A 461,373-nucleotide genomic window follows, 5' to 3' on the forward strand; every position below is an offset into this window, starting at 1 on the left:
TAATTGCGCAAGCCGGTAAAAAAGGAGCTGTTACAGTTGCAACCAATATGGCAGGACGTGGTGTAGATATAAAAATAGATGATGAAGTTAGATCTCTAGGCGGTCTTTTTATACTTGGTACTGAAAGACATGAGAGTAGAAGGATAGATAATCAGCTAAGAGGACGTGCGGGACGTCAGGGTGATCCGGGTGCTAGCCAATTTTTCTTGAGTCTAGAAGATAATCTATTGAGGATTTTCGGTGGTGATAGAATCAAAAATATTATGGAGAGACTCGGAATAGAAGAGGGTGAGCATATAGAGTCCAAAATGGTTACAAGAGCTGTCGAGAAAGCTCAGAAAAAAGTTGAGGCTCTACATTTTGAGTCTAGAAAACATATCTTAGAGTATGATGATGTGGCAAATGAACAAAGAAAAACTATATATAAATTTAGACATGAATTATTGAATCCAAAATTCGATATAGATAGCAAAATAAAAGAAAACAGGCGTGAGTATATAGATGAACTGCTAAGTGAATGCGAAATTTTCCCAGAGTCACCCAAAGAGGATTTTAATCTGGAAAAACTTGTTTTAAAACTAAAAGAGGAACTTCGAAGTGAATTTAGTGAAGATGAACTTAAAGATAAAGACTATGAAGAGTTAAAAGAGTATATTATCGAAAAATTGGAAGAAGAATATGAAAAGAAGATGAGTGTAGTAGATGAGGAACAAAGAAGAGAGATAGAGAGAATTTTATATCTACAGATACTCGATAATGGTTGGAGAGATCATCTTTATCAGATGGATATTTTAAAAACCGGTATAGGGCTTAGAGGCTACAATCAAAAAGATCCTTTAGTAGAGTATAAAAAAGAGAGTTTCAACCTATTTATGGAGCTTGTTAGAAATATTAAAAACGAAGTTATAAAAACTTTACATACAATCGAACTTAGAGATGAAAAAGAGGAAGAAGAGATAAAAAGATTGGAAGCCGAACTTAAAAGAATGGAAGAGGAGCTCAAGGCCGGTGCCGTAATGCAGCATGGAAATGAGGTAAAAAACGAATCTGCAAAACCTAATACAGGAGCTAAAAAACCTAAAAGAAACGAGCCTTGTCCGTGTGGGAGCGGTAAAAAATATAAGCACTGTTGCGGTAAAAGCGGACCTAAAAAGGGAGTTTTAGCAAGTTCGGTTAACGGCTGATTACATTAGTTTGTAGTTATTGTAACTAAGAATGAGTAGAGGAAATATTATCATACATCTACTCATTATAACTATTTTGACTCTCTTATTTAATATTCGCTATTTTGGAATCGTTTAGGAATATTATGGATAAAAAGTTTGTCTTTTATATTGTAAAAAGGTATTTAAGATTTGATAAGGAACAACCTTTTATCTTTCTTTCTGCACTTCTTGCTTTTTTGGGCATAGCCGTTGGAGTTATGGTTCTAATCATAGCTATGGCTATTATGAATGGTTTTGATAAAGAGTTTGAGAAAAAACTTTTTACTATGAATTATCCTTTGACTATCTATCCTAAATTGTTAGGTTCGGTTAATGAAAATCTTTTACAAAAACTTGAAACAAAATTTCCAAATCTGCTTTTTAGTCCCTACATAACTACTCAAGCTATAGTTAAAAAAGATGATATTATGGAGGGAAGCATACTTTTTGGAGTAGATTTCGAAAAAGAGAAGAAGATAAATGAGGTTTTAAGAGATGCTATAAAAGATAAAAAAATAGGAAGATTTGAAGTTATCGTTGGTAAAGAGATGTTTGATAGGCTCTATTTAAGTAAAGGCGAAAAGGTGATGTTTATCTTTACAAAAACAGATCCTAGTGGATTTGCTTTAACTCCTTTAATAAAAAGATTTACTTTAAAGGGGTATTTTAAATCAGGACTTATAGCATACGATAAAACTTATGTATATACTACTATTGAATCTCTAAGAAAAATATTGCGTGTTAAAAAAGGAGAGTTTAGCGGGATTCATATTTACTCAAAAGAGCCCCAAAAAGATTTAATCAAAATAAAAGAGAGTTTGCCTTCAGATGTTGGAATAGTAGGTTGGTGGCAGCAAAATAGAAACTTTTTTGCTGCACTTGCTATGGAAAAAAGGGCTCTTTTTATAGTTTTGATGCTTATAATTATGATAGCTTCTTTAAACATTGTGAGTTCTTTGTTGATGACTGTTATGAATAGAAGAAAAGAGATTGCGCTACTGTTATCTTTAGGAGCAACGAAAAAAGAGATAAAGTCGATATTTTTTTATCTTGGTTCTATTATTGGAGGAGTAGGAATTGTAAGCGGTATTGCTTTAGGGTTTTTAGGTATATATATTTTAGGTAGTTTTGATATAGTTAAACTTCCCGCCGATGTATATGGAACTAGTAAACTTCCTTTAGAACTCTCTTTTATTGATTTTTACTCTATTGTTTTAGGGGCTGTTTTTATCATTATTTTATCATCATACTACCCGGCAAAAAAAGCGACTGAAGTTAATATTATAAATGTATTGAGAAATGAATAAAGTATTTATTCAAAAAGTTTAAAAGGTGATTGTAACGTTCTTTTGATAATATTTATGGGTGCTTTTATAACCTCTTCGGGGAGTTTTGTTGAGATTCTCGGTTTATTTATATCTCCTTTAACTTTAAGTTGTGTAGATACACAATTGTCTTTGCCAAAGAGTATATATCCTGCAAGAGGGATTTTACTTAATAGTGTAGAAATTTTTTTAAATGTTTTCAAAGTTAAGATCATATCGATAGTTTTTGAATTTAAATTTAGTAATCCTTTACCTTCTATATTTAAACTTTTTCCTATAAAGTTTAAATTATTAATATAAAAGACTCCTTTTTCAAATTTAAAATCAATTTTTCCTTCTTTAATTTTATATCCTTTTTTACTATAACCTGGATCTGAAAATGTTACTAGTGATGGGATGGTATTTAAAAAAGCCATAATATTATTTAAAAGTGCCATGTCTTTTAAAATTGAATTGTATATAGTTATTTTTCCTTTTAGATAGTTCATATTTCCTACGGCAATAAGGTTATATTCTCCTCCATATATATTTTTGATATTGAGAAATTTCTTTACAAACGTATCATTTAGCTTTGTCGCTTTAATATAAAATTTTTCTGGAGTTCCCTCAATATTAATTTTAGAATCGCGATAGATATTTTCAAAATCGAAAAGGCCGTTTTTATGAGTAATGATATATTGATCACTTAGTATTAAATGTTTCATAAACTCTATTGAAGAGGATTTTGCGTGTAATTGAAAATCTGGAAGTTTATAAGATATTTTTTCTTTATTATTTTTCTCTTTTAATTTTATATCATAATCATTTAAATAGATCTTGATAATCTCATCATAAATTACTTTGATCTTTCCTTCATTGATTATAAAACTACTTTCATCTGTTTTAATTTCTCCTTCTATATTAAAATCAGTGACGGGACAATTATTAAAGTATAAAATTTCGTTAGGTTTAATAATATGCGATTTTATTTGGAAATTTTTATAATCTTTAGTGGTTACAAAAAGAGTCCCTTCTTTTATATTTAATTCTTTAAGGGGTTTTGAAAATGCTGAAATGTGTTTTAAATCTTTGATATGGAATTTGGTTAGATTTTTTTCTATAAAAATATCGGTATAAAATCTGTTTATTGAGATATAAACACTATCTTGTTTTGAAAAATCTATTATTAATGTATCTTCAAAATTATTAATATCTAAAATTTCTACATTGTTGGCCAATATTTTTATTTTAGAGTTATTAATTTTTATATTTGCTATTTTTTTATTTAGATCAATTTTTCCACTAGCAGTAGACTTTATAATATTTTTTATCTCTATATCGGAAGGTTCTATATAAATAGTGTTATTTTTTAGTCTTACTGTAGTATTTTTTATGTGAAGATCTATATCTTTTAGAGATAAAATTGAGTTTTTTGCAACAAAAGTGCCTTCTAAATCAACTTTACCATTTTTAAATGTAACTATAATTCGTAAAACTCCATTTGTAATACCTTTTTTTTGGTATATCGGTAGTTCTATGTTATATGCTTTTACAAGTTGTATTATCTCATTATCAATAGGTGATGCAGTTTTTATGACTATATCAATATATGAATTTTTGCTAGTTAGATTTTTGATAACAACAAAACTATCTTTTAGATTTTTATTAAGATAGACAGGATTCTTTAATTGAAAATATAGAGAATCATTCTTAAAAGTTAGAGTTATTTTTTCACTCTTTACAGGAGGAAGTTTTTCATTAAATTTAATCTTTGAATTATATGCATAAGCGATTCCGGAAAAATTTTTTGGAACATATAGATTTTTTGATTTTAAATCGATTTCACCATTTAAATACTCCAATCTATATTTGTTTGCTACTATTTTTTTATATATCCAATTTTTTATAGTCTTATGTAGAGTAAAGAGTTCTGTGATTTTTTTTAATGATTCGTTATTGAAATATTGCGAATCAATATTAAACTTAAGTATGTTATTTTCAAGGGAAGCTTTTATTTTTCCTTTAATATCTTGAATAAGGTAATCACCATTAAATGAGATATTTTTGTTTATCAGGTTTATAACAGAACTCCCTTTTAAAAAGAGTCCATATTTTTTATAGTAAAAATCTTGAACCTTTACAAAAAGAGTTTTATTATGTAAATGTAGTTTTGCGGCAAACTTGTATTTGTCCGTATCTATAAAATAGATCCCTTTATTGTATAAAAACGTAACATGATAGTTTAAGAAATTAAGATTTTTTATCTTGATTTTCTGAAAAAATTGTGGAATATATCTGAAACTTTTTAAAAAATTTTCTATATCATTACTTCTATTTACCTTTTTCTCTTTTTTTATATATAAAGTATCCACTTTTAAAATTAGTTTTTTATCGAGTTTTAGATACAATTTTTCTACTTTGATCGAGGGTAACTTTAAAGACTTTATAACTATTCCCTCTTGTAAAAAGAGATAAAATATACTTAAAATCAGGAGAGAGGCTATTAAAAAACTTATCAAAATTTTATTTATTATAGAAACTGTTTTAATAATCATTATGATGCTTTCTTACTATTTGTCTGTACCTATAAATTCCACAAAAGTAATATATGTTCCAAAAGGAAGTATAAAAAAGATTATAACATACCTAATAGATAAAAAGTTCGAACTAACCCCATTAGACGTATACTTTTTGAGGTTTTTGGGTTCGCCACAATCTGGATGGATAGATATAGGCATAACAAAACTTTCACGAGGCGATTTTTTATATAAACTTACCAAAGCTAAAGCACCCGTGATTGAAGTAACACTTATTCCTGGAGAGACTACAGAGATTTTTTTAAAAGAGGCTGCTGATAGATTGAAGCTTAATTTTAAGAAATTAAATAGACTTTATCTTGAGATTTCTCCTTTTCCAGATGGCGTATTAATACCTGATACATATCATATTCCAATCGGAATTGATGAAAAACATTTTATCTATTATATGGTATCTACCTCTTTAAAAAGACATAAAAAAATTTCTGAAAAATTTTTTGGTAAATATGATAAAGAGAGATGGTTTAAAAAGTATATAACTATAGCGTCAATTATACAAAAAGAGGCCGCAAACGAACAAGAGATGCCACTTATAAGCGCTGTTATATATAATAGACTTAAACTAGGAATGCCTTTACAAATGGATGGTGCATTAAACTATGGAAAATATTCTCATGTAAAAATAACGAAAAAAAGAATTAGAAACGATAATAGCCCCTTTAACACATACAAATTTAAAGGACTTCCTCCTTTTCCGGTTTGCTGTGTAAGTAAAGAAGCTATAAAAGCCGCTATTTTTCCTGCAAAAGTAAATTATTTATATTTTGTAAAAGGTAAAAATGGCAATCATATATTTACTTCCTCTTATAAAAGACATCTAACAAATATAAAAGCTGTGAAAAAATGAAACATAATTTACAACTCTTTTACAATAATAGCTCTAATTGATAAAAATTAAATCAACAAATTGTTACTATTAGAATACTTAATAATCAATCATAAAAAAGGAGAGATAATGGCGAAAATAATTTGGACAAAAATAGATGAGGCTCCTGCACTTGCGACTTATTCTTTGTTGCCGATTGCAAGAGCTTATACAAAAGATAGCGGGATTGATATAGAGTTGAGAGATATCTCTTTAGCCGGCAGAATACTGGCGCAGTTTTCTGATAGATTACCAGAAGATCAAAGAGTACCAGACGAACTGTCGTATATGGGAGAACTTGTTTTAAAACCAGAAGCCAATATTATGAAACTTCCAAACATTTCCGCGTCAGTTCCGCAATTGGTTGCGGCGATTAAAGAGTTGCAATCTCAAGGATATGACATTCCTGATTATCCGGAGGAGCCAAAGAGTGCCGAAGAGGTTGAGATTCAGCAAAGATATTTAAGATGCGTCGGTTCGGTTGTGAATCCAGTTTTAAGACAAGGAAACTCTGATAGAAGACTTTCAGAAGCAGTTAAACAATATGCTAAAAAACATCCTCATAAAATGAGAGATGTATCTCCAGATAGCAAAAGTTTCGTTGCACATATGGAAAAAAATGATTTTTATCAAAATGAGCAATCTTTTATATCTGACAAAGATCAAACTGTAAAATTGATATTCGAATCAAAAGACGGCAGCAAAACTGAAGTTTTAAAAGAAGTAGAAGTTTTAAAAGGTGAAGTTTTTAGTGCAGCTTCATTAAATAGAAAAGAGTTAAAGTGTTTTTATGAAGAGGTGATTAACGAAGCAAAAGATAAAGATATACTTTTCTCTCTTCATGTTAAAGCTACAATGATGAAAGTTTCTGATCCTGTCTATATAGGTGATGCTATTAGAGTTTATTATAAGAAGCTTTTCGATAAGTTTGGCAAAGAGCTTGAGAGCATTGGATTTAATCCAAATAACGGTCTTGTTGATCTATACAATAAACTAGAAAGACTACCAGAAGGCGTACAGCAAGATATAAAAGATTGTATTGATGAGATCTATAAAGAGCAGCCTAGAATGTATATGGTTGATAGTGATGCGGGTATCACCAACCTTCATGCGCCAAACGACGTTATCATTGATGCCTCTATACCTGCTGTTATAAAAAATGGACTAAAAGGCTGGGGTCCAAGTGGAGAGGTTGAAGATTGTGTTATAACTGTTCCAGATAGAACTTATGCTAGAATGTATAAAAAAATAGTTTCTGATATCGTTAAAAACGGACAGTTTGATCCTGCTAAAGTAGGTACTGTTCAAAACATAGGATTGATGGCTAAAAAAGCTGAAGAGTATGGAAGCCACGATAAAACATTTTTCCCTCCAGCTGACGGATATATAAAAACGATCGATGAAGATGGAAACACTTTAATGTGCCACGAAGTTGAAGAGGGGGATATTTGGAGAGCGTATAGCGCTAAAGATGACGCTATTGTTGACTGGGTAAAACTAGCGGTTAGAAGAGCAAAAGAGAGCGGATATCCTATAGTTTTCTGGTTAGATAGCAACAGAGCCCACGATGCAAATTTGATAAAAAAAGTGGTTGCAACGTTGAGAAACGAAGACTTGACTGGCGTAGAGTATCACATAATGGCTCCTGAGCAAGCTATGACGTATACTTTAAAAAGATTTAGAAATGGGAAAGGAACGATAGCTGTTACTGGTAACGTTTTAAGAGACTATTTAACAGACCTTTTCCCAATTATTGAGGTTGGAACAAGCGCTAGGACTCTATCTATCGTTCCTCTATTAAATGGTGGCGGAGTATTTGAAACTGGTGCTGGAGGAAGTGCGCCTAAGCACGTTGAACAGTTTATCAAAGAGGGACACCTAAGATGGGATAGTTTAGGTGAGTTTATGGCGCTAGTTGAGTCGCTAAAACTTGCCGTTAAACAAGGAGCAAGTGAAAAAGCCAATATTGTGGCTGATGCTTTAGATAAAGCTGTTGGTCAGTATTTAGATAAAGATATGACTCCAAAAAGAAAAGTTGGAGAGTTAGATAATAGAGGAAGCCATTTCTATCTGGCAAAATTTTGGGCGGAAGCGCTAGCAGAGCAAAATGAAGACGCTGAACTTGCTGAAAAATTTGCTAAAGTTGCAAAAGAGTTAAGCGACAATGAAGAGAAAATCTTAGCTGAAATTGCCGCAACAGAGGGTAAACCTCAAGATATTGGCGGTTATTATCATCCAAATGATGAAAAAGCTGAGAAAGCTATGAGACCGAGTGCGGTATTTAATTCAATTATCAATTCTATATAAAAAATTTAAAGCAGAAGCTTTTGCTTCTGCTAAATATGAAGGAGATGTATATGGCAAGTTCAAAAGTATCAGTTGTTGGAGCAGGTGGTAATGTTGGAAGTATTGTCGCCTTTTCGATCGCTATGCAAGGATTATGCCATGAGGTAATTCTTGTCGATAGAGATGTCAATAGAGCAAAAGGAAAAGCTCTAGATATGAATCAGGCCGCTGCGGCTCTAAGAAGCCATTCTATTGTTAGAGCGGCTGAAAGTTATGAAGATATAAAAGACTCAAGAGTCGTGGTTATAACGGCAGGTTTTCCAAGAAAACCAGGAATGAGTAGAGACGATCTTTTGTTTAAAAATGCCGATATAGTTAGTGAGATAGTAGAAGAGGTTAAAAAATACGCCCCCGATGCGGTTTTGATAATTGTTACAAATCCACTTGATACTATGACATATGTTGCTTTAAAAAAGAGCGGATTTCCTAAAAATAGAGTTATAGGAATGGCTGGCATACTTGACGGAGCGAGAATGACACATTTTATTCATGAAAAGCTCGGTTTTGGTGCGGGACAGATAAGAGCTACCGTAATTGGCGGTCATGGTGACTATATGGTTCCGTTGCCTAGATATTCTACTGTGGCAGGTATTCCTATAACTGACCTTTTAACACCGCAAGAACTTGCAGAAATAGTTGAGCTTACTAAAAACGGCGGAGCACAGATAGTTAAATTGTTAGGTACATCTGCATATTTTGCACCTGGCCGTGCGACTGCTATTATGGTAGAGGCTATTTTAAAAGACTCTAAAAAGATCTATCCTTGTTCAACGCTTCTTGAAGGTGAATATGGATATGAAGATATAACAAATGGTGTTCCTGTAATGCTTGGAAGTAACGGAGTTGAAAAGATTATCGATCTGCAGTTAACTCCAAAAGAGAAAGAGATGTTCCATAGAAGCGTGGAATCTGTTCGAGAGTTAATTGATACTTTAAAAAATAATAACTATTTTGAGGATAAAAGATGAGAGTGGTTAGATATGAAACAATTGTAAATTCTATCAAAGATATGATTGTTTACTCAACCACTCATTTAAGTGAAGATATGTTTAAAGCCTTAAAAAGGGCTTATGAAGAAGAGGAAAGCGAAGTTAGTAAAGCTGTATTGTCTCAATTATTGGAGAACGCTGAAATAGCAGCAAAAGAGACAAAACCTCTTTGCCAAGATACTGGCTTAGCTATTTTTTTCGTTAAAATTGGAGAAGAGGTAAAAATTGAGGGTGGTTCTCTTAAAGAAGCTATATATGAAGGGACTGAAAAAGGATATAAAGAGGGATTTCTTAGGGCATCTACTTGCGACTGCTTTACTAGAGAAAATCTAAAAGAGAAAATCGGATATAACCTTCCACCAGTAATCTATTTCGATATTATTCCCGGAGACAAGATAGAGATAGAGTATGCGGCAAAAGGCGGGGGTAGCGAAAATGTTAGTCGCGCGACTGTTTTAGCTCCTGCTCAAGGAAAGGAAGGGATTAAAGAGTTTGTAAAAAAAGTGATTAGTGATGCTGGACCAAATCCATGTCCTCCTTTAGTAGTAGGCGTTGGGATAGGAGGTAGTTTCGATTATGCTGCAGTTATGAGTAAACATGCTCTTTTTAGAAGTATAGGAACAAAAAATCCCGATCCCGAGCTTGCAGCATTCGAGGAAGAGATCAAGGATGAATTGAATAAACTTGGCATTGGTGCAATGGGTATGGGCGGAACACAAACTGTTCTTGCAGTTCATATAGAAACTTTCCAGCCAGGACGTATGTGTCATATTGCTTCATTACCTGTATCGGTAAATGTACAGTGTCACAGTTCAAGACATTCCCATATAACTATTTAAAGGTGTAAAATGGCTGAATATAGATTAAAAACACCATTAAAAGAAGAAGATGTAACAAAACTAAAAGCTGGAGATATCGTTTATTTATCCGGTACTATATATACTGCTCGTGATGCAGCACATAAAAAACTTGTTGAGTTGATTCAAAATAATAAATCTTTACCTTTTGATTTGAAAGGTACTGTTATCTATTATGTAGGGCCTACCCCTCCTAAGCCAGGGGAAGTTATTGGAAGTGCAGGACCTACTACGAGCTATAGAATGGATAGTTATGCTCCAACTCTTATTGCGCATGGACAAAAGGGAATGATTGGCAAAGGAAAAAGAAACGAGGCTGTAAAAGAGAGTTGTAAAAAACATAAAGCCGTATATTTTGGTGCAGTTGGAGGTGCAGGAGCTCTGCTTGCACAGAGAATAAAAGACGCAAAAGTTATTGCCTATCCAGAACTTGGTCCAGAAGCTATTAGAGAGATTGTGGTTGAAGATTTTCCTGTAGTTGTAGTTAATGACACGTACGGTAATGATCTTTACCAAGAGGGTAGAAAACAGTGGGAGAAAAATTAGCTAGTAGTTAATAATAATTGGTTGATAATTCAATATTAATCATATTGTATTTTTATCTTAATCATTAACCGTTTATTAAATAGGTCTAGCTAATTTATGAATTTAGAACCAAAGGAGTTTAAATGAATATTCATGAGTATCAAGCTAAAGAGATTTTTAGAGAGTATGGTGTTCCTGTACCTAGAGGAGGAGTTGCTTTTACGGGACCGGAAGCCAAAAGAGTCGCTGAGGAACTTGGCGGTGACTTATGGGTTGTAAAAGCTCAGATACACGCCGGAGGAAGAGGAAAAGCCGGTGGTGTAAAACTTGCAAGAAGTCTTGATGAAGTTGAAAAGATTGCAGAAGAGCTTATAGGTATGACTCTAGTAACTCATCAAACAGGACATGAAGGGAAAAAAGTCGAAAAAGTTTATATAGAAGAGGGTGCCGATATTCAAAAAGAGTACTACCTTGGAATGGTTTTAGACAGATCCACTGAGATGCCAGTTATGATGGCTTCTACAGAGGGTGGAATGGAGATAGAGGAGGTTGCTGCCAAAACTCCTGAAAAGATTATAAAAGTAGCTATCGATCCAACAATTGGTTTTCAAGGATTTCATGGTAGAAAACTGGCATTTGGATTAGGTTTGTCGAAAGAAGAGATTAGACCTTTTATAAAATTTGCAGAGGCTCTTTATAAAGTTTATATGGACAAAGATGCTAATATGATTGAGATAAATCCTCTTATTAAAACCGGTAGTGGAGATTTTTTAGCATTAGATGCTAAAATGGGTTTTGACGATAATGCGCTTTATAGACATCAAGATATTTTAGAGATGAGAGATTTAAGTGAAGAAGATCCTGTTGAAGTGGAAGCTGCAAAATATGGTCTTAGTTACGTAAATCTTGACGGAAATGTAGGATGCATGGTGAATGGCGCTGGTTTGGCTATGGCAACAATGGATATTATCAAACATGAGGGAGGTGAGCCCGCAAACTTTTTAGATGTTGGCGGTGGTGCAAATCCTGATACTGTTGCAAAGGGTTTTGAACTTATTTTACAAGATGAAAATGTTAAAAGTATATTTGTAAATATCTTTGGTGGAATTGTTAGATGTGATCGTATAGCTAACGGTATTTTACAAGCAACTCAGAAAGTAGATGTGAATGTTCCGGTTATTGTTAGATTAGATGGAACAAACGCGGAAGAAGCAGCTGAAATTTTGAAAAATGCAAACATCAAAAATATTATTCCAGCAACTGATCTTGCTGATGGCGCTAAAAAAGCGGTTGCTGCTGCAAAAGGAGAGTTGTAATGAGTATTTTAGTAAATAAAAATACAAAAGTAATAGTTCAAGGTTTTACTGGAAAAGAGGGAACTTTTCATAGTGAGCAATGTATAGATTATGGAACAAACATTGTTGGAGGTGTTACACCAGGAAAAGGAGGACAGACTCATTTAGATAGACCTGTCTTTAATACAGTTAAAGATTCTGTAGATGCTACGGGTGCAACTGTAAGTATGATATTTGTTCCTCCTGCTTTCGTTTCTGATGCTGTTATGGAGGCCGCGGACGCGGGTATAGAACTTGCGGTCATCATAACTGAAGGTGCCCCTGTTAAAGATATGATGTATGCAAAAATGTATGCTACAAAAAAAGGTATGAAAACAATTGGCCCTAATTGTCCGGGGATAATTACCGCAGAAGAGTGTAAAATCGGTATTATGCCGGGATTTATTTTCAAAAAAGGTCCTGTTGGCCTTATAAGTAAATCTGGTACCTTAACTTACGAAGCTAGTAATCAGGTTGTAAAAGAGGGACTTGGAATTACTACAGCCGTAGGTATTGGTGGCGATCCTATTATCGGACTTAGTTACAAACAGTTACTTCCTCTTTTTGAAGCTGACCCTGAAACTGAAGCTATAGTGATGATAGGTGAGATAGGCGGAACTTTAGAGATTGAAGCAGCTGAATTTATTAAAAACAACATTACAAAACCTGTTATTGCGTTTATTGCAGGTCAAACTGCGCCTAAAGGTAAAAGAATGGGACACGCCGGCGCTATAATCAGTGGTGGTCAGGGAACGGCACAAGAGAAGATGGATGCGTTGGCGGCTGCAGGCGTACATGTTGTAAAATCTCCTGCCGATATCGGAAAAACGGTATCTAAAGCGTTAGGGAAATGAGAAAAAGTTTTACCGTTTTAAATATAAAATGTGAAGGGTGCGCAAATAGTATCAAAAATGCACTCTCTCCTCATTTTGAAAATGTTGAAGTTGATTTGACAAAAGAGCCCAGAATCGTAACAGTTGACATAGAAAATAGTGAAGATGAAGAGATATTAAAAGCAATTTTAAAAAAGCTTGGATATCCTCTAATTGATGAAGATTTATCTAAAGCACAAGAGCTTGGACTTAAAACAAAAAGTTTTATCTCTTGTGCAGTAGGCAAGTTTACTTTAAAGTGAAGGAGTGAAAATGGCATTGATAAAAGCTCCGGAGAATACTCCGGTTTGGGTTGATGAAAACAGATGTAAAGCGTGTGATTTGTGTGTGGCATATTGCCCTGCTGGTGTATTGGCAATGGTGCCTGAGCCAAAAACAATTCTTGGCGCTATGGTAAAAGTTGTTTATCCTGATAGTTGTATAGGATGCAACGATTGTGAACTTGAGTGTCCTGATTTTGCGATAATGGTTGCAGATAGAAAAGAGTATAAATTCGCAAAACTCTCTGAAGAAGCAAAAGAGAGAGCAGAAGCAATTAAGAAAAATCATTTTATGGCTAGAGAAGAAGATCTAGCAGTTTTAAGTGCATAAGGAGAGGTAATGGCAAGAGAAGTAATATCTAGCGGAAATGAACTAGCAGCTAAAGCTGCGATAGATGCAGGATGTAGATTTTTTGGTGGATATCCTATTACGCCATCAAGTGAAGTTGCTCACGAGATGAGTGTTCTTCTTCCAAAAGTAGGAGGAAAATTTATACAAATGGAAGATGAAATTGCGGGTATATGTGTTGCATTAGGTGCTAGTATGAGCGGTGTAAAATCTATGACAAACACTTCTGGTCCAGGTATGAGTTTAAAAGCTGAACAAATAGGTTTAGGTTTTGTAGCTGAAGTACCTTTAGTTATAACAAACGTTATGAGAGGTGGTCCATCTACTGGTCTTCCTACAAGGGTACAACAGGGTGACGTTATGATGTCTAGATATCCTACTCACGGAGATTACAAATCAATAACTTTTTGTCCAGGAAATCTGAGTGAGTGTTATACCGAAGTAGTTAGAGCATTTAACGTTGCTGAAGAGTTAATGACCCCAGTAATTGTGTTACTAGATGAAACAATAGGGCATATGGTTGGTAAAGCTGTACTACCTGATTTAGAAGAGGTAGAAGCAAATACAGTTATGAGGGCTGAGCCGGATCCAAGTATTCCAAAAAACGAGTTTTTACCTTACGATGTTCCAAGTGACAAACCGGCTGTTCTTCCTAAATTTTTTCAAGGATATCATTATCACGTAACAGGTCTTCATCATGGACCTACTGGATTCCCAACTGAGGATGAAGTACTTTGTCAAAATCTTATCGAGAGACTCCATAGAAAAATTGACGTTAGAAGAAAAGATCTTCTTGATAGTTGGGAAGAGTATATGTTAGATGATGCGGAATATATGATATTCTGTTACGGCTCTGTATCTTTGGCTGCAAGAGAGGTTGTTGATAGATTAAGAGCAGAGGGCAAAAAGATTGGTATGTTTAGACCAAAAACACTTTGGCCAAGTCCAGAAGAAAAGATCGCCGAATTGTCACAGAGATTCCCAGCTGAGAAGATATTAATGCCAGAGTTAAATATGGGTCAATATATTAATGAGGTTGAGAGAATCATGAAACAAAGACCGCTTGCTCTCAATAAAGCAAACGGAAGACCAATCAGCCCTACTGAAATGATAGAAAAACTAAAAGAGATGGGAATATAAGGAGTTAATAATGGCTTTTAATTATGATCAATATTTAAGAACTGATAAGATGCCAACACTTTGGTGTTGGGGATGTGGAGACGGTATTATCTTAAAAGCTTTAATTAGAGCTATAGATAAGCTTGGATGGAGTATGGATGATGTTTGTGTAGTATCTGGTATTGGATGTAGTGGTAGATTTAGTTCATATATCGATTGTAATACCGTACATACTACACATGGTAGAACTGTAGCTTATGCAACAGGTATAAAACTTGCTAATCCAGATAAACATGTCATTTGTGTTGCTGGAGACGGCGACGGTCTAGCTATAGGCGGTAACCATACTATACATGGATGCAGAAGAAATATAGATATAAATTTTATATTGATAAATAACTTTATATACGGATTAACAAACTCTCAAGTTAGTCCAACTACCCCTAAAGGTATGTGGGCAGTTACGACTCAGTATGGTAATGTTGATCCAACATTTGACGCTTGTGAATTAGCAAAAGGTTCAGGTGCTACTTTTATAGCAAGAGAGACTGTAACTGATCCAAGAAAACTTGAAAAAATGTTTATAAAAGGTTTCCAGCATAAAGGTTTTAGCTTTTTTGACGTACTAAGTAACTGTCACGTTAACTTAGGAAGAAAGAATAAAATGGGTGAGGCTATCCAAAATCAAGACTGGATAGATAGTATTACTATGCCACTTAAAAAGTGGGAGAAATTGAGTGACGAAGAGAAAAAAGCTTATTTCCCAACCGGAATTCTTCATCACGATGAATCGCAAATGGAGTATTGTGAAGCATACGATTTAGTTATTGAAGCAGCTCAAAACAAGAAAAAAGTGGATGTACCAATTGAAATTAAATCTAGATAATAGCTAAAATGACTCCCCTTTTTAGGGGACTCATAGTAGTTATTCAAAGAAATAACAAAAACAAACTCAAAGGAAGTTGACTATGAGATATCAATTGAGATTTACTGGTGTTGGCGGACAAGGTGTTTTACTTGCAGGTGAAATATTGGCAACTGCAAAGATTAAACAAGGCGGATTTGGGGTAAAGGCCGCTACCTATACTTCTCAAGTTAGAGGTGGCCCTACAAAAGTTGATATTATCTTAGACGATAATGAGATTTTATATCCTTATGCTAATGAGGGTGAGATAGATTATATGCTTTCTACTGCTCAGGTTAGTTATGATCAGTTCAAAAGCGGCGTAAAGCCTGGTGGAAGAATTGTAGTTGAACCAAACTTGGCAACTCCTTCAAATGAAGATATACAAAAGTGGGAAATATATGAAATCCCTTTGATTACTATCGCTAAAGAAGAAGTAGGAAATGTTGTAACGCAGTCTGTTGTAGCTCTAGGTATTACTGTAGAGATGACAAAATGTATAGATAGAGATCTTGTTTATGAAACTATGATCTCTAAAGTTCCTGCAAAAGTTGTAGAACTTAACAAGAAAGCTTTTGAACTTGGCGAAAAATACGCAAGAGAGGCCTTAGAAAAGGGTCCTTTAAAAGTATAATGGTTTTGAAATAAGGAATTGGGAATTAGGAATTAGTGTAATTTTAACACTCCTTTTCCCAATTCAATTTTTTTTCTTCAAATATCTTTAATCTCTAAAATCTTTACTTTCAGCTAAATTTAAGATATAATTTCATTGGCATAGCAGACGGCTGCTGGATCTACTCCAGAGGAAAGTCCGAGCTGCAATGAGGCAGGGTTCCACCTAACGGGTGGCCGACGAAGCCCATTGGGATAAGTCGAGGGATAGTGCAACAGAAAGCAAACCGCCGATGGCCGCGAGGCACAGGTAAGGGTGAAAGGGTGAGGTAAGAGCTCACCGCTTCCGTAGCAATACGGAGGGCATTGTAAACCCAACCCGCAGCAAGTCAGGTCTGGTTAAAGCCTCATAATTTGAGCCTGACGCAAGAGCTCTATGGTGACATAGAGCCTTAGATAAATAGCCGTCAAATACAGAACTCGGCTTACAGCTATGCCAAACTTCAATTTTCTTTCTGTATTGATATTATCTAATTTTAAATTTAAATCCATAAATAAATAGAGAAGTTTGTTAAAGATATTTCACCATTTTTTTTATTTGGGAGTCGATTTACGTCTAATCAAGGGTTCCTTTGATAAAATTTAGAAAAAAAGATTGAGGAATATATTGGCTTTAAAAGAGATTATTTATAAAGAGAAAAGATTTAGTATTAGTTATGAGATAGTTAATCTAAAAGAGAGTAGAGATATAATTTTTCTTCATGGTTGGGGTAGTAATAAAGAAGTAATGAAGTCGGCCTTTAAAAATAGTTTAAAAAATTTTAGGCACATTTATATAGATATGCCGGGATTTGGTAAGTCGCCAAATAGCGAAGTTTTAAAAACCAAAGATTACGCTAATATAATAGAACTTTTTTTGAAAGAGTCCGGTTTTAAGAAAGATATAATTGTAGGTCACTCTTTCGGTGGAAAAGTTGCCACTCTTTTAAATCCTAAACTTTTGGTACTGCTTAGTAGTGCGGGAATCTTGGAAAAAAAACCTCTGAAAGTAAGAGCGAAAATCACTTTATTTAAACTATTAAAACCATTTGGCGGGAAAAAAATAAGAGAGTTTTTTGTTTCAAAAGATGCTAAAAAGATGAGTGAAAATATGTATGAAACTTTCAAAAACGTAGTAGATGAGGATTTCTCTTACTTTTTTGAAAAGTATGAGGGGGAGGTTTTAATCTTTTGGGGAGATGAAGACGGAGCTACATCTTTAAAAAGTGGTGAAAAAATCGCCTCTTTGATAAGAAAAAGTAGTTTTTATCCTTTAAAAGGAGACCATTACTTCTTTTTGCAAAATAGTGATTTTATATCAAAAAAGATAGAGGATAGTTATGAAAACGTATAGATTTTTAATAAGTGGAAGAGTCCAGGGCGTATGGTATAGAAAATATACTAAAGAAGTGGCGGATAATCTAGATATCGGCGGTTATGTTAGAAATCTTCCAGACGGGAGAGTAGAGGTGGTAGCCACCTTAAAAGATGAGCAGTTTGAAGAGTTTTTGAAAGCTTTGAAAAAGGGTCCGCCTCTAGCAAGAGTTGACAATATAGATATAGAAAAATTTGATGAGATTTATAACGGCGATTTTGAAATAATCCGTTAATTTTAATAAAGGATTTTTTTATGGTTGAGCTTTTGCATTTTATAGAACATATTATTTTTACTTTTTCACTCGGTTTTTATCTTATTCTCAATCTTCAATGGTACAACTATAGATTAAAAAGAGTGATTTTACATCATCATAATCCATATCTTCATATTCTTTTTTTTCTTTTCCCCCTATTTGCATATTATGCGTTAAGAGAGTATGTTTTTATTCTTTTGATACCCTATATAACTCTTTTGTATCTGTGGCAGAAAAAACTTGATAAAAATCTGGTATTAACCGCGAGAGTAAAAAGGTTTTTTGTAACACTTCTCTTTTTTACACTCTTTTTGGATATGCTCTGTTTGGCAAAATTTGAGTGTAAAGTTTTCAGCACCATTTTGCCGTTGGCATTTGCTCTGATTGTTTCAAACTTTATAGAAAAGTTTCTTTTTATGATGTATAAAAACGAGGCTAAAAAGAGGCTAGATGAGATAGACCCTACTATCGTTGCTATAACTGCAAGCTACGGAAAGACAAGTATCAAAAATTTTTTGAGGCAGATTCTTTCTAAAAAGTATAAAACTTATTCAACTCCTAGAAGCGTAAATACGATAGGTGGGATCTTAAAAGATATAAATGAGACTTTACCGAAAGATACTCAAATCTATATTGTAGAAGCCGGAGCTAGAGAGAGGGGAGATATCTACGAAATTGCCTCTTTTTTAAATCATCATTATGCCATTATAGGAAAAATTGGCCCACAACATATAGAGTACTTTAAAACGATAAAGAATATTATCGCTACGAAACTAGAACTTTTAGCTTCAAAAAGATTAAAAAAAGCTTTTGTCTATTATGAAATACCTATCAAAAATAAAGAAAATTTTATAAAGTTTGGACAAAATATAAAAAATCTAAAAGCAGATCTAAGTGGTATCTGTTTCGATTTAGAGGTAGGCGGAGAAAATTACCGCATCCAAGCACCTATTCTTGGCGTATTTAACGCGGTAAATGTTGCGGCGGCAGTATTGGCGGCAAAAGAGTTGGGTATGGAAATCGACGATATTGTAGAAGCGGTAAAAGAGTTAAAACCGGTAGAACATAGACTCCAAAAGATAGAAGCCGGAGGCAAAATCATCATAGATGATAGTTTTAACGGAAATCTTGAGGGGATGATAGGCTCATACGAACTTGTTAAGAGTTACGAAGGAAGAAAAGTTTTGGTAACTCCAGGAATCGTGGAATCGACAAAAGAGGCAAACGAAAAACTTGCAAAAAAGATTGACGAAGTTTTTGATCTAGTTTTAATTACCGGTAAAATGAATAGAGAGGTTTTAAACAATAATATAAAAAGAGCGAAAAAAATAGTAGTTGATGACAAATCAAAACTCCAAAACATTTTGGCCGAACAAACTAAGCTCGGTGATTTGATACTTTTTAGTAACGACACGCCGGCTTATTTGTAGTTTGTTGTATATTGGTTATTAGTGTGTTGGCATATTGAAAAAAGCATAGAAAAAACCAATACACCAATATACAAATGTACCGATATACTAACTTCTAATATTCAATGTTAAACTGTATAAGGAATAATTTTGGAAGATATTAAAAACTTTTTTATTGAATTTGCTGCTATTGTAGTACTAGTTTTAGTTATAGTGGCTTTGCAAAAATTTTTTGAAAACCATTTTAAAAAAAGGATGAAGTAGTGCAAAAGGTGCTTTTAAAACTCTCCTATTATATAGATAATCTAAATAGAGCATCTGCCTCTATTTCAGCTATACTACTCTTTTTTTTAGCTTTTTTAGTATTTTTTGACGCTTTTATGCGCTACCTTTTTCAAGATGGTTCCATCACTTTACAAGAGCTTGAGTGGCATCTTTTCGATCTAAGTTTTTTACTTGCTTTAGCTTATACTTTAAAACACGATAAACATGTTAGAGTAGATATATTTTTTGAAAAGTTTTCTCAAAAAACAAAAGAGTATGTTAACATTTTGGATAATCTGTTTTTGATAATACCATTTTCTATGTTGATTGCCTATTTCGGATACGATTTTGCTATGCAAAGTTTTCTACAAAAGGAAGCTTCAAGTGATCCGGGTGGACTTTGTTGTAGGTATATTATAAAATCTGCCATTATTTTAGGAACTTTTTTACTCTTTTTGCAAGCGGTCTCTGAGATTATAAAGTCTTACCAAAAGATCCAAAATCCTAAATTTTTATTTTTTTCGTTTGCAGTTTTTGTTGCTATTTTGTTTTTATTGAATCTTGACTTTTACTATCTGTTGGAACCGTCTATTTTGATGTTTTTACTATCTTTAGTACTTCTGATGAGCGGTTTTAGAGTGGCTTTTGCTTTTGGTTTTGTGGGAATTTTGTTTGCTTTTATAGATTATGATTTATCGCTTGAGATTTTTAAAATGCTTCCTATGAGAATATACGGGATTATGCAAAATTTTACTTTGATGGCTGTACCTCTTTTTATTTTGATGGGGCTTATTTTGGAAAAAAGCGATTTGGCAAAAAATCTTCTAGAAAACCTTGGAGCAGCTTTTGGAGAGATAAGAGGAGGATTAGCCGCAAGCATAGTTATTGTTGGAGCCATACTGGCCGCCGCAACTGGTATTGTTGGCGCTAGTGTTGTCATGATGAGTATCATAAGCCTTCCCATAATGCTAAAATATGGTTACGACAAATCTTTAGCAACGGGAACTATAGCGGCTAGTGGAACATTGGGGCAGATAATACCGCCATCTATCGTTTTGATTATTTTAGGTGACGTTATGAGCATAAGTGTGGGAGATCTTTTCAAAGCCGCGGTAGTTCCTGGACTTTTGTTGGTAACACTCTATCTTTTATATATCTTTTTATACTCTAACATAAAAAAAGATGCGGCACCTCCGGTGAAACTAAAGAAAAAACCTTCAAAAAAAGAGCTTATAGTTTCAATTATTCCTCCTTTTATACTTATTTTTGCGGTTTTAGGTTCCATCTTTGCTGGTATAGCTACTCCTACGGAGTCTGCTGCGATGGGTGTAGTAGGTGCATTAATCTTAACGATATTCAATAAGAGTTTTTCCTTTTCTATGCTCAAATACGTAACTATTGAAACCGTCAAACTTAGCGCTATGATTTTTGCTATTTTGATAGGTGCTACCGCATTTAGTCTGGTTTTTAACGAGCTTGGCGGAGGAGAGCTTGTGCACAACTTTTTCAGTCAAGATATCGGCGATAAATGGCTCTTTATCTTTATAGCTATGGCTGCCATATTTTTACTTGGATTTTTTGTCGATTTTGTAGAGATATCTTTTATAGTAGTTCCGCTTTTTGTGCCAATTATCCATACTTTTGGTATCGATCCTATCTGGTTTGCCATTTTGATAGCTATGAACCTTCAGGCTAGTTTTTTAACGCCGCCTTTTGGTTTTGCTCTTTTTTACCTAAAAGGAGCAGCCGGAAAACTTGTAAGTACAAAAGATATTTATAAAGGGGTTGTTCCGTTTATATTGATTCAGCTGTTGGCGCTTTTGATTTTGATACTTTTTCCTCAGCTAGTTAAACTTACACTTTAAGGAAACAAAATGTTAGATATACTGTATGCTCCATGGAGAAGCGAATATGTAACAGAAAATAAAAAGTTAAAAGGATGTGTTTTTTGTCATATTAGTCAAAATCCAGAGATGGATGATAAACATCATGTTTTATATAGAGATGAGAACTGTTTTATAGTGATGAACAAATACCCTTATACTCCCGGACACTTTATGATTATTCCTCATATTCATATTGACAACCTTGAAAATCTTGATAGCAATATTTGGCTTAGGATGAGTGAGTTAGCACAACGTGGAGTTAGGCTTTTAAAAGAGAGATTTAGAGCAGAAGGTGTAAATTTGGGTATGAATTTGGGAGTTGCCGCTGGAGCAGGAATAGCTGAGCATATTCACTTACACCTTGTTCCAAGATGGCAAAGAGATACCAACTTCATAACATCTATAGGACATACAAGAGTTTATAGCAGCGATTTTGAGAAGATATATAGGAAATTAAAATCTTACTCTGATGATTTTTTTGATAAATGATATTGACTAACTTATGTTTTATATATTTAAATGGTTTGACAAACTATATTAATTTGTATAAACTATGTTTATACAAGGAGTCGATATGGAAGCGGTAATAAAAAAATGGGGCAACAGCTTAGGTATTAGAATCCCAAAAAGGATTTTGGATATGTTGAATTTGAGTGAAAATAAAAAAGTTGAGATAAAAGTTGTTGGTGGAAATATTGTTATAAAGCCTAAAAAATCATTAGATGAACTTTTAAGTAAAATTGAAGAAAAAAATCGCCATAAAGAGATAGATTTTGGAAAACCTCAAGGCAAAGAGTTATGGTAGATTATATACCTTCAAAAGGGGATATTGTTTGGATAAATTTCAATCCTCAAAGTGGGCATGAACAGTCTGGAAAAAGACCGGCACTTGTCATATCTCCTTATAAATTCAATAAAATTACGGGATTTATAATATGTTGTCCAATTACAAGTAAGATTAAAGATTATCCTTTTGAAGTAGTGATTGAAGGTAAGATAAAAGGAGCAATACTTAGTGATCAGATCAAAAGTTTAGATTTTAGAGCAAGAGGCATAAGTTTTGTTGAAAAGGCAAAAAACGAGACTTTAATAGAAGTTATAGATAAAATAAAACTGATTTTAGAGAGTCAATAAATGAAAGGTAATCTTTATGAACTTCAAAAACTTTTAGATGAGTTTATAGAAAAAAGAGAGTGGCAAAAGTATCATACTCCAAAGAATCTCTCAATGAGTGTGGCTATAGAAGCGGCTGAATTGATGGAGCATTTCCAGTGGTGCGATAAGAAAGCTAGTGAGTTTAGCGAAGAAGAGAAAAAAGAGATTGCCCAGGAGATGGCTGATGTACTTCATTATCTATTGAGACTCTCTTCTGTACTCGGTATCGATCTTTACGAAGCTTCCAAAAAGAAGATTGCTAAAAACGAGAAAAGATTTCCTATAGAAAGTGCTAAAAACATGAAAAAAAGCGGATGTTAAAAAAGATTATGTCATTATTTACTTAAAGGAGCCACAATGATATCTAAAAACAATTTAGCCGCTTTGAAATTATCTATAGAGTTTTTTAAAGCAAACTATGCTCTGTCGTTTGCAGTAATCGGCGTTTTAATACTTCTTAGTCTATTTAGTTATCTTCCGATAATTGGAATAGTGTTTGTTTTTGCCTACTCTATACTAAATCTTTCGATACAGATATTTTTCGGACGGGTTGTAAAAAATGCACAAAATGAGGAGGATGTGGCAAATGAGGCCGCGCAAACGAAAATAAACGACTTTTTGACGCGCTATTTAGCAGAAGCGGCCGGTGCATTTTTAGGACTCTTTTTTATCGCTTTAATACTCTTTTTTCTTATATTTATATTGGCAATGGTTTTTGGAGGAGCTAGTTTTGAGAGTATAAACCATTTTGAGAGCGTAAATCAACAAGAGATTTTTTTTCAAATGGTAGGGGTATATTTTGTTCCTTCGATTGTTATATTGACTATAATAGGATTTCTTTTTTACGTTTTGCCCGCAGTTTTTGGTGAAGTTTTTATGAGTGAAAGTTTTAACGAAGCTTTTAATAAAAGCTTTTTGCTTCTAAAACTCTCTTTTTGGAAAAAAACCTTCAATAAAAGTTACTTTGTGTTGATCCTAATCTGGTCTATAGCGGTTTTTGTATTTTATACCCTATCTGTGATTATATCTATGACGCTTATTTTACTTCCAGTAGCTTTAGTAATACTCTATATTTTAGCCCTTTATAATGCCGCTATTTATGTTTTTGCTAGAGATCTATTAAGCGAGTAAAAGAGAAAAACTCTTTTACTCTTGATGAAAATGTGTTCCTATTGCGATATTGAGCTCTACTAAAAACTCGTCTATATCTTTTTTAACTCCGTTAAAGAGTTTACTTCTATCTTTTAAGTATTGAAATCTTACTCTTGAGTTAGCACTAGGCTTATAAAATACCATTGCCGAGTATTTATCTAGATTTTCCTCTAAGTCTGGTTCATTTTTTAAGATTGCTCCATATCTTAGTCCAGCGCCTATGTTTTCTTGGAACTTCAAGACAAACTCCGTATAAAAACCGGACTGATTTAAAGTTTTTGATGTTAGCTCTTTATTTCTATATAGGAATTCACTTTGCCAAGTTACACCCTGAAACAGCGCTTCATTTTTCAAAACAAGATAAACTCCGTAAATATCGGTATATTTTAGTGAATCGTTTTTTCCTCTAGCAAAGCTTATACCGCTTAAGAGTTTAAAATCTTCAAACTCCTTTTTATGTTTTAAAGAGAAATTAAAAAGAGCAAAAGATGAGGTAGAGCCGAAACTTTGTTCGTTTTCTCCTTGAAGTAGCTCGCCAACTAGTGTAAAATCCTCTACATTGTTTAAAAATCCTATACCTTTTTCGTTTAACCCTTCCGGTCCGAAAAAGTTTTCGTAAATTAGGGGGATATAAGTAAAATTGTATCTATGTTGATGAAATCTGTTGATATATCCAAAATCGCTTTTGAACTTTCCGGCCTTTATCTTCACTTTAAGAGGTTGATAGATAGTTTTGACGTATGCTTCGGCTATCTCTATCGAATCTTGAGATATATGAAATATAGCGTCCGCGTCGAAAAGATCGTCAACTACGGAGTGTATGTTAAATTCGGCGTAGTTGAAATTAAATCCTTTATTGGCATTGTAAGGGATGTCGGCCGTCGTTGTGTCTATAAAACCGGGAATAGAATAGTTTTTATATAGATCGTTGGAGATATCTCTATATAGAGCACTAGAATTTAAAATCAAGGATAAATTGGGTAGATTTTTTTTTGTTTCCTGTTTATGTTCATGCAAATCAAGTTCTTCAACCATCTTCTTTTTATGCTCATTTTCCAAAAAATCTACTCTCTTTTTTAGATTTTCTATTATGGCGTTTTGCTTTTGTAGGAGTTTTTTAAGCTCCTCTATATCTTCAGTTGCAAAAGAAAAAACGGCAATAAGAAGCAATAAAAATTTTTTCATTTTCACTCCTCTATCTACTTGTGATTTTTATAAAGAATTTTTAGTAAATTAAGAAGATAGCGGAGGGGATCTTGATCTGTTTTGCGTCGGTATATTTTGTAAACGATTAAAAGTTGGAGTTTTAAATTGGAGATTTTTACTAAAAAGGGTTATTAAAAGAATCGGTTTTTCTATATTGGCTAAAGTGTTATGTTGGACAAGGCAAACGGCACAATCGTTTGAAGTTTCCGTAATATCGTGGTTGTGAAAAATAGTAGAAAGCGCCGTTAAAAAGAGTAAAAGGGCAAGTAAGATTTTTAGTTTTTTCATAATCTCTTTCAAAAAGTTTTTGCGTAATTTTAACACAGATAAGAGATAATTTTGTGTCAAAAGTTTTCAAAAAGGAACTTTTTTACTCTTTTGATACCTATCTCCATGTTTTCTATGCTGTTTGTATAGGAAAATCTTATGAATTTTTGAGTTTTATTGTATCCAAAATCGATGCCAGGCGTAGCGGCAACTCTCTCTTTATGTAGAAGTTCTTTGGTAAAATGAAAGCTATCAACGCTATATTTTGAGATATCTACCCAGATATAAAAGGCGCCTTGAGGTTTTATAGGAATATCGAAAATCTCTTTAAGTTTATGATACAAAAAATCTCTTCTCTTTTTATAAATTTTTTTTACTCTCTCTAAATATTTATAATCAAACGCTTCGATAGCCGCATATTGACTGAGAGTCGGAGGAGAGATGAAGATATTTTGAGCTATCATTTGGGCTTCTCTTAGATATCTATCTGGAACCACAATCCACCCAAGGCGAAATCCGGGCATACAAAAAAATTTTGAAAATCCGTTTATTACAAAAACATCTTTTGAAAATTTCAGAGCAGTAACGGCAGGTTTATCGTAACTCAAACCTTGATAGAGCTCGTCGCTTATAAAAGCTATATCTTTTTTTAAACAGTATTCAATCAGATCTTTTAAAGAGTCTTCTTCGTAAATGTTTCCCGTAGGATTTGATGGATTTGATAGCTGAAGTGCTTGGATGTTTCTATTTTTTAAGTGCTCTTTGGTTATGTTGTAGTTTGTTTCTTTGCCTACATTGATAAATACCGGCTCGATATCTAAAATGTAGGCGATGTTTTTATAAGAAGGGTATCCCGGATCCGCAAAGCCGACTCTTTTTTTATAATCTAACACTAACGAGTATGCTAGCAAAAAGGCTCCACTAGTTCCTGGAGTTAGGATGATGTTTTTGGAGTCCACTTCAATATCGTGGACTTTTTTGTAAAATTGAGCTATTTTTTGACGCAATTGTTCTAAACCTTCCGATTGGGTGTAGGAAAATATATCTTGTTTTATGGCTTTTAAAAGTTCTTCTTTTACTTTAGGCGGAGGCATAAGATCTGGCTGGCCAATCTCAAAATGGATAACATCTTTATATTTCGCAGCCTCTTTAACTATATCCATTACTATAAAAGGGGTAAGTTTTTTTAATCTTTCCAAATAGTCTCCTTGTTAAGTCAAAATTTACCTATCTTTACTACAATTATAAAAACATTGAACTAAGAGGGGGCTAAAATGAGCGTTTTGATGGAGATAGCTATGTTTCCCACGGATGTGGGAGAGAGTAAGAGTAAGTATGTGGCAGAGGTTTTGAAAGTGATTAAAGATAGCGGTTTTGAGTATCAACTAACCCCAATGGCAACGATTGTGGAGGCAGAGAGCGTAAAAGAGTTAAGCGACTTGATACCAAAAATGTATGAAGCTTTGGAGAAGATGGGAGTAGGGCGCGTTTATAGCGTAGTAAAGTTCGATATAAGACCCGGTAGAAAAAACAGACTCAAACAGAAAGTGGAGTCTGTAAAAAAGAGATTAAAAGAGTAAAATTTATCTTGCGATTAAAACCTCTCCGATTAACTCTAAAAGTTTTGATTCGGCCTCTTGGAGATTTTTGCCAAAGATTATTACTCCATCTTTATGTCCGGCCATCGCAAAGAGGGGATTGGAGAGGGGAGCGGTATTTGTATATAGAGAGTTTACCGCTTTTGTCATCTCTTTTGTGCCGTATTTCACATTTTTGCCGGTAAAAAGATAACCGTTATTTAGCATATATCGCCAAATGGTATTGGAGTGTATATGGATAACGGCGTTTATCTTTTCGTCAAGATTGTATATGGTTGCGTGAGTCAGGCTTTCGCTGCTAGGTTTTGTGCCTCCTCTTGATTTAAGAAAAAATCTCTTCTCGTCAAACTCTTCGATCAAAGCGTAATGGTGTGAAGTTAGACTCTTTAAATGTCCGGTTTGCGTTCCGGTTATGATGAATGAATTTTTTTCCACTCTTTTACTGATGTTTCCGTATCCGATACCTTGATACTCTCCTATAAGTTTAAGAACAAATAGTCTCTTTCTTACATTTTCGATATCTTTGCATAACTCCTCTTTGAGGTCATCTGTAAAAGTGTGACGAAAGTCGTATTTTATAACTCCATCAATCATAACAGATCTCCAAACATTTTGACAATCTCTTCCTTTTGGGCTCTGCAAACTCCACGCTCGGTAATCAAACCAGTTATATACTTAGCAGGCGTAACGTCAAATCCGTAATTGACGCACTTTGAGGCATCAGGAACTATCTGAATCTCAGTAATTTCACCATTTTTACTTTTTCCTTTTATGAATTTTACCTCATCTTCTCCTCTTGTTTCGATAGGTATCTCTTTTAAACCATCTATGGTACTAAAATCGAAGGTGGAAGTCGGCAAGGCTACGTAAAAAGGAATGCCGTTATCTTTTGCCGCAAGGGCTTTAAGATATGTTCCTATTTTGTTTGCTACGTCGCCTTTTATGGTGACTCTATCGGCTCCAGTTATACACACATCTACTAGGCCGTGCTGCATAAGATGGCCGCCAGTATTATCGGCTATGACCGTATGGTTTATATCTTCTTGAGAGAGTTCCCACGCCGTTAAGTTGGCTCCTTGATTTCTAGGTCTCGTTTCATCAACCCAGACGTGAACCTCGACTCCTCTTCTGTGAAGCTCGTAAATGGGTGCGAGAGCTGAGCCGTCATCCACTATGGCAAGCCATCCGGCGTTACAATGGGTTAGTATATTTATAGAGTTTTTCTTTTTTTCCCTCATTATATCTTCAAAGATATCTGCTCCGATTTTGCCGATATTTTTGCATCTTTGTACGTCTTCATCGCATATTTTGATAGCTTCTTCTTTTAGCTTCTTAATCATTTGCGAACCGCTATATTTTTTTGCTACATTTAGCATTCTATCCACCGCCCACATAAGGTTTACGGCGGTAGGTCTAGCTTCTCTTATTTTCAAAGCCTCCTCTTTTACTTTCTCAAAATCTCCGTTACTGTTTTTAGCGCTAAGATATACGCCAAAAGCTGCCGTATTGCCTATAACTCCAGCTCCTCTAACAACCATCTCCTTTATAGCGAAGATACACTCTTGAGCATTTTTTACGGTAAAAATCTTTTTTTCAAAAGGCAAATACCTCTGATCTATAACTTCTAGGTTTTCTTCATCGTTTAGCCATAGAGCTCTATATCGTCCATTCATCGCATTTCCTTATTATCGTTGTCAAATCTTTTATATTTTCGATCTTTTCTCTATTTTTAACTAGAGCCACTCCGGTAGAAAGAGAGATTTTTTGAGCTTTTTTTCTCAAACTATCATCTTTAATACCTCTTATCTCTTCAACTCCAGCTATTCCAAAAACTCGTCTAGCCATTTTACATCCGGCAAATCCTGCGCTCTCTTTTAAGATATACTTCATAAACTCTTTTTGATACTCTTTTAGAGTCTTTTCATCTATAAAGCCTTGGGTTAAGAGTGCGCTCTCTTTTTGCCTGCTCCATAAGCTCAAAAACTTTTTTTCAAATTTTTGCCAGATCTCTTCTAATGTATTTAAAATCCACTCTCTATAATCTTCGTTGCCGTTTTGAACCGTATGTGATATATAAGAACTAGCCAGATTTGCTATTAATGCTCCTATATCGAATCCAAAGGGGCCAAAAAAGGCAAATTCTGGATCGATGACGTAAGTCTCCTTTTCGTTAACCATAATTGAACCTGTATGAAGATCTCCATGAAGCAAAGCGTCGCTTTTTGTCATAAATAGATATTTTAGTTTTAAAACCTCTTTTTTAAACTCCATATCTAAAAAGAGTCTATTTGCCAACTCTTTGTTCATCTCTTCCACTACGTTTGTTTCGTGCTCCATATACGGAAAAGTAAATACGAAATCTTCTGTCAATTTACAAAGTTCGCTATTTTTGTTAAATCTCTCCATCATATCTCTTTTTTCATAGCTTTGAAGATATAGTGAAGAGGTATAAAACAGAGTGTTTGCTAAAAAAGTCGATATCTGTTCGGAAAAATTTGGGTAGATTTTTCCTTGAATGAGCCCTTTTCTTAAGATTATGTGATTGTTTAAATCTTGCATAACAACTAGACTCATCTCTTCATCGTCAAGATAGACTTTTGGCGCGTAGGAGGGGGCTAAATTTTCATACTCTTTTAGAGCTCTTATCTCAAAACTCATTCTCTCTTTAGATAGGGGATAATCCTCTCCAGCACATCTAAGATATGGTACCGCCTGTTTGATTATAAGTGATTTTTGCGGATCTTTTTTCGATTTTGCTCTAAAAACGAAGTTTAGGTTTCCATCACCTATCTCTTGAACTTGAAGTTCCTCACCCTCGAAAAACTCTTTAATATTTTCGTATCCGTATAGATAGTCTTGAAGATTTTGTGGAGTTAAGATCTTATAACTCATCTACTATCCTTTTTTGTGATATATTTGCCGCAAATTTTACGGCGTTAATATAACTTTCAAGATTGATTTTATTATCTTTTTTGTAAGCGATATCATAGGCGGTTCCGTGATCTACCGAGGTTCTGACGATTGGAAGGTTTAGGCTCACGTTAATACTCTCTTCAAAGTACAAAGCTTTTAGGGGAGATAATCCTTGATCGTGATACATTGCTACTAAATATTTATAATTTTTTCTAAAATTTGGAGTAAAGACGATATCGGGGACAACTGGGCCGAAAAAGATCTCTTTTTTTAGTTTTTCATTGGCTTTTTTGATAGCTTTTTTGATTTTTTCCTCCTCATTACCAAGTACTCCATCGTCTCCGGCATGGGGATTAAGACCTAAAACAGGAATTTGAAGTGATGTGTTATGAGTTACGAGTGATGAGTAAAAATCTAAAAGAAATTTTTTTAGTTTTTTTGTTTTTATCTCTTTTGGTACCTTTTTTAGAGGGATATGTTCGGTATAAAGAGCTACAAACATCTTTTCGCAGCCAAGCATCATAATAGCATTTTTTTTGAAAAAGTCTCTAAGAGCATCTGTGTGCCCTTTATATTTAATACCGGCTTTTTCCCACGCTTTTTTGTGAATGGGTAGAGTTACCAAAGCTTCGGTTATACCTTTTTTTGTAAAAATAACAGCTTTTTTAAAACTATCAAAACTATATTTTCCACTTTTTTTGTCAATGGTGCCGGGACGAATCTTAAAATCTCCTTTTATATACTCAACTTCAAAATCGTAAGGAACATCTATATTTAAAAGTTTTGCCGCTTTATCAATCATTTCGTAATTTGTAAAATATATAGGGCTGCAAATCTCTTTTATTTTATTATGAGCGTTTAGGGCTATTTGAGGGCATATACCGTTTATATCGCCGATGCTGATTGCTATAGTCGGCTTTTTTTGCATTATTATCCTTTATTGATATAGTTTACTCTTTGATTAGAGCAATCATCTCTTTAGTCGCCGCTTCTAATCCCACCCAAACGCTTCTAGCTATGATGCTCTGCCCTATATTGAGCTCTATAATATTGTCGATTTTTGAGATAGCTTTTACGTTTTGATAGTTTAGTCCATGACCCGCGGCTACCGTAAGTCCTGCTTTATTTGCATAGACTGCCGAATTTTCTATATCGCCAAGAGCGTTTGATAGCATATCTCTAAGTTCGCTTCTTGATAATTCTAGCTCTTTTATGGAATGCGGGGAGTATCTAAGGTTACTATATAGCATAGCGTAGATATTTGAATAGTGTCCTGTGTGAATCTCAATCATATCGGCTTCGGTATCGGCACTTGCGGCGATTATCTCAAAGTCTGGATCCACAAACAAAGAGACGTCTATCTCATTATCTTTCAGTTTTTTACAAACATCGCTAATTTTTTCAAAATTTTTTATAACGTCTAGTCCGCCTTCGGTTGTTACCTCTTCTCTTTTTTCAGGTACTATAGTGGCTCTATGCGGTTTCAAAGAGCAGACGATATCTATGATTTCATTTTCTATAGAGCACTCCATATTGACCGGTAGAGGAGATAGTTCTACAATCTTTTTCGCATCAAAATCGTTGATATGTCTTCTATCCTCTCTTAAATGTATAGTTATCTGATCGGCTCCGGCTCTTTTAACTATACCTAACGCTTCAATGGGATCTGGATCGTTTATTTTTCTAGCCTCTCTTAAAACTGCGATATGATCTATATTGACTCCTAGTAGCATATTTTAGCTCCTTAAGATTTTACTATATTATATCAGTTATATTTTGAAGCTTTCTTTTTTAAAACTTTATTTTTTTATTCTTTTTTTGTAATATATTATAAATTTAAATTATATCTAATGTTAAAGTGTATAAACTATTATCAAAACTTTTTGAGAAAATGTTCGAAAAAAATGATAAATTACTCAATTAGAAAGGTGATATATGAAAAAACTTTATATTAGTTTGGCTTTTGCGGCTCTTTTGATAAGCGGATGTTCGGAAAAGAGTGAAAATAAAGAAAAACCTACCGTTCTTAATAAAAGTGAACAAAAAGCCCCTATACAAAATGAGAAAGAAAATGAGAAGGTTGATGGAGTTTATGGGATAAGTGCTGAGCTTGAGAAGGATGAGCCGGAGGTTAAGAGTGACTCTTTTCATCAACCTCAACAGCAACAAAACGGCGTAAAGAGCGGGAAAGTCTTAGAGAGTGTAGATGCAGGTGGTTATACATACGTAAAAGTTGAAGACAGCGGTTATGTATATTGGATTGCCGGTCCTAAAACCGAAGTTGTAGTAGGAGAGATGATCTCTTACGTTCCTCAGATGTGGATGGAAAATTTTCATAGCAATACATTAAATAGAGATTTTGATAAAGTTTTGTTTGTAGCCGTTATAGCCCCTTTAAAAGGAGATACTCAAGCTAATGCGTGTGAGACGTGTAATAGTTGCGGTGATACCAATCAAACATCACTACAAGAGTCCAAATCTGCTCAAAAGGCCGAGTCAGGTACGATAAATATAGAAAAACCGCAAGATGGTTATTCTATAGCCGAAATTTTTGAGAAAAAAGGGGAGTTAAAAGATAAGAACGTAAAAGTCAAAGGTAAAGTCACAAAAGTTTCAAGAGGGATAATGGGAAAAGATTGGGTGCATATAACCGATGACGGAAAAGACGACTTAGTGATCACTTCTCCTTCGGCAAACGTTGAAACTGGCGAGGTGGTAACGGTTATCGGGATTTTAAAAACCGATGTAGATTTAGGATACGGATACTTCTTTCCTGTAATAATTGAAGAGGCGAAATTTGAGAAGTAGTTTTACTTCTTGCCTCTCTTTTTGTAGAACTCTTTTCTGTACTCATTAAATCTTCCTTCAATTATAGATTCTCTTGCACCTCTTGTTAAAGTGAGATAGTAGTGAAGATTGTGTATGGATGCAAGTCTATAATAGGTAAGTTCTTTTGCTCTAAAAAGATGGTTCAAATAGGCTTTTGAGTAGTTTTTGCAGGTATAGCAGTTGCACTCTTCGTCTATAGGAGATTCGTCAAGTTTATATTTTGCAGCTTTTATATTTAATCTACCGTAGCTTGTAAAAATGGTTCCGTTTCTTGCGTTTCTAGTAGGCATTACGCAATCAAACATATCTACACCTCTATCGATACACTCTATGATATCTTCTGGAGTTCCTACTCCCATTAGATATCTTGGTTTATCTTTTGGCATAAAAGGTGTAGTAAATTCTACCGTATCGTACATAGTTTGATTTTCTTCGCCCACACTTAGTCCTCCTATGGCAAAACCGTCAAAATCGAGTGAAGTAAGTTCAGTAGCGCTTATCTTTCTAAATTCGAAGTCTACTCCACCTTGGATTATTGCAAAGATATTTTGTTCATTGCCTATCCCTTTTTCTTGCATCTTTTTATGGTACTCAATAGACTTTTTTGCCCACTTTGTAGTTCTTTCTACGGAGATTTTAAGTCTCTCTTTTGTAGCCGGAAGAGCTATAAGATCGTCAAGAATCATCATAATGTCGCTTTTTAGATTATATTGTATATCAAGTACTTTTTTGGGAGTGAAGTAGTGTTTTGTACCGTCGATATGGCTTTTAAATTCTATTCCGTTTTCGTCTGCTTTTGAGATATCGCTTAAACTAAAGGCTTGAAAACCTCCACTATCTGTCAAAAAACTATTTTTATATCCTGTGAAACCATGAAGTCCACCTAGTTTGGCTATAACTTCATCGCCTGGACGAAGATAAAGATGGTAGGTATTTGCTAATATAATGTTGGTTTGAAGTATTGTTAAAAGATCGTTTGTATCTAAAGCTTTTACACTTGCGGCCGTTCCAACAGGCATAAAAACCGGCGTTTTTATAGTAGAGTGTGAAGTTTTGATAGTACAAGCTCTTGCTTTTTGATAAGTAGCGTCAATTTTGAATTTCAAATCTATCCTTTTTAGATATAATTTGTTACTTAATTTAGTTTTTCGAGGGGAATTGTGAAAAATATTCTTATACTTGCTGATGGAATTGTAGCAAAACATTTTTTAGAAAGAGTTGTACAAAACTATGTGGCCGATAACAACTATTTGGTAGTCTATTATGATGATAAGATAGTTCCTAAAAATAGAACGGAAAATTTCAGGTTTTATAAGTTTGATCCAACAAGTTTTGTAAAACTTTTTCAACTTTTTGATGAGAAAATTTCACAAGTAATGATTATAATGGGAAACAAGATAGATACTGTAGCCTCTTATGAAAATATTAGAAGAATAGATAATAATATTAGCATTATCGTTTATGACAAATGGGATTTGGATATTGATGATCAAAATCTTATACTACTTAACGCTAACGAGATATTATCTAACAGACTTGTAGATTATCTACCAAACGTTCCTATCATCGCTCAAAATGTTGGTTTGGGACTTGGCGAAATAATGGAGGTTTTAGTTCCTTTTGGAAGTAGTTATGTATATAGACATATAGGTTCTATAGAGCAAAAAAATTGGAGAATTGCCGCCATATATAGAAACAATAGGCTAATTTTACCTGAACCAAAACTTATGATATGGCCAAATGATCTTTTACTTCTTATAGGAGAGCCAAAAGTCTTAAAACATATTTATAGATCCATAAAAAGAGAGATAGGTCAATTTCCAATACCTTACGGGACGAATAGTTATCTTTTTATTGATATGGAAGAGCAAAGAGATTATGAGATAGAAAAATCTTTAGGTGATGCTTTGTATTTACATAAGACTTTAAAAGATAAAAAGCTTATTATTAGAGTTATAAACCCTACAAATATAGAAATTTTGGATAAGATTAAAACGTTTGATAATAAAAATATTGAAGTAAAAATAGATTTTACATCAGATAATTCTCATCAAATTATATCTAGGGATATTTCCACATTTAAAGTGGGATTTATTATCGTGTATAATCGACTTTTTGAAAACAGAAACTTAAGAAAATTACTATTTGAAACTAAAATCCCAGTTTTTACAATTTCCCAAGAACCTATAGACTCTATAACAGAATCGGCACTAATTCTTAGCAAAAATAAGGATTTAGAGCATATTTCATCTACCCTTTTTGATATATCCATTCAGCTTCAGCTAAACTTTTTACTTTTTGATTTAGATCCTGAAAATATTGATAAAAACGATATTATCGAGCATTATGAAAACTTAGCTTCTATCTTTTCCAAAAAAATAAAGGTTGTCAAATCGAAAAATAATCCTATTAGAGAATTACAAAAAAGGGAAGCGTTGCTACTTTTCCTACCTTTTAATAAAAAGATTTTAAAGAGTAAGATTTTAAGATTTTTTAGTACGGATCCGGAGTGTCTCTATTTTAAATTAAATAAGTTTCATCAGATATTTATCCCTATTAATTAACAATCCAATTTTTAGGAAAATATCAATATAATAAAGATATTTAAAATCATTAGCGGAGAAGAGATGAAGATAGATATTAAACTTATAAAAAAAGAAGATAAAAGTTATCCTATTGTTATAGATAATTTACCTACAATCGAACTAAAAGGTAAAGTGGCAGTAATAACTAATCCAAAAATTTCGGGGTTACATTTAAACTACCTTTTAAAAAATATTAGTGCGAAAGAGTTGTATATCGTTACTGTTCCTGATGGAGAAGAGTATAAGAGTTTTGAGACTCTTAATTTTATCTTGGATAGACTTTTTGATCATCAGTTAGATAGAAAATCGACTTTAATAGCTTTTGGCGGAGGAGTTATAGGAGATATGACAGGATTTGCTGCCGCCATTTTTCAAAGAGGGATAGATTTTATACAGATTCCAACAACGCTGCTTTCTCAAGTAGATGCAAGTGTCGGAGGGAAAACGGGAATCAATAACAGATATGGTAAAAATCTTATAGGCGTTTTTCATCAGCCCAAAGCCGTCTATATAGATACCCATTTTTTAAAAACTTTACCAAAAAGAGAGTTTGCCGCAGGCGTAGCCGAAATAATTAAAATGGCCGTAACTTTTGATAAAGAGTTTTTTGAGTGGTTGAAAAAAAATGATCTAAATCTTGAAGAGAATTTGAAAAAGGCTATAAAAAGAAGCGTAGAGATAAAAGCCGAAGTCGTAGCTAAAGATGAAAAAGAATCAGGAATAAGAGCTGCTCTTAATTACGGGCATACATTTGCTCATGTTATAGAAAACGAAACAAATTATAAAAGATATCTTCACGGCGAAGCGGTCGCTATAGGTATTGTTATGGCCAATGCTTTAGCTGTTGAATTGGGTCTAATGAGTAAAGAAGATGCTAAGCGTATAGAGGATATTTTAAAAAAATACTCTTTACCAACCGATTATAAAATAGAAGATATAGATGACTTTTACGAGCACTTCTTTTTAGATAAAAAAAGTCAAAACAGTAAAATAAAATTTATTTTACCAAAAGGTATAGGAGATGTTGTAATAAAAGATGATATCGATAAAGATACCGTCAAAAGAGTTTTAAAGATGTTTAAGTAGGAAGGTGTTATGAAACAATGGATTTACACTCTTTTTTCGATATTTTTTGCGATATTTCTTTATGCACAAGATAGTGATTCTTTAAATGATAATAACAAGACGTCAGATGACAAAAACATTTCGACTGTAAATCTAGAACAAATCAAATCTTTAGATATAAAGTTATCTTTAATCAATAAAGAACTTCAAGACGATATTTGGACTAGGAAATACTCCAACTATATTACATACCATAAGCTTTTAACGGAACTCAACAAAATAGAAAAAAAGATTAAAAGAGCAAAAAAGTATAAAAAATATAGAAAAAATTTAGATGATCTAATAGAACAAAAAAAGATCATAGAAAGCCAACTCTCTTTACTTAAAGATTATAAAGAGTCCCCTTTTAGTGAGCTTTTAAAACCTGAAGAGATTCCAGAACCGCCATCGGTTACTAATCCTGTAGCTATTATTGAAGCTTTCTCTTATATCAAGCAGGTAAATTCAAAAAGTTCATATTATAAAAATATGTTGGAAGAGATTAAACGCGTTTTGACTCTTTTAAAAGAGAAAAAACGGTTAATGGAGGAAAAATATAAGCTTTTAAAAACTCCGGAACTTCAAAAAGAGCTGAAAGTTTTAACCTCTGAGATTGAAGATTTTGCAAGTGCCGTTAAAACTGCCGAAAAGACTATCAATGTTTATGAAAAACGTGTTGAAGAGGTAGTTTTTAAAGTTACTGAAGATATTAAAAGGCAGACAGAAAAGGCTGGAGAGATTTTTGCCATCGTTTTGGTTTTGCTTATTTTGAACTTGATGATAAAATGGGCAATTAGGAGATATATAAAAGATAGCGAAAGATTTTATATGGCTAACAAAGCCATAAATTTTACTTTTGCTACCGTAGTTATCTTTATACTTCTTTTTGCATATCTAGAAAACGTTTCATATATCGTTACGATTTTGGGTTTTGCTTCTGCTGGTATTGCAATTGCCATGAAGGATATGTTTATGAGCATTCTTGGTTGGACAGTTATAGTTTTTGGAGGCTCTATCCATGTAGGCGATAGAATAAAAGTAAAAAAAGAGGGGTTGGTTTATGTTGGAGATGTAGTTGATATCTCTTTGCTTAGAATAACTATTTTAGAGGATGTTACTCTTACCTCTTATCTTGAAAATAGAAGGTCTGGTAGAATCATTTTCGTTCCCAATAACTATATCTTTACAGACCTTATAGCAAACTATACCCATGCCGGTCTAAAAACTGTCTGGGACGGAATCGATATAAACATAACTTTTGACTCAAATCACAAAAAAGCGGCTCATATAGCCAAAGAGGTTGCTAGAAAATACGCAAAAGGATATATAGACATAACTAGAAAACAGTTAAATAGATTACGAAGTTCTTACCATTTAAAAAATACAAATGTAGATACTAGAGTTTATACTTTCATAGAAGAGTATGGGATAAGGGTTAGTGTATGGTATATGACCAATTCATATGCTACTTTGACCTTAAGAAGCACTATCTCAGCAGAGATAATTGAAGCTTATATGAGAGAGGATGATATAAAAATCGCTTATCCTACTCAAACGATTGCCTTGACAAAAGATAATAAAAGTATTATAAATAGTCCAAAAATTGAAGAAGGACAAAATAGTTGAAAAGGGTGTTTTTTAAAACTTTCGGTTGTAGAACAAATCAGTTCGATACTCAAGTTATGATATCAAAACTTAAAGATTATATCATTACCCAAAACGAAAAAGATGCAGATATTATAGTTGTGAATTCCTGTACCGTTACAAATTCGGCTGATAGTGGCGTTAGAAACTATATAAACAAGATAACAAGAGATACGGACGCAAAAGTGTATCTAACGGGGTGTGGGGCTTTTACAAAAGGCGAAGAGCTTTTTAAAAGCAAAAAAGTTTCCGGAGTTTTTGGTCATTCTGAAAAGGAGAGGGTAGCCGAACTTATAAAAAAAGAGGATTTTTTTGAACTAGGAGATCTAAAACATATAGACAAAACAGTTGTTGAACAGTTTGTCGGCAAAAGCAGAGCATTCATAAAAATACAAGAAGGGTGTGACTTTAGGTGCAGTTACTGTATAATTCCTTATGTTAGAGGAGATGCAAGAAGCCATCCTGAAGAAGTTATAGTTGAACAGGTAACAAGACTTGCCGCAAACGGTTTTGGAGAGTTTATACTTACAGGAACAAACGTTGGAAGCTACGGAAAAGATATCGGTTCATCTTTAGCAAAACTTTTAAAAAGACTCTCTTTTATAAGAGGAGTTAGAAGAATAAGAATAGGTTCAATCGAGCCTATACAGATAACTGATGAGTTTAAAGAGCTTTTAAAAGAGCCATGGATGGCAAAACATCTGCATATCGCTTTGCAATATACGGATGATAGAATGCTTGAAATTATGAATAGAAGAAATAGAGTTTCAGAAGATTTGAAACTTTTTGAAGAGATTGCTTCTTACGGTTATGCTCTAGGAACCGACTTTATAGTAGGACATCCCGGTGAGAGTGATGAGATTTTTGAAAGTGCCGTGGAAAATCTAAAAAAGTTTCCTTTAACTCATATACATCTTTTTAGTTACAGTAAGCGTGATGGAACACCTTCAGCTAAAATGATGGAGGAGGTCAGAGGTGATGTGGCAAAAAAGAGGCAAAAAATCATTAAAGAGATTGTTGATAGGAAAAATTTCGAATTTAGAAATAAAAAAAATCCATTGCAAGTTTTGATAGAGGGTAAAAAAGGCGATTATTTTACAGGGCTGGATCAATTTTTCAATAAAATCTATATAAAAAGTGACCTTGATCTTAAAGGTAATTGGATAGAAGTGAGTGAATATGAATCAAAAGAGGACGCAAACTACGCAAGTTTCTAAAAAGAGTAAAATAATAGCTGTTGTTTCGGCTCTATTGATAAGTGCAATTTTGGTTTTTGCGTATTTAAAAGATAGAGCCGATTTGATAGATTACTCTACTTATAAAACTCTTTTAAAAAACGATATGATCGATAGTGCAGAGATTGGCGAGCGATATGTCTATATAAAAAGCGGTCAAAATAGTTATAAAATACCTAAAGAGATGGTAGAACTATCAAAACTTTACGAAAATACTCCGGTTAAAATAAAAGAGAACTATTCTTATGTATATGATCTTGTTTTACTCATAATTGTCGCTATGTTTTTTGGATATCTTATATTTATTACAAAAAAAAGAGAAAAAGAACAAACTCTCATAAAACATCAGATAAATATAGCTCAGCCCGAGATAGACGACTTTTCTTCTAAAATAAAGCCTATAATTTCAGATTTAAGATTTAAAGATGTAGCTGGTATAGAAGATGTTAAAGAAGAGTTGCAAGAGATTATAGAGTTTTTAAAAAATCCAAAAAAATTTATAGATTTCGGTGTAAGAATGCCAAGAGGGGTTTTGCTTATAGGACCTCCTGGTGTCGGTAAAACTATGATAGCAAAAGCGGTAGCTGGTGAAGCAAACGTGCCTTTTTTTTATCAAAGCGGAAGCGCTTTTGTACAAATATATGTAGGTATGGGAGCAAAAAGAGTAAGAGAACTTTTTGCTAAAGCGAAGCAGATGGCGCCTTCTATAGTTTTCATAGATGAAATAGACGCTGTAGGGAAGGCTAGAGGAGGCATTAGAAACGATGAGAGAGAGGCTACGTTAAACCAGCTCTTAACTGAAATGGACGGTTTTGAAGATTCAAGCGGAGTTATAGTCATAGCAGCAACGAATAAGATAGATATGCTCGATGAAGCTCTTTTGAGACCTGGAAGATTTGATAGAAGAATTTTTGTAAGTCTTCCAAATGCCAAAGAGAGAGCGGAGATTTTGAAAGTTTATCTAAAAAAAATCCCACATTTTGTAGATATAGAAAAACTTTCTAAAATGACTGTTGGATTTAGCGGTGCGGCTTTAGCTAGTCTTGTTAACGAAGCGGCCCTTCATACATTAAGAAAAGGCAAAAAGATAGTTGAACTTAGTGATTTTGAAGAGGTCAGGGATAAGGTTTTATTTGGAAAAAGAAAGATTTTGGCTTTTAGCGAAAAGGAAAAAGATATTCAAGCAACATATCAGGCGGCAAAAGCTTTGAGCGCTTATTGGTATGAGATAGATTTTGATAAAGTTAGTATAACAGGCGGTGGATTTAAAGATGTAGATAAAGAGATAGTTTCAAAACATGAGCTTTTAGCTAAAATCAAACTCTTTTTATCAGGATATGCGGCAATGGGGCTTTTTTTCAATGAAGAGTTCTCAAATGCAGCAGAAGATCTCCATAGAGCCAAACAGTTAGCTGAAGATATGGTTACAAGATACGGTATGGGAGAGAGGTTGATGGGTGATTTGAGTGATGTTTCTACTATCTTAGATTCACAGATGAATGAGATAAAAGAGTTTTTGTCTTCTCAAAACAGACGTATAGTGAAGATTAAAGAGTTATTGTTGGAGAATGAATTTGTTACGTATGAAGATATAAAAAGAGTAGTGGATGAGATTTTATAGTGGCTTTTGCTTTAAGAACGAACAAGAGCTATTTGCAGATATCTTAAAAGAAAATGATTTTTCAGTTGCTGGTTTTAGCAAGGGGGCAATAGAGGCTTTTGAGTATGTTAAAAACTCTAAAAGTAGAGTAGATACACTTATTTTGATATCGCCTGCCTTTTTTCAAACAAAAGATGAAAAATTTAAAAAGTTACAATTAATCTCTTATAGAAGAGATCCAAAAAGCTATATAAAAAATTTTTATAAAAACGTTCTTTATCCTTTAGATTTTGATATTAAAAAATATGAAAAAGTTGGGACCGCAGACGAGTTAAAGAGGCTTTTGTATTATGTTTGGAATGAAAATAGTTTGAAAGAGGTAAAAAATAGAGGAATAAATATAGAAGTTTATCTTGGCGAAAAAGATAAAATAGTAGATTCAAATGAAGCGAATGATTTTTTTAAAAGATTTGGCACAGTATACTTCATAAAAAATGTAGGACATATATTAAAAGGATAAGGATGGATAAGGTAAAGATAGGCGTTATAACGGCAAGTGATAGAGCAAGCGCTGGAATTTACGAAGATATTAGCGGAAAAGCGATAATGGAAACGATGAAAGATTATCTCAAAAACGAATTTGAGATAGTTTACAGATGTATTCCCGATGAGCAAAAAGAGATAGAAAAGGCGCTAATTGAGTTATGTGATATAGAAAAATGTGCTTTGGTTGTAACCACTGGGGGAACGGGACCTGCAAAGAGGGATGTGACACCAGAAGCTACAGAGGCTGTTTGTGAGAAGATTTTGCCGGGTTTTGGTGAACTTATGAGACAAGTTAGTTTAAAATATGTTCCTACGGCAATACTATCAAGACAGACAGCGGGTATAAGAGGAAATTCTCTAATAATAAATCTTCCAGGTAAACCAAAATCAATTAGAGAGTGTTTGGATGCAGTTTTTCCAGCGGTACCATACTGTATAGATCTCATAGAGGGGCCTTATATAGAGACTAATGAAGAGGTTATAAAGGCTTTTAGACCTAAAAAATAGTACTTTAAGGATAAATATTGGGTATAAATAAAAAATATGAAGAGTGTATGAATGAGCTTTTAAAGAATTTGGAAAATGAGTTTATGAAGATTTTGTCAAATCCGAAACTTGATAAAAAACAAAAAAATTTATTAACCAAGCCTCTCGTTACAAAAAAACAGATATTGTTAAATACGCTAGACGCTTTAAATTTAGTAGATAAAGAGAGCGAAAAATGAAAAAGGTACATCTAAAACATATACCAATGTATATCTTGGTTGCTTTTTTGGTGGGTTCAATAATTTTTGTTTTTACCGCTCCTATATTTGTAGTTAAAAAGATTCAAGAAGATAGTAAAAAACCAAAGGAGCAACGTGAACTTATCTATAGAGGAGATAAATAATCAGCTAAGAGAGCTGTATATCTCCTCAAGTTTTTTATAAAGAGTATCAAAGTTTATTTCATCTTCTTTTTCCAAAATTTCTTGTATTATAGCGTTATCTTCTTTGTCGTTCCACACTTTTTTATATGTTCCCTCTTTATATCCATGATCTTGTCTAAACTGATTTAATACGTTTTTCCCGATGTAGAGTCTATATAGATCTTTAAACTCTAAACCGACACTGTCACAAGCTTTAAAAAACTGTTCTAAAAGAGCTTCTTGATATATCACATCGTCGGTTTTAATCAATGCCAAAGCCATAAGTTCCTCGAAAATATCTAAGAATTGGTCTATTTTGTGATTTTCTTCTTTACTCCATTTTTTAGGTATTTTAATATCACTTTTTATAGAAGATATATTTGCTATCATATTTGTTAGTTCAATGGGATTATGAAACTTTAACAGATAGCTCATCAAAAAGTGCCAGATGTCAACAAGTTCTATTTTGATATTGTCGATATCTATTTTTCCCTCTATATTTTTCCAGTGTTTCCAAGGAAAAGACTCAATCAACTCTGCACTTTCCATATAGATACATCTTTTCCAATTTATAACTTTTCCATTCTTTGTAATATCTCTTCTCCAATCATGACCATTCGTATCGTTGTTTAGTTCATTTTGTAACTGCAGCATCTCCAATATTTTTTCTTTCATCATATTTTCCTTCTAAATAATATAAAAAGTTGGAGAGATTATATCAAAATAGGATTCGACTCTAAAGAGCCGAAGAGATTAGAGATTAGGACGACCTTGAATAGTTAATTTCCATGAGTCTATAGTAAAGGTACCGCCTTCAATTTCTCGTAATTTTAAGGTCCAATTACCGTCGCTTTTTTCATCCATAAATTGTGTAGAATAAAATCTTAGATTCTCATCCACATATCTTTGGTCTTCCGGTAAGCCGTTTGGTGCATGTACCAATATACTTTCTGTACCGCTTGGAGAAACTAAAACTATCTCCAAATTAGAAGCTTTTATAAAAGGCTTTGGAGATTCAATAGTTATATTCCAATCTGTAGAGTTTGAATCTGCAACAAAATAGTATTTTCCTTGCAAGTCAATATTGAATGTTCCTGTATATGTATCGGTTACATTTTGAGCTATTGTTGCGATTTCAAAATCGTTTTCATCTTTTAAAACAATAGAGTTTATCGTTCCGTTTGCATCGTTATTACTAATTCTGATAATATTTTCACCGGGATATAGTGCTATTAAAGGAGAGGTGAAATTGCCGTCTATATTTGTATAGGTATAAATTTCATAATACTGAATTGTATCATTTAAATCAAAAGACACAAAAACATTTTCAATATATAAACTTTCGTTGATTGTAGCATTACTTTCAAAATATCCATTTGGAGCTTGTGCACCAACACCTATAGCAGTAGTAGTGTTTAAATCAGAATATCCTCCTACTGAAACAAATGTTTTAGCCATATCTACTGCTCTTTTGGCATCAACTACGCCAAAACCGTAATCGTTGTGAAAATGTAGTCCTGCAGCATTTGTTTTCCATCCAGTATTTGTAGGATCTACTTGTCTAGCTGTTCTTGCTAAAATTATTCTAACATCTCTATATGTTAGATTTGGATTTGCTTCAAGCATTAAAGCAATAGTACCAGAAACTATAGGTGCAGCAGAAGATGTTCCGTTCATTCTTTGCGTATAATCGGAGTTTTCGTTTCCTAAAATATCATAATGAGTTACTGTAGTTGCAAGAGGATCAACAGTATCGTATCCTCTACTAAAACCAGGAAGATCCGTTGTAACAATCATCTGTTCTTCTAAGTTTAAATATGGAGCTTGAGTCTCACCTCCTGGTGCACTAACTAAGATATTTGAACCTGGCGTAGAGTATGAAGATACGGTTCCATTTGCGTTAACGGCACCTACTACTATAAAATATTCACTCGTTTGAGCTTGATCAAAATTGGCATTATCGCACGACTCTACGTCTAAACCGCATATTTGTCTATTGTTACCGGCAGATTTAACGTATATTGCCCCTTTTCCACCTCTACCGTGAATCACTCCATAGTTTAATTGGTTATTAAAATTGGGATAATTGTTGTAATCTAAAGTTATTTCCGGACTTCCCCAGCTATTGTTGTAAATATCAACATATTCTAGATTTCTTGTTAATGCGTCATATAATCTAACAAGTTGAAGTTCTGCTCCGGAATATCCATCGTCACTAACTTCACCATCGAAAATTTCCAAAGCGTTTAAGCTGATCAAGTTAGCATCAGGTGCGACGCCTCTTGTGCCTATTCCGTTCCATCCCTTGGCGGCTATGAGTCCTGCAACCGCAGTTCCGTGTGAAAAACTTGAAATTACAGGTGTTGTGTTAACTGTACTAGTATGATAATTATAAGAAAGTGACGTTAAAATATTATCTTTTAAATCGGGATGAAAAATATCAACTCCTTCGTCTATTACTGCTACAGTAACGCCTTTTCCAGTAATCCCATCATTCCAAACCGAAGTTACGTTTATATCTTCTCCCGGTGTTGCTGGTGTAATGACTCCAATATTTTGTCCCCTATTTTCTAAATGCCACTGATATTGATAAAGAGGATCATCTCCGTTAACTTTAAATACTTTACTTTGATCATAAACAGGGTTTAAAATGGTTTTTGTAAAAGATTCTCTCTTTTCATACGTATTTCCATCAACTGAAGTAAAAGTAGTTATCGTATCGTAATATATAGTTACACTATCTGTATAACAATAGTTAGTAAAAGAGATGCTAAAATCGATAGTTTGTTCTGGTACGTCTTTATTTAGTGTAAAAGTAACTGGAGTTATCGGTTCACTTTCACATTGATTTGCTAAAATATTAGTGATTTCATAAGTTCTCTCATTTAAGTCAGTCAATGTAAATACTACACTACCGCTTACTCCTGTTTCTGTAAAAGTTATACTATCTTGATTTGTATCGGTAGTGATATCTGCACCGTCACTATCTCCTCCGCCTCCACACCCATTAAAAAAAGTCATAATAGTCAATATTATAATATATTTTCTATATTTTTTAAATTTGTTCATTTTCATACTTTTCCCTTAATTTACGTTTTTAAAAAAATATCTATAATGCAAAGTTCTTATAATATTATTATTTTTTAATTTAAAACAGGATAAATATTTTATCAGTTTACAACCTCTTTTTTATGTATCAATTATATTATCAAAAAATTTCTAGTTAATTTAATAATCGATAGCAACTCTATAGTTGGGATCATCTTCTTCGTAAGTGCAGTAGGGTCCAGCCTCTTTTAAAAGAGCTTTACATTCTAAACTTAGGTGTCTTAAAACCAAAGCTTTTCCTGCTTCTTTATACTTTTTTGTTAGTCTATCTATAGCCTCAACTCCACTTTGATCCATCACTCTTGCGTTTTTGAAATCTATAACTACTTTAGAAGGATCTTTTTTAGGATCAAACTGCTCTATAAAGGATGCAGCCGAGCCGAAAAATAGAGGACCCTCTAGTTCATATACTTTAGTCCCATCTTTTTCTATATCGGTTTTTGTGTAAATTTTTGCATGTTTCCAGGCAAAAACCAAAGCAGAGATGATAACACCCGCTATAACAGCGATAGCTAGATCGAAAAAAATGGTGATAATAGATACTAATACCATAACAAAAATATCCTCTTTAGGCATTCTTTTAAAATGGCCTAAAGAGCTCCAGCTAAAAGTGGCAATTGCAACTACGAACATGATTCCTGCAAGTGCAGCGATAGGGATTTTTGAGATATACTCTGAAAGAGATACTACAAATAAAATCAGCAGTATTGCTGCAATGAGTGCTGAGAGTCTTCCTTTTCCTCCGGAGGTGAAATTGATCATAGATTGGCCTATCATTGTACATCCGGGCATTGCTCCAAAAAAGCCGCATGTAATATTACCTACTCCTTGAGCTACACACTCTTGATTTCCGCTTCCTCTCTCACTGCTCATCTCATCCAAAACCGAAAGCGTTAAAAGAGATTCAATGAGTCCAACTAAGGCAATGATAACTGAGTAGGGCAGAATGGTTTTTAATGTTTCCAGATTTAGAGGTACTGAAGGAATTGAAAAAGTTGGAAAACTTCCACTAATATCGGCTAAATCCCCTATTGATTTTGTATCTAGATTAAAGATAAGAACAAGTGCTGTAACACTTATAATAGCGCCTAAAGAGGCTGGGATGGCATTTGTGACTTTAGGAAGAAGATAGATTATGATCATAGTCATAGCGATAAGTAAAAAGGTTATCCAACTCTCATCTTTGATAAGCGGAATCTGACTCATAGCAATCACTATGGCAAGGCCGTTTACAAAACCGTAAATTGCCGGTTGAGGGACCATTCGTATAAATTTGCCGAGTTTCATTAATCCTATGGCTATCTGAAATATCCCTGCTAGCACTGCTGCCCAAAACATATACTCTATTCCATGTTTCAAGACAAGATCGACCAAGACTATGGCTACGGCTCCCGTGGCACCGCTTATCATTCCGGGCTTTCCACCTATTAATGCTGTTATGAGGCCTAGGATAAAAGCTGTATAAAGACCTATTTGGGGATTTACTCCAGCTATAATGGAAAAGGCTATCGCTTCTGGTACAAGCGCTATTGCAACTACGATACCGGAGAGAAGATCATTTTTAGGATTTGTAGTAAAGTTGTATCTTTTTACAAGTGACAAGTTTTTTCCTTAAAGGTAGTGAAATTGGAGGCGCGATTATATCTAGATTTTGCTATAAAGCCCCAAAGGCTTTATAGGGAGGTTAATGTTTTAAGTTCTTCTTCAACTTTTGCTAGTTTCTCTTTTAGTTCTTGCTGTTGGGCTCTGTTTTGTTCAACAATATGAGCAGGCGCATTTTTGACGAAATTTTCGTTAGAGAGCATTTTGTCCACTTTTTCCAGGTCTTTTTCTACTTTACTTTTCTGTTTTTCCAATCTTTTGATAATAGGCGATAGATCTATACTCTTAGCAGAAATAAAAACTTCTAGATTATCGCTTACATCTGCAATTGCGTTTTCTATCTTTTGATCAACAAACTCAACATTCTCTACTTTTGCAAGTTTTTGGATATATGTTTTTGCGCTTTCAGTATCTATTTTAATTTTAGAGTCAAGTTTTATATATACTTTTTCTATCTGTTTGTTTGCAAGGTCTATAAGTGCTTTTGCACGTCTTATAGAGATTATAGCTTCTATAATAACTGAAAATCTTTTTTCTATCTCTTCATCTCTTTGTATAAATTTTGGATATCTTTGAATCATTATCGATTCGTTATTTTCAAGCTCTTTTGCACTTAAAAGCTGATAAAGATACTCGCTGATAAACGGCATGAAAGGGTGTAGAAGTTTCATAGACTCTTTATATATTGCTCCCAGTTCCGCTATAGAGTCTTTATCAGCCTTGCTAAGCTCTATTCCCCAGTCGCAAAACTCTCCCCACAAAAATCTATAAAGCGTAGTTGCCGCATCGTTGAAACGGTAATCGTTAAGATTTTCTCTGGTATCTTTTACTGCGGCATTAAAGCGGCTTAGCATATATTTACCAAGGTCGCTTTTTATTGGAGTGCTATCTAAATCTGTGAAACTATCCTGATTCATCAATAAAAATCTTGCAGCGTTGTAAAGTTTGTTTGTGAAATTTCTAGAGAGTTCTAGTTTATCTTTACTAAGTCTTATATCTCTTCCTTGAACCGCCAAGATTGCTAAAGTAAATCTAAGAGCGTCAGTGGAGTATTTTTCAACCATCTCTATAGGGTCAATAACGTTACCTTTAGATTTACTCATTTTTTGACCATGTTCATCTCTAACTAAAGCGTGCAAATATATATCTTTAAAAGGGAGTTCATGCAAGAAATGCTCTCCCATCATAATCATTCTTGCAACCCAGAAAAATAGAATATCAAAACCGGTTATCAATAGAGAGTTAGGGTAAAATTCTTGTAAATCAGTCTTTTGCCACTTTGTACCTTTTCCCCAATCTTTATTACCCCATCCTAGGGTAGAAAAAGGCCAAAGGGCAGAACTGAACCATGTGTCAAGAACGTCTGGATCTTGATAGATGTCTTTTGAAGCACATTTTGGACACTCATTTTCATGTTCATTTTTGCTAGCCCACTCATAAGAGCAATCTTTACAGTACCAAACTGGGATTCTATGCCCCCACCATAGCTGTCTGGAGATACACCAGTCTCTTAACTCTTTCATCCAAGCGTTAAAACTGTTTATCCAGTGGCTTGGATAAAATTTAGCCTCTTTTTTATTTACTTTTTCTATTGCAGATTTTGCGATATCGGCTTTTACGAACCACTGCTCGGAGATATATGGTTCTACTATATTGTTACATCTATAGCAGTGCCCCACTTGATGTTTATGCTCTTCTATCTTTTCTATATAGCCTTTTTCTTTCAATTTTTCAACTATAATGGGCCTAGCTTCGAGTCTTTCTAAGCCTTTAAACTCTCCAGCGTAATCGTTTAATATCCCTTTTTCGTCGAATATTTTGATAGATTCTAAATTGTGTCTTTTTCCAACTTCATAGTCATTCGGATCGTGTGCGGGAGTAACCTTTACGGCTCCTGTTCCGAATTCAGAATCTACATATTCGTCAGCAATTATTGGAATTTCTCTCTCTATTAGAGGAAGTCTCACTTTTTTGCCTATTAAATTTATATATCTTTTATCATTAGGATTTACCATAACCGCAGTATCACCAAAGTAAGTTTCAGGCCTTGTAGTGGCAACTACGATATATCCATCTTCGCCTACTAAAGGATATCTGATATGGTATAGTTTTCCATCCTCTTCTTTATACTCAACTTCAATATCGCTTAGTGCACCATCGTGGGTGCACCAGTTTACCATATAGTTTCCTTTTACGATAAGGCCTTCTTCATAAAGGGCAACAAAAGCTTCTCTTACAGCATTTTTCAGACCTTCGTCCATAGTAAAGCGCTCTCTGCTCCAAGCAGGGCTTACACCTAAAATCTTTAGCTGCTCTACTATAGCGTTTCCATACTCCTCTTTCCATTTCCAAACTTTTTCTAAAAATTTTTCTCTGCCTATCTGCTCTTTTGTAATACCCTCTTTTAGCAGCTCCTTTTCAACTACATTTTGCGTAGCAATCCCAGCATGGTCGGTTCCCGGCTGCCATAGAGTTTTATAACCGTCCATTCTTTTATATCTAACAATGATATCTTGTAGTGTAAAGGTTAGTGCGTGACCTATATGAAGGCGTCCGGTAACGTTTGGCGGTGGCATCATAATACAAAATCTTTTGTTCGAATCTTGTATCTTTTGGTTGCCTTCTATCTCAAAATAGCCTCTTTCTTCCCAGATTTTATAAAAACTTTTTTCTATCTTTTTTGGATTGTATCTAGTCTCTTTACTCATAAATTCAAAACCTTTATAATTTTTTAGCGCAATTATAGCAAAAGGGGGTAAAATAACGACTTAAATTTAGTATGGGTGTAGGTGTGAGTGTGGGTTGTTAGAAATTTTTTAAATCTCACACCACACCCACACTCAAACCTACACGAAAAAGGAGCAAAATGCCTTTATCAAGGCTTAATGAAGAGCAGTTCAAGGCAGCCACGGCACCATTTGGACACAATCTCATAATTGCTAGTGCTGGAACTGGCAAAACATCTACAATTGTCGGAAGAATAGGATATCTTTTAGAACAAGGTGTAGCTAGTGAAAAAATTTTGCTTCTTACATTTACAAATAAAGCTGCCGCAGAGATGATAGCAAGAGTTTCTAACTATTTTGGCAAAAGCAAAGCTTCTAAGATTGAGGCGGGGACTTTTCATGCGGTATGTTATAGATGGCTAAAGAGAATTGAGCAAAAAGTGGTTTTAAAACAACCAAAGGAGTTAAAGACTCTCTTTAAAAGTATCTATGAAAAGAGACATTTTCACAATTTTGAAGAGAAACCTTACGCAGCTTCTTATTTGTACGATATCTACTCGTTATATCAAAACTGTGTTAGTGATAAAAGTTTTGGAGAGTGGATAGCTGAAAAAAAAGAGGAACAAAAGATTTTTGTCGATATATATGACGATATAGCTGATGAGTTTGAAAAGACCAAAGAAAGTTATGGATTTGTAGGGTTTAACGATCTATTAATAAAAGCAAGAGAGAGTGCTGATAAAGTGGGAGAGTTTGTAGAGATTTTGGTAGATGAGTATCAAGATACCAACAATTTGCAATCTTCATTGCTAGATAGACTAAATTCAAAATCACTTTTTTGTGTAGGAGATTATGATCAAAGCATTTATGCTTTTAATGGAGCTAATATAAATATAATAGGCGGTTTTAAAGATAAATATCCTGATGCAAAAATTTTCAATCTCTCTAAAAATTACAGATCAAGCAAATATATCCTATCTTTGGCTAACAAGGTAATTTTAAACAATGAAAGAATCTATCCAAAAAAATTGGAAGTTGTTAGAAAAGATGAGTTTGAACCTCCAAAACTTTTGGTTTATAATGAATTTTTGGAGCAGTATAAAGATATCGCTAAAAAGATAAAAGAATCATCAACTCCTTATGAAGAAATTGCGGTCATTTTTAGAAATAATTCCAGTGCCGACGGTATAGAAGCAAGTCTAAGAGAATTAGGAATTGGTTGTAAAAGAAAAGGGAGCGTCAGTTTTTTTGATGCGAAAGAGGTAAAAGCAGTTTTGGATATTGTCACACTACTTATAAATCCAAAAGATGTTATGAGTTTTATACATGTTTTGGAGTATGCAAAAGGAGTTGGACCCGCAATTGCAAAAGAGCTTTATGATGCTGCAGTTAAACTTGGCGAAGGTGATTTTTTCAAGGGGCTTTTCGATCCCATCGATATGGACAATCCTTTTGAAAGAAGAGCCAAAAATCATCAGTTGGGTCTTTTTGATGACTTTTTTCAAATAGGAAGCAAAAGTAGATTTAAAGAACTGGGTTTTGAAGAGAGGTTTAAAAAGAGTGCTCTTTTAAAACATCCTAAACTTTCAAAAGAGGGTGCTATTTTTCTTTATCACTTCTATCAGCTTTATAAAGAGCTGAAGAGGGTTTTAAATCCTTTAAGTGCGGTTTCGAAGATTGTTGATTCTAAACTGTTTGAAGAGATAAAAGAGAGTTTGGCCATAAAGAGGGCAACCTTGAAAGATGGATGTATAGATGAAAACTTGAAAGAAGAGGCTTTGATGAAAATCTACAGAAAAACTCTTCTGTTAAAAGAGTTGGCAAAACCTTATAAGGATTTGGAGAGATTTTACAACGCTTTAGTCTTAGGAAGTAGCGAGATGAGTGAAGGAAACGGGGTTAATCTTTTGACGGTACACGCAAGTAAAGGGTTAGAATTTGATGATGTTTATATTATAGATTTGGCTGACGGGCGGTTTCCAAATAGAAAATTGATAAGTAAAGGTGGAAGTCTTGAAGAGGAGAGACGTCTTTTTTATGTTGCTGCCACAAGGGCAAAAAACAGACTATTTTTATCATACGCAAAATATGACAGAGTAAAAAGAATCGAGTTTAAACCATCTCCTTTTCTTTTTGAAGCGGGGCTGCTCTAATGAGCTTTAACCGCCTTTGCCATATCCCACATTGGTAAAAATATACCAAGAGCTAAAAGCAGTACTAGTCCCGCAATAATTGTTAACAAAATAGGCTCTAGATATGAAGACATATTGTCTAAGATATAGTTAAATTTCATTCTGTAATAGTCGGAAACTTTTCTCATCATACTATCCATTTGACCGCTTGTTTCACCTGCAGCTATCATCTGTATGATCATATTTTCAAAAAGTTCGGTTTCTTTAAAAGCCTCCGTTAAAGAAACACCTCTTTCTACGTAAACTTTTACCATATCAAGTTTCTCTTTTATATAGCTATTATCTACCATTGCAACTGCACTGTCGAGTGCTTCGGCAACAGGGATACCTGCTGAAACCAGTTCTGTGAAAACAAGAGTAAATCTACTTAGAGTAGCATAGTAGATAATATCTTTAATAAGATAAATTCTTAGAAGATATTTATCTACTTGATATTTAAAATTTTCGTTGTTTCTATAAAAATAGATAATTATAAAGATTATTGTTGTAAAACCTATCAAAATCTGTAGTCCATAAGTTGAAAATGAGTGCTCTAGCCATAAAAGGATTTTTGTGGGAACAGGAAGTTCCGCATTGAATCTTTCAAAGATGGATTTGAATTTTGGAACTACGAACATTATAAGTATAACAAAAGCTATAGCCATAGCGGAAAGCGTTATAAGCGGATATCTTATAGCTTTTTTAAATTTTAGTATATTTTCTCTAATCTCTTCCAAAATATTTGCCAAAGTAAAAAGTGCTTCCGGCATATTGCCGGTTTGTTCTCCTAACTTAACCATTGTTACAGTTAATGAGCCTAGTTGATATTTGAAATTTTCAATTGATTCAGATAAGCTTATACCTGAGTTGATGTCTTCAGCGACTTGTCTTAAAATTTCTGTTAATGTTTTATCCATGGAGGAATTAGCTATTTCATGTAAGGCGTCGTAGATTGGGATACCGGCGTTAGTCATAACGGCCAGCTGTCTTATAGCGGCTATGAGACTGTCTTGTTTGACTTTTTTTTCTCTTAAAAACGAGAAGATTTTATCTTGAATATCTTTGATTCTATCTTCCAAAGGTGGCGATGTCTCTTGGATTTTTATAATAATCCCGCCTTTTTTTAATTTTGCAAGATGCAGCGCCTCTTCTTTGTTTTCAGCTTTTAAAACAATGGACTCTTTTTTCCCTTTTGATAATAAGTCTAATTGATAATATTTCATGATAGCCTTGTCACCCTCAATACTTCTTCTATAGTTGTATGTCCCTCTAAAGCTTTATTTATCCCGTCTTGGAGCATAGTTATAAATCCATTTTCAATAGCGTATTTTGTTATCTTTTCCTTACTCTCTTCCCTTGCAATCATACTTGAGAGTTGATCATCCACAGTTAAAACTTCAGAAACCATTTCCCTACCCATATATCCAGTCATATTGCAGTGTTTACAACCTTTACCTTTAAAAAACTGATAATTTTTGGGAAGATACTCTTTTATATCTTTTTCTATATTTGGTAAAAGTACGGTTTTCTCTTTACAGTAGGGACAAATTTTTCTAACTAATCTTTGTGCCTCTATAGCAATTATAGAACCACTTACCAAATAAGGTTCAATACCCATATCTACCATTCTTGTAATTGCACTTATAGCGTCATTTGTATGAAGAGTAGATAGAACTAAGTGTCCGGTAAGAGCAGCCTGAACTGCAATTCTAAGCGTTTCTTGATCTCTTATTTCACCTATCATGACGATATCAGGGTCTTGTCTAAGAATAGACCTTAAAGCGGTAGCGAACGTAAAACCTATTTTTGGTTGAACTTGAGACTGTTGAACTAGATTCATCTGATATTCTATAGGATCTTCTACGGTTATAATCTTCTTTTCTACGCTTCTTAACATATTCAAAGCACCGTATAGTGTTGTAGTTTTACCGCTACCTGTAGGACCAGTTACAAGGATTATACCGTATGGGGTTTTTAGAGCAGATGTGAATTTTTTGTAGTTATAATCACTCATACCTGCATCTTCTAGTTTTATCATAGCTTTTGATTTATCAAGAATCCTCATTACGATTGATTCGCCGGTCATAATAGGAAGTGTAGAAATTCTAAAATCGTACTCTTTGTTCATAATAGTAGCAGAAAATCTACCGTCTTGAGGTTTTCGTTTTTCTGCAATATCAAGATTTGCCAAAAGTTTTAATCTTGAAGATAGAGGTGGATATATATCTTTATCAAAAATAAACGTTTCAGTTAAAATACCGTCAATTCTTGATCTAATGATACAGTTTTTTTCCGTTGGTTCTATATGTATATCGCTAGCTCTTGAAATAATTGCAGTCTTTAAAATGATCTCTATGAGTCTGAGAATTGCACTTGACTCTCTAGCTTCGTTTATATTTCCTGCATTTATCTCTTTTCTTATCTCGTTAATTAATCCTTTAATACTTTCGCTTAGTTCTAATTTATTTAAATATCTCTCTATCTGTTTAGCCGAAGCAATAGCAGGTTTTATAGGTTTTTTTGGAAAAAGTCTTTGGATAGACTCTTGTGCATTTATGTCGAGAGGATCTTTAAAAGCTACAACTATATTTATATCTTCTTCTTTTACTATAATTGCTACAAATTTTTTAAGTTGTGATAGAGGTACTTTTGAGGCTAGTCTAAAGTCAATATCGATAGAGTCTAAGTCCAAAAAATCTATATTTAAAAGTTTTGCTAGATATTTTAAAATTTTTTCTTTCAAATCATCGGGTAGAGTTTCGATATCGTCAATATTTAAGCTACCTTCTCTAATAAGGTCTCCAAAAAATTTTATTACGAAACTTTCACTTATAATTCCTTTAACAATCAGATTATGTAAAAGATTTTTTTCTGAAGTAGTATCATTTTTAATTTTTTGCATTACTTCAGGAGAAACCACTGACTTTTCTAAAAGTAAAGAAGTTATTTTTTCCATATTTTCCTCTACCAATATATATGTGTTTCGATTATTTTATCTTTTTTTAGCTTCAATAATAAAATTTTAACAGGTTTTTCATCTCTTTTTAAAACAATTTCATATTTTATATCTTCTTCTTCTGGGTCTTTAAAAATAAATTTATCATTCTCTTTTTTATACTTTTTTTGGGTATATAGAGTAAAAACTTTAGATAAAATATGATCAATTTCTGGGAAGATAAGTCCTGAGATATCCATCCCATCAAAAAGGGAATGAAAAAGTAATTTCTTTTGTGCCACAATTATTGCTAGATAGGCCGCATTTGCTCTTGCTTCTTTACTATTTTTTAAGGTAACGGCCGGTACGGAGAGTCTATCTATATAATCTGATTTTAAACAGGAAAATGCATACATCGAGACAAGAGCTTCATCTTTTTTAAATTTATTGAAAATCATTATTCCGTAAGAGCACACTTTTTTATACTCTTTATTTTTATAAAATTGGATCAGTTCCTCAACCGTAATACTTTTTGCAAAAGAGATTATTGAAAGTATTATGAGTACTACAATTAGTCTCATTTGAATTCTCCATTTTTGATCTCTTTTAGGATTTGTTTAATTTTATAAGAGCTATTTTTTGATAAAAATGTTTCTAAAGCTTTAATGGCTTCCTCTTTTTTACCAAGTTTAACACTGGCTTTTGCAAATAAAATCCAGCTTTGAGCATTTTGACTATCTAATTCATTTGCAATTATCGCCCAATTAAGGGCTTTTTTGTAATCTTGATCCTTATAGAAAATTCGAGATAAAAAGATAGCGATTTTTGGATCTTTTGTCCTTTCAAATTTTTTAATAAGTTCATTTACTATATTACTATTGTTTCTTTTTTCGATAACTATTTTAGGTTTTTTAGGAGTCTCGTTTTGTTTGAACTTTTTCGGTTTCTCATCAATTTTTTCTCTTTTTACTTTTTTATTCTCTTTTTTTATCTTTTTAGTTTGACGCTTTTTTTCAAGATTTTCAATTTTTGCTAAAAAGTTTGTTGAGGGTTTTAAAACGACCACTTTAGGCTCTTCTTTGATTTCTTTAATCTCTTTGTTTTTTTTAATAGTTTTGTTCTCATCTTTTTTTAAAACTATCTTTTCACTGCTTTTAACGTTAACTTTTTGAGATATCTCTTTTTTAAACTCTTTTTTTTCATCAGTTTCTAAGTTAGCGAGAGCCATTTTTTTGATATTTGAAAAATTATAAAATATTAAAGATACGATTGATGCCGCACTTGCGACAAGTAGAAAAGATGTGATTTTTTTAAGTATTTTTCTTAATCTGTATCTTTTCCACTTTCTCTCTAATTCTTCTATCTCATACATCTATATACCCTAACTTAATAGCACTCATCTCTAAAAATTTTTTCGATATTTTAGAATAGTCGATTTTACTCGGTTTATTTTTTTCATAATATTCGTAAATTTCAAAAAGATGATATAAAAATTTATTTGTTTCCCTATAATTTCCCTTTGTATAATGATATATAAATTTAATATGTTTTTTATTGAATTGATTTGCTATATTAAATAGATTTCTTCCCAAAAGCTTTTTTTTAATATATGTTTCTAATTCGTTTATGGTAGGTGGTTTTAACTCTATTGTTTCCCATATCCTTGTTTGAAAATGTCCCTTTGCGATTAAATCTTCTTGTTCGGTTTTATGTAGTGAAACAACAAACTTAATTTTTCTTGTATCGGACAATATTCGTATTTTTTCCATTTGGGAGTTGCTATAAAGTTGAGCTTCATCAAGTAAAACTAGTGTTGAGTTAAAACTTAATTCTCTATTTACTAGATCGACAAATTTGTTAAAATCTATATCTTCATCTTTTGAAAAAATCTTTCTATAAAGTGCTTTTGTAAAATTATGTTCATCTAAAATAGGACTTAAAAAAATGTGAACATTACTGTTAGTTTTTGATAACTCTAGATATAAACGATTTAGAAGAATACTTTTTCCTATTCCTGGTTCTCCATAGAGGAGAATCATTTTAAGAGGTTTTTTGACTGTCTCTTTAAGCTTTTTTAAAAAATAAACAGACTGATCAAGTCCTATAAATTTTTTAGCATCTTCAGTATCTACAAAACACTCTTTAGCTTCCGTATAAAGTGACTTTTTTTTCATACTATTTCAGTTTCGAATAGCCTAAATCTTTAAGAGAAACATTATTATTGTGAGATTTAATAATTTTTGGTTTGATTACAAATACCAATTCGACTTTTTGATCAATTTTCTTTTCGCTTTTAAACGCATGTCCCAATATAGGTAGATCTTTAAGAATAGGTACTCCATTTATTGTTAAATTTTTGGTATTAGTAATAAGTCCGCCAATAATAATAGTTGAACCATCTTTTACTTTCAAAACGGAAGAGATCTTTTTCTCTTTAGTATCAGGAGCAATCTCTCTAAATTTTTGTCCATCTTGCAGTTGAAGCTGTGTCGGATCTTTGAGCTCCGAGACGGAAGGATTTATTCTTAAAAGAATATGATCATCATCGGTGATTTCCGGTGTTATATTTAGTAAAATTCCTACGAAAATAGAAGATGGTGTATAGCTTTGTGTTCCTAGATTGCCAGTTTGTGTTATGGTAATAGTTGTCGGAACGTTATAGTTTATAGTTTCACCTACAGTTATTAAAGCCGGCTGATTATTTAGAGTTAAAATTTTTGGATTTGACAAGATTGTTACATCACCTTTTGTTTCTAAAAAATTTATAAGTCCAGCCATATTTAATGTTGCCGCAAATAGTGTCGAAGCGCTACTGGTTGTAGAAAGATTAAAAAAATCGCTTCCAATACCTACATTTTCATATTTCGCTAAGGAGTTGGTTTTAGTAAAAGTTCCTTTATCATAAGTTCCGTTGATAGCTAAATTAAATTCACTCCAGTCTATTCCTTTTGTATAGCTGTTATCAAAAGTTACGGCAAGAATAGATACATCTATTAATACTTCTTTATGTAGTCTTTCTTCTATCTTTTTTAAATAGTTTTCAACTCTTTTTATTTGAGGTAGAGTGGCTGTAACGGTAATAAGACCTGCTTCAGGATTTACTACTGGTTCAGGAGCTTTGTAAGGATCTTCTGGTCTATTTAATATATCAAATATCTCTTGTTTTGTATTTTTCCAAAAATCAAACTCATCTATAGACTCTATTTTGTTTACATCTCTAGTCTGTTTTCTACCACTATTTTGAGATTGGGCGCCTACATCAACGGAGGCATCTGTAGTAGCTTCGCCGGTTCTTTTAGTAGTAATATAGTCCACATGAAAAGTTTTTGTTATAAGATAAGATATTTTTAAAACATTATCTTTAAGATCGTATGAAAGATTGTTTTCAATAAGTATTATATTTAATACGTCTTCCAAAGTTGCATTTCTCAGATTAAGTTTATTTAATCTTTTTTTAATAATTTTTTCGGCTTCTTTATCTTTTACAATAACGCTTAAAGAACATTCATCGCTTATCTGTTCAATAAATTCTGATATTTTTGTACCTGGTGCAGTTGATATATTAAATAGTTGCATGTCGCAATCCGCTGAAGCTACTGTACCAGTAAAAGCTATAATTGAAAAGAGATAAATGAGCCTTTTTTTTAAATAGTTCATTCTTTTTGCCTCCATTTCAGTTTCCGCTAATTTTTATTTTTTTTGATTTTTTATGTAAATAAAGAGTAAAAGTCTTACTACCTTTTTTTAATTTGACACAGTTTGTACAAATTTTATAAAGTCTAAATCCTTTTATTTTACTGCCAAGTTTATACCATTTTCCATTTATCTTTGCTTTGTCATTTAAAATTGCGTATAGTTTATATCTACTCGAGATATAATTACTTCTAAAACTTTTTCTTTTTATATTTGTTCTTGATTTGGTTTTGTAATAAAAAGGATCTTTCAATTTTTTAATATTATCGTCACTTATACCTACTCTTTTAATTTTTATTTTTTCTATTATTTCATCAATTTGTTTAAGTTCACTCTGGGCGTTGGTATATGTAAAGACGATAAAAAATGGTAAAAATAGTTTTAATAATTTATTCCCCATACAGATACCTTTAATTTAGTTTCTATCTCTGCGTCGCTTTTTAAATCCATCCCGTAAATATCTACAACCAATTCACTCTGCTCTATGGAGTTTATGAATCCAACTATATTTTGAAAACCACCTTCACATCCTATCTCTATCTCTAAAACGTGTCCAAAATTATCGCTATTGTTTATATTTATAAACTCATTACTGATAAAATTAATATCAACACTATTATTTTTTGCTTTTTCTGCAATAGAGTCTAAAAATCTAGCCCATTTTTTTTCATTATACAGTAAGGTTGAAATTGTATGTATTTGATAATCTAAATATTCATTTTTATGTTTTAAGTTTATAAAATTTTCTTTTAAATTTTTAATCTCGTTTTTTAATTTTTTTATTAAAAACTCTTTATCACCATCGATTGTGATAGAAGCTATATAATTTTTATCTTCGTTTACTTTTGTCTCGATTTCTATTTTTTGATTTTTACTTTTTTGGACAATCTTTTCAGTATATGGAAACAGATATTGATATGAAATAACAAAAAAGATCAAAAATATTGAAAAATATATTATCTTTTGTTCGCTTGGTTTTTTTGATAGTAAAAAATCATCAATTTTGTCTAACACGGTTATTTTTTTCATTTTATTACTACCTTTAATGTGCTTATATATTTACTAATATTATCATCTTTTTCTATTTTATTTGTTTCAATATGATATTTATCGCTTTTTTTATTGGAAATATATTTTATAAGATTTGTTATCTTTTTCTCGTCGTTAGATATTACGTCCCATTCCATTACATTATCTTGATATCTAACGGCTTTTGTTTTAACCTGATGGATTATCAAATCTTGCGAAAGTTCAGCAACAATTTTGCCTTTCATAGGATAATTTACTTTTTTTGCGTAAATAGAGTTTAAAATACTCATTCTAATCCTAAAAATCTTTTTTTCTTTTTCTATTTTTGAAATAATTTTCTTTTTTTCTTTTTTCAAGGAGTTGATACTATTTTCCAATCTAGTTCTTTCTGGATGAATTTTTTTATACTCTTTATTGAGGAGAAAAGTATCATATTGGAGTTTATAGTTGTAAATTAAGTTGTATAAAGGATAAGAGAACGAAAGTAAAATACTAGCCGCCGTTACAGCTATCAGTTGTCCGCTTGGTCTTTGCCAGATGGGGGGAGGCCTTTTGAAAATTGTTAAATTTGGAATTTCTTCATCTTCTTCTAATATATTAAGAGTTGCAAGGTGAAGCAACTGATGTAAATCTTCTATAAAGGGTTCTTCACTTAAAAAACCGTAATCAAAAGTAAAATCAAGTGCAGTAAGTCCAAGATATGTTTGAGCGTATTCATCTATTCCAGATATGTGACCATATTCACTACTTATAAAAACTTTGTTAATTTTATCTATTTCATTCGCTCTTTTTGCATATATTAAAACATCATTTATATGCATAAAAACTTCGCTGAAAAGTTTCATTAAATATTGTTGATATTCAAAGTTTGAAGTTCTTAGTCCTTCTTGAGATAACAATCTCGTAAACTCTTCTTCATCTACTCTTTCACCTAAAAGTTCACTAAATCTTTCACTCATATCTTCAAATGAGTATTTTAGAGATTTAGAATAGAGATATTTTCCTTCTCTATAGATGGTTAAAAAAGCATCATTTTGCTGGAAGTATATAAATACATGCACCCCATCACTATCTAAAAGTTCATTCCTATAAAGATATTTAAAAAGAAGTGGGGTAGGAAATATTATGTCAATATAATTTATTTTTTTAATTACTTCTTGAAAATCTTCTGAGATATTAGAAGGATCTGCAACGAATATATGGAATTTTCTATCTTTATCTGCAGGTAAAGTGGGTATTTCTAAAAACTCGATTTTATATTCTTTAGTTTGATCTAAACCTAGTTCCTCGTAAGCTTTTATCTCTATAGCATCTTTTAAATCTTCGTTAGGAATATTTCTGCTTATACTGATTTGTGAAACGATAAAATTTTTTGTTGCTAAAAAAGATACGTAAAATTTGTTTTTAGAAAATTTCGGAGATTGGACTCTTTTTATTTTAGCATGTTTGCTTTCATAAAAAGTCCCAGAATAAGGGTTTATAGAAACAATACTGTCATATACTTTTTTTTTCATATACATTCCTAACTTTTAGAAATTTGTTAATGAAATAAGTTATTGATTAATTTTAACTCAATATTACTTAATTTTTTTTTGAATCACGGAAAATAAGGGATTTTTTTGAAATATCATGAAATATGATAACTATTTACGTCGATTTAAATATTATCGGTATTTGTTTTTAAATCTTTATCTTAAAAAAAGTATCCTAGCTCTTCAAGAGATTTTTTGTTTTTAGTCCATCCTTTTTTGACAACTACGAAAAGTTCCAAATAAATCTTTTTGCCGCTGAATTCTTCCATCTTGATTCTTGCATCTTTTCCTATTCTTTTTAGAGTTGAACCTTTTTTACCTATGATGATCCCTTTTTGAGATGGTTTTTCAACTATTATCATCGCATAAACTCTATCTAGTTTTTCACTTTCTCCAATCTTTTCTATGATAACGTCGGTTTCGTAAGGTATCTCATCGCTCAAGTTTTCAAAAATAGCTTCTCTTATAAGCTCTTTATATATATCTCTTATGTTCTCGGTTGTCAAAAGCTCTGGATCATAAAAATATGGATGTTTGGGAAGATATTTTATGATAGTATCTAATAGATCCTCTTTGCCGATATTTTTAGTTATAGATACAGGGATAAGATCTAAAAATCTATCTTGATATTTTTGAAATTGTGCTATTTTTTTAAGAATTGCAGCGTTATCTACCTGATCTATTTTTGTCAAAACAACTATGTGAGGTCTCTTTTTTTTGTTTAATGCTAAAAATTTTTCATAATGCTCTAAAGAATCGGTAACAGGAGACAAAAATAGGATAAGATCGCAATCACCTATAGCTTTTAGAGCTTCTTCTAACATAAATTTATTAAGAAGTCTCTCTTTTTCGTGAATTCCTGGCGTGTCAATGAAAATAATTTGCGCATTTTTGTGCATAACTATGGCATTTAGTCTTTTTCTTGTAGCTTGAGCTTTATGTGAAACCATAGCGATCTTTTCGCCTAAAAGCCAGTTTAAAAGAGAGCTTTTCCCAGCATTTGGCCTACCTATAAGTGCCACAAATCCCGATTTTGTCTCCATTTTTTACCTTTAATTATTTGTTGAGTAGTTTAAAATGGTTGAGTTGATAAAATAATATTTAAACCACTCAACTAATTTACAAAATATACCTTGCTACATCTTCATTTTTAATTATGTTATCCAGTTTTTCGTGGACATATTCTTCGGTTATAGTTATAGTTTCGCCTTTATGTTCGTCAGCTTCGAAACTTATATCTTCTAAAAGATTTTCTATAATAGTATGAAGGCGTCTTGCACCAATATCTTCCATCTTTTGATTGGCTTCGAAAGCTAGTTTAGCAATGGCTTTAAGTGCTTTATCTTCAAAAACCAGTTCTACACCTTCTACTTTTAAAAGTGCTTGATACTGTTTTATTAGTGAGTTTTTAGTTAGAGTTAAGATTTTATAAAGAGTCTCTTCATTCAAAGAGTCAAGTTCTACTCTCAAAGGAAATCTTCCCTGAAGTTCTGGGATGAGATCACTAGGTTTGCTTACATGAAAAGCTCCGGCAGCTATAAAAAGTATATGGTCCGTTTTTATCGTTCCCCATTTTGTACTAACACTGCATCCTTCAACTATAGGTAAAAGATCTCTTTGAACACCCTCTTTACTTGGATCTTGCCTTCCTTGAACTTTAGAAGAGACAGCTATTTTGTCTATCTCATCTATAAAGATTATACCTTCATTTTGGGCCTTTTCCAAAGCTTCTAGCTTAATCTGCTCCATGTCAAGAAGTTTTTCACTAGCCTCTGTTTTTAAAAGCTCTTTAGCCTCTTTTACTGTTACCTCTTTTTTAATATCTTCCTTTGTTAGACCTATTGTAAAGATTTTAGCTATAGATTCTTGAGCTTTAGCAATTTCAGGCGGAAGAGTACTATCGTCTAGATTGAGTGCCGTTTTTGGTATCTCAATCTCTATTTTTAGATTGTCGAGCTCTCCTTTTAAGAGTTTTTCTTTCATTTTTTCGTAACTTTTTTGATACTCCTCTTTTTTGCTTTCACTTGCCATTTTTGGAAGAGGAGGCAAAAGCTTTTCTAAGATCTTTTTAGTTACGTAATCTTCGATTAAATCTTTGTTTTTCTCTTTGTGCTTCTCCTTTACCAAAACTAAAGAAGCTGCGACTAGATCTCTTACCATAGATTCAACATCACGTCCTACAAAGCCCACTTCAGTATATTTACTAGCTTCTACTTTTACGAAAGGAAGCTCGAAAGATTTTGCAAGTCTTCTAGCAATTTCCGTTTTACCTACACCTGTTGAGCCTATCATTAAAATATTTTTAGGTATGATTTCATCTTGTATTTCACGAGGCAATTTCATTCTTCTGTATCGGTTTCTAAGAGCTATAGCTATAGTTTTTTTGGCCTCTTTTTGGCCTATTATATATTCGTCTAGATATTTTACAATCTGTTTAGGTGTTAGATTCATTAATCCTCCAAAGTCAAAATTTTTATATTTTTGTTGGTATATATACACAAATCTCCTGCAATTTTCAAGCTCTCCTCGACTAAAGTTTTAGGATCAAGATTTGCATGGGCATCAAGTGCTCTTGCAGCCGAGATTGCATAATTTCCACCACTTCCGATAGCCGCTATTTTGCAGTCTTCAGGTTCTACAACATCTCCATTACCGCTCAGGATGAAGATATGTTTAGTGTTCAAAACTATCATCATAGCTTCAAGACGTCTTAGGTATTTATCTTTTCTCCACTCTTTTGAGAAGTCAATTACGCTTTTTAAAAGATCCCCTTTTTGATTTTCCAAAATTCTTTCGAACATATCAAAAAGATTGAATGCATCTGCTGTACTCCCAGCAAAACCTGCTAAAACTTTGTCATTATACAAAGTTCTTATCTTTGTGGCGTTGTTTTTCAAGACGGTATTACCGAAAGTTACCTGTCCATCACCTCCGATAACGGCGATACCGTCTCCTTTGTATCCTAAAATTGTTGTTGCTTCAAACATCATTCGGCCTCTACTATTAGATTTAGCTTTGCGTGGATTCCATGTCCAAGTTTGATGTTTACTTCATATTCACCCGTTTGCTTTATCGGAGGATGAATATCTATATTTTTTTTATCGACTTCTATAGAGAAATCATTTTTTAATTGTTCGCTTATCTCTTTATTTGTAATGGCTCCAAAAAGGGCGCCGTTTGCCCCAACTTTATGTTTTACGACAAGTTTTATATTTTCTATTTTTTCTTTTAGTTTTTTCAGTCTCTCTATCTCGGCAGCCTCTTGTTCAGCTTTTTTCTTTTGCTGTGCTTGCCACTGTTTTATAACTGCATCAGTGGCCAATTTTGCAAAACCTCTTGCTATAAGGAAGTTTTTTCCGTATCCATCTTTAACCTCTTTGATATCTCCTGCTTTTCCTAAACCTTTTACATCTTTTACTAAAAGTACTTTCATATTTTCTCCTTTTTAAACTAAACTAAACTAAACTATTAACTATCAACTAATAACCATCAACTATTAACTATTACCCTCTCTCTATCTCTCCCGGGTAACTTACTATTCCGTACGTTAGGTTACCTACCTGTTTAAAACCAAGGTCTTTTAAAACTCTTTGGCAATATGCACTTCTGCTTCCTACGTGACAATAAAGTATTATAGGTTTATCTTTTTGATCTTGCAACTGTTCTAAAGCCTTGTAGAAAGTTGTAGTAGGAACAAGATAGTCAGTTCCTTTTATCCTTGCGGCCCTATACTCCATCCATTCTCTAACATCTACAAGATTAAAATCGATCATTCCCAATTCTCTTGCTTCTATTAATGCTTCTAGCTCATCACCGTCAAGCTGATCTTTTGATAAAAGTAGTTCGCACTCCTCTTTAGTAAGACCTCTAGAGTGAGTGTGGACTACTTCTTCTAAGATCTTCTCTTTTTTCTGTTTTTGTGCATATTCGGGGGTACAAAAAATTCCGCAATGACAAAGTCCCTCCTGCGGTATCTCTTTCTCAATAGCTGGTTTACATGGACATATTCTATCCTCTTTTTTATTTCCTGTTACAAAAAAGCAAGGACAATATCTTTTGCCGTAAATCAGTTTATTTCTGGTAAGTCCAAACTGTATGGATTTGTTTATTTCAGGGTCTGGGTTATATTCCCATCCAAACTGTTTTATAACTTTATCAGTAAACTCTATCGTTTTTTTTAGTTCTTCCTGAAATTCTGATGATTCAGGATCTATTTTTTTTATCTGCTCACTCATATAAACTCCCGATTATCCAGTAATATTTTGATAAAATAATAGCATATCCAATTTTATATAAAGGTTTTATATGAAGAGGTTGTTAAAAAAGCTATTTAGATATCTTTGGCTTGGTACTTTGTCAATTTTGCCACTTTTAATAGTCATACAGATATTTTTTTGGCTCCAAAAAGTTTTGTTAGGATACTTCTATAAAGCTTTTGCTATTTCTGAGGAAAATTATATATTTATAGGTTCCATGTTTTTTATTATATTTCTTTTTTTGATGGTTGTTGGGTACTCTATAGAAAAGTACGGAAAGTCTATATTTATAGCGTTTATAGACAATCTTATGCAAAATATACCTCTTTTAAAAACTATTTATAACTTTGTCAAAGATTTTTTAAAGATGATTTTTGCCACCAAAGAGTCTGAAGTTTTTAGAGAAGTGGTTTTAGTACCTTTTCCAAATAGACATCTAAAATCAGTAGGTTTTGTAACAAATGTACTAGATGAAGAAAATATTGTAGTTTTTGTACCTACTTGTCCTAATCCTACTTCGGGTTTTACGGTAATAGTCAAAAAAGAAGAAGCTCATTTTATAGATGTTGGAATAGATGAAGCTATGAAGATGATAATCTCAATTGGAGCCGTTGCGGAGGATGAATTTAAAGATAAGATCATTGATAGATTAAAGTAGTTTGTATAATTTGGTATATTGGTTGGTTTTAAAAAATACCAATATACCAAATTCTTAATAACTAATTTTTTCTAACATGCCCCTCGATAATGAATCTAAGAGCGTTTAGCTTTATAAAACCTTCTGCATCTTTTTGGTTATAAACGTCATCCTCTTCAAAAGTACTAAACTCCGGTGCGAAAAGAGAATTTGGTGATTTTCTACCGACCACCGTTACATTACCTTTATAAAGTTTTAATTTAACTGTTCCGTTAACGTTTTCTTGTGTTTTATCTATGGCTGCTTGTATCATCTCTCTCTCTGGTGAGAACCAAAATCCGTTATAGATAAGTTCGGCGTATGTTGGCATAAGTTTATCTTTCATGTGTGCCTCTTCTCTATCCAACGTTATAGACTCTATAGCTCTGTGAGCCTTTAGCATGATTGTACCGCCTGGAGTTTCGTAGCAGCCTCTACTCTTCATTCCAACAAATCTATTTTCTACTATATCGACTCTTCCTATACCGTGTTTGTTTCCGTATTCATTCAGTTTTGCAAGTAATTTGGCTGGAGTTAATCTCTCACCGTTTATAGCTACCGGGTCTCCTTTTTCAAACTCTATTTCGATATATTCAGGTTTGTTTGGTGCATTTTCCGGAGAATTAGTCCATCTCCACATATCTTCTTCAGGTTCACTCCAAGGATCTTCCAAAATCCCTCCTTCATATGAGATATGAAGAAGATTTGCGTCCATAGAGTAGGGGCTTTTTTTACCGTGTTTTTCTATAGGGATACCGTGTGACTCAGCAAATTTGAGAAGTTTTTCTCGTGAGTTTAGATCCCATTCTCTCCAAGGAGCTATGATTTTTATATTTGGATTTAGAGCTAGGTATGCTATCTCAAATCTTACCTGATCGTTTCCCTTTCCTGTTGCACCGTGAGCTACGGCGTCCGCCCCAACTTTTTTAGCTATCTCTATCTGCTTTTTGGCTATCAAAGGTCTAGCTATGGAGGTTCCTAAAAGATACTCACCTTCATAGATAGTGTTTGCTCTAAACATTGGAAACACATAATCTCTTACAAACTCCTCTTTTAGATCCTCTATAAAAATATTTTCAGGTTTTATACCTAGTTTCAAGGCTTTTTCTCTAGCTGGCTCTACCTCTTCTCCTTGTCCTATATCGGCTGTGAAAGTTACAACTTCGCACTTATAAGTGTCTTGAAGCCATTTTAGTATGATGGAAGTATCTAAACCACCGCTGTAAGCCAAGACGACTTTTTTTACCTCTTTTTTCGCCATACTCTTCCTTTTTGTTGTGAAAATTTTATTGAAATGATATCCAAAAAAAGTTTATGATAAAATTGAACTAAAACTTTATGAAGGAGTAGGAGTTGAAAAAAGAGCTCTCTACTAAAATCATAGCCGGAAAATATAAAGGCAAAAAGATAAAACTCCCCTCAAAAGAGGTAACTAGAAGTTCCAAAAATATCTTAAGAGAGTCTCTTTTTAACACTCTTCAATATGAAGTTATAGACAAAAACTTTGTTGAAGTTTTTGGCGGCAGCGGTAGTGTGGGTCTTGAGGCATTAAGCAGGGGTGCAAAACATGTCTATTTTATAGAATTTGATAGACAATCTTTTAAAACTCTTTCCCAAAATACTAAACTTTTAGATGAAAAATCTTGTACGGTTATTTTAGGCGATGCTTTTGAGAGGTTATTCGATGTGATAGATGAGCTTCAAAAAAAAGATGAGAGGGCATATTTTTATTTTGATCCTCCTTTTTCTATAAGAGAAGGTATGGAAGATATATATGATAAAGTTTTTGAGCTTATTAAAAAAATTCCGGAAAATGTAACTGAAATGATCATCATAGAGCATATGACAAAGATGGATATGCCTGATATTATCGGTAAATATAAATTTTTGAAAAAAAGGAAGTTTGGAAAAAGTTCTCTTAGCTATTATATGGTGGAGAGAGAATCTTGAAAAATAGAGCCGGCGTGCCTTATGTAAGTATAGCTATTTTAGTACTGATAATATTTTTATCTTTTTTTGGGGATCTTTTTTATAACAAATCTGCTTATGAACTGAATAAAGAGGCAATTTTGCTTCCTCCATCTTTAGATCATCCATTTGGTACCGATAGACTAGGTAGGGATCTTTTGGCAAGAGTGATAAAAGGGGGTAAAATATCTTTAACTATAGGTGTCGGAAGTGCTTTGATTGCCTCTTTTATTGGCTTGATAGCAGGAGTTAGTGCGGGTTATTTTAGAGGAAAAATTGATAAAAGTTTTGTAATAATTGTGGATCTTTTCTTAACTTTTCCAACATTTTTTCTTCTTTTAGCATTGGTTAGCTACATAGAAGCTTCTAGTTTGGTTTTAATAGTTGTTATTTCGATAACTGGTTGGATGACAACGGCTAGAATGATAAGAAGTGAGAGTTTTGCGATAGCTAGCAAACCTTTTATCAAAATATTGCAGATAGCAAAAACTCCTTCATATAAAATAATATTAAAATATTTTGCTCCTTTAATAGCTCCTATATTTTTTATAAGTTTTACTTTTGGCGTAGGAGGTGCAATATTAAGTGAATCTGGACTAAGTTTTTTGGGTCTGGGAATAGTTCCGCCTCAAATGAGCTGGGGTTCTATTTTAAGCGAAGGAAAAGAGGTTATAGATATAGCTTGGTGGGTAAGTTTTTTCCCGGGTCTAATGATATTTTTGATTACTTTTTCGTTGATAAATATTTCAGATTATTTACAAAGCATTACTAATAAAAAAGAGAAATTAATCTAATTATGTTAAAATTTTCATAAAGATTTCTTAAAATTGTTCAACTATCTATCAAGAAAGCTTATTGAAAGGTGGCAATATGGAAACAAATAACAATACCTTGCCTGAAGTAAAAAAAGGCAAAACGACTACTGAATTGATTTCAGAAGCTTTAAAGTGTGTTCAAAAGGTTGAAGAGGAGTTAAAAAAAGAGATAGAGGAGTACAATCAAGCCGTTACTAGATTTGAGGTTTTGAAAGATGAAGTTTTATCTAAAACCGTAAACGATTTTCACTCTATCATAGTTCAATTAGAAAATAACGATTTTGTTGTAAAAGATAAGGAGGAGTTTGAAAAAGACGAAGCCCTTCAAAAAAAAGAGTTTAAACAAGAAGATAAAAAAGAGTTGGCTATACCTAGTTTTAAAAAGTTTAGCAGAATGGTAAAATCGTTAATTATTTTTTTAGTCTCATTTGGAGCAATTGCTGGTATAGGGATTGTAAAATCGGGTATAGATATAAAAGATCCTCAAGACATACTTCAAAATATCGAAAAAGTAGTTACCACTTTGGGAAGTTTTATACAGGCTCCTTTTGGCGATGCTACTATTTTTGGATATCTTTTACTCGTAGGCGTTCCTCTTGTTTTAACCGGTCTTTACTGGTTAATAACGGGTATGATAATAGAAAAGAAAAATTATAAAAAAGCTCTTGAGATTTATAATGAAGCAAAAGAGTATGAGTCTCAAAGAGTTGCTGAAATAGAGGATATAAAAGAGAGTAGAGGAAAGTTTGAAAGCTTTTACGAAAATCTAAAAACTTTAAAGGTCTTTTTGGAAGAGATGAATTCTAAACTTAAAAGGATTCTGCATCTAGAGGGTAAAGATGTGGAAAATTTTCATGAAAAGTCGAAAAAAGATCTGCAAACATCAAAAGAGATTGAGGATGTGATATTGGAGGTTATGGTGGTGAATATCGAGGCAGATCGAGAGAATTTCGATAAAGTTTTAAAAGAGTGCGATGAGTTTGTTCAAGAGTATAAAAGAAGACTCTATGCTTAAAAGAGTAGTTATAACCGGTGGAGTTCACGGAAACGAATTGACCGGTGCTTTTTTAGTTAAAAAGTGGCAAAAAACGCCTTTAGTTACTAAAAATATAAAAATAGAGTATCTTTTAGGAAACCCTAAAGCGTTCAAAGAGTGTAGAAGGTATATCGATTATGATCTAAACCGCTCCTTTTCAAAAAAAGCACTATCAAAAGATTCGTATATTTATGAGTTTGAAAGAGCCAAAGTTTTAAAAGAGAGGTTAAAAAGTTGCGATTTTTTAATAGATATACATACTACAACGGCAAATATGGGTATGACTATAGTTTTATCCAAAGATGATCCTCTCTCAAACTTAGTCGCTAAGAAGCTATCTTTAGAGTTTGATGATGTAAAGATTCTTAGATGGTTTTCAACTAGTGAGGGAGATTTTATAAATTCTGCGGTTCCTCACAGTATAACTTTAGAAGCTGGAGCAATATGTCAAGGTGTTTTAGAACCTAGAATCTTTTTTAGATGCGAAGAGATTGTAAAAAGAGCAGTTGAAATTTTAGATAGTGAGATTAATCAAGATAAGTTTGAAATAGGTAAAAGTGTTGAAGTTTACGATATTGTTAAAATCGTGGATTTTCCAAGAGAAGAAAACGAACCCTCGGCAATGATACATCCGAATATTTTAGGAAAAGATTATTTCCAATTAAAAAATGGAGAACCTATCTTTGTAACTTTGGAGGGAGAAACTATACTTTACGATGGTGAGCCTCTTTATGCAGTTTTTATAAATGAAGCGGCATATTATGAAAAGAAAATAGCTTTTTGTCTTTGCGAAAAAAGCAAAATTTAAAAGGAGCTTAAAGCCCTTTTGATTTCAGTGTTCTTTGCAGATCATGAGGCGTATCTATACCGAAACTTTCCGTTTTTACCTCTACTAATGCCACTTTATATCCATGATAAAGAGCTCTTAGTTGCTCTAGTTTTTCAATATCTTCCAAAGGAGCCGGTTCTAAAGAACAAAATTTCTCTAAGTTTTTTCTAGAAAAGCCGTATATCCCCAAATGTCCTTTATACTTTTTAGTATCTCCTCTAGGGTAGGGTATTAGGCTTCTTGAAAAATATAGGGCTATATTGCTGCTATCAGTTACAACTTTAACTAGATTTGGATCTTTAGCTTCCTCTTTCTCAACCAATTTGTAAGCGCTGTTCATTAAGATGTTTTCATTTTGAAGATTCTTTTTTGTAAGAACAAAAACCTTTTTTACAACCTCTTTTTCTATAAAAGGTTCATCAGCTTGAACATTTATGATAATCTCATTTTTGTCTAGTCCTAGTTTTGCGGCTGCTTCATTTATTCTATCGGTACCGCTTTTATGATTTTTGCTAGTAAGTACCGCTTTAAATCCGTAATCGTTTGATATTTTTACAACTTCCTCGCTATCAGTAGCAATTACGACTTTATCTATATCTTTTACGGCTTTAGCCGTTTTTACAACCATTGGAACACCATCGATTTTAGCTAGGATCTTATTTGGAAATCTAGTAGATGCCATACGCGCAGGAATAATAATCATTTTTACCTCATAAATTTTTGCTACAATTATAACAAAAACTAGGAGTAGTTTTGATTATTTATCAACCTAGTGACGGATACTGTTATAATAGTGATACTATTTTTTTGTACGATTTTTTAAGAAATTTCAAAATCAAAGGAAATATTTTAGATATTGGTTCTGGTTCAGGTGTTTTGGGGCTTTTAGTAGCAAGAGATTTTCCAGTTAATCTAAGTGCAGTAGAAAAGCAGGATAAGATGGTTTTTTTTACAAACCTCAACGCCAAAGTTAACGGTATAGATATAGATGTAAAAGTAGGGGATTTTCAAAACATTGAGTTTGAAAAAAAATTTGATTTTTTAATCTCCAATCCACCTTTTTATCATGAAAATGTGATAAGAAGCAAAAAAGAGGAGATCGATATTAGCAGATACGTTATGTATCTTCCTCTTGAAGATATGTTGAAAAAAACAAATAAGATATTAAAACCCAAAGGCGCTCTAATCTTTTGTTATGATGCGAAGCAGCTTCAAAGGTTGATTTCACTTTTATCTAAATATAAATTCACAGTTGAAGCTATAAAATTTATACATCCAAAAAAGGATAAAGAGGCGAATCTAGTTATGATATATGCTAAAAAGAGTTCCAAATCTTTATGTAAGGTTTTTCCGCCTTTGATAGTATTCGAAGATGGAGAGTATACAAAAGAAGCTATGAAGGCTTTTGAAAAAGCGGGGGTACACAGTATAAAATGCAAGATATAATAAAAAAAGATGGATATAAGTTTTTTTTCTATCCAAAAGCCTGTGAAAGCTGCGAAGGAAGGTGTTGTAGAGGTGAAAGCGGCTATATTTGGGTTAATAAAAAAGAGATAGAAGATATCGCGAAATTTTTAGATATAAATGAAGAGGAGTTTATAAAAAATTGTCTAAAAAAGGTAAAATATAGATTTAGTATTAAAGAGATATTTGTTGGTGGCGAATACCAGTGTCTTTTTTTTGATTATGAAAAAAAAAGATGCGAGATATATCCGGTAAGACCTACCCAGTGCAGAACTTTTCCCTTTTGGAATAGATATAAAGATGAAAAAAATATAGAAGAGGTTAAAAAAGAATGCCCTGGAATAATAAGATAGTTTCGTTAATTTTAATTATCATATTCTCTTTTTTTACTGGATGTTCCTTAAAACAGCCTCAAAAAGAGAGCAAATACTGTTGCCCAAAACTTTTTGAAGATGAAGACAGATTTATAATGACCGCTTTATATTTTAAACAGCTTGGAGCATATAGAGACTCTGCAAAACTATTTAACATTTTGTATAAGAAAACTAAAAGAGTTGAATATAAAATAGAAGAGATTAAAAACTATATTATTATTAGAGATTATGAAAAAGCTAAAAGAGAGTCTTTAAAAGCATTAAAAGAGCATCCAAACAATTTAAAACTTCTAAGACTAACAGCCGTTATATTTTTTCATTTGAAAAATCTTAAAAAAGCTCAAGAATATATTCAAAAAGCAATAAAAATGGCAGACAAACCACAAGATTATGAGTTTTTAGCTTCACTCTATTTGGCTCAGAAAAAATATGAGTTGGCACTTAAATATTATCAAAGTGCATATACGATTAAACCAAACGATAAAACCGTTGATCAGATGGCGACAATAATGTTTTTATATCTTGATAAAAAAAATGAAGCTATCGCATATCTTGAAACTCATAGCAGAATGTACGGATGTTCTAAAAAAGTTTGTCAAAAACTCGTCAGTTTTTACGGAGCAATAAATGATATAGACGGTTTGCTTTCCGTATATAAAAGATTATATGAGAAATTTAAAGAGGATAGTTACGGCTTTAAGATAGCAGAGATCTATATATATAAAAAAGAGTATGACAAAGCTATAAATTTTTTAGAAGAGACTAGACTTGATGATGAATTGCTATTAGAACTTTACAAAATGACAAAAACTTATGATAAAGCCGCACAACTAGCAAATAGATTATACATAAAAACAGGAGATTTAAACTATTTGGCACAAAATGCTATATTTGAGTTTGAATCTTCTAAAATAAAAGATGAAAAACTTTTAAAAGATGTCTCTTATAAAATCGAAAAGGTTATAAAAAGTGTAAAGAATAGTCTTTATCTAAACTATCTAGGTTATCTTTATATCGATTTCGATATTGACATTGATAGAGGGATAGAGCTTGTCAAAGAGGCTTTAAAACAAAACCCGGAGTCTCCTTTTTATCAGGATTCTTTAGCGTGGGGATATTATAAAAAGGGTCGATGCAAAGAGGCATGGGAGTTGATGGAAAAAGTTGTCAAGAAGCTTGGTTTAAAGGATGAAGAGGTAAAATTGCACTACCAAAAGATTAAAGATTGTATAGAAAAAGGAGAGAGGTGATACTTGACGAGATTATAAAAAAGACTAAAGAGGATTTGAAAAAAAGAAAAAAAGAGTTTCCCCTAGATTGGCTAGGACGCAGTCTTGCTTATAACCCTTTCGTTCCAAGACCGGTCGAACCAGCTTTAAGATCAACAAAAGATAACCCTTATAGAATAATAGCGGAGGTAAAAAAGGCAAGTCCTAGCAAAGGGGTTATAAGAGAGGATTTTGATCCTATAGATATTGCAAAAGAGTATGAAAAAGGGAGTGCCGACGCACTTTCAATTTTAACCGAACCCCACTATTTCAAAGGTGATATTGAGTATATTACTCAAATAAGAAGATATGTACCGATGCCTCTTCTTAGAAAAGATTTTATTATAGATAAATATCAACTTGTGGAGGCTTTAGTTTACGGAGCCGATTTTGTACTTTTGATAGCAAAAGCTCTTTCTAGAAAGGAGCTTAAAGAGCTTTTAGAGTACACTTGGCATCTTGGGATGGAAGCTCTTGTGGAGATACATGATAAAAAAGATTTAATTAAAGCTATATTTGCAGGAGCAAATATAATAGGTATAAACCATAGAAATTTAGAGACTTTTGAAATGGATATGACTCTTAGCGAAAGATTAGTTCCTTTAATACCTAACGGAAAGATAATCGTAGCTGAGAGCGGTATAAACTCCCATGAACAGATAAAAGAGTTGCATAAGATAGGTGTTGACGCCTTTTTGATAGGTGAACATTTTATGATACAAGAGGATATTTCAAAAGAGGTTAAAAAGATAAAGGGTTTGGCGTAGTTATCTCTCGATAGCTAGCCAAGCAGTTTTTTAGCCGTTTGATTTATTCTTTTTCCATCAGCTACAGAAGCTAGTTTTTTAGTAGCAACTCCCATAATTTTCCCCATATCTTTTAACGAAGTAGCTCCAACTTCTTCTATGATTTTTTTGAGTTCTGCTTCAAGCTCTTCATCGCTAAGCTGTTTTGGAAGATATGATTTTAGTATTTGTGCCTCTTTTATCTCTTTTTCGTAAAGATCTTCCCTGCCGGCATCTTTATACTGTCTCGCAGACTCTTCTCTTTGTTTGACGCTTTTTTGAATTATTTTTATGATATCTTCGTCACTAAGCTCTTTTCTTGAATCTACTTCTACTTGTTTTATTGCACTCATTAAAAATCTTACTGTATCTCTTTTGAAAGTATCTTTTTCTTTCATGGCTATTTTAAGATCTTCTTGCAATTTTTTTTTCAATTCACTCATCTGCTCTCCTTTTTAAAATTAAGAAAAATTATAACAAATATTAGATAAAAATCTTATTTATTAATTTTCAAACAAGAATAATATGATAGAATTTTTTCAAAATTTTTTTGGGGGAAAAGAATGTTGGAGTTAGACTATTTTAAAGAACTGCTTATAGAGAGAAAAAAACAGATAGAGAAAAATATATTAGAAACAAATAGTGAACTTGAAGAGTTAAAAAGTGTAGAAATAAACGATGATGGCGATTATGCTTCGTTGTGTACCAATAACCTTATAGATAATGCTATTAATGAACAGCAAGTTAACGAGTTAAAAGAGATAGAAGAGGCTCTTAAAAAGATTGAAAATGGTACTTATGGGACTTGTGAAATGTGTGGAGAACCGATAAGGAAACTTAGACTGAAAGTTAAACCGTATGCCAAATATTGTATTGTATGTCGAGAGATAGTTGAAAAAGAACCTGTACGTTAATAATAGAGCTCTTTTATAAAACCATCTCTAAATTAAATAAATTTTAATTGAGCTTTAAAAGAGTTCTTACATAGTTTTAGAATGGCTATCTTGTCATTCTGAGCATTATAAAAATAAAATTTTATAGAAATTTAATTTGTAGAGTTCTACTCTTTATCTAAATAACGAACATAACTTTTTAAGATTATTTCATAAATTATTTGGGCTTCTTCCTCATTTTGAAATATCCACTCTACACTTCTTTTGGAAAAATGAAATATTATTGTTGAGTTTTTTCTAGTAAAACTCTCTACATTATAAAGATTTACGGGTTCAAAGCTTTTATAAGAGATTATTAAAGGCACTTTCATTACAATCCTTTATATAAGAGATTAACTTATTTTAGGATCATTTTATGAAAATATCAATAAAAGATACCGAATTTAAGATAAAAGATATTAAAAATATATATCCGAGTGCGATTGTAAGTTTTTGGGGCGAGGAAAAGACACCAATATCCCTAGATTGGTTAGAGCAAAACAGAGATAAAGTAATAGTTCACTCTTATGCTATTTTAATACTTTTTAAAAATTCCTCACAAAAAATTGAGATACATTTTAATGAATATGAAGAGATGATGGATAGTCTCAAACTACTTTTTGAAAAAATAAAATCTTTAAATTAAAAAAAATCGTATAAATTCCGATAATTAAGTAATAAAATATATAAATTTTTACTCGTAGGATTGTAAATGGATATAGCTACTTTAGTAGGTATGATAGGTGCATGGCTTTTAATAATCATATCTATAGTCATAGGCGGAAGTCCTATGGCTTTTGTGAATGCTCCCTCTTTACTTATAGTTGTAGGTGGTGGTTTAGCTGCCGCAATGGCCGGTTTTCCTATGAAGGACTTTATAAATGGCGTCAAAGCTATTGGGAAAGCTTTTAAACCAAGTTCACCAGACCCGTTGGAGACAATAGATTTTTTAGTTGAAACTATGAAAAAAGCTAGAAAAGAGGGGATTTTGTCTTTAGAAGCAGATATAGACAAATATTATGAAAAAGATAGGCTGCTTGGCGATATTATGAGAATGCTTATAGATGGACAAGACATAGAAGAGATTGAAAGTAATGTAGAAAATGCAATGGCTCAAATAGATCAAAAACTCTCTACGGAGATCAATGTTTGGGACTCACTAGGAGAACTTTTTCCGGCTCTTGGAATGATAGGTACTTTGATAGGCTTGATTCAGATGCTACAAAATCTTTCTGATCCTGCCGCTCTTGGTCCAGGTATGGCAGTTGCTATGATTACGACGCTTTACGGTGCTATATTGGCAAATGTTTTTTGTATTCCTATTGTTAAAAAACTTAAATATTATAAAGATGTCGAGTTAATGTTCAAAGAGTCTTATCTGATAACTGCAAAAGCGATTGAAAAAGGTTTGAATCCTAACTCTTTGCAGCAAAAACTAGCTGCTTTATACGGTGTTGAAGTTGGTGACTAAAAATGGCAAGAAAAAAGAAAGAGGAGTGTAAAAGTGTTCCCGGCTGGCTTGTAAGCTTTGGAGACTTGATGTCTCTCCTTTTAACTTTTTTTATTCTTCTTTATTCTATGAGTACCATATCTTTAGAAAAATTTTACCAGTCAATCAGAGGTATTACCGAAGCTTTTGGAGGCAGAACGTTAAAGAGCGAAGATAAAATAATTCAAGGGAAAAAAGTTGAATTAGATTTTCCTATGTATCCAAAAATAAAGAAGAAAAAAGCCGTACAAAAAAAACTTAATGAAGTCAAAGATATGTTACAAAAAGCCGGTTTAAATGCGGAAGTAGTTTCGCATGGAAGTTTGATCAAGTTAAGACTTTTTAGTGACAAAATATTCCCCTCAGGTAGTGCATATCCTTATAAAAATGTCATTCCATATATCATGACTCTTTGTGAAAAACTTAGAGATACCGGCTTGCCGCTTATAATAGTCGGACATACCGATAACGTTCCTATTAGAGGCGGAAGGTTTAGAAACAACCTTGAGTTATCTGCCGCAAGGGCTACAAACATATTAAGACTTTTTTTAAAATGCGGATACGAGCAAAAAGCTTTGGCGGCTGAAGGAAGAGGCGAGTTTGAACCTATAGCTCCTAATGATACGCCGGCTAACAGAGCAAAAAATAGAAGAATAGAGTTTGTAATAGACTTATCTGTTTAAGGAAATATAATGGCAAAAAGAAAAAAAGAGGAGTGTAAAAGTATACCAGGTTGGCTGGTTAGTTTTAGCGATCTTATGTCACTCCTTTTGACTTTTTTTATATTGTTATACGCCATGAGTACTGTAGATATTACAAAAGCAATGAAATTTATATCCTATTTTCAAGGTGAAGATCCAAAGTTTGTTCCGGACCAATCGGCAATAATGCCTCCCATAGTTCCCTTTTCAACAGATGTAGTTTTAAAGATAAAAAAAAGAATAAAAAAACTCCTGCCTATCTCATCGTACCAGATAGTTGCAACAAAAGAGTATGCTCTTATAAGAATGTTTGATGACGTTTTTTTTGAACCTAACTCTTATAAACTTACTACAAAAGCAAAAAAAGCTCTTAATGAGATTGCGGAAACTTTGAAAATTATTCAAAAAGATTTGAAACAAAAGAAGATAAAACTGAAAATAGCAGGACACACTTCAGAGTCTACTCCGGATAAGAAAATCAAAGGAGTGAATGACTCTTGGGATCTTTCTATTAAGAGAGCTACTACTGTTGCTGAATATCTGATATTTAAAGGTATTGATCCCTCTTTAATTGCCGTAACGGGTTACGGAGATACAAGACCTCTATATAAATGGAAGCATCCTATGCTTCAAAGAAGAAATAGTAGAGTAGAACTATACATAATGGTTGATGCCGAAAGAAAACAAAAGCAGAAGCGTTAAATATTATAACTCCTCTTTTTGGTGCTGAAGAGTTATAAACTGGTCGTTTAGTTTTTGGATAAAGGTTTTTGATCTGTCTATAAGATTATGTAAATAGTTTTTAATCTTTTTGTTTGTTGCTTTAGAAGGTGCCAAAAGATATGGTTTATACCATTTTGTTTGAAAAATAAAAGAAGATTTTAAAAAGCTGTTTTCTATTTTCTTTGCCATAAATTTTGCTATAAAACTTTTTGCTTTGAAATGTAAAAACAGAAAAGCTAAAATTAAAAACCCTATGAGGCCGTAAACAACATATGAGGATGCTCCTAAATTTTTTATATATAAAACTATCACACTAAAAAGTGCAATTGTTAAGATATCGGTAATTAAGAGTATAGTTCTAAAACTACTTAATCTCTCTTTCAAAAGAGGCAAATTTTCTAAAATCTCATTAGATTTTGTTTTTATATTTTTTACTATTCTATAGGCTCTATCAATCAGTACTTTATCTATTTTTTCCAAAATCTCTATTAAATCCTCATCTTTTTTCTTCTTTAATCTCTCTTTTTGCTCTTCATTTTCTATTTTTGCTGCACTTTCGTTGTAAATAGCGTAAAATTTTCCGCTTACTATCCCTTTTTGAGATAGTGCCCTTTGCCATGCTCCTATAATATCTTCTAGATTGTCCTCTTTTGCGCAAGTATCTATCTGGTTTAGGATATATAAAATCTTATCTGCGTCTTTGTGATTTTTTGCTACCTCAACAAGGTGGTTTAGTGTATCCCTCATAGCTCCTGGTTCTGGGTGTCTAGCATCAAAAAAGATTAATACCAAATCAGAAATGTCGATGATATGTCTAGTAATTTTTAGAGTCTCGTCTCTTTGAACATCTGCATCAAAACCCGGAGAATCTATAAGGATTTTTCCTTTTATATTTTCTGTATTTACCGTTTTTAGCTGTAAATACCTGTTAATACTCGTTTCGGTATTGTCAATCTTTTCTATCTCTTTTGAAATATTGTAAAAAGGAAATCTAGGATCCGCATCAAGAGCGACTCCCGGCAAAGTTATGACTTCACTATTTTTAGAATAACAAATCACGGTAAATTTATTATCTACGGCTTGATTTCCGGTAGTTTGGATTTTTTTACCCAGATATTCGTTTATAAAACTAGATTTGCCGGATGAAAAAGTTCCCAAAACAGATATAAGGGGCCACCAAGAGATCTCTTCAGTAAATGTTTTGTTTTCATCCAAAAAACCAAGCTTTTTAGCTATCTTGTCAAGTTCTTCATACTCATTTATAACTTCTACTAAAACAGGATTTTCTTGGGTCAGATGCTCTTTTAGTTTTTTATATCTCTCTTTTGGCTTCATTTAAAACCTTATTCTTAGTTTTTTTGAAGTATAACAAAATGAGTATCTTTTTTCAATTATTGATATAATTTCAAAAAAGTATTTAACAAACGGTATAAAGTATGAAACTAAATAAAATCGAAAAACTAAAGTTAAAGCTAAAACCTTTTGATTATTACAAACAACTAGATTGTCTAAACCCAAACAATCTAAGCGAAGCAGATAGATTTTATCTTAAAAATTTTGGTATTTACAATACAAAACTAGAGCCCCAAAAATTTATGCTTCGCTTACGTATAACGGCTGGTAGAATAGAACTTGAAGAACTAAAAAAAGTCCTTTTTTATGCAAAAAAATTTGATGCAAAAATATTACTAACAGCTAGAGCCCAGATAGAGCTGCACAATCTTGATTTTGAATCTGTTTTGCATATCCACAAAAACCTAGAAATTGAGCATATTTCATCTTGGCAGACACTTACAGACAACTTTAGAAACATTGTCACTGATCCACTTGACGGAGTAGGGGAGAATAGTTACTTTGAAGTCTATCCCTTGATTTTACAGATGCAAAAACTTTTTTTGAAAAATCCCGATTTTGTAGGGATGATTCCAAGAAAATTCAATACAGCAATAAGTGCAAACTCAAAAAATATCTCCTCTTTTTTTAGTAATGACTGTTATTTTGCTTTGGCGGAAAAAGATAAAAAAATCGGTTTTAATCTCTATCTTGGAGGTAAAAACCTCGCTATCGCTAAAAATGCGGATATTTTTGTAATAAAAGAAGAGGTTACTAAGCTCTTTGAAGCAATCATAAAAGCTTATAAAAAATATGGTCTTAGAGAAAACAGAACAAAAGCGAGGCTATACCATCTTATACAAGACATTGGCATGGATGGATTTAAAGAGAAGATAAAAGAGTATTACAATAAAGAGTTTATAAACGCAGGGGAACTTATTTGCGAAAAATATAAAAAAGTTGATGACTGGTTCAATCTAAAAAACGAAACTTTTGCATATAGATTTAAAAGCCGATATGGAGAGATAGATATCGAAACGTTTGAACAAATAGTAGATTTTGTTCAAAGTAGCGGTAGCGAAATAAGAGTAGGTATAGATCAAAATCTATATATTATAGGATTAAAAGAGCAAAAATTCCCAATCTCTTCCTTGTCTCAAAACCAAAATATAATAACTTGTGCCGGAAGCAGATACTGTATATATTCGCTTTTTGATACAAAAAAAGAGGCCGACAAACTTATACTAGAAAAGATAAATACATTAAATATTAAAATAGGATACAGCGGATGTCTTAAAGGTTGCGGTAGGCATATTTTAGCCGATATTGGTTTTGTAGGTATTAGAACAAATCTTTTTGGAGAGGTTGAAAGAGGTGTTAGACTTTATATCGGCGGAGAATATACGAAAGGGAAAAGAAGTGCTAGGATGATATACTGGGCTGTACCTTTGAGAAAATTAAACAATCTCTTAGAAATCATAATCGATGAATTTCAATACAGCGGTTATGAGGATTTTGAAGAGTTTTCAAAAAATATTTTAAACAGATATACAGAAGAGTTTTTAGCTTTTTGGTTTTTAGCAAAACTTTATACCAAAAAAGAGTTATTGTTAAATAAGAGCGAAAAAAATCTTATAAAACATTTTGAAAAAGAAGATTTTTTTAAAAATGATCTTCATCAAACAATCAAAATCTTAGAAAAAATAGTTTTTTCAAACATAGATTATTTTTTAGAGACTTCGTAAAAAGCTTTTAATATATTTTCTAACATCTTTTTATCTGGAACTGGGTAGTTTTTTTGGTATGTAACATTAAATATTGGTAAATCTTTTCCATACTGAAACTCATACTCTCTTTTTAATCTCTTTACCATATTTAAACCTTCATCATAATTTGTAAAAAGTGCAGACAAAATATAAAGATCATCTTGAAGATGAAAAAGATAGTCAGATTTTCTAAAATGATCCAAAAAATCCTTCTCATCGATACTCATTACAAGCAAAGTTATCGGAATCTCATATCTTTTTGCTCTAAAAATATCTTTTTGAAAAGGTGTTTTTATTTTTTCAAATACATCATCTATATTAATATTCAAAGACATCTCGATCTCCTTTTTAAACTCTGAATTATTATATCAAAAAAAGAAAAAGTTATAAATGTTTTCAAATTTTTTGCTCAATTTATTTGGATATGCTAAATAATCTTGATATTACTCGACTAAATTTGATACAATTTCAAAAAAACTTAAAGGAGGAGTTATGGCAAAACATACATTTAATGCCGAGGTAACAAAACTACTCCATCTAATGATCCACTCTCTTTACTCAAACAAAGAGATCTTTTTAAGAGAGCTTATATCAAACGCTGCAGATGCTCTGGATAAACTTCATCTTTTGACGCTAACTGATGAAAAGTATAAAGGTTTTGGTTTTGAGCCTAAAATCACAATAACAATAGACGTAATTGAAAAAAGGCTTATTATAAGCGATAACGGTATAGGTATGGATGAAGTAGAACTTGTTGAAAACTTAGGAACTATAGCAAAAAGCGGAACAAAAAGTTTTTTGGAAAATTTAAGCGGGGACATTAAAAAAGACGCCCAGCTAATAGGGCAGTTTGGAGTAGGATTTTATAGTGCCTTTATGGTTGCAGATAAAGTAGAAGTTGTAAGTAAAAAGGCTGGAGATGATAAAACCTGGATCTGGAGAAGCAGTGCAGAAGATGAGTTTGAGATAGATGAGGCTGTTAGAGAGTCTCAAGGAACCGATGTGATACTCTACATCAAAAAAGATAATGAAGAGTTTTTAAACGAATATAGAATCAAAGAGATCGTAAAAAAATATAGCGATCACATCCCTTACAAAATCTTTTTGAAAATTGGCGACAAAGAGGAGCAAATTAACAGAGCCAGCGCATTGTGGAAACTTTCAAAAAACGAAATTAAAGAGGAAGAGTATAAAGAGTTTTACAAAACTATATCTCATGACAATAACGATCCTCTTTATTGGATACATACAAAAGCCGAAGGTACATTAGAATATACTACACTATTTTATATCCCCTCAGTAAGGCCTATAGATCTTTTTAGAGCCGATTATGAACCAGGAGTCAAACTTTACGTAAAAAATGTGTTTATAATGGACGATAAAGAGTTGTTACCAGTTTATTTAAGATTCATTAGAGGTATTATAGATTCTGAAGATCTTCCTTTAAATGTTAGCAGAGAGATGCTACAACATAACACCATATTGGCAAAAATCAAAAAATCTTCAGTAAAAAAGATACTTACGGAGCTTAAAAAACTTAAAAATCACGATAGAGAAAAATATATAAAATTTTGGGAACTATTTGGCAAAGTATTAAAAGAGGGTCTAGTGAGCGATTTTGAAAATAGAGAGACTCTTTTGGAACTAATGCTGTTTAAAACATCAAAAAGTGACGAATATATCGATTTTGAAACATATATTAAAAATATGAAAGAAAATCAAAAGTCTATTTACTATCTCATAGGAGAAAAAGAGCTAAAAGACTCTCCGTTGCTTGATAGATTCAAAAAAGAAGAGATGGAAGTAATACTTTTCAATGATGAAATAGATAGTTTCGTTATCCCTTCAATAACAGAGTATAAAGAGAAAAAATTAAAATCTGTCTCTTCAACCGAAGTTGATGAAGATTTCGAAAACACAAAAATAGATGATGAAAAATATAAAGATTTGATAGAGGCTATAAAAAAACCTTTGAAAGAAAAAGTAAAAGATATAAGAATCACTTCTAGACTAGTAGATAATCCTGCTTGTCTTGTTTTTGATAAAGATGATCCTGAGTTTCAAACATACATAATGTTAAAACAGATGGGACACTTCGATGCCAAAGAGCCTAAAGCGGTTCTTGAGATCAATCCTGAACATGAAGTGTTTACGAAGATGGTTTTAAAAAATGACTACTCTTTAGCAAATGAAGTAGCTGAAGTGATCTATAACGAAGCGAGAGTTTTAGAGGGTATGGAGATAGAAGATGCTGCAAAATTTGCAAAAAGCCTAAATACCATCTTGTCAAAAGCCCTGGAAAAATAGAGATGAAAAATGAGTATCTTTTTGTATACGGAACACTGCAAAGGGAGTTTAACAACCCCTTTGCTAAATTTTTGAGAAAAAATACCGTTTATTTAGGTATAGGATATATTAGAGGGAAAAAATACCAAATAAGCTGGTATCCTGGAGTAAAAAAATCTTTTTTTAAAAAAGACAAAGTATACGGAGAGCTTTACAGAGTCGAAAATCCAAAAAGACTCTTTAAAGTTCTCGATAGATACGAAGATGCTACAATATACAATATCGGAAAGTATGAATATATTAGAAAAAAATGGCCTGTAATCATAAATAATAAATTATACAAAGCTTGGGTATATTTTTATAAAACTTGATTGACTGTGACTAAACTTTTATGATATAATTACAGTAAAATAAATTATAGAGGAGGGCTTCAGTGAATAAGAGTCTATATGAAACATTGGGAGTAAGCCCTGATGCGACACAAGATGAGATAAAAAAAGCATACAGAAAACTTGCTAGAAAATATCATCCTGATATCAACAAATCTCCAGACGCGGAAGAAAAATTCAAAGAGATTAACGCCGCATATGAGATTTTAAGCGACCCTGAGAAAAGAAAGCAGTATGATCAGTACGGTGATGCAATGTTCGGCGGTCAAAACTTCCACGATTTTGCACAGCAAAATTTTCAAGGCGGCGTTGATTTAGATGAGATATTAAGGTCTATTTTCGGTGGCGGTTTTGGCGGTTTTGAAAGTAGAGCAGGAGGTTTTGGTGGTTTTGGCGGTTTTGAAGATTTTGCCACACCAGATCTTGATCTGCATGCTAAAATCACCATTCCTTTTAGAACGGCGGTATTGGGCGGAACTCACTCTATCACCGTAAACGGTGAAACCTTTGATGTTAGAATACCGCCTGGCGTTAAAAATGGAGATACTTTAAGAATTAGGGGAAAGGGTAAGAGTTTCCAAGGAAAACGAGGAGATCTACTTTTAAAAGTAGAGGTGGCCCATGACCCTGAATATGAAAGAGAAGGAGACAACCTTTATAAAACTATAGATATACCTTTAAAAACTGCAATGTTTGGCGGCAAAGTAAAAGTCAATACTCTTGAAAAAGAGATCACTTTGAAAGTTCCTAAAAATACAAAGTGCGGTCAGAAATTTCGCGTCAAGGGTCTTGGTGTATTAAATAGAAAAACTAAAATGAAAGGAGATCTGTACTTAAGAGCAAATATTATTTTGCCAAAAGTAGAAGAGTTAGAACCAGAGCTTGCTAAAATAATGGAAGAGAAACTTCCCGGAGGTGAATAATGTATGGATATGACGAACCGGTTTTTTTGATAAGCGTCGTAGCTAAAGTTTTAAAAATTCATCCGCAAACTTTGAGACAGTATGAAAGAGAAGGGTTAATAACCCCTTCAAGAACCGAAGGCAAAATGAGACTCTACTCTCAAAGAGATATAGATAGAATCAAAATGATTTTGAGGCTTACTAGAGAGCTTGGAGTAAACTTAGCAGGAGTTGATATCATTTTAAGACTTAAAGATCAGATAAATGAAATGGAAAGAGAGATAGAGGAGTTAAAAGAGGAGCTTGCCGAGTGTAAAGCCCAAGGATATGTTCCTAAAAATAGAGCAGTAGTAGCTAGAAAAAACAATTATGAAATTATTATATTTGATGATGAAGAGTAGGGTAGCCTACTCTTTGAGTCTCTCTATATCGGCGCCAAGAATTTTTAATTTTTTCTCCAATGCTTCATATCCTCTATCTAGATGATAAATTCTGTGTACCTTTGTCGTTCCTTTTGCAGTAAGTCCAGCTAAAACCAAAGCGCTACTTGCTCTAAGATCCGTAGCCATAACGTCTGTGCCAAAAAGTTCAGTTGGTCCATTTACGGTAGCGGTATTTCCTTTTAGATGAATATTCGCACCAAATCTCATAAGTTCGCTTACATGCATAAACCTATTTTCAAAGAGTCTTTCTTCTATGATAGATACTCCTTCAGCTTTAAGCGCCAAAGCCATAAATTGAGCCTGCATATCAGTAGGAAAACCGGGATATTCTGAAGTTATAATCTCTACAGGTTTAATTTTTTGGGCAGATTTTATCGTTATTTCCCTTTTCTTTACATCTAAATCGTATCCCATCTGAATCAATTTTGTAATAATCGCATCCATATGGAAAGGTTCGACATCTTTAACGGTGATTTCAGAGTTGGTTATTGCTCCTGCACACAGATAGGTCCCTGCTTCTATACGGTCTGGAATAACTTTGATATCATCAAAACATAAAAGTTCTCCTTCGGTACCTTTGATTTTTATCTCATCAGTTCCAATCCCTTTTATCTCTACGCCTGCGCTTTTTAAAACTTCACAAAGTTGCACCACTTCAGGCTCTTTTGCAGCATTTACGATAGTCGTTTCGCCTTTTGCCAAGGCTGCGGCCATTACAATATTTTCCGTTCCTGTTACGGTAACTTTATCAAATATTATATGAGCGCCCTTTAATCCGTTTTTGGCTTTAGTAATGACATAGCCGTTTTTTATCTCTATAGAAGCCCCCATACTCTCCAATGCTTTTAGATGAAGGTCTATAGGTCTTTGCCCTATGGCGCATCCACCGGGTAAAGAGACTTCGCAATGACCAAATCTTACTAAAAGTGGCCCCAAAACCAATATAGAGGCTCTCATAGTTCTAACGATATCATATATGGCCGTTGTACTGTTTATTGTATTGGTATCTATGATTGCCCTATTTTTTTCAAAACTATATTTTGCACCAAGAATCTCCAAAAGATTTAAAAGAGTCCTTATATCTTTAACATCTGGTAGATTGGAAATTTCTACACTGTTTTTTGCCAAAATTGTTGAGGCTATTAGGGGAAGGGCTGCATTTTTGGCCCCGGATATTTTTACTTTTCCAGAAAGTTTTTTGCCTCCTTCAATTTTTAAAAAATCCATACAAACCCTTTTAAATATTTTGGGTAATTATAACTAAAACATTATTAAAGATATTTATGATATTATTTAATATGTACTTATTTTGGGAGTAAAAATGGACTCAAAAATTGAACGACTAAAAAGATTAACAGAAAAGATTGTCAGTTATGAAATTCTTAGAAAAAGCAATATCGAAAAACTTAAAAAACTTTATATGGAACTTGAGATCAAAGAAAAAGTAGAAGACTTTGAAAAGCTTTTTGATTTTAAAGCTATGAATCTAAGCGGTGTCTCTTTAAGCGAAAATGAGTTAGGAAAAATTAAAGAGGGAAAATATATACAGATAATAGCAATATATAAAAATGATGAAAATAAAATGAAAAATATTAATCTGAAATATTTTGGCAGAGCAGAAAAGGTAGATAAAAAATTTTTAGATAAAATAGTTGAATTTGTAATTAGATGGAGGTTAGAAAAAAGTTTCAAAAATATGGAGCATTATAAAAATCTTATAAAATTGATAGAAGAGGGAAAAGAGTGATAGAAGATAAAATAAAATGGAATAAAAAGTATCAAACACAAAAATATAATACAAATCCATCTGAAATCATAAAAAAGTTTTACTATTTAGCCAAAGAAAAAAAAGCGCTGGACCTAGCTTGCGGAATAGGGCGAAACAGTATATTTCTAGCTTCAAAAGGATTTTATGTAGATGCGGTAGATATTTCCGATGTTGCTTTGAATAAAATAAAAGGATATGAAAATATCAATACTATTGAAGCTGATCTAGATAACTTTTCAATCAAAGAAAATCTTTACGGACTTATTTTGTGTATCAACTTTTTAAATAGGAATATTTTTGAAAAAATGAAAAGAGGATTAAAAGAAGAGGGGATTTTAATATATGAAACTTTTGTATATTCACAAAAAAATGAAGAAAATATGAATAGAGACTATCTTTTAGAAAAAGATGAACTGCTTAGAGCTTTTTTGGATTTTAATATTATTTACTATGAAGAAAAGTTTGTTTTAAATGAAAAAGGAAAAAACGTTTTAAAAGCATATCTTGTTGCTAAAAAAGAAAAATGTTTCCGATAAAACGTCAATTTAAAGTTATACTCTCCCAAAAAAAATCCACATGCTTTTCAAATATAGTGGAAAGCAAGGTAGTCGGTTTGTTGTCAAGTCTCAAAAGAGTAACATGCAATCTATAATAAAACAGAGGTGCAAAAAACTCTTGAGCCATTAACATAGGATCGGAATGTTTTATTAAACCCTCTTGCATCATTACAAAAAAAGCTTCTGAGAGCTTTTTGATATTGTCTTGGTAGAAATATTTCAAAAAAAGCTCTCTAACTTCACTATTTTGCATAAGCTCAAGCAAGATAATTTTAAAAAATTTCTCGTTTTTTACATCAAAAGTAATTAGCTTTATTGATGCTGCATATTCGGATAAAAACCTTTTTCCTCTTTTCGCACTTTCACTTACCGGTTTTCTTTCGAAAAAATCCGCAAAAGGGGAGGAGAAAAGATCCTTCATAATCTCTTTAAAAATCTCTTCTTTATTTTTAAAATGGTTATAGATAGCGCTCTCTCTTATACCTACAGCTTTTGCTATCTTTCTTACAGAGGCTCCTTTATATCCGTAAAGCGAGATGAGCTCAAGTGCTGCATCTAAAATCTTTTCTTTAGTACTTTTTTCACCGTTATTTTTAGAAAAGTTCGACTCCATGGGACCTCCACTCTATTAAATTAACAAACGTTCACCAAGCTCAATTTTATAATTAACAACTGTTCATATAATATTTTTATTTAATTAACATTTGTTCACCATATCGACAAAAGTATATTAACACATGTTAACTTAATTGTTTTTTATACAAATAGTGCAAATAAAAGCACCCAGCTAAAAGTTTGAAAATTATAGTTTTCAATACAAAATTATAAAAATGAAATTAATAGTTAATTTGCTATACTCTTATTGTCAAGTTTTCAATAAAAAATTTCAAGGTGACAAATGAAGTATCCTTTAGATTTCAAGGATAATTTTGAAAAGACTCTTCTTTTTTGGATAGAGAGATTTATAAGATATAAATTAACATCCCTATCGAATCGTCTTGTAAAAGACAAAAATAGTGTTGCTGAAGTTATCAACTCTTTAGTCAAAGGAACATCTTCTATAAATGAACTATCTATTCTTGTTAAAAAAGCAAGAAATGCGGGTTTAAGCGGAATAAATACATACTACAAACCTCTTGAAAAGCTTTACAGTTATCTTACCAAACTAGGACTTGCCTCAATGAAAGAGATAGACGAAGAGATGATAATAGATTTTTTAACCTCTTCAACCGGCGGACTTAGCGATGCTTCTAAAAAAAACCATCGAATAGCTATGATAAACTTTTTTTCATATATAGATAAACAAAATCTTGAGGATGATGGAAGTTCACATGTTTTTGGCATAGAGTTAAAAAATTGGGGCGGACTTAGAGGAAAAGCGGGACAAAAACTTCCTGTATATTTGACGGAAGAAGAGATATCAAGATTTATAAAGGCTATTGAAACCTACCCTTTTAGGTGTGAAGTTGCAGCAAGAAACAGAGCTTTGATAAAAACCATATTGTACACCGGTATAAGAGTTTCAGAAGCAACTAACCTAAAAATTAAAGATATTATCCCAGATAGTGACATATATCTTTTAAAAATTACAGGAAAAGGAAATAAAACAAGAGTAGTTATGATAAAATCTAAGCATATAAAAAAAGATCTAGATGAATGGCTAAGTTTTAGAAATTGTCAAAAAGATCTTCTTTTTTGCAATAAAAAAGGTACTACCCTAACCCAGGCTTACGTAAGCCGGATGGTTGAAAAAATTTTGATAAGTGCAGGTATAAAAAAAGAGAAAAATGGAGCTCATATGTTAAGACATACCTTTGCAACACTTTTATATCTAAAAAGTAAAGATTTGGTTCTGGTTCAAGAGGCTTTGGGTCATGCGAGTCTTGATACTTCAAGAATATATACCCATTTCGATAAGAACAAGCTTTACAAAGCTGCTAGCATAATGGATGATATTAAATAATATGGAGGAAGATATGAAAGAGTGCAGGTCGTTGGAAGAAATTAGAAACGAGATTGACAAAATAGATGAAGAGATAGTAAAACTTATAGCCGAAAGAAGCAGATATGTAAAGCAGGCCGCCAAGTTTAAAGTTAGCGTTGATGAGATAAAAAGTGATGAAAGAATAGACGATGTTTTAAATCACGTAAGACATCTTGCGGCAACTTTGGGAATATCTCCAAACTTAGTGGCCGATATCTTTAAAATCTTAATAAACAAGATGGTTGAGATGGAGATAGAGGAGTTTAAACACGGCGGAGCCTATTGATAGGCTTTTTTTACCGCCAATTTTAATGCAAAAAGTGTCTCACTCCTGTAAAATATAGAGCTATTCCGTGCTCATCGGCAGCTTGTATAACTTCATCATCCCTAATGCTACCGCCAGGCTCTATTATCGCTTTAACTCCTGCTTCTGCTGCGGCATCAACCGAGTCTCTAAAAGGGAAGAAAGCTTCACTAGCCATTGCACTTCCACTAACATCAATACCTAACTCTTCTGCCTTTTTCAAAGCACATTTAGCAGCATCTACCCTACTAGTCATTCCCATACCAACTGCTACCATAGCACCATCTTTGACATAAACTACACAGTTTGATTTTGTGAGTGCTGCGATTTTCCAAGCCATCATCAAATCTTTTTTATCTTCAATAGCAGCTTTACTAACCTGTTTTGCTTCCAATACCTCTTCCTCTTTTATAATATCGGCATCTTGATAAACAAATCCTCCTTCAATATGCTTAAAATCAAACAAATCGCCGCTTATTTCGAGTTTACTTTTACCTAGATCAAAAAGTTTGATTCTTTTTTTGTTTGCAAATACCTCTTTAGCCTCTTCAGTTATGGTTGCGGCTACTAAAACTTCTACGAAGATTTTATTGATCTCTTCTGCTAGCTCTTTCGTTACTACGCCGTTTACGGTAACTACACCTCCAAAAGCGCTTACCGGGTCACACTCTAGCGCTTTTTGCCAAGAAGTTATAAGGTCATCTTTAAGCGCGGCTCCGCATGGGTTACCGTGTTTTACTATAACCACACTACCCTTTCCAAGACTTACCGCAATCTTCATACAGGCGTTTATATCGGTGAGATTGTTAAAACTTGCTTCGCCTTTTAAAACGTTTAAATTAGCGTAAAAGTCTTCAAACTCATATAGTGCTCCTCTTTGGTGAGGATTTTCTCCATATCTAGTGTTGAAAACTTTTTTTCCTACTATAAACTGTTTATCTCCAAAGCTATCATTGAACCTTTTGTTCATATAGTTTGCTATGGTCGCATCGTAGCTTGCAGTATGTTCAAAAGCTTTTATCATCAAATCCCTTCTAAATTCCAAAGAGTTTTTATCGTTTTTTAAGGCATCTATAACTTTGTTATAATCATTAGGATCCGTAACGATAATTACGCTTTCGAAATTTTTTGCAGCACTTCTAACCATAGTCGGCCCGCCAATATCTATATTTTCTATAATCTCTTCAAAATTTTCCGTTCTTTGTATAGTCTCTTTAAAAGGATATAGGTTTACGCATACAATATCTATCGGCTCTATCCCAAGTTTCTTTGCCTCTTGAAAATGATCCACTTTATCTCTTCTAAAAAGTATTCCTCCGTGAATATATGGATTTAGCGTTTTTACTCTCCCGTTAAAACACTCAGGAAAATTTGTAATTTCACTTATTTCCGTTACTTCCAAACCGGCATCTTTTAAAACTCTCCAAGTACCTCCCGTACTTATTATCTCATATCCTAGTTCGATAAGCTCTTTTGCAAATTCAACTATACCCGTTTTATCACTAACACTTAACAATGCTCTCATTAAAATCCTTTAATTGAAAAATTTTTTAATAATTATATCTAGTTTAAGTTAAAGAGGAGTAAAATGAAAAAGATAGTAAGGAATGAAAAAATTTCTATTTAGTCAAATATATGAATAAACATCATTTTTAAATAAAGGGCAAATTATGCATATTGGAATCATCGGTGCCGGCAATGTAGGAGTCGGGGTGGCAGACGCTCTTACTTATCTAGGTATAGGTAAAAAAATAACACTTTATAATAGACATATTGAGAAAGCTTTAGGAGAAATTTGGGATTTAAGTGATGCTACTCCTTTGTTAAGAGGAACAATGGAGTTTGTTGCAACCGATGATTATAATGATTTGAGTAATTGCGAAATTATTGTCATTACCGCCGGAATTAAACAAAAAAAAGGACAAAACAGACTTGAACTTCTTGGCGAAAATTATAAAATCGTTAAAAATATAATCGAAAATTTGGATAGAGTAAACCTAGAAGCAAAAATTATAATAGTAACCAATCCGGTAGATATACTTACAAAAATAGCCATAAAAATATCAAAAAGAGATAAAAACTATATTTTTGGAAGTGGAACAGTTCTTGATAGTATAAGATTTAGAGAAGCTATAGGTGAAAAGATAAAGGTAAATAGAAGAAATATATATGCTTATATAATAGGTGAACACGGTGACAGTGAATTTCCATTATGGTCGGCTTGTCGTATTGGTCCCGTAGAACTTGATAGCTTTGATATTGAAAATCTAGAAGAATTCAAAAAAGAGATATCAGATAAAGTTAGACAAAGAGCTTATGAGATCATAAAAAAGAAGGGGTTTACAAAACAAGCTATAGTAACTTCGGTAGCGCTTCTGGTTAAATCGATAATATTTAACGAAAAGGGAGTTTATACGGTTTCTGTGCCGATAAACGATATATGGATGTATTAAATGCGATGTTTGTTTATCTATTCCTTGCATTATAGGTAAAAATGGGATAGAAAAAAAACTATCGATTAAATGTACTGAAGAAGAGTATAAAAGTTTAAAAAAGAGTGCCGAGAAACTTGATAACGTTTATAAACAATTGGGTATTTAAAGGTGATTAAATATGAGAAAAAAAATAGAAAATATTAAATTTCCTTGGCAAACACCTAAGCCTTCTGAAGAAGACCCAAAATCTTTAGAACTTGTTAACAAGATTATGAATAGTCCTTCTTATAAACTTTCGATTGAAGATATAGAATTTTTAAAATCGGACGATACTAGAGGCTTGAGACTACAACTAGACTATCTAAAGCCTGAATTAGCTATGAAAAAGTATGGTATAAAGCATACTATAGTGGTTTTTGGAAGTGCGAGAATAAAAGAGTCTAAAACAGCATTAAAAGAGCTTGAGAAAATAAAAAGACTCTTAGATAAAAATCCTGATTCAAAAAGTTTGTTAAAACGGCTGAGAATTATCGAAAAAATGGTTGAAAAAAGTATCTATTATGAAGAGGCTAGAGAATTTGGAAGACTAGTTGGAAAAGCTGGGAAAGGACCTAAAGACAATACCGTTACTTTAATGACCGGAGGAGGTCCGGGAATTATGGAAGCCGCCAATAGAGGAGCTTATGACGTAGGTGCAATAAGTATAGGACTAAATATTCAACTACCACATGAGCAGTTTCCAAATCCTTACATAACTCCGGATCTATGTTTTCAATTTCACTACTTTGCTATTAGAAAACTTCACTTTTTACATAGAGCCTGTGCTTTGGTTGTTTTTCCGGGAGGCTATGGAACTTTAGATGAACTTTTTGAAACGCTTACTCTGATACAAACGGGAAAAAACAGGTCTATACCCGTAGTTCTTATAGGAAAAGAGTACTGGAGCAAACTAATAGACTTTAAAGTATTGGTTGAAGAAGGTACGATAGATCCTGAAGAACTTAAGATTTTCACTTTTAAAGAGAATGCAAAAGATGCTTGGGAGCATATTATAGGGTGGTATAAAAAAAGAGGTATTTCACTATTTGATAAAAAGGAATAGCAATGAGCGAATTTATAAAATGGTTTAAAGATTTAAGCATCGAAGATATCTCAGAAGTTGGTGGGAAAAACGCTAGTTTAGGTGAGATGTACAATAATTTAACAAAGTTAGGAGTAAATATTCCCAACGGATTTGCCGTAACCGCTTCTGCTTACAAATATTTTTTTACGAAGAACGGATTATGGAAACCTTTAAAAGAACTTTTTAAAGATTTTGAAGCGGAAAATATAGACGAATTAAAAAGAGTTGGCAAGATTGCACGAGAGCTTATTATGAAAGCTAAAATTCCGGACGACTTAAAAAAAGATATTTTACAAGGGTATAAAAGTTTAAAAAAAGAGTATGGAGAGGGAGTCAGTTTGGCGGTTAGAAGTTCTGCTACCGCTGAGGACTCCCCTACTGCCTCTTTTGCAGGACAAAACGAGTCATATCTAAATATCAAAGGCGAGGAAAATTTGCTTCAGGCATATAAGATGTGTCTAAGCTCAAACTTTACGGACAGAAGCATTAGTTATAAATATTCTCACGGATTCGATCCCTTAAAAGTATACCTTTCGGTTGTTATAATGAAAATGGTAAGAAGCGATATGGCAAGTAGCGGAGTTATGTTTTCTATCGATACCGAAAATGGATTTAAAGATGTTATATTTATAAATTCGGCTTGGGGTTTGGGTGAAAATATAGTTCAAGGCACTATTGAACCAGATAGTTTTTATGTACATAAACCGACTTTGAAGCAAGGTTATAGAGCAGTTTTAAAAAGAAAGTTGGGAAATAAAGAGAAAATGATGATATTTAGTAAAACGTTACATAAAGCTATTCTTGCTGAACAATTTACAAAAAACATAAAAACGCCAATTGAAAAAAGATTAAAATACTCTTTAAGTGATGAAGAAGTTCTAAAACTTGCGGATTGGGCTGTAAAGATTGAAGAGCATTACGGTAAAATCTATAAACAGTATATGCCTATGGATATGGAGTGGGCAAAAGACGGTATAGACGGGGAACTATATATTGTTCAGGCTAGACCTGAAACCGTACACTCTCAAGAGAAAGCGTCATACTTTGAAATATACAGACTTTTGGAAAAATCAAATATTTTACTTACTGGCAATGCGGTTGGTGAAAAGATAGGTTCCGGTAAAGTGAAAATTTTACGCTCAATGGCGGAGTCGGAAAAATTTAAAAAGGGAGACGTTTTAGTCGCACCTACTACTAGTCCCGACTGGGAACCTGTTATGAAAATAGCAAGCGCCATTATAACAGAAACTGGAGGAAGAACCTGTCATGCGGCTATAGTAAGTAGAGAACTTGGCAAACCTGCGATTGTGGGAGCAAAAAACTCTACTAAGATTTTAAAAGAGAACCAAGAGGTAACGGTTAGTTGTGCCGAAGGAGAGATTGGAAAAGTATATGACGGGATTTTAAAATTTGAAATAGAAAAAGTTGATGTTTCCAAGCTTCCAAAACCTAAAACAAAAATTATGATGAATCTAGGCAATCCGGAGTTGGCTTTTTCTTTAGCAAAACTTCCAGTTGACGGTATAGGGTTGGCTAGAATGGAGTTTATTATAAGCAACTACATAAAAGCGCATCCGATGGCCATTAAACATCCGGAACTTTTAAGCGATACCGAAAGAGCCCTGTTGGACGAACTATCTTTTCCATTTGACGGAGATATGGAAGAGTTTTTTATCAAGACTCTAAGCGAAGGGGTAGCTACTATAGCTTCTTCTGTGTATCCCAAAAAATGTATAGTTAGAATGAGCGATTTTAAAAGTAATGAATACGCAAATCTTTTAGGAGGTAGACATTTTGAACCAATAGAAGAGAATCCTATGTTAGGATTTAGAGGTGCCGCTAGATATACGCATCCAAACTATGCGGAAGGTTTTGAACTAGAGTGTAAAGCCATGAAAAGAGCAATCGAAGTAATGGGATTTGACAATATCTATCTTATGATTCCATTTTGTAGAAGAATTGAAGAGGCAAAAAGAGTAAAAGAGGCTTTGGCAAAAAATGGTTTAGGGGATGTAAGTGTATATATGATGTGTGAAATTCCAAATAATGTAATATTAGTTGATGAGTTTTTGAAAGTTTTTGACGGTATAAGTATTGGTACCAACGATTTGACTCAACTTACTTTAGGAGTCGATAGAGACAGTGAAATAGTATCATTTGATTATGATGAAAGAGATGAAGGGGTTAAAAGGATGGTAAAAATGGCGGTAGAGGGCGCCAAAAGAAATAACAAATATTCCGGACTTTGTGGTCAAGCTCCAAGCGACTATCCGGAGTTTGCCGCTTTTTTAGTTAAAATTGGAATAGAAAGTATAAGTTTAAATCCCGATAGCGTACTAAAAACTATTAAAGATATCTCAAAATTGGAGGAGTAATGAAACTAATACTTCTAAGACACGGACAAAGCCAGTGGAACGCTAAAAATCTTTTTACTGGTTGGATTGACGTAGATTTAAGTGAAAAGGGGAAAAATGAGGCAAAAAGAGCCGGCGAGCTTCTAAAAGAGGCATCTCTTTTTCCCAATATATGTTATACATCATATCTCAAAAGAGCTATTCATACCGCACAGATTGCTTTAAATTTACTTAATTGGGAACATATAGACATTATTAAAAGTTGGAAGCTAAACGAAAGACATTACGGAAACTGGCAAGGAAAAAATAAAGATGAAGTAAAAGCAGAATATGGAGAAGAGCTTTTTATGGCCGTTAGGAGAGGTTATGATACTCCACCACCTCCAATAGAGCCAACCGATGAAGATTATGAAAAAAGACTTCCGGTAGATAAAAAGTATGAAAATATAGGTTATCATCCAAAAAGCGAATCGTTAAAAGATACTAGAGAAAGAGTTGTAGAGTACTTTTTTGAAGAGATTGTTCCGTCGTTGTTGGTTTATGATAGCGTAATGATAGCCGCTCACGGAAACTCACTAAGAGCTTTGATAATGTTTTTGGAAAAAATAGAACCGCAAGAAGTATCAAAAATAGAGATTCCAACGGGAGTTCCTATTGTTTACGAACTGGATAGTGAATTGAAAATTAAAGATAAAAAGGTTTATATAGATTAAAGTGTTGGTGTTAAAGTTGTATATTGGTATATTGGGAAAAATAAAAAAACCAATAACCAAACCACCTATACATAAATATACCATTACACTTTTTTCCAATATCCAATGTCTTATGTCCAACTTCTAAAGGAAATATCATGGTTACAGTTACTTCCCATGGTGCGGCAAAAACCGTTACCGGCTCATGCCATTTAATGGAGTTTGAAAACGGTTTAAAAGTTTTAATCGATTGTGGTATGTATCAAGGAGCAGAAGAAGATAAAAACTATGAACCTTTCGGCTTTGATCCTAGAAAAATAGATTATCTGCTTTTAACTCACGGACATTTAGATCATGTTGGGCGTATTCCTCTTTTAGTAAAACAGGGTTTTAAAGGTATTATCGTAGCGACCTCGGCGACGTTTGATCTTGCAAAAATAGTTCTTTTAGATAGTGCGAAACTTATGGAAGAGGAGTATAAAACCAGATTCAAAAAAGCGCAAAGAAAAGGCAAAGAAAGAGAGGTTAAAAAACCTTTATATACGATAAAAGATGTAAAATCTGTTTTTAAACAAAAAAAAATAAAAGTAAAATATGAAAAAAAAATAGAAATATCAAAAAATGTCATAGCCGTTTTTAAAGATGCCGGACATATTATAGGTTCCGCTTTTATCGAAATCGTATATTTTAAACATAATGCTAAAAAAAGAGTCATTTTTAGCGGAGACTTAGGCAATAGATATAACAATGTCCTACCCTCGCCCGCAAAACCGAAAGCGGCGCAAACAGTATTTATAGAGTCCACTTATGGAGATAGATGTCATAGAACATATGAAGATAGTGTCGATGAGTTTAAAAATGCTGTAATCGAAACTATATCAAATAAAGGAAACGTTTTAATCCCCTCTTTTGCTATAGAACGTACTCAACAGATTTTAGCTATTTTTAAAGAGATGGAAATAAAAAGAGAACTTCCTAGTAACGCCAAAGTTTTTTTAGATAGTCCTATGGCTATAAAAGCTACTAAAATCTATAAAAGATACAAACACTTACTTTCAAACCGTTACAAAAAGTTTGGTAATCCATTTAGTTTTTCACAATTAAGACTCGTAACAAACATAGAAAATTCAAAAAAGATAAACGATTTAAAATGGGGAAACATCATCATAGCCGGAAGCGGTATGTGTAACGGAGGCAGAATCTTACACCATTTAAAACATAGACTTTGGAATGAAAAAAATAGCGTAATTTTTGTAGGATTTCAAGCAAAAGGTACGCTTGGACGCGAGATTGTTGATGGGGCAAAAACTGTAAAAATATTTGATGAAGATATTATAGTAAGGGCAAAAATATATACTATAAACGGTTTTTCAGCACATGCAGATCAAAAAGAGCTTTTAGAGTGGATAGAAAAGATCGACAACTTAAAAAATATATTTTTAATTCATGGGGAAGAGAATAAGCAAACTATTTTTAAAAAAGCTATTGAAAACTATACTGGATTGAACGCTCATATAGTAGAACCTAACGAAAAAATATTTATATAAAAGGCTATTTTTTATGAAAGAGTATGAAGTTTACGAGTTTTTGAAAAGTTACGGTATAAAGACTCCGCAATACAAAATATTCGATATCGATAAAAAACTCTTTTTCAACAAATTTCCGGCTGTTTTGAAAATATTATCAAAAAAGGTAGTACATAAAAGTGACGTGGGTGGTATAAGAGTCGGCATTGATAGTAATGAAGAGTTGCAACAAGCTAGAAATGAGATGGTTTTATCTCTTCAAAAAAACGGTATTTTTCTAGATTCGGAAGATAAATTTATTGTCCAAGAAACAGTACGGGGTGAAGAGTTTTATATAGGAGGCGTATATGATGATATATTTGAAGAGGTTTTGCTTTTTGGAAAAGGTGGAACACTTATAGAGATAGAAAAAGATGTTTGCTATATAGATACCGCATCTGAAGAAAGCGAGATCTTAAAAAGCTTTAATACTACAAAAATCTCTAAAATTTTTCCAAATTTCAGAGGCAAAGAGTATAAAATCGAATATGTTTTAGAGGTTATTAAGAAGTTTCAAAAACTGTTTTTAAAAGAAGATATAACCGAATTTGATATAAATCCATTGATATATACCGATAACGGTTTTATAGCTGTAGATGCTAGGATGAGATTTGGTAAACCTGACAAAAAAAGGAAAAAAGTTCGAAAATATGATATTTTTCAAAACAAAAAGATTGCAATTTTTGGAGCAACTGACAAAAAAGAGAAAGTTGGCTACGCAATTGCCAAAAACTCTCTAAAAAGTAGTTGCGATATATACTTTGTAAATCCAAGATTAAAATCTCTTTTTGACAAAAAAGTTTACACAAGTGTGGAAGAACTCCCAAATATTGATACTGCAATCATAGCGATACCTTCGCATTTGGTACTTGAACTTGTCATGAAACTTGCAAAAAAAAGGGTTCAAAATATTATAATTATCTCTGCGGGTTTTAAAGAGAGCGGGAATAAAGAGTTAGAAGAGAAGATAAAAAAAGTCGCCGATGATTTCGGACTAAACGTTATAGGCCCAAACTGCTTGGGTATTTACGACGCCTCCAAAAATCTAAATCTTACTTTCGCAACGGACAATATTTTAGCCGGGGATATTGCTCTTATCTCTCAATCGGGAGCCGTTTTAAGCGCACTGTTAGATAAAGCATATTCACACTCTATCGGTTTTTCTCATATACTCTCTTTAGGAAATATGGTTGACTTTGATTTTACGGATGCCGTAAGAAATCTTCAAAACAAAAATGAGTGTAAGTTTATCAATATTTATGCGGAAGGTCTTCAAGATGGCAAAGAGTTTTTAAAAGCTATAAGAGAGAGTAAAAAAACCGTTTTTATCTACAAAACCGGAAAATCAGCTGAGGCGAAAAGAGCGGCTTTCAGCCATACGGGTAATATAAGTGGCGATTATGAGATGTTAAAGAGTCTTTGCTATGCGGCAGGTGCTGTTATAAAAGATGACATCGAAGAACTTGTCTTTTCACCTAAATTTCAAAATTTTGATGAGGTACTCATCATCACTAATGCTGGAGGTCCTGGAACTATTTTAACCGATATTGTCACTCAAAGTGGAAAGAAACTTTATAACTTAAAAAAACATGAGATAGAAATGCTAAACAAAGTATTGCCAGATACCTGGTCAAAAAACAATCCGGTAGATATTATCGGCGATGCAACTTCTGATAGATATCAAAAAACATTAGAGATACTTTACAATGAAAAGCTTTTAATATTTGTAGTCGTTACCCCTCAGTATATGACAGATTCGTTAAATATAGCCAAAATTGTAGCTGGTTATAAAAACATCGTTCCCGTATTTTTCGGTGAAGAAAACTTTAAAGATGTTTTTGAGTATTTTAAAAAAGATGGAATTCTCTATTTTAACGATTTGGAAAATATCAAAAACATACTTTAACCCAGGTTTGTAAAAGAATATCTCTTTTTTCATTTATATTTGAGATTTATACGGCGAGCGCCAATACGATAAATCTATCTTAAAACCTGAATTTAATAAAAGTATTGGTAAAATTTTAAAAATTTATAAATTTTAAAAATGTAGGAGTCTTAATGAAAAAAGTAGCGATAAACGGTCTTGGAAGAATAGGAAAGATGGTTCTTTGGCACTATGTAACAAACAAGCCTGAAAACGTTGAGATAGTTATAGCAAACGGAGGAAGCGGAACTCCTGAAGATTTGGCGTATATGCTTGAGTTTGACTCAGTTCACGGTAGATTTCCGGCAGCCGTTGAGTATGATGACAACTCTTTAACAGTTGGCGGACAAAAAATCGAAATAGTTGACGAAAGAGACCCATCTAAGCTTCCTTGGAAAGAAAAAGGTATAGATATAGTTCTTGAGTGTACAGGAAAATTTACTAAAGGGGCAGATGCTGCAAAACATATAGAAGCTGGTGCTAAAAAAGTTCTTATTTCAGCTCCCGGAAAAGAAGTAGATTTAACCGTAGTAATGGGAGTAAATCATGACTGGTATAAACCAGAGGAACACCATATAATCTCAAATGCAAGTTGTACAACAAACTCTTTGGCTCCAGCTATGAAAGTTTTGGAAGAGATATTTGGCGTGGAGTATGCTTCAGTTACGACAGTTCACGCTTATACCTCCAGCCAGGTAACGATCGATAGGAAAAAACCCGGAAAACATAGACGAGGTCGTGCCGCGGCGGTAAATATCATCCCAACAACAACAGGAGCTGCAACTGCAACAACAAAAGTTATTCCTTCCTTGGAAGGTAAAATGAACGCTATGGCTTTAAGAGTCCCAGTTCCAGACGGAGCAATAACTGAAATAGTCGCAAATCTAAAAAAAGAGGTTAGCGCTCAAGAGGTAAACAAAGCCTTTGAAGAGGCAATGCAAGGAGAGCTTAAAGATATTTTAGAAATAACCTATAAAGAGGTAGTTTCTACTGACATACTTGGAAATCCACACTCTTCAATCATTGATGGATTATCTACTCAGGTAATCGGCGATAAAATGGTGAAAGTTCTTGCTTGGTATGATAACGAGTTTGGGTATGCAAAAAGACTTCTTGAGCTAGCAAGTATGGTAGCTTCAAAGATGTGATATGAATATCGCTATCATGGCTAGTGGCGGGGACTGTTCGGGTATGAATCCCGCTACTAAAAGATTTGTAGAGTACTCCATCCAAAACGGTATAACTCCATATTTTATCTATGAAGGTCTAGAAGGCCTGATAGATAGCAAGATAAAAAAAGCTACCTTTACAGATGTTTCCGGTATCATTTACCGTGGCGGAACGATTATCCGTTCCTCTCGCTCAAAAAAGTTTTATGAAAAAAAATATCGTCAAATTGCATACGAAAATCTAAAAAAACACTCTATAGAGACTGTTATAGTTTTGGGAGGTGATGGAAGTTTCAGGGCTTTTGAGATTTTTATCAATGAATTTGGAGTAAATTTTATAGGAATACCGGCAACTATTGACAATGATATCTATGGTACCGAATATTGTCTCGGAGTTGATACGGCTTTAAATATTATAAGAGGCGCAGTAGATGATATAAGAGATACCGCAAGCAGTTTCAACAGAGCTTTTGTTATAGAGACAATGGGTAGAGAGTGTGGATATCTTGCCCTTATAACTGCACTTACAAGTGGAGCTGAGATGTGTTTAATACCCGAAGCGTCTTATAATCTTGATAGTTTAAAAAAGAAGTTTTTAAAACAGATTGATGAAGGAAGAAGATATTTTATAGCAATAGTATCAGAAGGTTTGAAAATAAGTGAGGAGATAAAAGAGTGGTTTGAAAATGAAATCGGGTTTGAGAGCCGTTTGACAGTTCTTGGTCATATCCAAAGAGGCGGAAACCCTACGGTGTTTGATAGGTTTACGGCTTTTGAATTCGTTACATTTGCTATAGATTTGGCTTTAAAAGGTGAAAAAAACAAAATCGTAGTTTATAAAAACTCAAAGTTTGAAAGCATCGACTCAAAAATTGCTACTTCAAATATCTATAAAATAGACGAAAAATTGATTGGACTAGCAAAAGAGATGATGGAGTAGATTTTTCAAAAACTCTATATTATCTATCAAAAGTATTTAGTAATAATAATTTCGTTCAAGTCTGTTTTGAAACAACTCTTCCGGTAAAATAACGCAATAATACTTCAACCAAAAAAGCGAGTAAAAATGAAGCCAATATCCATATACCTACCGTCGGCAACTTTTTATAAACGTATATTAAACTAAAAACAGCTACCAAAAACGTTCCGAAGATAGAAAAGATTATTAAAATTTTTTTGGCTTTCGTCTCATCTATTTTTAAAAGATGTCCTATATGTACGAAACCTTGTACGAGTAATACTATTATGGAAGCTATCAAGGTTATTTCGGATAGATCTAAAAATAGTATCAAAGGTATCGTTAAAACGGTACTTACTATAAGTCCTTCGTATGAGTTAAATACGTTGTATTCGTATATTTTTGGAAGTTCTCCCCTTTTTGCCATTGTATAGCCTATTTCGGTAACAGAGTACAAAGTAGCATTTATAGCCGATACGGTTGAAAAAAGAGCGGTTGCGGCCATTATCTTAAATCCCAAATCTCCAAAAACAGGTTTAACCGATTCAGCTAAGGCATAATCTTTTGCTTTTACGATTTCGGGAAGAGAAAGATTACCCATTACTACAAGACTTATACCAACATAAAGTAACATAACGATCAAAATAGCTATAATCATAGCTTTTATTATATTTTTTGAGGGATTTTCAATATCTTCTACCGTATTTGTAATAAGACTAAAGCCTTGATAAGCAAAAAAAGTTATTCCTACAGCATAAAATATATCCATAACGGGAGGAAACTCTTTGGGACTTAAATATTCCGGTTTTATAAAGAAAAAACCCACTATGGTAAAAAGAGTAAGTATTGTAAGCTTAACGATAACTATAAAGTTTTCCGATTTAGCTACAAAAACTGCGCCTAGAAGATTTATCGTCATAAACGTTAAAAGTATAAAAATTGCAAAAAAGTTTGTCCAAAAAGCTCCTGCGTCTTCGATAAAAGTAGATGCATAACTACCAAAAGCTTTCGCTATAGCGGCTAACGTAACTATTTGCGTAAAATAAAAAAGTACGCTTGTGGCGCCGGAGAAAATACCTTCTCCGTAACATTGAACCAAGTATTCTACCAAACCGCCTCTAGAAGGATACCTTAGAGCCAGTTTTGCTAACGAGTATCCGTTTAATAAAGCGATCAGACCGCCTAAAAGAAAAGAGAGCCAAACTAGATTGCCGGCTATACTACCGGCTTCACCGACAACTATAAAGATACCGACACCTACCATCGAGCCGATACCTAAAAAAACGGCACTCCATAGTCCGAATGCCTTATTAGCCATTATAAATCTCTTTCAATCTCTTTAGCAAAAGTGTTAAAGTAGATATCTTTTAGTCTTTCCATATCCATTTCGATATCACAAAGTGTAAACTTTTTACCGCCAACGGTACCAAGAGGGATGGCAGAAAGCCCTATCTCATTTGCTAGCTCTTCTATAGTGTGCATATTTTTAGGTTCTATCTCTACCAATGCGCGGCTAAATGTTTCGCTAAAAATTTCTCTGCTGTCTTCAAAACAGAAATCACCCAAAAATCCTTTATCTCCAACTGCAGCCATTTTAGCAAGAGCTATAGCTATACCTCCAACTCCCACATCTTTTGCGGCTTTTAAAAGCCCTCTTTTGTTTGCTTCTATGACAAAATTCCAAAGTTTTAGCTCTTTTTCATAATCGATTTTAGGCAAAACTCCGGCAACTTTCCCAAAAAGCTCTTTTAGATACAGACTTCCTCCAAACTCTTTTTCAGTCTCGCCTATAATGTAGATAATATCGTTTTCTTCTTGAAAACAAGATGGAAGTACTTTCTCTTCAGATTCATTTACTCCTACCATTGCAATTGTTGGTGTTGGATATACACTAACTCCATTTGTCTCATTGTAAAGTGAAACATTTCCACTAACAACAGGTGTGTTTAGAGCTTTACATGCCTCTTTTATACCTTCAGTACCTTGAGCAAACTGCCACATAACTTCAGGATTTTCAGGGTTTCCATAATTTAAACAATCCGTAATCGCCAAAGGTCTAGCTCCACTCATAGCAACGTTTCTACCTGCTGCCATTACAGCAGCTGCGGCACCGCCTTTTGGATCTATATAGCAGTATCTTGGGTTACATTTACTGCTCATAGCTATGGCTTTGCCACTCTCTTTTACCCTTATAACACTTGCATCCAAAGTTCCAGGATGTTTTACGGTATTTGTCTGAACCATTGAGTCATACTGTGTATATACCCAAGATTTATCCACTACTTCTAAAGAAGATAGAAGTTTTTCAAAGGCTTTTTGATTATCTATATGCGGTATCGTATCGATACTCGTCTCTTTTATATATTCTAGATATTCAGGTTTTTTAGTAGGTCTATCAAGCTCTGGAGCCTCTTCGCTAACCGGTGCTACGGGAACTTCTGCAACTTTTTCTCCATACCAGTATAGCTCCATTACTCCAGTATCCGTTACTTCACCGATAACTTCTGCGTCAAGGTCCCATTTTTTGAAAATCTCTATAACCTTATCTTCGGTTCCTTTTTTAGCACATATAAGCATTCTCTCTTGAGATTCGCTTAGCATAAGCTCATACGGTGTCATTCCCTCTTCTCTCATAGGAACTCTATCAAGAAACATCTTCATACCGCTTCCAGCTCGTCCTGCCATCTCAAAACTGCTTGAAGTTAATCCTGCTGCACCCATATCCTGGATACCCACAACATAATCCGTTTTGAAAAGTTCCAAACAGGCTTCAAGAAGAAGTTTTTCGGTGAAAGGATCTCCCACTTGTACTGTAGGTCTTAAAGATTTTGACTCTTCGGTAAAACTGTCACTACTCATAACGGCTCCACCAAGACCGTCACGACCAGTTTTACTCCCAACATAAATAACAGGATTGCCTATACCTTCGGCTCTTCCGTAGAAAATCTCATCTTTTTTACAAATCCCTAAAGTAAAAGCATTTACCAAGATATTTCCGTTATAGCACTCTTCAAAACTCATCTCTCCGCCGATTGTGGGAACACCTACACAGTTTCCGTAACCACCGATTCCAGCAACCACTCCTCTAACCAGATATCTTTGATGAGCTCCTATTTCGTCATCTCTTTTAACTTCGCCAAATCTAAGAGCGTTTAAGTTAGCAACAGGCCTTGCTCCCATAGTAAAAACGTCTCTCAAAATCCCCCCTACTCCCGTAGCGGCTCCTTGATAAGGCTCTATAAAACTTGGGTGGTTGTGACTCTCCATCTTAAAAACTGCGGCAATTCCATCACCTATATCTATAACTCCTGCGTTTTCTCCGGGACCTTGGATAACCCAAGGCGCTTCGGTTGGAAAACCTTTTAGATACTTTTTGCTAGACTTATATGAGCAGTGTTCGCTCCACATTGCACTAAAAATCCCGATCTCTACCAGGTTTGGTTCACGTCCTAAAATCTTTTTGATATGTTCGTAATCTTGCTCTGTTAATTTATGTGCTTTTAAAATCTCCTGTAGATTTTCCATATATTTTCCTTGAGATTTAAATTTTTAAGATTTTACAAAAAAAGTGCTAAAGAAGGGATAAATCTATATTTTCTTTAATAATTAAAAATGATTTACTTGATATATTAGATATATTATATTAATTTTTAATTTATTTTATTATGATATAGTTAAGGGACTTTATTTTTATTTTATTGTCGAGGACGGAATGGGGGTTAATATTAAAGAGTTCGTAAAAGAAGAGATGGATAAAAACTATTTTCATTTTTGGATTGTAAAGAAAAATTGGAAATTTTTATACAAAGGAATGTCAAATTTATTGAAAAAAAATGTAAAAGAGGAAGAACTAAAAAAATTTGGCAAAAAATGTTACGAACTTTCCATACCTTTTGGTGAGATTTCAATATTTTTGGATATCTTTTCTAGAAAATTGAATCAGTCGGAAAAAAAAGTTCTTGAAAAAAATAAAAATATTTTTGCAAAAGGATATATCGAAACAAGACTTCCGAAAGAGATAGTGCATTTTACAAACCAAGTACATAATAATGGTATATTCGTTTCAAAAGACAAAATAGTCATTTCAAGATATCTAACTTACTGGTTAATCGAGTTTATCGAGCATATTCTCTACGATAAATCGGTACCTGAAACCACTGAAGAGAAAAGTGATTTTGGCAAATGGCTTAGTGAATATAAAGGGGTATATTTTAACGATGAAAATATAAGAACACATTTTGCAAATTTAAGTTCATCTATGCATCATACTGCTACCGATGCATTATATTTTTACCATAAAAAAGAGTATTTTTATTTTACCCTTTTATATCTGGATATGTTATCTTTTACCTTGCAACTTCAAGGACTTTTAAGCTCACTCTTTTTGGAAGAGAAACTACTTTCATTGTATATGGATCCAATCACGGAAATACCGAACAGATTTCAACTACAAAAAGATTTCAAAATTTTCAGAAATCCTACCTTGCTTTTAGTAAATATAAGAGATTTTTCAAAAATAAATACGATATACGGAAACGATTTTGGCAACAGCGTTTTAAAGATAGTTGCAAAATATATAGAGACTCTCAATATTATAAAAGTTTATAGAATATTTGCTGATGAGTTTGCTATCCTTGTTGAAAACGATAAAGTTGCAAAACAGGTTTTTGAAGAGTTGGATGAGAAAATAATCTTAAAAGAGATAAACTACACCATCTCTTTTTATGGTGCATATAAAGAGCTTTCTGAAACCGCTCTTGAAGAGTGTGAGTCAGCTTTGATAGAGGCAAAAGATAAAAAACTAATCTATGCTAATAAAACTAAGGAACTGATACAAAAAATCAAAGATGAAATAAGTCTAACAAAAAAACTAAAATCTTATTTAACCACAGATAAAATAGTTCCATATTTTCAGCCTATATACAGTTACAATGAAAAAAGAGTTATCAAGTATGAGTGTTTAATGAGGATAGAAGATGGAAATAGAGTTTTAAACCCTGGAGAATTTTTAGATACACTTAAAAAACTGCCTCTATATGAAGAGTACACTAAAAGTATGATAAAAAAAAGTTTTAGTTATTTTAAAGATAAAGAGTATCAGTTTTGTTTGAATTTCTCGGTACTCGATATAGAAAATATATATACAGTATCTTTTTTAAAAGCTATGATCAACAATTATCCAGAAACGGCTAAAAGGCTTATTATTGAACTTGTAGAAACTGAAGCAATAACCAATTATGAAATAATAACAAAGTTTATAAAAGATATTAAAAAATTTGGTGTAAAAATTTCATTAGATGATTTTGGAACAGGTTTTTCTAACTTTTCTCAACTTTCCAAGTTAGATTTGGATTATGTAAAAATAGATGGTTCTATAGTTTCAAATGTATTAAACAACGAGAAGATGAAAAACGTCTATTTTTCCATCTTGGAGTTATCGAAAAAGATGGATTTAAAAATCACGGCAGAGTTCGTATCGGATAAAGAGATTTTTGAATTTGTTAAAAATAGCGGTATAGACTTTGCTCAAGGATATTATATAGGCAAACCAAAGCCCAATATAATATCAGAGTAGCAAAAAAAGTAGTAAAGCCGCGAAGTAGCGGCCGTAATTAGACGCTATATCCCATCTCTTTTGCTACTTTTTTGATGTGCTCAAGTCTTTTTTCGATAGGAGGATGTGAAGAGAAAAGATCTAAAAAGCCTACTATACCGAAAGCTTTCATATCGCTTGAAAGCGCAACCTGCTCTTTTGGTATCTGACCAAGTTTCGCTAACGCATAGTATATACCTTCAGGCCCATCAAGTTTTACGGCCCCTTCATCTGCTTTATATTCTCTATATCTACTAAACCACATTGCAAGCATCGTTGCAAAAACAGTAAGCAATATTTCAAGGGCAAAACTTATCATCATATAATACATTGGCGAAGGATTTCCTTCTTCATCTTTTGGGGCCAGTATGTTCGCAAGAAGTCTAGAGATAAAAAAGACAAATGTGTTTAAAACTCCCTGCAATAGAGTCATTGTTACCATATCTCCATGTTTTATATGGCTTATTTCGTGTGCTAAAACACCCTCTATCTCTTTTTCATCCATCAAATCAAACAAAGATGTAGATACAGCAACAAGTGAATCGTTTTTACTCCATCCAGTAGCAAAAGCGTTTGGAGGTCCGTCAAAAATCCCTACTTCCGGCATACCTATACCGGCCTCTTTTGCTAATCTCTCAACTGTAGAAACCAACCAAGCTTCAGTTTGGTCTTGAGGCGTCTCAATAACTTGAACGCCCATACTCATTTTAGCCATCCATTTGGACATAAAAAGAGATATAAGCGCTCCACTAAACCCTACGACGAAGGACAATATTAAAAGTCCGCTTATCGTTCCTTGGTCGAGTCTTATACCAAAAAATATCTCTATTAAAAAAATAGTAAGATATATGGACGCCATTACGGCTAAGTTCATAATCAAAAAGAGAAATATACCCATTTCCCCTCCTTTAATTTTTTATAAATTGTATCAAAAAAAGAGGATTTTTTTTACAACTAAAGTATCAAAATGAGATAAAAGAGGAGTTTTGTAACATAAAAAGGGCGCCAAAGTGCGCCCTTTTTATAGTTTTACTATTTTTTTTCTGACACTTTTTGTAGCTGTTACCATATTAGTAAGAGCAGGAATAACCTCTTCCCATTTTCTTGTTTTAAGGCCACAATCTGGATTTATCCAAAGTTTACCGGCAGGGAAAACGGAGAGTCTATCCGCTATCTCTTTTTCTATCTCTTCTACACTTGGAACCCTAGGAGAATGAATGTCATAAACTCCTGCACCTACCTCTTTTTGGTAGTTGTAGTTTTTGAAAGCCTCCAGGATTCTGTTTCCGTTTCTAGCTGTTTCTATAGATATAACATCAGCATCCATCGCATCTATAGTATCCATAATGTCGTTAAAATCACTATAGCACATATGTGTATGGATTTGAGTTTCAGCACGTGCCGGAGCTGTAGAGATTTTAAAACTCTCAACTGCAACTCTTTCATATTCGCTTCTATTTTCATTTCTTAAAGGATAACCCTCTTTAAAGGCTGCCTCATCAACTTGAATTATCTTGATGCCGGCTTCTTGAAGGTCCCTAACTTCATCAGCAATAGCTAAAGCCATCTGCTTATAGACATTTTCTCTTGGAAGATCGTCTCTAACAAATGACCAGTTCAGCATAGTTACAGGACCTGTTAGCATTCCTTTCATAATCTTTTTGGTTTTACTTTGGGCATAAGTAATCCACTCTAGAGTCATAGGTTCTGGTCTGCTCACATCTCCAAAAATAATTGGCGGTTTTACACATCTGCTTCCATAGCTTTGAACCCATCCGTTTTGGCTAAAAGTTACGCCTTCAAGCATTTCTCCGAAATATTCTACCATATCGTTTCTCTCAAATTCTCCGTGAACCAAAACATCTAAGCCAACATCTTCTTGGACTTTTATACAGTAATCAATAAACTCTTTTATTTTTGATTTATACTCATTTTCGCTAATGAGCCCTTGTTTAAAATCACGTCTTACTTTTCTAACTTCTACAGTTTGAGGAAAGCTTCCTATAGTAGTAGTTGGCAGTATAGGATATTTTAAAACTTCATGCTGGATTTTTAATCTATCCTCTGCATTAGTATCTCTTTGTTTTTCACTATCTTTTAGATTTTTTAGTCTGTTTTGAACATCAACACTATGAATCTGCGTAGATGTTTTTCTAGTTGTATTGGCTTTTTTATTGGCTTCGTATATTTTTTTCTCTTCTTCGTTAAGAGGTTCGTTTTTGTAAAGTTTATCAATAACTTTTATCTCATCTAGTTTTTCCAAAGCAAAAGCGAGCCAAGATTTTATATTTTTATCCATTTTCTCTTCATATTTCAGAGTATATGGAACATGAAGTAATGAGCAACTTGAAGCCACATAAACTCTATCTTTGTCTATATTTAACGAATTTAGAAATTTAACCTTTTCGTCTATGTCACTTATCCAGATATTTCTTCCGTCAACAACTCCCGCAACTAAGATTTTGCCGCTTTTTGCGATTTTTTTCACAGCATTTATATTTTTAGGACCGTGAATAAAATCTAAACCTATACCTTTTATGTTGCACTCTGTCAATATATCTACCGCTTCAAGAGCATGCTCAAAATATGTAGATATGAAAATATCAACATTTTCAGCTACATTACCCAGTTTTTCATAAGCAAATTTTAGAGCATCTAACATTTTTTTAGTTGGATCTTTAACTAAAGCTGGTTCATCAAACTGAACGGTAACTTTATCATCAAGCTTTGAAATAATTTTCAAAATATCCATATAGGCATCCACTGCACTTTTTATCTCATCAAGCGGATCGTTCCCTTTGGTGCCTCTTGAAAAACTAAGAAACGTAACAGGACCGATTATATTGATTTTAGGTTTTATTTTAAGCTCTTTTGCCTCTGAATATTCTGCAATTATTTTGTCAAGATTTGGTTTAAACTCCTGTTTGGGTTCTATTTGTGGAACAAAATAGTGATAGTTGGTATTTAGCCACTTTGTCATAGGGAGAGCTTTATGATCTTTATCTCCTCTTGCCATCGCAAAATATCTATCAATGCCGCTTAAGTCAAGATACTCTTTAGGCTCACAACCTAGCATAACGATAGTGTCGATCATGTTGTCATAAAAACTAAAATCATTTACACTTATAAAATCTACTCCAGCCTCTTTTTGGTATTTTAAATGTCTATTTCTTAGTTCTTTTGCAACTTTTTGAAGCTCATCTATCTCTATCTGTCCGCTCCAGTATTTTTCCAAAGCAAATTTTAGCTCTCTTTTCTCACCGATTCTGGGAAAACCGTGAATATAGGTCATCTCTTCTCCTTCTATTTTATATCTTATGTTATAGCTTATTGGCCTAAAAATTTTTAATAATGAAATGAATCGATTTTTTTGTGGCTATTATATTAAAGGAGGAGAGATACCAGTTTTTGTTTTTCTGCATTTACATATAGGTGGTTTTTTAATGCGGGAGAGTTTTAGTATCTTGTGCGCTAAACAGGCGAAAAAAATGTTACAATAACAGGGTTTGTCAGTTTTTAGAGACAAAAATGAAATGGAGTTTAAAAAGAGTTCAATTATAGGCGGCGGGTCTTCACTAAAGTTTTCATCCTCTTTTTTAAATCTTAAAATTTTTGAAACATAATCTTTATATGAGCGGTTTTTAGATGATATTAATATATATGAAGTTGTGGCGGTTATAGCTTGAAGTGTAAAATATTTGCCTTTAAAACCTTTTGCTACCATTTTTTACTTTCTAAAAATCTCTCTAAAATTAGTGCTGCGGCAATAGAGTCTATCTTGCCGTCTTTTTTTTGTTTAATTTTGCCTTTTGTAAGCTCTTTTGCTTCATGTGAGGAAAAACTCTCATCAATAAAAAAAACTTCTCCTTCAAAATCCAAAAGTTTTACAAAATGCTCTACCCTTTTTCTCATCTCATCTTCACTACTTCCACCAATAGGCACACCAACGACTAAAGTCTCGATATCCCACTCTTTTAAAATCTTACTAACATCATTTGCGGCTTGATTTCTGTTTTTTCTAATAACGACATTTTGTGGTAATACTATCTTGCCATCTAAAGATATAGCAAAACCTATCCTTTTTAAACCTATATCTATAGCTGCAAGTTTTTTCAAATTCTCTCCAAATTTTTATAAAATTGTATCAAAAATTTTTTATAAAATATCATTTTTTGATTTTTCTTGATTTAAGTTTGATATTTGGCTTTTTTAATTTTTTTTTGAGATTATATCAAAATAGAAAAAAAATCTCTTTTTAAGATTTAATTTGTTAGAAATTGAGTGTTTTGAATAAATAGTAAATTTCGCTCAAGCAAGTTATCATTTTTGCTTTTGGCAACGCTTAAAAATTTTATTAAAAAGTGCGAACACAAGCGCTCCTTCGGGATTGAGCGCACTTTTTTGCTCTTATGACCAACATAAAATTTTCAAGCTAAAATGATAAAGCTTTCGCTCAATTTCTATTTATTCATAGGTTTCAAATTATAAATTTTTTTAGAGATGGGATATGTTTAAAAATAAGAAACTGATAATTTTTGATTTGGACGGAACACTAATCGACAGTGCAAAAAGTTTGGCAAAAGCTTTAAATTTTATGCTAAATTCTCTAGGAAGAACAGATTTTAGCGAAGATACAGTTAGAACATGGATAGGAAACGGAGCTCAGATATTGGTAAAAAGAGCTCTAACGGGAAAAAAAGATTTTAATGATGAGGAAATAGATGATGAGCTTTTTAAAAAAGCTTTAGATATATTTTTGGATTACTACGCTCAAAATTTAACTAAAGAGACAAGTCTCTATCCAAAAGTAAAAGAGAGCTTAGAAACGTTAAAAAATAGTGGTTATAGATTGGCGATTGCTACAAATAAACCGACAAAATTTATCAAGCCTATATTAGAGTTTTTTGAGATAAAAGAGCTTTTTGAACTCTATCTTGGAGGAGACTCGGTTTCAAAGAAAAAACCTGACCCTCAGATGCTCATTGAAGTTTGCAAAAAAGCGGGTATAAATCCAGATTTTGCTGTAATGGTTGGTGATTCGAAAAATGACTCAATTGCCGCCGAGAAGGCTGGGATTGATTTTATAGCTGTTACATACGGCTATAAAGATAATGCCAACTTTTTAGAAACAAAAGTTACAGTAGATGATTTTGAAAAAATATTGGATTATTTAAGGTAAAAGATGAGTAGAGCCAAAATTGCAATTGTAGGTGGAGGAGTAGCTGGAGTTACTGCAGCTTTAACTCTAAAAAATTTTGATTTGGATGTAACTCTTTTTGAAAAACAGAGTAGTTTAGTTGGAGGTCCTCCATTTTGTCATCTGCATGCAGGAGGAAATCTTTACAAAGAGATATCAGATGCCCAATGTATCCAACTTTTGAAAGAATCCATAGATTTTTTACGCTTTTATCCATTTGCAGTAGATTTTAGACCTACAGTTATTGCTGTTCCAGTTAGAGACAGTGGAGATCCAAAAGATTTGCTGAATAGATTAGAGACTTTAAAAAACAAGTATAAAAAGCTAATAGAAAAAGATCCTAACAATAAAGTTTTAGGTGAGCCTCAAAACTACTATAAACTTTATGAGCGGATAGATTTAGAGGCTTTAAAAAACAAAGAACCTATTAACAATCCAAAAAGTTTAGAAGAGTGGTTAATCCCTATAGCAAAATATGTAAATTTAGAGAACATAAAATATCCTCTAATCATAGTCCAAGAGTATGGTTTAAATCTATTTAGACTGGCTGCCGGAGCAACTTTGGCACTTCAAAAAGCTAAAAATGTTGATTTGAAGTTAAGTTGTGAAATAGTAAATATAACACAAGAAAAAGAACAATTTGTATTAAGTTATAAATTTGGTGAAAAAAGAGAAACTAAAAAGTTTGATTATCTCATAAACGCTGCAGGATTTAATAGTGGGATTATTGATGATATGTTAGGATTTAAAAGAGAAAGACTTATAGAGTTTAAAGCCGCCTATGTAACTAAATGGGAAGATTGTAATATCAAGTGGCCGGAAATCATTTTTCACGGTAAAAGAGGAACTCCTCAAGGAATGGCACAATTTACCCCCTATCCGGATGGCTACTTTCAACTTCACGGAATGACAAAAGAGATAACTTTGTTTGATGATGGGTTGGTTAAAAATCCAGCTTACAGTTCTCATCCAAGACTTAATCAAAAGTTTTTAGATAAAATCTACAAAGGATGGGAAAAAGATGATATAGAAATAAGAACAAAAAACGCCATAAAACATCTCTCTTCTTTTATCCCCGAATTTGCCAAAAATGCTGTAGTTGCTTCAAAACCGCTATTTGGCGCGCAGCAAATCCCCGGAAATGATCCGGACTTAAGAGCTGCTGAAATATCTTTTGAAGGCGATAGATATGCAAGATGTGAGATTGTAAAAGTATCTTCAGCCCTTAGTATGACAGATGAGATAGTAAAAAAGCTAATAGAGCTTAAATTGGTTGATAGCTCATATTATGGTAAAAGAGACTATAACTATCTAAAAGATTTGACAGAAAAAAAGATTTCTATATTAGCCAAAGAGATAGCAAAAAAAAGAGGTTATCCCGTATCTATGGCAAATAGAGTTTTATATAAGATTTAAACTCTATTTGCCTAAACAAAACTCTCCAAACATTTTATCTAGAAGCTCACTGCTCTCCATCGGTCTTGTTATAGATGCAACAGCCCTTATGGCGTCATTAATGTGATATGCAAAAATCTCAAGCTCTCCCATATCTAGAGGTTCAAATGCCGCTTCTATAGAATTAAGAGCGTTTTTAATAGCGACAATTTGTCTTTTTGAAATAAGCAAAATATCATCGCTTTTTGCATAACCATCAAGTATCTTTTTTAACCTATCTATCAAAGGTGATATATCCTTTTTTACACTCAAAAGCAGAGGTTCGAAGTCTTTTACTTTATCAATATCTTTGCTTGAGCCAAGATCTGCTTTATTTAAAACTATAATGAAATCTTTTTGTTCTTTGAAACTATCAATTAACTCTAAAATCTTCTCATCCTCATCTCCAAACTCTTTTGATGAGTCAAACATTGCTATAACTATATCGCTCTCTTTGATAGCTTTTATACTTCTTTCAATCCCTATTTTCTCTATCTCGTCTTTTGCCTCTCTGATACCTGCAGTATCTACAATCCTGACAAGATGAGTACCGATCTTAACATTTTCTTCAATCGTATCTCTAGTAGTACCTGCAATATCACTAACTATTGCTCTCTCATATGAAAGAAGTCTATTTAGTAAAGAGCTTTTCCCGGTATTTGGTTTTCCGATTATTGATATTTTAAAACCTTCCAAAAGTCCTACTCTTCTCTCACTGGATTCTAGCATATTTTTTAGTCTCTTTTTTAGCTCTTTTAGTTGATTTTTCATAGATTCTGCCATATCTATAGGAAGATCTTCTTCTGCATAATCGATATTGACTTCAGCAAAAGCTAAAATTCTAATAAGCACTTCTCTGATATTTTCAATATACTCTTTTAGTTCCCCTTTTAACTGTTTGGCAAGGATTTTTGCAGCATCTTCACTTTTTGCTTCTATGAGTTTTGCTATAGCTTCTGCCTCGGTAAGATCTATCTTTCCGTTTAAAAAGGCTCTTTTACTAAATTCTCCAGGTTCTGCTAGTCTTGCTCCATATTCTATTACTGTATCTAAAATCTTTTTTGCTACGATTATACCGCCATGGCATTGAAACTCTATAATATCCTCACCCGTAAAAGAGTGAGGTGCCTTAAAATATATAACGATTGATTTGTCTATTAGTTCTTCATTTTCATCGTAAAGAGATGTAAGAGTGGCATATCTTGGAGGAAAACTCTTTTTTTTCGAGATTTTTTTAGCTATTTCGAGCGCTTTATCACCACTAACTCTAACAATAGCGATAGAGCCAATGCCATGAGATGTGGCCACGGCTGCAATGGTACTGTTACTGTTCATTTTTCTTATTAAACTGGTTGACTATAATATATTTTTCACCCTGTCTGTTTGTTCTTATGGCAACATACTTATCACGAAATTCAGCTCTAAGCTCTTTTAAAGCTATTTGAATCAAAACACCGTCAAGAGGTTTAGTCTGACCCCTACCCTCTTTTTTGATTTTTTCAATTACAGGTTTTAGATAGTTTTTTACCATCTCTTCTTGAGTTTTTAAAAATTCAGCGATCTCAAGTCTTATTTGTAGATCATATTTTGAGTTTACCCAGTTAAATAGCATATATGAAAGAGCTTTGTATCTATACCCCTCTTTTCCTATCAAAAGTGCCGAATCGGCACCGCTAAATTCGATAAGAACGGTATTTTCATCATAGGGCTTTACTTTGATTTTTTCTATATCGAAACAGGAATATTTGAAAAGATCGTTTATATCGTTTTCTATAGTTTGTGCTATCTCTTCTATACTTACACTCTCTTTATAAAAATCTTGAAATTCGTCTTTGACTTGTGGTAATTCGAATCTTTTCTCTAATTTTTGAGTCTCTTTTGGTTCTTTCTCTTTCTCTTCCTTAACGATCGTTTGTTTAACTTCAGCTTTAGGCTTTTCTTCCGGCTTTATAATTTCTTTTTTCTCGATTTTTATAGTCTCTTCTACTTTTTGAGGTTTTGTCTCTTGAGTTTTTTCTACAACTTCATCCTCTTTTTTTTCAAGTTCCCTCTTGATGTCATTTTGCTCTTTTTTCTTACAGGTTGCTATGATTATCGCATTTTTTTTGCCAATACCTAAAAAACCTTTAGATGGATTTTGAACTATCTCGATTTCTAAATCCGTTATAGAACAATTTAACTCCTTAGAGGCAAGCTTGTACGCCTCTTCTAGGGTAGGAGCTTCAATTTTCTTGCTCATTTTGCTTCCTTTTGGACAGCTTTTTTACTCTCAAAAGCTTTATTAACAATAATTTGCTGAATAATTGAGAGAATATTATTAACGAACCAATATAGAGTAAGACCTGCCGGGAATGTGATAAAAAAGAAAGTAAATACTATAGGAAGATATTGGAATATCTTCTGCTGCATTGGATCTGTAATAGTTGTAGGAGTGATTTTTTGATGAATATACATAGTTATACCCATCAAAATAGGCAAGATAAAATATGGATCCATGACACTTAAATCTTTGATCCATAAAATCCACTCAGCACCTTTTAACTCAATGGCGTTTAGTAAAACTCTATATATTGCAAAAAACACAGGTATCTGAAGTAACAGAGGCAAACACCCACCCATAGGATTGGCACCATGTTTTTTGTAAAGCTGCATCATATGGGCATTTAGTTTTTGAGGGTCTCCTTTATATTTTTGCTGCAATTCTTTAATTTTAGGTGACAAATCTTTAAGTTTTTGCATAGAGACCATTCCCTTAAATGTTAAAGGGAAAAGTAAGATTCTGATAAGAATTGTCAAGATAACTATCGCCCAACCCCAGTTGCCTACAAAGTTGTAAATAGCAAGCAATATTTTAAACATTGGTTTTGCTATAAAGGTAAAAAATCCATACTCTATAACATCTGTAAGCTCTGGATTGATATTTTTTAATATATTGTAGTCTTTAGGACCCAAATATCCGCTAATCTCAAAACTCTTTTCACCTTCGACAAAAATTATCGGATTTTCCTCTTCATCTTTCGAGATGACTACATTAAGCCCTTTTTTAAGATCGTAAAAGAAAGTAGAGTAGTATCTATCCACAGCGGCTGCAATTTTGGCTTTTCTGAAGCTTTCTATCCCTTTTGCGTCTCCGTCATCTATCATAGTAATCGTATTGTCAGCCTCTTTTATCAAAACTCCATGGAACGTATATCCATCAACTCTTACATCGGGTCTAAATCCAGGGGATATAAAATATTTTTTTTCATTAGAGAGATTAACTTTAAGATCATAATGTCCGTCAGGATAGATCTTGATCTTTTTTACCACTTTTAGATTGGAAAGGTTTTGAGTTAGCGTTAGTTCTACAGGTTTATCGTCTATTTTAATATCTTTTTTATCGGATACATAAGGAACTTTAAAAGCTTCAAGATTTGTTTTTTCATCACTAAATCTAATTTCTAACGGTTTAGGAAGTTTTGAGTCATTGAAAAGTTTTATATGCTCCCCATTTTCTGTAACGAATCTTTTATCTTTCAAAACAACCTGTTTTATCCTACCGATATTATCTATTTTCATTGTAAAATGTTTAGAGTCAATTGTAACAAGCTCTTCCCCTAAAAGGGTGGATTGATTATCAGATTGCGGTTTGTTTTGACTCTTTTCTTCCACAGTTTCATTGTTTGTTTTTGGTGCGGCTACATTTTCTTGAATCTCTTTTTGGGTCTGTACACTCTTTGAAGGATTGGATTTAGGCATAAAGAAGTAGTCGTAGATTAAAAAAACTCCTAATGATAGCACTGTCGCTATGATAACTCTTTGATTGGTATCCATCTTTTCAAACATCTCAAACCTTTGTTTTACTAAAATTTTTAATTAAATAATATCGGTTTTTATCTTTTGGTATTAACCAATACTTAATATTTATAGCGTCTCTTTTTTTTATGCAATCTAACTTCTTGGTAATTATAGGATACTCTATACCTCCTGCAAAAAGTTGATTGCATCTTAGAATTCTTAAAACAATAAAAAATATAGCTTTAAAAACATTTTCATTTTCAATACGCCATTTGGCATATTCCGAACAAGTTGGATAGTATCTACAACTCCCCGGCGATATTACCGATAAAAATTTTTGATAAAAAACCAAAAGCTTCAAGAAAAGTTTTTTAACCATTTTTCAATAACTTAATATTTCGCAATGATTTCTCAAAGCTTTTTTTGATTTTTGCAAAATCTACTTCCAATATATCTTTTTTCGCTACAAAAATATAAAGACCAGGCTTTAAAAGATCATAAAACTCTATAAACAGAGCCTTGAGTCTTCTTTTGGCTCTGTTTCTTTTGACTGCATTTCCAATCTTTTTACTCGCTACAAATCCAACTTTTTTGGCATTGCTTTGCTTATAGAAGATCACGAAGAACGGCGAGTGCCAACTTTTTCCTCTTCTATAAACATAGTTGAACTCCCTGCTCGATTTTAGCGTCGAGAAATCTTTTATACTGCCAATCTTTTTCTTCCTTTAGCACGTCTAGCGTTAATCACTTTTCTTCCGTTTTTACTTTTCATTCTAACTCTAAATCCGTGAGTTCTTTTTCTTCTAGTGTTGTGTGGTTGATAAGTTCTTTTCATCAATTACCCCTTCTATATATTTTTTGAAGGCTAAGTTTACTAAAAATATGCTTAAATCTTATTTAGCGTTTTATTATATCTCGTCCAATAAAACGCCAATAATATCGGTCATTGTAATAATGCCGTGAAGCTCGTTATTATCTATTACCAAAACTCTTTTTATACTATGGCGTACCATCATTTTAGCTACATATTTCATTTCAACTTTTCTTGTAACACTTATCGCCGGAATAGTAGCTATATCGTATACGTTTAAAAGGTCTATATCTCCTTCTTGTGCCACAATAGCTTGTAAAACGTTTTTGAAAGTTACAAGTCCATATGCTCCATACGGCCCATTTTTGTCCACAACTACCGACTTTATTTGAAATTTTTTCATAAGCTCAAGCGCTTCTCTAACAGGAGCCAACTGATCAACAATCACCAGTTTATCTTTTGGAGTCATTATTTCTTCAACTAACATTTTTTCTCCTTGATTTTATTGAAAATTTTAAAGTATTGTTTTGATTTCACTCTCAAACTTGTGAAGTTCCTCCTTGTTAAGTCCTACTACATGATCTATCGGAAACGTAAAAATAAGTGAACTATTTTCAATGTTATCTACATCCAATTTATCTCTAAGTGCTTTTAAAACTTTTAGTGAGAGTCTTCTTGGAAGGATAAACAGAAGAACGGACATGCTCTCTTCCAAAGTTACACCAAAAAATATCTTTTTCTCTTTCAAACCTATGTTTCTTCCGTTTAAGATAGTAACTGCGCCGGCTCCAGCTTTTTTTGCTTCTTCTATACCTTTTTCTTCCATCTCCTGAGGAATGATAGCTACAAGTGCTACAAACTTCATATCTTATCCTTTTCTTTTTAATTCTGCATATATTCCATAGCTCATTACTGTTATCATTGGAAAAAGCGAGGCAAAGGCTATCAGTCCAAATCCGTCAATTAATGGATCTCTTCCTTCTAAATTTTGAGCTAGTCCCAAACCCAAAGCCGCTACAAGCGGTACAGTAACGGTAGAGGTTGTAACACCTCCACTATCATACGCTATAGGTATGATATATCTTGGTGCAAAATATGTCATAATAATTACTATAATATATCCTGCTATTATATAGTAATGTATCTCTCCTCCCGAAACTATTCTATAAGCTCCAAGAGCTATACCTATAGCAACGCCTAATGCCACAAATACTCTTAAAATTGTACTATTTATTCTTTCATCGCTAACTTCTTGCGCTTTGATAGCTATTGCTAAAAGAGCCGGTTCAGCCATAGTAGTGGAAAAACCTATCAAAAATGCAAAAAGATAAATCAAAAATATCTGTTTCATAGAGGTAAGTTGAAATGCCAAAGTTTCGCCAATAGGAAAAAGTCCGATCTCTAACCCTAATATAAAAGCATACAATCCCATAACTACCAAAATAATTCCAAAGGATATTTTACGAAGATGAGGAAGCGCTCTTTTTATAACTCCGTATTGAAAAAACAAAATTACAGCTATAATTGGCAAAATGTCTTTAACAACTGAGATAAGATCAAAAAAGATCTTTTTTATTTCGAAATGATCTTCATTTATTATCGTATCGGTAACGGCTTTTGCCAATGAAACAGTTTCATTAGCTCTATTTTGGGCAAAATATTCCGCACCTATACCGTAAAGCTGCACAAAAATCATAGGCGTTAAAGATGCAAAGGCTATCAGCCCAAATCCATCAATCACGGGATTTCTACCTTTTATACTTGAAGCAAGTCCTATACCTAGAGCCGCAACTAAAGGTACAGTTACGGTAGACGTAGTTACTCCTCCACTATCATAAGCTAGTCCTATTATCTCTTTTGGAGCAAAAAAAGTTATCAAAACAACCATAACATAACCACTAATGATATAGTAATGGATAGGATGACCTAAAATGATTCTAAATACTCCTAAAGCTATTGCAAAACCTACTGAAAACGCTACTGTTAGTCTAAGAAAAAAAGCATCTATCTTTCCACTACTTATAGCTTCGGCTTTGTCAGCTATAGCTATAAGAGCAGGTTCTGCTATAGTTGTAGAAAAACCGATTAAAAATGCAAAAAGCAGTAGCCAAAAAAGACTTCCTTTTTTTGCAAACTCTATAGCAAGGTTTTCGCCAACAGGAAAGATACCAAGTTCCAATCCTCTGATAAATAGTGCAAGACCAACAGCAACTATAAAAAGTCCTAAAATGATAGTGAGAGTATTATCAGGTATTTTCTGTATGATAACTAGCTGAAAAAAAGCCACAACTACTATGATAGGAATAAGATCTTTAAAAGAATTTTTAAGATCTTTTAAGAAAATCTTCATAAATTCCATTTTTTGCCTTGAAAACAGAATAAAATATACTGAAGATTATACTTGAATGTGAGAGAATTTTTATGATTTTAGTAAAAAGTATTTAAGAAAAATGTAGTTTGTTACGAAAGGGTAACGGACAAAAGGTTATACCTTCTGTCCGTTTACGATAACTATCACTTCGTCCCCATCTGCATCGAAAACTACATCGTCTCCATCTTTTACTTTGTCCTCAAGTATAAGTTCGGCAAGTCTATCCTCAACTAGCTCGTATAAAGCTCTTTTAAGCGGCCTTGCTCCGTAAACAGGATCAAAACCTGCTTTTGCAACGATTTTTTTCGCACTTTCTGTAAGTTCGATTTTGATATCTCTCTCTTTAAGTTTATTTTTTATACCTTCAAACATAATATCTACAATCTTAACAATCTCTTGCTCTCCTAAAGGATTAAAAATCACAATATCATCAAGTCTGTTTAGGAATTCCGGTTTGAAATATCTTTTTAATTCGTCTTTAACGGCTTTTTCTCTATCTTCAGGATCTCTAAACTCCATAATTTTATCACTAGCTATATTGCTTGTCATGATGATTATAGTATTTCTAAAATCTACCGTAACACCTTTATTGTCCGTTAGTCTTCCATCATCAAGAACCTGTAACAAGATATTAAAAACATCAGGATGGGCTTTTTCTATCTCGTCAAATAAAACTACACTGTAAGGTTTTCTTCTTACAGCTTCAGTTAGTTGCCCTCCCTCTTCATAACCAACATATCCAGGAGGTGCACCAACAAGTCTTGATACTGCATGTTTTTCCATATATTCGCTCATATCTATCCTAATAAGAGCTTTTTCGGTATCAAATAGAAATTTGGCCAATGTTTTAGCCGTCTGGGTTTTACCTACACCTGTAGGTCCTAAGAACATAAAACTGCCAATCGGTCTGTTTGGCTCGGAAAGTCCGGCTTTATTTCTTTTAATTGCTCTTGAAACCGCTTTGATAGCTTCATCTTGACCTACTACATGTTTTTTAAGTTCATCTTCTACATGCAATATCTTCTCTTTTTCGCTTTGAAGCATTTTAGTTACGGGAATACCTGTCCATTTGCTAACTATTGCAGCTATCATCTCTTCATCAACCGCATTTTTAAGAAGCGTTCCTGCTTCTTGCATTCTTTGCCACTGCTCGTTAAGCTCTTTTAGTCTGTTTTCTAACTGAGGGATTTGGCCGTATTCTATCTCGGCTGCCTTATTGTAATCACCCTCTCTTTTTGCTCGTTCGGCCTCAACTTTTTTCTTTTCTATCTCTTCTTTTGTTTTAGCAATCTCTTTGAAAACTCTTTTTTCGTTTTCAAACTGAGTTTCAAGTTCTCTTTTTTTCTCTTCAAGATTTGCTAACTCTTTTTCAATTTCTGCCAGTCTTTCTTCATTTTTTTTGGATTTCTCCATCATCAAAGCCTCTTTTTCAACCAATAATTGTTGAATCTCTCTTTTGATTTTAGAGAGTTCAAAAGGCTCTGATTCTATTTGCATTTTAAGTTCTGCCGCCGCTTCATCTATAAGATCTATAGCTTTATCAGGCAGATATCTATCTGTAATATATCTGGCACTAAGTTTTGCAGCCGCTACTAAAGCACTATCAAGTATCTGAACATTGTGATGAGCCTCTAATCTCTCTTTGATACCTCTTAATATCTGTAGAGCTTGATTGATACTCGGTTCTTCAACTTTAACCGGTTGGAATCTTCTTTGAAGGGCTGCATCTTTTTCGAAATATTTTCTATACTCTTTAAGTGTTGTGGCGCCTATAGTGTGTAGTTCTCCTCTTGCAAGAGCCGGTTTTAAAATGTTTGCGGCATCCATACTTCCTTCGCTAGCTCCGGCACCTACAATAGTGTGAATTTCATCTATGAAAAGGATGATGTCCCCGCTCTGTTTTACTTCGTCAACAACGGCTTTTAATCTGTCTTCAAACTCGCCTCTATATTTTGCTCCGGCAATAAGAGCCGTCATATCAAGAGCGATAACCCTTTTATTTTGAAGGCTTATAGGAACCTCTTTATTTACGATTCTTTGTGCTAATCCTTCTACAATAGCTGTTTTACCTACACCAGGTTCTCCCAAAAGTATAGGATTGTTTTTTGTTTTTCTAATAAGTATCTGCATAACCCTATGAATCTCTTCATCTCTACCAATAACAGGGTCAAGCTCTCCTTCGGCAGCTTTTTTAGTCAAGTCTATACCGTACTTTTCCAAAGCCTCCAAAGTTTCATCAGCTGTTTGTTTATCGATCTTTTTGCCACCTCTAATGGCCTCTAGTGTCTTTTTAAATTCAAAAAGATCTACATATTTGCCAAGAATCTCTTTAAAAACGGGATCGTCTATGTTGGCTTCTATCCAGGTATCTACAGCTAGATATTGATCTCCGTTTTTTACCATCTGGCCTTCTGCTTTTTGAAGGCTCTCAGCTAAATGTCTTGAGATCTTTATATTTTCTTTAGTTATAGATGATACTTTTGGAAGTCTATCCGCAACACTTTTTGCTTCTAGTTCAATAGGGGCTTTATCTATGCCCATTTTATTTAAAGCCTGATTTAATATGGAAGAACTGTCTGTAAGTAGTGCCCACAGCATATGTGCTACGTCAACTTCAGGATTCTTGTTGTGCAGCGCTAAACTTACTGCAGATTCTATATTTTCTGTCATCTTATGGGTAAGTTTTTCAAAAATATTACTCATACCCTACTCCTTTTTTAGTTTTTTGTTATTATACAACTTTAGTCTAGTGATGTCAAGTTTATTTAGTTAAGTAGTTGAGTAGGTTGGGTATGGTGAACGTTGCTCCTCACACACACTCATACCCACACCTCATATCACTTATACCTTCAACCTTCATCCTTACCACCTTCTCCCCTTTATTCCTTCACTCCTCATACTAATAATAGAGTTTAGCCAATTTTTATCAATTTTAAACTATAATCACCTTGGTTTTTCTACAAATTAATAGAGGTAAAATAATGATAAAAATGAGATACTTAACAGCAGGTTTTTTAACTAGCGCTATTCTTAGTTATTCCCTTTTTCAAACTCAATTGTACGCTAAAAATGCAGATGAACTAAATATTACGTCTAGATTGGATGCGATAGCTAAATTTACAAAAGTAGTAGGAACGGTTGAAAAATATTATGTAGATCCTTTAACTATTGAAGATATTATAAATAAAGCTATAGCCGGTCTTCTTAGTAATCTCGACGCTCACTCTTCATTTCTAGACAAAAGACATTTTAAAGAGTTGAAAATACAAACAGAAGGAGAGTTTGGAGGACTTGGTATTACCGTAGGTATTAGAGACGGTGCTTTGACGATAATTGCCCCAATTGAGGGAACTCCCGCAGATAAAGCCGGATTAAAAGCCGGTGATATTATCTTAAAAATAGATGATAAATCCACTATCGATATGACTCTTGATGAGGCAGTAAGCCTTATGAGAGGAAAGCCTGGAACTAAAATCTATCTTACTATAGTTAGAAAAGGTGAACCAAAACCCATAAAAGTTGAAATAGTAAGAGATATTATAAAAATAGACTCCGTTTATGCCAAGCATATTTTAAATGAGGAAATACTCTATTTAAGAGTAGTATCTTTCGATAAGAAAGTCGTAAACGAAGTTAAGAGATATATCAAAGAGAACGAAGACAAAACAAAAGGAATAATTTTAGATTTAAGAAACAATCCCGGCGGACTTTTGGATCAAGCAGTAGGTCTTGTAGATCTTTTCGTAGATAAAGGTGTAATAGTTTCGCAAAAAGGAAGAATTGACTCTGAAAACAGAGTTTATAAAGCTACGAAATCCGGCACATACAAAAATATCCCGTTAGTTGTTTTAGTTAACGGGGGAAGTGCTAGTGCCAGCGAGATTGTAAGTGGTTCTTTGCAAGATCATAAACGTGCCATAATAGTAGGTGAAAAAACATTCGGAAAAGGAAGCGTACAAGTAATTTTACCAATAGATAAAAATGAAGCTATAAAACTAACTATTGCAAGATATTATCTTCCAAGCGGAAGAACGATTCAGGCCCTAGGAGTGACTCCTGATATCACCGTTCATCCAGGAGAACTTAAAGTTCAAGAAGATGAATTTATGATAAAAGAGGCTGAACTTAAAAAACATCTAAAAAGCGAACTTGAAAAACTAGAGGGCAAGAAAAAAGATGAGAAAAAAGATAAAGAGAAAAAAGATGAAGATGGTCTAATAACCGAAAAAGATCTTAACAAAGACACTCAGCTTAAAGAGGCTGCCGATATCTTAAAAGCACTAATCATAATAAAATCTAAAAAAGGGTGAAAATGGAAAAAAAAGAGCTTTTATACGAAGGAAAAGGCAAAAAAATATTTTTAACGGAAGATGAAAACTTTTTAATTGCAGAGTTTAAAGACGACTTAACCGCTTTTGATGCCGTAAAAAAGGGTTTTGAGAAGGGAAAAGGTGCGTTAAACTGCCAAATAAGTTCCGAGCTTTTTGAGCTTTTGGAAAAAGAGGGCATTCCTACCCATTACGTAAAAAGACTCAGTGATAGCGAAATGGTTATAAAAAAAGCCGAAATGATTCCTATCGAAGTTGTTGTAAGAAATATCGCTACGGGCTCTCTAACTAAAAGATTAGGTATTCCAGATGGAACTAAATTACCTTTTTCCCTTGTCGAATTTTATTATAAAAACGACGATCTCCACGATCCTATCATAAACGACGAACACGCTTTGATACTCGAACTTGCTGAAAGTGAGAGCGAACTTGAAGAATTAAAGAGACTCGGACGTGAAATCAACGTTATACTTAAATCTTTTTTCGATCAAAGAGATCTGATTTTGGTAGATTTTAAACTTGAGTTTGGAAAAGATAGTGATGGCAAAATAATTTTAGCAGATGAGATAAGCCCAGACAGCTGTAGATTCTGGGATAAAAACACTGGTGAAAAGCTTGATAAGGATAGATTTAGACAAGATTTAGGAAATGTAAAACTTGCATACGAAGAGGTTTTAAAAAGAATATTAAATAAGTAATTTTAAATTTGTAAAGGACTAAAAAAATGAAAGCTATAGTTGATATTTATTTAAAGCCCGGAGTTTTAGATCCTCAAGGTAAAGCCGTTCATCACGCTTTAGAATCATTGGGGTTTAATGAGGTTAATGATGTAAGAGTTGGAAAACAGATTATTTTAACTCTTAATGAGAGTGATGAAAATAGAGCAAAAGAGAGAGTAAAAGAGATGTGTGAAACTCTTCTTGCAAATACAGTGATAGAAGATTATAAAATAGAGATTGAAAAATGAGAGTAGCGATAGTTAGATTTCCTGGAACAAATTGCGAATTTGATACTGAATATGCCTTTAATCATATTGGCTGCGAAACAGAGATTATCTGGCATAAACTACAAGATATTCCTAAAAAAACAGATCTTGTAGTTATTCCTGGTGGTTTTAGTTATGGAGACTACCTTAGAAGTGGAGCGATAGCAAGATTCAGTCCTATAATGAAAGCAGTAAAAGAGTTTGCAGATAGAGGTGGATATGTTCTTGGTATCTGTAACGGATTTCAGATACTGCTAGAGTCTCATCTACTTCCGGGAGCTATGAAAAGGAATGAAAATCTCCATTTTGTATCCAAATTTCAATATATCAAAGTTTTAAACAATGAAAACAGATTTTTATCAAAACTTCAAAAAGGCGATATTTTAAATATCCCTATAGCACATGCTGAAGGTAACTACTTTGTTGAAGAAGATAGATTAAAAAAGATGTATGATAAAGGACAAATTATTCTTCAATATTGCGACAAAGATGGAAATATCGACAATCCAAACGGTTCAGTTGATGCAATAGCCGGAATCTGTAACGAAAATAAAAACGTTTTTGGACTTATGCCACATCCTGAAAGAGCCTGTGAAAAAATACTCGGAAGTGAAGATGGAATAAAAATGATTAAAGGATTTATCGATTAAAGGTTTGTTAAAGTTTGTTTTTATACCGATTTTGTTGTTAAATCTTTATTGTGAAGAAATAAACCTGGGTATAAGGAGTGATTCCTTATACCTATCGTATCATGACTTACCTAAAAAAATATTCGTAAATCAGATTTTCCCAGTAACTATAAAAATAATAGTAACCGAAGAAGTATATAAAAATCTCTCATACAATTTTGAAAATACAGAAGGAATAATACCTATTAGCAGTGATATTCCCGAACGACAGGAAGGTATTTACATCTATAAAACTTTCTATTTTAAAGCTTTAACTCAAAATATTAGACTGCCTGATATTACCGTATATCTTCTAAAAGACAACTATAGTCCCCTTATAAAAGATATATTGCCAGGAAAAAGTATAAAAGCGATAAAACTTAATCCTCCTAAAGATTTTTGCAACGTGTTGGCAAATTCTTTGGAAATGAAAAATTTTCAGGCTATTCAATATGATAAGGACCAAAATCTTATAGTTATCAACATTGAAGCCAATCTATCAAATTTGGAAGATTTTCATCTAGATTTCGCTGTCAAAGAAGGAATAGAGGAGATATATCAAAACTTTCCTTTAACATCAATCACATATTTTGCTATAGTCCCTTCATATTTAAAAAATTTCAAGTTTTCCTTTTTTAATTTATCTAAAAACAAATTTGAACATATATCTAGAGAAATTGAAGTAAAAGATGAAACCGTAAGCACACAATCGGACATTAGACCAAGTGAAAGTAGCCACAAAACTATAAAAATCATTATTTTTCTATCTATCTCTACGTTTTTCTTAATAATAGCTCTTTTTAAGAAATCGTTTTTTTATCTTTTTATAGCGTTTATTTTTGGGGGATACGGCGCATATCTCTCAATACCTTTAAAAACCGTTTGTGTTAAAGAAAATAGTAAAGTTTCATTACTACCAACCAAAAATAGTACTGTGTTTTTTATAACGGATTATAACTTCAAAACAAAAAGATTGAACCATACAAATGGTTATACCAAGATAGAACTGCCTAACGGCAAAATAGGATGGGTAAAAGATGAAGATCTTTGCGAAAATTAGAGGAATTTGGGCTACCGTTGTTATTATTGTACTAGTTACATTTAACATTTTTGCATTTTTAATTTTTCCAAAAAGTTACTACAAAAAAATTAAAATCTTCTATACCCGAGCTATATTGATATTTTTAGGTATAAAAGTCGTAACAGAAGGCAAGATTGATAAAGAAGCGAAGATGATTATAATGAATCACTCAAGTTTTATAGATATTCCAGTTATTGAAGCCACTTATCCGTTTGATATGGTATGGATAGCTAAAAAAGAGCTTTTTGACACTCCGTTTTTTGGTTTATTGCTTAAACTTCCGGAAAATATAAGACTTGATAGACAAGATAAAAGAGCCATAATAAGACTTTTAAAAGAGGCAAAAGAAAAAGTTAAAAAAAAGACTATAGCAATTTTTCCAGAAGGTACTCGTTCTAGTAAAGATAGACTTCTTCCATTTAAACCGGGAGCAAAAGTTATAGCAGATAAACTTAACCTAAAAGTGCAACCTATTGTTATCGTATGTGCAAGAGAGAGATTTGACAGTAAAAAGCTAGAGTTAAATCCTGGAGTTATAAAAGTAAAATATCTTCCATCTTTTGAGGCTAAAGAGGAAGAAGAGTGGCTAAAAAATCTAAGAGAAGAGATGCAAAAGGTTTTAGACGAGGAAAAAAGAAAACTTTGTCCTAAAGCTTAATTATCTTATCACTGCACCATTTAGCCAAATCCAAATCATGCGTTATTAGTAGTATCCCTACCCTATCCAAAAGTTTTACTAAAAGTTTCATAACTTCAAGCTGTATTATATTGTCCAGTGCTGAAGTTGGCTCATCTGCCAATAAAAGATCCGGTTTCATCATAATAGATCTTAAAATTGAGCATCTTTGAAGCTGTCCACCTGAAAGCTCATGTGCTCTTTTGTATAAAAGTTCACTATCAATCTGCATCATATCTGCCAACTCTTCAATACCTTCTGTGGAGCATACATCTGAAATCTGTTCTATTATCGTATATGAAGGGTGAAATGATGTATAGGGGTCTTGAAAAACTTGTGAAATCTTTTTAACCTTAATTGAACCTTTTATAGGTTTTAAAAATCCCCCTATCAGTTCAAAAAGGGTACTTTTTCCAACTCCACTTGGACCGACTATGGAGACTACCTCCCCTCTATAAACATCAAGGGAAAAATCTCTAAAAAGAAGATTTTTTTTATCATATCCAAAAGTCAAATCTCTAATCTCTAATACTTTATCTTTCATAGTAGCAATTATTCCATTTTTTAACTTAAGGGCACCTCTAAATTAATCTAAAAATCATCTTCAATACCCATTTTTACTCTTATAAAAAGATAAACTCAAATATTAATATTTTTTTTCATTTAGTTATTATTTTTTTTCTAATAAAATCTAATAATAAATAGTTGGAGAGTTAATGCGTTTGAAAAAGAAAATTCTCGGTTTACTTATAATCAGTTTCTCATTTTTGGTTTTTCACGATTTTGTTTTCGAATACATAGATCCATGCTCTGAAAATGTTGTCTGTATAGATGAACTTGATAAAAAAGAGTTAGATACAGCTTGCCAACTTCATGCAGATATTCATCACAGCTTTTTTCTTTTGGATTTTATAAATATTTCATTTGCTGACTTGAAAAAAGAGGAAGTAAACTATAGTGAAAATCCTTATAACGATCATCTAGAAATCTCCATATTTCATCCGCCTGCGATAGTTTAACTACTTTATTCAATAAAATTTCATAAAAATACCGACACGACGTTTATTAATTAATTGACAATAAAACTATATATGAAAGGATATAAATGAGATATATAATATTTATATCTTTAATATTTTCATTCTCTATTGCTAAAGAGGTGAATTTAGTAGAGATTATAAATGAGGTAAAAAAAAGCCATCCAATGGTCAATATTATCGAAAAAGAGAGAAATCTACTCAGAACTGAAACGAAACTTTCAGTTTCAGATGATGCTTTAGAAGCAGAAATTTTGGGAGCATACGCCGAAGAAAACAGTGGTGTTAGCGGAAATGAGTTTTATTTAAACCTGTCAAAAGAGTTTTTGACACCTAAAACAAAAGATATACTCAAAAAAAGTGGTGAAATATTTACTAAAGCAAAAACACTTCAACTACAGAGCAAACTTTTAAACATTATCTACTCCATTAAAAGCAGTTTTTACGAAACATGTTTTAATAAACAGATATATAGATTAAAAAATGAAAATTTGAAAAATTTAAAAGAGTTTGCTCAAAAGATGAGAAAAGCCTATGAATTAGGAGAGATATCAAAAAAAGATATCTTAAGTATTGAAATGGAACTTCAAAGAGCCAAAAACGATCTTTTATTAACCCAAAATGAGATCAAAAACTCTTTGATGAAACTAAAAGAGCTTCTTTCTTCTACTAAAATAGAGTTTGAAGATATTGTTTGCATAGAAAATATCAAGTTCAATAATTTTAGTTTCAATATAGACTATCTTTTAAAAGAGTCACTAAACATAAAAGCTAAAAAATTGCAAATAGAGGCTTTGAAAAATTTACTTAAAAAATACGAATCTTTTACTGACAGGTACTCAATCAAAATAGAATATAGTGATGAATTTGGTACAAAAAAATATACTGCAGGTATAGGAATACCACTTTATTTCAGTTCTTCAAAAAGAGAGTTGGAAAAAAGAAAGGTCATGCAAAACATCTCTTTAAAACAGACTGAGTTAAATAGTGATATATATCAAACAAAAGCCACCATTTTAAAACTTAAAACTAGGCTCGATTCTGTGATAAAAAGCTATGAAATTACAAAAAAAATGGAAAAAGAACAAAACGAGCTTAATGATATTGTACAAAAAAGTTATTTAAATGGGGAAAGTTCCATCTTGGAACTTTTAAGTATTAAAAGGGATATGATAGATACGAAAATAAAACTTATCGAATATAAAAAAGAGTATTTCAATATACTCTTTGAAATATTTAGCACAGCAGGTATAAAGGAGATGAAATGAGAAGATTAATGATAGCAGTTTTTTTAAGTACACTAACACTATTTGCAAGTCAAACTATAACTTTAACAAAAAAACAGATTGAAAACTGGCAAATTAAGAGCAAAAAGATAGAATCAACCAAACAGATTCCTTTAGGAGAGTATCTGTCTCAGATAAAGGCTCCTCCATCAATGATCTATTCTGTATCTTTACCTTTTTCCGCTACGGTAGAAAAGTTAGAAGTTGGCGAGTATGATTTGGTTCAAAAAGGAGACATTTTAGCCAAAGTTACTTCAAAAGAGTGGATTGAAACTCAAAATGATCTAATCAAGCTAAATATTGAGCTATCAAGAGTCAAAATAGATTATGAAAGAAAATCAAAATTGTGTAAAGAGGGTATCATACCTCAAAAACAGTGTCTTTTTTCAAAAGCGGAATATGAAACAATCAAAAATGAGTTAAAAAGCAAAAAATCGCTATTGAAGCTTTACGGCGCAACAGATAAAGATATACAAGATATCTTAAAAAATGCCAAAATCAAAAAGAGCCTGGTTATAAAAGCCCCTACGCGAAGCATTGTTAGTAAGCTACATGTAAACGCCGGCTCAACAACAGAAACTTCAAACCCTTTATTAACGCTCATCTCCACCGAAAAAAAGGTTTTAGATATATATATGCCTCTGAATGCATCGAAAAATCTAAATATTGGACAAAAAGTAAGGCTTTCTCTTAATTCCTATAGTTTTAACAGCCGCGTTCTAAATAAATCAAAGATAGTAAATCCGCAAAATCAGACTCAAAGAGTAAGGTTTTTTGTTCCTTCAGATTTAGATTTACTACTTGATTACAAAACAAACGCAAAAATCCAGATACTAAAAGAGGCTTTAAAAATACCAAAAATAGCCGCTATTTACATATCTAAAAAATATTATATCTTCAAAGAAACTAACAAAGGTTTTGAACCGATAGTCATAGACATATTAGCCGAAGACAAAGAGTTTTTCTACGCAAAACCAGATAGTAGATTAGGATCAAACGACAAAATAGTAGTAGAAGGCGCAATGGTCCTTAAAGGTATGATGGAGGAGACAAATGATTGATAATATCATTAAATTTTCGCTCTCACAAAGACTTTTTATTCTTTTAATGGCTCTTATAATACTTGGCTTTGGTATAAAATCTTACAAAGAGCTTCCGATTGACGCTTTCCCCGATATTTCGCCGACTCAGGTTAAAATCATTATAAAATCCAGCGGTATGACACCTTCTGAAGTAGAATCGCGCATAACTACACCTATAGAACTTGCAATGCTTGGCATTCCCCACCAAAGTATCGTTAGGTCCATTTCAAAATACGGACTTTGCGATATCACTATTGATTTTGAAGAGGGAACCGATATTTACTGGGCTAGACAACAAGTAAGCGAAAGGCTAAATTCTATAAAAGAGGAACTTCCAAAAAATATAGAAGGTGGTCTTGCACCTATTAGTACTCCGCTAAGTGATATTTTGATGTTTACCATAGAGTCGGACAAACTCTCTTTAACAGAAAAAAGAACTATTCTCGATTGGATTATAGCCCCAAAAATCAGAAGTATTAACGGAGTTGCGGAAGTAAACTCCTTAGGCGGTTTTGTAAAAACATATCAAGTAACTCCTAATCTAAAAAAAATGCAGGCTTTTGGTATTCATATGGATATGCTAAAAACCGCCCTTCAAGAAAACAATATGAACGATGGTGCAGGAAGAGTAACGGTAGGACCTGAGAGTTTTTATGTTAGAAGTGTAGGAAAGATTAAAGATATTGAAGATATTAAAAATAGAGCGGTAAAAAAAATAGGCAACAAAATCATAAAAGTTAAAGATATAGCAGATGTTAGTATAGGACATCTAACAAGAGCCGGTTTTGTAACAAAAGACGGAGAAGGCGAAGCGGTAGAGGGGATAGTTCTTTCACTCAAAGGTGCAAATGCCGCAAAAGTTATAAAAGAGGTTAAAGATGAATTAAGAAAAATAGAAAAATCTTTACCCGAAGGAACTTCCATAAAACTTTTGTATGATAGAAGCGAACTTGTAAATATCGCTACTCATACAGTTAAAAAGGCTCTCATAGAAGCTATAGTACTGATTATAGTAATCCTTCTTGTGATGCTTGGAAACATAGCTTCTGCGGTATCTGTTGCTTTGATACTTCCTTTCGCATTGCTTATGAGTTTTATCGCGATGAAAATGTTTGGACTTAGCGCAAATCTTATGAGTTTGGGAGGACTTGCTATAGCGGTCGGAATGCTGGTTGATTCGGCAGTTGTTATGGTAGAGCATATAACGGCGGAGTTAGGAAATCCTAAGCATAAAAGATGTTCGAAAACAGACATCATTTTAAGAGCCGCAAAAGAGGTTGCCCCATCTATCGTAACGGGAGTTTTGATTATCATTATAGTCTTTATGCCTCTTTTGACGCTTGAAGGATTAGAGGGAAAACTCTTTAAACCCGTTGCTTTAAGTATCGTTTTCGCTCTTTTTAGTTCACTTGTTTTAGCCATAACTCTAATACCTGTATTTAGCTATATGATACTAAAGATAAGACCGGATAAAGAGTCTTTTGTTATGAGATTATTACTAAAAGCATATAAACCTTCCCTACTTCTTGCCATCAAAAATCAGTGGGCAGTTGTATTAACGGCCTTTATTTTAATGGGAAGTGCTGTATATATGTTTATGCATGTTGGTAAAACTTTTATGCCCACAATGGATGAAGGAAGTATCATTATAGGAATAGAAAAAAACCCATCTATAAGTCTGGATGAGAGTAAAGTTATGGATCTAAAAATCCAGCAAAAGATACTTAAAGAGGTTCCTGAAGTAATATCTATAGTTGCTAGAACAGGAAGTGACGAACTAGGTCTTGACCCAATGGGACTAAACGATACGGATACTTTTTTAGTACTCAAACCAAAAGATAAATGGAGAAAACCGGATAAAGAGTGGCTAATAAATGAGCTTAGGAAAGTTTTAGAAGAGTTTCCTGGTATTGAATACAGTTTTACTCAGCCAATAGAGATGAGAGTTTCTGAGATGCTAACCGGTGTTAGAGGAGATCTTGCTATTAAGATATATGGAAGCGATCAGGATGTTTTAAACGAACTTGGAAAGAAGATAAAAAATCTTTTGGAAAAAGTCCCGGGAAGCACAGATGTGTATAAAAAAGCAAATGAAGGTTTTGAATACCTAGAACTTGTTTTTAACTACAACGCTTTAGGACTATACGGGGTTAGCGAAGCCGAAATCGCCACATATCTAAAAACACTTATAGATGGAGTGAAGATAGGCATCATACAAGAGGGTATGAGAAGAGTTGATCTAGTTATCAAAGGAGAAGAGACTCTACAAAAATCGATCTCAAAACTTAAAAAGTTAAACTATACCTTGCCAAACGGCAAAACAGTTCCTTTGACTCAACTTGTAATGTTCAGTCAAACCGGCGGTCCCGTTCAGATTGAACATGAAAAAGGGCTTAGAAAAACAGTAGTCCAAAGCAATGTAGAAGGAAGAGATCTTGTGGGATACGTGGAAGATGTTAAAAAACTAATAGATAAAGAGATAAAACTTCCAGCTGGTTACTTTATAGAGTATGGTGGAGAGTTTGAAAACCAACAAAGAGCCGCAAAAAGACTTATGATAATTGTTCCTATTTCGATTTTTATGATTTTTATACTGCTTTTTATGTCTTTTAACTCTTTGACACAAGCTCTACTAGTTTTAGTAAACATACCTTTGGCCTTAGTTGGAGGAATTGCAGGTCTATACTTTACCGGAGAGTATCTATCCGTTCCAGCTTCAGTTGGTTTTATTGCACTTCTTGGTATAGCTATACTTAACGGAGTTGTAATGGTAAACTATTTTAATCAACTAGTATTAAACGGTATGAACGTAAAAGATGCGGTTATTACAGGAGCTATGAGGAGATTAAGACCTGTTTTAATGACGGCACTGATTGCGGCTTTAGGTCTGCTTCCTCTAATGTTTGCTACAGGTCCTAGTTCTGAGATACAAAGACCTCTAGCTATAGTTGTTATCTATGGGCTTGCAAGTTCCACCATGCTTACATTGATAGTTCTTCCTATTTTGTATCTTAGATTTATAAAAGATCTAAATCATAAGTAATATACGGGCTTAGCCCCGTATATATATTTTATCTCTTACTCTCTTTTTTTAAACTTCGTTAAAAAGCTTGGTTACACGCTTTTTCCACATTTAAAAAGTTATCATTTTCCGTTCAAAAACCAGACAAAGGATGGAAAATGAGACTAACAACAATTATTTTGACTATGTTTTTAGTTGTATCCTCTTATGCTGCAGGGTTCCAAAAGCATGTAAAATACAGAGGTTTCAATGTAGAATTTACTTCTACAAAACCGCTAACTTCTGGAGAAAACAGTTTGACCTTAAAAATCAGCAAAAAGGGTTTAAACCCCAAAGAGGTCAAAGTAAAGTTTTTTATGCCCGCAATGCCTGGAATGCCATATATGGAAAGTTTTGCAAAAGTTAAGCCTTTAAAAGATGGAGAATATCTTTTAAATGTAAAATTTCCAATGAGAGGAACCTGGCAGGTACACGTTTTTGTTACAGACAAGAACGGAAAAAAGTATAGAGTTAAAACTTCGGTGAGTTTTTAAAATGAAACTCCTTTTAATTTTTATACTTTCGGCGTCTCTTTTTGCCGAAAGTATAGAGGATATAGTTAAAACGGCTTTAAAAAACAATCCAAATCTAAAATCTATAGAAGAACTGGTACGGCTAAAAGAGACAAAAACCAAAAGAAGCAAAAATCTTCAAAATCCTGTTTTAAAAATAGGCATAAACGATTTAAGATTGGATAACCCATCAAGAAGAGATTTAGAACCTATGCAAAGTGAATATATATCTATTAAACAACAATTTCCATATTTTGGAAAAAGAGATTTGAATAAGAGATTAGCTATTAGCGAAAAAGATATAACTTTTGCAAACTATCTGGAAGCAAAAAACTATCTTGTGAAATCTATATATTTAAATATCACAGATTATATAGAAATAAATGAATCTTTGAAAATTTTCAATAAATATATAGATTTGACAAAACAGAGTATCGATCTTTATAGATCATTTTCCATAACTAACGATTCAAGTCATCTTTTTTTAATGAAATCGGAACTCTTTTTGACAAATTTGAAAACAAAAACAGTAGATTACAATTCAAAGCTAGAGGAGATTTTACAAAATATCTCATATTTAGCCTCAAAAAAAATAGTAAAGATAGATTATGATATTAACCATTTATCAAAAATCGATTTTAAAGGAGTAAAAAAGAATCCAAAACTGATAGCTTTAAGTGAAAAGATCAGATACCAAAAACATAAAATTGCAAGAGTAAAATTGGATAATTTTAGCGATTTTGCCATAGAAGCAGGATATTACCGTAGAGATAATTTTCAAGATTATATCTCTTTGGGAATCTCTTTTTCACTTCCAATTTACGGAACGGAAAATATAAGGTTGGAAGAAGAGAAGATAAAAAAAATCTCTTTAAGTATGAAAAAAAGAGATTTTGAAAACTACCTTCTAAGCAGACTAGCTTTACTCAAAATAAGATACGATTCATTAAAAAAGAAGATAGAACTGATTGAAAAAGAGAGTCTTCCCAAAATAGAACATATGTTTGAACTAACAAATGCCGGTGTAATCTCAGGCAGCACACTCTTTAAATATATAGATACACTAGAAAGAAGATTTGATCTTGAGTTGAAACTTATTAAATTCAAAGCGCAACTTATTAGGACGAAAGCCCAAATTTTATGGTTGGAAGGGAGAACTCAATGAGAATTTTTATTATGCTTATTCCCTTAATGCTCTTTTCGCAAGAGATTAATATAGAACAGTTATTTAACGTTAAAACCACAAAAGTTATAGAAAAAACGGTTAGCGAAAAGAGAAGCTATTATGGCTTTTTAAAGCTTGATGAAAAAAAAATTTACGATATTGCCCCTAGATTTGGTGGATATATAGAAAAACTTTATGCAAAAGAGATCTATCAAAAAGTAAAAAAAGGAGAAAATCTTGCAAAAGTTTATAGTCCAGAAGTCTATAGAGCAAAAGAGGAGTATGCAAGCTCTTTGATATACAAACGGGATAAAAAAATGATAGGGGCTACATTTGAGAAGCTAAAACTTTTAGATATAGATGAAAATGAGATCGAAACAATCAAAAAAACTAAAAAATCCTCTGCTTATACATTTATAAATTCTCCTATAGATGGATTTATTATAAAAAAAAGTGTATATAACAAAAGCTCTTTTAACAAAAAAGAAAAAATTTTTCAAATTGCAGATATGTCAACACTTCAATTTTTGGCAAAAATTCCACAAAAAGAGATATCTTTTGTCAAAAAAGCTCAATATTTCAATATCTACATAGATATACTAAGTAGAAATTATCCTGGGAAAAACCTTCATATATATCCTATTATTTCTAAAAATGATTCTTTTATAACCTTAAGAGTAGATATAAAAAACGACGGAGAGCTAATAGCAGGAATGTATGCAAAACTTGAAGTCGGTTTGAAAGATAAAAAATTTCTTCTAATACCAAAAAGTGCCGTTATAAGAAAAGATGGAAAATGGTATGCATTTAAAGTAGGAGAATTTGAAGGAGAATATGAGCCGGTAGAGATAGAAGTAAAACCGCTAAACAACAAATACTACAAACTAATTTCGGGATTGCAAAAAGGGGATGAGATAGCAGACAGTGCTATGTTTTTGTTAGATAGTGATGCACAAATAAACGGACTATTTTAGGATGTAAAATGATTGAAAAAATTATAGAGTACAGCATCAAAAACAGAGTTGTGATTTTTATAATATTTGCAATACTTAGTTTGATATCTATCTATTCAATCAAAAATACGCCACTAGACGCCATACCGGATCTTTCCCCTCCACAGGTAATAGTTCAGGTAAAGTGGGAAGGACAAAGTCCAAATATCATAGAAGACCAGGTAACCTATCCTCTGGTAAGCTCTTTTTTAGGTATTTCAGATATTGAAACAGTTAGAGGCTTTTCTACTTATGAAAACGCTTTGATTTATATTATTTTCAAAGATGGGGTAGATCTTTACTGGGCTAGAAGCAGAGTTTTAGAAGAGCTCTCTTCTATCGCATCATCTTTACCAAAAGGTGCCGAAGTCTCTTTGGGACCGGATGCTTCAGGTGTTGGCTGGGTTTATGAGTATGCACTTGTTAGCAAAACAAAAGATCTAGGTTTTTTAAGAACTTATCAAGACTATACTCTAAAATATGCTCTTACAGCCATAGACGGTGTAAGTGAAGTAGCAACAATCGGAGGATTTGTTCCAAATTTTCAGGTTACAGTAAAAAACGATGATCTTATTAGATACGGTTTAAGTGTAGAAGATATCATAAAAACTCTAAAAAGCAACAATAACGATACTGGCGGCAGAGTCATACTAAAAAATGGCTATGAATGGATGGTTCAAACCAGAGGATATATAAAAAGTTTACAAGATATTGAAAATTTGACCATAAAAACTCAAGAAAAAATTCCTCTGAGAATAAAAGATGTTGCATCTGTTGAAATAGTGGCATCTCCTAGAAGAGGTATGGCTGATTTAAACGGTGAAGGCGAAGTGGTTGGTGGCATAGTTATAGCAAAATATGGCGCGGATGTGTATAACACTATCAAAAATATCAAACAAAAGATAAAAGAGCTACAAACAGATGATATAAAAATAGTCCCAGTTTATGATCGCTCTAAGCTCATAGAAGACTCCATAGAAAATCTAAGAAATACACTGATAGAAGAGAGTATCATTGTTATTATTATTATTGCCCTGTTTCTTTTTCATTTTAGAAGCTCTTTTATTTTGATTATAGTTTTACCGTTAACCATAGGTTTGACATTTTTACTTATGAAACTTTTCGGTATCGGTTCTAACATTATGAGTTTAGGAGGAATTGCCATAGCGATAGGAGCTATGGTTGATGCTTCTATAGTTATGATTGAAAATGCACATAAAAAAATAGATGAAATAACACAGACAAAACTAGAGATTTCAAACAAAGAGAGGCTAAAGGCTATACAGGAATCTTCAAAAACCGTTGGAAGACCGATATTTTTCGCACTAGCACTTGTAGTTATCTCTTTTTTACCAATTTTTGCTCTAAAAGGTCAAGAAGGATTACTGTTTTCGCCTCTTGCCTTCACAAAAACATTTGCTATGAGTGCCGGAGCTTTGATAGCTATAACTTTAGTTCCTGCACTGATGGTTATTTTTATAAAAAAGGTTCCTAAAGAGTCCAAAAATCCTATCAACAGATTTTTTATCTGGTTATATCACCCATTTTTAGTTTTTGCTATGAAATTTAGATACTTGGTTTATGCCGCTGCAATAGCAGCACTCTTTTTTTCATACCCTCTTTATCAGAAACTAAAATGGGAGTTTATGCCTCCTTTAAATGAAGGGGTATTGATGTATATGCCAGTTACTCCTTACGGCATAAGTGTAGACCTTAGCAAAGAGCTTACACAAAAAACAGACAAGATTATAAAAAGTTTTCCGGAAGTTGAGACCGTGTTCGGAAAAGGAGGAAGAGCTGATACTGCAACAGATCCAGCTCCTTTATCAATGATAGAGACTATTATAACTTTAAAACCTAAGAGCCAATGGCGAGAGGATATGAGTATTAAAAAATTAATAGAAGAGCTGGATGACTCTTTGCAAATACCAGGGCTGGTAAACTCTTGGACATATCCTATAAGAGGCAGAATAGATATGCTTCTTAGTGGTATTAGAACTCCTGTTGGAATAAAACTTTATGGAGACGATACAAAAAAACTGCAAGCTTTGGCAAAAGAGATAGAAGAGAGATTGAAAAATCTAAAAATAACAGAGTCTGTTTTTGCCGATAGAAGCGATACAGGATATTTTATAAATATAGATATTGATGAAGAGCAACAATCTTTATATAACCTAAATAAAGATAGAGTTTTAAACTTTGTCAGCAGTGCCATAGGAGGCAAAAAAGTTACAACCTATATAAAAAATTTAGGGAGATATCCGATTTCCGTTAGATTCGATGAGGAAGAAAGAAGAGATTTAGAAGATATAAAAGAGCTTAAAATCAAAACCGATTATGGTTATATTCCTTTAAAAGAAGTAGCAAATATTTACTATAAGCAGAGTTCTTCTGTCTTGAAAAGTGAAAAAGCAAAACCGGTTACATATATCTATATAACACCTGTAAACGAAGTCAGTGGAAGCGAATATAAAAAAATGGCTGAAGAACTTTTAAAAGATATAAAACTTCCTGCAGGATACTTCTATGAGTGGGCAGGAGAATCGGAGTATCTTGAAAGTGCTATGGAGACAATCAAGTGGATAGTACCTACAGTTTTGGTGATAATTTTTATCTTGATATATCTTGCACTAAATGAACTAGTTCCAACTTTTATCGTTTTTACGACTCTTCCTTTTGCCTTTTTGGGTGGTCTATTTTACATTGATTTTCTAAACTTCAATATGAGCATAGCTGTTATCGTGGGTTTTTTAGCTCTACTGGGTATAGCTGCAGAAACTGCTATAGTTATGATAGTTTATCTAAAAGAGAGTGTCCAAAAGCGCATAGAGAGCGGAAAAAAGATTGATGACAAAGAGCTCTATGAAGCTATTTATGAAGGAGCGGTGAAAAGAGTCAGACCGAAACTTATGACAGTTTTTGCCATACTTGCTGGACTTTTGCCTATTATGTATAGTAGTGGAGTTGGAAGTGAAGTTATGCAACGTATCGCAGCCCCAATGATAGGAGGGGTTGTCTCTTCTGCAATTTTGTCATTGATAATAATCCCTATTTTGTATATGAGTTATATTAAAAAAGCAAACTCCGTTACGCGTTAATTCCATACTAAACGGCTATAATAAAAGAAAAGGAGCCGTTATGGATATGCACATGTTTGGTTATAACCTGGTTTTTTGGTTAGCTTTTATTGCTTTGATAGTCTATTTAATAGTTATATTAAAAATAAAAAGCAATATAAAAACCCCTAAAGATATTTTGGATGAGAGATTGGCTAAAGGAGAGATCGATAAGGATGAGTATAAGTCTTTGTTAGAGACTCTCAAAGGGAAAGAAAATGGAAAAAAATAGCCTTATAAAAAAATATCATTCATCACACATGCATCATATGAATGATTTCAAAAAGAGATTTTTACTCTCTTTGGCAGCTACTATCCCCATTTTATTACTATCTCCTATGATATGGAAAATTTTAGGCTTCAAGCTTGATATTCCTTATAGAGAAGCGATAATTTTTGTTCTATCAACATTTGTCTATTTCTATGGAGGAAAACCTTTCTTAAAAGGGAGTTTCGAAGAGATAAAAAGAGCAAATCCTGGTATGATGATCCTAATCTCCTTGGCTATCAGTGTAGCCTATTTTTACTCCACATATGCACTTTTTGATCCTAAATCAAAAGAGTTTTTTGGGGAATTAGCTACATTGATAGATGTAATGCTTATAGGACACTATATAGAAGCTATAAGTGTGATGGGAGCTGCAAATGCTTTGCAAGAACTTGTAAGATTGATCCCCCACAAAGCACACAAAATGGAAAATGGCAAAGTGGTAGATATCGAAATCGAAAATCTGAAAATAGATGATACCATTTTAATAAAACCTGGTGAAAAATTCCTTCTGACGGTATAGTCGTAGAGGGAGAAAGCAGTGTGGACGAATCTTTTTTGACAGGAGAATCAAAACCTGTCTTTAAAGAGAAAAACGATAGAGTTTTTATGGGCTCAACCAACCTTGATGAAATTTTGGAAGTAAAGATCGAAAAAAGCGGAGAAGAGAGTTATCTTTTTCAAGTTATAGAACTGGTTAAAAAAGCTCAAAAAAGTAGATCTAAAACACAAAATATTGCAAATAAAGCAGCAAAATGGCTATTTTATGGCGCTATTGCAGTATCAAGCGCTACTTTTGCTTACTGGATGCCAGTTATTGGAGTTTCAGAAGCTCTCCTAAGAAGTGTTACGGTTCTTATTATAGCTTGTCCTCATGCCTTAGGGTTGGCTGTACCTCTTGTTGTTGCCATTTCTACCACTCTAGGTGCAAAACATGGGATTTTGATAAGAGATAAAGAGGCATTTGAGAAATTAAAAGATATTGATACCATATGTTTAGATAAAACAGGAACTATAACTGAAGGAAAACTAAGCATTGCCAATATTGATGGTACTATTGATAAAAACCAGATTTTTCCTATCAGCACTCGTAGAACAAAACTCTGAACATACTATTGCAAAAGCGATAGTTGAGTATGCTAAAAAACAAGGTATAACAACAAAGAAAATTGAAAAGTTTCAAATAATACCCAGTATAGGTGCTATAGGTGAATATAAAAAAGATAAAATCTTTGTATGGGACGGCAAACTATTAAAAAGACTTGATTTGAAAATACCAGAAACTTTAAAACAATACATTAATGTAGCTTATACAAAAGTTTGGGTAGGTAAAAACAGTGATGTTTTAGGAGTGATTTTATTAAAAGATAAAATAAAAGATGAATCTAAAATAGCTATAGTTCAATTTAAAAAGGATAATATAAAAGTTTATATGCTAACTGGTGACAATAAAGATGTAGCTATAGAAGTAGCTAACGAGATAGGAATTGATAACTACTTTTCAGTTCTTATGCCAACCCAAAAAGTTGAAATTATAGAAAATCCTAAAAAAGAGGGTAGAATAGTGGCTATAGTTGGTGACGGGATAAATGATGCCCCTGCTCTTTTAAAAGCAAATGTAGGTATTGCTATAGGAGCAGGAACAGATATTGCCGCTCAAAGCGCAGATATTATCTTGACAAAAAACTCTTTATTGGATGTGGTTTATGCTTATAAACTTTCAAAATCAACATATAAAAAAATGATACAAAATCTTTGGTGGGCAAGCGGGTATAATATCGTTACGATACCTTTAGCTGCAGGCGTACTAGCTAGTTACGGAATATTAATAGAACCTGCTATTGGTGCTATGCTAATGTCTGCAAGTACTGTAATAGTAGCTATAAATGCACAGTTTTTAAAAAGGTTCAAAGCGGATGAAGATACTTCTTCTTGAAGATGATTTGATGCTCAGTGAGCTTATCAAAGAGCATCTGTCGGAAAAAGGATATGAAGTAATACACTTTTTAAATGGAGAAGAGGCTTTTGAATATCTATATGAAAAAAGAGTTGATCTTATACTACTAGATATAAAAGTTCCGGGTATTAGCGGTTTTGAATTACTTAAAAAACTCAGAGAAAACAAAGATACTACTCCAGCTATAATGATCACTTCTGCAAACAGCAGCAAAGATGTTAAAGAGGGATTTGAACTTGGATGTGACGATTACATAAAGAAACCTTTCGAGTTTGAAGAGCTAGATGCGAGAGTAGAACATATTTTAAAATTATTTAATATCAATAATGGTCTAATAGATTTTAAAATATTAAAATTTGACCATAAGAGACATCTGTTAATTTTTGAAGATAAAGAGATTTCACTAACTCCTAAGGCCTCAGAGATTTTGCATTATCTTTACAAAAACAGAGGAAAAATAGTGACCAAAGAGGAGTTGATACAAAATATTTGGAATTATGACGGGACACCAAGTGAAGCAACTATCAGAAGTTATATAAAAATGTTGAGAAAATATATACCTTTTATTAAAACTTATAGAGGGACCGGTTATGAGCTTGAGCCATTATGAAAAAAGGTCTCTTTTTCGTTTTATGAGTGTATATATTGGCTCTATTTTTCTAGTAATAGTAGGATTTGGAATCCTGTTTTACAAAATAGAAACGGAAGCTTACAAAGAGAAAGTTTTTAATAAACTTAGAATCGAGGCATTTAAAATCGCATCATCCGCTATAGACGCACATATGAGACATAAAGACTTTATTATTCCAAAAAAGTCAGATTTTATGCTTTTAGATAAAAATAAACAGTTTATCGACGGTACATTCAAAGAAGAAGTAGATATAAAAAAGGAGTTTTTTGTTAAAAATGGAAGTGCCTATTATGTAGATAAAGGGGCTAAAGGACATCTTGGCATAAACTATATTGTTGTAAAAGATAAAGATTTTGAAAAACATCTTAAATCAATTTTTAGAAAAACTATTTTTATATCTTTATTTGCTTTTATATTTTTAATGTCTGTAGGCTGGTATCTTGGAAAACTTTTTTTAAAACCCATGAAAGAAAAAATCAAAGAGCTTGATAGATTTATAAAAGATAGTACACATGAGTTGAACACTCCAGTTACATCCATACTTTTGGCAACACAAAAAATTGAGCAAAAAGGTGAAAAACCTACTTACATAAAAACTTTAAAAATGAGTTCAAAACTAATTTCTAAAATATATCAGGATATGAGTTTTATATCTTTCAATCAACACAGCAAATGTGAAAAGAAATTGGTAGATATATCTAAAAAATTGGATAATAGTTTGGATTTTTTTGCTCTTTTAATAGAACAAAAAGATTTAAAAATAAAAAAAGAGGTAAATCCGTGTCATATTGAAGCAGATCCTAATCATATAGATATTTTGATTAAAAATCTTGTAGATAATGCTATCAAATATGCAAAACCAAACAGTATTATCACGGTAACTTTAAAAAATTGTACTTTATCAGTTACAAATGAAGGAAAAACTATTAAAAGCGATAAATTATCACAAATTTTTAAAAGATACGAAAGAGATGACGAAACTACAGGAGGCTTTGGAATAGGTCTTGATATTGTCTCCACTATCTGCAAAAAATACGGCTTTAAAATAGATGTAATATCTAAAAACAATATTACAACTTTTAAGGTTGATTTTTTATCATAGAGTTTTTTGTTAATTTAAACCTCTGAAAAATCAACATAACTTCTTTAAATATCACAATTTTATATCGTTCATATTTAGAAACAAAATCAGTTATTACTAAAGGGCGAGATTACTCTCTAATCTGCCCTTCTCCGTAAATTTTGTATTTATAAGTAGTAAGGTCGTTTATACCCATTGGGCCACGTGAGTGAAGTTTGTTGGTACTTATGCCTACTTCTGCACCAAAACCGAAAACACCACCATCAGTAAATCTTGTGGATGCGTTTACATAGACACAAGCGGCGTCTATACTATTTAAAAATTTCTCTGCGGTTGTATAATTTTCAGTAACTATTGCTTCACTATGTCCTGAACCATATTTTCTTATATGCTCTATCGCTCCTTCAACGCCATCAACCACTTTTATTGAGAGTATATTTTCAAGATACTCTGTATGATAATCCTCTTCAGTAGCCTCTTCAACTTCTATAACCTCTCTCGTTATAGCACATCCTTTCAAAGTAGTTAGATGAGGTTTAAAAGCTTCATAAAGTTTTAGAAGCATCTCATCTTTTATGGCATAATCCACCAAAAGAGTTTCCATAGCGTTGCAGACACCTGGCCTTTGAACTTTAGCATTTACAGCTATCTTTACAGCTTTTTCAAAATCCGCATCTTTATCTATGTATGTATGGCAAAGTCCTTTGTCATGTTTTACAACCGCAACTGTGGCATTTTGGCTAATATATCTTATAAGAGCTTCGCCTCCTCTTGGTATGATGAGATCTACGTATTTATCCATCTTTATAAGTTTGGCCACCCCTTCTCTACTGTAATCAGGAAGCAAAGAAATTATATCTTTTGGAAGGGAATTCTTTTCCAAAACATCTCTTAAAATATTTGCAATGGCTTCGTTTGAGTGCTGAGCCTCTTTTCCACCCTTAAGAATACAGACATTCGAACTTTTAAAACATAGCGCAGCCGTATCACTTGTGACGTTTGGTCTTGATTCGTAGATGATCCCTATAACCCCTATTGGAATGGATACTTTTTCTATTCTCAGCCCATTATCAAGAACCCAACCATCTAGTACTCTACCTACTGGATCTTTTAATGCAGCTATTTCGGCAACTGAGTTTGCCATATCCAAAACTCTTTTTTTATTCAACAAAAGCCTATCTTTTAAAGCTGTACTAAGACCGTTTTCTTCAGCATATTGCATATCTATCGCATTTGCTTCTAAAATCTCTTTTTCATGTCTAACTAAAGCTTCAGCCATCTCTTTTAAAACTTTTTTCTTCTTTTCTCCTGTTATTTGCGATAAAACAGAAGCGCTTATTTTTGCTCTTTTTAAAAACTCTTCCATTACTTTTCTACCCCTTTTTTTGTCACTATTTTACAGCTTCACAGCTTTTTAAGCAATTAAAAAAATATTTTATAGGGTTTTAAGCTTTAAAGCTTAATAATATAAGAAATTTTTATATAAGGAATCCCATGAAAAAGTTGTTCGATATAGCGATAATAGGAGCTGGACCGGCAGGAATAGGAACTGCTATAGAAAGTTATATTTTTGGTATAAAAGAGATTTTGCTCATTGAAAAAGCCGACAACCACTCTGCAACTATAAGAAATTTCTACAAAGATAACAAAAGAGTGGACAAAGATTGGATGGGACAGACTGTAGAGTGTGAGGGAAGAATAGTTTTTATGGATGGAACAAAAGAGACTACGCTGGATCTTTTCGATAAACTTTTAGACAGACACAAAATTGATACTCTTTTTAATACTGAAGTAGAAAAAGTTGAAAAAAAAGAGGATTTTTTCGAAGTATTTACGACAGACAACAAAATATATAGAGCTAAAAATGTGGTTATTGCAATAGGTAAAATGGGAAAACCCAACAAACCAAGTTATAAAATACCGCCTTCAATAAAGCAGTTTGTCAACTTCAATCTAGATAAATGCTCAAAAAATGAAAAAATATTAGTAGTGGGAGGAGGAAACTCAGCGGCTGAATACGCCTATTTTTTAGCTGACAGCAACGAAGTTACTCTTAATTACAGAAGAGAAAAGTTTACAAGGTTAAACCCGGAAAACGAAAAAATCATAAATGAATATGTAAAAAATGGAAAGCTTAAATTAAAAATGGGAATAGATATCAACTCTTTAGATAGTGAGCATGGAAAACCAAAAGTTAACTTTTCGAACAATTCAAGTGAAATTTACGATAGGATCATATACGCCATTGGAGGAACGACCCCGATCGATTTTTTAAAAAAGTGTGCAATTGAGGTTGTAAACAACAAAGTAGAAGTTGACGAAAATTTTCAAACTAAAATACCTGGACTTTTTGCAGCCGGAGATATAGTTACAGCAACTGGAGGCTCCATAGCCATTGCTCTAAACCACGGCTACAAAATAGCATCTTATATTACTAAGAACCGATAGATTTAGCAATCTCGGCAAATTTTTTTTTGCCGTTGCAGTCATCTTTTGGTTCTTTTAATATCTCCCCTTTTATATTGAGATTTTCTCTGATAATATAAAGAGATTTTGCAATCTCGTTTTTAGAGCACTCTTTTGAAGAGAGAATTATATCTATAAGCCTTTTGTCAAAATTCCATTTTTCGAAAATCGCCCCTGTAACCTCAAGCGTATTAAAACCTAAAAGTTCTTCTTCTATCTTATCTATCTCTATTAATGAAAATGTATCTTCAATCAAAAAATTAATATTGTTTGATTTGACATATTTTGCAATAATTATTTTACCTATATCACTTAAAAAAGCGGCACTTTTTAATAGGGACTGACTATTTTTGTCGTTTGCTAATAAAACAAATTTACTTTTTACTAACGAGAGTTTTAAAAAATCCTCTTCATTAATACCGTAAGGCGTAAGGTCTATATGAAAACTGTTTTTAATAACGGACATTATTGCAAAATTCAAAATCTCTTCAAATCCAAAAAGGACTATTGCATGCCTCAAATCATAAATTTCATGCATAAAACCGTAATAAGGCGAATTTGCCAGTTTTAAAATATCCGCTACAAGCAAAGGGTCATTTTTTATAATCTCTTCTAACTCTTTTGCAGTTATATTTTTATTCTCGTACGCCTCTTTTATTTTTTGTACGGTTTTAGATAATGGTGGAAGTTTTTCTATCTCGTCTATTATAGATAGATCTAGCTTCAACTTAAGAGATCCTTTAAACTCATTAATGGATTTTTACCTTTGATCACTTTAAATACTTCTGTTGCAATAGGTACATAAATACTTTTTTGTAATGAAATCTTATATATAGCTTCTGCTGTATAAACACCTTCTGCAACTTCACCCAATTCATCCAAAATCTCTCTCATATTTTTTCCTTTTGCTATCCCAAGACCTACTCTATAATTTCTCGATAGAGTACTACTAGCGGTTAAAAAAAGATCTCCAGCACCGCTCAGGCCTAAAAAAGTTTCTATTTTAGCGCCGAAATAGCTTCCAAATCTCTCCATCTCCACAAGACCTCGTGCTAGAAGGGACGCTCTTGCATTGTTTCCAAGCTTTAGTCCGTCGCAAATACCGGCCGCAATTGCAATAACATTTTTATAAGCCCCGGCGATCTCGGCTCCGATAACATCATCGCTTATATATGTTTTGATAAAATCGGGAAAAGCAGAGAAAAATGTTTTAGCTAAATCTTGATTGTATGCATTTATAACAAGAGCGGTAGGTAATCCCTCTTTTACCTCTTTAGCAAAAGATGGGCCCGTTAAAAAAGAGATATTTTCACGAGGCAGATGTTTTTCATATATTTGATTTAAAAATTCACCTGTTTCTACATCTATTCCCTTTGAAGCAACCAAGATTTTTTTATCTTTCCCTATCGGATGATTTTGAAGCCAAACTCTTGTTATCTGAGCGGGAAGAGCTATAACTAGATACTCTATCTTTGTTATCTCTTCAAATGAAACAAAATTTGGCAAATCTTTTTTTCTTCTAGAAGTTATATAAACTTCATTTTTTCTTGAGAGGGCATATTGCAACGCTTCTCCCCATTTTCCGGCACCTATGACACCAATCTTCATATTTACCCTTAATGAGTATAATTTTTGGAACTATTTTTCAACTCTTTTTCAAATCTATCTATACTCTCTTTTTTGCCTATTACAACCAAAATATCTCCGGCATCAAGTTTATGGCTAACGCCTTTTGTTATGAAAGTAAATTTATTTCCAAGCTCTTTATCTACAATCCCAATAACGATAATATCAAATCTATTTTTAAATTTTGCATCTTTTATATTTATTCCATCCAAAAAAGAGTTTTGTGGAATTTCAATCTCTTTGAAAGCCAAAGACGAATCTTTAAAAAGTATATGATCAATAGCTTCCGTAACCGCCTGTTTTTCCAATATGAAAAAAATCCTATTTGCGGCTGCTTCCATAGTATCTATAACTTTATTGGCACCTGCTAGTTTTAGTTTTCTTTCTGTCTCTTTAGATTCGCAAATCGCTATAATGTCTATTTTTTTGAAAATCGCTTTAAACGTAATTGTTAGGTATATATTTTCTTCTTCATTATCAAAGGCGCAAAAAATTTTCCTAAAACCGTTATCTAGCAATATATCCGTAAGCTCATCATCGTTTTCAATATCGACGACCATTATATGCTCAAATCCGTCAATACTGGCACGTTTTAGGTTTTTTTTGTCATACTCCGCTATATATACCTCATAATTATTATATAACAACTGTTTTGCAATCTGCTCTCCATATTTCCCGTATCCGAAAAGTAATACTTTATCTTTTTTTTCTAGCATGTTTTATACTGCTTTCCGTAACTAAAGTTTTAAAGTTATTTATACTTATATTGTAACCCATAATTATCAAAATATCGTTTATTTTTAATTTAAAATCTTCAGGTGGATTAAAGAAAAACTCTCTTTTTAAGTCAGTCGAAAAATCTCCCTCTTTAACTCTTATTACTCCAAGCAAAATTAGTTTGTATTTTCCAAGATCTATCTCACCAACTCTTCTATTTTCTAAAAAGGAGCCTTTTAAAACCTCCACTTGATCACACAAAGCATTCTTTTTTGCCGTTAAAATATCGTTTATAGCCTCTATTGCTATAGGCTGTTCTATAATCTTGGCACCAAAAATCCCTGCCGTTTCGTATGGAGATATGAGATAATCGGCACCGGCCAATTTTAACTTTTTATACGAATTTTTATCTATAGTACGTGATATTAAAAAAACATCTCTGCTAAAACTCCTAACATTCAAACATATAAAGATATTGTGCATATCTTTTTCAGTTAGAGTAACAACGGCTTTTACTCTCTTAAAATCAATCTTTTTAAACGCCTCTTTTTTTGTTGCATCCGCGGTTATCGCCAAATACCCTTTAGAGAGTGCTCTTTCGGTTTTTTCTTTTTTAAGATCCAAAATAACAAAATTTTTTTTCTCCCTTTTAAGTCTGTTTGCTAGCAACTCAGCCATATGCGTGTATCCGCAGATTATGTAAAAATTATTTAGTTTGTTTATATTGTGTAAGATTCTATTCTCTTTTACTTCATCCATCTTTTCGTTAAAAGCCGAAACTATGATTGATGTGGCAAAAGAGATTAACCCGATACCGGTAAGTATGATAATAAGAGTTATTGCCCTTCCCTCTTTTGTTTCGGGAGTTATATCTCCATATCCAACTGTAGAGATTGTAACCAAAGACCAATAAAACGCATCAAAAAGTGTGGAAATATTAGGATTTTGTTGCTCTTCAAAAACATATATGCTTATGCCCGATATCAAAACAACAAAAGTAACCAAAAGCAAAAGAGTAAATAACTCTAACTTTTTCGAGGCTAAAACTTGCAAAAAATGAGTTATATTTTGAGAGTATCTAAGAAGTTTAAAAACCCTAAAAAGTACAAAAACTCTTAATATCCTTAATTCACGATAGCTTGGTAAAATAGCTAAAAGATCTATAATAGCAAGAGGAGAAGTTACGTACTCAATCTTTTTTTTGATTATCTCTTTTAAAACTTTTTTTGTATTAAACTCTTTTTCCAAAAAAATCGAGTTTTCAAACTCATCTATTATGATTTTTCTAGAATCGTTGTACACCCACATTCTCAATAGATACTCGATTAAGAATACTCCGGTGACAAAATAGACATCGTAATAATATAGCCATTTGTTTATGGGAGTTTTTACCTCTTCAATGATTATAGCAACGCTAGAGAGGATCAAAAAGATCATAAAATAATCGAAGTATTTTTTATATTTATAATCATCATTTTCAAGTAGATTTTTAAAAAAGAGTTTTATTTTTTTATATTTTTGAGAGCCTTCCAAATGGAAGGCAAAATTGACTAAAATCGTAGATAGTTTCACGAAGAGAGTCTCTCTTTGAGAAGTTTATTAACTAGCTTTGGATCTGCTTTTCCACGACTTGCTTTCATAACCTGACCTACAAAGAATCCAAAAAGTTTTTCCTTTCCGTTTTTATACTCTTGTACTTTATCTTCGTTACTAGCTAAAATCTCATCAATCATCGCAACGATAGCGCCTTCGTCACTTATCTGTTTAAGACCCAGCTTATCGATCGCATCATCTACCTCTACATCATTTTCCATCAGATAGTCTAAAACATCTTTTGCGGCTTTTCCGCTTATTGTTTTATCCTCTATTCTTTTTACCAGTTTGGCCAGTTTTTTAGCATCAACCGGAGAGTTGTCTATATCAACTCCTGCTTTGTTTAGTCTCGCCGCTAATTCAACAGTTAACCAAGTAACCGCATTTTTGGCATCAATATCTTCTTTTAGCATTTCCTCGAAAAAGTTAGCCATTTCAATAGAACCGGCTATTAAAGTGGCATCATAAGCTCTGATACCGTAATCTTTTATAAATCTCTCCTCTTTTTCGTCTGGAAGTTCGGGAATATTTTTAGTCTCGTTAAAAAACTCATCAGGAATTACCACCGGCAAGAGATCCGGATCTGGAAAATATCTGTAATCTGCACTCTCCTCTTTACCTCTCATACTTCTAGTAACACCCTTTTGAGAATCAAAAAGTCTTGTCTCTTGAACTATCTCTTGTTCATAAACTCCATCTTCCCAAGCTTCTATATGGCGTTCTACTTCATACTCTATAGCTTTTTGGATAAATCTAAAAGAGTTTAGGTTTTTGATCTCCACTCTGGTATATAGTTTATCATCGCCTTTAGGTCTGATAGATACGTTAGCATCACATCTAAAAGAGCCCTCTTGCATATTTGCATCGCTGATATTGAGGTACCTAACTATTGCATGCAATTTTTTTAGATACTGAACCGCCTCTTCACTACTTCTGATATCAGGCTCGCTGACTATTTCCAAAAGGGGAGTTCCGGCTCTGTTTAAGTCCACTTTACTTATTTCGCCCTCGTGGATATTTTTACCGGCATCCTCTTCAAGATGGGCTCTTGTTATACCAATCTTTCTTTTGCTGCCATCCTCTTTATCTATAAAAAGATATCCGTTTTCAACTATGGGTATCTCAAACTGACTTATCTGATATCCCTTCGGCAAGTCGGGATAGAAGTAGTTTTTTCTATTGAAAATAGATTTTTTGTTTATTGTTGCGTTTATGGCATAACCAAACATCATGGCTTTTTTAACTGCCTCTTCATTTATAACAGGCAGTGCCCCAGGAAGAGCAAGACATGTAGGACATGTGTTTTTGTTTTGGATTTCGGCAAAACTTGTAGGACATGAGCAAAACATTTTTGTTTTTGTATTTAACTGGACGTGTACTTCTAAACCGATAACTACTTCAAACTCCATAAAATTCCTTTTGAATTTTCTTTTGATTTTACAAAACTATTGATAAAAAGGCGATTAAAAGAGTATTGCTAGCAGATTTTTTACTTAGGAACTTAAAAACTCTCCATCATAATAGAGCCAGTTTTTCTCTTTTTTAAAACGGCTCTTTTCATGTAGAACGAAATCGTCTATATAGGCTCTAAACTCTACAAATGCCTCATTTTCCTTTTCAAAAAAATCCAAAATTTCTAGTTTTTTAAAATTTGACTTCGAAAACTCTCTAATTGATTTTTTCCACTCTATTATATTTTCTTCAAATAGAGGCGACTTTGGATGAGTGGTTTTGATAATATAATCAATTTCGCCAGCAGCATAAGCGCTATATCTGCTTTTCATCAGCTCTAGTGCATTTTTGCTCAAAGAGCCCTTATGAAACCTATAACAACACCCTTTATACTTTTTACCGCTTCCGCAGGGACATTTAGAGTTTTTAGAGAGCTTAATATCTTATCTCACAAAATATCTTATAGATGCAAAACCGAAAGCTTTTTTAAGATAGACTCTGTTTATCTGATATCTACTTACGATACCACCCAAGGCAATTAAGGGAAGTTTTGCTTTAAAAACAGCTTTTCTTAGCTCATTTAACCCTTTTGGTTTCCCTTTACCGGGCGAGTAAAAAATAGGACTAAACGTAACCATATCTGCACCTAACCTTTGAGCTTTTTTTATCTCATCTATATTATGGCAGCTTACTATTACATAAAGCTTTTTTCTTTTTGCCACTTTTATCTTATCGATCATAGATGTTGGAAGATGAACTCCATCAAAACCAAGCGAATAGGCCAGGTTTATATCGGAGTTTATAAAAGAGAGTATCTTTTCATTTTTAGCAGTCTCCAAAAAAGATTTCGCCAAACTTTTAGAAAACTTGTTTTTTTTGTCTCTTAGACAAACTATAGAGGGAGAATATCTTTTTACAGCCTTTTTTAAAACTTTTTTCGTTTTTATAGGAGAACTACCGTAATATAAAGGATCGGTAATGAGATATGAGAAAAAATTATTCATAGAGCCTTTTTTTGATAATTTCTAAAATCTCGGTCTGTCTTTTTATCTCTTTTAACTTCTCTATCTGGATATTTGCCATCTCTAAAAGAATTATCAAAATAAACCAAAAAGCGGATGAAAGTATAATAGCAACGAGTGCGGGAAGAATTCCCAAAGGATAGAAAGTTTTAAAAAGGATAAGGGCGCTCAGTATCAAAAGCGCCCAGAAAATCCCCAAAAGAAAACTTATAACGTTTTCAAGTAAAGTTTTTTTCAAACTAACCCTTATAAAGATTCCTCATGCAATAGTACTGCACCGGCTAAATAGACGTAAGTCAAAATCATAAAGATAAAAGTTTGCAAAAATGCCATAAAAAGAAGTATTGCAAAAGCCGGTAACGGAACTATCCAAGGAGCAAGCATCAATAGTACTAGCAAGAAAAGATCGTCACCTTTTATATTACCAAAAAGCCTGAAAGATAATGAGATAATTCTAGATAAATGAGAAACTATCTCGATAGGAAACATCAAAGGAGCCAACCATTTTACTGGACCGGCAAAGTGAGCAAAATAGTGAACAAAACCGTTCTTTTTGATACCTTCATAGTTATAGTAGATAAAAACTATCAAAGCCAGCGTCAAAGTAAAGTTTATGTTTCCAGTTGGAGATTCAAAACCCGGAATAATACCTATAATGTTAGAAACGAATATAAAAAGCCCTAAAGTTGCAATAAGCGGCAGATATTTTCTTGCATAAGTTTCGCCTACTACATCTCTACCCATTGAGATAACGCCATCAAGATAGGTCTCCATTACATTTTGCAATCCCTGAGGAACTATTCTCAAAGATTTTGTTGCAGCCTTTGCCAACAACAAAACTATCACTGCGGCTAGTAGCGTATGAACTACGAAGATAAAGGTATGATCATGCGAAATTACGCCAAAAAACGTAAAGAGTCTCTCTTCCATATTTTCTCCTAACAAAATATTTTGGTAAATTTTATCTTTTTTTTGATTAATGGTGTATTAATTTTTTAAAATTTAAACATAAGAAACCAAGATATTTCAAATTTAAACACTCTTCTCTTGACCTATTCTGTAAATCGCGAAATCATACTTAACAGGATCTAGCGGATCAAACTTTTTTAAATTTTCCGTAAGTTCCAGAGCAGCTTTTAAATCGCAAGTTTTTCTGTGCAAAAGTCCAATTTTTTTTGAGACGTTAAAAGTATGTGTATCAAGAGGTATGATAAGATCTTTTTTATCTACCTTTTTCCAAATCCCCATATCTATACAATCTTTTCTTACCATCCATCTTAAAAACATATTCCATCTTTTATATGGAGAGAGTGTTGATACTTTTTTCATAGGCGGAGGATTGCCGATTAAAAAAGTATAGCCCTTGGAATCGTAAGAATTTACTTTTTTTAAAAGCGTTATTACTTCTCTTAAACCGTCTATTACGCTACTTTCTTTTTTATATCCCTTATAAAAGATATCCTCTAAAGAGTCTATTTGAGAAACTCTTTTTAATGTTATAAATATATTTGCTACGTCGGACGAGTTTTGAAAACGGTAATATAAATGTTTTGTCTCTTTTTTTATCTTCTCTTCACTCTCTTGCAGCAAAGAAAAATCGAGACTATCCAAAAATCTAACAATCAAAGAGGCTTTTCCGTAAGCAAACAGCGAGCAAATTAGAGCAACTTTTTCATCTTGATATCTTCTTGCAATCAAAATAGGATCTGGGTTTTCGTAACTTACTTCAAAAAAATTGTCTCTTTTTTCTACTTCTTTATCAAGTAATTTTTTTAATTTTTCCAAACTCCTAATTCCCAAATTAAATTCCTAAAATTTAAAATGTTCTCCCAGATAATGTTTTCTAACTTCTGGATCTTTAGCTATCTCTTCGCTAGTTCCCTGTGCCAAAAGCCTACCGTCTCTAATAACATAGGCTCTGTCACATACGCTTAAAGTCTCTCTAACGTTATGATCAGTTATCAAAACTCCTATATTTATCTGAACAAGCTGTTCTATAATATTTTGGATATCTACAACGGCGATAGGATCCACACCGGCAAAAGGCTCGTCCAAAAGCAAAAATTTCGGCTCATTAACCAAAGCCCTGGCTATCTCGCACCTTCTTCTCTCTCCACCGCTTAGGCTTATGCCTTTTCTATGTCTTATAGGCTCTATGTTAAAAAGCTCCAAAAGTTCTTCAACCCTTTTTCTACGCTTTTTTTTATCAAGTTTTCCCGCCTCTGCCGCAAGCATAAGATTATCTTCTACGCTTAAGTCTTTAAAAATACTTGATTCTTGAGGAAGATACCCTATACCTATATTGGCTCGTTTGTGCAAAGGAAGGCGTGAAATCTCTTTATCATCAAAAAAGACCTTTCCTTCTGTAGCTTCAACCAAACCGCATATCATATAAAATGTGGTAGTTTTACCGGCTCCGTTTGGACCCAAAAGTCCTACAACCTCTTTAGAGTTAACTTCCAAAGTTATATCTTCGACGATAGTCGTATTTTTGATTCTTTTTTTAAGATTTTCGGCTCTTAACTTATGCATCTGATACCTTGTAAACTCTTTTGTCCTCTTTTGTCTTTATATCGATAATAATATATTTAAATCCGGCCATCTTCAGTAAATTTTCTAGATTTTCATCTGCCCACTCTATAAAATGGACTCCTTCTTTTTCAAGTTCATCAAACAGTCCTAATTCTAAAAACTTCTCAAAAGAGGTTTGATAAAGATCATAATGGTAAATATCTCCCTCATAAACTTGCTGAATGGAAAAGGTAGGTGAAGTAGCTTCCTCAACTCCTCTTTTTTTTGCAAACTCTTTAACTAAAGTTGTTTTTCCACTACCTAGATTGCCTTTTAATAGCACAATTTTGTTATTTTTTAACTTCTCATCTAAAAAATCTAAAAGAATATTCAGCTCATATTCGGCTAAAATAAAAGTTTTCTCCATAGATACTCCATAATTTCGGAATTGAGACCTCTGAAAAATTACAGATTGAACGAAGACTTTGAAATTTTAGCTTGAAAATTTTATGTTAGCTAAAAGGCTAAAAAAGTGCGCTTGTTTAGCACTTTTTAATAAAATTCTCAGCGTTAGTTTACTAAAAATTTCAACTCGCCTGAGTGAAATTTTGTAATTTTTCAGAGCATTCAATTAGAAATTAGGAATTTGGTAAAGTAGTTGAGTGGTTGAGTAGTTCTTATTTCGTTACTACTCAACTGTTTTAACTTTTTTAACTACTTAACTAATTCCAATTTCCTAATTTCTAATTCCCTTCTATCCTCTTACCACCTTACCAGCCTTACCTGCCTAACTCATTCGACACTTCTACAATCTCTTTTAACTTTTTAATTGCCTTTTTACTTTCAATAGCCTCTTTTGCCATCTCTATACCCTCTTCTAGACTGCCTACTTTCTCATCAGCTACAAGTGCTGCAGCTGTATTTAGCAAAACAATATCAAGCTTTGCACCCTTTAGTTCTCCACTTAAAATATCCTTGGTAATTTTAGCATTCTCTTTAGCGTCTCCACCTAAAATCGCTTCAAATGGTGAAAAAGGAATACCTACTTTTCTAGGATCGATTATAAACTCTTCTATATCACTCATTTCTACTTTAGCGGCATATGTTATATCACTTACGCTTATCTCATCCATACCATCCTTACTACTGACAATGATCGCCTTTTTTGTATCGATCAAACTTAAAGCCTTGGCAATTTTAGGTATAAAACTTCTATCAAAAACCCCTAAAAGATATTTTTTGGCCCCCGCCGGATTTGTTAGAGGTCCCAATATATTAAAAATCGTTCTATGGGGAAGAGTTTTTCTTATAGGCATGATAAATTTCATAGCCGGATGATGGTTGATGGCAAAAATAAAACAAAAACCGGTCTTTTCAAGCATTTTGACCTGGTTTTGTGGGGATAGATTAAGATTTATTCCCAAAGCTTCTAGCATATCCGCACTTCCGCTTTTACTAGTAATGCTTCTGTTTCCATGCTTTGCAACAAAACTTCCAAGAGATGCAAGCAAAATAGCTACAGTACTTGATACGTTGAAACTTCCGCTCTTATCGCCTCCGGTACCTACCACGTCTATTAGTTTTTCTCTTAAATCTTCGCTTACTGGAAGTTTGATAGAGTGTTCTCTCATAACACTAGCGGCAGCGGCAATCTCTTCTGGAGATTCGCCCTTTTCATATAAAGAGATTAAAAACTCTTTCGCATCCTTTTCATCCATTCTGTTTTCAAAAAGTTCGGTAAATCTCTCATAAGCCTCTTTATAATCCATCAATCATCCTTATATAGGTATTTTATGATAAAAGGAGGTATTATTGTCGTTGCTATTATAACTAAAACTAAGGCGGCGTATGTTACGTTATCTAAGATATTAGTCACTCTTCCCATTTCAGCAAAGATTAAACCCACTTCCCCTCTTGGAACCATAGAGACACCAACTATAAGCCTCTTTTTCATCTCTAATGGGATAAACATAGCTCCTATAATTTTGCCTATAATAGCCAATATAAAAATAGTTCCAAAAAGTAGCCAAATATAAGGCTCACCCCAGGCTATCTCTTTTAGGTTCATCGAAAGACCTACAGCGACAAAGAAAAAAGGAGTAAAGACATAAACTAAAGGTTTTATCTCGTTTTCAAGTTTTTGAGAAAACTTAACATCGTGAGCAAGAGCTATTCCAAAAGGTAGGAAAAATCTTCTAGATAAAGCAAGCCCGGCCGCAAAGCCGCCTATGATCTCTGGCGCTCCTACTTTGTGAGCAAGCCAAGCGAAAAAGAGAACTAACATAAAAACGGAAGTTGGAAGGAGCCCGGGAATCTTGTTTGTATCATGATACTTTTTGATGAGATATGCCATTACCTTTGCAGCAATAGGCGCAATTATGAAAAATCCGACTATAAAGAGAAAAACTTTTGAGGCATGAACTAAACTAACCTCTCCAGCACTTGAAAACTCATATAACAAAGCTAAAAGTATAACGCCTAAAATATCGTCTAAAACTGCGGCTCCTATAACTAGTTCTCCTTCTAGAGAATCGCGTTTTTTTAGATCTTGCAAAACTCTTACGGTTATACCGATACTTGTTGCGGTTATCGTTCCTCCTATAAACATTGAAACTACGATATCAAAACCGAAAAAGTAGTACGAAACGGCCGTTCCAAAAATAAAAGGCAAAACAAATCCAGAAATCGCAACAAAAACAGACATCCAGCCTGTTTTCATTAACCTTTTTAGGTCAGTTTCCAATCCTACTTCAAAAAGAAGTAAAATTATCCCTATCTCGGCTAAAAGTTTTAAAACTTCACTTAATTCAATAAATCCAAAAAAAGAGGGTCCTAAGATAAGTCCGGCAAGCAGTTCACCTAAAACCGGAGGTAAAGAGAGTTTCCTAAAAATCTCTCCAAAAAGTCTTGCACTAAAAAGTACTATTAAAATTACTAGAAAAAAATCGTGTGGCTGCATCTACACCTCTCTTACATATTCATCCATTTTGCTTTTTGGAATAGTTTTGGTTTCTGGTATCTTTAAAACTATATAACTTTTTTCTCCTTTTAGATATTTTATCGTTATTTTATCTCCTATTTTTACCTCTTTACTCGGTTTTACCAACACACCGTTTAAAAAAACCACATTGTTTGTGATCATATCTTGAGCTACGGCCCTTCTTTTAACGATATTGACCGCATTCATAAATTTATCGATTCGCACTTTTCAAACTCCAAAAGTTTTCTTTTTATCTCAATCCCGCCGTTATATCCCCCTATCGTCTCTTTGGCAACTACTCTGTGACAAGGAACGATGATCATATAAGGATTTCTTTTCATCGTCATAGCCACGGCTCTATAACTATGTGGTGATTTTACCATTTTTGCTACTTCAGAGTAGCTTAAACATTTACCAAAAGGGATATTTAAGACTGTATCGATAACTTTTTGTGTATATGACGTTTTAAAAGGTTTCAAAGGAGGTAGCCATAAAGGCTGTTTTTTTTCAAAATAGTTATTAAACCAAAGTTTTGTAATCTCCGTAATTTCGTTTGGTTTTATCTGCTCCTTTTTTTCTACTAATTCTATATTATATAAAAATCTATTACCTGCTGATATCTTAAGAGTCCCTATAAATGAATCGAAATAGTCTATATACACTTTTATAATAGTCCGAATTTTTTTATAAATTCTTCATTAGTCTCAATCAAACCTCTTTTTTGTAAATCCTCTATTACCTTTTTATCACACAACACATCATCGGGCCATTCCCTTTTGAAGCCGTCAAGCTCATTTTTGTTTGTAGCATCTACCATGATAAATGGCTCTAAAACTATATCTCTTTTTGCATCTATATTGTTTACAACTCTCCAAATCAACATATAAGGATTTTCCAAATCGTTATTTTTCTCATCAACAACTACTAAAATCTTTAGATATTTATTTAGCTCTTTTATATCTTTGAAAAACTCTTTTACGCTCCTTTTTTTATCATAAGTTATTACTACTATAGGATTTTTCGTCTCTTTTTTATACTGTTTAAGAGCTTTTACGTTTTTATCTATATTTTGCATCACCTCTAGAAGCTCTTCATCTTTCAAAAGTTCGATCCCAAGCTCTTTTATAGGCTCTTTAGTAGCATCGATACCAAGTTTTCCACCAACAAACTGAATGTCGCTTGCATGGTCTAAGTGATCTATAACGCCTTCGCTGATTAAGATATTTTCTTTACTCACTCTATCTAAAATATATGTAGCCACATTTTCATAATCGGTAAGCTTAGGAGAGTCTTCACCCATAAATATAGCGTGTTTAACAAAACTCATCTGTCCAACTCCCCAAAATGCGTGCATGAACTGCTTAGCGTGACCAGGATACATAACTTTCATATTAGCTAATATTAAGTTATGAAAAACTCCGTTTTCTGGCATATGATAATCGATGAGATCAGGTGCGGTAGTTTTTAGAAGCGGCAAGAAAATTCTTTCTGTTCCCCAACCCATATATTTATCTTCAAGAGGCGGTTTTCCTACAACGGTAGCTTGAAAAACAGGTTTTTCTTTTGAAGTTATCTTTGTAACTTCCATTACGGGAAAAGACTCTTTTAGAGTATAGTATCCGGTATGATCTCCAAAAGGCCCCTCAATCTCAAAAATGTTTGGATCCACATACCCTTCTATAACTATATCCACATCTTCCGGTATATAGATATCGTTTGTTAAAGATTTTACAAGTCTTGGATTTTCTCCTCTTATAAAGCCATACATCAAAAGCTCGAATATACCGTGAGGCAAAGGAGCCTGCCCACACCAGATATAGAGAGGATCTCCTCCTATCGCTACGGTAACAGGCATTTTTTTTCCGGCTTTTTTGTACTCATGAAAAAAGTGGGCGCCGTCTTTATGGATCTGCCAGTGCATCCCTAACTTGGTTTTTGAGTATTGCTGTAGTCTATACATTCCAAGATTTTGCATATCTCCATCAAGACTTATTGTATAAACCTGCCCCATCGTTATAAACTTACCGCCATCTTTTGGCCAAGTTTTTAAAATCGGCAATCTATCAAGATCTAAAGGAAGCTCTCTTTCTTGACAAATACCTCTACCATCCAATCTTTTAGGAAAAACGTTTTTTAGTTTAAAAAGCTTCATTATCAGTGAGATTTTATCGCCAAAGCTTCTTGGAGGTTTTAGATGGAGTAGCTCTTCTATCTCTTTTGCAATTAGATCAGGATGTCGTCCTAAAATCTTAGTTGTCAGTTCAAAATTGGCAAATATATTCATTAAAACGGGCATATCATATTTTACGCCAAGCTCTCTATCTACCGGATTTGTAAAAAGTACAGGTTTAGAAATCTCCTTTTTTACTTCAATATAGGCTATATGAGGAATCTCAAGATTTACATCTAGCTCATCTTCTATAACCCTTAAACCGCCCTCTTCTTTTAAAAACTCTATAACATTATCTATCTTCATAATTTCTCCTAATCTAACTTTTTTTAATATTGCTTATTTTCTCTCTATCAACTCATTTGCTAAAGCTTCAGCTTGTTTTAAAACTGTTTGAGTTGCAAGCTTTTGCATATCTGGAGGATATCCAAACTGTCTTAGTGTTCTTTTTATAATTACTTTTAGTTTTGCTCTTGCACTCTCTCTTATAGCCCAATCAATTGATGTATTTTCTCTTACCTTTTGAAATAAGACAGTTGCAAGCTCTTTTAATTTCTCTTTTCCCATAAGCTCTCTTGCACTTTCATTATCCGCAACAGCGCAGTAGAAGGCATACTCATATTCAGATAATCCAAGTTCATCTGGTTCTTTATCGCTTGCTTTAATCTCTTTGGCAAGTTTTATAAGCTCTTCTATGATTTCAGCTGCTGTTAGCAGTTTATTATTATACTTTCTTACAAGCTCTTCTAAAGATTCTTGCAAAGATTTGCTTTTTACTATATTCGTTTTGATTCTTCCTTTTATCTCATCATTTATAAGTTTTTTTAAAGTCTCAATAGCTAAATTTTTATGTTTCATTGCTTTAATTTCATCTAAAAATTCATCAGAGAGTATAGAGATATCTGGTTTTTTTAGCCCCGCTGCATCAAATATATCTATAACACCATTAGAGACTATTGCTTTATCGACTATCTGTTTTATCGCAGTTTCATAATTTTGTGCGCTATTTTCGCTTCTTTCAAATTTTATAAGTCTTGATTTTACAGCTTGAAAAAAAGCTACTTCTTCTTTTATCTTTAAAGCCTTTGGATGAGGGATAGCAAGGGCATAGGCTCTTGAGAGTGCAGTGACCGCATCGATATATCTTTTTTTACCCTGTTCAAGTCCAAGTATAAAATCCTCCGCTTCAAGGATGATGTTTAGTTTTTCTTGTGTGTCAGCGCTAAAATATCTTTTATAATCAAATCCGTAAAAGATATCTTTTACAACCTCAAACTTTTCAAGCATAATCTTAACTGCTTCTTCTTGGAGCTTTGCAGGCTCTCCTTTTCCACCACTTTCTGCATAGAAGTTTAAAGCCTCTTTCAAATCTGCAGCAATTCCTATATAATCAACAATAAGCCCACCCGTTTTATCTTTATAAACTCTATTTACCCTTGCAATTGCCTGCATAAGCGTATGCCCTTTCATAGGCTTATCGATATACATTGTATGAAGAGATGGCACATCAAAACCTGTAAGCCACATATCAACAACTATTACAAGTTTTAGTTCATCATTCGGGTCCTTAAATCTATCTGCTAATGTTCTTCTTTGCTCTTTTGTTAAATGAAATTTTGTTAATTCTATCTCATCTGAAGAAGAGGTTGTCATAACAACCTTTATTTTTCCTTTTTTTAGTTCATCACTATGCCAATCTGGGCGTAAAGATACAATCTCATTATAAAGATTTATGGCTATCTTTCTTGACATTGCAACTATCATAGCCTTACCATCCATCACTTCAAGCCGTTTTTCAAAATGATCTACTATATCTTTTGCTATCTCTTTTATTCTTGGTTTTGTGCCTATTAAAGCTTCCAATTTTGCCCATTTTGTTTTTGCTTTTTCTACTTCAGAGAGTCCTTTTTCATCAAGCTCTTTTTCATACTCTTTTATTAACCTTTTTCCTTCTTCTGTTAAGTTGACTTTTACAAGTCTGCTCTCATAAAAAATAGGCACAGTCGCCCCATCTTCTACTGCATTTGCTATATCGTAAATATCGATATAATTTCCAAAAACAGCGGGTGTATTTCTGTCTGTCTTTTCTACAGGTGTTCCAGTAAAAGCGATATATGTAGCATTTGGAAGTGCGTCTCTTAAATATTTTGCAAAGCCATATTTTATATCCCCTGATTTTTTATCCACTTTTGCTTGAAATCCATACTGAGTTCGGTGAGCCTCATCAACAATTACGATGATATTATCTCTTAGTGACAAAGTTTCATAAATATTTCCATCTTCTGGCCAAAATTTATGTATAGTTGTAAATACTACTCCTCCAGCATCTACTTTTAAAAGCTCTTTTAAATGTTCCCTACTGTTTGCTTGAACAGGTTCTTGTCTCAAAATCTGCGAAGCAGAGGCAAAAGTATCAAAAAGCTGATCATCAAGGTCGTTTCTATCTGTGATAACTACTATCGTTGGATTATCTATCGTTTGGATAATTTTACCTGCATAAAAAAGCATAGATATAGATTTGCCGGAACCTTGCGTATGCCACACAACTCCAGCTTTTTTATCTCCTTCTAGCTGATCTTTTACATCAGGCAGTCCATAACTTGCAGGCGGCTCTTTTACGATAAAGCTTGATCTGTTTTGACCAATCGCCCTTAGTGTTGATTTGATAGCTTTGTTTACGGCGTAGTATTGATGATAAGCTGCAATTTTTTTTGTAGTTTGTATAGTGGTTTGCCCGTTTTTGTCTTCTTTTTTTGATTTATCAAACAAGATAAAAAATCTTATATAATCGATAAGTGTTGGTTTATCTAAAAGCCCTTTTATTAGTATCTCAAGCTGACTCACTAGATGGGAAGCCTCTTTTTTGCCATCAGCAGATTTCCAAGCCATAAATCTATCATATCCAGCCGATAAACTTCCTATCTTTGCTTCAAGGCCGTCTGATATGATTAATATTTCGTTATAGGTAAAAAGAGATGGAACTGTTTGTTTATATGTTTGAAGTTGGTTGTATGCCGATTTTAGGCTCGCATTTTCATCTGTTGGATTTTTAAGTTCCATAACAATAAGAGGTAATCCGTTTATGAAAATAACGATGTCTGGTCTTTTGTTGACACTATTTTCAATAACTGTAAATTGATTGACTACCAAAAAGTCGTTATTTTGGGGATTTTTAAAATCAATAAGCCATACAATATCTCCTCTATCAACTCCATCTTTTGTGTATGTTACTTTTATACCTTGAGTTAGCATTTTATGAAAAATCTCATTGTTCGCTAACAAATTAGGCGTATGGATTTGAATTAGCTGTTTTATAGCATCATCTATTGAGCTTTGTGTCAAGTGAGGGTTTATCCTTTTTATAGCACTTTTTAATCTAACAAATAAAATCACATCTTCAAATGAGTTTCTAAGTGGATTTTCACCATCAGGGGTGATATCAGCACCAAAAAGATAATCGTAACCTTGTAATTTTAAAAGCTCTATTGCAAAGTTTTCTATATTTGCTTCAGAAACTGAATGATGAAGTCTGAATTCTGAAGGATGAAATTTTGTTGATTTCTGAAGGTTGAAGTCTGAATTATGAAAATTATTGTTTTCTTTTTTCATTTTTTAGACCTTTTTTTGTATTAACAATAATTTTTGTAATCACAGATATTATTTCATTAGTTTCTTTTATAAGATATTCCGTATCTTCAGTATGTAAAATTTTAGAAGCTCTCAATAATCTAAGCCAATATAGGCTCTCTCTGGCTTCTTTTTGTGCAATACTATATTTATGGATAAAATCAGCTTTACTTTCTCCTGATTGAGCTTCTTGAATATTTGCCCCTATACTTGTTGCAGACCTTAAATACTGCTTTCCAATAATCAAACCCGCACTCTTTCTTTGTAATTGCAATTTATTATAAAGTTCAATTGCTTTTAAAGCATATTGAAAAGTTCTATCTTTTATATCATAAATTTTCACTCTTCACCCTTCATACTTCATACTTCACCCTTCATCCTTCATACTTCATCCTTATTTTCCCGCTCATTAGTTTTGGTAGGAGTGTATCTCGTAATCGTTCTAATGTGCGGATTTGTTTGGAATTATTTAATAACTTTTTAAAAATGGGATTAACTTGAATTTGGAAATTTGCAAGGCTGTTTTTGTCTGGAACAGTAATCACAAACTCTTTTAAAATACTGGTTTTTAAGTTTGTAAAAATACTTCCATTACCTTGCATTAAAAGTTGGGGTCTAATATATAAAAACAGCAAATATAGGAATTCATTTGAAAAATATGATTTTGGAAAATACAACCATCCATCATGGATACAAGAATTCATTTGTAAAATTTTAGGAATCCCAGGAGTTGCACTATTAGACAATATAAGTGAGTCGCTTTTTAATAATACAGTTTTATTTAGTCCTTCTTCTTTAATATGTTCTTTTATGTCAAAAATAAAAGGTGAGTTTAGATTAGTAATATCTGATATTTTAAGCCATTTTAATCCGTTATTTGATAAATAATTTTGAATAGGTCTTGGTGAACTGCCTCTTTTTATTGTTACAAGTTCTCCAAGAGGTTTTTCCTCCCAATCCTCTTTTGCATCTTCAATAAACCACTTTCTAAAAAGAGTTTGCGCCATTTCTTCAAGAGTTTTATTTTGGCGGTGAAGCAGGTCTATTTTATCATCAAAACTTGACAACACCCCAGCAATGGCTTTTTGTTCGTTTAAATCTTCTGGAATAAGAACTTCAAGGCTTTCTAAATCTCTTTTAGAGATAGAACCAAAAACAGTTCCGCCTTCTGAATTTAAAATTTCTTTTTTTGTATAGTGTAATAAATAATATAGAAATAAATTTTCATCATTTTTTGATTTTAATGCTGCCAATCCTCTTCCAATACAAATAGTTTGATTTGCAATATTGATATCACCAACAGGTGCTCTTACACTAAATAATATATCTCCTTTATCAGCTATTTTTATAGGATTTGAACAATATATATCTATTTTTGGATATCTATAACCAAAAGTTCTATTACCTTGGAGAAATGGTAAGCCTTTGCCTTCTGTATTATAAAATTCAGATTTTGGAGATTGTCCCATTTTAATTTCTGCTACTTCTCCCAACTTAACCTTTTTCCATCTTTTAGGCATTTTCTCACCCATCAAAACTCCTCCGTTTCACCCTTCAAAACATAATGTGTACTTCTTCCTTTCCCTTTTCTTTCTATTAATTTTTTATGAACTAATGAACTTAATATCTCATGTGCTTTAGTTTTATGAATATCGAGAATTTCTGTAACTTTTTTTCTATTAATTGTTTTTTTCTCCAAAAGATAGATTAAAATTTCTTTTTCTTCTTTGGTTAATCGTCCGTAATCGTCCGTAATCGTCCGTAATTGATCATAATCGGTCGCAGATGTTGATATTTGGATTTTATTTTTTTGTTCAAAATTTATTTTTTTAAATGTTACTCTAAAAGAAATTCCTGGCTCACTCCACTCCATTTTTATTTCAGGATACTTTTTCAATTCATTAGCAATTAGTCTTAAACCATTTCCCCACTGCTCAATAATTCCTAGTTTTTTAAATACAACCGCTAACACTTTATTTCTTATATCAGATTGACCTGCTTCCATATTATCAAAATCAATAGTAGGCATAAGCTTATCTGGACTTGTGATTTCAATTTTGTCATCAAAAATAGCAATCTTTATATCTTTTCCTTTTAAAGAATAATCTCTATGAATTACGGCATTTCTTATAACTTCACGGATAGCAATTATTGGATATTCCCATCTATCTTTTCTATAAACTCCTTCATAAGTTGAACCTTGAGAAATATGCCTTAAAACAAATTTATATGCTTCTTCTGGTTGCAAACTTAAAGGCTCGTCAATTGTTTTTTGGTCAATAAAATTACCCGGAATTGTTCCTTTGAACCTTGCACATTCTATTTTTGTATAAGGAAAAAGGGTGTTTTTTATTTCATCATTTGAAAGTAAAATTAAAGCATTTGTAGGAAACTCTTTGTTTTGGTCTGTAATTATCAAATTTAATTTTTTTAAGATTGTTTTTGTTAGTTTTTCCCCAGTAATTTCTTCAAATTGTTGTGAGAATTTAGAAAAATCTAAATCTTTAATATCTTGTGTATAGATTGGTAAAGAATCAAAAGAAATTCCCTCTTTTTGCCTTTCTAATTCCTCTATTATCTCATTATTGGCAAGACGATTTATTGAACCAACTCTAATATATGTTCCTTTCTCTTTTCCTTTGCTTTTTATAAAGTATGGCGGGTTATTTCCTTTATAGATTTTTACTACTATTACAATTTTACCTTCAATATTCAAAGAAAAAATGTCAGGTAATATCAACGGATAACAGCTATCGTGAATAATACTACTTATAGTTTCTTCCATTTTTAGCAAATCTTCCTCTGGAATACCGATAATCTCTCTTGGATTATCTTTTATTCCTATATAGATTTCACCGCCAGCATCATTAGCAAAGGCTACAACAGTTTTACATAAATCATTTTTACTGGGTAAATATTCTTTAAATTCAAGTTTCCTATTTTCAGGATATTTCAAAATTTCTTTTAAATTCATTCTTTATCTCTCATACTTCATCCTTCAAAAGAAATAAAATTCATAATGAGTTTTACTAACTGCTCTTTTTGTTCTGGTGGGCTTGCTGCTACAAGATAGCATAGGGCCGTTAGCGTATTGCTGTTAAATTTATTAAAAAGTTCTTCTTGAGATAGATTTTCATATAAAAAAAGCAAAAACAAAAAAGCACCAATTCTTTTATTTCCGTCAACGAATGGATGATTTTTTATGATTAAATAGAGCAGATTTGCTGCCTTTTCTTCAAAGGAAGGATAGAGTTCTTCGCCTCCAAAACTTTGATAAATCGTATTCAACGCACTCTCAAAAAGTCCTCTATCTCGCTCAAGCCCAAAAATTTCTGAAGCTTCGCCTCTTTGCAAAAGATACTCTTTTAACTCTTTAATTGCTTCTTTTGCTTCTTCATAGCTTATTATTTTTCTCTCTTTTCGAGTTATGATCGCTTTGATTTTTCCAGTGTCATACTCTTCAATCCATCTCCAAACCAAAGCATATTTTTCTATAATTTCAAGCAAGCCTTTTGCTTCCTTTGCGCTTAAGGAAGGAGTATTGATATTTTCTTTAATAAACTTTATTGCACTTTCAAGCTCTTTTAATTTTTCTTGCGTAAGCTTTTTTTCATTGACGGCATAACCTTTTACAAGGTAGTTTTTTAGGACATTCGTCGCCCAGATACGAAATTGTGTCGCTTTTTTGGAATTAACACGATAGCCAACAGCTATGATTACATCAAGGTTATAGTAAGTAATTTTTCTTTTTACTTCTCTTTTACCTTCAATTTGAACTGTTTCCATTTTGGAAACAGTTGAGTTTGGCTCTAATTCTTTTGAATCAAAAATATTTTTAATATGCTTTGATATAGCTGCTTTTTGAACATCAAAAAGATATGCAATTTGATTGAGATTTAACCAAATTGTCTCTTCTTTCAATTGAACCTCAATTTTTTTATCCCTATCTTCAAAAATAACTAGTTGATTTTCCATTTTCATTTTTTACCCTTAATATCCACCTTTCCCAAACTCTCAAGTATCAACTTATTCAATCTCTCTTCTTCAACTAACTGCTCTAAAAATTCCTGTTTTAGTTTTGTAAACCTCTCTTCAAAATCAAAATCATCCTCTTCTTCAGGAAGCCCAACATATCTGCCAGGAGTTAGCATATAATCAAGCTCTCTTACTTTCTCAATGCTAACAGATTTACAAAATCCTTTAATATCCTCATAATTAACATCAACTCTAAGCCATCTATGGTAAGTATCAGCTATTTTTTTGATGTCATTTTCCGTTAAAACTCTTTGTCTTCTATTGATAAGCTCTCCTAAATCTCTTGTATCAATGAAGAGAATCTCTTTTTTTCTTGTAGTTTTGTTTTTTCTTAAAAACCATAAAGATGCCGGTATTTGAGTATTTAAGAAAAGTTTTGCAGGTAGATTAACGATGCAATCTACTATATCATCTTCGATCATATTTTTTCTAATCTCATATTCAGCGCTTTGTTTTGTAGTTAGTGCGCCTTTGGCCAAAACAAATCCTGCTTTTCCGTGAGGCGCAAGATGAAAGATAAAGTGCTGAATCCATGCGTAGTTTGCATTGCCAACAGGTGGGATTCCATATTTCCACCTAGCATCTTTTCTTAAAAGCTCGCCACTCCAATCGCTATCGTTAAATGGTGGATTTGCGATTACAAAATCTGCCTTGAGGTCTTTGTGAGCATCATTTAAAAATGAGCCTTCGGGATTCCATTTAACTTGAGTTGAGTCAATACCTCTAATTGCAAGGTTCATTTTACACAGTCGCCAAGTTGTTTGGTTGCTCTCTTGTCCATATATTGAAATATCATTAATCTTTCCTTGATGCTCTTGCACAAACTTTTCAGACTGTACAAACATTCCTCCACTTCCACAACAAGGATCAAAAACTCTTCCCTTATAAGGCTCAAGCATTTCAACTAGTAACTCAACAACGCTTCTTGGAGTATAGAACTGCCCTCCTTTTTTACCTTCTGCAAGTGCAAACTCTCCTAAAAAGTATTCAAAAACATGCCCTAAAATATCTGAGCTTTTCTCTTTTGCATCATCAAAAGCGATATTGCTAAAAAGATCAATCAACCCTCCAAGAGTTATAGGATCAATATTTCCCCTTGCATACACTTTTGGCAATACCCCTTTTAAAGATGGATTCTCTTTTTCTATTAACTCCATCGCATTATCTATGATTTTCCCAATCTCTACATCTTTAGCATTTGCTTTTAGATACTCCCATCTAGCCTTTGGTGGAACATAAAATACATTTTCTGCTATGTATTCGTCTCTATCTTCTGGATCAGCTCCTAAGTATTCACCTTCACCTTTTTTTAACTTTTCATAAAGTTCTTCAAATGCTTCTGAAATGTATCTTAAAAAAATCAATCCAAGAACCACATGTTTATACTCTGCAGCATCGATATTTTTTCTTAGTTTATCTGCTGCTTTCCATAGCCCTTGCTCAAAAGTTTCTATAGTTTGTTTTTTCTTTGCCATAATTTTCCTTTTTATAAAAACCCTTCTTCTTTCAAACTTATAAATCCATCTTTGCTAAAGATTATGTGATCTAGTAGTTCAATACCAAGTATCTTTCCGCTTTGTTGAAGTTTTTGTGTAACAGATAAGTCTTCACTGCTAGGAGTTAAATTATTTGAAGGATGATTGTGAGCTACGATAATGCTTGCGCATCTATTTTCAATCGCTGGAGCAAAAACTTCTCTTGGATGAACTAAACTTTGGTTTAAAGTGCCAATAGTTACAACTCTTTTTTGGCAAATTCTATTTGCTCCATCAAGATAAATGGACAAAAAATACTCTTGCTTTTTATCATAATACTCTTTTAACTCCTCATATACATCTTTAGCTGAAGTAATTATTTTATATTGTTTTAGAAGATACCTTTTTGATAGCTCTATCGCGCTAACTATTTGAGAAGCTTTTGCTATGCCAAGTCCGTGGATTTGAAGAAGTTTTTCTAAATCAATTGAGTCAAAATCATCTCTAAAAAGTTTTACAATTTCTCGTGAGAGTTTTATAACATCTTTTCCTTTTACCCCACTACCAAGTAAGATTGCGACTAACTCATAATCTTTTAGAGCTCCTACTCCTTTTTCTAAAAGTTTTTCCCTTGGTTTTTCAAACTTTTTAAGCTCATTGATTTTTTTCATCTTGTATCCAAAATTACATTATTTTATACCTTTGCATAAGGTTTTAATCAACTTCTATTACATTTTTTTTAAATAAATGCTCTGAAAAATTACAAAATTTTACTCAGGAGAGTTGAAATTTTTAGTAAAACTAACGCTTGTAAATTTTATTAAAAAGCGCTAAACAAGCGCGCTTTTTTAGCCTTTTGGCAAACATAAAATTTACAAGCTATAATTTCAAATCCTTCGTTCAATTTGTAATTTTTCAGAGGTCTCAAATCTTTAAAAGGATTTTTCTTAGTGATTGTTCCATCTGGCATTTGTTCTCAATCAAAACCCATTTCTGATTCCTAATTCCCAATTCCTAATTTACTAATCTCCAATGTCTAATGTCCAATTTCCAAACTATTTAAACGCCATCTCTTCGGCTCTTTTCAAAAGCTCTTTTGCTCCGGCTTCTATCATAGACTCTGCAAGTGTTTTTCCTAACTCTTTATAGTTCTCTTTCGTTCCAAAAATTTTATCTTTTAAAAGCTCTTTGCCGTTTGGTAGGCCTATAACAGCTCTTGCCACTATATCTCCATCATCCATTAGGGTAGCTTTAACGCCTATAGGCACCTGACAACCCCCTTGCAATACATCTACAAAATCTCTCTCTACGGTCGTCTCTATCTGGCTCTTTTCATCATTAAGAGTCTTTACAATCTCTAAAATTTTCTCATCCTCAACACACTCTATTCCAAGAGCCGCCTGTCCCATTGCAGGTATCATCCTCTCCTCTTCAATAGGAGTAAAGTAGTTCACCTCTTCAGTCAATCCTAATCTTTTCAGCCCTGCCGAAGCCAAAATAATAGCGTCAAACTCGCCATCTTTTAACTTCTTAATTCTAGTGTCCACATTTCCTCTTAAATCTTTTATCTTTAGATCGGGCCTTAGATGAAGAAGCTGCATTTTTCTTCTAAGGCTTGTAGTTCCCACAACAGCTTCTGCTGGAAGATCTTCAATAGATGAATATTTTTGACTCAAAAGTGCATCTCTTGGATCCTCTCTTTTTGTAATAGCGCCTAAAACAAGACCATTTGGAAGTTCTGTTGGAACATCTTTTAGACTGTGAACCGCCAAATGTGCATCACCTCTTAACATCGCATCTTCAAGCTCTTTTGTAAAAAGTCCTTTACCTCCTATCAAAGCAAGAGGCGTATCTAAGATCTTATCTCCTTTAGTTTTGAAAATCTGCAGTTCAACTCTCATTTGGGGGAATCTCTTTTCTAAAATAGATTTAATATAGTTTGACTGCCAAAGTGCAAGTTTACTTCCCCTAGTTGCTATAACTAATCTTTCCATATATTGCCCCTAATCTTTTTTTGGTATATATTTTTGATACTCTTCTTTGCTAGGATCTTTTTTTCCGTCTAAGAAGACGGTAGGAGTTCCTTTAACCAAAAGCTCACCGGCTCTTTTCATATCTAGCTTTAGATGATCTTTTACCCATTTTTGGTTAATATCTTCAATCGTTAGGTTGGTTCCAAGTTTTTTATTGAGTTCTTGTAAAACTTTTTTCTCATCCTTCTCTTCATAATTGAAATCTGTTTCGTAAATCTTTTTTAATAGATCCTTTTTCCCCTCTTTTTGTAACACTATCATAGCTTTGCAAAGCGCGGATGATCCGGGATGAAGCTGTAAAAGGGGAAGATGATAGTAGTATATAGCAAAGATATCTGGATGCTTTTTAGCCGCTTCCAAAATATCAGGAACTATATCTTTACAAAAAGGACAGTTTGGATCGCTAAAGACTAATATTTTGTGTTTTGCGTTTTTGTTTCCAAAAAGTAGATGCTCATCATCGTAAAAATAGTCTTTAACCTTTGGAGACAGATAGTGTTTTATGCTTCTATTTGTCCTAACATCTATAAAATCTGGACTTATAAAATTATCTTTTACAAATATGATATCATTTTCACTAATATCTAAAGTTTTCCCCCCTCTTTTAAGTTTTAATTTGAACTTTATAAAATAGGCTTCCCATCCCTTTGGCTTTTCTATGAGTTGTTTATCTACTATCTCCACACTCTCTACTTTTATTGCCGGATTTTTGCTAAGTCCTCTTTTTACAAACTTTTTTATCTGCATATCGGTTGCGGCAAAACTAAAAACTGCGGCAGCTACACTAACGCTCAATAATCTCAACATCAATGACATCATCATCTCCTCTATTTTTAGGTGGTCTCTTTTTTAGATTGAGTATTTTTCTGGCAAAAAGTTTGGCAAATGCGTTAAATTGAAGTAAAACTCCTAAAATATCGGTAAAAAATCCAGGAATTATAAGTAAAATCGCACCCAAAAGAGTATAGAGGCTCAAAGACTCAAACTCTTCGATACTAATCTCTCTTTTTGCCATAGCCATAATATATTCGTTAGTTTTATATTGAAAATTCATCAACATATAAAATCCAACAATAGCCGAAAATATAATCTCTACAAAAGTCCAAAAAGGACCTATGGCGCTTGCAATCTCAACCGAAACAAAAGTCTCAATAAAAAGATATAGCAAAAAATAAATCATATATTTCCTTTGCAATTGGGAATTAGGAATTTGTAAAAATTTTTCTAATTCCCAATTCTCGATTCTTAACGATTGATTTTATTAATTATAAAATCCAATATCTCTTCTTTAGGAACAACAACTTTTTCTAAAGTTTTTCTATCAACAAATTCTACTTTTCCCTCTTTTAAATCTTTTCCTACGATTATAGCGTACGGAAAACCGATAAGTTCAAAATCTTTCATCTTAAAACCAAATCTCTCGTTTCTATCATCCAATATTACTTCTATATTTTTATTTAACAGATTGTTATATAAAGTTTTGGCAAATTCAAACTGCTCTTCATCTTTTACGTTTGAAACAACGATATCCACAAGATATGGTGCTACAGAGATAGGCCAGATACATCCCCTATCATCGTGAGACTGCTCTATGATAGCCGCAACCAATCTGCTAACACCTATCCCGTATGTTCCCATTACAAACGGCTTTTGTTTTCCGTTTTCATCCAAAAACATAGCTTCAAGAGGCTCAGAATATCTAGTTCCAAGCTGAAATATATGGCCTACTTCTATACCCTTTTTTAGAGTTAGTTTACCAGAACACAAAGGACACTCATCACCCTCTTTTACTGCAGCAATATCTGTATAATCAGCTTCCATTTTTGTCAAATCGCATCCAATTATATGGTAATCTTTTTCGTTTGCACCGCAGATAAGACTCTTTTCACCTTTAAGATCCTCATCTATAACAAATTTAACTTTAAGTTCATAAGGTCCTATAAATCCAGGAACCAACCCATTTTTTTCAAGCTCTTCCTCGCTAACATCCACAAGCTCGTTTGCGCCTATGGCATTTTGCGCTTTTGTTTCTTGAAGTTCATCGCTTCCCCTTAGAAAAAAAAGGACTATCTCTTCACTCTTATCATAAATCGCCTTTTTTGCAACCGCTTTTAAAAGATAGTAAGGCTCGACGTGGAAAAAGCTACTTAGTTCATCTATAGACTTTACATCTGGCGTATGAAATTTAGCAAAACCGCTAAATTCAGGAGCCTCCGTAGGGGGTTGCGGTTTTTTCCTTTTAGCCGCTTCTATATTTGCGGCGTATTCGCAAGATTCGCATACGACTATGGTATCTTCCCCGCTATCTGCCAAAACCATAAACTCTTTACTTCCGCTTCCCCCAATAGCCCCCACATCAGCCTCTACTACTCTAAAATCAAGTCCTAGTTTTGAAAATATTTTTTTGTACGTATCTTCCATCAACTGATACTCTCTTTTCATATCCTCTTCATCTGCATGAAAGGAGTATCCGTCTTTCATCAAAAACTCTCTACCTCTTAAAAGTCCAAATCTCGGTCTTGCCTCATCCCTAAATTTTAAATGTATTTGATATAGATTTAAAGGAAGCTGTTTATAACTAGTTACTCTGTTTTTTACAAGCTCAACCATCATCTCTTCATGAGTTGGTCCTAAAACAAAACAGTTATCTCGTCTATCTTTAAATCTTAAGAGCTCTTTCCCGTATTTTCCAAATCTTCCACTTCTCTCCCACATATCACAAGGTGTTACAAAACCTAACTGAACCTCTTGACATCCAGAACTGTCCAACTCCTCTTTTATGATATTTCTTATCTTATCTAGAACTATTTTTCCTAGTGGCAAAAAGTTATATATTCCACTTGAAACTTGATTTATAAACCCCCCTCTGATAAGATATATATGACTCGGTAAAACTGCATCTTTGGGCGTCTCTTTCGTCGTAGGTATAAATGCATTACTAAACTTCACAATTTTCTCCTTTTTCTTCCACCATATTCATATAATATTCACATTTATATCTGTTTAGATGGTTATATTCATCTCCGCTTAAATCAAAGAAAAACTTGATTGATTCCACTATTACATCACCACTTGGATCATCTGCAATATTTTTCAGATTTTTGGTCGGTTTATGCAAGAATTTATTGAAAGCATTATGAAGTATTTTGGTAACTTCCTCTTCTAGCTCTTTTGGAAGATATCCTTTTTTGATGGCCCTTTTGATTTCATTAATACTTGCTTCTTTAGCCTTCTCTCTTATCCCTTTTATAATAGGCTCTATTGCTAAAGTCTGAAGCCACTTAAAAAAATCTTTTGTGTATCTACCAACTATTTTATAAGCTTCCTTAGCTTGAGCTTCTCTTAAAGCAAGACTTTTATTAACAATCTCTTTTAAATCGTCAACTACATATACTTCAATATTTTCAAAATCAAACTCCTCAATATCCCTTGGAACGGCCATATCGAACCAGTATCTTTTAAACTCTTTTATCTCAACCATCTCTTTTGTTATTACCGGCTCTTGTGAAGATGTTGCAGTAAAAAGAAGCTTATGGCGGTTTATAAGACTTTTTAGATTTTCCACAGATTCAGCACTAGCACTTTCACCAAGATCATTAGCGATCTTTTTAGCTTTTTCAAAATTTCTGCCTATCAAAATTACGTTACAACCATTTGAAATCAGGTGTTTTGCGGCCAACTGTCCCATCTCTCCCGTTCCCAAAACTAAAGCGGTATATCCCCCTAGACTCTCTAAAATATCTTTTGCTTGAGCAACCGCCGCACTAGCAATCGAGACGGGATTTTTAGAAATATCCGTACTGTTTCTAACTTCCGCCGCGCATTTAAAGGCATAGTGCATAACACGGGCCAACTTTTGGGAAGAGTAACCTTTTTCAAAAGACTCTTTAAAAGCCATCTTGAGCTGCCCTGAAATCTGAGTTTCGCCTATCACGAGGCTGTCCAATGCTGAAGCTACACTAAAGATATGGTGAATAGCACCATTATCTTCATATATATCGGCTCTTCCTTCTAGTTCGTCAAAACTGATGCCGGATATTTTCGATAACTCCTCCAAAATTGCATCTGTAGATTTGAAAGGATCTTTAACACTTGCTATAATCTCAACCCTATTACAAGTTGAAAGAATTATAAGTTCATTGATATATGGAAACTCTATAAGATCTTTATATGCCCTCTCTCTAACCTCGTCCTGACTTAAGGCCAGTCTTTCTCTGGTTTCGAGGTCCGTATTTTTGTGGGAAAAACTCACTACTAAATATTGCATCAATATTCCCTGTCAATCAAATTTTTCATAATCTCTTTAAGTTCTATATCACCTTCATCTATAGCTTTTAACGCTTCGAAACCGAGTCTTTTAGCAAACTCTTTTGACTTATCTATCGCTCCTGTTTTATCCATCATCTCTTTTATCCACATCTTCTCATCTTCACTAGCCTCTTTTTTAAACAAAAAAAGAAGCTTTTCTCTATCTTTTTGCTCCAAAGAGTTGTAAAGGTAGATATAAGGAAGAGTGGTTTTTCCTTCTCTAAAGTCATTCATTACAGGTTTTCCAAGAGTCTCGCTATCTGACACCACATCCAATATATCGTCAACTATCTGAAAAGCAAGACCTAGATTTTTGCCATAAAGCGCATAAGCTTCACTATTTTTTCCCGCCAATATAGCGGCACACTTGGCACTTGCCTCTATTAAAGATGCGGTTTTTTTATAAATCATATCAAGATAGATATCCAAATCGGTATTAAAAGCTTTTGTCAAATCCACATCCATCATCTCGCCAATGCTCAAAAGAGTAACGGCATTTGAAACGTTTTTAGCGATCTCGTCGCTAAATTTAGTGAGTTCAAAAAAAGCTTTTGAATAAAGAATATCTCCCAACATTATGGCTGTTTTGTTGCCGTATAACGCATTTATAGAAGGAGCGCCTCTCCTAGTTAATGCATCATCTATAACATCATCATGCAAAAGACTAGCGGCATGGATCATCTCGATAATCGCAGCTAAATCAACAGCTTGTTCATTTTTAGCTATTTTGAGTATTAATTTACTCCTAAGCCTTTTTCCTGAAGGAAGTTTTTTATAAAGCCCTTTAATTTTTTCATCTTTTAAATTATCTATATACTGCTCAATCTTTTTTTCAACGAGGTTTACCAAGAATACTCCTTAATTCTAATGGAATTAGGAATTGGATATTTGGAATTAGGGCTCCTTTCACCCCAATTCCCAATTCCTATTTCCTCTATCTAAAACAGCTACTCCGACTGAGTTAATATATTTCCCATAGATTCAATATAAAGCGAGTTCGTTTTATTTTCTAACTCTTTCTTATTCTCTTCGTTGGCTATAAAATATTTCACCTTCTTTTCCACATCATCGATATTGCACTCTTTTTCCAAAATCAGTTCCAGAGCCGCCATCCACTCCATCAACCTTTCAAGTTCGTTTTCCACGATATTCTTATTGGCGTGAAAAACTATATCGATAAATTTACTTTTTGGCGTTCCCATCATAAAATCATCTACATCGTTAAACATTTTCCCCTCCTAATTTTTTAATCAAAATTATTGTAATAAAATCTATGGAAAATTGAACTTCATATTATATCTTATAAAATTATTTAATATAACATTTATATATTAAATTTGTTAGTTATACTCATATTTTGTAACTAATTTTATCCTTTTATTCTATAAATAGAGCTAAAAAAGAGCGGAACTAAATATAGATTGATAATTGTAGCCCATGCTATACCAAACCCTAAAGTTATAGCCATAGGCTGTAGTATAAGGCTTTGTCCCGACGCGAAAAAAATGAGAGTCGATAATCCTAAAACCGTCGTAATTGAAGTCAATAGGATCGGTCTTAATCTCAATTTTGCTTTTTTTATTATGCATTCTATATTTTTACATTTTCTAATAAAATCTAACATAATAAGTCCATCGTTAACAACAACACCGGCAAGACCAACAATACCTATCATACTAGGCATAGTTAAATTTACGCCCATTATATAATGCCCTATCATAACCCCGAATATGGACAAAGGAATAGAGCTTAAAACGATTAAAGATTGTACAATTGACCCAAACATCCAAACTAAAGCTAAAAAAATCAAAAAAGTTGCTATAATGGCCGCTTCACCTATCTCTTTTTTTACTTTTTTGTTCTCTTTCTCCTCACCCTTTATCTCGATTTTTATACCTCTATCTTCAATTTTATTCAAAACAGGTGACATCTTTTTGTAAAATTCAGCGGAAGTAATTATCTTTTTATCTAAAGAAGCATAAATAGTTCTTATTTTATTACCGTTCTCTTTTATGATCGTATAAAAATGTCTTTTAAATACAAAATCAGCAACATCTTTTAAAAACACCTTTTTATTACTGTTTGGAAGATTTATCTCCAAATTTTTCAAAGAGTCGAATCTATCCTTATTGACTCCTTCAAATCTAATTCTTAGTAGTTCTTCGTCTTTAAACATTTTTAAAAACTCACCTTTAAGATAAAGAGGCTTTAAAACGCTATAAAGATATCCTTCGGTTATACCTAACGACTCTCCAAATTTATTTACAATTAGTTTGAGCTCCTTCTCTCCTTCAAAAGCATCATCTGTAATATTAAATACACCGTTTATTTTTTTCATCTCATTTTCGATAATATCTATAGCTTCAATAACGTTTTTATCGTTTTTATAGACTAAAGATATCTCTATATCGCTTTTTACTATTCCAGCCTGAGGAACGATTACGTTTAACTCTTCAATCTCGGCATTATCTTTAAATCTATATACGACTTTTTTAATATCATTTGCTACCTCTTTCGCACTTCTATCTCTTATCATATCCGATGGTTCATATTCCAAAGAAAAATATGGAACAATATATTTGTCAACAAAATTTTTAGGTTTAGGTTCATGCAGATTTATAAAGATATGAAAAAGATTATCACCGATTTCCGCTTCATTTTTCGCATCTAGTTTCATTCCTACAATCGACGTTACGCTTGAAACCTCTTGCTGCTTAATATTTTTTAGTATCTCTTTTTCTATATTTGCAATAATCTTTTCCGTTTCGAAAATATCGTTGTTAACATTCACCCTTCCAGAAACATATATCTGAGTAGTATCAAATTCAGGAAAAAGCTGAAATTTGGAGTTTTTTAGCATTATATAAGTAGATGATAGTATCAAAACAACCAAAGTTATTAAAGAGATATACTTTCTTTTAAGAAAAAAAGATAATATTTTTTCATACAAATCTCCCATCTTTTGCCAAAACTCACCGTTTTCTTCACTCTTTTTATCAACTTTGAGTATATCCTTTGCGTGTAGCGGTAAAAAATAAAAAGCCTCAAAAAGAGATGAAAGGAGCAAAATAGATATCATAATGGGTAATATTTTTATAAATATACCCATCTCTCCGCTCATAATCAAAAGAGGTAAAAAAGCAAAAATCGTAGTGGCAGTTGCCGTCAAAACGGCGGGAAACATCTCTAGCGTTCCGTCAATAGTAGCACTTCTTGGATCTTTTCCCATCTCTAGATGTCTATAAATATTTTCGGCAACTACTATAGCTTCATCAACCAGCATTCCAAGAGCTATTAAAGCGCCAAGCAAAGAGAGCATATTTAAACTATATCCCATTATCTCCAATGAAATGAGGCCTATCATAAAACTAACGGGTATCCCTATCCCCACAACTAAAGAGATACGCCAATTGAGTGTCAAAAATAGAGAAGTAAAAACCAAAATAAGACCAAAAAACAGGTTTGACGTAACGGTATTTAATCTATTTCTTATCCAAACGGAAGTATCCGTATATACCTGAAACGTAAACTCGGGATATCTTTTTTTAAACTCTTTAAGCTTATTTTTTATCTCTTTAACAAGCTCTATAGCGTTTCCGTTTTTTGATTTTTCTATATTTATAGAAACATTTGGTTTGCCGTTAAAATGAGAAAGCTGGGTAGGATCTGAAAGTGTAAACTTAACCGATGCGATATCTTTTAGATATATCTTTTTCCCTGAAATGTTTAAAATAGTATCTTCCCACTCTTTTTTAAGTTTCCTGCCGTTTTGAGTAGTGACGAAAAGATGGTTGCCTTTCTCTTTAATAGTTCCTATAGGAAAAATCGAAGATAAAGTTTTTAATACGTTTACAACTTGGACAAGATCAAGACCGTAAGCGTCAATAATCTTTTCGTTTAAGATTATCTCTAACTCCTCATTGGCATCACCCCTTATGGTTATATCACTTAAATCTTTTATATTTGATAGTTCCGATTTTAGTTCATCAGCTATATCTAAAAGCTTTCTCCTATCGCCTTCATAAGCGATAGCAATCAAAACAAGAGGAAAACTCTTTTTTAAAACCGTAGCTACGGGTTCATCCATATCAGAAGGTAGATCCCTTCTGATTTTAGAAATCTGATCTTTAACGTCATTCAAAACCAAAATCTCGTTTGCACCCTCTTTAATGTCCGAAACTATAGTAAATCTTCCATTTTTAACTATAGAGTTTATTTCAGATAGGTTCGTTACGTTTTTAAGACTATCTTCTAAATTTTTTACAGCCATATAGTCTAGGTTTTCGGCACTTGCACCAGGATAGCTTCCGGTTATGAGTATCTTGTTTAAATCAATAGGGGGAAAAATCTCTTTAGGAACATTTTTATATGCAAAAATCGATAACATCAAAATAAAAACTAAAAATATATGATTCAAAATAGGCTTATCAATGGCAAACTCGATAAATTTTCTAATCACCTTGTTCCTTATGGTTAAATTGATTATAAGAAGTACAAAATAACTACTAAACTACTCAACAGATATCAAAACAATGTATCTAATACTTGATTTTTAAATCTCATATATTCTAGTTTTTGTTTTAATAGTCTGTTTTCCTCTTTGAGAATTTGGTATTCGTCCAAAAGTTTGTTTATATTTTTACTAGTATAATAGATATGGTTTCTTATATAAATTTTCGGAAATGCTAGTAAAAATACAATAAACATAGTTAAAATAACCATAATCAAAAATTTAAAGTCTAGATTTTTATAACCACTTTGAACCTCTTCTAATTCCTCTAGCAACTCTTTTTTTTCAACTTGTTTTATCATAGTTCCTCTACTTTATTAATTTAGCGTAAGTTTCTCTGTTACGTAACTTTTCACTTAAAGCGACACTATTTTTAAATCTACTTAAATTTAAACACTCTCATCTTTGCGCTTCTGCTTCGAGGGTTTTTTTCAACCTCCTCTTTTTTGGCAATTATTGGTTTTTTTGTCAAAATATATCCAAGCTCGTTATTTTTCCCGCACTCGCATCTTATACTTTCACTAGGACAGATACATTTTTGTGCCCATTTCTTAAATCTGTTTTTAACTATTCTATCTTCTAAAGAGTGAAACGTTATAATAGCTATTTTCGCGCCTTTTGGTCTATGTTTTTCTAATTTATCCAGTAATCTCTCAAGCTCTTTTAACTCTTCATTAACCTCAATACGTATTGCTTGAAAAACAAGAGTGGCCGGATGTATTTTTTTAGTTTTCGTAAAATGTTTCGCTAGCAGTTGGCTAAGCTCTTTTGCACTTCTTATCTCTTTTTTGCTTCTTGTTTTGACAATAATATCAGCTATCTTTTTATAATTTTTCACCTCACCATACTCTTTGAAGATATATTCGAGTCTCTCTTTAGGATAGAAGTTGACAACTTCATAAGCGCTCAAAGTGGCACTTTTATCCATTCGCATATCTAAAACTTCACTCTCAAACGAAAAACCTCTCTCTCTTTTATCAAGCTGTAAAGATGAGACACCGATGTCAGCCAAAACACCTTTTATATTTAAACTCAAATACTCATCGATTTTGTTTGAAAATCTTCCTTTTACAATTTTAACTCTATCGGCAAACTCTATTAACCTTTTTTTTGAAAACTCTATCGCCTCTTCATCTTGATCGATTCCTATAAGTTTAATTTTGGGACTGTTTTTTAGTATAGCTTCGCTATGGCCTGCATACCCTAACGTACAATCTATAAAATATCCATCTTTTAAATCTCTAAAAACCTCTACTACTTCATTTAATAAAACCGGTATATGAGGTATATCTTTTTTTATATCCAATTTGTTTAATCCTTTTGACTATTTTAAAAGAGTTTTTATCCCTTCATAAGCTACATCCATCATCTTATCTATCTCATCAAAACTTATAACATAAGGAGGCATAAAATATATAATATGACCTAAAGGTCTAAGTAAAACTTCGTTTTTCAAACCGTATCTATAAACTTTTAGCCCAACTCTTTCCATCGGATCATAACCTTTAAGTTCTACTGCCGCAACCATACCTGTTTGCCTTATCTCTTTAACGTTTTCAAGCTCTTTAAATCTTTGAAGTTTTTTTTGTATATATTCAATTTTGATTCTATTTTTCTCAATAACTCCATCCTCTTCAAAAATATCCAACGTAGCATTTGCCGCACTGCAAGCAAGAGGATTTCCGGTATAACTATGTGAATGTAAAAAAGCTTTATATTTGTTGTAGTCACAATAAAACCGACTATATATCTCATCGGTAGTTAAAACTACGGACAAAGGAAGGTATCCTCCAGTCAATCCTTTTGAAAGACACATAAAATCTGGGGTAATTCCCGCTTGTTCACAAGCAAACATCGTTCCTGTTCTTCCAAAACCAACAGCTATCTCATCAGCTATAAAATGAATTTTGTATTTTTTGCACAAATCATAAGATAGCTTCAAAAAAAGTGGATTGAACATGTGCATATATCCAGCACACTGAATCAAAGGTTCAACTATAAACGCAGATATCTCTCCTTCATATCTTATAAAAGTCTCTTCCAGTTTTTTTGCCGCCTCCACAGCCGCTTCTTCGCTCATATCTTTAGGAACTTCGCTTTGAACGGTTTTTATAAGGATCTCTTCGTAAGTATCCTTATACAGTTCCACATCTCCTACAGAAAGCGCCCCTATTGTTTCGCCATGATAACTGTTTTTAAGCGAAACGAATAGCGGTTTTATTTCACCTCCGTTTTTATGATAATGAAAACTCATTTTAAGAGCCACTTCAATAGCACTTGATCCGTTATCGGCGTAAAAACATTTATTTAGACCCTTAGGGGTTATTTCTACTAATCTTTCACTTAACCTTACAATCGGCTCATGTGTAAAACCTGCAAATATTACGTGTTCGAGATTGTCCAGTTGAGCTTTGATCTTTTCGTTTATTCTCTCGTTTGAGTGTCCAAAAAGATTTACCCACCAGCTACTTATAGCGTCTATATATCTGTTGCCGTCATAATCGTAAAGATATACGCCTTTTCCTCTTTTTATAGGAATCAGGGGCAAAGTTTCGTGATCTTTCATTTGTGTACACGGATGCCAGATATGTCTTAAATCTCTATCCATCAACTCTTTATTTGTCATATCTGTCCTTTTTAATAATCTTTTCGTTAAACAATATACCAAATTTTAGTTATCAAACCTTGAATTTATCATAAATTAATGGCAATTTCACTAAAATTTAAACAATTTTATCGGTTGAAGGAATAAAGATGATAAGTTGGATGCAAAAACATAAAAAGTGGCTTGTTATAACTATATGGATAAGTACTATTGCTTTTGTAGGTGCCGGTTTTGTAGGATGGGGCGCTTATCAATACGGTTCAAGTGCGGGTACTGTAGCAAAAGTGGGAGATATCAAAATAGATACAAAAGAGTTTCAGCAAAGATACTCAAATATCTATGCCTATTACAACAATATGTTTCAAGGAAATTTTGATCAAAAAAAGGCGAAAGAGTTGGGATTGGATAAAGAAGCTCTTAACTCTTTAGTCACCGAGGCGCTCTTCTTAAATCTAGCAAAAGATTTAGGGCTTACCGTTTTGGAAGATGAGGTAAAAGATAAAATAATAAGTATGAAAGAGTTTCAAAATAACGGTGTCTTCGATAAAAAACTATATCTAGAAGTTCTAAAAAGAGCCGGAATAAAACCAAAAAAGTTTGAAAAGAGTATCGAAAAAGAGATACTCCTTAGTAAACTACAAGATATATTAAAACCGGTCTTGACTCCATTAGAATTTGATACTTTCGGTTCCGCACTTTTTATGGGAGATAAAATCAAATACAAAGTATTAACTTCAAAAGATATAAATTTAAATTATTCTAAAGAGGAACTCAAAAAATATTGGGAAAAAAATAAAAACCAATATTTAACGGAACCTATGTATGAAATATCTATTTTATGGGTAGAGCCAGATAATGTTGAAATTAGTGAAAAAGAACTTAAAGAGTACTATACAAAAAATAGACTAAAATTCAGTGATGATAACGGAAAAATAAAAAGCTTTGAAGAGGCGAAAAGCGAAGTTAAAGAAGCTTTGCGATTAAAAAAAGCCAAGAAAAAAGCGTTAAAAGAGTATCTGAAATTCAAAAAAGGAGAAATTTCCGCAACTGAGCAAAAAACGCTTCCTTTAGATAACTCTTTAATACCTAGTAACATTATGAAAGAGATTGCTCAAAAAAACGAAAAAAAATACTTAAAACCTAAACTAATTGGAAAAAAATATGCTATCATAAGATTGGACAGAAAAATCTCCTCCCGTCCAAAGAGTTTTGAAGAAGCAAAAAACGAAGTTTTAGGGGATTTTTTAAAAGAAAAAAGTGCAGAAGAACTAAAAAAAATGGCTCAAGAAATGTATAAAAACTTTGACGGCAAAGTTACAGGTTATATATCAAGAGACGATTTGGACAAATTACCGCCTTTAAAAGAGGTCGAAGCCGCCGAATTTTTAAATAAACTATTTACGACTCAAAAGGCAGAGGGTTATATACTTTTAGACAATAATAAAGCAGTAGTGTATAATATTTTGGACCAGAAACTTGTACGAAAAAACAAAATTGATAAAAATAGAGCCTTTATTACCGATAATAGTATAAAGGTCAAAGAGGCTACTCTAAATAGCAGATTATTGGACGTATTACAAAAAAGTTATGAGATAGAAATTTTTTACAAAGGACAGTAATTGCAAAATCAAATTCTGGCCATAGATATAGGTTCAAGTAAAATATGTGCCATAATTGCCCAAAAACTTGAAAATGATGAGATAAAAATCATTGGAACAGGAATTTCTAAATCTCAAGGCTTAAAAAAAGGCACAATTACCAATATAGATCTTGCATCAAGGTCTATAAAAACCGCTTTAAATGATGCAAAAAGAGTTGCCGGTACCAACATCAATAAAGCTATTGTTTCTATATCTGGAGCATATACAAAAAGTGTAAACAGTAACGGGATAGTTAATATTCCCAACAAAGAGATAACTATAAAAGAGATTAACAGGGTTATGCAAACAGCTCTGTATAACGCCAATATTCCTCACGAATATGAAATTTTACACGTCCTTCCATACAACTTTAAAGTAGATGATCAAGAAAACATCGAAGATCCTCTTGGTATGAACGCAAGCAGACTAGAAGTTGACGTTCATATCATAACGACTCAAAAATCCAACCTTTTCAATCTTAAAAAAGCCGTAAGATCTGCCGGAGTCGATATAAAAAACGTTGTCTTGAGCGGATATGCATCGGCAATATCCGTTTTAAACAAAGATGAAAAAGAGTTAGGTGTAGCAGTTATAGATATGGGAGCCGCAACTAGCAATGTTGTAGTTCATCTTGGCAATTCCATAAGATACAACGATTTCTTAGGCGTAGGCTCGAACCATATAACTAACGATCTCTCAATGGCTTTACATACCCCTCTTTCAGTTGCGGAAAAGATAAAACTTGAATACGGTAGTCTAAAAACCACAAAAAATGAGATTATAGAAATACCGGTAATTGGTGATGAAAACAACACTCACGAAGTATCTTTAGAGATCGTTTACAATGTAATTTTTGCAAGAGTTGAAGAGACTTTGATGATTCTAGCAAAATCGATAGAAAAAAGCTCTCTTAAAGAACAGATTGGAGCTGGAGTTGTTTTAACAGGAGGTATGTCTAAACTAGACGGTATAAGAGAACTTGCAGTTGCTATTTTCGATAATATGCCGGTACGCATAGGAAAACCGAAAACAGTTGAAGGAATGTTTGAGGATTTAAAAGATCCGATATATTCAACCGCTATAGGCCTTGTCCTTTATGGAGCGGGAGAGTTTACGCAATATGAGATAGACTCGAATAAAAATCTAAGACATAGAAGCGAAGAATTTCAAAGTGAGAAAATGTTACAACCAACTCAGGACAATATTACTGAAACCACCCAAGAACAAGAGTCATCTGAAATGGAGGAGTTAACAAAACTTCCAAATGAAGAAAAAGTTGGGTTAAAAACAAATATCTCTAAATTTTTTAGATGGATTACACAACTATTTTAAATAGCATAAGGAGAGGATATGGAGCCTTTTATCGTAGAAGAGAGCAAAAAGATAACCGGCGCTAATATAAAAGCTATAGGAGTTGGCGGCGGCGGCGGAAACATGATTGGCCATATGATTAATCAAGGTATAGAAGGTATAGAACTCTTAGTCGCAAATACTGATGCGCAAGCGCTAAATACGTCAAAAGCTCACGTAAAAATTCAACTTGGAGAGAAAACCACAAGAGGTCTAGGCGCCGGAATGATACCTGAAAAAGGAAAAGAGGCTGCACTAGAGAGTTATGATGAAATTAAAGAAAAATTAGAAGGTGCCGATATAGTTTTCGTCGCTTCAGGTATGGGTGGCGGAACTGGAACCGGTGCGGCTCCTATAATAGCTCAAGCGGCAAAAGAGGTAGGAGCTCTGACCATATCAGTAGTTACCAAACCTTTTAAATTTGAAGGCAGAAAAAGGGCTAGACTTGCAGAAGAAGGACTAGAAGAGCTAAAAAAAGAGAGCGATTCTATAGTTGTTATCCCAAATGATAAACTGTTGGCAATAGTTGAAAAAAATTTGGGTATTAAAGATAGTTTCAAGATAGTTGACGATGTTCTCTCAAGAGCTGTAAGCGGAATAAGCGGTGTTATCCTCTCTTATGGACAAAACGATATTAACCTAGATTTTGCAGACGTTAAAACTGTTATGAGTCACAGAGGTCTAGCTCTTATGGGCGTTGGTGAAGCTCAAGGAAGCAATTCGGCTTATGAAGCAATTAAAAGTGCTATTGAATCTCCACTTCTTGACAATATGTCTATTAACGGTGCTATGGGTGTTTTGGTACACTTTACTATTCATCCTAATTATCCTTTGGTAGATATAGGCGAAGCTATGGATATTGTATATGAAAGTGCGGATGAAGACGCTCATGTTATTTTTGGTACTACCACAGACGAATCTATGGAACCTGATAGAGTTAAAATTACGTTGGTAGCTACAGGCTTTGATCATCAAGAAGATGAAAAAGAGAAAGAAGAACTAAAACTAATAACTCCAAGACAAACCGAGATGACTACTAGAAGAAAAGTTAGCGGCGGTTATGAATCTAACGAAGAGCTTTTAGATATACCTACATTTTTGAGAAACCAGATGGACTAATAGTCTAAAGTCTATAGTCGGTAGTTAAAACTAGAGACTATAGACTTAACGACTAATGACCTTAACCAACAATCTTTATAGGCCCTTCACTCTCTCCATTTAAGAACTGCTTAACATATTCGTTATCTGTATTTAAAAACTTATCTTTGTCACCAAAGTCTATAATTTTACCTTGATATAAAAACGCAAAATAGTCGCCTACTTTAAAACTCTCTTTAATATCATGGCTAATAAGTACCGACGTAACGTTTAGTTCGCTTTGTAGATGCAATATCATTCTTGAGATAAGATCGCAAGTAATAGGATCTAACCCTGTTGTCGGTTCGTCAAAAAGTATTATTTCAGGTTCCATTATAATGGTTCTAGCAAGCCCTACCCTCTTTCTCATTCCACCGCTTAACTCATCTGGATAGAGAGCCATTACCTCTTTCGGTTTAAGCCCTACCATTTCTAAAGATTTTTCGACTTTTTTAATCATCTCTTTTTGCGTTAGTTTAGTATGCTCTCTTAGTGGGAAGGCTATATTTTCAAAAACATTCATACTATCAAAAAGAGCCCCGCTTTGAAAAAGAAAACCCACCTTTTTTCTAATCTTAAAAATAGTCTTTTCATCCGCATTAGCTACATCTACGCCATCAACTAAAATCTCTCCGCTATCAGGCCTTAAAAGCCCAACGATATGTTTAATGATGGTAGATTTTCCACTCCCTGAAAGTCCTAAAATAATGGTAGTTTTGTGTCTAATAATATCTAAGTCAATACCTCTTAAAACCTCTTTTTGGCCAAACTTTTTCTTTAAACCTTTAATAGATATTGCTATATCCATATTTTTCCTTATATTTATGCACTAATACTTCGTTAAAATGTTAATCTTTATAAAATAAATAGAGTCTTCTTCCCATCAAAATAGCAAGTGAAAAAGCTAAAAGCATAAAGTCGATTTCGCTTCCTTTGTGAATATTAGCAAAAATTTCACTCTTTGTCATCTCTTCTCCGGCTGCTTGATAAGCCAAAATATCGGGTGTATAATAAAGTGTAAACATAAATATAGCAAAAACCGCCGTCATTGCCGAAGCAAGTACAATTTTATCTCTCTGAAACATTTTAAAGCTGTAGCTTTCTCTTAAAATTATTATAATAGCCGTAATATTTAGAAGGTTGTTCGTTTTTAGAAATATCCCCGTCATTATAAGACCCTCTTGATAATGATTCAAAAGTTCTTTACCAAGATACTCTTCACTATGAAAAATGGTTGGTGCCACAAATGCCCCAAGAGTTAAAACGGCTCCCAAAGTTATACCGAGCAAAACAACATAAAAAACATCTATCCATCGTAAAATTTTCAAGAAATCTCCTTTAAATTATAATTATCTGTTTTTAAAACAAAACCTCTGTCCAAACCAGCCAAATCCTTATAAAATTTTGGTTTTAAACCTTTTTTTTCACAATATCTTTTTAAACTCTCTTTTTGATCATAACCCATCTCGCATATAAGAAGCTTAGCCTCTTTTAGCAACGCAATATCTATAATCCTTTTTAAAAGCTCATCTCCCCTCTCCCCGCCAAAAAGCGCTTCTTCAGGCTCAAACAATACATTTTTGTCTAGTTTAAAATCTTTTGCTATATATGGCGGATTTGAAACTATAATATCCACTTTTTCCTCTACACAATCAAGTAAAGAGCAGTTTCTAAGATCTACTCTTTCTTCAACCGAGTGGTTTTTTAAATTTATCTTCGTTACTTCTATAGCTTTTTTTGAGATATCAGTTGCAATAAATCTTGCATTTTTTAGCTTCTTTGCCAAAATGATCGATATCACTCCGCTTCCCACACCTATTTCGGCTACGGTAACTTTTTCATCTAAATTTACATTTTCCAAAACTTTATCTATCAAAAGCTCAGTTTCCGGTCTTGGGATCAACACCCCCTCTTCTATATAAAACTCTTCACTGTAAAAAGAGACTCTTTTTGTGATATATTCTACCGGATAGTTTTGCGCCCTTTTTTCTATATCTTTTAAAAAGATATTTAACAATTTCTCCTCTAAAACCTCTTCATTATGAAGATGAAGATAAACTCTATCTTGTTTCAAAATATTTGATAGTAATATCTCAGCTTCAAACAGAGGACGCTGTGCTACACCTGATAGTTTTTTAGCGGCAAGCCTCAAAGCCTCTTTTATAATCAAAATTCACCTTCAATTATCTAATATTTTTGTTCGTTATTGATATTTTCAATCTCCTCTACTGCACAGTTATCTTTTAAAGCCTCTTTATCAAGTTCAGTCTCTTCGTTAAAACCCAAAGCTTTTAGTCTTTCCAAAATAGGCGGATGAGAGTAGTAAAAAAAGATATATAGAGGATGAGAAAGAGGAAAATGGCTGTTTTCTTCTACTAACTTTAAAAGGGCGTTTCTCAAAGAGCTTCTTGAAACCATATCCGAACCGTACTTATCTGCAGCATATTCATTTTTTCTTGACACAAAACTAATAAGAGGCATAAAGAAAAAGGTAAATATAGGACTAAGCAGCAAAAACAGAGATATTATTGTATACGGTTGATTGCTTATGCCTATTTCGGTAAATAGTTCTTGAGGAAGGTTAGCAAAAATATAAAACATAGCAAACATCATAACACCCATCATAAAGATATTTTTCAATATATCTTTATTTACAAAATGGCCAAGTTCGTGACCTAAAACCGCTAAAAGTTCGTCACGAGAAAGTTTTTTTACCAAAGTATCAAAAAGCACCACTCTTTTAGTTTTTCCAAGTCCGCCAAAATATGCATTTAGTCTATTGTCTCTTTTACTTGCATCCACAACATAAACGCCACTTGAGTCAAATCCACTTCTTTTTAGAAGCTCGTTAATCTCGTTTTCAAGCTCTTTATCTTCTAAAGGAGAAAATTTATTGAACATAGGCGCTATGAGAGTTGGATAGATTGCGTTGATAAGTATAATGATTGCAAAAACAAATAAAAATCCCCAAAGCCACCAAAGCTCAAAATTGAGCATAATATAACTAATACCCGCTATTACGGCAGAACCAAATAGTAAAAACAAAAATGCGCCTTTAATATGGTCTTTAATAAACAAAGAAATAGTAGATTTGTTAAAACCGAACTCTTCATCCAAAACAAATTTTTGATAATACTCAAACGGGATACCGACAATATAGTTAATAGCTATAAATATATCTACAAAAACAACCGATTTTAAGACAATATTATCTATATGTATAGACTTATCCAGCCATTCAAGTCCGAAACCTATCCAAAATATGAACATTATATATTCAACAACTGTTTCAACAATAGCAATTTTCTCTTTTTTAGCGCTATATCTTGCGGCTTTAATAAATTTTGAAGGAAGCATCAACACGGCTTTTCCATCTTTTGCTTTCAAAACAAACCCAGCTTGCATTACTGATACATAAATCTTCACCAAAACATAGATAAAATATATAATTGATATTGCTAAAATCATAAATTTCCTTATTAAATAAAATGTAATTAGAATTTGGGAATTAGTATAACTATATCCTAAAACAAATTCCTAATGCACAATTCCTAATGCCTTATATTCATTGCTATTGTATCAAAGATAGGTTAAAATTGCATATTCTTTTAAACTATTTTTAATTTTTAAGTCGCTTTATAAATATTAATTATAAAAATTATATTAAGAGGTTATAAATGGCACTGGTTGATTTAAAAGAGATTTCTAAACAGTTTGAAGCTCAAAAGATTTTATGTAGAGTAGATTTTTATATAGACGAGGGAGAAAGAGTCGCAATCGTTGGAAAAAACGGTAGTGGAAAATCAACTTTGATGAAAATAGTAGCAGGTGTTTTAGAGCCAGATGAAGGTGAAAGAAGAGTTAGACAAAACTTAAATATACAGATGCTATCGCAAAAACCGACTTTTAAAGAGAACGTAACAGTAAAAGAAGAGATCGAAAACGAACTTAAAGAGTTAAAAGAGGCTAAAAATGAGTATGAAAAGATATCTGAGGAAATTTCACAAAATCCCGAAAACCAAACTCTTTTAAACAGATTAAACGAACTTGCCAACTTTTTAGATTTTCATAACGCCTGGAATCTTGACGATAAAATCGAAAGAGTTCTTTTAGAGTTCGATCTAAAAAAATATGAATCAAAACCGGTCAATCTTCTTAGCGGTGGAGAACAAAGAAGGGTAGCTTTAGCGGGACTTCTTTTGAAAAAACCGGATCTTTTGCTTTTGGATGAGCCTACAAACCATCTTGATGTTTATATGGTTGAATTTTTGGAAGAGATCTTAATGAAAGAAAAATTCACACTCCTTTTCATATCGCACGATAGATATTTTATAGACAATATTGCTACAAGAGTCGTAGAAGTTGATGAGTGTAAACTAAGAAGTTTCAAAGGAGGATATAACGACTATCTCAGACAAAAAGAGGAACTTTTAAAATCTTTGCAAAAACAGCATGAAAACCTTCTTAGACTTCTTAAACAAGAAGAGGAGTGGTTAAACAGAGGGGTAAGGGCTAGGATAAAAAGAAATGAAGGAAGGAAAAAAAGAGTTTTAGAACTTCGTGAGCAGGCAAAGAAAAATCCATCTCTTATTAGAAAAATTAAGCTCGAATTGGAGCGCGAAAAAAAACATTTTAATCGAGAAGAAGGTATAAATAAAAAGAAAATGCTCTTTGAAGTGGAAAATGTTACAAAATCTTTAGGCGATAAACTCTTGATAAAAGATTTCTCTACAAGAATTTTGCAAAAAGACAGAATTGCCATAGTGGGTAAAAACGGTAGCGGAAAATCTACTCTTTTAAAGATACTTCTAGGAGAATTAAATCCTGATAGCGGCGCTATCAAAAGAGGTGAATTCAAAATAGGATATTTCGATCAGCAAAGAAGAATGTTAGATGACGATAAAAATCTGATTGAAACCTTTTGCCCTAATGGGGGTGACAGAGTAGAAGTTCAGGGAAAAAATATGCACGTTTACGGATATCTAAAAAACTTTTTGTTCCCAAAAGAGTTTTTAGATAAAAAGATAGGAGTTTTGAGTGGAGGAGAAAAAAACAGGGTTGCTTTGGCTCTTCTATTTACAAAAAAGGTTGATTGTCTCATACTTGATGAACCCACTAACGATCTGGATATCCCTACTATAAATATTCTCGAAGAGTATATACAAAATTTCAGCGGTTCTGTCATTTTCGTAAGTCACGATAGATATTTTGTAGACAAACTTGCTTCTAAACTCTTCATTTTCCATGGTAACGGATATATTGAAGAATCATACCAAAGCTATAGCGAATATCTAGCAATAGAAAAAGAGCTAAAGAGTCTGGAGAATTTTGAAAAAGAGATAGAAAAGCCAAAACCCGTAAGAGAGAGAAAAAGAAAAGCTAAACTATCTTACAAGGAACAAAAACTTTTAGAAGAACTTCCTTTAAAGATTGAAGAACTTGAGGAGAAAATAGCAAAAATAAATGGGTGTTTGGCAGATCCAAATTGTTACGAAGAAAAAGGGATCAACACTCTTGCCGAAGAACTTAGCCAAATGGAAAGTGAGTATGAAAAGTTAATGGAAAAATATATCGAGTTAGAAGAAAAAAGAGAAAAACTGCTATCTTAAAACTATTTAGATAAAGTATATTAAACCCGGATTATAGAAAGAGAAAGGAGTGAAATATAAAATATTGGGACTGTAAAATAAACTGTGTAAACCACCTAAAGCCTTTAAAACCTTAGCGTGTATATTTTTGCATAATTTCACTGAAAAATATACAAAGCTGAGGATAGATTTCACTCCAGCTTCTGATTTTTGTATTACTCCATTTGTGCTGTACCTCCTGTGTGGCAAGATAAAGAAGCTTAAAAGCTGAATCGATGGTTGGAAAAGAACCCACAGACTTTGTTCTTTTTTTAATATTTGAATTTATCGATTCTATGGGATTTGTCGTATAAATCAGTTTTCTTATAGCTTGGGGATATTTAAAAAATGTAGATAGCTCATTCCAGTTAGATTGCCAAGACTGGGTAATATGGGGATATTTTTGACCCCATTTGTCATTAAAATTTGTAAGAGCAAGCTCTGCTTCTTCTTCGGTTGATGAAGTGTAGATACTCTTTAAATCTTTAGCTACCTCTTTTCTATCTTTCCAAGATACAAATTTTAGGCTATTTCTGATCTGGTGTACAATACATCTTTGAATTTCTGCCTTTGGATAAACTGCCTCTATAGCCTCTTTAAATCCATTTAGTCCGTCTATTGCAAATATCAATACATCTTCAACACCTCTGTTTTTTATCTCATTTAAAAGTGTTAACCACTGTTTAGAACTTTCATTTTCACCTATCCATATACCAAGAATATCTTTTTTCCCTTCAAGAGTTATGCCTAGCATTATATATGCAGCAATATTTTTAACTACTCTATCCACTCTTATTTTTAAAACTGTAGCATCCATAAATATTATCGGATATATTGCCTCTAGCGGACGACTATGCCACTCTTTTGCCTTATCTATTATTGCTTCTGTTATATTGGAAATTGTCTGAATAGAAAGTTCATACCCATATAAATCATCAAGATGGTGTTGAAATCTGTTCACTCATCCCTTTTGCATATAAAGACAAAATTAAATCTTCTGTCCCCTTTATGAGAGTCTGTCGCTTCTTGATAAGCTTTGGTTCGAAGGTAGCGTTTCTGTCTCTTGGTATCTTAACCTCTATATCCCCATATTTGGACTTTAAAGTTTTTTCACTGTACCCATTACGATAATTTGGATTATCTGAAACTTGATGCTTCTCATATCCTAAATGCTCAGTTAACTCTACTTCTGTAGCAGTCTGATAAACCTCTTTTAAAAGACCTTTGAATTCTTCCAAGATCTCATCAATATCTATCCCCTTTCCCTCTTTGATAGCTTTTTTTACCTCTTCTGTATTGATATACCTCATTGTGTAAATCCTTTTTATTCTTTAATTTTATCTAATCTTTTTATAAGGATTTACACAGTTATTTTTACACTCCCAAAATATTAGACGCAAAACTATATCTCTTTTTTTTCTATTATCTTCATTTCATCAAACTCAACCTTTTCTATTCTTTCAAACTCACTTGAGATTTTTTTAGTAGTTACGTGTATATCTTTTACATCTTTACTAACCGTATCGATATGTTTTGAAAGTTTCTCCCAGCGCTCTTTGTAGAGTTTGAAGTTTTTGGAGAGTTTTCTAAGCTCCTCTTGGATCTTTTTGGCTTGTTCTTGAGTTTTTACATCTCTAACTATAGCTTGAACTGTGGTTAGAAGTGCCATCAAAGTTGTTGGGCTTGCTATCCAGATACTTTTTTGTCTAGCAAATTCAATTAAGTCTTGGTGATATGCGTTTATTTCGGCAAAAATCGCTTCGGCAGGTAAAAACAGAATTGCCATTTCGGCTGTTTTTCCTTTTACTATATATTTTGATGCTATATCATTTATATGTTTTTTGAGGTTTTGTTTAAACTGGCTCTCATATCTTTTTTTATCCACTTCGTTTTCAGCCTCTATCATATTGGAGTAGTTTTCAAGAGGAAACTTCGAATCTATAGCTATAAGTCCTACAGGTTCAGGTGCTTTAATAACCGCATCGGCAACAACTTTTTCGTTCTCTTCCGCCAAAGGATACTGTATATCGTAAAGTTCACGATTTTCCCCGAAAATAGATTTTAATATAGAGTTTAGCTGAACTTCACCAAATATCCCTCTGCTCTTTTTGTCACTCAAAACATTTTGAAGACTAACAACCTCTCGTGATAGATTTTCTATATTTTTTTGGGCTTCTGCGATTTTGGCAATACCGGTTATAATGTCTTTAAATGTTTTATCGACATTTTCGAAACCTTCTTTTAGTCTCTCATCTACCTTATTGCTGATTTTGTCTAGATTTTGAGTAACTTTTGAGTTTAGCTCCTCAAAATTTATCTTTAAAGAGTTTGAAAGCTCATCTTTGAACTCTTTTTGAGAATTAAAAAAGTCCAAAAACAGCTTGGAGTTTTTCTCTATGATCTCTTGTAAGATTAAGTTTGCTTTTTCAAAATTGGTTTTAAGAGACTCTTCAATATTTTGATTTAGTTTTAGAAAATCTTCATTTAGTTTTTCACTCTGAACAGTAAGAGCTTTTGAAAACTCATAAAAATGTTTTGAAAGATTTGATTCTATCTCATTTTTAAAATCGTTTGTACTTTTTTCTATATTTTTGAATAACTCTATATTTTTAGCAATCTGCTCCTGATTATCCTTAGCATTTTGATATAGTTTTTCATCAATTTTCTCTATCTTTTGATGTAAAAACTCTCTTTGATCTTCAAAATGTTTTGAAATTTTTTCATTTAACTCATAAAAATATTTTTCTAGCTCTTGAAATTTTGAAAGTTCTTTCTTTAAAATTAGAAGGTAAATAAAAGCTCCCGCCGCAAAAATAGCGGCAGCTATCGAAAAAATGAGAGTTAGTTCCATCATGTATCCAAAAATTTCAAAATCTCTTCGTCTATTCTATCTTTTTCGATAACACTATTATGAACAATAGGCTTATTAAAAAGCTCCTCTATAACAACTGGGATCATAATGCGTAATCTTTTAGCTATCTCTATCAAAGCCTCTAAGTCTCTATATTTTTTACTATCTTTGTTTAATGCGTTCAAAACTGTAGGGGCAAATTTAGTCCATTCCGCAGTTGAATAAGCTATATTTTTTATATCCTTATATTTTTCATACAGTTTTATAGTCGTTGCCGTATGCGGATCCATCAGATAGTTCTTATTTAGTGCATACTCCCTTATATACTCTTTAATCTCCTCATCAGTTGTAAAGTCTGCTTCAAAATCGGCCTGAAGCTCTTTTAGCTCTTCATTTGTAAGCTCATAATAGTCGTTTTCATTTAGACTATCCATAAGCTCTTTTGTTCTTTTGCTTCCAAACTTATCAAAAAGAACTCTTTCTACGTTTGAAGATTTTAGTATATCCATAGCCGGAGAAGTTGTCTTTTTTAGAAATTTTCCTCTTAAATCGTATCTACCCTCTTTTATCAACTCGGTTAAAACATTATTTTCATTAGAAGCAATCAAAATCTTTTTAACCGGTAATCCCATCTTTTTAGCATAATATCCGCCAAGAGCATTTCCAAAATTACCACTTGGAACTGTCAGATATACTTCATCGCCTATCTTAATATCTCCCATTCTTACCAATTCTAAATAGCTGTGGAAATGATAAATTATTTGAAAAATAATTCGACCAAAATTTACAGAGTTTGCAGCAGATAGTTTTATACCTTTCTCTTTTAGTTTATTTTTAAAGATTTGAGAGTTTAAAAGATTTTTTAAAGCGCTCTGTGCATCATCAAAATCTCCAATTATTCCTATAACTTTTAGATTATCTGCATCTTCTGTTACCATTTGAAGTCTTTGAACATCACTCGTACCGCCATCAGGATATAAACAAGCAACTTTTATATTTGGTTTATTTTTAAATGTTTCAAGTGTTGCAGGTCCTGTATCACCACTAGTTGCAGCTAAAATAAGATAGTTTTCTCCTCTTTTTTTTGCTAAAGCTGATAGGATGTACCCAAAAGGCTGTAACGCCATATCTTTAAAAGCTCTTGTTGGTCCGTGATATAGTTCGCTTATATATAGATTTTCTTCAACTTTTTTTACAGGTACAGGATTTTTAGGATCATCGAATTTATCGTAGAGATTTAGAGCATTTTTAATAAGTTCATTTTCGATATCGATTTCAAATTTTTTTAGTAGATAGTATGCTAACTCTTTGTAGCTACTGTTTAGATGTTTTTCAAAAAAATCATCTTCACATTTTGGCAACTCTTTTGGGATATAAAGCCCACCATAGCTTGCGCTAGGATTTAGGATAGCTTCGCTGAAACTTACTTCAACGGGCTTTATTCCGTCATTACCTCTTGTTTCAATAAAGTTCATCATTAACCTTTCAAAAATTTTTGAAATTTTACCATACTTAAAAGTGTAAGTGATAAGTAATCAGTAACAAATTATGGATAGATTATTTATATTTTATTAGTCACGGTTTTTACTACTTCATCTATCCATTTTAGATAATCATAACTTCCATCTTTGATATCTAAAGCGATAATCTCTGGAACTTCATAAGAGTGAAGCTCTTTTATTTTCTTCATTAAAGATTCAAAAAGTTCATTTTTAGTTTTTATAATCATCAAAACTTCGCTATCCTCTTGAATCTTTCCTTGCCACTCATAAATAGATTCTATTTTATCAACAATATTTACACATGCGGCAAGTTTAACTTCTACCAACACTTTAGCTATCTTTTTAGCCTCTTCTTTATTTGATGCGGTTGAAAAGACCACTATATGTTGCATTTATATCCTTTATATTTGGAATTTGGAAATAGGAATTGGGAATTAGTGCTATTTTATATCAAATATATAATTTAGAAATTTTTTATTCAATTAGTATATTCAATTAGTATATTCAATTAGTATATTCAATTAGATTTTGCTATGCATATTTATATACATTTTCCTAATTCCAAATTCCCAATTCCAATTTCATTTTAGAATTTGCGTTCCTATACCAGCGGTTGTGAAAATCTCAAGCAAAATGGAATGTTCAATTCGTCCATCGATTATATGAGCTTTTTCTACCCCTCCTTCAACCGCTTCCAAACATGCGTCAACTTTCGGAATCATTCCTCCGGCAATTGTTCCGTCATTTTTTAGCTTTTCAATACTCACTTTATCCAAAGTAGAAATAAGATTTTTATCTTTATCCAAAACTCCTGGAGTATCAGTTAAAAATATAACTTTTTTTGCTTTAAGTGCAACTGCTATTTTACTAGCAGCTAGATCGGCATTTATGTTATATCCAGGATGCGACAGCTTGTTACTTGCAGCTATAGGAGCAATAACCGGAACAAACTTTTCGTTTAAAAGATTGTATACGACCGCAGGATCTATATGTTCAATAACTCCCGTATAGCCAAATTTTTCAAAATCTTTTGGACGAGCTGTGATAAAGTGAGCATCTTTTCCGCTTATACCTATCGCTTTTGCGCCGTGATTGTTTAGTAAAGAGACAATCTCTTTGTTGATATCTCCGCTAAGAACCATCTCTACTATCTCCATTATTTCTGGAGTAGTAACTCTTTGTCCATCAATAAATTTGGTAGGAATCTGTAGTCTATCCAAGATAGATGTTATTTTTTTTCCTCCTCCGTGTACTATAACCGGTTTTATACCAACAAGATACATCAAAAGTATATCTTCGGCAAATTTTTCTTTCAGTTTCTGTTCAGTTTGAGCAGACCCTCCATATTTAATAACAAATATCTGATTTCTAAACTCTTTTATGAAAGGCAACGCATCAAGCAGCGTCTGAACGGTTTGAATCTTCTTTTTCATAAAACTCCTTCACATATTTGTCTATCTTTTTAAGAATTTCTTCATCGATTTTTAGCTCAAGCTCCATTACAGATAGTTTAAAACCCATATCTTTCAGTTTCACTTCATCTTTTTGAGTGACTAAAAGAGAGGTTGCGTTTTCTTGTTTTACAATTTTTTCAATCTCTTCTTTGCCAAAAAAATGATGGTCTTCAAAATAGAACTTTTTTATCTTTTTCGGCAAAAAACTCTCTAATCTTCTAGGCCTTGCTATTGCCGTAACCAAAACCATATTGGGGGTGGGATTTAGTATTTTTACATCCCTTTTAAAATCTTTTCCCTCTTCTACTACAATATCTGAATACTTTTTGAAAAATAGCGGCTCTCTATAAGGACCGGAAGGCAAACAAAATCTGTTTTTAAAATCATTTTTTATCAAAATATCGAACTTTTTTATCTCGCATCTGTGAAAAGCGTCATCCAAAAGAACTATTTTTGCACCAAGCTCTTTTGCTTTTTCAATAGCTTTGCTTCTATTTTTGGAAACGATAACTGTAGCATTTGGCAGTTTTAAAGCAATAAGCATAGCCTCATCACCGCTTTTTTTTACATCGGTCAAAATCTCGCCGTTACGGCTTACTATCAAAAGCCCCTTTTGCTCTCTTTTATAGCCTCTAAGTATTACGAAAACATCTTCATATCTTTTGGCAAGTTCTATTATAAAGGGGGTCTTTCCACTTCCACCAACACTCAAGTTGCCAACAGAAATCACAGGCAGCCCAAAATCTTTTTCACTGCAAAAAAATCTTTTAGATATTACTACGATACAGTAAATTGCCGTTAAAGGCAGAAGAAAGAAAGATAAAACTCTTTGAAAAAAAGAGGGGTTATAAAAATACCCCTCTATCCAACCCACAATCTTTTTTTTCACTCGTTACTCGTTACTTTTCACCTGATTAAACTCTAGTCTTCGCAACCTCTTTGATCTGTTCAATAACATAATAGACATCTTCATCACTCATTTTCGCATGTATAGGAATAGACAAAATCTGCTGATAATTTCTAAGAGCGTTAGGAAAATCGTTAACTCTTAAGTTGTATTTTTGTTTGTAATAGTTTAACAGATGCAATGGAATATAATGAAGTCCTACATATACACCTCTTTTTACAAGCTCTCTTGCAAAAGAGTCCCTGTTTTTGTCGATTTTAATGATGTATAGTTGATATGTATGTTCTCTTTTTTTCACCGGCAAAGTAATATGAGGCGTACCTTCCAACTCTTTGTCGTAAATCTTTGCAATCTCTTGTCTTCTTTTAATCGCTTTATCTACTTTTTGGAGCTGAGCGTGATTGAAAGCAGCTTCAAGTTCACTCATATCATATTTTAGACCTATATCTACAACATCATAGATATACCCTAAACTTCCATCTTTGTTCCACTCTTGAGAAACTATAGCGTGATTTCTAAGAAGCTTTGCTCTATCGTTTAATTCCTCATTATCAGTTACCAGCATACCTCCGTTACTGACAGACTCTCTTAAATGTGGATTGAAACTAAAAGTTGTTATATCGGCTCCGGTTGAACCTATTCTTTGTCCGTTATAAGTAGCACCCAAAGCTTCGCTGGCATCTTCGATAATTAAAATATTATATTTTTGAGCGATTTCATAAAGTCTATCCAGATCTGTTGGCTGACCTCCCACATGGTTAATGATAGCACCTTTTAGTTTTTTGGATCTGTTGTTTGACAAGATCTCTTCTAAAGCATCTAGGTCAATATTAAAATCATCAATATCTATATCGGCGAATATTGGTTCAGCGTCAAAATGTCTAACAACTTCCGGAACATTTGGAAATGCGTTTACAGAACAGATGATTTTGTCACCTCTTTTCAGATCGATTGCGGTCATTGAAAGGTGCAACGCTCCCGTCCCGCTTGAAGTAGTTAGTGCAAATTCGCTTCCAACATATTTCGCAAAATCTTTTTCAAGTTTCTCTATCTTAGACTCTGAGCTTAATGAAAGAACCTCTTTTATCTCTTCTAACTCCTTATCTCCAATATCTGGAATGTAAAAAGGAATCTCTTTTTTCATAATTTCTCCTTTACAAATATACTTGTTCCATTATACTAAAATATACCTTAATCAATTCTTCTAAATATAGTAAAATTATTTAAACAAAAAAATTTTAACAGATAATTTTTCTCGATAACATATTGATCTCGTCACAACTAAATCCAGCACTCTTTCTCGCTTCAATATTTATAAAAGGTTTACTATGTAGTGTTCCGGGATATATCTTTTCAACTACGTCAAAATAAGCTTTTTTATAATCTTTAATCCCCTCTTTTTCACAAGCCCATCTAAACCAAAAATCTCCTTTTTTCACATGAAAAATCTCTTCATATAAAATAATATCAAGTGCATTTATTATTTTTTGGGTAAAATTATCTTTAAAAGAAGATAATTTTTTCACTATTTTCAGATTGGAGTCAAGTCCGTTTGCTTCAAGATATCTAGGAACTACTGCCATTCTCTCAATAAGTTTTAAGCTCTTTTTTCCAGCTTCGAAAAGAGCGCTGTGAACTACAAAATCTGAGTATTTAAACCCTAGTTCTTTTAATAGTTCATCTATCATTAAAAAGTGTCTACACTCATCATCAGCAACTTCTAGCCAATCATCATAGAACTTTTTGGGCATATCTAAAAATCTATAAGCCGCATCTAACGCTAGATCTATAGCGCTGTATTCGATATGAGCTATTGCGTGAAGCAAAATAGCTCTGCCCTCTTTTGTGTCAAACTTACCTCGTTTTGGTACATCTTTTGGACTTACAATAGTGCAATAATCGCTAAATGAGGGTTTTTCAAAAACAGTAGGAGTAAAACCTTTTTCAAACTCAACTTTGCCATTTTTATATTTTTCGTAAAATTTTTTAAATCTATCAATCTTTTCATAAGGATTTGATGTTAAAATAATCTCTTCTAAACTTTTATAAAAATTCATCACAAAACCTTTAAGGAAAGATATGCAACTAAAATATAAACCTATGGGCCAATATCAAACAAACTGCTATATAGTAACAATAAATGATCGAGATATTATCATAGATCCAGGAGTCGGTGCAACATCTTGGATAGAAAAAAATGTAAAAAACCCTGTAGCCATCTTAAATACACACGGACATTTCGATCATGTCTGGTCAAACGCAGAGGTAAAAAAGATATTTAACATTCCTATCTTTATTCACCATAAAGATGCGTTCTTTTTGGAAAATGATCAGTTTAGTATGGGAAAACCGAAAAGTAAAGCTGATTTTTTAGTAAACAACGAAGATATAATTGATTTAGAAGGTATAAGATTTAGGTTTTTACACTTTCCTGGACATACTCCAGGATGTTGTGTAATAGAGTTTGAAGAGGCCTGGTTTAGTGGAGATTTTATATTCCGTGGAAGCATTGGAAGAGTAGATTTTCCATATAGTAATCCTGAAGATATGAAAAAAAGCCTTTTAAGATTTAAAGAGATTAGATATGACAAACCAGTATATCCGGGCCATGGTGAACCAACTACTATAAAAAACGAACAAAAACATGTGGATTACTGGCTAAGGGCTATATAAATCAAATATTCAATAGATTTTTTCCTAACTTATATAAAAATCTATAATATAATTTTTTTACCAAGAACATAAATATAACTTATGAATATTTTTAAGTATATTATAAATAATTATAATATACTATAAACATAATTGTTTATTTTATAGATAAAAATAAGGAGTGATAGATGAAAAGATTAATAAACACAATAGTGAGCGTTACTATTATCTCTTCGGCTCCTCTTTTAGCGCAAATGCAACCTAAAGAGGCCTTTGAGTATATGAAAGAGGTTTTAAAAGGGGACTGGAAACTATCGCCAAAAGAGAAACAGATTGGCACAACAGGCGCTCATGAACATCCGGCGGTAAAAAGACTTTTGGGAACCGACAAAACAGGTGTTGCATATAAAGTTATAGCTAGAGACTCAACTTTGCAAGAAGATCTTTTGCCAAATACTATGAAACAGATGGTTACGATGTATCACTGTGATGATTTTAATGAGTGTAACGAGTTATTAGCGACACATTATTGTGCAAAAAGAAATCAACCCAGTTTCATTTTCAATACTAAAGAGAGCACAAAAGAGAGACTAGTTTTTGATTGTGATATGGAGAGAAGTGAAGTATGCGACTCAGATGAAGCGCACGTACACAAAATAATTTTGGAACTTTCAAATAATAACAATCATCTCAAATCTTCATATATAGTCTGGAAAGATGGTGAGAGAGCTTCACACCATTCTATATATCACTTCGATAGAAAATAACACATATTTAAGGGCGATATTGCCCTTAAATATAATATCCTAACGATTATCAAGTACATGTTTATCAAGAGTATAAGTTTTAAAAATTCCTTTGAAAACCTCTTTTTCCCCTACTCTGCCTACAACTTCAACTTTTGATTTTTTGCCATCATTTTCTATCACATTTGCTTCAAACAAAACCTCTTGTCCAATTTTTACAGGCGCTAAAAACTTCACATCAGCCCCCGTTAAAACCACATAAGGCTCATTGACTGCACACATCGCTGCAAAGTCGGCTGCGCTAAAGGTAAAACCCCCATGTACCAAACCCTCTTCGTCGGCCGCCATCTCAGAAATCGTTCTCAATAAAATCTTACTATATCCCTCCTTTAACTCCAAAACCTCTCCGCTAAAGCGAGAATCTATCTTTTTATGAGTTTTAAGCTCCACTAAACACCTCCCTATATACCTCTTCGTCAAATCCTACCAATACTTCGCCGTTATCAAGCTCGATTACCGGTCTTTTTATAAGTAGGTTCTCTTTACAAAGCCACTCTCTTTTTCCCTCATCATCCAGATTTAGCTCTTTTAGTTTTAGCTGTCTATATTTGGTTCCACGAGAGTTAAATAAGGTATTTATATCAACCTTTTTTAGCCATTCATCTATTTTATCACACCCTACAGATTCCTTTTTAAAGTCAATAAACTCAAACTCGACTCCTATGTCTTTTAAAAATTTTAAAGCTTTTTTTACGCTACCACAAGTTTTTATCCCGTAAACTCTCATCAAATCTCCTTTAAAAGTTTTGGTAAATCTTTGATACTATCTATCAAAAAATCAGGTTTTCCTTTTAAGAGGTCCTCCTTTTTGAATTTTCCACTCTTTACCATTACAGTCTTAAGCCAGCAAGCCTTTGCTCCCAAAATATCTCCTTCAATATCGTCACCGACCATTAAAACTTCGTTCTTTTCAACTCCCATACTTTTAATAGCCAAAGAGAAAAATTCGCAATTTGGTTTACCTAAAACTTTTGCAACCTTACCGCTTGCGTACTCTAAGCATTTTACAAAACCTCCCGCATCTAGACTCAGCATTCCATCACTATCTTTAAAATATCTGTTTATATTTGTAGTTATGAAGCTAAAATCTTTCTCCAAAAGTCTAAAAGCTTCGTTCAAAGAGTCGTATGAAAAATTTTTATATGCATCACACACTAAAACAAAATTTTGTTCAAACTCTTTAAGCTCTTCAAAATAGTTTTTAGCTTCCTCAGTAGCTATTATATAAGCGGAAGATTTTCTATTTTTCAAAAAGAGTTTTGCTGCACTTAAAGCCGTAAAAAGCTCACTTTCATCGATATCAAATCCAAATTTTTTCAATTTTTCAATAAGTGATTTAGGAGTTGCTCTACTACTATTTGACAAAAACCTGATCTTATAATCTTTTTTCAACTCCTCTATCGCCTCAAAAGCGCCATCAATGATTTTATCTCCTTCGTACAAAACTCCACCCATATCAAGCAAAAGCCCTTTAATCATACTCTATCCTTTAGATCCTCATTGCTTATTGCTCATTAAAATTCACCGACTCTATACTTTACTACTTTTGACTCTAGACTAAGAACTACCTACTTTTAATCTTACATATACCCTTTTTGGTGCAGGATAGCCTTCAACAGTCAAATTTGGATTATCTTTGTCTAAAAAATCCTCTAAACTCTCGCCTAAAATCCATTTAGTTTTTCTCTGTTCTTCAAATGTAGTAGGTTTTTTAGCCAAAACCTCAAAACTATCAAATCCCGCTTTTTCGCACCAGTTTTTCAAAGCCGCAACAGTAGGAACAAAATGCACATTGGAAATTTTTGAGTATGTTTTAGCAGGACATAACGCTATAGGTTCTTCTCCTTCAATATAAAAAGTATCCAGATAGACTTCTCCATCTCTTTTTAGACCCTGTTTTAGCCACTTAAGCATCACTATAGGATCGCTCCTGTGATATAAAACCCCCAAACAAAAAATTACGTCGAACTTTTTATGATAAAAAGGAAGATGTTCTACTCCTAAAAGCTCATAAACAATATCGCTTTTTACGTAACGATTGATAAAATCAAACTGCGTTTTAAATAGGGGAGAAGGATCAAACCCGACTATCTCTTTTGGTTTTTCTTTTAACATTCTAAACATATAATATCCGTTGTTACAGCCGATATCGGCTACGCTCTTTCCTTTTAGATGAAAATGTTTTTTTAAAAGGTTATATTTGATATTACTTTTCCATTCACTATCTATAAAGGTACCAAAAATATCAAAAGGACCTTTTCTCCAAGGTCTTAGAGCTAAAGAAACCTCACTTATATACTCTCTTTGCTGCTTTGTAACTTCACCTTCTATTTTCACAACATCTTCGAGTTCTATTTTGCTTACATTAATATCGGGAAGTATTGAAAGTAATTCTCTTAGAGGAGCTATATTTTTCCACTTAAGCCAAGATTTTCTTTCTTTTTTAATACTTTCAATATCCACAAAAATCCTTTATAATATTTTTATAAATTAAAGGAGTAAAATGATAATCCACACCGCACTATTTGCAGAAGCTAAACCTATTATAAAGTTTTTCGGTTTAAAATCGGTTGATGATAAATAGTCCTCCCTGAAAAACACTCATTTTTCTTCAATTTTCATACCAAAGCCTATGACCTGCTTCCCAAAAATTGGGCCAAGATCAGAGTTAGAGTATAATAAAACTACTGGAGTAGCAGATGAAGAAAAGATTCAGTGAAGAGAAGGTTGTAAAAATATTACAAGAGGTTCAAAAAGCGGATACCCAAAGAGAAGTTATTCGCAAATATAATATAAGTGAGCAGACATTTTACAAATGGAAATGTATGTATGGCGGGATGAGCGTAAGTGAGGTAAAAAGACTCAAAGAACTTGAAAAAGAGAATGCCAAGCTCAAAAAACTTCTATCAGAGCAACTACTGGTTAACGAAGCGCTCAAGGAAATAACAGAAAAAAAGTGGTAACGTCCACTGCAAAAAGAGAAGCTGTAAAAATGATGATGAGTCATAAGATATCCCAGCAGCGGGCATGCAAAGAGATAGGTATTAGCCGTTCCCAGTTTGTATATGAACCCAAGCAACCTAAGAAAGACAAACCTTTGAGGGATTTACTCAAAAGTATAAGTGAAATCTATCCACGCTTTGGATACGGGCGTATAGCGGTAATGCTAAGCTGGCGATTAAAAGAGACCATAAATATCAAAAGAGTATATCGGATATGGTATATGCTAAACCTCCAACTTCCAAAGAAGAGACCAAAAAGAAAAAGACTAGAAACCAATCCAATAAAAATGTGTTCACAACATACAAATCATGTATGGAGTAGTGATAGAGCTGCCAATGGACAAAAGCTTAAATCAATTACTAACTCTGTAATTGGACCCACTTTTTGGAGCAGGTCAGCGTAATAATCTTCCGTCACTAGATCAACTGTGAAACCACAAAATCCAGATAGTCTATTTGCATATGAAGAAATTCCCAAGGGATCCATATGTAAAGCAATGACAAAACTCTCTTTTTTTGGTGGACAAAGAGAGCTGATAATTTTTCCAATGAGTCCCGGTCCACCCGTTAAAGCCCAAATTAGGATAAGTTTTGTAGGTACTTTTTCTTGCAATGTTTAAACCTTGAATCAACTTTTAAATTTGAAAAGATGAGAATCAAGTTTTTCAATAATATTATTTAAATGTTCAGCTGCTGAGGCTATCTCCTCTACACTTCTGGCATTTGACATAGATACTTCGTTGAGTTGGTTGATTTTTTGTGCAATTTCAGCAACTTTTTCTTTGAGATTATCCACAGAAATTGAACTCTCTTTCGCTTTTTCTGTTGAATCTTCCATCAAACGAATCACATTACCAATATTTGTTTCTACAATATTAGCTATTTTAACGGTTTGCATTACCTCATTAGCGTTATTTTGCATATGTTTGCTTGTTTTTTCAATAGCAGAAGTTATGTTAATGATCGTTTTATTGATCTCATCTAAATTTTTTTGCGTTTTTTCTGCTAATTTTCTGACCTCTTCAGCCACCACAGTAAAACCTTTTCCATGTTCTCCTGCACGAGAAGCTTCGATGGAAGCGTTGAGTGAAAGTAGATTTGTCTGTTCGGCAATATCCCCGATAAGTTTTAAAATATCTTTAATTGCAAAAGCGCTTTCTTGTAACTTTTTCATTTGATTGGAAAGTTTTCCTTCTTTAATACTTGTATATTTGATTTTTTCTACAAGAGTGTTGATATGTTCTACGGCATCATTGAGAGCTTGATATGAATTTTCAGAGATTTCTGTCATTTCACGAACTTTACTCTCAACGAAAGCTGCATCTTTTGCCGTATTTTTTGCATTAGAATCGATAATTTTGACCAAAGAGGATTCATCTTCCACTCTTTTACCTATTTCCAAAGACGTAGCTGAGAGTTCATTAGAAATAGAAGAGGCTTCATTGCTTACATTTTTTGCTTCATTAATTGCACTTTTAACTTTTTCTATAAATTTATTGATATAAAATGCTACTTGGGCAATCTCATTTTTTCCCTCTATATCGATTCTTTTCGTAAGATCTCCCTCTCCACCGGCCAAGTTTTGTGCTGCTCTTTTAATATTGTCTAGGTTTTTACCGATCATTAAAGCTACAAATATAAGAAGAGCACTTATAATTAAACCTACTGCAACGAAAATAATCGTAAGTTTGATCTTTAATGCTTGGATCATTGCCTCTTTCTCTTTTTTCTGATCTTCCCGTAAACGTACAAGTGTATCTATGGTTTTTCTTGCGGCATTTTTCATTTGAGAAGATATGCTATTCATGGAGTTTCTTAGTTCAATCAGTTCCATCAAAGTTTTCTTATAATTTTTTAAAGCTGATGTCAATGAATCTACCATTTTCTTGTTTTTTGCACTATCCAGCGAAGTTCTTAGTTGAATAGCTAACTGGTTGATTTTTTCGATTTTTGAAAGAATTGTTTTGACATATTCGTCGTTCTTTCTACGCAGATAGTTTTTTTCAGCTATTCTGATTCGCATTAAGCTCATAATGATCTTATTGGAAAGCGCTGCTTCCTCTACTTCATCAATAATTTCTTGAGCAGAAGCTTTATGAGAGCGTATTACCCTATCTCTTTGACCATTTTGTATGATTTCAATTTTTCTGGCGCTCTCTTCGACCCTGTTTGCTAAGTCAACCAATTTTTGTTCTTTTTTAATAGCTTCATCTCGGATTTGGGCATATCTATAAAAAAGTTTTTTATATTCCAAAAGCCTTTGAATGGCTCTTTCTACAAGCTTTTGGTTCTCTTTTTGGGTAAAACTTGATTGTAGATGTTTTGCTATTTTTATATTGTGATCAATGAGTTTCAAAACTTCCTTAGCGTATTTTTCATCTTTTCTTCGTATATAGTTTTTTTCTGCCACTCTTGCTTCAAGCATCAGTTTGATGATCTTGTTGGCAAGCGAGGCTTTTTGGCTTTTATCCTGGATACTATCTATACTAGATGCAATGGTGAAATATAAAATCACAAAAACGACGATCAAGATGGCCGGAATAGCCATTAACACCTTTTTTATAGAAATATTTTGCATTTGAACTCCCTTTTTATCTGGTTTTTATCATTGCTTCAATCTCTTCCATAGGTAGAGGAGGAAAATAGTAGTATCCTTGGATTTTTATTTGATAATTTATGTATTGCTTTAAGTAATCAATAGTCTTTTGATCTTCAACACCTTCTATAACCAACGGTATCTTCAATGAATCTGACATAGAGATAATTACATCCAGAAGTTTTCTTAATTTTTGATCGGAAAAAATATTTTGTATAAAGGATTTATCGATTTTGATCGTATCTAAATTATAATCTTTGATATAAAATAGCGATGAATATCCTGTCCCAAAATCATCAAGTGCAAATCTATATCCCTCTTTTTCAATAAGTAGCATCATTTCTTGTATAATAGATATATTTTCGGCAAATATAGTCTCCGTTAGTTCAAAAATGATTTGATTTGATGAAATTTCTGGATATTTTTTTTGCATCTCATGCAAAAAATTTAAAAAATTTCTATCATAAAATTGCAGTAAAGAGAGGTTGATCGTAACAAAACCTCTATATCTATTATGAGTAATAAACTGAAAAACCTTTTCTATGATCTGATATGTAACCTCTACGATATATCCTTTGCTTTCTAAAATATGGATAAAGTAAGAGGGGGGCAAAGTTTTGTCTTCTTTTTTCCACCGAAGCAGTGTTTCATATCCTACAATATTTTCCGTTTTTAGATCGATTATCGCTTGAAAATAGGGAACAAATTCATTATTTTCTATAGCCTGACGAATGTCATGTTCAAGTAATTGTAAACATTTTAACTCTTCAAACATTGAATCATCAAAAAATCTGTAACTATTTTTTCCGTTCCTCTTTGCTTTATACATGGCAATATCGGCATAGGATAAAGCTTTCTTAGGATCTGTTTTTTCATCAGTAGGTACAAAAATACCCAAAGAAGCAGTAATATATACGATAGTATCATCAATTTTTATTGGCTCTTGTAAGAAATCAATGATTTTATTTGCGATATTTCCAACATATATAGGATTTTTTACATCTTTTATAATAACGCCAAATTCGTCCCCACCTAATCTTGCTACAAAATCTTTTTTTCTTAGTGTATTGTGAAGTCTGGTTGCAACAATTTTTAGCAGTTTATCTCCAGCAGGATGTCCAAAATTATCATTGATAAATTTAAAATTGTCTAAATCAATAAGAATTAAAGCAAATTTGACTGATTTTTGATTATATTCTTTGATAGTTTTATTTAAAAAGTCTTGAAAATATTTCCGGTTTGGTAGTTTTGTCAATATATCATATTTACTAAGATTATCAAGATTTTTTAGTGTCTGTTGTAAACGCATAATGTTTCTATTGATCTCTTCAGCAATTAAAGAAAACTCATCGTCAGTACTGATCATAATTCTCGCATCCAAATCATCGTTTGCTATCTTTTGCAGCGCTTCATTGATTTTATGAAGAGGAGATACAATGGATTGAATGAGGCTTTTTATTAAAAGTATTACTATTGCACCTAAAAAAACGAGAGCGGCTATGATTATTGTCTTTTGTTTAAAATATAAATTTTGGCTGTGTTGTTGCCGCAAATGCGCACGTTGAATCTGATAATCTAAAAGTTGATTTAAAGCAGCTCTTGTTTCACGAAACTCTTTTAGTGCTATGTGATATAAAAGATCATTTATAAGTTTTTCTCTCTTTTTTGAAGATAGATTGGTGGTTTTTACCAAAGGATAAATTTTTTTTTGAATGATTTGAACATATTGAGTTAAATTTTCTTTAAATTGCTGCAATAGTTGCCTCTCTTTTTCCGATAATCGTGTATTATCATATAGATCAATCTTTTCAGTAATCCTTTTTAACTGTTTTTTAATTATTTCTTGGTGATGTAACAATTCTTGTTCTGGCTCTGCATCAACAAGCCGCAATGTCCTATCGCGAATTCTATAAAGAGCACCTTTTAGATCGCTTAACAGTTCAAGAGAGACAATTTCTTGAGTAAAAATACTATCAATTCGCTCCTGCATCTGTTTGGCTAAATATAAAGACGCAACTCCTTCGCTTAATATGATCAAACTCATTATTCCTAAAACAGTATAGAGTTTCAGATGTATTGAATTTTTTTTAAATATAATATTTTGTAGCATATTTGTGGCAACCTTTCAAGTAAAAGTTAGAATTTAAAATAATTTTACATTTTTAAAATGAATAAAAAATGAATAAAAGGAGCCAAAAAAATGTATGTTTTATGTATTGAAGATGATGAAAATATTCAAAAAATTATTAAAGATAGTCTTACACGTGAAAAAATCGATGTAGAATTCACAGACTCAATTGAAGAAAGCATATACAAACTTGAAATAAAGAGAGTGTATGATGTAATCATACTTGATAGAGTCTTGCCTGATGGTGATGGTATCAAACTTCTTCAATACATAAATCGGAAAAAAATTGATATTCCATGTTTAATCATTAGTATTTTAGGAGACATTAATTATAAAATTGAAGGATTACAATTAGGAGCATATGATTATCTTCCAAAGCCTTTTGATACAAGAGAACTTATAATGAAACTTAAAAATATTGTCAAAATAAAATATAATTTAGCGACAAATATTATTCGTATTGATGATGTATGTTTAAATATTTTTTCAAGAAATGTTTATGTAGGAAATAAAAGAGTAAGACTAACTCCTCAAGAGTTTAAAATCTTGAAGTTACTGATGGTTAATAAAAATAGGATTATAGGAAAGTCTGAAATTGTAGAACGATTAATAGAAAATGAAGGAAAAAATATTGAGTCTAATCTTGTTGATGTTTTAATTTATAGATTAAGAAAAAAACTTGGAAAAAAAGATTTTATTCAAAATATCAAAAGAGTCGGATATGTTATCAATGATATATGAACCTATTATAACTCTCATAATAGCACTATCTTTTTTTATTTTAGTTGGTATTACAATAAGATATTTTATTGTATTAAGAGCATTAAATAGATATAAATATGCTATTGAAAATAGAAACTATTTATCTTATCAAAGCTTCCCAAGTGAACTAAAATCCATAATATTTATGTGCAACAAAAAGTTATTTAATTTGCAACTCCAAAATGATGGATTAAAACAGTTTAATCTCTATTTGGCCCATGAAATAAAAAGACCGTTAACTCGTATATTGATGAGCATAGAACATATAAGCAATCTTGAATTAGACCGTTTACATAAAGAATTACTTCAAACTATTAAAATAATTGATAGACTCCTTTATCTTTCAAACTACTATAATTTAAATACAATAAATCGTATCTGTATCAATGAAGTTATTCAAGATATTATTCACTCTTTACAATCAGATATTAAAATCACATTTTTGCAAAATGGCTTGATACATATTCATGGAGATAAAGATTTGATAAAAATAGCACTTCAAAATATTATAGGAAATGCCATAAAATATTCAACAGAGAGAAAAAAGATCTTGATTGTTTTACATTCACATAAAAAAAACTTCTTAATAATCAAGGATTGGGGAGCTGGAATTCAAAAATCTAATTATAAAAAAATTTTTCAATTTTCTTATCAAGAAAGTAGTTTCAGCCAAGGATATGGTATAGGACTAGCCCTTGCAAAATGGATACTTGATTATCATGGTTTGACTATAAAAATATATAGCAAGAAAGGTTATGGGACAAGAGTCAAGATTATGTTTTAAATCAAAATAGGCAAAGGCTAAACTACCCCATTTGTCAAGACAACTTTTTTAGGGAGCGTTAGAAATTTCGTGTCAGTTAGATAGAATAAAGAGAAAGAAAGGACTGACATGGAGGAGAAATTTGATTTTAACAAAGCAGTAAAAGAACTGCTTGCAGGTAAGAGGATAAGTGACAAAGATGAGGTTTTAGCTTCATTGGTGAAGCAGTTAGTAGAAGCTGCATTAGAAGCCGAGATTGAATCCCATATAGCCGATGAAGTTTTAAAGGGTAAAAAGAATCGTAGGAACGGTTATAACAGGAAAAAGATAAAAAGTAGTGACGGTAAATTTGAGTTAGCTACTCCAAGAGATAGAGAAGGCTCATTCGAACCACAAATAGTTAAAAAACACCTTCTGTTTGCAGTGATGTGAGTGTAATCGAAACGAAAAACCACAATTAGTGACGAAATCGAAGAGAAGATTCTATCGATGTATGCTCTTGGGATGAGCTACAACGACATAGCGAATCATATCGAAAAGATTTATCGCATATCCCTTTGATAGTGTACACTAAAGTTCGCAATTTTACTTGAAGACTCTTTTTGAGATTTTGAAATCTTCAAAAGAGTTGGATAGACTTCCCAGTGAGGAATAAAGCAAACAGGAGGAAGCCTATCCATGAGGAATAATAGCAAAAAAATAGATGAAACAAAAATATTCAAAGAGATAATGACACAGTTTGTAGTTGATGAAGATCCACTTTTATCAATGATGAAATGGATGATGGAACAGTTGATGAAGATAGAGTCCGAGATGAAAGTTGGAGCTAAAAAAGGTGAGCATAATAGTGAGAGAAAAAGCTATTTCAGCGGTTATCGTCCAAGAAGATTCGATACAAGACTAGGCACTGTATATCTGATGGTTCCAAAGATCAGAAAAGGAGGCTATATTCCATTTTTCATAACAGAGAGAAAAAGGAGCGAACAGGCTTTAATTGCAATGGTACAAGAGGCATACGTTAATGGAGTATCCACAAGAAAGATAGAGCGTTTGGCCAAAGAGTTGGGGATAGAAAATATTAGTGCTTCGCAAGTATCTCAAATCAATAAAGGGCTAGATGAACAAGTAAAAGAGTTTCGAAACAGACCGCTGCAAAAAGAGTATCCATTCGTTTGGGTTGATGCTTTGTATGAGAAAGTGAGAAACTATGAAGGAAGAGTGGTATCTACTGCTATTATGATAGCCTATGGTGTGACATTGGAAGGAAAAAGAGAAGTATTGGCGATCGAGCCTTTTGTCAATGAAAGCGTAGAGAGCTGGAAGAGTTTTTTTGATAAACTCAAACAAAGATGTCATCGGCAATGCTAAAATACACCATAACGGCAAAGTGAAAATGTACTATCTACGAAGTTAAAAAATAGAAGATTTTGTAAAATCTTCTTCTTTAGTTTTAAAGAGGGAGATTGGATGAAATGATAAGCTATGAGGAGTTTGTAATGATACACACTTTAAAAAAGCAGGGGTACAGCATAAGGGGGATATCGAGAATTACCGGTTTAGATAGAAGAACAATTTCAAAAAGACTCAAGGAAGAGAGTTTGAAACCAAGGAAAAAAGTTGTTTACAAATCGAAGCTCGATACTTTTAAATCGTATATTGAAAAAAGAGTAAAAGAGGCTTTGCCAGATAAAATCCCTTCCACTGTTATTTACAGGGAGATTTTGGATATGGGATATGAAGGAAAAGGAAGAGTTGTTCAAAGCTTTGTAAGTGATTTATATAAAAAGTTTATGCCTTTAAAAGAGGAGAGTATTGTAAGATTTGAGACTTTGCCTGGTGAGCAAGCTCAAGTTGACTGGACAGTTATAAAAGGCGGCAAAAATCCAATATATGCATTTATAATGATACTTGGATACAGCAGATATACATACGTCTGTTTTACGGACAATATGAGATATGAGACATTTGAAGATTGCCATAAAAAAGCATATTCTTACTTTGGCGGAATACCTAAAAATATACTTTATGATAACCTAAAAAGTGTTGTAATAAAAAGAAACGCATATGGAGCAGGAAAACACAAATTTAATGAAAAGTTTCTTGATTTTTCACGAGACTACGGTTTCAATCCACTTCTATGCAAACCATATAGAGCTAAAACGAAAGGGAAAGTTGAAAGATATATAGGATATTTGAAAAGAAACTTCTATATACCCTTAAAAGCAAAGCTGAAAAATTCTTCTCTTGTCATCGATTGTAAGCTTTTAAATTCACAAATATTTAGCTGGCTTGAGATTACAAGTAATAGAGTACATTCTACACTGAAGCAAAAACCGAGAGAACTGTTTGAAATAGAAAAGAAGGCTCTGCTGCCACTTGTAAAAACAGCAGAGCCGAGGAGTTCATTAATGATACATACGAAAAGTAATTCTACAAACAAAAAGGTTTTTGTGTCAATAGATAAAAACAACAACTTTTTTAGAAAAACCGAATATTCAAAAGAGGATAATAAACTTTATTTAAAAATATTGGATGATAAAGTAAAAATAGAACCACAAACCTCTTTGAAAGATTATGAGGATTTGTTACAGGAAGCTGTAAATGAGTAGCAATAAATCAATACAAAAAAAGAGCATATCATATGAAGCAGCCTCTATAGATGAAAGAATAAAAGAGTATGCCCTAATTTTCAGATTACCGGCAATACAAGAGAGCTACTCATATATCGCAGAACAGTCTATGAAAGAGAATCTCTCATATACCCGGTTTTTATTGAAACTATTTGAGTATGAGTATGAAAAAAAGATTCAAAGGTCCAAAGAAACCACTCTTAGATTGGCGGGATTTCCAAAGGTTAAAACTTTAGAGATGTTTGACTTTAAAAGCTCATCTGTAGATAAAAATATGATAAATGAACTATCTACTCTAAGGTTTATAGATAATGCCGAAAATATCCTGCTTATTGGTCCAAGCGGTGTAGGAAAAACCCATCTTGCCATAGCCTTGGGATATATAGCAACACAAAATAGAATAAAGACCAGGTTTATTACCGCTGCAGATCTGCTATTGCAGCTTGAAATAGCCCAGCAGGCAGGCAGATTGAACGACTATTTTAAAAAAGTGATAAATATCCCAAAACTCTTGATAATAGATGAATTTGGATATATAAAACTAAATGAAAATCAGGCCAACCTCTTTTTCCAGGTAATCAACAAAAGATACGAGAGCGGCTCGATCATAATCACATCCAATCTTAACTTTACCAAATTCAAGGAGGTACTTAACAATGATGAAGCATTGACTACTGCAATACTTGATAGACTTATTCATCACAGTCATATCTTAAACATTCAGGGTGAAAGCTATAGGCTTAAGCAAAAAAGAAAAGCAGGTATTTTTACAGGGTTAAACAGTTAGTTTCTCAATGTAACAGGTGGTGCATTTTTACATTGCCGAAGTGGTACATTTTTGGGTTGCTGTTGACAAAAGAGGCATAGAAAAGATTGCCCTTCTTGTCAGTGATGCACATTTAGGGATTCAAAAGGCTTTCAAAGAGAGTTTTATTGGCGCATCATGGCAACGGTGTAAAGTCCATTTTATGCGTAATATCCTGGCTCATGTTCCACCTAAAGCAAAAGAGAAATTTGCAGCCAAACTTAAAACTATTTGGCTACAAGAGAGCAAAAAAGATGCATTCATGATAGCACAGATGATTATAGAGGAGTTTCGCAAAAAATTCCCTGAAGCAATTGAAGTGTTTCAAGAAGGACTAGAAGATTCACTGCAGTTTTATCACTTCCCGCAAATTGATAAAAGGAGGATAAGTTCTACCAATATACTTGAGAGAATAAACAAAGAGATCAGAAGAAGATCAAAAGTTGTCTCAATATTTCCATCAAGAGAGTCTTATCTCAGGCTCATTGCTACATACTTGATGGAGTACACTGAAGACTGGGAGATTGAGAGAAGTTATATTCATCCACAAAAGCTTCAAGAGGTGATGGAAATCTATGAAGCGCAGCTTAAAGCTGCTTGATATGCAATGAAATATAACTTGCTGGGAAGGAAAATTGCGAACAAAACTTGACAGTATCTTTTTCTAAGTTCCTTAAAATATCTCAAAAATGCCTAAAATCCTAAGTTTTTAAACACATACTGTCATTTCACTTGAAAAAAACTGTCATTTTGTTTGCGTCTTTACAATTTTGTTTGCGTCTTTACAATCTGTGCAATAAATGTTCATAAAAAGTTGATATTTTTGACAAGATAGCTAAATTATTTTGAAGAGAAGTAGCAGCTTGTTTATTCGATTTTTCGGTGATTTCTGGGGATTTTTCTTTGGTTGCGGGAGAGGGATTTGAACCCCCGACCTTCGGGTTATGAGCCCGACGAGCTACCAGACTGCTCTATCCCGCGTTATTGAAGAAAGTGGCTGGGGTGGGAGGATTCGAACCCCCGAATGGCGGGACCAAAACCCGCTGCCTTACCGCTTGGCGACACCCCAAGATTTGAGAGGCAACCCCTCAAATTCGGCTGAAATTATAATACATTTTTTTATCTATGTCAAGTGTATGTATAAGTCCATAACATATGGCACTCATTATATTTTAAGGGTCAAGACTAGTTTAGAGGTTCCTCTATAAAGTTTTTTATAAGAATTTTAATAAATCATTATGACGATTATTAAATAAACTCGCACTCTTTTAAGTGTAAATTGAATTTGTCTTTAGAAGAGAGTCCTTTAAATTTATATAATCTCATTTTAGCATAACTTCAAAATGATTCTATGCCATTAATGTGATTCTTTTTGCAAATTCATTTTCTCCATTGACCTGCTCCAAAAAGTGGGTCCAATTACAGAGTTAGTAATTGATTTAAGCTTTTGTCCATTGGCAGCTCTATCACTACTCCATACATGATTTGTATGTTGTGAACACATTTTTATTGGATTGGTTTCTAGTCTTTTTCTTTTTGGTCTCTTCTTTGGAAGTTGGAGGTTTAGCATATACCATATCCGATATACTCTTTTGATATTTATGGTCTCTTTTAATCGCCAGCTTAGCATTACCGCTATACGCCCGTATCCAAAGCGTGGATAGATTTCACTTATACTTTTGAGTAAATCCCTCAAAGGTTTGTCTTTCTTAGGTTGCTTGGGTTCATATACAAACTGGGAACGGCTAATACCTATCTCTTTGCATGCCCGCTGCTGGGATATCTTATGACTCATCATCATTTTTACAGCTTCTCTTTTTGCAGTGGACGTTACCACTTTTTTTCTGTTATTTCCTTGAGCGCTTCGTTAACCAGTAGTTGCTCTGATAGAAGTTTTTTGAGCTTGGCATTCTCTTTTTCAAGTTCTTTGAGTCTTTTTACCTCACTTACGCTCATCCCGCCATACATACATTTCCATTTGTAAAATGTCTGCTCACTTATATTATATTTGCGAATAACTTCTCTTTGGGTATCCGCTTTTTGAACCTCTTGTAATATTTTTACAACCTTCTCTTCACTGAATCTTTTCTTCATCTGCTACTCCAGTAGTTTTATTATACTCTAACTCTGATCTTGGCCCAATTTTTGGGAAGCAGGTTAGAATAAGATGGCGAAAAATATCCCTTTTCTTTTTGTTCTCAAAAGCTATTTTTGCACATCCTAAATCATCAAAAATTTTACCAAATATAAGCTCATCTCCAATAACTCTTATATCTTTGTTTGATAGTTTTCTTTAGGAAGAACTATATTCAAGATAGTCTAAAAGCGAAGGCTCTAACTCCTTGAGTCGTTCTTTTGCCTTTTGAAATAAAATCTCAATTTCTTTCTTATCTTTACTACAACCTACACTCTCTACAACCCTATATTTACCGCCTCTTTTTGAAATAATTTGAATACTAATACTACCACTTTGATTTTTCTTCTTTCTTATAAACATAAACTCATTATATCAAATCCTGTAAAATATCAAGACACCCTGACCCCTCTCTTCTAAACCTCTCTAAACCCATTTTCATGGGACTTCTGCCCCCTCTCTTTAAAAAGTGAGAATGTCAGGAGTTAGTAAAAAGGTTATTAGTTTTTTTAACAACTTTTAAATATTTAGCTATTTTATTCTACGATTAATATGGTTTCATTTTATAACGTTTATAAATTTTGACATTTTGGATAAAGGGTTCTTGTTTCAACTGTTGTGACAATTTCGTTATATCTATGTTTTTACCAATAACATCAAATATACAAATTCGATGGGCAATACATTTTTTTAATTTAAGTTGATAGCGGCTTTCAAGCTCTTCTATATAAATTGACTTTTTTCGGTTTAAAATAACTTGGATTTGAGATGAATTAACAGAGTTGTTTTCAGGAATACTGGAAAAATTCTCATTAGTTTTTCGATCACCGACAGTCGATGGATGCTCTTGTTTAAATTTTAATAATTCTTGATAATCTTTGGCAACCACTCCAATCAATAAACAAAACATAAATATTATAGTTTTCATTTTTATTCCTTGTGACCAAATATTTCTAAAGTAATTGAGTTTAAAGTACCGCTATCCCCTTCTAACCGATCAGTTATTTCAACTTTCCAGTATCCTTCACTCTTTTCACCCATAAAAGCCAATGAACTAAAACGAAAACCTCCATTATACCCATCATAATTAATCTCATTGGGAGTAATTATAAGCGTACGTGTTCCTGATGGTGAGGTTAATGCTATCTCAAGATCTCCAGAATATGTGTGATCAGTATCTATTGTTAATCCTACCCATTCTGTCACAAAATTGTCTTTAAAATATACTGATTTTGAAATTGTGGTATTATTATCTGGAATAGAAATTTCCAAATTTGATAAAGTAATACTTGCATTTATCTCTTCCGGCAACAATTCGTAATAAGGGGATTTACATTTTTCTATCATTTTAGAAGGATTTATTAACCCAAAACCGTAATTAATGTTATGCCATAATCCTGCATCGTTTTGTATCCAATGACTATCATTTTCATCTATCTTTTTTGCAGTACTCGCAATAAGCCACTTAACATCTCTCCATGTTAAATCAGGACATGCTTCAAGAACTAACGCAATTACGCCAGAAACCATCGGAGTCGCTGCACTCGTGCCATTCATAGCAAAAGTATAATTACGTCCAGTATCTTCATCTACGGTAATTGCACCAATTTCTCCGTTTAATTCACTCTCGTAATAAGAACGTCCCATTAATAAAGTTGTAGCTATAGTTGGTGCTATATAGTAATATTCCCCGCCATACGCAGAAACTAAAATATTGCTACCAGGATTAGAATAACTTGCAAACTTATTTTCATGATTTAAAGCGGCAACTGTAATAACATAACGATTATTTGCTAGATAAGAAAGATTAGCATTGCCATAATTTTCTCTATCATTTCCAGAAGGAACCGTAAAAATTCTACCTTTTTTATCTCTTAAATCTGATGTGGCAAGCTCTAAAATCGTTTCAAAACTTTTATCGTTTAAAAAATATGCTCCCCAACTATTGTTACTTACAAGTATATCATTAGCCCAATCAGCACTGTACCATAAATATTCAAGGTCCTCTAAAGATTGGTTTTCTAACCAATTACTTCCAGCAATAGTAGCATATGGAACAACTCCCCTAACTCCTTTTCCATTTCTAGCCCTTGCCGCAATAATTCCAGCAACTGCAGTACCATGTCCAACTACTAAAGGCGAACTTTTATCTATTGTAGAAACATTTGAAGTTGGTGTAGGATCATTTGTTTTTGTAACTGAGTTAAAGGATCTATTTAAATCAACATATAGATCTTCATGATCCTTTTCAACACCAGTATCAACTACTTGAATAACTGTTTCATATCCATCATGTTTACCTACAAAATTATGATATACGTTTAAGATATCTAAATCGTTTCCGATTATAGTTGACACGCCCTTTGTATTTGATACCGATAATCCTCTACTATCAATATGCCATTGAAGATAAAATAGAGGATCACCTTCTAAACCATCAACTATACCGGTATTATCTTCATCCTGATTTAACGGATCTAAACCTTCTAAAAGTTCAACTCCATCTGGTATGAAATCATTGTCACTATCTGAAGCTGTTGCATTTGTTTCACCATAAAACTCTGTATAGTCACTTAAAAAATCGTAATCTGTATCGGAAATTGTAGGATTAAGGCCATTTTGAATCTCAATATTATCATACAATCCATCATTATCGCTATCTCTGTTTAATGGATTGGTGCCTATCAATAACTCTTCTTCCAATGTAAGATTATCCCCATCCACATCACTCAGCAAAACTTCGGTAAGATTTTCATCATTTAATATCGCTTGAGTAAAATTGTTTTCAAGCAGCTGAATGTAAAGTCTAGGATTTTTAAAAAAGTTATTTTCAGTATTGCTAGGAATATATGAGTAAATATCTCTATAATCTATAATATCATCTTCATTAACACTTAAACGAAAAATATCTTTTGCAAAAGCATTTAAAAAATTTACGATTTCGGTTGAGTTTTTTAGTTTAAGTTCTTTTACTTTATGAGCTGCCCAGGTAGTAAGAGCATTAACAATTACTTTACCCTCTTTTAAATCTGATAGTAAAACATATCCATTTATAATCCCTTTTAAATTTTTAAAAGAACTATCAATATTTAAATCATCATCAACATCTACATCATAACCGTTCGTCACTTCAATATATACTAATCCATCACTATTTACAGGAAAGTTTTCAAAATCTATCTCAAAAATACCCGCAGGTAAATCTGGCCAACTATATTCTGTTATAGATTGATTAAAAGATGAGGTAGTAGTATTAAAATCAAAATCTTCATCTATTATTTTAATAGAAACGTTAGCTTCGGCAATCGGCCCTAACAATACATAATTGGAAATTATTGATTTAGATTCTTCATTTGTTTCATTAGCTGATGATACCGGTTCATTACTATTTCCTCCTCCCCCACATCCATTAAAACTTATAGCAAACAGCACAAGGCTGTTTGCTATCAACTTTTTTAGAAAACTATTTCTCAAATAGCTTCCTTATATCGTAACCTATACTTAGAGGATTTAACGTTTTTAATCTTTCAACTTTATTAGATACAGTTGAAGATTGTGAAGTTAACGTCGAATCAACATTTAAGTTATCTATATACAATCTTCTACTTCCACTAGAATATAATGTATGATGATCAAAATCGAAGTCGTTAACGGCATTTAAAAAGTCCTCTTCTGTCATATTTTTAAATTCTGTCATCTCCATCCATAAATACTCGTATGATGGAGAGGTTTTAAAGTAATTTGCCACTGATGTCGGCAGTATTGAGCTAACATCAGGTAATGTTACAGACGTTGGAGCTATCGTAAAGTAAAAATTAATCTCTGCACTGTAGCTTTCACCGGTAGTAGTATTGTACTCATTAGCACTGTAACTTATTTTTGTCAAATTAACTTTAGCCAGATCTGCTCCACTAAACCCTACACTATCGTTACCAAAAGTAGGAGTGATATCCAAATATGGATAATCTTCCGAATTGTAAGTTTGCTTCAAAGTACCGTCACCGTAATAATTATAATGTTCATATCCGTAAGATATGTTAGTAACGCTGTCGTTAATCCATTTAGAACCACTTATTTGATAAGTTAAATCCGGACTATTAACGTATTTTCTAACAAACTGACTAGTATTGCTGTCATAATCGACGGTGTATGCATTTACATACAACGACTTATAGTATGGAATTATACTTAAATAGTCGTTATTTGTAATAATATCGACCTTAGTATCGGCGATTAAAGTAAAATCACTCGGTGTTACTGTTATATTTGCGATTTCATCTGCAGTTTTATCTTTCAAAAGATAAAATTTGCTATTTCCATCACTATCCAAATATCTGAAAAACAACGAATACAAACCATCTGATTGAGGAGTCAAATAAGATAGAGTTGTGCTTCCTGTTCCGTTTGCATCTATAGATATATAACCGTAACTACTACCGGAAATTTCGATACTTCCATAAGGAGTAAAACCGGTTACCGTGACATTGACTTTAGTAGAACAGTCATTTATATAATGGTGGTAGTCATCAAAATAGTATGGGTCTATAGAAATATTATACGTCCTAACAGGAACGTTGATGTAAAAATTACTCTCAATCTTAGTTTCATTTTCATCTGTAAATTCATTCCAGGTAACTTTACCATCTCCATTCTTATCTTCTAGATCTACTACCGCATTATATATTTCGTTACTATCTAATGAACCGTCGTTGTTAGTATCTATTTCATCGGCAGTAACTGTTGGAGAATCTGGATCATTTGCGATAACGAAATCAAATAACCAGTTTGGAATATAATTTGAAGAGTAAAGTGAACAAACATCCAAAGTTGAACATTCGGCAGGTTTTTCATTATCTGGAACAGGACTATATTCTCCACATAGATATGAACCTTGATCTATAGCCCATTGCAAGATATCACTAAAAATCATATCTTGCGTTAATGCAAAATCAGGACCTACAGAAACTGAAAAGGTTGCTCTATCGCTACCAGTAACGTTAAATTGAGCAGTTCCTGTACTATCAGTAACTTTTTCTTCTATGATATTTAAAGTAGAAGTATCATAAAGCGCCACAATCAATCCAGGTAATTGTGTATTAATAACCAAATTACCAGAGGCGTTCGGATCTATTACATAAACTGTTGCCGATGCAGTACTTGATGCACCTTCAATATCTGTAGCGATACAACTGACCGTATAAACACCGGAATTGTCGAAGGTAGTTGTAAATGCAGTACTATCACTATCGCTATAAATGGTATCATTTACACTCCAACTATATGTAACCTCATATCCTTCTGGATCTGTAGCTTCACATTCAAAAGTATATGAACTATTAACATTTACAGTAACTGAAGTTGGAACTTTTTCAAAAATTGGCGGCTGATTTTGCCTAATAACTTCTACAGAAACATTTACAGTATTACTAACGTTACCACTACTATCAGTAGCTGATACAGCATATGTCAATATACCGTCATTTGCAGGACTTATCTCATCAGAAACATAATAGTTACTACCAGGATAGGCCTGATTTAACACAATTTCAGAACCATTACTATCTTTTGCGGTAACATTTACATCATCATTTTCAGGATCATATACATACGCATACAACCTAAATGTTTCCCCTTTACTTATATCTACCATATAAGCATTTGCACCCGCCATAGAAATTTGCGGAGGTTTATTTCCAACATAAAAAGTAAATGTAGAGTTACTATCTAAATTACCGTCACTTGCTTTAACAACAAGTTCGTGTTCCCCTTTACTTAGCTGTACAACTTCATCATTAGCTACTACATTTCCATCAAGTGTATACTCCAATGAAACCATATCACCGTCAGGATCATACGCATACGCATGTAAGGTGTAGTTTCCTTCCATAATCTGACCAGTAATATAGTAGTACATATTATCAGTATCTAATAAATATGCTCCATAAACAACTGGGGCTCTGTTTTCATTAACGGTTAAATCGGCAGTTGCAGTATCTTGATTTTTACCATCATTAACTACAACATTTAACTGATATGTCCCAGCTGCAAGAGAATTAGGGGCAATATTACTTACTTCCGTATTATCTAAAAGTAGTTTGATACTCATATACATATATCCGCTAGTCGAGTAAGTATCTATAAGTTCATAATGAGTTCCCTCTTTTAATTCAAAACCGTTTAGTTTTAATGATTCTATATTTATGGTATCTCCATCTCCATCATATGAAGAGATATAAACGTTTACTGACTCTGCTATATTACTTATTTGATAAGGAGAGAAATATACGTAAGTATTTGGTGGCTGATTCACATCTTGAATAGTTACGTAAGCATATTTTCCACTATCTGCCGTTTCATTTCCACTAACTATACCGTCAACATTAAATGTAGTGGTTGTTCCTTTATAATTTACTGTATATTCCGTATTAGGTTTGACTTTAACTTTAGCTTTTCCTTCACTATCTAAATAAATAGTTTTATAAAAATAATCACTATAACTATAATTATATACGTTTACATATCCGCTTCCCGTAGAATTATCGTCATTTATAGCAGTTATAGTCACTATTGCACTATAAGGATTTTCTATAGTTAAGTTAAGTTCATAATCACAACCTTCACTATTTGATTGTTTTAGAGAAGAGTTTATATCTATAGGCGTCTCTGTCCAACCTGTTAGCACTCCAGAATAATAAAAACTATAATCATTTACACTTCCACTAGTTAAACTTATGGAACCAGTACCATTACTATCTAAATATGTATATTCATAGGCCGTCTCTTTTTGAGCCGCAACCCTTATAGAATCGACTGGATTTCCATCTTGATCAACCGCACTAATACATACAATTTCAGGTTGTTCTAAAGCAAATGCATAATCAAGATTTAAATACTCTCCCCAATTTTCAGTTACGCACATAATAACATATGGCGAGCCTGTAGTATTATCTGGATCATCTGCTGCAAAATACTCAGCTTCTCCTAAATATCTCCACATTCCACTTTGAGCATCATAGTACCACATAGGTACTTGGAAGCCGTTTGTACTATCATTATCGTCATCACCATAAGCTTCTATCATATCAACTTGATCTTGAGAAAGATATCTTGTTTTTGTTTGTAAACAAGATGTGTAATCAAGCTCAGGAGAGAGTTTTGATTGCGTTAACACTGAAGCGTTCAGTTCTATCGGATCTCCGTTCTGATCGGTTAGCGATATTAAATCAAATGCTACTGATACAAGTTGCATAGGCTCACTAGTAGCCATAGTTCCACTATCTTTTCCTATTCCCTTATATTCTCCCGGAAAATATTTGCTATCCTCTTTTTTAGTAGGGTCAAACGCCTTTATCTTTGCATTAACTAATTTAACACTATCTGGAAAAGCAGAAAGAGGTATAACCGATTCTGAAATTGTATCTCCAAAAGAAGGATCAGCTTGTGTCTTTAGATCATTTAAAGACATAATCTTAGCATAAGACTTAATCCCGGATATTGTATTTGATACACCTAGTTTTAAGAACATATTCTGTTTTGAAGTTGCATTAAAGTCAGATATATCAACAACTTGCGTATTAACAGGCACCGTCATTTCGGCATTTACGGTAACTGATTGACCGTTTTTTAATGAAATAATCTTTTTATAAGGTGCAAAATTATCTTTTTCTACGCTTAGTTGTGCCTTACTACCATTTTCTGCAACTTCTACAGCTCCAAAATCAAAGGAACCATCAGAATTAATTGCAGTTTGATAAACAGCATCTTTGCTACTTCCATATACTCCGTCATTATCTAAATCAACAATAAGAGTTGCAACCGCACTTGAATCATTAACCGTGGTAGCCGTCGGTACCAAACTAGAAGCAGCACCCACAGTAGTTGTTGAAGTTGCGCTTGCTGTTGTTCCACTAACAAATGCAGTAGATGTAGTCGTAACAGTTGTATCTGTCGGTGTAGGTGTTGATGTAGGAGTCGTACTGTCTCCACCTCCGCCTCCGCCACAGCCACTAAGTAAGAACAGCGCCACTGCAAAACTTATGGCTTTTTCTTTGAATCGCCTCATGATGTATCCTTTCATAAAAACTTTTTTGAAATCTTTGCCAATCCTCCTCTTTATAAATTTATCTTAAATTTAGTTCTTATAGTTAAATATTGTCTATAAAGATAATGTTATATCTATAATAATATACTACATTTTCTTAATTTAGTTTTAAAATAAAATTTTTTAAATAATCTATTTAAAGAGATACAAAATTAAAACAGACTATAATCCAAATTATGAAATTTATAACATGCTCTTTATATTATGAGGCTAAACCTTTTTTAGAAAAATTCTCATTATCTTTAATTCATAAAAAACCCTTTTACATTTATAAAGGTAACAATATTATTTTAGTAATAACCGGGATAGGTTCTATAAATGCGGCTACAGCTGTTACATATATGTTTACACTGTATCCTCCTACAAAAAAAGATACGCTTATTAACGTAGGAATTGCTGCCGGTAAAAAAAAATTTATGATAGGTGAGATTGTTTCGGTGAAAAAAGTTATTGATAAATGCTCAAATAAGGTATATTTTCTTAAAAACAATATTAATATCAAATTGCAACAAGTTTCATGTTTAACAGTTTATAAAGAACAGACAGAAAGTATAAAATACGATATTGCAGATATGGAATCGTCTGGAATAGTAATAGCTTCAAAAAAATTTGGGATTAATCCCATAATTTTTAAAATAATATCAGACTATTTTGAACCTCAAAAAGTGTCAAAAGAAAATATTTATTGTTTAATAAATAATAAAGTTAATATAATAGGAAATTTTTTAAATAAATTGTAGATTTATTAAAATAAAAATTAAAGTGTTTTAAAATATAAAAAAATAATTTCATAAACTTTCATTTATGAAAATTTTAATTGTTTCTAAACTATGTTTATGTTTTTTACCTCTTCTTTTCTTTTTTTCTAAACTTCATATAAGCTTTTTTGAAAAACACCTATAATTACTCTTTTATGAAGTTAGAAAATTTTTAATAATAAAGATATAAAAAATTTGCAAAAAAATTTTGATAAAATTACGGTTTTAATTTGTACTAAAGGCTATAAGATGACACTACAAAAAAGTGCTACAGTCGTTGCGAGTATCGTTGCAGGGGTTTTAGTTATAATAAAACTGATTGTTGGTATTCTTAGCGGTTCTGCAGCAGTTCTTGCAAGTGCAATTGACTCCATTTTAGATATATTTGTCTCTTTATTTAACTATTTTGCTATTCACAAATCTGAAAAAGCACCAAGTGAAAAATTCAATTATGGTCTTGGAAAGATAGAAGCTTTGGCAGCCGTAATAGAAGGAACCATTATCACTGTTTCAGGCTTTTTTATATTTTATAAAGGTGTTATAAATATCATAGAAGATAAAAAGATAGAGTATCTTGATAGCTCTATCGTAGTTATGATAATCTCTATCGTACTAACCGGCGGACTTGTTATATTTTTAAATAAAGTTTACGAAAAAACTAAAAATATGGTTGTAAAATCGGATGCTTTGCACTACAAAACCGACCTTTTTAGTAATTCTGCTGTTTTAGCCTCTTTAATTATAGTATATTTTACAGGATGGGATTTCATAGATGGAATTTTTGGTATAGCTATAGCAATATATATTATAAAAGAGGCTTATGAGCTTATAAAAGATGGGGTTTTGATGCTACTTGATGCCTCTTTGGACGAGGAGACTGTAGAAAAAATCAAAGAGATAATAACAAAACAACCAGAAGTTAACGGATATCACTTCTTAAAAACTAGAAGGTCGGGTAGTGATAACTTTGTCGACGTTCATATAGTCTTTACTCCCGATATATCTCTTTTAGCCGCTCATAGAGTCTCTGACAAAATCGAAGAAGAGATAAAAAAGATTGATCCAAAAGCCAAATGGCACTTTACGATTCATCTAGATCCGTATGATGATTTTGAAATGCATTAACATTGGGAATTGGGAATTTGGAATTTGGAATTTGGAAAATATATATAAATATGCATAGCAAAATCTAATTGAATATATTAATTGAATAAAAAATTTCTAAATTATAAATTTGATATAAAATAGCACTAATTCCCAATTCCTAATTCCTATTTCCCAATTCCTATAATATTACCTTGCATACTCTATAGCTCTATTTTCTCTTATAACGTTAACTTTTATCTCACCGGGATACTGAACGGAGCTCTCTATCTCTTTAGCTATCTCTTTAGATAAAAGCACGGCTTCGTCATCATTTATTAACTCGGCATTAACGATAACTCTAACTTCACGTCCTGCATTAATAGCGTAAGCTTTTTTAACTCCCTGTTTATTCAAAGCTATCTCTTCGATAGCCTGAACTCTTTTTAAGAAAGCCTCTAAAACTTCTCTTCTAGCTCCAGGTCTAGCAGCACTTAGAGTATCCGCCGCGCAAACTGCCGCAGCTTCTACGGTCTTGGGTTCTTCGTGGCCGTGGTGAGCATATATTGCATTTATAACTTCGTCTGGTTCTTTATATCTTTTACATATCTCAGCACCCAGATCTACGTGGCTTCCAGCATATTCATGGGTTAAAGCTTTACCGATATCGTGGAGAAGACCGGCTCTTTTTGCAAGTACTTCGTTACCTCCCATCTCAGCCGCCATAATGCCGGCAAGATAAGCAACCTCAAGTGAGTGCCCTAAAGCATTTTGACCATAACTAGCCCTAAATTTGAGCCTACCTATAAGTTTTAAGAGTTCTGGATGTACCTGTCCGATTCCAAGATCAATTACAATATTTTCACCCTCTTCTAGAAGCTGTTGATCAAACTCGGTTTTAACCTTTTCGTAAATCTCTTCTATACGTGCAGGCTGAATTCTACCATCTTCAACTAAAAGCTCTATTACCTTTGTGGCTATAGCTCTTCTATAAAGGTTAAAAGAGCTAAGAATAATAGCATTTGGCGTATCATCGATGATAATATCAACGCCTAGCAACATCTCGAGAGTCTTGATATTTCTACCCTCTTTACCGATTATTCTACCTTTTAGATCGTCACTCGGTATATTTACAACATTTATAAGCCTCTCAGCAGCAAACTCGCCAGCATATCTTGTAGTGGCTTGAGCCAAAATATAGTTTGCTCTTCTTTTTGCCTCTCTTTTTGCCTCTTCCTCATATTTTCTTACTATATGTGCGATCTCTGCACGTGACTCTTCTTCCGCTTTTTGAAGAATTAATTCTTTAGCCTCTTCCATCGTTAGGCCTGCATGTTCTTCCAAAATCTTTATGGTCTCTTGAAGTTTCTGTTTATACTCTTCTTCAAGTTTTTCAGCCTCTTCTTTTAAAGATAAAGCTTCTTCTCTCTCAGCTTTTATCTCTTGTCGCTCTAAAGTTATATGTTTTAGTTCATCTTTGAACATCTGTTTTAAAGAGTCCTCTTTCTCTCTTAACTCTTTAAAACGCTGCTCATACTCTTCTTGAAGTTTCGCCGTTCTCTCTTCGTACTCTTTCTTTACTGCTAATTCAGCCTCTTTTACTTTGACTTTTGCATTTTGTAAAATAATTTCAGCTTCGTGTTCTATAGCTTTCGCTTTAGCTTTAGCTTGCTCCTCGTAAAGTTCGAATTTACTTTTTTCTATTCTTTTTGCTATTAAATATCCTGCAGCGCCACTTATAATAGCGGCAGAACTTCCTACTAACAACTCTAACCACATCTAAGTCCCCTCTTATAATTATTTCATTCGGGGTAACATATACATCTCCTAAAAGATCGTAATCATCGCATATTTGTGATTTAGTAAAACATTTTTCTATTTCGACAAATATCACAAAGGGTCTGTATGAGAGTTTAGAAAAAAATATGTCATACATCCCTTTTCCAAATCCTATACGTCTAAAGCTCCCGTCTACCCCGATAACGGGAACTATAGCCAAATCTATACGAGAAAGTTTAAAAAAAGAGTTTGCAGGCTCTTTTATACCGAATTTTTTAACTTTTATAGGCAACCTGTATTTTACCATTTTAAAACTTTTTCCTTCCATAAACGGAAGGTAAATATTTTTAGAATCTTTGAATTTTTTCAATAAACTATTGATATCAGCTTCATGTCCCATAGGCATATAAAAAAGTATAGAGCTAGGATTTAAAAGCTCTATAAACTCATCTAAAATCTTTACTATTTTTTTATCTTTAATCTTTTTATGCGTTTTTTTTATATTTTTGACTTTTTTTATACAATATTTTCTAAAATCCTCTTTACTTGAAAAATGTGCCATTTTTAACCTTAAATTGTATATAATTACAATATTCTATCAAATAAGGATTCAAATGAGAGTAACAAAGACTATTTTTGTACTTTTTTTAACGTTTTTTTTAATTATAATGAGTGGCTGCTCAAAACATGAAAATAAAAATAAAGATATAATAGCAGACAAAAAAGAAGAGAAAAAAGAGTCTGAAGAGAAAATTTTTATTTTAAATAGCGTAAATGACGGTAATATTTCACTCGAATTAACACAAATCGGTATTGAGTCGAAAGATTTAAAAGACAGAGTTTTAATGTTAAACTTTTTCGCCACCTGGTGTCCTCCATGCAAAGCGGAAATCCCACATCTTGTCAATCTACAAAATAAATTTAAAGACAAACTTCAGATTGTTGCTGTTTTGTTAGAAGAAAACAAAGATATCAATAAACTAAAAAGCTTCATAAACGAATACAAAATCAACTATTTTGTATCGATTTCAGACAAAAATTTTGCTCTAGCTAAAAAAATATACGCTATGGTTCATGCTCCTAGAAATATGCCGATACCCTTAAGTGTTATGTTCAAAGATGGAAAATATATAATTCATTATTTAGGAGCTGTACCTGAAGAGATGATAGAGACTGATATCAAAAACGCATTAGGAGAATAGATGTTTGGATTTTTAAAAAAAGGATTACAAAAAACTCTAGATAATATCAAGCAAGTTTCGCCAAAAAAGAAAAAATACGCTACTCCAGAAGAGATAGAAGAGATTTTAATTGAAGCGGACGTAGAGTATGAGATAGTAGAAAAGATTGTAAATTCACTTCCCTCTAAAGTAAACAAAACAGTTTTAAAAAACGATCTTTTGTATCTCTTTACACCTATAGAGACAAAAGAAGCAGATGTAAAGCCTTTTGTAGAATTGATACTAGGTGTAAACGGTGCCGGTAAAACTACCACAATAGCTAAACTTGCTTACAGATATAAAAAAGATGATAAAAGCGTTATATTGGGTGCGGGTGATACATTTAGGGCTGCCGCTATAGAGCAGCTAAAGAAATGGGCCGAAAAGCTTAATGTCCCTATAGTGTACACAAAACAGGGACATGATCCTTCTGCTGTAGCATTTGACACTATCGAGTCGGCTAAGGCAAGAGGGATTGATAGAGTTTTAATCGATACGGCGGGACGTCTTCATACTCAAACCAACTTAGCTGAAGAGTTAAAAAAAATAGTAAGAGTCTGCGGTAAGGCTATGGAAGGAGCGCCTCACAGAAAACTTCTAATCCTTGATGGAACACAAGGAAACTCTGCTATAAATCAAGCAAAAGTATTTAACAAAATGGTTGGTGTAGACGGTATAATCGTTACTAAATTAGATGGAACAGCAAAAGGAGGAGCGATAATCAGTATTAGTAATGAGCTGAAACTACCTATACTTTACGTTGGCGTCGGTGAAGGGATGGAAGATCTAATCCCTTTTGATCCTAATGAATATATAGATACCATATTGGATGAAATTTTTGAAACAGAAAAATAATGAATATCGAATTTCTTTTCTACTTAGGTGTACTAGTAATAATCTTTGTTGTAATTTGGCTTATTTTCATATATTTTAAGAAATATGACGAAATATCTTTAAAAGAACATAAATGGATTTTAATCGTTTATATAGCAATTTTGATAGTTAGTATATATACATGGAGGTATGTTTTTGATTTTTTCTTTTCAGATAAATTTCTTAAAATTTTGCAAAATAGTTCATCACTAAACGGATTAAATTGAGATGGCTAAAAAAAGAAGAGTATATGAGTGCCAAGCTTGCGGTTTTAAAAGCTCAAAATGGATGGGAAAATGTACCAACTGCGGAGTTTGGGACTCTTTTTTGGAATTAAGTGATGAGCAGATAGAAATATCAAAAAAGATAGAAAATAGTTCCAAAAACCCAAAAGCTTATCCTATCACAAAAATCAAAGAGGATAAGATAGAGAGATTTTCTACATTCGATACAGAGCTAGATCTTGTACTTGGGGGTGGTATCGTTCCAGGAAGTCTAGTATTGATAGGGGGAAGTCCTGGGGTTGGAAAATCCACACTTCTTTTAAAGATGTGTGCAAACTTGGCAAAAAACGGTAAAAAAGTACTTTACGTAAGCGCGGAAGAGTCGCAGGGACAGATAAAACTAAGAGCAAACAGAATCGAAGCCAATGAAGATAACCTCTATCTGCTTTCAGAAATAAAGCTTGAAAATATTTTAGTAGAACTAAGCAACCAAAATTATGAGCTTTTGGTTATAGACTCGATTCAAACAATTTATACCGAAGAAATTACATCTGCACCAGGTACCGTTTCTCAGGTAAGAGCCGTTACATTTGAACTTATGAGAGTAGCAAAATCTACCAAAACTTCCATATTCATTATAGGACATATTACAAAAGATGGCTCCATTGCAGGACCAAGAGTTTTGGAGCATATGGTAGATACGGTTTTATATTTTGAGGGGGACAGCTCAAAAGATATAAGGATCCTAAGAGGATTTAAAAACAGATTCGGAAGCATAAGCGAAGTTGGAATTTTTGAGATGACAAAGGTGGGGTTAGTAAGTGCAAAAGATATATCCGGCAAATTTTTCAGTAAAAAAAAGCGTCAGGCCGGTTCGGCTATAACCGTAGTTATGGAAGGCAGTAGACCTTTAGTTATCGAAGTTCAAGCACTAGTTAGCGAAAGCGGTTATGCAAACCCAAAAAGAAGTGCAACAGGATTTGACTCTAACAGACTAACAATGCTTTTAGCGCTATTAGAAAAAAAGCTGGAGCTTCCTTTCAATCAATATGATGTTTTTGTAAATATCTCAGGAGGTATAAAAATAGGTGAAACTGCCGCAGATTTAGCCGTTATCGCCGCTATTTTAAGTAGTTTTAGAAACAGACCTCTAAATAGTGAGACTATCTTTTTAGGCGAAGTTGGTCTAACGGGTGATATAAGAGAAGTGCAGATGCTAGATAACCGCCTAAAAGAAGCTGCCTCTCAAGGATTTAAAAAAGCAATCGTACCTTCTAAGCCAATTGAGAATAATCTACTTAAATGTTTTGTGGTAGATGAAGTATCAAAAATAATTGAGTGGATGTAATTTCAGGAAAATTTAGTTAAAATTAGATGATAATTGGGTGATTATAGTTATATTGTCGCAAAATATAACTAATACAACTTAACCGTAAAAAACTACTCTAATTTTTAATATTTAAAAAAGAAGGATGGTTATGGACAAAAAGTGTAAAGCTCATGTTCAAATGGAAGAGAGATATGCAAGATTAGAAATAGATTATGATAATCTAGAAGAGAAAAAGGCAATCTGTAGTTACGTAAACGATCTTATTCCTATCCATAAAATATCACCACAAATTACGGTTGAACCTAAAACTATGGAAACCGGAGAATATGTAATCGAGTTCCACGACGACTATGACAAAAAAGCGGGAGATTTTTTTGAAGATCTATTAAGAAAATTAAATATTAAAAAGTGTGATTGATAGAGTTTTTACTCTTACCAATCAAGGTATAAAAATATACTAGATAAAAAGTAGTTTGCCGCAAATATGGTCATTGCCGAATAAACAACGGCTTTTGTCGTAGAGAGTCCTACTCCTCTAGCACCCCCTCTTGTAAAATATCCAATATACGTACCTATAATACTTATAAGATATCCAAAAACAAAGGCTTTTATTATACCCGTTCCTATATCGCTAAATTCTAAAAATGTTGTAATAGTATCTTTATAAGCCGTAGGATTGACTCCCAACGCTATTGTTGAGATAAGATAGGCGCTTAAATTTCCTATAAAAACAAACATAATTACCAAAATAGGCAGTGAGATTGTAGTGGCTATTATTCTAGGAATTATTAGATACTTTTTTGAATCGATAGCCAAAGTATCTATCGCATCTATCTGCTCGGTAACTCTCATTGTTCCAAGTTCCGCAGCCATCGCGCTGATTGCACGAGAAACTAGCATTAAAGCCCCAAATACCGGTCCAAGCTCTTTAGAGATAGAGACGAAAATAGTATATCCTATAAAACTTTCGGCACCAAATTTATGAAAACCGTGATAGAGTTGTATGGCTTCTACGAGTCCCGTAAACAGAGCAGTCAAGGCTATAACAAAAAAAGAGCCTACTCCTATGATTTCTATCTGTTTAAAAGTCTCTTTTATTCTGTATGGAGGTACAAAAAACAGCGGTAATAGTTTTAGTTGAAATATTATAAATTCGCCAAATTTTTCCAAACTTTTATAAAACTTTACAAAAGGAAGACCAAGATAGTAAAAAATTGATTCCATTAATTACCTTTGGAATTTGGAATTAGGAATTGGGAATTGGGAAATTTTAATAAACTAATTCCTAATTCCCAATTCCTAATTCCTATGTAAATTTTATCAAAATAATGTTAAAATTTGCCAAAAACAGGTATCTTTATGATAGGCGTAGATATTATAAAAATCGACAGAATTAAAAAAATGGTAGAAAAGTTCGGAGAAAAAGGGCTAAAAAGATTTTTAAACGATTCGGAGATCGAAAAACTCAAAAAAATAGAAACTATTGCCGGTTACTGGGCAGCAAAAGAGGCTATAGCAAAAGCATTGAAAACAGGCATAGGAAAAGAGCTCTCTTTTAAGGATATAGAAATCTACAAAGAAAAAAGCGGCGCGCCAAATTTTAAACTGCCACAAAGAATCGTCGAAAAATACAAAATAAAAGACAAATCTCTCTCAATCTCTCATGATGGAGAGTACGCCATAGCCGTAGCGGCGATAGAATCATCCGCCGGCAACGAAAGTTAACATCTCTATCTTATCTCCCTCTTTAGGAACAAACTCTCGCCACTTATCTTTTTTTACTATCTCCATATTCACGGCAATTGCCATAACTTTGTCTTCAACTTTCAACTCTTTTAAAATCTCTTGTAAAGTTTTGCTTTCCAAAAAATTTTTCTCTTCACCATTAATCGTTACTTTCATCTACACTCCCCCTCTGTTACATATTTTAAGATATTTACAATCGCCCATCTATGTTTAGCGTACGCCAATTGGCAAGGATTTACTCCCTGAGCGTTTTTGATGTTTGGATCAGCACCGTGATCTAAAAGATAGTTCACAATATCAACATCACCAGAATAAGCAGCTTGATGCAGAGGTGTGATACCATATATATTTTTTATATTTACATCGGCTTCATGCATAATAAGATATTTTACTATAGAAAGTCTTCTTTGACCTACCGCATAATGTAAGGGCGTCAAACCGTTACTATCTTGGATGTCAATATCAGCATCATTTTCAACAAGCCATCTAACTTCTTCTAAATTTCGTATTTTAACAGCAATATGCAAAGGCGAAATACCGGCTTTACTTTTAGCATCAATATTTGCCCCCTCATTTATAAGTTTTTGAGCGCTCTTTAAATCGTTTTTGAAAATAGCTTCATGCAAAGGAGTCCACCCGTTAACGCTATCGGCATAACTTATAATCAAAACAGTTAAAAACAGAGCCAATTTTTTCATCTATTTCCTCTCTCTTTTAAAAGATAGAGCGATTATAACATATATTATTATATAATAATATTTTTCCTATTTAACAAAAGATACCATCTTAAATCTTTCTCCCATCATAGCTGGATGGATTAGAGTTTTTACCTTATTAGCCTCCCTAAGATATGCGTTAAATCCTTTTTTCTCTTTAACAACTTCTAAAAGTTCAGTTATTCCAAAATCTATCAAAGCTACAAGCTGTGTTTTATAAGCTTCTTTTTCAAAACCGGCCTCTTTAAATGCATCGATAAGATGAGAAAAATTTACATCGTATGTAATATCACTTTTTTTATAAGCATTTTTTAGTTCCAACTCTTCGTCAAAAAGAGGATAAATATTATGTTTTTGATAAACACGTATAGAAAAATCGTTTCTTACTTCCAGATCTCCATAATCAAAACTTAAAAAATAACACCTTTCAAAGGCATTATATAAATCAAATGCAAACTCTTCATAACCTACGGCCACTTCCCCTTTTTCCATATAGTATTTTTCAGATATTTTTTTAACATTATCACTTATTTTAGAAAATTTTATATTGTAATTTTCTATATACCCCATATCTCCCTTGAAAACTAGCTCACAAGGAAATGCGTCAAATATCTCGTTTGCAACTACAAAAGCCTCTTTTGATTTCACCCCTTTTAAAGAGCCGTAATGTTTTAACTTTATCAAATCGCCAAAAGAGTTTTTAAAATACTCTTTTTGAACCTTTTGCAAAGACTCAAATGGCTCTATTATATTAAAGGATAGAGTTTTTAAAAGATTAGGCTTCAATGTGTATATAAACTCTATAATATCAGCAAGAAGATAGCCTTGATGCGCACCTATCTCGAAAATTTCAGCATTTTTGGATAATTTACCCTCATTTATAAGCATTATAAGATGTTTTGCTATAGCTCCTCCAAAAAATTTACTAACGCTTACTGCGGTATAAAAATCGCCCTCTTTGCCTATAGCTTTAAAATTTGCATAATATCCGTCACTATCATACAGCCATTTTTGCATAAATTCACTAAATCTTACCATCTTCCACTCTTTTATAAAGTTCCAATAAAGCCATCTGCTTTTCTATTTGATATATTTTAATGTCAAGCTTCCTTGCCTCTAGCGAATTCTTCATAGTCTCTATATCATATACCGTCTTTTCGCCAGCCTCAAATTTCTCTTTAGTATCTTCGTAAAGTTTCTCATATAAAGCGATATCCTCTTTTGTTAGTTCTATCTTTTTATCTATTAGTCTAAGTTTTCTCAAAACATTTTTGTATCTATTGATTTCTGCCCTTTTCATATCTTGAGTTAATAGTTTAGATTTTAAATAGTCAAGTTTTGTAGATTCGATATTTCTAAAAGAGTTGATATCAAACAAAGGCATAGTGATCTTAAATCCATAATCTTTGAAGCTCTCTTTCCCAGGAGGCATATAAAATGAACCCGAAATCTCCTGAGTATTATAACTAGCGGTCAAAGAAAGAGAGGGTAGATATCTTGCAATTGTCATATTTTTAAAATATCTTTTTACCCGCTCATCCTCTTTTGCCTTTTTTATAGAGATATTTTCTCTTAAAAAATCACTCCTATTTATAAGAGTAAAGTGAAGCATTTTCAGATTATTCGGATCTTTGTCACTAATATCTTTGAAATTTTTTAAAATATCTTCCAAAGTGGATTTTAGCTCTATATATTTTAATTCGTTTTGATTTTTAGCCAAAATAGCCTGGTCTAAGAAAGAGCTATCTATTATACCGCTTAGATATTGCTCTTTTTTCCTTAAAACATCAATTTTAGAGTTTTTGATCATATATTTTTGCTTTTTTAATAGCAGTTTAGTTTTATTGTAGTTGTATAAAAGATTTATGGCAGTTGCTATAAGCTCCTTTTTTTGCTCTTTGATAGATAGATGAGAAAAGATTTTATTTGCTTGTGCATATTTTATAGCAAAGTATATTCCTCCACTTTTAAATATGGGTTGATCTACAATAATTCTAAAACTTCTGTTTTCCTGATCTAGACCATATTGATCGCTTTTTGTGTAAGAATAGCTCATATTGATAGGATTTATCCAGCTATCTTTTAACTTTTTCGACTCAACATCGCTCTTTTGAAAATCGACATTAAACTCTTTTTGCTTCAACTCAGATAGAATTGAGTCGTCACTTATCAAAAATAGAGGTATTAAAAGCAAGATTTTTGAAAATTTCATTAACACTCCATCTCTTAACATTAGATATTTGACATTAGCAAAAAGTTAGTGCCAATGTCCTATATCTGATCACTAACCTTTAAAATTGCCTTTTCAAATCTTTTAATACCTTCATCTATCTCCTCTTTTGAGATAGTAAGAGGCGGTAAAAATCTAATAGTATTTCTTCCTGCTTTTAAAACCAAAACTCTCTCTTTAAAAGACTCTTCTATGATTTTGCTCAAAATTTCGCCACTTTTGGCTCTAAGTCCTCTCATAAATCCAAGTCCCACACTTTTTTGAAATATATTGGAATATTTTTTTGCCATTTCATTTATCCTATCTTCAAAATAGACCATTCTCTCATCCAAAACGCCTCTATCTTTCTCATCTTCCAAAATATCCAAAACCGTATTGGCAGCCGAACAGCTAAGGTAATTTCCTCCAAAAGTGCTTCCGTGATCTCCAGGTTTGAAAATATCTTTCAATCTTGTCATAATAGCGCCTATCGGTATACCGCCGCCAAGACCTTTAGCCAAAGTAATGATATCGGGCTCAATCTCATAAAGATTGCTAGCCAACAGCTCACCGGTTCTATAGATCCCTGTTTGAACCTCATCTACTATCAGCAAAATATCTTTTTTTTTCAAACTTTTTGCAAGTTTTTGAACTTTAGCTTTATCCAGAGGTTCCACTCCGCCCTCACCTTGTATAAGCTCTATCATAACCGCGACCGTATGGTCATCTAAAAGACTCTCTATAGAGTCAATATCATCAGCATAAACAAATCCATCGGGAAATGGACCAAAATAGGTATGCATAGCCTCCTGACCAGTAGCCTTCAAAGCGGTAATTGTTCTTCCATGAAAGGAGTGTTTTAGGGTGATTATCTTGTATCTTTTTACCTCTCCATCGACTTCGCCATATTTTCTAGCTATCTTTATGGCACCTTCGTTTGCTTCTGCCCCGCTGTTTGCAAAAAATAGCCTCATATCGTATCCACTAAGTTCAACTAACTTTTTAGCCAGTTTTGCTTGCGGTTCTATCAGATATAGATTGGAAATATGAATGATATTTTTTGCCTGATTGCAAATAGCTTCAGATACCCTTTTATTGCCGTGTCCTACACTTACAACTCCTATACCGCTTGTAAAATCTATATAGTCTTTCCCCTCTTCATCAAAAAGCGTAGCGTTTTCACCTCTTTTAAAATTTATATAGTTTCTTGCATAAGTATGAAGAACATATTCTAAATCTATCTCTTTTAAATTCATCTTTCTTATTCCTTTCTAAATCTTTTAAAATATTCATCTATTTCTTCTCTCATCTCTTTTCCAACTTCCTCAAAAATTTTAAGCAGATTTTCATAACTTCCACTACCACCTAAAAAATCCCAAAACTCTTCGGCAACTTTTAGTTCATTTTCTAAATCAAGCATACCTGCCATTGTCCAACGACTATAAAGCTTTGGATAATAAGGATTATAAGGAATCGCAATTAAACTATTAACTTTTTTATCTGGATATTTAGTTAAAATTGCAGCTATCCATTTAAGAAGTGTCCTTTTAAATTCTAAAAAACTACCCTTATTTGGTTTAGCTGTTTTTATATCAAATAGATATATTTCATTTTCTCTTTCGCAATATAAATCAACTCTTGTAAGTTTAACTTTCCTTTTTTCTCCAATAAATAATTTTTCTTTTATCCTCTCTATCTCTTCAAGTTTATTTGGTCTTTTTTTTGCAATAATTAAACTATCTATTATTTTATCAATCTCTTTTAAAGCCTCTTCAGTTATTTCAGTGTTAACATTAACCTGTCTATCTACAATTTTAAAATTATTTTTTGCAAGCTCTACCGCAACGGGTTCAAAAATAGTAGTCCCAAAATTTGTATTTAATGAATGGATAAACTGATACAAAGCCAATCTATCTTTTCCAAGAAGTGCTGTATGAAATGGCATATATGCTGGCTCTTTAGTTTTTTCGTAATCTTCGAACTTCTTCCGTATTGTATTTTTTAAAAGTTCTTTTATTTCATCCAAAACACACTCTCCGAATAAGGATTCTTATCTTTTTCCACTCTATTTAATACTGGTCTTTTAAATTCCTCAATTATTTTTAGTCCAGCTTTTTGTGCAATAATTGGATAAAGATTAAATTTATCGTTTGCGACTATAAAAATATTTGCATCTTCTTTTAAATATTTTTTAATATTTTTCAAAACTTTTGCAACTCCTTCAACATACTCCCTTCTTGCACTCTCTCCTTTCCCTTTAAATAAGGGACCAATTTCAAGTTCATCTTGTCTTTTAAATCCAAAAAGTTCATAAGCATATTCGTGTTGTTCGTGGTAATTTATAAGTCCTACATATGGCGGAGAAGTAAAAATACCGTCAATTTTTTTATGTTTTACTTTCTCAAAAAGCTCTTTATCTTTCCTTTCGAGTTCGGATAAAATATCTAACTCCCTGCTGTCTCCTACTAAACAAATCTGTCTTGTATCGCTTCTTAATGTATCAAATTCGCTTACCCTTTTAATGGTATCTTTGGTATATCTTTCCCACCAGTTATATATTGTAAAAAGAGGTTTGCAGATTTTACCGTGCTTTTTGCAATAGTAAGGCTTAGTTACAGGCTCTTTTAAAGTTGCAAGGTCAGAATGGGTTGTAGCTCTACAGCTTCTAATGGTTCTACTCAAAATAAGAGCCAAAAGTTTTTTTGTATTTTTATTTTTTACTTTTTTTATCTCTTCAAAAACAAACTCGATCTCTTTTTGTATAGGCAAAACATACCAAGTTTTTAAAAAACTACTCTTTTCTTTGTTCTCTATCTCTAAACCATATTTTTTTAGCAAATCAAAATATTTTAGTAAAAACTCCTCTATTCTTTTTTTACTATACTCTTTTTCATCTATGCGTTCTTCTCTTATCCATCTTTTAAAATCTGGCGATGGAAAAAACTTTTTATTAAAATCAGCTAAAATATCATTCAATTCTTCATCAAATCTAATATAGCTTTGTTTTTTTATAAAATTTTTTAATTTTTGAGTAATTTTTTTTGTTTCAATCTCTAAATCTAAAATATCATATTTTGCAACTTTACAATTTGAGATAAAAGCATTAAACGGTGAAATATCAACACCTATAGCATCCATTTTTAGCTCATTTGCCACAACTAAAGTTGTTCCACTTCCTGCAAATGGATCTAAAACTATATCTCCTTTTTTAAAAAAATTTCTCTTTTTAAATTCGTCTATATGATCATCCAAAAAATATTCAACAAGTTGTGGAATAAACTTTCCTTTATAAGGATGCAATCTATGAACATGCTTGGTCCTATCTTTTTCTTTAACCCAATCAAAGGATAGATGCCAATTGATATCCTCGAACTTTTGTCTGTACTTTTTCTCTTTTACTAAAGATTGTTCATAATATCTTTTTAACTCATCGGCTAAGATAAACGTTTTACCCTCTTTTTTAATTTTTTGTACTCTTCCATATTGAATTAAGTAAGAGATATTTGATGGTGTTATCTCTTTCTTAAACTCCCTACTTGCCCACTCACTTGCTTCTTGTATGCTTAAAAGCATCAGCCAACCTTCCTAATTTTAACTTTAACTTCTTGAAAAACTGCGTTATTGCCGTAATTGTCTGTTTTTGGAGGTGTAAGGAAGTTTACTTTTTCGTTTCCGCTATAAGCCAAAACCGAATCCTCTCTCAATTCTTCCCTGACTCGCACTTCAAACTCAGCTTCTCCGTAAGATGAAGTTACTAAAACTTTATCACCGTCTTTTAACAAAGTGGAAGGATGTACATATAAAAAGTTGTCTCTTTTAAATTGTGAGTTAAGGGATGTTTTGCATTTTGGAGTTATTAGATAAAATCCTTCTTCCTCGTAATTAAACTCATCATCCACTTCGTCTATAAAACAAAACAGTCCCGCATCGGTATAAAACTCTTCACTATATGGAATATCCTCAAAAGAGGGTAGCTTATAATACTCACCATCTTTTATAAGTTGCTTCTCATACTCTTTTATATACTCCTCTTCGCTTTTGAGCCCATCAAATCCAAATCTTTTAAACATCTCTTTCGTAAACTCGTATTCGCTTATTGCATTTTGGTTATCTTCTATTTTGGGCATGAGTCCTGCATATTCATGTCCATAGCTAAATCTTATATCGTTTTTTTGTAAAAAGTTTTTTGCAGGGATTACCAAATCAGCCATCTTAGCGGTTTCATCCATATAGATACCAAATACTACCGTAAAACTCTTTTCTAATCCTTCAATAACTCTTTTTGAGTTTGGCATAGTTATAACAGGATTTGAACCTTGGATAAAAGATATATCAAACTCTCCAAAATCGGCCACGGCCTTTTGTACCCTTTTAGCCTCAACTTTTAACGGATCATTTAGTTCAACGGAAGTATCACCCAAAAAACTTACTCCGCACCCCTCTTTTCCAAAAAGTCCTAGCATTGCCGCAAGAGAGTCTATCATCCTTACGACTTCCGTTCCGTGAGAGTATTTTTGCACTCCGTTACCAACCAAAATAACCGTTTTCATACTCTGCATAAGTTCAGCCAGTGTGGCAATTTCAAGTATATCCACACCTATTTTATCAACAGTAGGAACCATTCTATAGGTTTTTATGAAATCTGCGAAAAATTCATAATCTTCGGTTCTCTCTTCTATAAAGTTTTCATCTTCCGTATTTTGCATATATACAAATCTTGCTAATATACAGGCAAGTTCCAAATCTGTCCTTGGTCGTATCTGCAGATGCATCGCCGCTCTTTTGGCAATATCAGTTTTTACGGGATCTATTACAACCACAGTTTTACCGTTTAAAAACGGCAGGATATGAGAGTTGGTTGAAGTTATATTTCTTCCCCAAACAATAACAAGTTCACTTTTTTGTATCTGCGTTGTAGGCAGTATGAGATTTTTACCCCTTCCCTCTTCGATACCTAGCTGTCCGGCTGCGTCACAAAGACTTCCAGCTGTTAAAACCGCTCCGTATCTTGCAAAAAAGAGATCGGTTATAGCTTGCATTTTACCGAAATTGCCGCTTCCTCTAAAGTGTAGGACCTTTTTGGGCTCACACTTTTTAAGCCTCTCCTCCAAAATATCTAAAGCATCATTAAGCGATATCTTCTCCCCTTTATAATAGGCGCTATCAAGTTGGGGAAAGTTGTAATAGTGATTCATTTTATAACAAAGATGCCCTTTGGTTACGGGATGATCTTTATCGCCTCTTAACTTATCTTTCAAAACAATACTACAAGCATCATAACAGTCTAATGGACAAGTCGTTTTTTTCATTTTATCTCCACCTTTACGATTTTAGAAAATATTTTAGGGGCTTTCGTAACTATCTCCGCTCTGTAAGCCGAAATATGTACGGGATCGGCAACTTTATAGATTTTAGAAAATCTAAGTTTAGTCTCTTTCCCGTCTATATAGATCTTTTTGTTTTCAATATTTTCAATCTCTTCCTTATCGAGATATATTACGATTTTGGCTTTAGAGATATCGGCAATATCAGCTAGTTTAGTTCCGATAGCTGCAAAATCGCCCTCTTTAACATATATTTTATAAACATATCCGCTAACTTTTACACTCTTCTTTTCCAAAATATCCTTAAGTCTTTTGATATTGTATTTTATATCTTCTATCTGATTTTTTAGATTTTCTATCTTCTCTTTTTGATTTAGATATTGATTGTTGGTTAACAAAAAATCTGTCAATTTAGCATCTTTTTCAAATTTGGACTTGGTTTTAAGATCTTTTATACGCTCGTAATTCTCTTTTTTAACCCTGCTTAACTCTTTTAGATTTTTAAGTATTTTCATATCTGTCTGCAATATCTTTTCGAGATTTTCAAGTTTGATTTTCAAAGATTTTAAATTAGCTTCATCAATCTTTGAATCAATCTTTATAATTTCGTAATTTTCGACGTTTTCTCCCTCTTTTGAAAGATCGCTCTTAACAACTTTACCGCTAACGGCCGATTTTAGCGTATATATCTCAAATGGCTCTATTTTGGTCATATATTCGGCCCCAAATACAAAAGTTGTTATAAACAAAATCAAAAAATTTTTTTTCATTATTTTTCAACTCCCGGACTTTTAGTAAGATAATTTTACTATAATAATCAAAGAAAAGCAGAAAAATAAACTATTTTGTATAGAGCGAAAGAGTAGCGACATAAAACTAAATCTGTCTGATCATCTTCGCTTCGCTGTAGGGCTAAAGTTTAACTAAACCCTTTATAAATATTTTTAAACCACTCAAGTTCATCAAGACTCTCCCAAGGATACTCCTCATACCCAACCTGTCCTTTCGAGGCGGTCTGAACGTACGTAAAACCCCTTTTCATAGGCTCATCCAAACCAAACTTTCTAGTTATCCAAGAGGGAGTTAAAGCAAACTTATCTCTTATTAGAAGCGACAATTCTTCATCTTTTAAAGATATCTTTGATGTATGCATAGTATCAACCGTAACCGAGAGAGGTTTTGAACGCCCTATAACATAAGAGATTATTACTTTAACTTTTTTGGCTAAACCTGCCGCTACTATATGTTTTGCTAACCAACGAGCAGCGTATAATCCGCTTCTATCAACTTTTGTATAATCTTTTGAACTTTGTGCTCCGCCGCCTATCGGCGCATAAGCCCCGTAAGTATCCGCTACTATTTTTCTACCGGTAAGTCCAGAATCCGCTATAGGCCCGTGTATGATAAATTTACCCGTTCCATTTATAATAAACTCCGTCTTTTCATCGATCATATCTTTAAACGAGGATTTTTTTAAAATAAGCTCTTTTACTATTTTTTTAACCTCTTCTTGGCTTCTTTTTGAGCTGTGTGATTGGGCGACTACTAACTTATCGATTCTTTTTGGCAAATTATTATCAAAGTTATCTTTTGAGCCATAATCTAAAACAATCTCCGTTTTCAGATCCACTCCAAAAAGCTCACTATTTAACTTAGCGTTGTTATATAAGATATCCTTAATTTCTCTTGCCATCATTAATGCCATAGGCATAAAATCCTCTCTCTCATCCGTCGCAAAACCTACCATCATTCCTTGATCACCGGCTCCTATCTCCTCTTCTTTATCAACGCCGAGACTTATATTCGGAGATTGCCTACTTACATATACTTCATAATTTAACTCATCAGGATAGATTGTCTCTTCGTTTGAAAATCCTCTTTCAGGATATCCTATATATCTTAAAGCCTCTTTTGCGCATTTTATATAAAAATCTTTATCTACTTCCTTATCTACTTTTACTTCGCCGCCAATTATAACGTTTTTGCCTACAACAAAAACCTCAGTCGCTACTCTAGCATTTTTGTCAATTTTTAATAACTCGTCAACTATTTTATCCGCAATAATATCTGCGCACTTATCGGGATGGCCGGGTGAAACTGATTCTGATGTCTATAGATACATATATGTTACCTCTTCGCTTTTTTGGTATTATATCAAAAGAGATAAAATCTGAAGGAGTTTTATATGACGCAAGAACAACTAAGCGAATTTAAAGAGATTTTAGAGAAGAGAAAAGCTCAAGTTGAAAAAAATTTAAGAAATTTAAGAGCGGAAGTTGAAAGTATGATAGCCGATGATGCACTTGATGATATACAAGATTTGGTTGCTTTAGAAAATATGGATAGAGACGATCAAGCTTTGATAAAAAGATTGGAAGAGGAGTTAAAAGAGATCAATAATGCTCTTTTAAGAATAAAACAAGGGACTTATGGCAAATGTGAAGACGGCTCCGAAATCGATTTGGACTTACTATACGTAAATCCGCTATATCAATGCTAAAGAGGCAAAAATGACTAAAGATTTCAGTCAATATAAAGAGCAGTTAAAAGAGATAGTAAAATCAAAAGGATTAAAATATTCGGCTCAAAGAGAAGATATCTTAAAAGCACTATTTGATTCGAAAAAACATTTAACACCAGAAGAGATATATACAGAAGTAAAAAAAATCAATAAAAATATCGGTCTAGCAACCGTATATAGGGCACTATCCTTTTTGGAAAGCGAAGGACTTATAAACTCAATCTCTTTTGGAATAGACGGAAAAAAATATGAACTAAACAGAGGTCAACATCATGATCATATGATCTGTTTAAAATGCGGAAAGATCATAGAGTTTTTCGATGAAAGGTTAGAGTCTCTTCAAGAATATATCGCCCAAAAACACAACTTCAAACTTATAACTCACGAACTAAATATGTACGGTATCTGCTCAAATTGCCAAGAAGAGAGTTGACAAGCTCTCTTTCTAAACTTTAGGGAGTTGCCAATTTTTATAAAACGCAAAAAGTCTCAAAGCCAAACCGAACAAAAAAAGCGATACTGTAATATAGATGTTGTTTTCGTAAAATCTATCGGCTAAGAAGAGAAAAGTACCTATAATGATGGATATACTTCCGTAAAATTCCGCTTTTAAAATCATAGGGACTCTGTTAAGCAAAACATCTCTCAAAACTCCTCCTCCAACAGCAGTTATCAAAGCCAAAAGCACCACCCCAAAATAGTTCAGTTCAGTTTCAAGTCCTATTAAGGCTCCTGAAATAGAAAAAGAGGCAAGACCTATAGAATCGCTAATGATAAAAATCTTTCTTTTTTGAAAACCAAAATTTTTATGTAGTTTCAAAACAATAGCAAAAACAATAACTAAAAGAACTATCATTGAAGGCAAAAAGTTAACAAAAGAGTAAGGAAGCTTTCCCACTATCACATCTCTTATGATACCGCCGCCTAAAGCCGTCAAAAAAGAGGCTATGAAAACTCCTAAAAGATCCAGTTTTTCTTCTACCGCCACCCAAAAACCGCTTAAAGCAAAAGCGGCTATCCCTATAATCTCAGCAATCTCTAACAGTGTCATCAATATGTCTCGCCGCTTTTACGGCAGAACTGAAAGCCCACTGAAAGTTATATCCTCCAAGTTCTCCCGTTACATCTAAAACTTCACCAATAAAATATAGATTTTTAACTTTCTTGCTCATCAAACTATTTTTATCTATATCTTTTATAACTACTCCTCCTTTTGTTACCTCGGCTCTTTCAAAGCCGAAAGTTCCTGCGGGTGAAAATGTATATTTTTCCAAAAGTTTCAATCTTTTTAAATCCTCTTTCTTCAACTCTTTGATCTTTTTGTCTTTAATACCGATAGAATTCAAAAAAAGTTTGGAAAATCTTTTAGGAAAAGGCAGCAAAGTTACAATCTGTTTATATGGATATCTTAAAAACTCCTCCACTTTTTTTCCGTTTAAAAAATCGATAGTTACGACACCTTTGTCCCAGTACAACGAAGCGTTAAGTATGGCCGGGCCGCTTATTCCTTTATGAGCAAACAAAATATTGTCTTTAAAAATTTTATCTTTTATTTGTACAACAGCCTCAAAAGATATACCGCTTAGTTCTTTAAACCAAAACTGCTCACTTTGTACCGTAAAGCCAACGAGAGCCGGTCTTAAAGGAGTGATTTCGTGTCCAAATTTTTTAGCTATTTTATAACCTATTTCAGTAGCGCCTATCTTTTTATAGCTAACTCCTCCCGTAGCCACGACGACTTTTTTCGCATAAAAATTTTCTTTAGATGTTTCTATCAAAAAAGCATCATCGACTCTTTTTACATCTTTAATTTCTCTATTCAAAAAAATCTTTTTTTCCTCTATCTCTTTTAAAAAAATATCTATTAGTTCTTGTGAGCTATGTGGACAAAAAAATTGGTTCTTTTTTCTCAAAACCGGTGAGCAAGAGCGTTTTTTTAGCCATTTAATAAGCTCTTCGTTGGAAAATCCGTTTAAAACCTCTTTTATAAATTCGCAATCGCCAAGGTAGTTTTTGAAAGAGACTCTTTTATTGGTTATATTGCATCTGCCTCCACCTGAAATCTTTATCTTGGCTCCTATACTGGAGTTATGCTCAATCAAAGCGTAATCTTTACCCTTCAAAAAAGAGGCGCACATAAGTCCTGAAGCGCCAGCTCCAAGTATAACAATATCCAATACTTTTATGTTACACCTCTAACGGGTTTTTTTCAAAAATCAGATAATCTATACTTTTGTCGTGAGTAAAAGTTTTAAGTTCGCTCTTTTCGTCACTCTTCATAAAAGTTTTAAAAGCTGCTGCCATATACTTCCCGACACTGTCCGAAAGCCTTTTATATTCTTTAATATTAAAATTGAGATATGTTGTCATAAAAACTTTTTGTGCTTCTTTATCATCTATGCTCATATTTAAAGCAACTTCCACAAACTCTTTGCCGTTTTTTCCTACAAGCTTTCTTACGCTAACGATCTTACCTATAGCCCAAGTATAAATTTTCGCAGCCATTACTTATTTTTCATCCCGCTAATTGTGTGGATATATCTATAATCTATATCTATCTTTTTCTCTTTTGGTAAATAATCTGAAAGCCTGCTTAAAACATCATCTAGATCACTAAAAAGATAATTTGCCAGACTTCCAGGAATAGGGTTTATCTCATTTAGATAAATATCTCCATTTTTAACAAAAAAATCGCATCTTATTAAAGCACCGCAAAAGAGCGGATCGTAAACCTTTTTAAAGGCCTCTTTTATTCTGTTTTCTAGATCATCTTGTATTTGAGCCGGCTTTATCTGTTCGCCTCTTGAAAAATCGAGATATTTTTTCTCAAAATCCAAAAAATCCATCTTTTTAGGCTCTTCAATGATGGAAAAAATAAACTCTCCTGCTTTACATCCGGCAAGATTGTACTCTTTTATACCATCAATAAAAGGCTCAACTATAACCTCATCATCAAACTCAAAAGCCACATCCAAAGCATAGCTCAACTCATTATCCTCTCTTACCACGCTAACCCCGATAGAGCTTCCAAGTCTCAAAGGCTTGATAATAACTGGATATTCAAATCTTAAAGGCTTTATCTCATCTTTTTTTATTATCTGATAATCCAAAACATTTAACCCCAGCTCTTTTGCAAACATTTTAGTAAAATGTTTATTAAAACTAATAGCGCAAGCTTCTATTCTAGAACCTATATAAGAGATTTGATAAAAATCTAAAAGAGCCGCGACTTTACCGTCTTCTCCGTCTCTTCCGTGAATAAGGTTAATAACCGCATCGAAATTTATTTTCTTTTCGCCCAACAATCCTTTTTGATAAAAACCGCCTTTTTTCAAAATCAGTTGAGTTGAGTTTTTATACTCTTTAGAGCTGAAATATTTCGATTTCATATTTTTTTTATCTATCAGATAAAAATCTCTGTTTTCATCCAAAAAAATAAAAACGGTATCGCTTTTTAGTCTCTCTTTCAAAACTATGGCGCTTACTATACTTATTTCATGCTCGAAGCTGCTACCGCCGAACAAAATAGCGTATCTCATCAAACCCCTTTAAATTTTTTGAATTTTTTTCAACGCCTCTTTAACCAAAGATGGCGTATCGCAAGCTGTGCACTCTTGCAAAACTTTTTGAATTTGATCTTTTTTGAAGCCCAAAGATTCCAAAGCCATAATAGCTTCTTGATGAGCGGATGTCAACTGAGGAGTTGAGCCATCTAAACTAAACTCTCCAAGCTCAATCAAAATCCTTGATGCGCTTTTAGGACCGATTCCAGGAACTTTTTTCAACAAACTTACATTCTTTTCCTCAACTATCTTTACAAATATATCGGGCTTAAAGGTTGAACAAATAGCCATAGCAACTTTCGGCCCCACACCGTTTATTTTTATGAGTCTTTCAAACATCATCTTTTCGTTGATATCCAAAAAACCGTAAAGAGTTTCGCTATCTTCCCTAATTATATGAGAAATATGAAGTTTTATATCTTGCTTTTCTATCTCGCTACTACAGTTTACGGAAACGAAAACCTCGTAAATAACGCCATTTACATTTAAATGTACCGAAGTTGGTTCTTTCTTTTCTACTTTTCCTATAAGACCGACAATCAAATCCAGCTCCAATTTTTTTTCGTATTGTAGTAAAAATTCTTTAGATTAAGTTAAAAATACAAATCAAATTATTATAACTATTTGTTAGTATTAAGTACAAATTTGATATATTTTCATTAAAAAGAGCGACAAAATGCTAAAAAAGATTTTTACCAACAGTTTCGGAATACTTATATCTAGAATACTAGGTTTTATAAGAGATCTTTTGACCGCTTCAATACTTGGAGCAAACATTTATTCTGATATATTTTTCGTAGCTTTTAAATTCCCTAATCTTTTTAGGAGAATTTTTGCCGAAGGTGCGTTTATTCAAAGTTTTCTTCCCTCATATATAGCTTCAAAACATAAAAATAGATTTGCAGCTGCCGTTTTTATCAGATTTTTTACAATAATTTTCATCTTTTCCATTTTAGTTACACTTTTTTCTCCCCTTTTTACAAAATTGATAGCTTTCGGATTTGATGAAGAACTTATAAATATGGCTTCTTTATATGTGGCTATTAACTTTTACTACTTGGATTTTATCTTTATAGTTACTTTTTTAGCCGCTCTTTTACAATACAAAGAACATTTTGCGACTACCGCTTTTTCAACCGCACTGCTTAATCTATCTTTGATATCGGCGCTTATAATTTTTCAAAAAAGCGAAAAGGAAAATATCGTTTTTGCTATGAGTATAGCCGTTTTAATAGGCGGTGCTTTACAGGTTTTAATACATCTTTATATCTCTAAAAAACTAAATATACTAAAAAGATTGATACTCTCATTAAAAGGATTAAACAAAAAAAAAGAGAGTGTTAAAGAAGATCTTAAAAAATTTTACAAAAATTTCGTCCCTGCTATATTTGGCAACTCAACAGCTCAAATCTCTGCCTTTTTAGATACTTGGCTTGCCTCTTTTTTAGTAAGCGGATCGATCAGTTATCTCTATTATGCAAACAGAATCTTGCAACTTCCTTTAGCTCTTTTTGCCATAGCTACAGCAACCGCACTTTTTCCAACGGTTTCTAAAAAATTGAAAGATAAAAAAGATAAAGAAGCAAAAGAGATACTAAAGAAAAGTTTCTGGCTACTCGTTTTTTTACTCTCACTATCTACGGTAGGAGCTATAGTTCTAAGCGATGAAATAATCTGGCTTCTATTTGAAAGAGGTTCTTTTACGGGTGAAGATACTAAAAATACCGCATTCGTTTTAGCAATGTATATGATTGGTCTTCTTCCATACGGTCTAAATAAACTTTTTTCACTATGGCTTTATGCAAATCATAAGCAGATAATAGCTGCAAAAATCGCTACATACTCATTGATCTGTAATATTGTTTTGTCGGTTATTCTGATATTTTATCTGCAAGCTGCCGGTTTAGCTCTATCTACTAGTATAGCGGGTTTTGTCTTACTCTTTTTAACCATAAAGGAGTTTGGTTTTAAAGAGTTTTTATCTTTTTTAGAAAGAAAAAAAATTCTATTTTTGCTTTTTTTGATCTTTTTAGAGCTTTTTATTTTACATACTTTTAAAAATTTTTTGTTTTTAAATCAATAATAAAATAGAAAATTTTATATTTTTAAGAAATTTTTATCTTCTTAAGATAAAATTATATTACTATGTAATTAGTAAATGCAATTGTGACATTAATATTACAAATATGTCCTTAACGTCCCTTAATTGCTATATAGTTTGATTTTATATGATATACTAAAATTAATATTCAATAAGGTTTGAATGTAATGTTTAAAAAAAATATTATAAAAAAAAGTATAATTTGGATACTTTTTTGTTTAATAAATACAAACCTAATAGCCGCAAATAATGATAGCAGAATAAAAGATGAACTAAACTCTCCGCAAACTGAAACTCCACTAAAACAGGCTTTAGGAGAAAAAAAATATAAACAAGAAATAAACTCCGGTAAGTATTACTTTGTTGGAAATACAAAATGCAGACTTTGTCATAGAGAATTTTTTATAGGAAGAAAAAAGGATAAACACGATTTTGCTTTTAAAAGATTGGTAGAAACCGGACATGAAACCAATCCAAAATGCCTTGTTTGTCACACAACAGGTTTTGGCGTACCAACCGGATTTAAATCAATAGAAGAAACCCCTAGATTAGCAAATGTCCAATGTGAAGGGTGTCATGGACCAGGAAGTCTTCATATAAAAATCGCTAGAAAAACGAAAAAAGGCGGAGGTTTTTTAGCAAGTCCCGATGATCCAAAAGTTTTAAAAAAGATGTGTAACGCTTGCCATAACTCTAGATGGAACAGGTCGTACCATGAAAAAGATTTAGATAAAGTCTATAAACTATATAAAAGTCCAGATCCTAGAAAAAGAAAAAATAGAGTGACTAACGAAAATGAAAAAAAATAAAGTATTAATAAAAAATAATATTGTAGGATTACTTATACTTTTAGTTTTATCTCTTTCGGCAATCTCCTTTTATAATTATAATATTCAAAAAAATCTTTTACTACAGCAGATGCAAAGCGACTCTAAAGATATCGTAAACTCAATAATATCTGCTATTCAAAGATTTCAAGAAATCAAATCTACGATGAATCTGCAAAAACTAGTCAGCGATATGTCCTTGGGTTTAGATATTTTTGAGTTTAGATTTTTAGCACCCGACGGCACTATAAAAAACTCTATGTTTAAAGATGAAATCGGAAAAGTTTACAACTCTTCAAGTTTTAGAAAAACGATGCAAGGAGATATGAAGATAGGCAAATTCTTCTTCGAAACAAGAGATTACGTAAAAGTTATGGCAATATACTATCCAATTTCAATGAATAACGATCTAATAGGAATAATAGATTTAGCGGTTGAAGTTCCACAATACACCTTCTTTGAGAAAAAAATATCAGATTTAATCTTATCAAATAGAAAAATCGATCTACTAAACCTCCTTAAAGCGATAGAGGGTTCCATAAAAAACAGTATGACAATTTTTCACAAAACAGATATTGAAGATTTTCTAATAAATTATATAAAAAATGCAAAAAATATTCTTCAAATTACTATAGTCGATTATAAAGGAAATGTAATAGTTAGCAGTAATAAAAAAATGATCGGTAAAAAAATTAACGAAGAAAAATTAAAAGATAAAGAGCTTATAGAGTTTAACGGAAAACCCGTATATCGTATGATAGTAAAAGATTCCATCTTTGGACAACACACACATAAAAAGCTTCTGCTTCTTATAGACGCAGCTCCTTATAAAGAGAATAAGAAAAGACTTTTAAATACGGCTCTTAGCACTAGTTTAATAGCTCTTTTAATAGCGCTTTTCATAGCTAGAGCAATCTACACGGCCGCTATAAAACAGTCTCAAGAAGAAAAAGAGAGATTGGAAAAACTTGTAAAAGAGAGAACCAAAGAGATAGAGTTGTTGAGTAAAACAGACTCATTAACCGGATTGTGGAACAGAAGATATTTAGAAGAGATGTTAGAGCTAGAGTTTAGAAGAGCAAAAAGATATAAACATCCTGTTTCTATATTAATAGTAGATTTAGATCATTTTAAAAAAATCAACGATACTTACGGGCATTTAGCAGGAGATGAAGTTTTAAAAGAGAGCGCAAAAAGAATACTATCTACCATAAGAGAAACAGATTTTGTAGGAAGATACGGCGGTGAAGAGATAGTTGTGATTTTACCTGAGACAAAACTAGACAAAGCTATAAAAATAGCTGAAAAGATAAAAAAAGCTATCTCAAAAGAACCGATAAAATTTAACTCTAAAGAGATTAAAGTTACCGCAAGTATAGGAATAAGTCAGATTTGTCCTAAACATAAAGACTATTTTGAAGCGTTTTCCGAAGCAGACGAGGCTCTTTATAGGGCTAAGAAAAACGGCAGAAACAGGATAGAGATCTACTCTTCCCAGCCACCTTACACATTTTCGATATAATTTCATCTAAGTTTAGACTACCCCAAAGGTTTTTCTATGAAAATTTTTGATAGCTCTTTAAAGAAAGAGGTGGAACTAAAACCTATAAAAAATAGTGAGATAAGAATTTACGTCTGCGGACCAACTGTTTACGACGATGCACACTTGGGACACGCTAGAAGTTCTATAGTTTTTGATATTTTGAGAAGATTTTTGATTCAAAAAGGCTATAAAGTCACTTTTATGAAAAATTTTACTGATATTGACGATAAAATCATAAAAAAAATAAAGAAAAGCGGTAAGTCTTTAGAAGAGATCACTTCATACTACATAAAAAGATATCTAGAAGATATGGAGGCTTTAAATGTTTTAAGAGCCGATATAGAGCCAAAAGCAACCAAGAGTCTAGATGCAATGTTCGATATGATAGATAGACTTTTAAAAAAAGATTGTGCTTATATAACTAGGAGCAAAGATATCTACTTTGATACTTCAAAAGATAACCAATACTGCTCTTTAAGCCACAAATGCGATGAAGAGACCCTTAGCAGAATCGAACCAAATCCTCAAAAAAGAAATGTGTCCGATTTTGCCTTATGGAAAGCTTGCAAGGAAGAAAATGATATCTGTTTTGACTCTCCTTATGGAAAAGGGCGACCAGGCTGGCATATTGAGTGTTCCGCTATGATATATAAAAATCTTGCTTACAAAGATGAAGAATATCAGATAGACATACATGGAGGAGGAGCGGATCTACTCTTTCCTCACCATGAAAACGAAGCGGCTCAGACTAGATGTGCTTACGGTCAAAAACTTGCCAAATACTGGATGCATAACGGTTTTGTAACCATAAGCGGCGAAAAGATGAGCAAAAGCCTAGGAAACAGTTTTTTTGTAAAAGATGCACTAAAGGCGTATGACGGAGAGATTTTGAGGTTCTATCTGCTATCAACTCACTATAGAAGTAGCCTCAATTTCAACGAAGAGGACTTACTCAATTCAAAAAAGAGACTAGATAAAATTTACAGGCTTAAAAAAAGAGTTTACGGCGTAAAAGCTTCAAAAAAGGATGAGGATTTTAAAAAGAGATTTTTTGCCGCGCTTAGCGAAGATCTAAATATCTCTAAAGCATTAGCCGAGATAGACCAGTTTTTGGCTACATCCAACGAATACCTTGACAAAAATCCAAAGGACAAGGCATTTAAACAAAAAGTTTCCGCTACTATCGAACTTATCTCAAAAGTTTTGGGTGTTGGAGGGAAAGACGCTTACGAATATTTTCAAATAGGCGTAGACCAACAAACAAAAGATAAGATAGAAAGACTCATAAAGATAAGAAGCGAAGCCAAAAAGACAAGAGATTTCCAAAAGGCGGATTCCATAAGAGAAGAACTTAAAGAGATGGGTATAAATATAATGGATACGCCAGAGGGAACTTTATGGGAGAAAGAGTAAATTGAAGATAGTTTTAAAAAGACTCCTGCCCTATTTAAAAGATTACAAATATCAGCTTTTCATTGCCATTATAGGAATGATAGCTACGGCTATAGGCACCAGCGCTTCGGCGTATCTGGTAAAGCCCGTTTTGGATGAGATTTTTATCAACAAAGACAAAGAGATGCTTAAAATCTTGCCCTTTCTTGTAATATTGATGTATCTATTAAAGGGCGGGGGAAGATTTATACAGACCTACTACACGGAGTATATAGGCCAAGATATCATAAGAAGACTTAGAGACAAAATGCTCGATTCTTTACTTTTGATGGATATGGGATATTTTGTCAAACAAAGAAGCGGAGAACTAATAAGTAGAATAACCAACGACATAAACAGAATCAGAAACGTCGTAGCCAATATGGTTCCGGAACTCTTAAGAGAGTCTCTCACCATCATAGCTTTAACGGCCGTCGTTATCTATCAAAGCCCAAAACTTGCTTTATATTTTTTAGTTATTATGCCTTTAGCTATCTATCCTCTATCGCTTTTGGCAAAAAGGATGAAAAAGATCTCAAAAAAATCCCAAGAGAAGATTTCAGACATCACCTCTCATTTAACCGAGATTTTCAACAATATCGAAATTATCAAATCTAACGTTAGCGAAAAAAAAGAGCTTGAAAGATTTAAAGAGCATAATAGTCACTTTTTCAATATCACTATGAAAAGCGTAAAAACAAGCGAACTTGTAAGCCCTCTTATGGAAGTTTTGGGAGCCATTGTGGTTGCCTTAGTTATTATTGTCGGCGGTAACGAGGTTATAGAAGGAAAAATGAGTGTCGGCTCATTTTTCTCTTTTATGACTGCCCTTTTTATGCTCTATACCCCTATAAAAAAGGTTTCTACCATTTACAACAAACTTCAAGACGCTATTGCGGCTAGTGAGAGAATTTTTGAGATAATCGACTTAAAACCGACTATCAAAGTTAACAAAAACAAGTTTAAAGAACAGATAAAAGATATAAAATTTGAAAATGTCTCTTTGTATTACGATGATAAAAGGGCTCTTGATAATGTAAGCTTTACCGCTAAAAAGAGAGAAGTAATTGCTCTTGTGGGTGATAGCGGCGGCGGGAAGAGTTCTATCGTTAATCTTTTGGTAAGATTTTACGATCCAAGCAGAGGAAGAGTACTTTTTAACGACAAAGATATCAAAGATTTTGATGTCAAAAGTATAAGAAAAAAGATAGCTCTCGTAACACAACGAATCTATATCTTTAGAGACACTATAGCCCAAAATGTTGCTTATGGAGAAGATTTTGAGAAAGAGAGGGTTATAGAAGCTTTAAAGTTGGCAAACGCTTATGAGTTCGTCGAACAGATGGAAAAGGGTATTTATACTGAACTTGACGAATTTGGTGCGAACTTAAGCGGAGGACAAAGACAAAGAATAGCCCTAGCCCGCGCAATTTACAAAAATCCTGAAGTATTAATACTTGATGAAGCCACCAGTGCTCTTGATACCAAAAGCGAACAAAAGATTCAAGAAGCACTGAAAAATATCACAAAAAACAAAATCACATTTATAGTAGCCCATAGACTTAGCACCATTCAAAACGCAGATAAAATCTTAGTTATGTCAAAAGGTAAAAAAATATGCGAAGGAAAACATAATGAACTTATAAAAAGCTGCGAAGAGTATCAAAAACTACATAATATTTTTCAAAATTGAGTATAATTCAAAGATAACAAAAAAGAGGCAAAAATGTTTGACTATTACGATTTAAGAAAATTTATATTTATGTTTGATCCGGAAACGGCTCACGATATCGTAGAGAAGTTCTTAAAAAGCGCCGACTATTTCCCTACTCTTTTCAATCCTTTCATAGAAAAAAATTTCATAGACGACAAAAGGCTAAACCAAAAAATTTTTGGAAAAACGTTTTTAAACCCCGTAGGGCTTGGAGCGGGTTTTGATAAAAACGCAACTATGGTTAGAGCGATGCTCGCTTTTGGTTTTGGATTTACTGAGATCGGAACGGTTACACCAAAACCTCAAAGCGGCAATCCAAAACCAAGACTATTTAGATACCCCCAATATGAATCGATTCAAAACGCTATGGGTTTTAACAACGACGGAATGTATGAAGTGGCAAAAAGGGTAAGAAAACTCTACCCTTTTGCTATACCAATAGGCGTTAATATAGGAAAAAACAAAACCACTCCCCAAAGCGAAGCTTTGAAGGACTATGAAAAACTTATAAATCAGTTTAAAGAGCTTTGTGATTATATGGTGATAAATATCTCCTCTCCAAATACACCGGGTCTTAGAGACCTTCAAAACGAAAAATTCATAAAAGAGCTATTTTTAATGGCAAAAGATATAACCGATAAACCTATTTTATTAAAAATAGCACCAGATATGGAGATTCAACAAGCTATCGACCTTACATCTATGGCCGTTGAAAATGGTGCAGACGGTATAATAGCTACAAACACGACTATCGACTATACTCTTATAAAAAATGCGAAAGATTTTGGCGGAATAAGCGGAAAAGTTTTAAAGAAAAAGAGTTTTGAGATATTCAAAGCAATATCTAAAGAGCTTTTCGGTAAAACTCTACTTATAAGCGTAGGTGGGGTGGATTCTGCCAAAGAGGCCTACAAAAGACTAAAAGCGGGAGCATCTTTGGTTCAGGTTTACACAGCACTCATTTTCAAAGGACCCTCTTTGATAAAAAATATAAACGAAGGTATTTTGAGGCTTATGGAGAGTAACGGATATAAAAATATAGAAGAAGTTATCGGAGCAGATCTAAAATGAAAAAAAGATTTTTTGCAACAATTTCGTTGCTTATAACAATATTTACGGGAGGATTGATGGGCAGCAGTTTACCAAAATATTACGAAAAAACACTAAAAAACGGACTCAAAGTAGTAGCGATACCAATGAAAAACAACTCAAACGTTATAACTACCAACATCTTTTATAAAGTTGGAAGCAGAAACGAAGTTTTAGGTAAAACCGGTATCGCTCATATGCTTGAACATCTCAATTTCAAATCTACAAAAAATCTTAAAGCCGGAGAGTTTGACCAGATAGTCAAGAGTTTCGGCGGAGTAGATAACGCGTCCACTGGATTTGATTATACCCACTACTTCATAAAATCAAGCGCTCAAAATCTTGATAAATCCCTTGAACTATTTGCCGAACTTATGGAGAACTTGACGCTTAAAGATGAAGAGTTTCAACCGGAGCGCCAAGTAGTAGCCGAAGAGAGACGATGGAGAACGGACAACAATCCAGTGGGATATCTCTATTTTAGGCTATTTAATAACACTTATATCTATCATCCATACCACTGGACTCCCATAGGTTTTATGAATGATATTTTAAATTGGACTATAGAAGATATAAAAGAGTTTCACAAAATCTACTATCAGCCCAAAAACGCAATCATCGTAGTTGCGGGTGATGTGGATAAAGATGAAGTTTTTAAAAAAGCCCAAAAATATTTTGAACATATTAAAAACTGCTGCGATATACCAAAAGTACACCAAATTGAACCGAAACAAGATGGAGAAAAAAGAGTAATCGTCTATAAACCCAGTGAAGTAGAGATGATAGCCATAGCGTACCATATACCAAACTTTGCACATCAAGATCAATTTGCCCTATCGGCCATCGCATCTTTGTTAAGTGACGGGAAAAGCAGCAGACTATACAAAAAACTTGTTGATGAGAAGAAGATGATAAATCAGCTTTACGCTTACAATATGGATCTAAAAGATCCTGGTGTCTTCTTGTTTATGGCTGTTTGTAACCCTGGAATCAAAGCTGAAGAGGTAGAGAGTGAGATTTTAGAAGAGATAGAAAAAATAAAAAGAGGCGAAATAGATAAAGAGGAGCTTGAAAAGATCAAGATAAACACAAAAGCAGACTTTATCTTCTCTTTGGAAAACTCAAGTAACGTAGCTGATATCTTCGGAAGCTATTTTGCAAGAGGAGATATTGAGCCGTTATTACATTATGAGGAAAATATTGATAAACTAACGCCTAAAATTTTACAAGAGGTTGCAAAAAAACACTTTTATAAAGAAAACTCTACAACAGTGATTTTGAGAAAGGAAAAGAGATGAGAAAGCTTAAAGGTGCAATGACGGCGCTAATAACGCCATTTAAAAACGGCAAAATAGACGAAGCTAAATATGCTGAACTTATACAAAGACAGATAAACAATATGATTGATGTTGTTGTCCCTGTAGGAACTACGGGAGAAAGCGCAACATTAACTCACGATGAGCATAAAAGATGTATAGAAATAGCCGTAGAGGTATGTAAAGGTACGGATACTAAAGTTATGGCGGGAGCTGGCAGTAACTCTACTGCCGAAGCTATGGATCTTGCAAGCTTTGCTCAAAAAGCGGGAGCCGATGCAATTCTTAGCGTATCGCCATATTACAACAAGCCTACTCAAGAAGGAATCTATAAACACTATAAAGCTATAGCCGAATCTGTAGACATCCCCGTACTTTTATATAACGTTCCTGGAAGAACCTCCGTAGATATCGCTCCAGAAACGGTATTTAGGCTATTTGACGAAATAGAAAATATCTACGGAATAAAAGAGGCGACGGGCTCGATTGAGAGATGTGTAGAACTTTTGGCAAAAAGACCAGAACTTTACGTTATAAGCGGGGATGATGCTATAAACTACCCCATAATAGCAAATGGTGGAATGGGATGTATATCCGTTACGGCAAACATCTTGCCAGATAAGATCTCCACTCTTATTCATGCAGGAATAGCCGGGCAGTTCGATACCGCAAAAATGATAAACGATGAGCTTTTCAATATCAATAAAGTTTTATTTTGTGAAAGCAACCCTATACCTATAAAAGCCGCAATGTATATCGCCGGACTTTTAGAAACGTTGGAGTATAGACTGCCTCTTGTTCCCCCAAGCAGTGAAAATATGAAAAAGATCGAAGAAGTTTTGAAAAAATATGAAATAGTGAGGTAAAAATGAAAGGAAAAACTTTAGTCATAAGCGGCGGCACCAGAGGCATAGGTAAAGCTATAGTAGAAAGATTTGCAAAAGAAGGTGTAAATATAGCTTTTACTTACAACTCCAACGAAGAGTTGGCAAGCGGTATAGCAAAAGATATACAAGAAAGATACCACATCAAAGCAAAAGCCTACAAACTAAACATTTTAGAGCCTGATGAGTATAAAGCAGTTTTTAAAAAAATTGACGAAGATTTTGAGAGAGTCGATTTTTTTATCTCTAACGCCATAATTTCGGGAAGACCGGTTGTTGGCGGTTTTGCGCCCTTTATGAGATTAAAACCGAAAGGTTTAAACAATATCTATACGGCAACCGTTTTAGCTTTTGTAGTAGGAGCGCAAGAGGCGGCAAAAAGAATGCAAAAAATAGGTGGAGGCGTAATTATATCTATGAGCTCTACCGGAAATATCGTCTACACTCCAAACTACGCGGGACATGGAAGTAGTAAAGCAGCCGTAGAGACTATGGTCAAATATGCGGCAGCCGAACTTGGAGAGTACAACATCAGAGTCAATGCCGTAAGCGGCGGCCCCATAGATACCGATGCTTTGAAAGCTTTTCCAAATTATGAAGAGGTAAAAGCCGAAACTATAAAAAGAGCCTCCATTAAAAGATTGGGAAAACCTGAAGATTTAGCCGGAGCTTGCTATTTTCTCTGCAGCGATGAAGCGGGCTGGATAACTGGACAGACCATTATAGTCGATGGGGGAAGTAGTTTTAAGTAGTAATTGGGAATTGGGAATTGGTAATTTGGAATTAGAAAAATTATTTTTAATATTTTTTATACCCTAATTCCAAATTCCTAATTCCTAATTCCAAAATAATTTTATAAAGGATTCTTTTGCTAAACATTCCAAACATTTTAGCTTTTATTAGACTATTAATAGCGCCGATAATGTTTATGTTTTTAGTAAACAGAGAACTATTTCCCAATATCCATCCAACTTGGCTAGATTTTTTTGCGGCGTTTTTGTTTGTATTAGCTTCCATCACCGACTTTTTTGACGGATTTATAGCAAGAAACTTTGACCAAATAACCCAATTAGGAAAGATACTAGATCCATTGGCTGACAAAATGTTGACTCTTGCCGGCTTTTTAGGGCTTATGATGTTAGGAAGAGCCGATCCTTGGGCTATATATCTGATCTTGACAAGAGAGTTTTTCATAACTGGACTAAGAGTTGCCGCCGTTAGTGAAGGCAAAGAGGTTGCAGCCTCATTTTTGGGGAAAATAAAGACTATTATCCAAATGATAGCTATAGGATTTTTGATAATGAACTGGCCTTTTGGCACATTGATTCTTTGGATCGCAGTAGGAGTAACACTCTATTCTGGATATGAGTATATAAAAGAGTATTTGAAGTGATTGGGAATTGGGAACTGGGTATTAGGAATTGACATATAAGAAAAAAATATATTTATACTAATTCCAAATTCCAAATTACTATATTTAAGGAGTTTTTTTGGGTATTTTAGTAAGTTTATTTGTTTTATCGTTTCTAATCTTTTTCCACGAACTTGGACACTTTTTAGCGGCAAGATTTTTCGGCGTTAAAGTTGAAAGATTTAGTATAGGCTTTGGGCCTATCTTGGCAAAAAAAGATTATGCCGGTACGGAGTGGGCTATAAGCGCCATACCGCTTGGCGGATATGTTAAAATGAAGGGTCAAGACGATCTCGATCCAACAAAAAGAGATCCCGACCCGGACAGCTATAACTCTAAAAAACCTTGGCAGCGTATAGTCATACTGTTTGCCGGTCCTTTTGCAAACTTTTTTTTAGCCTTTTTGTTATATTTTGCAATAGCTATAATGGGAAGCAACACTTTAGCTCCCGTTATTGGAGAAGTTGTAAAAGACTCTCCCGCATACGAAGCTGGACTAAAACAAAAAGACAAGATTGTCGAAATAAACGGTAAAAAAGTAAAAACGTGGGAAGATCTAAGTAAAATCATATCTACTAGCAACGGCGATCTAGTTTTAAAAGTTGAAAGAGAGAAAAAAATCCTCACTTTAAAGGTAACACCTAGGTTTTTGGAAACAAAAAATATTTTTGGAGAAAAAGTTAAAAAAAAGATGATAGGAATTGCCCCAGCTGCTGAGTTTATAAACATAAGCTATACACCTTTAGAAGCATTAAAAGTAGCTTACGATAAAACCATTGCGGCAAGTAAAATGATAATAGTTGGAATAGAGAAGATGATAGAGGGAGTTGTTCCTTTAAAAGAGGTTGGAGGCGTTATCTCTATAATGGATATTACTGCGAAAGCCTCTCAGATGGGAATTATCGCTCTTTTTTCTTTAACTGCGTTAATATCGGTAAACTTGGGAGTTTTGAACCTGCTGCCGATCCCAGCTCTAGATGGTGGACACATAGTTTTTAATATTTACGAATGGATAACAAGAAAAGTTCCTAGTGAAGAGATTATATACAGACTCACTCTACTTGGCTGGGCTGTACTTATAATGTTAATGGGACTTGGAATCTATAACGATATCAACAGACTAATGGGAGCTTCAAATGGATAAACTAAAACTTAGAGAAAATTTTGACGAAATAGTTCAAAGAGTGGAGAGAGCTAGACTAAGAGTTAGCGAATATCATATCGTAAAGATTGTAGCAATAAGCAAATATGTTTCAAGCGATGAAGTTAGAGAACTCTACGACCTTGGTCAAAGAGCCTTTGGAGAAAATAGAGTACAAGAACTAAAACAAAAATGTGAAGAACTTGAAGATCTTCCTATAGAATGGCACTTTGTTGGAAGACTTCAGAAAAACAAGATAAATCATCTAATAGAACTAGACCCATTTTTGATGCACTCACTTGACTCTTTGGAACTTGCTTTAGAACTAGACAAAAGATTGGAAGCAAAAGGCAAAAAAATGGATTCTCTTTTGCAGATAAACAGCGCCAAAGAGGATACTAAAGCCGGCGTTATGCCTGAAGTTGCCGTTGAAGAGTATCTAAAAATTATCGAAAACACAAAACATATAAATCTAAAAGGTGTGATGACAATAGGCGCTCACACGAAAGATGAAAGCGAAATTAAAAAGAGTTTTGAAACCACATACAAAATATATGAGGCTCTACAGCCTCATGGAGCCAAAATCTGCTCAATGGGAATGAGCAACGACTTTGAACTAGCTATTGAATGCGGCTCAAATATGGTAAGAATAGGCAGCCTGTTTTTCAAATAAAATTGAAATAAGGGAAAACTTTTGAGTTCAAAGTTTTTTACAAATGTTGCTAGTAATAGTTTAGAAAATAGATTAAAAGATATTTTACAAAAACATAAAAATATCAAATATTTAGAATTTTTAATCGGATATTTTAGAATCAGTGGATTTAAAAAAATTGCAAATCTTTTGGATGGTATAAAAAGAGCAAGAATTTTAGTAGGAATAGATGTTGATAAATTTATCTTAGAAGCAAAAGAGCGTGGAGAAAAGATCGATGTTTTCAATCCTTTAAAAATAGCAGATAACTTTAGAGATGAGCAGTTAAAAAAGCTTGAAAATGAAGATTATTTAAAAGAGATTGATGAGAGCATTGAGATTTTAGCTAATCTCTTAGCTACAAAAAAGATTGAGATAAAAATTCATCCAAATAAAAATATCCACTCCAAAATCTACATCTTAAGAGAAAAAGAGATAACAAGGCATGATGGAACTATCGAATATATTGGCTCTGTTATTACGGGCTCTTCAAATTTGACCGAGAGTGGTCTTAGTAGAAATTTTGAGTTCAATGTAGAACTAAAAGATAGCGACGATATAGAGTTTGCTTTAAATGAGTTTGAGAGACTTTGGAGTGAAGCGGTAGAACTTACTTCAAAGGATATAAAAACAATCAAAGAAAACTCTTATTTAAAAGAAGTTACTCCATATGAACTATACATAAAATTCTTAATGGAGTATTTTGAAGATAGAGTTGATTTAGATATCAATTCTCACACTTTACCAAAAGGTTTTATTAGATTAGCTTATCAGATAGATGCTGTAAATGAAGGAGTTAGCAAGTTAAAAAAGCATAACGGTTTTTTTCTATCTGATGTAGTTGGACTTGGAAAAACAGTAACTACTGCTATAATAACAAAAAGACTGTTAATGGAGGGATTAAAAGGTGAAATTCTTATCATAACCCCACCTTCAATAAAAAAAGAGTGGGAAGAGACTTTTAATAAGTTTGATATAGGCACTTTTAAAAACTACCATATTACAACTTTGGGAAAACTACAAAGTATTGAGCCTCAAAATTTTGAGCTTATAATCATAGATGAATCACATAAATTTAGAAACTTTTCCACTTCAAGATATGCTGAGCTTGAGAGAATTACAAAAGAGTCTTCAAAATACAAAAAAAAGATTATCTTAATCTCCGCTACTCCTTTTAACAACCGCCCAGCAGACATTGCAAACCAGTTATATCTGTTTCAGGATAAAAGAGCCTCAACTATTCCAACTTTTTTTAATCTTGAAAATTTCTTCGCCCAAGTTGCAAAAGAGTATAAAGAGATCATAAAAAGCAGTCCAATTGATAAAGAAAAACTAAAACTTCTATCAAAAAAAATTAGAGAAAATATCTTAAGAGAGGTAATGGTTAGAAGAACAAGAAGCGATATACTAAACAATCCTATGTATAAAAAAGATTTACAAAAACAAGGTCTATCAATACCAGAAGTAGAACCAGTCAAAGAGATTAAATACCAAATGGATGAAAAATTAACTAAAATATTTTATAAAACTGTAGATTTAATTACCGATAAGCTCTCATATGAAAGATACAAAATACTTTATTATCTAAAGCCAAATGCCAGGAAAAAATTTGGAAAAATTAGCCAAAATATTTTCGAAAAAGGTTCAATAGAACTTGCGAAATTAATGAAAAATCTTTTGATAAAAAGATTTGAAAGCTCTTTTCATGCTTTTAAAATATCCTTAAAAAGGCAACTTTCGCATTTAGAAAAACTTATAGAGATGTTCGAAGAAAATAAAATCTATATTGGAGTTAGTAAAAATATTTTTGATATTTTAGAAGATGAAGAGAGTGAAGAAAAGCTTGAAAAGCTACTTTTTGAGGGAAAATTAAAAGAGTTTAAAAAAGAAGATTTCGCAAATGGATATTTGGAAAAATTATACAAAGATTTAGAGATTTTAAAAGAGTTAAATAGTATCTGGGAAAATGTAGAAAATGATCCAAAACTAAAGATTTTCAAACAAGAACTACAAAAACAAAAAGGAAAAAAAGTAGTAGTATTTACAGAATCAAAAGACACTGCCATTTATCTAAAAAATAATCTAAAAGATTTTAAGGTATTGGTAGTTCACGGAGAAAACAGAGAAAAACTAAAAGAGACTGTTAGAGAAAATTTTGATGCAAACTACAAAACAAAAAAGGATGATTTTAATATCATCATAACTACAGATACCTTAAGCGAGGGGGTAAACCTACACAGAAGCAACACTATCTACAATTATGACATCCCTTGGAACTCAACGCGCCTTATGCAGCGTATCGGAAGGATTAACCGTATAGGCTCAACTTTTGAAAAAATTTATATATACAATTTTATCCCATCAAGCGAAAGCGACTCTTTGATAGAGCTATCTAAAAAAGCCCTTATAAAACTTCAAACTTTTCATAGCACACTTGGCGAAGACAATCCTATCTTTTCAAAGGATGAAGAAGTAGGAAGTGTCGAGCTGTTTGAAAAAATAGATGATGATATAGATGAAGAGCTTAAATTTTTGGAAGAGTTAAGAGAGTTTAAAGAAGCTTATCCCAAAAAATTCAACTACATAAAAAATTTGCCTAAAAAAATCAGAGTTCAACGAAAGAACGACCTAAAAGAAGTTAGTTTCGTTTTTGTAAAAACAAAAGAGGCAAAAGGCTTTTTTAAAGTCAAAAACGGTGTTTTGCCTATAAATTTTATAGAAATGGCAAAAAATCTAAAAGCTAATATCAACGAAAAAGGAGTATTACCTATAAAAGAGTTTCACTATGACCAAGTAAAAAAAGCTCTAAACTTTTTTGAAAACGAACTAAAAAAAGATTTGCGCTCAATTACCCAAATCAAGATTGCAAACAGAAACGACAAAGAAGCCATCAAAATCTTAAAAAGCTATAGGAATAAACATATTATAGATACTAATAGCTATAAAATCCTCTCAAATGCAATAGAACAAGGAATTATCCAAAATCTATCAAAACAGATAAAAGAAATTTCAAAAAAAGAGAATATCCCTTTAGAGATTGAAAAACTTATAGATAAATATAATCTAACTTTAAAAGACAACAAAAAAAAGGTAGATCTTAATATTGAAATTGTATTAAGCGAAACTTTTGTGTAAAATATTGTAAAAACTTTATACAAAAGGCTTTAAAATGATTGTGACACTAAAAATAGACGATAGTATAAAAGATAAATTTTTATGGCTATTAAAACATTTTTCAAAAAAAGAGATTATAGTTTTAGAAAAATATGAAATGAGCGATGATGAGTATATCAAAAGTATTCCTGAACTTGAAGAAAGTATTATAAAAGAATCAAAAAAACCTGACAATGAGTTTGTAACACTTGATAAACTTGAGTGGTAAAAATGTACAAATTGCTTTTTTCTCCTCAAGCTCAAAAAGATGCAAAAAAATTATCAAAAAGCAATCTTAAAGAAAAAGCATTAAATATTTTAAAAATTATTGAAAAAAAACCCTATCAATACCCTCCCCCATATGAACATCTAACGGGAAAGCTAAAAGGAAAAATCTCAAGACGAATAAATAAGCAGCATAGAATAGTTTATGAAGTTTTTGAAGATAAAAAAGTTATAAAAGTCTATAGAATGTGGACACATTATGAGTAAGGTAACTAATGGATATAAAAGAGTTTTTAACTTCAAAATATGAACCTAAAAAATTTGAAAAATTCTTGATAGATACATTTTACGGTTTAACTATAGCAGGTAATGATTATGAAGATACAGAGCTAAATGAATCGGAAAAAAGAAATATCCAAAAATATAGATATTTAGGCTCTATAGAGCTTGATGATGGCAAAGAGATTGGATTTTTTGAATTTGTCTCAAAAGATACAAACATAGAAAACAAAAGAGTAGGATTTAATGCTATTTTAAAAAAGTTGGCAGGTATTTATCTTTTAGATGGAGCGATAGCCTCTTTTTACCATCCAGATAGTCATGCTTTTAGATTATCTTTGATCACATTTGAATATGAGCTAGATGGTAAAACAAATGTTAGTAGTTTAAAAAGATACACTTATGTTTTAGGTAGTGGTATTCCAATAAAAACTGCTCAAATTCAACTTAAAAATCTAAACAACTCTTCACTTGAAGCTATAAAAGAGTGTTTTAGTGTAGAGCCGGTTAGTAAAGAGTTTTTTAATGAGTATAAAAGATTATTTGAAGAGGTTAATGAGTATTTAAAGAAAAATAATTTTGCAAATTTTAAGTTTGATGAGAAAAATATAAGATCTTTTAGTAAAAATCTGCTTGGTAGGATTATATTTTTATACTTTTTGCAAAAAAAATGTTGGCTTGGAGTAAGAAGGGAATGGGGCGATGGAAGTAGAGATTTTTTAAGAGAGCTTTTTTATAAAAATCAGAATAAAAATTTTTATGAAGATTTGCTAAAACCACTCTTTTTTGAAGCACTAAATACGAAAAGAGAGGATGATTATTTTAAGCTAATTAATGCAAAACTGCCATTTTTAAATGGTGGACTCTTTGAAAAAAAAGAGTTTGATAATGAGTTTTTATATATTGATAATGAAATTTTTGAAGATATACTTGAGACCTTTTCAAGGTTTAATTTTACAATTATTGAAGATACACTTGATGATGTTGAAGTGGCAATCGATCCTGAAATGTTAGGGCGAGTATTTGAAAATCTTTTAGAAGAAAATTATCGAAAAGGAAAAGGAGCTTTTTATACTCCAAGAGAGATAGTTTATTATATGTGTAAAAGTTCAATCTTAGAGTATCTATCTAACTTTTTTGAAAAAGATAAACTAAAAGAACTTGTTTTTTATAAAAAAACAGATGATAAATATTTTTTGCAAAATGGTAAATTAATAGTAGAAAAACTAAAAAATATTAAAATCTTAGATCCTGCTATCGGAAGTGGTGCATTTCCGATGGGAATGTTATTAGAAATTGTTGAGATTATTCACAACTTAAATAAAACTTTAAATGAAGAAGAGATTGCAAAACTAAAAAGAGCTATCATTGAAAATTCTATTTATGGAGTAGATATAGATAAGAGTGCAGTTGATATTGCAAAGCTTAGATTTTGGATAAGTTTGGTTGTAGATGAGACTAAGCCTCTTCCACTTCCAAATCTTGATTTTAAGATTATGCAAGGAAATAGTCTAATTGAGACTATTGATGGATTTGATGTAGTTCCTGCTGATATCTATGAAAAAAAAGAGCAAAAACAAAAAAATCTCTTTGAATTAGAGGATTTAACTCTTTTTGATAAATCTCTTTTTGAAGATTTAAAAGAAAATATTCATAAATTTTTCAATGAAACAAATCCGAAAAATAAACAAAAACAAAAAGAAAAAATAAAAAAAGATATTAAAAAGCTTATTTTAACTTATATAGATGAAAAAGAAAAAGAACTTGGATATAGGGAAAAAGATTTAACTCTTGGAGCAAATTCAACAAATAAGAAAAAAATAATAAATCAAATAGATGAACTATATGACAAAATTGCAAAGGCAAAAAAGGTTATAAACGATTTATTAAACAATAACTTCCAAACAGATGAATTATTTTTATATAAGTTATTCTTTGGAGAGGTAATTAAAGAAGGTGGATTTGATATAGTTATAGGAAATCCGCCGTACATTAAAGAATACACTAATAAAAGTGCATTTGATAATTTATATAATTTAGAGTGTTATCAGGGTAAAATGGATATTTGGTATTTATTTGGATGTAAGGGGCTTGATTTATTAAAAGAAAATGGAGTTTTATCTTTTATTGCCACAAATAATTGGATTACTAATAGTGGGGCTAAAAAGTTTAGAGAAAAGATTTTAACAAATAGTCAAATAGTTGAATTTATAGATTTTAAAGATTACAAAGTTTTTGACACTGCTGGAATACAGACTATGATATTTATATTAAAAAAAGCAAATCCACAAAAACCATATGAAGCAAAAATTAAAAATTTAATTGATTATAGAATGGAGAAAAAAGAACTTAAAGAATTTTTAGAAAATACTAAATTTGGAGAGAGTTTTAATTCTATAATTTTACTTGATAATCCAAAAGAGCCGATTCATTTTATCAAAAAAGAGATATTTAAAATTATTGAAAAGATAAAACAGAAACAAAATTTTTATATAAAAGAAGATGAGATAGCACAAGGTATAGTCATTCCACAAGATTATTTAAATAAAAAGAATGCACAAATTTTAAATTTGAAGATTGGACAAGGTATTTTCGTTTTAACCAAAGAAGAATTAGAGAATTTGAATTTAACTAAAAAAGAATTAGAGCTAATTAAACCATATTACACTAGTGATGAAGTAAGAAAATTTTATACGAAAAAAGATAATGCTAAATATATAATCTATACAACATCAAAATTTAAAAATCAAAAAGAGATAGAGCCTTATCCAAATATAAAAAAACATCTTGATAGATTTAAAGAAGTGATAACCTCAGATAATAAACCTTATGGACTTCATAGGGCAAGAGATGAAAAGTTTTTTAAGGGAGAAAAAATAACTGTTCAAAGAAAATGTCCTAAAGAACCTATTTTTAGTTATAGTAACTTTGATACATATTTATCAGCGATGTATTATATTATAAAAACAAATAGAATAAATCTGAAATATCTTTTAGCCTTATGTAATTCAAAACTTTTTGCTTTTTGGCTAAAGTTTAAAGGAAAAATGCAAGGAGATAATTATCAAATAGATAAGGAACCATTATTAAATTTACCTATATACAAAATTGAAGATACCAAGCCTTTTGAAATTTTAGTAGATTATATAATTTTTTTAAAAAGTTTAGATAAGGATATAGATAAATATGTATCAAATAAACATATTATAAAAGAATTTGAAGAAGTCCTTGATGCAATGATATTTGAGCTCTATTTTGAAGAAGAGTTTAAAGCTAAAAATATAGAGTTTATAAAATTTGTAAAAAGAGATTTTAAGGATTTAAAAGATTCTAATACTATTTTAGAAAGTTATAATATCTTAACCGAATCAAAAAATGAAATTAGAAATAATCTACTTTTACTTGATATTGAATTTAATGATATATTGTTGATTAAAAGGAATTTGTAGTGAAAAGAATTAATAGTATTAAATTAAAAAATTTTAAGTTTTTTTATGATGAAGAGACTTTAAAATTTAATAAAAAAAATATTTTAGTTTATGGAGAAAATGGAAGTGGGAAAAGTTCGCTTTATTGGGCTTTATATACATTTTTACAAAGTAGTTTTAAAGATGATGAGGGAGTAAAAAAATATTTTGATAAAGAAAATAGTCAAAATTTAATCAATAAATTTGTAGATGATTTGCAAAAAGATGATGCTTTTATAGAACTTGAATTAATAGATACCAATTTACAAAAAACTACAACTTACAAAATTTCAAAAAATATAATTAATACAAATAAAAAAGAAGATACCCAGATAAAAAAAGCAAATTTAACAAGTGATTTTATAAACTATAGATTGCTTTCAAAAATTTATGATTTTAAAAATTCACAAGATATTGATTTGTGGAGTTTTTTTGAAGATTATATTTTAGATTTTATTGTTTTTACTGAAAGTGAATATGAAAATTTAGCCAATTTTTGGGAGTATTTAAAAAAAGGATTAGAAAAAATAAATAATAGATACCCTACAATCACATCTTCTATTTATAAAGATTTTCAATCGCAAATTACAAAATTTAATGAGAAAATGGAAAATTTATTAAATGAAATTTCAAGAAATACCAATAAGCTTTTACAAAATGCTTTTAAAGAAAATATTGAAATAAAGTTTAGTTACAAAAAAGCAACATATAATGATTTTTTACCAAATAGTAAAAAAAGGAATCATAAAACATTACCACCAAAAATAAATATAGAAGTTACTTTTTTTGATGAAAAAATAGATAAACCACATACTTTTTTAAATGAAGCAAGACTTACTGCAATTGCATTATCTATTAGATTTGCAATTTTAAAAAATAGGCTTATAAGAGATGATGTTTTAAAAATTTTAGTTTTAGATGATCTACTTATTTCACTTGACATGTCAAAAAGATTTGAAGTGATTGATATATTATTAAATGATGAAGATTTGAAAGAGTATCAAAAAATAATTTTAACTCACGATAGAGGCTTTTTTAATCTAATGCTACAAAAAATCAATCAATTTGAATGGAAAATATTTGAATTTTATAATAAAAAAGAAAATGGTATTGAAAAGCAGTGTATAAAGGAGTATAAAGATAATCTAACTAAAGCAAGAGAGTTGTTTGAAAATCAAGATTTTGACACAAGTGCAAATTATTTAAGAAAAGAAGCAGAAAGCATTTTAAAAAAATTTTTAGACCCGAATTTAAAATATATTAATAGAGAGTTTCAAAATTTAGAGGAATTAATCAGACGGGTAAAAAATGAATTGGATAATGAGTTTATAAATAAGTTTAATAGAGTTTTTAAATTTACTAAAAAAGAAAATGAAGATTTAATTTTTATATATGAAAAGGAATTATTAGAAAAAATTGATACCGATTTTGAAAATGATAATAATTTAGATCCTAATCAAAAAGGAAAATTAAGAGGACTTAAGAAAAAGTTATTTGATTTTACAAAAGAATATTATGAGATTAAAAAGGTTGAACTTGAAATTTTTAATGAGTTAAAAAAAATAAAGGATAGAGTATTAAATCCTGCAAGTCACAATAGTGAAGCTCCACTTTTTAAAAAAGAAATTGAAGAAGCAATTGAGCTAATACATAGATTAAAAGAGTTTTTAAAAGATAAAAAAACTAAAAGAGAAATTAAACCTACGCAAGTTAATTGTAGTCAAAATAGAGAGGTAGAAAATAGTTTTCCTAATTGGACAAGTAATATTGTAATAGAACCAAAAGAAATTATTAAAAATATAAGAAATACAAATAGTTAAGAAGAGTTGAATAAAATTTTAAAAGAGCAGTTTTTACCAAATATAACTTTATTTAAAATTCATGATTTAGAATATCTATTTGATGAGATTAGAAAACCTTCAAAAATTGATTATTTTAACGAAAAAAGTGAAGAGATTTTAATAGATATTATAAAAGCAAAAGAGTGGAATATTGATGAAAAAATAGAATGGTGTAATTTTATCCAATATTTATTTGAAAAAAATAAAATTAAAACAGATTTTTTAATAAGAAAATTTGCCGAAAAGGAAATAATAAATATAAATGGAAATTGGATCGATTGCAATTTTCTAAAAAAATTAAAAATTAAAGAAGATGAAATACCTTTTTAATTTTAGTAATGTCTTAAAAAAGAGGAACAAATGATTTTTACTATCAAAAATATTTTAGCTATCAAAGAAGCAAATATAAAAATCAACGGTTTAACTGTAATTGCTGGAGAAAATGACAGCGGTAAAAGCACTGTTGGAAAAACCCTTTTTGCTTTAATCAAATCTTTACAAATGAGCAAAAAAGGTTTTTTTTATAAAAACAGATATATATACATAACAGAAAAATTGATGGATTCATTAAAATATACTTTTAAAATAATTGCAAAAAACAAACAAGAGTATGATAAAACTGCAAAAAAAATAAACCAATTAAAAAAAGAGATAGAAGATATTTTAAATTCAAAAGAAAATGAAACAACAAAACAAAAAAAGTATTTTAACACAATCAAAAAATACAAAAGCCAATTTGCTCAAAATGATATTGTAGATAAAATTTTTGAGGATTTTGAATTTGCTATGACTTTAAAATTTCAAGAGCAATTTAGAAAAGAAAATCTTTTAAGAATATTAAAATATCTTTTTGCAAATGATTATATAAAACATAACTCAACTAAAGGCGAAATAATATTGGAAGATAAGATTACCGGAAGGATAAAGGGTCAGGTGATAATAATAACACTTTTTGATATAAAAGGAGGAGTCAGGGCTTAAATTTGCAAAGTCAAAAGATTTAATTTAAACTTTGCAATTTTTCTGCCAGCCACATTTTAATAATCGCCTGCCGACTTACTCCAATATGCTGTGCTTCTTTATCTAATTTTTCAATCATCCAAGCTGGAAAATCTATGTTTACTCTTTTTACTTTTTGAGATTTGTTTACCATTTTTATCTTTGATGTATCAAAATATTCTAAAATATCCTCTTTGTTTTCATCAAATTTTTTATCTATTTGAGATGCTTTCATATAATTTTACCTCCTTTTTTCTTGATCTTCTAACAGATATAATCCTAATTTTTTCTTCTCTATAAGTTATAATAGCTGTATAATATTTATTGTTAATTTTTCCAATAACTAAAAATCTATTTTCATCTAACTCTTGCTTTGATGGTAGTTCAAATGCAAATGGGTCATCCCATAATCTTTTTGCTTCTTCAAAATCTATGCCATGTTTTTCTTTGTTTTTCATACTTTTATTCAAATCATATTCAAATTTCATATAAAAATTATATCATATTTGTTAAAGGAAGGAAAAAGGGGTCAGGTGATAACAATAACACAAAAGGAGAAGTCCAGGCTTAAATTTGCAAAGTTAAAAGATTTAATTTAAATTTTGTATATTAACTATCACAACTTGGGGGCTCGGTATCGCAAGAAGTTCCCCCGCAATACTTTGCCTCCAACTCTTCAAGAGCCTTTCGCATCTCGGTAAGTATCAATTTTGCAGCTAAATCTTCATCTAGCTCAGGAATATCCCATCCATATCTTCTCATCCACTTTTCAAAAACCTCTTTAGTATCTTCATGTATTTCCTCAGAGTATCTACACTCCTCTTTATATTCAGCTTTCATTAAACTTCCTCTTTTTTATTTTCAATCATACTTTTAAGCTCATTAAATGAGATGATTTCTAGATATATTTCCCTGCCAACTATTTTTTCAAAATTCCCAAAATTTTCTCTAAAATATTTTGCATCCTCATCTTTTGCACATATCAAAATCTCCGCTCCGCTATCCATCGCATCAAGCAGTACTGCCCCACCCTTTTTAAAAGCCATTTTTGGATTTACTTCAAGCAGTGTTTGACCTGCAAGTTTTTTTGATTTTGAAAACTCTACGATATTTGCGCCAAACTTTTTTAATCTACTTTTTACATCTTCATCTGCAAAATATAAAGCAACATTAATATCTTTTAAACTCTCTAGAGTTGGAATTTCAACTTTTTTAGAAAATTTGTAGCATATATTTTCTAAAATACTAACAGTTGGTTTTTTAGCCATATTTTTTAGCTCTTCAATCTCATTAGAATAATCTTTTCCCAAAAAAACGTTATTTTCATATTCTGAGTCCCAAAGTCCGCTTACGCCTTCGCTGATTGCTTTTAAAATCTCTTCTTTATTTTTGTTTCCTTTTTTAATCATACTATATGCCGTAACCAATACAGCATCACCTATATAATCTAAAGAGTATTCAAAGGCACTAGATGCATAATGAACATCATATAGCGATTTAAAATATTGGAAATCTCTTTCATCCGCAAATGGCTCAATAAGTTTAAAAGATTCAAAAAAATCTCTATCATCGATAACCATATCATCAACAGCTCTATACTTTGATACCGGCTCCATCACTATTTCAGTACCAAACTCATTTATTATCATCTTTGTTTTTGCCAAACTATTTACAACTTTACCATTGATTTTTACATAAAAATACTCTTTTTTCGGATAATCAAAATTAAAATCTTTTTTCTTAATAAAAGAGCAGATTTTTTCTATAGTATCTTGTTCATCAACATCTAAAACAAAACTTTTGTAATATGGCAGATAATCCATTTTTGCATTGAAAAAAAATGCTTTTACATTTAGTCTCATAAAAGCTCCTTTTATTATCCAATTCTACTACTAACACATTCTATCAAAAAAGATATTTCTTTTAGCTTTTTAAACTTCTATGTGCAATCTCTTCCAATAAAACTGTTGCATAACTTCCCTTAGGCAAAAAAAATCCAAGCTCCACCCAAGCATTATCCTCTTTATATTCAAACTTTAAATCTTGCGGAAAAACCCATGCAAAACGTCTATCACCAAAAATCTTTATTCTCTCATCATCAAAATCTTTCTCAATATCCCTAGCTAAACCATTGCTCCTTTTCACCTTTACTCCCGCCAAAAGCCCCGTTGGTGAAATATCTCTGTTTTGAAATCTTTTTGATTCATCAATCACATTTTCTATCTCAAAAAACTTTCCGAAAGGATAATGGCCCGATAGATCACCGGGCAGCAACTTGAAAAACTGCTTTTGATTTTTAAGCTCATCTATAATTCCACTTGGAAGGTTCAAGAGATTTTTTAGTTCATTTTTTTTAAAAGAGTTTACAAGTTTTGAGATCTCCACTCTTTTTGAAAGCCAAAGATTGAAAAGGTAGCTTTGGTATGCATTTATAAAGAGTTTCTCTTTCTTTTTGTTTCTCTCTTTTCTTTTTTGTTCTACTATCTCTTTTCCTATAATATAGTTTTCCCCATCAACTCCAAATCTTTGATACCCAAAAAAGTTTGGCACTCCCTCTTTATCAATAATTTTTAAGACATTTTCTATCTTTTTTGCGTCAACCGGCATAACTTTTTTTAGTCTTATAAAAAACCTGTTTCCTTTTAAATGACCGATTCTTAGTTTATTTTTATGTCTTGTGATCTCTATTATCTTGATATTTTTATGAGAAAAACTTTTTAAATCTTCTTCAAATTTTTTGTTTATAGAGATATATTGATACGTAAGCGCGTTTTTATCTTTTAGACCGGCATAACCTATATCTTTTAACTTTACTCCAAGTTGCTCGCTAAAAGCTTGAAGCATCTGCCATGTAGTAAGATTTTTCTTTCTAACTTTAAGTACAAGATGCTCCCCATCACCGCTAAAAGGATATAAAGGCTCCTCTTCTACGACAAAAGTTTCAGGGGATTGTTTAAAATAAAAATCTATTGGTGAGTGGTCTAAAAAAAATAGTCTATTCATCAGTTTCCTTCAAAAACCCTTCATAATCCAAAATCTTTACTCCACAATCTATAAACTTTTTATCATTTGTTAAAAATATTTCACATTTATTCTCTTTAGCGCAAAAACATTGAAGCGTATCTTCTAAATCCCTATTATGCTTTAAAGCATATGCAATAGCACTTTTTATAACATTTTTGCCAAAAGGAACGATATGCCAATCATTTAATACAGCTTGAAAAAATTTTAATGTCTTTTCTTTATCTTTTGTAATATAATAGAATGTGCTCAACATATCTTCACTTATATAAACTTCATAATCTAAAAGTCTGTCGATTAAAGTTTTACGATATTTATGATTTAATCTCTTTTTTATTAAAATATCTAAAACTATATTGGTATCTAAAAATATTTTACTCTTCACCCACTTTCCTTTTTGCAGCTACCTCTCTTAAAGTATAAATATCTTTATCTACCAAATCTTCTTCCATCTCTATACTTCCGGCAAATTTTAAAATTCTTTTTAATCTCTCCTCTTTCTCTCTTTTCTCTTTCTCTTCTATCAACTTTTTTATCTCATCTGCATATTTGTTTGATACAAAAATCCCTTTACTCTTTTTTGTCTTTTTATCTTCAATCTCAATCAAATCATACTCATCTAAGATTTTTATATTTCTTGCAAGCTCTCTAATCCCTATCTTTTTTGTCATATTTTGTCCCTTATCTGATTTTTTACCATTGTATGACTTTTTGTTTTATTTGTCAAGTAAAATGATGTGGCTTACAAATATTTCTGTAAGGCTTAAAAGCAGCTTTTGCAAAAATTGTTATAGGTGTTCTTGTAATTTTTGATATATTTAAAATTGCTTTTAAATCTCTTTTGTCGAATGCAAACAAAAGCTCATACTCTTCACCGCTACAACCTACCCTTTTTGGAATTTTTTCAAAAAACTCAAATCCTATACGGTTTAGTTTTGAAAGTTTACCAAGATCCTCAAAAAGCCCGTCGCTTATATCCATAGCTGCTTTTATATATCGTGAAACTCTTTTCATGAACTCTTTTTTTAAAACCGGTCTTTTAAATTTGGAATATTTTGATACCTTTACACCCCTAAATAGTCGATTTAAGTCTCTTTTTACACTGCCAAGTTCACCAGTATATGCCAGATAATAACCCTCTTTTACTCTTTTTCTAAAAATTGGTTTTTTTGTTTTAGATATCAAAGTTATAGATATATCAATCTTATTTGAAGCTATGGTGTCTCCGCCAATTATTTCAGTTTTATAAAAACTAGCGCAATCTCTAAGTCCCAAAGAGAGCTCTTTCATACAGATAGGTCTTATATCTTTTGGCAAACCTATACTTAAAATAGCGTATTTCGGCTCAGCATTCATAGCAATTGCGTCTGATATATTTACAGCCATTGCTTTATAGCCTATCTCATAAAGGCTCATCCACTCTCTCTTAAAGTGTATATCTTCAAAAAAAGCATCTGCACTATATACAAACCCATCTATATATGCCGCGTCATCTCCTATATGCTTGTTATTAAATAAACTTATAAACAAGTTCTCTTTATTCACACGAAACCTCGCCATTTTTGGTAAGTATTGTAACAAAGCGGTACTTAAAAAACCTCTTTGTAAATCTTTTAATTTTATTTATCTTATAAAATGGTATAATCAAAAAAATTTCATCATAAGGAAAATTTAGATGGAAATACCTATTATAAAAAAAGACGTAATTATCGTTGGAGCGGGACTTGCCGGATGTGCAGCCGCAAGAGAACTTAAAAAGAGTGGAAAGGATGTTTTGGTACTAACTAAACTCCACCCTCTAAGAAGTCATTCCGGCGCCGCGCAAGGCGGTGTAAACGCCGCTTTGAGCGAAGAAGACGACATTGAACTACATATGTTCGATACCGTTAAAGGAAGTGACTATCTAGCCGATCAAAATGCAGTTGAACTTATGTGTAGCAAAGCTCCTGAAACTATCAGATGGATAGAAAAAATGGGAGCTGTATTTAGCAGACGTGAAGATGGTAAAATAGCTCAAAGACCTTTTGGAGGACAGAGCAAACCAAGAGCATGTTTTGCAAAAGATAGAACCGGACTTACACTTTTACAAACAATCTACGAACAAGCTTTTAAAGAGGGAGTAGAGTTCTGGGACGAGTGGTATGTGGCGGATATCTTATATAAAGATGGAAAAGCTTACGGTGTTGTTGCTTACAACTTAAGAGACTCAAAACCAGCAATATTTAACGCCAAAGCCGTAATGTTTGCTACAGGCGGTTACGCAAGAGCTTTCAAAATCAACTCAAACGCACATGCAAATACTGGTGATGGACTAAGTATCTTCGCAAGACACGGTCTTCCGCTTGAAGATATGGAGTTCGTTCAGTTTCACCCCTCAGGTCTTGCAGGGAGCGGGATTTTGATAAGTGAAGCAGCTCGTGGAGAGGGAGGTAAACTTTACAACTCCAAAGGCGAAAGATTTATGGAAAAGTACGCTCCCGAAAAAATGGAGCTAGCACCAAGAGATGTGGTTAGTAGAGCAATAGCAAATGAGATAAGAGAAGGTAGAGGCGTAGGCCCTGACAATATGGCCGTATATCTTGATCTAACCCATCTAGGCGAAGAGAAAATTATGGAAAGACTCCCGGAACTTAGAGACCTAGCTCTAACTTTCCTTGGCCAAGATATGGTAAAAGAGCCTATTATGATAACCGTTACGGCGCACTACTCTATGGGCGGTATCCCGGTAGATATCGACGGACATGTGAGAAAAAACAAAGAGGAGTTTGTTGAGGGACTATACGCAGCGGGTGAGTGTGCTTGCGTAAGTGTTCACGGCGCAAATAGGTTAGGCGCCAACTCTTTGTTGGAAGCCCTCTTTTTCGGTAGACACGTAGGAGAGTCTATAGCAAAAGATTTGGATAATATCTCATTTGAAGAGGCTCAAAAAGTTGAAGCAAACAGAATGCTTGAGGAGATGGAGTTTCTTCTAACAAACAATGGAAAAGAGAGTACGGCACAGCTTAGAAAAGAACTTCAAGATAGTATGTTTGAAAACGCAGGCGTTTTTAGAACAGAAGAGTCATTGATAAAACAGAAAGAGAAGTTAAAAGAACTTAAAGAGAGATTTAAAAATATACGAATAGAAGATAAATCAAAAACATTCAATACAGACCTTCAAGAAGCAATTGAACTAGGTCATATGTTAGATTATGCAGCTTTCATAGTTGAAGGCGCGATTGCTAGATGTGAGTCGAGAGGAGCTCACTATAGAGAAGATTTTACAAAAAGAGACGATGAAAACTTCCTCAAACATACATTAGCTTATATGGATGAAGAAGGAAATATTACTTTAGAGTATATGGATGTGGTACTCGGCAAATTTGAACCTCAAGAAAGAAAATATTAAGGATTGAGTATGGAAAAGCAAAAAGTTACTATTAACGTTTTTAGGTTCAATGCAGAAACAGACTATCTTCCTCATTATGATAAATTCGAGATAGAGGTTTCAAAAGAAGAGGTTGTTTTAGATGTTTTAAATAGAATAAAATGGGAACATGATGGAAGTTTCACATACAGAAGAAGCTGCAGACACGGGATATGCGGGAGTTGTGCCATCAAAGTAAACGGAAGAAGCACTCTTGCATGTAAAGAGAGAATGATAGATATGATAGAACTTTTTGGAACAGAACTCACTTTCGATCCTGTTTCGAAAAATAGAGCCGTTAAAGATATGGTTGTTGACAAAAGCGATTTTTGGAAAAAACATGACTCCATTATCCCTTATCTAGTTGCCGAAATCGACGAACATCCCGAAAGCGAAAATATAGTTCCTCCAAATGAAGCCGAGAAGATTGATGAGGCCGACTACTGTATTCAATGCGGATGCTGTTACTACGCTTGTCCCGTAGTAAATGAAGCAAATGAGGACTACTTAGGACCTGCCGCCTTCGTAAAAGCTTACAGATTCAATGCCGATGTAAGAGATGAAACTAAAAAAGAGAGGCTAAAAATCGTAGATAAACTAGGAAAAGGAGTTTGGGACTGCGTTAAATGTTATGAGTGTACGGAAGCCTGCCCTAAAGAGCTTGATCCTATGAGCAAAATAACAAAACTACACAATCAACTATTCCAAGAAGAAGTTGTGCAAAAAAATGTTGCCAGCCGTCATGCCGTAGGATTTAAAAAATCTATAGAAAAACATGGTATTTTGGATGAAGGAATGTTAGTTGCATACAGTGAAGGTTGTGGGGTATTTAAACATATCCCGGAAGCTTTGGCTATGTGGAAAAAAGGCAAAATTGTTATGCCTTGGGAGATGCCAAAATCCAAAAAACTTGATGAGATTAAAAAACTAATTAAAATTTCATCTACAGCTAAATTTTAAAAGGAAAAAAGATGAGTTTGAAGTATGCGCTTTATACAGGATGTACGGCAAGAGAAAGTACGCCGGAACTGCTAAAATCGACTTTGGCTGTTGCTAAAAAACTAGATATCGAACTTGTTTTGTTGGATGAAGCAAGTTGTTGTGGAGCAAGTCATCTTCAAGATTTTGACGATTTTTTATCTTTAGTTTTAAACGCAAGAAATATCTGCTATGCAGAAATGCTTGAACTTCCTATGATAACAATATGCAATACTTGTCAATTAAATACGGCACTAACTAAAAAAAGACTTGACGAAAATCCTGAACTTAAAGAGAGAGTAAACGAAAAACTTGGTGAAGTTGGTCTTGAATATAAAGGTAATGTTAGCGTCAGACACTTTTTATACGCACTTATAGAGGATTATGGGCTAGATAATCTTAGAAAAAAGGTTGTAAAACCTCTAAGTCAGTTCAACATAGCGCCATTTTACGGATGTCACAACATAAGACCAAGCGAGCTTCACCATTTTACAAACAACACTAAAGAATCAGCTTACAACCCTACAAGTCTTGATGATTTGATTGAGGCTTTGGAAGGAAATAGCGTTGATTACGAACATAAAAACAAGTGTTGCGGATTTCATGTGGATCTTCAAGCGCCAAAAACCGCAAATAGGCTAAGTGGTAACGCTTTAGTGGACGCTATAGACAACGATGCTGATATGATGGTTACTCCTTGCCCTCTTTGTCATCTAAATCTTGATGTTAAACAGCACGCGGCATCACGTGAGGTTGGAAGAGATATAAACCTGCCGGTTCTTCATCTTCCTCAACTAATAGGTCTAGCTCTTGGATGTACTCCTGAAGAAGTAGGAATCCAACATAACGTTACTGAAGTTAATATAGTTTAATCAAGAGAGCTTTTGCTCTCTTTAAACTTTTGCTTTTTAGGGAAGATAGTAAAGTTAAATTTACTGCCGACTACTTCTATCAATGTCAAAACTACCGCGCTTCCCGGCAAAATAATAATTGGAAATAAAAAAACAATTTTTACGATATCTATTATTTGACCTTTGGCCTGTGGATAATTTTCAATATCCTTTCGCTTAAATGTTTTTATCATTTTTTTGGTTTCTCTGATTTCTCTTGTTGTTGCTATAAAACTTTTTCTTATATGTTTTTTAAATTTTTTCATAACGATATTATACACAATCTTTAAACGAACGGAAATAAGAGTAATTTTATCCTATTTTAATATTTAAACAGGTAAAATTATGGTGTGACAAAAAAATTACAAGGAGGCCGAAATGCCAAAAATCAATAGATATGTAGATATAAGTGAAGTTGAAAGAGAGTCTAAAAAAGATTATATTGACAGACATTCTCCATTCGTTCATTGTGAAAGCAGTGCAAAAAAAGGTGAAAAATTTAAAGTCAAAGTAAAAGTTGGTGAAGAGTATTCTCACCCTGACGATTTTGATCACTATATCGCTTATGTTCAATTATGGGATGGTGAAAGACTTCTTGGACAAGCAACTTTTACACCTGGAACATTAGGCAACGAAAAGAGCCAAGTAGAAGTTGATTTTTATATCATCCCTACAAAAAAACTTAAACTTACAGCTATGAGCTACTGTACTAAACACGGACTATGGGAAAGTGATCCTGTAGAAGTGGAAGTAACTGAATAATCATAAAACGGGCTTTCGCCCGTTTTATGAGCTTTTAACTACTCTTTGGCTATTATTTTTTTTATGACTACGGATAAAAAACATGAAATTTTAAAAAATCTAATCTTGCTTAAATGGCTTGGTTACAGATATATTGATCCTATAAAAATAGAAAACAGCAAAAAAAACATAAATCTTCCAAATAAACTTGAAGACTTGAGACAAATCGTATTAAACTGTCATCTTTGCCAACTATCAAAAACTAGGAAAAACGTGGTATTTGGTGAAGGTAACCCTAACGCAAAAATAATGTTTATAGGAGAAGGTCCGGGAGCTACTGAAGATGAAATGGGAAAACCTTTTGTAGGTAGAGCCGGTCAGCTTTTGACTAAAATGATAGAAAATGTTTTGGATATAAAAAGAGAAGATGTTTATATAGCAAACATTGTAAAATGCCGTCCTCCAAACAATAGAGTACCGACGGAAGAGGAAGCAAAAACATGTCTTCCGTATTTAGTGAAACAGATAGAACTAATAAATCCAAAAATAGTTGTTGCATTAGGCAGCACAAGTTATAGATATCTTACTAATGATAACACTCCTATATCAAAAATAAGGGGAGAAATAGTAAAATATAAAGATAAAATACTAATCCCAACATATCATCCAAGTTTTTTGCTTAGAAATCCATCTAAGAAAAAAGAAGCTTATTTAGATATACTTAAGATAAAGAGAGTGTTATGGGAAAATTGACAAAAATTTTTACACTTTTTTTAGTTAGTTGTTCATTGTATGCAAAAAGCTTTTTGCTATCACCTTTACCGCTACCTCATACGGAAGTTTTAGACATAGAGCTTGATAGATGCGACAAAGAGTGTTTATTATCTTTTTTAAAAAGTGGCGAAGTCTTTTCTTTTTTGGCAAAAGCGTCTAAAGTTCAAGATGAAACTATAAGAGAAAATTATCAACTTTTAGCATCGCTTTTAAATATAACTCCCTCTTTCGTTTATACGCATAAACTAAAAATTGCTATGCTTTTGCCTACAAAAAAAATAGGAAAATATGCTCAATCCTCTACAAAATCGGTAATCTCTTACCTTTTGACTAAAAATGTTAAATTTCATCTAAAAAGCTTTGAAATTGAAGATGAAGAGTACTTAACCATACAATCGGCGCTTTCTAAACTTGAGAGTGAGAATTTTGATTTTGTCATAGCACCTCTAACTTTGGAAGGTGCAAAAAATCTTGCCTCAATTCCTACTTTTTTAAATATCTATGTTCCTACTGTCAATAAAAATGATATAAAAAATCTTCAAAACACCAACTTGATTTTTGGAGGGATAGATTATAAAGATCAAATAGAGGAGTTGTTAGATTTTGCAAATGAAAAAATAGTAATATTTTATGAAATAGAGAGTCCGCTTGCACATAAACTTACTACAATCATAGAAAACGAATCAAACAAATCAATTGTAAAAAAAATTAAACTAAAAGACGAGGTAGCAAATCTGAAAAGATATTTTTATAAAAACCAAGAATTAAATTCTAGCACTATCTTCTTAAATACTCCTATTGTAAAAAGTTCTTTGATTATGTCGCAGTTAACACTTTACAATCTAGAGCCTCAAAACATTCTCTCCACTCAAATAAATTATAACCCTTTGATTTTCAGCTTAACCCAATACAAAGATAGGAAAAGCCTTATACTTGCAAACTCGATAAATGGTGGTTCAAACTATCTTGAAGAGATTAACTCGCTACTTAATAACGATATTGTTTATAATTGGATAAACTATTCAGTATCGATAGGTATAGACTATTTTTATGCAAAAAAGTCAAAAGATAAAAGAGTTTTTACTGAAGAGCTTGTCGATAACCAAGTTATATATAATGTTTATTTGGAAAAAGCTCTTCTAGGAAGGTTTAAAACTCTTGAGAGAAATTTTGAAATAGATCAAGAAACTCCTTTGGAATAGGTGAAGGTTTTTCGTTACATATAAAGGCTAGTTTAACATCCATCTCAAAAACAACACCTTCATCTTTATAGATTGTTTGTCTTAGTTTTACAAAAACTTTTCTAATTTCCAAAATTTTTGTCTTAACCTCCAAAATATCAGCAAATTTCGCACTTTTTTTAAATGATGCATCTATATGTACTACTACAAAATGACACCCATCTTTTACAGGAAGCATACCGTTTTGGAAAAATAGCTCGCTCCTTGCTCTTTCGCAAAATTTTAGGTAGTTAGCATAGTAAACTACTCCGCCGAGATCCGTATCTTCGTAATAGACTCTTATCTTCACTCTTTTTTCCCCTTAAATACGATACTTTGAATAATATTATTTAATTTTGTGCCCAAAATCGTGCCTAAAAACTTGCAATTCTTAAAAAAATAATTCTTTCATTGAACAACATTTTATATGTTAAACATTATTTTAATGAATTTTGATTATAATTTCTACTAAGTACTACCAAGGTAGTCCTCTTCCCTCAATTAACGGTAATGATCCTGGGATTTGTAAATTTTTATAGTTTTTTACTAATTTCACTTATCCAACTTATCAGATTTAACTAAGTTGTCATAAAAGTCCCATAAATAGGACTTGTCCGACTTATCCTACTTATCCTCATCAATTTTTAAAAGCTTTCCAAACTTTTTAATTGAACCCTCTGAACAAATACCAATTATAAAACAATTGTAATGCCCCTCCTTTTTTGCACACCTAAGCTGCTAAACGAAACACTTCTGCCGGTGTTTTGTATTGAAGCGCCGAATGTTTTCTTTGTTGGTTATAAAAATCTATCCATTCTCCAATAATTTTGTTAGCCTCCTTGAGTGATTTGAAGTTATAATACCAAATACACTCCTCTTTGATTGTCCTGAAAAACCTCTCTATCATTCCATTTTGTCCTCAGCTGCACCTGCGGGGTTGTCGCCTTTGGCTCGGACGCTCTGGAGTATATGGTGTAATGAACTCCTGGGAAAAATTATACTCTTTGACCGTTTTGGTGAACGACTTGCTAGTGAAGACAAGACCGTTGTCACTTCGAAGGACGATCTTGCTTTCAAATCTTTTAAGTTTACCAAACCGGTATATCAGTCCTTCCTGCAGTGCTGCTTCTGCTGTCTTGGCTTTTCCGTTTTCAGAGAGCCTCCAACCAACGATCTCACGTGTACAGGTATCGATGACACAGGCTAAGGTTGCCCAACCATCTTGCAAACTCCAAACTCTTATCATATCGATAGCCCATCTTTGATTGGGATATTGTGAGCGTGATGGCATCACCTTTGCCCTCGGCCTATGACCTTTTGCTCGTTTTCTCACCTGCCAGCCTTTAATCTGCAGTATACGTTGTACTAACTTCTTGTTCATTCCAAGTAGCAGTGCCAATCATCTATAACCGTAAGTGGGAAACTCCTTGATCTTCTCTTTGACCTTTCGGACTCGCTCCTCATCCACTCTTGGTGTTCTTTGAACTGATTTGTAGTAAAAGCTCCTACGAACAATGCCAAAAAGATGGCAGAGTTTTGTGATGCTGATCAAATAACCTTCATCTCTCATTTCGCTCTGCACCTGCATCACTTCTTCTTTTCCCCTACAGAAGTCGTACTTTTTTAATGCAATATTTTCCAATGTCAGTTCATCAATAACTGCTTTCATCTCTTTTATTTTCTCTTCATAAAGTGCAGCTATATCTTTTGGACGAGACCGAAGTTGGTTCTCCATACCTTTTCTGGCTTCTTCCATCCACTCCTCGATTTCTCCAGATGTTAGGTCATATCTGCGTGAAACCTCTGTAACAGTTACTTTTCCTTGAAAAATATCCATCACTATTTTCGCTTTTTTCTTTGCTATGAATCGTTTTATCTCTTCTTCTGGATTTTTATCTAATTTCTCCATTCTTTGAGCCCTTCATTTTCTCATTCTTTATGTATTATACACTGTGCAGTTGGACTAGGGGTCAGTATAGTCAGTATAGGTATCCTGCGCTCCAAGATAACCTGGAAAGAGTGTCTCTATCTCACCTTGTGCAACTTTTTCCTCTTTTGCTTTCTCAAGAGCTTCTTTGGCACTCTTTTCTTCTAAAGCTTTAAGTCTTAGCTTCATTGTCTGGAGATTGTGTCTGAACCATACGTTTCTTACTCCTCCTACAGAGTAAAAATTCCTCTTTTTTTCAATTCGTTACTCGCTCGTATCTGTCCATGGGCGGATTGCTCTATAGCATAAGCAACTACAGCTTCTTCTATCTCTTTTGCCGCCCTATTTTTTGTCATCGGCAATGCTAAAATACACCATAACGGCAAAGTGAAAATGTACCACCTGCGAAGTTAAAAAATAGAAGATTTTGTAAAATCTTCTTCTTTAGTTTTAAAGAGGGAGATTGGATGAAATGATAAGCTATGAGGAGTTTGTAATGATACACACTTTAAAAAAGCAGGGGTACAGCATAAGGGGGATATCGAGAATTACCGGTTTAGATAGAAGAACAATTTCAAAAAGACTCAAGGAAGAGAGTTTGAAACCAAGGAAAAAAGTTGTTTACAAATCGAAGCTCGATACTTTTAAATCGTATATTGAAAAAAGAGTAAAAGAGGCTTTGCCAGATAAAATCCCTTCCACTGTTATTTACAGGGAGATTTTGGATATGGGATATGAAGGAAAAGGAAGAGTTGTTCAAAGCTTTGTAAGTGATTTATATAAAAAGTTTATGCCTTTAAAAGAGGAGAGTATTGTAAGATTTGAGACTTTGCCTGGTGAGCAAGCTCAAGTTGATTGGACAGTTATAAAAGGCGGCAAAAATCCAATATATGCATTTATAATGATACTTGGATACAGCAGATATACATACGTCTGTTTTACGGACAATATGAGATATGAGACATTTGAAGATTGCCATAAAAAAGCATATTCTTACTTTGGCGGAATACCTAAAAATATACTTTATGATAACCTAAAAAGTGTTGTAATAAAAAGAAACGCATATGGAGCAGGAAAACACAAATTTAATGAAAAGTTTCTTGATTTTTCACGAGACTACGGTTTCAATCCACTTCTATGCAAACCATATAGAGCTAAAACGAAAGGGAAAGTTGAAAGATATATAGGATATTTGAAAAGAAACTTCTATATACCCTTAAAAGCAAAGCTGAAAAATTCTTCTCTTGTCATCGATTGTAAGCTTTTAAATTCACAAATATTTAGCTGGCTTGAGATTACAAGTAATAGAGTACATTCTACACTGAAGCAAAAACCGAGAGAACTGTTTGAAATAGAAAAGAAGGCTCTGCTGCCACTTGTAAAAACAGCAGAGCCGAGGAGTTCATTAATGATACATACGAAAAGTAATTCTACAAACAAAAAGGTTTTTGTGTCAATAGATAAAAACAACAACTTTTTTAGAAAAACCGAATATTCAAAAGAGGATAATAAACTTTATTTAAAAATATTGGATGATAAAGTAAAAATAGAACCACAAACCTCTTTGAAAGATTATGAGGATTTGTTACAGGAGGCTGTAAATGAGTAGCAATAAATCAATACAAAAAAAGAGCATATCATATGAAGCAGCCTCTATAGATGAAAGAATAAAAGAGTATGCCCTAATTTTCAGATTACCGGCAATACAAGAGAGCTACTCATATATCGCAGAACAGTCTATGAAAGAGAATCTCTCATATACCCGGTTTTTATTGAAACTATTTGAGTATGAGTATGAAAAAAAGATTCAAAGGTCCAAAGAAACCACTCTTAGATTGGCGGGATTTCCAAAGGTTAAAACTTTAGAGATGTTTGACTTTAAAAGCTCATCTGTAGATAAAAATATGATAAATGAACTATCTACTCTAAGGTTTATAGATAATGCCGAAAATATCCTGCTTATTGGTCCAAGCGGTGTAGGAAAAACCCATCTTGCCATAGCCTTGGGATATATAGCAACACAAAATAGAATAAAGACCAGGTTTATTACCGCTGCAGATCTGCTATTGCAGCTTGAAATAGCCCAGCAGGCAGGCAGATTGAACGACTATTTTAAAAAAGTGATAAATATCCCAAAACTCTTGATAATAGATGAATTTGGATATATAAAACTAAATGAAAATCAGGCCAACCTCTTTTTCCAGGTAATCAACAAAAGATACGAGAGCGGCTCGATCATAATCACATCCAATCTTAACTTTACCAAATTCAAGGAGGTACTTAACAATGATGAAGCATTGACTACTGCAATACTTGATAGACTTATTCATCACAGTCATATCTTAAACATTCAGGGTGAAAGCTATAGGCTTAAGCAAAAAAGAAAAGCAGGTATTTTTACAGGGTTAAACAGTTAGTTTCTCAATGTAACAGGTGGTGCATTTTTACATTGCCGAAGTGGTACATTTTTGGGTTGCACTTGACAATGTTTGAGTATCTCATAAAACGGGTTGCACTTTTGGAACATACATTAATGACCGGAAACAAAGATATTTTAAAAAAGAAGAGCTTGAACATATTTACGAAGCGTTTGTTAAATCGATGAAAAGTTAAAATTGGCTGAGTGGATAAGTGGTTGAGTAGTTGGTTAGGAGAGTTGGTTATAAAACTACTCAACTGTTTTAACTATTTTAACCAATATCCAATATTTAATATCTTTTGCTATAATTTTAAAAAATCTAAAAAGGATTTTAAATGTTTTCTAAAAGGATAGAGTCTCTTTCAGAATCTATGACTATAGCGATAACATCGCTAGCTAGAGAGTTAAGGGCTAGCGGAAAAGACGTTCTTAGTTTCTCAGCCGGTGAACCCGATTTTGATACTCCAAAAGCTATAAAAGAGGCCGCTATAAAGGCTATGGAAGAAGGTTTCACAAAATATACGGCCGTTGAAGGTATCCCTGAACTTTTAGAAGCTATTAGTGATAAGCTTAAAAGAGATAATAACCTAACATATTCAAAAAAGCAGATCATAGTTAGTAACGGCGCAAAGCAGTCACTTTTTAACCTTTTTCAAGCTTTAATCGATAAAGGAGATGAAGTAATCATACCTTCACCGTACTGGGTAACCTACCCCGAACTTGTAAAATATTCCGAAGGAGTACCGGTTTTTGTAGATACCACAGAAGAGAGCGGTTTTAAAATCACTCCTGAACAACTTAAAAAAGCGATTACTCCTAAAACAAAAATGCTCATCTTAACCACGCCTTCAAACCCTACGGGAGCGGTTTACTTGAAAGAGGAACTAGAAGCTCTGGCCGAGGTTTTAAAAGGAACGGATATATATGTGGCAAGTGATGAGATGTACGAAAAACTAACTTACGAAGGGGAGTTTGTCTCAACGGCTTCAATTAGCGAAGATATGTATAACAGAACTATTACTATAAACGGTCTTAGCAAATCCGCGGCAATGACGGGATGGAGATTTGGTTATCTTGCAGCGCCTAATGAAGAAATAGTAAAAGCTATGAAAAAACTCCAGTCTCAAAGTACCTCAAATATCTGTTCTATTACACAAAAGGCCGCTATTCCTGGACTAGATGGAACTATAGATAAAGATATAGAGTACATGAAAGAGCAATTTAAAAAAAGAAGAGACGAAGCTTGCGATATGTTCAATAGTATAGGGGGCTTAAGCGTAATCAAACCTGCCGGTGCGTTTTATCTTTTTGTAAATCACTCCGAAATAGAAAATGACTCTTTAAAGTTCGCAAAAGAGTTTTTAGAAAAGGAAGGAGTTGCCGTAGTTCCAGGTATCGGTTTTGGTAAAGATGGATACTTCAGATTCAGCTTTGCAACTGATATTGAAACTATAAGAGAAGGTATTAACAGAATAAAAAGATTTGTTCAAAACTATTAATAATCTTTAAAGGGCTTACGCCCTTTTGGATTTTCTTAAAATTTACTCGCCTCCAACTACTCCATCATCAATATCGGGTTTTGATTGTTCGTTTATATAATCTTTTCCAAACTCACTCTTAGCTAGTTTCAACGCCTCTATTAAATCGTCGATATTTTCATAAGGAATATGAACTTTCCACTCCGGTTCGTTTGCGTTACCGTTTAGCGAGATGCCTATACTAACTACCGGCTCACTCTTTTGTCCATATGGTTCGGTAACATGCGCTACTGAAACTATACCCTCTTTTGTTCCGTATAGATTAAATATCTTTATCTCACTTCTTGTTTTAGCCATAACCGCTCCTTTTTTAACCTGGTTTTTAAAAAGTATAGCACAAAACTTTAAATTAACAAAATTTCAGTTAAGAACATTTTACAAGCACTACGATGTAGATTTCGCCTTTTGCATTTTTTGGTAATCTATCAAAATCCATTTGTCTTACTATCCTAGCCTCTTAATTGGAAGTTATAAAAGTGACCTAATCAAAAGATATAGTTGGCTTTTTAAAATATGGTTCAAAGTTGTTATCGATACCCATCTTGTCTATAACTATCTTATCATACAAAAAGTTTAAAAAGTAACTTTTTTGTACATCGTACATCTTTTTTCTTAATTAAGATTTACCGTATAAATCCCCTTTTTATAAAAGTGTCTGTTTCCTATACTAAAACGCTCATCTCTTAACGCTAACGAAATACCCTCTTTTACATCCTTATACTTATGATTTAAAACTATTGTTGAATTTGATAGTGGATAAATGATCATCTTTTTATAAAATATATTCGTATATATTAAAAATATGACGAAATTGATGATAAAAAAGATTTGTGGCCGTTGCGAAGTGATCCAACCTATAAGGTGTCTTTTATATAAATATCTTTTTCTTCACAAAAAAATTTGAATATAAAGCCAAGTATATATGAGCTTTATTTTTTAATAGAAAATAACATACTTTTACAAAATCCCAATCTTCACAAATATATGGCATCTGTGAAAAACTTCATAAAACGGTATAACAAGAGTTCTGTGCAGTAGCATTTCGAAAAAAATCTACAAATCAATAGAGGAGTTACAAAATGATTTAAACCAAAGATTACGACGATTATTTTTATGCAATAAGCGGTGAATGTTCTATAGATATTTCGTAAGATAGCTCACCATAAGAAACCATAAGCAAAATGAGAAAGTAATACCAATAGCTTTAATTCAGACAAATACTAACCCCCAAAATCTAATTAGCTACCATAGCTTCACAAAGAAAAAACGAGGTCTTAGCCGAATATCAAAAATATCAACAAAACACTTTAGAAAAAAAATTGTACGCTTTTTTACGATAAATTAACTTTATATTAAAGTTTCCAAAGCCATTTAAAAATGATGGATAGTACAGACAATTTTTTGGAATTTTTCTAGACAATCTTCACAAAATAGATACCCTTTTTTATCGGTCTCATCGATAGAGTTCGAAAAGTTCATAACACAAGGAAAATTTGAACAGTGTTCAAGCCCTAAAGTATGACCTATCTCGTGAATAGATTCTGTTAGAACTCTATTAAATAACAACGAATCGTTCTCAGGAAGATTATAAAACGAGTTTTTAAGCCTTTTCGTCGATACGATACATACGGAATAAAAAGGAGAAGCCATCCCAAAAACAAAATTTAGTCCCGGCTCAAATAGATCAACGTCGCATATCCCAAGAATAATATCTTCTTCAAAATCTTTCTCCAAAAGTAGAGTCTCCAAAAACTTTTCCGCTAAAAACTGCCTTCTTAGCGGATTATAAGCGGAGTACGGCAAAGGCAGATCGCCGATATATTGAACCTCCATATTTAAAACTTCTTTGACTTTTACAGTAAGCTTTTTAATAAACGATATATCACTAATAGAAAACGTTTTTATCAAAACTCTTCTATATCTACCCATATTTCTACCTAAAAATTTCTAAAACCAGCTTCAACGGCTAAATTGAGTTTGTCTATAGCTAAAATTCTTTTTTGGTTTTGCATATCCTCTAGAAGCTTTTCTATCTTTATAAAGTTTTGAATATAAAATTTTCCTCTAAAATTCATATTTTTTAAGATTTTAGAAATATCTTCAACATCATTTTCGTTTAAAAGGTCGGTATGAACCGTAGTTCTTACTTCAAACTCTATGTTTGAGTCGTTTAATATCTTCAACGACTCTATCGTTTTATCAAAAAAATTAGTTTTTGTTATCTTCTGATACTTCTCTTTTGTAGCTTTTAGATCAAGAGCCACATAATCCAAAAGCCCCTCATCTAAAAGTTCTTTTAATAGTTTTGGATTGCTTCCGTTGGTATCGAGTTTTATTTTATAACCCAAATCTTTAACGGCTTTACAGATCTTCTCCAAATCTTTATGCAGAGTAGGTTCGCCGCCACTTATTACTGCTCCTTCTAAGACCCTTCTTCGTTTTTTCAAAAACTTTAAAATTTCAGAAAAATCTTTCTCGTTTTTTCCAAAAACTATATCCGGATTGTGGCAATAAGGACATCTCATATTGCATCCGGCAAGCCAGATTATACAAGACGGCCTGTCCGGAAAATCAAGCAGAGTAAAAGTCGTTAATCCGTATACCTTTATACCGCTATCTTGCATTTTTCCTCTTTAAACTGTTTTCTCTCTATATGTTCGCCTTTTTTACCTATGTTAAAACTCTCAACAGGTCTATGATAACCCATAACTCTCGTATAAACCATACATTTTGTTCTTTTGTGTTTAAGTAATTCTAAAATCTCTTCTCTTCTCATTTTATCCTCCTTTTTATATTGGTTTTTATCTTTAAGCTTTTTCATTTTCGTTACTTAAATACTCTTCTATCAACTCTTCGTCACATTTTGGACAAAACTCATGCTCGCCGTTAAGATAGCCGTGTTTAGGACATACGGAAAAAAGTGGTGTTACGGTTATGTAAGGTAGTTTATAGTTTTCGATAACTGCACGCACTAATCTTCTTGCGGCTTCTGCAGAGCTTACTTTTTCACTCATATATAGGTGTAAAACCGTACCGCCTGTATATTTGCATTGCAAGTCATCTTGCAACTCCAGCGCTTCAAAAGGATCATCGGTATACCCAACCGGAATCTGCGAAGAGTTTGTATAGTAGATATTTTCTCCAAAACCGGCTTGGATAATATCTGGATATCTCTTTTTATCCTCTTTTGCAAATCTATAAGTAGTTCCTTCGGCGGGAGTGGCCTCTAGATTGTAAAGATTTCCTGTCTCTTCTTGATAAACTCTCAACTTTTCTCTCATAAAATCCAAAACTTCCATCGCAAACTCTATGCCTCTCTCATCCGTTATGTCGTATGCGTCATTAGTGAAATTTCTAATCATCTCATTCATTCCGTTAACACCGATAGTTGAAAAATGGTTGTTGAAATTTGCAAGATATCTTTTAGTATATGGATAAAGCCCTCTTTCAAACATCTCATTTACAAACCTTCTTTTTTTCTCTAACGTAGATTTTGCTATATCCATAAGTCTTTCGAGTTCTTGGTAAAAACCTTTTTTATCCCCTTTAAATCTATATCCAAGTCTTGCCATGTTGATAGTAACAACACCGATGCTTCCCGTCATCTCAGCGCTTCCAAAAAGTCCATTTCCTCTTTTTAAAAGCTCTCTTAGATCTAGTTGCAACCTGCAGCACATACTTCTTACCGCATTTGGTTTATAACTGTCTGGATTTGGTTTTTTTTCACCGGTTTTTGGGTCTATGATATATTGACTTCCAATAAAGTTTTGAAAATAACTACTTCCGATTTTAGCCGTATTTTCAAATAAAATATCGGTATTTTCCCCGTACCAATCAAAATCTTCGGTTATATTGACGGTAGGTATAGGGAAAGTAAAAGGCTGACCGGACTTATCGCCCTCAGTCATAACTTCGTAAAAAGCTCTATTGATGATATTCATCTCTTTTTGGAAATGTTTGTAGGTCAAAGATGTTAGACTATCCACTCCCCTCTCTTTAGCTTTTTTTAGAAGTTTTTCGTCATCTTTGATATCTTCGAAAAGATGGCGATCGTTTTTGGTTGGAATCTGGTCTTTAAGATCATCTGGAACAGTCCAGTCGATAGTTATATTTGTAAAAGGACTCTGCCCCCAGCGTGCTGGAACGTTGAGATTGTAAACAAAACTTCTAATCGCCTCTTTTACCTCTTCATAAGGCAAATCATCTTTAAAAACGTATGGAGCCAGATATGTATCAAAAGAACTAAATGCCTGAGCTCCGGCCCATTCGCTTTGCAAAATTCCCAAAAAATTTGCCATCTGACCAAGAGCGGATCTAAAATGGTTTGGCGGCTTACTCTCTACTCTACCTCTAACTCCATTAAAACCTTCGTTCAAAAGAGCTCTTAAACTCCATCCTGCACAATATCCGGTAAGACAGTCAAGATCGTGTATGTGAATATCTGCATTTCTATGAGCGTACCCTTCTATTTTCGAATATACTTTATCAAGCCAAAAGTTGGCAATTATCTTTCCTGCTAAATTATTTACAAGGCCTGCGTTTGAGTAACCGGTATTGGCGTTTGCGTTGATTCTCCAATCGCTTTTGTTTATATACTCTTGTACACTTTGTGTAGAGTTGATAAAAGTAGTGTCGTCACTAAGCCCGGCGATATGTTCTCTTTGCATCTTATGCAAAAATCTGTAAGTTATGAAAGATTTCATCACATCAAAATAGCCGGCACGGTAAAGCTCATACTCTATGATATCTTGTATCTCTTCAACAGCTTTTACCGTATCGAAAGATATTCTTATAAGAACACTCTCATATACTCTTTTGTCATAAGGCACTAAAACACTGTCAAAAGCCGCTTTTATGGCATCTTCTATTTTGTATGCCTTAAATTCCTCAGTAGAACCGTCTCTTTTAATGATAATTTTAGGAAGAGGCAATCTCATAAATTTCTCCTTGAAGCCTTTAGAAGGTCTTTATACTTTCAAAAATATTGTAGCTAAACAAGATGATTTTTATGTGACACTCCATCAATGATATAATTAGAAACAAAATAGCCCAAAAAAGGGAGTTAGTGAGAATTTTTATTATTTTAATAGTTCCTATTTTTATGTTTGCTTCTCAATTTGGTATCTTATTTGAAGGAAATAAGACTTTCGATAAAAAAATATTATATAAAGAACTGGGTTTTGAACAGAGTTTTTGGGATAAAGTCTTATATAGAAAATTTGAACCTAAAGTGAACGAAAAACTTCTCGATACTCTAAAAAAAGAGCTTGAATTTTTTTACAAACAAGAGGGTTTTTGGCATATAGAAATTAAACTTAAAAAAGATATGAAAAATAAAAAAGCTATATTTGTTATTTACGAAAATGCTCCAATAATAGTCAAAAAGATAGAAATAACTTCAGATTTTAAAATAAATAATCTTATAGGTCCAAAAGAAAAAGAGAGATTTAGTACAAAAAAATTCATAAAATCTAAAGAATCAATCAAAAAAGCGCTTTTAAAAAATGGCTTCTGCAGTTATTACTTTAACCCAAAAGCATATATATACACTAAAACAAATGAAGCTTTTTTGGTCTATTATGTTGAAAAAAATAGCAAATGCAAAATTAAAGATGTCAATATATTTGGACTAAAAAGTATCTCAAAAGATGTAGTCTTGTCCCATATATATATAACTCCGCAAGATTATTTTGCTCTGGAAAAGATAGAGCAAAGTTACAAAAAACTTTACTCTTTAGAGTATTTTAGAAATATTATCATAGACTACTCTAAGAAGATAGACAATCAAATTTTAGTGGACATTCATCTTAAAGAGAGAAAAAAGATCCATATCTATAAAGCCGGGCTAGGATATGAGAGTCTAAACGGTTTTCATATAAATTTTTCATACAAAAATCTTAACTTTCATCAAAAACAGTTCGAATTACAAACTAACTACTCACAAAACAAAAAAGAGATTTTTGTCAAACTTTTCACACCAACTGTAGAGATTTTTAAAAAAAAATTTGATCTTGTAAATGAAGCACTTTATAATATGGAAAAATATGATAATTTTGATGAAAAAAAAGGGAAACTTGGAGCTACATTGTTAAAGGAGTATTATGATCTATCTTATAAATTCTCTCTTTTTTGGGAAAATATAGATATTTATAATAGTTTGATTTCCGAAAATAGCGGTAGATTTGACATTATATATCCATTTTTTGGAATGATATATGATAAAAGAGACTCAAAAATATATCCAAAAAGAGGATTTTATATAAAAAATGATCTTGAGGGGAGTTTAAAACAGATCTCTAGTGCTACATATATAAAAAATAGTGCGGAGATAGGATTTTTTAAAAGCTGGAAATATATAACCTTTTTTTTACGAACTAAACTTGGTTTTATAAACACTTTTCAAGCAGATTTACCATCTTCCAAACTATTTTTCGCCGGGGGTATAAAATCAAACAGAGCTTATTCATACAACAGACTAACTGCTACTGATTCTATATACAAAAGCGGCGGAAAATCACTGTTTGAAACTACTATAGAAACCGATTTTCCCCTTTATAAAAGATTAAAAGCGGCATTTTTTTGGGATAGAACAGTTCTTAGTTCCAAAAGTTTCAGATACGACTTAAAACCAGTTAACGGTGTCGGTTTTGGTTTTAGATATCCTACTCCTATGGGAAATCTAAAACTTGATTTTGGTTTTGATACCAACGATTTTAGACAAAATGCACTACATATCAGTATAGGAGCAACTTTTTGAGACTTTTTATCTACTCTTTTGAGGCTTTTTTGCTTATATTACTCTCTTTTGTTGTTATTCAAAGTGAAAAAGACCTACTCCAATCTTTAATAAAAGATGAATTGAAAAAAAACGATATTAACGTAAAAAAAGTTATCTGGAAAAAAATCGACTCTTTTGAATTTAAAGATATAAGCTACAAAAAACGAAAAATATCCAAAAATATCTTTTTAGATATTGACTATCTATCTTTTTTAAATGGTTATATCGGTTTTGACTCAATGATTATAGATTCACTACAAATAGATAATCTTTTAAAAATCAAACAGAAAAATAGAAAAAAAAGTAATAAACTGTTTCCAATTCCCATATCCATTTACAATCTAACTATAGATGCAAAATATATAAGAAAAAAAGAGTCTATAAATATTTATACAAAAATTGAAAATATCAAAATCTTTAAAAATATTTCAGCAAGTGTTGAAAAAATGTCAATCGATTCAATATACGCAAAAATTAGAGCCAAAGGTTTTATAAAAAATCTAAAACTGACTCTTTTTGGTAGTGCTATCCCCAATAAAAAATATCTATCAAAATTTGTAAATGAGTTCGATTTAGGTAAAATAGATAAAATAGATTTTAAAACAGTTATAGATACCCAAAAGATAGATTTTGTATTAACCACATCGGCAAAAGATTTTCTGAAAAAATTTAAAACTTCAGTACTCAAGTCAACTTTAAAAGGAGTTTATCTATATAAAGAAAAAGAACTAAAATCAAATCTTCTCACAAATGTAGGTTGTAAAAACACAAAAGCTTTAATAGAAGCCAAAATATTTTATAAAAATGATTTAAAATATAGAGGAAATGCAAAGATAGTAAATCTACCTAAACTTACAAAAGAGCTAAATCCCAAACTTTTCGAACAAGTAGATATCAATTTTAGCGGAAATCTTCAAAAAACAAAGCTAAAACTCTACAATAATTACTTAGAAGCACTAGCTAATATTGAGAAAAATAAAAGTGAGATAATATTTTCTTTAAATACTAAAAAAATCTATTTTACTAACCTTATTCGAACTGATACACAGCTTAAAAAAATTTTCCTCTATCTTAATCTATATGGTACCTATAAAAAGAATTTGAACATTAATTATCATATTAAATCGAATCTTGTAGATATAATAGGTACTTACAAAAACCGTAGATTAAATGCCCAGCTACTTCTATCCTTTTCATCTTTACTTAAAAGAAAAGGATTTAAAGTAGAAAAACTGTTTCCCCTAAAAGTTACTTCAAATACGTATCTACCACTAAATGTTAAATTTTCCAACAACATTTTAAATGGCGATTTAGTATATAGCAAAAAACAGATTGATTCAAAAATATTTTTAAAAGATACTCAAATTTCAGTATATGGAAATCCTTTAGAAAAACTGTCTATAGATTTAGAAGTAGACTCTTTGAAATCTCTAAATACTGAGCTTGAAAAAATTTATCCTATAAATATCAAAAATATTGATGCAAGATTAAAAGCTAAAATACTTTTTGATATGAAAAACTATCACTACGAAGCCAATATAGTTTCTCCCCGGATAATTTACGAATATGAAAAAGACAGATTTTACACATTAACATATTTCAATACCAATCTAAGAGGAGATCTTAAAAAAATCATAATAGACTATTACGCCTTCGCATTTAAAGAATATGGTATTTACGCAACTAAAAGTTCTGAGATTGTTTTTGACAAATCAAAAATATTAATAAAAAAATTATGGATAGAAGACAAGGTAAAAATTGACGGCCTTTATGAATTGAATAAAGAAGGTAGATTTAATATAAATGCAAAAAGTTATAAGTACTCCTCAGTAGAAGGAGTTATAGACTTTGATCTCGAACTTATCGTATATATCAAAAATAAAAATATTTTCACAGAAGGTAAGGTTTTTATAAATAGTGCAACAATCACACACAACCCTAAAAAAATAAGAACAATCAAAGATAAAGATATAATTATCGTTGATATACCAGAAGTAAAAAAATCACTTTTTTTCAAAAAAAATATCGCTTTGAATATTCATATAATAAGTAAAAAAGCTTTTTTTTACAAAATAAAAGATATGAAAGCTCAGCTTTTTAGTGACTTAACTATCTGGAAAGAGTACCAAAAAGATTTGGAGTTACTTGGACAGATAGTAGTTGAAAAAGGCAAATACTATTTTGGAGAAAAAATGTTTAAGATAACAAAAAGTGAGGTAGATTTTTACGGTCCTATTACAAACCCTTTTATAAATATAAATGTAAAATATGAAAAAGAGCCATATATTATTTATATTAAAATAGTTGGTGAATTTGAAAATCCTATAATCACTTTTGATTCTGAGCCATTTTTATCTCAAAATGATATTTTGGCAATGATTATTTTCGATTCTAAACTCTCGTCATTGCTATTTAAAACTACCGGCGGAGAAAAATTTGCCGAAATGCTAAGCAATTTTTTCGTAAAAGATCTGATTAAAAACTTTGGATTGAAACTGGATAAATATTCACTTATTACATCTGGTTCTGGCATCGGCTTTGAGATAGGCAAAAAGATATCAGATAAAATTACTGTTCTTTACAAAAACGATCAAATATCCTCTATCATTATAAGATACAAAATCAACCGCTATCTACAAAGCGAAGTTTTTATAACCCCACAAAAGAGTGCATTTGATCTATATTATAAGATTGAAAAATAATCTATTCAACTATACATTGTCTGATATTATAGCCTCTTGCAAATTCTGGATTTACAAAAGTATCTCCTTTTAATCTCCACTCGCCTTTTTTCACCATTACGTGACCTATTTTATTTGTTTTATCTAGACACAATATATCTTTTCCTTCCTCAAATGCTTCTCTTACCTCTTTTATATGTTCCACTCTTAGATTATAGTGAGCAATAAGCGCCAATGTTAAAAAAAGAAACATAAAAGGGATTGCTAATTTTGCTTTTTTCGACATAAATGGCCTAGTAGTTACAAATACAGTTATACCTAAAATAAACAAAGAGATAAAAATATATATTATCTCCTCTTTGAAAAAATTAGCTATACTATCCATAAGTTTCCTCCCACTCTTTAAATTGAGGTGAAAAATATTTAATCCTCACCTTTTTAAACTCTCTAGTAGAATATAGATATTTATACTCCGCAGCCTCTATCTCTTTTGCGATTTCGTTAACCACCTCTTCCACTTCATCTTTGCTCTTGCCGTGGATCATAGAAAAAAGAGGATATGGCCAGTTCGGATATACCGGTCTTAGATAACAGTGACTAACAGCACTATATTCGGCAACTTTTTGACCGATCTCTTCGGCTCTGTTTTCTGGAATTTTCCAAACAACCATAGCGTTTGCCTTAAACCCAGCTTTTCTGTGGTATAAAATAGAAGCAAAACGTCTCATAATACCAGCATCTTGTAATTTTTTAGCTTCTCTTTTCAAAAAATCGTAATCTATATTTAAGCTATCTACCATATTTTCAAAAGGCTTTTTTACAGGCTCTATATCTTCTTGTAAAGTTTTAATCAGCTCAAAATGGATAGGCTCAAGCTCTATTTTAATCTTCTCTTTTTTCTTTATTTTCTCCTTTTTTGACTTTTCGCCTTTTACGTCCAATTGCACGGAGATTTTGAACATCTTTTTGGTTGGTAGTATTATATACTCTCTCACTCCTGTTTTTTGGGCCATTATTTTTATTGTTTTTTCAAGTCCAAGTTCACTATCTGGAGGTACCGCAAGAGTAAACCAAAGATTGAAAGGGTTGTCTCTTTCATAGTTGTGACTAACACCTGGATGCGTGTTTATGAACTCGGCAACTCTTTCTATATCATCTGCTTTAAAAGCCACCAGTGAAGAACTGTAACCCAAAGATTTGGTATCAAAAATTGCAGATGTTTGACGAATTATTTTCTCATCTTTCAATCTTTTATACAGATTCAAAACATCTTCTTCTTCGGCTCCTAATTTCTCGGCCAAATCTTTAAAAGGTCTTTCGCTAATAGGAAACTCTTTTTGAATTATATTTAAAAACTCTTTTTCCATGTGAACCTCTATCTTATGATTTAGATAAATTGTATTGATATTTTTTCTCTTTTTCCTTGATAGTCATCAAATCTCTTATATGTTAGTTTATGATATCATTACTAGACTAGTAAATTGTTTAAGGAGATTTATGAGTTATTTTCCTGCATTTGTAAATTTAACAAACAAAAAAACAGTTGTAATAGGTGGAGGTAAAATTGCTGGAGATAAGATTTGTCATCTTTTAGATTTTACAAAAGATATAACTATAATATCACCTAAAATAGATCAAAGAGTAAAAGACTTTATAGATAAAAACTCTCTTAAATATATAAATAGAGAGTATAATAGCGGTGATATTAATGGTTTTTATATAGTTATTGTAGCTGCTGACGATTTGGAACTTCAAAAAAAAGTCTATCAGGAGTGTCAAGAGAGAAAGATTCTCTGTAATAGCGTAGATAGCGTAGAGTATTGCGACTTTATATTTCCATCTTACATTAAAAGAGGCGATTTAACAATCGCTTTTTCCACTTCTGGAGCTTCTCCCTCACTGGCAAAATATTTAAGAAGAGCGATTGAAAAAATAATTCCAAAAGATATCGGAAATTTTATAAAAGAGTTAAAAAAGATGAGGCAAAAGCTTCCTAAAGGCAAAGAGAGGCAAAAACTTTTAGATAGTAAAGCAAAAGAGTATATAGAAAAATATTTTAAAAAGGATTGAAATGTTTAGTAAAAGACTTCTTTGGGGTTTTGCAATAGTTTTTCTTTTTTTGAGCGTAGTAGCACTTGTTACCAATATGCCCGAAAAAAAGAGTAAAAGAGTATATAGCGAAATTTTAGAAACTTTTCCGTATGAGATAAGAAAAGAGTTTGGAGGTCTAGATATTATAGATAAAAGAACGGGCAAAGATTTAGATGTTGCGAACTCAAAAGTCTTTGTAGCTTTTGACGAATTACTCAAAAAATGGGGAAAAACGCATATTAAACTTGAAGGAAAAACCGTCTACGTATTAGACGACAATAAAAAGATCGTTAAAAAGATAGTATTAAAAAATCAAGAAGAGTTACATTTTGTAAAAGAGTTTTTCGGCTTATAGTTTTTTTAAAAGATTAAACCTCGGCCAAAAGGCCGAGAATTTAATCTCCTTTTTTGTAAAAAAGAAGATAAAGAGATGGAAGAACAATCAAAGTCAACAGAGTCGAACTTATGATTCCACCTACCACAACAACTGCTAACGGATACTGTATCTCACTACCTACTCCTGTGGCAAACAATAGAGGTAAAATACCAAACAGAGTAGTAAATGCAGTCATCAAAACAGGTCTTAGACGAAGAAGCGTTGCATCTTTGAGTAGAGTCTCCAGTTTTACGTGTGTATATCTCTTTTTTAACTCATCTATAAAACTTACCAAAACTATCCCATTTAGGACTGCAATAGCAAAAACTGCGATAAATCCCACTATAGCCGATATTGTTAGATACTCTTTGCTTATAATAAGAGCGGCTATTCCTCCTATGAGTCCAAGAGGAACTCCAAGCATTATCAAAAGCGCTTTAGAAAAGGAGTTAAAAGCTGTATAGAGAAGTAAAAATATTATCAAAAAAGTAATAGGTATTATCAACATAAGTTTTTTAGTAGCTTCTTGCATATTTTTAAAATCTCCAGCCCATTTTATATAATAACCAGCAGGAAAATCAACACTTTTTTTTATCGCCTCATTTGCCTCTTTTACAAAAGAGGCCATATCTTTGCCATCTACTTCCATAGAAATCACCATATATCGACTCAAATTTTCCCTTTTTATAAAAGAGGGACCTTGGACTACTCTAATATCACAAACCTCTTCCAAAGAGACCATTTTGCCACTTTTTGAGCGTAGCTGAAGAGATTTTATATTTTCAATACTCTTTTTTGCATCCTTAATTTTAGGAACTATCCCAAACCTCCTGACTCCCTCAATCTTTTCGGTTACCGGCTCTTCTCCAATACCGTATCTTATCACATCCATAACTTCTGCTACATCTAGTCCATATCTCGAAAGAGCTAAATAGTTCGGTCTTATCTCTATCTGTGCTTGACCCAATTGAGACTCAACCTCAACTCTCTCAAGACCATCTATATTTTTTATTACTTTTGTAATATTTTCAGCCAATCTACCTAGAATCTTTTGATCTTCGCCAAAAATCTTTATAGCAAGTTCTGCTTTCACTCCCTCTAAAAGTTCCTCTATCCTCATAGAAATAGGCTGAGTCGGGATAAACTGAACATAATCAAATCTCTCTTGTAGATCATGGGTCATCTTTTTTGCCAATTGTTCTATATTTTCAACGCTATCTTTTAAAGTAAGTAAAACCTCCATATAATTGGCCTGGGCCGTCTCACCTTTTTCGCTCCTTCCAATCATACTCAAAACCGACTCCACACTGCCGCCATAATTTTTAAGAATATACCTCTCAATATCCTGAGCCGTATTAATACTTTGAGTCAGTGCGGTACCAGGTATAGCTATAACACGATACATAATAGACTCTTCATTTAGTTCTGGCATAAACTCTCTTCCTTGCTGCAATAAAAGCCAAATCGTTACAAAAAAAAGAACCGCTACTACAGCTACCACAGATTTTGCATACTTTAATGAGTATTCCAAAAGAGGCAAATATACATTTTTTATAACTTTCATCAAAGGACTGGTAGAATTCTTTACAGGCTTTAAAAGCAGATATGACAAAACAGGAATCAAAAAAAGAGCTACAGCCAAAGAACCAATCATAACAAAAACAATATCTATAGCCATAGGCGAGTAGAGCTTTCCGGCCAAACCTTCAAGACTCAAAAGCGGTATGAAAACGGCAACTATTACTAAAGTAGCAAAAAAGACAGGTTTTGTCACACCTGCAGTGGCTTCAGAGATTATCTGTGATTTTGAAAGCCCCTTATGTTCGTGAAGTAGTCTAAAGCAGTTCTCCACTATAACTATAGTAGCATCTACTATCATACCTATAGCTATAGATAGACCGCTCAGACTCATAAGATTTGCACTGATTCCGAACTTCTTCATAAGCAAAAAGGCTATAAGTAAAGATAGTGGAAGCGAAACTATAACAATCATGGCACTTCTAATCTCAAACAAAAACAAAAACAAAATTACCGCAACCAACAAAGCTCCGCTAAGTAGTGCAGAAGTCATAGTATTTACCGCTTTATGAGTAATCTGTGTTCTATCGTATATACTCCTTATAGACACACCTTTTGGCAGTGCGGAGTTTACCAAAGGGAGCTTCTCTTTTATATGCTTTACCACTTTTGCAGCATTGGTTCCGCTTCTTTGCAAAACCATCCCAAACATCACTTCATCTGAGTTCAAACTCACAGCCCCAAACCTGGGGGCCTTTCCTATAACAACTTCGGCAACATCACCTATGGTGACAGCTTTAGCCTCTTTTGCTTTTACAACACTGTTTTTAATATCTTCTATACTTTCATAAAGCCCGGCACCTCTTATTAGATACTGCTCCCGGTTCATCTCAAGATACTGTCCGCCAGCTGCTTGATTACTCTTTTGCAAAGCCGACACAATCTCTTCAAAAGTAGCATCTACCGCTTGAAGGCGCTTAGGGTCTATCAAAACTTCATACTGCTTAACAAAGCCTCCCCACCCTACAACCTCTTCTACTCCGTCAACAGATTTCAAAAGAGGAGCCACCGTATAATCGTGCAGTTCTCTAAGCTCACTCAGACTTAGTTTTTTACTTTTATCTTCTAACACATACCAAAATACTTGTCCTAATCCAGTAGTATTAGGCCCTATAACAGGTTTGCCCCACCCTTTTGGAATATCAACGTTTCTTAGTCTCTCAGCAACTAACTGTCTTAGAAAATAGATATCATACTTATCTTCAAAAAAGACAGAAACATAAGAAAGTCCAAAAAGCGAATTTGAAAGAATCAGTTTAACCCCAGGAAGTCCGGCCATAGCCGACTCTATAGGATATGTTATAAGTTTTTCTATATCTTGAGCAGAATTTCCCGGACTTTCAGTATAAATAACTACCTGTTTGGGAGTAATATCAGGAAAGGCATCAATAGGTATCTCTTTGTATGCTTTATATCCAAAACCAGCAATTGCTATGAAAAGAGCTATGATTAGAAGTTTATATCTAATTAGTAAGCTGAAAAATCTTTCCATAATGACTCCTTAGTGACCGTGCCCGCCAAGTTCAGATCTAAGAAGCATAGATTTGACAAAATAGACCCCCTCAGCTACATATTCACTTCCAGGTTTTACTCCTAAAACCGCTACCTCATCTTTGTAATCATCAACTACTTTAACCACTAAAGGAACATATTTAACTTCATGCTCTTCATGCTCTATATGCTCTTCATGCTCTATATGCTCTAAATGTTTTTTGTGCTCTTTATTTGTCTCATCTTTATGGGACTCAGCCTCATTGGAAGGAACAAATATCACCCACTCCCCTTTAAACATGGTAAGTGCACTTTTTTTAACAGCAACATATCTTTTAAACGGTTTCATACTCAATCTAATTGTGCCGTAAGCATTAAGTAGAAGCTTCTCCTTTTGGCTCTCTATCCAAAAAAGAACTTTTGCTCTTTGTGTCTCCTCATCCACTTTTGGTAAAAGCTGCTCAAATCTACACATAAAAGTTTTAGGTCCGATTTTTAGTTCCCCTTTTGTTTGGCTATCTATGTTGAATGCATCTTTTAAATTGACATAAGCAATAGCGTAAAACCCTCTCTCCTTTACAATCTCAGCTATTGTAGTCATAGCTTCTATATTTGAGTGAACGGGAACTAAAAGTTTACTAACCACCCCTTCTGCATGAGCTTTTATAACGAGGGTGTCGGTAGTTTTTTTTAGACTTTTAGTATCTATACCCAAAGATGAAAGCTGTGACTTTACAGTAGCCAGTTTAGCCGAAATTTCGTCTATTTTTATTGTCTCCTCAGTCAACTCTTTTTTCGAAACCAAACCTTTTTTGTAAAGTTTTTGTATAGATTCGAGATTTTTTTTTGCAGAACTTAGCTGTTTAGAAAGATAGACAAACTCCGCTGTTAGTTTTGAAAGTTCCAAAGATTTAACAAGAGCGATTTGATCTCCTCTTTTAATCTTTTGTCCAGGTTTTACAAAATACTTTTCTAGATGACCAGAAACTCTTGAGACTATATTTTGTCTCTGATTTGATAGCTGAACTACTTTGGCATTGACATCTACTCTTTTTCCAAAAAGTTTATACTCCGCCTTCTTAATCTCTATCTGTGAAGCAAAAAGCACTATGGAAGATAGTATCATAACTATTATCTTATTCATTGTAAAATCCTTGTAAATAATTTAGTTCTATAATATAGTCATTGCACTTTTTCATAACAGACAATATTTTTCTTTTAGTCTTTAAAAGTCTGTTTTTAGCATCAAGAAGATCAAGTAGAGAACCTTTTGAGATGGCATAGCCCTCTTTAAAAAGCTCAAGAAGCTCCATCTCTTTTTTTAAAAGCTTTTTTTGTTGATGATATATATTTTTTAAATTTTTCAAAGATTCTCTTAATGAATCTATCTTGATAGATTGGAAATTTTTAATGTAGTCTCCCTCAAATAGTGATTGCAAAGCTTTAATGCGAGCTATCTGTTCCTCCTCTTTTTTAAGATTAAACAAAGGTAGTTCCAAAGCCACACCAAATCTTGCTATCTTTTGTTCAGGCTCTTTTTCATACTCAGCAAAAATATCTATCTCTTTAATTAGCCGCTTGCTTATTTTTGCCTCTTTTAGATAGAACTCTCTCTTTTTGGAAGCTATCTTTACTTCAGGACTTTTTAAATTTTTTAGCTTAATAGAGCTAAAATCGTAAAGAAAAGCATCTTTCAAAGCCACTTTTTTTTTGATACCTGCAATTGACAAAAGATTTTGATATGTCATAAAAAGTTCGTTTTCGTAAGATAAAATAGCATTTTCAATCTCTGCCCTCTCCAAAGAAGCCTGTAAAAATTTTGCTTTTGTCCCAGTTCCGTTTTTATACCTCTCTTTTGCTATTAAAACAACTTTTTTTGCAATCTCCAGCTCCTCTTTAATTAAACCGAGAAGTCTTTTTTTATAAACATAATCTGTATAGGCTTTTTCTAAGATTTTTAAAAAATTTGCTTTTTGCTTTTTATAGATTGCAACTGACAAAGATATTTTTGCGTTTGAAAAAGATTTTAGCTCCTCACTAACACCAAAAAGCCTAACAGGTTGAGAGATGGTACCTCTATAGCCATTTTTGATACTATCAAGTTCTGTATCGAACCTGCTTGTCTCAAGTTCAAATGTAGGATTTTTATAGCGCAAGGCTATCTCTTTCTCTTTTTTTGAAATTTCAGTTTTAAGTTTGCGATTTTTTAAAAATAGAGACTCTTTTAGAGCCATATTTTTAAATGTTTCAAAATCTACCGCAACATTTGCCCATAAAAATATGGGTAAAAGAAGAAAAATAGACAATAGTCTCATACTATACCCCTTTTAGTAGTTTTAAATGGTTGTTTAAAAAAAGCTATTTTTTGGGAGGTTTGTATGATGGTTTCAAAAAAGGAGGTTGGTAGATTTTTTGAAAATAAGATATCTTTTTAGAGAATTTAAGCTCAAAAAAGATTGCGCTAAATGTGTTAGGAATAACACTTTGGTGGAGTATATGGTGAAAATCGCATATATCACCGCAATTATTGCTTTTTTGAGTCTCCAGTACAAACTCTTTTACTTCTGTGTGCTCACAATGATCGGCTACATTAAAAACAATCGCGTGCGATACGTTAAAAAACATTGAACAAAGCAGTAGTATGAGCAATACTCTTTTTTTCATTATTGACTACTTTTTTAAAAAATACATAGCTAATTTTACTATTGTAAAATTATCGTAAATTTAGTAAATAGATGTAATCTTTGTCAATGATACTTTTTAAAGTTTTACTTTTTTTATATCTCTATCTCTTCTACAATATTTAACCCAAATCCACTAAGCCCTACAAACTCTTTCCCTTTTTGAGAAGTTAGAAGTTTAATATTTTTAACACCTAGATTTTTCAATATCTGCGCTCCAACTCCAAACTCTTTTGTCTGATCTATAGTTTTATCAGGATTATTGATAAATATCAAAGTTCCACTGTTTTTTTTGAGATACTCTATAGAGTTTATCAAAGATTTGTATCTTTTTTGATTAAAAAGTAATTCCACATCCAACACAACATTGTGAAATTTTACGTTACATGTCTCATGGGGACTGTAAAACTGAATCGCCGTATGGGTATTATTGAGATGGTCTTTAAAGTCGATTCTTTTTGCTTTCACATCAAAAAAGTCTATTATCTTTTCATCAATCTTTTCAACTAAAGATTCGTTTCTAAGCCTATACTCGACTATGTCAGAGATATAGACAATTTTTAGATTATGTTTTTTAGCAAACTTTTCTAAATCCTCTCTTCTTGCCATCGTACCGTCTTCATTCATTATCTCGCATATAACAGCCGCTTCTCTAAGTCCGGCTAATCGACAAATATCCACTGAGCCTTCTGTGTGTCCGGTTCTAACCAAAACACCTCCCTCTTTTGCTACCAAAGGAAAAATATGTCCAGGTTTTACAAAATCTTCTGGTGTACTAAGAGGTGATGCCAAAAGTTTTATAGTTAGATCTCTTTCATAAGCAGATATTCCTGTTGTAGCTTCTTTAGCATCAACCGAAACTGTAAAAGCAGTTTCATGCTGAGAGCTGTTGTTTTTAACCATAGGCTCTAAGTCCAAATTCTTCGCTATCTTTTTTGAGATAGCAACACAAATAAGCCCCCTTGCCTCCAAAGCCATAAAATTTACTTTTTCTGGAGTGCTAAAAGTAGCAGCGTATACCAAATCCCCCTCATTTTCCCTATCTTCGTCGTCAATCATAACGACCATATTTCCTTTTTTTATCTCTTCAATAGCCTCTTTTACTCTTTGAATCGGCATTTAAACTCCCATTTTTTCTGAAATTATATCATTTAAGCACTCGGATGTCATTTATCTAACGTTTTTAATCTTTTCAACTCTTTTTAAAAACCTCTCAAGTAAAATTATTAAAAAATTGCTAATATTAAGATGTATTTTATTAGTAATAATAAATTAAAAATATTAAAAAGATACTGTCAAGTATTATTCGCAATTTTCCTTCCCAGCAAGTTATATTTCATTGCATATCAAGCAGCTTTAAGCTGCGTCTCATAGATTTTCATAACCTCTTGAAGCTTGTCTGGTTTGATATAGCTTCTTTCAATTTTCCAATCTTTAGTATACTCCATATTATCGATTTGTGAGAAATGGTAAAATTGTAGTGAATCTCCAATACCAGATTGAAGCACTTCGATAGTGTATACTCTCAATTTTTTACAATTTGGTTAATCAATTTAAAAGAAAAAATCTAAATTATTTTTATCTTTGCAAAAACTTTCCCACTACCTCTTTAGCTGATAACCATCTATTTTTTTGTTTAAGTGCTATAACTTTTCCTCTTTTGATAAGCTGTCTTACACTTTGCTCACTATATCCTAGATCTTTTAAAAGTTTCGATACCGGCTCTAGTTTATAGCCTCTTTTTTCATAGAGAGCTAGTATCATTCTATCTATGCTTTCTCGAAGTCCTTCTAAAATTATCGATTTTAAAATAGTTGATTTTGCAGATGTGAGTTTTTGAATTACTTCATCTTTTTTGGGAGCTCTGTTTTTATATAATTCAAACAAAGGTAAAAGTTCTTTATCTATCTCTTCCAAGCCTTTGTAATAGAGTTTTTTATTTTTATCATCTCCTTTAATAATGACTAACGGATATCCGTTGCTAATAAGGACGTAGTTTAAAATTATCCTGCCTGTTCTTCCATTTCCATCGCTAAATGGATGTATCTCTTCAAAAAAGGCATGTAAGATAGAGAGTTTGGTAAAATCAAATTTTTTTTGATTAAAAAAAGCAAAGTCTACAAATATTTTTATCCACTCTTCAATGAAATGTTCCGGAAGATTGAACGCTGCACCTGTTATTTTTACCGCACCTTTTCTGAACTCTCCACTGTTCCCTAAGCTTTTGTTGATTTGGCGAATTAAAGAAGTTCCGAACAAAAACTCATTTTCTTTGAGATTTTCGTATGCGAGTTCATAAATAAATTTTGCGGTTTTGAAGTAGTTGTATGCTTCTTGTGCACTTCTTGTTAAAACTTCATTTTTTGTTAAAATCTCTTTAAGCTCTTTTGAGGAAACAAAGTAACCTTCTACTAAAATGGAATTTCTTGTCTCTTCTTCTAAAAGATAGAGCCACTCTCTGTTTTCTACTTTTGGCTCTTCAAGTCCTCCCAAATTATGAAGGATCTCTTTTCTTTTTATAATAAGTTGTTCATCTATTCCCATTGTCACGCTTTATTTATGGATTTTGATTATTTTACCATAAAATCAACACTTTCAAGTGTCACTTTAAATAACAATACTTGTATCGTGACAATTTAAAAAACAAAATACCAAATATATCGTATGAAACTAGAATGCCAAACTGCTAAACTAAATTTTACTCTCCAATTGGATTGTTGCTTCATGACGTTTATTTGAAATTAAATGTGCATATCTCATAGTTGTTTCAATTTTTAAAAATCATAATGTTTAAGCTTTTCAGTTTCATATTCACTAAATTTTAATTCAGATCATAATTGGCTGGTCGTAGATTCGAGTCCTGCCGAGCCCACCTCTTATTTTCATCCAATCTACAAGTTATCTTCTAAAAATCGCCATATATATTTTACTTTGAAAAAACCTCATACAAATAACTCTTTTCAAATATGGACTCTTTTAATAACTCTTTTTCCACATGGCATTTTGAACAGTTTTTGATAGCCCTATGTTCAGGTATCTTTGAATCTATCAACTTTTTTTTACTATGACACTCAAAACAGTCTTTACCGCATTCGGTATTTGGCCCAGTATAGTCTTTATGGCACTCTATACATCTTTTTAAAACTTTATGATAACTCTTATCTATAGATTTTTTCAATACAGGATGACAAGCTATACAATCACCACTGCAAGCAAATAAAAATTGAGTAAAAAGCAAAAAAATATAAAATCTTTTCATACAGACTCTTTTTATGCAAAGATGTAAATAATTTTTTTAACTATTACCAGATCAAGTTTTGAAAAGTATAATTTATCGCTATTATACTAAAACCATTACTGTTTTGCATCTATGTAAGTAATTATTTCTATATCAAAGTGTAAGCTAATTGCAAGGAGTATATATATACAAAAAAAATCCATAGAAAAGGGACAATGCCCTTTTCAAAATCTTTCATTTTTCTTTACACTAACGCATAAATGATTAAAATAATTTAATCTCATAAATCAGTATGTTTTACTTATCTAAAATTCCATGTAACGCAAAACGCACCGTATAAAGTCTCGGTAGTATTTTCAGGCCAATAAATATTCCTTAGTGTTCCACCGATGACTGCTTGTTTAGGTCCTCCTCCCTCTCTATACATATAATCATATCCTATACCGGCACCTATCTCTAAACCAGGAAAAACGGTATAGTTAAACCATAAAGAGAGTTGGCCGTTATATCCTCCGGCATCACTAAAATCTACGGCAGTTATATTGGTATTGGTAGTCTTTTGCCATACTGGAAGACCTATAAGAGCTTTTGCCGTTATTCTAAGTCCTTTTGCGGCTGCAGGAGAACTCTCATACCAGTATCCTCCGTTTACGATAAGCGAAGCGGAGCGCTCCTCCACTACTCCTTGATTAGGATCGGAGATAAAATCAAATCGTTTATAAGTATTGAGTACATATTGTACTCCCCCTACAATACGATGAGAATTTGTCAATTTGTAATGAAGTAAAAAAGTCATATTGTTAAGTAAAATATCGGCTTTATTTGTTTGATAAATTCCGTTTATATATACGTCTTCATCCAAATCATTAGGATATAGCGTCGAAGCTAGATCGTACGAAAAATCGTAACGTTCGCTTAGTCTTACGAGTCCTCCAGTTATATAGTAGATATCAGTGCTAACAGCTTCTGAATTTACGTACGTTCCCGAAAGCGTCGTTACCTCCTCTTTATACTTTACGTTATTGAGTCCGACGGCCATATAAGAGTAGCCGTCAAAACCAGGCTCCCCAGCCCACGATATATTGAAAACAGCAGCTAAAGCCAATAGTTTTAAGATACCTTTTTTCAATTTCACTCCTTTTTAAAAACTTGCCGTCTCTAAAAGATTTTCTATAAAACCTTGAAAATCACTTACCTGTTCTAGATCGCTTTCATCGTAATTCTCGAAAAACCTAGTAAGATCATCGTCACTTACGTATTTAAACGCGGTTACCAAATCGTAACTGTCCGTAATAACGTCATAAAAATATTTACCTATATATTTTTCTTGCAACTCATATTTGTAGTAGGTTTTACTGCTAATATAATCAATAGCATAAACTCTTGCATCTCTATCGTAATCGCTATAGACTCTAATAAAATCTTTGCCATCAATTACAAAGTGTTCCCAACCGCTCCAATAAAATGAATCACAAGTATTATCTGAGTTTAATACAATGTAGTCGTTTTCATCAAACGGGACATAAGTACCGACATACATCTGTTCAAACTCACTCCAATTCGTAACATTGGAGTCTATATCTATAGCCCTATGATAATCTCCGTCAAATATTGAGAGATAAAACTCATCATCGTGTTGCTTATATAGACCGTGAGCTATTAAATATACGTTATAGTGTTTATTAAGTGACGGATTATATATGGTTGCCGAAGATACAAGCCATATTTTTTCCGGATCTTTTTTAGGATCAGTAATATAAAAAGTCCCGGTATTATCAAAAGCTCCTGTTACTTTGTCATACCATTCTGTATTATTTATCCAATCATTATTTTCTAAAGTATATTCACTAAACTCCATATAGTCCAAGTCTAGATCTATCTCAGTATAATATTTTTTATAAACCCAAACATAATCCGTACCGTTAAAATCTTCGTATGATTCTGCCCAGATCGAATAAAACTTGTTTATCCCGTTATCAACCAATGTTTTTAAAGTTGTATCGTTTGTTGCAGTTACTGTAATCTCCAACTGTTTACTTAAAACAGGATCGTTTTCTATCTCATTTGCGTATGTAGTTAGATTTTGAGACTCCTCTGTAGTTAGATTTAAATCTAGATTTTGGGTTACTTTATTTTCAACGTAGCTTAATGTATCGTTACCGTCAGTCACAGTTTCGTTTGTATCTACTATATACTTTATAAGAGCCGCCGTATCTTTAACTGTACCTATATGCTCTATTTGAGCTTGTGATAGTTTCTCTTTTAAAGTATCAGGATCGGTAAAATTGTTATCTCCGTTTAGTTTTTTGGCCACTATATATTCTGCGGTAGTAACGTTTGAGATGATTATATCTATAAGATCTCCGGCAGAGATTTTCTGTTTTGCTATATCTCTAATCTGATCTGAAGTCAAATAACTTACCAATACTACATTATCACCTTTATAATTGTCTAAGCTTGCCTCTAGTTTAACTATTTTATTATCTTCGATAAGTGAACTGTTTATATCAAGTCTAAATTTTCCGTCACTATCCGTGGTAGAAGTAGATACAAGTTGATTGTCAATATATAGTTTTACTGTAGCACCGCTTAATATCTCATCATACACGTATCCAACAAAAACTGTTTGATCCGGATCTACACTCTTATTTACATAATAGTTTGCTAGATCGTTCACATCTATGTCTTCAGCCTCCGTTATAAAACCGTTAAAACCGATACCTCCAAATATCGCAACTGTATCAGCATCACTCTTAAGAGCCGATATAGCTGTTTGTATTGAAGTTGCAGCATCGGTGGAATTGCTTTGTAAGATATAATCTTTAAACTTTTCCATAAACAGAGGAATATCGATAACTCCATTGTCGTTTGCCGCTATGAACTGAGCGTTTACTAGCTGTAAAATACTCTTTTTCGTATCATCTTTACTTAGATCTTGAAACAACTCTTCTTTTGTAATACCAAGTTTTGAAGCAAGGGTATCAAGTTCCGAACTTCTAGCAGCAGCGGCTAAAGTGGTTAAAGGAGTTACGATAAAATTATCGTTAGCGCCCGATTGCCTAGTGTCTAGTGTTAAAGGAATCCCCATAGGCACGTCAGTATCGTCGATAATTCCATTTCCGTTGATATCCATTGTTCCGCCAGAGGCAACAATAATATCAGGCTTTTGTACACAGTTTAAAAGTTTATACTCTCCATTGCCAAGTTCCTCAAATCCAGAACATCCAATAGCCGTCATTTTTGCGCCTAAAATAGCATCGTCAACTACGGAAACAGTATAATCGCTATAAGTTGACGAAGTGGTATCGGTGCTGTCTCCACCGCCTCCACCACCGCAACCAGCTAATAAAAAGACTATTGCCGCTGCAGCACAACTTTTCAATATTTTACTCGACACCATTTTTATCCTCCATTTTAGCTTTAATACTTTCCTTAAATAAGGATTATATAGTTAAAATACTTAGATTACTTTTAACTCTTAACGACTTCAAAAGGGTAAAAAAATGAAAATACCAACTAGGTAGCTAGCTAACAAGTAGAAACTAGATTAATTCTACTGGGAATCTGCCGTAAAAGCTCCCGTTAAGCTGAGTAGTTTCTATAAGATAATATCTAAACTTTCTAAACAGCTCTTTATCTGGCTCTTTGTAGTTACTCCAAAATTCATCCAAAGGCATACCCTTGCACGTCAGTCCCTCTATATCATATAAAGCATCCCCTAAAGTAATTGTAGGAATATAGTGAAAAAGAGATGATATTCCCACCGTACTGTTTATAGTAACTGTTCCGATAGCATTTTTCAAACAAGTGGGTAGATGCATCTCATGTCCAACTATTACCCTATCTTTTATATTTAGACTTAATGAGAGTTTGTCGATAAATTTTGTGTAGTTTTTTCTTCCTCTATCCATCGGGTGATGCTTGATAACCAAATAGGTATCTTTTGGGGCAAAACTCGCAAATGAGCGTAAAACCCTCTCTAAAAACTCCTCTATTGTAGAAAAACTTGAATGCTCTCTTAGTTGAAAGTCGTTATAGGTCTGCAAAGGCACAAAATAGTAACGTTTTGAGAGCTTAGTAGCTAATTTTTGGGTCAATTTTTTATCTTTTGGCATGTAAAGATATTTTCTGTATAGGCTTCTTATACCCCAAAAAGCTTCTTTTAAAACGGCTAACTCTCTATGATGCTCATAGTAAGGATATCTAAATAAAAAAGTTTTTGCCAAAATATAATAAACAGTAGCACTCAAAGCCATTTTCCAGTATTTTGGATTTGCCGGTAAAATCGGCCGTTTATGGAAAAAATCTGAAGGCAGACTTCTATAAAACTGGGGGTCTCTGCTGATTTTGCTGTAGTTGTTGACTCCATATTTTTCCATAGTTACAAAATCGGGCCTTATATATCCCTCTTCAAAGACAAAGATTTCTATATTTTCAAATTTCAAAGCTTCCTGTATAGCCACCTTTTGATAATATCTACAATCTCCAAACAAAAAAATCATATCTATATTTTTATCTTTAAAAAAATTGCGTATAAATTCTCCCCACTCCTCTTTTTTGCCTCTAAAAGGGATATAATTGTCTTTGTTTGAGAAAAACCAATCGCCTGCGTTAAAACCTATTTTATAAGTCTTTGCCCCTTTTTTTCTAAAAACCAGATCTAGTTTTTTAAAAAAATTGCCCATCGGGCCTTGTAAAAGCAAAATATTTTTATCTTTTATATCGCCTATCTTATTCACCCAACAACACCTTTATAACAAACTGTATTTTACGAGATATGAAGTTTCTACTGTTTATTAAAGCTTTAAAAATATAATTTGAATTATATCTTTTTTTTTCTTTATCTAACTCATCTAAAAGCACTTCAATCTCACAAAACTCTTTGGTTTTTGGATGAATGTATCTAGGATAAACTATATACGCCGCAGCTATTAACTCTTCTAAAGAACGATTCTTAACTCTTCTTGGATTTTTAACTTTATCTACTGTCAACCCCCATCCCGCATAAAAAGGCATACCGTAGGTATAAACTTTTTTGCCTCTTAAAAGCGCTTCAAACCCGACAAGTGATGTCATGGTGTGAACCTCATCAGCAACTTCCAAAACACTATCCACACTCGCTTCTTTAACTATAAAATCGCAATATTTTAAAGCTGTTTTATCCTCAATATCTCCTATCCTGTTACCGGCAATAACATCTGGATGTGGTTTATAGATGATATAAGCATCAGGAGCGTTTTTTCGAGCAGCTTCAAGAAGCTCCAGATTGCTCATGCTATTTGCACCGTAGATTATTGAAGCGTCATCCTCTACTTGTCCTGGAACCAAAACAATCTTTTGATCCTTTTTGTAACCTTTTAGATCTAAAGCAATATCTTTATAGATGTTATATTTGGAGATTTTTTTTGTGGTGATATAAGTTTGCAGCGCTTTGGCTCTTTGTAAAAGCTCTTTATCAAATGTATAGTTATTTAAAATCCCTTCCAAATCGCTTGGCTGTGTCGGATCAAAGTAGATGCCTTGTGAGTCGACAACGAGTGAGTAGGCACGTGTAAGGTCTGAACCTAGTGAAACAGAGCGTACAAAACCATCTTCTACTCTATATATAGCAATACCTTTCTCTCTCGCATACTTTTCTACATCATCAAATCTTTTTTTTCCCCATATAAAGATTTTAGAGTTGCTATCAAGTCCCTTTTTAGTAGCTTCTTTTAAATCGTTGCAAAAAGTTAGACTGTTACTATTTAAAGGTTTGAAAAAGGGTTTCACAAACCCTCTTTTCCATCTTGAAAAACCGAAAAAATAGAGTTTTCCATCATTTTGGCTATAAATATCTCTATATTTTTTGATTGTAAGTAAAGTATCTATGATATCGCTTTTTTTGTGTGTATAAGGGTTGTAGTATCTGGCATAAAGTATATATGCCCCGGCAAAAATCTCCTCAACACTCAATTTTCTTTTTCGCCTTTTGCATACAATCTTATCTTCAGTCAGTCCCCATCCAGCATAAAAAGGCATACCAAAACATATAACTTTTTTCCCTAGAAGCAGTGCTTCAAAGCCCATTTGAGAAGTTTGGGTATAAACCTTTTCAAACTTTTCCAAAAGCACTAACGGATTGATATCTTCACTAATTATTTTGCAATGTTTTTTTGCAAAATCTATATCAATATTTGATTTTTTTTTGCCTGCTAGGACGTCGGGATGAACTTTTAAGTAAATCTCGCTACCTTGATTTTCCTTGATAGCTTCAATAACCATTGTTTTAGTATCAAAATTTTGAGCATAACCGTACTCTAAAGAGAGATCCCCTTTTGTTTGAGCCACGATAAGTACTTTTTTGGTGTCGGTTTTTAAATACCCGGGAAGAGTTAAAGATGAGTGGTTATACTTTGAGATTTTATGTTTTTTTATAAGTTCTATAGCTTTTTTAGCTGTCTGCAATAGCTTTTTATCATTTTTAAAATCGTAGTTGTTAAGGATATTTTCAAGTCTTGAAGGAGCCGTAGTGTCGTAGTAGATACCGATATCATCTTCTACAATCGAAAAGGAAGGCCATCCTTTTACCCCTAGACCTATAGAACGGATAAAGCCGTCTTCAAAAAGTAAAAAATCTTTTTTAAACAATTTAGACAAAAAAATAGCATATTTCCCTGTTCTTTTTCTTCCCCAACCTTTAAAAAGTGTATTTTTGTTTATTAAAGCATATAAATTATAAAAATAAAAATTCATTTAACTCCTATAACTTCACAAATATACTCTATTCTTCGTTTCCACGTATGATTTTTCAAAACATATTCTGCACCTGCTCTTATCCTTTCATAATCATTTTTACTCAAACCATCTTTTTTAAGTCTTACTAAAATTTCCCTAAACTCTTCTTTCGAATTAACCACGTAACAATAATCTTTAAACATTTTATCAACAGCTAAAGAGGGATTAGTAACACAAACTCCTCCACAAGCCAAAATCTCAATAAGTCTTCTTGAAAACATAGTTTCAGAGTCTGTAATAGTATTTACATTTAAAGAAATTAAATAATCTTTATAAATTTGAGCAGTTTTTTTATACTTTACTTTTTTTTCTTCATTTATACAAGATAATTTGGGATAGCCGTAAATTTTAGGATTTCTATCTGAATTTCTATTATATACATCTACTTCAAATCCATTTTCGCATAAAGTTTCAAAAAACATATTTTGCCATTCTCTTCTTCTAGTATGAATATGTCTTGAATAACTTCCAACAAAATTAGCCTTTTTATACTTAAAATTAAAGCCAGTCAAATCGTGTATTTTAGGTTGAATTGCAAACATAAGTACATTTACAGGTATATTTACAATTCTTTTATATTTTTCAACAGCATTTATATCAACAGTAAAAATATAATCAAATAATACAGCACTATCTATAAACCTATCAAAATGAACACTATCTTCTTTATTCCAAAAAACCGTAGGAATATTTAAATCTTTTGCATATTCAACTATTTTTTTTAGTTTATTATTATTTCTACTTGGAACATCTGGATAAGAAGCTATCTTATATTTCCATCTATTTTTGTACCCATTCCAAGATGATTCAACGAAGAAGAGATCTATTTTACAAAATTTAAGGATAAATCTATAATTTAGAGAAGTAATATTATATATACTTATATTATTTTCTAATAACAAACTTATTCTTGTTAAATCATCAGAAATTAAAGCAATTTTTAACATTATCGCTTAGACCTTTAATCTTTGAATTCTTAAATAATAATTAGAATTTTTAACTTTTACTAATATCTGGTCATTAGGAGTTAATTCATTCTCAAAAATATATTCAAAACCACATTCAATAGTATATTTTCTATATTTATATTTAACATTTCTGACTTTATTTGCATAAATTATATCAATAACTTTTCCATTTTTAATTATCTCAACATATTGAGGCAGATGTTCACCATTAATAAAACATTTCACGAGTCCACTTATTTTTGTATTAGATATAGTTTCTATAAAACCATCTAAATAGTTAGTTTTAAATTCGAAGTTTTCAAATTTTATAGTTAGTAAATAATTAAAAAGTTCATAATCTTTCGACAAAAAATTTTTTAGATCTGCTTTATTATATTTAATAATATTTTTCAAATTTTTACTTTCTAATCCAAAATTTATTAGATAATCAAAAGAAATTTTGTATACATATTGAAACTTATTTATATTTTTAAAAGCATTCTTAATATTACATCTACTATCTAAACTTCTTAAAAAAGGATTTAATAAAGGATAAATATTTTTTTCTTTTATATAATTCAAATTTAAATGTTTATTTTCAATAATTTTATTAAAAAAACTATCAAAAGATATTAAATATTCAATTTGAAAAAAAAATAATTCATCAGGTTCAATATATAATAAAATAGAATTTAAAGGAATTTTGTCTTTACTCCTAATAGGTGGAAAAATAAAATTTTTAGGTATTTTATTTAAAAAATTTTTTATATTAGGAATAGCTAAAAAAGCTTTTTCATATTTACAAACTTTTAACATATTCATATTATTAAGTTTTTTTCCCATTTTATTTTTACCTCTTTTTTTGCTAAAATATAACAAAATAAAATTGAACCCTCTGAACATTCTTGTTCAAACTTCCATTCAAAAGAAATTGTTGCAGATTTTGCACTCATAAGCCTTTTCTTTCTTTAAAGTTCAAACTTTTTTATCAGTTTTTATATCTAAAAACTCTAATCTTGCGTAATTTTTCTATCTTTTTTCTTTTTTTTTATTTATTACTTCTTATTAAACTGGTTTCCGTTTTAGATTATAAGCTGCTGCAAATAAATAGATACATTGACTATTTTTATGAAGACCTATAAATTTTGTTTGAATATAATTCATTTGTCTTTTAATAAATGCAAATGGTAGTTCAACTATTGCTCTAATTTTAGTAAATTTTTTATTGTTTTTAATCTGTTTTATAATCCCTTTAGTATCTGTAGTAATATAAATTTTATATCCATAATATTTATACCTTCTTTTAGAAATACAGCTTGCCCCTTTATCTATAGATTTATTAGTGATAATATTACCTTTATCATCTCTCTTGCGTTTAGGCTCTGACGTATGAATCAGTGTAGCATCAACTATTATTATTTCATTAAGAATTAAAACTTTTTTAATCATTTTATTTTTTACTTCCTCAAAAATTGCCTCAAATATATTAGCCTTTATCAAAGCATTTCGAAATTTACAGATTGTGGTCTCATCTGGAATAATATCATCCTCTGTAATATCTAAAAACTTTACTAAATGAAATTCTGTCATGGATTAACTCTTCTGTCATTGGAACGCTAAATCCATATCAGTTTTGTAAAAAATTGTCTGCTGAAAAATATTTAAAATATTTCTTTATATAGATTTGATAATCTCGTTTTTTAAAGTTAAGCTTTGGCTTATTATTTTTTTCAAAATATTTGTATTCTACAATATTTGTAACAGAGTCATTTCTTTAAACATAAAACACAATAATATTTTTTGATGCAAGTGCTCTTATTTAGCATTGTTATTATCTATAGAAAAAGTTTGTTATACTAAACTTTAATAATTAAAGCAATAATAAGTTAAATATTTATTAATTACATCTATTGGTGGAGCTTTATGCCCTTCACCCCAATCTCCTAAAATCAAATTGACTTTACTTTGTTGCTTAATAGATTTTAAAAATGGTTTCATTTGCAATTCTACATGATGATCGGTTCTATTTTGTAAATATACTATTATATTATCTACTTTTTTTTCATAAAGAACTCTTACATCGCCATCTGTTCTTTTCATTATTTCTTTATGCAATGTAACTTGATCAAAAATATTATCTGTTGATATAGATAAACATTCTTTTGAAAACTTTTTTACAGTTTGAAATGTGAAGTCTGCAATACGTGTTTGTGGATTCATTACAAAAGCTAATGAATTAGGAAAAAACCAAGAAAAATATAAAGCAGCAAATCCACCATTTGATGGCCCAAAAAATACATTTCTTTTAGAATTTAGATATTTTAAAATTACTTTAATAGTATCTTTTAAAACTTGTTGCACTCTAGTTTCTCTATACAAACCAGCATACCATGCAAGACTAAGATCTTTGGACATAAGTAGAGATGGATCAGAAATAAAGACTCTATTAACTTTTTTATCACTTAATACTCTATTTCCCATGAAAAAAGGGAGTTTTTTTCCTTTTCGTTCAATACTAGCATGAAAGAAAAAAATTGTAATATCACTATTTTTATTTTCAATTAAAATATCATATATAAGCCCATTATAAGAAAAAGAATGGATACCAGTTTTTACAGGTGAAGATATTTTTTTTAAAATTCCTTCACCATGCCAAAATACAGTTTTATTCCATCGTCTAACATCTCTTAACCCATTATAATCATTTTTCATATAATTTCCTGTAATGTATTTTTTAAATACATATAACCCTCTTTACTTCTTCTGTATAACATTCCTCTTACTATTGAATGTATATTTGTAGGATAATAACTTAAACGCTTATATAGATTTTCATTAGTATAACTCACCAACATTTCTGGTCGTTCAATCATTCTTAAAAAATTTCTATTTTTTGGAGTAACTGACATTGCAATTGTAGGGATTCCATACATGGTTGCTACTACCATACCGTGAAATTTAATAGATGCTAATAAAGAACAAGATGAAATTTCTTCACACATTTCAGTCAAAGATTCAGAATAAAAAATTTCTTCATCAATTAACGCTAGCTCTTTAGCTAATTCATAGTCACCTTTCCCTAAAATTTTATTAGATAAAACAATATGTTTTATTTTATAACCCATTTTTTTTGCTTCATCGATTAATTTTCTTACATGTGTAAAATCTCTTTGTAAACTCCTATGATTTCTCATTACAACACCTAAATACTTTTCATTAACATTTTTCTTACTAGGACGATTATAAGAGCATACTGGATCAGGAAACCATTTAAGCTTTTTATCTCCAATATTAAAATTTTTCTTTATCCACTCATAACTTTCAATATCTCTTGCTACTATTAATTTACAATTGTCATGCAAAAAAAACTTTCTATAGTGTTCTAATACATGTTTTCTTGACCATTTTACATTTGGAACTCCTATTCCAAATATAAATACAGGTTTTTGTAAAAAATCCAACTGCCAATATAATTTAGAAATTCTAATTGGATTTATTAAATCACCTCCGCCTATTAAAAATGCATCATACTGTTTTACTAGTTCATTAACAGGTTTAGAAAAATAAGGTTCTTCTAAAAGATCATTTACAACTTCTAATTCATAGTCTTTAGATAAATATTGTTTATGAACTTCTAAAAACAACTCATCACCAAAATTCCCATATCCAAAATATCCTATTAACCCTATTTTTTTCACATTATCTCCTATTAATAAATTTTTAAAATAAGACCAAAGAGATAAGCAAGGAAAACACACTTTATCTATGTCCCTACTTTAAAGATTAAGGGATTTTATTAGTTTTAAAGCTAAACCTCAAAAAAATATGTTACTTACTTATCTGTTAAATTTTACAAAGAAGGATTGGAATGCAATACTTTTTAGGTATTGATGTATCTAAAACATAGTTTTAATTTTACATTAGTAAACTATGAAAATAAAAAAAAATTTAAAGCAAAAGTCTGGAATGGGATATCATGATTTTTAAGAGTTATTAGACATTCTTAAATCCCATCCCAAAGAAAAGCTTTACATTCTTTTAGAATCAACAACTATCTATCATTAAACCTATTGTTCTTTTAATTAGAACATAGTTTTAAGTATAGTATTGTAAATATAATACTTATCAATCCTATATCCAATCCTCTACACTCAGAAAGAGCAAGACCAACCAAAAAGATGCATTGCATATTGGATCATTTGTGTATATCACATACAAAGAACTTTGTTTGGCTACTGTAAAGGAACTCGATTCAATAAAACCTCTTATCAGAGAAAGAATCGCTCTTAGTGAATAAGTAGCCTAACTAAAACTGAAATAAAATTTTGGTCGACCAGCTCTTTTACGAACTCTCAAAGAACTACAACATATTTATAAAGAGCATTTTACTTTTGCTCTTGCAAGTTCCTTTAACAAAAAGAGTAAGGAACTTGAAAGAAAAAAAGATTAGAAAAATTCCTAATAAAGCCTCCTAAGGAAAAGCCAAAATATCAGCAAAAACTATTATAGATTTAGCTAAAAAATCATTAAGTATTAGTTTGTCTCATCTTAAAGCTATCTTGTAATCTAAAATCAGGATATTCTTTACATTAAAGATAAAATTGATACACTCTATAAAACTATTATAGAACAATTTAATAAGATAACATACAAATGGTATTGCTATCTTCCTCCTATTCCAAACATTAACGATAGAATATCAACATCTTTTAATGGCAAAATTGGCTCATTTGTTAAATATCCCTCAATCTAAAAGAACTTTATACCTTTATTAGAACTTACCTTCTATTTGCAAAGAAGCTCTTCTTTAAACTCCTTTTATAAATTTACCAAAAAATACAATAGTTTTCTTTAAAGCCTATTACCTTAAAAAAATCACTGAAAGTAATAAAACTTAAGAATGATTAACTATAGTATTCACATTACTACTAATAAGCCTTTCAGAACTGTTTTTATATTGTTGAAAAATAAAACTAAATTTGACTAAAATCTAACTTTTTGTAATATTTTTATCGAAAATATTATTTTAATTTTTCTTTTTTGTTTTTCACATGAATCGCTTATAGTTATTCTCATAATTTTTCTAAATTATTTTAAATAAATATCTAAATTTTTATTATATAATTTGCATATCTCATTTAATACTTTAATAGCTTTTTCTTTTATATTAATATCGACTATACTTTCTAATTTTTTTAAATACCATTTTTCCATAAATTGATCAAAATGTTTATTAACATATATATCTAATAGTCCAAATTTATTTAACACTGTAATTTGAGCTTTTTCTAAAATCAATTTTTTTTCAAAATATTTGTCATCTACAATATTTGTAACGGAATCATTTCTTTGAGCATAATACACAATAAAAGCTTTTGATGTAAATATCCCTATTCTTGAATTTAATAATAGTTCCCATCCAAAAAGCGTATCTTGTCCAGCAGATTTTTCTACAAATTTAATATTATTTTCAACTAAAAATTGTCTCTTTATAAGAGCAGCCTGGGTTGAAATTGTAGGAAATTTACCCTTTTCAAAATAGTTACTTTTGAAATTTTTTATAATTGAATATTCCTTATCTGTATGCTTAGCTATTTTTTTTATTTCATTATCAACTTTTATATTATATCCTGAAATAAAATCTGGAACTATTTTATTTTCTTTTTCTATTTTCTTTAGTATATTAAATAAATTATCATATCCTCCTGTAGAAATTTCATTATCAGGATCTAAAAAAGTTATCCATTCAGTCGAAGCTAACTCGATGCCTTTATTTCTAGGCCTAGACGCGCTACCACTTCCTTTATCATTGTAAAAAAATGTTTTAACATTTGAAAATTCTCTTTCTAAATTTTTACAGATTTCGATAGTTTTTGAATCTGTTGACCCATCATCTATTAATAATATTTCCATATCACTAAATAAGTTATTTCTTGTTAAAGAAGCAAAACATTTAAATTGTAAAAATTCTCCATTATTATAAACTGGTACAATTACGCTTATTTTATAATTATTGTTATATTTTTTATTCTTTTCTCTATAATTTAAATAATTAAGTTCAAAAGGATCTATAGAATATCCATTTTCTATTTCAAATTCTTCAGACAATTCTTTATTACGAAATTCATTTGGGTTATATAAATCTGTTCTAAACACTGTTTTATCAATTCCTTTTATATAGCAAGTAAAATCATGTTCAATATCCTTATAATACATATTACTATCAAAAAATGAATTCTTAGTAATATATCCGACATTTGTATATTTAAATCCATTTATCATATCATTTAAATAATTACTTTCATATTCATATTTTTTATTGAACCATGTAAAAAAATCAAATTTTTCTTTTAAATTTTCAAAATTTTTAACAAATTCCTCTTCTCTAATTAATTTTTTATTTTCATATCGTTGTTTCTCAAATGAATTAATTATATTTTTCGTTAAATTTCCCCTATATAAAACAGCCACACTTTTTCTTATATTGTAATTTATTTTATCAACTTTATTAAGAAATCCGCTTAATATATCATAGCTAGTTTTATCATTCATAACTTGTCTTAATGTTTCAATTCTTAATCTTTTTTCAAATAATTCATCCATTTTTAAAAAATAATTAAAATTAATTTTGTCAACTAATATAGTAATATTTGGAAATTTATTAAATATAGAGAGAGCATAATTAGAAACTATGTGTGTAGCCTGAGCTTGTAACTCATAAATTCTCATTGCACACATTGTGGGGCTTTGTTTAATTGAATTTAAATTTATATTAAACTTAAATAGTTTATGTATTTTTTGTAAAACTTCATGATCAAACGAAGGAATCAAACATTTTTGATATTTTTCGGGATATTTTAATGTTTCATCATTAGTTCCAAAATTCCTATCTGCTATTAACAAATACGTGTAAGATAAAATACTATCAAAAATTATTTCCATATCTTTACAACGTTCTATGTACCTTTTAGTATACGTACCAGCAAAAAAAGCACAATCAATTATAGAATTATTAAATGAAGATATCGGATTATTTATTAAAGGATTAAAACCATATTCACCATAATAAACATTTTCTTTATTTAATTTTTCTTTATATTTTTCTATCATATTGACATCAGAAGTGAAAATATAATCAAAGTGTTTGGCAATAGGTAAAAAATACTCAAAATTACTTGGATCTTCAATACTCTGAAATATTGATTTAATATTTCTTTCTTTACAAATTATTAAAATTTCTTCAAAAGCTCGTTTTGGTTTTTCTCTAAATTTAATTCCTCTCCATTCTTCATTATAAATTCCTTTCCAACAAGTTACATAAAAGAAATAATCTATATTATTCTTTTCTATAACTTCTTTATAATTATCAGGGGAGAGATAATAAACCTCTTCAAATGTATCTTTATAGAAATTATACATATAAACATCAGTAATTATAGCTATTTTATAAGGCAATTTATTATAATAGTAGCAACCGTTTGAAGAATTTATAGATTTTGCAAAGCTTTCTAAGAAAGTATGAATTAAACTATTTGAATAATCAAATCTATTATTAATATTAGCCGTCAGTTTATTTATTTGATTTTTTAATCTATATGCTTGAGAAGAAAAAACATCTCTTTCTTGCTTAACTTTTTCTAATTCTTTCTCACATTCATTATGATGTTCAATATTATTTATTAAATCATTTGAATTATAATCTTGCTTTATAACTTTTTTAAGAAAAATGTTTTCAATTTCAACTTTACCTTCGCCTTGTAATTCTATAGCTATAACAAAAAACTTTGTATTTTCATGTAAAGTTGTTTTATGAATTATATTGTGAGGTAGAAAATTAGATTGTATTTTTTTTAAATGATTATTATATTCTAGTAAAATCATTTTAATTTTTATACTTCCTTTTAAAGGTTTCGCAAAAACTCCTAATTCTAATTTTTTAAAACCATCTACTTCTATTCCATCTTTAGAAGATATTTTTTTAAAACGTTTTGGTATACTATTTAATACAAAATAGATTTTTTTATTAGTATTTATTTTGACAACTAAATTAGAGTTTTCTATCTTTAAAGATAACTCATTATATTTTAAATTTGAAGTATAAAAATTAAAGTCAGTAAAAAATTTATCTCCTCTAAAATTGATGTAATAATTAGTAAATTTAAACGGCCATTTTGATAATTTTTTAATTAATATCTTTTCCATTTAAAAACCTTGTTTTATATTTACAAAATCTAAAAATTTTCCTATTTTCATATGTTTTAATCCAATAAACTCTTTATGTTTCACTAGTACAACAATGAGATCTGAAATTTGTAAAGCCTGTTCTAAGGAACTTAACTGTACATTATTATAAGAATTAAAAATTTCAGGTAGAATATTGATATTTGGTTCAACTGCTAAAATTTCATATCCTTTATCTGCAAGCTTCTTCGTTATCTGTAGCGCAGGGCTTTCTCTTAAATCATCTATATCTGGTTTAAAAGCAAGTCCTAAACAGGCAATTTTAGGATTTTCAATATCTTGTACAGCCTTTTCAATTTTTGAAATAACATATTTTGGTTTATAGTCATTAATCTCTCTTGCAGCTTTTATAATCTTTGCTTCTTCAGGAAAATCATTAACTATAAACCAAGGATCAACAGCAATACAATGTCCACCAACACCACATCCTGGTTGTAAAATATTAACACGTGGATGACGATTTGCAAGGCTAATCAATTCCCATACATCAATACCTGCTTTATCACATATGAGCGAAAGCTCATTGGCAAATGCTATATTAACATCACGGTAGGCATTTTCTGTAAGTTTACTCATCTCTGCTGTACGAGCATTTGTTGAAACACACTCACCTTCTACGAAAATTTTATATAGTTGTGTAGCTTGTTTGGTACACTTAGGTGTCATTCCCCCAATAATGCGATCATTTTCTACCAGTTCACGTATAACTTTACCTGGCAAAACCCGTTCAGGACAGTACGCAATATTTACATCAGCTTCTTCACCTACTTGTTGTGGAAAAGTAAGATCTGGCCGTTCTTCTGCTAACCATTCAGCCATCTTTTCAGTGACTCCAACAGGTGAAGTTGATTCAAGAATGACTAAGTTTCCTTTTTCGAGTACTTTGGCAATGGATTTAGCAGCGGCCTTGATATAGTCTAAATTTGGTTCATAATCTTCTTTAAAAGGAGTTGGTACGGCAACGATAAAGGCATCAGCTTTTTCAGGTTGGGTAGTGGCTCGAAGATAACCTTGATGAACAACCTTTTTTACTAACTCTTCTAAGCCAGGTTCAACGATATGTATTTCTCCTCGATTAATTGTGTCAACAGTATTTTGATTGATGTCAACACCAATAACATTGACACCCTTTGAGGCTATCACGGCAGCTGTTGGCAAGCCAATATAGCCTAGACCTATCATATTGACCGTTTTAAATTTCATATACTTTCCTTTAAGTTTTTTTTCAAAAAATTCACAATTTTAGAGCAAGCATTGCCATCGCCATATGGATTATGTGCATATGCCATTTTTTTATAATAATTTATATCTTCTAAAAGTTTTTTAACATAGTATTTAATATTGTCTTTATCGGTCCCAACCAAGATGACGGTACCTGCCTGAACTGCTTCAGGACGTTCAGTTGTGTCTCTCATAACTAAAACGGGCTTTCCAAGAGATGGTGCTTCTTCCTGAACTCCACCACTATCAGTTAAAACTATATAGCAATGGTTGAGGAGAAATACAAACGGAAGATATTCAAGTGGTTCGATAAGATAAACATTTTCTATTCCTGACAGAATTTCTTTTACAGGCTTTTGTACATTTGGATTTAAATGAACCGGATAAACAAAGTCAATATCAGTATATTGCATAGCTAACTCTTGTAAAGCTGTACATATATTTAAAAAACCTTTTCCAAAATTTTCACGTCGATGTCCTGTAATTAGTACCATTTTACGTTCGGAAACAGGATAGCCTGATTGCCTGATTTTATTCATAAGTGTTTTTTTAAAGCTATCATTGTTTTGTATTTTATTGAGAACCCAAAAGAGTGCATCTATAACTGTATTACCTGTGACAATAATGTTTGCTTCATTTATATGTTCTTTTAAAAGATTTTCTTTATTTGATAAGGTTGGAGCAAAATGGTATTTTGATATTTGTGTTGTTAAAAGTCGATTAGCCTCTTCAGGCCATGGTGAATAGATATTGCCAGTACGTAACCCAGCTTCTATATGTCCTACATCTATTTTTTGATAAAAAGCAGCGAGGGTTGTACTAAATGTGGTTGTTGTATCGCCATGAACTAAAACAAGATCAGGTTGAAATTCTTTAAGGACATTTCGCAAACCGAGAAGAACTTTTGATGTAATATCATAAAGGTCTTGCCCTGGTTCCATAACGTTAAGATCATAATCCGGTACCACTTCAAAAAGCTCTAAAACCTGGTCAAGCATTTCACGATGCTGAGCAGTTACACAAACTTTGACATTAAAATCTTTTTTATATTTTTCAAACTCTTTAATCAGCGGAGCCATTTTGATAGCTTCTGGTCGAGTACCAAAGACAATTAATATTTTTTTCATTTTTTCTCCTAAAATATCTTATGCTTCTTCAATTATTCCACAGTAACACTTTTAGCAAGATTTCTTGGCATATCCACATCACTGTCAAGTCTTATAGCAACTTCCATTGCCAAAAGTTGGATCACCACCATCATTTCGAAAAATTCAACCATTGGGTGATTTGTTTTGTTGATTTTTACAAAATCATCTGTCATTTCTATATATTCACTTGAAATTGTAAGAACTGTTGCATCACGTGCTACTAGTTCTTCAATGTTTGATTTTGTTTTTTCAAAAAGTATATTTTTGCTAAGAAGCGCAACTACAAAAAGTTCCGAATCTGCTAATGCTATAGGACCATGTTTCATCTCACCGGCAGGATAACTCTCAGCGTGGATATAACTTATCTCTTTAAGTTTTAAGGCACCTTCAAGTGCCAACGGATAAAATAAATCACGACCAATAAAGAAAAATCCATGTCCGTGAAGATATCTTTTTGAGAGTCTTTTTATTTTTTCATGAAGATTTTTATCTACTTTAGTAACTTCAACAGCTTTATTTATATAATCGTATTCGTTTTTGTTTGAAAGATAATTATTTAGCATCCATAGTGTCATTACTTGGGTTGAAAATGCTTTAGTAGAAGCTACTCCTTTTTCTATACCGGCTCGAAGCAATATAGTTTTATCGGCCTCTCTTACAATTGAAGAGTTATCAACATTGCAAAGTGCAAGAGTCCTTAATCCTGCTTTTTTTGCCATTTTTAAAGTTTCAAGTGTATCAGCAGTTTCTCCGCTTTGTGAAATCACCAAAAACAATGTATCTTTTTTAAGTAGAGGCTCTCTATATCTTAGTTCACTTGAGACTTCCACATCTACTTTTATTTTTGCATTTCTCTCAATAAGATATTTCCCTACAAGTCCTGCATGATAACTTGTACCACATGCACTTATTATTATATTTTCAATTCCTTCAAAAAACTCTTTTTCAACTTCATCAAACTTTATTCCATTTTGCGTGTTTCTACCAAGAGTATTTTCTTTCAATACATCGTACTGCTCATATATCTCTTTTTCCATATAAAATCTAAAACCACCTTTTTGGGCTGATTCTTTGTTTGTAGGTAAATCTTTATATGATGGAGATATCGATAAATTATTATGAAAAATTTTAATTTCACTCTCGCTAACATAACCCCATTCCTCATCTTCTAGATAACGCGCTTTTGTAGCATATCCTATAAGAGGTGCATCTGACGAAGCAAAATACACACCTTTGTTAGATTTTGCAACTATTAGAGGTGATCCTTTTTTTGCAAAAAGAATTTTATCTGGATCTTTTTTGCTAATTAAAAGTATCGTAAATGCACCTTCTATCCTCTCTATAGTTTTTTTAAAAGCTTCTACTATATCACTATTGCAATTATACTCAAAAAGCTTTACTATAACCTCTGTATCTGTTTGTGAAACAAAATCTATATTTTTACTCTTAAGCTCTCTTTTTATTTCTTCATAATTTTCAATTATACCGTTATGAACCACGGCACTAAACTGTCCTGTATGAGGATGGGCATTTAGCTCTGTCGGTTTTCCGTGTGTAGCCCATCTGGTATGGGCTATGCCTATGCCAAAACCTTTTGTTTCAAAATCTTTGGTTTTTTCTTCTAGATTTTTTATCTTTCCTACAGCTTTAAAAACTTGCATCGAGTCTTTTTCTATAACAGCTAGTCCTGCGCTGTCGTAACCTCGGTACTCAAGCTCTTTTAATCCTTGAAGCAAAAAACTTTTTATATCATTACTTCCGATGTATCCCACAATTCCGCACACTATGCTTCACCGCTTGTTAAAGTTAAATCAATAAACAAATATATCCTTTGAGATTTCTGTTAATTTTAGTTTTAATAGTTATTGAAATTTTAAAATATTAACTATAAATATTAGATAAAATTAATAACGAAATTGTAATAAAAAAATGTTTCAAATCCGTTTCAAAATCAAAACGCTTTCAATACCACTGCAGCTCCAACTGCTATCTGATAGATTATCTGTGTTATATCTTTAGCAATCTGAAGATTTTTTGTATCTGGTTTTCCAAGTACAAGTATAGAGTCTCCAGGTTTTATCTTTGGTGTCTTTGATGCAAAGGAAGTAGCGTCATAGTTTATAACTTGGCCGTTTTGTCGGATGATAAGTATGTTTGATTTATCTGCTCTGAAGTTATAACCACCTACCGATTTTAAATAATCCTCAAACTTCAAATCTTTCACGTAAGTTTGGGCTCCAGGAAGTTTAACTTCGCCTTGAATCGTTACAATATTGCTCTTTTTTGGTATATAGATAGTGTCTTGATCCTCTAAAACTATCTTTTTCAAATCGCTTTTATCGTTTAGATAGACTCTGCCTTTTGGTTCTATCTTTCTTGCCCTTTCGATAAAGTTTAAAATCAGCTGGGCTTCTTGTTTTCTTATGATTGCCTCTTCAGTTGTAGCGGAACCCGTTGTTAAAACCATAGCTTCAAGATCTCTTAGTTGAGAGTCGATAAGCTGTTTTTGAAGTTTTGCCACGCTTTTTCTAAAAAGTTGTATCGCATCTTTGTTTGATAATGGACTAAACTCTATCTTGTCTATAACTTCTTGAAGAGTCATTCCTTTTGGCACCACAAGTCTATGTGCACCGGTATGTTCTCCCTCTATGTTTACTTCTATGGTATAGGCATTATGATCAGGGATAAACTGCACCTCATCGCCGCTTTGGATGGTAAAGTTTTTGTTTTCATTTAAAGAGAGTTTTTTTACAATCTTTTTATGATCTTTTGTCCATCTAGATACTATAACGTTTGTAGCCGTTTCATTTGGCAACGCAAGTTTGCTTAACTCTTTTAACGTTATAGAAGGAGCGGTCAGTTCAAATCTATAAGGACGCTTTACGTCACCGCTAACGGGTACATAGTACTTTATACTATCTACAAATATTACGTCGCCGTTTTTAAACTGGAAAAATCCAAGTTTCCCGTAAAGCAAAAACTCATACAGATCAATCTCTTTTAACTTCTGGTTATCTCTAAGTATCGTTATATATCGAAAACTTCCATCTTCAAACTTTATACCTTTTGCTTTATCCAAAAACTGTATGATTGAGTCTGAAGAGAGACCCTCATATAGTCCCGGTTTGTTTACACTTCCCGTAACAAAAACGGAAACAGGCTGGTAATTATCAAGATTTGCATAAACGTAAACATTTTTTTTATAAACTTTTTCTACGGCTTTTTTTATGATTTTACTGATATTTTCGTTTTTTGCACCCAATATATGAACAGTTCCAACTTTCGGTATAAATATATTTCCTTGAGTATCAACCGCAGCCTTTATCTCGGCATCGTACGCCCCCCAAAACTTTATGCTTATAACATCTCCGATGTTTATCCTGTAGTTAGGATTGTACTTGTACTGTCTGACATCGGAAAAACTTCCGTTAAAAAGATTTGCTCCAAAAACTTTGATCTTTTTAGAAAAAACTTCCGTTTCGTTTAAGTCAACTGCTGGCTCCTGACTCATAGCTATATCTACCGCAAAAAGAGCTTTTAGTAAAAAAACCGCAATTATAAAAATCTTTTTCATCTATTTTCCTCCAAACTAGTCAAAATGTTCTTTGATAATAGCTTCGATCAATGAAACTATCCCATACAAGAGACCCAAAATCAATGCTAAAGTAAGTATCGCTTTTGCTTTTTGCGGATAAGCGTAACCATCTGGCAGATAAGGTTTCGTAAGCACCAAAAGGGTCTTTGAGTTTTTATGAAGATCCGCTTTTATGGACTCTAGCTGCAAAAGAGACTGTTTATATAGCTCTTTGTTTAACTCTACTAGATTTTTAAGTCTTTCATACTCAAATATATATGTATTTAAAGCCTCTTTTTTCGGATTTGCCATGTTTTGTCTTATCTTTTTCAAAGTTCTTTCTATCTCGGCAATCTCATGTTTTAGCCTTATGATCTCAAAACTCTCTTCATTCATGTAGTTTCTAAGTTCATTTAGTTTTGCCCTCTTTTCTATCAGGCCCGATTCAAGTGCAGCTACCAAAGAGTGTTTCGTCTGAGCATCTTGAGTAGGGTCTAACAGCGTATGAGAATTTTGAAACTTTTCCAAAGCTTTTATGGACTCTTCTAGCTCTTTTTTGTTTGCCTCAACCTGTTTTTGGATAAAAGAGAGCTGTTTTTGAGCAACCGTTTTGTTGTAGATGTTTATCTGCTCGTTTGCATCGCGTATGAGCTGTTCTACTATAGCTTTTGCCGTTTTTGGATCGGTATGCAAAAAGCCTATACTAAGTATCCCCGACATCTCATTGTACATAAGCTGTAGTCTTTTTCTGTAAAGTTTCAAAAAATCCTCTTTTTTTGACCAGCTATAGAGTCTATCCACTGGATCCACTTTTTCACTACTGTAATGTTTTTTAAGACCAAAGAGCTTATCTAGTTTTTGAAGTTCATCAAAAGAGCTAAGATATGTCTCAACTATTTTAGAATCCTGCATAGAAGAAGTTGTACCAGATACAAAAAGAGAAAGTCCCAAATCGCTCTGTTTGCTCTCTAGGTTTTTTATAATAACACTTGAAGATGACTCATAAAGTTCCGATTTTATAAAAAGTATATAGATAGCTAAACTTATAAATAAAATAAAAAAAACTGTTTTTTTAATCGTCAAAAATCTCATTGTTTCCTACCTGTTTATTTGGTTGTACTCTTTTATAGCATCGTCAATATTGTCAAAATACTTTATCTGTCCCTCATGTACTACGATACCCGCATCGCAAAGCTCTCTAAGTATAGGCATAGCGTGGCTAACAAGAAGTACGTTGCTTTTTTCTATCTTTTCCATCAAAGCTTTTTTTGATTTTTCTTTAAAGTGCTTATCTCCTACAGACAAAGTCTCGTCTATCAAAAGATAGTCAAAATCAAAAGCAAGGCTCAAACCAAAACCAAGACGAGATCGCATACCGCTTGAATAGGTTTTTATAGGCATATCAAAATATTCTCCTAATTCGCTAAACTCTTTTACAAATTCAATCGCCTCATCTATCTCTTTTTGGCTTTTGCCAAAGATTCTGCACACAAACTTGACATTTTGCCTGCCGGTCATGCTTCCTTGAAATCCCCCTGCAAGCCCCATAGGCCAGGAAAATCTCTTATCTGAATATATCTTTCCCGAATTTGGAAAATCGATACCCCCTAGCATCCTAAGAAGAGTTGACTTTCCTGCACCGTTTCTTCCTAGTATCCCTACGTTGATACCGCCCGGTATAGTTAAAGATACGTTTTTTAGTATATATTTTTTCTCATTTTTTACTTTATAGTATTTGGTTGCTTTTTCCAAAACTATCATGACATAACTATCTTTCTCTCAGATTTTATATAGAGCCACAGCCCTAAAAAAAAGGGTATCAAAGTCCAAAACGCCATATATGTAAAATCAACATATTTTGTATCCAGTTCAGGGAAAAAACTTCCGTGTATAAACTCTATAAAATGAACTACGGGATTAAAAAGTATTATATCTCTAGCAATCGGCGGCAAACTCTCCACCGTATAAACAAGTGCAGAAAGGAAAAAAAGTGGCAAAAACATAAGTCTTATTATCTTTTTAAAATTTTCGTAAAATGTTCCAATAACCGCAAATAAAAGTCCCAAACCAAAGCCAAAAACCCCAATCCATAAAAAACCAAGTATTACCATATTTACATCTTTAACTTCCATATCAAAACCAAAATATAGTCCTATACATATAAAAATGATAGTTACCACTCCTATTATCAGCGACTCTACAATGGCTCTTGAAACCAGTGTATCAAAAGGTTTTACCTGTTTATAAACAAAAAGCCCCTTGTTGGATATAAATGCTTCTATAGTTCTAAGAGATATATTTTTAAACAGATTATAAGCTAAAAAGCTTGTAGCCAAAAAAACAGGATAGTCTATTCCAGGCATAGAAGCATGAGAAATAATGGTTTTTATAAAAGAAAAAACCACTATCATAGCCATCGGATCTATGATAGCCCAAAGATAACCAAGCTTTTGCGAACCAAATCTTGTCTGGACTTCTCTTAAAACCAAAGCTTTTACAACAGCTTTAAAAATAGTAAAAGGTTTTCTTTTCAATTGCCAATCTCTACTTTTTTGCAGAATAATATAACAAAACAGCTTACAATAGTGTAAAATTTCAATGTAGATGAATTTTTCACAAATAAAAATCTTGCGTTTTCAAATTTATTTTTCAAGACTAGAAATTGTTCAAATCTCACTATACAAAAATTTCCGCACAACCTATTACACTTCGTTATATTTTTAGATAAAAACAATAACCATCATACAATTTTGCTCTATATCAAATAAATTATGCTTAAAAGTTACCTTTGTTATAATACCTCCCAAGATTTTTGAACTTTTGGAGGTTTTATGAAAAAATTTTTTCTATTTTTTATCTTTTTTACCTCTTTTATCTTTGCAAATATTATAGACATTTATAGAGAAAAAGGCTCGGAAGCGGCTATAGATATATTGGATAAGGAACTGCAAAAGATTCAATACTGGCAAAAAGTTATAGACGACAAAGATATACGTTTTGGATATTATAGCAATATGGACTATATACTTGTTTGCAATAAAAAAAGAAAAAAACTCGATATATACAAAATAGACAATAAAGAACTTAAAAATATCAAAACTATAAAAGTGATTGTAGGCAAAAACAGCGGCGATAAAGTAAAAGAGGGTGATCTGCGTACACCGGTAGGCGTCTATAGGCTCATTAGAAAACTAACAAATCTTGACGACTACTACGGTCCTTTTGCCTTTGTAACCACGTATCCAAATCTTTACGACAAGATAAGAGGCAAAAACGGATATGGGATCTGGATACACGGAATGCCTGAAAATTGCGAAAGAGAACCAGATACTAAAGGGTGCATAGCAATGGAAAACGAAGAGCTTAAAAAACTTGAAAATATGCTAGATCTTAAAAAGACAATCCTACTCATCAACGAAGATAAACCAGACATCGCAAATAAAGAGGAGATTGTTCAGATTTTATCTATGCTATATAAATGGAGATACGCCTGGAAAAATAGTGACATAAATAGTTACCTACAATTTTACCATCCAAAATTTGTCAGATTTGACGGCAAAAATCTCAAAGAGTTTTCCGAAATGAAAAAAAGAATTTTTTCATTAAAGAAAGGACAAAAAATCGAAATAGTTTTTACAAATATCAATATCATTCCCTATCAAACGCCGGATAACGAAAAGATATATAGAGTAAACTTTCATGAAAAATACCGCTCAAAAAGTTACAGTTTTGAAGGGAACAAAGAGCTTTATGTTGTAAAAACTTCAAACAACTGGAAAATCTTGGTAGAGAGATAGTCGTGAGAATTTTGCTGCTACTTTTTATCTTCTCTTCGATTTGGGGAGCAAAACTCCATTTTAAACTTTACAAAAAAGAATCACTCAATCCAAGCAATACACTCTTAGTAATAGGCGGCGTCCACGGAGATGAACCCGGAGGCTACTTTGCCGCCTCTTTTTTAGTAAAGTATTACGTTATAAAAAAAGGGGCTCTTTGGGTAGTTCCAAATCTTAATTTTGATTCGATTGTTAAATTTAGGCGTGGTATATACGGTGATATGAACCGAAAATTTGCCACAATCAAAAAAAATGATCCAGACTTTAAAATAGTCAAAGATATAAAAGAGATAATACTCAGTAAAAATGTTGATCTTATTTTAAACCTTCACGATGGCAGAGGATATTATAGGGAAAAATGGGAAAATACCATATTTAATCCATACGCATGGGGACAAGCCTGTATCATCGATCAAAAAGAGATAGACGGTTGCAGATTTGGCAATCTAAACGAAATCGCTCAAAAAGTCAATAGCGCTCTAAATAAAAGATTAAAAAAGAGACATCACGCTTTTCACATAAAAAACACAAAAACAAAATTTAAAGATGAGCAGATGAGACTCTCTTTGACATATTTCGCCATTACTCACAATAAACCGGCTCTTGCTATAGAAACAAGCAAACATATAAAAGATTTAGCAACAAAAATCTACTATCAGCTAAACGCTATTGAAGAGTTTATGAAGATTTTAGAAATTGAGTTTGAAAGAAAATTTGAACTAAATGTAAAAACAATAAATGAGCTGCTAAATAATGACTTGGGAAATATAGTAATAAATAAAAATACTGTTTTACCATTGAAAAATATTAAAAAAAGTGTTAGATTTTTCCCTATGACGGGAAAAAACATCCATTACGAGAGCAAGGATCCGTTAGTAACGGTAATAAAAGCGGGAAAAAACTACGCTATTTATAGAGCCTATAAAAAGCTAACCACCTTATATCCCCAATATTTTAAACCTGATTGCAAAATCAAAAATGTCACTTTTGAAGTTGACGAAAATAAAAAATATATACCAATTCCCTCAATTATCAACGTTAAGAAAAGTTTTAAAGTTTTAGCTAGCAACGATATAAGGGTAAACGTTATAGGTTACAGCAAAAAAGGTTTTAAAAATGAAAACGGTATTGAGATAGAAAAAAAAGAGTGTCAAGACAGATACTCTATAGATAAACTGCATAAAAAATATAGAGTTGAGTTTTATAAAGACAAGAGCTTTTGCGGCTCTGTTATAGTCTCATTTGAATAGTATCAATCTATCTTAATCCTCTTAAACTCATAAAAAGCTGGTTTTGGTTTTCCGTTTGCCTTTTTGATACCGAAAAACTTTTCGGCTTTGCCAAAATAACCATTATGCTTAGGAAAATCAATAAAATGAAAAAGATTTACCCCCATTAAGTCAGAACTAGCTCTAAAAAGCGGCAAAAGTTTTTTAAACTCCCTCACAACCTTTTTTTGGATTATTTCACCGTTTTTCCCGTAGGAAGAAATCGCTAAATAGGCCAAAAAAGTCGGTTTTTTATAGGTTTTATGTAGATATGTGGCAAAAGCCAACGCTCTTAAAGGAGCATCTAAAATCTCTTCTGTAGAGTTTTTATTTAACGCTCTCATCTCTTGAAATGCTATAAAATCGGCTATTTTGGCACTGTATAACATGGAAGGTTTATACAACTTCCAATTTTTTTCATCCCAAATAACCGAATAGTCTCCAAAATCGCCTAAACATATACCAACCAAGGCTTCCGGGTTCTCTTTTTTTATCAAAAAAATGGAGTTTATCTGTAAAAGGTCAAACTCCCTACTATTTACTATACCGTTTTCATTAAACTCCGGATTTAGGATAACTATCTTTTTACCTTTAATCTTTTGGAGATATTGTGAAAATCTTTTCAAAGTTTGAAAGTACTCTTTTTTATGTTTTTTTACGAAGGATGGAGAAATATCATCTGCAAACCAGTAGAATATAAAAATAGGCACATAACCTTTTTGAACCAATTTGCCGTTTATCTCTTTTTCAGAGTACCACCCCTCTTTCCAGTCTCTTGTTATCCACATAGATACAGCGTTAACGTTTGGTAACTCCTTTTTTAAAAGAGTGGCAATATTTTTTCTTTTATCTATAGAGCACTGTTTGAAATAAGAGGCTCCATATCTATTTTCGCATACTTTAAAGCCGCCTACTCCTAAAACAAACTCCGAAGCAACTAAGTTTAAAGATATTAGCGTTAAATAAACAAATATTCTCATCGATTTTACTCATAAGGGATTATTAAAGTTATCACTGAATTTGGTTTTAGTTCTTTGACTCTTATATCACTGAACTTCTCTTTTTTATCTCTTTTAATCTCTTCTACTTTAATATTTAGTATTTCAGAGCTGATTTTACCAATCTTTTTAAGATTGTGCCAATAGAGTCTAAACGTAAAATTTTTTACAGAAGTATCGTTTCTATTTTCTATGTTTACAAATATATTTTTTAGATTTTTTTTATAAAAAAGATCAATATTTTTTAACTGTCTGGCCCTTATCGCCAAATCTCTACCCTTTAACGGTTTGATATCTTTTCTTGTTTGTAAATATTTAAAAAATTTTTCAACTATATTGATATTGTTTTTATAACTTAACAAATGAGTGTGGATACTTAAAGTATAAAGGACATTAAAAGAGGTTAAAAGCTCCGTCTCATAAATAATCTGATTTAAGATAGCATCTTTATCCCAATCAAGATTTATAAGATATATATAATCATCCGTACCGTGTCTAGGCAGAGTTATCAAACCCGGAATCTCCTCTTTTGGTAGTAGATAATCTTTTGAGCGCTCCATAGTATATAAATAACCCGATTCTCTTAACCAATAGATCATCTTTTCATCAATCTCTTCTCGAGGCGGTCTAAACCCGTAAACTTTCTCTCCGGTAATATCTTCTAAAACTTTTTTAGAATAAGCTATCTCTTTTTCTACTTTTTTTTCGTTTTCCCCTGATATTTTAGTATGAGAGTAGCTGTGGGAGCCAATCTCTATATGAGAAAAGGCAGCTACTTCTTTAGTTATATCCGAATACTGCTCGGCCAAGTTTGCTACGCAAAAAAGAGTAGTATCGATGCCGTACTTTTGAGCTAGAGTAGCATAACGTTTTAAATTTTCATATTTATACTCGGTATCTTCGGATATAAATATGGCCTTTTTAGTGTCTAGATATGGATACTTTGCCAATGAAACGGGCTCGTTTAAATAGTTTGTTATATTTTTCATCAATAACTCAAATTCATTTAACGGCATATCTAAAAAAGAGTATAACGGAAAACTAAAGTATATCCAACTCCCTTTACCGTACAATCCGTGCCAAACTATACCAGCTTGCTTCATAGGAACCTTTTTATTGTCGAACATAGGTGTAGATGTAACAGCCCAGTTAGTTAGTACCGCATCTGGAGTATTCTCTTTTGATTCAAAAAGGGGTATAGAGTCGTATAGTATCAAATCAAATCTTTTAGCATCTTCATTAGATAACATTATAGGCGATAAAATTTTTGGTATAAAAAATAGCCCTTTTTTGTTTTTTACGTTTTTAATATATCTCAATCCGGTTATAGCTTCAATCAATTTACTGCCTTGATAAATCTTTTTGTTTTGAAAATAGGCAAAATGGTAGTTAAAAAGTAGATTTCCCCCTCTTTTTAAAAAGTTAAGTATTGCCCCGCTACTCTCTTTTGACAAGGCAAATATATCTAAAGCTAAAATAGTACTCGTTGCCGGCAAACTATCTACATTCGACTCTCTTATAACATCATACTTGACCCCTATCTTTTCTAGACGTCTCTTAAACTTACTTAAACGATCTAAATAACTATCTTTATTATAACCCGTATCTTGCAAAAACTTAAGAGTCTCATCAGATACCAAAATATAAACATTTGAGCACTTCTGCGTCGAAAACAATATATTTGACGATATTTTCGTATCGGGAAGTAGATTATAAAAAATAGTGCCGGATATTATAATAAACAAAAATATATAAAAAAAAACAAATGGGCCATATCGGTTATACACTTTTTGCTCCCTACTCAAAATATACATATTCATCGCCTACTTGCTTAAGTGCCTCCTCGTACGTAATCCCTTTGGATAAGTTTTTTTTCTTTTTTTCTCTGGCTTTATATAGAAAATAGGCGATAACACCAAAGACCAATGTCATTATCGTTATAATTAAAATCAGTACAGACAAAAAACCGAGTAGATTCATAAATTTCCTTTTCTTTCAAGTTTTCCCCAGCTCATCTCTATACCGTACCACTCCTCAATAGTCGCCAATATCTTTGAAATATTTATAATCGTAATAAAAAAAAGCCGATAAAAAACAGCATAAAAAACTAAAGAGAGCTTTTCACCGGTTATAAGTACACAATACAATGCTCCTGCCATATCTAAAATAGTAAACATTGCCCACCAAAAAAAGATTAGCATACTTACACCGGATATCAAAGCCAAATATATCATAAAAATATTTGCCCAAATATCCATAAACGGCCAAAAAACCGCTTCAAAAAGCATATACCAAAGCACAAATGAAACTGAGGGAGATTTTTTAAAGTTCCAAAGCAGTTTCCTGTGCTTTCTAATGGATTGCAATATACCCCTTGTCCATCTGTAGCGCTGTTTTATAAGATCAAGTAGATGTTCTGGTACTTCAGTATATGCTATCGCATCTGATTCAAACTCTATCTTATAACCATTTGCAATCAGTTTAAGAGTCACATCGCAATCTTCCGCAAATGTATCGTCATCATACATGCCAACTTCTATCAGTGCGCTCTTTCGAAACATTCCTATAGGACCCGGAATAATATTGACAAGCTTCAAAAAAGCTTGTCCGTTTCTTACCATATTAAGTCCTTCTATATACTCAAGGGCTTGGAGTTTGGTAAGAAGACTATTTTGATTGCTAACATAAACCGATCCCGCAACAGCCGCAATCTCTTCATCGTTAAAATAAGCAGCCATCAACAATACGGCGTTTTTATCCAGTTTTGAATCCGCATCTACTACCATTATCAATTCTCCGCTTGCATGCTCTATCCCGAAATTTATAGCATTCGCTTTGCCTCCGTTTTTCTTCCTATAAACCTTCAAACTTCTGCTACTCTTTGTAAACTCTAACTTCTTTGCTTTAACATAAGTTCTATCTTTTGAACCGTCATCAATAACCAATATCTCCAAATTTGGATATGTCTGCTCAATTAACGATTGTAACGACTTTTCTATCACAACCTCCTCGTTAAAAGCTGGCACTATTATAGTAACTCTTTTAAGTTCACCCTTTTGTGGTTTATCTTCTTCATCTGCACTCTTTTGAATAGTCTTTAATATTGAGAAAAAAAGCAATAACATATATCTCAATATTACTAGCGTGGTAAAAAAAAGAACAATACCAACACCTATCTGAACAAAAATATTTTGTATATGATAAAAATAGTTATAATAAAAATATAGTAAACTACCAAGAGCTAAAATTAAAAAGAGGCTTAAAAAGATTACTATAAAACCCTTTATCACCACATCTTCCTTACATGCAAACCACACTCTAAACTCTGATATCCCGTTTGCGTACCAGAGGTAGAGCTATTGCTAAAATCGCACCCTATCTCCGCAAAATATTTTATAGTTGAATCACTCTTTAACCAAAATCCGGCTTTATAAAGCAAAGTCTCTTCCCAAAAACTGTAACCCAACGCCCCTTTTACTTGAAGAGTTAACTTTTTATTTATCGGATAATAGGCTTTTATACCGATTAGATTGTTGTCAATTTTATCAGGTGAGTAATAACAAGAAGTTGTTTTGTCGTTAAATTGATACCATCCGGATAGATAGTATATAGAGTCTAACTTACCAAAACTCTTATCATAAAACTCATAATCAAATTGGGGAGTTAAAACCCTATTATCATCTTCAATATCTTCATAAGCCAAAGACCACCATAATCCTCTCTTATGACTTAACTGTCTATAACCGCTTACTTCACCCTTTACTCTCATAAGCTCTTTTGAACAACAAGTTCTTCTTGAATAGACAAGATTTTTTCTATCTAGTTTAAAAGTTAAACTATTTCCCAAAAAAAGAGTATTATAGCCCAAACTCCACCCGGTTTTACTGTTTGAGCCGCTTTTATCAAAAACAACATCTCCAAAATAGTTCTCTTTTTTTAAACCTAATCCATAGTAGTTACCGCTACAACTCTCATCGTTATCAGTTAGATTATACCCCTTTAAAAAGGCGTAAATCCAAAAAGTATTGTTTATATTTTTTGAAATCTTTAAACTATGGGTTAACATATCTATATCCTGATTGTCGTGAAAATAGTCTAAACCGCCCTCTATCTCCCAATCATTACTATCTATATTTTTCTCTTTTTTTACATACATTTTGGGTACGACTTTTTTCTTAGTTAATTTTACCGGTTCCAAATGAGTGATGTTTAATACTTTTTCCTCCTGTTTAGGATTTTTTTTAACATCTTTATCCAACTCTATACTTTTACCTTTTACATTCTCTTTTTTATCACCTTTTTTTTTCCTCTTTTCAATCTCTTTTAGACGCTCTTTTATGTAAAACTCCAAACTGCTATCTTTTTTGTACGGAGTATATTTTCCCGGCTTCCAACTCTCTTTTAATATTTTGCAACGATAATCCTCACACTTAATGAGCAGAGTTTTATACCCTTCATCTTTTTTAATCTTTGAAGCGTACACTTGATAAAACTTAACTTCATATAGGTTTCCCGCTTTAGAAACCAAAAGCGGATCGTAAATAGATACGGAAACAAATCCATTTTTTCTAAAAAGAGCCTCTTTTTTCAATCTCCAAGCCGTATTTTTTGCAATTTTATCATCGTAAAAATTTATATACTCTTTTATATCCATCGACTCCCAAGCTTTTTTCCACTCCTCTAAAAATTTTTTAATAAAAGGAAGAACCGGTTTTGGAACCTCTTTTATAAGTTTCTTATAAATCTTTTCGGCTTTTTTTATATCTCCCATATTTTGTAGGTTATACGCATAATGATACTCTATCAAGGGAGTCTTTTTAATCCAAAAAAGTAGATAAAACTCTCCCGCTGCTTTTGCGTAATCTTTAGAAAACTCCAACGCGTAAGCATACTTCTCTCTTGCCTCGTAATCTTCCGGTTCAAGCGTTAAATAACTCTTATAGTAGTTAGCCGCACTCTCATAAAGATTTGCAAAGTAAACCCTATCTGCCATTGCCAAAATCTTTTTGCTCCTATTTTGAAAATATTCATCGATAGTAGCGGAACTTTTTGAAGTTACAAATCTTGGGTTGACTTTCAATATCTTCGCTTTTAATAGAGTGGCTTCTTTATAATCTGGATACTTTTTTAAAAGATCGTTTAAAGCTAACAGCGCTTCATTATTAAATCCATTCCAGTAGTATCGTAGGGCTAGTTGATAAAAAGACTCTTTTGTATTTAAATAGTTAGCGTAATACTCCCAGTAGCCAAACCCTTTATAATACTCTTTCAGCTCCAAGTAAATATCGCCGAGAGTTTTATATATTTCTATTTTTTCCGGATGCAGTTTTAGATACTTTTCATAATAGTTTGCCGCTTTTTTATACTCTTTTATCATATAATAGTAATCGGCCAATTTTAAGATAATTGTCTCATTTGTTGGATCTTTAGCCAACTCTTTCTCATACTTTTTTATAAGTGGTTTAACCTCACCTTTAATAACCAATAAAGACTCTTTAACCTCTTCATCATTAGGATTGTTTTTTAGTATAGCTTCAAAAATCTCTTTCGCTTTACCTTTTTGATCTCTCCACATATAGACATATCCTAACATCTTTTTTGCTTCATATTTTTGTTTTTCAGTTCCGTTAGCGTAAACATCAGATAGAAAATGAACGGCTCTATCATAATCTCCCTGCCAAGCAAGTATCTTGCCAAATAGAAGTTTGGCTCTATTGTCGTCACTCTCTTGAAACTTCGCTAAAAGTTTCATAGCCTCTTTATTATCGCCTCTCCAAGAGAGTATCTTTGCTAGAAACAATATCGCGTTTTTATCGGTAGGATTCTCTTTTATGTATCCTTTTATAAGAGAGATAGCTTTTTTAGGATCTTCGTTATAGAGTATATAAGCTAAAGTTTGCATGTTTTCAAATGATGGATCTTTTTTATATTTATCCCACAAATTTTGCAAATACTTTCTTTCAAGTTTATCGATTTTCTCTTGGTACTTTAAGATCAAATCGCTCTTTTTTATACGCTTTAAAGAGTAAAGTATCTTTTTTGCCTGCTCAATTTCACCAATGGCTATATAGATATCTAAAAGTTTTTCACCATACTCCAAATCTCCCGTAGCTTGAAAAAGATATTGATAGTACTTTTTTGCACACTTAAATCTCGATAAGTAGTAGCAGTCTGCCGCTTTTATCTCAAAAAAATCCAAACTTTTTTTATCTTTTACTTTTTTCAAAACTTTTAAAGAAAGGTTATACTCTCCTTCCCACATAGCAACTCTCGCTATTTTAATATAAGAGGAGTCTTTAAATAGATTCTCTTTTGAAGTATAAAGAAGATTAAATTTTTTATAAAAATTCAAAAGCTCTTTATATCTGCTTTTTCGGTATAACTCTTCAATTAAATTATCTAAATTTTTATGATTTTGTATAAACGAAGATATATATTCGGCCGCATTTATCTTTTGTAACATACTTTTTGCATATTTGTTGGTAGGCTCAACTTTTAAAATCTCTTTCAATAATTTTTTTGCCTCTTCATACTGATTTTTTTCTAAAAAATATCTTGCTAAAACCAATCTGTTTTCTACATCTTTAGGATTATTTGATACTTTTTTCATCAATGTTGAAACATCTAAATCAAGAGCATAGCCACTAGTAAAAAATATCAAAAAAACCAAAGTTAATATCTTTTTCATTTTTTACATATCTCCTCTTTATGTTCTTTCCATATTGTTGTATCGATTATATGTTCTGTTTCAAAAAAGTTCTCTTTAGTTTCGTCAGTAAAAGCTTTCATTTTGTCTATTACCGTTTTGGCTATCTCCTTTCTGAGACTTATCAAACAAAATATAACTCTTTTCTCATCATAAAACATTATATCTTTCTCTCTTATTTTTGAAAACAGAATCTCTTTGGAAATATTAGTTTTTGCCGAAATTATGCTAGCGTAGATTCTATTGTGCCAAAAACCGTCGATTATATTGCAAAAATGTTGTAAATTTTTTATAATCTCCATATTGTTTGGAAGCTGCTGTATTAAAGTAGTATAAAAATGGTTTTGTATAATTCTCTCCAATGTCAAAATGTACTCTTCAAATATAAAATTTTTAGAAAATATCTCGTAACAACCGGCATTTATCGCATTCATTTTATCACTTTGCCTAACATATTCTTTGTTTACTATGTAAATAAGTTTAGATCTTAAATTGTTATTTTTTATGATAGTGCAAACCTCAAGATCGTAACTCTCATCAGGCGGATTGTAAATGATCAGATCTGGTCCCTCAAGTATCTTCTGGATAGTCTCTGAAAGCGATGAAGCTGTATCAAAAATATAACTCTCTCGATCAAATAAGAATCTATGTAAATTTATTAGTTCCGTATCTTGCGAAATGAGCAAAATCTTTTTTAAAGGTTTTTCTGCTTGAGTTTCTTGTGTAACAAGATTTGACGTTTCATTTTCTTTTAAAGGTTTTAGTTTTAGAGTTTTATTTTCTAATTGAAAAAGATATCTTAAATGTTGTACAGGAAAAATTGAACTTTGAACTTTTATCTCAATACGATTCTCTTTTTCTATATATAGATTCATATCTGTATAATTTTCTAAAATCTCATTAATAAAGTTGTTTGGATTATTGGAAGCAGATGAAGTTATTAAAAGTTTTATATCATACAACTCTTTAATCTCTATAAGCTCCTCTATAAACTGCTCCGCATCATCTCTCTCTTGTATTTCAAAAAAAAGATCAAGTCTATGAAAAAGTAGTGTTTTACAGCTATCTTTTTCGATAACCCTTTTTATATCCTCTATCATAAATTTATATCCAAATCTTCTTTTTAGCTCTTTGAAATTCTCTTTTAAACAGAGGATATTCATCGAATTTATGATATTAGCAACTTTTTTATCTCCCAAATACGCAATCGCACTTAATCTTTTTAACATCAAGGATTTTGGAAAAGATGAAAACATAACTAAACTGTTATCATAAAAAATATTTGCTGTTATAAACAGAGAAAACGTCAATTTACCACTTTTGTTTTCACCTTCTATTGAAACAAGTTCCGATTTTTTTATTGCATTCTCAATAGTCATAACCATTCCTTAATAATTCTTCAAAGGTTTTTATTAAAAATTTATCCCCTTTTTGTTTTTGCAATCTAAGCATCAAATCTAGGGCAACTTTATCTTTTGGACAGATCTCTAAAACCCTCCACAAATATTTTTCCGAATTTTTAAGATCCTTTAACTCAAAATAGCTTTTTGCCAATACTAGATAAAGTTTTGATGAGTTTTTATACTTTGTAGATAAGAGTAGATGGTTTGCACTTTTAATTGCCTCTTTATACTTCTTCAATCGATATAGTGTTTTAACTTTCCAAAAATGATCTTCGTCTTTATCGCCAATTTCAATAGCCTTTTGAAAAAATTTTAACGCCTTTAAATACATCTTTTGTTTATAAAATATCTCTCCATATAGAGTATATGGCCTTGAGTCTACTTCGTTGATTGTTGAAATACTCTTTTTGATAAAAACTGTAGCAAGCAGCAAATCATTCTCTTCAAAGGCTTTTTTAGCTTTCAAGTAGTTTGTAAGAGACAATATTTTTGTTCTCTTTGGCATACTAAAAAGTTTTTTCTCTTCGGCTTGAACCAAAAAGTACCATATTCCGTCGTCTAAAGAGTTAAATCTAACCTCTTTTTTTGAACTAGAAATAACTCTACCAGGCAATGTAAAAAATTTATCCCTACTTGCTATAACTCTAAAACTTTTATAAGGACTTATCCAGCTAAGAGTAATAACGCCTTCTTTATTTCTATTTATTCTAAGACCTTCAACAGCTTTTGGTAATGGACTCTTTTTAAAGCCTTTTTGAGTGTAGATAACTCCTTCATTTTGTTTTACCTTTAAATCTTTTGAAGCTACCGCACCTTTATATACGCTAACGGAAGTCTCTTTCTCATCAACGATCGTCTCAAATTCGGTTCCAAGATTTTGCCAAACACTTTTTTTAGTATAAACCGTTACCGGATTTGAGGCGGTCGTTAGATAAAGATTGGCTTTATCTAAGGATATCTCTGTTCTCGTTTTTGTATTGAAAAGATTTTTGTAAGCAAAAATTTCGTATCTATCGTTTTTATAAAAACGTGCGACCAAATCATTTTCCAGATGCAAAACTATCTGTTCGCCGGATGCTTTTACATCAATCTTTTGAGGTACTAGACAGTAGTAATAGTCTAAACCAAAAAGTACCGCTACACTTGCAGCGGCCAAAATGGCAGATAGGCGTTTTATTTTTATCTGTTTTGATATATTTGGAAGATAGATGTAAAACGTTGTTCCAACATCCGGTTTGCTTTGAAGTTCAAGCCTGCCTCCAAAACTCTCGATTACCCGTTTGCTCATAGTAAGGCCAAGACCTGTTCCGGAATTTTTCTCAGATGTGCTAAAGTATTTATCAAAGATTTTGACCGCTTCCTCTTGCGTTAACCCTTTTCCGGTATCCTCTATCTTCAATAACCACCACGATTTGTATTTTACGATAGATATAGCTACTTTTCCATCTTTTTTGTTGTATTTGACCGCGTTATGAACTATATTGAAAAGAGCCTTTTTAAGCCAAAGTCTATTGGCTATAATCTTAGTTTCATTAGAATCGCTAAATATGAAAAGTTTAACTTTTTGGACTTGTAAATCCGGTTCAAGCTCATATTTAATTTCGTAAAAAAGCTTAACAATATCTATAGACTCTTGTTTTAATCTTCTGTTTTGTTTAAATCGCTGCAACTCTATAAAATCTTGAAGCATATCTATTGTTTTCTCTACAGATAATAGCGCATTTTTTAGAAGTTTCTCTTTTTCTAACCGATCTTCAATCACATTGTTTATAAGTAGGCTTAAGCTAAAACGTATAGTTCCGAGTTTATTTTTAATGTCGTGATAAAAAGCGCTGGCAAAAGATTGAGTTTTTTTCAGCACGATATTACCTTATAGATATTTATACTCATTATCGTAAAGTTACGGTTTTTTTTTATTTAATATGAATTATTTAATACAAAATTTGATAAAGATGCGGTTAAAAAACTTAACCGCCATCTTTGATTTTTACTATTTTGTAAAAAGTTGCGCTTCTACTCTTCTATTTTTAGCTCTACCGCTTTCAGTATCGTTACTTGCAATAGGTTTTTCTTCACCATAACCTACATAAGTAAGTCTATCTGCTTCCACTCCAAATTTTATCAACATATCATATACTGATTTGGCTCGTTGCAAGGATAATTTTTTATTATATCTATTTGAGCCTTTGTTATCGGTATGTCCTTGGATCTCGGCTTTGTATGTTCTATTTTCTTTCATAAACTCGGCAAACTCTTCTATTTTAGATAGATATTTGGATTTGATTTTTGCGCTATTGAAATCAAAATTTATCATAAAGTTATATACTATAGGACAACCTTGTTGATCCACATCAAAGCCTTCTGGAGTATCCAAACACTTATCTTTAAAATCTGGAACACCGTCATTATCACTATCTACACAACATCCATTCTCATCAACTTTTGCTCCTTTTGGAGTATTAGGACACTTATCTTTAAAATCCACTACACCGTCATTATCGCTATCTAAACAGCAACCATTCTCATCAACTTCAACTCCCACCGGAGTAGCAGGACATCTATCTTTATAATCGTACACTCCGTCTTTATCGCTATCCGGAGGACATCCATCAGGACCAACCTTTATTCCAAACGGAGTATTAGGACATAAATCGTCACTATCGACAACTCCGTCTTTATCGCTATCTTCCGGTTTTACAATAGGCTTAGGAGCAGATTTAGGTTCGTATCCGAATGGTATCGATAAACCGGCACTTACGATAAAGTCGTTAGTGGCATTCTCAAAATCTCTAAGAAATTTCCCTTCCAACAAAAATTGCAGATGTTGAGTTATATCTGTTTTAAAACCTATTCCGGCTTGAGCAACAATGCCGCTTTTAGCATTTTGCAACTCTCTTTCAAAATCCTGATATCCTAACCCGGTTATTAGATAAGGAGTATATTCTTTGTTAGAATCTATTTCGTAAAATGCGTTAATAAAATATCTATCTATATCGGTTTTAGCGCTTATATTTTCAAATTTGGCATTATTAGTTTTCATATATCCTAAACCCGCCATCCAATTATGTGATAACCTTTTATTTGCTCTAACGCCAAACGTTTTAAGGTGTTCCTCCAATACGCTATCCTCTCCTGTAAACTCGACGGAACCTATTGTTTGCAGTTCATAATTGTAAGTATCGGCAACCATACCGCTACATAAAATATGCAATACTCCGGCAAAAAAGAGTGTTTTTTTCATTTTTATAACCCCCATTTTTTTCAAAATATTGTACTTTATGTAGATGATATGAAAATGACAGATTTTAGAGGGTTATAATATAGCGTATCCGATCTCTCGTTTGGATACAATGACATTTGATTCTTGTAGTTTTTTTCTTAGTCTATTAACTAGAGCGGCAACGGTATTGTTTGGAACACTCTCTTCCCAAACATACTCTGCAATAGTTTGCGGGGACAAAAATCTTCCTTTATTTCGAAGCAAAAATTCTAACAGTTTTGTTTCAGTGCGGCTTAAAACAACAGGAGTGTAGGAGTTATAAAGCATTCTTGCGCTCCAATCGTAATAATATCTATCTCCAAAATGTTGGAGATTTTTTTGCAATAGTTTAAAAATACGATTTACTCTTAAAAGAAGCTCCTCCGGATTGAAAGGTTTTTTTATAAAATCTTCAGCTCCAAGTTCAAAAGAGGTTCTGATATTTTCTATTTCAGTATGTCCGGAAATTATTAAAATCTTTGACTCTTCTTTTATTTGAGGAAAAGACTTAAGCATTTTAAGAGCGTTTCCATCCGGTAAAGATATATCCAAAATTATCAAATCTATAGGCTTTATAGAATCTATTTGTTTTATAAACATATCAATAGTATCAAAATTATATACCGTATGTCCATTTGCTTCAAGCAATAGTTTTATAGCGTAACTTAACCCAGCTTCATCTTCTAGTATTACAATTTTCATAAATCAGCGACCTTACTTAAGTTATTCGAAAAGTAAATTAATCTAAAAAAGCAAAGCTAAGGAAAATATTAAATTTATATAACTTTTTCATCATTTTTTACTGTTAAGACCTTAAAAAATCACAAATTTGAACGGATAAAAGTAGTTTTTATAAATATTTTATTATACAACATTTGATTACAAAACGATTTATAGTATTTGCAACAAAATGTTTTTTTTATAGATAATTATTACATTTTGTAAATACGCATAACCCGGATTTTGCAATAAAAATTGTTTCTCTACGCTTTTGTTTGAGATTTAGAGGCCTTTTAAAATTTCTAGCTCTTTCTACTCTGGAGTAAGTCAAAAAATTTTTGATTGCCAAAAACCTGGTGTTTAGTGCTAATGTGATAAAGTCTATTGTAAAATCCAGGTTTAAAATAATTTATCTCAAAATTTTAAAATAACTACTTTTTAGAACCGCATACATAAGTAATGTTACTTATCACTTTTGCCCAGTGGGGAGTGTTTGGCGGAGAGTTTAGTCTATCTCCAGGACCTAGCAAAAACTCTGCTTCATCATTAGCTATAACTATCTCTCCCTCAATGACCCATCTAACCTCATCGTAAGGATGGGTATGTGTAGGATAAAAGGTTCCTTTCGTATCTCTCCAGACAAAAATATTAAAATACCCTTCATCTTCTAAAATCTTTTTTACTTCTTCAACATCTGTTATACCAGTTTTTTCACATCTCATCTTAAAAACTCTCTGCCACAATTTTTACAAAACCAGTTTGGCGCATCCACGCTTCTAGAAACACCACCTATTTTTATCTCTCCTAATTTCTCTTTTTCAAGAAGCTCTTCGCTCACCTCAAAACCGTAAACTATAGGGACAACAAACTTGTTGGTTCTGCACTCTTTGCACCTTGGTCTAAAAGATTTTCTTCTGTTGTTTCTTTTAGAGGGTTCTTCCCAGGGAAACACGAAATCTCCTATCTAGAATAATCATAAAGTCTGTTTTTAAGCTCTTCTACCAAAGGATCGCCGCTTTTTACTTTTTGGTAAACAATATCTTTAACTCTTGAAAAAGGTATTTTGTAAAAACTCTCTATAGTTTTTTTATCAAGTTCTATTACTGACCCGGCTAGTGATAGACCTATAAAAAAACCTTTACTTCTTGAGTAGGAGTAAATCTCTGACTGCAGTTTCGCATCAGTCGCAGCTGCAGCAGATCTCCCTACCGGTCCGGCTGCTATCGATGCATCAGCTCCCAATGTTATCTTTTTTTCCAAAAGTTCATTTATACTCTCTTTGGTTTTAAAAACAAGTATAATATCTATCGACTGAGCGCCTATCTGCCACCCTAAACTTCCTCCTTTTAACTCTATAAAAAGAGGATCACTCCATCTTCCCATACTATCTTTTATAAGCAAAACACCTTTTCCATATCTGCCTCCTATTATGAAACCGGCCTTCAATACTTTCGGAATTATAGCAATTGCTTCAGCATCAGAAAAAAGCTCTCTTGAAACCCCTTCTTCCGGAATCACCATAAATCTATCCAAAACATTTATCGACTCCATAATTTCCTCTCTTTCGGAGGAAGCAAAAAGTGAGATTGTAAAGAGTGCAAACAACATAAAAATATATCTTTTCATTTCAATACCTTTTTTATAGATTATACTTTAATTTTTGATATAATTAAAAAAAACAAAGGACTAAAAAGATAAAAAAAGAGTTTTTAAAATTTTACAACAACTTCAAAAGAGAAGAGATAGAAAAAGCTATTGAGTTTTACTCCGTATTTGGTGGTGTACAGGATTTTTTCAAACTCGATTTCGAAGATGAGATATTTTCCCAAATCGAAGAAAAAATCTTAAAAAACTTCAAAGAGATAAAAAACAAGCTAATAAAATCTAAACATCTATCTACAAACGAACTCCTATCCATTTTTGCTATAGGTGACAGAAAAATAAACAGCGCTGTTAAAAAGGCAAGTTTAAGTGACTTTGAGGCAAAAAATAAAATAGAGTCTTTGATAAAAAATAAAATAGTTAAAAAAGAGTATTCTAGGGAAAAACCTATAAAAAAAAGCCATCCAAAACAGAAACTGAAAAAAAATCTAAGAAAATACAGAATTTCACATAAGATCAGATTTGAAAAACCTTTTTTTAGATTTTGGTTCAGATATATAGAACCAAATATTAACGATTTGGAAGAGAATAATTTCGAAAAAGTTTTAAAGCTTATCCAAAGCGATTTTGAAAATTTTGTTTCACTAACTTATGAAGAACTATCAAACGAACTTATAAAAGATAGATTTACAAACATCCTCTCAACCGGCAGCTACTGGGATATAAAAATAGAACTTGATATCTTAACAGCTTTGGAAGACGGCAAAATTGTGGTTGGTGAATGCAAATGGAAAAACAGCAAAATTTGCAAAAAAACTCTTACGTCTTTGCAAAAAAAATGTAAAGTGGCAAACATTGAAGCGGACTTTTTCGCCCTTTTTTCAAAAAGCGGCTTTAGCAACGAACTTCTAAAAAACAGAGATAAAAATATCTTGCTTTTTGATCTAGAAGACCTAAAAGAGTGGGCTGGAAGAGAAGCCCCATATAGAAAAAAAGAAAAAATCCCATACTCTTTTGAGTTTTGATTTTATTGAACATGATTAGTGAGTAGAGTATGATATTTGGTTATTGGTAATTGGTATATTGGTAATTGGTGTATTGGCAAAAAAATTATTCTACCAATATACCAATACACTAATATATTATACTTAACTACGCAACATAAACCCCTTCAATCTTTGATAACTCTTTGACTAAATCGCTGTTTACATAAACGTTAGACTCAATCTCTACTTCTTGAAGTTTTGAAGTGATTATAAGCTTCAAAGGCCTTCTTCCAGGATGGTTTTGAGCTATTCTGTAAAGTTCTTCTAGAAGATGAAGTTCATGTGTTAGCTCTAATTTTATAACAAGAGGCTCTTCATATTTTTCTTCTATTTTCGTATCGACTCTCTCTCCTTTTGCCTCTTCCAAAGTCATTATCTTATCACATCTGATTCTTGTAAAATCACCATCTTTCGTAATATAAGCTTTAAAAGCTATTGGACGCTCTATATCCATATTTTCAAGCTGTTCTAATTTGTCTGAAAAGAGCATAAGTTCAATGTTACCGTGTAGGTCCATGATATTTACAATACCAAACTTGTTTCCTTTTTTGCTGATTTTGGTTTTTACCTCTTCCACTTTACCTACAAAAAGTGCATCACTGCCATCTGCAATATTTTCAAGATCACTTGAAAGCGTATAATTTATCTTTTCAAGCTCTTCTCTAAAATTATCTAAAGGATGTCCCGATACGTAAAATCCTAAAGTCTCTTTTTCAAGTTCCAAAATGGTTTTTAGTTCAAACTCTCCTAAGTCTTCAAGCTCTATCTTGATGGCAGTCATCTCTTCCATATCCCCAAAAAGAGAGTTTTCCGCCATCTTTTTCGCTCTTGCTATCTCGTGGCTAGTATCTACTATCTTTTCGATATTGTGAAGCAGTGTCTTTCTGCTATATCCAAAAACATCCATAGCTCCGGATTTTATCAAAGACTCTATAACCTTTTTGTTAACTTTTGATGGGTCAATTTTGTGTAAAAAGTCATCAAGATCATTAAAGCCGTTTTCTTCTCTCGCTTCGAGTATGGATAACACGGCACTTTCACCTACTCCTTTAATCGCACCTAGTCCAAACAAAATCACATCTTCACCATCAATCTTTGTGGCGCTAAACTCTAATGAAGACTTTTTTATGTCAGGAGGTAAGAGTTTGATTTTGAGTCTTTTGACCTCATCCACATATTTAACAATTTTATCAGTATTATCTTGTTCACTGGTCAAAAGTGCAGCCATAAACTCTTGAGGATAGTAGGCTTTGAGAAATGCAGTCTGAAAAGTTATCATCGCATAAGCCGCCGAGTGGGATTTGTTGAACCCATATCCGGCAAATTTTTCTATAAGCTCGAACAATACACGACTTTTTTCGGGAGCAAATCCTCTCTCACTGGCACGTTTGACAAAATCTTTTTTGTACTCTTCCATCAAATTTTTTTTCTTTTTACCCATAGCTCGGCGGATAATATCTGCTTCGCCAAGGCTAAATCCGCCGATAATCTGCACTATCTGCATAACCTGTTCTTGATAAACGATCATCCCGTATGTGGGTTCTAAAGTCTCTTTTAACTCATCAAAACTCACCTCTTCAAAAGGATAATATATCTTCTTTCTTCCATGTTTTCTCTCTATAAAGTCATCAAGCATCCCTGATTCCATCGGCCCAGGCCTGTAAAGAGCCAACACAGCAATAATATCTTCGAATGTTGTCGGCTTTAATCTTGCGTTTAAGCGCTGCATACCTTGAGATTCTATCTGGAACAGTCCCAGAGTATGTCCGCTTTGGATAAGATCATAAACTTTTTTGTCGTTTATGTCTATTTTGTTCCAATCCAGTTTTTTGCCATATCTCTTTTCAACAAGTTTTAAAGCGTTATCTATAACGGTTAAGGTTTTCAAACCTAAAAAGTCAAACTTTATTAGATCCACATCTTCTAAGAAGTTAAGAGAGTATTGAGTAACCAAAGTATCTTCGCCGGATGGTTTATAAAGAGGAGTTTTATGCCAAAGCTCTTCGTTGCTTATAACAACTCCCGCTGCGTGCATTCCGGCATTTCTTTTAAGTCCCTCTAACGCTAGAGCAAACTTCCAAACTCTAGCCGCAAGAGGATCATTTTCTATCAGTTCTTTTATTTTTGGCTCTTGCTCATAAGCTTTTTGCAAAGTTATTCCTAGCTTGTCAGGGATCAATTTTGCCATCTTGTCCGCATCGGCATAACTCATTCCCAAAACTCTAGCCACATCCCTAATAACCCCTTTTGCCAGCAAAGAACCGAAAGTTATAACTTGAGCAACATTAAAACGGCCATATTTTTCTACCACATAATCGATGATTTCGCCTCTACGTTCTTGGCAAAAGTCCATATCGATATCGGGCATACTTACACGCTCAGGATTCAAAAATCTCTCAAAAAGTAGATTGTATTTTAAAGGATCTATATCTGTTATCTCCAATGCGTAAGCAACTAAACTTCCAGCAGCCGAACCCCTTCCGGGCCCAACCGGAATACCTCTCTCTTTAGCCTCTCTCACAAAATCCCAAACTATTAGCATATAGCCTGGAAACTTCATAGAATTTATAATGTTTATTTCGTGATTAAGTCTCTCCCTGTACTTTTCATGCTCTTCTTTAGGTATATTTTGAAGCCTTTTTTCAAGACCTTTTTTACATTCATATTCAAACAAAACCGCATCATTTTTTAAACTATAGGTACTATCTTCTGGAAGTACCACCCCCTCTTTTTTAGCATACTCCTTGGTAAATTTAAAATTTGGCGGCGTTGGGTTTCCAAGGTCTAGCTCAAGGTTACATTTTTCAACAATCTCTTGGGTATTTTCTAAAGCTTCAGGGATATCTGCGAAAAGCTTTGCCATCTCTTGAGGGGATTTTAAATAAAACTCATGAACTGAATGTCTTAAACGATTTGGATCGTCATAAAGTTTATTCATCGCTATACACATAAAAGCTTCGTGAGGTTCCGCATCTTCTTGAACCAGATAGTGAGTATCGTTCGTAGCTACTATTTTTATGCCGGTTTCTAAAGATAGCTTTATAACCTGTTCGTCTATATATTGCTGGTCGTGGATACCGTGTCTCATAAGCTCAAGATAGAAATCGTCTCCAAAAATCTCTTTATACTCCAAAGCTATCTCTTTTGCTACTTCATACCCTTTTGCACCAAATTTTTTGTTTCTTTCGCTATTGAGATTGAGATGCCAGTTCACCTCTCCTTGAAGACATGCACTAGTACAGATAAGCCCTTGAGAGTGCTCTTTTAGAAGTTTTTTGTTTATTCTTGGATAGTAGTAAAAACCGTTTATATAGCTTTGAGAGCTAAGATACATAAGATTTTTATATCCGGCTTCGTTTTTAGCAAAAAGGCAAAGGTGAAATCTCTGTTTTGTTGATTTATCCCCTAAATCCTTCTGATTGTGCAGATATGCTTCTATCCCTATGATAGGTTTTATACCTTCTGCTTTCATAGCTTTGTAAAAGTCAATGGCGCCGAACATATTTCCATGATCAGTGATTGCAACCGAATCCATTCCAAGCTCTTTGCATCTTTTGGCAAGCGCTTTTATCTTGTTTGCTCCATCCAAAAGGGAGTATTCTGTATGAAGATGCAGGTGAGTAAATTTTGGCTTCATAAAAATCCTTTGGATTTTTTATGCAATTATACTCTAATTAATTGAGACCTCTGAAAAATTACAAATTGTATGAAGGGTTTGAAATTTTAGCTTGAAAATTTTATGTTCGCCAAAAGGCTAAAAAAGTGCGCCTGCTTAGCAATTTTTAATAAAATTTTCAAGCGTTAGTTTTACTAAAAATCTCGACTCTCCTGAGTGAAATTTTGTAATTTTTCATAGCATTCAATTATATTAATCCTAAAAGAGAAAATGCAAGAACAAGAGGTGTAATTATAAAACCGACTTTCATATATTCACCCCAACCAATTTTTACACCCTTATTTGCCAAAATATGAAGCCAAAGAAGAGTGGCAAGTGAACCAATTGGAGTCATTTTTGGCCCTAAATTGCAACCTAGAATATTTGCATAAGCTAAATTTTGAAGATTTGCTTGGTCTAAAGCTATATCCATAATCATAATTGTTGGCATATTATTCATAATTGAGCTAAGAAAAGCAGATAAAAATCCTACTCCAAAAACAGCTATTCTCTCATCTAAATTATTTAAATACAAAATGATCTTTGTCAACTCATCAGTTAAACCACCATTTTTTAAACCAAATACCACGATATACAGCCCTATGCTAAACCAAACTACCTGCCAAGGGGCCATCTTTAGTGTCAACCAAGGTTTTATAGCTTTTTGTTTAGCTGCAACTATTAAAAATATAATCGCACCCCCAAAAGCAAAAATAGAAACAGGAATATGGTAAATATCTCCTATAAAATATCCAATTAGTAAAAAAGATAAAAATATCCAACTAAATTTAAACATAAATCTATTTTTTATAGCCTCTTGAGGGTTTTTCAAAAGATTTATATTTACTTTTTTAGGAATATCTTTTCTAAAAAATAGATATAAAACTATAATTGAAGCAAATATACTTAAAAGATTTGGCAAAAACATCTCTTTTGTATACTCCCAAAAACCTATATGAAAATAATCAGCTGTTACAATGTTTGTAAGATTTGATATAACAAGAGGATTTGAAGCGCTATCTCCTATAAATCCTCCAGCCATAACAAAAGCAAAGATAGATCTGCTATCAAGTTTTAAAACTCTCATTTTAGAAAGTATAATTGGAGTTAAAATCAAAGCTGCTCCATCGTTTGCAAAAAAAGCAGCAACAATAGAGCCAAGAATTAGAGAGTAAACAAACATTTTTTTGCCACTGCCACCACTGAATTTTGCCATTTTCAAAGCAGCCCATTCAAAAAAACCTATCTCATCAAGTATCATAGATATAATTATAATTCCAATAAAAGCTAAAGTTGCATCCCAAACTATATCGATAACTGTTATCACATCTTCAAAAGATACAACTTTAAAAATCAAAGCCAAAACTGCACCAATAACAGCAGTTGTACCTATTTTAAGACCTTTTGGCTGCCATATAACAAAAATCAAAGTTAATAAAAAAATTACAACTGCTAAAACCATTATAATATCCAGTTAAAAATATATCCAATAATTATAATTCCGATACCCACTGTGCCAAAAAAGATTAAAATAAGTTTTAAAGATAAAATCCTTTTTAAAATCATAGCTTCAGGAAGACTAAGAGCAGTTATGGCCATCATAAAACTAAGAGCCGTTCCCATACTCATACCCTTATCTACTAAAACCTCTATTAAAGGCATAACACCGGCAGCATTTGAATACATTGGGATTCCTAAAATTGTTGCAACAATGACACTGTACCACTCCTTATTTCCAGCATATTTAATAATAAAATCTGTTGGTACATATCCGTGAATAAAAGCCCCAAGTGATATACCCATAACAACATATATCCATACTTTTTTTAAAATATCTTTTGTGTAAAGCCAAGAATCGATAACTCTTTCTTTAAAACCAATTTTTATTTCACATTCGGGTAAATCTTGCATAGGAGGTGGCTTTATTAAAATCTCATCTTCAAGGTTTAATCTTCCTATTATTAATCCAGCAACTATAGCAACCAGCAGTCCAAAACCTATATAAATTGCAGTAATTTTAAATCCAAAAAGTGCAAAAAGCATAGCAATTGCTATCTCATTATTCATAGGAGCAGATATTAGATAGCTAAATGTTACTCCAAGAGGAATTCTTGCTTGCAAAAATCCTAAAAACAGCGGAATTGCGCTACAGGTACAAAAAGGAGTAATTATCCCAAAAACTGCAGCCAATATATGACCAAATAATGGATGCTTTTTAGATAGATAATCTCTAACTTTTTCTATTGGAAAATAGCTTCTAATAAATGTAACTAAAAAAATTATAACTATTAAAAGTAAAAATATTTTAACTGTATCAAATAGAAAAAAATCTAGCGCATCTGCAAATTTTCCGCTAAGTTTTAATTTTTCATATATTAAATAATCAACTACCTTTTGCCACCAATCAAACATTATTTTACTTTATAAACTCTAAAATTTGAGAAGGCGTTAAAACTTTACCCACACTTACTACTTTTTTATCTATTACAAGACCAGGAGTACTCATAACTCCATATTTCATTATCTCATTTATATCTTGCACTTTTTTAATCTCTACAAATTTACCACTCTTTGCTACTGCTTCTTGGACATTTTTTTCAAGTTGAGCACATTTTGTACAACCTGTACCTAAAATTTCTATCTTCATAAAAGCTCCTCTTATAATATATTTACCCAATTTCATTATCCAAAGTGTATGAAATTGGGACAAGATTGCGTTAGCATTGCAAAGTGTTAATGTGTTCTTTACAATTCACAGCCAATAGCACCGATGAAGAATATCTGCTGTTCCTTGTCATGAGATGACCCAACAAAGCCTATTTGGATTCGAGCCAACCTGAATATACCTATGAAACGCTATTGGGAACAGTTGTTGTTCACCATTCCATAGATTCAGGAGGCTGTGTAAGGTTCGAATCAAAGATGAAGGAGTCAAGCATGTATTATGTGGGTATTGATATCGCTAAACGTAGTCATGTTGCTTGTATTATCAATGAGAGCAATCAGTTGGTTGTCAAACCTTTCTCTTTTGTAAACCACTATGAAGGTTTTCAAAAACTGCTTACAAAGCTTCAATCCCTTGAGTGTTTGAAAGAGGAAGTGCTTATCGGGATAAAAGCAACTGGAATGCTGTTTGAAAACATCTATCGTTATCTTCGCTCATTATCCTATTATGTGGTATTATTAAATCCATACCAAACAGCTAATTTCGAGAGATGGATACAATGGAAAAAGGTAAAGAGCGACAATATCGACGCAAAGATGATAGCTGCCCTTTTAAAGAGCGTATGATGCAGTCAAGGGTATGTTAATGAAAATATGCTCCAATCTTTGCGTACGCTTTATCGCTACAAAGCCTTTTTGGAAGATCAGTTAATATCCTTGAAGCGTCAAATATTAACGCTTCTTAATGTTGTCTTTCCCAAGTTTGAAACCGTTATCAAAGACCCTTTCAGTGTTACTGGAATAGCTCTGCTTGCAAAGTATCCAACAGCCAAGCATTATGAGTATGTAGTGTCGATAGAATCTTAAAAATCTTTCGGGGTATCAAAGGCAACAATATGAATAGCCATAAAGCAAAAAAACTTTTGAATAGCGCAAAAGCCAGTGTCTATAGTGGTGATGGCAAAGAGGAACGTGCCTTTACCATCAGAGCAAATATCCAAATGATTATAACGCTTCAATCCTCTATCAAAGAAGCTGAAGAAGCCATCCTTGCTCTGTTTGATGATAAACCTCTATCCAAAGAGGATGAAGAGGCTATTAGTGACATTTAGACAACCTTCGCACTATTCCTGGCATTAGTGACAAAACTATTTTAGCTTTTTTAGCCGAATATGACCCTTTGGATAGATTTTTCAGTTCCAAAGTACTTGTCGGCTATCTTGGGCTCTATCCAACTCTTGAGCAGTCTGGAGAGCATTCAAAAGGTGGCCATTTGGCCAAACGGGAGGCAAGACTGGCCAAAAAGACAATCTATCTTGCCGCTATTGCAGCCGTGCGGCACAATAATAAACTTAGACAATATATCTTAATTATCGCTCCAAAGGATGAGCCAAAAAAGAGTGTCTCATTATTGTAGCTAGAAAGCTTTTTGCTATTATCTATGCCATATATAAACACAATGTCCTTATGAACCCAAAAGGGTCTTTGTGGCAAAATCAACGACGTGACTCTTTCATCTTTTTTTTGTGTGCCATTGACAGTGAATTGTTAAAGATCGCTTCAACACATCATATATCGGCTCATAAAACATTGCCGATACCAGCATTGATGTCTTTATGATGAAACATCTGTTTCATCTTCAAAGTGTTTCACTCTCATAAAACTTATTGAAACACTTTAAGGATAAAACACAATACTACTACTTTTTTTCAAATTTCCCTACCGTTTCAGTTATTTTTATAAAACAGCTTTTCCAAAATTGGAAATAGTCTTTTTTTAATCTCATTAGCAGTTTTTACAAACTTACTAAAATCTTTGCCATCTGGGTCTTCAAATCCTACATGTATTATCTTTTTAGCCCCAGGAAAGGTTGGACAAGACTCTTTAGCATTGTCGCACACTGTAACAACTAAATCAAATGGAGCATATTTTAAAACTTCATCAACTGTTTTAGAGTGATACTCATCACTCCAAGCATCCTTTTCTACTAAAACTTTTTTTGCATTCTCATTTACTTTTCCACTTGGATTACTTCCAGCACTATAGGCTTTTATTTTTCCTTTAAAATACTCGTTTATTAGCCCTTCAGCCATAATGGATCTGCAACTATTTCCTGTACATAAAATCAACACTTTTTTCATAACTCGCACTCTTTTGATAATTTTCTTAGTTTTGGAAGCTCTACTGGCAATATCTCAATCTCTTTTAAAATCTCTTGCCTAAATCTATCTAAAGGCTTTCTGATATAGTAATAGTTCCATTTTCCAACTCTTTTTACTCTTAAAAACCCTGCATCTTTTAAAATCTTTAGATGTCTTGAGAGTCTTGATTGAGTCATCTCAAAGGAATTTTCAAGATCACAAACACATAGCGGTCCATATCTACCAATAAATTTTAAAATCAATACTCTTGTCTCATCATATAAAGCGCCCACTGTTTTTAAAAAATCTTCTAATGCTTCCATCAAGCTCCTTTTGCAAAATTATAACCAAAATATTTCAATATATCAAGATATCTTGATGTATTAAAATATAATCGATTAAGTATAAAACTGGTAAAATCTCAAAAAAACTTATAGGGCTTTCTCTATGAAAAATATTTTACTTATTGGATTTATGGGAGTTGGCAAAGGAACAATTGCAAGAGCTATGAGTGGAAAAACTAACCTTTATGCAGTTGATACTGATGATTTGATTGAGAGTCTTACGAATAAAAAAATAAAAAAGATTTTTGAAAAACAGGGAGAAAAGTATTTTAGAGATTTAGAGCAAAAAACGGCTGATTGGCTTGCATCTTCAGTTAAAAACACCATCATATCTACAGGCGGTGGATTTTATAAAGTAAAAAATATAAAAGATATAGGTACCGTAGTTTATCTAAAAGCAGATTTTGATTGGATTTATGAAAGAATCACTAAAAGTAAAAATGCCAAAAAAAAGATAAAAAAAAGACCGCTTTTTAAATCATATGAAAATGCAAAAAAACTATATGAACAAAGGGTAAAAGAGTATGAAAATATAGCCGATATCACTATAGAGGTACAAAAGAAAAATATTGAAAAAATAATTGATGAGATTATTGAAAAAGTTAAAATTGACATTAGGAATTAGGAATTAGGAATTGGGAATTTTGGGGACTGTAAAATAAACTGTGTAAACCACCTAAAGCCCTTAAAACCTTAGCGTGTATATTTTTGCATAATTTCACTGAAAAATATACAAAGCTGAGGATAGATTTCACTCCAGCTTCTGATTTTTGTATTACTCCATTTGTGCTGTACCTCCTGTGTGGCAAGATAAAGAAGCTTAAAAGCTGAATCGATGGTTGGAAAAGAACCCACAGACTTTGTTCTTTTTTTAATATTTGAATTTATCGATTCTATGGGATTTGTCGTATAAATCAGTTTTCTTATAGCTTGGGGATATTTAAAAAATGTAGATAGCTCATTCCAGTTAGATTGCCAAGACTGGGTAATATGGGGATATTTTTGACCCCATTTGTCATTAAAATTTGTAAGAGCAAGCTCTGCTTCTTCTTCGGTTGATGAAGTGTAGATACTCTTTAAATCTTTAGCTACCTCTTTTCTATCTTTCCAAGATACAAATTTTAGGCTATTTCTGATCTGGTGTACAATACATCTTTGAATTTCTGCCTTTGGATAAACTGCCTCTATAGCCTCTTTAAATCCATTTAGTCCGTCTATTGCAAATATCAATACATCTTCAACACCTCTGTTTTTTATCTCATTTAAAAGTGTTAACCACTGTTTAGAACTTTCATTTTCACCTATCCATATACCAAGAATATCTTTTTTCCCTTCAAGAGTTATGCCTAGCATTATATATGCAGCAATATTTTTAACTACTCTATCCACTCTTATTTTTAAAACTGTAGCATCCATAAATATTATCGGATATATTGCCTCTAGCGGACGACTATGCCACTCTTTTGCCTTATCTATTATTGCTTCTGTTATATTGGAAATTGTCTGAATAGAAAGTTCATACCCATATAAATCATCAAGATGGTGTTGAAATCTGTTCACTCATCCCTTTTGCATATAAAGACAAAATTAAATCTTCTGTCCCCTTTATGAGAGTCTGTCGCTTCTTGATAAGCTTTGGTTCGAAGGTAGCGTTTCTGTCTCTTGGTATCTTAACCTCTATATCCCCATATTTGGACTTTAAAGTTTTTTCACTGTATCCATTACGATAATTTGGATTATCTGAAACTTGATGCTTCTCATATCCTAAATGCTCAGTTAACTCTACTTCTGTAGCAGTCTGATAAACCTCTTTTAAAAGACCTTTGAATTCTTCCAAGATCTCATCAATATCTATCCCCTTTCCCTCTTTGATAGCTTTTTTTACCTCTTCTGTATTGATATACCTCATTGTGTAAATCCTTTTTATTCTTTAATTTTATCTAATCTTTTTATAAGGATTTACACAGTTATATTTACACTCCCGAATTTTGGTTGAGTAGTAAATCAACTCATACTCACACTTACCACTAACGACTCACGACTATCGACTAACTACTATCGACTCAGCATTCACACCCACACTCTATACTAATAACAACTACTAACTAACGACTATTGTCTCCATACTCCTCACTCCATACTCCGCACTCCCTACTAATATAATTCCTAATCCTCAATACACTAATTACCAATTTTTTCTATCTTAGCCAAAAAAAAGCCGTCAAACGCTCCTTTGGGTAAGACTCTTACACATTTTTTCAAAGAGGGATCATACTCTTTCTCATTAAAACTAGTCATCCCCTCTTTGAAATTATCAAGTTTCAAAGTTACATCTATTAGTTTCGCTTCACTCCTGTTTTTAAGTAAAAAACCCACAACTTCTTCATTTTCTTCAGGGGAAAAGGTGCATGTTGCATAAACCAAAATACCACCCGGTTTTAAACTCCCCCAAGCTGAGATTATCAACTCCTTTTGAAGTTTCGAGTTTCTGTAAACTCTTCTTAAATTCCAGTAATGTATGGGATTTTCTTTACTTAGATCAAACTTTGACTCACTTGAACAAGGAGCGTCCAGCAAAACTTTGTCAAAATAGAGTGGACAAATCTTACCTATAGCTCTTCCATCTTTTTGATAGGTCTTTATATTTTTGGCACCGCTTATTTTAAGGTTTCTTTTAAGCATAAAAAATCGATTTCTATCTTTTTCAACTGCGGATATTTTTCCACGATTTTTCAAAATAGAACTCCAAAGTAAAGACTTTCCTCCAGGCGCAGAAGCCATATCTAAAAGCCATTCATCCTCTTTTAATTCAAGCTCCAGAGCACAAAACATTGAAGAGAGATTTTGTAAGTAAATCTTCCCTTCAGTATATAATGAACTCTTTATAACTTTTTCTCTATCTTCTATCGGCAAAACATAGGCATCTTCAAACCAATCTACTCTCTTTGGCTTAAGCCCCATATTAAAAAGCTCTTTTTTAATCTCTTCATTGTCTATTTTAAGTCTGTTTATCCTGAAACTAAACTCTTTTTTTGGTTCTTTAAGAGCAATAATGATATCTGGATCTATTTTGCTTAATCTTTCAAAAAATATTTTTTCATTATCACTTGATTTCAATTAACCACCTTTAATAAAATATTTTTTATTTAATCATCAAAAAAAGTTAATAGTATATTAACAAAATATTGATAGAATAATATCAAAATCAAACAAAAAGGAAAAAAAGATGTTTAAAAAAGCTTTGATGATTGTAGCGGCAACCTCTTTGGTTTTTGGAATGTCAGGTACAGATGCTGTAAAACCGAACAATACAAAAATGATGAAGAGAGTAAAGCAGATGAAATCATCGCCTTTCCTAATAGTAGGTAAAATGCCTCATCTTACAAGACTTATAAAAATTCACTGGGATGATCCTAATCTAGCTTTAAGCAATGAACAAAAATCGAAACTTCTTAAAATAAGAAAAGAGACTATCGCTACGGTAATGAAACTAACAAAAAAAATAGGAGTTTTGGAAAACGAAATTGCAAAATCGACTATGCAAGGAGAAGAACCCAAAAACATTAAACCAAAAGTAGAAGAACTAGCAAAACTTAAAGCAAAAGCGACTATGGCGCATATAAGATGTATCTACGATACAAAAAAAGTGCTTACTAAAAAACAGCTTGATTATCTTTTGAGTATGAAAAAAAGATAAAACATTGTAATTTTTTCATAAAATATGATAATATCCCTAAAAAATTTAGAGTAGGGATAGAGTTTGAAAAAACTTTTTGTTACTGACTTGGATAAAACATTTTTAAGAAGCGATTTAACTATTTCCCCTTTTAGTAAAGAGATATGGAACAAAAAATATAAAGAGGGCTTTTTGCTCTCTGTAGCTACGGCAAGAAGTTTAAAAAAGAGCCTGGAGTTTTTAGAGGGTCTTCACCTAAAAATCCCTTTGATTTTACTTGATGGAGCTATGGTGGCTACAGCTGACAAAAAGGCTATAGCCATTAACGCTTTAGATAAAGATATTTCAAAAGAGATAGTTGAAACTTCAAGGAAATTCGAAATAGAACCTTTTATCGTAGGACTTGAAGATGAAAGTCTAAATGAGAGATTTTTGTATCCAAAAAAGTTAAATATCTATCAACAAGAGCTTATAAATGCCTACAAAAATGACAGCCGCCTACAAGCAAAAGATAAGATAGAGCCTCTTAAAAAAAATCTAAAAATAGTATATATGGGTGAAAAAGAAAATATGGAGATTTTAGAACAAGAGCTAAAAACTCTCTTCAATAAAAATATAGAGACAAAATTATCCAAAGACCCATATATAGACTGCCATTTTTTAACCATACTTCATCCAAAAGGCGACAAATCTCATGCTTTGGAAGAGGTTTTGGAGTATCTTAACATTAGTGAAAAGGATCTTGGAGTTTTCGGAGATAGCCATAACGATATAGGTATGTTCAAAAAAGCCGATCTTAGCATAGCCGTAAAAAACGCTGTAGAAGAAGTAAAAAAAGAAGCAGATATCGTACTGCCACATACAAACGATGAAGACGCCGTTGCAAAATTCTTATCCAAAATTTAGCATAATCATCCCGGTTTTTAATAGAGAAAGATTTATTTCAAGAGCAATAGAGTCTGTTTTAAATCAAAGTTTCAAAAATTATGAGATAATAGTAGTTGATGACGGTTCAACAGATAATACTCCTTATATAATTAAGCAATATCCCGTTAACATAATAACTCAAAAAAACAGAGGTGTAAGTGCGGCTAGAAATAGAGGAATAAAAGCCGCCAAAGGTGAAATAGTAGCTTTTTTGGATAGTGACGATGAGTGGAAAAAAGATAAATTAAAAATTCAAGCGGCATTTTTCGAAAAAAATCCTCAATATAAAATTCACCAGACTGATGAGATTTGGATAAGAGAGGGAAAGTTCTTAAATAAAAAGAAGATTCATCAAAAAAAAGAGGGTTTTATCTTTTACGAATCTTTACATCTTTGCCTTATATCTCCCTCCGCCGTCGCAATAAAAAAAAAGCTGTTTGAAGAGGTCGGATTTTTTAGAGAAGATTTCGAAGTTTGCGAAGATTATGAACTTTGGCTACGCATCACTAAAAAATACCCTATTGGCTATAGCCCCGAAAAACTGGTAATAAAATATGGTGGACACGAAGATCAGCTAAGTCGAAAATATTTCGGTATGGATAGATGGAGAGTAAAAGCTATGTTACCCTTTTGCGATGATCCAAAAGTTTTGGATGTAGCCTTAAAAAAGTGTGAAATTTTAGTAAAAGGAGCAAAAAAACATAACAATTTTGAAATTTTAAAGGAATTTGAGCCAATTTACAAAAAACTTGCGCAAAAACATAAAAGTTTTTGCGCAAAATATTAGCAGTATTCTGCCAAAAGTCCCTCTTTTAGCTGCTTGTATGTCTCTTCTCCATTTAGTTTTCTAACTATTTCAAGTGCAAAGCATATAGCCGTCCCGGGTCCTCTAGAAGTTACTACATTTCCATCTATTACAACTTTTTGATCTGCAATATATCCTTCAACTCCGGTTTTTTCTTCAAATCCAGGATAGTTTGTATGTTTTTTCCCTTCAAGTACTCCAGCCTCTTTCAAAGCCCAAGGAGCGGCACAGATAGCACCAACCATCTTGCCTTTTTCATTCATCTTTTTTATCATATCTTGAACAAGTTCGCTTTTTGCAAGATGTTCTGCTCCCGGAAGCCCTCCTGGCAAAACTATCATATCGAACTCTTCAGTATCTACTTCATTTAATAGAGTGTTAACTAAAACTTTAAGACCAGAGTTTGCACCTTCTACTTCATTATCAAAAAGTCCTGCAACAACGACTTCATTACCGGCTCTATTTAAAACATCGATTATTGCCATAGCCTCAATCTCTTCGAAACCATCTGCCAAAGGAACTAAAACTTTTGCCATAGAAACCTCCTATTATTATTAATTTTTTTTTTATTTTTTACAAGTATGATTTATACGACAAATTTATCCTTTTCCCCACCGCAATTTACATTAATCATTCTACAAAGATATCTATTTCCTACATTTTTAACATAATGTATTGAATAGGGATGAACTATAATCGTATCACCTTTAAAAAGGTGATATATTTTTTCTTCAACTTCTATAATAAATTCTCCTTCTATAACCATATATATCTCTGTCCCCTCTTTATGATAATGTCTATCTTGTTTAGCATTTTCATTAAAAAATGACATTTCTATATTGCTCATACGAAGTACTGAACACTTCTCTTGTAAAATTGGAGGTTCCCATATATCCCTATTTGCTTCTTTTTCTTTATCTTGATATATATCCGTAACAATTATTTTTCGTGTTCCGCGACCAATTGAAGATAAAGCAATATCATCTTTTATTTTATTTAATTCAATTTTTAAACATTTATTCACTGCTTTTTCCTAAAGGCAATAATTTATTTTACTAAATTATTTCACTTTTTCTAAATATTTTCCCTCTATTGTATCTACCTTTACAACATCTCCTGTAAGTATATGAAACGGAACCTGTATAACTGCTCCCGTCTCCAATGTAGCAGGTTTTCTTCCGCCTGTTGCAGTATCACCTTTAAAAGCTGGCGCTGTTTCGGTGATCTCTAACTCTACTACCGGTGGGATTTCAACTGAAATTGCTTTACCGTTATGAAACAGTATTTTAACATTCATCCCATCTTTCATATATTTTATATTTTCATCTCCTACTTGCTCATGAGTTAGTGCAATCTGCTCGTAGCTAGTCGTATCCATAAAGTGCATATTTTCGCCGTCATCATACAGATACTGCATCTCTTTCTCTTCCAGATCCGGTTTTTGGGCTTTATCTCCTGCATGAAAAGTCTTTTCTAAAACTCTTCCATCGATCAAAGATTTTATTTTTGTTCTTACGTAAGCTGCACCTTTTCCGGGTTTTACGTGCTGATATTCAACTATTCTATAAGGAACGCCGTTAAGTTCGATCCTAAGTCCTTTTTTTAGATCATTCATACTAAATGCCATACAATCTCCCTTTTAAATTAAGTAATCAAAAACCATTCCTCAGTTTATAAAAAGATAAAAAGCCAAACTGTGGACTGAAGACTTTTGTCTTAACACTGTTTATGCAATTTTACCAAAATTATCTAAAAAAACGAGAGAATATATAAAAAAGTAAAGACAAAAAAATACTTAAAAATATGGAAGTGGTTATAGGAAAGTAGAAAGTAAAGTTCTCTTTTTTGATATAAATATCACCTGGAAGTTTACCTATAAAAGAGATAAAAATACCTATAATGATTAAAAAAATCCCTATAAAAATTAATACTTTTCCAAACTCCATCTTCATTTAAGGTTGAAGGTTGAAGGCTGAAGGAGAAAAATATTAAAAAATTTCTCTTCTACCTTCTTCCTTCGCACTATTTTCCTTCTTTTTCAGTAAAATCCATCGCTTTTACGTTATCCATCAAAACCGGTATAAATATCAAAGATACCGCAACCGCGGCAACTGTTCCGCCTATCAAAGCAACACCTAATCCTCCAAAAATCGGGTCGCTTGCAAGAAGAGCCGAACCTAAAATAATAGCGATTGCCGTTAGCATAATAGGTTTAGCTCTCGTCGCTGTCGCAACGGCAATAGCTCTTCTTTTATCCATACCTTTGCCTTCCATCAAAGCTTTTGCAAAGTCTATAAGAAGTAAAGAGTTTCTCGAACTTATCCCCATCAATGCGATAAAACCTATTAATGAAGTTGCTGTTAAAAAGAATGTATCAACGGTAACTAAGTCGGCAACCCAGTGACCTATTATAACACCTATAATAGATAGGAAACTTCCAGCCATTACAATAGAACTTAAAATGTAGCTTTTATAGTAAATCACCATTAAAAGATATATCAAAACAAGAGCCGCTATAAAAGCAAGACCCAAATCTCTAAAAGTATCGAGAGTAACTTTCATCTCTCCGTCCCATTTTAGATCTATTACTTCACCAGTTTTTTTGTCAATAAATCTTAGATTAAAAAGATAATCGGTAGTCTCGATTACATAATCTTTTGCTAACTCATCCATAATCTTGCTTCTTGCGTCAAGTAAAGGATACACCTGAGATACAAGATCTGTTTCAGCTATAACGTTAACATATCTTTTTAGGTTTTTATGCATAATCATAGGCTCGCTATCAACTTCCACAATATCTACAACCTCGATAAGTGGAACCATCATTCCCATACGATTCATAAGTTCAAAGGAAGCAAGTTTGCTTTTTATATCTTCCAAAGATTTCTTTTCAAATCTTCTAGTCTCATCACTAAGTCTTAAGAAGAGCTCTATTTGAGAAGGATAATCCCCACTGTTTTTAACACCGACGCCCATCCCTTCAAAAGCCAGATACATAATCTTTTGTACCTGTTCTACAGCTAGCCCGCTCTTTTGAATCTTATCGATATTTGGAACTAGATTGATTTTTTTATAAATCTCTTCTTCCATTATATCAACATCTACAAGTCCTTCCGTTTTTCTAAAAATGTCGGCTATTTTTTGTGCAAATTTTCTAACACTCGTCAAATCTTCTCCATAAATTTCAGCAACTATTGAAGCTAGGGTCGGAGGACCGGCAGGCTGCTCTATAAGCTTTATTGAAGTTCCTTTTACAATATGCTCACACTCTTGTTGAATAACCGGTCTAAGTCTATGAACCATATTGTAGCTTCTCTCTTCTCTTTCATGCTTGTCTGTTAGATTTACTACAATCTCTGCTAGGTTTTCACTATTTTTAAAAGCGCTCCATTTAACAAGTCCCGCATAATCAAGAGGTGCTCCCATACCTAAAAATGTTTCAATATCCGTAACCTCACTCTCTTTTTTGAGAATATCTACGACGCACTGGCTTACCTTTTTTGTCTGCTCTATCGAGCTTCCAGTAGGTAAATCCACGTATATGCTAAATGTATTTGCGCTCTTACCCGGAAGCATTTTAGCTAAAACTATTTTAGTAGGTATCATTGCGACAGAGCCGGCCAAAGCCACAAGTGTAAACAGTATAACCAACGTTTTTAAACTCTTTTTTTCTAAAATCGAATATATAAATTTTTCATACTTTTTCACTTCTTATCTCCTTCCTCAATGCTACACTCTTCCGGAAGTCTGTTTTCTTTTTGGAAATGGTGTTTATGGTGATGGAAATGCGGTTTTTTAAGCATACGTCTTGCTAAATATGGCGTAAAGATATATGCAATCACCAAAGAGGCGATAAGTGCTACAGGAACATTGTAAGGTATAGGTTTCATAAATTCACCCATCATACCGCCAACAAATGCCATCGGAACCATAGTTAAAATAATCGCTAGCGTTGCAACGTTGGTCGGTGCTCCTATCTCATCTGTAGCTTCAACCATAATGGTGTCCATATCTTTGTATGCAGCGTCATGTTCGTGAAGATGTCTGTGTATATTTTCTATAACGATTATAGCCGCGTCCACTAAAAGACCAAGTGAGAGTAAGAAAGCAAAGAGTGTAATCCTGTTAATAGTCTGACCTGTAATATATGCTATAAACAAAGTTATTGCCAATATAGCCGGAACCGTAAAAGTAACGATAACGGCTTCTTTCCATCCAAGGAAAAAGATAAGCATAACGGCAATTATCAAAATAGTTATAAGCAAGTGTCTTACCAGTTCGTTAACAGCGTCGTTGGCTCTTTTTCCATAATCTCTTGTTAACACATAACCCACACCTTTTTCTTCCAACATCGGCTTTAGGTTTTCTAACTCTGCTAAAACATCATTTGCAACGAAAACTGCGTTTGTTCCCTTAAGTTTAGCTATGGTTAAAGTATATTGCTCAATATCTTTTTTAATATCTTTTGTCCATATTTTGGCACTTTTAAAGTTTTGAATATCGACTCCATCTTCTACTTTAGCAATATCTTTTACATATATTGGCGAACCCATATAGTTTGCAACCATTATATTTTTTACATCCTCTATACTCTCTATTGCGTTAGGAACGCCAAAGATAACGATTTTATTGTCTTTTGTTCTATTTTTGACTTCAGGTACCTGTAAAGCAACGGATTGAACCGCTTTCATAATCTGACCCATGGAGATATGGTAGCCTTTTAGTTTGTTTAGATCTACTAAAATATTAAACTGTCTTTTATGAGCACCTTTAAGTTCCGTTTTTGATACGTTTTTAATGCGGTTAAATCTATATTGAATATCCTTAACTATCTTAAAAAGTTCCGCATCGCTCAGGTTTGGATCTTTTTTATAAAAAGCAAAAGTTAATATAGGAATGTCAATATCGATATCAAATGGCTTAACCAGTGGCTGCATCGCATTTTTTGGTAATTGATCCATATTTTGCATAACTTTATCATAAAGCTTTAGGTTAGATATCTCTCTATTTTCGCCGATATAGTACTGAACATTAACAATCCCAACATTTTCCATTGCCATTCCGTAGATATACTCAACGCCAGAAATCTCTCTAATCTTTTCTTCAAGCGGTTTTACTATAACATTTTCTATCTCTTTTGGCGAAGCTCCAGGCATAGGTACGATAATAGCGCCGCCACTGATAGCAATTTGCGGGTCCTCTTCTCTAGGCATTATCTCAAGCGATAAATACCCTACTGCCAATATAAAAACGGCAAGAAGCGCGGTTAAAGGATTGTGCAAAAAAGATAACGCAAGCTTCCCGGCAATATCTTTAGGGGTATATTTACATTTTATTTCAGCCATCTTCTACCCTTATCTTATAGTTATTTCTGAATACATTCCAGGAATGATATCACTATTTCCTTGCTTATCAAAAGAGATTTTTACTTTAAATTTATGTGTCATAGGGTTTGAAGCCGGAATTATGGAAGTAATCTTTCCTTTTGCTCTAAATTTTACCGACGGGATAAAAACTTCAGCCTCTTTTCCTATTTTTACCACATTAAGATTGCTCTCGCTTATCTCCACTAAAACTTTTAGATTATCCAAAGAGGTAATCACAAGAGCGGGCATTCCCGGAATCGCAATCTGTCCCTCTTTTATGTTTTTCTGGATAACAACTGCATCGTTTGGGGCTTTTAGTTTTAGATATTCATACTGGTGATTAACCTCTTCAAGTTTAGCTTTTGCTTGGGCAAGCTGTTTTTTTGCTATCTCAACCATATCTTTTGTATTTTTAAACATCAGCTCCATATTTTCAAGCTCATATTTTGCCACCATACCTTTTTCAAAAAGTCTTTTGTGTCTTTCGTAGTTAAGTCTCACGTTGTGAAGCATATTTTCATTCATCTGTACCGCAAGCCTCGCTTGCTGAATCATCAATTCTACTTGAGATTTAGCTAGATCAATCTCTTTACTGTCTATAGTGTATAAAAGCTCACCTTTTTTGACATAATCTCCCTCATTTACATAAACTTTTTCTACAAATCCCATAAACCTACTAGCAATCATCTTTGTATCATCGCTGATTACCGTACCCGATAACTTAAGTTCACCCGCAAACAGGGACGAAATCATCATCAAAAACAGTGCAATTTTTTTCATCTACTCTCCTTTATCCAATAAACTCTCTAACATAAATACTTTTTCGTTTCTTTGGGTTTTTACTTTTAAAAGTTCAAGCAAAGACTGAATCTCTTCTGAATGTTTTATCAATACGTCGCTGATTTTTACAAGTCCCTCTTTATATTTTTCTTCATAATGCTCATATACTCTTTTAGAAAATTCAAACTCTTTTGTTTTGGCTTTAACATCAAAATCTTTGCTTTTTACTTCGGTAATAATTTGTCTTATTTTAAGAGCTAACCCTCTTTTTGCAAGATTATACTGCTCTAACATTTTCATCTTTTCTATCTTTGCTTTTTGTACCTGAGCGGTAGTTTCCCCGCCATTAAAAAGATTCCATTTAAGTTGTGCGCCTATAGTGTAGGCATCTTTATCGAAAAAGTCATTAAAAGGTACGTTATCGGCACTTCCATACTCACCAAAAGCTCCGATAGTAGGATAATATCCGCTTTTTTGAAGTTTTACGTTCATATCGGTTATCTTAAGTCCCATTTTAACCTTTTTCATATCTATCGTTTTTTCTACTAACTCTTCAGGAGAACCTTGAGGAAGTTTTGCAAGCTCTTCAGTATGGGCAATAGAATCAACCTTTTCTCCTATCAAAAACTCCAAAAATTGATAGGCAAGCTCCCTGTTTAGTTTAGCTTGATTAAGATAACTAAGGACTTCAGCTTTTTTAGCTTGAACTTCTAAAAGATCTGTATCTTTTGCATATCCTTCACTCATAAAAGCTTTAATTATGTCTTCAAGCTTATCTATATTGGCTTTTAGTTTTTCAAGATTTCTGATATAGTTTTCAACCAAAGTTATATCGTAAAAAGTCTTTTTTGTTTGATAAATCTTTTCATTTATAATCTTTTTAGTATCTAATGAGCTCATCTTCTCCATAGCTTTGGAGATCTTTTCATATTGGGCCAGTTTATAACCAGTAAAGAGAGGAACCATGTATGAGATTTTACTTTGGAAATGGTTTCTAGCGTCTGGGTTATTTAGATCATCCGGCGCCGTATCAAGAAGCATGTTTTGCATTGTGGGATTAGACATGATTGTTGTAAAAGCTCCAAAATTACCTCCGGCCATCTGCAATGCCTGTCCCACTCCTCCTAAAAAATCACTAAAACCAAAATCCCTAAAAGTGGCTTCCCGAGACTGTAGCTTAAATCCAAAAACATTACCGGCATCGTTACTTCTCAAAGCGTTAAAAGTATAATCTAAAGTTCCATAATTGTAACTTTTTGCAATTTTCGTTTTAAATTTTGCAATCTCTTCTTCAAACTTTGCTATTTTTATCTCATTATTGTTCTTTTTTAAAAGCTTTATAGCCTCGTCCAACTTCAAATTTTCTACACCGGCAAAGAGTGAAACAAATGTAAAAGCAAATAAAAGAAAATATCTCATAAAATCCTCCAAATATATATTTTCATACAAAAATGACCATATCTTAAACTTTAACAAAAATGTAGTAATAGATTATATACTATTATCCTTAATTATTGATTAATATTATATTTTTAATAAGAAATTTTTATTGGATTGAAAGACGAAACGGAAGTACCGTTTCGTTAAAGTATAGCATAAGACACGGAGATACAAGCCTCTAAATCTTCAAGTTCACGCAACGTCTCTTTAGTAACCTCATCATCAACTATAATAACCGCCAATGCTAGACCGTGATTATCTCGTCCTAGTCTAAAATCGGCTATATTGATATTATGTTTGGCTAAAATCATACCAACTTGTCCGATAACTCCAGGAACATCGGTGTTTTTAAAAAGAATCATCTTTCCTTTAGGTTCAACATCTAACGCAAAATTGTTTATCTCAACTATTCTTTGAACGGTCTCTTCAAATATTGTTCCGCCTATTTCTATTACATCTTTATCTGTTGTAAGTTTAACACTGATTTTATTTTTATATCCACTCATATTTGGATTTACTACACTCTTTATCTCTATACTTCTCTCTTTAGCGACAAATTCGGCATTAACGTAGTTTACGCTTTCACCTAGAGACTCTTTTAATGCGCCTACTACTACGAAAGTGGTTAAAGATTTTATATACTCACCGATTTCACCTTCGGCAACAACTTTAATAGATTTAAATACGCCTTTATTTACTTGAGCCGCTAAAAAACCTATCTTTTGAGCAAGTTCTAGATATGGTCTTACAAAAGGAGGTATCTCATCCTCTTTTATAGGAAGATTTAAAGCGTTTGGATAACTGCTTCCTCTAACAGCCTCCAAAGCCTGTTCGGCCGCTTGAATGGCAATCTTTTCTTGTGACTCGATAGTATTGGCTCCAAGATGAGGAGTCACGGTTACGTTATCTAGCTCTAAAAGTTTGTTGTCAACTGCAGGTTCTTTTGTAAAAACATCAATACCGGCAAACCTTATTTTACCGCTTTTAAGTCCTTCATAAAGTGCATCTTCATTGTATAGACCGCCTCTTGCACAGTTGATAAGAACCACTCCGTCTTTCATTTTTGCAATCTCTTCACGGTCTATCATATTGATAGTCTCTTTGTTTTTAGGGGTGTGTATCGTTATGATATCGCATTTTAAGATATCATCAAAATTTTTAGTATATTTTATACCAAGATCTGTCGCTTTTTCAGGCGGAATATACGGGTCATAAGCTATAACTTCCATCTCAAAAGCTTTTGCTCTTATTCCTACGCGGCTTCCAATATTTCCAAAACCTATGATTCCTAGTTTCTTACCTTTTAACTCAGTCCCCAGCCAGTTTTCTCTTTTCCAAATTCTCTCTAATTTTAGCTGATTATGCGCATAAGGAAAAGCTCTTACACAACTAAGCATATGAGCCATCGTTAGTTCTACAGCCGCAATCGTATTAGCGGTGGGAACATTCATAACTATGATCCCTCTTCTGCTGCAACCTTCTATATCCACGTTGTCAACGCCAACACCTGCTCTAACAATCGCTTTTAGATTTTTTGCAGCTTCTAAAAAAGGCTCATCTACAGGTGTAGGACTTCTTGTTATAACTACATCAGCATCTTTTATAACTTCATAAAGAGGTTCACCTTTAGGCACATCTGCAGCATTTATAACTTCTATATCTTGCTCTTTATTTAAAAGTTCAAAACCTTTTTGATGAATATGATCACAAACTACAATCTTTTTTTTACTCATCCCAGCCCTTTAGTTATTATCGAGTTTGTCTTTTATTATTTCACCTAAAGTGATCTTTTCATCATCTTTGTTAATCTCTTTTAACGCCTCTTTCTCTTTTATTTTAGAAAGTCTCCTAACTGATAGCCTTATTTTGTCCCTATTTACATCTATCATAGAGATAACTCCCTCTATATCGTCGCCTGCATTTAGATCATCTTTTTTAAGAGGTGCTAAATCCTCATTTCTTATAAGTGCATCAACACCGCGTTCTAGTTCCACAAAGACTCCGAAATCTTTGATATCTTTTAATTTTCCTTTTACAATATCACCTACTTTTTTATCTTTGGCGTAAATTTGCAAAGGTGACTCCATAACAGCTTTTCTGCTCAAAGAGATCTTTTCGTTATCTTTATCTATTTTTACGATTTTTACTTCAACTTCATCACCGACACTTAAAATATCTTTAGCTTTTGATTTTTCCCAGCTAACATCTTGATTATGAAGCAAACCTTCTACATTTCCGATTTTTACAAATGCGCCAAAATCTGTCAAAGAGGTAATAGACCCTTTAACAACATCACCCTCTTTGTAATTTTTCAAAAACTCTTCAAAAGGTTTTGGCAAAAGATTTTTCAAAGATACTCTAAGTTTCCTATTTTGAGCATCTATCTCTATAACTTCCACATCTATCTCATCACCAATATTTAAATAGTCCTTCGGATGTTTTACTTTTTTGTCCCAGCTTATCTCTGATATATGTAAAAATCCCTCTACGTCGTTTCCAAGATCGACAAAAACTCCATAAGGCTCAATATTACTTACAGTAACATTTATAGTGTCTCCAACTTCAAGCTCATCTTTTATCTCGTTCCAAGGATCGGGTTGCGTAGCTTTGATAGAAAGTGATAGTCTGTTTTTCTCTTCGTCATAATTTATAGCTTTTACATTAACTTTTTCGCCTTCGTTGTAATATTTAGCCGGATTTACTGGCCCCTTATAGCTAATCTCATTATAATGGACTAAACCTTCAACACCTGGGGCTACTTCAACAAACATTCCATAATTAGTAATTTTTTTGATAATTCCTTCAACTATCTTGTCTTCTTTCATTAACTCTTTAATTATCTCTTTTCTCTTTTTTCTCTCATCTTCGATATATTTTTTTCTAGAGATAACTATAGAGTTGCTATTTTCGTCTATTTTAACAATTTTAGCTTTTATTTTTCTTCCGGTTTCCGCTTTTTTAAGATAAGAGAGCGAATTTGGTAAGAAAAACTGGACTCCATCATTCTCTACCGTATAACCGCCTCTGTTCTTACCTGTTATTTTTCCCTCTATAACAATATCTTCAAAATTATCTTTATACTCTTTTATAAACTCTGCTGTTTTGGCTTTAGCCATAGCTTTTTTATGAGATATGATAGGTCTTTCGTTTCTAAAGCCTGAAACAATAACTTTGATAGTGTCACCAACTTTATACAGAAGATTTCCTTCTTCATCTTTTATTTCGTTGATATTTAAAATACCCTCTTGTTTCTCACCAATATCTACCAATACTCTCTCTTCATCTTGAATCTCCACTATATGTCCGTCAAGAAGTTTTGACTCACTCTTTTTAAACGACTCCTCAAGCATTGAAGCAAAATCTTCGCTTGATTCACCACTACCTATTAATTCCTCTCTATCCATTCTTCTTTCCTTAATTTTTTTAAATTTCGCTATTATACTTTAAATTCCCTTATTTTGCCAATAACCCTCTGGATTATCCAATCGGGAGTAGAAGCTCCCGCTGTGACTCCACAAAGTTTTTTACCTTCAAACCACTCTTTTTCAAGTTCACTCTCATCCTCAATAAGATAGCTGTCATGACAATTTTCTTTGCATATTTTATATAACTGTTTAGTATTAGACGAGTTTTTACCGCCTATCACTATCATTATATCCGCCTCTTTGGAGAGCTCTTTTGCAGCATCTTGATTATCAAAAGTAGCATTGCAGATAGTGTTAAAAACTCTTACCTCTTTATAGTGATGCATAAGATAATTAACAATTTGTTGATACTCTTCAAACTTTCTTGTTGTTTGAGCAACAGTTGCCACTTTCTCTTTAAGTCTTATTCCCTCTAATTCTTCTACACTAAGTACAACAACCGGGTCTTTCGCGTAACTCATAACTCCTTTGATTTCCGGATGGTTTATATCTCCAAAAATCACAATACTATATCCTTCTTCACTCATCTGCTCCACTATTTGCTGGGGCTTAGTAACAAAAGGACAAGTTGCGTCTATGATATTGTCTGTTTTTTCTTTAAGCTTTTTTAGTTTATCTTTAGGAATACCGTGTGTTCTAATAACGACAGTATCGCCCTCTTTAGCTTCGTCAATATCCTCTATAAGTCCTACATTGAACTCATCTTTGAGCCTCTCTATCTCTTTTTTATTATGGATAAGAGGACCTAAAGTATTGCTATTTTGCGTCTGTTCAGCTATTTTGATAGCTCTTTTTACCCCAAAACAAAATCCGTAACTTTTAGCTAATCTAATCTCCAACTTCAACCTCTGCTATCTCTTTTAAAATATCCACAAAATTTGGAAAAGATGTAGCTATACACTCCACATCTTCCACTCTCATACCGCAAAGAAGTCCGGCTATCAAAAAACTCATAGCGATTCTATGATCACCAAAACTATCAATGACAGCCTCTTTAAACTCTCCTCCCTCTATCTCATAGCCATCTTCAAACTCTTTTACCTCAATGCCACATTTTCTAAGATTTTCAACTACGCTTTTTATACGATCACTCTCTTTTACTCTAAGTTCCTTTGCGTTTTTTACAACACTTTTCCCTTCCGCTACAGCCATAGCAATGGATAGTGCGGGAAGTTCGTCAATAAGCCAAGAGATATTTTCGCTAACTTCCACACCTCTTAACTTACAAGATTGAACAACTATATCGCCTATAGGTTCGTAAACGCTCTCTTTTTCTATAAACTCAACCTTAGCGCCCATTCTTTTTAAAATCTTATAAGCTTCAACTCTTGTGGGATTTAAAGTGATATCTTTTAAAACCACTCTGCTTCCAGGAACTATAGCAGCGGCAACAGCAAAGAAAAATCCGCTGGAAGGATCTGCCGGAACTCTTATATTTAAAGGCTCTAATGGCCTCTTTAAAGAATGTATTATAACTTCATAACCATTTTTAGTTATTTTTGTCTTTAGTTCGGCTCCCATACCTTTTAGCATTCTCTCTGTATGATCTCTACTTAATTCAGGCTCTTTAAATAAAGAGATCCCATCTCCCTTTAAAGCAGCCAGTATAAGTGCGCTTTTGACTTGAGCCGAAGCGATTTTACTTTCATACTCAAAACTTTTGAGTTTAGAGCCTCTTATTGCTATAGGTGCCAGATTTCCATCTTCTCTACCATCTATTTTGGCACCAATCTTTTTTAAAGGTTCTGTTACTCTTTTCATAGGACGGCGCCTTAGATATTTGTCACCAGTTAAAACAAAAAAACCGTCCATTCCGGCTAAAAGACCGCAAAACAGCCTCATACCCGTCCCTGAATTTCCACAATCCAAAATATCATCTGGTTCTTTATACTCTTTTGGAGTTATGGTTATAACAGAGCCTTCTTTGTTTATATCAGCACCAAGTTTTGAAACGATATTAAGTGTGTTAAGTGTATCTTCAGCCAACAAAAAATTTTTTATATGCGAGGGTTTATCACTTAAAAGCGAAAACATTGCACATCTGTGAGATATAGACTTATCAGGGGCGATAGAATCTATTTTTAGTTCAAAAGAGTCCGCTTTTTTTACTTTTATATAACTCATCTAAGCTCCGCATTTATCTGGGTTTTTAAAATATCCAATAAACTTTGCATTATAGTACCTATCTCATCTTCACTCAATGTCTTTTCATCTGATTGAACAACAAATCTTATCGTCAAACTCTTTTTATCCCCAAGCTTCTCACTTTCATAAATATCTACAGGATAAAATCTTTTCACCTCTTTCGGCAGATTCTTTTTTAAAATCTCTTTAATTTTTAAAAATTGTATATCTTTATCTACCAAAACACTCAAATCTCTAAAAGCTACTTGATATTTTGAATACTCTTTTGCTTCTTTCAAACTGTATGGAATCTTCTCAAAATCAAGTTCGCAAATATATGTAACCGGTAATTCAAGTTCTTTTTGACACTGGATATGCAATTTGTAAACTTTTCCCAAAACAGTACCGTTTTTCAAAATATTTGCGGATTGAAAAGTGTGCATAAGACTATTTTGAACATTACACTTTTCAAGCTCAAAATCTCCTATTATTGAAGAGATTTTTTTTACAAACGTATCAAAATCAACTTCGTCCGGCTTTCCGTGGTTAGAAACACTATCTTCTTCTTTAATACCGCTGAAAATCAGTGCAAAAGATGTGGATTCATTTCTATTTTCATCAAAAATTGTTCCTATTTCAAAAAGTCTTATACCTCTTTTTCCATTTTTTACATTATTTACAACTTGCTCTAAGAGTCCAGGAATTAAAGATGTTCTTAAAGTGTTTAAATCGTTGGTTATCGGATTTATAAGATCTAATTCGTTTTTTACGATTTTTAAACCATACTTCTTCAATTTCTCTTTATCGGTAAAAATATAATTAGTTGTTTCATAAAAACCTGCCGAAACCGCTTTGGTTCTTAAATCTTTTCTCTTTTTAAAATCTCTCATCGCCTCATTTATGCGATTTTTCTCTTCAAATTTAAAAGGTTTCGGCTCTATGTTGTCTATTCCGATGAATCTTACACACTCTTCGGCAATATCTTGTTCATTTTTTATATCATGCCTAAAGGGAGCAATTTTTATCACTAGATTTTTATCTTCACTTTTTACAATACTAAATCCAAGTTTTACCAAAATATTTACTATTTTATTATGGGATACTTCCTGTCCAATAAGCTTTGAAAGATTGTCTAGATTCACATTTATTGTCTGAGTCTCTTTATCTTTTAATATTTCGTGTGTTCCTGAAAATATATCTATATCACTATACTCTTTAACAAGATAACAAAAATAGTCCATCCCCATATAGAGATCTGGGTTACTACCACGACTACTTCTGTAATATACCCAATCCGTATCTATTTTGTTTTTTTTACACGCTTCATAATATTTTTTTGCAAGTAGTTCAGGGTCTGTATAGCTAGCTTCAATTATAAAATATGGATCTTCTTTTGACGGTTTAGACTCTTTTATTTGATTTATACCAATAATAGAGACTTTTTTATCATTAAATACAGCATCCATAAAGTTTTCATCTTTCTTTATCTCAATCAATGCATCATTATCTTTTTTAAATATATTGTATCCATAACTTCTAAGGATGGTTCCTACAGAGTATGTAGTATAAAACGCAAGGTTTTCGATCTCGTTTTTTAGATCCTCTTCTATAAAGCCAAGTCTAACTCTGATTTTCAAAGGGTTTTTATAATCTTTTTTGGAAAAGACTTTATATAACAAACTTGAATCACACTCTTCATGCTTAATATGTAGAACTCTTCCTATACCTAGCTGCATCTTTTCATTATTATCAAATACTATATCCTCAATATTTTTAACAGAAATATCAAAAGCAGCACTTAGTTCTCGTGCTATACCATAAATACTTAGGCAATCGCCTCTATTTGCGGTTAGCTCTATATCGATAATCTCATCATTTAATATTTTATACTCTCTAATCTCTTTTCCAAGTTCTAGTTTACCTATACTCTCATCTAAAATCATTATTCCGTCTTCAAGTTTAGGCAGGCCTATCTCTGTTGATGAACAGATCATTCCTTCACTATCTACGCCTCTGAGTTTAGCAGGCTTTATTTTAAAATCTCCAGGTAAAATCGTACCTACCAAAGCTACAGGTACATACTGATCTTTAGCCACATTTTTTGCACCGCACACAATCTGTTTTATTCCATCGCCTACATCAACTTTGCAAACAGAAAGTTTATCAGCGTTAGGATGTTTTTCACACTCTAAAACTTTTCCCACGACTACTTTTGAAGGAATATCTATCTTTTTATATTCAGCAACTTCAAGTCCTATAGAGTTTAATTTTTTAATGATCTCTTCGGTTGTAATACCTGAAATATCTAACCACTCTTGTAACCAACTTCTTGAAATTATCATCTAAACTGCTCCAATAGTCTTAAATCTCCTTCAAAAAGACTTCTAAGATCTGGGATTTTGTGTATAAGCATAGCAAATCTCTCAACTCCCAATCCAAAAGCATATCCGCTTACCTCTTTATAGCCTACAGCTTCAAAAACATTAGGGTCCACCATACCGCATCCTAAGACCTCAAGCCATCCAGTTTGTGAACAGACTCTACACCCTTTGCCTTTGCAAAAAATACAGCTTATATCTACTTCTGCAGAAGGCTCAGTAAACGGGAAAAAACTCGGTCTGTATCTGATATCCACTTCTCCAAACATATGATGCAAAAAGTCGCTCAATATATATTTAAGATTTGCAAAGCTTACTTCCCCTTTTTTATCAACCAAAAGACCCTCTACTTGATGAAACATAGGAGTGTGAGTCAGATCAAAATCTCTTCTAAATACAGCTCCTGGACTTATCATTCGTATAGGTGGTTTGTGTTTTTGCATTGTTCTTATCTGTACTGGAGAAGTGTGTGTTCTCAAAAGTTTTTCATCTTTAAAATAAAAGGTATCTTGCATATCTCTTGCCGGATGGTATTTAGGAAGATTTAGAGCTTCGAAATTGTGGAAGTCGTCTTCTACTAGTGGTCCAGTTTCTATGGAAAAGTTCATAGAAACAAAATATTCTATGATTCTATCAAGAGTATCTTGTACTGGATGTAGTGCTCCTTTATTATTGTAAGGGGAAAATAAAGAGACATCTATCTCATCTTTTTTAAGCTCTTCATCGAGTACTTTTTTCTCCAGTTCATCTCTCTTTTTAGCTATTAATTCATTAAACTTTATCTTAACTTCATTCAACTCTTTAGCTACTTTTGGTTTCTCTTCGTTTGAAAGTGTTTTTAATTTCGCAAACTCTTTGGCTAAAATTCCTTTTTTACCAAATATAGCAATTCGTATCTTTTCCAGCTCTTCCAAATCTAAAGCTTCAGCTATTTTTTTAATCCACTCTTCCAAAAAACACCCCTAATTTTTGGTTTTGCAAATGATATTACAAATATTATTATAAAAAGATAAGATATAATATTAGCGTATTATTATTTTAGCCCGGATTTAATCAAGTTTATTTAATAAAAGGAGAGATAATGTGTATTTTTTGTAAAATCGTAAATGGCGAGATTCCTTCTAACAAAGTTTTGGAAAACGAAGAGTTTATGGCTTTTCACGATATCAGCCCAAAAGCTCCGATTCATGTTTTGATAATTCCTAAACAGCATATCGAAAACTTTCAAAGTACTCCAAGCGAAATAATGGCTAAAATGACACCCTTCATTCAGGAAGTGGCAAAAACTCTATCTCTAGACAAAACAGGATATAGGTTAATTGTAAATAACGGCGAAGATGGAGGGCAAGAAGTTATGCATCTTCATTTTCATATATTAGGAGGAACAAAACTTCTTTGGCCTTATCTAGCACCCGAAAAAGAGGCTAAAAAGTATGTATAACTCTATGAGCAGCAGCTAGGATTTCGTTTTGCTGCTCAATTTTACCTTCTGTTTATTCCTTTTCTTTTAACCATTTTTCAAAAAATTCTATCTGCTTTTCAACCTGTGAAACAGAAGTGGCACCCAAAGAGTTCCTAGAGTTCATAGAGTGCTCCAATTTTAAATACTCTAAAACATCCTCTTGTATCCTATCATCTATACTTTTAAGCTCTTCGAAACTAAGATCACTAATATCTTTTCCTCTACTCTCTGCAAGCGCTACGGCACGTCCTGTTATAAAATGAGCTTCCCTAAAAGGTATTCCACATTTTTCAACAAGATAATCGGCTAGATCAGTAGCTGTTAAATGTCCTATTTTAGCTGCTTTATACATATTTTCTTCATTTATATGCATAGTTTTTAAAACTTCATTTAAAATTACTAAACTAATTTCAGCTGTTTTAACACTATCAAAAACACCCTCTTTATCCTCTTGCATATCTTTATTGTATGCTAGCGGTAATCCTTTCATAACTGTTAAAAGTGATATTAAGTTACCATACGTTCTACCTGTTTTTCCTCTTAAAAGCTCTGGAACATCTGGATTTTTCTTTTGCGGCATTATGGAACTTCCAGTTGCGTAATCATCACTAATAGTAATAAATTTAAACTCATAACTTGACCAAATAATAAGCTCCTCTGCAAGTCTTGAAATATGCATCATAAGCGTTGCGATATTAAAAAGTATCTCTAACGCAAAATCTCTATCGCTTACCGTATCTAAGCAGTTTATAGTTGTAGATTTAAATCCAAGCTCTTTCGCAACCATTTCTCTATCTATCGGATGAGGAGTTCCAGCTAAAGCGGCACATCCCAAAGGAGAGTAGCTGTTTCTTTCATAAGAACTTTCAAACCTTTCAATATCTCTTTTAAACATAGAAGCGTAAGCTAGCATATGATATGAAAATGAGATAGGCTGTGCATGCTGAAGATGTGTCATTCCAGGAAGAATCGTATTTTTGTGTTTTTTTGATATATCTAACAAAGTATGTACGAGATTTTTTATCAAAGAAGATAATTCTTTGTCTTTTCTAAGTACATAAAGTCTAAAATCCAAAGCTACCTGATCATTTCTACTTCTTGCAGTATGAAGCTTTTTGCCAGCATATCCAATCTTTTCTGTAAGTCTCTTTTCGATAGCCATATGAATATCTTCATCAGATATATTAAACCCAAATTTTCCTTCTTCTATCTCTGTTTCTATCTCTTTCAAACCTTTTACAATATCTTTCAACTCACTATCAGTTAAAATACCTCTTTTATTGAGCATTTTTGCATGAGCAATAGAGCCTTTAATATCCTCTTTATAAAGTTCTTTATCGAACATAAGTGAAGCATTAAATTCATCTAGGAGTTTAGAAGTCTCTTTTTCAAAACGGCCTGACCACATTTTAGCCATAAATCACCTCTTTTTTTGAGGCAATTTTATCTAAAAAAATACAAAAGTTCAAAAATCAATCACTACATGCTGGAACATTACCGCTATCAGCCGCATATTTTTTAAAGAAATCTAAAAGGTGTTTTTTCTTTTTTTCAAATCTTTTACTATTTAAATACTTCATTGCATTTTTATCTTTAATATGTATTTTTTTTAACATTGATGCATTATTAGCAAAAAGTTCTATCCACTCATCAGTTGTTTTTGCCTTTGAAACTTTAGTGCCACTGCCATGACATACTTTACATATTTTCATATACTCTTTTTGGCCTTTGTAAACTGAGGCATGCGCATTAATCCCAATAGAGATAACAGCAATTATTAAAAAAGAAATTAATAGTCTCATTTCATACCTCTTCCAAATTGAACTTTGTAATTATCTTACATTAGAAAAAATTATAATTAGCTTATAAATTGATTTTTTTCATAAACAAATCCAAACTTGTTAGTAAAGGTGTTTTTGATAATACTAAATAGAAAATAAAAAGAAAATTTTGAATTAGTTGAAGATATATGCAATTTCAGATAGCTAGATTACTATTTAAATATTTTGGGAGACAAACTTGTGAGTTTTGCAGTAGTGTATCAATATTCCGCCTGGCGCCGACCTACTTTTCCACACCCGGAGGGTGCAGTATCATCAGCGATGCGGAGCTTAGCTTCTAGGTTCGAAATGGGTCTAGGCGTTTCCTCCGCTCTATAGGCACCAGGACAGAAATACTCAATCTTCCTTGGAAGACTCAGTATTTCTGTAATTTGGAATTAGGAATTGGGAATTTGGAATTGGAGAAATTTTTTTCTAATTTCTAGTTCCTAATTCCCAATTACTAATTACTAATTACTATTTTTTAAAGAAATCAATCCATTGTTTATAGTCTAAGGTTAGAAGTATCTCAGTAAGGCGGCAGTGCGTAGGGTCTCTCTATAGAGAATTTATATCTCATAGAAAAGAGAGTAATAGTAAGATTTAGTAAAAAATTTATGAAGGCTTATAAATATAAGTAAAATAAATTTTTTGCTAAAGATTGCTGTTAATCTCTTTTCCCTATGGGCTTTAAAATTTCTATTTATCTATTTCGTTATTGCTCCTCGTTTATGATTACATAAACTTCGTCGCAATTCCTTATATCTAAATGAAATTTTAAAGCTATGAGGTATAAATCCTCTATAGAGAGACCCTTTGGTTAAGCCAAACGGACTATTAGTACTGGTCAGCTAAACCCCTCGCAGGGCTTACACACCCAGCCTATCAAGGTGGTAGTCTTCCACCGTCCTTCAGGGAAGGCTCATCTTGGAGTCGGCTTCCCGCTTAGATGCTTTCAGCGGTTATCCGTTCCGTGCATAGCTACCCAGCGGTGCCCTTGGCAGGACAACTGGTACACCAGTGGCACGTCCAACCCGGTCCTCTCGTACTAGGGTCAGCTCTCCTCAGCCTTCCTACGCCCACGGAAGATAGGGACCGAACTGTCTCACGACGTTCTGAACCCAGCTCGCGTACCGCTTTAAATGGCGAACAGCCATACCCTTGGGACCTGCTCCAGCCCCAGGATGCGATGAGCCGACATCGAGGTGCCAAACCTCCCCGTCGATGTGAGCTCTTGGGGGAGATCAGCCTGTTATCCCCGGGGTACCTTTTATCCTTTGAGCGATGGCCCTTCCACTCAGAACCACCGGATCACTAAGACCGAGTTTCCTCTCTGCTCGAGTTGTCTCTCTCACAGTCAGGCTGGCTTATGCCTTTATACTCTACAGACGATTTCCAACCGTCTTGAGCCAACCTTTGTAAGCCTCCGTTACACTTTAGGAGGCGACCGCCCCAGTCAAACTACCCGCCAGACATTGTCCTCCCGGTGGATAACACCGGCAAGTTAGCCATCAGAATAAGGAAGGGTGGTATCTCAAGGACGGCTCCACCTAGGCTGGCGCCCAGGCTTCACAGCCTCCCACCTATCCTGCACATCCCTATCCCAATGGCAGTGTCAAGCTGTAGTAAAGGTCCACGGGGTCTTTCCGTCTTTCCGCGGGTAGGAGGAATTTTCACCTCCACTACAATTTCACTGGATCCCTGGTCGAGACAGCCCCCATCTCGTTACGCCATTCATGCAGGTCGGTATTTAACCGACAAGGAATTTCGCTACCTTAGGACCGTTATAGTTACGGCCGCCGTTTACCGGGGCTTCGGTTCATGGCTTCGCCCTAAAGCTAACCAATCCCCTTAACCTTCCGGCACCGGGCAGGCGTCACACCCTATACATCCTCTTACGAGTTAGCAGAGTGCTGTGTTTTTGATAAACAGTCGGATGGAGCGCTTCGCTGCGACCCGCCTCGGCTCCACTGGCAAGCAGCTTCACCTACTACGGGCACACCTTATACCGAAGATACGGTGCCAGCTTGCAGAGTTCCTTAACCAGGGTTCTTCCACGCGCCTTAGAATACTCATCTCACCCACCTGTGTCGGTTTACGGTACGGGCTACCTTACACTCAAACGGCTTAGAGGATTTTCTCGGCTCGACGGCATCACCGATTCTCTCGCCCTCCCGAAGGAGTTTGAGAGCCTGTCAGGTCTCGGGTACACGTCAGGCGGATTTTCCTACCTGACACCCTACACCCTTCGAGCCAGTATTCCATCACTGACCTCGGCTAGCCCTAAGCGTCCCCCCATCGCCTTGTGTAAAGTAGGTATCGGAATATTAACCGATTTCCCATCGCCTACCCCTCTCGGACTCGGCTTAGGACCCGACTAACCCTACGTTGACGAGCATCGCGTAGGAAACCTTGGGTTTTCGGCGAACAGGATTCTCACCTGTTTTATCGCTACTCATGCCTGCATGCTCACTTCCAGCCGCTCCACTGCTCCTCGCCGGTACAGCTTCAACGCAGACTGGAACGCTCTCCTACCGCTCACTCTCCAGAGTGAACCTACGACTTCGGTGTCTGACTTAGCCCCGTTATATTTTCCGCGCAGGGCCGCTAGACCAGTGAGCTGTTACGCTTTCTTTAAAGGATGGCTGCTTCTAAGCCAACCTCCTGGTTGTCTAAGCAGCCCCACATCGTTTTCCACTTAGTCAGAACTTCGGGACCTTAGTCGGTAGTCTGGGTTGTTCCCCTCTCGACATAGGATTTTATCACCCTACGCCTGACTCCCAGGATTACACTACAGGTATTCGGAGTTTGACAGGGTTTGGTACCGCGGTGAGCAGCCCTAGCCCTATCAGTGCTCTACCCCCTGTAGCTACGACCTGAGGCTATACCTAAATATATTTCGGAGAGAACCAGCTATCACCAAGTTTGTTTGGCCTTTCACCCCTATCCACAGCTCATCCGAAGAGTTTTCAACCTCCACCGGTTCGGTCCTCCACGGGGTCTTACTCCCGCTTCAACCTGGCCATGGATAGATCACTTGGCTTCGGGTCTGCAGCCAGTGACTAGTCGCGGGTCCCCACAAAGTCCAGAGACTTTGTGGGATGCCCACATCGCCCTATTCAGACTCGCTTTCGCTACGGCTACGCGTTCGCTTAACCTCGCCACTGACCACAACTCGCAGGCTCATTATGCAAAAGGCAGTCCGTCACCCTGAGCAAAGCTCATAGGGCTCCGAATGATTGTAGGCATACGGTTTCAGGTTCTATTTCACTCCCCTCACTGGGGTTCTTTTCACCTTTCCCTCACGGTACTGGTTCGCTATCGGTGTGACAGGAGTATTTAGGGTTGGAAGGTGGTCCTCCCAGCTTCAGTCAGGATAACACGTGTCCCGACCTACTCAGGGACATCCCTGGCCCACTTAGGTTTTCGCTTACGGGACTATCACCCTCTATGGTCTGCCTTTCCAGACAGTTCTGCTAACCTTCGTGGTGCCGTTATGGGAGCCCTACAACCCCGAGTGCAAGCACCCGGTTTGCCCTAATCCCATTTCGCTCGCCGCTACTTTGGGAATCTCGTTTGATTTCTTCTCCTCTGGGTACTGAGATGTTTCACTTCCCCAGGTTCGCCCCGGACTATGTCCGGTGACCAGCCTCTCGACTGGCCGGGTTGCCCCATTCGGAAATCCCCGGATCAACGCTTCTTGGCAGCTCCCCGAGGCTTTTCGCAGCCTAGCACGTCCTTCATCGCCTCTGTCACCCTAGGCATCCACCGTACGCCCTTTGTAGCTTAACCTACTTATTCTAAAGCGCACTGCCGCCTTACTCAGATACTTTTTCGTAATTCGTTGCTCGTAACTCGTAATTTGAATTACTTTTACGAATCATATCTTACACTATTGAGTAAGGCTGAAATTGTTTCTTTACCTTAGACTTTAAACAATGGATTGTCAAATAACTCTTTAGACTATTAAAGTCTAAACCAAATCTTCCTTTGAAGACTTGATTTAAACTTTGGAATTGGGAATTTGGAATTTGGAATTGGGCTGTTTTTGTTTCTTTTTCACTAATTCCTAATTACTAATTCCCAATTACTATAATGGTGGAGAATAGCGGGATCGAACCGCTGACCTCCTGCGTGCAAAGCAGGCGCTCTCCCAGCTGAGCTAATTCCCCTTCCTGGTTGATAGTTGATGGTTTATGGTTTATAGTTCTTATCCTCTTTACTATCAACTATCTACTATTAACTATCAACTGCAAAGCTTTGCTTTACAATGGTGGGCCTGAGAGGACTTGAACCTCTGACCTCACCCTTATCAGGGGTGCGCTCTAACCACCTGAGCTACAGGCCCTTATTTGGTGAATGGTTGATGGTGAATGGTTGATGGTTGACAGCAATGTACTATCAACTATCAACTATCAACTATTCACTATCAACTAATCTAGCTCACCCCTGATAAGGACATAAGAATTAGCTCACACTATTCCCTCTATCTACTTTTGTCATGTTAAAGAACAAATAATCTCTCAAAACTGGACAAGCTAAAAGTACTCTTCCTTTAAGCCCACAAGAGCTAGAGTGTGAGACTCTAACTCTTAACCTAAAGAAATGAATCTTTAGGATCGTACTCTCTAGAAAGGAGGTGATCCAACCGCAGGTTCTCCTACGGTTACCTTGTTACGACTTCACCCCAGTCGCTGAGCCCACCGTGGACGGTAGCCCCCAATTACAATAACTGGTTGGCCTCCCGGCTTCGGGTGAGCTCAACTCCCATGGTGTGACGGGCGGTGAGTACAAGACCCGGGAACGTATTCACCGCGGCATGGCTGATCCGCGATTACTAGCGATTCCGGCTTCATGCAGTCGAGTTGCAGACTGCAATCCGAACTGGGACGCGCTTTAGAGATTTGCTCCACCTCACGGTATCGCGTCTCTCTGTACGCGCCATTGTAGCACGTGTGTCGCCCTGGACATAAGGGCCATGATGACTTGACGTCGTCCTCACCTTCCTCCCGGTTACCCGGGCAGTCTCCTTAGAGTGCCCACCCTATCGTGCTGGCAACTAAGGACGAGGGTTGCGCTCGTTGCGGGACTTAACCCAACATCTCACGACACGAGCTGACGACAGCCGTGCAGCACCTGTCACCGAGCTCCCTCATAAGAGGGCACCCCCGTATCTCTACAGGGTTCTCGGGATGTCAAGCCCAGGTAAGGTTCTTCGCGTATCTTCGAATTAAACCACATGCTCCACCGCTTGTGCGGGTCCCCGTCTATTCCTTTGAGTTTTAGCCTTGCGGCCGTACTCCCCAGGCGGGATGCTTATTGCGTTAGCTGCATCACTGAGGTGACTAGCACCCCAACGACTAGCATCCATCGTTTAGGGCGTGGACTACCAGGGTATCTAATCCTGTTTGCTCCCCACGCTTTCGCGCCTCAGCGTCAGTATCGTCCCAGCAGGTCGCCTTCGCAATGGGTATTCCTGGTGATCTCTACGGATTTTACCCCTACACCACCAATTCCACCTGCCTCTTCCGAACTCTAGTCTAGCAGTTTCGGATGCAGTTCCACAGTTGAGCTGTGGGCTTTCACACCCGACTTACTAAACCGCCTACGCGCCCTTTACGCCCAGTGATTCCGAGTAACGCTTGCACCCTCCGTATTACCGCGGCTGCTGGCACGGAGTTAGCCGGTGCTTATTCCTGAGGTACCGTCACCATCTTCCCTCAGAAAAGGAGTTTACAACCCGAAGGCCTTCATCCTCCACGCGGCGTTGCTGCGTCAGGGTTGCCCCCATTGCGCAATATTCCCCACTGCTGCCTCCCGTAGGAGTCTGGACCGTGTCTCAGTTCCAGTGTGGCTGATCATCCTCTCAGACCAGCTACCCGTCATAGCCTTGGTAAGCCGTTACCCCACCAACTAGCTGATAGGCCGCAGCCCCATCCTATAGCGCATCACTACCAGCTACCTACTATTTACACTTGTTAGAACATAAAGAAAACTAAAGACCTAAGACAGATTTTTGCAGCCTTAGTCATCTAAGGCAAAAAAATCTAACGCAAAAGATTTAGTTTTATTTGTGTTCCCTTTGGGCATAAAGCTAATTACTCATCTATTTCGTCGCAATTTCTCGATAATCTTTTGATTTATCTTTAAAATTGCTCCTCGTATCTAAACAATTAGCTTTATGCTAACAAATGCAAATAGTAGGTAGCTGGTAGTGAAACTTTCCACAACTCTACTTATGTAGAGAAGGAGTATAGGGTATTAGCAGGCCTTTCGGCCTGTTATCCCCCGCTATAGGGCAGGTTAGCTACGTATTACTCACCCGTGCGCCACTTAGCTGACACCCAAACCCGAAGGTTTGAGCCGTTCTCGTTCGACTTGCATGTGTTAGGCACGCCGCCAGCGTTCACTCTGAGCCAGGATCAAACTCTCCATAAATAATTTATAGAAAAGTCTTATCCATAAAACTTAATTACTCAAAGGCTTAAAAGAATTTCCTTTTAGCTTATCCAGTTTTCAAAGATCATTATCATTGTCTATAAAAAAGAACTCTCTAACACTTATAAACTCTATAAGTGTTATTTGAACTCTTTTTTTCTAAAACTCTAAGCTTCCCCAATCAAGGGTCGAAATTATATTAAAATTTTAAAATCTTGTCAAGAGCAACTAAATAAAGCTAATAGTCTATAGACAATAGACTATAGTAAATAACCTATAGTCGGTAGTCGCTAAACCGCAATCAAATATATTAAGCTACAAACCTTATTTAAAAATCTATAATCTAAAATCAGACGATATACAATAGACTTTAAACTTCAAACTTTAGACTTTAGACTTTAGACTTTAAGCTTGAAACTTTAAGCTCTTAACTTGAAACCCAACAATCTCAAACTATTTAAAGAACTCGCCGCCAAAAGCGGATGGAAGTATAAAAAATAATCGCTTAAAACTAGATTAAATTAGATGTGCGTAGCCTGTCTCAGGTTCTATTGCAATAGTAAATTTATCGTTACAATTTGTATCAAAGCAAAAGTTGATTTTCACAGTTTCTCTTAACGGCTTCTTTTCAGCATCAAAGGGATTTACAGTTCCATTATCGACTCCGGCTAAACCTTCGTTAAAATATGGTCTTCCTAGATAATCGAAAAGTATTCTAACTCTATCTCCTAAATTTGCATTGATTACAGAAGAGCGATAGTTTCTAGGTTCAACTACTATCTTTTTAATACCAAAAGTAAGGGTAAGATTTAACCATGTATTTACTTTTTCTCTTGGAGGATACTGATTTGAACTTAATTCACTCCAGTTGCCAACTAGATATTTACCAGTACCTGGGTCTATTGCAATTTCATCAAAGTCTGTTTCAACACCTTTATCAAAACAGCTTGTTGAGCCATCATCAGGAGAGTCGCTAAAAATTTCATAAAACAGATTGTCTCCCGTATTGGTAAAATATATCTGCCAACGCTGTTTATAATAATATTTGCTTCTTTGCGTCTCTTTAACTGATGTATTAATAGGATAAGGTTGGAAAATATCATTCATTAATGCTAAATGTTGTGTATATCTTATGTGTGAGAGTATTTGATCAGCAGCTTCTTGCTTTCTATCATCATCTATACGGGGAATAGCTACAGCAGTTATAATACCAACTACCGCTATGACAATGATTGCTTCATAGAGGGTAAATGCCTTTCGCATTTTATACCTTTGTGGATAATCGGCTTTATGCCGATTATACCACAAGATTATTTAATTTCTTCTGCCTTTTGTACATCATACAATATATCATCAAATGGATGTCTATACATAGGCATACCTAGTCTCTTTTCATCAAGAATATGCCCAATAAATCCAATTGTTCTTCCTAAAATAAAAAATGCGTTCAACGTTCCACTTTCAATAAATTCATTAATCTCTTCTTCAGTGTAACCCAAAGCTCTCCACATATCTACCATTAAGATACCTATAGTCCCGTCAACGTTTAAGATAAGATTATCTTTTTTAGACGTTGTTAGTTTTTCAACTTCTAAAGCGTACTCTAATAGTGGAGTTGATGGGAAGTGATCTTTTGCAAATTTTTTCAGTCCCTCTACCCTTTTATCCGGATTTCTAACAGATTTTATTCTATGACCAATTCCAGGGATAGGAACTCCTTGTTTTTTCATATAGTTAACAAACTCTTTTGGGCTCATATTGTTATCATGAGCATATTTAAAGTAGTAAGCAGCTCCATCTATAGCACCGCCAAATCTAGGTCCGATTGTTAAAAGACCAGTTACCAAAGATTCAACAACACTCTTTCCTGCACGTGCAGTAACTTTTGCATTGTGTGCTCCTGAAACTGCAGGTCCGTGATCTGCAACCGTTTTTATAACAGTCTCGATGAAGTCAACAGCCCATCTAGGATAAACTTTTTTAAACCAAAGAAGACTTACTACATCACCGATTGTTTTTCCTGTATCTGGGGTTGCAACAGAGCTAATAGGATATCCTGCATATGTTGCCTCTTCACCTCTGTCATCACTAATAGTACAAATAAAGTTTTTAGGTTTTCTAATCTTTCCAGCTTTTAAAGCTTTTGCAAAATCTTCAGGAACATTTGGAACTTCAGGCTCTTCGATATCTTTAATAATTCCTTTACCTTTCAACTCCTCATATACGCCTTTAATAACATGCGGCAGATCGTTGAAACTGTCAGGAACATGTATCCCAGCCTCTCTCATTGCTCTGTTTTTAGCAATAGCAGTCTCTTCGTCTGCATTTGCACTAGCACCTGCGTGTCCAAATTGAACGCCACTTGAAAAATGTTGAGCAATAGTTCCTATACACCAAGCGATAATAGGCTTTTTAATCTTTCCACTTTTTACTGCTTCAATAACTTTATACTCTTCACGTCCACCTACTTCACCAAGCAAAAGCATATATTTGACATTTGGATCTTGTTCCATTCTTAAAAGATGATCGATAAATACAGAACCAACAAATCTATCACCACCTATGGCAACACCATCAGCTATACCATCTGCATTTAGCGCAATGATGTTTGAGAGCTCATTAAAAAGACCGCCACTTCTTGTAACAAGTCCGCAGCTACCAGGTCTGTGAAGTTTTGATTTTACAATATTGTCAATTGTACCACCAATGTTTGCAACCTTGAATGCCCCAGGAGTTATAGCACCCACAGTAGCAGGTCCAATGATAAGCACACCCTTGTCTCTTGCTGTTTTATTCATAATTCTTGCAAGTCTTTCAGGAATACCTTCTGCAGTAATCATAATAGTTTTAAACTGATCATAGCCTAATGCATCCATAGTTACATCGTATGCAGTTCTAAAAGATGCAAAGTTCAAAAGTACATCTGCATTAGGATGAGCTGCAGCAGCTTCAGCTGTACTTCTATATATAGGTATCATTACCTCTTCAGTTCCAAAAAAGAATTTATCAAATTTGTTAGAACTTGTCGGAGCAACAATTGCCGCAACAGACGGTTTTTCTCTTTTTATAATATAGTCATAATCCAACATTCTTTGGATTGCGTTTCTATTGTTATTCCAAAATATCGCTTGAGTATCTCTAGTAAATAGTCCCATAAATTCTCTCCTTATGCTTTTGCTTTATCTGCTTCAAGAGCCATTCTAACAATATCAGTAATATGAGTTTCCGGCCCATAAACTTCTATTGGCAAGCTTAGTCTATCTGCTGCCTCTTTAATATCTTTAAGACCTTTTTCATAATTTGGACCACCACGTCTTACGTAAATTCTAACACCAACATTTTTCATTTTATCCGCATATTTTTCAAAAGCTTGAATTATACCTGTAAATGTTTTGGCCACATCAGTAAAGTTTGCTATAGCTCCACCTATGATAAGTATTTTGTCTCTGCCTTGTTGATCTTTTTCTCTTGTCATCAAATCAAGAACTGTTTCGGTATAAAATCTAGTTTCATCAGTAGTAGGACCACCGGAATATTCACCGTAGTTGGCCAAATCTTCAACACCACCTGCAAGGTCAGCTATGGTATCAGCATATACAACAGAAGCACCACCACCTGCAACCAAAGTCCAGATTCTACCTTTAGGATTCAAAACGGTAAGCTTAAGTGAAGCACCGCTCTTTGCATCAGCTTCTGCAATAGCCTCTTCTTCAGGAGTTTTTTCTTCCATACCAAAAGGTGTAGGAAACTCTACATCTCCCCAGATATCTTTCATCATAAATCCAGCTGTATCATCAAGTCTTGCCACAAGGTCAAGAAGATAAACATTGTCGCCAACAATCACAACAGGGTTGATTTCAAGATATGCAAAGTTTAACTCTTTAAAAAATTTATAAAAACCTACTGCAAAATTTGCATAAACATCTTTTTTGTCTGAAGGGATATCAGAAGGAATATTCTCTTTTATTATTTTTTCAATCTCTTCATCTGAAGCATCTATAGGTATTTTGACCTCAACAACTTTATCCCAGTTTTCTTCAACTTCGACACCGCCATGAGCACTCATATAAAGAACATCATAGTTTTCATCTAAAGTTGTTGCGGCAATATAATACTCCTCATCTTCAGAGTGTGGAGTAAAAGGCTCTACTATAAAGTGTGTCAGAATACCTTTTTGTCCACTTAATAGAGTAGTTTCGGTACTTCTTTTTTCATCTATCCATTTTGCGGCATCTTCTAAAGTAACGTCCCCAGGTTTGTTAACTTTAAAAAGAACTAAATTGTTTTTTCCTCTTTTCCCGAAGAGCATATCAGGTTTCGCAACTAATGCCTTATCTTTTAGCCATTTATACTCAGGCTCTTGGGCAATTTTAAGAAGTTCTTCGCCACTTCTTACCAATACTGATTCGAAAGGATATTTTAAAGGGGCAAAATAATTATCCCAGTTTTTAGCAAAAAGTTTTTTGCCATCATATTCACGTATCGCTCTTTGAGCCATTCCATCTCCTTTAATAGTGTATAGTGCGCAAGCTCGTAGTGCATAGTGTATAGTTTTAAAACTACACACTACACACTACGAACCACTCACTTATTTTGTGCAATTGTAACATTCTTAAAAATATAAAGATATAAAAATAACAAATGAAAAAAAGAAACTTTACTTATTGTTTATTTTTGAAACATAATAGTTTCTCAAGATTATATTTTTGTGTCGAATCGAAACTTTTTTACTAAAAGGATAAATTTTTCTTTCACTTAAAAGATAATCTTCGCATCTATTGATACCGTAAAATTTAAGCTGATTTTGTAGTTTAGTATCGTAGGTTTTTACACAATCAATTCCCATTGTTTTAAGTTTATTGGCAAGCTCTTTTGATATATGAAAATTATAAGCAAAATGTTTTTTAGGATTCTCTAAGAGAGTATAAAGATGCTTATTAAATATTAACACAAGATCGTTTAATACTAAACTACCAACTACGACAAAAAATAATATTTTATGTTTTTTTCTAAATTGAGGCACCCTTACTCTATAACTTGATAGAAATTCTCTTACCATAAAGATTACGCCGATCAAAACAAACGGTGCAAAATCTTCAAAACTTATTTTTTGCCTAAAGGAAAGAAGAAGCGAAAAAATAAAAGCTATAAAAGAGATAAACCAGATAATATCCCTTTTTCCTTTTATTAAAATCCTATATATTGCGTAAAAGAAGTAAATAAATACAAATGGAGAAAAGATAGCTGAATAGATAGCGAAAGTATCTAAAAAGTAGTTTTTTGGTTTTCCGCTAACGTCAAAACCAAAAATATACATAGAAAATGCAAAAAAGACCAATGACAAGATTAATGTTAAATTATCTTTTTTATATATGGAATAAAAAAAGAGGGCCAAAAAGAATATCGCAAATGAGTTATCTATAAATAGCATTATAGGAAAAAGTACATAAGCTTTTTTATCAAACTTTATATAAAAATATAAAAACAGAAGTGTAAAAAAGATAACTAAAGGAGCTTCATTCACAACTAAAGATGAGCTTATAAAACCAGGGAGTATCGAAAATATAGTTGCGGCTAAAAAAGCGTCTAGCTCTTTTTTTAAAACTTTAGTAGATATATCAAAAAAAAGCAATATATTTGCTATATTTGTAGTAATAAAAAATAGTCTTAAAGAGAGATCATTTTGTCCTAATAATGAGCAGATAAAATTTGTAATATAGTGTAAAAGATAGCCCTCTTCATAAAAGATAAGAGCCTCTTTTGGAGAAATTGATAAAGTTGATGAAAGATACGCTAAAACAAAAAAGTAAAACAGAAGATAAGTATATAAAATATATTTATATCTCATAATTTTAGAAAATTGTCTATTATCTTATGACCATATTGACTCATTATCGATTCAGGATGAAATTGAACTCCGTAAATAGGTCTATCTTTTATCTGCAAAGCCATAATCTCTTTATCATCTTTGCTATATGCCGTAACTTCTATTTCTGCAGGAAGTTCATCCTGTTTTACTACCAAAGAGTGATATCTTGTAGCTATAAAATCATTTGGAATATCATTAAATATAGGAGTATCCTTTACAACTTCAATCATAGAAGTTTTTCCGTGCATCATATTTTTAGCTCTTATAATCTCTGCACCAAAAGCTTCAGCGATAGCCTGATGGCCTAAACAGATCCCAAAAATAGGTTTTTTATCTTTAAAATATTTTATAACATCCAAACTTATTCCAGCCTCTTTTGGTGTAGCAGGCCCAGGAGAGATGATAATCTTTTCAGGATTTAATCTCTCTATCTCCTTAATTTTCATTTCATCATTTCTAATAACCTTCAAATCGGCACCTAACTCTAGGCAATATTGAACTATATTATAAGTGAAACTGTCATAGTTGTCTATCATCAAAATCATCTTAAACCTTTAAATCAGTAGTCCAAAAAAAATCTATCCAATCTTGAGCGTATTTTACAAAAAAATCTGGTTTAAAATCTGCACCCTTTTTATAAAAAATAGCAGCCGTTTTTATATCTGTTCTTGGATATCTATCTTTAATTATCTTTACAACCTCTCTCATTGTTTCGCCACTGTCTATTATATCATCTACTATCAAAATTTTTTTTCTTCTACGTAAATCAGGAAGATTAAAAATCATCACACCTTCTAGTTTTTTAGTATCTTCATAACCAATAGAGTTTATTGTATATACATCTCTTATACCAAAATACTCTCCTAGCATATGGGCTATACTCATACCCCCTCTTGCAATCGCAATAATCGTATCAAAATCGAAATCTATACTTTTTGCCAATTTTTTCAGATCTTCTCTAAACTCCTCATATGGATAATAGACTTTTTTCATTACCAGACTTTCAGTTCATTATAAAGACTATCTCTCTCAACAGGTATAAAACCGCTATCTTTTATAAGATACACAAACTCCTCCAAAGGCATACCGTATCTGCTAGAAGCCCCGGCTGCGCTTTGAATAGCCTCTCTTTCTATCGTTCCGTCTAAATCGTCCGCCCCAAACTCTTGAGCTATTAAGGCTAGATTTATAGTTGAAGTAGCCCAATACGCTTTTATATGTGGAATATTGTCTAAAATCAATCTAGAGATAGCTATAGTTTTTAGATACTCCTGTCCCGTTACAAAATCTTTCACATTTAGATAGTTGTTTTCTCTTTGATATATTAGTGGAATAAAACAGTTAAAGCCTCCGGTCTTATCCTGCAAATTTCTTAGTCTTAACATATGTTCAACACGATGTTCTCTTTTTTCCACATGCCCAAAGAGCATAGTGGCATTGCTTTTTCTTCCTCTTTGGTGCCAAAGTCTGTGTATTTCAAGCCATTCATCAGAGCTAACTTTTCCTTTGCAGATATAACTCCTTACCTCTTCATCGAATATTTCCGCACCGCCACCAGGCATACTGTCAACACCGTTTTCAATCATCATATCTATCATCTCTTCATATGTGTAACCATACTCTTTAGCCAAAAAGTTTATTTCTGCCGCGGTAAGCGCTTTTACGTGTATATGTGGAAAGTTCGCTTTTATCTTTTTAAATATCCCCATATACCACTCAAGACCGGCTTTGTCATTATGAGCAGAGACTATATGAACCTCTTTAACTCCTCTTTTGCTAGCCTCTTCTACTATAGAAAGAATCTCTTCGTGACTCATGGTATAGGGATTTGGGTTTTTTCTGTTTGCGCTAAAAGCACAAAATTTGCAGATATCTTTGCAAATATTTGTAGGATTTATATGACGATTGATATTGAAAAAGCTCTTTTTACCGTAAAGTTTTTCTCTTTTTTTAAAAGCATATTTTCCAAGAGTAAAAATATCTAGTTCATAAAGTTTAATGCTATCTTCAAATTCTAGTCTTTCACCGCTCTCTAGCTTTTCTATAATATCCATTCTTTTCCTTTGTAACTGCTAGCCTGATAGCTCGTATGCATTAGCGCAATTATACAAAAAAAGAGTATAATTTTGAAAAACTTCAAAAAGGTCTAAATAGAATGGATCTAAAACTAAAAATTGAAGAGCTGTTAAATCAAAACGCCTCGGAGCTTGAGATATCAAAAACGCTAAGAGAGTATATAAAAAACTATTTTAAAACTTTGGATAAACTTTTCGAAAAGAGCCAAGGCAAGGACTTTCTAGTAAAACACACAAAATATATCGACTCCATTATACTCTCTATCTATAAAGTGGCGGTTAGAAAAATGTTTGGACTCTACACGCCTATGAGCAACTCTGTTCCTATTGCATTGATAGCTCTTGGTAGTTACGGTAGAGAGCAGATGGCACCCTACTCAGATATTGATCTGATGATAGTTTATGAAAATGTAGAAGGCTATAATGTAAAAGCTCTCATTGAAAAGATTTTATACATAATTTGGGATACAAAACTAAAACTTGGACATAGAGTTCACAAGCTAAACGAGCTTTTAGAGGTTTCAAGAGAAGATGAAACTATAAAAACCGCTTTAATAGAGTCTAGATTTATATGCGGTTCAAAATATCTTTGGTTTAAAGTAGAAAATGAATTAAATAGGATAAGATACGATAACCAAAAAGAGTTTATTTTTAAAAAGTTAAAAGAGGCTCAAAAAAGAAGAGAAAAGTACCCTATCTCCATGGAACCTAACATAAAAGAGGGTGTTGGCTCTTTAAGAGATGCGAATCTTCTTTTTTGGATAGCCAATATACTATATGGTATTAAAACATTAAAGGATTTAACTGGAAAGCTTTTTAGCGATGAAGAGTACAAAGATTTCAGAATAGCGCTTGAGTGGCTTTTTCGTATAAGAGCCGCTCTTCATCTTTGTGCAAAGAAAAAAAAAGATAGACTGCTTTTGCAATATATTCCTGACGTTGCGAAAAAATTGTCCATTAAAAGCAAAAACGAAAAAAAAGCTCAACAGATTCTGGTCTCAAGAACTTTGCAGGCTCTTCATACAATTGACTCTTTTTCGCAGATGTTTTCCAAAAAGATGATAAGAAAATTTCTTTATGACCCCAAAAACATATCTCTACTCAGAAAAAAAAGAGTTAATAAATATCTTTATATATGCAATAACAAAATATACTCCTCATTTTATACCAAAGAGAGAGCTTTAAAAGATTTTTTAGCAGTATTGGAGTTTTGCAATTTTAAAGAGTATGATTCAAGTTTTATTCACTTTACAAAAAGTGTAAGATTCTCAAAAAATCTCGATAAAAAAAGCAGGGCATTGATAAAAAAACTTTTTTTCAAAGAAAATCTTTATCCCATCTTAAAACTTCTTTACGATTCAGATCTTTTACCCGTAGTTATACCTCCATTAAAAAAAGTTATGTTTTTACCGCAATTTGATGGATATCATCACTATCCTGTAGATATCCATTTGCTATATACCATAAAATATCTTGAAAATATAGAAGACGATTTCATTAAAGAGATATACGAAAAACTCACAAAAACTGAAAAAGCCCTCTTAAAACTAGCGGCATTTTTACACGATGCAGGCAAAGGAAGAATCCAAGAACATAGCGAAGTTGGAGCGAAACTTTTTAGGGTTTTTTCAAAAAAGATAGGATTTAGTGATGAAATGACAGAACTTGGAAGCCTTTTGATAAAATACCATGTTTCTATGAGCAATACCGCCTACAGAGAAGATATTTACAACGAAAAAACACTCTTTTCGTTCACAGCTAAACTTAAAACCAAAAAAGCTTTAGACTTGCTGTATATTCTTACATATGCAGATATCAATGCCGTGGGAAAAGAGATATATACCTCCTACAATGCAAGACTACTTAAAGAGCTTTATTTAATGGCTAGTGAGACATTTGAGAAAAAAGAGATTTTGGAAGAGAGTGCAAAGAGACTAAAAAAAGAAGCGGCTTTGAAAAGAAACCAAAGATTTTTGAATCTTCCTAAGATTTTGCAAAAAAAGATACTATCTATAGAATCTAACCTCTTTTTTATTAAACATAAAGTTGACGAGATTATAGAAATATCATTAATGGCCTATCAAACAGAAGATTATCAATATAAAATAAAAAATGATGAGTACCTAAGTATCGAAATAATAAGAAAAGCACCTTTAAACCTAGGTTTTCTTCTAGGAAAACTAAGCTTTTTAGATGTGGCCTCTATGGAGGTTTTTAAACTATTTGATGATATAAAATATTTCAAAATAGAATTTTTAGAAAAAGTGGACGAAGGAAATCTAAGCTTCATACAAAAAATAGTAAAAGACTCTTTCGATATGAGCAGAAAAATAACCCTCAAAAGACCAGAAATAAAGAAAGAAGAGATTAAGATAAATTGTGAGCACTCCAATACTTATGCGTCACTCTTTTTAAATGTAAAAAATCAAAAGGGTCTTCTCGCATTTATCGCAACACTTTTTGACAAATACGGTATAGAGATAGCTACCGCAAAGGTTCATACCATAAAAAATAGAGCAAGAGATCTTTTTTTAATAGAAAAGAATGGAAACTTTTGCAATAATAAAGAAGAAATTATAAAAATTTTAACGGACGGTGAAACTTAATGTGTGGAATAGTAGGATATATCGGAAGTAATGATATAAAAAATTTTTTGCTTCAAGGCTTAAAAGAGCTTGAATACAGGGGTTACGACAGCGCAGGACTAGCTGTTATAGAAAAAGACTCAATGCAAGTTTTTAAAGCTGTAGGAAAGATAAAAAACCTCGAAGAAAAAACCAAAGATTTTAAAACAAAAAATTTTGGTATAGGTATAGCCCATACCAGATGGGCAACACATGGTAAGCCGACAGAATTAAACGCACATCCCCATTTAGGAGAGTTTAGTTACGTAGTTCATAACGGCATTATAGAAAACTATAAAGAACTAAAAACAGAACTTGAAGAAAACGGATACAACTTTATAAGTCAGACCGATACCGAAACTATAGTCCATCTTTTTGAAGATTATTATAAAAAAAGCAAAAGCCCTTTTGAAGCGTTTGAGAAAACAGTTTCTAAACTCGATGGTGCATACGCTATTTTGCTTATAACAAAAGCGGCACCCGATACTATATTTTTCGCTAAAAACGGCTCTCCGCTCATTATCGGAAAAAATGAAAAAAATGAGATATTTTTTGCATCTTCCGATGCTCCCTTGATAGGATATGCAAAAGAGGTTGCATATCTAGAAGATCATATTTACGGATATGTGAATAAAGAGGGAATAAAAACATTTTTGGAAAAAGAAGAGAAAAATCTAGAATTTAAACCTTTAACAGCAAATAAAGAGTTAGCGCAAAAAGGCGGTTTTAGATTTTTTATGGAAAAAGAGATATATGAACAATCAAGAGTAATTAGTGAAACTATGATGGGTAGAGTAAAAGCGGATAAAATCGAGTTTGAAGAGATTGAGGAAGGTTTTTTCACAGAGATTGAAAATATCAAAATATGCGCCTGCGGTACAAGCTACCACGCAGGGCTTAGCGCAAGCTATCTATTTGAGAGGCTCTCAAAAATCCCGACAAACGTAGAGATTGCCAGTGAGTTTAGATATAAAGAGCCCATTTTAAACAAAAAAACTCTTTTTATAGTTATCAGCCAAAGCGGGGAAACTGCCGATACTTTAGAAGCTCTTAAGATGGCAAAAAATGCGGGTCTTAAAACTTTGGCTATCTGTAACGTTGACAACTCGTCAATTGTAAGGATGGCCGATAGAACAATTCTTACAAGAGCGGGGATAGAAAAAGGAGTAGCTAGTACTAAAGCATTTGCCACTCAGATGATGGTTTTATGGATGCTAAGTCTTTATCTTGCACAAAAAAGAGCTACTCTAGATAAAGAGTCTATCTCAAAAGAGATAGACTCTATGCTTCATATCCCAAAAGTATTAGTGGTTGAAACCTCTTTGCACGAAAAGATAAAAAGATTATCAAAAAGATATCTTCACGGACACGGATTTTTTTACATAGGAAGAGATATTTTCTATCCCCTAGCGCTTGAGGGAGCATTGAAACTAAAGGAGATAAGTTATCTTCACGCAGAAGGATATCCTGCTGGAGAGATGAAACATGGTCCCATCGCTTTGGCTGATCCTGAACTTTTTACGATAGCTCTTATGCCCAAAAACCTACTTTATGATAAGATAAAAAGCAACGTAGAAGAGTTAAGCGCTAGAGACTCCACAATCCTTGCGATAAGTCCATTGGAGTTTGATATAGCTGATGATTTTATCAAAATAAAAGAGTATAATCATTATATGTTAGAATATTTTGAAATGATGTTAATAATACAGCTTTTGGCTCTTGAGATTGCAACAAGACTTGGAAACGATGTAGATATGCCAAGAAATCTTGCGAAAAGCGTTACCGTGGAGTAGATGATGAAAAAGACTGAAGAGTTGTTAAAAAATTTTTTAGAACTGTTAAAAAAAGAGAATAGACTCTTAATTGAGAGTTTAGGAAGTAAAGAGGCCTCAGAAGATCTTTTAGAGACTATCAAAAATAAAGAGTATGTTTTATCTGAGATTTTATCGTTAGAAAAAAAAGATGTTGAACCTTTTGAAGAACTGTTAATAAATATAGAAAACTTTACCCAAAGAAACAAAATACTTGCCAATGGCAATATAGAATTTATCAACGAGGTTTTTGAAGCTATATTTGAAGAAAATAGTACAAAACAGTATACTAAAGACGGATCTTTGGAAACAAAAAGAGAAACCATACTAAACAAAAAAGCTTAAATACCGATAATTAAAAAAACAAAAAAGGACAAATATGTCTCTTTTTAGCAACCTTTCAATAGGTTCTCAAGCATTAATAAGTTTTCAAAAAGGTATTAACGTAGTTAACAAGAATATGACTAACGTTTATACTGAAGGATATAAAAGAGAAATACCAACTTTTTCTAACTTTCCTACAGCAGGTGTTGATTTTGACGAAGCTAAAAGAGTTTATGATGACAGACTTTTAAATAGACTAATAGCTACAAATCAAGAAAAATCCTATTATGAAACTCTTAATTCAAATTTAGGAGATATAGAACAAATTTTTAATGATATAAATGGAAATGGATTTGGTGAGACTTTAGATAATTTTTTCTACTCTATGAATGATGTTATTACATCTCCAGATAATCTTGCCTCAAGAGATAGTTTTTTATATGCCTCTCAAACTTTAACAGGAAGAATAAGAGAAAGTTACGAAGAACTTTCAAATATTAGAGAAAATAATCAAAAAAGTATTCAATATGATATTGATCAATTAAACGATAAATTACAATCTATAGCAAAAATTAACGAAAATATAAAAATGAATCAAAACAATGATAGTGCTTTAAACAATAGCTTAAATGAAAGAGACAAGTTACTAAATGAAATTAGTGGATACATTGATACCAAAGTTGTATTTAACTCAGACGGTACTGTAGATCTTTTCAGTGCCAAAGGACATGCTTTGGTATTATATGATAAATCTTTTAGTCTTAGCTTTAAAACAGAACCTCAAACCGTTTCTATAACCGATCCGGATACTGGAGATATTCTAACATATACTAAAAATTTATCACAAATTTTAATTAATGGAAACAATCTTACACAAGAGTTTCAAAGAGGAAGCTTAGGAGGAAAATTGGCTACAGAAAAAGGTCTAGACGAAACTATATATAATCTAAATATTTTTACTTTTAAATTTGCCAATGAGATAAACTCCATTCACAGCTCGGGTTTTGATCTTAATGGTAATGCCGGTGAAAATCTATTTATAAATGAAAATAGTTTGAATACAACTAATATTGATGCTTCAAATATAAAACTGAACATTTCAGATCCATCAAAAGTTGCTGCCTCTGACTCAACTACAGACACACATAGCAACAATGAAAATATGAAAACAATGCTTAATTTAAAAGAGAATAGTTTTACTTTTTTACAAAATCAAACATTTAACGAGTTTTACAACTCATCTATAGTTGCAGACATAGGACTGAAAAAAAATCATATTGACAATTTATTTAACGAAAAAAACTCACTATATGAAAGTACCAAAGCAAAACTGGAGGAAATAAGCGGTGTAAATATGGATGAAGAGCTTATTAGACTTTCTCAGTTACAAAGAAGTTATGAAGCAAGTGCAAGAATAATAACAGTAACAGATGAGCTTTTGCAAACTGTTATGGGATTGGTCGACTAAAATTTTTTTAAAATCTACCGATAATAAAAAAAATATAAGGTTTGAGTATGAGGATAAGTGATAGCTATATTTACAATAACTTCTTAAGATACGATGCCGCGAGACAGAAAGATATAGCTAGATATACAAATGAATTATCTTCAGGTAAAAGAATACTAAACCCTTCTGACGATCCTCTTTCTAATGCTCAATCACTTCAATTCAAATCAATAAAAAGTGATCTAGATGGATACCTAAAAAATCTAGATATCGTACGGAATACCCAGCAAATAGCAGAATCATCATTAACTAGCATTGTAGATTCTGCTCAAGAAGTTAGAGCGGAAATAGTAAGACTTTCAAATACCGGTGTAATAGATATGGAAGATGCTGAGATATTAAAAGACTATTTTGTAGGAATGAGAGATTATATTGTCAATCAGGCAAATACACAAATAGGTGATAAGTATCTTTTTTCAGGTGTATCTTCGCAAAATGCTCCAATAGACGCAAATGGGGTTTATCAAGGTTCCGATATAGAAACAACGGTTCCGATAGCTAAAAATATCGAAGTTCCAGTTAGATACAATGGAAGAAACTATTTAGGAATAGATAATAACGACGATAAAATGATTTTAGTTAAAGTAATAGACAAAGTTGTAGAAATTATAGATAATGCAAAAAACGGAACTGGCTCTTTAAACGATATAAATAGCGCAAATGCTATAACCGTAAATGGAACTAACATGAATATTTTAGAAGGATTTGATATAGGACTAAACTCTGTTTTACAATATAGGTCGATAATAGGTAATCAAAATAAGATTGTCGAAGATATAAAAACTCAACACGAAATGTTCAAAGTTAATTATTCCAACCTAATATCACGGCTAGAAGATGTTGACTATACAAGCGCTATTTCAGAACTTGAAAAATCAAAAGTGGCTTACGAAGCTACTATAGCCTCTTTTACTCAAAACAAAGATCTATCTCTTCTAAAATACTTTAAATAGTTTAAATATTATATTTTTTGAGACTCTCTTTGTCTTTTATAGATTTTACAATTTCAGATTGAGACTCTTTAGCTTTTATTATCATCTCGTCAACCGCATTTTTCAAAAAAACCTTTTCTTCTTCGTTTAGGTTTATAAAATCTATACTTTTGATTTCCTCACTCAATAATAAGAGTTTATCGTACTCTTTTTTTTGGATAGCTAAAAAAACTTTATCCACAATATTTTTTAGATTTTTGATTCTATTCCCTCCCACCCTTCTTTTAGATTTTCTAAAATTTCGATTAGATCATCGATTAATTGCTTATCATTTTTAGCATGCACTGTTACCAAAGATCTATCTATAAAGTCATACAACATATGAAGATTTTTTGCTATTTCTCCACCCTGTTCAAAATCTAAAGATGAATCTAATGCTTTTATTATATCCGTAACTCTGGAAATATGTTCTATTTTAGATTTCAAATCATTATTATCTATATCTTCTTTAATCTCTTTTAAAGATATAATCGCTTTTTCATATAACAAAATTATCTGTTTTAATGGTGAAGCAGTTTCTACACTATTCTTAATATAAGCATCCAACGGATTTGCCATAAACTATTCCTTAAATTTAATTATTGTGTAGTATTTGTCGTAGAACTAGGTAATAAAGAGGTAAGTCTTGCACTTACGTCATTCATTTCAGCCATAAATTGATCAAGCCATACGAACTGTTTTTTCAAAGTTTCCATCTCAGAATCTATTCTTTTCGCTAAAGAGACTATAGAGTCTTCAATATAACTAATCTGTCTATCAAAACTTTTATCCTTATCGTCTAAAGGACTATCATAACCGGTAATATAGTTTAGATAATCACCTAAACTGCTATTTAACTGCTCAATCTTTGTTTTTACCACATCTGGATTGGTCTGTAACTGACTATCAAGCTCCGCACTATCTAAAGAAATTTTTCCAGTTGTATAATCCACGCTCAAAATACCAATCTCAAAAAGAGGATCAAATCCTTGAAATATGGAAGATCTTATCTGTTGTACAGTAGAGTCGCCAGATAAAGGAGCGCCTTGGGCAGTATACTGTGTTACAAAATCCACTATTGAATTATATCCATCCACAAACTCTTGTAAAGAGCTTTTAACCCCTTCGTAATCATTATCTATTGTTACATCAACTCCGACCGTAGATGTAGATAAAAGATCTATTCTTAATCCACTTACTACATTATCAAAACTGTTTGTAGAACTCTCAACAGTCTGACCGTAAATATCTATTTGCGCGTTTTGCGCACTCTGTACATTGCTTGCCGTATAAGCCGATCCCAATTGCAATTGATCTAAAAGATCGCCGCTTCCGGTCTCTGTGATACTTATAGTATTATCCGCACCAGTGTCAGCACCGGATAAAAGCAATCTATAATTTGTTCCATCAAAAAAAATCGATGCTTGGGCGCTAGTTTGAGCACTATTTATAGCATCGGCAATCTCTTGTAAAGTTGAAGGTTTAGTAGTATCTGCGGTATCGGTATCATAATCAATAGTAGCTACAACATTGCCTGCATAACTTATCTCTATTGTTCCTGCAGTAGTAGCAACAGCAACGGTATCTTTATCTGTTACTCCAGCTTGTGAAAGCCATACGTCGTTTTGAGCAAGTTGTTTTGAAGTAATATTTAAACTTGTTTCACTAATTTTTGTAGGATCCGTAACGGTAGCGGTTAAAACAGACTCGTTAGAAACAAAAACACTTTTTTGTTCAAAAGCGGTAGATTCAGTAAGCTTTTCAAATGTGGCGTTAAAATTATCTAAAAGTTGCGCATAGTTTTGATAAGAGTATTTTTTATTATAAATTTTTGCCTCTTTCTCTTGCAATATTGCAACTTGTTGATTCTTAAGCTCTTGGTACTTATCCAAAATTGATTGATAATCAAACTGGCCGCTAAGATTACTTAGATATATTTCTCCCGCCATTTTTTGTCCTTTTAGGCTTTTTCATTGAAAAGAAGTCCAGTCACCTCGTCAATATATTTAGCTATCTTTAAGACAACGTCAGGAGGGAGTTGCCTTATAACCTCTTTCGATTCACTATCTATGATTTTTACTACCTGTATACCAGTATCTTCATCCATCTCTATCTTAAGTTGCGAATTTAACATGCTCATCTTTTTATTGAGTTCATCTATAGATTTTTTTATTATATCTTCTTGCATTTTAGGCTCTAATGTTTCAAACATTTCCTTCAGATCTTTTTGCTGATTTTGTTCTCTGTTTTGATTTTGAATCTCTTTTTGATTTTCTACATTCTGAGACTGCATCTGTAAAGCGGCACTTGTAGAGTTTACAGCTTTTACGTCCATCTTTTTCTCCTAAAAGTCATTTGGCCAAAGCTTTTTAAAGCATTGGCCAAATGACTTTATATATTATAACACAAAAGAGGTAACACCTCTTTTGCGATTATCTAAGAAGCTGTAGAACTAACTGAGACTGCTGATTTGCTTGAGCAAGCATACTCATACCAGACTGCATCAAGATGTTGTTTTTAGTAAATTCACTCATCTCTTTTGCAAAGTCAACGTTTCTAATTCTTCCTTCTGCATCAGAAGTATTTACTCTTTGAGTTTCATTGTTAGAGATAATTTTTTCAAGTTCAATCTGTTTTGAACCAAATTTTGCGGCTAAATTATCCACTGCCGATATGAGATCATCAACAGTTTGAACTGCTGTGTTTGCCGCACTCTGACTTGTTACATCTATAGTATAAGTATTAGCTCCAACAGTTACTTTTGAAGCAGCAGTACCCGTTAGTGTTGCAACACTTACATAACCAATTGCCGCATTAATCGTTAACTCTTGATCAGTTCTTCCACCATAATGAATTTTGAAATCACTCGTACCGGTAGTAGCAACGGCGGTAACAAATATGTTTAGACCATTAAACTCGGTATCTGTAAAGATTTTCCCAACAACATCAACTAAATGGTTAATATCTTGTTGAATTGCTTCTCTTGAATTGTCATCAGAAGTATTTGAAGCCTGAATAACTTTGGCTTTTACATCATTTAGGATATTGTAAACCTCACTCAAACTACCTTGTGCTATTTGAGCTATACTCACCCCGTCTTGTGCGTTTCTTGTTCCTTGATCTAAAGATACTGCGTAAGTTTTAAGCTGATCTGCTATATAAAGACCTGCCGCATCATCAGCTGCCCTATTGATTCTATAGCCCGTAGCCAACCTCTCCATATTCTTATTCATAGCCTGTTCAGTCTTTAGCAAATTTGCATGCGTAAAATCAGACTGAAAATTGTAGTTTATTTTAAGTGCCATTTTGAACCTCCTAATTTTTTTACATTTTTATTATCGGAAGTTCAAAAAAAATTTTTAGCAGTTTAACTCATCTTTTAATCTTTTTTTTGCTTCATCTAAAAATCTAAGTATATTTTTTTTAAACATTTCTGCCAATTTTGCCTGCATGTAAGAATCTTTTAAATTCATAATATATAAATAATGGAAAGAGATCATATGATAAATAGTCCCTCTGACTAAAATGTAAAACATTTCATTAGTTTTTCTTAAATCGTTTTCAATTTTTTGATAGATTTTAAATAGAATATTATAATAATCGGACTCATTAAATTTTTTTGCTTTTATTATTAAATTTTCATCTACAAACTTTCTAATTTCATCAAACAAAAAAAATAATTCATCAATTTTGTTCTCTATAAAATGTTTAAACTCTTTTTTGTATAAATTATTTGCAAAATTTGACTCAAAATTTTCTAAAATCTCTTCTTTTTTATTCGATATTTTTTCAATAAAGATTTCTTCTGCTTCTAAAGGTGTTGTACCCTCTATTTTCGCTCCATCTGCTGTATTATAAACGGTAATATCCGGATAGAGTCTTAATAGCTTCTCTATATTTTTTCTCGCCATTTCAAAAATCCTAGTAGTAAAAACTCTTCCTACAAAATTTCCATCAACTTCTTTATAAGAATCCATGGTTTCAGTTTTAAATTGGCTTTCTTTTTTATAATAAACGCTATCTTTCGCATGGTGTTTACTTCTATCTTTAAAACCTAAATCAGTTCCAAAAAGATATATAGTTTTAAATCCCAAATGCAAACCTAACGCTAATGCCATATTGGTGACTGTTGGCGTCATAAACTCTATTTTTGGAAAATTATAAAAATTAAAAAAGAGATTTGCACCACTATCAGGAAATCTAGGCATCATATAATTCTTACTGCCTAATTTAAAAACATCAGGATACATAGGATTAACGCCTATTATATTAACCTCTTTCAACTCTTCTAAAGAAGCATTGTCTAAAAGTGCATCATAAGTATGTTTCATCCTCTCTATAACAATCTCGTAATCAGGTTTAACTCCGTTTTTTAACAATGGCCTAAGAGCAGTACCACATGAAAAAATCACGGCACTATTTTTATATTTTTTTATAGTTTTTATGGCATCTTCTAAAGATGGACCAGAAGCTACAATAAAAAGAGGTAATTCATCATTCAATTTGTTTTTTCCAGTATAAATTGGAATTTTATTTTTAATATTGATTAAAGTATTTTTTATTGAAATTAATTCATCATCAAAAAAACCCCATTTAGAGTTCTCCTCCAAAATTAAATTTTTTAACTCTATTTTAAATTTTTCCAAAATATTGGTATTGTAATGAATATATAAAAATACTCTATACGTAAACGTTTCGTTGATTCTGTGAAGTTTATTAACTGTAGCATAAGCTAGTTTATCAGGATCAGTGCCTAAAACAATACTAATACTGGTTTTTTCGAACAATTTTTCCCATTCAACTGTATATAATGATGCAATAAAAACCTCTATTTTCTCTTCGACCAATATTAAAATTTCTATCTTTTTATTTTCAAGCAGTTTTTCTATATGAAAACCAAGTCCAATACCGTATACAATTAAAAAAAAGAGACTTTTTTTATCTTTTATTAAAACTTCTTCGTTCTTATCTTTGATATCCATAAAATTTTCTACAATTTTTTTTAAATATTTTTCTTGAAGAGGTTTTTTGTAGTATTTTGGTGGTTTATCTGGAATAAGGTTAAAAGATTCGATAGGAGAATTCAAAAAATTATCTATTTTACTATCTAAACTATCCAAATAGTCATCCGGATAAAACAGATTTCCATCAATTTTTAAATTTATACCATTTTTTGTATTTAATATTTCGATGTTTTCCGTTGATTGATTTTTAATCAAAAAATATATATCAGGGTAATATTTTTTAAAAAATCTAATATTTCTTTTATATCTCTTTATAAAACTTCTATCCATATCTTTCCTTTGCAATAAGAGCTTTTTATAAATTACTTTAAAATATAATTTTAGCTAAAATATATTTCAAAAGCGGTAAGGAATTATTATGAAGATTTTTTCACTATGTATATATAACAAAAATCATAAGTTTGATTTTGATAATTTTCTAAATAATCTATGTGATAATGAAAAATATATATTAGAAATATTATATTGTGGGAGAAGTGACAAAAAAGAGATAATCTCCCTCAATCTAGAAAATATCAATGAAACAGCTTTTAGAAATTCATGTATCGAAAAAGCTAAAGGAGAATATTTAGTTTGGATCTCTTCCTCTACGGAATTGGAAGAATCTACACTAGATGAATATTATGAAACAATAATGGAAACAAATGCAGATATTATTTATCCAAACGAAATACAAGTTTTGGATACCGAAGAAAAGATTAAAAACTTCTCGGACTGGTTTGAAAAAGAGAAAGAGCTTTTACAAGCTTTAGATTTAGAAGAATACTTACCAAAATGGGGTATTGCTATAAAAAAGGAAAAGCTAAATAGATTTAACGGATTTGAAAAAAAATACGGATCTGAAGCTTTTTACGCTTTTGTATATAAAAATTTAAAAAATCTCTCTTTAAAACTTTCTCAAGAAAGTTTTATTATAAACAAACATATTAAAAATGAAAATCAAGATTTTACGTATAAAAGTCTGATTCTTAGGGATATAATAAAACAAAATGATATAAAAGAACTATTTCTAAAATTAAACTGGAAAAATGAAAATATCGCTCTTGCTACCGCTTATACTCTAATAGGAGAAAAACTTTACTATTATGGAGATTTTTTCAATGCATCAAACTTTTTTAGACAAGCACTTATCAGTTTTCACAATCAAGAAACATTAAAAAGATTAATCGAGTCTTACTATCAAATGGGCTTGTTTGAAGAAGCAAAAAAAATGCTAAAAACACAAGAGAGTAATGAAGATATTTTAAACGAATTCAATTACAAAATAGAAAAAGCCGAGAAACTTATTTTAGAACTTGAAAAACTTGTACAAACTAAAAATATCTCTGATATTGTCAAAATAAAAAAAGATATTTTTGAATTCTATCAAGGAGCACCGATTCAAAATATATTTGGAGTTGTGATGTATAATAACGGTAAAATAGAAGATTCTTACAAATATTTTTACAAAGCAGTAACAATGAACCCTCTAGATCATGATATAATAAGTAATATTGTCGGAGTTGCAAAAAAACTAAAGAAAGAAGAAGAAGTTATAAGTTTAATAGAAAGATTAACTAAATAAAGGATAAGTTTTGGGAGAAACTCTTTCTAGATTTGAAACTCTTAAACTAGCAGCCGAACATTGGACTCAAACAGATCTAACAACCATACTTATCATTGTTTTTTTTATTTTAGGGGTAATGGTGATCTTAGTCGGAGGAATACTCCTTCAAAAAATAATGAGATCTAAGAATACACATAACTACTTTTTCAGTTATGCAAAAGAAAAAGGCCTTACGGATAAGGAAGCTAAACTATTGTGGGACTACTCTTTAAAAATGGGTAGAGATCCATTACTGGTATTAGAATTCAAATCTCCCTTTGAAAAAGTTGTAGATCTATATATTAGAACAGACCCCAACGCAAAAGAGAGTTTAGTACAGGATATGAGAAAAAAGCTAGGTTTCAACGTCATTCACGATTTTATACCTCTTTCATTATCAAAAGATATCGAGATGTTTCAAAACGGGAAAATGATTATAGATGGAAAACAAGCCGTAGATGTTGCACTTTATGATAAAGATGAAAAATTTATGTATTGGCTTTTAATAGATGTAAAAAGTCGAGAGGGTATTTCACCTGGAACTCCTGTTAAAATAACTTTCTTAAGAAAAAACGATGCTATATACAATTTTGAATCATCTGTTTTAGAAGTTATTAATGAAGGAAATAATATCGTTATCAAACTTCCTCATACATTCGAGATGACGCGAATCCAGCGAAGAGAATTTCCTAGAGTAGAAGTAGATTTACCAGCAATGCTTGGAGAAACAAGAGTTATTAACGAAAAAGAAGAAATTATTTGGCATAGCGGAAGAATAGTTGATATTAGCGCTATGGGGGCAAAATTTTGCGTACCTTTGGAAAATAGGGATGATATCAAAATATCCGTAGGTGATGATATAAAAATAAAATTTGAATTAAATAATGTAAAATATGATTTAGAAGCAAGTGTAGAAAATAGAGATGAGAGAGAAGTAGCTTTATGTTTTGGATTGAAGTTTAAAAATGCAAAAGATAAAATAAAAGATCAAATTTTTAATTTTGTGCAAAAAGAGCAAAGAAAATTGGCTAAAATTGCTAAGGTACAAAAATAAAATGGACACCAAAAACCGACTTTTTATAAAAAAGAAAGATTTTGAAATCAATAACTTAAAAAATGAGATAAAAGAGCTAGCAAACAAAATTGAGACTTTAGAAAAAAAAATATCGCAAAATATAGAGACGTACGTCAATAGAGAAAATAAAAAGTTTCAAGAGCCAATGGCATTAATTCTGAAGGAACTTTTTTTATCTACTCTTTTAAAAGAGAATGAGTATTTAAAAAGAGAAAAAACGAAAATATCATCAATTTTGAAAAAAAAACAAGAAGAGCTATCAATACTTTTAGGAGAAAAAAAGGCTTTTGAGTCATATTTACAGAAAAAAAAAAGAGAAAAAGAGTTAAAAGAGAACGAAATTGAAAATAGGCTTGCAAATGAGATTTTTTTACGTAATTTTTCTAATAAGTAGCTTTAACTTTTCTCAAACGCTTCTTTTCGCTCAAGCTGAAATTAAAGAGATAAAGATAGAAATAGAAAAGTTAATAAAACTAAAAAAAGAGGTTGAAGCAAAAATAGAAAAAAATAGAGAACTTTTAAAAAAAATAGAACAAGAACAAGAAAAATTAAAAACCGCGCAAGAAAATCTTAAAAAATTACAAGAAGAGATGAGAAAAGATAAATACAAAAAATTGGCAAAAGCTTTTGAAGGAATGGAGCCAGAAATGGCTGGAGAAAAACTTTCAAAACTTGACGATCCCGTCAAAGCCGCGTATATTTTATACAACATGAAAGCTAAAGCCGCAGGAGAGGCTTTAAACTTTGTAGAACCAAAAAGAGTAAGTCAAATAGTAAAAATTTTAACAGATTTAAAAAATAGAAAATGAGTAAAAAAAATATTTTAAAAATATTCATATTTTTTTCTATCTACTCTATTTTTAACTTAATCCTTTTTTTCTATTTTCAGCAAGACAAAGAAAATAGAATTGAGCTCTATTTTCAACAAAAAGTAGATAAACTTTTTTCAGAATACAGAGCTACACAAAACGGATTTAAAATGCTTAGTAACTTTGTTTGCGATAATATAAACAATAGGGAGGATATTTTACAACTTATCTATAAATTAAAAACTTCTGACAATAGAACAAAAAATATATTAAGAAAAAAACTTTTTAAAAAACTTAAAAAATATTACACTCTACTTAAAAAGTATAGATTTTACTATTTAACTCTCTATTATCCGAATGGAAAAGTCTTTTTAAGAATGCATCAACCTTATAAATATGGAGATAGCCTCTATACCAAAAATAGTTCCTTAGATTTTATAAAAAATACTCCTTTTTTGATAAATGAGATAGAAACGGGAATAATATACAATTATCAACTCTTTTATAAAGGGAAATTATTGGCCCTTATAAAAACATCCATATCTTACGACGTACTAAAACAAGAACTTACAAAACTCTTCAACAGCGACTATGAATATATTTTAAAAAGAGAGTTTATATCAAAAAGCACTTTAAGAACCGGTCATAAACTATTTATTCAAAGTGATATCAACGAAAAATTTTTTTATGAGGAAACCTCTATAAAAAGAGACAGATCTAGAGTTACAAATCAGACTATAAATAAAATAAATCTAGTAATAAAAGATAGAATAAAAGACAAATTAAGTCTTGAAAAAAACTTCGCTGAAGCTGTAAAGATAGATGAAAAATACTATGTAGTTACCTTTTTAACTATATCTCCTTTTCAAAAAAAGAATTATAATATAGGCTATCTTATCTCTTATGAACAAGATAACACTTATGAAATTTTTGATTCCGTATTTTGGCATAACATTATCTTAGGAAATATCATAATTATCTTGATATTAATCTTTATATTTTACGTTTTACAGATGAATGAAAAACTAAAACTAATTGCATCAACTGATAAACTTACTGGCCTCTTTAATAGAAACAAGTTTTACGAAATTATCTCAAATGAAATTGAGAGGGTAAAAAGATATAAACGTCCACTATCGCTAATCATATTTGATATAGACCATTTTAAAAAAATCAACGATACATTTGGTCATAATATTGGAGATTATGTACTAAAAACGATTGCCGAAATTATCAAAAAAAATATTAGAATAAATGACACTCCTTTTAGATGGGGTGGAGAAGAGTTTATCGTACTTACTCCTGAAACTGACATAAACGGCGCTACAACATTTGCCGAAAAACTAAGAGAAGCTGTGGAAAATTATAAATTTGACAAAGTCGTAAAAGTAACTATAAGTCTAGGCGTAGCCGAATATGACCCTAAAAGAGATAAAGATATCGATTCTCTTATAAACAGGGCGGATGAAGCGCTTTATAAATCTAAAGAATTAGGAAGAAACAGAGTTACAATTGCTGATTAAAGAGATTTTGATTTATAAATTTTAGCTAAAATTTTTGCTATGGCTTGATAAAGATTTTCGGGTATTATGTCTCCAACTTCGCAACTCTCATACAAACTTCTAGCTAAAGCCGGATTTTCTTCAACAGGTATATTATGTTCTTTGGCCTTTTCTTTTATCTTTAAAGCAATATTGTCTTTACCTTTTGCTATTACTTTAGGCGCCTGCATTTTACCTCTTTTGTATTCAAGTGCTACCGCATAGTGAGTAGGGTTTGTAATAACCACATCGGCTTTAGTAACTTCAGCCATCATTCTCGTTAAACTCATTTCTCTCTGTTTTTTCCTAATTGCAGCTTTTACCTGAGGATTCCCTTCATAAAGTTTTTGCTCCTCTTTTATCTCATGTTTACTCATTTTTATATTTTCTTCATACTCGTGCCTTCTAAAAATATAATCGATTACTCCAATAGGTATCGATAAAATAGCAAAAGCAAAAATCATTATAAGAGTATATTTTAGTAAGATATACGCTTCTTTATTGACTGCAACCATAGAAAATCTAAATACATCTTCTAAAAGAGTCTTAACCAAAAAATATGCAACAACTGTAGCAACCAATAATTTCAAAATATTTTTAAATAGTTCAAAAACAGTTTTAAGTGAAAAGAGTCTTTGCAGTCCCGAGATAGGATTTAGCTTGTCGAGTTTAGGAGTTAAAGGTTTTAAGGTAAAAATTAATCCAAACTGTGCAACATTTGAGATAATTCCCACTATAAAAAGCGTCAAAAATACTGGAAATATTAAAATACCCAAAACATATAAAGTCTCTGTTATAGTCAATCTATTTTCGCTAACTATTAAATATAGCGGATTTGAAAAGATGTAGCCAAAATAGGAGCGTAACTTTTCATACGCAAAAGGAAAATAGAATATAAAAAAAAGAAATATAACCAATAAAGATGCAGAGATCGGTATATCTTGACTCTTTGGTACCTGCCCCTCTTCTTTTGCCTTCTCTCGCCTCCGGGGGGTTGCTTTTTCGGTTTTACTTGGATCTTTTGCCATAACTTATCCTACAAACTTAATCACGCCGATATAATCTTCACCCATTCTCTGCAATAAAGTTACTATAATATATACCAATACGCTACTGCCAAAAGCTATTGCAGCCAATCCTACAAATATCTGCATCGGAAGACCGACTATAAAAACATTTATCTGAGGTATAAGTCTATTTACTAGAGCTAATGCTACGTTTAACAAAAACAGAATCAAAGCAAAAGGAAATGCTATCTGAAAACCCATAATAAAAATATATGAAGATTTTTCTATGATAAACTGCCAAATACCATTATTAACATAAAAAATATCTAATGGCAGATATTGAAAACTTATAACTATAGCACCTATAACATACTGGTAGCTGTCAGTAACAAAAAATATAAAATAAAAAAGCAAAATAAAAAATCTGTTCAATATTGAAATTTGTCCAAAAGAGGGGTCAAAAACATTCACTACAGTCAACCCCATAAAATAACTTATAATCTCAGCCGCATAAGATAAAGCGGATATAAAAATATTTACTAAAATACCTAAACTAAATCCTATAAATAGCTCTTTTAGTACAAGTAGTAATAGTTCAAAAAAAGAAAAACTTGTTAAATCTACATCTAAATTTACAGTAGAGGCTATATAAAAAGAAAAAGTCACTACAAGAAGAAGTTTTATATTGGTTGGTATCATTGAAGTATTCAACAAAGGAAAACTCAAAAAAAGCGCTATTACTCTTGTAAAAATCAATCCTATTTCCAAAGCCTCTTTAGGAGTTATTAACGGATTCATTGCAATATCGTAAATAGATTTTGGAACGTCTCTTTAAAATACTCTGTAAGTAAAATAAACATCCAAGAACCAAACACTATCATAGCTCCTACAGTTGCTACAATTTTCGGTATAAAAGTTATAGTCATCTCATGAATCTGCGTAGCCGCCTGAAAAATACTTATCAAAAGACCTACGATAAACGCAGTCAATAAAACTGGCCCACCTACTATAACTGCCGTTTTTAACATCTGTTCAACCAACGTTATAGCTTGATCTACGCTCATTTGTAACTCTCTATTAAAGCTTTTATCAAAAGTTCCCATCCGTCGGCCAATATAAACAAAATCAACTTAAAAGGCAACGATATCATCATCGGCGGTATCATCATCATTCCCATTGACATCAAGATACTAGCCACCAAAAGATCAATAACCAAAAAAGGCAAAAATATTATAAAAACAACTTCAAAAGCGACTTTGATTTCACTAACCAAAAAGGCGGGTATTAAAGTAAAAAGTTCTAATTCTTCCGGACTTTGAGGTTTTTTATTTGATAAATCTATAAAAAGTTTAAGATCCTCTTTTCTAGTGTTTTTAAGCATAAACTCTTTTATTGGTCCTTTTGCTCTTTGTATAGCCTCAATATCATTTATCTCTTTATTCATATATGGAGTTATCGCATTACTGTTTATCTCCGTAAAAACAGGTTTCATTATAAAAAATGTCAAAAAAAGAGACAAAGCTATTATTACCTGATTTGGAGGAGACTGCGGAATCCCTAATGCATGTCTTAAAAGTGACAAAACTATAACGATACGCGTAAAAGAGGTAATCGTAATCAAAAGAGCGGGAGCAAGGCTTAAAAGGGTTATTAAAAAAAGAATTTTTAAAGAAACGTCGATGTCTTTTAACCCAGACAAAGTATCTTCAACAACTCCACCAAAAACTGTTAAAGGAAAAAAAATTAAAAATACAAACAGTGTAGTATTAAGTTTCAAACTTTGAGTTTTGAGTTTATAGCTCTTTTTTTTCATTTGCTATCCTGTTAAACTCATCACTCATCACTTTATTATCATCAATATCAACTTCTTCCCACTCTTTTAGTTTTTTTATACCGTTCTCATCAATCGATAGGAAAAAAAAACTCTTTTTTATCTTTACTAATACCAACCCTTTGTTTCTAGAAAAATAATGCGATTCTATTATTTTTATGTTTTTATCTCTATTTGAAGATATTTTTAAACCATATTTATTGATATAATAATAAATAACATATATAAATATAACTATTATAGAAAAGGTGGCTAGAAATTTGAGAGTCTCTTGAGTCTCAAGCAAGGTCTATGATCCTCACCCCGTATTTATCATTTGCAACAACCATTTCACCTATTGCAAAACTTTGATTGTTGATATAAACATTAATATAACCTTCTATATTAGAGTCTAACTTTAAAACGTCTCCTTCTTTTAAAGAGACTATCTCAAAAAGCATTTTTTTTGTACTACCTACACTAACGTTTACTTTAAGTTGTACATCATTCAAAAAAGAAAGGTCTTGTATAAAAGATTCTATTTTTTTTGTTTCTTCGCTTTTCACAAATACTCCTAAACTAAGCCGTTTGAATCACAAAATCTGTAAAATAGACATTTTTTACACCACCAATTGGCAAAATAGCGTTAATTCTCTTTATAATCTCCTCTTTTAACTCTTCTATCCCTTCAGCGGTTTTAAGTTCTTTTGAACTCTTGGTAAACAACAAAGTAGTAATTGCATCTTTTATTTGTGGTAGTCTTTTTTCAAGTTCCATTTTGATCTTTTCATCTTGAACTTCTAAAACAATCGTTATTTTTAAATATCTATCCGCATCTCTATCTTGAAGGTTTACTATAAACGTCCCCACATCAAACTGAATACCCAACTCTTCGACGTTTTTTATCTCTTCTACAATTTTTTCCGCTTTTTTTTCGTTTTTTTTCTCTTCCTCTTGTTTATCAAGAACTAAAAATTTATATGCCGCGCCGCCGCCGGCTCCAATGATTATCAAAAGAAGAAGCAAAATGATTATAAGTTTCTTTTTACCACCTTTTTTCTCTTCTTGCTCTTGCTCTTTAGCCTCTTCAGCCATCCAAACCCTTTTTGTTAAATATCAGATATAAAATAGAAAAAGATTATCTCATATCTAATATTTAAAAACGATAAAAGGGCTTAAACCCTCTTATCTTTTGATGTCCATTGTGGTTTGTAAGATTTGATCTGAAGTTGTTATGGTTTTTGCATTTGCTTGGTACGCTCTTTGAGCGGTAATAAGGTTTATAAACTCTTGGGATATATCAACGTTACTCATCTCAAGCATTCCGCTTCTTATTTTGCTTATAACTCCACCTGGTACTATTATCGGTGTAAATGTTTGCTGATTTGGAAGATATAAACTATTTCCTTTTCTGACTAACATCTCTTTATCTTTAAAAGTTGCAACGGCAAGTCTAGCTATATCTTTTACCTGTCCGTTGGTATATGTAGCTTTTATAACTCCCTCTTCGCTAACGGACATACTAAGAAGATCTCCTTTTCCGCTTCCGTTTTGCTGTGCATAAAATATAAAATCACTGTCAAGTTGAGTTAAATTTATAAAATCTTCCAAAATCTGCGTATCTACAGCACCTGTATTTAAATATCTACTCTCAGGATTAGAGTAATCTATAACCGCGGTTTGAATATTTGTCAAATCGGTTATGGCAGCTGTCGTAGCGTTATTAAAGTCTTGATATTTTAGAGTTAAAGTACTATTGTTGTTTCCATCTCCGGCTGCTCCTATAATTGTTATTTTCCCATCATCGTAACTTATGGTACCTTTTATTTCACCGGTATTTATATCTATAATATTTCCGGCACCGTCGTCATTCCACTGTACGGTATTTCCGTTTTGATCTTGACTTATATATACAGAGCCTGGTAAAACAGGTGTTCCTCCACCTACCGTAAAAACTCCATCATCACTATTTTCAGTAGCGGTCGCGGGATCGTTTAAATTAGGGATCGATACATATTGCCCGGATGTTAATTCACCTTTACCGTTAAAAGTAAGTTCAACGGAAGCGTAATTATTTGTTCCGTCCGTATATAAAACCGCTCTATCATCTATCTGCGAATATACTTTCCACGTATTTATATCGGTTTTAACAAAATAGTGCTTTAGAGTATGAGAAGTACCCAAGCTATCATAAGTTGTTATAGTATTAACATAATGGTAAGTATTTGGATCACTCGGATCAAAAGTTGCCGTAATAGCCTGTACATTTGCATCTAAATTTGCGGGGTTTTCAAATTTTATACTGTCTGTATTAGTAGGAGATAACGAGTTAGGGATATTTATACTTCCCATAGCTCCAGCGATATTTCCTCCTTCATCAAGAGTCCATCCTTGCAGTTTATAACCGTTTGGATCTATCACATCTCCATTGGCATCTATTCTAAAATCTCCGGCTCTAGTATAATAGACCAAATCCGCGGTAGGATTTTTAACCATAAAAAAGCCTTCCCCGTCTAAAGCCAGAGCAAGAGGAGAATTAGTAGTTTGAAACGTACCTTGCGAAAAATCTTTAATGGTAGAAGCCGCTAACGAACCTCCACCAATTTCACTATTTTTAGGAACGCCGCTAGTAGAGTATGTTGTTAACGAACTAGAAATTAAATCTTGAAAATTTACCCGTTCTTGCTTAAAACCTATAGTATTTACATTTGCTATATTATCTGAAATCACGGAAAGCCAGGTTTTATTAGAATTTAGACCTGTATTTCCGGTATAAAAAGCCTGCAACATCTTATCCTCCTATCTGACTTATACTATTTAAATCTATACTTCCATACTCGTAAAGAGCAACTATATTTTCACCGTCTCTTTCTATACCAGTCACTAACGCGGTTGAATACACGGAAGCTTCAACATTTTCTTCCCCATTTCTCGCAATAACAGCTACAGAGTAGTATCCTGTACCTAAAGAAGCCTCGTCAATCTCATAGGGATAAATAGTTCCTGCACTTAAATTTGCAAATGTATCACTTTTTACCACGTTTCCTTCATTATCATAAATATATACATCAACTATATCACCATTTTCGGCAAGCCTAAACTCTATTTTTCCAGTTCCATTTTCTATATAAGTCGTATTTCCCTCATATATAATTTTTTCATTAATGAGATTAGACGCTTGAAGCAAAAGTGTTGAAGAACTACCAGATGTCAACGTCTGTACCGCTTCTTCAAAATTATTCATGGTCTCAAGCTGTCTCAAACTTAAAGTATCATCTATAAACTGGCTAATATCTTCAGCTTCAAAAGGATCTTGATATTGAAAATTTGCCAATAATACTTTCAAAAAATCCTCTTGAGACATCTGAGAATTGTCATAATTTGCATCAACTACTTGAATCTGTTCCCCAGTAAAATCTGTAATGGTACCGATGACATTATCCATAGATGATCCTTTTGTTACATAATTAAAAGCCTATTTTACGGATTATTTACTAATTTTATCTAAAGAAAATTAAAAAAATATAAAGAAAAGGCCTATTTTGGGTGTTTTTTTACAAATTTATATCGATTTTTGAGACAAGTTTTAAAAGTTGTTCAAAACTCTCTTCCAAAGTAACTCTTTCTTCTACACTCTGTTTAAGATACTCTTCCCAATCTTTATGAAATTTTATAGCAGTATCTATTTTTTTAGATGTGCCACTACGGTATAGACCAAGAGTTATCATCTCTTCAGACTCTCTATATATCGATTCTAACTCAAAATATTTCGACTGAACTTCCAATATCTCTTCATTTACTATTTGCGGCGTTAATCTACTTATACTTTTTAAAACGTCAATTGACGGAAAGATTCTTTTTTGAGCCAAACCCCTTGATAATAGTATATGTCCATCCAAAAATCCTACCGCGGCGTCTGCTACGGGATCCATAGATACTTCATCACCCTCGATCAAAACCGTATATATACCGGTTATACTCCCTTTTCCCGAAAATGTTCCCGCTTGTTCTATGATTTTTGGCAATAGTGAAAAAACTGAAGGGGTATAGCCTTTAGTAGTAGGAGGCTCCCCTATAGCCAAACCAATTTCTCTTTGAGCCATCGCTAATCTTGTTAAAGAGTCAACTAAAAAAAGCACATCTTTACCCAAATTTGAAAAATAGTTGGCAATAGCTATCGCAGAATAAACAGCTCTAATCTTAGCAAGTGGAGTCTGATCGGAAGTGGCAACCACGACTACCGATTTTTTAAGTCCTTCCTTGCCTAGATTGTCTTCTATAAACTCTCTAACTTCTCGCCCTCTTTCGCCTATCAATGCAATTACGTTAACATCAGTTTTAGTAAACCTAGAAATCATTCCAAGAAGAGTGCTCTTTCCAATGCCAGCTCCAGCAAATATTCCTATTCTTTGACCTTTGCCGACGGTTAAAAGACCATTTATACTTCTTATACCCATATCTAGCGGTTCTGTAATTCTCTCACGTTTTAAAGGATTTATAGGATCGTTTTTTAAGTAGTAAAAGTTAGAATAAACTACGCTCTCTTTATTTAACGGATTGCCAAAAGGATCTATTACGGTCCCCAAAAGGTCATTGCCTACACCTACACTTATTGGTTCAAGTTTAGCCTCCACAAAGCTACCTACTTTAACACCCCTAGTGTCATCATAAGCCATAAGAAGCGTTTTGTTATCTTTAAAACCTACTATCTCCGCTTCGATACCATTTTCAAATATACATGAATCCCCTATCGATACTTTAGGAAGAATCGCCTCTATAACTGGTCCGCTAACACCAACTATCTTCCCCTTTACTTTATATTTAGGTAAACTTTTTAATCTCTCTTTTAATTTCATCTTTTAATACTTCAATTTTCTCTTTAAAACTGTTTTCCAACTTAAAATCATAAAACTCTATTATAAAATCGCCCTCTTTTAAAGAGTCGTCTACATCTACTTTTATATTTGTAAAACTTTTTTTAACCTTTTCATACAATTTTTTTGATACTTTAATCTCTAACGGCAAAGACTCTTTAAACTCTAATATTATTTGAGTTATAGCTTCTTTTAAATTTTCAACATTTGAGTTTTGAATATATAAAAACTCAAAAACCTCACCTAAATTATCAAGGATAATACTACTCAATCTATTTAGATAGTCTTGATGTTTTAATGAAAGTTCATGTTCTATTTTTTTGTAGTTCTGAGATAAATCTTCTAATTGAGACTCTTTTTGCGCTATAAGTTCTTTTTTAATCTCTTCAATTTTTTTATTTAACTCCTCCTCTTTCTCTTTTGTGCCTTGAACATATCCTTTCTGAAAAAACTCTTTTTTGCTATTTTCCAATAATTCTTGATAATTTTTTTCAATATCTAATATTTTCTCTTGATAAAACTTTTCTACTTCTTGTAAAGTTTTTTCATTTTGAATATCGCTATCTTTTAACTCGTTTATATTTTTTAATTTTCCAAAATCATCCAATTCCAGCATTATCAGATCTCTTCTTTCATCCATTTACTAATCATTGAAGCTATTAGTTCCGGATTTTCATCAATCATTTGTAAAATCTTCTGATAAGAGGGTTCGGATTCTAGATCCAAAAGCAAATTCTCTTCTTCTCGTACTTTACTCATCTCTTTAAATGTCTCTTCCAAAGCAGCTTTTTCTTGAGCAATCTTAGCCTCTTTTTTTGCTTTGGAAGCTTTTATTATAAAAACTATCAACAAAACTAAAAGGACAAGAGCTAAACCGCCGACAGCAAGTAGTAAAGTCATATCTTTTTTAGATATATCTTGATTCTCATCTTCCATAACGAGAGGAGCTTCAAAAGGAACGCTTACTACCGTTATTTTATCTCCACGTTTAGGATCAAAGCCAACTGCACTTTTTATGAGCTCTTCATAAGAAGTAAGCTCCTCTTTGCTTCTTGGAACGAAAACTTTTGTTTCTGTACCGTTGGAGTCTTTTTTAGTTATGTATTTTCCATCTATCAACACGCCTACGCTTAGCTTTTTAATTTTAAACATATTTCTCTGTGTATCGATTAAAGATTTAGAAATATTATAATTTGTGGTTACATCTTTTTTGCTCTTATCTAAAGTCAAGTTGTTTTGATTAGTGTTTATAACGGGAGGCACATTGGTAGGTGTTCCAGGGGCTCCAATCTGTTTTTGTGAAAAGCCTTTCTCTTTCTCTTGAATTTTTCTTTCACTAACTACGGCTACTCTATCGGGATCGTATAGCTCTTCTTGCTCTCTTATTTTGGCACTCTCAATCTCAGCGGTAGCTCTAACTACGACTTTTTGAGGTCCTATTGCTTTAGCCAGCATAGACTGAATTCTTTTTTCTATATCTCTTTCTATTTTCTTTTTCAAATCTACCGCATCTAAAATCTTTTCGTTTTTCTCTTCCGTTAAAATATCGGACAAAACTCGTCCCCTGTTATCCACTACTGTTACATTTTCCGGTTTTAGTTTGGATACGGCATGAGAGACTAAAAAAACTATCGCTTTTACTTGTTCGGAAGTAAGATCCCTTCCTGGCCTTAATTTTACTATAACAGAGGCTTTTGCCTCATCTTCGTCTCTTGCAAATATTGAACTTTGAGGTAAAGCGATATTCACCTTAGCACTGCTTACAGCGTCGATTTTTTGAATAGTCCTAGTAAGTTCACCCTCTATTGCTCTTAAATAGTTTACATTTTCTTGAAAATGGGTTGCGCCCATCTTAGGCTCTTCAAAAATCTCAAAACCTACGACTTTAGAAGAGGGCAAGCCTTTTGCCGCAAGTTTCAATCTTACATCGTATATCTTGTTTTTAGGAACTAAAATAATAGTCCCTTCTCCTTCGACTTTATAAGGAATACGCTCCTCTTGCAAAATGGTGAGTATACTTCCGGCATCCTCGGGATTAAGGTGCGTATATAAAACTCCATACTCCTCTTGGTTGATGTTTTTTAAAAAAACAATGGACAATAAAACTACTATCGACGTAATTCCAAGCCCTATAAAAACTCTTTTTAAAAATTTTTCATCTTTAAAAGATTCAGAAAGTTTTTGAGTAATATTTTTTATATCAAAAGCCAAAAACGATCTCCTAAACTTGCATTCTCATAATTTCTTGATAACTTTCAAGAGCTTTATTTCTGATTTCGGTTAATAACCTCAAAGAGATATCCGCTTTTTCTATTTGAAACATCAACTCTTCAAGATTTGAAACATCTCCGTTTATCAGTTTCTCTTCAGCAACTCCGGCATTTTTGAGCTCATTATTAACATCGGAAATAAAATCTTTTAAAATATCGTCGAAACCTTTTGTCTCTACGTTCTTAAACTCTTTATTCTTCTCAAATGGTATAAACTCACCGTTAATGGAAGATATTTTCATCTTTCATCCTTTTTAACGTATAATTGAGAAATAAGGAGTAAAGCGCATAATTAACATACAACTCCCTATCACTACTTTATTCATTGCGCTCACACTTTTATACTCTTATAATCTCCAAAGATTTCAAAAGCATATCTTTGTGAGTATTAAACGCCGTTAAGTTTGCCTCATATGTTCTCATAGCCGAAATCATATCTACCATCTCTCTCATCGGATCTACATTGGGTAACTTTACAAAACCCTTTTCATCTGCTAAAGGATTCGTGGGATCGAATTTCATCTTAAACGGTGAAGGATCTTCTAAAACCTCTTTTACTCTTACTTGTGCTAATGGAATACTGTTTTGTTTTTCTATCTCTTGATCCATTACAGCTTCAAACACGGGTATTTTCCTACGATAAGGCAAACCCTCCTTATCTTTTGTGGAGTTCACGTTTGCGAGGTTGCTAGAGACTATATCTATTCTTACTTTTTGCGCCGACATTCCAGTAGTAGCGATTTCCAAACCTTTAAACAACATCTTTATCTCCCTGTAATGACAAGTTTCAACTTAGCAAACTCTTTTTTCATAGTTTCCACCATTGATTTATACATAATAGAACTTTCCGCTAACTTAGCAAGCTCTTTTTGAATATCTACTTTATTTTTATCATAACCTTCATAAGAGTCTAACTCTATTAGTTTTTTATCTACTCTTTCGCCAAAAAATGGATCGATATGTTTGGAGTTCTCTTTTTTAAGTTTTATCTGGTCGTCTAAAACTTTCTCAAAAACAAGATCTTTTGATTTGTATCCCGGTGTATCGGCATTAGCAATATTACTCTGAATAACTTTTGTTCTATCTAGATAATAAGAAGCCATTTTAGAGAGTTCATCTACACCTTTAAACATCTCACTCATTTTCGTTCCTTAAACTGAGCTTTTCAGCCTCATAGATATTTATCGCTATTTTTGCCCACAAATCATCACATTTTTTAATATTCTCTATTAAATCTTGAGCATATTGCATTTTACCAGTTCTAATATAAGATATTGCTAATAAAGAGTTTATGTAGCAACTATTTTTTAAATTTTGTGCGATAGGTTCCAATATCTTTATAAGATATCTGTATTTGGAATTTTCTATAAGTTTTTCGGAATATTTTTTAACAAACTTTTGTACTACCACATTTTTTTCAAAATTTTTAGCTATCTTTGATGAATATCTCTTCAAAAACTCAAACGGAACTTCTTTATTTGTTAATAAATCTGAATATTTTGACAATATTACAGCTTCAAAATCCGTAACTTTACATATTTCTTTACTTTTTCTCATCATATACAAACATTTTTCGTCACTTTTATCGCTCATTAAGCAATTTTTGCCATAAAATTTATAATATCTACATTCTCTTTTTTTAATTTTATCTAAAACTTTCATACTGTTTTCATAATCTTCACTATCATATAAAGCCTCGGCAAGCAAAAATCTATTTTGATCCGTATTCCATTTATCTAATATAAATTTTAAAAGAGCAAGCCTTTTACTCTCTTTTTTACATTTTTTTAAACTTTGGGCAATTTTAATTAAAACATTTTGATAAAAAACGTTTTTAAAAAATTTCTCATTGGCAAAATAGAGTTTACAAAGTCTTTCAGGCTCCAAAACTAAAAGATAGCTACTCCAGAGATCTTTTATATACTCTTTTTGCTCATAATCCATTCTGTCCGGAGACAGCAAAGAGAGCTCCCAACCAAGACGTTCATAAAGCTTATTGCTATTTAGTTTAAAAGTTATAACTCCAAAATTTGCAAGAGCGTATCGGCCAATATAATTAGTTCTATTTTTGACTAAAGTTTTTACTACAAAAACCTCGGAATTTTTAATAAACTCGTTCTCTTCAAAAAAATCTGAAAACATTTTCTTAAACTTTTCGTCTCGATACATTAAAGATATAAGTTTAAGTTTTGCCACCATAGCTTCATTGGATTTTGGGTATTTACTAACAAGTTGATAGTAATAATTTACAGCGGTTTTTATATCTCCTTTTTTAAGTCCTATATCCCCCATGCGTAGTAAAACTTTATTTAAAACCTCTCTATTTTTTATAAGATTTAATATCCTTCTAAAGAGTTGTTCGGCAAATTTTATATCACCTTTTCTGTAAGCTGTTTCTGCAACTAAATAATAATAATTTGGATTATCGATTAGATAAGATTCAAACTCCCTGTACGTTTTTAAAAAGTATTTAAATGCCTCTTCATATTTTTCATCTACAAAAAGCTGCATACCTTTTAAAAATTCAACCTCTTTTTTCTGCTCTTTTTTAAGATGAGTCATATTTAATACAATGGTATATTTCGTAACTAAATCAAGTTTTTTAAGCCAAACCGCAACTCTTAAAATACCTATAATACTATTTGTCTGCTCTTCCTCTTTTTCTGTTTTTTGCAAAGATCTTTTATAGTGAGCCAAAGCTTTTTCATAAAACTCCAGCGTTTCGTAAATACGCCCTTTAGTATAATAATATTCCCAGCCGAGATTGTTCTTTTTTGAAGCATAAAGATTAAGATATGAATCTGCTGTCCACAAATATTTTTTGACTCCGGTTCTTTTAGCTATTTGTAGATAGACTTTCCCCAACATCAAAAGGCTTTTTTTATAAAAAAGGGATTTTGGGTTTTTCAAAATCTGTAAAAATTCATCTAACGCTTCGTAGTATGAACCTAACGAATAATCGCGAAGAGCATTTTTAAAAATAAAAGCTTCTAATTTTTCTCTTTTTTTATTTTCACTTGTAATACTATTTTCGGTACTATTTGCCTCTTTCAATAAGTCGGTTCTATTTGAGTCTTCATAGTTTTGGGAATAAGAAAGCGTATATAGTAAAAAAAGTAAGATTAATCTACTAAGCCATGACATCTATCTTGCTTCTTGCTTTTCTTTCAATAGAGGTATTTTGATAAGAAGTTATATATACTTTTTTCTCTTTATCTCTTATTTGGATATTAAAGTTTCTAAATCCACTCTCTTTTAAAATAGTTCTTATCTCGCCTTCAAGACCATTGGTAAACAAAATATACCCCCCCGAATTTAATGTGAGCGTAAGATGATTGTTTTTTAAAGCCGCATTTACTATAACGTCATTCATTTTAAACGTAAAACTATTTTTTTGATTGTAAGAAGAGTTTTTCATCTCTAAGGTTTCGTTACGGCTATAGTTTTCGAACGACTCACTATCTCCACCGCTATTTGAAAAATCGTTGCTAGAAGAGGTATTATTCGCGTTTGTGTTTTGAATATTGTTGTAACTATCCAAATCTCTGTTTTTATACAAAGAGCTCTCTTTAAACCGATCTTTTTTTTGCAACATTTGATCATAACTGTTTATAGTTAAGACTTCATTATCTATGTTCGTTTCTATATTTTCTAAAATATCGGCTCTATCTTTTTTCGTATTTTTTTCCGAAACATCCCTTATAAATGCGGTATCTTTTCTGTTTTTAGCTGTTTTTATATCTATTTTATCGACTTTATACTCATTTTTTATATTTTTAAGGGAATCTTTTTTATTACTTAATGTATCAAATACATCATAATCAAAACTCTTTTTTTCGCTATTTACCAAAAACTCATCATCTTTAAAATTTTTGCTATATGATTCTAAATTTTTTTCAAAATTATCTCTCTTTATATATTTTATAAAATTTCTATTCTCAAGATTTTGAGATTTTAAAGTGTCGTTGAAGTCTATCGTCTCTTTGTTTTTTAAAATCTTCTCCTCTGCCGCCTTATAATTGCCGGATAAATCTTTAGTTTTATTGTCTCCATCAAAAACAGCTCCCACTTCTTTATCATTAACCCTTTTTATATTTATGATACCATCTTTCTTGTCTATTTTTTCTATCTTATTTATCCCTTTTCCCTCAAAAATCACCCTTTCTACTCTTTGCAATACATACTCTTCATTATCTTTTACAACTCTACTTGCCCCACTTTTCATCTTGATAGCATCATTTTTTTCTAAATCATCTCTCCTTTTATTTTTTAACCAAATTTCATCTTTGCTACTAAAAACCTTATCTTCTACCCCTTTATAATTACCAGATAAATCTTTAGTTTTATTGTCTCCATCAAAAACAGCTCCCACTTCTTTATCATTAACCCTCTTTATATTTGTGATACTATCTTTCTTGTCTATTTTTTCTATCTTATTTATCCAATTCTCCCCGATAGCCAGCTTATTATCTCTTTGTAATATACTCTCTTCGCCATTTTTTAAAACTTTACTAGCTTCTCTTTTCACTTCATCTTTTTCTAAATTAACTCTTTTTATATCTTTTCTAAAATCTCTTTTGTTCTCAAGGTTTTGAGATTTTAAACTGTCGTTGATATCTACCGCCTCTTTTTTTCTAAAAATCTTCTCCTCTACTTCCACCTTATAATTGCCGGATAAATCTTTAGTTTTATTGCCCCTTCCCAAAAAAACATTTATCTCTTTATCAACAATACTCTTACTATTAGTGCTACTATCTTTCTTGTCTTTTTTTTCTATTACTATTACTTCTTTAACTTTTTCTTTACTAACTATTTTTTTTATATTCTCGCTATTTTTAAAATAATCGTTTTGTGAGAATTGCGTATTAAAATTTGATATTTGTTGTTCAGTAGAAGATTGAGAAGATAGATTTTGTATTTGATTAAACTCTTTTTTTGAAAGTTTTTTACTCTCCTCTAGCTCTTTGCTAATTTTATTATCTTTGTAAATGTGGGCTTCTTGATCTATTGTTACTTGTTTCATATCTTGAATAAGCTTATAATTTTCGCTTTTTTGGTTCTTTTTATTTAAAACATAAAAGCTGTTTCTAGTTTCTATATCTTCAATATTTAAACTTTGTAAATGTTTTTGATAATTAAACTCGTTAATTTTTATATTTTCATTACTTAAATCTTTCCTTAAAAACTCTTCAAAATCGGCAACACTATTTTGAAGAGCTATATTTTTATCATCTTTAAATTGTTTTTTTGGCGTTAAATCAAGCAAAACATTGAAAAAACTCATAAAATTTGCTCCGATTTTTCAAGTATTTTTTTAATCTTTACAATTGCTTGCGCTTTTAGCTGGGAAACTCTCGATTGCGATATATTTAAATGTTGTGAAATCTCTTTTGGATCTCTCTCTTCAAAATAATACATCTGTATAGCTTTCCTCTCTTTTTCGTTTAAGTGAGTCATAGCCTCAACCAAAATTTCTCTCATTTCCGACACAATAGCCTCTTCTTCCGGTCCTTTATCTTCCGAAACTAACGTATCTACTATCTTTAAAGAACTATCTTCGTTACCAAGAGCTTTTTCCATACTAATCATTATAGCCAAATTTGATAAAGGAATAACTTTATCTGGATTTTCTTCTTTCTCCTTTTTAATTTTATCTCTCATAGTTCTTGGAACAATATGTAAAGATCTAAGATAATCCAATATCTCTCCCCTTATCTTTATATACGCATATGTTGAGAATTTTGCCTTATCTTCCTCATATTTGTCAATAGCTTTTATCAATCCTATAACACCGGTATTAACAAGTTCGTCAAAATCTATCCCGCAATCTTTTGGCAATTTGAAATATATCTTACTTGCAACCTTTTTAATGAGAGGAGTGTTTTCTAAAATGATTCTATGTTTCTCTTCTTTAGTTATTTTCATTTTTTTCGCTTTTTACCTAAAAAATCGAATACTTTTTCCCAAAAATTACTGTTTATTTCTTTTATAGGCTCTTGGGCCTCTAGTGCACATATTTTTCTCATCTCCAAACTAAATGGATCGTTTGGTAAAATCTTTACGATCAACTCTTTCCTTTTTACGCATTTTTTGAGATTTTGAGTGATAGGCAAAAATCCCAACATTTCCAACTCAATACCTAAAAACTTATTTGCGGAAAGCTTTAGTTTATTAAAAGTATTGATAGCCTCTTCTCTATTTTTTGACATATTAATAACTGTTTTAAAATTATTATAGCCATAAATATTATAAATAGACTTAATTAAAGCATATGCATCCATTAATGCGGTAGGTTCAGGAGTAGTTACTATATAAGCTCTACTTGATGCTCTCAAAAACGAAGCTATTTTTTCATTTATTCCGGCACCCGTATCTATTATCACATAATCGTAGCGATAAGATATACTCTCTAAAGCGTTTATTAACATCGATATAGACATCTCATCCATATCATCCAAAGAATCTATACCCGAAAAACCCAAAATAGTATCAAAACCTTCCGACTTTACTATCAAATCTTCAATATTTTCACCGTTAAATAGATTTTTTAGATTTTTTGATGGATCACTATTTAAGAGGATATGAATATTTGCCATTCCAATATCGGCATCTATAAGTAAAACTCGTTTTTTAAAATAGTTTGCCATGGTAAAAGCGAAATTAACGCTAAAATTTGTTTTTCCCACTCCGCCTTTACCACTAGCGACTGTTATAAATTTACTGTTTTTAACGTTTCTCTCTTTTTTTACAAGTTCTCTTAAACCTTTAGCTTGATCTTCCATCACTCACCCAATATATAGTTTGCTACTCTTTCAGGATTTAAAAGTCTTATATCTTCAGGTACTCTTTGTCCCGTACTTATAAATGAGACCGGAATATCCATCTTAATTGGAAGATTTAAAAGTATTCCGGGTTTATACGTTTCATCAATTTTAGTAAAAAAAATTGAATTTATAGGAAAAAATGTCCTATATCTATTTACTATCTCGACAGCCTCACTATTTTTATAATTGCAACTTATAACTAAAGATATATCGATAAGATCGTTTCCCCCTCCTAAAATCTCTTTCATCTCTCCTAGTCTCCAATAATCATAATGGCTTCTTCCAACTGTATCTATTAAAACTATATCGATATTTGACATATTTGAAAGAGTTTTTCGCAAATTTTTTGAGTCTGTAACCGCAAAAAAAGGAATATTGAGTATATTAGCATAAGCTCTAGCTTGTTGAATAGCTCCTACTTTAAAAGTATCTATACTTATAACCGCTACTTTTAGATTTTGATTTATTACAAGTTCGGAGGCGATTTTAAATAGATTAGTAGTTTTCCCCACACCCGTAGGTCCAACAAAAGCTTTTACTTTCAATCCTCCCTTTTGAATCTTTAAAGGGCCGGTAAACTTTATTTTTTTCTGAACTCCCTTAATAATAGCTTCTTTAAAAAAAGAGGTGTTTAGATCAAACTTATTTGTATCTATATCCAAACCGCAAGCTTCTCTAACTAATGTTTTGGCAATTTTCGGCTCAACCTCTTTTTTTAATAGAGTATTGATAAGTTCTAATGCATCTCCGGTAAACTCTTCAAACTCCTCTGTTGAAGCTATAACCTGTTCGTTATGAGGAGGAGTTGGAAATATTTCGGGCTGAGAAGTTTTAAGTGATGCTATTTTTTTATCTATCATAGCTTCAATCTTAGCTAGAAATCGATCTATCTCCTCATTTTTTTCCTCTTTTGCCAACATATCCAAAAAACCTTCTTGAGGAGTTGGTACTTCTACAAAAAGTATATATTTTTTACGTTTTTTAAAAGGAAATAGACTTTTTTCCTCTTCGACTTCATAACTCAAAATCTTTAAATCATTGCCCAACTCTCTTTTTGCTTCTTCTATCAAAGCGTCAAGGTCATATCCTTCATATCTATTTATTTTCATTAACCTCAACCTTACCTAAAATATTCAGTTTGGTATTAGGTTCTATCTCAGAATAAGATATAACCGCAACATTACTTAAATATGGCTCTATTATCTTCTTTACAAATCTTCTAACACTAGCGGAAGATATCAGTACCGGAGTAGACTGATGCAATACAAACTTCTCAATATACCCGGAAATCTGTTTAACAATTTCTTGCATAATAAACGGATCTAACGGCGGAATAGCACCTTCAAACTCTTTTATTTTTTCTAATATATAGTTTTCAAGTTTAGTACCCAACGTAATAGCGTACAATTTACCCTCTTTTGCGTACAAAGAGGTAATCAATCTAGATAAAGATTGTCTTACCAATTCAGTTAAAATATCTGGATCGGTAGTTTTGTTGACGTTATCAGATAACGACTCTATAATGGATAAAAGATCCTTTATAGGTATATTTTCTCTTAATAGATTTTGTAAAACTCTATGAAGTATTGAGTATGAAACCTGTTCAGGTACTATCTCTTTTACAATAGGATATTTTTTCGCCAGTGCTTCGACTAACTCTTTTGTTTCGCTTCTTCCTAAAATCTCATATGCATGAGACTTTATAGTTTCCGAAATATGTGTAATAACAACCGTAGGAATATCGACAACGGTATATCCTAACATTTTGGCTTTGTCTTTTAGATTCTCATTTATCCAATACGCTTTAAGACCGAAGGTAGGTTCTTTTGTCTCCTTGCCCCCTATAGGACCTTTTGTAGAACCTGTATCGATAGCTAAAACTTTTCCGGTTTCAACTTCGCCTTTTGTGATTTCCACATCTTTTATCAAGATCCTATATCCTCCTGGCTTTAACTCCAAATTATCTTTAATATGGATAAGCGGAATTATGAGTCCAAGTTCTTTGCTTAACTGTTTTCTTAACGACTTTATTCTTTTAATTATCTCTCCATTTTGATTTTCATCCACAAAAGGTATCAAAGAGTAACCAATCTCTAAAGTTATAGTTTCAGGCTGAGAAATAAGATCTTCAGGAGCTTCTGTTTCCTTTGCCTCTTTTATAATCTCTTGAGCTTTCTTTTCTGCCTCTATCTTTTCTCTGTTTTGCATATCTAACTGCATCATATACCCCACTAAAGCGATCATAATCGCTAAAATCAAAAAAGGCAGAAAAGGCATCCCTGGTACGACTCCCATAGCAACTAAAGCAAAAGAGGCCATAAAAAGAGCTTTAGGATAACTAACAAGTTGAGTAAAAATCTCTTTCCCGAGATTTGCTTGTGATACGGCTCTTGTCACCATCAATCCCGCTGCAGTTGAAGTAATAAGCGCGGGAATTTGACTTACCAGCCCATCTCCCACTGTCAAAAGAGTAAAATTTGCAGCTGCCGTTGCAACATCCATTTTATGTTGTAAAACCCCTATTGCGATACCACCGACTATGTTTATTATAGTTATAATGATACCGGCAATGGCATCTCCTCTTATAAATTTACTAGCTCCATCCATAGCCCCGTAAAAATCCGCCTCTTTTGCGATTTCTTCTCTTCTTTTTTTAGCCTCTTGTTCGTCGATGATACCGGCATTTAGATCGGCATCTATAGCCATCTGCTTCCCGGGCATCGCATCTAGTGTAAATCTTGCGCCTACTTCCGAAATTCTTTCGGTTCCTTTTGTAATAACGATAAAGTTGATAGTAACTAAAACTATGAAAACAATTATTCCTACCACATAGTTGCCTCCTACAACAAACTGACCAAAACTCTCAATAACCTTCCCGGCTGCGTCTGGACCTTCGTGGCCGTGTAGAAGTATGGTTCTTGTCGTTGCAACATTCAAAGAGAGCCTAAAAAGGGTTGCCAAAAGCAATAAAGATGGAAACGAAGATATCTGTAAAGGATTTCCTATATATACTGTAGTCATTAAAATAATCAAAGATAAAGTTATACTAGTAGTTAATAATATATCAAGTAAAAAAGTGGGTATTGGCAAAACCATTGAGGCTAAGATTGCCAAAATCAAAACTACTATGATAGCATCTGAATGTTCATGAACTTTATTGAAAAAAAGTGCTAAAGTATCTGTCATAATCCCTCTAATTATTTACTGTTTTTTTCATATGCTTTTATAGCATTTAAAAAATACTCTTTTATTCCTAGTTTGTCACTATCGCTGATAGCTTTTGCCATCTGCATATCAAACATATCAAGATACATTTTCGATGAAAAAGATGAACTTAGCATACCTTTTTCCATCCCTTTTCTAACCTCTTTTAGAAAGATATGCACAAATTCCGTTTCAAAAGCCTTTGCAGCTTCATCAATACTTTTTATATTTGAGATATTTTTAACATCCCAATATGTTTTTATATCCGTTTTTATCATACTATTTCCTTCTTGAAGTTCGTAATTTTCGATATGTGATGAATAATATGTATCAAAAAACTAAAAATCAACAACTCTATACTCTATATCTACTTAAAACTTACATAATAACAATTTTAGCATGAAGTTTCCCAGCATTTTTTATAGCTTGTATAATAGCTATAAGATCTCTAGGCGAGATCCCCAAATCGTTTAAAGCTTTAACCAAATCTTTAAGCGAAGGAGAATCTAAGGCAAATATTCTTCCATTCTCTTCAGTCACCTGAGTGGTAACTTTTTGGGTTTGCACGGTATCTCCTCCAGATAAAGGCTGAGGCTGTGAAACAATCGGTTCTTTTTGAATAGAAACATAAATATTTCCATGGGACACATAAACAGGCGTATCTATCTTGATATCTCCGCTCATTATTACTGTACCGGTTCTTTCATATATCACTATAGTTGGTTCGTTGTATCTTTTTATTTTAAGATTTAAAACTTTTGCAACAAAATCAACTTTTTTGATATGTTGTGGATAATTTACTTTAACCGTAGCAGAGTCCACCGCAAAAGCTATATCTTTTCCAAAAGCATCGTTAATAACTCTCGCGATTTCTCTGGCCTTAGCAAAATCAGGATGTTTTAATGTCAGTGTTAAGTTGCTAAGTTTGTCAAAATCAAAAGGTAAATCTCTTTCTATTATCCCACCATTCATTACAACTCCAGTGGTCGTAAAATTTTTTTGTACTTTTCCACCTTTGTTTGACTCACTATAACCTCCTCCAGTAGAAACAGGGCCTTGGGCAAAAGCGTAAACCTTTTTATCTGGTCCGTAAAGAGGAGTTCTTATCAACACTCCGTTACCTATGTCTTTTGCATCTCCTAAAGATGAGACCGTAACATCAAAAGTCATACCGCTCTTTGCAAAAGGGGGCATATTTGCAGTTACTATAACAGCAGCGGCATTTTTCGTTTTAACGTCTTTTGGATCTATATAGATTCCCATTTTTTTAAGCATATTGGCAATACTTAAAAGAGTAAATTTGGTTGTAGTACCATCTCCGGTCTTATTAAGTCCAACAACTATTCCGTACCCAGTTAAATAATTGGTCCTAACCCCTACTACGTTTACTTCATCACCTATTTTTATCTCATTTGCCAATAACAAAAATGGAAAAACAAAAATCAGATATATTTTTTTAAACATTTACTTGTCCTTTTCACATAGTAATCAGTGATGAGTAATAAATTTACCGTTTACTACTAATAATTCTTTTAAAATGGCCATATCTTCATTAAAAATTTAGCAAGCCAACCAGGACTTTGGTTATCAGCCATAAACCCTTCACCGTTATACTCTACGTACATATCTGAAATTTTTGAAGAGTCAACATAGTTATCTTGCGTGATATCGTTTGGTTTTATAATACCTGAGATCCTTAAAATCTGAACATCATCATTTATCTTTATATACTTTTTTCCACTTATATATAGATTTCCATTAGGATATACTTTTACAACCCTTGCCGTAATTGTTGCTACAAGATTGGCTTTTCTTCTCGTATCTCCCGAGCCTGAAAAGCTGTTAGTGGAAGATTGGTTAAGTCCGAAAACCGTAGTTTTATCCGGAACTCTTTTATCCATAATTGTAGCTGAAGGGAAATTTAGATTCATGTTGTTAGATCTGTTAGCTTGGGTATTTGCACTTCCTTGACCGGAAATGTTCTCATAAATTTTTATAGTAACGATATCACCCACGTTGTGTGCCTTATCATCGCTAAAAAGATTATCATAACCGTTGTACAGTGAACCTGGAGTATTTGAATTATCGGTTTGAGCTATTTTTGGAGGAGACTCTTTTATAGGATAATTAACAACCGTTTTTTTATTAGCGCAACCGCTTAAGAAAAAAAAAGTAAAAAATAGTACAACTATTTTGTATATTTTACAACGAATGGTGCGACCACTTTGCATTTAATAACCTTATTAGAAGATATATTTTTAACTCTTATTATATCTCCTTTGCTCCCATTTTCGAGAGCCAAGCCCATCAACTCTATATTTATAGGACCGTTGGAGTATAAAATTTTTACGTTTTTTCCTTTTAAAACCAGATAATCAGGTGACAAAAGATAGCTTTTTATTATACTATCTTTTTTAATATTTATTTTTGCAACCTTTCCTAAAATATCCTCTAACTTCACAGAGTTACGTAATACATTTGACACCGCTGATTTTTTTAAATAAACATCGTTAGGTTCTATCTTTTTACCTTTTGGTATATCTTTTTTAGCATAAGGTATCATTAAAAAATATTTGACTTTTACAGTTATTGGCAAAGAGGATCTTTTTTCACCGTTTATAAAAACATAATAACTTAAATAAATATTGTTTACTGTTTTAGATTTTATCCGTATCTTTTTTTCTATTTTTCCAGATGGTAAAATCAACTCTTTTTTACTAACTGAAATAGAGACTATTTCTATTGCATCTTTAAAATTTTTCTCTAAAAATTTCTCTATATCTTTTAAAATTTGAGCTTGCGTTAATTTTATAGTTTCTCTTTTGACTATAACTCTATCGGCTCCGATAATGCTAATATTTTTAAGGTCAATATAGTTTCTTTTTAAACTTCTTATTACATCTTCTTTATCTATTTTTTTAATACCTACGTCTATATTTGTTACAAAAATCTCTTCTATAAACTTTTTCAATCTATCTTCCGTACTTTCACTTTTAATACTAGATATATCTCTTAAAAGCACGTTCTCTTTTTCCAAATTGACTATAGGATAAAGTTCTATCGTGATTTTAGCTTCTAATAAGTTTATAAAAATAAAAGTGAAAAGGAGTACTATAAAAAGTACTCTATTTCCCCTAAGCTTTGAGAGTAGAAACGGTTCTAAGCATTTCATCTGCGGTAGTTATACCTTTAGAGTTTATCTCATAAGCTCGTTGAGCTACGATTAAGTTAACCATCTCATCAACTATATTGACGTTGGAACTCTCCAAAAAACCTTGTGCAAGCTTTCCAAAACCGTCACTATTTGGATTACCTTCTATCGCTTCACCAGATGCAACGGTCGGAACAAATAGATTTTGTCCTAAAGCTTTAAGACCTGAAGGATTCATAAATCTATATAGTTTAATATCGGTAAGTTCTTCAGTAGTTTGGACACCGCCTTCATTCCTAACAGCTGTTACTTTTCCGTTGGGACTTATAGCTATACTTATAAGTGTTTCAGGAGCGTTAACCTGGATATTGGGTGAAAGTTTATATCCTTCGGGGGTGACCAAATATCCCTCATTATCCAACTGAAAATTGCCGGCTCGGGTATATGCTTCTCCACCACCGGGAAAATCTATTTTAAAAAAACCTTCACCTTCAATAGCAACATCAAGTTCTCTTTCGGTCTGTTTTAGACTTCCTTGGGAAAAAATCTTACTAACATCTGAAAGCTTGACACCTAAGCCCACTTGTATGCCTGAAGGTACTATATTTTCATCTGAGCTTCTAACTCCTGGATCTTTTATAGTTTGATATATTAAATCTTCAAAATTGGCTCTGCTTTGTTTAAAACCTACCGTATTTACATTTGCAATATTGTTGGATACAACGTCAAGATTTGTCTGTTGCGCTTGCATTCCTGAAGCCGAAGTCCATAAAGCTCTAAACATTTCTCATCCTTTCTGTAGTCTCGCTATCTCAATTTCATATTATTTAACACTTCTAAGCTTTTCCTATCTCATTAGTTTTTTGTTCAAGCGTATCTAAAGATTTTATCAAATTGCCGTATATCTCAAACCTTCTTTGGGTTACAATCATTTCCGTCATCTCTTTTATCGGATTTACGTTTGAACTCTCTACATATCCTTGCAAAACTTTATATTCGGCTTCTATCTCGTCACCCACCCCTTTGTAGTAGCTATCTCCTACGGCCTCGATTCTGTTATTCGCTACAATTTTTAGTTTTGCAACCTCTTGTTGTTCTTGAAAAATTACTCCATCCTCGCCTACGCTTATACTTTTTTTATAATCTAAAAAGATTTTTTTATCGGCGCTATCTAAAACATAGTTTCCTTTCGAATCTACCAAATATCCCTCACTATCTATAAAAAAGTGTCCGTTTCTGGTTAGATACTGCTCCCCTTTCGATTCAATAACGAAGAACCCTTTCCCGTCTATTGCAAAGTCCAAAGGGTTCTCACTTATTTTTAAAGAGCCCTGAATATCTACAACCGGAGTATCTTCAAATCTAGGAAAAACGAACAGATGGTTTGAGTCTCCCCCGTTTTTTTCTATTCTTTGACTCATCTCTTTTAAAAGAAGTTTTTTAAAACCAGAGGTATTGACGTTAGTCAAATTGTTGCTTATTGTATCTAGCTGTTCCATAGCTCTAGAACTTCCGCTAGCTAAAACATATATCGATTGAAGATTTAATGCCATATTTATTCCTCATCTAATATTTTCATTCGATCTTCAGGCGTAATAATATTTGTTATTTTGATTCCGAAACTATTTTTTACGGTATATAACTCTCCTTTTGCTATCAGTTTGCCGTTTACTTTTAAATCAACCGGTTCACTAATAAGTTTATCAAGCTCTATAATACTGTTTGGATTTAGTTTTAAAATCTCCTCTATAGGAATTTCGGTTGAGCCAATCTCCACTGTAACTTCTAAAGGAATATCCATCAATATAGATAATTTAGAATTCTCACTTTTTTCATAATTATCAAAAGAAGGCAAACTCTCTTCAACCGAGCTTTTTTCCGAAGGTTCGGCCATAGCTTCTGCCTCCCACTGGGCTGCTAAGTTCTCTTGATCAACATCCTTTTTAGAGTCATCTTGAGAACTAGTAGTTTGCTCTGCCCATTGAGCGGCCAAATCTTCTTGATTTAAAATATCTTGCTGATTATCCTCGTTTTTTATCTCTTCATTCATCCTCAGCCTTTATTATGGGCCCTTTTATTAAAGCCGCATATTTATCTTTTACTTTACCTAATTTACATCTAAACTTAGGTACTTTTTCGACTATAAGTGCCAAATCTCCGTCTTTATCTATATTTAAAACCAATTCGTCATTTACTTTCCAATTTAGTATATCTTTTAGAAAAAATTTCTCTTTACCAAGCTCTAATGTTACTTTTACATTTAATAAGTTTAATCTATTTTTTAATCTATTTTCCCAGTCTCCGTTTTCTTCACCTATAAACTCTGTATAAATTATATCTTTGATAGGTATAAACATACCGTGGGGAAAACAGAAAAATATCGGTGCTTCATATCCATCAACTTCCACGTTACACTCGACTACCACAACTTTTTCATTACCCGAAGTTATTCTTGCAAGAGAGGGATTTAGTTCTATCGATTTTTTCTCGACATTTATAGGATAAAAATTTTGCCAAACGTTTTGAAAAGTTTTAAGAGCAGTGTCTATAAAATCTCCAATAATCTGCACTTCAAGTTTTGTAAACTCCCTTCCTTCCACTTTAAAAGGTTTAGCTGGACCACCAAACAAAACACTAATGATCGTAAAAACCAGTCTTGAATCTACTACAAAAAGAGCACTCTCTTTCAAAGGTTTCATAGTTATAGTCGTATAGCTTGAAGGCAGCGGGATTTTTGACATAAAAGTATTAAATCTGGTTATGTAAATATTATCTTTGGAAACCATATTTATTTTAGGCATAATTTTTCTTATCTCTTCTCTGAAAGACTTTACCCATCTTTCATAAATGATCTCAAGACCGGGAAGCCCGCCTTTTTTTATACTCTCTATCTCGCTAAAATCGAAAGGATATTCGTCACTTTTTTCTTCGACACTCTCTTCTGTATCATTTCCTAACAGTGCGTCTATTTCATCTTGAGATAAGAAATCCTGCTCAGACATTTATTCCCTTGATTTTTTTGAAAATTAAAAATATTATAGCGATAAATCAGGGATTTTGCAATATTTTTCACATTTTTTTCACATTTTTTCTTAAAAAAAACGAATACTATAAAAATTACAAAATATTTAGTATAAATTATAATAGGCTAATTCAAAGAAAAAAGAGATTACACATACTCCTCTCCACTTCCATAATCTATAACACCTTTATTTATAAGAGCTTTTATCTCTTCTATAATTTTCTTTTGAGCTTTCTCCACCTCACTTTTTTTCATAGGTCCTAAAACTTCCATATCTTCTACAAACATCTCTGCGGCACGTTTAGACATATTTGCTAAAAATTTATTTAAAATCTCTTCAGATGCCCCTTTTAAAGCGACAAGAAGAACATTTTTATCGACATTTTTAAGTATTTCGATAATAGCTTTATTATCAAGTTTAATAATATCTTCAAATTTAAACATTCTCTCTTCAATGTTAGTAGCAAGCACCTCATTCTCTTTCTTAATATCATCCAAAATCTCTTGTTGAGTCTCTTTTGGAAGTGCGTTTACTATTTCAGCCGCTATGTCTATACCACTCAGTACCTCCTCTTTTCCAGCTCCCATCGATGATAGTTCTTCTTCTAACGTATTAGCAACTACTTTTAAGGTTTGATTTGAAATCTTTTCAATAGAGGCTATTCTTTGAATAACTTCTTCTTGTACATTAGTTACTCCTACTCTTTTAGGGATAAACTGCAAAATCTCTGCAGCTTTTGAAGGTTTTATTTGCGAAAGAATCAATGCTATAACTTGAGGATGTTCATTTTTTATAATATTGGCTACCGCTTTAGAATCAAGTTTTTCAAGCTCTCTAAATATCTGTTTACCCTCTTGAGAACTAAAAGTCTCTTCGAGCAATCTCTCTAAAACATCTGGCGGTAAAGCCTGCTCTAAAATTTTCTTTAAATGATCAGGAGCAAGTTTTACAGGTGAGACTTGTCTAAGATATTCGTAAGCTTCATCTAAAACCGCTTTTAGTTGCTCTTTTGTAGGAGTTTCAACAGTTAAAAAGGCTTTGATAAGCTTTTCTATTTCGTGCTCTTTCAAATTTTTAAAAATCTTTACACTTTTTTCTTCAGGAAGTGCCGATAAAAATATAGCAGCTTTTTGAAGTCCCTTAATCTTACCGTTTTTTTTCTCTTCCAATTACTATCCTTCAAAGCTTGTTATAAGAAAACCGACATTTATCAAACTAAAATTTGATTGGAAATTTTCTTAAAATATTTTATCTAAAACTTGCATTACTTTTACTTTAAACTTTATTAAAATAATATCTTTGCTGTAATATATTTAAAAAATAAAATTTTTGTGTATGAAAGTAATCAAAAAAATTACTGTTTATGTTTGTGATATAAATACAAAGTACCATTTATATAAACTTTTTTTCAAGAAATTTAAAGCATATATATCAAGATTTTATAGCTTTATAACATTTTATAATAATCATCTATTTCAAATAAAAATTTTTCAAATAAAAATTATAAAAATTTTTAATAAAGTAAAATGATTCTATACTAAATTTTACTATAGAATTATAGTTTTAAAAAAAAAATAGATAAAATGTTTCAATAAACTACAGGTTATAAATAAATTAAATAAAGTAACTTTATATCTCTATGATAGTTTTAATTTAAAATTAAAATTAATTATACGATAATACTAAATATATGTTTTTTGCTTGAGCAAAGATTATCAAAACTAAACTAAAATAAAAAAGGAAATTTAACTATGTTTAAGAACAAAGATTATGAGATAGCTTATAGGCATTTAGAAAAATCTAGAAAAGAAAGCGAAGAAGCAACAAAAAATATTTTACATTATATAAATGATTCTCTTGAAATCTTAAATACTATAGAAAATACAAATGCAAATGAGGCTCTTTTAAAAAAACTTCGTAAAAATCTTGAAAATTCTCTTATCTCTTTCCAATTTCAAGATATAATATCACAAAGATTAAAAAAAGTAGAGGGGTTTTTATTGCAAGCCGATAAAACACAAGGTCCAGTCAAGGCAGGAAAAGAGTTAGAAGAGTTTGCGTGGGAAAATGAAGTTGAACAAGAACATATAGATGATATTTTAAAAAGTCACGGTTTGTAAGGAATTGCCATGAAAATTGAATTTAATGAAGATATGAGAGAAATTTTTGATGAATTTATGCTTGAGGCAGAAGAGATCTTAGAAAATCTGGATCAAGAGCTGGTAGAACTTGAAAATGATCCTTCAGATAAAGAACTTCTAAATAAAATTTTTAGAGGAATGCATACTCTAAAAGGTGGGGCGGGTTTTTTAGGTCTAGAGTCTATTATAGAATTAGCACATAAAGTAGAGAGCATTTTTGATAAGCTAAGAAATGATGAAATGAGTCTCGACTCAGATAAAATGGATATCATTTTAGAAGGGATTGATACTTTAAAAAATGCCATCGTTACGTTAAAAGAAGAACATGAAATCCCAGAAAAAGAGGATATTGCAGATATTTTAAATAAGTTAGACAATCTTCTTGAAGGAAAAATACTTTCTTCAGAAAATCATAATAACGAAGAAACTTTCAATGAGCCCCAAACCCAGGAAAAGGAAGATTTAATAAGTAACGATTCAGATAATGAGTATGAAGTTGTGTTTAAAGAAAATGTTGACCCCACAGTACAAGAGATAATAAAAAAATATCCTAATATAAATTTTAAAGAGATTCTTGATGAGCTTATTTTACAACCTCCAGAAGAAAGGGATATGGAACTAATAGAAAAAATAGACAAACTTATAGAAGAGGGTAAAGACGTAAACGATTTAGTCTTAGAAATAAGAAAAAAAGAACCTATAGTTAATCAGGTAGTAAATGATAAAAATGAAGAGAAACAAGAAGAAAAGCGTGAAAACCTAAAAAAAGATAAAGAGATGGAAAAAGAGAACTTTAAACCTAAAAAGAGTTTGAAAAAAGAGGAGACTGAAACAATAAGGGTAGATATCGATCGAGTAGAAGTTTTAATGAATCTAGTCGGAGAGCTGGTTTTAGATAGAAACCGTATAGTAAAACTAGCTTCAAGATTTTCTAATATCGATAAAGAGTCAGATGTTGCAGAAGAGTTAAATGAAGCGATAGCCGGAATGAGTAGATCTGTAAGCGATCTTCAAGAAGCCGTTATGAAACTTAGAATGCAACCTGTTAAAAGAATTTTTAGTAAATTCCCTAGAATCGTTAGAGATCTTGCAAAAAAACTTGGAAAAAAAATAAATCTCGAACTTGAAGGTGAAGATACTGAGATAGATAGATCTATTTTAAACAAACTTGAAGATCCTCTCATTCATCTTGTAAGAAACTCCATAGATCACGGAATAGAAATCCCTGACGTCAGAAAAGCAGCGGGAAAAAGTGAAACCGGAACAATAAAATTGGCAGCATTCCAAGAAGGAGATAGAATCATTGTTTCTATAGAAGACGATGGGAAAGGTATAGATCCTGAAATTATAAAGAAAAAAGCTATTGAAAAAGGACTAATAAAACCAGAACAAGCAGAAAATATGAGTGATAAAGAGATTTATGAGTTAATATTTTTACCTGGTTTTTCCACGGCTGAACAGCTTAGTGATGTTTCAGGAAGAGGGGTAGGTATGGATGTTGTGGCATCCACAATTCATGCTCTAAGAGGAACAATAGAAATCGATAGTGAACCTGGTAAAGGAACAAAAATAACGATGAAACTCCCTTTAACAGTAGCTATTATAAGAACATTAATGGTAGGCTCAAACGATAGAGTTTTTGCTATACCTATCTTTAGTGTAGCAGAAATAATACAATATAACCCAAATGACATAAAAGATGTAGGGCACTATAAATCTTTAATGTTAAGAGATAAAGTATATCTACTTTTTAATCTAAACGAACTTTTTGAACTAGAACAAGATGGAGAAGAGAAGTTTGTTATAATCATCAATGTAGGAGAAAAAAGTATAGCTATAGCTGTAAATGAACTTTACGGAGAAGAGGAGATAGTGATCAAACCTCTTGGAAAACTTCTAAGCAATGTTCACGGAATTGCAGGAGCCACTATTACTGGAGATGGAAAAGTAGTACTAATACTTGATATAAATTCATTAATAAATGATAAAAAAAGTGAACTTACAGGAGTTATATAATGGCTGAAATGGAAGTATTGGGTATTAAAGAGTATTCTAACGAATATTCAAAAAATGATGAGAGGGTTATCTCATTTAAGCTAAACGAAGAACTAATAGGTATAGATATAAAAAAAATAGTTAAAATCACCAAAAAACTGGACATAACTCCTGTACCTAAAACAAAAAAGTTTATCTTAGGCGTCATTAATCTAAGAGGAAACATTGTTCCAGTCGTAGATTTAAAAAAGATGTTAGACTTATCGGACGAAAAAGAAGACGAACAAAAGTTTATTTTAGTTATCGATTCTGAATTAGGCAATATAGGTTTAATGGTTGATGAAATAGAAGGTGCAAATACTATAGAGTTGAGCGATATTCAACCAGCCCCTATAAACGCAATAGGTATAGACTCCAAATATATTACCGGCGTTGTAATGGCAAAAGATGAAGAGAGCGATGAAAAAAGACTTCTTATACTGTTAGATATTGATAAACTTTTTTCAAACGAAGAAAAAAATTCTGAAGAGACATAAAAAGGGCTACAATGAATACTAAAGAGATTTTGCCAAAAATCCTTGAAACCGGTGCAAACGAACTAGAGATAATAGACTTTAGAATGCATGAAAAACTAGAAGACGGCTCGGTTTATGAATGGATACTTGGAGTAAACGTTGCAAAAGTAAAAGAGGTAATCCAAAAACCTGAAAGTATTTTTAAAACTCCAGGGCTTCCTCCAGAAGTTGAAGGTGTTTCAAAAATAAGAGAAGACGTTGTACCTATAGTAAACCTTGCTAGATGGATGAATATAAAAGAGCCGGAAGATAAAAAAGGAAAATATGTAATCGTAATGGAGTTTTTAAGAGAAATTATTGGTATAGTCATTCACGATGCTAAACGTATCAGACGAATAAAATGGACTGACATTAACAAGCCACCGGCAAGTATAGACGAAAAACTAGGTGGAAAAGTTGTGGGAGTTATAGAAGTCGAAGGTGGAAAACTACTTTTACTTCTTGATTTTGAAGGTATTTTGGATGAACTAGGAATGATAAAAGTATTTCATATTGATGAAGCTCAAGAGGAATCATCATCTGAAGAGAAATACAATATTTTGATATTAGATGATAGTCCAGTTGCTAGAAAAATCATAAGAGATATTCTAGAAAAAGATGGACATAAAGTTTTTGAAGTACAAAGTGGTATAGAAGGATTAAAATTTTTAGAAGATATGGAGCAAGAAGCAAAAGCAAAAGGTCTAGACATAACAGATAAAATTCAACTTATTATAAGCGATATAGAGATGCCCGGTATGGATGGTTTAACATTTACAAAAAAAGTTAAAGAACATCCTGTATTTTCCAAAATACCGATAGTTATAAATACATCTCTTTCTGATAAAGCTACTGTTGATAAAACAAAACTTGTTAAAGCAGACGCTCATTTAGTAAAATTTGACACAAAAGATTTACTGCATATTGTTCATCAATATGCTATAAAAAAATAGGAGGAAAAATGGCATTGCCAGATAGAAATATAAGAATTTTAGTTGTTGATGATATGGCTACGATGAGAAGAATCATAAAAAATCTTCTAAATCAACTTGGATATAAAAATATAGACGAAGCTGAAGATGGACTTGCAGGTCTTCAAAAACTTAGGAATGGAAAATATGATTTTGTCATAACTGATTGGAATATGCCGAATATGACTGGTCTTGAAATGGTACAAGAGATAAGAAAAGACCCAAATCTTAAACACTTACCTATACTGATGGTAACGGCAGAAGCAAAAAAAGAAAACGTTATCATGGCTATAAAAGCGGGAGTAAACAACTATATAGTTAAGCCTTTTCCAGCTGAAGTATTAAAAGAGAAAATGGAAAAGATATTTGCCGCAAGAAAATAAAAAGGAGTAAAAAATGGGTAAAAAAAATCAGAACGAGTTTGAAGTAAAAGAAGAGTGTAAAAAGTATATTGAAAAGATAGAAGAATTAGAACAAAATAAAAAAGAGATAAAAAAGAGACTAGAGCTTGAATGGATAGAAGCTGCACCAGAAATAGTTCAAGCAACATTTAACGGTTCAATAGTCCAAACAGGTATTTTTAGATTTAAAAACCGATTTGTAGAACTTAAAGAAGGACTTGATAACATCACGATAAAAGGTGAAGAAAATCTACAATATGCACAAGAGCTGCTTAAATCCATAAATCAAGTAGAAGAGGCTCAAAAAATAACCAACGATTTTATTGAGAGCGGTGAAGAGACTCTTGAAAAAACCAACAAAGATATTATAGAGTCTGTTAAAGCTATGGATAATCTTACAAAAACCACAGAAGAGTTAAAAAGAAGAATCAGTGGAATTGATCATGTTTTAAACGTTATACTAGAGATTACCGAGCAAACAAACTTACTAGCCCTTAACGCCGCTATAGAAGCCGCACGTGCCGGAGAAGTCGGCAGAGGCTTTGCCGTAGTTGCAGACGAAGTTAGAAAGCTTGCTGAGAAAACATCAAAAAGTGCCGGAGAGATTAGAGATGTAACTGTTTCAGTTATGGATGAGATGGATAATACCTCAAAAGTTGTAAATCATGCAAAAAGCATAGTAGAAGATAGCGCGGAAGGCTCATCTAACGTTGCAAAAATCTTTAGAAAGATAAAAGACAACAGTAATTCCGTTACAAACTTAATAAAAAAACAGGTTGATTTGACAAAAAAACAAGAAGACAATACAAGGAACTTATCTAAAGAGATAGAAGATATAAACGAAGAGTTAAATCAAGTTAGAGCTCTTGCTGAGAGCTTAAGCAAGCAGATAATAGACTCAGTTGAACACTCTAAAACCGGTTATGATATCCTTTCAAAAGAGTTTGATGCACCATATACTAAGATATTAAACGCGATAAACGATCATGCTGTATTTTTAACTGATATAACCAAAGTATTAGATGATGGTATCAGCAAAGAGTTCCAAGACTATACCTCATGCAATTTCGGTAAATGGTACTACTCTAATCAAGCTTTTAACGAATTGAGAAAATATGGTGACGAAGTTTTGTCGATACTAAAAGATATAGAACCGCATCATAAAGAGGTACATAACCTAGCTCATGAAACTTTAAGACTTAAAAAAGAGAAAAAGAGCGACGAACTTTTTGATACAATAAACAAACTGGCAAAATCTTCAAACAAGCTAATCTCCGAATTGATGAAGATATATATCATAATTACTTCAAAAGAGAGGGAAAGACTTAGCGAATAAAGGTTGAAAAATGTATAAAAATGTTTATAATAAAAGAGGAATTGAGCCTAAAAATATAGAATCAAAATTTGAAATAGATGAACTCTTCTTCTCTACAACAGATCTTAAAGGGACTATCATTTCTGGAAATGATGTCTTTATTAGAGTTTCTAAATTTTCAAAAGAAGAGCTTATCGGTAAACCACACAATAAAATCCGTCATCCAGATATGCCAAGAGCAGTTTTCAAAGCTGTTTGGGAAACTATTAAACAAGGAAAACCTTTTGTTGGTTATGTTAAAAATATGGCAAAAGACGGAAGTTACTACTGGGTACTTGCATGTATATATCCTATGTTTGACGAAGAGAGAAATATAAAAAAATTTCTCTCCATAAGACTTAAGCCAACTTCAGATATTTTTAAAATTATTCCCGATCTTTATCAAGATGTATTAAAGTATGAACATAGAGAGGGAATTGATGCTGCTTTAGAATATCTGTTAAACAAAATAAAAAAGCTTGGATTTGAAAATTATGAAGAATTCAGTAAAAAAGCCTTTTTGGAAGAGATGAGTAGCAGAGAAAAACTCCTAATCAAAAACATAGAGGTTTCCAACAAATTAATTGTAGCTTTTGAAAGTCAAAATGACTATTTGTCAGATAGGCTATCCTCTTTGCAATCCACTTTCCTTAGATTAAACAGATATTATACTAACATTTACAATAAAGTAAATATCTTTTTGGATATGAACCAAGAACTCAGCGAAAAATCTAGATTTGTTTTTCAACTTGCAGAAGAGATAAGACTGCTTTCTTTAAACGCCTCAATAGAAAGCTACAAAATTAAAAAAGAGGGAGTCTCTTTTTCAACGTTGTCTCAAGAGATGAGGAAAAACGCCGAGTACAGCGAAAGACAGATTATAAGACTCACCGAACTTATAAATGAAACAAATAAAGATATAGAAGAAACAAGTTTTAATATTCTCTCATGCAAATTGCAAATTGACATGATAGTATATTTCTTAAAAGAGATGCTCCAAAAACTATCCATTGAGTCTATTTCCGAAGAGGAGGAGAAAGAGATAAATGAAAATATGAGCGATCTATTTGAGCTTTTAAGATTTTACTCCGATAAACTATCTAAAAATGTTTACGATTCTAAAAGTAAACTAAGAAATATCTTCTATAACATAAAAGATTTGAACGTTCTTATAAATAGACTCGATTTTATCCATATAAACGGTCTTATAGAATCGGCTCACAGTGGAAGCGATGGTGGAAGTTTTACTATAATATTTTCCCAAATGTTAAAACTAGTAGAAGCAGCAAAAAATCAAATAATAAATCTAGAAACAAATATAACAGCGGCTACTGAAGAAAATTTACATATTGATATTACAACCAATCTTATAGAGGAAAGACTTTTAAAACTTGAAAAAAAGTATGAAGATCTTTTTTCATAAAGTATGCTTTTTGCATACTTTATCCTAAAATATCGTCTAACTTTTTAAAAGCATTATTTAAAATTTTTTCGCTGTAGACTTCACAATCTTTCTTTAATGCTTTTTTAAAACTAAGTTTTTTTATCTCCTCTTTTGTTGCTCCGTTTTTAATTGCATTTTTAAGAAGTTCATCAATATTTTCTACTTGATTTGCCAATTCCCAAAGAGTTATTCCAAAACCTCTCGAATACTTTATAGCATCACTATCTGCTAAAACTATATAGTTTCTATCTTTTTCCTCTATATAGTTTATAAGTCCTTTTGTATCAAAAAAACCGTACTTGTCTCCCAAAAAAAGATCAAACTGAGACTCAAGCTCTCTGTTTTCGTTCCATCTATTAAGTACGAAAACCGTTTTTAAATCGGGATTTGCCTCTTTAACTTTATGATAGACATTTATAGCACTTACAGCATCAAGTTCACCATCCATCAAAGGTATAACAACTAAATCAAGAGCGTGTATCATACCACTATCTATTAAAGCATCCATCACATAAACCGTAGTTTTATTTGCACCTACATCCATACAGATACTGTTTTCCAAAAGCAAAATATCTCGTAACTGCTCTCTTAAATCAACACCGGTTACATTAACCTTCTCTATCCAAATAAGTCTGCTCTTATCAAAAGATATAGCATCTTCATTTTCATCATCAAACTCAAAATATGAGATAGGAAAACAGCTTTTTTTATATAAATAAGGAACAATCAACTGCATACTCGCAGTACTCTTGCCCACACCGCCTTTAGTATTGAGTATGGCAATTTTATATTTTTTCATTTTACCTTCTTTATGCGGATAAAGTGCCGTTTTTAAAAAATCGTAAAATTTAATATTTATTATAGATTATGTGAGCTAAATGAAGGATTAAAAGCTAAAGAGAAGAGAATCTCTTCTCTTTAGTTACACTTTTTTGCGTTAATATCAGGTATGCGAACCACCTGTAGAACAAGCGCTTACGCCTGGAGGAGTGGTGGGTTGTATAGCTTCGTTACTTACTCCACCCTCTTCATTAATTTTTTCGATAAACTTCCAAAGATTATCTGCCGCAATATGAAACCTTTTAGCCGTTTCACTCTCAGGATGATGATATACTACCGGTTTTCCTGCATCTCCTCCCTCTCTAATAGCAGGCTCAATCGGAATCTGCCCAAGAACACTTGTACCATATTCTAATGCCACATCTACAGCCGTGCCTTTTCCAAAAATATCACTTTCAGTACTACAATTTGGACATATAAAACCACTCATATTTTCAACAATTCCTGCAATTGGAATATGTAATTTTTTAAACATATCCAAACTTCTTCTACTATCATCCAAACTTACCATCTGCGGAGTTGTTACTGTCACCCCAGCCGTAACTGGAACACTTTGAGCCAAAGTTAGCTGTGCGTCTCCGGTTCCTGGAGGCATATCTATAAAAAGAACATCAAGATCACTCCAAAGGATATCTCTTAAAAACTGCTCTATAGCTTTCATTATCATAGCGCCTCTCCAGATAAGAGACTGCCCCTCTTCCATCAAAACTCCCATACTCATAACTTCAACACCATAAGCCATAATAGGCTTTACTTTATTTCCGACAACTTCTGGTTGAACACCTACTATTCCCATCATTCTAGGAACATTGGGACCATAAATATCCGCATCCAAAATACCGACTTTTTTACCTTGCATAGCAGTAGCAATTGCCAGATTAACTGTTGTTGTGGATTTACCAACACCGCCCTTACCACTACTAACCATAACAAAGTTTTTGATCTGCGGTGCAATATTTTTACCTCTACTAGATGTCTCTCTTGGCATTTGAGGCTGTTTTATAGATACTATAACCTCTTTTGCGCCCTGTATTTCAAGCTTTTTCGTTATCTCATCTCTTAGCTGTTGTGCAACTTCGGGCGCGCTTGAGGTAATATCAAGCTCTACAAAAACTCTATCGCCATCTAACTCTACTTTTTTTACAAAACCAAAGGTTACTATATCTTTCGTAAATCCCGGATATGTAACCGTACTTAATACCTCATTTACTTTTTGCTCGTTTAGCATATCTTATGCTCCTTAACTAATTAATTCGGAGTAATTTTATCTCATTTTCTTTTAAACTTTATTGATTTTAATCAATTACGCTCCATGTTCTTCCATTATATTTTGAGTTATTTTGTAACTGCAAAATTTTGGCCCGCACATAGAACAAAACTCCGCTTCTTTAAATACATCTTGAGGCAATGTTTCGTCATGATACTCTTTGGCACGATCTGGATCTAGTGCCAACTCAAACTGTTTTTTCCAGTCAAAATTGTATCTTGCATCACTCATTGCATCATCAATATCTTGTGCTCCTTTTCTTCCTCTAGCAATGTCAGCTGCATGTGCGGCTATCTTGTAGGCAATAATCCCTTCTCTAACATCTTTTGCGTTCGGAAGTCCCAAGTGCTCTTTAGGTGTAACGTAACAAAGCATACTAGCACCATACCATCCTGCCATCGCAGCGCCTATAGCACTAGAGATGTGATCATACCCGGCCGCTATATCGGTTACTAAAGGCCCTAGAACATAAAAAGGAGCTTCATGACAATAGTCTCTTTCTATTTTTATGTTCCTCTCTATCTGGTTCATAGGAACGTGTCCCGGACCTTCTATCATAACCTGAACATCTTTCTCCCACGCTCTTAGTGTCAACTCACCCAATACTTTTAGCTCGTTTAACTGCGCATCATCACTTGCATCATAGAGACATCCCGGTCTTAGACTATCACCTAACGATAAGGAGACATCATACTTTCTACAGATTTCCAAAATATCATCATACGCTTCGTAAAAAGGATTTTCTCTGTGATAATGCATCATCCAAGCAGCCATCAAACTTCCACCGCGGCTAACGATACCCATCTTTCTTTTTGCCACTAACGGCATAAACTTTAGCAAAAATCCAGCATGTATAGTAAAGTAACTCACTCCCTGCTTTGCCTGACGCTCTATAACTTCGAGCATTTTATCTATGGTTAAATCTTCGATTTTATTGTTGCAATCATGAAGTATTTGATAAATAGGTACCGTTCCTATAGGAACTTGAGCCTCTTTTATAACCTCTTCTCTTATAGCATCCAAATCACCGCCAGTTGAAAGATCCATTATTGTATCGGCACCATATTTTTGACAAACTTTAACCTTTTCTACTTCCCCTTCTATATCACTTGCAAGCGCAGAAGAACCGATATTGGCATTGATTTTACATTTTGCCGCTATTCCAATAGCCATAGGCTTTTGATGAATATGATTTACATTTGCGGGGATAATCATCCTTCCTCTTGCAACTTCTCTTCTAACAGTCTCAGGCTCTAATCCTTCAACTTCGGCAACATATCTCATCTCTTCAGTAACAATACCTTGCCTTGCATAATACATCTGAGTTCTAACATTATCGTTTTTTCTCTTTTCAACCCATTCTCTTCTCATAGTATATCCTTTTATATAAAAAAGTTAACGGTTAAGTCGTCATATAGAACATATCATCTAACCTACATGCTATCCGACCACTTAACCATTCATTCAACTATCTCCATTATGTTACATAAAAAAGTTAAAAAAAAGCTTTTGTGATGTATAATTTTGTAACACATTAAGAAAAAGGATAAACTTTGTCTGATTTAACCCTTGTGTTACTTGGTGCAGGAGAATCTTCGAGATTTAGTCTTAAATGTAAAAAACAGTGGTTAAGAATCGAAAATAAGCCACTTTGGCTATATGTTACAAAACGTTTTGAAAGTTTTTATAAATTTAAAAAAATAGTTATTACATCTCATAAAGATGAAATCGGGCTTATGAAAAAGTTTGCAGACTATGAATTTGTAGAGGGTGGTGACACTAGACAAGAGTCTCTTTTAAACGCTATTAATAAAGTAAATACCAATTATGTCTTGGTAAGCGATATAGCTAGAGCGTGTATAAAAAAAGAGTTTATTGAAAAAATAGTCTCTTTTTTAAATAAAGTGGACTGCGTAGCCCCTTATATAAATGTAAGCGATACAGTAGTGTATAAAAATGAAACAATTGATAGAGAAAAGGTTAAACTTATTCAAACTCCTCAATTATCCAAAACGTCGTTACTAAAAAAAGCACTATCACAAAACAGAGTTTTTACCGATGAAAGTAGTGCAATCAAACACTTTGGAGGAAAAGTAATTTATATAGAGGGCGAAAAAGGGCATCATAAACTGACATTTAAAGAAGATCTAAAATATATTGAGTGTTTAAAACCGCCCTCAAAAGAGATTTTAACAGGTATTGGCTTTGATATACACCCTTTTGACAAAGATAGAACTATGTTTCTAGGTGGAGTGAAAATAACCGATAAATTTGGGTTTAAAGGGCACTCTGATGCGGATGTAGCCATACACTCTTTAATAGATGCTCTTTTAGGCGCTGCAGGACTTGGCGATATAGGAGAGCTTTTTCCAGATAATGATGAAAAATATAAAAATATCGACTCAAAACTCCTTTTGCAAAGTGTAAAAAAATTATTAAACGTTACAGGATACGAAATAATAAATATAGATTTGACTATAATTGCCCAGAAACCGAAAATTTTACCTTTTAAAAATGAAATGAAAAAAGTTTTATGCGAAATTCTTGATATCGATAAAAATAAAATAAACATAAAAGCTACTACAGCAGAAAAACTTGGCTTTATTGGTAGAGAAGAAGGAGTGGCTGTACAAAGTATAGCCAATTTAAAATATTTTGACTGGGTCAAAGCTACAGGGGGCTTTAGATGAAAATATTAATAGTAGAAAACGAAATTTATCTTGCTCAAAGTATTGCCGCAAAACTATCTGAAATCGGACATAATTGTGAAGTTGCGGCAACCATAAAAGATGCGATAAAAGAGGAGCATTTCGACGCTGTTTTGCTATCAACAAATATAAACGGACAAGATTTTTATCCCGTAATTGAGCATTATAAAGACTCTATTATCATTTTACTAGTATCTTACATTAGCAACGATACCGTATCAAACCCTTTAAAAGCCGGAGCTAAAGATTATATATTAAAACCTTTTATGATGGAGGAGCTTATAAGAAAAATCAACCATTTCAAAGAATTTGAACTTATAAAAAAAGAGAATGAAACATTTAAAAAATATCTCTCCTTTTCTTTAAAAGGTATAAATGTAGAAGGGATAAATACAAAAACAAAACTTCCCTTGATTATTAAAACAAACTATCAAAAGTATGCCGATTTTTTTGCTTTTGAATTTTCAAAACTTTATGGAGAGCCTTTTAAGTTTTATACTCTTAGTGAAACGGGGGCTTTAAATAAGATAAAGAGTGAAAAAGATACACAACTACTTTATATTACCGACTTTCAAGTACTTAAAAAGAGTGAAAAAAAGATTTTTTTTGAGATAATAGAAAACAAAAACGCCCTAATATCAACAACAGATTCGATAGAGGAAGATTTACCGATAAACTATACCGAAATAAAAAGTGATAACAAGATTTTTGATAGAAACGACATACTGTCAATAGATGATTATGTTAAATATATCATTTTAAATTATCAAAACAAATTTCCGGATACTTCCCTTGCTAAAAAATTAGGGATTTCTAGAAAAAGTTTGTGGGAGAAGAGGAAAAAGTATGAAATCTTCAAGAAAAAATGAAAAAGCACTTTATATAGACAAAGAAGCATTAGCTACTTTAGCCCTTGCGAAAGAGGGACTTTTAAATCCTGTTACACATCTAATGGCTGAAAAAGAGGCAAAAGAGGTTGATGAAAAAAAGATATACAAAGGCAAAACTTTTCCATTCTCTTTTATTTTAGCTCCTAGTGGAAAAAGGAATGAAAAAGTTTTAAAAAATGCAAAACCCAATGAGATTTTAGATCTTGTTGTTGAGGGTAAAAAAGTAGGAGAAATAAGCGTAAAAGAAGTTTTCAAAATAGATCCAAAAAAGAGAGTTAAAAATATATACGGTACAGATGATCTGTCCCATCCCGGGGTTCAAGATACATTTAAAAGACTTGGAAACTACGCTATAAGCGGAGGATATTGGGTAGATTTTAGCGAAGTAAAAAAGACCAAAGATATGATAAAAAAAGCCAAAAAAACTATTGGAGCCAAGAGTGTAGCTGCAATTATGATGGCTGCAAAACCTCTTCATAGAGCTCATGAAAGACTTATAAGATTAAGCCTTGAAAATAGTGAACTAATAGTTATATTTTTACTTAAACCATACTCAAAAGACGAGTTTACTTACGAGTTAAGATTCAAGGCGCTTAACTATTTTGTAAAAAACTATCTTCCCAAAAACAGAGTCTTGATAGTTCCCTTGGAAAATACTTACATCTTTGCAGGCTTCAA

The 461,373-nt window shown here is 32.7% G+C and carries 430 protein-coding genes, 4 tRNA genes, 3 rRNA genes, 1 other RNA gene and 10 pseudogenes (2 of these 448 running past the window's edge); 178 read left to right on the plus strand and 270 right to left on the minus strand.

Features of this window, described 5'->3' with window-relative positions; translation table 11 throughout:
• Positions 1-1,184, plus strand: the end of a protein-coding gene (gene secA, locus NIL_RS04425) for a preprotein translocase subunit SecA (protein WP_187648397.1). 1,420 nt of this gene lie to the left of the window's left edge; 1,184 of the gene's 2,604 nt are visible here — the last part of the coding sequence; the start codon falls outside the window, past its left edge; the stop codon is at positions 1,182-1,184.
• Positions 1,185-1,309: 125 nt separating this feature from the next.
• Positions 1,310-2,512, plus strand: coding sequence for an FtsX-like permease family protein (locus NIL_RS04430; protein ID WP_187648398.1), 1,203 nt, complete (start codon positions 1,310-1,312; stop codon positions 2,510-2,512).
• Between the two features lie 5 nt (positions 2,513-2,517).
• Here NIL_RS04430 and NIL_RS04435 read toward each other — a convergent pair whose 3' ends face one another.
• Positions 2,518-5,064 carry a YhdP family protein gene (locus NIL_RS04435; protein ID WP_187648399.1) on the minus strand — a complete coding sequence of 849 codons (2,547 nt, stop codon included), beginning with the start codon at positions 5,062-5,064 and terminating at the stop codon, positions 2,518-2,520.
• 1 nt (position 5,065) lies between these two features.
• Here NIL_RS04435 and mltG point away from each other — a divergent pair, with 1 nt between their 5' ends.
• The 22 genes from mltG (at position 5,066) to NIL_RS04545 (ending at position 23,674) form a co-directional block, all read left to right on the plus strand.
• Positions 5,066-5,953, plus strand: coding sequence for an endolytic transglycosylase MltG (mltG, locus tag NIL_RS04440; RefSeq protein WP_246434470.1), 888 nt, complete (start codon positions 5,066-5,068; stop codon positions 5,951-5,953).
• Between the two features lie 108 nt (positions 5,954-6,061).
• A complete protein-coding gene (locus tag NIL_RS04445) occupies positions 6,062-8,278 on the plus strand; it encodes an NADP-dependent isocitrate dehydrogenase (RefSeq protein ID WP_187648400.1) in 2,217 nt (738 codons plus the stop codon).
• Between the two features lie 50 nt (positions 8,279-8,328).
• A complete protein-coding gene (mdh, locus tag NIL_RS04450; protein ID WP_187648401.1) occupies positions 8,329-9,285 on the plus strand; it encodes a malate dehydrogenase in 957 nt (318 codons plus the stop codon).
• Entirely contained in the window at positions 9,282-10,145 is an 864-nt protein-coding gene (locus tag NIL_RS04455) for a fumarate hydratase (protein ID WP_187648402.1), read from the plus strand. Before mdh ends, NIL_RS04455 begins: the two co-directional genes overlap by 4 nt.
• A gap of 9 nt (positions 10,146-10,154) precedes the next feature.
• Complete coding sequence (locus tag NIL_RS04460; RefSeq protein ID WP_187648403.1) at positions 10,155-10,709, plus strand: Fe-S-containing hydro-lyase; 555 nt, start codon at positions 10,155-10,157, stop codon at positions 10,707-10,709.
• A gap of 122 nt (positions 10,710-10,831) precedes the next feature.
• The gene (gene sucC / locus NIL_RS04465) at positions 10,832-12,004 is read left to right on the plus strand and encodes an ADP-forming succinate--CoA ligase subunit beta (protein ID WP_187648404.1); all 1,173 of its coding nucleotides are present in this window, start codon (positions 10,832-10,834) and stop codon (positions 12,002-12,004) included.
• Positions 12,004-12,876, plus strand: a complete 873-nt coding sequence (sucD, locus tag NIL_RS04470; RefSeq protein ID WP_187648405.1) for a succinate--CoA ligase subunit alpha — start codon at positions 12,004-12,006, stop codon at positions 12,874-12,876. Before sucC ends, sucD begins: the two co-directional genes overlap by 1 nt.
• Positions 12,873-13,157, plus strand: coding sequence for a heavy-metal-associated domain-containing protein (locus NIL_RS04475; protein WP_187648406.1), 285 nt, complete (start codon positions 12,873-12,875; stop codon positions 13,155-13,157). Before sucD ends, NIL_RS04475 begins: the two co-directional genes overlap by 4 nt.
• Positions 13,158-13,167: 10 nt before the next feature.
• Positions 13,168-13,506, plus strand: coding sequence for a 4Fe-4S dicluster domain-containing protein (locus tag NIL_RS04480; RefSeq protein WP_187648407.1), 339 nt, complete (start codon positions 13,168-13,170; stop codon positions 13,504-13,506).
• 9 nt (positions 13,507-13,515) lie between these two features.
• Entirely contained in the window at positions 13,516-14,664 is a 1,149-nt protein-coding gene (locus NIL_RS04485; RefSeq protein WP_187648408.1) for a 2-oxoglutarate synthase subunit alpha, read from the plus strand.
• 10 nt (positions 14,665-14,674) lie between these two features.
• Positions 14,675-15,529 carry a 2-oxoglutarate ferredoxin oxidoreductase subunit beta gene (locus tag NIL_RS04490; RefSeq protein ID WP_187648409.1) on the plus strand — a complete coding sequence of 285 codons (855 nt, stop codon included), beginning with the start codon at positions 14,675-14,677 and terminating at the stop codon, positions 15,527-15,529.
• Positions 15,530-15,611: 82 nt separating this feature from the next.
• Positions 15,612-16,181 carry a 2-oxoglutarate:acceptor oxidoreductase subunit OorC gene (locus tag NIL_RS04495; protein WP_187648410.1) on the plus strand — a complete coding sequence of 190 codons (570 nt, stop codon included), beginning with the start codon at positions 15,612-15,614 and terminating at the stop codon, positions 16,179-16,181.
• 135 nt (positions 16,182-16,316) lie between these two features.
• An RNA gene (rnpB, locus tag NIL_RS04500) (RNase P RNA component class A) lies at positions 16,317-16,663 on the plus strand.
• A 163-nt stretch (positions 16,664-16,826) separates the two neighbouring features.
• The gene (gene estV / locus NIL_RS04505) at positions 16,827-17,552 is read left to right on the plus strand and encodes an EstV family lipase (protein ID WP_187648411.1); all 726 of its coding nucleotides are present in this window, start codon (positions 16,827-16,829) and stop codon (positions 17,550-17,552) included.
• Positions 17,539-17,808, plus strand: coding sequence for an acylphosphatase (locus NIL_RS04510; protein WP_187648412.1), 270 nt, complete (start codon positions 17,539-17,541; stop codon positions 17,806-17,808). Before estV ends, NIL_RS04510 begins: the two co-directional genes overlap by 14 nt.
• 20 nt (positions 17,809-17,828) lie before the next feature.
• Complete coding sequence (locus tag NIL_RS04515) at positions 17,829-19,259, plus strand: Mur ligase family protein (protein ID WP_187648413.1); 1,431 nt, start codon at positions 17,829-17,831, stop codon at positions 19,257-19,259.
• A gap of 242 nt (positions 19,260-19,501) precedes the next feature.
• A complete protein-coding gene (locus NIL_RS04520; RefSeq protein WP_197972137.1) occupies positions 19,502-21,367 on the plus strand; it encodes a TRAP transporter large permease subunit in 1,866 nt (621 codons plus the stop codon).
• 9 nt (positions 21,368-21,376) lie between these two features.
• Positions 21,377-21,877 carry an HIT family protein gene (locus NIL_RS04525; RefSeq protein ID WP_187648414.1) on the plus strand — a complete coding sequence of 167 codons (501 nt, stop codon included), beginning with the start codon at positions 21,377-21,379 and terminating at the stop codon, positions 21,875-21,877.
• Between the two features lie 85 nt (positions 21,878-21,962).
• The gene (locus tag NIL_RS04530) at positions 21,963-22,193 is read left to right on the plus strand and encodes an AbrB/MazE/SpoVT family DNA-binding domain-containing protein (protein ID WP_187648415.1); all 231 of its coding nucleotides are present in this window, start codon (positions 21,963-21,965) and stop codon (positions 22,191-22,193) included.
• On the plus strand, positions 22,187-22,522 hold the full coding sequence (gene mazF / locus NIL_RS04535) for an endoribonuclease MazF (RefSeq protein WP_187648416.1): 336 nt from the start codon (positions 22,187-22,189) through the stop codon (positions 22,520-22,522). Before NIL_RS04530 ends, mazF begins: the two co-directional genes overlap by 7 nt.
• Positions 22,523-22,864, plus strand: coding sequence for a nucleotide pyrophosphohydrolase (locus NIL_RS04540; RefSeq protein WP_187648417.1), 342 nt, complete (start codon positions 22,523-22,525; stop codon positions 22,862-22,864).
• Positions 22,865-22,900: 36 nt separating this feature from the next.
• On the plus strand, positions 22,901-23,674 hold the full coding sequence (locus NIL_RS04545; protein WP_187648418.1) for a hypothetical protein: 774 nt from the start codon (positions 22,901-22,903) through the stop codon (positions 23,672-23,674).
• Positions 23,675-23,689: 15 nt separating this feature from the next.
• Here the strand turns inward: NIL_RS04545 and NIL_RS04550 are convergent, their stop codons facing one another.
• From NIL_RS04550 to NIL_RS04560, 3 genes are read right to left on the minus strand one after another with little or no spacing between them, the layout of a single operon-like run.
• Positions 23,690-24,880 (minus strand): hypothetical protein, encoded by a 1,191-nt coding sequence (locus NIL_RS04550; RefSeq protein ID WP_187648419.1) that lies wholly within the window; start codon positions 24,878-24,880, stop codon positions 23,690-23,692.
• 48 nt (positions 24,881-24,928) lie between these two features.
• Positions 24,929-25,189 carry a hypothetical protein gene (locus NIL_RS04555; protein WP_187648420.1) on the minus strand — a complete coding sequence of 87 codons (261 nt, stop codon included), beginning with the start codon at positions 25,187-25,189 and terminating at the stop codon, positions 24,929-24,931.
• A 56-nt stretch (positions 25,190-25,245) separates the two neighbouring features.
• Entirely contained in the window at positions 25,246-26,367 is a 1,122-nt protein-coding gene (locus tag NIL_RS04560; protein WP_187648421.1) for a pyridoxal phosphate-dependent aminotransferase, read from the minus strand.
• A gap of 75 nt (positions 26,368-26,442) precedes the next feature.
• Between NIL_RS04560 and NIL_RS04565 the strand changes: the two genes are divergently transcribed.
• The gene (locus NIL_RS04565) at positions 26,443-26,748 is read left to right on the plus strand and encodes an MTH1187 family thiamine-binding protein (protein WP_187648422.1); all 306 of its coding nucleotides are present in this window, start codon (positions 26,443-26,445) and stop codon (positions 26,746-26,748) included.
• Positions 26,749-26,751: 3 nt separating this feature from the next.
• Here NIL_RS04565 and NIL_RS04570 read toward each other — a convergent pair whose 3' ends face one another.
• Genes NIL_RS04570 through NIL_RS04590 form a run of 5 tightly spaced genes read right to left on the minus strand, consistent with a single transcriptional unit; the run spans position 26,752 to position 31,412 of the window.
• Positions 26,752-27,360, minus strand: coding sequence for a class II aldolase/adducin family protein (locus NIL_RS04570; RefSeq protein ID WP_187648423.1), 609 nt, complete (start codon positions 27,358-27,360; stop codon positions 26,752-26,754).
• Positions 27,357-28,439, minus strand: a complete 1,083-nt coding sequence (mtnA, locus tag NIL_RS04575) for an S-methyl-5-thioribose-1-phosphate isomerase (protein WP_187648424.1) — start codon at positions 28,437-28,439, stop codon at positions 27,357-27,359. The genes NIL_RS04570 and mtnA overlap by 4 nt, the downstream gene beginning before the upstream one ends.
• On the minus strand, positions 28,423-29,658 hold the full coding sequence (mtnK, locus tag NIL_RS04580) for an S-methyl-5-thioribose kinase (RefSeq protein ID WP_187648425.1): 1,236 nt from the start codon (positions 29,656-29,658) through the stop codon (positions 28,423-28,425). Before mtnK ends, mtnA begins: the two co-directional genes overlap by 17 nt.
• Entirely contained in the window at positions 29,648-30,607 is a 960-nt protein-coding gene (gene pdxA, locus NIL_RS04585; protein WP_187648426.1) for a 4-hydroxythreonine-4-phosphate dehydrogenase, read from the minus strand. Before pdxA ends, mtnK begins: the two co-directional genes overlap by 11 nt.
• 22 nt (positions 30,608-30,629) lie before the next feature.
• Positions 30,630-31,412: a pyridoxine 5'-phosphate synthase gene (locus NIL_RS04590; RefSeq protein ID WP_187648427.1), complete on the minus strand. Its 783-nt coding sequence runs from the start codon at positions 31,410-31,412 to the stop codon at positions 30,630-30,632.
• Between the two features lie 202 nt (positions 31,413-31,614).
• Between NIL_RS04590 and NIL_RS04595 the strand changes: the two genes are divergently transcribed.
• Positions 31,615-32,487 carry a GW dipeptide domain-containing protein gene (locus tag NIL_RS04595; RefSeq protein ID WP_187648428.1) on the plus strand — a complete coding sequence of 291 codons (873 nt, stop codon included), beginning with the start codon at positions 31,615-31,617 and terminating at the stop codon, positions 32,485-32,487.
• A 2-nt stretch (positions 32,488-32,489) separates the two neighbouring features.
• Here NIL_RS04595 and tgt read toward each other — a convergent pair whose 3' ends face one another.
• Positions 32,490-33,614: a tRNA guanosine(34) transglycosylase Tgt gene (tgt, locus tag NIL_RS04600; RefSeq protein ID WP_187648429.1), complete on the minus strand. Its 1,125-nt coding sequence runs from the start codon at positions 33,612-33,614 to the stop codon at positions 32,490-32,492.
• Positions 33,615-33,668: 54 nt separating this feature from the next.
• Here tgt and NIL_RS04605 point away from each other — a divergent pair, with 54 nt between their 5' ends.
• From NIL_RS04605 to NIL_RS04645, 9 genes are all read left to right on the plus strand, one after another.
• Positions 33,669-35,072 (plus strand): COG3400 family protein, encoded by a 1,404-nt coding sequence (locus tag NIL_RS04605; protein ID WP_187648430.1) that lies wholly within the window; start codon positions 33,669-33,671, stop codon positions 35,070-35,072.
• A gap of 63 nt (positions 35,073-35,135) precedes the next feature.
• Positions 35,136-36,179 (plus strand): 3-dehydroquinate synthase, encoded by a 1,044-nt coding sequence (aroB, locus tag NIL_RS04610; protein ID WP_187648431.1) that lies wholly within the window; start codon positions 35,136-35,138, stop codon positions 36,177-36,179.
• A gap of 9 nt (positions 36,180-36,188) precedes the next feature.
• Entirely contained in the window at positions 36,189-37,823 is a 1,635-nt protein-coding gene (locus tag NIL_RS04615; RefSeq protein WP_187648432.1) for a mechanosensitive ion channel domain-containing protein, read from the plus strand.
• Positions 37,820-39,058 (plus strand): tRNA (N(6)-L-threonylcarbamoyladenosine(37)-C(2))-methylthiotransferase MtaB, encoded by a 1,239-nt coding sequence (gene mtaB, locus NIL_RS04620; protein WP_187648433.1) that lies wholly within the window; start codon positions 37,820-37,822, stop codon positions 39,056-39,058. The genes NIL_RS04615 and mtaB overlap by 4 nt, the downstream gene beginning before the upstream one ends.
• Positions 39,021-40,697, plus strand: coding sequence for an AAA family ATPase (locus NIL_RS04625; protein ID WP_187648434.1), 1,677 nt, complete (start codon positions 39,021-39,023; stop codon positions 40,695-40,697). The genes mtaB and NIL_RS04625 overlap by 38 nt, the downstream gene beginning before the upstream one ends.
• On the plus strand, positions 40,684-41,196 hold the full coding sequence (gene bioV / locus NIL_RS04630; protein ID WP_187648435.1) for a pimelyl-ACP methyl ester esterase BioV: 513 nt from the start codon (positions 40,684-40,686) through the stop codon (positions 41,194-41,196). Before NIL_RS04625 ends, bioV begins: the two co-directional genes overlap by 14 nt.
• A 2-nt stretch (positions 41,197-41,198) precedes the next feature.
• Positions 41,199-41,729, plus strand: coding sequence for a molybdopterin adenylyltransferase (mog, locus tag NIL_RS04635; protein WP_187648436.1), 531 nt, complete (start codon positions 41,199-41,201; stop codon positions 41,727-41,729).
• 17 nt (positions 41,730-41,746) lie between these two features.
• Positions 41,747-41,947: a hypothetical protein gene (locus tag NIL_RS04640; RefSeq protein WP_187648437.1), complete on the plus strand. Its 201-nt coding sequence runs from the start codon at positions 41,747-41,749 to the stop codon at positions 41,945-41,947.
• Complete coding sequence (locus NIL_RS04645; protein ID WP_187648438.1) at positions 41,944-42,111, plus strand: hypothetical protein; 168 nt, start codon at positions 41,944-41,946, stop codon at positions 42,109-42,111. The genes NIL_RS04640 and NIL_RS04645 overlap by 4 nt, the downstream gene beginning before the upstream one ends.
• On the opposite strand, the gene NIL_RS04650 is transcribed toward NIL_RS04645, so the two are convergent.
• The 4 genes from NIL_RS04650 to NIL_RS04665 form a co-directional block, all read right to left on the minus strand.
• Positions 42,112-42,804: a dUTP diphosphatase gene (locus NIL_RS04650; RefSeq protein WP_187648439.1), complete on the minus strand. Its 693-nt coding sequence runs from the start codon at positions 42,802-42,804 to the stop codon at positions 42,112-42,114.
• Between the two features lie 78 nt (positions 42,805-42,882).
• Positions 42,883-45,204: a S8 family serine peptidase gene (locus tag NIL_RS04655; protein WP_187648440.1), complete on the minus strand. Its 2,322-nt coding sequence runs from the start codon at positions 45,202-45,204 to the stop codon at positions 42,883-42,885.
• Between the two features lie 153 nt (positions 45,205-45,357).
• Positions 45,358-46,839: a SulP family inorganic anion transporter gene (locus tag NIL_RS04660; protein ID WP_187648441.1), complete on the minus strand. Its 1,482-nt coding sequence runs from the start codon at positions 46,837-46,839 to the stop codon at positions 45,358-45,360.
• Positions 46,840-46,910: 71 nt separating this feature from the next.
• Positions 46,911-49,547, minus strand: a complete 2,637-nt coding sequence (locus NIL_RS04665; RefSeq protein ID WP_187648442.1) for a valine--tRNA ligase — start codon at positions 49,545-49,547, stop codon at positions 46,911-46,913.
• Positions 49,548-49,705: 158 nt separating this feature from the next.
• Here NIL_RS04665 and NIL_RS04670 point away from each other — a divergent pair, with 158 nt between their 5' ends.
• A complete protein-coding gene (locus NIL_RS04670) occupies positions 49,706-51,718 on the plus strand; it encodes an ATP-dependent helicase (protein WP_187648443.1) in 2,013 nt (670 codons plus the stop codon).
• Here the strand turns inward: NIL_RS04670 and NIL_RS04675 are convergent.
• The 14 genes from NIL_RS04675 to NIL_RS04740 form a co-directional block, all read right to left on the minus strand.
• Positions 51,715-52,959 carry a type II secretion system F family protein gene (locus tag NIL_RS04675; protein WP_187648444.1) on the minus strand — a complete coding sequence of 415 codons (1,245 nt, stop codon included), beginning with the start codon at positions 52,957-52,959 and terminating at the stop codon, positions 51,715-51,717. The two genes, NIL_RS04670 and NIL_RS04675, sit on opposite strands and share 4 nt — an antisense overlap.
• Complete coding sequence (locus NIL_RS04680; RefSeq protein WP_187648445.1) at positions 52,956-54,692, minus strand: GspE/PulE family protein; 1,737 nt, start codon at positions 54,690-54,692, stop codon at positions 52,956-52,958. The genes NIL_RS04675 and NIL_RS04680 overlap by 4 nt, the downstream gene beginning before the upstream one ends.
• Positions 54,693-54,700: 8 nt before the next feature.
• Complete coding sequence (locus tag NIL_RS04685; RefSeq protein WP_187648446.1) at positions 54,701-55,252, minus strand: hypothetical protein; 552 nt, start codon at positions 55,250-55,252, stop codon at positions 54,701-54,703.
• Positions 55,249-56,043 (minus strand): CDC27 family protein, encoded by a 795-nt coding sequence (locus tag NIL_RS04690; protein WP_187648447.1) that lies wholly within the window; start codon positions 56,041-56,043, stop codon positions 55,249-55,251. Before NIL_RS04690 ends, NIL_RS04685 begins: the two co-directional genes overlap by 4 nt.
• A complete protein-coding gene (locus NIL_RS04695) occupies positions 56,036-56,845 on the minus strand; it encodes an ATP-binding protein (protein ID WP_187648448.1) in 810 nt (269 codons plus the stop codon). The genes NIL_RS04690 and NIL_RS04695 overlap by 8 nt, the downstream gene beginning before the upstream one ends.
• A gap of 1 nt (position 56,846) precedes the next feature.
• Positions 56,847-58,328, minus strand: a complete 1,482-nt coding sequence (mshL, locus tag NIL_RS04700) for a pilus (MSHA type) biogenesis protein MshL (protein ID WP_187648449.1) — start codon at positions 58,326-58,328, stop codon at positions 56,847-56,849.
• Between the two features lie 16 nt (positions 58,329-58,344).
• Positions 58,345-58,764, minus strand: coding sequence for a hypothetical protein (locus NIL_RS04705; protein WP_187648450.1), 420 nt, complete (start codon positions 58,762-58,764; stop codon positions 58,345-58,347).
• Entirely contained in the window at positions 58,746-59,393 is a 648-nt protein-coding gene (locus tag NIL_RS04710) for a type 4a pilus biogenesis protein PilO (RefSeq protein ID WP_187648451.1), read from the minus strand. Before NIL_RS04710 ends, NIL_RS04705 begins: the two co-directional genes overlap by 19 nt.
• Positions 59,390-60,907 carry a hypothetical protein gene (locus tag NIL_RS04715; RefSeq protein ID WP_187648452.1) on the minus strand — a complete coding sequence of 506 codons (1,518 nt, stop codon included), beginning with the start codon at positions 60,905-60,907 and terminating at the stop codon, positions 59,390-59,392. The genes NIL_RS04710 and NIL_RS04715 overlap by 4 nt, the downstream gene beginning before the upstream one ends.
• Positions 60,908-61,086: 179 nt before the next feature.
• Positions 61,087-61,968 carry a GTPase Era gene (gene era / locus NIL_RS04720; RefSeq protein ID WP_187648453.1) on the minus strand — a complete coding sequence of 294 codons (882 nt, stop codon included), beginning with the start codon at positions 61,966-61,968 and terminating at the stop codon, positions 61,087-61,089.
• A 76-nt stretch (positions 61,969-62,044) separates the two neighbouring features.
• Positions 62,045-63,376 carry an ATP-dependent protease ATPase subunit HslU gene (hslU, locus tag NIL_RS04725; RefSeq protein WP_187648454.1) on the minus strand — a complete coding sequence of 444 codons (1,332 nt, stop codon included), beginning with the start codon at positions 63,374-63,376 and terminating at the stop codon, positions 62,045-62,047.
• Positions 63,376-63,912: an ATP-dependent protease subunit HslV gene (gene hslV / locus NIL_RS04730; RefSeq protein WP_187648455.1), complete on the minus strand. Its 537-nt coding sequence runs from the start codon at positions 63,910-63,912 to the stop codon at positions 63,376-63,378. The genes hslU and hslV overlap by 1 nt, the downstream gene beginning before the upstream one ends.
• Entirely contained in the window at positions 63,912-64,358 is a 447-nt protein-coding gene (gene rplI / locus NIL_RS04735) for a 50S ribosomal protein L9 (protein WP_187648456.1), read from the minus strand. Before rplI ends, hslV begins: the two co-directional genes overlap by 1 nt.
• A gap of 70 nt (positions 64,359-64,428) precedes the next feature.
• Positions 64,429-65,160 (minus strand): ferredoxin-thioredoxin reductase catalytic domain-containing protein, encoded by a 732-nt coding sequence (locus tag NIL_RS04740; protein ID WP_187648457.1) that lies wholly within the window; start codon positions 65,158-65,160, stop codon positions 64,429-64,431.
• Positions 65,161-65,230: 70 nt separating this feature from the next.
• Between NIL_RS04740 and NIL_RS04745 the strand changes: the two genes are divergently transcribed.
• On the plus strand, positions 65,231-65,839 hold the full coding sequence (locus NIL_RS04745) for a DUF502 domain-containing protein (protein ID WP_187648458.1): 609 nt from the start codon (positions 65,231-65,233) through the stop codon (positions 65,837-65,839).
• A gap of 61 nt (positions 65,840-65,900) precedes the next feature.
• Here the strand turns inward: NIL_RS04745 and NIL_RS04750 are convergent, their stop codons facing one another.
• Positions 65,901-67,118 carry an argininosuccinate synthase gene (locus tag NIL_RS04750; RefSeq protein WP_187648459.1) on the minus strand — a complete coding sequence of 406 codons (1,218 nt, stop codon included), beginning with the start codon at positions 67,116-67,118 and terminating at the stop codon, positions 65,901-65,903.
• Between the two features lie 92 nt (positions 67,119-67,210).
• On the opposite strand from NIL_RS04750, the gene rsmD reads away from it, so the two are divergent.
• The 4 genes from rsmD to NIL_RS04770 all read left to right on the plus strand — a co-directional run bounded on the left by rsmD (position 67,211) and on the right by NIL_RS04770 (position 70,484).
• A complete protein-coding gene (rsmD, locus tag NIL_RS04755; RefSeq protein ID WP_187648460.1) occupies positions 67,211-67,807 on the plus strand; it encodes a 16S rRNA (guanine(966)-N(2))-methyltransferase RsmD in 597 nt (198 codons plus the stop codon).
• 14 nt (positions 67,808-67,821) lie between these two features.
• Entirely contained in the window at positions 67,822-68,619 is a 798-nt protein-coding gene (locus NIL_RS04760) for an ABC transporter permease (RefSeq protein WP_187648590.1), read from the plus strand.
• Positions 68,620-68,695: 76 nt separating this feature from the next.
• Positions 68,696-69,655 carry a hypothetical protein gene (locus tag NIL_RS04765; RefSeq protein ID WP_187648461.1) on the plus strand — a complete coding sequence of 320 codons (960 nt, stop codon included), beginning with the start codon at positions 68,696-68,698 and terminating at the stop codon, positions 69,653-69,655.
• Positions 69,615-70,484, plus strand: coding sequence for an aspartoacylase (locus NIL_RS04770; RefSeq protein WP_187648462.1), 870 nt, complete (start codon positions 69,615-69,617; stop codon positions 70,482-70,484). The genes NIL_RS04765 and NIL_RS04770 overlap by 41 nt, the downstream gene beginning before the upstream one ends.
• Before the next feature lie 7 nt (positions 70,485-70,491).
• On the opposite strand, the gene kdsB is transcribed toward NIL_RS04770, so the two are convergent.
• On the minus strand, positions 70,492-71,208 hold the full coding sequence (gene kdsB / locus NIL_RS04775) for a 3-deoxy-manno-octulosonate cytidylyltransferase (protein ID WP_187648463.1): 717 nt from the start codon (positions 71,206-71,208) through the stop codon (positions 70,492-70,494).
• Between the two features lie 50 nt (positions 71,209-71,258).
• Between kdsB and NIL_RS04780 the strand changes: the two genes are divergently transcribed.
• From NIL_RS04780 to trpC, 4 genes are read left to right on the plus strand one after another with little or no spacing between them, the layout of a single operon-like run.
• The gene (locus NIL_RS04780; protein WP_187648464.1) at positions 71,259-71,951 is read left to right on the plus strand and encodes a tRNA1(Val) (adenine(37)-N6)-methyltransferase; all 693 of its coding nucleotides are present in this window, start codon (positions 71,259-71,261) and stop codon (positions 71,949-71,951) included.
• On the plus strand, positions 71,939-72,322 hold the full coding sequence (locus NIL_RS04785; RefSeq protein ID WP_187648465.1) for a YkgJ family cysteine cluster protein: 384 nt from the start codon (positions 71,939-71,941) through the stop codon (positions 72,320-72,322). The genes NIL_RS04780 and NIL_RS04785 overlap by 13 nt, the downstream gene beginning before the upstream one ends.
• Positions 72,301-73,593 (plus strand): tetratricopeptide repeat protein, encoded by a 1,293-nt coding sequence (locus tag NIL_RS04790; protein ID WP_187648466.1) that lies wholly within the window; start codon positions 72,301-72,303, stop codon positions 73,591-73,593. Before NIL_RS04785 ends, NIL_RS04790 begins: the two co-directional genes overlap by 22 nt.
• Entirely contained in the window at positions 73,590-74,378 is a 789-nt protein-coding gene (gene trpC / locus NIL_RS04795) for an indole-3-glycerol phosphate synthase TrpC (protein ID WP_187648467.1), read from the plus strand. The genes NIL_RS04790 and trpC overlap by 4 nt, the downstream gene beginning before the upstream one ends.
• 14 nt (positions 74,379-74,392) lie before the next feature.
• Here trpC and NIL_RS04800 read toward each other — a convergent pair whose 3' ends face one another.
• Positions 74,393-74,839, minus strand: coding sequence for a GatB/YqeY domain-containing protein (locus NIL_RS04800; RefSeq protein ID WP_187648468.1), 447 nt, complete (start codon positions 74,837-74,839; stop codon positions 74,393-74,395).
• 120 nt (positions 74,840-74,959) lie between these two features.
• Between NIL_RS04800 and dksA the strand changes: the two genes are divergently transcribed.
• Positions 74,960-75,310, plus strand: coding sequence for an RNA polymerase-binding protein DksA (dksA, locus tag NIL_RS04805; RefSeq protein ID WP_187648469.1), 351 nt, complete (start codon positions 74,960-74,962; stop codon positions 75,308-75,310).
• A 146-nt stretch (positions 75,311-75,456) separates the two neighbouring features.
• On the opposite strand, the gene NIL_RS04810 is transcribed toward dksA, so the two are convergent.
• On the minus strand, positions 75,457-75,660 hold the full coding sequence (locus tag NIL_RS04810; RefSeq protein ID WP_187648470.1) for a hypothetical protein: 204 nt from the start codon (positions 75,658-75,660) through the stop codon (positions 75,457-75,459).
• Between the two features lie 44 nt (positions 75,661-75,704).
• On the opposite strand from NIL_RS04810, the gene NIL_RS04815 reads away from it, so the two are divergent.
• The 4 genes from NIL_RS04815 to NIL_RS04830 all read left to right on the plus strand — a co-directional run bounded on the left by NIL_RS04815 (position 75,705) and on the right by NIL_RS04830 (position 78,220).
• Positions 75,705-75,974, plus strand: a complete 270-nt coding sequence (locus NIL_RS04815) for a hypothetical protein (RefSeq protein WP_187648471.1) — start codon at positions 75,705-75,707, stop codon at positions 75,972-75,974.
• Between the two features lie 66 nt (positions 75,975-76,040).
• Positions 76,041-76,799, plus strand: a complete 759-nt coding sequence (locus NIL_RS04820; RefSeq protein WP_187648472.1) for a motility protein A — start codon at positions 76,041-76,043, stop codon at positions 76,797-76,799.
• Between the two features lie 2 nt (positions 76,800-76,801).
• On the plus strand, positions 76,802-77,500 hold the full coding sequence (locus NIL_RS04825) for an OmpA/MotB family protein (RefSeq protein WP_187648473.1): 699 nt from the start codon (positions 76,802-76,804) through the stop codon (positions 77,498-77,500).
• A 9-nt stretch (positions 77,501-77,509) separates the two neighbouring features.
• Entirely contained in the window at positions 77,510-78,220 is a 711-nt protein-coding gene (locus NIL_RS04830) for an OmpA/MotB family protein (protein WP_187648474.1), read from the plus strand.
• A gap of 3 nt (positions 78,221-78,223) precedes the next feature.
• Here the strand turns inward: NIL_RS04830 and NIL_RS04835 are convergent, their stop codons facing one another.
• Positions 78,224-79,576, minus strand: coding sequence for a dynamin family protein (locus tag NIL_RS04835; RefSeq protein ID WP_187648475.1), 1,353 nt, complete (start codon positions 79,574-79,576; stop codon positions 78,224-78,226).
• 101 nt (positions 79,577-79,677) lie between these two features.
• On the opposite strand from NIL_RS04835, the gene NIL_RS04840 reads away from it, so the two are divergent.
• Entirely contained in the window at positions 79,678-81,318 is a 1,641-nt protein-coding gene (locus NIL_RS04840) for a ferredoxin-like domain-containing protein (protein ID WP_187648476.1), read from the plus strand.
• On the opposite strand, the gene NIL_RS04845 is transcribed toward NIL_RS04840, so the two are convergent.
• Positions 81,297-81,674, minus strand: a complete 378-nt coding sequence (locus NIL_RS04845; protein ID WP_187648477.1) for a hypothetical protein — start codon at positions 81,672-81,674, stop codon at positions 81,297-81,299. The genes NIL_RS04840 and NIL_RS04845 overlap by 22 nt on opposite strands.
• 157 nt (positions 81,675-81,831) lie before the next feature.
• Here NIL_RS04845 and htpG point away from each other — a divergent pair, with 157 nt between their 5' ends.
• The 4 genes from htpG (at position 81,832) to NIL_RS04865 (ending at position 85,317) form a co-directional block, all read left to right on the plus strand.
• Positions 81,832-83,646 carry a molecular chaperone HtpG gene (htpG, locus tag NIL_RS04850; RefSeq protein ID WP_187648478.1) on the plus strand — a complete coding sequence of 605 codons (1,815 nt, stop codon included), beginning with the start codon at positions 81,832-81,834 and terminating at the stop codon, positions 83,644-83,646.
• 2 nt (positions 83,647-83,648) lie between these two features.
• Positions 83,649-83,996: a gamma-glutamylcyclotransferase family protein gene (locus NIL_RS04855; protein ID WP_187648479.1), complete on the plus strand. Its 348-nt coding sequence runs from the start codon at positions 83,649-83,651 to the stop codon at positions 83,994-83,996.
• 62 nt (positions 83,997-84,058) lie between these two features.
• Positions 84,059-84,937: a DnaJ C-terminal domain-containing protein gene (locus NIL_RS04860; RefSeq protein WP_187648480.1), complete on the plus strand. Its 879-nt coding sequence runs from the start codon at positions 84,059-84,061 to the stop codon at positions 84,935-84,937.
• Entirely contained in the window at positions 84,937-85,317 is a 381-nt protein-coding gene (locus NIL_RS04865) for a heat shock protein transcriptional repressor HspR (protein ID WP_197972139.1), read from the plus strand. The genes NIL_RS04860 and NIL_RS04865 overlap by 1 nt, the downstream gene beginning before the upstream one ends.
• A gap of 6 nt (positions 85,318-85,323) precedes the next feature.
• On the opposite strand, the gene murA is transcribed toward NIL_RS04865, so the two are convergent.
• Positions 85,324-86,586, minus strand: coding sequence for a UDP-N-acetylglucosamine 1-carboxyvinyltransferase (gene murA, locus NIL_RS04870; RefSeq protein WP_187648481.1), 1,263 nt, complete (start codon positions 86,584-86,586; stop codon positions 85,324-85,326).
• Between the two features lie 94 nt (positions 86,587-86,680).
• On the opposite strand from murA, the gene NIL_RS04875 reads away from it, so the two are divergent.
• Both NIL_RS04875 and NIL_RS04880 read left to right on the plus strand, forming a co-directional pair.
• Complete coding sequence (locus NIL_RS04875) at positions 86,681-87,106, plus strand: hypothetical protein (protein WP_187648482.1); 426 nt, start codon at positions 86,681-86,683, stop codon at positions 87,104-87,106.
• A complete protein-coding gene (locus NIL_RS04880) occupies positions 87,103-87,663 on the plus strand; it encodes a class I SAM-dependent methyltransferase (RefSeq protein WP_187648483.1) in 561 nt (186 codons plus the stop codon). The genes NIL_RS04875 and NIL_RS04880 overlap by 4 nt, the downstream gene beginning before the upstream one ends.
• Positions 87,664-87,667: 4 nt before the next feature.
• On the opposite strand, the gene NIL_RS04885 is transcribed toward NIL_RS04880, so the two are convergent.
• Positions 87,668-88,297: a TetR/AcrR family transcriptional regulator gene (locus tag NIL_RS04885; protein ID WP_187648484.1), complete on the minus strand. Its 630-nt coding sequence runs from the start codon at positions 88,295-88,297 to the stop codon at positions 87,668-87,670.
• A gap of 285 nt (positions 88,298-88,582) precedes the next feature.
• On the opposite strand from NIL_RS04885, the gene NIL_RS04890 reads away from it, so the two are divergent.
• A complete protein-coding gene (locus NIL_RS04890) occupies positions 88,583-89,647 on the plus strand; it encodes a tyrosine-type recombinase/integrase (RefSeq protein WP_187648485.1) in 1,065 nt (354 codons plus the stop codon).
• 13 nt (positions 89,648-89,660) lie between these two features.
• Positions 89,661-89,954, plus strand: coding sequence for a chorismate mutase (locus tag NIL_RS04895; RefSeq protein ID WP_187648486.1), 294 nt, complete (start codon positions 89,661-89,663; stop codon positions 89,952-89,954).
• 22 nt (positions 89,955-89,976) lie between these two features.
• On the opposite strand, the gene purH is transcribed toward NIL_RS04895, so the two are convergent.
• Positions 89,977-91,497, minus strand: coding sequence for a bifunctional phosphoribosylaminoimidazolecarboxamide formyltransferase/IMP cyclohydrolase (gene purH / locus NIL_RS04900; RefSeq protein WP_187648487.1), 1,521 nt, complete (start codon positions 91,495-91,497; stop codon positions 89,977-89,979).
• A 145-nt stretch (positions 91,498-91,642) separates the two neighbouring features.
• On the opposite strand from purH, the gene NIL_RS04905 reads away from it, so the two are divergent.
• From NIL_RS04905 to NIL_RS04940, 8 genes are all read left to right on the plus strand, one after another.
• Positions 91,643-92,425: a malate dehydrogenase gene (locus NIL_RS04905; protein WP_187648488.1), complete on the plus strand. Its 783-nt coding sequence runs from the start codon at positions 91,643-91,645 to the stop codon at positions 92,423-92,425.
• 160 nt (positions 92,426-92,585) lie between these two features.
• Positions 92,586-93,509 carry an LOG family protein gene (locus NIL_RS04910; RefSeq protein ID WP_187648489.1) on the plus strand — a complete coding sequence of 308 codons (924 nt, stop codon included), beginning with the start codon at positions 92,586-92,588 and terminating at the stop codon, positions 93,507-93,509.
• Between the two features lie 2 nt (positions 93,510-93,511).
• Positions 93,512-95,905: a phosphoenolpyruvate synthase gene (ppsA, locus tag NIL_RS04915; protein ID WP_187648490.1), complete on the plus strand. Its 2,394-nt coding sequence runs from the start codon at positions 93,512-93,514 to the stop codon at positions 95,903-95,905.
• Positions 95,905-96,597, plus strand: a complete 693-nt coding sequence (locus NIL_RS04920; protein ID WP_187648491.1) for a 2,3-bisphosphoglycerate-dependent phosphoglycerate mutase — start codon at positions 95,905-95,907, stop codon at positions 96,595-96,597. Before ppsA ends, NIL_RS04920 begins: the two co-directional genes overlap by 1 nt.
• Before the next feature lie 137 nt (positions 96,598-96,734).
• Positions 96,735-98,123 carry an MBL fold metallo-hydrolase RNA specificity domain-containing protein gene (locus tag NIL_RS04925; protein ID WP_187648492.1) on the plus strand — a complete coding sequence of 463 codons (1,389 nt, stop codon included), beginning with the start codon at positions 96,735-96,737 and terminating at the stop codon, positions 98,121-98,123.
• Positions 98,124-98,136: 13 nt separating this feature from the next.
• Complete coding sequence (locus NIL_RS04930; RefSeq protein ID WP_187648493.1) at positions 98,137-100,047, plus strand: acetate--CoA ligase family protein; 1,911 nt, start codon at positions 98,137-98,139, stop codon at positions 100,045-100,047.
• Positions 100,048-100,199: 152 nt separating this feature from the next.
• The gene (gene gap, locus NIL_RS04935; protein ID WP_187648494.1) at positions 100,200-101,213 is read left to right on the plus strand and encodes a type I glyceraldehyde-3-phosphate dehydrogenase; all 1,014 of its coding nucleotides are present in this window, start codon (positions 100,200-100,202) and stop codon (positions 101,211-101,213) included.
• Between the two features lies 1 nt (position 101,214).
• Positions 101,215-102,174 carry a 6-phosphofructokinase gene (locus NIL_RS04940; protein ID WP_187648495.1) on the plus strand — a complete coding sequence of 320 codons (960 nt, stop codon included), beginning with the start codon at positions 101,215-101,217 and terminating at the stop codon, positions 102,172-102,174.
• A gap of 55 nt (positions 102,175-102,229) precedes the next feature.
• On the opposite strand, the gene NIL_RS04945 is transcribed toward NIL_RS04940, so the two are convergent.
• Together NIL_RS04945 and purL are read right to left on the minus strand one after the other, a co-directional pair.
• Positions 102,230-103,510, minus strand: a complete 1,281-nt coding sequence (locus tag NIL_RS04945) for an APC family permease (RefSeq protein WP_187648496.1) — start codon at positions 103,508-103,510, stop codon at positions 102,230-102,232.
• A complete protein-coding gene (purL, locus tag NIL_RS04950) occupies positions 103,510-105,717 on the minus strand; it encodes a phosphoribosylformylglycinamidine synthase subunit PurL (protein WP_187648497.1) in 2,208 nt (735 codons plus the stop codon). The genes NIL_RS04945 and purL overlap by 1 nt, the downstream gene beginning before the upstream one ends.
• A gap of 187 nt (positions 105,718-105,904) precedes the next feature.
• On the opposite strand from purL, the gene NIL_RS04955 reads away from it, so the two are divergent.
• Positions 105,905-107,767, plus strand: coding sequence for an EAL domain-containing protein (locus tag NIL_RS04955; RefSeq protein ID WP_187648498.1), 1,863 nt, complete (start codon positions 105,905-105,907; stop codon positions 107,765-107,767).
• Positions 107,768-107,804: 37 nt separating this feature from the next.
• Here the strand turns inward: NIL_RS04955 and htpX are convergent, their stop codons facing one another.
• The 4 genes from htpX to ruvX all read right to left on the minus strand — a co-directional run bounded on the left by htpX (position 107,805) and on the right by ruvX (position 111,901).
• Entirely contained in the window at positions 107,805-108,683 is an 879-nt protein-coding gene (gene htpX, locus NIL_RS04960) for a protease HtpX (protein WP_187648499.1), read from the minus strand.
• 123 nt (positions 108,684-108,806) lie between these two features.
• Positions 108,807-111,077, minus strand: coding sequence for a 5-methyltetrahydropteroyltriglutamate--homocysteine S-methyltransferase (gene metE / locus NIL_RS04965; protein ID WP_187648500.1), 2,271 nt, complete (start codon positions 111,075-111,077; stop codon positions 108,807-108,809).
• Between the two features lie 87 nt (positions 111,078-111,164).
• On the minus strand, positions 111,165-111,509 hold the full coding sequence (locus NIL_RS04970) for a hypothetical protein (RefSeq protein WP_187648501.1): 345 nt from the start codon (positions 111,507-111,509) through the stop codon (positions 111,165-111,167).
• Complete coding sequence (gene ruvX, locus NIL_RS04975) at positions 111,503-111,901, minus strand: Holliday junction resolvase RuvX (RefSeq protein WP_187648502.1); 399 nt, start codon at positions 111,899-111,901, stop codon at positions 111,503-111,505. The genes NIL_RS04970 and ruvX overlap by 7 nt, the downstream gene beginning before the upstream one ends.
• Before the next feature lie 391 nt (positions 111,902-112,292).
• Here ruvX and NIL_RS04980 point away from each other — a divergent pair, with 391 nt between their 5' ends.
• Positions 112,293-112,964: a phosphoglycolate phosphatase gene (locus NIL_RS04980; protein WP_187648503.1), complete on the plus strand. Its 672-nt coding sequence runs from the start codon at positions 112,293-112,295 to the stop codon at positions 112,962-112,964.
• 3 nt (positions 112,965-112,967) lie between these two features.
• Positions 112,968-114,398, plus strand: coding sequence for an FAD-dependent oxidoreductase (locus NIL_RS04985; protein ID WP_187648504.1), 1,431 nt, complete (start codon positions 112,968-112,970; stop codon positions 114,396-114,398).
• A gap of 3 nt (positions 114,399-114,401) precedes the next feature.
• Here NIL_RS04985 and mnmE read toward each other — a convergent pair whose 3' ends face one another.
• From mnmE to NIL_RS11065, 10 genes are all read right to left on the minus strand, one after another.
• Entirely contained in the window at positions 114,402-115,751 is a 1,350-nt protein-coding gene (gene mnmE, locus NIL_RS04990) for a tRNA uridine-5-carboxymethylaminomethyl(34) synthesis GTPase MnmE (RefSeq protein ID WP_187648505.1), read from the minus strand.
• Entirely contained in the window at positions 115,741-116,655 is a 915-nt protein-coding gene (locus NIL_RS04995; protein WP_187648506.1) for a Jag N-terminal domain-containing protein, read from the minus strand. Before NIL_RS04995 ends, mnmE begins: the two co-directional genes overlap by 11 nt.
• A complete protein-coding gene (gene yidC, locus NIL_RS05000; RefSeq protein WP_187648507.1) occupies positions 116,652-118,241 on the minus strand; it encodes a membrane protein insertase YidC in 1,590 nt (529 codons plus the stop codon). The genes NIL_RS04995 and yidC overlap by 4 nt, the downstream gene beginning before the upstream one ends.
• Before the next feature lies 1 nt (position 118,242).
• Complete coding sequence (yidD, locus tag NIL_RS05005; protein WP_187648508.1) at positions 118,243-118,572, minus strand: membrane protein insertion efficiency factor YidD; 330 nt, start codon at positions 118,570-118,572, stop codon at positions 118,243-118,245.
• Positions 118,565-118,897, minus strand: a complete 333-nt coding sequence (rnpA, locus tag NIL_RS05010; RefSeq protein ID WP_187648592.1) for a ribonuclease P protein component — start codon at positions 118,895-118,897, stop codon at positions 118,565-118,567. Before rnpA ends, yidD begins: the two co-directional genes overlap by 8 nt.
• Positions 118,894-119,028 (minus strand): 50S ribosomal protein L34, encoded by a 135-nt coding sequence (gene rpmH / locus NIL_RS05015; protein WP_187648509.1) that lies wholly within the window; start codon positions 119,026-119,028, stop codon positions 118,894-118,896. Before rpmH ends, rnpA begins: the two co-directional genes overlap by 4 nt.
• 73 nt (positions 119,029-119,101) lie before the next feature.
• On the minus strand, positions 119,102-119,491 hold the full coding sequence (locus NIL_RS05020) for a CBS domain-containing protein (protein ID WP_187648510.1): 390 nt from the start codon (positions 119,489-119,491) through the stop codon (positions 119,102-119,104).
• 27 nt (positions 119,492-119,518) lie between these two features.
• Positions 119,519-119,869: a transcriptional regulator gene (locus tag NIL_RS05025; RefSeq protein WP_187648511.1), complete on the minus strand. Its 351-nt coding sequence runs from the start codon at positions 119,867-119,869 to the stop codon at positions 119,519-119,521.
• 3 nt (positions 119,870-119,872) lie between these two features.
• Positions 119,873-121,363: a DUF1538 domain-containing protein gene (locus NIL_RS05030; RefSeq protein ID WP_187648512.1), complete on the minus strand. Its 1,491-nt coding sequence runs from the start codon at positions 121,361-121,363 to the stop codon at positions 119,873-119,875.
• A 126-nt stretch (positions 121,364-121,489) separates the two neighbouring features.
• The gene (locus tag NIL_RS11065) at positions 121,490-124,078 is read right to left on the minus strand and encodes an ATP-dependent Clp protease ATP-binding subunit (protein ID WP_187648513.1); all 2,589 of its coding nucleotides are present in this window, start codon (positions 124,076-124,078) and stop codon (positions 121,490-121,492) included.
• A gap of 278 nt (positions 124,079-124,356) precedes the next feature.
• Here NIL_RS11065 and NIL_RS05040 point away from each other — a divergent pair, with 278 nt between their 5' ends.
• Genes NIL_RS05040 through NIL_RS05065 form a run of 6 tightly spaced genes read left to right on the plus strand, consistent with a single transcriptional unit; the run spans position 124,357 to position 129,095 of the window.
• Positions 124,357-125,685 (plus strand): S41 family peptidase, encoded by a 1,329-nt coding sequence (locus tag NIL_RS05040; RefSeq protein ID WP_187648514.1) that lies wholly within the window; start codon positions 124,357-124,359, stop codon positions 125,683-125,685.
• A gap of 2 nt (positions 125,686-125,687) precedes the next feature.
• Positions 125,688-126,401, plus strand: coding sequence for a phosphoribosylaminoimidazolesuccinocarboxamide synthase (purC, locus tag NIL_RS05045; protein ID WP_187648515.1), 714 nt, complete (start codon positions 125,688-125,690; stop codon positions 126,399-126,401).
• Positions 126,402-126,427: 26 nt separating this feature from the next.
• The gene (purS, locus tag NIL_RS05050; protein ID WP_187648516.1) at positions 126,428-126,670 is read left to right on the plus strand and encodes a phosphoribosylformylglycinamidine synthase subunit PurS; all 243 of its coding nucleotides are present in this window, start codon (positions 126,428-126,430) and stop codon (positions 126,668-126,670) included.
• The gene (gene purQ / locus NIL_RS05055; RefSeq protein ID WP_187648517.1) at positions 126,667-127,338 is read left to right on the plus strand and encodes a phosphoribosylformylglycinamidine synthase subunit PurQ; all 672 of its coding nucleotides are present in this window, start codon (positions 126,667-126,669) and stop codon (positions 127,336-127,338) included. Before purS ends, purQ begins: the two co-directional genes overlap by 4 nt.
• Positions 127,339-127,342: 4 nt before the next feature.
• Complete coding sequence (locus tag NIL_RS05060) at positions 127,343-128,416, plus strand: hypothetical protein (protein ID WP_187648518.1); 1,074 nt, start codon at positions 127,343-127,345, stop codon at positions 128,414-128,416.
• On the plus strand, positions 128,394-129,095 hold the full coding sequence (locus NIL_RS05065; RefSeq protein WP_187648519.1) for a lysophospholipid acyltransferase family protein: 702 nt from the start codon (positions 128,394-128,396) through the stop codon (positions 129,093-129,095). Before NIL_RS05060 ends, NIL_RS05065 begins: the two co-directional genes overlap by 23 nt.
• On the opposite strand, the gene NIL_RS05070 is transcribed toward NIL_RS05065, so the two are convergent.
• Positions 129,085-129,657, minus strand: a complete 573-nt coding sequence (locus tag NIL_RS05070; RefSeq protein WP_187648520.1) for an ABC transporter ATP-binding protein — start codon at positions 129,655-129,657, stop codon at positions 129,085-129,087. The genes NIL_RS05065 and NIL_RS05070 overlap by 11 nt on opposite strands.
• 172 nt (positions 129,658-129,829) lie before the next feature.
• Between NIL_RS05070 and NIL_RS05075 the strand changes: the two genes are divergently transcribed.
• The 14 genes from NIL_RS05075 to NIL_RS05130 all read left to right on the plus strand — a co-directional run bounded on the left by NIL_RS05075 (position 129,830) and on the right by NIL_RS05130 (position 145,322).
• Positions 129,830-130,132, plus strand: a complete 303-nt coding sequence (locus tag NIL_RS05075; RefSeq protein WP_187648521.1) for a hypothetical protein — start codon at positions 129,830-129,832, stop codon at positions 130,130-130,132.
• 86 nt (positions 130,133-130,218) lie between these two features.
• Positions 130,219-131,418, plus strand: coding sequence for a TolC family protein (locus NIL_RS05080; RefSeq protein ID WP_187646746.1), 1,200 nt, complete (start codon positions 130,219-130,221; stop codon positions 131,416-131,418).
• Positions 131,415-132,497: an efflux RND transporter periplasmic adaptor subunit gene (locus tag NIL_RS05085; protein ID WP_187646747.1), complete on the plus strand. Its 1,083-nt coding sequence runs from the start codon at positions 131,415-131,417 to the stop codon at positions 132,495-132,497. Before NIL_RS05080 ends, NIL_RS05085 begins: the two co-directional genes overlap by 4 nt.
• Positions 132,490-135,561 (plus strand): efflux RND transporter permease subunit, encoded by a 3,072-nt coding sequence (locus NIL_RS05090; RefSeq protein WP_187646748.1) that lies wholly within the window; start codon positions 132,490-132,492, stop codon positions 135,559-135,561. Before NIL_RS05085 ends, NIL_RS05090 begins: the two co-directional genes overlap by 8 nt.
• Before the next feature lie 137 nt (positions 135,562-135,698).
• Positions 135,699-136,073 (plus strand): FixH family protein, encoded by a 375-nt coding sequence (locus NIL_RS05095; protein ID WP_187646749.1) that lies wholly within the window; start codon positions 135,699-135,701, stop codon positions 136,071-136,073.
• A gap of 1 nt (position 136,074) precedes the next feature.
• Positions 136,075-137,256 (plus strand): TolC family protein, encoded by a 1,182-nt coding sequence (locus tag NIL_RS05100; RefSeq protein WP_187646750.1) that lies wholly within the window; start codon positions 136,075-136,077, stop codon positions 137,254-137,256.
• Positions 137,253-138,230: an efflux RND transporter periplasmic adaptor subunit gene (locus NIL_RS05105; protein ID WP_187646751.1), complete on the plus strand. Its 978-nt coding sequence runs from the start codon at positions 137,253-137,255 to the stop codon at positions 138,228-138,230. The genes NIL_RS05100 and NIL_RS05105 overlap by 4 nt, the downstream gene beginning before the upstream one ends.
• A gap of 8 nt (positions 138,231-138,238) precedes the next feature.
• On the plus strand, positions 138,239-141,346 hold the full coding sequence (locus NIL_RS05110) for an efflux RND transporter permease subunit (RefSeq protein ID WP_187646752.1): 3,108 nt from the start codon (positions 138,239-138,241) through the stop codon (positions 141,344-141,346).
• A gap of 40 nt (positions 141,347-141,386) precedes the next feature.
• Positions 141,387-141,596, plus strand: coding sequence for an SHOCT domain-containing protein (locus NIL_RS05115; RefSeq protein ID WP_197972039.1), 210 nt, complete (start codon positions 141,387-141,389; stop codon positions 141,594-141,596).
• A complete protein-coding gene (locus NIL_RS10820) occupies positions 141,583-142,155 on the plus strand; it encodes an HAD family hydrolase (protein ID WP_197972040.1) in 573 nt (190 codons plus the stop codon). The genes NIL_RS05115 and NIL_RS10820 overlap by 14 nt, the downstream gene beginning before the upstream one ends.
• A gap of 20 nt (positions 142,156-142,175) precedes the next feature.
• On the plus strand, positions 142,176-142,739 hold the full coding sequence (locus tag NIL_RS10825) for an HAD-IC family P-type ATPase (protein ID WP_197972041.1): 564 nt from the start codon (positions 142,176-142,178) through the stop codon (positions 142,737-142,739).
• Positions 142,669-143,568 carry an HAD-IC family P-type ATPase gene (locus tag NIL_RS10830; protein WP_197972042.1) on the plus strand — a complete coding sequence of 300 codons (900 nt, stop codon included), beginning with the start codon at positions 142,669-142,671 and terminating at the stop codon, positions 143,566-143,568. The genes NIL_RS10825 and NIL_RS10830 overlap by 71 nt, the downstream gene beginning before the upstream one ends.
• The gene (locus NIL_RS05125) at positions 143,549-144,199 is read left to right on the plus strand and encodes a response regulator transcription factor (protein WP_187646753.1); all 651 of its coding nucleotides are present in this window, start codon (positions 143,549-143,551) and stop codon (positions 144,197-144,199) included. The genes NIL_RS10830 and NIL_RS05125 overlap by 20 nt, the downstream gene beginning before the upstream one ends.
• The gene (locus NIL_RS05130; RefSeq protein ID WP_187646754.1) at positions 144,180-145,322 is read left to right on the plus strand and encodes a sensor histidine kinase; all 1,143 of its coding nucleotides are present in this window, start codon (positions 144,180-144,182) and stop codon (positions 145,320-145,322) included. The genes NIL_RS05125 and NIL_RS05130 overlap by 20 nt, the downstream gene beginning before the upstream one ends.
• A 109-nt stretch (positions 145,323-145,431) precedes the next feature.
• Here the strand turns inward: NIL_RS05130 and NIL_RS05135 are convergent, their stop codons facing one another.
• Positions 145,432-146,667 carry a glutamate-5-semialdehyde dehydrogenase gene (locus tag NIL_RS05135; RefSeq protein ID WP_187646755.1) on the minus strand — a complete coding sequence of 412 codons (1,236 nt, stop codon included), beginning with the start codon at positions 146,665-146,667 and terminating at the stop codon, positions 145,432-145,434.
• 128 nt (positions 146,668-146,795) lie between these two features.
• Between NIL_RS05135 and NIL_RS05140 the strand changes: the two genes are divergently transcribed.
• Positions 146,796-147,749 (plus strand): NAD(P)-binding domain-containing protein, encoded by a 954-nt coding sequence (locus NIL_RS05140; RefSeq protein ID WP_187646756.1) that lies wholly within the window; start codon positions 146,796-146,798, stop codon positions 147,747-147,749.
• Here the strand turns inward: NIL_RS05140 and NIL_RS05145 are convergent.
• The 36 genes and pseudogenes from NIL_RS05145 to NIL_RS05315 form a co-directional block, all read right to left on the minus strand.
• The gene (locus tag NIL_RS05145) at positions 147,736-148,494 is read right to left on the minus strand and encodes an HDOD domain-containing protein (RefSeq protein ID WP_187646757.1); all 759 of its coding nucleotides are present in this window, start codon (positions 148,492-148,494) and stop codon (positions 147,736-147,738) included. The two genes, NIL_RS05140 and NIL_RS05145, sit on opposite strands and share 14 nt — an antisense overlap.
• Positions 148,491-149,375 (minus strand): NAD(P)H-dependent glycerol-3-phosphate dehydrogenase, encoded by an 885-nt coding sequence (locus NIL_RS05150; RefSeq protein WP_187646758.1) that lies wholly within the window; start codon positions 149,373-149,375, stop codon positions 148,491-148,493. Before NIL_RS05150 ends, NIL_RS05145 begins: the two co-directional genes overlap by 4 nt.
• A gap of 8 nt (positions 149,376-149,383) precedes the next feature.
• On the minus strand, positions 149,384-150,109 hold the full coding sequence (locus NIL_RS05155; protein ID WP_187646759.1) for a potassium channel family protein: 726 nt from the start codon (positions 150,107-150,109) through the stop codon (positions 149,384-149,386).
• A complete protein-coding gene (locus NIL_RS05160) occupies positions 150,090-151,682 on the minus strand; it encodes an ion transporter (RefSeq protein WP_187646760.1) in 1,593 nt (530 codons plus the stop codon). The genes NIL_RS05155 and NIL_RS05160 overlap by 20 nt, the downstream gene beginning before the upstream one ends.
• Positions 151,679-153,139, minus strand: a complete 1,461-nt coding sequence (gene gatB / locus NIL_RS05165) for an Asp-tRNA(Asn)/Glu-tRNA(Gln) amidotransferase subunit GatB (RefSeq protein ID WP_370686706.1) — start codon at positions 153,137-153,139, stop codon at positions 151,679-151,681. The genes NIL_RS05160 and gatB overlap by 4 nt, the downstream gene beginning before the upstream one ends.
• Before the next feature lie 57 nt (positions 153,140-153,196).
• A complete protein-coding gene (locus tag NIL_RS05170; RefSeq protein ID WP_370686700.1) occupies positions 153,197-153,511 on the minus strand; it encodes a YchJ family protein in 315 nt (104 codons plus the stop codon).
• Between the two features lie 15 nt (positions 153,512-153,526).
• A pseudogene (locus NIL_RS11140) lies at positions 153,527-153,595 on the minus strand (SEC-C metal-binding domain-containing protein); the annotation flags it as partial.
• 3 nt (positions 153,596-153,598) lie between these two features.
• Entirely contained in the window at positions 153,599-154,159 is a 561-nt protein-coding gene (locus NIL_RS05175; protein WP_187646762.1) for a thiamine phosphate synthase, read from the minus strand.
• A complete protein-coding gene (locus NIL_RS05180; RefSeq protein WP_187646763.1) occupies positions 154,152-154,415 on the minus strand; it encodes a hypothetical protein in 264 nt (87 codons plus the stop codon). Before NIL_RS05180 ends, NIL_RS05175 begins: the two co-directional genes overlap by 8 nt.
• A gap of 8 nt (positions 154,416-154,423) precedes the next feature.
• Positions 154,424-155,107: a F0F1 ATP synthase subunit A gene (locus NIL_RS05185; RefSeq protein WP_187646764.1), complete on the minus strand. Its 684-nt coding sequence runs from the start codon at positions 155,105-155,107 to the stop codon at positions 154,424-154,426.
• 102 nt (positions 155,108-155,209) lie between these two features.
• Positions 155,210-155,962 carry a TIGR02757 family protein gene (locus tag NIL_RS05190; protein ID WP_197972043.1) on the minus strand — a complete coding sequence of 251 codons (753 nt, stop codon included), beginning with the start codon at positions 155,960-155,962 and terminating at the stop codon, positions 155,210-155,212.
• Positions 155,963-155,986: 24 nt separating this feature from the next.
• A complete protein-coding gene (lptB, locus tag NIL_RS05195) occupies positions 155,987-156,709 on the minus strand; it encodes an LPS export ABC transporter ATP-binding protein (protein ID WP_187646765.1) in 723 nt (240 codons plus the stop codon).
• Positions 156,702-157,115: a tRNA (adenosine(37)-N6)-threonylcarbamoyltransferase complex ATPase subunit type 1 TsaE gene (gene tsaE / locus NIL_RS05200; protein WP_187646766.1), complete on the minus strand. Its 414-nt coding sequence runs from the start codon at positions 157,113-157,115 to the stop codon at positions 156,702-156,704. The genes lptB and tsaE overlap by 8 nt, the downstream gene beginning before the upstream one ends.
• Positions 157,116-157,467: 352 nt before the next feature.
• Positions 157,468-158,457 (minus strand): anthranilate phosphoribosyltransferase, encoded by a 990-nt coding sequence (gene trpD / locus NIL_RS05205; RefSeq protein ID WP_187646767.1) that lies wholly within the window; start codon positions 158,455-158,457, stop codon positions 157,468-157,470.
• On the minus strand, positions 158,457-159,647 hold the full coding sequence (locus tag NIL_RS05210; RefSeq protein ID WP_187646768.1) for a cation:proton antiporter: 1,191 nt from the start codon (positions 159,645-159,647) through the stop codon (positions 158,457-158,459). The genes trpD and NIL_RS05210 overlap by 1 nt, the downstream gene beginning before the upstream one ends.
• Positions 159,648-159,893, minus strand: coding sequence for an RNA-binding S4 domain-containing protein (locus NIL_RS05215; protein ID WP_187646769.1), 246 nt, complete (start codon positions 159,891-159,893; stop codon positions 159,648-159,650).
• The gene (locus NIL_RS05220; protein WP_187646770.1) at positions 159,872-160,330 is read right to left on the minus strand and encodes a methylated-DNA--[protein]-cysteine S-methyltransferase; all 459 of its coding nucleotides are present in this window, start codon (positions 160,328-160,330) and stop codon (positions 159,872-159,874) included. The genes NIL_RS05215 and NIL_RS05220 overlap by 22 nt, the downstream gene beginning before the upstream one ends.
• 2 nt (positions 160,331-160,332) lie before the next feature.
• Complete coding sequence (locus tag NIL_RS05225) at positions 160,333-162,138, minus strand: menaquinone biosynthesis decarboxylase (protein WP_187648596.1); 1,806 nt, start codon at positions 162,136-162,138, stop codon at positions 160,333-160,335.
• Positions 162,139-162,177: 39 nt separating this feature from the next.
• On the minus strand, positions 162,178-165,447 hold the full coding sequence (locus NIL_RS05230; protein ID WP_187646771.1) for a type I restriction endonuclease subunit R: 3,270 nt from the start codon (positions 165,445-165,447) through the stop codon (positions 162,178-162,180).
• Positions 165,428-165,808: a four helix bundle protein gene (locus NIL_RS05235; protein ID WP_187646772.1), complete on the minus strand. Its 381-nt coding sequence runs from the start codon at positions 165,806-165,808 to the stop codon at positions 165,428-165,430. Before NIL_RS05235 ends, NIL_RS05230 begins: the two co-directional genes overlap by 20 nt.
• A 31-nt stretch (positions 165,809-165,839) precedes the next feature.
• Positions 165,840-166,997 (minus strand): restriction endonuclease subunit S, encoded by a 1,158-nt coding sequence (locus NIL_RS05240; RefSeq protein ID WP_187646773.1) that lies wholly within the window; start codon positions 166,995-166,997, stop codon positions 165,840-165,842.
• Positions 166,997-168,439: an RNA-binding domain-containing protein gene (locus tag NIL_RS05245; protein WP_187646774.1), complete on the minus strand. Its 1,443-nt coding sequence runs from the start codon at positions 168,437-168,439 to the stop codon at positions 166,997-166,999. The genes NIL_RS05240 and NIL_RS05245 overlap by 1 nt, the downstream gene beginning before the upstream one ends.
• A 17-nt stretch (positions 168,440-168,456) precedes the next feature.
• A complete protein-coding gene (locus NIL_RS05250) occupies positions 168,457-169,446 on the minus strand; it encodes a virulence RhuM family protein/type II toxin-antitoxin system death-on-curing family toxin (protein WP_187646775.1) in 990 nt (329 codons plus the stop codon).
• On the minus strand, positions 169,443-170,975 hold the full coding sequence (locus tag NIL_RS05255) for a type I restriction-modification system subunit M (protein ID WP_187646776.1): 1,533 nt from the start codon (positions 170,973-170,975) through the stop codon (positions 169,443-169,445). Before NIL_RS05255 ends, NIL_RS05250 begins: the two co-directional genes overlap by 4 nt.
• An 11-nt stretch (positions 170,976-170,986) precedes the next feature.
• Complete coding sequence (radC, locus tag NIL_RS05260; protein ID WP_187646777.1) at positions 170,987-171,646, minus strand: RadC family protein; 660 nt, start codon at positions 171,644-171,646, stop codon at positions 170,987-170,989.
• A 384-nt stretch (positions 171,647-172,030) separates the two neighbouring features.
• A complete protein-coding gene (gene hemC, locus NIL_RS05265; RefSeq protein WP_187646778.1) occupies positions 172,031-172,969 on the minus strand; it encodes a hydroxymethylbilane synthase in 939 nt (312 codons plus the stop codon).
• A 9-nt stretch (positions 172,970-172,978) separates the two neighbouring features.
• Positions 172,979-173,824, minus strand: coding sequence for a DsbA family protein (locus NIL_RS05270; RefSeq protein ID WP_187646779.1), 846 nt, complete (start codon positions 173,822-173,824; stop codon positions 172,979-172,981).
• Positions 173,793-174,188 carry an FxsA family protein gene (locus tag NIL_RS05275; protein ID WP_187646780.1) on the minus strand — a complete coding sequence of 132 codons (396 nt, stop codon included), beginning with the start codon at positions 174,186-174,188 and terminating at the stop codon, positions 173,793-173,795. Before NIL_RS05275 ends, NIL_RS05270 begins: the two co-directional genes overlap by 32 nt.
• 65 nt (positions 174,189-174,253) lie before the next feature.
• On the minus strand, positions 174,254-175,957 hold the full coding sequence (locus NIL_RS05280; protein ID WP_187646781.1) for a proline--tRNA ligase: 1,704 nt from the start codon (positions 175,955-175,957) through the stop codon (positions 174,254-174,256).
• Positions 175,947-177,275 carry a glutamyl-tRNA reductase gene (hemA, locus tag NIL_RS05285; protein ID WP_187646782.1) on the minus strand — a complete coding sequence of 443 codons (1,329 nt, stop codon included), beginning with the start codon at positions 177,273-177,275 and terminating at the stop codon, positions 175,947-175,949. Before hemA ends, NIL_RS05280 begins: the two co-directional genes overlap by 11 nt.
• Entirely contained in the window at positions 177,275-178,165 is an 891-nt protein-coding gene (locus tag NIL_RS05290; protein ID WP_187646783.1) for a polyprenyl synthetase family protein, read from the minus strand. The genes hemA and NIL_RS05290 overlap by 1 nt, the downstream gene beginning before the upstream one ends.
• A gap of 98 nt (positions 178,166-178,263) precedes the next feature.
• A complete protein-coding gene (locus NIL_RS05295; protein WP_187646784.1) occupies positions 178,264-178,545 on the minus strand; it encodes a DUF2018 family protein in 282 nt (93 codons plus the stop codon).
• Positions 178,546-178,685: 140 nt separating this feature from the next.
• Positions 178,686-181,775, minus strand: coding sequence for an efflux RND transporter permease subunit (locus NIL_RS05300; RefSeq protein WP_187646785.1), 3,090 nt, complete (start codon positions 181,773-181,775; stop codon positions 178,686-178,688).
• 65 nt (positions 181,776-181,840) lie between these two features.
• A complete protein-coding gene (locus NIL_RS05305; protein ID WP_187646786.1) occupies positions 181,841-182,128 on the minus strand; it encodes a hypothetical protein in 288 nt (95 codons plus the stop codon).
• 77 nt (positions 182,129-182,205) lie between these two features.
• On the minus strand, positions 182,206-183,132 hold the full coding sequence (gene rsmH / locus NIL_RS05310) for a 16S rRNA (cytosine(1402)-N(4))-methyltransferase RsmH (RefSeq protein WP_197972045.1): 927 nt from the start codon (positions 183,130-183,132) through the stop codon (positions 182,206-182,208).
• An 18-nt stretch (positions 183,133-183,150) separates the two neighbouring features.
• The gene (locus tag NIL_RS05315) at positions 183,151-184,452 is read right to left on the minus strand and encodes an adenosylmethionine--8-amino-7-oxononanoate transaminase (RefSeq protein ID WP_187646787.1); all 1,302 of its coding nucleotides are present in this window, start codon (positions 184,450-184,452) and stop codon (positions 183,151-183,153) included.
• A gap of 128 nt (positions 184,453-184,580) precedes the next feature.
• Between NIL_RS05315 and NIL_RS05320 the strand changes: the two genes are divergently transcribed.
• From NIL_RS05320 to ftsZ, 3 genes are read left to right on the plus strand one after another with little or no spacing between them, the layout of a single operon-like run.
• On the plus strand, positions 184,581-186,050 hold the full coding sequence (locus tag NIL_RS05320; RefSeq protein WP_187646788.1) for a peptidylprolyl isomerase: 1,470 nt from the start codon (positions 184,581-184,583) through the stop codon (positions 186,048-186,050).
• Positions 186,051-187,403, plus strand: a complete 1,353-nt coding sequence (gene ftsA / locus NIL_RS05325) for a cell division protein FtsA (RefSeq protein ID WP_187646789.1) — start codon at positions 186,051-186,053, stop codon at positions 187,401-187,403.
• A gap of 18 nt (positions 187,404-187,421) precedes the next feature.
• Positions 187,422-188,540, plus strand: coding sequence for a cell division protein FtsZ (gene ftsZ, locus NIL_RS05330; protein WP_187646790.1), 1,119 nt, complete (start codon positions 187,422-187,424; stop codon positions 188,538-188,540).
• A gap of 61 nt (positions 188,541-188,601) precedes the next feature.
• Here ftsZ and NIL_RS05335 read toward each other — a convergent pair whose 3' ends face one another.
• The 4 genes from NIL_RS05335 to NIL_RS05350 are packed head-to-tail and all read right to left on the minus strand — an operon-like array spanning position 188,602 to position 192,026.
• Positions 188,602-189,366, minus strand: coding sequence for an ABC transporter ATP-binding protein (locus tag NIL_RS05335; protein WP_187646791.1), 765 nt, complete (start codon positions 189,364-189,366; stop codon positions 188,602-188,604).
• Between the two features lie 40 nt (positions 189,367-189,406).
• The gene (locus NIL_RS05340; protein WP_187646792.1) at positions 189,407-189,886 is read right to left on the minus strand and encodes a DUF4149 domain-containing protein; all 480 of its coding nucleotides are present in this window, start codon (positions 189,884-189,886) and stop codon (positions 189,407-189,409) included.
• Positions 189,883-190,728, minus strand: a complete 846-nt coding sequence (gene prmC, locus NIL_RS05345; RefSeq protein WP_187646793.1) for a peptide chain release factor N(5)-glutamine methyltransferase — start codon at positions 190,726-190,728, stop codon at positions 189,883-189,885. Before prmC ends, NIL_RS05340 begins: the two co-directional genes overlap by 4 nt.
• A gap of 17 nt (positions 190,729-190,745) precedes the next feature.
• Complete coding sequence (locus tag NIL_RS05350; protein WP_187646794.1) at positions 190,746-192,026, minus strand: M48 family metallopeptidase; 1,281 nt, start codon at positions 192,024-192,026, stop codon at positions 190,746-190,748.
• A 209-nt stretch (positions 192,027-192,235) separates the two neighbouring features.
• Here NIL_RS05350 and abc-f point away from each other — a divergent pair, with 209 nt between their 5' ends.
• Entirely contained in the window at positions 192,236-194,167 is a 1,932-nt protein-coding gene (abc-f, locus tag NIL_RS05355; protein WP_187646795.1) for a ribosomal protection-like ABC-F family protein, read from the plus strand.
• A 112-nt stretch (positions 194,168-194,279) separates the two neighbouring features.
• Here the strand turns inward: abc-f and NIL_RS05360 are convergent.
• The 8 genes and pseudogenes from NIL_RS05360 to NIL_RS05395 all read right to left on the minus strand — a co-directional run bounded on the left by NIL_RS05360 (position 194,280) and on the right by NIL_RS05395 (position 202,956).
• Positions 194,280-195,495 (minus strand): annotated as a pseudogene (locus NIL_RS05360) (IS256 family transposase).
• 92 nt (positions 195,496-195,587) lie between these two features.
• Positions 195,588-197,036 (minus strand): DNA recombination protein RmuC, encoded by a 1,449-nt coding sequence (locus tag NIL_RS05365; protein WP_187646796.1) that lies wholly within the window; start codon positions 197,034-197,036, stop codon positions 195,588-195,590.
• Entirely contained in the window at positions 197,036-198,511 is a 1,476-nt protein-coding gene (gene thrC, locus NIL_RS05370) for a threonine synthase (protein WP_187646797.1), read from the minus strand. The genes NIL_RS05365 and thrC overlap by 1 nt, the downstream gene beginning before the upstream one ends.
• An 86-nt stretch (positions 198,512-198,597) precedes the next feature.
• Positions 198,598-198,930, minus strand: coding sequence for a divalent-cation tolerance protein CutA (gene cutA / locus NIL_RS05375; protein ID WP_187646798.1), 333 nt, complete (start codon positions 198,928-198,930; stop codon positions 198,598-198,600).
• Between the two features lie 189 nt (positions 198,931-199,119).
• Entirely contained in the window at positions 199,120-199,971 is an 852-nt protein-coding gene (gene argB, locus NIL_RS05380) for an acetylglutamate kinase (RefSeq protein ID WP_187646799.1), read from the minus strand.
• Positions 199,934-200,881: a tetraacyldisaccharide 4'-kinase gene (locus tag NIL_RS05385; protein ID WP_187646800.1), complete on the minus strand. Its 948-nt coding sequence runs from the start codon at positions 200,879-200,881 to the stop codon at positions 199,934-199,936. Before NIL_RS05385 ends, argB begins: the two co-directional genes overlap by 38 nt.
• Positions 200,882-200,906: 25 nt before the next feature.
• Positions 200,907-202,043 (minus strand): DegT/DnrJ/EryC1/StrS family aminotransferase, encoded by a 1,137-nt coding sequence (locus NIL_RS05390; RefSeq protein ID WP_187646801.1) that lies wholly within the window; start codon positions 202,041-202,043, stop codon positions 200,907-200,909.
• A 94-nt stretch (positions 202,044-202,137) separates the two neighbouring features.
• Positions 202,138-202,956 carry a ferritin-like domain-containing protein gene (locus NIL_RS05395; protein ID WP_187646802.1) on the minus strand — a complete coding sequence of 273 codons (819 nt, stop codon included), beginning with the start codon at positions 202,954-202,956 and terminating at the stop codon, positions 202,138-202,140.
• Positions 202,957-202,978: 22 nt separating this feature from the next.
• On the opposite strand from NIL_RS05395, the gene NIL_RS05400 reads away from it, so the two are divergent.
• Complete coding sequence (locus tag NIL_RS05400) at positions 202,979-203,572, plus strand: MBL fold metallo-hydrolase (protein WP_187646803.1); 594 nt, start codon at positions 202,979-202,981, stop codon at positions 203,570-203,572.
• Positions 203,573-203,739: 167 nt separating this feature from the next.
• Positions 203,740-204,318: a hypothetical protein gene (locus NIL_RS05405; protein ID WP_187646804.1), complete on the plus strand. Its 579-nt coding sequence runs from the start codon at positions 203,740-203,742 to the stop codon at positions 204,316-204,318.
• Positions 204,319-204,357: 39 nt separating this feature from the next.
• On the opposite strand, the gene NIL_RS05410 is transcribed toward NIL_RS05405, so the two are convergent.
• From NIL_RS05410 to cmoB, 4 genes are all read right to left on the minus strand, one after another.
• Positions 204,358-204,747, minus strand: coding sequence for a hotdog domain-containing protein (locus NIL_RS05410; RefSeq protein ID WP_187646805.1), 390 nt, complete (start codon positions 204,745-204,747; stop codon positions 204,358-204,360).
• Complete coding sequence (locus tag NIL_RS05415) at positions 204,737-205,084, minus strand: arsenate reductase family protein (protein WP_187646806.1); 348 nt, start codon at positions 205,082-205,084, stop codon at positions 204,737-204,739. The genes NIL_RS05410 and NIL_RS05415 overlap by 11 nt, the downstream gene beginning before the upstream one ends.
• Positions 205,084-205,836, minus strand: a complete 753-nt coding sequence (locus NIL_RS05420; protein WP_187646807.1) for a TIGR01458 family HAD-type hydrolase — start codon at positions 205,834-205,836, stop codon at positions 205,084-205,086. Before NIL_RS05420 ends, NIL_RS05415 begins: the two co-directional genes overlap by 1 nt.
• A gap of 78 nt (positions 205,837-205,914) precedes the next feature.
• On the minus strand, positions 205,915-206,820 hold the full coding sequence (cmoB, locus tag NIL_RS05425; protein ID WP_187646808.1) for a tRNA 5-methoxyuridine(34)/uridine 5-oxyacetic acid(34) synthase CmoB: 906 nt from the start codon (positions 206,818-206,820) through the stop codon (positions 205,915-205,917).
• A gap of 236 nt (positions 206,821-207,056) precedes the next feature.
• Here cmoB and NIL_RS05430 point away from each other — a divergent pair, with 236 nt between their 5' ends.
• On the plus strand, positions 207,057-207,320 hold the full coding sequence (locus NIL_RS05430; RefSeq protein WP_187646809.1) for a transposase: 264 nt from the start codon (positions 207,057-207,059) through the stop codon (positions 207,318-207,320).
• A gap of 346 nt (positions 207,321-207,666) precedes the next feature.
• Here NIL_RS05430 and NIL_RS05435 read toward each other — a convergent pair whose 3' ends face one another.
• The 3 genes from NIL_RS05435 to NIL_RS05445 are packed head-to-tail and all read right to left on the minus strand — an operon-like array spanning position 207,667 to position 212,065.
• Complete coding sequence (locus NIL_RS05435) at positions 207,667-207,972, minus strand: chemotaxis protein CheB (protein ID WP_187646810.1); 306 nt, start codon at positions 207,970-207,972, stop codon at positions 207,667-207,669.
• A gap of 15 nt (positions 207,973-207,987) precedes the next feature.
• Positions 207,988-209,937, minus strand: a complete 1,950-nt coding sequence (locus tag NIL_RS05440; protein WP_187646811.1) for a methyl-accepting chemotaxis protein — start codon at positions 209,935-209,937, stop codon at positions 207,988-207,990.
• A 13-nt stretch (positions 209,938-209,950) separates the two neighbouring features.
• Positions 209,951-212,065 (minus strand): putative bifunctional diguanylate cyclase/phosphodiesterase, encoded by a 2,115-nt coding sequence (locus NIL_RS05445; protein ID WP_281389187.1) that lies wholly within the window; start codon positions 212,063-212,065, stop codon positions 209,951-209,953.
• A gap of 90 nt (positions 212,066-212,155) precedes the next feature.
• Here NIL_RS05445 and NIL_RS05450 point away from each other — a divergent pair, with 90 nt between their 5' ends.
• The 7 genes and pseudogenes from NIL_RS05450 to NIL_RS05480 all read left to right on the plus strand — a co-directional run bounded on the left by NIL_RS05450 (position 212,156) and on the right by NIL_RS05480 (position 217,644).
• A complete protein-coding gene (locus NIL_RS05450; protein WP_187646813.1) occupies positions 212,156-212,824 on the plus strand; it encodes a response regulator transcription factor in 669 nt (222 codons plus the stop codon).
• Positions 212,805-213,629, plus strand: coding sequence for a sensor histidine kinase (locus tag NIL_RS05455; RefSeq protein WP_187646814.1), 825 nt, complete (start codon positions 212,805-212,807; stop codon positions 213,627-213,629). Before NIL_RS05450 ends, NIL_RS05455 begins: the two co-directional genes overlap by 20 nt.
• 108 nt (positions 213,630-213,737) lie before the next feature.
• A pseudogene (locus tag NIL_RS05460) lies at positions 213,738-214,166 on the plus strand (transposase); the annotation flags it as partial.
• Positions 214,167-214,286: 120 nt separating this feature from the next.
• A pseudogene (locus NIL_RS05465) lies at positions 214,287-214,958 on the plus strand (IS256 family transposase); the annotation flags it as partial.
• A gap of 122 nt (positions 214,959-215,080) precedes the next feature.
• On the plus strand, positions 215,081-216,217 hold the full coding sequence (gene istA, locus NIL_RS05470) for an IS21 family transposase (RefSeq protein ID WP_246434482.1): 1,137 nt from the start codon (positions 215,081-215,083) through the stop codon (positions 216,215-216,217).
• Positions 216,210-217,025, plus strand: a complete 816-nt coding sequence (istB, locus tag NIL_RS05475; RefSeq protein WP_246434416.1) for an IS21-like element helper ATPase IstB — start codon at positions 216,210-216,212, stop codon at positions 217,023-217,025. Before istA (NIL_RS05470) ends, istB (NIL_RS05475) begins: the two co-directional genes overlap by 8 nt.
• Before the next feature lie 16 nt (positions 217,026-217,041).
• A complete protein-coding gene (locus tag NIL_RS05480) occupies positions 217,042-217,644 on the plus strand; it encodes an IS256 family transposase (RefSeq protein WP_187646818.1) in 603 nt (200 codons plus the stop codon).
• Between the two features lie 303 nt (positions 217,645-217,947).
• On the opposite strand, the gene NIL_RS05485 is transcribed toward NIL_RS05480, so the two are convergent.
• From NIL_RS05485 to NIL_RS05525, 9 genes and pseudogenes are all read right to left on the minus strand, one after another.
• Positions 217,948-218,024, minus strand: a tRNA-Met gene (locus NIL_RS05485).
• A gap of 13 nt (positions 218,025-218,037) precedes the next feature.
• Positions 218,038-218,112 (minus strand) — tRNA-Gln (locus NIL_RS05490).
• Positions 218,113-218,257: 145 nt separating this feature from the next.
• Positions 218,258-218,411 (minus strand): annotated as a pseudogene (locus NIL_RS05495) (IS1595 family transposase); the annotation flags it as partial.
• Positions 218,401-218,880 carry a transposase gene (locus NIL_RS05500; RefSeq protein ID WP_187646819.1) on the minus strand — a complete coding sequence of 160 codons (480 nt, stop codon included), beginning with the start codon at positions 218,878-218,880 and terminating at the stop codon, positions 218,401-218,403. The pseudogene NIL_RS05495 and the gene NIL_RS05500, both read right to left, overlap by 11 nt.
• Positions 218,874-219,137: a transposase gene (locus NIL_RS05505; protein ID WP_187646809.1), complete on the minus strand. Its 264-nt coding sequence runs from the start codon at positions 219,135-219,137 to the stop codon at positions 218,874-218,876. Before NIL_RS05505 ends, NIL_RS05500 begins: the two co-directional genes overlap by 7 nt.
• Before the next feature lie 199 nt (positions 219,138-219,336).
• A complete protein-coding gene (locus NIL_RS05510; protein ID WP_187646820.1) occupies positions 219,337-219,540 on the minus strand; it encodes a hypothetical protein in 204 nt (67 codons plus the stop codon).
• A 184-nt stretch (positions 219,541-219,724) separates the two neighbouring features.
• On the minus strand, positions 219,725-220,105 hold the full coding sequence (locus NIL_RS05515; protein WP_187646821.1) for a hypothetical protein: 381 nt from the start codon (positions 220,103-220,105) through the stop codon (positions 219,725-219,727).
• Between the two features lie 2 nt (positions 220,106-220,107).
• The gene (locus NIL_RS05520) at positions 220,108-222,651 is read right to left on the minus strand and encodes a S8 family serine peptidase (protein WP_187646822.1); all 2,544 of its coding nucleotides are present in this window, start codon (positions 222,649-222,651) and stop codon (positions 220,108-220,110) included.
• Positions 222,641-227,239 carry a PKD domain-containing protein gene (locus NIL_RS05525; RefSeq protein WP_187646823.1) on the minus strand — a complete coding sequence of 1,533 codons (4,599 nt, stop codon included), beginning with the start codon at positions 227,237-227,239 and terminating at the stop codon, positions 222,641-222,643. Before NIL_RS05525 ends, NIL_RS05520 begins: the two co-directional genes overlap by 11 nt.
• 215 nt (positions 227,240-227,454) lie before the next feature.
• Here NIL_RS05525 and NIL_RS05530 point away from each other — a divergent pair, with 215 nt between their 5' ends.
• A complete protein-coding gene (locus NIL_RS05530; protein WP_187646824.1) occupies positions 227,455-228,018 on the plus strand; it encodes a 5'-methylthioadenosine/S-adenosylhomocysteine nucleosidase family protein in 564 nt (187 codons plus the stop codon).
• 267 nt (positions 228,019-228,285) lie between these two features.
• Positions 228,286-229,161 (plus strand): cation diffusion facilitator family transporter, encoded by an 876-nt coding sequence (locus tag NIL_RS05535; RefSeq protein ID WP_187646825.1) that lies wholly within the window; start codon positions 228,286-228,288, stop codon positions 229,159-229,161.
• 168 nt (positions 229,162-229,329) lie between these two features.
• Here NIL_RS05535 and rny read toward each other — a convergent pair whose 3' ends face one another.
• Both rny and NIL_RS05545 read right to left on the minus strand, forming a co-directional pair.
• Entirely contained in the window at positions 229,330-230,898 is a 1,569-nt protein-coding gene (gene rny, locus NIL_RS05540) for a ribonuclease Y (protein ID WP_187646826.1), read from the minus strand.
• Positions 230,810-231,460 (minus strand): 5-formyltetrahydrofolate cyclo-ligase, encoded by a 651-nt coding sequence (locus tag NIL_RS05545; protein WP_187646827.1) that lies wholly within the window; start codon positions 231,458-231,460, stop codon positions 230,810-230,812. The genes rny and NIL_RS05545 overlap by 89 nt, the downstream gene beginning before the upstream one ends.
• Positions 231,461-231,512: 52 nt before the next feature.
• On the opposite strand from NIL_RS05545, the gene NIL_RS05550 reads away from it, so the two are divergent.
• From NIL_RS05550 to NIL_RS05565, 4 genes are all read left to right on the plus strand, one after another.
• On the plus strand, positions 231,513-232,100 hold the full coding sequence (locus tag NIL_RS05550) for a TlpA family protein disulfide reductase (RefSeq protein ID WP_187646828.1): 588 nt from the start codon (positions 231,513-231,515) through the stop codon (positions 232,098-232,100).
• Positions 232,101-232,973 carry a signal recognition particle-docking protein FtsY gene (gene ftsY / locus NIL_RS05555; protein ID WP_187646829.1) on the plus strand — a complete coding sequence of 291 codons (873 nt, stop codon included), beginning with the start codon at positions 232,101-232,103 and terminating at the stop codon, positions 232,971-232,973.
• Between the two features lie 246 nt (positions 232,974-233,219).
• Positions 233,220-234,563 (plus strand): DNA repair protein RadA, encoded by a 1,344-nt coding sequence (radA, locus tag NIL_RS05560; RefSeq protein ID WP_187646830.1) that lies wholly within the window; start codon positions 233,220-233,222, stop codon positions 234,561-234,563.
• 130 nt (positions 234,564-234,693) lie between these two features.
• Positions 234,694-234,963: a hypothetical protein gene (locus tag NIL_RS05565; RefSeq protein WP_187646831.1), complete on the plus strand. Its 270-nt coding sequence runs from the start codon at positions 234,694-234,696 to the stop codon at positions 234,961-234,963.
• Positions 234,964-234,977: 14 nt separating this feature from the next.
• On the opposite strand, the gene NIL_RS05570 is transcribed toward NIL_RS05565, so the two are convergent.
• Positions 234,978-235,769, minus strand: coding sequence for an MlaE family ABC transporter permease (locus NIL_RS05570; RefSeq protein WP_187646832.1), 792 nt, complete (start codon positions 235,767-235,769; stop codon positions 234,978-234,980).
• Between the two features lie 135 nt (positions 235,770-235,904).
• Here NIL_RS05570 and acpS point away from each other — a divergent pair, with 135 nt between their 5' ends.
• A complete protein-coding gene (gene acpS / locus NIL_RS05575) occupies positions 235,905-236,270 on the plus strand; it encodes a holo-ACP synthase (protein WP_187646833.1) in 366 nt (121 codons plus the stop codon).
• On the opposite strand, the gene thiS is transcribed toward acpS, so the two are convergent.
• The 10 genes and pseudogenes from thiS to metK form a co-directional block, all read right to left on the minus strand.
• Positions 236,247-236,447 carry a sulfur carrier protein ThiS gene (thiS, locus tag NIL_RS05580; RefSeq protein ID WP_187646834.1) on the minus strand — a complete coding sequence of 67 codons (201 nt, stop codon included), beginning with the start codon at positions 236,445-236,447 and terminating at the stop codon, positions 236,247-236,249. The two genes, acpS and thiS, sit on opposite strands and share 24 nt — an antisense overlap.
• Positions 236,444-236,989, minus strand: coding sequence for an ankyrin repeat domain-containing protein (locus NIL_RS05585; protein WP_187646835.1), 546 nt, complete (start codon positions 236,987-236,989; stop codon positions 236,444-236,446). The genes thiS and NIL_RS05585 overlap by 4 nt, the downstream gene beginning before the upstream one ends.
• A gap of 66 nt (positions 236,990-237,055) precedes the next feature.
• A complete protein-coding gene (locus NIL_RS05590) occupies positions 237,056-238,045 on the minus strand; it encodes an SAM-dependent methyltransferase (protein ID WP_197972047.1) in 990 nt (329 codons plus the stop codon).
• Positions 238,032-239,219: a TolC family protein gene (locus tag NIL_RS05595; RefSeq protein ID WP_187646836.1), complete on the minus strand. Its 1,188-nt coding sequence runs from the start codon at positions 239,217-239,219 to the stop codon at positions 238,032-238,034. Before NIL_RS05595 ends, NIL_RS05590 begins: the two co-directional genes overlap by 14 nt.
• Positions 239,220-239,278: 59 nt before the next feature.
• Positions 239,279-240,472: an aspartate aminotransferase family protein gene (locus NIL_RS05600; RefSeq protein ID WP_187646837.1), complete on the minus strand. Its 1,194-nt coding sequence runs from the start codon at positions 240,470-240,472 to the stop codon at positions 239,279-239,281.
• A 5-nt stretch (positions 240,473-240,477) separates the two neighbouring features.
• Positions 240,478-241,242: a TdeIII family type II restriction endonuclease gene (locus NIL_RS05605; protein ID WP_187646838.1), complete on the minus strand. Its 765-nt coding sequence runs from the start codon at positions 241,240-241,242 to the stop codon at positions 240,478-240,480.
• On the minus strand, positions 241,230-242,789 hold the full coding sequence (locus tag NIL_RS05610) for a DNA methyltransferase (RefSeq protein ID WP_187646839.1): 1,560 nt from the start codon (positions 242,787-242,789) through the stop codon (positions 241,230-241,232). The genes NIL_RS05605 and NIL_RS05610 overlap by 13 nt, the downstream gene beginning before the upstream one ends.
• Complete coding sequence (locus tag NIL_RS05615; RefSeq protein WP_187646840.1) at positions 242,789-244,525, minus strand: molybdopterin-containing oxidoreductase family protein; 1,737 nt, start codon at positions 244,523-244,525, stop codon at positions 242,789-242,791. The genes NIL_RS05610 and NIL_RS05615 overlap by 1 nt, the downstream gene beginning before the upstream one ends.
• Positions 244,522-245,310 carry an efflux RND transporter periplasmic adaptor subunit gene (locus tag NIL_RS05620; protein ID WP_187646841.1) on the minus strand — a complete coding sequence of 263 codons (789 nt, stop codon included), beginning with the start codon at positions 245,308-245,310 and terminating at the stop codon, positions 244,522-244,524. Before NIL_RS05620 ends, NIL_RS05615 begins: the two co-directional genes overlap by 4 nt.
• 149 nt (positions 245,311-245,459) lie before the next feature.
• Positions 245,460-246,650: pseudogene (gene metK, locus NIL_RS05625) on the minus strand (methionine adenosyltransferase); the annotation flags it as partial.
• Between the two features lie 75 nt (positions 246,651-246,725).
• On the opposite strand from metK, the gene NIL_RS05630 reads away from it, so the two are divergent.
• A complete protein-coding gene (locus NIL_RS05630; protein ID WP_187646842.1) occupies positions 246,726-247,040 on the plus strand; it encodes a TraR/DksA family transcriptional regulator in 315 nt (104 codons plus the stop codon).
• Between the two features lie 10 nt (positions 247,041-247,050).
• Positions 247,051-247,494, plus strand: a complete 444-nt coding sequence (locus NIL_RS05635) for a Fur family transcriptional regulator (RefSeq protein WP_187646843.1) — start codon at positions 247,051-247,053, stop codon at positions 247,492-247,494.
• Between the two features lie 12 nt (positions 247,495-247,506).
• Here NIL_RS05635 and NIL_RS05640 read toward each other — a convergent pair whose 3' ends face one another.
• Genes NIL_RS05640 through ruvA form a run of 5 tightly spaced genes read right to left on the minus strand, consistent with a single transcriptional unit; the run spans position 247,507 to position 251,167 of the window.
• Positions 247,507-248,112: a trimeric intracellular cation channel family protein gene (locus NIL_RS05640; RefSeq protein WP_187646844.1), complete on the minus strand. Its 606-nt coding sequence runs from the start codon at positions 248,110-248,112 to the stop codon at positions 247,507-247,509.
• On the minus strand, positions 248,090-249,238 hold the full coding sequence (locus NIL_RS05645; protein ID WP_246434417.1) for a BaiN/RdsA family NAD(P)/FAD-dependent oxidoreductase: 1,149 nt from the start codon (positions 249,236-249,238) through the stop codon (positions 248,090-248,092). The genes NIL_RS05640 and NIL_RS05645 overlap by 23 nt, the downstream gene beginning before the upstream one ends.
• A 10-nt stretch (positions 249,239-249,248) precedes the next feature.
• Positions 249,249-249,566, minus strand: a complete 318-nt coding sequence (locus tag NIL_RS05650) for a hypothetical protein (protein WP_187646845.1) — start codon at positions 249,564-249,566, stop codon at positions 249,249-249,251.
• Positions 249,566-250,600, minus strand: coding sequence for a D-alanine--D-alanine ligase (locus NIL_RS05655; protein ID WP_187646846.1), 1,035 nt, complete (start codon positions 250,598-250,600; stop codon positions 249,566-249,568). The genes NIL_RS05650 and NIL_RS05655 overlap by 1 nt, the downstream gene beginning before the upstream one ends.
• A gap of 9 nt (positions 250,601-250,609) precedes the next feature.
• Positions 250,610-251,167: a Holliday junction branch migration protein RuvA gene (gene ruvA, locus NIL_RS05660; protein WP_187648601.1), complete on the minus strand. Its 558-nt coding sequence runs from the start codon at positions 251,165-251,167 to the stop codon at positions 250,610-250,612.
• A 133-nt stretch (positions 251,168-251,300) separates the two neighbouring features.
• On the opposite strand from ruvA, the gene murJ reads away from it, so the two are divergent.
• The 19 genes from murJ (at position 251,301) to NIL_RS05755 (ending at position 274,718) form a co-directional block, all read left to right on the plus strand.
• Positions 251,301-252,707, plus strand: coding sequence for a murein biosynthesis integral membrane protein MurJ (murJ, locus tag NIL_RS05665; protein ID WP_187646847.1), 1,407 nt, complete (start codon positions 251,301-251,303; stop codon positions 252,705-252,707).
• Between the two features lie 185 nt (positions 252,708-252,892).
• Positions 252,893-253,534: a cytochrome c family protein gene (locus NIL_RS05670; protein ID WP_187646848.1), complete on the plus strand. Its 642-nt coding sequence runs from the start codon at positions 252,893-252,895 to the stop codon at positions 253,532-253,534.
• On the plus strand, positions 253,521-255,074 hold the full coding sequence (locus NIL_RS05675; protein WP_187646849.1) for a GGDEF domain-containing protein: 1,554 nt from the start codon (positions 253,521-253,523) through the stop codon (positions 255,072-255,074). The genes NIL_RS05670 and NIL_RS05675 overlap by 14 nt, the downstream gene beginning before the upstream one ends.
• A 36-nt stretch (positions 255,075-255,110) precedes the next feature.
• On the plus strand, positions 255,111-256,508 hold the full coding sequence (gene cysS, locus NIL_RS05680; RefSeq protein WP_187646850.1) for a cysteine--tRNA ligase: 1,398 nt from the start codon (positions 255,111-255,113) through the stop codon (positions 256,506-256,508).
• A 1-nt stretch (position 256,509) separates the two neighbouring features.
• Positions 256,510-258,219, plus strand: a complete 1,710-nt coding sequence (locus tag NIL_RS05685; protein WP_187646851.1) for an ABC transporter ATP-binding protein — start codon at positions 256,510-256,512, stop codon at positions 258,217-258,219.
• Between the two features lie 33 nt (positions 258,220-258,252).
• A complete protein-coding gene (locus tag NIL_RS05690; protein WP_187646852.1) occupies positions 258,253-259,311 on the plus strand; it encodes a quinone-dependent dihydroorotate dehydrogenase in 1,059 nt (352 codons plus the stop codon).
• Positions 259,312-259,367: 56 nt separating this feature from the next.
• The gene (locus NIL_RS05695; protein WP_187648602.1) at positions 259,368-260,627 is read left to right on the plus strand and encodes a M16 family metallopeptidase; all 1,260 of its coding nucleotides are present in this window, start codon (positions 259,368-259,370) and stop codon (positions 260,625-260,627) included.
• On the plus strand, positions 260,624-261,511 hold the full coding sequence (gene dapA / locus NIL_RS05700; RefSeq protein WP_187646853.1) for a 4-hydroxy-tetrahydrodipicolinate synthase: 888 nt from the start codon (positions 260,624-260,626) through the stop codon (positions 261,509-261,511). The genes NIL_RS05695 and dapA overlap by 4 nt, the downstream gene beginning before the upstream one ends.
• A gap of 2 nt (positions 261,512-261,513) precedes the next feature.
• A complete protein-coding gene (locus NIL_RS05705) occupies positions 261,514-262,281 on the plus strand; it encodes an enoyl-ACP reductase (RefSeq protein ID WP_187646854.1) in 768 nt (255 codons plus the stop codon).
• A gap of 116 nt (positions 262,282-262,397) precedes the next feature.
• Positions 262,398-262,922: a CDP-diacylglycerol--glycerol-3-phosphate 3-phosphatidyltransferase gene (pgsA, locus tag NIL_RS05710; protein WP_187646855.1), complete on the plus strand. Its 525-nt coding sequence runs from the start codon at positions 262,398-262,400 to the stop codon at positions 262,920-262,922.
• 97 nt (positions 262,923-263,019) lie between these two features.
• Positions 263,020-264,084: an RIP metalloprotease RseP gene (rseP, locus tag NIL_RS05715; protein WP_187646856.1), complete on the plus strand. Its 1,065-nt coding sequence runs from the start codon at positions 263,020-263,022 to the stop codon at positions 264,082-264,084.
• Positions 264,077-264,754, plus strand: a complete 678-nt coding sequence (locus NIL_RS05720) for a YggS family pyridoxal phosphate-dependent enzyme (protein ID WP_187646857.1) — start codon at positions 264,077-264,079, stop codon at positions 264,752-264,754. The genes rseP and NIL_RS05720 overlap by 8 nt, the downstream gene beginning before the upstream one ends.
• Before the next feature lie 21 nt (positions 264,755-264,775).
• The gene (locus NIL_RS05725) at positions 264,776-267,907 is read left to right on the plus strand and encodes a helicase-related protein (protein ID WP_187646858.1); all 3,132 of its coding nucleotides are present in this window, start codon (positions 264,776-264,778) and stop codon (positions 267,905-267,907) included.
• 34 nt (positions 267,908-267,941) lie between these two features.
• On the plus strand, positions 267,942-268,154 hold the full coding sequence (locus NIL_RS05730; protein ID WP_187646859.1) for a hypothetical protein: 213 nt from the start codon (positions 267,942-267,944) through the stop codon (positions 268,152-268,154).
• Between the two features lie 2 nt (positions 268,155-268,156).
• Complete coding sequence (locus tag NIL_RS05735; RefSeq protein ID WP_187646860.1) at positions 268,157-268,417, plus strand: Txe/YoeB family addiction module toxin; 261 nt, start codon at positions 268,157-268,159, stop codon at positions 268,415-268,417.
• An 8-nt stretch (positions 268,418-268,425) separates the two neighbouring features.
• Positions 268,426-271,878 (plus strand): Eco57I restriction-modification methylase domain-containing protein, encoded by a 3,453-nt coding sequence (locus tag NIL_RS05740; RefSeq protein WP_187646861.1) that lies wholly within the window; start codon positions 268,426-268,428, stop codon positions 271,876-271,878.
• Positions 271,878-273,716 (plus strand): AAA family ATPase, encoded by a 1,839-nt coding sequence (locus NIL_RS05745; protein ID WP_187646862.1) that lies wholly within the window; start codon positions 271,878-271,880, stop codon positions 273,714-273,716. Before NIL_RS05740 ends, NIL_RS05745 begins: the two co-directional genes overlap by 1 nt.
• Positions 273,717-273,722: 6 nt before the next feature.
• Positions 273,723-274,067 (plus strand): hypothetical protein, encoded by a 345-nt coding sequence (locus NIL_RS05750; protein ID WP_187646863.1) that lies wholly within the window; start codon positions 273,723-273,725, stop codon positions 274,065-274,067.
• A 30-nt stretch (positions 274,068-274,097) separates the two neighbouring features.
• Positions 274,098-274,718 (plus strand): OLD family protein, encoded by a 621-nt coding sequence (locus NIL_RS05755; RefSeq protein ID WP_187646864.1) that lies wholly within the window; start codon positions 274,098-274,100, stop codon positions 274,716-274,718.
• A 19-nt stretch (positions 274,719-274,737) separates the two neighbouring features.
• Here the strand turns inward: NIL_RS05755 and brnA are convergent, their stop codons facing one another.
• The 8 genes from brnA to NIL_RS05795 form a co-directional block, all read right to left on the minus strand.
• Entirely contained in the window at positions 274,738-274,971 is a 234-nt protein-coding gene (brnA, locus tag NIL_RS05760; RefSeq protein WP_187646865.1) for a type II toxin-antitoxin system BrnA family antitoxin, read from the minus strand.
• A complete protein-coding gene (locus NIL_RS05765) occupies positions 274,949-275,224 on the minus strand; it encodes a BrnT family toxin (RefSeq protein ID WP_187646866.1) in 276 nt (91 codons plus the stop codon). The genes brnA and NIL_RS05765 overlap by 23 nt, the downstream gene beginning before the upstream one ends.
• Before the next feature lie 121 nt (positions 275,225-275,345).
• Positions 275,346-275,576 carry a hypothetical protein gene (locus NIL_RS05770; protein ID WP_187646867.1) on the minus strand — a complete coding sequence of 77 codons (231 nt, stop codon included), beginning with the start codon at positions 275,574-275,576 and terminating at the stop codon, positions 275,346-275,348.
• On the minus strand, positions 275,576-276,598 hold the full coding sequence (locus tag NIL_RS05775; protein ID WP_187646868.1) for a DUF5644 domain-containing protein: 1,023 nt from the start codon (positions 276,596-276,598) through the stop codon (positions 275,576-275,578). The genes NIL_RS05770 and NIL_RS05775 overlap by 1 nt, the downstream gene beginning before the upstream one ends.
• A gap of 61 nt (positions 276,599-276,659) precedes the next feature.
• A complete protein-coding gene (truD, locus tag NIL_RS05780; protein WP_187646869.1) occupies positions 276,660-277,739 on the minus strand; it encodes a tRNA pseudouridine(13) synthase TruD in 1,080 nt (359 codons plus the stop codon).
• Positions 277,732-278,142, minus strand: a complete 411-nt coding sequence (locus NIL_RS05785) for a type II toxin-antitoxin system VapC family toxin (RefSeq protein WP_197972050.1) — start codon at positions 278,140-278,142, stop codon at positions 277,732-277,734. Before NIL_RS05785 ends, truD begins: the two co-directional genes overlap by 8 nt.
• The gene (locus tag NIL_RS05790; RefSeq protein WP_187646870.1) at positions 278,132-278,428 is read right to left on the minus strand and encodes a hypothetical protein; all 297 of its coding nucleotides are present in this window, start codon (positions 278,426-278,428) and stop codon (positions 278,132-278,134) included. Before NIL_RS05790 ends, NIL_RS05785 begins: the two co-directional genes overlap by 11 nt.
• A 52-nt stretch (positions 278,429-278,480) precedes the next feature.
• Positions 278,481-279,302 (minus strand): thiamine-phosphate kinase, encoded by an 822-nt coding sequence (locus tag NIL_RS05795; RefSeq protein ID WP_187646871.1) that lies wholly within the window; start codon positions 279,300-279,302, stop codon positions 278,481-278,483.
• 130 nt (positions 279,303-279,432) lie between these two features.
• Here NIL_RS05795 and sdhA point away from each other — a divergent pair, with 130 nt between their 5' ends.
• The 3 genes from sdhA to NIL_RS05810 are packed head-to-tail and all read left to right on the plus strand — an operon-like array spanning position 279,433 to position 283,013.
• Positions 279,433-281,145 (plus strand): succinate dehydrogenase flavoprotein subunit, encoded by a 1,713-nt coding sequence (gene sdhA, locus NIL_RS05800; RefSeq protein ID WP_187646872.1) that lies wholly within the window; start codon positions 279,433-279,435, stop codon positions 281,143-281,145.
• A 9-nt stretch (positions 281,146-281,154) separates the two neighbouring features.
• The gene (locus NIL_RS05805) at positions 281,155-282,123 is read left to right on the plus strand and encodes a succinate dehydrogenase/fumarate reductase iron-sulfur subunit (RefSeq protein ID WP_187646873.1); all 969 of its coding nucleotides are present in this window, start codon (positions 281,155-281,157) and stop codon (positions 282,121-282,123) included.
• A gap of 11 nt (positions 282,124-282,134) precedes the next feature.
• On the plus strand, positions 282,135-283,013 hold the full coding sequence (locus NIL_RS05810) for a CoB--CoM heterodisulfide reductase iron-sulfur subunit B family protein (protein WP_187646874.1): 879 nt from the start codon (positions 282,135-282,137) through the stop codon (positions 283,011-283,013).
• Here the strand turns inward: NIL_RS05810 and NIL_RS05815 are convergent.
• Positions 283,010-283,297: a hypothetical protein gene (locus NIL_RS05815; RefSeq protein ID WP_187646875.1), complete on the minus strand. Its 288-nt coding sequence runs from the start codon at positions 283,295-283,297 to the stop codon at positions 283,010-283,012. The two genes, NIL_RS05810 and NIL_RS05815, sit on opposite strands and share 4 nt — an antisense overlap.
• 112 nt (positions 283,298-283,409) lie before the next feature.
• On the opposite strand from NIL_RS05815, the gene NIL_RS05820 reads away from it, so the two are divergent.
• From NIL_RS05820 to NIL_RS05830, 3 genes are all read left to right on the plus strand, one after another.
• The gene (locus NIL_RS05820) at positions 283,410-283,793 is read left to right on the plus strand and encodes a class II SORL domain-containing protein (RefSeq protein ID WP_187646876.1); all 384 of its coding nucleotides are present in this window, start codon (positions 283,410-283,412) and stop codon (positions 283,791-283,793) included.
• Between the two features lie 63 nt (positions 283,794-283,856).
• Positions 283,857-284,525, plus strand: coding sequence for a uracil-DNA glycosylase (locus NIL_RS05825; RefSeq protein ID WP_187648604.1), 669 nt, complete (start codon positions 283,857-283,859; stop codon positions 284,523-284,525).
• Entirely contained in the window at positions 284,513-285,748 is a 1,236-nt protein-coding gene (locus tag NIL_RS05830; protein ID WP_187646877.1) for a hypothetical protein, read from the plus strand. Before NIL_RS05825 ends, NIL_RS05830 begins: the two co-directional genes overlap by 13 nt.
• Here NIL_RS05830 and NIL_RS05835 read toward each other — a convergent pair.
• The 5 genes and pseudogenes from NIL_RS05835 to NIL_RS10980 all read right to left on the minus strand — a co-directional run.
• Positions 285,696-286,076, minus strand: a complete 381-nt coding sequence (locus tag NIL_RS05835; protein ID WP_187646878.1) for a YbgC/FadM family acyl-CoA thioesterase — start codon at positions 286,074-286,076, stop codon at positions 285,696-285,698. The two genes, NIL_RS05830 and NIL_RS05835, sit on opposite strands and share 53 nt — an antisense overlap.
• A 420-nt stretch (positions 286,077-286,496) precedes the next feature.
• Positions 286,497-286,673, minus strand: coding sequence for an integrase core domain-containing protein (locus NIL_RS10840; RefSeq protein ID WP_197972052.1), 177 nt, complete (start codon positions 286,671-286,673; stop codon positions 286,497-286,499).
• 12 nt (positions 286,674-286,685) lie between these two features.
• Positions 286,686-287,099, minus strand: coding sequence for a DDE-type integrase/transposase/recombinase (locus NIL_RS10845; protein ID WP_197972053.1), 414 nt, complete (start codon positions 287,097-287,099; stop codon positions 286,686-286,688).
• Between the two features lie 66 nt (positions 287,100-287,165).
• Positions 287,166-287,675 (minus strand): DUF1153 domain-containing protein, encoded by a 510-nt coding sequence (locus NIL_RS10975; protein WP_197972054.1) that lies wholly within the window; start codon positions 287,673-287,675, stop codon positions 287,166-287,168.
• A 75-nt stretch (positions 287,676-287,750) separates the two neighbouring features.
• Positions 287,751-288,052, minus strand: a pseudogene (locus tag NIL_RS10980) (IS481 family transposase); the annotation flags it as partial.
• A gap of 113 nt (positions 288,053-288,165) precedes the next feature.
• Between NIL_RS10980 and istA (NIL_RS05855) the strand changes: the two are divergent.
• The 3 genes from istA (NIL_RS05855) to NIL_RS05865 all read left to right on the plus strand — a co-directional run bounded on the left by istA (NIL_RS05855) (position 288,166) and on the right by NIL_RS05865 (position 291,611).
• Positions 288,166-289,302 carry an IS21 family transposase gene (gene istA, locus NIL_RS05855; protein ID WP_246434482.1) on the plus strand — a complete coding sequence of 379 codons (1,137 nt, stop codon included), beginning with the start codon at positions 288,166-288,168 and terminating at the stop codon, positions 289,300-289,302.
• Positions 289,295-290,110, plus strand: coding sequence for an IS21-like element helper ATPase IstB (gene istB / locus NIL_RS05860; RefSeq protein ID WP_246434416.1), 816 nt, complete (start codon positions 289,295-289,297; stop codon positions 290,108-290,110). The genes istA (NIL_RS05855) and istB (NIL_RS05860) overlap by 8 nt, the downstream gene beginning before the upstream one ends.
• Before the next feature lie 337 nt (positions 290,111-290,447).
• Positions 290,448-291,611, plus strand: a complete 1,164-nt coding sequence (locus tag NIL_RS05865; protein WP_187646880.1) for a pyridoxal phosphate-dependent aminotransferase — start codon at positions 290,448-290,450, stop codon at positions 291,609-291,611.
• Between the two features lie 42 nt (positions 291,612-291,653).
• On the opposite strand, the gene NIL_RS05870 is transcribed toward NIL_RS05865, so the two are convergent.
• The 6 genes from NIL_RS05870 to NIL_RS05890 all read right to left on the minus strand — a co-directional run bounded on the left by NIL_RS05870 (position 291,654) and on the right by NIL_RS05890 (position 296,587).
• Complete coding sequence (locus NIL_RS05870) at positions 291,654-291,947, minus strand: hypothetical protein (protein WP_187646881.1); 294 nt, start codon at positions 291,945-291,947, stop codon at positions 291,654-291,656.
• A 184-nt stretch (positions 291,948-292,131) separates the two neighbouring features.
• Positions 292,132-292,254 carry a hypothetical protein gene (locus NIL_RS11070; protein WP_281389189.1) on the minus strand — a complete coding sequence of 41 codons (123 nt, stop codon included), beginning with the start codon at positions 292,252-292,254 and terminating at the stop codon, positions 292,132-292,134.
• A gap of 767 nt (positions 292,255-293,021) precedes the next feature.
• The gene (locus NIL_RS05875; protein WP_187646882.1) at positions 293,022-293,579 is read right to left on the minus strand and encodes an archaemetzincin family Zn-dependent metalloprotease; all 558 of its coding nucleotides are present in this window, start codon (positions 293,577-293,579) and stop codon (positions 293,022-293,024) included.
• A gap of 8 nt (positions 293,580-293,587) precedes the next feature.
• On the minus strand, positions 293,588-294,274 hold the full coding sequence (locus NIL_RS05880) for an anaerobic ribonucleoside-triphosphate reductase activating protein (RefSeq protein ID WP_187646883.1): 687 nt from the start codon (positions 294,272-294,274) through the stop codon (positions 293,588-293,590).
• A complete protein-coding gene (nrdD, locus tag NIL_RS05885; RefSeq protein ID WP_187646884.1) occupies positions 294,256-294,426 on the minus strand; it encodes an anaerobic ribonucleoside-triphosphate reductase in 171 nt (56 codons plus the stop codon). Before nrdD ends, NIL_RS05880 begins: the two co-directional genes overlap by 19 nt.
• A 31-nt stretch (positions 294,427-294,457) precedes the next feature.
• A complete protein-coding gene (locus tag NIL_RS05890; protein ID WP_187646885.1) occupies positions 294,458-296,587 on the minus strand; it encodes a ribonucleoside triphosphate reductase in 2,130 nt (709 codons plus the stop codon).
• A gap of 128 nt (positions 296,588-296,715) precedes the next feature.
• Here NIL_RS05890 and NIL_RS05895 point away from each other — a divergent pair, with 128 nt between their 5' ends.
• Positions 296,716-298,407, plus strand: a complete 1,692-nt coding sequence (locus tag NIL_RS05895; RefSeq protein WP_187646886.1) for an autotransporter assembly complex protein TamA — start codon at positions 296,716-296,718, stop codon at positions 298,405-298,407.
• The gene (locus tag NIL_RS05900; protein ID WP_187646887.1) at positions 298,404-301,130 is read left to right on the plus strand and encodes a translocation/assembly module TamB domain-containing protein; all 2,727 of its coding nucleotides are present in this window, start codon (positions 298,404-298,406) and stop codon (positions 301,128-301,130) included. Before NIL_RS05895 ends, NIL_RS05900 begins: the two co-directional genes overlap by 4 nt.
• Position 301,131: 1 nt before the next feature.
• Here NIL_RS05900 and NIL_RS05905 read toward each other — a convergent pair whose 3' ends face one another.
• Together NIL_RS05905 and ahbA are read right to left on the minus strand one after the other, a co-directional pair.
• Positions 301,132-301,494 (minus strand): hypothetical protein, encoded by a 363-nt coding sequence (locus NIL_RS05905; RefSeq protein WP_187646888.1) that lies wholly within the window; start codon positions 301,492-301,494, stop codon positions 301,132-301,134.
• Complete coding sequence (gene ahbA / locus NIL_RS05910; protein WP_187646889.1) at positions 301,487-302,476, minus strand: siroheme decarboxylase subunit alpha; 990 nt, start codon at positions 302,474-302,476, stop codon at positions 301,487-301,489. The genes NIL_RS05905 and ahbA overlap by 8 nt, the downstream gene beginning before the upstream one ends.
• 130 nt (positions 302,477-302,606) lie before the next feature.
• On the opposite strand from ahbA, the gene NIL_RS05915 reads away from it, so the two are divergent.
• Together NIL_RS05915 and NIL_RS05920 are read left to right on the plus strand one after the other, a co-directional pair.
• The gene (locus NIL_RS05915; RefSeq protein WP_187646890.1) at positions 302,607-303,179 is read left to right on the plus strand and encodes a precorrin-2 dehydrogenase/sirohydrochlorin ferrochelatase family protein; all 573 of its coding nucleotides are present in this window, start codon (positions 302,607-302,609) and stop codon (positions 303,177-303,179) included.
• Between the two features lies 1 nt (position 303,180).
• A complete protein-coding gene (locus tag NIL_RS05920; RefSeq protein ID WP_187646891.1) occupies positions 303,181-303,555 on the plus strand; it encodes a hypothetical protein in 375 nt (124 codons plus the stop codon).
• A gap of 40 nt (positions 303,556-303,595) precedes the next feature.
• Here the strand turns inward: NIL_RS05920 and NIL_RS05925 are convergent, their stop codons facing one another.
• From NIL_RS05925 to NIL_RS06040, 24 genes are all read right to left on the minus strand, one after another.
• Positions 303,596-306,646, minus strand: a complete 3,051-nt coding sequence (locus NIL_RS05925; RefSeq protein WP_187646892.1) for an efflux RND transporter permease subunit — start codon at positions 306,644-306,646, stop codon at positions 303,596-303,598.
• A gap of 9 nt (positions 306,647-306,655) precedes the next feature.
• The gene (locus NIL_RS05930; protein ID WP_187646893.1) at positions 306,656-307,789 is read right to left on the minus strand and encodes an efflux RND transporter periplasmic adaptor subunit; all 1,134 of its coding nucleotides are present in this window, start codon (positions 307,787-307,789) and stop codon (positions 306,656-306,658) included.
• Entirely contained in the window at positions 307,782-308,960 is a 1,179-nt protein-coding gene (locus NIL_RS05935) for a TolC family protein (RefSeq protein WP_187646894.1), read from the minus strand. The genes NIL_RS05930 and NIL_RS05935 overlap by 8 nt, the downstream gene beginning before the upstream one ends.
• A gap of 43 nt (positions 308,961-309,003) precedes the next feature.
• A complete protein-coding gene (locus NIL_RS05940) occupies positions 309,004-309,309 on the minus strand; it encodes a hypothetical protein (protein WP_187646895.1) in 306 nt (101 codons plus the stop codon).
• Between the two features lie 113 nt (positions 309,310-309,422).
• The gene (locus tag NIL_RS05945; RefSeq protein WP_187646896.1) at positions 309,423-310,445 is read right to left on the minus strand and encodes a bifunctional 3,4-dihydroxy-2-butanone 4-phosphate synthase/GTP cyclohydrolase II; all 1,023 of its coding nucleotides are present in this window, start codon (positions 310,443-310,445) and stop codon (positions 309,423-309,425) included.
• A gap of 459 nt (positions 310,446-310,904) precedes the next feature.
• The gene (locus NIL_RS05950; RefSeq protein WP_187646897.1) at positions 310,905-311,870 is read right to left on the minus strand and encodes a Fic family protein; all 966 of its coding nucleotides are present in this window, start codon (positions 311,868-311,870) and stop codon (positions 310,905-310,907) included.
• Positions 311,871-312,252: 382 nt separating this feature from the next.
• A complete protein-coding gene (locus NIL_RS05955; RefSeq protein WP_187646898.1) occupies positions 312,253-312,585 on the minus strand; it encodes a hypothetical protein in 333 nt (110 codons plus the stop codon).
• Positions 312,586-312,865: 280 nt separating this feature from the next.
• Positions 312,866-313,693 (minus strand): hypothetical protein, encoded by an 828-nt coding sequence (locus NIL_RS05960; protein ID WP_187646899.1) that lies wholly within the window; start codon positions 313,691-313,693, stop codon positions 312,866-312,868.
• Positions 313,694-313,705: 12 nt separating this feature from the next.
• On the minus strand, positions 313,706-315,964 hold the full coding sequence (locus tag NIL_RS05965; protein WP_187646900.1) for a hypothetical protein: 2,259 nt from the start codon (positions 315,962-315,964) through the stop codon (positions 313,706-313,708).
• Positions 315,965-316,106: 142 nt separating this feature from the next.
• Positions 316,107-317,303, minus strand: coding sequence for a capsule polysaccharide biogenesis protein (locus NIL_RS05970; protein WP_187646901.1), 1,197 nt, complete (start codon positions 317,301-317,303; stop codon positions 316,107-316,109).
• Positions 317,296-319,296, minus strand: a complete 2,001-nt coding sequence (locus NIL_RS05975) for a capsule polysaccharide biogenesis protein (protein WP_187646902.1) — start codon at positions 319,294-319,296, stop codon at positions 317,296-317,298. Before NIL_RS05975 ends, NIL_RS05970 begins: the two co-directional genes overlap by 8 nt.
• The gene (locus tag NIL_RS05980) at positions 319,293-320,285 is read right to left on the minus strand and encodes a CgeB family protein (RefSeq protein WP_187646903.1); all 993 of its coding nucleotides are present in this window, start codon (positions 320,283-320,285) and stop codon (positions 319,293-319,295) included. The genes NIL_RS05975 and NIL_RS05980 overlap by 4 nt, the downstream gene beginning before the upstream one ends.
• Positions 320,286-320,291: 6 nt before the next feature.
• Positions 320,292-321,128: a hypothetical protein gene (locus NIL_RS05985; protein WP_187646904.1), complete on the minus strand. Its 837-nt coding sequence runs from the start codon at positions 321,126-321,128 to the stop codon at positions 320,292-320,294.
• 222 nt (positions 321,129-321,350) lie between these two features.
• A complete protein-coding gene (locus tag NIL_RS05990; protein WP_187646905.1) occupies positions 321,351-321,875 on the minus strand; it encodes a transposase in 525 nt (174 codons plus the stop codon).
• Between the two features lie 273 nt (positions 321,876-322,148).
• On the minus strand, positions 322,149-322,997 hold the full coding sequence (locus tag NIL_RS05995) for a hypothetical protein (RefSeq protein WP_187646906.1): 849 nt from the start codon (positions 322,995-322,997) through the stop codon (positions 322,149-322,151).
• On the minus strand, positions 322,994-323,983 hold the full coding sequence (locus tag NIL_RS06000) for a polysaccharide pyruvyl transferase family protein (protein ID WP_187646907.1): 990 nt from the start codon (positions 323,981-323,983) through the stop codon (positions 322,994-322,996). The genes NIL_RS05995 and NIL_RS06000 overlap by 4 nt, the downstream gene beginning before the upstream one ends.
• Before the next feature lie 1,390 nt (positions 323,984-325,373).
• A complete protein-coding gene (locus NIL_RS06005) occupies positions 325,374-328,487 on the minus strand; it encodes a glycosyltransferase (protein ID WP_187646908.1) in 3,114 nt (1,037 codons plus the stop codon).
• Positions 328,488-329,729 carry a UDP-N-acetyl-D-mannosamine dehydrogenase gene (gene wecC, locus NIL_RS06010; protein WP_187646909.1) on the minus strand — a complete coding sequence of 414 codons (1,242 nt, stop codon included), beginning with the start codon at positions 329,727-329,729 and terminating at the stop codon, positions 328,488-328,490.
• Positions 329,726-330,874, minus strand: coding sequence for a non-hydrolyzing UDP-N-acetylglucosamine 2-epimerase (gene wecB, locus NIL_RS06015; protein ID WP_187646910.1), 1,149 nt, complete (start codon positions 330,872-330,874; stop codon positions 329,726-329,728). The genes wecC and wecB overlap by 4 nt, the downstream gene beginning before the upstream one ends.
• A 32-nt stretch (positions 330,875-330,906) precedes the next feature.
• Positions 330,907-332,679, minus strand: a complete 1,773-nt coding sequence (gene glmS / locus NIL_RS06020) for a glutamine--fructose-6-phosphate transaminase (isomerizing) (protein ID WP_187646911.1) — start codon at positions 332,677-332,679, stop codon at positions 330,907-330,909.
• A gap of 167 nt (positions 332,680-332,846) precedes the next feature.
• A complete protein-coding gene (locus NIL_RS06025) occupies positions 332,847-334,469 on the minus strand; it encodes a polysaccharide biosynthesis/export family protein (RefSeq protein ID WP_187646912.1) in 1,623 nt (540 codons plus the stop codon).
• A 15-nt stretch (positions 334,470-334,484) separates the two neighbouring features.
• Positions 334,485-335,561 (minus strand): KpsE/RkpR family capsule polysaccharide export protein, encoded by a 1,077-nt coding sequence (locus tag NIL_RS06030; protein WP_187646913.1) that lies wholly within the window; start codon positions 335,559-335,561, stop codon positions 334,485-334,487.
• Positions 335,562-335,567: 6 nt separating this feature from the next.
• Entirely contained in the window at positions 335,568-336,230 is a 663-nt protein-coding gene (locus tag NIL_RS06035) for an ABC transporter ATP-binding protein (protein WP_187646914.1), read from the minus strand.
• The gene (locus tag NIL_RS06040; RefSeq protein WP_187646915.1) at positions 336,227-337,003 is read right to left on the minus strand and encodes an ABC transporter permease; all 777 of its coding nucleotides are present in this window, start codon (positions 337,001-337,003) and stop codon (positions 336,227-336,229) included. Before NIL_RS06040 ends, NIL_RS06035 begins: the two co-directional genes overlap by 4 nt.
• Before the next feature lie 297 nt (positions 337,004-337,300).
• On the opposite strand from NIL_RS06040, the gene NIL_RS06045 reads away from it, so the two are divergent.
• Positions 337,301-338,266, plus strand: a complete 966-nt coding sequence (locus tag NIL_RS06045) for a L,D-transpeptidase family protein (RefSeq protein ID WP_187646916.1) — start codon at positions 337,301-337,303, stop codon at positions 338,264-338,266.
• A 2-nt stretch (positions 338,267-338,268) separates the two neighbouring features.
• Positions 338,269-339,555 carry a M99 family carboxypeptidase catalytic domain-containing protein gene (locus NIL_RS06050; RefSeq protein ID WP_187646917.1) on the plus strand — a complete coding sequence of 429 codons (1,287 nt, stop codon included), beginning with the start codon at positions 338,269-338,271 and terminating at the stop codon, positions 339,553-339,555.
• A 2-nt stretch (positions 339,556-339,557) separates the two neighbouring features.
• Here NIL_RS06050 and NIL_RS06055 read toward each other — a convergent pair whose 3' ends face one another.
• From NIL_RS06055 to NIL_RS06110, 12 genes are all read right to left on the minus strand, one after another.
• Entirely contained in the window at positions 339,558-340,553 is a 996-nt protein-coding gene (locus NIL_RS06055; protein WP_187646918.1) for a hypothetical protein, read from the minus strand.
• 5 nt (positions 340,554-340,558) lie between these two features.
• The gene (locus NIL_RS06060) at positions 340,559-342,211 is read right to left on the minus strand and encodes a polysaccharide deacetylase family protein (protein ID WP_187646919.1); all 1,653 of its coding nucleotides are present in this window, start codon (positions 342,209-342,211) and stop codon (positions 340,559-340,561) included.
• Between the two features lie 157 nt (positions 342,212-342,368).
• A complete protein-coding gene (locus tag NIL_RS06065; RefSeq protein ID WP_187646920.1) occupies positions 342,369-342,551 on the minus strand; it encodes a hypothetical protein in 183 nt (60 codons plus the stop codon).
• On the minus strand, positions 342,548-343,861 hold the full coding sequence (locus tag NIL_RS06070; RefSeq protein ID WP_187646921.1) for a glycosyltransferase family 2 protein: 1,314 nt from the start codon (positions 343,859-343,861) through the stop codon (positions 342,548-342,550). Before NIL_RS06070 ends, NIL_RS06065 begins: the two co-directional genes overlap by 4 nt.
• On the minus strand, positions 343,858-347,259 hold the full coding sequence (locus NIL_RS06075) for a tetratricopeptide repeat protein (protein ID WP_187646922.1): 3,402 nt from the start codon (positions 347,257-347,259) through the stop codon (positions 343,858-343,860). Before NIL_RS06075 ends, NIL_RS06070 begins: the two co-directional genes overlap by 4 nt.
• Positions 347,256-348,656, minus strand: coding sequence for a DNA-binding transcriptional response regulator (locus NIL_RS06080; protein WP_187646923.1), 1,401 nt, complete (start codon positions 348,654-348,656; stop codon positions 347,256-347,258). The genes NIL_RS06075 and NIL_RS06080 overlap by 4 nt, the downstream gene beginning before the upstream one ends.
• Positions 348,646-350,541, minus strand: coding sequence for an ATP-binding protein (locus NIL_RS06085; protein ID WP_187646924.1), 1,896 nt, complete (start codon positions 350,539-350,541; stop codon positions 348,646-348,648). Before NIL_RS06085 ends, NIL_RS06080 begins: the two co-directional genes overlap by 11 nt.
• Positions 350,542-350,670: 129 nt before the next feature.
• Positions 350,671-351,921 (minus strand): OmpA family protein, encoded by a 1,251-nt coding sequence (locus NIL_RS06090; protein ID WP_187646925.1) that lies wholly within the window; start codon positions 351,919-351,921, stop codon positions 350,671-350,673.
• Between the two features lie 72 nt (positions 351,922-351,993).
• Positions 351,994-352,641 (minus strand): response regulator transcription factor, encoded by a 648-nt coding sequence (locus tag NIL_RS06095; RefSeq protein WP_187646926.1) that lies wholly within the window; start codon positions 352,639-352,641, stop codon positions 351,994-351,996.
• 449 nt (positions 352,642-353,090) lie between these two features.
• Complete coding sequence (locus tag NIL_RS06100; protein WP_187646927.1) at positions 353,091-353,381, minus strand: cupin domain-containing protein; 291 nt, start codon at positions 353,379-353,381, stop codon at positions 353,091-353,093.
• Positions 353,378-353,611, minus strand: a complete 234-nt coding sequence (locus tag NIL_RS06105) for a hypothetical protein (protein ID WP_187646928.1) — start codon at positions 353,609-353,611, stop codon at positions 353,378-353,380. Before NIL_RS06105 ends, NIL_RS06100 begins: the two co-directional genes overlap by 4 nt.
• A gap of 8 nt (positions 353,612-353,619) precedes the next feature.
• Complete coding sequence (locus tag NIL_RS06110; RefSeq protein ID WP_187646929.1) at positions 353,620-354,285, minus strand: lipid-binding SYLF domain-containing protein; 666 nt, start codon at positions 354,283-354,285, stop codon at positions 353,620-353,622.
• Between the two features lie 377 nt (positions 354,286-354,662).
• Between NIL_RS06110 and NIL_RS06115 the strand changes: the two genes are divergently transcribed.
• Positions 354,663-355,286 carry a DUF234 domain-containing protein gene (locus NIL_RS06115; RefSeq protein ID WP_187646930.1) on the plus strand — a complete coding sequence of 208 codons (624 nt, stop codon included), beginning with the start codon at positions 354,663-354,665 and terminating at the stop codon, positions 355,284-355,286.
• Between the two features lie 127 nt (positions 355,287-355,413).
• On the opposite strand, the gene dnaE is transcribed toward NIL_RS06115, so the two are convergent.
• The 4 genes from dnaE to NIL_RS06135 form a co-directional block, all read right to left on the minus strand.
• Positions 355,414-358,944 (minus strand): DNA polymerase III subunit alpha, encoded by a 3,531-nt coding sequence (dnaE, locus tag NIL_RS06120; protein ID WP_187646931.1) that lies wholly within the window; start codon positions 358,942-358,944, stop codon positions 355,414-355,416.
• A 226-nt stretch (positions 358,945-359,170) separates the two neighbouring features.
• Positions 359,171-360,424 carry an arsenic transporter gene (locus NIL_RS06125; RefSeq protein ID WP_187646932.1) on the minus strand — a complete coding sequence of 418 codons (1,254 nt, stop codon included), beginning with the start codon at positions 360,422-360,424 and terminating at the stop codon, positions 359,171-359,173.
• Positions 360,424-361,374: a permease gene (locus NIL_RS06130; protein ID WP_187646933.1), complete on the minus strand. Its 951-nt coding sequence runs from the start codon at positions 361,372-361,374 to the stop codon at positions 360,424-360,426. The genes NIL_RS06125 and NIL_RS06130 overlap by 1 nt, the downstream gene beginning before the upstream one ends.
• A gap of 4 nt (positions 361,375-361,378) precedes the next feature.
• Complete coding sequence (locus NIL_RS06135; protein ID WP_187646934.1) at positions 361,379-361,609, minus strand: thioredoxin family protein; 231 nt, start codon at positions 361,607-361,609, stop codon at positions 361,379-361,381.
• Between the two features lie 275 nt (positions 361,610-361,884).
• Here NIL_RS06135 and NIL_RS06140 point away from each other — a divergent pair, with 275 nt between their 5' ends.
• The 3 genes and pseudogenes from NIL_RS06140 to NIL_RS06150 all read left to right on the plus strand — a co-directional run.
• Positions 361,885-362,253 (plus strand): IS110 family transposase, encoded by a 369-nt coding sequence (locus NIL_RS06140; protein WP_187646935.1) that lies wholly within the window; start codon positions 361,885-361,887, stop codon positions 362,251-362,253.
• 269 nt (positions 362,254-362,522) lie between these two features.
• Positions 362,523-362,738, plus strand: a complete 216-nt coding sequence (locus NIL_RS06145) for a hypothetical protein (RefSeq protein WP_187646936.1) — start codon at positions 362,523-362,525, stop codon at positions 362,736-362,738.
• Positions 362,739-362,749: 11 nt separating this feature from the next.
• Positions 362,750-363,043 (plus strand): annotated as a pseudogene (locus NIL_RS06150) (IS110 family transposase); the annotation flags it as partial.
• A 310-nt stretch (positions 363,044-363,353) separates the two neighbouring features.
• Here the strand turns inward: NIL_RS06150 and NIL_RS06155 are convergent.
• Positions 363,354-363,767 carry an arsenate reductase ArsC gene (locus tag NIL_RS06155; RefSeq protein WP_187646937.1) on the minus strand — a complete coding sequence of 138 codons (414 nt, stop codon included), beginning with the start codon at positions 363,765-363,767 and terminating at the stop codon, positions 363,354-363,356.
• Positions 363,764-364,090 carry an ArsR/SmtB family transcription factor gene (locus tag NIL_RS06160; RefSeq protein ID WP_187646938.1) on the minus strand — a complete coding sequence of 109 codons (327 nt, stop codon included), beginning with the start codon at positions 364,088-364,090 and terminating at the stop codon, positions 363,764-363,766. The genes NIL_RS06155 and NIL_RS06160 overlap by 4 nt, the downstream gene beginning before the upstream one ends.
• A 124-nt stretch (positions 364,091-364,214) precedes the next feature.
• On the opposite strand from NIL_RS06160, the gene NIL_RS06165 reads away from it, so the two are divergent.
• Positions 364,215-364,736 carry a shikimate kinase gene (locus NIL_RS06165; protein WP_187646939.1) on the plus strand — a complete coding sequence of 174 codons (522 nt, stop codon included), beginning with the start codon at positions 364,215-364,217 and terminating at the stop codon, positions 364,734-364,736.
• Positions 364,737-364,804: 68 nt separating this feature from the next.
• Here the strand turns inward: NIL_RS06165 and NIL_RS06170 are convergent.
• Positions 364,805-366,020, minus strand: a pseudogene (locus NIL_RS06170) (IS256 family transposase).
• Positions 366,021-366,292: 272 nt separating this feature from the next.
• Positions 366,293-367,228, minus strand: a complete 936-nt coding sequence (locus NIL_RS06175) for an RsmB/NOP family class I SAM-dependent RNA methyltransferase (protein ID WP_187646940.1) — start codon at positions 367,226-367,228, stop codon at positions 366,293-366,295.
• 109 nt (positions 367,229-367,337) lie between these two features.
• On the opposite strand from NIL_RS06175, the gene NIL_RS06180 reads away from it, so the two are divergent.
• The 3 genes from NIL_RS06180 (at position 367,338) to NIL_RS06190 (ending at position 369,501) form a co-directional block, all read left to right on the plus strand.
• Positions 367,338-367,808, plus strand: a complete 471-nt coding sequence (locus NIL_RS06180; RefSeq protein WP_187646941.1) for a hypothetical protein — start codon at positions 367,338-367,340, stop codon at positions 367,806-367,808.
• A gap of 63 nt (positions 367,809-367,871) precedes the next feature.
• Complete coding sequence (locus NIL_RS06185; protein WP_187646942.1) at positions 367,872-368,693, plus strand: HAD family hydrolase; 822 nt, start codon at positions 367,872-367,874, stop codon at positions 368,691-368,693.
• Complete coding sequence (locus NIL_RS06190) at positions 368,668-369,501, plus strand: glycosyltransferase family 2 protein (protein WP_197972056.1); 834 nt, start codon at positions 368,668-368,670, stop codon at positions 369,499-369,501. The genes NIL_RS06185 and NIL_RS06190 overlap by 26 nt, the downstream gene beginning before the upstream one ends.
• Here NIL_RS06190 and NIL_RS06195 read toward each other — a convergent pair.
• From NIL_RS06195 to pheS, 14 genes are all read right to left on the minus strand, one after another.
• Positions 369,498-370,055 (minus strand): DJ-1 family glyoxalase III, encoded by a 558-nt coding sequence (locus NIL_RS06195; protein ID WP_187646944.1) that lies wholly within the window; start codon positions 370,053-370,055, stop codon positions 369,498-369,500. The two genes, NIL_RS06190 and NIL_RS06195, sit on opposite strands and share 4 nt — an antisense overlap.
• A gap of 50 nt (positions 370,056-370,105) precedes the next feature.
• A complete protein-coding gene (locus NIL_RS06200; protein WP_187646945.1) occupies positions 370,106-370,543 on the minus strand; it encodes a cupin domain-containing protein in 438 nt (145 codons plus the stop codon).
• Positions 370,544-370,579: 36 nt separating this feature from the next.
• Entirely contained in the window at positions 370,580-371,146 is a 567-nt protein-coding gene (efp, locus tag NIL_RS06205) for an elongation factor P (protein WP_187646946.1), read from the minus strand.
• A gap of 118 nt (positions 371,147-371,264) precedes the next feature.
• A complete protein-coding gene (locus tag NIL_RS06210; RefSeq protein ID WP_306344619.1) occupies positions 371,265-371,471 on the minus strand; it encodes a DUF2905 domain-containing protein in 207 nt (68 codons plus the stop codon).
• 70 nt (positions 371,472-371,541) lie between these two features.
• The gene (locus NIL_RS11075) at positions 371,542-373,227 is read right to left on the minus strand and encodes an efflux RND transporter permease subunit (protein WP_187646948.1); all 1,686 of its coding nucleotides are present in this window, start codon (positions 373,225-373,227) and stop codon (positions 371,542-371,544) included.
• Positions 373,224-374,864 carry an efflux RND transporter permease subunit gene (locus tag NIL_RS11080; RefSeq protein WP_187646949.1) on the minus strand — a complete coding sequence of 547 codons (1,641 nt, stop codon included), beginning with the start codon at positions 374,862-374,864 and terminating at the stop codon, positions 373,224-373,226. The genes NIL_RS11075 and NIL_RS11080 overlap by 4 nt, the downstream gene beginning before the upstream one ends.
• A 9-nt stretch (positions 374,865-374,873) precedes the next feature.
• The gene (locus tag NIL_RS06225; protein ID WP_187646950.1) at positions 374,874-375,665 is read right to left on the minus strand and encodes an efflux RND transporter periplasmic adaptor subunit; all 792 of its coding nucleotides are present in this window, start codon (positions 375,663-375,665) and stop codon (positions 374,874-374,876) included.
• On the minus strand, positions 375,666-377,084 hold the full coding sequence (locus NIL_RS06230; protein WP_187646951.1) for a TolC family protein: 1,419 nt from the start codon (positions 377,082-377,084) through the stop codon (positions 375,666-375,668). It abuts the gene before it with no gap.
• Between the two features lie 164 nt (positions 377,085-377,248).
• Positions 377,249-378,838 carry a phosphoglycerate dehydrogenase gene (gene serA, locus NIL_RS06235; RefSeq protein ID WP_187646952.1) on the minus strand — a complete coding sequence of 530 codons (1,590 nt, stop codon included), beginning with the start codon at positions 378,836-378,838 and terminating at the stop codon, positions 377,249-377,251.
• Between the two features lie 9 nt (positions 378,839-378,847).
• Positions 378,848-380,509 (minus strand): 30S ribosomal protein S1, encoded by a 1,662-nt coding sequence (locus NIL_RS06240; RefSeq protein ID WP_187646953.1) that lies wholly within the window; start codon positions 380,507-380,509, stop codon positions 378,848-378,850.
• Positions 380,510-380,541: 32 nt separating this feature from the next.
• Entirely contained in the window at positions 380,542-381,369 is an 828-nt protein-coding gene (locus NIL_RS06245; protein WP_187646954.1) for a 4-hydroxy-3-methylbut-2-enyl diphosphate reductase, read from the minus strand.
• On the minus strand, positions 381,359-382,654 hold the full coding sequence (gene aroA, locus NIL_RS06250) for a 3-phosphoshikimate 1-carboxyvinyltransferase (RefSeq protein ID WP_187646955.1): 1,296 nt from the start codon (positions 382,652-382,654) through the stop codon (positions 381,359-381,361). The genes NIL_RS06245 and aroA overlap by 11 nt, the downstream gene beginning before the upstream one ends.
• Positions 382,651-384,996: a phenylalanine--tRNA ligase subunit beta gene (gene pheT / locus NIL_RS06255; RefSeq protein ID WP_187646956.1), complete on the minus strand. Its 2,346-nt coding sequence runs from the start codon at positions 384,994-384,996 to the stop codon at positions 382,651-382,653. Before pheT ends, aroA begins: the two co-directional genes overlap by 4 nt.
• Entirely contained in the window at positions 384,993-385,985 is a 993-nt protein-coding gene (pheS, locus tag NIL_RS06260; RefSeq protein WP_187646957.1) for a phenylalanine--tRNA ligase subunit alpha, read from the minus strand. Before pheS ends, pheT begins: the two co-directional genes overlap by 4 nt.
• 128 nt (positions 385,986-386,113) lie before the next feature.
• Here pheS and NIL_RS06265 point away from each other — a divergent pair, with 128 nt between their 5' ends.
• Positions 386,114-386,473: a histidine triad nucleotide-binding protein gene (locus NIL_RS06265; protein ID WP_187646958.1), complete on the plus strand. Its 360-nt coding sequence runs from the start codon at positions 386,114-386,116 to the stop codon at positions 386,471-386,473.
• 52 nt (positions 386,474-386,525) lie between these two features.
• Here the strand turns inward: NIL_RS06265 and argH are convergent, their stop codons facing one another.
• The 14 genes from argH to mqnE all read right to left on the minus strand — a co-directional run bounded on the left by argH (position 386,526) and on the right by mqnE (position 402,675).
• A complete protein-coding gene (argH, locus tag NIL_RS06270; RefSeq protein ID WP_187646959.1) occupies positions 386,526-387,911 on the minus strand; it encodes an argininosuccinate lyase in 1,386 nt (461 codons plus the stop codon).
• A gap of 55 nt (positions 387,912-387,966) precedes the next feature.
• Positions 387,967-388,296 carry a hypothetical protein gene (locus NIL_RS06275; RefSeq protein WP_187646960.1) on the minus strand — a complete coding sequence of 110 codons (330 nt, stop codon included), beginning with the start codon at positions 388,294-388,296 and terminating at the stop codon, positions 387,967-387,969.
• Positions 388,297-388,545: 249 nt separating this feature from the next.
• Positions 388,546-388,661, minus strand: a 5S ribosomal RNA gene (gene rrf / locus NIL_RS06280).
• Positions 388,662-389,130: 469 nt separating this feature from the next.
• Positions 389,131-392,106, minus strand: a 23S ribosomal RNA gene (locus NIL_RS06285).
• 304 nt (positions 392,107-392,410) lie between these two features.
• Positions 392,411-392,486 (minus strand) — tRNA-Ala (locus NIL_RS06290).
• A gap of 99 nt (positions 392,487-392,585) precedes the next feature.
• Positions 392,586-392,662 (minus strand) — tRNA-Ile (locus NIL_RS06295).
• A 284-nt stretch (positions 392,663-392,946) separates the two neighbouring features.
• Positions 392,947-394,752 (minus strand): 16S ribosomal RNA (locus NIL_RS06300).
• Together the 16S, 23S and 5S rRNA genes with 2 tRNA genes alongside form the textbook arrangement of a ribosomal RNA operon.
• Before the next feature lie 516 nt (positions 394,753-395,268).
• Entirely contained in the window at positions 395,269-396,015 is a 747-nt protein-coding gene (locus NIL_RS06305; protein ID WP_187646961.1) for a hypothetical protein, read from the minus strand.
• Positions 396,016-396,062: 47 nt separating this feature from the next.
• Positions 396,063-397,907 (minus strand): citrate/2-methylcitrate synthase, encoded by a 1,845-nt coding sequence (locus NIL_RS06310; RefSeq protein ID WP_187646962.1) that lies wholly within the window; start codon positions 397,905-397,907, stop codon positions 396,063-396,065.
• Positions 397,908-397,918: 11 nt separating this feature from the next.
• Entirely contained in the window at positions 397,919-399,250 is a 1,332-nt protein-coding gene (locus tag NIL_RS06315) for an ATP citrate lyase citrate-binding domain-containing protein (protein ID WP_187646963.1), read from the minus strand.
• A gap of 159 nt (positions 399,251-399,409) precedes the next feature.
• Positions 399,410-400,600, minus strand: coding sequence for a glycosyltransferase family 39 protein (locus NIL_RS06320; RefSeq protein ID WP_187646964.1), 1,191 nt, complete (start codon positions 400,598-400,600; stop codon positions 399,410-399,412).
• Positions 400,597-401,166: an anthranilate synthase component II gene (locus NIL_RS06325; RefSeq protein WP_187646965.1), complete on the minus strand. Its 570-nt coding sequence runs from the start codon at positions 401,164-401,166 to the stop codon at positions 400,597-400,599. Before NIL_RS06325 ends, NIL_RS06320 begins: the two co-directional genes overlap by 4 nt.
• A gap of 1 nt (position 401,167) precedes the next feature.
• Complete coding sequence (locus NIL_RS06330) at positions 401,168-401,614, minus strand: phosphoribosyltransferase (protein ID WP_187646966.1); 447 nt, start codon at positions 401,612-401,614, stop codon at positions 401,168-401,170.
• Positions 401,614-402,675 (minus strand): aminofutalosine synthase MqnE, encoded by a 1,062-nt coding sequence (gene mqnE, locus NIL_RS06335; protein ID WP_187646967.1) that lies wholly within the window; start codon positions 402,673-402,675, stop codon positions 401,614-401,616. The genes NIL_RS06330 and mqnE overlap by 1 nt, the downstream gene beginning before the upstream one ends.
• A 101-nt stretch (positions 402,676-402,776) precedes the next feature.
• Between mqnE and NIL_RS06340 the strand changes: the two genes are divergently transcribed.
• The 5 genes from NIL_RS06340 to flgL are packed head-to-tail and all read left to right on the plus strand — an operon-like array spanning position 402,777 to position 409,915.
• A complete protein-coding gene (locus NIL_RS06340) occupies positions 402,777-405,302 on the plus strand; it encodes a [protein-PII] uridylyltransferase family protein (protein ID WP_187646968.1) in 2,526 nt (841 codons plus the stop codon).
• Positions 405,302-407,113 (plus strand): glutamine--fructose-6-phosphate transaminase (isomerizing), encoded by a 1,812-nt coding sequence (gene glmS, locus NIL_RS06345; RefSeq protein ID WP_187646969.1) that lies wholly within the window; start codon positions 405,302-405,304, stop codon positions 407,111-407,113. The genes NIL_RS06340 and glmS (NIL_RS06345) overlap by 1 nt, the downstream gene beginning before the upstream one ends.
• Positions 407,114-407,116: 3 nt before the next feature.
• Positions 407,117-407,476: a hypothetical protein gene (locus NIL_RS06350; protein WP_187646970.1), complete on the plus strand. Its 360-nt coding sequence runs from the start codon at positions 407,117-407,119 to the stop codon at positions 407,474-407,476.
• A gap of 34 nt (positions 407,477-407,510) precedes the next feature.
• Entirely contained in the window at positions 407,511-408,923 is a 1,413-nt protein-coding gene (gene flgK, locus NIL_RS06355) for a flagellar hook-associated protein FlgK (RefSeq protein WP_187646971.1), read from the plus strand.
• 47 nt (positions 408,924-408,970) lie between these two features.
• Entirely contained in the window at positions 408,971-409,915 is a 945-nt protein-coding gene (gene flgL, locus NIL_RS06360; protein WP_187646972.1) for a flagellar hook-associated protein FlgL, read from the plus strand.
• Between the two features lies 1 nt (position 409,916).
• On the opposite strand, the gene NIL_RS06365 is transcribed toward flgL, so the two are convergent.
• The 6 genes from NIL_RS06365 to NIL_RS06390 form a co-directional block, all read right to left on the minus strand.
• Complete coding sequence (locus NIL_RS06365; RefSeq protein ID WP_187646973.1) at positions 409,917-410,135, minus strand: hypothetical protein; 219 nt, start codon at positions 410,133-410,135, stop codon at positions 409,917-409,919.
• 8 nt (positions 410,136-410,143) lie between these two features.
• A complete protein-coding gene (gene fliS / locus NIL_RS06370) occupies positions 410,144-410,512 on the minus strand; it encodes a flagellar export chaperone FliS (RefSeq protein ID WP_187646974.1) in 369 nt (122 codons plus the stop codon).
• Between the two features lie 20 nt (positions 410,513-410,532).
• Positions 410,533-411,882 carry a flagellar filament capping protein FliD gene (gene fliD, locus NIL_RS06375; RefSeq protein ID WP_187646975.1) on the minus strand — a complete coding sequence of 450 codons (1,350 nt, stop codon included), beginning with the start codon at positions 411,880-411,882 and terminating at the stop codon, positions 410,533-410,535.
• 11 nt (positions 411,883-411,893) lie between these two features.
• Positions 411,894-412,268: a flagellar protein FlaG gene (locus NIL_RS06380; RefSeq protein WP_187646976.1), complete on the minus strand. Its 375-nt coding sequence runs from the start codon at positions 412,266-412,268 to the stop codon at positions 411,894-411,896.
• A gap of 97 nt (positions 412,269-412,365) precedes the next feature.
• The gene (locus NIL_RS06385) at positions 412,366-413,238 is read right to left on the minus strand and encodes a flagellin N-terminal helical domain-containing protein (protein WP_187646977.1); all 873 of its coding nucleotides are present in this window, start codon (positions 413,236-413,238) and stop codon (positions 412,366-412,368) included.
• Positions 413,239-413,292: 54 nt separating this feature from the next.
• Positions 413,293-415,227 carry a motility associated factor glycosyltransferase family protein gene (locus tag NIL_RS06390; protein WP_187646978.1) on the minus strand — a complete coding sequence of 645 codons (1,935 nt, stop codon included), beginning with the start codon at positions 415,225-415,227 and terminating at the stop codon, positions 413,293-413,295.
• A gap of 88 nt (positions 415,228-415,315) precedes the next feature.
• Here NIL_RS06390 and NIL_RS06395 point away from each other — a divergent pair, with 88 nt between their 5' ends.
• The 5 genes from NIL_RS06395 to NIL_RS06415 are packed head-to-tail and all read left to right on the plus strand — an operon-like array spanning position 415,316 to position 419,949.
• Complete coding sequence (locus NIL_RS06395) at positions 415,316-416,521, plus strand: tetratricopeptide repeat protein (RefSeq protein ID WP_187646979.1); 1,206 nt, start codon at positions 415,316-415,318, stop codon at positions 416,519-416,521.
• Between the two features lie 10 nt (positions 416,522-416,531).
• The gene (locus NIL_RS06400) at positions 416,532-417,596 is read left to right on the plus strand and encodes a flagellar brake protein (RefSeq protein ID WP_187646980.1); all 1,065 of its coding nucleotides are present in this window, start codon (positions 416,532-416,534) and stop codon (positions 417,594-417,596) included.
• A gap of 1 nt (position 417,597) precedes the next feature.
• Complete coding sequence (locus NIL_RS06405) at positions 417,598-418,011, plus strand: hypothetical protein (protein WP_187646981.1); 414 nt, start codon at positions 417,598-417,600, stop codon at positions 418,009-418,011.
• Positions 417,977-418,426, plus strand: a complete 450-nt coding sequence (locus tag NIL_RS06410; RefSeq protein WP_187646982.1) for a MotE family protein — start codon at positions 417,977-417,979, stop codon at positions 418,424-418,426. Before NIL_RS06405 ends, NIL_RS06410 begins: the two co-directional genes overlap by 35 nt.
• The gene (locus NIL_RS06415; protein ID WP_187646983.1) at positions 418,423-419,949 is read left to right on the plus strand and encodes a GGDEF domain-containing protein; all 1,527 of its coding nucleotides are present in this window, start codon (positions 418,423-418,425) and stop codon (positions 419,947-419,949) included. Before NIL_RS06410 ends, NIL_RS06415 begins: the two co-directional genes overlap by 4 nt.
• Here NIL_RS06415 and flhB read toward each other — a convergent pair.
• The 30 genes from flhB to fliG form a co-directional block, all read right to left on the minus strand.
• On the minus strand, positions 419,946-420,995 hold the full coding sequence (flhB, locus tag NIL_RS06420) for a flagellar biosynthesis protein FlhB (RefSeq protein ID WP_187646984.1): 1,050 nt from the start codon (positions 420,993-420,995) through the stop codon (positions 419,946-419,948). The two genes, NIL_RS06415 and flhB, sit on opposite strands and share 4 nt — an antisense overlap.
• A 3-nt stretch (positions 420,996-420,998) precedes the next feature.
• A complete protein-coding gene (locus tag NIL_RS06425; RefSeq protein WP_187646985.1) occupies positions 420,999-421,772 on the minus strand; it encodes a flagellar biosynthetic protein FliR in 774 nt (257 codons plus the stop codon).
• Positions 421,769-422,038 carry a flagellar biosynthesis protein FliQ gene (gene fliQ / locus NIL_RS06430; RefSeq protein WP_187646986.1) on the minus strand — a complete coding sequence of 90 codons (270 nt, stop codon included), beginning with the start codon at positions 422,036-422,038 and terminating at the stop codon, positions 421,769-421,771. Before fliQ ends, NIL_RS06425 begins: the two co-directional genes overlap by 4 nt.
• On the minus strand, positions 422,035-422,787 hold the full coding sequence (fliP, locus tag NIL_RS06435; RefSeq protein ID WP_187646987.1) for a flagellar type III secretion system pore protein FliP: 753 nt from the start codon (positions 422,785-422,787) through the stop codon (positions 422,035-422,037). The genes fliQ and fliP overlap by 4 nt, the downstream gene beginning before the upstream one ends.
• Positions 422,768-423,091 (minus strand): flagellar biosynthetic protein FliO, encoded by a 324-nt coding sequence (locus NIL_RS06440; protein ID WP_187646988.1) that lies wholly within the window; start codon positions 423,089-423,091, stop codon positions 422,768-422,770. Before NIL_RS06440 ends, fliP begins: the two co-directional genes overlap by 20 nt.
• Entirely contained in the window at positions 423,084-423,350 is a 267-nt protein-coding gene (locus NIL_RS06445) for a FliM/FliN family flagellar motor switch protein (protein ID WP_187646989.1), read from the minus strand. The genes NIL_RS06440 and NIL_RS06445 overlap by 8 nt, the downstream gene beginning before the upstream one ends.
• 13 nt (positions 423,351-423,363) lie before the next feature.
• Complete coding sequence (locus tag NIL_RS06450; protein ID WP_187646990.1) at positions 423,364-423,879, minus strand: flagellar basal body-associated FliL family protein; 516 nt, start codon at positions 423,877-423,879, stop codon at positions 423,364-423,366.
• 90 nt (positions 423,880-423,969) lie between these two features.
• On the minus strand, positions 423,970-425,574 hold the full coding sequence (locus NIL_RS06455; RefSeq protein WP_187646991.1) for a flagellar hook protein FlgE: 1,605 nt from the start codon (positions 425,572-425,574) through the stop codon (positions 423,970-423,972).
• A gap of 1 nt (position 425,575) precedes the next feature.
• Entirely contained in the window at positions 425,576-426,229 is a 654-nt protein-coding gene (locus NIL_RS06460) for a flagellar hook assembly protein FlgD (protein ID WP_187646992.1), read from the minus strand.
• Between the two features lie 109 nt (positions 426,230-426,338).
• Positions 426,339-427,640 carry a FliI/YscN family ATPase gene (locus tag NIL_RS06465; protein ID WP_187646993.1) on the minus strand — a complete coding sequence of 434 codons (1,302 nt, stop codon included), beginning with the start codon at positions 427,638-427,640 and terminating at the stop codon, positions 426,339-426,341.
• The gene (locus NIL_RS06470; RefSeq protein ID WP_187646994.1) at positions 427,606-428,298 is read right to left on the minus strand and encodes a FliH/SctL family protein; all 693 of its coding nucleotides are present in this window, start codon (positions 428,296-428,298) and stop codon (positions 427,606-427,608) included. The genes NIL_RS06465 and NIL_RS06470 overlap by 35 nt, the downstream gene beginning before the upstream one ends.
• Positions 428,277-429,869, minus strand: a complete 1,593-nt coding sequence (fliF, locus tag NIL_RS06475; protein WP_187646995.1) for a flagellar basal-body MS-ring/collar protein FliF — start codon at positions 429,867-429,869, stop codon at positions 428,277-428,279. The genes NIL_RS06470 and fliF overlap by 22 nt, the downstream gene beginning before the upstream one ends.
• Positions 429,870-429,879: 10 nt before the next feature.
• Positions 429,880-430,170 carry a flagellar hook-basal body complex protein FliE gene (gene fliE / locus NIL_RS06480; protein WP_187646996.1) on the minus strand — a complete coding sequence of 97 codons (291 nt, stop codon included), beginning with the start codon at positions 430,168-430,170 and terminating at the stop codon, positions 429,880-429,882.
• Between the two features lie 97 nt (positions 430,171-430,267).
• Positions 430,268-430,690 carry a flagellar basal body rod protein FlgC gene (gene flgC, locus NIL_RS06485; RefSeq protein ID WP_187646997.1) on the minus strand — a complete coding sequence of 141 codons (423 nt, stop codon included), beginning with the start codon at positions 430,688-430,690 and terminating at the stop codon, positions 430,268-430,270.
• A gap of 2 nt (positions 430,691-430,692) precedes the next feature.
• Positions 430,693-431,070, minus strand: a complete 378-nt coding sequence (gene flgB, locus NIL_RS06490; RefSeq protein WP_187646998.1) for a flagellar basal body rod protein FlgB — start codon at positions 431,068-431,070, stop codon at positions 430,693-430,695.
• Positions 431,063-433,072 (minus strand): tetratricopeptide repeat protein, encoded by a 2,010-nt coding sequence (locus NIL_RS06495; RefSeq protein WP_187646999.1) that lies wholly within the window; start codon positions 433,070-433,072, stop codon positions 431,063-431,065. The genes flgB and NIL_RS06495 overlap by 8 nt, the downstream gene beginning before the upstream one ends.
• On the minus strand, positions 433,059-435,212 hold the full coding sequence (locus NIL_RS06500) for a hypothetical protein (RefSeq protein WP_187647000.1): 2,154 nt from the start codon (positions 435,210-435,212) through the stop codon (positions 433,059-433,061). The genes NIL_RS06495 and NIL_RS06500 overlap by 14 nt, the downstream gene beginning before the upstream one ends.
• A complete protein-coding gene (locus NIL_RS06505; protein ID WP_187647001.1) occupies positions 435,209-435,853 on the minus strand; it encodes a sigma-70 family RNA polymerase sigma factor in 645 nt (214 codons plus the stop codon). Before NIL_RS06505 ends, NIL_RS06500 begins: the two co-directional genes overlap by 4 nt.
• Positions 435,850-436,710 (minus strand): MinD/ParA family protein, encoded by an 861-nt coding sequence (locus NIL_RS06510; RefSeq protein ID WP_187647002.1) that lies wholly within the window; start codon positions 436,708-436,710, stop codon positions 435,850-435,852. Before NIL_RS06510 ends, NIL_RS06505 begins: the two co-directional genes overlap by 4 nt.
• Positions 436,710-437,861 (minus strand): flagellar biosynthesis protein FlhF, encoded by a 1,152-nt coding sequence (locus NIL_RS06515; protein ID WP_187647003.1) that lies wholly within the window; start codon positions 437,859-437,861, stop codon positions 436,710-436,712. The genes NIL_RS06510 and NIL_RS06515 overlap by 1 nt, the downstream gene beginning before the upstream one ends.
• Positions 437,848-439,938: a flagellar biosynthesis protein FlhA gene (gene flhA, locus NIL_RS06520; protein ID WP_187647004.1), complete on the minus strand. Its 2,091-nt coding sequence runs from the start codon at positions 439,936-439,938 to the stop codon at positions 437,848-437,850. Before flhA ends, NIL_RS06515 begins: the two co-directional genes overlap by 14 nt.
• Before the next feature lie 11 nt (positions 439,939-439,949).
• Positions 439,950-440,234, minus strand: coding sequence for a rod-binding protein (locus tag NIL_RS06525; protein ID WP_187647005.1), 285 nt, complete (start codon positions 440,232-440,234; stop codon positions 439,950-439,952).
• Between the two features lie 100 nt (positions 440,235-440,334).
• The gene (locus NIL_RS06530; RefSeq protein ID WP_187647006.1) at positions 440,335-441,420 is read right to left on the minus strand and encodes a flagellar basal body P-ring protein FlgI; all 1,086 of its coding nucleotides are present in this window, start codon (positions 441,418-441,420) and stop codon (positions 440,335-440,337) included.
• Positions 441,421-441,488: 68 nt separating this feature from the next.
• Positions 441,489-442,187 carry a flagellar basal body L-ring protein FlgH gene (locus NIL_RS06535; protein WP_187647007.1) on the minus strand — a complete coding sequence of 233 codons (699 nt, stop codon included), beginning with the start codon at positions 442,185-442,187 and terminating at the stop codon, positions 441,489-441,491.
• Positions 442,145-443,128, minus strand: a complete 984-nt coding sequence (gene flgA, locus NIL_RS06540) for a flagellar basal body P-ring formation chaperone FlgA (protein ID WP_187647008.1) — start codon at positions 443,126-443,128, stop codon at positions 442,145-442,147. Before flgA ends, NIL_RS06535 begins: the two co-directional genes overlap by 43 nt.
• Positions 443,091-443,891 carry a flagellar basal-body rod protein FlgG gene (flgG, locus tag NIL_RS06545; RefSeq protein WP_187647009.1) on the minus strand — a complete coding sequence of 267 codons (801 nt, stop codon included), beginning with the start codon at positions 443,889-443,891 and terminating at the stop codon, positions 443,091-443,093. The genes flgA and flgG overlap by 38 nt, the downstream gene beginning before the upstream one ends.
• Before the next feature lie 52 nt (positions 443,892-443,943).
• Positions 443,944-444,660 (minus strand): flagellar hook-basal body protein, encoded by a 717-nt coding sequence (locus NIL_RS06550; protein ID WP_187647010.1) that lies wholly within the window; start codon positions 444,658-444,660, stop codon positions 443,944-443,946.
• A gap of 2 nt (positions 444,661-444,662) precedes the next feature.
• The gene (gene fliN, locus NIL_RS06555; RefSeq protein WP_187647011.1) at positions 444,663-445,157 is read right to left on the minus strand and encodes a flagellar motor switch protein FliN; all 495 of its coding nucleotides are present in this window, start codon (positions 445,155-445,157) and stop codon (positions 444,663-444,665) included.
• Positions 445,150-446,109 carry a flagellar motor switch protein FliM gene (gene fliM / locus NIL_RS06560; protein ID WP_187647012.1) on the minus strand — a complete coding sequence of 320 codons (960 nt, stop codon included), beginning with the start codon at positions 446,107-446,109 and terminating at the stop codon, positions 445,150-445,152. Before fliM ends, fliN begins: the two co-directional genes overlap by 8 nt.
• Positions 446,110-446,276: 167 nt before the next feature.
• On the minus strand, positions 446,277-447,299 hold the full coding sequence (gene fliG / locus NIL_RS06565) for a flagellar motor switch protein FliG (protein WP_187647013.1): 1,023 nt from the start codon (positions 447,297-447,299) through the stop codon (positions 446,277-446,279).
• A gap of 582 nt (positions 447,300-447,881) precedes the next feature.
• On the opposite strand from fliG, the gene NIL_RS06570 reads away from it, so the two are divergent.
• The 8 genes and pseudogenes from NIL_RS06570 to NIL_RS06600 all read left to right on the plus strand — a co-directional run bounded on the left by NIL_RS06570 (position 447,882) and on the right by NIL_RS06600 (position 454,969).
• On the plus strand, positions 447,882-448,250 hold the full coding sequence (locus NIL_RS06570) for a hypothetical protein (RefSeq protein ID WP_187647014.1): 369 nt from the start codon (positions 447,882-447,884) through the stop codon (positions 448,248-448,250).
• Positions 448,251-448,259: 9 nt separating this feature from the next.
• Positions 448,260-450,287, plus strand: coding sequence for a chemotaxis protein CheA (locus NIL_RS06575; protein ID WP_187647015.1), 2,028 nt, complete (start codon positions 448,260-448,262; stop codon positions 450,285-450,287).
• Positions 450,287-450,802 (plus strand): chemotaxis protein CheW, encoded by a 516-nt coding sequence (locus tag NIL_RS06580; protein ID WP_187647016.1) that lies wholly within the window; start codon positions 450,287-450,289, stop codon positions 450,800-450,802. Before NIL_RS06575 ends, NIL_RS06580 begins: the two co-directional genes overlap by 1 nt.
• A gap of 11 nt (positions 450,803-450,813) precedes the next feature.
• Entirely contained in the window at positions 450,814-451,773 is a 960-nt protein-coding gene (locus NIL_RS06585; protein ID WP_187647017.1) for a chemotaxis protein, read from the plus strand.
• 8 nt (positions 451,774-451,781) lie between these two features.
• Positions 451,782-452,174: a chemotaxis response regulator CheY gene (locus tag NIL_RS06590; RefSeq protein ID WP_187647018.1), complete on the plus strand. Its 393-nt coding sequence runs from the start codon at positions 451,782-451,784 to the stop codon at positions 452,172-452,174.
• 13 nt (positions 452,175-452,187) lie between these two features.
• Positions 452,188-452,973, plus strand: a pseudogene (locus NIL_RS11200) (methyl-accepting chemotaxis protein); the annotation flags it as partial.
• Positions 452,974-453,528: a CZB domain-containing protein gene (locus NIL_RS11205; RefSeq protein WP_246434485.1), complete on the plus strand. Its 555-nt coding sequence runs from the start codon at positions 452,974-452,976 to the stop codon at positions 453,526-453,528.
• A 10-nt stretch (positions 453,529-453,538) separates the two neighbouring features.
• Positions 453,539-454,969 carry a methyl-accepting chemotaxis protein gene (locus NIL_RS06600; RefSeq protein ID WP_187647020.1) on the plus strand — a complete coding sequence of 477 codons (1,431 nt, stop codon included), beginning with the start codon at positions 453,539-453,541 and terminating at the stop codon, positions 454,967-454,969.
• Positions 454,970-454,988: 19 nt separating this feature from the next.
• Here the strand turns inward: NIL_RS06600 and NIL_RS06605 are convergent, their stop codons facing one another.
• The 3 genes from NIL_RS06605 to thiC all read right to left on the minus strand — a co-directional run bounded on the left by NIL_RS06605 (position 454,989) and on the right by thiC (position 458,468).
• Positions 454,989-455,789: a P-loop NTPase family protein gene (locus tag NIL_RS06605; RefSeq protein ID WP_187647021.1), complete on the minus strand. Its 801-nt coding sequence runs from the start codon at positions 455,787-455,789 to the stop codon at positions 454,989-454,991.
• 144 nt (positions 455,790-455,933) lie between these two features.
• Positions 455,934-457,058 carry an Mrp/NBP35 family ATP-binding protein gene (locus NIL_RS06610; RefSeq protein WP_187647022.1) on the minus strand — a complete coding sequence of 375 codons (1,125 nt, stop codon included), beginning with the start codon at positions 457,056-457,058 and terminating at the stop codon, positions 455,934-455,936.
• Between the two features lie 75 nt (positions 457,059-457,133).
• Complete coding sequence (gene thiC / locus NIL_RS06615) at positions 457,134-458,468, minus strand: phosphomethylpyrimidine synthase ThiC (protein WP_187647023.1); 1,335 nt, start codon at positions 458,466-458,468, stop codon at positions 457,134-457,136.
• Positions 458,469-458,650: 182 nt separating this feature from the next.
• Here thiC and NIL_RS06620 point away from each other — a divergent pair, with 182 nt between their 5' ends.
• The 3 genes in view from NIL_RS06620 to NIL_RS06630 are tightly spaced (each overlapping or abutting the next) and all read left to right on the plus strand, a layout consistent with a single transcriptional unit that may run on beyond the window.
• Positions 458,651-459,787 (plus strand): bifunctional 2-C-methyl-D-erythritol 4-phosphate cytidylyltransferase/2-C-methyl-D-erythritol 2,4-cyclodiphosphate synthase, encoded by a 1,137-nt coding sequence (locus NIL_RS06620; RefSeq protein WP_187647024.1) that lies wholly within the window; start codon positions 458,651-458,653, stop codon positions 459,785-459,787.
• A complete protein-coding gene (locus tag NIL_RS06625; RefSeq protein ID WP_187647025.1) occupies positions 459,784-460,674 on the plus strand; it encodes a response regulator in 891 nt (296 codons plus the stop codon). The genes NIL_RS06620 and NIL_RS06625 overlap by 4 nt, the downstream gene beginning before the upstream one ends.
• Positions 460,652-461,373 carry the 5' portion of a sulfate adenylyltransferase gene (locus NIL_RS06630; protein WP_187647026.1) on the plus strand. The gene runs 472 nt beyond the window's last position, so only the first 722 of its 1,194 coding nucleotides appear in the window; its start codon is at positions 460,652-460,654; its stop codon lies off the right edge, out of view. Before NIL_RS06625 ends, NIL_RS06630 begins: the two co-directional genes overlap by 23 nt.

The sequence above is a fragment of the Nitrosophilus labii genome (genome assembly GCF_014466985.1).
GTDB lineage: Bacteria > Campylobacterota > Campylobacteria > Campylobacterales > Nitratiruptoraceae > Nitrosophilus_A > Nitrosophilus_A labii.

What these genes read in the sequence shown, in the direction of transcription:
- flgC (WP_187646997.1), bottom strand. Translation starts at nt 430,690, where the DNA reads ATGTTGTTTAAAGGTTTGGAAATCGCTACTACTGGAATGTCGGCGCAA.
- NIL_RS06350 (WP_187646970.1), top strand. Translation starts at nt 407,117, where the DNA reads ATGAAAAAGACTGAAGAGTTGTTAAAAAATTTTTTAGAACTGTTAAAA.
- kdsB (WP_187648463.1), bottom strand. Translation starts at nt 71,208, where the DNA reads ATGATTATTATTCCTGCGCGTATGGCATCTACTAGATTTCCAAATAAG.
- NIL_RS04495 (WP_187648410.1), top strand. Translation starts at nt 15,612, where the DNA reads ATGAGATATCAATTGAGATTTACTGGTGTTGGCGGACAAGGTGTTTTA.
- dapA (WP_187646853.1), top strand. Translation starts at nt 260,624, where the DNA reads ATGAGAAAGCTTAAAGGTGCAATGACGGCGCTAATAACGCCATTTAAA.
- lptB (WP_187646765.1), bottom strand. Translation starts at nt 156,709, where the DNA reads ATGCATAAGTTAAGAGCCGAAAATCTTAAAAAAAGAATCAAAAATACG.
- NIL_RS05905 (WP_187646888.1), bottom strand. Translation starts at nt 301,494, where the DNA reads ATGGATAGTATAGCTAATTTTTTCAAAGAGGAGATAATATATATTTTT.
- hemA (WP_187646782.1), bottom strand. Translation starts at nt 177,275, where the DNA reads ATGCAATATTTAGTAGTGAGTTTTTCCCACAAAAATACGGACCTCGAA.
- NIL_RS05505 (WP_187646809.1), bottom strand. Translation starts at nt 219,137, where the DNA reads ATGAAGAAAAGATTCAGTGAAGAGAAGGTTGTAAAAATATTACAAGAG.
- NIL_RS06340 (WP_187646968.1), top strand. Translation starts at nt 402,777, where the DNA reads ATGGATCTAAAACTAAAAATTGAAGAGCTGTTAAATCAAAACGCCTCG.
- NIL_RS05670 (WP_187646848.1), top strand. Translation starts at nt 252,893, where the DNA reads ATGTTTAAAAAAAATATTATAAAAAAAAGTATAATTTGGATACTTTTT.
- NIL_RS05455 (WP_187646814.1), top strand. Translation starts at nt 212,805, where the DNA reads ATGTTATCAATGATATATGAACCTATTATAACTCTCATAATAGCACTA.
- NIL_RS04790 (WP_187648466.1), top strand. Translation starts at nt 72,301, where the DNA reads ATGCCCTGGAATAATAAGATAGTTTCGTTAATTTTAATTATCATATTC.
- NIL_RS05525 (WP_187646823.1), bottom strand. Translation starts at nt 227,239, where the DNA reads ATGAGGCGATTCAAAGAAAAAGCCATAAGTTTTGCAGTGGCGCTGTTC.
- flhB (WP_187646984.1), bottom strand. Translation starts at nt 420,995, where the DNA reads ATGGCAAAAGATCCAAGTAAAACCGAAAAAGCAACCCCCCGGAGGCGA.
- NIL_RS04855 (WP_187648479.1), top strand. Translation starts at nt 83,649, where the DNA reads ATGAAAAATGAGTATCTTTTTGTATACGGAACACTGCAAAGGGAGTTT.
- NIL_RS04945 (WP_187648496.1), bottom strand. Translation starts at nt 103,510, where the DNA reads ATGGCTAATAAGGCATTCGGACTATGGAGTGCCGTTTTTTTAGGTATC.
- NIL_RS05935 (WP_187646894.1), bottom strand. Translation starts at nt 308,960, where the DNA reads ATGAGACTATTGTCTATTTTTCTTCTTTTACCCATATTTTTATGGGCA.
- NIL_RS06080 (WP_187646923.1), bottom strand. Translation starts at nt 348,656, where the DNA reads ATGACTATTGAGAATGCAATAAAAAAATCGGAACTTGTTTCAATAGAA.
- NIL_RS05925 (WP_187646892.1), bottom strand. Translation starts at nt 306,646, where the DNA reads ATGGAAAGATTTTTCAGCTTACTAATTAGATATAAACTTCTAATCATA.
- yidC (WP_187648507.1), bottom strand. Translation starts at nt 118,241, where the DNA reads ATGTTTGAAAAGATGGATACCAATCAAAGAGTTATCATAGCGACAGTG.
- NIL_RS04675 (WP_187648444.1), bottom strand. Translation starts at nt 52,959, where the DNA reads ATGAAATATTATCAATTAGACTTATTATCAAAAGGGAAAAAAGAGTCC.
- NIL_RS05085 (WP_187646747.1), top strand. Translation starts at nt 131,415, where the DNA reads ATGAGAAGATTAATGATAGCAGTTTTTTTAAGTACACTAACACTATTT.
- NIL_RS06095 (WP_187646926.1), bottom strand. Translation starts at nt 352,641, where the DNA reads ATGAAAATTGTAATACTAGAAGATGAAGCTGGGTTAAGTTACGCTATA.
- NIL_RS05270 (WP_187646779.1), bottom strand. Translation starts at nt 173,824, where the DNA reads ATGTCATTGATGTTGAGATTATTGAGCGTTAGTGTAGCTGCCGCAGTT.
- istB (WP_246434416.1), top strand. Translation starts at nt 289,295, where the DNA reads ATGAGTAGCAATAAATCAATACAAAAAAAGAGCATATCATATGAAGCA.
- sucC (WP_187648404.1), top strand. Translation starts at nt 10,832, where the DNA reads ATGAATATTCATGAGTATCAAGCTAAAGAGATTTTTAGAGAGTATGGT.
- glmS (WP_187646969.1), top strand. Translation starts at nt 405,302, where the DNA reads ATGTGTGGAATAGTAGGATATATCGGAAGTAATGATATAAAAAATTTT.
- NIL_RS04715 (WP_187648452.1), bottom strand. Translation starts at nt 60,907, where the DNA reads ATGAAAAAAAAAGTATATGACAGTATTGTTTCTATAAACCCTTATTCT.
- NIL_RS06380 (WP_187646976.1), bottom strand. Translation starts at nt 412,268, where the DNA reads ATGGACGTAAAAGCTGTAAACTCTACAAGTGCCGCTTTACAGATGCAG.
- NIL_RS06510 (WP_187647002.1), bottom strand. Translation starts at nt 436,710, where the DNA reads ATGGAAGATCAAGCTAAAGGTTTAAGAGAACTTGTAAAAAAAGAGAGA.
- NIL_RS04430 (WP_187648398.1), top strand. Translation starts at nt 1,310, where the DNA reads ATGGATAAAAAGTTTGTCTTTTATATTGTAAAAAGGTATTTAAGATTT.
- NIL_RS05365 (WP_187646796.1), bottom strand. Translation starts at nt 197,036, where the DNA reads ATGGAACTAACTCTCATTTTTTCGATAGCTGCCGCTATTTTTGCGGCG.
- NIL_RS05755 (WP_187646864.1), top strand. Translation starts at nt 274,098, where the DNA reads ATGATTTTTACTATCAAAAATATTTTAGCTATCAAAGAAGCAAATATA.
- NIL_RS04705 (WP_187648450.1), bottom strand. Translation starts at nt 58,764, where the DNA reads ATGGGGAATAAATTATTAAAACTATTTTTACCATTTTTTATCGTCTTT.
- NIL_RS04830 (WP_187648474.1), top strand. Translation starts at nt 77,510, where the DNA reads ATGGCAAAAAGAAAAAAAGAGGAGTGTAAAAGTATACCAGGTTGGCTG.
- NIL_RS04930 (WP_187648493.1), top strand. Translation starts at nt 98,137, where the DNA reads ATGAAAGAGTATGAAGTTTACGAGTTTTTGAAAAGTTACGGTATAAAG.
- NIL_RS05980 (WP_187646903.1), bottom strand. Translation starts at nt 320,285, where the DNA reads ATGTTAAAAATTGCTTTAATTTCTGATGATTTAACAAGAATAAGTTTG.
- NIL_RS05175 (WP_187646762.1), bottom strand. Translation starts at nt 154,159, where the DNA reads ATGAATAATTTTTTCTCATATCTCATTACCGATCCTTTATATTACGGT.
- NIL_RS05985 (WP_187646904.1), bottom strand. Translation starts at nt 321,128, where the DNA reads ATGGGAAAAAAACTTAATAATATGAATATGTTAAAAGTTTGTAAATAT.
- NIL_RS04655 (WP_187648440.1), bottom strand. Translation starts at nt 45,204, where the DNA reads ATGAAAATGAACAAATTTAAAAAATATAGAAAATATATTATAATATTG.
- NIL_RS05890 (WP_187646885.1), bottom strand. Translation starts at nt 296,587, where the DNA reads ATGAGATTGCCTCTTCCTAAAATTATCATTAAAAGAGACGGTTCTACT.
- bioV (WP_187648435.1), top strand. Translation starts at nt 40,684, where the DNA reads ATGAGATTTTATAGTGGCTTTTGCTTTAAGAACGAACAAGAGCTATTT.
- NIL_RS05350 (WP_187646794.1), bottom strand. Translation starts at nt 192,026, where the DNA reads ATGATTTTAGCAATATCAATTATATATTTTATCTATGTTTTGGTGAAG.
- NIL_RS05950 (WP_187646897.1), bottom strand. Translation starts at nt 311,870, where the DNA reads ATGGGAATAGATGAACAACTTATTATAAAAAGAAAAGAGATCCTTCAT.
- NIL_RS05790 (WP_187646870.1), bottom strand. Translation starts at nt 278,428, where the DNA reads ATGACAAAAAAGATAGGGATTAGAGAGCTTGCAAGAAATATAAAAATC.
- NIL_RS06580 (WP_187647016.1), top strand. Translation starts at nt 450,287, where the DNA reads ATGGCTGAAATGGAAGTATTGGGTATTAAAGAGTATTCTAACGAATAT.
- NIL_RS05675 (WP_187646849.1), top strand. Translation starts at nt 253,521, where the DNA reads ATGAAAAAAAATAAAGTATTAATAAAAAATAATATTGTAGGATTACTT.
- argH (WP_187646959.1), bottom strand. Translation starts at nt 387,911, where the DNA reads ATGGCTAAAATGTGGTCAGGCCGTTTTGAAAAAGAGACTTCTAAACTC.
- NIL_RS06090 (WP_187646925.1), bottom strand. Translation starts at nt 351,921, where the DNA reads ATGAAAAAAACACTCTTTTTTGCCGGAGTATTGCATATTTTATGTAGC.
- NIL_RS06455 (WP_187646991.1), bottom strand. Translation starts at nt 425,574, where the DNA reads ATGTTGCAGGCTTTTTATACCGGAAATACAGGTCTAAATTCTAATAAA.
- NIL_RS05570 (WP_187646832.1), bottom strand. Translation starts at nt 235,769, where the DNA reads ATGGAATCAATTTTTTACTATCTTGGTCTTCCTTTTGTAAAGTTTTAT.
- NIL_RS06570 (WP_187647014.1), top strand. Translation starts at nt 447,882, where the DNA reads ATGTTTAAGAACAAAGATTATGAGATAGCTTATAGGCATTTAGAAAAA.
- NIL_RS06325 (WP_187646965.1), bottom strand. Translation starts at nt 401,166, where the DNA reads ATGATTTTGATGATAGACAACTATGACAGTTTCACTTATAATATAGTT.
- purC (WP_187648515.1), top strand. Translation starts at nt 125,688, where the DNA reads ATGGAAAAAAAAGAGCTTTTATACGAAGGAAAAGGCAAAAAAATATTT.
- NIL_RS04835 (WP_187648475.1), bottom strand. Translation starts at nt 79,576, where the DNA reads ATGAAGCCAAAAGAGAGATATAAAAAACTAAAAGAGCATCTGACCCAA.
- NIL_RS06450 (WP_187646990.1), bottom strand. Translation starts at nt 423,879, where the DNA reads ATGGCTGAAGAGGCTAAAGAGCAAGAGCAAGAAGAGAAAAAAGGTGGT.
- NIL_RS06045 (WP_187646916.1), top strand. Translation starts at nt 337,301, where the DNA reads ATGAAAAAATTTTTTCTATTTTTTATCTTTTTTACCTCTTTTATCTTT.
- NIL_RS05515 (WP_187646821.1), bottom strand. Translation starts at nt 220,105, where the DNA reads ATGAAAACTATAATATTTATGTTTTGTTTATTGATTGGAGTGGTTGCC.
- NIL_RS05240 (WP_187646773.1), bottom strand. Translation starts at nt 166,997, where the DNA reads ATGGGTGAGAAAATGCCTAAAAGATGGAAAAAGGTTAAGTTGGGAGAA.
- NIL_RS05695 (WP_187648602.1), top strand. Translation starts at nt 259,368, where the DNA reads ATGGGCAGCAGTTTACCAAAATATTACGAAAAAACACTAAAAAACGGA.
- radC (WP_187646777.1), bottom strand. Translation starts at nt 171,646, where the DNA reads ATGAAAAAAATCAATGAGCTTAAAAAGTTTGAAAAACCAAGGGAAAAA.
- NIL_RS05550 (WP_187646828.1), top strand. Translation starts at nt 231,513, where the DNA reads ATGAGAGTAACAAAGACTATTTTTGTACTTTTTTTAACGTTTTTTTTA.
- nrdD (WP_187646884.1), bottom strand. Translation starts at nt 294,426, where the DNA reads ATGAGAAGAGAAGAGATTTTAGAATTACTTAAACACAAAAGAACAAAA.
- NIL_RS06600 (WP_187647020.1), top strand. Translation starts at nt 453,539, where the DNA reads ATGTATAAAAATGTTTATAATAAAAGAGGAATTGAGCCTAAAAATATA.
- NIL_RS05940 (WP_187646895.1), bottom strand. Translation starts at nt 309,309, where the DNA reads ATGAAAAAAAGAGTATTGCTCATACTACTGCTTTGTTCAATGTTTTTT.
- NIL_RS04750 (WP_187648459.1), bottom strand. Translation starts at nt 67,118, where the DNA reads ATGGCGAAAAAAGAGGTAAAAAAAGTCGTCTTGGCTTACAGCGGTGGT.
- NIL_RS05875 (WP_187646882.1), bottom strand. Translation starts at nt 293,579, where the DNA reads ATGGGTAGATATAGAAGAGTTTTGATAAAAACGTTTTCTATTAGTGAT.
- NIL_RS04840 (WP_187648476.1), top strand. Translation starts at nt 79,678, where the DNA reads ATGAAACTAAATAAAATCGAAAAACTAAAGTTAAAGCTAAAACCTTTT.
- NIL_RS05775 (WP_187646868.1), bottom strand. Translation starts at nt 276,598, where the DNA reads ATGAGACTAAATGTAAAAGCATTTTTTTTCAATGCAAAAATGGATTAT.
- NIL_RS05730 (WP_187646859.1), top strand. Translation starts at nt 267,942, where the DNA reads ATGATTGTGACACTAAAAATAGACGATAGTATAAAAGATAAATTTTTA.
- truD (WP_187646869.1), bottom strand. Translation starts at nt 277,739, where the DNA reads ATGAATAGACTATTTTTTTTAGACCACTCACCAATAGATTTTTATTTT.
- NIL_RS04485 (WP_187648408.1), top strand. Translation starts at nt 13,516, where the DNA reads ATGGCAAGAGAAGTAATATCTAGCGGAAATGAACTAGCAGCTAAAGCT.
- NIL_RS05610 (WP_187646839.1), bottom strand. Translation starts at nt 242,789, where the DNA reads ATGCTTTTAAGCATACAAGAAGCAAGTGAGTGGGCAAGTAGGGAGTTT.
- NIL_RS04890 (WP_187648485.1), top strand. Translation starts at nt 88,583, where the DNA reads ATGAAGTATCCTTTAGATTTCAAGGATAATTTTGAAAAGACTCTTCTT.
- NIL_RS04650 (WP_187648439.1), bottom strand. Translation starts at nt 42,804, where the DNA reads ATGAAAGAAAAAATATTGGAGATGCTGCAGTTACAAAATGAACTAAAC.
- NIL_RS05975 (WP_187646902.1), bottom strand. Translation starts at nt 319,296, where the DNA reads ATGAATTTTTATTTTTATAATTTATATGCTTTAATAAACAAAAATACA.
- flgB (WP_187646998.1), bottom strand. Translation starts at nt 431,070, where the DNA reads ATGAGTGAGATGTTTAAAGGTGTAGATGAACTCTCTAAAATGGCTTCT.
- thrC (WP_187646797.1), bottom strand. Translation starts at nt 198,511, where the DNA reads ATGAACTTTATTGAAACAAGAGGTAATGACGGAATAAAGCCCGTTGAA.
- sdhA (WP_187646872.1), top strand. Translation starts at nt 279,433, where the DNA reads ATGGAAATACCTATTATAAAAAAAGACGTAATTATCGTTGGAGCGGGA.
- cutA (WP_187646798.1), bottom strand. Translation starts at nt 198,930, where the DNA reads ATGCAACATATAGTGGTCTTTTCAACCGCATCAAATAAAGAAGAGGCT.
- NIL_RS06145 (WP_187646936.1), top strand. Translation starts at nt 362,523, where the DNA reads ATGAATAGCCATAAAGCAAAAAAACTTTTGAATAGCGCAAAAGCCAGT.
- purH (WP_187648487.1), bottom strand. Translation starts at nt 91,497, where the DNA reads ATGAGAGCATTGTTAAGTGTTAGTGATAAAACGGGTATAGTTGAATTT.
- NIL_RS05650 (WP_187646845.1), bottom strand. Translation starts at nt 249,566, where the DNA reads ATGGCTGCGAAAATTTATACTTGGGCTATAGGTAAGATCGTTAGCGTA.
- NIL_RS04555 (WP_187648420.1), bottom strand. Translation starts at nt 25,189, where the DNA reads ATGAAAAAACTAAAAATCTTACTTGCCCTTTTACTCTTTTTAACGGCG.
- NIL_RS11080 (WP_187646949.1), bottom strand. Translation starts at nt 374,864, where the DNA reads ATGGCTGAAATAAAATGTAAATATACCCCTAAAGATATTGCCGGGAAG.
- NIL_RS06110 (WP_187646929.1), bottom strand. Translation starts at nt 354,285, where the DNA reads ATGAAAAGATATATTTTTATGTTGTTTGCACTCTTTACAATCTCACTT.
- NIL_RS05865 (WP_187646880.1), top strand. Translation starts at nt 290,448, where the DNA reads ATGTTTTCTAAAAGGATAGAGTCTCTTTCAGAATCTATGACTATAGCG.
- NIL_RS05095 (WP_187646749.1), top strand. Translation starts at nt 135,699, where the DNA reads ATGAGACTAACAACAATTATTTTGACTATGTTTTTAGTTGTATCCTCT.
- fliS (WP_187646974.1), bottom strand. Translation starts at nt 410,512, where the DNA reads ATGGCAAATCCGTTGGATGCTTATATTAAGAATAGTGTAGAAACTGCT.
- NIL_RS06505 (WP_187647001.1), bottom strand. Translation starts at nt 435,853, where the DNA reads ATGAAAATAACTAAAGAAGAGAAACATAGAATCATTTTAGAAAACACT.
- NIL_RS04680 (WP_187648445.1), bottom strand. Translation starts at nt 54,692, where the DNA reads ATGGAAAAAATAACTTCTTTACTTTTAGAAAAGTCAGTGGTTTCTCCT.
- NIL_RS06275 (WP_187646960.1), bottom strand. Translation starts at nt 388,296, where the DNA reads ATGAGACTATTAATTTCTTTTTTAATAATTGCTGTTATCTCTATTGGG.
- NIL_RS05040 (WP_187648514.1), top strand. Translation starts at nt 124,357, where the DNA reads ATGATAAAAATGAGATACTTAACAGCAGGTTTTTTAACTAGCGCTATT.
- mshL (WP_187648449.1), bottom strand. Translation starts at nt 58,328, where the DNA reads ATGAACTATTTAAAAAAAAGGCTCATTTATCTCTTTTCAATTATAGCT.
- fliE (WP_187646996.1), bottom strand. Translation starts at nt 430,170, where the DNA reads ATGAAAATATCTTCCATTAACGGTGAGTTTATACCATTTGAGAAGAAT.
- NIL_RS05920 (WP_187646891.1), top strand. Translation starts at nt 303,181, where the DNA reads ATGTTTAGTAAAAGACTTCTTTGGGGTTTTGCAATAGTTTTTCTTTTT.
- NIL_RS04920 (WP_187648491.1), top strand. Translation starts at nt 95,905, where the DNA reads ATGAAACTAATACTTCTAAGACACGGACAAAGCCAGTGGAACGCTAAA.
- hemC (WP_187646778.1), bottom strand. Translation starts at nt 172,969, where the DNA reads ATGGAAAGATTAGTTATAGCAACTAGGGGAAGTAAACTTGCACTTTGG.
- NIL_RS05810 (WP_187646874.1), top strand. Translation starts at nt 282,135, where the DNA reads ATGAGTTTGAAGTATGCGCTTTATACAGGATGTACGGCAAGAGAAAGT.
- NIL_RS05565 (WP_187646831.1), top strand. Translation starts at nt 234,694, where the DNA reads ATGGACAAAAAGTGTAAAGCTCATGTTCAAATGGAAGAGAGATATGCA.
- NIL_RS06165 (WP_187646939.1), top strand. Translation starts at nt 364,215, where the DNA reads ATGAAAAATATTTTACTTATTGGATTTATGGGAGTTGGCAAAGGAACA.
- NIL_RS06605 (WP_187647021.1), bottom strand. Translation starts at nt 455,789, where the DNA reads ATGAAAAAATATAAAATTGCCATACTCAATACTAAAGGCGGTGTGGGC.
- NIL_RS04885 (WP_187648484.1), bottom strand. Translation starts at nt 88,297, where the DNA reads ATGGAGTCGAACTTTTCTAAAAATAACGGTGAAAAAAGTACTAAAGAA.
- NIL_RS04815 (WP_187648471.1), top strand. Translation starts at nt 75,705, where the DNA reads ATGAAAATATCAATAAAAGATACCGAATTTAAGATAAAAGATATTAAA.
- NIL_RS06135 (WP_187646934.1), bottom strand. Translation starts at nt 361,609, where the DNA reads ATGAAGATAGAAATTTTAGGTACAGGTTGTACAAAATGTGCTCAACTT.
- NIL_RS04570 (WP_187648423.1), bottom strand. Translation starts at nt 27,360, where the DNA reads ATGATTGATGGAGTTATAAAATACGACTTTCGTCACACTTTTACAGAT.
- mazF (WP_187648416.1), top strand. Translation starts at nt 22,187, where the DNA reads ATGGTAGATTATATACCTTCAAAAGGGGATATTGTTTGGATAAATTTC.
- NIL_RS04515 (WP_187648413.1), top strand. Translation starts at nt 17,829, where the DNA reads ATGGTTGAGCTTTTGCATTTTATAGAACATATTATTTTTACTTTTTCA.
- NIL_RS04665 (WP_187648442.1), bottom strand. Translation starts at nt 49,547, where the DNA reads ATGAGTAAAGAGACTAGATACAATCCAAAAAAGATAGAAAAAAGTTTT.
- mog (WP_187648436.1), top strand. Translation starts at nt 41,199, where the DNA reads ATGGATAAGGTAAAGATAGGCGTTATAACGGCAAGTGATAGAGCAAGC.
- NIL_RS05590 (WP_197972047.1), bottom strand. Translation starts at nt 238,045, where the DNA reads ATGGTAAGATTTAGTGAATTTATGCAAAAATGGCTGTATGATAGTGAC.
- NIL_RS05245 (WP_187646774.1), bottom strand. Translation starts at nt 168,439, where the DNA reads ATGAATTTAAAAGAAATTTTGAAATATCCTGAAAATAGGAAACTTGAA.
- NIL_RS06550 (WP_187647010.1), bottom strand. Translation starts at nt 444,660, where the DNA reads ATGGCATTAAATCTTCAATCGATATATGTTTTAGCTAGCGGAAGTTCT.
- NIL_RS05945 (WP_187646896.1), bottom strand. Translation starts at nt 310,445, where the DNA reads ATGCCGATTCAAAGAGTAAAAGAGGCTATTGAAGAGATAAAAAAAGGA.
- mtnK (WP_187648425.1), bottom strand. Translation starts at nt 29,658, where the DNA reads ATGAGTTATAAGATCTTAACTCCACAAAATCTTCAAGACTATCTATAC.
- NIL_RS06500 (WP_187647000.1), bottom strand. Translation starts at nt 435,212, where the DNA reads ATGAGTTTTTTCAATGTTTTGCTTGATTTAACGCCAAAAAAACAATTT.
- NIL_RS06405 (WP_187646981.1), top strand. Translation starts at nt 417,598, where the DNA reads ATGGACACCAAAAACCGACTTTTTATAAAAAAGAAAGATTTTGAAATC.
- NIL_RS05075 (WP_187648521.1), top strand. Translation starts at nt 129,830, where the DNA reads ATGCGTTTGAAAAAGAAAATTCTCGGTTTACTTATAATCAGTTTCTCA.
- NIL_RS06320 (WP_187646964.1), bottom strand. Translation starts at nt 400,600, where the DNA reads ATGAGATATAAATATATTTTATATACTTATCTTCTGTTTTACTTTTTT.
- NIL_RS10820 (WP_197972040.1), top strand. Translation starts at nt 141,583, where the DNA reads ATGGAAAAAAATAGCCTTATAAAAAAATATCATTCATCACACATGCAT.
- mdh (WP_187648401.1), top strand. Translation starts at nt 8,329, where the DNA reads ATGGCAAGTTCAAAAGTATCAGTTGTTGGAGCAGGTGGTAATGTTGGA.
- NIL_RS06395 (WP_187646979.1), top strand. Translation starts at nt 415,316, where the DNA reads ATGAAGATTTTTTCACTATGTATATATAACAAAAATCATAAGTTTGAT.
- NIL_RS05020 (WP_187648510.1), bottom strand. Translation starts at nt 119,491, where the DNA reads ATGTTAGTTGAAGAAATAATGACTCCAAAAGATAAACTGGTGATTGTT.
- fliM (WP_187647012.1), bottom strand. Translation starts at nt 446,109, where the DNA reads ATGTCTGAGCAGGATTTCTTATCTCAAGATGAAATAGACGCACTGTTA.
- hslV (WP_187648455.1), bottom strand. Translation starts at nt 63,912, where the DNA reads ATGTTTGAAGCAACAACAATTTTAGGATACAAAGGAGACGGTATCGCC.
- wecB (WP_187646910.1), bottom strand. Translation starts at nt 330,874, where the DNA reads ATGAAAAAAATATTAATTGTCTTTGGTACTCGACCAGAAGCTATCAAA.
- NIL_RS05335 (WP_187646791.1), bottom strand. Translation starts at nt 189,366, where the DNA reads ATGGATATAGCAATATCTATTAAAGGTTTAAAGAAAAAGTTTGGCCAA.
- NIL_RS04490 (WP_187648409.1), top strand. Translation starts at nt 14,675, where the DNA reads ATGGCTTTTAATTATGATCAATATTTAAGAACTGATAAGATGCCAACA.
- istA (WP_246434482.1), top strand. Translation starts at nt 215,081, where the DNA reads ATGATAAGCTATGAGGAGTTTGTAATGATACACACTTTAAAAAAGCAG.
- NIL_RS04825 (WP_187648473.1), top strand. Translation starts at nt 76,802, where the DNA reads ATGGCAAGAAAAAAGAAAGAGGAGTGTAAAAGTGTTCCCGGCTGGCTT.
- era (WP_187648453.1), bottom strand. Translation starts at nt 61,968, where the DNA reads ATGGAGACAAAATCGGGATTTGTGGCACTTATAGGTAGGCCAAATGCT.
- wecC (WP_187646909.1), bottom strand. Translation starts at nt 329,729, where the DNA reads ATGAAATTTAAAACGGTCAATATGATAGGTCTAGGCTATATTGGCTTG.
- NIL_RS04970 (WP_187648501.1), bottom strand. Translation starts at nt 111,509, where the DNA reads ATGGTAGCAAAAGGTTTTAAAGGCAAATATTTTACACTTCAAGCTATA.
- NIL_RS06240 (WP_187646953.1), bottom strand. Translation starts at nt 380,509, where the DNA reads ATGGATAGAGAGGAATTAATAGGTAGTGGTGAATCAAGCGAAGATTTT.
- NIL_RS05630 (WP_187646842.1), top strand. Translation starts at nt 246,726, where the DNA reads ATGACGCAAGAACAACTAAGCGAATTTAAAGAGATTTTAGAGAAGAGA.
- serA (WP_187646952.1), bottom strand. Translation starts at nt 378,838, where the DNA reads ATGAGTAAAAAAAAGATTGTAGTTTGTGATCATATTCATCAAAAAGGT.
- NIL_RS04510 (WP_187648412.1), top strand. Translation starts at nt 17,539, where the DNA reads ATGAAAACGTATAGATTTTTAATAAGTGGAAGAGTCCAGGGCGTATGG.
- NIL_RS05765 (WP_187646866.1), bottom strand. Translation starts at nt 275,224, where the DNA reads ATGAAATTTGAATATGATTTGAATAAAAGTATGAAAAACAAAGAAAAA.
- NIL_RS06525 (WP_187647005.1), bottom strand. Translation starts at nt 440,234, where the DNA reads ATGATAAAAACGGATATAAAAACATATTGGGATGTTAAAAATATCTCA.
- NIL_RS06030 (WP_187646913.1), bottom strand. Translation starts at nt 335,561, where the DNA reads ATGAGATTTTTGACGATTAAAAAAACAGTTTTTTTTATTTTATTTATA.
- NIL_RS06075 (WP_187646922.1), bottom strand. Translation starts at nt 347,259, where the DNA reads ATGAAAAAGATATTAACTTTGGTTTTTTTGATATTTTTTACTAGTGGC.
- NIL_RS05545 (WP_187646827.1), bottom strand. Translation starts at nt 231,460, where the DNA reads ATGGCACATTTTTCAAGTAAAGAGGATTTTAGAAAATATTGTATAAAA.
- mtnA (WP_187648424.1), bottom strand. Translation starts at nt 28,439, where the DNA reads ATGAATGGACGATATAGAGCTCTATGGCTAAACGATGAAGAAAACCTA.
- thiC (WP_187647023.1), bottom strand. Translation starts at nt 458,468, where the DNA reads ATGAGAAGAGAATGGGTTGAAAAGAGAAAAAACGATAATGTTAGAACT.
- NIL_RS05390 (WP_187646801.1), bottom strand. Translation starts at nt 202,043, where the DNA reads ATGAAAAAAGAGATTCCTTTTTACATTCCAGATATTGGAGATAAGGAG.
- argB (WP_187646799.1), bottom strand. Translation starts at nt 199,971, where the DNA reads ATGAAAAAGAAGATTCAAACCGTTCAGACGCTGCTTGATGCGTTGCCT.
- NIL_RS04480 (WP_187648407.1), top strand. Translation starts at nt 13,168, where the DNA reads ATGGCATTGATAAAAGCTCCGGAGAATACTCCGGTTTGGGTTGATGAA.
- NIL_RS06155 (WP_187646937.1), bottom strand. Translation starts at nt 363,767, where the DNA reads ATGAAAAAAGTGTTGATTTTATGTACAGGAAATAGTTGCAGATCCATT.
- NIL_RS06225 (WP_187646950.1), bottom strand. Translation starts at nt 375,665, where the DNA reads ATGAAAAAAATTGCACTGTTTTTGATGATGATTTCGTCCCTGTTTGCG.
- NIL_RS04435 (WP_187648399.1), bottom strand. Translation starts at nt 5,064, where the DNA reads ATGATTATTAAAACAGTTTCTATAATAAATAAAATTTTGATAAGTTTT.
- NIL_RS05210 (WP_187646768.1), bottom strand. Translation starts at nt 159,647, where the DNA reads ATGCAGCCACACGATTTTTTTCTAGTAATTTTAATAGTACTTTTTAGT.
- murA (WP_187648481.1), bottom strand. Translation starts at nt 86,586, where the DNA reads ATGGATTTTTTAAAAATTGAAGGAGGCAAAAAACTTTCTGGAAAAGTA.
- NIL_RS04615 (WP_187648432.1), top strand. Translation starts at nt 36,189, where the DNA reads ATGAAACAATGGATTTACACTCTTTTTTCGATATTTTTTGCGATATTT.
- fliQ (WP_187646986.1), bottom strand. Translation starts at nt 422,038, where the DNA reads ATGAGCGTAGATCAAGCTATAACGTTGGTTGAACAGATGTTAAAAACG.
- NIL_RS05955 (WP_187646898.1), bottom strand. Translation starts at nt 312,585, where the DNA reads ATGAAAAGATTTTATATTTTTTTGCTTTTTACTCAATTTTTATTTGCT.
- NIL_RS06305 (WP_187646961.1), bottom strand. Translation starts at nt 396,015, where the DNA reads ATGCGAAAGGCATTTACCCTCTATGAAGCAATCATTGTCATAGCGGTA.
- NIL_RS05530 (WP_187646824.1), top strand. Translation starts at nt 227,455, where the DNA reads ATGAAATTTATAACATGCTCTTTATATTATGAGGCTAAACCTTTTTTA.
- NIL_RS05450 (WP_187646813.1), top strand. Translation starts at nt 212,156, where the DNA reads ATGTATGTTTTATGTATTGAAGATGATGAAAATATTCAAAAAATTATT.
- NIL_RS05065 (WP_187648519.1), top strand. Translation starts at nt 128,394, where the DNA reads ATGAAGATCTTTGCGAAAATTAGAGGAATTTGGGCTACCGTTGTTATT.
- NIL_RS06140 (WP_187646935.1), top strand. Translation starts at nt 361,885, where the DNA reads ATGAAGGAGTCAAGCATGTATTATGTGGGTATTGATATCGCTAAACGT.
- pdxA (WP_187648426.1), bottom strand. Translation starts at nt 30,607, where the DNA reads ATGCAAAAAAAGCCGACTATAGCAATCAGCATCGGCGATATAAACGGT.
- NIL_RS05445 (WP_281389187.1), bottom strand. Translation starts at nt 212,065, where the DNA reads ATGCTACAAAATATTATATTTAAAAAAAATTCAATACATCTGAAACTC.
- htpX (WP_187648499.1), bottom strand. Translation starts at nt 108,683, where the DNA reads ATGGGTATATTTCTCTTTTTGATTATGAACTTAGCCGTAATGGCGTCC.
- NIL_RS04625 (WP_187648434.1), top strand. Translation starts at nt 39,021, where the DNA reads ATGAATCAAAAGAGGACGCAAACTACGCAAGTTTCTAAAAAGAGTAAA.
- NIL_RS04865 (WP_197972139.1), top strand. Translation starts at nt 84,937, where the DNA reads ATGTATGGATATGACGAACCGGTTTTTTTGATAAGCGTCGTAGCTAAA.
- NIL_RS04895 (WP_187648486.1), top strand. Translation starts at nt 89,661, where the DNA reads ATGAAAGAGTGCAGGTCGTTGGAAGAAATTAGAAACGAGATTGACAAA.
- NIL_RS05185 (WP_187646764.1), bottom strand. Translation starts at nt 155,107, where the DNA reads ATGGAAGAGAGACTCTTTACGTTTTTTGGCGTAATTTCGCATGATCAT.
- metE (WP_187648500.1), bottom strand. Translation starts at nt 111,077, where the DNA reads ATGACCTATATTCACGGTTTTCCCAGAATCGGTGAGAAAAGAGAGCTA.
- NIL_RS06385 (WP_187646977.1), bottom strand. Translation starts at nt 413,238, where the DNA reads ATGGCACTTAAAATAAACTACAATTTTCAGTCTGATTTTACGCATGCA.
- NIL_RS04785 (WP_187648465.1), top strand. Translation starts at nt 71,939, where the DNA reads ATGCAAGATATAATAAAAAAAGATGGATATAAGTTTTTTTTCTATCCA.
- NIL_RS04770 (WP_187648462.1), top strand. Translation starts at nt 69,615, where the DNA reads ATGAGTTTGTTCAAGAGTATAAAAGAAGACTCTATGCTTAAAAGAGTA.
- NIL_RS04905 (WP_187648488.1), top strand. Translation starts at nt 91,643, where the DNA reads ATGCATATTGGAATCATCGGTGCCGGCAATGTAGGAGTCGGGGTGGCA.
- cysS (WP_187646850.1), top strand. Translation starts at nt 255,111, where the DNA reads ATGAAAATTTTTGATAGCTCTTTAAAGAAAGAGGTGGAACTAAAACCT.
- NIL_RS05440 (WP_187646811.1), bottom strand. Translation starts at nt 209,937, where the DNA reads ATGCAAAATATTTCTATAAAAAAGGTGTTAATGGCTATTCCGGCCATC.
- NIL_RS05770 (WP_187646867.1), bottom strand. Translation starts at nt 275,576, where the DNA reads ATGAAAGCTGAATATAAAGAGGAGTGTAGATACTCTGAGGAAATACAT.
- NIL_RS05115 (WP_197972039.1), top strand. Translation starts at nt 141,387, where the DNA reads ATGGATATGCACATGTTTGGTTATAACCTGGTTTTTTGGTTAGCTTTT.
- NIL_RS04565 (WP_187648422.1), top strand. Translation starts at nt 26,443, where the DNA reads ATGAGCGTTTTGATGGAGATAGCTATGTTTCCCACGGATGTGGGAGAG.
- fliP (WP_187646987.1), bottom strand. Translation starts at nt 422,787, where the DNA reads ATGAAAAAAAAGAGCTATAAACTCAAAACTCAAAGTTTGAAACTTAAT.
- NIL_RS06415 (WP_187646983.1), top strand. Translation starts at nt 418,423, where the DNA reads ATGAGTAAAAAAAATATTTTAAAAATATTCATATTTTTTTCTATCTAC.
- NIL_RS04845 (WP_187648477.1), bottom strand. Translation starts at nt 81,674, where the DNA reads ATGTCTTTGAATATTAATATAGATGATGTATTTGAAAAAATAAAAACA.
- NIL_RS06585 (WP_187647017.1), top strand. Translation starts at nt 450,814, where the DNA reads ATGAATACTAAAGAGATTTTGCCAAAAATCCTTGAAACCGGTGCAAAC.
- NIL_RS06410 (WP_187646982.1), top strand. Translation starts at nt 417,977, where the DNA reads ATGAGATTTTTTTACGTAATTTTTCTAATAAGTAGCTTTAACTTTTCT.
- NIL_RS06100 (WP_187646927.1), bottom strand. Translation starts at nt 353,381, where the DNA reads ATGAGATGTGAAAAAACTGGTATAACAGATGTTGAAGAAGTAAAAAAG.
- NIL_RS04820 (WP_187648472.1), top strand. Translation starts at nt 76,041, where the DNA reads ATGGATATAGCTACTTTAGTAGGTATGATAGGTGCATGGCTTTTAATA.
- sucD (WP_187648405.1), top strand. Translation starts at nt 12,004, where the DNA reads ATGAGTATTTTAGTAAATAAAAATACAAAAGTAATAGTTCAAGGTTTT.
- NIL_RS05620 (WP_187646841.1), bottom strand. Translation starts at nt 245,310, where the DNA reads ATGAAAAAAAATTTTTTGATTTTGTTTATAACAACTTTTGTATTTGGG.
- NIL_RS05640 (WP_187646844.1), bottom strand. Translation starts at nt 248,112, where the DNA reads ATGACACTGTTAGAGATTGCTGAGATTATAGGGATAGCCGCTTTTGCT.
- NIL_RS05275 (WP_187646780.1), bottom strand. Translation starts at nt 174,188, where the DNA reads ATGATTTATTTTTTGCTATATCTTTTTATTGAGACTTTTGTTTCGGTT.
- mltG (WP_246434470.1), top strand. Translation starts at nt 5,066, where the DNA reads ATGATGCTTTCTTACTATTTGTCTGTACCTATAAATTCCACAAAAGTA.
- aroB (WP_187648431.1), top strand. Translation starts at nt 35,136, where the DNA reads ATGAAGATAGATATTAAACTTATAAAAAAAGAAGATAAAAGTTATCCT.
- NIL_RS05125 (WP_187646753.1), top strand. Translation starts at nt 143,549, where the DNA reads ATGAAGATACTTCTTCTTGAAGATGATTTGATGCTCAGTGAGCTTATC.
- NIL_RS11070 (WP_281389189.1), bottom strand. Translation starts at nt 292,254, where the DNA reads ATGTACGATGTACAAAAAAGTTACTTTTTAAACTTTTTGTATGATAAG.
- NIL_RS05405 (WP_187646804.1), top strand. Translation starts at nt 203,740, where the DNA reads ATGAAAAGATTAATAAACACAATAGTGAGCGTTACTATTATCTCTTCG.
- NIL_RS05150 (WP_187646758.1), bottom strand. Translation starts at nt 149,375, where the DNA reads ATGAAGATTGGTGTCATAGGTGCCGGAAAATGGGGAGAAGCGTTGCAA.
- NIL_RS06310 (WP_187646962.1), bottom strand. Translation starts at nt 397,907, where the DNA reads ATGGGACTATTTACTAGAGATACTCAAGCGATATTTTGGAATAACAAT.
- NIL_RS05595 (WP_187646836.1), bottom strand. Translation starts at nt 239,219, where the DNA reads ATGAAATTTTCAAAAATCTTGCTTTTAATACCTCTATTTTTGATAAGT.
- NIL_RS04985 (WP_187648504.1), top strand. Translation starts at nt 112,968, where the DNA reads ATGAGTAGAGCCAAAATTGCAATTGTAGGTGGAGGAGTAGCTGGAGTT.
- NIL_RS06390 (WP_187646978.1), bottom strand. Translation starts at nt 415,227, where the DNA reads ATGGATAGAAGTTTTATAAAGAGATATAAAAGAAATATTAGATTTTTT.
- istA (WP_246434482.1), top strand. Translation starts at nt 288,166, where the DNA reads ATGATAAGCTATGAGGAGTTTGTAATGATACACACTTTAAAAAAGCAG.
- NIL_RS04810 (WP_187648470.1), bottom strand. Translation starts at nt 75,660, where the DNA reads ATGAAAGTGCCTTTAATAATCTCTTATAAAAGCTTTGAACCCGTAAAT.
- NIL_RS05615 (WP_187646840.1), bottom strand. Translation starts at nt 244,525, where the DNA reads ATGAAAAAAACGACTTGTCCATTAGACTGTTATGATGCTTGTAGTATT.
- NIL_RS04955 (WP_187648498.1), top strand. Translation starts at nt 105,905, where the DNA reads ATGGGGGTTAATATTAAAGAGTTCGTAAAAGAAGAGATGGATAAAAAC.
- NIL_RS05805 (WP_187646873.1), top strand. Translation starts at nt 281,155, where the DNA reads ATGGAAAAGCAAAAAGTTACTATTAACGTTTTTAGGTTCAATGCAGAA.
- NIL_RS04455 (WP_187648402.1), top strand. Translation starts at nt 9,282, where the DNA reads ATGAGAGTGGTTAGATATGAAACAATTGTAAATTCTATCAAAGATATG.
- pheT (WP_187646956.1), bottom strand. Translation starts at nt 384,996, where the DNA reads ATGATAATTTCAAGAAGTTGGTTACAAGAGTGGTTAGATATTTCAGGT.
- NIL_RS05070 (WP_187648520.1), bottom strand. Translation starts at nt 129,657, where the DNA reads ATGAAAGATAAAGTATTAGAGATTAGAGATTTGACTTTTGGATATGAT.
- gap (WP_187648494.1), top strand. Translation starts at nt 100,200, where the DNA reads ATGAAAAAAGTAGCGATAAACGGTCTTGGAAGAATAGGAAAGATGGTT.
- NIL_RS06575 (WP_187647015.1), top strand. Translation starts at nt 448,260, where the DNA reads ATGAAAATTGAATTTAATGAAGATATGAGAGAAATTTTTGATGAATTT.
- NIL_RS06465 (WP_187646993.1), bottom strand. Translation starts at nt 427,640, where the DNA reads ATGAAATTAAAAGAGAGATTAAAAAGTTTACCTAAATATAAAGTAAAG.
- NIL_RS06130 (WP_187646933.1), bottom strand. Translation starts at nt 361,374, where the DNA reads ATGTTTGATTGGTGGCAAAAGGTAGTTGATTATTTAATATATGAAAAA.
- NIL_RS05510 (WP_187646820.1), bottom strand. Translation starts at nt 219,540, where the DNA reads ATGTTTATAAGAAAGAAGAAAAATCAAAGTGGTAGTATTAGTATTCAA.
- NIL_RS05320 (WP_187646788.1), top strand. Translation starts at nt 184,581, where the DNA reads ATGATAAGTTGGATGCAAAAACATAAAAAGTGGCTTGTTATAACTATA.
- flgA (WP_187647008.1), bottom strand. Translation starts at nt 443,128, where the DNA reads ATGAAATGCTTAGAACCGTTTCTACTCTCAAAGCTTAGGGGAAATAGA.
- NIL_RS06055 (WP_187646918.1), bottom strand. Translation starts at nt 340,553, where the DNA reads ATGAGAATATTTGTTTATTTAACGCTAATATCTTTAAACTTAGTTGCT.
- NIL_RS04545 (WP_187648418.1), top strand. Translation starts at nt 22,901, where the DNA reads ATGATATCTAAAAACAATTTAGCCGCTTTGAAATTATCTATAGAGTTT.
- mnmE (WP_187648505.1), bottom strand. Translation starts at nt 115,751, where the DNA reads ATGAACAGTAACAGTACCATTGCAGCCGTGGCCACATCTCATGGCATT.
- NIL_RS04550 (WP_187648419.1), bottom strand. Translation starts at nt 24,880, where the DNA reads ATGAAAAAATTTTTATTGCTTCTTATTGCCGTTTTTTCTTTTGCAACT.
- radA (WP_187646830.1), top strand. Translation starts at nt 233,220, where the DNA reads ATGGCTAAAAAAAGAAGAGTATATGAGTGCCAAGCTTGCGGTTTTAAA.
- NIL_RS05600 (WP_187646837.1), bottom strand. Translation starts at nt 240,472, where the DNA reads ATGAATTTAAAAGAGATAGATTTAGAATATGTTCTTCATACTTATGCA.
- NIL_RS05230 (WP_187646771.1), bottom strand. Translation starts at nt 165,447, where the DNA reads ATGAAAAAAGAAAACAATAATTTTCATAATTCAGACTTCAACCTTCAG.
- mqnE (WP_187646967.1), bottom strand. Translation starts at nt 402,675, where the DNA reads ATGGATATTATAGAAAAGCTAGAGAGCGGTGAAAGACTAGAATTTGAA.
- NIL_RS04710 (WP_187648451.1), bottom strand. Translation starts at nt 59,393, where the DNA reads ATGAAAAAAATAACCGTGTTAGACAAAATTGATGATTTTTTACTATCA.
- thiS (WP_187646834.1), bottom strand. Translation starts at nt 236,447, where the DNA reads ATGAAAGTAACGATTAATGGTGAAGAGAAAAATTTTTTGGAAAGCAAA.
- NIL_RS04590 (WP_187648427.1), bottom strand. Translation starts at nt 31,412, where the DNA reads ATGCTACTAGGAGTCAATATAGATCATATCGCAGTTTTAAGAGAGGCT.
- NIL_RS05025 (WP_187648511.1), bottom strand. Translation starts at nt 119,869, where the DNA reads ATGAAGTTTGTAGCACTTGTAGCTATCATTCCTCAGGAGATGGAAGAA.
- NIL_RS10975 (WP_197972054.1), bottom strand. Translation starts at nt 287,675, where the DNA reads ATGGAGAAATTAGATAAAAATCCAGAAGAAGAGATAAAACGATTCATA.
- NIL_RS04745 (WP_187648458.1), top strand. Translation starts at nt 65,231, where the DNA reads ATGAAGAGGTTGTTAAAAAAGCTATTTAGATATCTTTGGCTTGGTACT.
- NIL_RS05690 (WP_187646852.1), top strand. Translation starts at nt 258,253, where the DNA reads ATGTTTGACTATTACGATTTAAGAAAATTTATATTTATGTTTGATCCG.
- NIL_RS05155 (WP_187646759.1), bottom strand. Translation starts at nt 150,109, where the DNA reads ATGCTAGAAAAAAAAGATAAAGTATTACTTTTCGGATACGGGAAATAT.
- NIL_RS05110 (WP_187646752.1), top strand. Translation starts at nt 138,239, where the DNA reads ATGATTGAAAAAATTATAGAGTACAGCATCAAAAACAGAGTTGTGATT.
- NIL_RS05735 (WP_187646860.1), top strand. Translation starts at nt 268,157, where the DNA reads ATGTACAAATTGCTTTTTTCTCCTCAAGCTCAAAAAGATGCAAAAAAA.
- fliN (WP_187647011.1), bottom strand. Translation starts at nt 445,157, where the DNA reads ATGAATGAAGAGATAAAAAACGAGGATAATCAGCAAGATATTTTAAAT.
- NIL_RS04695 (WP_187648448.1), bottom strand. Translation starts at nt 56,845, where the DNA reads ATGAAAAAAAAGTCACTTTATACGGAAGCTAAAGAGTGTTTTGTAGAT.
- NIL_RS05720 (WP_187646857.1), top strand. Translation starts at nt 264,077, where the DNA reads ATGGATAAACTAAAACTTAGAGAAAATTTTGACGAAATAGTTCAAAGA.
- NIL_RS04645 (WP_187648438.1), top strand. Translation starts at nt 41,944, where the DNA reads ATGAAAAAGGTACATCTAAAACATATACCAATGTATATCTTGGTTGCT.
- NIL_RS04540 (WP_187648417.1), top strand. Translation starts at nt 22,523, where the DNA reads ATGAAAGGTAATCTTTATGAACTTCAAAAACTTTTAGATGAGTTTATA.
- NIL_RS05965 (WP_187646900.1), bottom strand. Translation starts at nt 315,964, where the DNA reads ATGGTGTCGAGTAAAATATTGAAAAGTTGTGCTGCAGCGGCAATAGTC.
- NIL_RS04595 (WP_187648428.1), top strand. Translation starts at nt 31,615, where the DNA reads ATGAAAAAACTTTATATTAGTTTGGCTTTTGCGGCTCTTTTGATAAGC.
- dksA (WP_187648469.1), top strand. Translation starts at nt 74,960, where the DNA reads ATGTTGGAGTTAGACTATTTTAAAGAACTGCTTATAGAGAGAAAAAAA.
- NIL_RS06025 (WP_187646912.1), bottom strand. Translation starts at nt 334,469, where the DNA reads ATGAAAAAGATTTTTATAATTGCGGTTTTTTTACTAAAAGCTCTTTTT.
- NIL_RS04995 (WP_187648506.1), bottom strand. Translation starts at nt 116,655, where the DNA reads ATGAGCAAGAAAATTGAAGCTCCTACCCTAGAAGAGGCGTACAAGCTT.
- flhA (WP_187647004.1), bottom strand. Translation starts at nt 439,938, where the DNA reads ATGACAGATACTTTAGCACTTTTTTTCAATAAAGTTCATGAACATTCA.
- NIL_RS05305 (WP_187646786.1), bottom strand. Translation starts at nt 182,128, where the DNA reads ATGATAAAACAAGTTGAAAAAAAAGAGTTGCTAGAGGAATTAGAAGAG.
- istB (WP_246434416.1), top strand. Translation starts at nt 216,210, where the DNA reads ATGAGTAGCAATAAATCAATACAAAAAAAGAGCATATCATATGAAGCA.
- NIL_RS04740 (WP_187648457.1), bottom strand. Translation starts at nt 65,160, where the DNA reads ATGAGTGAGCAGATAAAAAAAATAGATCCTGAATCATCAGAATTTCAG.
- NIL_RS06610 (WP_187647022.1), bottom strand. Translation starts at nt 457,058, where the DNA reads ATGCTAAACGAGCAAAAAGTAAATGAGGTATTAAGTACGGTTACATAT.
- flgL (WP_187646972.1), top strand. Translation starts at nt 408,971, where the DNA reads ATGAGGATAAGTGATAGCTATATTTACAATAACTTCTTAAGATACGAT.
- NIL_RS05255 (WP_187646776.1), bottom strand. Translation starts at nt 170,975, where the DNA reads ATGGCAAAGAAAAAACAAACTATAGAAACTTTTGAGCAAGGGCTATGG.
- hslU (WP_187648454.1), bottom strand. Translation starts at nt 63,376, where the DNA reads ATGAATCTAACACCTAAACAGATTGTAAAATATCTAGACGAATATATA.
- NIL_RS05880 (WP_187646883.1), bottom strand. Translation starts at nt 294,274, where the DNA reads ATGCAAGATAGCGGTATAAAGGTATACGGATTAACGACTTTTACTCTG.
- purL (WP_187648497.1), bottom strand. Translation starts at nt 105,717, where the DNA reads ATGGAAAATCTACAGGAGATTTTAAAAGCACATAAATTAACAGAGCAA.
- NIL_RS04445 (WP_187648400.1), top strand. Translation starts at nt 6,062, where the DNA reads ATGGCGAAAATAATTTGGACAAAAATAGATGAGGCTCCTGCACTTGCG.
- NIL_RS05140 (WP_187646756.1), top strand. Translation starts at nt 146,796, where the DNA reads ATGAAAAAGTTGTTCGATATAGCGATAATAGGAGCTGGACCGGCAGGA.
- rny (WP_187646826.1), bottom strand. Translation starts at nt 230,898, where the DNA reads ATGTGGTTAGAGTTGTTAGTAGGAAGTTCTGCCGCTATTATAAGTGGC.
- NIL_RS04910 (WP_187648489.1), top strand. Translation starts at nt 92,586, where the DNA reads ATGAGAAAAAAAATAGAAAATATTAAATTTCCTTGGCAAACACCTAAG.
- NIL_RS05430 (WP_187646809.1), top strand. Translation starts at nt 207,057, where the DNA reads ATGAAGAAAAGATTCAGTGAAGAGAAGGTTGTAAAAATATTACAAGAG.
- NIL_RS04530 (WP_187648415.1), top strand. Translation starts at nt 21,963, where the DNA reads ATGGAAGCGGTAATAAAAAAATGGGGCAACAGCTTAGGTATTAGAATC.
- NIL_RS06210 (WP_306344619.1), bottom strand. Translation starts at nt 371,471, where the DNA reads ATGAAGATGGAGTTTGGAAAAGTATTAATTTTTATAGGGATTTTTTTA.
- NIL_RS05135 (WP_187646755.1), bottom strand. Translation starts at nt 146,667, where the DNA reads ATGGAAGAGTTTTTAAAAAGAGCAAAAATAAGCGCTTCTGTTTTATCG.
- flgG (WP_187647009.1), bottom strand. Translation starts at nt 443,891, where the DNA reads ATGTTTAGAGCTTTATGGACTTCGGCTTCAGGAATGCAAGCGCAACAG.
- aroA (WP_187646955.1), bottom strand. Translation starts at nt 382,654, where the DNA reads ATGAGTTATATAAAAGTAAAAAAAGCGGACTCTTTTGAACTAAAAATA.
- NIL_RS05395 (WP_187646802.1), bottom strand. Translation starts at nt 202,956, where the DNA reads ATGAATTTTTATAAAAGTTTAGAAGAGATTATTTTAACATCAAATCCT.
- NIL_RS04685 (WP_187648446.1), bottom strand. Translation starts at nt 55,252, where the DNA reads ATGAGACTAATTGTAGTACTCATAATACTTTCAATAATCTCTTTTGCA.
- NIL_RS05990 (WP_187646905.1), bottom strand. Translation starts at nt 321,875, where the DNA reads ATGACAGAATTTCATTTAGTAAAGTTTTTAGATATTACAGAGGATGAT.
- NIL_RS04670 (WP_187648443.1), top strand. Translation starts at nt 49,706, where the DNA reads ATGCCTTTATCAAGGCTTAATGAAGAGCAGTTCAAGGCAGCCACGGCA.
- NIL_RS05705 (WP_187646854.1), top strand. Translation starts at nt 261,514, where the DNA reads ATGAAAGGAAAAACTTTAGTCATAAGCGGCGGCACCAGAGGCATAGGT.
- NIL_RS04800 (WP_187648468.1), bottom strand. Translation starts at nt 74,839, where the DNA reads ATGAGTGAATTGAAAAAAAAATTGCAAGAAGATCTTAAAATAGCCATG.
- NIL_RS04940 (WP_187648495.1), top strand. Translation starts at nt 101,215, where the DNA reads ATGAATATCGCTATCATGGCTAGTGGCGGGGACTGTTCGGGTATGAAT.
- ppsA (WP_187648490.1), top strand. Translation starts at nt 93,512, where the DNA reads ATGAGCGAATTTATAAAATGGTTTAAAGATTTAAGCATCGAAGATATC.
- ftsY (WP_187646829.1), top strand. Translation starts at nt 232,101, where the DNA reads ATGTTTGGATTTTTAAAAAAAGGATTACAAAAAACTCTAGATAATATC.
- NIL_RS05995 (WP_187646906.1), bottom strand. Translation starts at nt 322,997, where the DNA reads ATGAAAAATGATTATAATGGGTTAAGAGATGTTAGACGATGGAATAAA.
- yidD (WP_187648508.1), bottom strand. Translation starts at nt 118,572, where the DNA reads ATGGTTAAAAAACTTTTCTTGAAGCTTTTGGTTTTTTATCAAAAATTT.
- NIL_RS06035 (WP_187646914.1), bottom strand. Translation starts at nt 336,230, where the DNA reads ATGATAGTTTTGGAAAAAGCAACCAAATACTATAAAGTAAAAAATGAG.
- NIL_RS05100 (WP_187646750.1), top strand. Translation starts at nt 136,075, where the DNA reads ATGAAACTCCTTTTAATTTTTATACTTTCGGCGTCTCTTTTTGCCGAA.
- tsaE (WP_187646766.1), bottom strand. Translation starts at nt 157,115, where the DNA reads ATGGAGAAAACTTTTATTTTAGCCGAATATGAGCTGAATATTCTTTTA.
- NIL_RS05415 (WP_187646806.1), bottom strand. Translation starts at nt 205,084, where the DNA reads ATGAGAGTTTACGGGATAAAAACTTGTGGTAGCGTAAAAAAAGCTTTA.
- NIL_RS05825 (WP_187648604.1), top strand. Translation starts at nt 283,857, where the DNA reads ATGACTACGGATAAAAAACATGAAATTTTAAAAAATCTAATCTTGCTT.
- NIL_RS06160 (WP_187646938.1), bottom strand. Translation starts at nt 364,090, where the DNA reads ATGGAAGCATTAGAAGATTTTTTAAAAACAGTGGGCGCTTTATATGAT.
- dnaE (WP_187646931.1), bottom strand. Translation starts at nt 358,944, where the DNA reads ATGAAGCCAAAATTTACTCACCTGCATCTTCATACAGAATACTCCCTT.
- NIL_RS04690 (WP_187648447.1), bottom strand. Translation starts at nt 56,043, where the DNA reads ATGTATGAGATAGAAGAATTAGAGAGAAAGTGGAAAAGATACAGATTA.
- NIL_RS05655 (WP_187646846.1), bottom strand. Translation starts at nt 250,600, where the DNA reads ATGAGATACGCTATTTTGTTCGGCGGTAGCAGCTTCGAGCATGAAATA.
- abc-f (WP_187646795.1), top strand. Translation starts at nt 192,236, where the DNA reads ATGGCACTGGTTGATTTAAAAGAGATTTCTAAACAGTTTGAAGCTCAA.
- NIL_RS06195 (WP_187646944.1), bottom strand. Translation starts at nt 370,055, where the DNA reads ATGGCAAAAGTTTTAGTTCCTTTGGCAGATGGTTTCGAAGAGATTGAG.
- NIL_RS06530 (WP_187647006.1), bottom strand. Translation starts at nt 441,420, where the DNA reads ATGTTTAAAAAAATATATCTGATTTTTGTTTTTCCATTTTTGTTATTG.
- NIL_RS06625 (WP_187647025.1), top strand. Translation starts at nt 459,784, where the DNA reads ATGAAAATATTAATAGTAGAAAACGAAATTTATCTTGCTCAAAGTATT.
- NIL_RS06495 (WP_187646999.1), bottom strand. Translation starts at nt 433,072, where the DNA reads ATGTCATGGCTTAGTAGATTAATCTTACTTTTTTTACTATATACGCTT.
- NIL_RS04475 (WP_187648406.1), top strand. Translation starts at nt 12,873, where the DNA reads ATGAGAAAAAGTTTTACCGTTTTAAATATAAAATGTGAAGGGTGCGCA.
- efp (WP_187646946.1), bottom strand. Translation starts at nt 371,146, where the DNA reads ATGGCATTTAGTATGAATGATCTAAAAAAAGGACTTAGGATCGAACTT.
- NIL_RS05030 (WP_187648512.1), bottom strand. Translation starts at nt 121,363, where the DNA reads ATGGAATTTATGAAGATTTTCTTAAAAGATCTTAAAAATTCTTTTAAA.
- NIL_RS05870 (WP_187646881.1), bottom strand. Translation starts at nt 291,947, where the DNA reads ATGGCTAAAACAAGAAGTGAGATAAAGATATTTAATCTATACGGAACA.
- NIL_RS06005 (WP_187646908.1), bottom strand. Translation starts at nt 328,487, where the DNA reads ATGGAAAAGATATTAATTAAAAAATTATCAAAATGGCCGTTTAAATTT.
- rpmH (WP_187648509.1), bottom strand. Translation starts at nt 119,028, where the DNA reads ATGAAAAGAACTTATCAACCACACAACACTAGAAGAAAAAGAACTCAC.
- NIL_RS05635 (WP_187646843.1), top strand. Translation starts at nt 247,051, where the DNA reads ATGACTAAAGATTTCAGTCAATATAAAGAGCAGTTAAAAGAGATAGTA.
- murJ (WP_187646847.1), top strand. Translation starts at nt 251,301, where the DNA reads ATGCTAAAAAAGATTTTTACCAACAGTTTCGGAATACTTATATCTAGA.
- NIL_RS05585 (WP_187646835.1), bottom strand. Translation starts at nt 236,989, where the DNA reads ATGAAAAAATTGGCTCTGTTTTTAACTGTTTTGATTATAAGTTATGCC.
- NIL_RS06535 (WP_187647007.1), bottom strand. Translation starts at nt 442,187, where the DNA reads ATGCAAAGTGGTCGCACCATTCGTTGTAAAATATACAAAATAGTTGTA.
- NIL_RS05295 (WP_187646784.1), bottom strand. Translation starts at nt 178,545, where the DNA reads ATGTTTAACGATGTAGATGATTTTATGATGGGAACGCCAAAAAGTAAA.
- NIL_RS06125 (WP_187646932.1), bottom strand. Translation starts at nt 360,424, where the DNA reads ATGGTTTTAGCAGTTGTAATTTTTTTATTAACTTTGATTTTTGTTATA.
- NIL_RS05400 (WP_187646803.1), top strand. Translation starts at nt 202,979, where the DNA reads ATGCAACTAAAATATAAACCTATGGGCCAATATCAAACAAACTGCTAT.
- NIL_RS06180 (WP_187646941.1), top strand. Translation starts at nt 367,338, where the DNA reads ATGTTTAAAAAAGCTTTGATGATTGTAGCGGCAACCTCTTTGGTTTTT.
- NIL_RS05820 (WP_187646876.1), top strand. Translation starts at nt 283,410, where the DNA reads ATGCCAAAAATCAATAGATATGTAGATATAAGTGAAGTTGAAAGAGAG.
- NIL_RS04925 (WP_187648492.1), top strand. Translation starts at nt 96,735, where the DNA reads ATGGTTACAGTTACTTCCCATGGTGCGGCAAAAACCGTTACCGGCTCA.
- NIL_RS06515 (WP_187647003.1), bottom strand. Translation starts at nt 437,861, where the DNA reads ATGAAAATAAATAGATATGAAGGATATGACCTTGACGCTTTGATAGAA.
- NIL_RS05090 (WP_187646748.1), top strand. Translation starts at nt 132,490, where the DNA reads ATGATTGATAATATCATTAAATTTTCGCTCTCACAAAGACTTTTTATT.
- ftsZ (WP_187646790.1), top strand. Translation starts at nt 187,422, where the DNA reads ATGGAGCCTTTTATCGTAGAAGAGAGCAAAAAGATAACCGGCGCTAAT.
- NIL_RS06470 (WP_187646994.1), bottom strand. Translation starts at nt 428,298, where the DNA reads ATGGATGAAAGAAGAGATCTGATAATGCTGGAATTGGATGATTTTGGA.
- NIL_RS04980 (WP_187648503.1), top strand. Translation starts at nt 112,293, where the DNA reads ATGTTTAAAAATAAGAAACTGATAATTTTTGATTTGGACGGAACACTA.
- NIL_RS05535 (WP_187646825.1), top strand. Translation starts at nt 228,286, where the DNA reads ATGACACTACAAAAAAGTGCTACAGTCGTTGCGAGTATCGTTGCAGGG.
- NIL_RS04460 (WP_187648403.1), top strand. Translation starts at nt 10,155, where the DNA reads ATGGCTGAATATAGATTAAAAACACCATTAAAAGAAGAAGATGTAACA.
- NIL_RS05080 (WP_187646746.1), top strand. Translation starts at nt 130,219, where the DNA reads ATGAGATATATAATATTTATATCTTTAATATTTTCATTCTCTATTGCT.
- NIL_RS06315 (WP_187646963.1), bottom strand. Translation starts at nt 399,250, where the DNA reads ATGGCTCAAAGAGCGATACGTGAATATGATGGCAAAAAACTTTTTGCT.
- NIL_RS06460 (WP_187646992.1), bottom strand. Translation starts at nt 426,229, where the DNA reads ATGGATAATGTCATCGGTACCATTACAGATTTTACTGGGGAACAGATT.
- NIL_RS05420 (WP_187646807.1), bottom strand. Translation starts at nt 205,836, where the DNA reads ATGATTAAAGGGCTTTTGCTTGATATGGGTGGAGTTTTGTACGAAGGA.
- NIL_RS06590 (WP_187647018.1), top strand. Translation starts at nt 451,782, where the DNA reads ATGGCATTGCCAGATAGAAATATAAGAATTTTAGTTGTTGATGATATG.
- NIL_RS04525 (WP_187648414.1), top strand. Translation starts at nt 21,377, where the DNA reads ATGTTAGATATACTGTATGCTCCATGGAGAAGCGAATATGTAACAGAA.
- NIL_RS05105 (WP_187646751.1), top strand. Translation starts at nt 137,253, where the DNA reads ATGAGAATTTTTATTATGCTTATTCCCTTAATGCTCTTTTCGCAAGAG.
- fliD (WP_187646975.1), bottom strand. Translation starts at nt 411,882, where the DNA reads ATGGCGGGAGAAATATATCTAAGTAATCTTAGCGGCCAGTTTGATTAT.
- purQ (WP_187648517.1), top strand. Translation starts at nt 126,667, where the DNA reads ATGAGAGTAGCGATAGTTAGATTTCCTGGAACAAATTGCGAATTTGAT.
- rplI (WP_187648456.1), bottom strand. Translation starts at nt 64,358, where the DNA reads ATGAAAGTACTTTTAGTAAAAGATGTAAAAGGTTTAGGAAAAGCAGGA.
- NIL_RS06065 (WP_187646920.1), bottom strand. Translation starts at nt 342,551, where the DNA reads ATGAATCTACTCGGTTTTTTGTCTGTACTGATTTTAATTATAACGATA.
- NIL_RS05930 (WP_187646893.1), bottom strand. Translation starts at nt 307,789, where the DNA reads ATGAATAAGATAATAGTTATGATACTATCTTCCATAGTGCTTTTTGCT.
- NIL_RS10840 (WP_197972052.1), bottom strand. Translation starts at nt 286,673, where the DNA reads ATGATAGAGAGGTTTTTCAGGACAATCAAAGAGGAGTGTATTTGGTAT.
- NIL_RS06265 (WP_187646958.1), top strand. Translation starts at nt 386,114, where the DNA reads ATGTGTATTTTTTGTAAAATCGTAAATGGCGAGATTCCTTCTAACAAA.
- NIL_RS05315 (WP_187646787.1), bottom strand. Translation starts at nt 184,452, where the DNA reads ATGACAAATAAAGAGTTGATGGATAGAGATTTAAGACATATCTGGCAT.
- purS (WP_187648516.1), top strand. Translation starts at nt 126,428, where the DNA reads ATGAAAGCTATAGTTGATATTTATTTAAAGCCCGGAGTTTTAGATCCT.
- NIL_RS06330 (WP_187646966.1), bottom strand. Translation starts at nt 401,614, where the DNA reads ATGAAAAAAGTCTATTATCCATATGAGGAGTTTAGAGAAGATCTGAAA.
- ahbA (WP_187646889.1), bottom strand. Translation starts at nt 302,476, where the DNA reads ATGGAAAAAGAGTTTTTAAATATAATTCAAAAAGAGTTTCCTATTAGC.
- NIL_RS04875 (WP_187648482.1), top strand. Translation starts at nt 86,681, where the DNA reads ATGGACTCAAAAATTGAACGACTAAAAAGATTAACAGAAAAGATTGTC.
- NIL_RS05130 (WP_187646754.1), top strand. Translation starts at nt 144,180, where the DNA reads ATGAGCTTGAGCCATTATGAAAAAAGGTCTCTTTTTCGTTTTATGAGT.
- NIL_RS04765 (WP_187648461.1), top strand. Translation starts at nt 68,696, where the DNA reads ATGGAAACAAATAACAATACCTTGCCTGAAGTAAAAAAAGGCAAAACG.
- brnA (WP_187646865.1), bottom strand. Translation starts at nt 274,971, where the DNA reads ATGAAAGCATCTCAAATAGATAAAAAATTTGATGAAAACAAAGAGGAT.
- flgK (WP_187646971.1), top strand. Translation starts at nt 407,511, where the DNA reads ATGTCTCTTTTTAGCAACCTTTCAATAGGTTCTCAAGCATTAATAAGT.
- NIL_RS05250 (WP_187646775.1), bottom strand. Translation starts at nt 169,446, where the DNA reads ATGAAAATGGAAAATCAACTAGTTATTTTTGAAGATAGGGATAAAAAA.
- NIL_RS05830 (WP_187646877.1), top strand. Translation starts at nt 284,513, where the DNA reads ATGGGAAAATTGACAAAAATTTTTACACTTTTTTTAGTTAGTTGTTCA.
- acpS (WP_187646833.1), top strand. Translation starts at nt 235,905, where the DNA reads ATGATAGGCGTAGATATTATAAAAATCGACAGAATTAAAAAAATGGTA.
- NIL_RS05915 (WP_187646890.1), top strand. Translation starts at nt 302,607, where the DNA reads ATGAGTTATTTTCCTGCATTTGTAAATTTAACAAACAAAAAAACAGTT.
- trpD (WP_187646767.1), bottom strand. Translation starts at nt 158,457, where the DNA reads ATGGATTATAAAGAGGCTTATGAGAGATTTACCGAACTTTTTGAAAAC.
- NIL_RS11065 (WP_187648513.1), bottom strand. Translation starts at nt 124,078, where the DNA reads ATGAGTAATATTTTTGAAAAACTTACCCATAAGATGACAGAAAATATA.
- NIL_RS05740 (WP_187646861.1), top strand. Translation starts at nt 268,426, where the DNA reads ATGGATATAAAAGAGTTTTTAACTTCAAAATATGAACCTAAAAAATTT.
- NIL_RS05815 (WP_187646875.1), bottom strand. Translation starts at nt 283,297, where the DNA reads ATGAAAAAATTTAAAAAACATATAAGAAAAAGTTTTATAGCAACAACA.
- NIL_RS06230 (WP_187646951.1), bottom strand. Translation starts at nt 377,084, where the DNA reads ATGAGATATTTTCTTTTATTTGCTTTTACATTTGTTTCACTCTTTGCC.
- htpG (WP_187648478.1), top strand. Translation starts at nt 81,832, where the DNA reads ATGGCAAAACATACATTTAATGCCGAGGTAACAAAACTACTCCATCTA.
- NIL_RS06425 (WP_187646985.1), bottom strand. Translation starts at nt 421,772, where the DNA reads ATGAATCCGTTAATAACTCCTAAAGAGGCTTTGGAAATAGGATTGATT.